Raw genomic sequence first — 461,373 nt, forward strand, 5'->3', positions numbered from 1 at the left:
GTGATCGATTCGAGCATCAGCTGCGCGACGTCGACGACCTCGACGCCCTCGTGTGCCCCGCCTTCCTGCCGTGCGGTGACACCGTCGGTGAGCATGACGCGGCAGAACGGGCAACCCGTGGCGATCTTCTTCGGGTTGGTCGCAAGCGCCTCGTCGACCCGGTCGATGTTGATGCGCTTGCCGATGTTCTCTTCCATCCACATACGAGCGCCACCGGCACCACAGCACATGGACCGCTCACCGTGACGCGGCATCTCCTTGAGGTTGGAGCCCGACGCGGCCATCAGCTCACGCGGGGCGTCGTACACCTTGTTGTGCCGGCCGAGGTAGCACGGATCGTGGTAGGTGATGTCCTGGCTGACCGAGGCCACCGGGATCAGCTTCTTCTGCCGCACGAGACGGTTGAGCAGCTGCGTGTGGTGGACCACCTCGTAGTCACCGCCGACCTGCGGATACTCGTTGCCGAGTGCGTTGAAGCAGTGGGCGCAGGTGACGACGATCTTGCGCTTGCTCTGCTCGACGCCGTCGAACACGTTGTTCAGCGTCTCGATGTTCTGCATCGCGAGCTGCTGGAACAGGAACTCGTTGCCCGCACGGCGAGCGGAGTCGCCGGTGCAGGTCTCATCGGCACCGAGCACTATGAACTTCACGCCTGCGGTGGCGAGCAGCTCGGCGACGGCCTTCGTGGTCTTCTTGGCACGGTCCTCGTAGGCTCCGGCGCAGCCGACCCAGAAGAGGTACTCGTAGTCCTGGAACGAGTCGGCGTCCTGGCCGAAGACCGGGATGTCGAAGTCCATCTCGTTGATCCAGTTGAGGCGGTCCTTGGAGTTCTGGCCCCACGGGTTGCCCTTGTTCTCCAGGTTCTTGAACAAGCCGGCGAGCTCGGACGGGAACTCGGACTCGATCAGCACCTGGTACCGGCGCATGTCGATGATGTGGTCGACGTGTTCGATGTCGACCGGGCACTGCTCGACGCACGCACCGCAGGTGGTGCAGCTCCACAGCACCTCGGGATCGATGATGCCGCCTTCGATGGCGTCGGCGACGAGCTTGCGATCGGCTTCGTCGCGAGCATTCTGCGGAATGGCGTCGAGGGCCTTCTGGTCCACGTTGCCCTCGGCATCGACGAGTCCGACCTCGTCGCCGGCCATGTCCTTCTTGCCGCCGGCCAGCAGGTACGGGGCCTTGGCGTGGCTGTGATCGCGCAGCGACATGATCAGCAGCTTGGGGGAGAGGGGCTTGCCGGTGTTCCAGGCGGGGCACTGCGACTGGCAGCGGCCGCACTCGGTGCACGTGGTGAAGTCGAGCCAGCCCTTCCAGCTGAAGTCCTCGATCTTGCCTGCGCCGAACGCGTCGACGTCGGGATCGGCCTCTTCCATCTCGAGGACCTTGCCGCCGGACATCATCGGCTTGGCGGCGCCGAGGGCGACGGTGCCGTCGTCCATACGCTTGAAGTAGATATTGGGGAAGGCCGTGAAGCGGTGCCACGCGACGCCCCAGTTGATGCGGGTACCGACGATGTAGAGCCAGACCATGCCGGACATCAATTTGATCAGAGCAAAGATCGACACCATGTTGGAGTTGGCCGGCAACAGCTCGGCGAGGCGCATCGTGAAGAAGTCGGTGTAGGGGTTCGCGTGTCCGTAGGTGGCGATCTTGCCCGCCTTGACGAACACCATGCCCAGGCCCTCGATGAGGACAACGGCCTCGACGAAGTAGGCGGCCTTGAACCCGGAGCCGGCGAAGCGTGACTGACGCTCGGGCTTACGCGGGTGGTTGAGCTGGCGAATGATGATCAGCGTGGTGATGCCGATGACGGTGCCGAGCCCGAGAATCTCGTCCATCAGGTGGTAGACGGCGGTGTCGCCGACGATGGGCCAGTGGAACTCGGGGTTGAACGTCTGTCCGTAGGCCTCGAACCAGAACACGGACCCGACCATGAAGCCGATCATCACCAGCCAGTGCGCCCAGCCGACGGTGCGGAACTTGACCATCTTGGTGTGCGCGGCGAACTCGATGATCATCTGCTTGAAGCGGGGGACGATCGGTCGCCAACGGTCGGGTGCCGGCTGACCCAGCCTCACGATGTTGAACATGCGCAGGGCGCCACGAATGAAGGCGTACCAACACACGAGGCTGAGCAGAGCACCGACTGTGCCCAACGTGATCGTCAGGGCGTTCATGTCGCGGCCTTTCGTTCAGTGGCAGCTGGAGCAGCTACCGCGGGTCCAGCCCGTCGAGAGGAATACAGCGATGTTACCTGCCAGTAGATCGCGAAATCTACCGACGGGTAACTTAGGTCAGAATCGCCTGGAGCGACGCTGGTGGTTGCGCGCACGAGACCGTCCGACGGGTGGGCTGAACTCGTCAGTAGGTTGTCGCCCGCATCACGTTAGGCGTACGGGCTTGTGACTCCTGCGAGAAGGCAGACCTAACCCGGCCGAATCGGCCCGATGCCCGAGGTTTACCGACGGCTGCGCCGTGGAAGACGAGTCCCGCGAAACCGAACAAAAGTGCGGTCTTTCTGTCCGATTTGGGCGTTGTGATTGTTCATAACTTTTCGGACACGGTAAAGGGTCGGTAGCACAACGACCGGTCTGATTGATGGTTTACACTGCCTGTGGACCAGAGGTGCGAGGACGTCATTCGGGGTGATGTCGCGTTCGACGGTTTGCCGCCAAAAGCACTGCAGCACATGCACAGAAACGGAACACAACACCACATGAAACTCAGCAAACTGGTCGTCACCTCGGCTCTCGTAGCAGTTGCTACGGGTCTGGCCAGCGGAACCGCCTACGCGCAGCCCGACACCAGCGCCACGACCCCCGACACGAACTACTCCGTCGAGCTCGAAGACCGCACCATCGTCACCACCATCGATGCGGGCGTCTTCAAGGTTGCCGACGACGGCAAGACCGTCGACGTCCTCGACGCCGCCGACAACACACTCGTCACCCTCCCGCTGTCGTTCAACCTCGGCGGACTGAACTTCCCGTACGAGCAGAACGTCGACGACAACGGCAAGACCCTGCGTCTGGTGCCGCAGCTCGACCTCTCAAAGGCCTCGGCCAACTCGCGCAGCATCGGCGCGACGACGGTCGCCTCGCCCGAGGAAAACCTCAAGGCGCAGCAGAACTTCTCGTCGCAGCTCGGAATTGCTACCGCGATTGGAACCCTGACCGGTTCCGCAATCGGTGCGGTGATCGGTTGCATTGTGACTCTCCCCGCAGGCTGCATCCCCGGCTTGGTGACCGGTGCGGGAGCAGGTGGAATCATCGGCACCATCGCTGTCGGCGGGCCCGGCTTGGTCGTTGCCGGAATCGATCTGCTCAACACGTTGAACGCTGCTCCCGGAACGTCGGTCTGGGCCAAGTAGTCACAGCGCATTCTTCGAAAGAACCCACGATCTCGTCGAGGTCGTGGGTTCTTTTGTGTTGTCAGGCAGCAGGATTGGTGGCGACGGCCGCGGTCGATGCGTCGGCTTCGAGGAATGCGATGGGCGTCGAGCAGGCGGCGCGCAGTGCCCGTCGGATGGTGTCGGCATCGACGACGTGCGAGTGGAACGACGCGGCGACGCGAATGGAGTCGCGTAGCCGTGCGGTCGTCAGGGTGATGTGTCCGTGGCTCGCGGGTGCCACCATGACTCGGTACGAGCCCTGTGTCTCGCCGACGAAGGCGATGTCGTTCAATCGGGCATGCCGGCCCATGTCGGACAAGGCCAGACGGATGGTGTCGGGTGCGGTGGGCGGCAGGGTGTCGGTCGCGCGGCCGGAGCGCAACCTGGCCAGTTTCGAGCGAAGTGCGACCAGCATCAGGTTTGCGATCGGGTGCCCGCAGTCGATGATTCGTCGCCATTGGCGGGACAGTAGAACGGTGTCGGTCGTGTCGGGGAGGTAGACGTCGATACCGGCCGACAGGTTCGCAAGGGTGGTCAGCTCGGGTGGTAGGTACCGGCGGACGTCGAACAGCACTTTGGCGACATCGTCGACGGCCAGTCCTTCGGCGCGCAGTGCGGCATCGAGGGCGGCGAAGAACAGGATGGAGATCGACTGTCCGGGTCGGTGGTCGCCTCGCCACCTCGCCAGTTCTCGGGTGCACTCGATCGTGGCGGCCGCGGCCACCACCTCGACGGGTGACCCTGCGGCGGTCGATGCCGCCTGTGTAGACGCCGTCTGCGTGGACCCGTGACCGGCCGACCCGCCACCCGCATGCTTGCGGCCGCACACGCTGATACCCGGGAGAACGCGCGAGCGCAGTAGCCGCGTAACTCGCCTGGGATCGGTTCCGAAACAGCGCATCGCTGCTACGGCGAGCGGGTGACGCGTCTGCGCTGATGTCGCCCAGCGAGGCACGATGCCGTTGCGAGCGTCGGCATCAGCGAGTGTGTGGGAGAGGTTGATGATCATCTGACCGTCGCCGAGCCCGTGATCCATGTAGAACACCACGTGGTCGCCGCGCACCGTGATGGACAGTGGCTCGGCGGGGTCGTGCGTGGCCAGTAGCTGCGACATCGCGGTGTCGTAGTCGTCCTCGGTGATCGCGGAGTCTTCCCGGACGGCGTTCAGCGGGGCGTCGGGATCGTATCGCCAGCGACGGGTGCCGGAATCTGGACGTAGGCCCACTCGCGCGGCCGGGCCGATGCTCATCGTCGTGCGTAGCGCCCGGCGGATGCCGTCGACGCCACCATGATCGACAGGACCGAAAGCCACCACGGTCCAGTTACCCGCAAGCGCGACATCGGTCTCGTGAACCGTGACGTGCGAGGGAAAGACCACGTTCATCGCGTAGGTCCCTTCCGATAGACGGCTTTACTTCTTGTTTATGAAAGCCTCAGAAGCAGTATGAACTCAAATGGGTATTCCAGCCAACTCTGAGTACGATGTAATGGAGTCAAACAAACTATTGGACAGGAAACCGGAGTCTTGGACGGAGTCAGCGAAGTGCAAGTACTCGCGGTCTCGCTGTCGACGTCGGTTGGCGGAACCGATCACAGTCTGCGAAACGTGGCGCTGGCATTGCGGCCCCTGGGCGTGACCGTCACTCTGGGTGCGCCCGGTGGCAGCGACACCGAACAGTGGTGGCGAGCCGCCGGCCTGCCGTTCTTGCCGCTGGACCTGCCGCAACGCATCGGAATCCATCGTCAGGGCGAGAATTCTCTGCATCCCATCGGCGGGCTCGCGGCACAGGTGCCGAAGAGCGCACGCACGGTGTCGATACTTCGGCGAGCTGCCCGCGACTTCGACGTCGTACATTCCAACCATCTGCTGCTGCATCCCGACGCGGTGCTCGCGTCCCGACTCGCACGCACCCCGGTCGTCGTCGAATTTCACGACATCGTCCCCGCCGGGCCGGGGCGCACGCTGCTCGCCGCGATCGCGACGACGGCAACCCACACGGTGGCCGTCAGCACAGCTGCAGCACTGCAACTCCCGACGCGTGCGCGTGGACGGGTGAGCGTGGTGCACCAGGGAATCGACACCACGGCCTTCGCGCCGGGTGCCGGTGACCCGGCTCTGCGGGCCGACATGACCGCCGACCCCGATGCTCCACTGATCGCAGCCGTCGGCCGGATCGATCGCGAGAAGAAGCTCGACGTACTGATCGACGCCGTGGCACGGGTGCGTCGGTCCGGAGTCGACGCGCATCTGGCGATCGTCGGCGCGCCCAGCGAGGACGACGGTGGCTACCTCGTCGAGTTGCAGCAGGCCGCGGAACGGTTGCTGCCCGGCGCGCATCGTTTTCTGGGCCGCACAGATGCGGTGGCGTCGACGTTGCGTGCCGTGGATGTGTTGGCCTGCCCGTCACAGGACGAGCCCTTCGGGCTCATCGCCCTCGAGGCACAGGCCTGTTCGGTGCCGGTCGTGGTGAGCGACACCGGGGGCCTGGTCGATTTCGTCTCGCACGAGCGAACCGGCCTCGTTGCCCGAACCGGCGACGTCGACTCGCTGGCCAGGCAATTGTGCAGGATGCTGACCGATCGCGGCCTGGCCGCCACCCTCGCCGAGGCCGCGCGAGGGCAAGCCGTCGGACAGTTCGATTCCCGACATCGCGCGAAGCGTTTCGCCGACATCTACAGTTCAGCAATCGGGAAGAAGCGCATCACATGACGTGACGCATCGGCTCTGCAGCGGAGCCGACGACGCAACCCAGCCGTGCGGATGTCGGGGCATCCGCACGCACACGCTCGTACCGAATCGGAGTTCTTGATGCTCGACCACATGGCCCCCGGCGTCCCGCGCCGCCGCACCCCGCAGCGGGTCGGCGTTGCCGTTCTTGCCGCGACTGCGACCGCGACCCTGGCCGGGGCCGGCTGGGTCCTCGCACCCAGGCGGTCGCCGGAACCGCTGCGCGCAGCAGAGCGGTTCGTCGACGGCGACCTCATCACCGTCGTCGTGGGAACCGTGGGCAGACCGTCGCTGTCGGGCACGGTCGAGGCCGTGCTCGCGCAGTCCTACCCGGCCCTGGAGATCGTGGTGGTGGACAACGCACCCACGTCGGGACGGGTGGACGACGCGTTGAGGTCGATCGACGATCCCCGCTGCATCGTCGTGCGTGAGCCGCGCCGCGGGGTCTCGCGAGCCAGAAACACCGGTGCCCGGCACGCGTCGGGCCGCGTGATCGCCTTCACCGACGACGACGCCGAACCGGATTCGCAGTGGCTCGCCGCCGTGGCGCAGGTGTACTCGGCAGATCGAGACGGTGTGGTGGCCGGGGTGACCGGACGGGTCGTCGGACTGGCGGTCGAGACCGATCAGCAGCGGTGGTTCGAGGAATCGGGGCTGTTCGAGAAGGGATCGACGCGCACGGTCTGGACCCTCGCGCCGACCGGATCGATCGACGAAGAACTGGGTGCACGCGGCACCGCAGCGCTGTTCCCCTACACGGCCGGGGAGATGGGCAGCGGCAACAACATGTCGTTCCGAAAGAGCGCCTTCGACTCGCTCGCAGGATTCGACGAGAGGATCGGCCCGGGCACGCCCACCAAAGGCGGTGAGGACCTCGAGTTGTTCCGACGTGCAGTGCTGCGCGGGGGAACGATCGTCTACGACCCGACGGCCGTCGTCGGCCATCATCATCGAGCCGATCACGAAGCGTTGCGCGAGCAGATGTTCGGGTACGGAAGCGGAATGGCCGCCATCGTCACCAAACTCTTCCTCGACGGCGGAGCTCCGGCCCGCGCACTGCTCGGCCGGCTCCCGACCGCATTCCGCATGCTTCTCGCACCCGAGGAGAACCGCTTCGCGGACGGGGCTCCGCCGATGCCTCGCGACCTCAAGCTCACCGAGCTCTACGGCTACCTGTGCGGGCCGTTCCTGTACGTCAAGGCCATCACGGTTCGCGGCACCGGGATCAATTCGTGACGATCACCGACACCACCGACGCACCCGAGGACGCAGTAGGTCGAGCCGATCCGACGCGACCCGACTCGAGCTACCGCGGGGCGCAAGCGCTGCTCTTCGCTGCGGCAGCGGTCGCCATCGCGTCGACGCTGCTGGCCATCCTCGCCGGATCCGATCACGCGGGTGCGGTACCCAACGGGCTCCGGGTAGCCGTGGTCGTCGCCGCCGTGACGCTGTTGCCCGGGGCACCCATCGCGGTGCTGCTACGCCTCCGACAGCCGGCACTGGTCGGTTCGGTGACGGTCTCGATCTCGTTCGCGACGATGCTGATCATCGCGCAGGCCGAGGTCGTCACCGGGAATCTGCGTCCGGTGACGGTGCAGCTCTACATCTGTGCGGTGTCCGCCGCGCTCATTCTGTGGGCGTCGCGAACGTTGGTGCCTGCGGTGCCCCGACCGCGCCCGGACCGGACTGCGGTGGTGACCCGGTACGCACTTCTCGGCGCGGTGGCCGTCGCCGTCGTGCTGTTCGCTCACGCCACGAAGGTGCTCAGGCCGCAGGCGTCCGGGGCGTTGGGCGTCATCACCCATATCGGCTTCAGCTACCTCGTCGCGCTGGCGATCGTGGCGGCCGTGATCGCCGTGGCGCTGTCGCGGGCCCGACTCGACCCGGTGGTACTCGGCGCGGCCGGTCTCGCTCTGATCATGTTCACCACGATGTACGTGTCGTTGGCCGACGGCGTCACGTCGATCCCGACGGCGTACACCCATCGCGGGCTGATCGACATCATCGCGTCTCTGCAAGGTCTGCCACCGCCGTCGGACGCGCGATTCAGTTGGGCCGGATTCTTCTCTGCCGGAGCTCATATGTCGGGTGCCGGCGCGCTGTCGGACCTGTCCCCGATGCTGCTGTGGGCTCCGCTCTTCTACGGCGGCGTGACCATGTTGCCGCTGTACTCGATCGCGTTGTCGCTGACCGGGCGCAGGCGCGTGGCGTGGATCGCGGTGATCCTCTACCTGTCGTTCAACTGGTACCAGCAGGACTACTTCGCGCCACAGCCGACGGCGACCATGCTGTACCTGACCATCTGCGCCTTGCTGCTGTGGCAGTTGCGCAGTGCGCCCCTGCCGTCGGCCCCGCGGTCGTGGCGTCGGTGGATCGTCACGGTGCCGCGGCGAACTCTGGGCACGGTCCCCGGTGTCGGTGCCGGCCGCACCCTCGCGATCGAGGCGCTGATGATCGTCCTGATCGCGGCGATCGTCATCACTCACCAGCTCACGCCCATCGTGTTGATCGCGGCGCTGTTCCTGTTCTCACTCACCGGAACCACGCGGTACCGACTGCTGTGGCTGTTCGCGGTCGCGCTGTTCGTGGCCTGGTTCAGTTACGGAGCCGTCGACTACTGGAAGGGCCACCTCGCGTACGTGCTCGGCGATGTGGGACAGGTGTCGGGCGCGGTACAGGGCGGCGTCAGCGACCGGATCGGTGCCGATCCGCTCTACCAGAAGATGCAATATCTGCGGTTGGCGGCGTCGGGCGCGCTGCTGATGTTCGCGTTCGCCGGTTGGCTGACCTACCGCCGACGCAAGACGTGGCTCATCGGCGGCTTGCTCTGCATGGTGCCTTTCGGTTTGGTGCTGGTGCAGAGCTACGGCGGTGAGGTGGTGATCCGGTGCTTCGTGCTGGCGTCGCCGTTCATCGCGCCCTACGCCGCGGACGCGTTGGTGCGCACCTTCGCGATCATTCGACGGTTCACGGGTCGATCGGCCCAGCCTCGGCACTGGTCGCGCACCGTCGCCGCGACCGCGGCAATCCTCGGAATTGCCTTGATACTGACGGCAACTCGCGGGTTGAACACCTCGTTCGAGCACACCGACGAGGATCAGATCCGATACGGAGACGCATTGATGCGGTCGGTTCCGCAGGGCTCGGAAATCATGGTCATCGGAACGGCGGCCGGGCTGGTGTCCGCACGCTACTTCGACGACGTCAGAGTGGCGACCATGGAATCGTTCGAGTGCCTCGACGATCTCAGCGGGTGCGTCCGAAAGGAGAACCCCGACTTCGTGTTCACCACTCGACAATCGTCGGCGCAGATCTACCTGCAGTACGGATATTCGCAATCGGTCGTCGACCAACAGCTGGGCATGTTGGTCGGATCCGACGAGTATCGCGTGGTTGTCGAAACCGCCGACCTGACCATTCTGCAGAATGCGTCCACCCCACCGGTGGTGCTCAAATGACAGATCTGTGGCTCGGCTTCCTCGCATTCGGTGCCCTGTTCGCGGCGCTGATCGTCTCGTCGGTACTGCGCGAACGCGAGGTGCCCTCCGACGGAGCGATCGGGCGCGGCGGCAGCGGACGCATCAACCGCGCAGTGGTGCTCTCCGCGACACTGATCGTGCTGTTGCTCCTGGCGGCAGTCGTCGTGATCGTGCGGTTCCAGCAGATCGCGATCTGGGAGTGAGGATCGGACGCGGCCTGTCGGTGGCCCTGCTGGTCGTGGCGACGACGGTGTCCTGTGCGCAGACGACCGGACCCCAACCCGAGTTGGTCAGCAGCGAACGGTGCGACCCCATGGCGGACGACGTCATGTCGGGTGAAGCCGTGCCCCGGGAGGACCTACCGGGGTGGCGGCAGACCTTCGTCGACGATTTCGACCGGTGCGATCTCGGTGACGACTGGGGTGCGTACTACGGCCAACCCGGAGGCGACCCGGCCAGCTGGTGGGAGTACGACCAGGCCTCGGTCACCGGTGGCGCACTGCGGCTGCGCGCCGAGCAGAAGGACGGCCGCTGGGTGACCGGCGGCGTCTCGAATTCGCCGGTGTCACAGACGTACGGCAAGTGGGATGTGCGACTGCGTGCGGACCGATCCGACGAGATCAGCTATCACATTCTGCTGTGGCCCGCCGACGAGGTGTGGCCGCCGGAGATCGACATCGCCGAGAGCGCCGACGGGACCAGGCAGACGATGTCGTCGTTCCTGCACTGGAGCGGCGCAGAAGGAGACCGTCACTTCTCACAGGCGAATCTGCAGTTGGACACCAACGACTGGCAGACCGTCGGAGTGGAATGGGACCCCGAGCAGATCAGGTATCTGGTCAACGGAAAGGTCTGGGCGCGAACACCACTGGGAGCATCCATCCCGGACAAGCCGATGTGGTTGGGCATCCAGGCCCAAGCGGGCGCCTGCACCAAGCTCGAATCCTGGGGTGTCGGAGAATGCGGCCGGGCGGGAACACCCGACGTCGCGAACGTGGATGTGGACTGGGTGTCGGTGTACGAATCGGACGGGACACCGTCCGCCGTGGAGGACACGCCGTCGGGATCGGTTCTGCTGGAACAACAGAACTGACGCGAAGCCGGCCTACGACGTACGGACCGTCAGGCCCGGGTTCTCGGCGAGAATGTCGTTGATCGGCGTCGCGAACAGTTCCGGGCGCTGACCCTGCAGCATGCTGACGACGGTCGCGATCTCGCACGAGGGTTGATCGCCCACGTTCGACGCGTTCGCGATGCCCACGGCGAGCGTGCCACTGACTATGGGGCCACCGCTGTCGCCGCGCAGCGCGCAGATCGACGTGGAGAAGCTGCGGTCCAGGACGTTGCCGCCCATGGTGACGTGCTGGCCCGTCGACAGGATTGTGCCGCAACTGAATCCGGTGGTGGCTCCGGATTTGCAAACCGGCGCGCCGACGACCGGATCCACCGTGCCGGTGATCAGCAGTGGGCCGGACCCGGGAACTCGCATCGCGTTGCTCTCGAATTCCCCGGTGTTGCCGTCGTCGATGTCGATGAGCGCATAGTCGTTGTGCGCCCGGCTGGTTCGATAGAACGAGCCGAACTTGGAGCCGACGAGGCTGCCGTACATGGGGTACGCGCCCGTCGTGACGGCGGAACCGGTGCTCGACTCGCCCGGATCGCAGTGTCCTGCAGTGATGTTGACGGCACCACGCGTCGGATCGACGGCATTGAAGCCCAACGAGCAACGCAGACCGGCCCCGGCCGGGGTACCGGCGAGAAAGCTGTCGCCGCCGAGGTACGAACTGGCGCGAATGGGCCCAGCGGTGAGCGAGGGATCGAACGGCACCCGGTCGAGGAGCGGACCGATTGCATCGAGGACGGGGGCCGGGATGTCGAATACAGCCGGGTCGATCACGAATCCGGCCGCCGTCGCCGCCTCGACCATATCCGCGTGGGACGGTCCGTCGGCGACCGCGACGACCGGCAGCCCGGCCGCGTCGAGATTGCCACGGACCGCCGGGCCGACGGCGGTTGTGAACTCGGCCAACCGGCGCGCTGCGTCGGCGCGGTCGAGAAACTGCTGAGGGCTGAGCCCGAGATCGCGTGCCACAGCGTCGGCCAGTGACGCCGGTTCGGGCGGTGCCGCAACGGCAGCGGGTATAGATACCACCGTCATGAAGAGCAACGAGACAGCAGTGACCGATAGTGCACACGCACGGCGACGCATAACGACCTTCCCCCCGGGCATCGAACGATGTGATGCCGTTCACTTCGCACACGAACTATAGGGGGTCGGAGGCCTCGGGCGTACCGGTTTACCCGGTTCGGACAGTAGCTCCGGTCGCGCTCGTCACCTGATCGATGGGAATGCCCAGGCTGGCGGTGCCGCCGAACTGCGCCAGCGCGAGGTTCGCCTCGGTGCAGTCGGGTGCTCCACCGCTGTTGGATCCGCTGGTGATGCCGAGTGCCAGCGTGCCGGTGACGATGGCCCCGCCGCTGTCACCGGCCAATGTGCATGCGGTGCTGGCGAAGCCGCGCACGGTGCGCGACGTGCCGTCCTCCATGAAGAGCTGCGTCTCGACGCGGTCGGCGGCCACCACTCCACACGTGAACGACGACGACTGCCCGGATTTGCAGACGGGTGCGCCGATGACGGGGGATGCCGTTCCGGTGACGGTGACGGTGCTGCCGTTGGCCCCGCGAACGGTGGGACGGTCCAGCCCGGCCTTCTGTCCGGCGGCGTCGAGGCCGATGACCGACCAGTCGAGGCCGTCCGGTGCTCCCAGGCTCGAGCGGTCGAACGAGCCGATCTGGGAGCTGCGCGCAATGTCGGCCGGATCGGGCAGGTACACCGGTGCTCCGCCGGCGCCCGTGGCCTTGTTCGGATTGCAGTGTCCCGCAGTCAGATTGACGGCACTGCCGTCGGCGTCGACGGCATTGAAGCCGAACGAGCAGATGCTGATCTCGGTCGGCGGTGCGTCGGCGATCGGCCCGGCGGTGGTGACGTACGTGTCGCCGCCCATCGGTGCCGGGTCGGCGGGCTTGTTGCCACCGGGGGAGAGCATCACCTTGATGTTGGCCAGCAGAGTCGGCAGGTTCAGGGCCTTGCCGATCGGACTGTTCGCCACATTCAGCACGATCTGGTTGTCGATGAAGTCGATGGCTGTGCCGTTGATCTGCTCCGAGATCTCACGCGGGAGGCCGGCGATCCACGTGTTCAGATCTGCCAGCGACTTCTCCAGCCCGTCCGCGGACACCGGCGACTGCGCAGTGGCATAGCCGTCCTTGGCGACGGCCTGCGCGGCTGCGGGAGAGGTGACGGCAACGACGGCATTACCGTCGGGTCCGATCCAGGCACCGGCGAAATCGGCGGGTCGGCTCGCCCGGAAGTCCGAGGCGTAGGCCGACAGCTCCTGCGCACGCGCCGCACGATCGAGGTACTCCTGCGGGGAGATCTTCAGATCTCGCTGCACGGCTTCGACGAGCTCTCGCGGAAGCTGATCGGCGGGCGACTGAACCACAGGTTCGGCTGCCGCTGTTCCGGAGAACGAAGCAAGAAGTACGAAAGCCGTCGAGCACAGCACTGCAGTACGCAGAGCCCCGGTGTTACGCATGAAATCCCTTCATCGGGTGCTTGGCATCAGCGCCCCACCCTAGGGCATGCGCTACCGGACCAATGTTTTCCCTGCTCAGGGCTCCGGGTTCGTTGCTGAGGTGGTCGTCGTGGTCGTCGTAGTGACCGGAGTCGTCGTTTCCGCCGGCGTCGTGGTTTCCGGAGTGGTGGTCACCGCGACGGGCGGTGTCGTGACCACCGGAGGCGGTGCCGGTGTCGGTTCCGGAGCAGGCGGCGGCGCAGGCAGGGGAGCCGGTTGGGGCGGGGTGTACTCCTCGGCCGTCGGCTCTTGCACCACCTCGGGAGCGGCCGCGGGCAGCGTCGTCGTGGTCGGTGCGGTAGACGGCACCCGCGCGGAGGTGGTGACCGGTGATCCCGCGTCGGTGACGGTGGGCGGTGTCGTGGCGGGTCCGCTGCTGAACACCCCACTCAGGGCTGCGATGACGAGAACGATGACCACGCCCGCACCGGCACCGGCGATGATCGTGGTGACGGTACGCGAGCGCTCGCTGCGTTCCTTCTTGTTCTCGGTCGCCGCACCGGCGAACGCGGTTGCGGCGTACTGCTGGGTCGCCGTGTCGGAACCGTCGGGATCTCCGGCCGGAACGATGGGCTCCGAGCGCAGCTGGGACGGGCCGAACACCGGTGCCACCGCCGGTATCGCCTCGGAGAACGCAAGGGGCGGCGGCGGAGCGACCACCGGGATCGCGTCGGTGTCGAGCGAGTCCGTGCCGTCGTTGCGAGTGACCACCGGCGCTGCGCCGGTCACCAACGAGTTGCCGTCGACGTCCTCGATCTCGGCGATGTTCAGTGCGCCGCGAGCCGCAGCGAGCGGCTCGACGAGCAGCGCGCCTGCGGTGCGCTCGCCGATGTCCGCGACCACCGAAGGTAGGGCGGCACTGCCGCCGGTGAGCACGACCGTGCCGGTCGACGGCACGTCGAGCAAGCCCAACGTCGGCGCGATCAGGTCTGCGAACTCGGCGCGGGTGACCGTCGTCGTATCCGAGACGCCGGGCAGCTCCACCGCGATCGTGGCCACGTCCGCGGTGCTCAACGTGTGTTTCGCCTGCTCGCAGGACGCGACGACACCGGTGAGAGAAGCCAGAACTGCGGCGTCGGACAGGTCGAGGTGTTCGCGATCGGTCACGACGTGATCGAACAGGGCATCGGTGAACACGTCACCGCTGACAGCGGTGGTGCGCTCGGTGCCGCCGCCCGGATACGTCGAGATGTCGGTGCCGGTGGCCCCGATGTCGATCACCGTGACAGCAGCCCCCGGGCTCGGTTGAGCGAACGCGCTCGCAGCCTTTGCCTCGGGAACCAGCGCGACGTCGGTGAGACCGGTGTGGTCGAGGGCATCGCGCAGCAGAGCGATGTTCTCGCGGGGCCATCGCGTCGGATACGTCATCGTCGTGACGGGCGTGGACGCCGATTCGGACGTCTCGGAGAACATGCCCACGAGGCAGTTCGCGGCGTTGGCCATCAGATCCTCGGCGCGATACGCGTCGGCATCGGGTTCGAGATCTTCTTGCTTGCCGACCAGATCGACGAAGCGAGTGAACGGCGCGGTGTCGACGGACTCTCCGAGATGGGCGCGGCCGTCGTCGTCGAACCTCAGTGTCGTCGGCAGTACGACGACGGTGGGTTCGAACGCGGTCGAGTCGCGATACACCGCAACGGACCTGGTGTTGCCGATTGTGATTCCGAGATGCCCGGCACCGCTCATGGAGTGCCGCCCGTCGTGGCTCCGGCCGGAGTTCGGTCCTGCGGAGCGAGACGTCCGGCCTGGGTGTTGTCGTCGGCGTTCTCGTCGGGGGTGGGCTTCGGCGGGTCCTCGGCGGGTCCGTCGTCGGGCAGCTCGGGTCCGACCGGTTCGTCGTCGGTCAGCGGCGTCGTGGTGGGGTCCTCGGTCTCGGTGACCTCCGGAAGGTCGACGGCGGGTCGCGTGTCGACGTCGGCCGCGTCGCGTTCGGAGCGTCGCTCTCGGGTCGGGTCCGTAGCCGTGGTCGTGGTCTCCGGCGTGATGATCGGTGCGGGCGGGACGGCGGGGACGAGTTCGGCTGCCGGTTCGACGACGGCAGTGGGGAAGTCGATCGGCCCACCCGGCCGGATTCCCGACGTCGTCGTCGGGGGCGCGACCTGAGCGTTCTCGATGGTGGGCACCGGGGTGTCGGCGGATGTGCCGAGCTGCAATGCGATCACACCGGCACCGACCGTCAGCGCCGCTGCGAACGCCGCGGCGGCGAACAGTGGGGCGGTGAACAGGGGACGACGGTCGGCGCGGGTCGGTGCGCCGACGACGGCGAGGCGTTCGGTGACGGCGTCGACCGGGTACAGGGCAGCCAGAAGCGCTGCACCACGAGCCGCGGCGACGGCGGTGTCCTTCTTCTCCATGGTTGCTCGCATCGACGAGTTCCAGGCGGCCAGCGCCTCCTCTTCCGATACGAGCGCAACGTGCGCCAACCCGTGCCCGTTCATGGCCGCACGCAGGGCGAACACCTGCTCGGCGGTCCAGCGGGCCGGGTAGGTGGCGGCCGCAGCGAGATCGCCGGGGCGCAGATCGATCGACGACGCCACCTCGGTGAGCAGGCACAGCAGCGCCATCGACGTCAGCTGTTCGGCGGGGAAGACGGTGCCCCGGCTACCGGTGACCCCGTCGCCGAGCGCGTCGAGGAAGTGCGTGTACGCCTCGGAGTCGTTGTCGGTGGCGTCACCGAGTGAGACGGTGCCGTCGGGGTGAGTGTTGAGCACGGTCGAGTGCAGGGACGCCAGATGCAGGGAGGGGCCGGGCGCGATGGGGTGCGACACGGCCGCAACGGCCTGGTCGTCGTCCAGATAGAGGCCGACGTCCGGTGCGCCGATACTCGCCCCGCCGGGCTGCTCGGTCATGCGGGCTGCTCGGTCATGGGGATATCTACCTGTCCTGGGCTCGGAGTCGATGTTCGGTCGTTATGTCGCTTCGGATCCTCACACAGTTACACCCGCAGTAGGGGGCATCAGCGTGCCGAGGTCAGGTGGTCGATGTTCCGTAGCCCATCGCCCGCAGCATCGAGATCAGTTCCGAGCGCGACCCGGCTCCGAGCCTGCGGCGAATGCGAGCCACATGATGTTCGACGGTTTTCGGGGAGATGTAGAGCCGGCTTCCCACCTCGCGGTACGTGACCCCGAGAACCAGTAGTTCGGCCACCTCGGCCTCGCGTTCGCTCAGAGATCCCGACGGCTGCGGCGTCGTCCCGTCGGTCTCCCGCTGATGCGAGCTGGGCTGACGCAACGACCGGGCGATGTGCAGTAACGAGGTGGCCGTAGCGGTGTCGGCGACGGTCAGTGCGGCTTCGCTCGCCAATCGGGCACCGTCCCACGGCAGGCCGAACGCGGTGAGGGTGCGCGCCGAGAGTTCCACCTCGGCGGCGTCGGGCCTGCCCTGTAGAACACCGAGCCACGCCCGCCCCGCCGCGGCGAGTGCGGAGCTGTACGGGTGCGTCGGAGCGGCGGACGCGAGGGCCTTCGCGTGCGGCACCAGGGCTTCGGGCGTCTGCGCCACGATGGCGGCCTGCACTTGATACCAATGCAGCGCCGAGGCCCAGACCGGCGGATCCCCCAACGCGGCGAGCAGCGTCGTGGCTTGCGACACGAGGTGCTCGACGCGATCGAACTGGCCCACTCGTGTTGCGGCCAGCACCAATTCGCCGATGGGCAAGAGCGAGAACAGGTCGATCGAGTACGCGGCGACGACGTTCTGCGCCTGGGTCCACGCCGTGACGAGAGATCCGGCGTCCCCGGACCTGCGGGCCAACCCCACTCGAATGCCGTGCAGGAACAGGTGATTGCGCACGTGCGAGTCGGGGATCTCGAGCGGGTCGACCAGATGGCAGGCCTGCGCGGCGTCTCCGCGCAGCATGGCCGCCCAGCCGCCGATGAGAACGAGCCGCGTGTGGGCCTCGGATCCCGGCCGCAGCTCGGGTAGGGCACGAGCGATGACGGAGTCGACGCGGGCGAGATCACCGCAGTGCACGGCATGCAGGGCGGCCACCGCGGCTGCCGAATCCGGAGCGCACCAACGATCGGACGGCGCGGCCGTCAACGTGACCGCGCGCATCAGCGAGTTCGTCGCCGCACTCGATGCCGCAGCGCTGCGTGAGTCGATCGAACCGAGGACCCCGTCGACGAGCAACGCACCCGACGCCGTACTCGACGTCGGTGCCAGCGATGCCACGACACTCAGTGCGCGGTCGGCAGCAGGGCGGTCGCCGGCGGCAGCGGCCGACAAGGCAGCCCACACCGCATCGGTCCCGAGTCGATCCGTCCCGAGCCAGGCGAACAATTGCGTACTGCGCGAGACCATTCCGCGCTGCGCGGCGATCGACGCCGAGACCCTGACCGCAGTGCGTAGATCGGCCTGCGTGTGATCGGTGGCCGCATCGAGGATCTCGTCGGCACGACGGCCTGCCTCGTCGAGGTGTCCGGTCGCGGCGGCCACCTCTGCCCGGCGGGCCGCGAGCGCCGACGGGTCGAATCCCGCCGCTGCTGCCGCATCGTACAGCTGGCCAGCGGACTCTATGGAAGTCGAATCACCCTGTCCAGCAAGGAAATCGGCGAGGTCTGCGCGTACGACCCCGTGCGTCGCCAACGCTCGCGCGGCCGAGGCGTCGAGCAGACCGGATTTCGCCGCAACCTCGGTGATGCGGTCGAGCAGCACCCGGCATCGACGCTCCCCGATCATCTCGGTCAGGGGACCTTCGGCGGACGGAATCAATGCGCCCGTGGCGTCGAGAAGACCGGAGCTGCAGGCGATATCGACGACCGTCTCCGCGTCGGTCGGCCGCGTCACGAGCTGCGCCGCCGTGACCGGGTCCGGGACGACGCCGAAGCGAGCCGCGAGCAGCACGGCGCGGGTGTCGTCGGTGGTGTCGACAAGTATCCGGCGATGCTGCTCGGCAACGGATTCGGTGACCGCACGCAGCGGAGTCGGGTCGGACCGTTCGCCCCCGAGCGCGGCCAGTGCCGCGTCGACGGCGACGAGCAGCCCTCCGGTGGACTTTGCGATCGCGCTCGCCAGCGAAGCCGAGATCGGCCGAGCGACGGCGGCTGCCCGCGTTGCGATCGACGTCTTGTCCAGCGGCATCAGCGTCAGGCGAGCGGCGCCTGCGGACGCGACGAGCTTCTCGATCCGGGAATCGTATCGGCGCGGGGCCGTGGCAAGAACCAGCGTGATGTCCGAACGGGTTGCCGCAGCGGCGATCTCGTCCACGCGGTGATCCGGCAACAGATGGGCGTCGTCGACCAGAACCGTCGCACCCGACGGCGCGTCGGTGACACTGCCCGCATGCACCGTCGTCGCGGCGGCCGCGACCGCACCGAGCACCGCGGATCGGCCGGAGCCGTTCACCCCGACGACAACGTGCACACCGGTGCTCGACGACGCGTCACGAACGAATCGATCGGCGCGCTCCACGCCGACGAGAGCGGATGGGCTGTTGGCCACGGTCGGTCTATCGACCGGTCAGGCCGCCGACGACCCCGCCGAGTCCGTCACCCAGGCCCTGACCCACACCTCCGACAACACCGCCGAGGCCCTGCCCGACGCCCTGCCCGACGTCGCCGAGGGTCGGGCCCTGGTACGTCGGTAGCGGTTGTGGCGTGAACTGCGGTGCTTGCGGGACCTGCACGGCCGGGGGCTGGTAGTTGGGCACCGTCGGTGCGGCGATCGACGGGATGGTCGGCACGGTGGCGGCCCCGTTCTGGCCGGGGACAGCGGCCGGCGCTCCGGCGACGGGTGCCCCGGCAACAGGAGCCCCGGTGGCCGGATCGATCTGGGTGACACTGCCGTCGGGGTTGACCACCGTGGTGGGTGCGCCCGTGGAACCGACTGCTGCAGAACCGGTCGGACCGGTCGTGGACCCGACTTCTGCCACAGCGGCCGTGCTGCCGGGAGTCTCGGTGCTCGAGATCTCGGCGTTGGATTCGGCCGGAGTGGTGTTGTCCGAGGTGAGGGCCGTTCCGACCGACAGTCCGCCGCCCGCGAGAAGGGCCAGCACGACAACGGATCCGGCGACCAGGCCTGCCTTTTTCCGTCCGGACATTCCCGATTCCGACGCCACTGCCGTCGGGGTCGGGGCGGGCCGCGGGGTGGGACGGGGCATCGGCGCGGCAACGGCGGTCGCGGCGGGAACCGCAGCCAATGCTGCTGCGTCGTCCGCGGCGGTGGCGTCGGCGATGTCGCTGCCGAGGATTGCGGCTCCGATCGCGACGGTCAGTTCGGGGCGCGGCCCGGCCACGACCGGTACTCGCAGTTCGGTCGAGACGAGCTCGGCGACGAGGGGGATGGCCGAGCTGCCGCCGGTCAACACCACCTGATCGATGTCGGTGACCTCGAGGCCTGCGGCCGCGACTGCGTCACGCACTACTCCGATGGAGGCCAGCAGCGACGCGCGAACGAGGTCTTCGATCTCCGAGCGGACCAGTCGTACTTCGGTGTGCAGCCCCGGTAGGTCCACGGTCAGCGACGTGGAGGTGTCGTAGGACAGCTGTTCCTTGGCCTCGCCGCAGCGGGCGCGCAATTCGACCAATGCACCGACGGTGTCGGGATCGAAGGGATCGAACTCGAACGACTGACTGCCCGAGACGGTGTCGAGTACGTACTGCATGATCTCGTGGTCGAACTGAGCGCCGCCGAACTCCTGCGAATGAACGCCGGTTCCGACGACGCCTGCGTCGGACCCGGTCCGCATCAGCGTGACGTCGAGAGCCGTCGCGCCGAGGTCGTAGACGACCGCGAGACCATCGGACTGGGTTCCACGGGTGACCTCGAGCCAGCGCATCGTGGCGACCGACTCGGGAACGAGCGTGACGTCGGTCAGGCCTGCGCGATCGAGCGCGTCGCCGAGCACCTCGACGGTGTAGGCGGTCCAGCGTGTGGGGTGGGTGACCACCACGGAGGGGGAGGAGTCGACACCGGCGGAGACGTCGGCGACGAGGGCACGAGTGGCGGTGGCGTACAGGTCTTCGGCGCGGTGACTGCGGCCGTCGTCGTCGATCAGTTCGACGGGGTCACCGACGCGATCGGCGAATCCACTGATGAGATGGCGCGTCGAGCGGTCCCACAGGTCGGCGAGACTGGGGGCCGCACCGGGACGAAGATCGAGGGCCGAACGCTTGACCACCGAGGTCACCGGGTCGGTATCCAGGGCGGCAACAGCCGTCACAGTTCCGATCCGTATGCCGAGCCCTGCGTTCATCTGCTGCCACCTTCTTGTCGCACTGCCCTGGTTCCCACCGCCGTTACCCGCACTGTCGGCTCGGTGCCCCGATTCGTTACGTCTCACAGCAGGTTAGAGCGTGCAACGAGGTAAATCCCCTAAAGCGCTCAGATCCCCTAATGCAAGTCCCCTGGCGACCCCCGGGGGAGTAGGGGGATCGTCCCCGTTGGGCGGGGGCTCTTCGGACCATAGCTTTGTGATCAACCACGAAGCATCACTCGTCAAGGAGACTCACATGGCTACCAACGCCGTACTCGATTTCATTCTCGGCCTGCTGCGCGACGACAACGCCGCTGCTGCCTACTGCGCCAACCCCGAGACGACGTTGGCCGCTGCCGGCCTCGGCGGCGTCACCCACGCGGACATCGTCGCGGTGGCCCCGTTGGTCGCCGAGTCGGGACTGTTCGCCGGTGCGGGCAGCCAGCTCTCCGCCATCCTGGGTGCAGGCGGATCCGCAGGCCTCGACGGCGCACTCGCCGGAGGCGCGAGCCTCGGCGGCGGACTGTCGGCCGGACTCGGCATTGCCGCAGGAGCGGTAGCCGGCGGCGGGCTCGCCGCAGGTGGTGCGCTGACCGGTGGAATCGACGTGGCGGGCGAGATCGAAGCGTCGCTCCAGGCAGCTCTCGCTGCAGCTCTGGCCGTCGGTGGCCAGATCGGCCTCGAACTCGGCACCGCATTCGGTGGCGCTCTCGACGCACTCATCGGTGCCGGTGCGGGCATCGGCGGCGGACTCGGTGGCGGAATCGATCTGGACCTCGACGGCCTTCTCGGCGGCACGGTCGGACTCGGCGCTGCGCTCACCGGACTCATCGGAGCAGGCGCAGGCATCGGCGGCGAGATCAGCGCCGACCTGGCAGCGCAGCTGCAGGCAGCCCTCGACGCCGCGATCGGTGCCACCGGCGCAGTCGACCTTGCCGCACTGGCCGACATCCAGGGCGGACTGTCCGGCGCGCTCGGTGCCCTCTTCGCAGTCGGCGGAACCGTCGGAGCCGAACTGGGCGCTGCCGTCGGTGGCGTCTTCGAGTCCGTGCTCGACGCCGGAGCCGGACTGGACATCGTCGGCGGCCTCGGCACCGCGCTGACCGCAGGCATCGGCGGCGCTCTCGCCGGGCTCGGAACGGTCGGTGCGGACCTCACCGCAGACATCGCAGCAGCCCTCAGCGGATCCGCCGAAGCCGGAGCCGCGCTCGTCGGCGACATCGCCGGTGGCATCGGTGGCAGCCTCGGCGGACTCTTCGCCGTCGACGGTGCCATCGCAGGATCCATCGGAACCGCACTCGGTGCAGTACTCGACGCCGGTGCCCTCGCTGACATCGACGTCGACGCACTCCTCGCCGCCGGCGGCAACATCGGCACGGTCGTCAGCGGCGCCCTGGGCGGCGTCCTCGATCTCGACGCCGGAGTCGTCGGAAACCTGGCCACGGCCATCGACACCGCCATCGAGGGAACCCTCGGTGCCGGTCTGGGCATCGGTGGCAGCATCACCGGCGAACTGGCGGGTGAGCTGACGGGTGAGCTGACCGGCGGAATCACCGGCGCACTGACCGGCGGAGTGACGGGCAGCCTCGAAGGAATTCTCGGAACCGCATTCGGTGTCGGAGGCGCTGCCGGCGCACAGCTCGGCACGGCCGTCGAAGCGATCGTCGACGCCGGAGCCACACTCGACCTCGGAGCAGCACTCGGCGCGAGTGCAGATCTCAGCGCTCAGCTGGCCGGTGCGGTCGACACGGCCGTGTCCGCAGGTGCCGATCTCACCGGCACCGTGGAAGGCACCCTCTCCGGACTCGGTGGCCTCGGCGGCGGCCTGACCGGCGGCCTCGCCGGACTCGGCAACGTCGGCGGAGACCTCACCGGCGGCCTGGCCGGACTCGGTGGCCTCGGCGGCGGCCTGACGGGCGGCCTCGCTGGAGTCGGCAGCGTCGGCGCAGGCATCACCGGCGGCCTCGCGGCCGTCGGTAGCGCAGGAGCAGATGTGACCGGCGGCCTGGCGGCGGTCGGCAACGTCGGCGGCGACGTGGCCGGTGGACTGAATGGGGTCGTCGACGCGGGCACGAGCCTGACCGGCGGACTGGCCGGACTCGGCAGCCTCGGCGGCGGAATCGCAGGCGGTGTTGCAGGCGGAGTCGAGGGCGGTGTCTCGACCGGGATCGACGCAGCCGCGCAGGCCGGTGCGGGTCTGGAAGGCACCCTGACCGGTGCCGTCGACGGCGGAATCGACGCGGCAGCGCAGGCCGGTGCAGGACTGGAAGGCACTCTCACCGGTGCCGTCGACGGCGGAATCGACGCGGCAGCGCAGGCCGGCGCAGGACTGGAAGGCACTCTGACCGGCGCTGTGAACGGCGGAATCGACGCCGGTACGCAGGTCGGTGCAGGACTCGAATCGGCAGGTGACCTCGCCGGTTCCGCCGCGGGTGACCTGGCCGGAAACGTCACCGGAGGACTCGAGGGCACCGTGGGCGGCGTCGTCGACGCGGGAACCTCGGTGGGCGGCGAGATCGCGTCGAACATCGGCGGCGGACTGGATGCCGGCGGCTCGATCGGCGGCGGACTGGCCTCCACGGTGACCGGGGGTTTGGATGCTGGTGCGGACGCTGCGGGTTCCGTGGCCGGCGGGTTTGACTCCGCCGCGCAGCTCGGTGGCCAGGTCACCGGTGCAGTGCAGTCCGGAGCCGAGGGATCTTTCGAGTCTGCGAGCTCCTTCGATTCCAGCGCGAACGCATCGGGCACGGGCTGGTCGAGCGTCGACTCCGACGTCTTCGGACAGAGCGAGAGCAGCACGGACCTGTTCGGCGAGACCGGCGGCAACCTGCACGGATCGGTCGATTCGGCAGCAGATTCACTGGGCCACTCGCTGACCGTCGACCACGACATCGACCCGCTGAACCCCTGATCGAGTTGCCTGTGATCAGGTGACGAAGTGACGACTCGGCCCCGAGTGTTCAACGACACTCGGGGCCGAGTCGTCGCTAGAGTTGCTGGAGTGGAGCCTGCGGAATGACCATTCGTGCGGGTGCGGCCTGCGGGACGAGTTGGGTTCGCGGGAGTCGACGAGATGGGTTGTGGAGACACAGGTATGGACGGGCAATCTACGGAACTGGCCGAGCTGCTCGATCGCACCGCGGAGGTAGCGACATCGGCGGGACGATCCGATCTGGTCGATCGAGTCGAGGCAGCGAAGTCGCGTGTGCTCGACCCTCGCCGTCGCATCATCGTGGTCGGACCCCTCAAACAGGGCAAGAGCCAGTTCGTGAATTCGCTGCTGAATCTGACGGTGTGCTCGGTGGGCGACGACGAGACCACCGCGATTCCGACGGTGGTGTCCAACGCGGACAGCTTCTCTGCGCAGCTCGTGCTCGCGAATCCCGGTGACGAACCGATTCGGGTCGACGTACCGCTCGAAGAGATCACCACGGTGACTCCGGCGAGTCCCCGGGCTCAGGGCCGGGAGGTGCTGCGGCTGGACATCGCGGTACCGAGCCCACTGCTCGCCGACGGCCTGGTGCTGGTCGACACGCCGGGAGTCGGTGGCCACGGAAACCCCCATGCGGCAGGGACATTGGGTCTGATTCCGTCGGCCGATGCCGTGCTCGTCGTGTCCGATGCCTCTCGTGAATTCACCGAGCCGGAATTGGCGTTCCTGCGGCAGGTGCAGGGTCTGTGCCCGGCTGTGGCGGTGCTGATCACCAAGATCGATCTGTATCCCCACTGGCGACAGATCGTCGAGGCCAACCGTGGACATCTGGACCGTGCAGGCATCACCGTGCAGATGCTGCCGGTGTCGTCGTTGTTGCGTTCGCACGCAGTGCGTTTGAACGACGAGGAACTCAATGCCGAATCCGGCTTCCAGCAGCTGTACGCGTTTCTGCGCGACGACGTGGTGGCACGAGCCGACGTGCTGGCTCGCGCATCGGTATCCCTCGACGTCCGCTCGGTGACCGAGCACCTGACACTGTCGTTCGGCAGTGAGCTTGCGGCGCTGAAGGATCCGGAGCGCGCGGCCGCCGCGGTCGCCGGGCTCCAGCGTGCCAAGTCCGCCGCCGAGGAACTGCACAAGAGGTCCTCGCAGTGGCAACAGACGCTCGGTGACGGAATCGCAGATCTCGCGTCGGACATCGATCACGACCTGCGCGACCGACTGCGACGCGTCACCCGGGAGGCCGAGGAAACCGTCGACGAGGGGGATCCGGGGAAGGACTGGCCGCAACTGGGCGAATGGCTCGAAGAGCAGATCGCTGCGTCGGTGGGCGACAATTTCGTGTGGGCGCACGAGCGGGCTCTGTGGTTGTCGGAGTTGGTGGCCGAGCACTTCGCGTCGTCCGGCGCGGCGGCCCTGCCCGATCTCGATCTCGGCGATCTCGACAATGTGCTCGAGCCCGTGACGTCACTGGCCGATCTGGAGTCGGGTCGGGTGGGTATCACGCAGAAAGTGCTCGTCGGAATGCGTGGATCCTACGGCGGCGTACTGATGTTCGGTCTGATCACCACGTTCGTCGGGCTGAGTCTGCTCAATCCGATCTCGATCGGAGCAGGCGTACTGCTCGGCACCAAGGCGTACAAGGAAGACAAGGAGAATCGCGTCAAGGCGCGTCGTTCCGAGGCCAAGATGGCGATTCGCCGCTTCACCGACGACGTCAGCTTCCAGGTGGGCAAGGAGTCGAAGGATCGGCTGCGTCAGATTCAGCGGGTGCTGCGAGATCACTTCACCTCGATCGCCGAGCAGACATTGCGTTCGCTCAACGAGTCGTTGCGCTCGGCGCAAGAAGCCGCTGCCGCCGACAACACCGATCGCACCGCCCGGATCGCGAGGCTGGAGAACGACATGCGACTTGTCTCGGAATTGAATGCTCGCGCAACGCGTCTGGTGAAGGACGTCGCAGTATGAGCGTGACGGCACTGGCCCGAGCGCGCGATCTGATCTCGGCAGCGCGGTCGACGTACGCCGGCGACGCCGAGGCGTCCTGGATGCTCGACGAATGTCTCTACCGTTTGGACGAGCCGCTCCGGGTCGCGCTCGCGGGATCGCTCAAGGCAGGCAAGTCCACTCTGCTCAATTCGCTTGTCGGGCAGGATATTGCGCCGACCGACGCCACCGAATGCACCAAGGTCGTCACGTGGTATCGCAACGGCGTCTCACCCAGTGTGACGGCCTGGTACGACGGCGATCGGGCGGCGAACGTTCCGGTGCAACGACGCGACGGGCGGCTGACGTTCGATCTCGGTGCGTTGACGGCGGCGCAGGTCGATCGCCTCGACGTCGAATGGCCGGCAAGTACTTTGGCGCAGACGACGATCATCGACACACCCGGCACCTCGTCGCTCTCTCGCGATGTCTCGGCGCGCACGTTGGCGATGCTGACCCCCGAGAATTCGTCGTCGGGGGCCGACGCGGTGGTCTACCTGCTGCGCACCCTCAATGCCACGGACGTCTCGTTTCTTGGGCAGATCGGGGCACACGTCGGAGGTGATTCCGGGCCACTGGGGGTAATCGGGGTGGTCTCCCGGGCGGACGAGGTCGGCTCGGGCCGCATGGACGCGATGATGTCGGCCAAGGAGGTCGCGGCCCGGTTCGCGTCCGAGCTCGAAGCCACCGGACTGTGCCAGGCCGTCGTCCCGGTGGCAGGGCTGTTGGCGTTGGGAGCAGAGACGTTGCGGCAGAGCGAGTTCGCCGCATTCCAGATGCTCGCGACGGTACCGACCGAGGATCTGCAGCTGGCGATGCTTTCGGCCGATCGGTTCGTGCGGGCGGAGAGCACTCTGCCCGTCGATGCCGCCCTGCGCGCCAGCATTGTCGACCGCTTCGGCTTGTTCGGGATTCGGATGGCCGTGACGCTGATTCGGCTCGGTGTGCGTGATTCGCCGACACTGGCGGCCGACCTGGTCGAGCGCAGTGGACTGTCCGAACTTCGCTCGGTCATCGACGTGCAATTCGGCCAGCGTGCGGATCAGCTGAAGCTGCACTCGGCTCTGGTTGCGCTACAACGAATTCTGGAGTTCCGGCCGGAGTCGCATGCGCTGCGTACCGAAGCCGGCAGGATGCTCGCCGACGTGCACGGGTTTGCCGAACTACGGTTGCTCGGCCGATTGCGTTCGGTCACACCGACATTGCCCGACGGAGGACTGCTCGATCTGCAGCGCATCATCGGCGGCTTCGGTATCGCCGCCACCGAGCGTCTCGATCTGCCGCCCGATGCGGGGCACACTCAGCAGCGCGACACGGCACTGGCTGCGGTGCGTAAGTGGCGATCCCTCTCGGAGCATCCGCTTCTGGACCGGTTCACGTCGAATTCGTGTGCCCTCGCCGCGCGCAGTGCCGAAGGGATTCTCGCCTCACTGACGTGAGGGGCGTCGAGGTAGCAGCGCGACGACCGTGGCGGCTGCGGCAGCGCCTGCCACGACGAACGGACCCCATTGCAGCACGCCGCCGAGCAGGGCCGAGGCGTCGGAGACGAAGGTCGAGAACGTGACGGCCGCCCCGATGGTCAGAATTCCTACCGCGCCCATCAATATTTTGGACGACGTGGCTGCGCCGCGGAGCAGGTTCAACGAGACGAACCCGAGTAGTACCAGCACGGCGGCGGCAGCACCGCTCGAGATGAGGGTGGCCGACGCCGTGTTCCGGACGTCTGCGGCGCTTGCCGTCGAATCCTGCTGAGCCACGGCGGTTTCGACGCCCGACAGAACGACGTTCCAGTTCAGCGCGATGACGGCGGCCAGCGCCAGGATCAGTGCAGCGGTCGCCGCCCACAGCCCGGTCGCGATCTTCGGCAGACGGGAGTCTGCGGTGGATTCCTGTCGTGGCCGAAGAGGTTCGACGGACAGCTCCGGCCGCGGTGGTTGCGGTCGGGCAGGCCGAGGCCTGTGCGCTGTCGGATCGTTCGGTTCTTCGGCCACGGTGCAGAAGTCTATCCGTCAGCGGTGCTGCGACGCCGTCTCACCGCAGCACCACCGCGACGCCCTCGTACGGGCCGAGGTTCATCGGGAAGCTGTGCAGTTCGTCGACCGTCGCGATTTCGTTGTCGTCGAACACATCGATGGCGCAGGTGCCGGGCACCAGGTGCTTGGACTGAATGGTTGCGCTGATCTCGTCGGACGAGAAGTTCAGCACCGTGGCCTGGATGGTGCCCTGGCCGAGCTCGTGCACCATCACCAACAGGCTCTTGTGCGAGACCGTCGGAATATCGATCTGCTGCGCCGTGGCAATTCCGTACTTGTTGCGCAGCTCGATGATTCGAGCCAGCTGCCGAGCGAACGACTGCGGGTCGGCCAACTGCTCCGGTAGCGACCCGTACAGGCTGCGTCCACGGGGAATGCCCGACTCCGAGCGCACGGCGTCGGGGAAATACCCCATCAGGTCGTGTGCGCCGCGGTTGAGCCAGCGAGTGTCGCCCTCCTTGATGAGATCCTCGACCTCGTCGGCGGCGATCGGAAGAATGCCCAGCAAGTCCCAGCCGGACAGCGCGAACACGCCGGGCTGCAGTGCGTTGTACATGGCGAGCAGCAGGTGCGCCCGCTTCACGGTCTCGATGTCCTGCTCGTCCATCCGGTCGAGATCGCGGATGCCGAGCGACGCGGTGATGACACTGGCTGTGGTGCAGGCGATTCCGTTGGTGGTGAACGTTCGGTTGTACGGTGCCCAGCGGCCGGTGAGGCGATCGGTGAGTTCACCGCGAATGCGATCGCCCAGATCGCAGCCCTTGACCGACTCGCCGCCGTAGGCGAACTCGTCTTCTGCGTGCAGTGTCGCGAAGTGGATGAGCTCGAACGTCATCTCGTCGTGGTTCTGCAGCGCGTGCACCAACGATGCCGTGTCGACGCCATGATCACGCGCCAAAGTCATGGTGAGTCTGAGGAATTCGGTGTTCCCCATGACGAGCGCGTGCTGGTAGGCCGGACGGTTGATGAAGTCGTACGACAGGTCGGCACCGTTGGTGCCCATGGCCTTGATGTCGTCGATCGTCAGGTTCAACTCCTGGAAGGTGAACCCGCCCATCTTGCGCACCACACTGGCGATCAGGTGATTCGCGGCTTCCGAGAGTGGGTGTCCCTCGGACCAACCCGGACCCTCTGCACGACGTTCGACGCCGAGGAAACCGTTGGCGTCCAAGCGCAACGCGCCGGCACCGAGATCGGCGATGGAATGGCAGGCGTCGCCGATGACGAGGCGCATGCCCGCGAACGATGGGTCGAGCCAGTTGATGGACGGCTGACCGGCCTTGAAGTAGTGCAGGTACACCCAACGCCGCTCGACGCCGTCGATGCCGACGACGGGAGGTGTTGCGCTCCAGTTGGTTTCCTTGACGCCGAGCTCGTAGAAGATCACTCGCTGCAGCTGGCCGATGATGTAGCCGGCGCGAGCGAGATTGGCCTCGGCCTCGGCGTCGATGTTTTGCGAGTCCGCACCGGCGCGCACGCGGGGGAGCAGGTGCCAGTCCTGCGGCTCGATCTCGACCATGTGGTAAATGCCGGGGTAATCGGCGACGGCCATCTCGGCCAGCCGGAAGTCCGCACCCTTACCGGTGTGGCCGGGAACGATGTCGTCGATGACGATGCCGTCGTACGCGGAGGCCACGACGCACAGGCGTCGGAACTCTTCTTCCGATCCGAAGGCGGGGTCGATCTGCATACCGATGCGGTCGAAGTGGCCGTCGACGGACGGGGTGGGACGCCACCCGTGGATGCCGCCCGCCACTTTCACCGGTCCGGTGTGCACGGCGGTGACGCCGATCTCGGAGAACGCCTGCCACAACTTCTCGTCACCGAGGGTGCTCAGGAAGCTAGTCTGCGGAGCGTTGATCACCGAGATGGGGTAGGCGGTGAACCAGACGGGTGCTCGCTCGACGGCAGCACGCGGGTCGGGATCGGCATACGGGTTCTGCCACATGCTGCCCTTGCCCGACAGCTGTTCGGCAATGAGCTTGGCATCTCGCAGCATCGACTGTTCGGTGAGCCAGTCCACGTACTCGGGATTGGACGCGACCGGCTCGCTGTCCGGAGTGGGACCACTACTTCGGTTCGCACGACGCACGGACGGACGAAGCGGTTTCGGCCGAGCCGGGTAGAACTTTTCGTCGTAGGTGATCTCGCTCGGTTCGTGCTGCACTTCGGGATCCATGTGCCTCCGTAGCCTCGCTTTTCCTCAACCCTACGTAGGGCGCGGCCGATCCGCAGGGTTGTGGTTCCCCTCTTCTTCGACCAGCGAAACCTAGCGTGTGGGCGCGCCGGGCCCGGCCCGTCGATCGGTGAGCGTCGGCCAAATCACACCAATGTCATTCCGCGCGACCGGTTTTGTTCGATATGCGAACGTCATCGAATCGAGACCGCCTGGTGTGGAATGTCTGAATCGGATAGGCCATAGTGAGGAAGTACCAACTGTCCCTTCAGTCACATCAGACTCACGGGTCACATCCCCTCAGCCACAGGAGTTGTCCATGCGACGTCTTGCCCGCACATCGATCCTGGCCTCGACGGCCGCCCTGGCCGCCGGCATCGGTGCGGTCGTCCTCGTACCCATGGCCTCGGCCGAGCCCGAGACCGAGCCTGCGATGCCCCTCGGCTCCGCAGTTCTCGAAAGCCCCGACCTGGTGGTCTCGATGGCCACTGTCTGCGACACCGCAGTCGAGAAGGCCCCCGAGGGCGGCGTCGTCGCACTGCAGGTCAAGGTCGAGAACAAGGGTGCCGACGACGCGTCGAACGTCAACGTCAACTACGGCGCACTGCCGGGTCTGCAGGGTCAGAACACCGAGAAGACCATCAAGGCAGGCGAGGCAATGACGTACACCGTGCCGTCTGCCGATCGCGAATGGGTCGCTCGCCCCGCCGGCGCAGCAGCCTTCGCCAGCGCACTCGATGCCGACTTCATGAACAACATCACCGGCGGACTGCTCAGCTACAGCTGCATCCCCGCACCCGCCACCGAGCCTGCCGAGTAATTTTCGTTCTGTACTTTCTCTCCCGCTGCGCCGCGACGATCCCCGCTGATCGTCGCGGCGTACTGCTGTCCCCATGTGCATGGAACTTCGTAGCAGGGACCGAGTTTTCACTCACCTGGGTCGTTCCGCAGGCTCCACTCCTACTCACATGCGGCGCAGCCGCTCCCTAGGGAACAAATTCGCCACACCCTCCGTTGTGCAGGTCAGCAGCCTTGAGTGGATGAGGCTCAAGTTGGAAGTTGACGCGATAGATCGCGTTGTGCAAACTTGAGCGGAGTTCGCTCACCCAGGGACTGGAACCCACGCAACAACAGGAGGAAACATTATGGCTCGTGCGGTCGGTATCGACCTCGGGACCACCAACTCGGTCGTGTCCGTCCTCGAGGGCGGCGAACCGGTTGTCGTCGCCAACTCCGAGGGATCACGCACCACCCCGTCGATCGTCGCTTTCGCCAAGAACGGTGAAGTGCTGGTCGGCCAGCCCGCGAAGAACCAGGCGGTCACCAACGTCGACCGCACGATTCGTTCCGTGAAGCGCCACGTCGGCACGGACTGGACCGTGGAGATCGACGGTAAGAAATACACCCCTCAGGAAATCTCCGCGCGCACGCTGCAGAAGCTCAAGCGCGACGCCGAGGCCTACCTGGGTGAGGAAATCACCGACGCGGTCATCACCGTTCCCGCGTACTTCGAGGACGCACAGCGTCAGGCCACGAAGGAAGCCGGCCAGATCGCCGGCCTCAACGTCCTGCGCATCGTCAACGAGCCCACCGCGGCAGCTCTCGCATACGGCCTGGACAAGGGCGACAGCGAGCAGACCATTCTCGTGTTCGACCTCGGTGGCGGCACGTTCGACGTCTCGCTGCTCGAAATCGGCGACGGCGTCGTCGAGGTCCGCGCGACGTCCGGCGACAACCACCTCGGTGGCGACGACTGGGACGAGCGCATCGTGACCTGGCTCGTCGACAAGTTCAAGGCTCAGAACGGCATCGATCTGACCAAGGACAAGATGGCCCTGCAGCGTCTGCGTGAGGCTGCCGAGAAGGCGAAGATCGAACTGTCCTCCGGGCAGAGCACCTCGATCAACCTTCCGTACATCACGGTCGACGCGGACAAGAACCCGCTCTTCCTCGACGAGCAGCTCAGCCGCTCGGAGTTCCAGAAGATCACCTCCGACCTGCTCGACCGCACCCGTGCGCCGTTCCAGGCAGTGGTCAAGGACTCCGGCATCGCCGTCAAGGACATCGACCACGTCGTGCTCGTCGGTGGTTCGACGCGTATGCCCGCGGTCTCCGAGCTGGTCAAGGAACTCTCCGGTGGACGCGAGCCCAACAAGGGCGTCAACCCGGACGAGGTCGTGGCCGTCGGTGCTGCACTGCAGGCCGGTGTGCTCAAGGGTGAGGTCAAGGACGTTCTGCTCCTCGACGTCACGCCGCTGTCCCTCGGTATCGAAACCAAGGGTGGTGTCATGACCAAGCTCATCGAGCGCAACACCACCATCCCGACGAAGCGATCCGAGACCTTCACCACCGCTGACGACAATCAGCCCTCGGTGCAGATCCAGGTCTTCCAGGGTGAGCGCGAGATCGCCTCGCACAACAAGCTCCTCGGCTCGTTCGAGTTGACGGATCTGCCCCCGGCTCCGCGCGGCGTCCCCCAGATCGAGGTCACCTTCGACATCGACGCCAACGGCATCGTGCACGTCACGGCCAAGGACAAGGGCACCGGCAAGGAGAACACGATCAAGATCCAGGACGGCTCCGGTCTGTCCAAGGAAGAGATCGACCGCATGGTCGCCGACGCCGAAGCTCACGCAGACGAGGACAAGGCTCGTCGCGAAGAGGCCGAGGTCCGCAACCAGGCCGAGTCCCTCGTCCACCAGACGGAGAAGTTCGTCAAGGACAACGAGGACAAGGTCGACGCCGAGCTCAAGGGCCGCGTCGAAACCGCCATCGCCGACGCCAAGACGGCACTCGCGGGCAGCGACATCTCGGCAGTGAAGACCGCCGTGGAGAAGCTGTCGAGCGAGTCGCAGGCTCTCGGCACCGCCATCTACGAGGCTCAGGCCAAGGAGCAGGGCGGCGCAGAGGGTGGCGCGCAGGCCGCTGACGACGGTGTAGTCGACGCAGAGGTTGTCGACGAGCCCGCCGACGACACGGACAAGAAGTGACGTCGGGTAACTCCGAGCAAGAACCGGTCACTTTCGTGGACAAGCGGAAGATCGATCCCGAGACCGGTGAAGTACGGGAAGGTGACGCAGTTCCGGAGCCCCTCGCGGGCACCGGTACTGCGCCCCAGCCCGGCTCGGTGGACGAAGGGACAGGCGAGATCGTGGTCGAGGCGGAGGACACAGAAGATCCGCGCGACACTCAGGTCGCCGAACTCACTGCCGATTTGCAGCGCGTGTCGGCCGAGTACGCCAACTACCGTCGCCGCACGGATCGGGAGAAGCAGACGGGAGCGGAGAACGCGAAAGCGTCCGTCGTGTCCCAGCTGCTCCCCGTCCTCGACGATCTGGAGCGAGCTCGCCAGCACGGCGATCTCGAAACCGGACCGCTCAAGGCCGTGGCGGACAAGTTGGCGGGGGTGTTCTCGAACATCGGCCTGAGCACCTTCGGGGCCGAGGGCGACGCCTTCGACCCGGCCATCCACGAGGCCGTCTCCCATGAGGGCGACGGCAGCAATCCGGTCGTCGGCACGCTGATGCGTCCGGGCTACAAGCTCGGCGAGCGCGTGCTGCGTACCGCGATGGTCGGCGTGGTCGACAGTGCTTCCGAGGGCACGGCAGCAGAAGAATCGGACGCACCCGCGTCCGACGAGCAGTAAAAAGAAATAGCGCGAGAGGAGGAAACGCCCGGTGAGCCAGCGGGAGTGGATCGAGAAGGACTTCTACAAGGAGCTGGGCGTTTCCTCCAGCGCTACTGCAGAAGAGATCAAGAAGGCGTACCGAAAGTTGGCGCGGGACAACCATCCCGACGCCAATCCCGGCAACGCCGCGGCCGAGAACAAGTTCAAGGCGGTCAGCGAGGCGCATGCCGTTCTCGCCGACCCGGCCAAACGCAAGGAATACGACGAGGCCAGGCGGCTGTTCGCGTCCGGTGGCTTCGGTAGTCGCGGCGGAGGCGGATTCTCGCCCGGCGCAGGCGGATTCGGCGGCGGCGGCGGCGGCCAGACCTTCGACGTGGGCGACATCTTCGGTCAAGGCGGTGGCGGCGACGGCGGCATCGGCGATCTGTTCGGAGGTCTGTTCAATCGCGGCGCAGCCCAGCGCCCGCAGAGCAACCGTCCCCGACGCGGCAGCGATGTGGAAACCGAGACGTCGCTGCAATTCCGTGAAGCAGCGCAGGGTGTGACGGTCCCGTTGCGGTTGACCAGTCCGTCCTCGTGCACCACGTGTCACGGCAGCGGTGCGAAGCCCGGAACGAGCCCGCGGGTCTGCCCCAAGTGCAACGGCCAAGGTGTCGTCAACCGAAACCAAGGCGCGTTCGGGTTCAGTGAGCCCTGTGACGACTGCCGCGGCACCGGATCCATCATCGACGACCCGTGTGTCGACTGCCGCGGCACCGGTGTGCAGAACCGCACCCGCACCATCACCGTGCGAGTACCCGCAGGCATCAGCGACGGCCAGAAAGTACGACTCGCAGGCCAAGGCGAGGCCGGGCTTCGCGGAGCACCGTCCGGCGACCTGTTCGTCACCGTTCGAGTCAAGCCCGACAAGGTCTTCGGCCGCATCGGCGACGACCTCACGGTGACCGTGCCGGTCAGCTACGGCGAACTGGTCCTCGGCACCACGCTGTCGGTGCCCACCCTCGAAGGACGTGTCGGCGTCAAGGTGCCACCGGGCACCGTCGACGGCCGAGTGCTACGGGTGCGTGGACGCGGCATCCCGAAGAAGTCCGGCGCAGGCGACCTGATGGTGACCGTCAAAGTTGCCGTCCCGCAGAAACTCGACGATGCTGCTACCGACGCTCTGAAGACCTATCTGGAAGCCGAAAAGGCCAGCGGATTCGACCCGCGGGCCGGGTGGGCAGGTGTGTGATGTCGGTCCCTCCCGAGGGTGGTTCCGCGAAAGCCGGTGGGGCACAAGGTGATCCGGACGCGCAGATCTTCGTGATCTCCGTCGCGGCTCAGCTGGCCGGCATGCATGCGCAGACGCTGCGCACCTACGACCGACTGGGCCTGGTCATCCCCCACCGCACCACCGGCGGAGGTCGACGCTACACACCGCGGGACGTCGCCCTGCTCCGTGAGGTGCAGCGACTCTCGCAGGACGAGGGCGTCAACCTCGCCGGCATCAAGCGCATCATCGAGCTCACCAACCAGGTCGAGGCCCTGCAGGCCCGGGTCTCGGAACTGGCGCAGGAGGTAGCGAACGTGCACGCGAGCTATCGCCGCGACCTGGTGCCGATCCAACGCAACGCCCTGGTGGTCTGGAAGCCGAAGCACCAGCGCTGAGTTCGTCGCCTTCCCCGCAAACGCGCGCGCATTTGTCAGGTGCGCGCAGATTCGCCAGTGATTCGGTCACTATTCCGCGCGCGGTCAGCAAACGCGCGCGCGTTTGCGCTGGCGAGCCGGGCGGCAGTGGCGAACCCCGCGCGCGTTTGCGAGACACCCGGCATCGACCCCTATCCTGGTCCGCATGCAGGCGTGGAATTCGACAGTCGTTCAGTACCATCGCCTTCGGAACGACCTCGCGGTGATCAGGCTCCAGGGCGACGCGATCCCGTTCAGGGCCGGGCAGTCGGTGTCCGTGACAGTGCCTCAGAACACTGCTCTGACGCGGCGATATTCGCCCGCCCTGCCGCCGTCGCTGGACGGCAAGCTCGAATTCCATGTGCGCGCGGTACCCGCGGGGTGGGTGAGCGGGTCGATCGTCAACGAGACGCGGCCCGGTCATGTCTGGCAGATCAGTGATCCGCAGGGCGGTTTGCACGTCGACGATTCGGGCCGCGACGTCGTCATGATCGCGGGCGGTACCGGCCTCGCTCCGTTGCGCGCGATTCTGCTCGATCTCACCCGCTGGGAGCGGCCGCCGAATGTGACGCTGTTCTTCGGCGGCAAGTCGCCGCGCGATCTCTATGCAAGCGACATGCTGTGGTTGATGGCGGCCGAGTTGCCGTGGCTGACCGTCGTTCCCGTCGTAGACCAGCTGCACGAGCCGTGGGCCTCGGACCGCTGGAACGATCGTATTCACGAGGAAATTGGTTCCAGCACATCATTTTTCGAGCCGGAGCACTGTTGGGAGGGTGCTATCGCCGACGTCGTCGCGGTGCAGGGGCCGTTCCCCGACAGTCAGATCCTGGTGTGTGGTTCACCCGGCATGGAGGCCGCGACCGTGCGCGCCCTCGTCGAGATCGGAACTCCGCTCGCAGACATTCGCCGCTGAAACCGAAGCCGAAGCTGAAGTCGAAGCAGAAGCACCGTCCCACCACATCAGGGCAGTCGCAGTATTCGACGCAGATGCGCCAGGTCCTCCGGCGGTAGTGCCGTGAATTCCGGCGGCGGGGCGTCGGCGATCGCGCGGGCTTTCGCGGCGAGGCGGCGTCCGGTGTCGGTGAGTCCGATGATTCGTCGTCGACGATCGTGGGGGTCCTCGGTGCGCACCACTAGGTCTCGCTGTTCGAGTTCGCGCACGTTCAGAGATACGTAGGGCACGTCGGAGGCGAGCAGATCGGCGAGTTCGGTAACCGACCGATCGCCGTCCAACAGCTTGATCAGCAGTTTCGCCCGCAGGAAGCTCATTCCAGTGGCCTCGGCGACGGCCCGTCGAGTGTCGTGTACCTCGAGCATCAGCGCTCGCATCTCGCGCCAGATCTGCGCTGCTTCGCTCGTCATACGAGCACCGGTTGGTCGATACGTTCGGCGGTCGATCGTGCCCACCGGCCGGTGGTGACCAGCGCGAGCACGGTCACGACCACGCCGGCACCGGCGATGACGAACCAGGCGGGCACGGCGGCTGCGGTGAATCCGTCGGAGACCTCACCGACGATGCTCGCGGTGACGATCGATCCCATGACGGCCACGCCGAGCGACTGACCCACCTGCCTGCTGGTCGACGCGATGGCCGAGGCCACGCCGGCTTGGCTCCGTGGCATCCCGGACACTGCGGTGTTGGTGATCGGGGCGTTGACCATGCCGAAGGAGATTCCGAAGATCACGTATGCCGTCGCCAACCAGGTGAAGGATGTCGTCGGCGTCGTTCTGGTGAGCATCAGCGCCGAGACCACGAAGCCGAGGCCGGCCACGAGCAGGGGGATGCGAGCCCCGAGGCTGCCGACGATGCGTCCCGATATCGGCGCGAAAATCAGCGTCATCAGTGCCATCGGCAGAGTGTAGAGACCAGCGTGCAGTGGTGAGTAGCCGCGAACGTCCTGCAGGTACAGCGTGTTGAGGAACAGGAACCCGCCGAGGGACGCGAACGCGCACACGGCGATCACCGTAGCGCCACTGAACGGTGCACTGCGGAAGAACTTCAGCTGGATCAGCGGTTCCTCGATTCGCGATTCGACCACCAGCAGCCCGACGAGAGAGCCGATCGCGACGGCACCCGTGAACACGATCAGCGGTGATCCCCAACCCTTCGCGGGACCTTCGATGATGGTGAAGACCAGGGACGCGAGGAACGCGAAGATGAGGAACTGACCTAGCGGATCGAACTTCCTCGCGTGCTCGGCCTTGGATTCCGGGACGAACTTCAGTGTCATCGCCAAAGCGAAGATCCCGACGGGGACGTTGATCCAGAAGATGGACTGCCAGCCGGCGCTGGTGACGAGCACGCCGCCGAGTGCCGGTCCCGCGGACATCGAGATTCCGACGACGGCACCCCACATGCCGATCGCGCCGGCGCGCTCTTTGGGGTCGGTGAAGGCGTTGGTGATGATCGACATCGCGACGGGATTCATCATCGAGCCGCCGATGGCCTGCAGCATCCGGAAGGCGATGAGCCAGCCGAGCGACGGTGCGACGCTGCACAGCAGCGAGCCGAGGACGAACGTTCCGGTGCCGATCAGGAAGAAGCGTTTGCGGCCGTACTTGTCGGCCATCGAGCCACCGAGCATCAGCAGAGATGCCACGACCAGCGTGTATGCATCGATGATCCATTGCAGACCCGATACCGATGCATTCAGATCTGCGCGCATCGACGGCAGCGCGACGTTGACGATCGTGTTGTCGGTGCTGACGAGAAACAGGCTGAGGCAGCAGATCCCGAGCACGAGATATCGGTGTCGTCGAGTCAGCTCGGCCACGTGCACCTCCACATATTTGCTTGTACATCTACAACTATTACATGAGTACTCCTAACTTGTTCGACGAGCAAGTGGCGTCGGGCTGGTCGGCGCCCGATAGGGTGTGTGTCACAGACTTGCTCGACCCCCGATACCTGCTCGGTGAATGGAGAACAACAGTGGCTTCCGAGATCGCACCAGGCGACCTGGTTCAGGCGTCCGGGCATGCAGGCCCGTGGAAGGTGCTCGAGATTCGTCAAGGGTTGGCGTTGCTCGAGCATCACGACGGGCATCGGCTGTCGGTCCGTACGACGACGGTCGAGGTGGTGCGCAAGGCGTCGCCGCGCGAGGGCTCGGCTCCGCTGGAAGAGGCCGAGTCCGAGAGCCCCTCGCTGTTCGACGAGAGCTGACCTAGCGCCGCCCACCGTCGGCTGCGTACTTCTGGCGTAGCGACTTGGTCATCTGCTTGTATTCCCTCAACTTCTCGCTGCGCGCCCGCGCGTCGTGGCGTGACGTTGTCCATGCGTTCTCCCGCAACAGCTTTCGGTAGTTACCCAGCCGGCGTTCGGAGAGTTCGCCTGTCTCGACGGCGGCAAGAACGGCGCAACCGGGCTCGTGTGCGTGCGCGCAGTCGCCGAAACGGCACAGTGCGGCCAGCTCGTCGATATCCGAAAAGGCGCTCGCCACTGCGTCTTCCGATCCTTGTACTCCCACCGATCTCAATCCGGGAGTATCGAGCAGGGTCAGTCCCAGTCGTGGTACCGGAATCAATTCCCGACGCACCGTCGTGTGTCTGCCCTTGGCGTCCGCCTCGCGAGTGGTGCCGGTGGCGAACGCGGTGCTCCCGATCAGAGCGTTGCCGAGAGTCGATTTACCCGATCCCGACGGCCCGATGAGCGCGACCGTGCCGTGCAGATGCGCTGTCAGCGAGTCGATTCCATCGGCCGACACCGCGCTGGTGCTGCAGACGGTGACACCCGGCGCGGCGGCCAGTACCGACTCTTCGGTGACGCCTCCGCTGTCGGTCTTGGTGATCGCGACGACTGGTACGCCGCCGCTGCCCCACGCCAGCGTGAGGTAGCGCTCGACGCGGCCGAGGTCGAGGGCCGTGTCCGACGCGACAGTGACCACGACGGTATCGACGTTGGCACCGAGAACCTGTGCGGCCGAGGTCGATCCGGCACTGGCGCGAACTATGGCCGTCCGGCGGGGCAGGATGTCGATCAGCCGGAACGATTCCGCGTCCAGTGCCACCCAGTCCCCGGTGCAGAGGCCGCCAGGAGTGGAGCCTGCGGAACGACCGCTGACACCGCCGGTGCCGCGCGCGATTCCGTGCTCGGTGATGGCGTCGAATTCACCGCGGTCGACGCGAACCACGCGGGCGAGAACTGCGCTGTGAGAATGCTGTTCGAACTCGTCACGCCAGTGCTGGTCGAGTCCGTATTCGAGTAGAGAAGACATGCGAGAAGTCCTTCGTGGAGGAGGTGTGAGGGCTCGGGTGTGTTCTCGTCCAGGTGGCCACGATGCCCACCTCCTCACTTCTCGCATGCACAAAACCGTCGACGGCAAACTAACAGCCGTCGACGGTGGGGGTAAAGCGATTTATCTGACGAGGTTGGTGCCCTCGGCCGGTTGCGCCAGTGCGGACAGGAACGAGCGGGCCCAGCGGTCGACGTCATGGGCGAGAACCTGCCGGCGCATGGCTCGCATGTGACGCTTGCCTGCCTCGGGTTCCTGTTCGAGCGCTCCGGTGATGGCGTCCTTCACACTGTCCAGATCATGGGGGTTGCACAGGTACGCCTGGCGCAATTCTGCAGCAGCACCGGTGAATTCGCTGAGAACCAGCGCGCCACCGAGGTCGCTGCGGCAGGCCACGTACTCCTTGGCGACGAGGTTCATGCCGTCGCGTAGGGGAGTGACCAGCATGACGTCGGCAGCGACGAAGTAGGCGAGCAGGTCCTCGCGGGGAATGGGACGGTGCAGGTAGTGGACCACCGGGTGGCCCACCTGGCCGTACTCGCCGTTGATGCGTCCCACCTGCTGTTCGATCTCGCCGCGCATGGCGACATAGCTCTCGACGCGTTCACGACTGGGCGTCGCCAATTGCACGATGACGTTCTCGGCCGGATCTACTCGGCCTTCTTCGAGCAACTCTCGAAATGCGTTGAGCCGAACGTCGATTCCCTTGGTGTAATCCAGTCGGTCGACGCCGAGCATGATCCGTTTCGGATTGCCGAGGTCTTTGCGCAACTGCTTGGCGCGGTCTCGGACGGCTTTCGTGCGCGACTTGGTGTCGAGGTCACCGGAGTCGATGGAGATCGGGAACGCTCCGACGCGTACGGTCCGGAACCCCACCTGGACGACGCCGAGCTTGGACCGCACACCGACGGTTCCGCGTGAGGTGGTTCCCCCGGCGAGGCGTCGGGCAAGGTAGAGGAAGTTCTGCGCGCCGCCGGACAGATGGAAACCGATCAGGTCGGCTCCGAGCAGTCCTTCGACGATCTCGGTGCGCCACGGCATCTGCATGAACAGCTCGATCGGCGGGAACGGGATGTGGAGAAAGAAGCCGATGGTGAGATCGGGCCGCAGCATCCGCAGCATCTTGGGCACCAGCTGGAGCTGATAGTCCTGAATCCACACCGTCGCGCCCTGCGCGGCTGCCTCGGACGTCTTCTCCGCGAAGCGGCGGTTGACTTCGACGTAGGCGTTCCACCAGTCGCGGTCGTACTCGGGCTTGACGATGACGTCGTGGTACAGCGGCCACAGCGTGGCGTTGGAGAAGCCCTCGTAGTACTGGGTGTATTCCTTCTCGCTGATCGGCACCGGACGCAGGTGCAGGTCGTCCTCGACGAACGGCTCCACGTCGACGTCGGATACGCCAACCCATCCCACCCAGGCACCCTTGTTGGCGCGCAGGATGGGCTCGAGCGCGGTGACCAGCCCGCCGGGGCTGCGCTTCCATCGCGTGCTTCCGTCGGGAAGTGTCTCCAGATCGACCGGCAACCTGTTGGCTACGACGACGAAATCCGAACCCTGCGAGGCGTCAGCCACAACTGTCCAATCCGCTTGTTGATCCCTGGGTAATCAGCCCTGCGAAAACCTGTCAGTCGGTCTTCGCTACGGGGTCTATACCCAGCATCGACAACAACATGCGGCACTCGTCTGCATCGGTCGCATAGGCGGCGACGACGCGCTGGGCCTGACTGGCGGTCTCGTACTCGAGTGGGACGATGTCTTCGTCGGCGATGTCGTTGTCGGTCGATGTCTTGGCAGGCATGGTGATCTCCGTACTCTCTGCTGGACTTACTCGGTGTTCGCTGGTGCCAACTCTATGTAAATGTGACACCCCATCGCCACTTCCCGATGCCATAGGCTGCAGCGAATGACCGATTCTGTCTCGCTTCACCATGCTCGAAACGTGGTGGAGGCACCTTTCCCGGCCACCGGTGGCGCGATTCTGCGCCGCACCGTACGACGTCGTCGCACCCGCTTGATCGTCTCGTCCCTGCTCTTCGGGGTGCATCAACTGTGCGAAACGATGGTTCCGGTCGCGATCGGTCTGATCGTGTCGCGGGCGATCGACACCGGCGACGTGACGGCGATGATCGTCTCGTTGGTCGGTCTCGCGGCTCTGTTCGTCACACTGTCCTACGCCTGGCGCATCGGTGCCCGCATCATCGTCGTCGCCATCGAGCGTGAGGCCCACGATGTGCGGGTGGAGGTCGCCGGCCGCGTTCTCGACCCACGCGGACTGCGCACCGATCTGTCGGCCGGGGAATTGCTGACGGTCTCGACGTCCGATGCCGAGAAGGAATCGTGGATTCTCGACCTGATCGCGCGAGTCTTCGCGTCCGCAGTGGCGGTGGTCGCGTCCGCGCTGGCATTGCTGATCATCGACATTCCTCTCGGCCTGGCCGTCGTGATCGGCACTCCGGTGATTTTGATCGCGCTCCAGCGTCTCGCCCCGTTGCTCACCCGCGCGGCCACCGCACAGCAGGCCGAGATCGCCGGGGTCTCGGGAATGGCCACCGATCTGGTCAGTGGAGTGCGTCCGCTGCGCGGAATCGGAGCCGAGGACGCCGCGACCCAGCGGTTCGTGACGTCGAGCCGAACGGCACTGGCGGCCACGCTGAGGTTGGCCCGCGCCAACAACGTCTATCAGGGCCTGGCGGCGGCGGTCAACGCGTTGCTCGCCGTCGGAATCGCCGGTACCGCAGGCTGGTTCGCGTTGCAGGGCCGCATCTCGGTCGGCGAGCTGATCACCGTCATCGGGCTCTCGCAATTCGTCATCGAACCGCTGACCGGGCTGTCCAAGATCCCCGGCGTGGTGGCGATGGTGCGTGGCTCGGCCGATCGGCTCGCACTCGTACTCGGTGCCGACCACGTTCTGCCGCAATCCGATTCCGCTATGCCCTCGGGTACCGAACTCGCCGTCGACGAGGTCGGGTTCCGTTCGCTCGACGGCCTCACCTTCTCGGCTGCACCCGGCGAGATGCTCGGAATCGTCGCCTACCGGCCGCAGGACGGGGAGGCACTCGCCCAGGTGCTCTCGGGTCAGATCTCCGAGTCCGACTACGCCGGAACGGTACGGATCGGCGGCATCGCAACAGGGGACATCGATCTCCGACGCGCCCGCGAGACCGTGCTCGTCGAGCCGCACATCACCGACCTGTTCGCCGGCACCGTTCGCAGCAACGTCACCGCAGGTCGCGCGCAGCCCGACGCCGAACTCGCCCGCGTGCTCGAGGCATCCGCGGCCACCGATGTCGTCGAACTGCACGAAGCCGGGCTCGACCACGCCGTCACCGACCGCGGTGCCAGCCTCTCCGGTGGCCAACGTCAACGGGTCGCGTTGGCGCGGGCCCTGTCGGTCGACGCCCCGGTGCTGGTGCTGCACGACCCCACCACCGCGGTCGACGCCGTCACCGAGCACACGATCGCGCGCGGTATCGCGGAGCTGCGACACACCGGAAGCGCGGCGCAGACCACGATCCTGATCACCACCAGCCCTGCGCTGCTGTCGGTGACGCATCGCGTACTCGTGGTCGACGACGGCCGCGTCGTCGCCGAAGGAACCCACCACGATCTCGCGTCCTCGGACGCGCAGTACAAGGAGACGGTGCTGCGATGACCGCCCCCGAACTTCTTCCCATCGCCACCGGTGCCCGGTCGGGCCGATGGCTGTTGGAACAGCTGCGCCTGCGCAAACTCCGTACCGCGGTGACGTTGCTGCTCGGCGCAGTGGCCGCGGCGATGTCGTTGGTGCCCGTCTACGTGCTCGGCGTCCTGGTCGACCGCGTCCGCGACGGGGCAGACTCGTCGACCATCGTCGGGGTCGTCGTCGTGATCGCGGTGGCAGCGGTCATCGGCGGTGTTGTCACCGGCTTCAGCGGCTACTTGATCAGTACCCTCGGTGAGGGCATCCTGGCGTCGCTGCGTGAGGCCGTCGTGCGACGCGCTCTCCGCCTGCCGGTGGCCACGCTGGAGCGAGTGGGCAAGGGTGACTTGCTCTCCCGCGTCGGCGACGACGTCGCAGTGATGGCCAAGTCGATCGGCGAAGTGATTCCACAGCTTGTCGGAGCATTCCTGCTCGTGTGCCTGAGCATGATCACGATGCTCGGAATCGACTGGCGTCTGGGGCTTGCCGGTCTGGTGGCATTGCCGATGTATGTCCTCGCACTGCGCTGGTATCTGCCCCGATCGGCTCCGCTGTACGCGGCCGAACGAGTCGCTATGGGCGAGCGGGCGCAGTCCTTCGTCAGCAGCATGCAGGGCGCAAAGACTGTGCGCGCCTACGGACTCGAAGCAGAGCACCTCGGTGAGGTGGATCGAGCGTCGGCGAAAGCCCGCGACATCGGCGTCGACGTCTTCCGCCTGTTCACCCGTTTCGGCTCACGCAGTAACCGCGCCGAATGTGTCGGTCTGTCGGTGATCCTGCTGGCCGGATTCCTGCTCGTACGAGGCGATTACGTGACCGTCGGTGAGACCACGGCTGCGGCGCTGCTGTTCCATCGCCTGTTCAATCCGATCGGCACCCTGCTCTTCACGTTCGACGACATCCAGTCTGCCGGAGCTTCTCTGGCCCGACTGGTCGGTGTGGTCGACATTGCCGACGAGCGGCCGGTGGGCGACGGTTCCGTGCCTGCCGACGCCACCCTCGATGTCGTCGACCTGCGCCACTCGTACGACGGGGGTCACGAAGTACTGCACGGGGTCGACCTGCGTGTGGACGCAGGTGAGACGGTCGCGCTCGTGGGATCCACCGGTGCCGGGAAGTCGACGATCGCGGCCATTGCGGCCGGGTCCATGGCGTCGACGTCGGGCACGGTTCGTGTCGGCGGCGCGTCGCTGGACTCGTTGGGCCACCAGGGTTTACGCCGGCATGTCGCGATCGTCAGCCAGGAAGTGCACGTCTTCGCCGGCCCACTGATCGACGACGTGTTGCTCGCGGCACCGGACGCCGGCCGCGACGACGTGGAAGCCGCACTGCGGACCGTCGGTGCCTGGGGATGGGTCGAGGCGCTCGAGAACGGCCTCGACACCGCCGTCGGCGAGGGCGGTCACCAGTTGACCGCGGCGCAATCGCAGCAATTGGCTCTGGCGCGGCTGGTTCTCGCCGATCCGGCTGTCGCGGTGTTGGACGAGGCCACCGCCGAGGCCGGCAGCTCCGGTGCCCGTGAGCTCGAACTGGCTGCGGAGGCGGCGACGAGAGGCCGCAGCACATTGGTCGTGGCGCATCGCCTCACCCAGGCCGCTGCAGCGGACCGCGTCGTGGTGCTCGAGCACGGGAAAATCGTGGAGCAAGGTCCGCACGACGAGTTGGTCGCTGCCGGTGGGCGTTACGCAGAGCTGTGGGAGGCGTGGCAGGGTCGCTGATTGCTATAGCAATTTGCCTATAGCTATTAGTTTTGGCTACGGTGTCCTCGGAAGATGGAGGAGGCCGACATGGCACGCGCAGGATTGACCGCGCAGCGCATCGTGGCAGCAGGAGCGGATCTGGCCGACGAGGTCGGCTTCGATCGCGTGACTGCCAGTGAGTTGGCGCGACGCTTCGACGTCAAAGTGGCGAGTCTGTATTCGCATCTGAAGAGCGCGCATCAGCTCAATGTCGGCATCGCTCTGCTGGCGTTGGAAGAATTGGCCGACCGGGTAGCAGAAGCGTTGGCAGGCAGGGCAGGCAAGGACGCGTTGGTGGCAGTGGCCGACGCGTACCTGGTCTATTCGCGCGAACATCCCGGCCGGTACGCGGCCACTCAATTTCCTCTCGACCACGAGACGGCGATCAACAGTGCCGGGGTGCGGCACTCGGCAATGATGAAGGCGATCCTTCGTGGGTATCACCTGAGCGAGGTGGATCAGGTACATGCTGTTCGATTGTTGGGCAGCGTCTTTCACGGTTTTGCCAGCCTCGAAGCGGCCGGCTCGTTCGCTCACAGTGCACCCGACTCGCAAGAGTCGTGGGCCCGAATCCTCGACGGAATCGACACACTCCTACGGCAATGGAGGCAGGAACCATGAAGCCGATCTCCGAACGCGACATCAGATCGTCGTTCGTCAACTCGTCCAAGGGTGACGCCACTCGGCTTTCCCTCCCCGATATGTTCGACGAAGTGCCGTGGGAGGATCTCGATTTCCTCGGCTGGGGCGACCCGAAGCTGGCGGGACGAAGCTACATCGTCGTACCGCAGGAAGATCGACTCCGGGGAATTGCGTTGCGATACAAGGCAGGTGGCCCACGGACTGCGCAGATGTGCAGCATCTGTCTCACCACCCACGCCAACGGCGGTGTGTCGCTGATGGCCGCTGCGAAGGCAGGGGAGTCCGGGCGACGCGGCAACACCGTCGGTACCTACATCTGCTCGGATCTCGCATGTTCTCTGTACGCACGCAAGAAGAAAACACCGGCCCTGGGACGACAGTTCAAGGAGGACTTCGACGTCGACACCCGCACGGTGACGGTCAAAGACAATATCGACGCATTCCTCGCTCGTGTCCTCGGCTGAATGTCGCTGCGCTCCCGTCGTGCGCGTTGTGCGCCCCCAGAGGTACGCACAACGCGCACGACCTAGCTCTTTTGCTGGACCGCTGTCGCCGCAAAGCTGTGAAAAGCCAAGCCGTTGCCGCGACAATTGCCAGACCCCAGCCCGCGATGCCGGCCCATGGCAGATCCAGTCGCGGGATGGCGAGAACGCCGAAGATCACCAGAGTGGCGAACAGTGGCGAGAGTCTCTGCCGGGCATGGATAAATCGAGTGGACTCGGTTCCCGTTTGTCGCATGCGCATCTACCCTCCTCGTCGATGTGTTCGGCGAACCTACAGTAAACCGGGCAGTCGGGCTTCGCTGGTGCGCCCCGGTCGATGCTCTCAGAGTGTGGCACCCAACGGTTGCAGCGCGCACCAGCCCCGCACCGAGAATACGGTGCGGGGCTGGAAGAGATTGTTGCTGAGCTCGATTCGAGAGAACCGGGCTGTCAGTCCTTGTTCTTCTCCGCGATGAACAGCTTCTCGATGCGCTCTGCCTCGTCCTTCTTGGCGTCGGCTTCCTCGGATCGCTCTGCGGCCTCGGCCAATTCGGCCTCGGACGGTGCTGCTGCCAGCTTCTCCTGCTTGTCGACCTGAGCCTGCTGAGTCTTCTTGCGGTCCTCGGCTGCCTTGGCGGCCGCGGCAGCTTGCTCGTCGGCCTTTTTCTTCTTTGCAGCCGCTTCGCGTTCGGCTTCCTGGGCGGCCTCGCGCTTGCGCTGCTCGGCCTCCTGTCGCGCGTCGCGGGCCGCTTCCTGGGCTGCGGCGTCGGCGGCCCGCCGGTCCTGCTCGGCGGTCTCACGAGCCGTCTTCAGGTCGGCGTCCGCGGCAGTCTTCTTCGCACGTGCCTCGGCGTCCAGGCGTGCTGCTTCGGCGCGGTTCTCGGTGCTGTCGACCAGAGTCTCACCGCGATCGGCCAGACTCCTGTCTCCCAACAGGTTTCCGACAGCACGATCGAGGGATCCGAGCGTGTGCTCGTAGGCGAGCCGCGCCGGTGATTCCGCATCCATCTTCACGACGACGTTGGTCTCGATGAGCTGCAACGGAATTCGTGCGATCTTGTACTGAAGTCTCAGGATGGTCAGTGGTAGGGCCAAAACACTCATGTAGTCGAACTCCTAGATCAGCAGTGGTGGGTCAAGCCTGGTTGCGAAGCTCTTCGGCTTTCTTGCGGTCGGCTTCGGCCTGCAGCAACGCTTCCTGGTGCTTTTGCGCAGCCACCATTTCGTCCGCATCTGCCGCGGCCTGCTCGGCTTTGCGCTCCTCGGTCGCTTCGATCTGTTCGGCCGTTGCGTCGACCTCGGCTGCCGCTCGTTCCTGCGCCACGGTCTCACGCTTGTTCTGCTCGGCCGCGGCCACCTGGGTCTCTCGAACGCGATCTGCGTTCGCCTCGGCAACTGCCGCGTTCTCCTCCGCGGCCTCGCGTCGACTGTCTGCCGCAGTCCGCACGTCGGCCAGCTCCTCGGCGGCCTCGGTGGCCTGTGCATCGGCGACGCGTTCGGTGGCCTGCGCCTCCTTGCGTTCGCGGGCCTGAGCGGCCTGCAGTTGGCCCTCGGCCGTCAACGAGTCGTTGCCGGTGACAGCGCCGACGACCTCTTTGGCTTTGCCCTTGATCCCGTCGAGCATTCCTTTGCGTGCTTCGCCCGCTACGTTCTCGTCAGTCATGTAACTGCAGGTACCCACTGGCTGTTCGAGTAACCCCACGTCGACCTCGGACGATACGATCGCCGACGAACGAATCAGCAGTGAGGAGACGTATGCCTATCGCGAAGATCAACGGCATCGACGTGAACTACCAGGTCAAGGGCAGTGGCGACCTGGTAGTTCTGATAATGGGCACCGGCAGTCCCGGCCGAGTGTGGGAACTGCATCAGGTTCCGGCCCTCCTGGCGGCCGGCTACCGGGTGTGCACCTTCGACAACCGCGGTATCGCGCCGTCGTCGGAAAGTGCGACCGGTATCACCATCGACGCCATGGTTGCCGACACCGAGGGCTTGATCGAACTGATCCGCGACGGGGCCGAGAAGGCCTTCGTCGTCGGTACGTCGATGGGCTCTCGCGTCGCACAGGAGTTGGCTCTGAAGCGTCCCGATCTGGTTCGCAAGGCTGCGTTCCTCGCCGGGCACGCGCGGGTCGACGAGTTCCAGAAGACGCTCGCCCAGGGTGAACGGGCGCTGTACGACAAGCGCGTCGAGCTGCCGGGCACATACTCGGCCGCGGTGACGGCGGTGATGAACCTGTCGCCCGCCACGTTGCGTGATGCGCGAACGGCTCGCGATTGGCTCGACCTGTTCGAGTTCTCGGCATCCTCACCATCCGCCGGGGTGCGCGCGCAGCTGGGCATGGACGACGATTTCGACCGCACCAACGCCTACCGGGCAGTGTCGGTGCCGTGTCTGTCGGTCGGGTTCGCCGACGATCGGATGATCCCCGCCTACCTGGGCAAGGAGCTCGCCGACGCGATTCCGGGGGCTCGATACGTGGAAATCGCGGACGCTGGGCACTACGGATATCTCGAGCGTCCCGAGGCCGTCAATGCGCACTTGCTCGACTTCTTCAAGGCCTGACGCCACCTGAGCACGACCTGCGTTGCTAGGGTCGTGTGGCACCTCACGGTGCAGACTTACCAATCAAACGTTCGCGACGAGTGAGGCGAGATGAGTACCAACCCGTTCGATGACGAAGACGGACGCTTCTTCGTGCTGGTCAACGACGAAGATCAGCATTCGCTGTGGCCGACGTTCTCCGAGGTCCCTCAGGGGTGGCGTGTCGTCTTCGGTGAAGACACCCGCGCTGCGTGCCTGGAGTACGTCGAGAAGAACTGGACCGACATGCGTCCGCGCAGCCTGCGTGAGGCCATGGAGGCCGACGCAGCTGCCCGCGCAGGTGCTGAGGGAACCCCCAGCACCGAGGCTTGAGTTCCGCCTTTTACGAAGGACTCGTACCGCGCCGCCGACGAACCGTCGGTCGGCGCGGTTCTTCTCTGCGGCGAAGCGTCGGGCGTAGTAGTTCCTCGGTGCGTGCCAGGATCCGGGGTCGACGCAGTGTTCGCGCACCCCACTCACCCAATGTGACGCCCGCAGCCAGGCCACAGCCGATGCCGAACGCCGCGAAGAGCGAGCTGATACCGAGCAACAACTGGTCGTTCAGGATCGCGTACAGCCCTCGGTAGAGCGAAAGACCAGGCAGCAACGGAGTGATGCCGGCGACGGCAACGATGAGCGGCGGAATGAGCGCTCGACGTGCGAGGAGACCACCGGCGAATCCGACGACCGTGGCCGCGATGGCAGACGCGATGATCGGACCCACAGCCAACGTCTGCGACATCAAGTAGACGAGCGCGCCCGCAAAGCCGCCCATGAACGCTGCCGTCAGTGCGCGCCGCTCGGCGTAGCAGGCGAGCGCGTAGAACAGTGACGCGGCCGCGCCGGCGAGGACCTTGGTGGGCACCTGTGTGATGTCCGGGGGAGGCAGGTTGCTGATCTGCGGCAGATCGCTCCCGATCAGGGCCGCCAGCCTCAGCGACGTGGCGACGCCGGCAATGATGCCGCCCGTCATCATCAACACTTCGAAGAATCTGGCCGACGCGGTGATCGGTGCTCCGGTGATTGCGTCCTGTACCGAGCCGACGAGCGAAAGCCCCGACAGCAGCACCGTCACCCCGGCACCGATGATCACCGACGGGGAGATGTCGATATTGAGCTGATCCTGAAAGTTGTACAGAGTGATCGCCGGGGTGGCAGCGACGAATCCGCCGACCACCTGCTGAAAGAAGAAGGGCAGTCCGGCGCGGTTGAGGATGCGGCCGATTCGGTCGATCACCATCGTCGTCAGGAAGCTGACGACCGCGACCAACGCGCCGCCGCCGAGCAACACACCGATCGCCGCCGCCATGCCGGCCCACGCGAAGGTCGCGATCCACCGGTTGTACGGGTGCGGGGCCGAGGTGATCTCGTCGAGGCGGTCACGCGCGATGCTCGCCGGGACCACCTTGACGCGCACCGAGCGAATAAGTCGGTCGACCGCGGCCAGCCGTGTGAAGTCCATCGAGCGGTAATGGACGATGCGCATCGTCGACGCCGGCGGCCGCGTCGGACCGCGATGTGCGCTCAGCGTGATCGAGTTGTACGTGACGTCGACATCGCATCGCGCGAGGCCGTACGTCGCGGCGATGAACTGCACCTGCGTCGCCGTATCCACCGCAGACGTGCCCGACGCCAACAACACCTCGCCGACGCGAACCGCCAGCTCGAGGACCTCGGCGACCGTCGCGTCGTCCGTCAGATCGATAGGGCGAAGAGGTGACGGCGCGGCGGTCGGTGTATCGATGGTGGCCCGACGCTCACCGGTGAGACGGCTCAGCGAAGCCGTCAGGTCTTGCAGGAAAGTCATGACCGTCTTTACGTTGCTGGGGTGATCCACCGACAAGGTACCTGTTGTCGCTGAGCGTCCGTTGAACGGTATGCTTGGCTCGCTTCACTGCCTCCTTAGCTCAGCGGTAGAGCACTCGCCTTGTAAGCGAGCGGTCAACGGTTCAATCCCGTTAGGAGGCTCTCTTGGCTCCGATTCCGTCCCTGGGATCGGAGTTTTTGCGTTTTCGTCTCGGATCGGCTCCTCGGTTTCGGATACCCGACGCCGATCGGAGTCGGATATCCGAAACGTGGGAGCTGATCGAGCGGACGGCCCGCATCTACGCCCTGCGTCGGAATCCACACCCTTCGTAGGAGGTGTCGATTCCGATTGGGGGCGTGGATTCAAGTCTTCGCTGCGCAACCGCGGCCCACACATCGCCACAGGTCGGAATACGAAGAGCCGAGTCGTCGTTGACTCCATCGACGGTGTTCGATCCCAATGCCCCGGGTACCAACCATCAGCCGCTACGAGCGGCCACCTGCCGAGAGGCGCACTGGCGAACACCGTCACCCCAATACTGATCAGAGCCGCGCACCCAGAGGTGCGCGGCTCTGTTCGTTCCACAAGCCCGGTATCACTGCTTGTCTTGCTTCTCCGCCGAACCCATCGAGCCCATTTCGGCGGCAAATTCTGTCGCCATGGCCTTGGAGAGTGCCTGCGCAGCCGACAGCGGACGCACCATCACGGTGAAATTGTCGATCAGGCCGTCGGAGTTCAGGTGGAGGATGTCGCAGCCGTGGACGGTCACGTCGTCGATGCGGGTCTCGAAGAACAGGACGTGATCACGGCCGCCGATGTCTTCGACGGTTTTCACGTAGCGAAGGTCCTCGAAGACGCGGGTGACGGCGCGCAGTATCGCCGCGGTCAGCTCCTTGCCGCGGTACGGCTTGAATGCGACGGGGGAGCTGAAGACGACGTCATCGGCCAGGGTGGCGGCAATGGCGTCGTGGTCGTTGGCCTCGACGGCCTGTCGGAACTGCTGCACGCGTCATCTCCTGGGTGGGGCCAGGGCCTGAGACACCCTCGGCTGGTGACCGAACACTACACAACTTTGCGACTATGAACCGGCGTTTGGCGGGATCATCCGCGTCCAGCGCGGGTGTCGAGTACTTCGAGGACGCGGGCACCCCAGCGAAGCGATTCCTCCTCGAACATCCGTCCCCGCATCAGGGTGAGGTACGGGCCGATGCGATCGGCGGTGGCCAGGAACTCGGTCTCGGTACGTCCGTCGAGCAGGCGGTGCGCCATCCGGTCGTACCGAGCCAGCTTGTCTCGTGAGAGCTGCATTCGTTCTCGGATCGCATCGGTCATCGGCTGCAGGTCGCCGGCTTCGAGAGCGTGGATCGCTACCAGGTGCTCGTCGCGAATGGCCGGAAGCTTCGGTTGCCGATGGCTCACCTGGCGCAGCGCTGCGCGTCCCTTGTCGGTGAGGCTGAAGAGGCGTTTGTTGGGTCGACCGTCCTGTTCGACCAATCGCGCCGAGATCACCTCGTCTCGATCCATTCGGTCGAGTTCGCGATAGAGCTGTTGGGGAGTGGCAGTCCAGAAGTTGGCGACGGTTGCGTCGAACGCCTTGGACAGGTCGTAACCCGACATCTCCCCGTCGACCAGTGCGGCGAGCACGGCATCACGTAGCGACATGATCAAGGACAGTACCCGTCGCGAGGTGGCGGGTAGGCCACGTATTAGACAATTTGTTGTATATTGACGTCGAGTGAAAGAACGGTGGACGTGGTGGATCGGACGAAACAATTGCGATACGTAGCCCTGGGCGACAGCCAGACGGAAGGGCTGAACGACGGCAACGACGAAACGGGCTTTCGTGGTTGGGCCGATCGGCTCGCCGAGCTCATGGCCGAGAGCGCAGACGGGGTCGTCTATGCCAACCTCGCGGTACGTGGTCGTAAAGCCGCGCAGGTCAAGGCCGAGCAGTTGCCGGCTGCGTTGGCGTTGAAGCCGACGGTCGCGTCCGTCGCTGCCGGTGTCAACGACATCTTGCGTCCGCAGTTCGATGCGCGGACCGTGGCAGGTGAAGTGGGCGCAATGTTCGCCGCGCTCCGAGCGGCCGACTGCACCGTGATCACCATGACGTTCCCCCGCCTCGCTCACCCGGTCCCCGGAAGGACCGTCATCGCCAGGCGTATGACCGAGCTCAACGCCGAGATTCGCAGAGTCGCAGCCGAATTTGATGTCGTGGTGATCGACCTCGAGAAGCGCGACGTGGCCTCTGATCCACGGCTGTGGAGTTGGGACCGACTGCATCTGAACGAGACGGGACATGCGCGGCTCGCTGCGGCCGCCGCCTACGCCCTCGGTCTACCGGGTGCCACCGACGCATGGAATCTTCCGTTGGCACCGCTTGCCAGACCGCGCCTGCACTCCCGAGTTCGCGCCGACCTCACCTGGGCCGGAATGTTCCTCGCGCCGTGGTTGACTCGTCGGATTCGTAAACGCTCCTCGGGGGACAGTCGTACGGCCAAGCGGCCGGAGCTGACCTCGGTACTCGGGTCGAGCCGGGCGAACCGACGCGAGCAGACCTGGTGAATCAGAATCCCGGGCCGAGATCTGCAGTGTTATCGACCAGGCTGCGCCGCATCCAGCTGTACACCCTCTCGTCGTTGAGGAGGGTGAAATGGTGAGCACTGTAGATCGCGAGACCGTCGTCCGGTCGAAGTCCGATGTTGCGGAGCTTGTTTCGACCTCCGGCGCTGTCGGTACGGACCAGACCGTCGCCCACGAAGACTCCGACCGGGTTGCGCTGACTTCCGGTGACGACCGCGGACGCGTGATGATGACGCACCCGTTCCGGAACCGAGATGTCCATGGCTGCACCGACATCGAAGCTGTCGGTGTACCGAGCATGACCGTCCTCGTCGGTGATCGCTCCGTGGATCAGATCACGGATACCGGCACTTCGACGCGCCAGTAGGTTCGCGAACGGCCGGGTCTCGGGTACGAGTGCCATTGCGGCCGCGGCGACGTGGACGCCGTGAGCAAGTGGAGCGCCCAGATGTGGTGTCCCCAGAGTGAATACGTCCGTCAGCAGATCAACCCATCGGCGACCGCTTTCGGCGGCGTGATGAGCGGCGCTGCGTGAGACCAGCCCGCCCATGGAATGTCCGACCAACGTGATCCGGTGTACCCGGACGGGCCATGCCGGTACAAGCTGCTCCAGCAAGTCTGACAGGTCGGCACCATTGGCTGCAATTCGGCGTCCGGTGTTGTAGCGCAGAAAGATCGAGGTCGTCCCGGCTTCGGCGTCCAGCCGCTCTCCGTATGTGGGCCGCCCACCGAGCCGCCATGCGTATTCCGTTTCGACCAGCCCATGAACGAAGACCACGAGGTGCGCTCCCGCGGTGGGAAACCCGGCGGCCAAGGCTCGGTACTCCGGCAGTACGGGGCGTCCGCCGACTCGAATCGACATCGGATGGGCCAGTACCCGGGCGGTTCTCTCCATGTCGTCGCCGATGAGACCGTTCAGAACGGCGATGGTCTGCGCGCCACGGCTGGTGTGCGACGGCGACGGCCGCGAGTCGTCCTCGGTCACGTCGTCGCCGTCGGTCAGGGAGCCGTAAGCCAGGGAGCCGTCGGTCAGGGAACCGACGATCTTGGCCGCGCCGGTGCAGGCGGCCGCGATGCTCGCGTACGTGCCGGCGGTGATCGCGTCGTGCATCAGTTGCGTCGGCAGGGCGGCGGGACCGACGCCGTGTTTGACGGCAGCGAACGTGCGTCGTGCAATCGCCGAGTGGACCGCGCGAACGCCACCCGCAGCCGACGCCAACTCGCGAAACGTGAGCTCGCCGAGCTCACCCCACTCCTGCGTGCGCCGAGATTTCTTCCCCGGTCCAGGTTTCGTCCCCACCGGATTCAGTGTACGCACGTCCACTCAAACTGCTGCCGATGCAGAATCGGCTGCGAATCAGCGGCGGCCCACCACCGGGTTCAGCTCGGAGTTCGCGAGGCCACCGGGCTCGATGCCGGGGAGGAATTCGCGCCAGGTGCCGCTGATCAGGGTCGGCGACTCGACGACGCGGGTGCCGTCGGCGAAGTAGGTGGTGGCCAGTGCGCGACGCGGCTGTGTCGTCCGGTTCGGGCCTGCGGTGTGGAAGCACAGCGCGGAGTGGAACGATACGTCTCCCACGGCGAACGGCTCGGACTCCACCGCCACCTTGCGCGTGTGGAAACGCTGGGTGACGGCCTCGTCGTAGGAGGTGCCGACCTTGTCGAATTTGAGGTCTGCGACTTCGCCGAGAACGTCCCGTCCGCGCGCGAACGACAGTGGACCCATCGGGCCCGGAATTGCCGACATCGGCATCCAGGCAGTGACGGCGTCGGTGGTCTGCAACGGGAAGTGCTCGGCGTCGTGGTGCCACGGTGTGCGTCCGCAGCCGGGCTCCTTGGACAGCGCATTGTCGTGGTACAGCCGAACGCCGGGCACGTCGAGCAGTGCCGCGGCCAACCCGCCGATCCGGGGCGACAGCGCTACGGCACGCATCAGGTCGTCGTGGAGCCACATCTGCTCGAGCGCGGTGAACCGGCCCGCAACGTCATTGCCGTGCTCGGCTCGCAGTAGTTCGTCGAGCCGCTCGGCGAGTCGACGTACGACGGCAGGCGAGAACACGGCGGGCAACCGCACGAAGGCGTGACGGGCGAATGCATCGACGGCCGCCGGGTCGAGATCGTACGGCTCGGTGAGTTCACGCTCGACTTGATCGTCGGTCGCCGCGTCGATGTCGGGCAAGCCGGGACCGTCGACCAGTTCTGCGGGTGCGGCGTCGTTCGCGGCCAACGTGACGTACCAGTCCCACCAGTCCTGATCGTTGCCGGCCCAGTCCTGGTCGATACCGCCCTCGCGATTGCGTTCGGGCAGAAGCTCATTGGTTGCCGGGTTGTTCAGAGCCACAGCAGGGCCGCCTCGTGCGAGAAGGTGTAGGAACCGGACGCGTCGCGACACGAAGCGAGGTAGTCGCCGAGCACGGGGGCCGCCTCCATCTCGTCGAGTGACACGGAGTCGTCGAAGGCACACCGCTGCAAAAAGCCCTCGGCGACAGCGCGATCGGACGTTCCGGTGGTGTACGAGACGCGCTGATCGCGCACGTCCGCGCCCGCGCGGATGAGCGCGTCGCGCACCTGCTCGGCCGTCGTGTACGGCGTCGCTTCGCGCACGCCGGCGCGGAAGGCATCGTAGAAGGCGATGTAGTGGGATGCCTCCGTTGCCTGCGCGACCAGACCGAGGCCACCGGGAGCCAGTGCGGCCACGAATCTTTCGGCTGCGGCATCCAACTCCGCGGGAGGAAGGGCGTAGAGCGCGTGAGTGGCCCACACGACGTCGTAGCCTGCGTGATCGGCGGGCAGATCCTGCAGCGTCATCACCAGATCGTGCCGGGCGACGAAAGGCGCGGCCAGAGCTCCGCGTGCCTCGGCCACCGAGAATTCGGATGGGTCGAGGAGGTCGTAGGCGACTTCGGGTACCGCGGACAGGTCGGTGTACCGGCGGAGCGCAGTGGGGAATTTACCGCTGCCGCAAGCCACGTCGAGTAGCGACCAGCCCTCGTGAGCCCGGCCGGCGAGCAGCGTCGGCCAATCGGCTGCCAACGCCAGCTGGTGATAGTCCTCGGTGGCCAGCGCGTAGAACGCCTCCATACCCGTGCGGCCCGCCTCGCTCCAGTGCTCGAGACTGCGTTCGGCTGTGTCTCCGCTGCTCACGAGATTCCTCCTAGGAAGCCAACTACGACGCACCGGACGGGGCGTCATGGTTGACTCGGTCCAATGTCCAACATAGCTCCGAATTCGCCGACCGACACTGCCGTCGTGCTCATCGACGGATTGCGGGCGATGCGGCGCGGGGCCGAGGCGCTGGCGGGCCTGCCGCCCGAGTCCTACGCCGAGCACCATGCCGCCTTCGAGATGCTCTCCGATCAGCGCGGTCTGATCGCCCAGCACTTCGCAGATCGGCTGGCCGGGATGGGGAACGGACCGCTCTCGGTGCTGTCGGTGGGCTGCGGGGACGGTTCGCTCGATGCCAGGCTTGCAGCGGGCCTGGTGCTGCGGGCACCCGGCCGTACGGTCCGGTACGTCGGCATCGACCCCTGGATCGGCAGTACCGAGCTCTTCGCCGCCACGATGGCGGCGCTCGAGGCCGCCGACCTCGACGCCCACGCGTACGTTGCATCGTTCGACGACGCACCCGTCGACGAGACTTTCGACGTCGTGATGTTCGTGCACTCGATGTACTACGTCGCAGACTTACGAGCAACGTTGCGTGCCGCGCTCGCCCTGCTGCGACCCGGCGGCGAACTGTGGGTGGCGATTGCGCCGACGGCCGCGCTCAACGCACTCGTCGAAGTCCTCGCCCCTCCACTGGAGGGCCATCGGCAGTGGTTCAGCGCCGACGTCGAGAAAGCATTCGTCGACGCCGAGATCGTCCTCGACGACACGGTGACTCTCGATGCGCTGGTCGATCTTTCCGCCGCGAGCGACGACGTGCTGGACTTCGCGGTGCAAGCCCGGTTGACGCCCGAGCTGCACGAGCCGGTGCGGGCCTACCTCGCGGCGGTATCGGTTCCGGATGCGGTTGGCGGGCTTCGAGTTCCGCATCCGGTAGACGTATTCAGAGCGACCCGTCGCTGACCTCAATCTCGACGAATCCCCGTCAGAACGTAGGTGGTTGTCTCGCAGCACTTTTCGAGCTATATGGGCAGGACGTCGATCACTGCTGGCGAACCACCGGCGGGGGAGACCAACGGCTGTCCGGTTTCGGGCCGTAGAGCCTGAGCATCAGCCGGAAGGCACCGGGTGGGCACGGCAGCCAGTTGGCCGTGTTTCCGTTTGTCGGGCAACTACTTTGCACCCTGACGGTGAGTGAGCCGTCCGCGTCGTAGTGCAGATTCGGTGTGCGGTCGGTGATGGCGTAGCGGTCGAGTTCGTTCGCGTACAGCAGTCCGCGTGCGTGGTAGACGGTCATCGACCAGAAGAACTCGGCAGGAGGAAATTTGCCGGCCCGGAAAGTGAAGGCATAGTCGTTCGCCCCGTCGAGTGGACGGCCTTCTTCGTCCTGTTCGCATACCGGGTAGGACGCCTCGGCGGCGGGATTGATGTAGATCTGGGAATAGGCGACGGCGGCTCGCAGGAGATGGTTCGCACCGAAGTCCGCACCTGCATCATTGATCGCCCAGCCGTTGACGGAGCGACCCATCGATTTGACCTGTGCAGCAATGTCTTCCGAGCCGGATCGCAGACCGTCTGCGATCTCACGTTCGGCGGCATCACGGTCGGCTGCCGCGTCGAGTGCGTCCAACAGACGGCGGTGCGTCTGCCCGACCCAGCGCGGTACGTCCGAATCGCCGAGGCTTCCGATCGCGTGATCGAGGGCACCGAGAAATTCGCGAGGCCGCTGCAGTTCGTCAGAACGTTCGACAGTGCAGAGGGCGAGCTCCGCATGCGCAGTCGGTGGTGCAGGCGGACCGGTCAGAACGATGTGCTGTTGTAATCCGTTGACCGCGAGTACGTCTCCGGGTCGGGATGGATCGACCAGAATCCGAATCGCGATCATCACGAATCTCGACCGACACGCAATCCATCCGTCCGCATTCTCCGTGTTCGCAGGCTTCGATGCCTGTCGGTACAACGTGACCGGAGGGATACGGGACCCATGAGTCCTCCGACCGATGACCGTGTTCGTGGACGAGTCCGCCTCACCGATCTGCACGCTGTAGTAGCGATCGGCGAAGTCCGGCAGCCGGAGCTCGAAGGTGCCGGAATCGAGGTCGACGAAGGCCAACGAGTACAGGGTGTCGACATTCGGGGCGACACCCGCGGTCAGCGCGGGATTCGACAATTCTCGTTGGTGTCCCAGGGTATTCAGAGGAGCGCCGGCCGACGCGGGAGGTCGCTGCGCGTGCGGATTCGCTGGATCGGTGAACCGCAGCCGGAGGCGTTGGGCAAAGATCACCGGGAATCCCCAGACCTGGAGCGCGCTCGCATCGTCGCGCAGGTCGGTTTGTTCCGGCTGGGTGCGGTTCGGCATAGGACCCCTTATGTGAACTGAATTCACCTTGACTGTAGCCTGGTGGGTGTATCGGAGGGCGTGATACGCAGAGGTTCGGACACGGCGATGCTGCGATTGCAGCGGAGTTCGAGAGGTCGATGTGACAAACGACAGGCCTGGAAGGTTTCCTCGCTCGGTGTATTCCGTTGGAGCCGAGCCCGATCCGCGCTTCAGTCTCGCGAACGAGAGAACCTACCTGGCGTGGATTCGAACGTCGCTGGCATTGATGGCAGCGGGGGTAGCTCTGCAAGTATTCGATATCGGTGGCGGGTCCGTGCCGAGTGTGGTGGCCTCGGCGATGCTGATCGTGTCGTCGATCGGAGTTCCGTTGCACGCATGGTGGGGCTGGGCGCGCACCGAGAAGAGTATGCGTAAGTCCGAGGCTCTTCCTTCTCCTCGTATTGCCCTGCCGTTGGCTTTCGTCCTCGCGGCGGTCGGGGTTCTGGTGCTGTGGTCAGTCCTGCGATGACCCGTCGACGTCGGGGCGAGCCCCCAACTTCACGGCCGGGTGGGGAACTGGGAGACGGAGGCCTCCAAGTAGAGAGAACCCAGTTGGCCTGGGTCCGTACGGAATCGGCCGTGGCCGTGTGTGCAGTGATCGGCATACGCCTGAGCTCGCACACGCGCCAACCTGCGTTGATAGCGCTGGCAGTCCTCGTCGGTTTCGGTGCCGCGGCTTTGCTGGCCTCGGGTTGGATCGCGCGAGTGAGGGCCGGACGTACCGCGGAGGACAGCAGGGTGGTGTTCCCCTTACGTGCTCACGTCATTGCAGTGTTGATTCCGAGCCTCGGGCTGCTCTCCCTGAGTTTTGTCGTCTGGTCTGCCTCATCGCCGTGATGGGAAAGAGTGCAGGCCGTGACGGTGTGATCCCGTCACGGCCTGCGCTCGGTTCTACTGGGCTGCAGGGCGCTAGCTCACGAACTGCTGTTCCCACTCCGCAGACTGTTGGTCGACGTACTGCTTGGTCAATTGTTCGGGGTCGGGAGCCTGGACGTCGTGTGCGTCGGCGGTCGCCCCGGCAATGCCGGGCAGTGCTGTTGCTACTCCGATGGCCTGCGCGGTCTGTCCCTCTGTGCTGACCAGGAAGTCGGCCAGAAGCTGAGCCGCATTCGGATGTGGCGCGACTGCAGTGACGTGCCCGTAGTAAGGGGTTCCCCATGAAGGTTCAGGAAGAGCCCAGTTAACCGGTGCGCCGCTCGCCACCTCTTGAACCAGTGGCTGCACCATCGGGGCCACGACAACTTCGCCGGAGGTCAGTGCCTGCGCGAGCACGAGGGCGCTGGGGTAAATTCTCGGCTCTTGTGCGGCGAGCCGTTCCTGAAAATCGTCGCCGAAATTCTGTCGGTAGAAGCTGTAGAGATCGACGTAGGATGCAATGCCCACAGGGCTGACAACGCCCACGCGCCCTTTGTATTCGGGGTCGAGAACATCACGAGGATCGGTCAGGCCGTTCGGGGCCGCATCGGTGTTCCAGCCCATTCCGAAGGTAGCCGCGACGTTCAGGAACAGGCGGTTGTTCTTGATGCTGGAGTCCCGGTCGTAATCGGGGTTGTCGAAACCAGGGCCGCGTAATTCCTGGGAGTAATTGCCCGACTCCGCAGCGGAGGCGATCCACGCGGTATCGGTCACGACATGGACGTCGGCAATCCCCTTCTTGGTCTTGTTCTCGACCTCGACGCGTGGGTTGAGATCCGCGTCGGTACCCCGCACGTATTCGAGAGTGATGTTGGGATACTTCGCATTCCACGCGGCTTTGACGCTGTCGAGGATGGTGGTGTTCTGGCTCGAATAGAGCGTCACCGAGCCTTCCTCTTCGGCCGCCGACACTACGTCTTCCCAGTTTCCTTCCACCGATGCAGTGTCTCCGCCCGACGATCCGCACGCGCTGAGCGCGACGGTCGATGTGGCGACGAGTATCGCGATGATCATGTGTTTCGTCCGGACCGAATGTCGCATGTATTGTCCTCCTGTTTGAACTGACCTCAGTTCAGCAGCTATGCTGCGTGATGTCAATCACTTTCCAGTGGCTGTCCACGGCTTCGACGCGCCGAGAGGCCGCAAACAAAGAACGCGACTGGTGTTCGGATCAGCGACAGCGTCTGCGAGAAGGGACTTTTCACCGATGCGAACGTACGACCCGAGTTCGGCCGATCAGATCGCTGCAACCGATGCGGCGGATGTACACCCGTCGGACGCACTGGACCGGCAGCGCTGGGCACAATCACTGGCAATGCACGCGGTGGTCTACGGTCTGCCATCGGTGTACCAATACGCTGGCATGTGTGACGCGTGCGCCCCGGCTGCAGACGGCGAACGGTGGGCGACCAATTCGCTGGTCCACGAACGGACGATTGCCGGCGCGGAGTTCCAGGCCTTCCGGGTCCCCAATGTCGACACGCTGTATTCCAATGCTTGGCTGGACCTTTCGGATGGGCCGATTGTCATCGTTCTTCCCGATTTCGGTAGTCGGTACTACACGCTGAATTTCCTGGACGCCTACAGCAACGCCAGCAATGTCAGTCGGCGTACGCACCCCGAACAGCCGCGCGCGTTGTTCCTGGCGTGTTCGGACTGGACCGGTTCGGTTCCCGAAGGTATCGAGGTGTTCAGAGTCGCCACACCGATCATGTGGCTGTTGATGCGGATACAGGCGTTCGGAGATTCGGACCTGCCGACCGTGCACAGTCTGCAGGATGCGGTCACGATCGACGTACCGACCGCGTCGGCACACGCGTGGCCGGTGGTCGATGCTCGTTCGGTCGAAGTCTCGTCGGCGGCGTTCTTCACTGCCCTCGATGTGTCGTTGGCAGTGAACGGAGTCCCGTTCACCGACGTAGCCCACGTGCACCAATTCCGACAGCTCGGTGTTGGTACTGGCACCTTCTCTGTGCACGACCTCGATGAGGCCACACGGAAAGGCATGGAACAGGGCTTCGAAACCGCGATGACGATGTTGTCCCGGTCTCGATCGCTGCTGGGGCGTCGCACCGAATCCGGCTGGACCCGGGTGCTCGGCAAAGGTGCCCACGGGCACAACTTCTTTGCACGTGCGGTCATGAACTACGTCGGTCTCGGCGCGAACGTTGTCGAGGAGAACTGCTCGTACAACACCTATGTCGACGACGACGGACAGCGACTGACGTGCGAAGCCGGCGACGAATACCACATCGAGTTCATCAATTCCCCGCCAGCGCAGGCCTTTTGGAGCATCACGTTGTACGACGCAGAAACCGGCTGGTTGTACGACGCGCCCGAGAAGAAGCACTCGGCGGGATCGGCGGTCAATGGCGACGACGCAGCCGCAGGACCGTCGACGATCACGGTGAGTGCATCGCCGCCCACAACCGACAGTCCCGACCACGCCTGGCTTCCGGCACCCCAGCATCCGTTCTTCTTGGTCCTGAGGATCTATCAACCGACCGAGGATGCCCTGAGCGAGCAATGGACGCCGCCGCGCGTCGTGCGGTCGAACGCCGGACGGCTCTGAAGCTGTGCGTCAGAAGTTCACAACCGGCAGAGTGTCTTTCCGCTCGTTCGTCCGTTGAGTAGGTCGACCAGTGCGGTGGATGACTGCTCGAGGCCGTCGTAGACGGACTCCTCGTAGATCATGGTTCCGTCGACCAGTCGGCTTCCGACGGTGGATCGCATCGTGTCGTAGAGATGGCCGAATGAGCCGGCTCGAAATCCTCGTACCGACAAGCTCTTGGCTGTGATCTGAAACAGGTTCGACGGCAACGTGTTCGATGTTTCGTAGGTGGAGATTGCCCCGCACATCGCGACGCGTCCCTCGGGTCGAAGTGCGTCGAGTGCAGCGGTGAAGTGAGAACCGCCGACGTTGTCGAAGTATGCGTCGATTCCGTCCGGGGCAGCGAGCGCGAGAAGGTTGTCCAGGTCGCCGTCGTGGTAGTCGAACGAGCGGGAGGCTCCCAGGGCATCGACCAGATGATCGGCCTTGCGCCGGCTGCCTGCGGAAGCGATCACCGTGCAGCCGTGGTGGGCGGCGAGCTGGGTAGCGATACTGCCGACTGCTCCTGCCGCGGCCGAGATCCAGACGGTATCGGACGATCGAATGTCCATCACCTCGAAGAGGCCGACATAGGCCGTGAGCCCGGAACTGCCCAGCGGACCCAGGAACCACTGTGGGGGCCAGTCCTGGGTATCGATTCTGGTGAGGGTGCCCGCGCCACCCAATCCGCCGGCGGTGGCAGAGACCACTGCGAAGTCGCGATAGCCGTACATGTGCGACACCAGATCTCCCGGCCGAAAGTTCTCGTCCCGTGATTCGACGACGACGCCGAGTGCCAACCCCACCAACGCATCTCCGATTCGGAGCGGTGGCAGATATCCCGACGGTGCCGAGTCGCCGAGGCGCAGTCGAATCGACGGATCGATCGACAGCCACGTATTTCGCACCAGCACTTCGCCATCGAGCAGTGGAGCGAGCGGGATGTCCGCCAGCTCCAGATGCTCGGTCGTGAGTTTTCCGCTGGGACGGGCGGCGAGGCAGAGTACTCGACTGATCATGGTCTTCGATGACGTCCCTTCGAATCGGGTGATGCGGAAAACGCGACAATCTTTCCACAACTGAATTAGGTTCAAGTGTAGGCCGCGTCCGAAAGGTGACACAGGTGAAATCGTCGAATCACATCAGTTTCTTTGCGCCGATGCGTATTCCGAAGTTGCGCCGGATGCTGGGCTTCGAGCTGAGCGCCAGTGTGGGCGTGTGGATCCTGGTTCTCGCTGCCCAGTGGACGCTCACCGAGTCGGGGGAGTCCGCGCTGGTGGTCTCCTCGGTCCAGTTCGCCGCCAGTGTGCCGTTCTTTCTTCTTGCTCTACCGATCGGGGCCATCGCGGAGTTCGCCGGTCATCGGTTGTTGCTCGCGGGCACCGCTATCGTCCTGCTGGTGGCGTCGATCGTCATGACGGCGTTGCAACTCCTCGGCCTGTCCTCCACGCCGGCGTTGATGACAGCGGTGTTTCTCGCCGGGTGCGGGCTCGCGTCGGTGGCAATCGTGTGGCAGGCCCTACTCCCTCATCTGGTCCCTGCCGACATGATGGCGGTCGTTCCTGCAATCGACGGTGCCATTTTCAACGGGGCGCGCGCAGTCGGACCGGTGATCGGGGGCGCGATACTCGCATGGTGGGGTTCGAGCGGTGCATTCGCGACCGTTGCCGCGCTGTTCGCAGTCTGTGTCGTCGTGGCGCTCACTCAGGTGCCGCCCGAGTCCGGTAAGAAGCCCAAGACCGAATCCGTGCACCGCGCTGTCGGGGTGAGTGTGCGGTTCATTCGCCACTCGCGGTGGACTCGGCGACTGTTGTTGCGCGTCATCACGTTCGGAATTCCGGCCAGTGCCCTGTGGGCGTTGCTGCCAGTGGTGGCATACGAACGACTACATGCATCGTCGGTTCAGTTCGGTGTTCTCTCGGGTGCCATCGGGATCGGTGCGGTGGCCGGGACCGTCGCACTGATGCCTCTCCGTGCACGGTTGAGCTGGAACACGTTCGTAGCGATCGGTTCGATTGCGTATGCGGCGGTACTTGCGGGCATCGTGCTCGTGCCGTCGGTGAGTGTGGTCTTCGTACTGCTGGTCATCGTGGGTGCGGCGTGGGTTGCGATCCAGAGCACCTGGATGATCGCTACCCACGCTGTGATGCCGAAGTGGATCAAGTCGCGTGTCATCGCATTCGTGATGCTGACCTTTCAAGGCAGTCAGGCAGTAGGGGCCCTCCTGTGGGGGTTTCTGGCCGACGCAGTCGGTCTCGTTGCAGCAGTGATCGTCTCGGCGGCGATCATGTCCGTCTCCGCAGTAGAGATTCTCCGACGGGGAATTCTGCCGAGCGAATCGATAGCACCGGATCTGTCGGGAGGAGCAGGTCCGCCGGTACTCTCGACCGAATTCGACGGTCGCCGGATAACCGTCGAAACGACGTATGTCGTCGATCCGGAAAAGCTGGCACAGTTCGTCGACGATGTCGGACGCCTGCGATCGTCCAGACTCCGACTCGGGGCCGTACGGTGGTCCTGTGCGCAGATGTCCAGCACCAGAGCGACATTCGTCGAGCTGTGCACCTTCGAGAACTGGTCGGAGTATGCCTCCCAGGAGACGGAGAGACTGACGGTGCCCGAGCACCGCATCAGGACCGCGATCGCCTCCCATCTGACGGCCGAACCGCAGGTGCGAGTGCTGGTGGATGTGGCACCGCGATAGTGGCGAACCGGGCCACCACATCCACCGACGTTCAGTTGAACTTGCTTTCCCATTCCTGTTGGAACTGCGAGACCTTCTCGGGCGTCAGTGAATCCGAATCGGGCAGCGAAATGTCTTGGGCCGACCCGACCGAGTTCTCGACATCGGGCAGTGCGCTGCCGTACCCCTTCGACAGGGCGCGTTGCCCCTCGGCCGACACCATGAAGTCGGCCAGCACTTGCGCGGCGTTGGGATGCGGAGCCGACGACAGCACGTGGGAGTAGTACGGCGCACCCCACGCCGGATCGGGAAGTGTCCAGTCGACCGGTGCACCTGCGACCTTCTCCCGCACCAGTGGGGGAACCATCGGCGACGCGGCGATCTCGCCCGAGCTCAATGCCTGCGCCACGGCCAACGTGCCCGGGTACACCCGCGGTTCCTGCGCGGCGAGCTTGTCCAGAAAGCCGCCACCGGTCCAGTTCTCATCGAAGAAGCGATACTCGTCGACGACGGCGGCGAACCCCGCGGGATTCACGACGCCCAGCCGGCCTTTCAACTTCGGATCCAACAGATCCTGCGGGGACGACAGCCCGGCAGGAACGGCATCGGTGTTCCACCCGAGTGCGAATATCGCTGCACTCGTGAGGAAGAACGTGTCGTTCAGCATGCTCGTCGACCGAGCGTACGCAGGGTCGTCGAAGGCCGGCCCGACCACCGGCGTCGAGTAGGTACCCGATTCGGACGCATTCGTGATCCATGCGGCATCGGTCGACATGTGTACGTCGGCAGTTCCACGGCCGGTGCGGGCTTCGGTCTCCACTCGCGGGTTGAGCTCGACGTCACTGCCCCGCGTGAACTCGAGATCGATGTCGGGATACTTCGACTCGAAGGCTGTCTCGAGTAGCGCGAGGTTCTCGGGATGCTGACTGGAGTACAGGTACACGGTTCCTTCCTCGTCGGCCGCAGCCACGACGTCGTCCCACGTGCCCTGCACCGGTGCGGATCCGGCTTCCTGCGAGGATTGCCCGCACGCCGCAGCGACGACGGTCACCGCTGCGATCCCGACGGACATCACCGATCGACGTACTGCATTCACAGCATTCTCTTTTCGTTCAGGACACGAGTGTATGGACGCGCTCTCCGCGTAGTGCTTTGTTCACCAACGACTGCGGCGGCTCGAAGTGAGCCCCGTACTTCGATGCCAACTCGCGTGCTCGGTCGACGAAGCCGGACAGCCCGCCGTCGTATTGGTCGATGTACTGGATCACGCCCCCGGTCCACGGCGGGAAGCCGATGCCCAGCAAGGACCCGATGTTCGCGTCGGCCACGCTCGTCAACACACCTTCGTCGAGGCACTTGACCGCCTCGATCGCCTCGGCGAACAGCATCCGTTCCTGCATGTCCACGAACGGAATTCGAGTCGAGCCCGAGTCGAACGACGTGCGCACGCCCGGCCAGATCCCGGTTCTCGCACCCGATTCGTCGTAGCTGTAGAAACCGCCGCCGCCGGCGCGACCGAGGCGGTCGAGTTCATCGACCATCCTGTCCATCACCGCATCGGAGCCGTGTCGGCGAGGCGGGCTGCCTTCGCTCACCAGCGCGCGTTCGTTCTCCTTGCGGATCTTCTGCGACAGGGACAAGGTCACCTGGTCCATCAATTGCAGCGGCGGGACGGGGTAGCCGGCCTGCGCTCCTGCCTGTTCGACGAAGACCGGGTTGACGCCCTCGCCGACCGCGGCCATCGCTTCGTCGAGGAACGCGCCGATCACTCGCGAGGTGAAGAAGCCTCGACTGTCGTTGACGACGATGGGCGTCTTACCGATCTGGAACACGAAGTCGACGACCTTCGCCACGGTCGCATCGGAAGTCTGCCGGCCACGGACGATTTCGACGAGGGGCATCTTGTCGGCGGGGGAGAAGAAGTGGATTCCGATGAAATTCTCGGGTCGGCTCACGCCGTCGGCCAGGATAGAAATGGGAAGCTGAGAGGTGTTGGAGCCGAGGACGGTTTCGGCGGGAACGATACCGTCGAGCTCCCCGAACACCGCAGTCTTGACCTCCACGGACTCGAATGCGGCTTCGATCACGAGATCGACTGCGGCGCACTCGGTCGCGTCCGCGGTCGGCCGGATCCGGTCGAGCAGTGCCGCCGACCTCTCGGCGGTCGTGGAGCCCCGCTCGACAGCTTTTGCTTCGAGCTTCTCGGCGTAGAGTTTTCCGCGGTCAGCAGCGTCCTGGTCGAGGTCTTTCAATACGACCTCGATACCGGCCTTGGCGCACACGTAGGCGATCGCGGCACCCATCATTCCGGCTCCGATGACTGCCACCGAACGGGCGGTGAACGTATCGTGGCCGGCCGGGCGGGACGTGCCGCGTCGGATGGTCTGCATGTCGAAGAAGAACGCACGAATCATGTTCTGCGCCACTCGATCGGTCATCAGAGAGACGAAGTAGCGGGTTTCGATGCGATCCGCAGTGTCGACGTCGACCGACGCGCACTCCGCCGCAGCGGCGAGGATCGCCCGCGGTGCCGGGGCGGGTGCGCCCTTGAGCTGCTTGCGTAGCAGCGCCGTGGCGGCCAGAAGATTCTGAGCGACGGCAGGATCGCTCGGTCCGCCACCGGGTATCTCGAAACCCTTGACGTCCCATGGCTGCACAGCCGACGGGTTCTCGGCGATCCACGCCTTCGCAGCCGGAATCAACTCGTCCACAGCGGCAACGGTGGCGTCGATCAGCCCGAGCTTTTTCGCATCGGCCACCGAGTGCTGCTGGCCCTTCGTCAACACCTTCGACAGGGCGGCGTCGAGTCCCATCAATCGGACCGTTCTGACGATCCCGCCGCCACCGGGCAACAATCCGAGCGTGGCCTCGGGGAGGCCGATTCGGGTGCCCGGCACATCCGCTGCGATGCGGTGGTGGGTGTGCAACGCAATCTCGAAGCCGCCGCCGAGGGCCGCGCCGTTGATCGCGGCCACCACTGGGCGGCCGAGGGTTTCGAGCCGTCGGAGAACACTCTTGATGCCGTCGATCCGCTCGGTCAAGGCGCGCGCAACGTCCCGCTCGTCGACAGCGCCCGGGTCTTTCGTCATGTCGTCGAGGTCGCCGCCCGCGAAGAACGACTTCTTGGCCGAGGTGATCACGACACCGGTGATGTCGTCCTTCTCGGCTTCGAGCCGCTCGACCGTGGCGGCCATCGACGCGATGTACGTATCGTTCATCGTGTTCGCGCTCTTGCCTGCGTCGTCCATCGTGAGTACGACGATGCCGTCGGCACCGCGTTCCCATCCGATCATGTTCTCGCTCATGTTTTCTCGTATTTCTCTGTGTCGACGATGGGCGGTTCAGAGGCGTTCGATGACGGTGGCGACGCCCATTCCGCCGCCGATGCACAGGGTGATCAGGCCGTAGCGGCCACCGGTTCGTTCCAGTTCGTCCAGCACGGTGCCCACCAGAATCGCGCCGGTGGCCCCGAGCGGGTGGCCCATCGCGATTGCTCCGCCGTTGACGTTGGTCTTCTCGTGCGGGATGTCGAGGTCCTTCATCCACTTGAGCACGACGGAGGCGAAGGCCTCGTTCAGCTCGAACACGTCGATGTCGTCCACGGTCAGGCCCGCTCGCTTCAACACCGCGACGGTGGCCGGGGTCGGACCGGTGAGCATGATCGTCGGTTCGCTGCCGACCTGAGCCGTGGCCACGATGCGGCCACGGGGAACCAGGCCTGCGCGTGCTCCGGCCGCGGCGCTACCGATGAGAACCAGGGCGGCACCGTCGACGATCCCCGACGAATTACCGCCGGTGTGAACATGATCGATGCGTTCGACGTCGACGTACTTCTGCAGCGCTACGTCGTCGAAACCCGCGGCTTTGCCCAGCGCGGCGAAGGCCGGCTTCAATGTGCCCAGGCTGTCCGTGGTGGTTCCCGGGCGCCGGTGCTCGTCGTGGTCGAGCAGGGTGACGCCGTTGAAGTCCTCGACCGGAACGACGGATTTCTTGAAATAGCCTGCACTCCAGGCTGCCTCGGCGCGTCGTTGGGACTCCGCCGCGTAGGTGTCGACGTCGTGACGGGAGAAGCCCTCGACCGTCGCGATCAGGTCGGCACCGATTCCCTGCGGAACGATGTAGAGGTCGTATGCGGTGGCCGGGTCGGTGAACAAGGCACCGCCGTCGCTGCCCATCGGTACCCGAGACATCGACTCGACGCCGCCGGCGATCACCAGATCGTCCCAGCCGGACGCGATCTTCTGGGCGGCCAGGTTGGTCGCTTCGAGCCCGGACGCGCAGAAACGATTGATCTGGGTGCCGGGGACCGATTCCGGGAGGCCCGCCACCAATGCGGCTGCGCGCGAGATGACCGCGCCCTGTTCTCCGACCGGTGAGACGACGCCGAGGATGACGTCGTCGATGTCGGCCGGATCCATATCGGGGAATCGAGCCCGGAGTTCGGTGATCAACCCCGCGACGAGGTCCACCGGCTTGGTGCCGTGCAGCGATCCGTTGCGCCCCTTGCCTCTCGGGGTACGGATGGCCTCGAAAATCAGTGCTTGCTCAGGCATCTCGCTCTTTTCTTCTCTGTTTCGCGAGCCGATCGGCTCCTAGTCGAACGCCAATTCCGGCGTGCGGGCGATGAGCAACCGTCGGACGTGCCCGTTGTCGTCGAGTTGGGCCGAGGCGTTGAACGACGCCTCGAAGGCTCCGTCGCGGGTGGTCCGTCCCAGCACCATCTCGGTGCCGTCGACGGATGCACCGCGATCGAGATGATGAATCAGGGTGCTCTTCTCGCGTTGCTGGAGGTAGGCGACGAGCCCGTCGCGGTCGCCCACGAACTCGGCTGCCTCGCCGTGTCCCTTGGAAAACTGCACGGACATACGGAAGTCCGCCGTGATCATGGTCAGGACCCGATCCGGGTCGTCGGAATCCATGTATTCGAACCAGCGGAGCAGAGTGGGGGTCGGGCGCGTGTCGGAGTTCATCGGCCTTCTCCTGCATCGGTGACGAGTAGGTCGAATTCGGTGTCGAACGAGACCTGGTAGCGGTCGATCAGGCCGTCCGAGCGGACGTGCATGGTTCCGACGAAGTAGCCCGTGGTCCGGTCGCCTTCGGTCACTGCACCGTGTGCGAACTGCAGGTCCTGGTCGACGGCAGATCGGAGAACTCGGTGCTTGCGGTCGACGGGGGGTCTACCGGACAGGTATTCGAGCATCGCGGCTCGTCCGGTCTTTCGACTCGTCCCGCTGGGCAAGACCATCGAATATTCGACATCCTCGGACAGCATCGCCACCGCGTCGTCCAGGTGCCCGGCATCCAAGGTGGCGTAGTACTCCACAATCTTCAATGACATGAAGTGAACTTAGTTCAGGTAAACCCTGTTTGTCGAGGGTTCGAGCGGTTATGGTTCGAGAAAGAACTGAATTCAACTCGAGTGGAGCGACATGTCATCATCTCACCGCGACGCACAAGCCCCCTGGCCTCGTTCGGAGCCGTCGGCGTTGACGCCCGGCAGCGAACAAGCCGAGATACGCGAGGCCATCCGTGGAGTCCTCGCGAAGTACTCCACGATCGAGCAGGTGCGCGCGTCTGCGGACTCTGCCCCTGGCTACTCGGTCGAACTGTGGAAACGCCTGGTCGACGACATGTCGGTGACCGCCATGGCTGTGCCGGAGGAGTTGGGTGGGCTCGGCTACGGCATGGTCGAGCTCGGCATCATCGTCGAAGAATGCGGTCGCGCTCTGGCGGTCGAACCCGTCTATCAGCATGCGGCCGTCGGCGTTCGCGTCATGATGGAGGCGGGCAACTCGGACCTGCTCGAGGACATCCTCGGCGGTAGCACGGTTGCGGCAGTGAGCGCACTGTCTGCCGAGTCCGACGACGTCGATGCCGACCGGACCGACGACGGGTGGGTTCTGAGCGGACGGGTGAGGTTCGTCGTCGGAGGTGGAGCAGCCGATCTTGTGGTCGTCAGTGCCCGCTGCCCGGACGGCATCGCCCTCTTCGGAGTGTCCGCTAGCAATTTCTCCGCACTGCATGATCGACGCGTCGTCGACTCCACCAGGCGACAAGCGGACATCTCGTTCGATCGTGCCCCCGCGACGCTGTTGGTGTCGGTGGACGGAGCCGGCGACGCGATCGCGCGGATACAGGACGTGGCAACGCTGGCTCTCGCGTGCGAGAACACCGGTATCGCCGACGCCCTGCTGCAGATGACTCTCGAGCACGTCAAGACGCGTCATCAGTTCGGCCGTCCCATCGGTTCGTTCCAGGCGATCAAACACCGGTTGGCCGACATGCTGGTCGAACTCGAGCGGGCCAGATCGGCCGCCCGGTACGCCGCAGCGGTGCACGACGAGGATCCCGACGAGGCCCGGCTGGCGATTGCCGTCGCGGGTGCGGTGTGCAGCGATGCCGCGGTACACGCGGCCCACGAGGCCGTGCAGTTGCACGGGGGAGTGGGTTTCACGTGGGAGCACTCGGCGCACAGCTACTTCCGTCGAGTGCTCGGAAACGAAGCGCTGCAGGGTGATTCGCGGGCTCATCGGGCGCGGATCGCCGATTTGCTTGCCGTGTAGACCGATTGATGCGGTCGCCGGGGATCGGCTATTGACGCCATCGCCTCGATGATCAATACTGAAGTGAATCCAGTTCAACTTGCACTCTCGAAAGGCTGTCACATGATCGACACCGACCACATTCTGTTGGAGAAGGACGGCGACGTCGCTCGCGTCTGGCTCAACCGCCCGCACAAGAAGAACGCTGTCACGGTAGAGCTGCTGCATCGTCTGGACGAGATCATCGTCGAGGTGGACAACGATCCGAACCTCAAGGTTCTCGTGCTTCGCGGAGTCAACAACACCTTCTGCTCGGGCTTCGACCTCGACGAATTGCTGTCGGACTTCATCGGCACCACCACCGCCATGGACGTCGCCGTCCTGTCGGCGAAGGTGTGCGATCGTCTGTACTCCATGAACACTCCCTCCGTTGCGGTGCTCGAGGGTTACGTCACCGCCGGTGGCTTCGAACTGATGATCTCGTGCGACTTCGCTATCGCGGCCGACGACGCAAGAATTGGCGACTTCCACATCCGCCGTGCATTGTTCGGTGGTGCCGGCCCCATCTACCGCCTGCCCCGCATGATCGGCATCCGGAAGACCAAGGAACTGATGCTCACCGGCAAGCTGCTCTCGGGCACCGAGGCCGTCGACTTCGACCTGATCAATGCGTCCGCGCCGGCCGAGGACCTCGACAAGACCGTCGACGAGTTCATCGGGAACCTCACTGACAAGAGCCCGTTCATGATGAAGCTGACCAAGATGTGCATCGACCGCGGTCTGGATGCAGACATCCAGTCGCTCATGGTCATGGAGCATCTCGCAGTCGGCAATGCGCTCCAGTCCGAGGACGGCAAGGAGGGCGTCACCGCATTCCTCGAGAAGCGTGAGCCCAAGTGGGTCGGGCGCTGATCCGCACCACGTCCGCGTTCTGACCGAACAGCCCGAAAGGCAGCATCAATGGAGCAGGCAACGGCCGTCGCACTCGAGGGCAGCAAGTGCACTGTGTGCAGTACCGTGGCTTTCCCCGCGAGTGCGATGTGCAGCAGGTGCGCCACACCCACTGCGGAGAACATCACGTTGAGTACGCGAGGCACCCTGTGGGCCTATACGATTCAGCGTTTCTCGCCCAAGTCTCCTCCCTACGTGCCACCGGTCGGCGGGTTCGTTCCCTTCGCCGTCGGCTACGTGGAACTGCCCGAGGGCATCAAGATCGAAGCGATCATCGACTGTGAGAGCTTCGACGAACTGGATGGGGCACCGGTGCGTCTGACGTCCACCGCGCCGGTGCCCCGATTCGCTGTCGACGCGCTCGGCACGCAACCGGAATCGACAGGAATCACGCAGTGACACAGAATGTTTCGATCATCGGTGCCGGTCTCTCCAAGTTCGGCCGCCAGCCAGGAGTGTCCGGCCGCCAGATGGCCGTCACCGCGATCGGCAACGCGTTGCGCGATGCCGGTCTGGCCTGGCCGGACGTTCAGGTCGCGTTCGGTGGCAGTGACGGCTCGGGCCTGGCCGATACTCTCGTTGCCGAACTGGGTTTCACCGGAATTCCGTTCACCAACGTCAAGAACGGTTGCGCAACAGGCGGAAGCGCGTTGTTCTCGGCCGTCAACGCTGTGCGCTCGGGCTCCGCGGACGTCGCGCTCGCAGTCGGATTCGACAAACATCCGCGTGGCGCGTTCGACCCACGACCGGCGGAGTGGGGACTACCCGACGGCTACGGCGAGGCCGGTCTGATGGTGACCACCCAGTTCTTCGGTGCCAAGATCTCTCGCTACATGCGTCAGCACGACATCTCGAGTCGGACGCTGGCCCTGGTCGCCGAAAAGGCCTACCGTAACGGAGTTCTCAACCCCAACGCCTGGCGTCGCGAGGCCATGGATGCCACGACGATCGCCGAAGCCGACATGGTCAACGATCCACTCACGCGGTACATGTTCTGTTCACCTGGTGAGGGAGCAGCCGCGATCGTCGTCGCCGGCGAGGACTACGTCGCGCGAGCTACCGGTCGGCCGATCAAGATTGCCGCTATCACCCACCGGACCCGCCGATTCGGGTCCTTCGAGGTCTTCAGCCCCTCCGTTCAGGGGGCCGGCGAACCGACCAGTGTCAGCGCCGACGCGGCACGTGCGGCCTTCGAGCAGGCCGGTATCGCTCCGGGTGACGTCGACGTCGCGCAGCTGCAGGACACCGAGAGCGGTGCCGAAATCATGCACATGGCCGAATGCGGTTTCTGTGAGCCCGGAGAGCAAGAAGCCATGATCGCGGCCGGAGAAACCGACATCGGCGGGCGCCTGCCGATCAACACCGACGGCGGTTGCATCGCGAACGGAGAACCCATCGGAGCCTCCGGTCTGCGCCAGGTGCACGAGATCGTGACTCAGCTACGTGGCGAAGCCGGCGAACGCCAAGTGCCGGGCGATCCGCGTGTCGGCTTCACCCACGTGTACGGCGCGCCGGGCATCAGTGCCTGCACCGTGCTGACGGTCTGACCCGAGACGAACCAGAGGTAATGCAGTGACACAACGAACGATTCCGGACATCGCCGAGTTCGGCGAGCAGGCGACGGCGTGGCTGACAACCGTGGCCGCGCCGCGCACCGACTCCGTGTGGGGCGACGGGCCGGATACGGTCGCTGTCTTCGAGAATTGGACCGCAGAGGAAGAGCAGGCGCACACCGACGAGATCGCCGCCTACGAGCAGGCGAAGTTCGATGCGGGATGGGGCGCGTTGAATTCCCCGGTCGAGTACGGTGGCCGCGACCTACCGTTGTCGTACGTACTCGCCTTCCGGCGCGTCGAGGACACGTTCGACGTCCCCAAGAGGACCGAGATGTTCTCTGTCACTCAACAGTTGGTTGCGCCCACCATTGCGCAGTGGGGAACCGAGGAGCAGCGGGCCAGGTTCGTCCGCGCGATGCTTCGGGCCGACGTCATCGCATGTCAGTTGTTCTCCGAGACCGAAGCCGGTTCCGACCTGGCCGCGGTCCGGACGCGAGCAACCCAGTCCGAGGACGGCTCGTGGACGATCGACGGGCACAAGGTGTGGACGTCGGGGGCGCGGGTCGCACACTACGGAGTCGCTCTGTGCCGCACCGACTCCACCGTCGCCAAGCACGCCGGTCTGACCATGTTCCTGATCCCGATGGACGCGCCGGGGGTCGACGTACGTCCCATTCGCCAGATGACGGGGGGCAGCTCCTTCAACGAGGTGTACCTCGACGGGGTGCACCTGAGCGACGACCTTCGGCTGGGCCCGGTCGGGAAGGGTTGGCAGGTTGCCCTGACAGTGCTCGCGGCCGAACGCCTCGACGGCGGAAACCTCGGTCTGGCGAACGCGGATCGCGCTGTGGCCCTTGCCCAGAACCTCGGCCGCGAGCTGACCGAGATCGAGCGCGACGCCGTAGCCGATCTGGTGACACGTAGTTTCGTGCAGCGAATCGGCAACATGAGAGTCGCCGGTGCCGTCATCGCCGGCAACGATCCAGGTCCGGAAGCATCACTGGGAAAGCTGTTGGCCACCGACACGATGGCCAGGACATCGGAAGTCGCGCGCTTACTGCTCGGGCGTGAACTGACGTCCGACTCGGGAGGGTGGGGCACGTTCGCATGGTCCGAGCATCTACTCGGGGCCCCGGGCTATCGAATTGCCGGTGGTACCGACGAGATTCAGCACAACATCATCGCCGAGCGCGTGCTCGGTCTGCCGAGAGAGCCACGACCATGACCGAAACCTCCCTGCGCGCACGCGTGTCCGCCGCGCTGGACGCCGAGCTCGGCGTCACCGTCAGCACATTCGAACCGCTCCTCGGTGGCCATTCCGGATTGACCTATCGGGTGGGAACCTCCGGCGGCGACTTCGTCGTCAAGGCGGTCCCCGAAGGGCAGCGCTCGGTCGGGCGGCACGACATGCTCCGGCAGGCTTCGATTCTGCGCGCGTTGGCCGATACCGAGGTGCCGGTACCGGCAATAGTGGCGGTCGACGAGCAGGAACCGGCGTGGTTCGCCATGGAACTCGTCGTCGGTGAGTCGCTCGAACCGGTGCTCGACGACCCCGAGGTGGAACCGAGTATTGCGGCCGCACGTATGCGGCGAGCCGCAGAGGTGCTGCCGGCGTTGCATGCCGTGCCGCTCGCGGACATACCCGATACGGGCGACATCCTCTCGCCGGCAGACGAATTGGACCGGTGGTCAAAGACGCTCGCGGCGGTTCCGGTGGAACTCGTGGAGGGTGCCGACGAGTTGGTTCGATTGCTCCGCCGAGACATTCCAGCGGCGATCACACCCACACTCGTCCACGGGGACTACCGGTTGGGAAACATCATCTCCGACGGTCTCGAGCCGGCGGCTCTGATCGACTGGGAGATCTGGAGCGCAGGTGATCCACGCGTCGAACTGGGGTGGTTCCTGGTATTCGCCGACGGCACCAACTTTCCCGGGGTGGGCCGCGACGTTCCCGGTCTGCCCAGTACCGACGAACTGATCTCCTGCTACACCGGGAGCGGTCCGGCGCTGCCGGACATGACATGGTTCGACGCCCTGGGACGGCTCAAGATGGCGGCGATCATGGGACACAACCTGCGTCGGCACCGCGAGGGGCGCCACATCGACCCGGATCAGGAAAAGCTGCCCGCGACCATCCGCAGGTTGATCGACACCGGCACCGCATTGCTCGCGCGCTGACGCACCATTACTCGACAGGAGCACACGGAAGTGGACTTTTCCTACTCACAGCGGACGGCCGAATTGTCGGCCACGCTCGAGACATTCATGAACGACCACGTCTATCCGGCCGAGAGTGTCTACGACGCTCAGATCGCCGCGAACGACAATCCGCACGAGCAACCGCAGATCATGCGGGATCTGCAGGCACGCGCTCGTGATCTGGGGCTGTGGAACCTGTTCATGACCCACGACGACCTCGGTGCGGGGCTGACCAATCTCGAATATGCGCCGCTCGCCGAGATCGTCGGCCGTTCCATCATCGGGAACGAGGCGATCAACTGCTCTGCACCCGATACCGGCAACATGGAGATTCTGGCCATGTACGGCACGGAGGAGCAGAAGGAGCAATGGCTGAAGCCGTTGTTGGACTGCACCATTCGCTCTGCGTTCGCCATGACCGAACCCGATGTCGCGAGCTCGGACGCCACCAACATCACCTCGACCATCACCCGTGACGGCGACGAGTACGTCGTCAACGGCCGAAAGTGGTACACCTCCGGCGTTCTCGATCCCGACTGCAAGCTCATGATCTTCATGGGGAAGTCGGATCCGGACAGTTCCACCTACCGCCGGCAGAGCATGATTCTGGTTCCGTCCGACGCCCCCGGCGTAGAGGTGGTACGCGACCTGCCCATGTTCGGCTTCCAGGATCGTCTGGGCCACGGCGAAGTTCAGTTCACCGACGTGCGCGTGCCCGCCGCCAATATGCTGGGAGAGGAGGGCGACGGATTCGCCATCGCCCAGGGGCGACTCGGGCCCGGGCGCATGCACTACGCCATGCGGGCGATCGGCATGGCCGAGCGCGCACTGGAAATGATGTGTCGGCGCTCGCTCGTGCGGCAGGCATTCGGCGGACCGTTGTCCGATCAAGGTGTGGTGCGTGAGTGGATTGCCCGCAGCCGCATGGAGATCGACCAGATCCGGTTGTTGGTGCTCAAGTCGGCCTGGTTGATGGATACCGCCGGAAATGCCTCGGCCCGTTCGGAAGTGGCGGCCATCAAGGTGGCTGCGATGGAGGTGGCCCACAAGGTCGTCGACCGAGCGGTGCAGACCTACGGCGCGGCCGGAGTCAGCAACGACACCATTCTCGCTCGGCTCTATGCCATCACCCGAGCTCTGCAGATTGCCGACGGCCCCAACGAGGTCCATCTGCGGACCATCGCCCGACTCGAGGTCAAGAGGTACGCATGAGTACACCGAAATTGGACGGCAAGGTCGCTCTGGTGACGGGAGCGAGCCGTGGGCTCGGTCTGGCGATCGCACGCGGACTGAAGGACGCGGGCGCGACGGTCATCGTGTCGAGCCGCAAGCTCGAGGCCTGCGAGAGCGCGGTTTCGAGCCTGGGTGACGCGGGCCCGGGCAGCGCACATCCGTACGCGTTGCACGTCGGACACTGGGACAGCATCGAGCCTGCCGTCGACGACATCATTTCTCGTTTCGGCAGCCTCGACATCGTCGTCAACAACGCCGGGATCGCGCCGCTGGCTGAGAATCTGGTGTCGGTCACCGAGGGACTGTGGGACAAGACGATCGAGGTCAATCTCAAGGGCCCGTTCCGGCTGATGGCTGTGGCCGGGAACCGGATGGCGGGCGCGGGAGGTGGGTCCATCATCAATATTTCGAGCATCGGTGCCGAGCGACCCAGCCCACCCGAGGCGATGTATGCAGCAGCCAAGAACGGGCTCAATGCGCTGACCCGCGCGTTCGCCCAGGAGTACGCGCCCACGGTGCGCGTCAACTGTGTGATGCCCGGCGGTTTCGCCACCGACATGTCGGAGAACTGGGACGAGGAGTTCATCGGCAAGATCGTCGACCGGCTCCCGGCCGGGCGGCTGGGGCGGCCCGACGAGCTCGCCGGCTTGATCACCCATCTCGCCTCGGACGACGCCGGGTACACGACGGGCGCGATCATCCCGGTCGACGGCGGCCGTACCGCCGTCTACTGACCGATCACTCCTATTGTCCGACAATCAGTTTGGAAGTGGACACATGACCCAGGACATGTTCTCGCTGACCGGTCGCGTCGCTGTGGTCACCGGTGCCTCGTCGGGGCTCGGCCTCGGTTTCGCCCGGGCTCTCGCCGCGGCAGGTGCCACGGTGTACGCCGCCGCGCGACGGCTCGACCGGCTCGAAGCGTTGTCGGCCGAGATCCCGGCCATCGTGCCCGTGCGGTGCGACGTCACCGACGACAGCGACCGGCGAGCTCTCGTCGACCGATGCTTCGACGAACACGGTCGGCTCGACGTCGTGATCAACAACGCGGGCAAGCCCGGTCCGCCCAACGCCGAGGACGAGACACTGGACGGTTTCCAGTCCATCCTCGACGTCAACCTGATCGCCGGGTTCCATCTGGCCACCTATGCGGTCGGCAAGATGCCGATCGAGGCAACAGCGTCGATCATCAACATCTCCTCGGTGATCGGACTGGTGTCCACCGCACCGATCGGCGGTGCCAGTTACGCGGCGTCGAAGGCAGGCACGCTCGGCCTCACTCGTGAACTGGCCGGTCAGTGGGGTCGACGAGGCATTCGCGTCAACGCCGTGGTGCCGGGGTGGTTCGATACCGAGATGACCGATGGCCTGTTCACCAACGACAAGTCCGCAGGGTGGGTGCGGCGGAACACCATGCTCGGACGCGGCGGCGTCGACGGCGAGATCGACGGTGCCGTGCTGTTTCTGGCCTCGGACGCCAGCTCCTACATGACCGGTCAGACCCTGGTGGTCGACGGTGGATGGACTGCTCGCTGATGTTGGCCGTGCAGGTCCTTCAGTGGGGGAGCGCACCGGAGTTCCAGGAGGTGCCGGACCCGGTGCCGACCGGGCACGAATTTCTGATCCAGGTGGACGCAGCCGGACTGTGCGGATCCGATCTGCACGTGATGAACTCGAGCGCAGAGACTTTCGACTACGACCTGCCGCTGACGCTGGGGCACGAAGTGGCCGGAACGGTCGTCTCGGCGGGACCGTCGGCAGACCCTTCCTGGATCGGTCGCGCCGTGGTCGTACACGGAATCTGGAGCTGCGGAACGTGCCCGAACTGTCTGCGGGGCCGAGAGAACTACTGTCGCAGCCTCGCTCGGCGTCCCGACGGCCGGCTGGCCCCCATCGGAAACGGTCTGGGGTACCCGGGCGGCATCGCAGAGCTGATGCTGGTGCCGTCCGAGCGCGTACTGGTTCCGATCGGTGATCTCGATCCTCTCGGAGCCGCGCCTCTGGCGGACGCGGCACTGACCGCGTATCACGCCATTCGCACCAACTCCGCCGTGATCGACGACCGAAGCAACGTGGTCGTGATCGGAGTCGGCGGTCTCGGCCACCTCGCCCTGCAGATCCTGCGCACCATGGGCGTGCCGCACATCGTCGCAATCGACTCCAAGGCCGACGCCGCTGCCCTGGCCGAGTCCTCGGGAGCGCACGAATTCTACGAGTCCGTTTCCGCTGCGACGCAACGGCTCACGGCACTGGACGGGGCAGATCTCGTCCTCGACTTCGTCGGCGCGCCGACCACGACCGCTCCGGCGGCCGCCCTGCTGCGGTCCGGGGGTTCTGTCGTGGTGGTAGGCAGCGCCGGCGGCCGACTGACAGTCGGGAAGGATGTCGGTCTGGCCACAGGATGGACGGTGGATGCACCGTTCTGGGGTACGCATGCCGATCTCGAAGCCGTTGTCGCACTAGCGCAGGACGGCCTGCTGCGCGCCGAAATCACCACCTTCCCCTTCACCGAGGCTATCTCTGCATACGACCGGTTGCGAGACGGATCCGTCACCGGCCGTGCAGTTCTCGACATGAGCGCATCACGTACCAGGAAAGAGTCACACCAGTGAAACGGCTTGCCCGCGAGATGGTCATCCGCGCCGAACAGACCCCCGATGCCATCGCCGTCGTCGACGAGGACGGCAGCCACTCGATCCGGACCGTGGTCGAGGCGGCGACATCCCTCGCCGACGTGTTCGGCGGTATCGACCCCAGCCCACCGACCGTGGTGATTCAGGCCGACAACACCTGGGGCACCGTGGCGGCTGCCCTCGGTGTCGGTCTCGCCGGCGGTGTGGTCGCGGTGGTCAGCCCGCACGCAACGGAGTCGGAGTTCGCGCTGGCCCTCGAGGACATCAGACCGGACGTCGTCGTGGGAACGCCCGAGGCCCTTCGTCATTGGGGTGTGCCCGACGAGCAATTTCCCGTGGACAAGCCCGCCTTCGGCTCGTACCGCGTACGAGCGACGAGTGGTGCGTTCGCCTCTGTCGCGCGATGGAACGGAGGCGATGCGATTGCGATGACCTCGGGTTCGACCGGCCGGCCCAAGTGCGTGGTGCAATCCGAGGACGCGATCAGGTATGCGTCTCGATCCACCATCGATGCCGTCGGTCTCCGCCCGGGCGAGGCGATCGGTGCCTTCGTTCCGCTGTCGTCGGTTGCCGCATTCTGCTTCGGAATGTATCTGCCTGCGCTACTGGGAGGTCCGATGGTCGCCATCGGGAAGTGGTCCCCGGAGGTGGCTCTGCGGGCAGCGAAGGAACACCGGATTGCCTGGACGATGCTGGTACCGACCATGGCGCTGCAGCTCTCGGTCGCACCGAACTCCGAAGGCGCACTGGACACGATGCGCGCCATGACGGTCGGCGGCGGACCGATGAACGAGCGCGCGCTCGCCAAGGCCGAACAGTGGTTGCACACCACGTTCCTCCGGGTGTTCGGAATGTCCGAGTGCTTGGGCCACACGACACCCGCTCACGACGACCCGGTGTCGATCCGCCTCGGACGCGACGGTCGGCCGTTTCCCGGCACCACCGTGCGAGCCGTCGACTCGGACGGCCGTCCGCTCCCCGCGGACGATATCGGTGCCGCCCAGGTCAAGGGCCCGTCGCTGTTCGTCGGGTATGCCCGGGCCGGCACTCCGGTCCCGCCCGAGCTGACGCCCGACGGTTTTCTTCCGACCGGTGATCTGGTGGAGGTCGCATCGGACGGCTCGATTCGCGTCATGGGTCGACAGAAACAGATCATCATTCGTGGTGGACGCAACATCGACATCAACGAGGTCGAGTCGGCGATCGCCTCGCTGCAGTCCGTCGTGCAGGTCTGTGTCGTACCGGTACCGGACGACCTGCTGGGGGAGCGCGCCGCAGCGCTCGTGGTCACCGGTGGTGAGGAGCTCGAACTCGAGGACGTCACCGCGCAGTTGGCCAAGGACGACTTCCCCAAGTCGAAGTGGCCGGAATTCGTCTTCACTGTCGACGACTTACCGCAGAATCGCGTCGGAAAACTGTCCCGTCCCGATGCGACGGCGCTGGCCAGGCAGCTCGCGGCCGCAACTGACTCGAATTCACATCGAAAAATGTAAACTCCGACCGAGGCTGCATACGTTCTATGAGTAGGGGCAATCATGACCGTAGGAACCGACGTTCGACGCGAGAGCCCGCGGTCCAAGCGAACGCGGATTCTGTCGGCGGCTATCGACCACTTCGGCAAAGTGGGTTACGAGCACACCAAGTGGGCGTCCATCGCCGACGAGGTCGGTATCGGTCAGACTGCGCTGTACCACTACTTCGAGTCCAAAGCGCATTGCCTGTTGACGATCATGCGTATCGAACTCGCGGACTCCGCCGCCCGGTTCGTCGCGGCCACCGAGGGGGTCACGCATGCCGAGGACGCACTGCGTGCGGCGATCGCCGCATCGTTGGCCGCATCGCCTCAGGACGCCTTGGCGCGTCGCATCCTGCACAATCACATGGACCTCCTGGCGACCGAACGTCAGTCCGCGAAGGAAGAGGCCGAACGAGTCGAGTGCCGCGCCCTGGTCCAACGTATCGAGCGGGATTGGACCGCGCTGGTCGGCCGGGGAATCGAGGCGGGGCAGTTCGCCGAGTCGAATCCGACGATGTCCGCCCGGCTGGTACTCGCCTTGGTGGTCAGCGTATGGCGGTGGTACCGCCCCGACGGTCGCCTGACGATCGACGAGATCACCGACGTGGTCACGGACGCGGCCATCCGCGTCGTACGCAAGTAGCACCCGCGAGCGGGGTCTCACCGGCTCTTCGTGGTCATTGAAACTGAACAGAATTCACTTAGGAGAAAATATGTACAACCTGGTACTCGTCGCCGCCCGCCCGGAAGAGTGGACCCACGAGCAGTTCATCACGTGGTGGCGCGGCGAGCATGCCGACGTCACGTATCCCCTGCCCGGTTTGCTCCGCTGGCAGCACACCGAATTGATCGAAGCATTCGGGAGCAAATCCCAAGGGTGGGACGGCTTGTCGGTGCTCAGCTTCGAGTCGCGCGACGCACTCGAAGCGGCCCTGGCCAGTGACGAGTGGAAGGCCGCCGTCGACCACGTCGGGACCATGGGTGGCCGACGGATGATGTGGTACGGCGACGAGAAGACGATGGTGCCCCTCGCGAGCGACGCGGGATGACGTCGTCGTGGGCCGACCCGGGCTGTTTCGCAGTGGCAGACGGCGTTCATCGCGTCCCTCTGCAGATGCCTCAGGACGGTCTGCGTGCGATCAATGTCTATGTGCTCGAGACCGATACGGGGCTGGTGTTGATCGACGGCGGTTGGCACCGGGCATCCACGCACGACGAGCTCGTCGACGCGTTGCGTCGCATCGGGCGTCGACCGTCGGAGATTCACGACGTGTACGTCACTCACGTCCATCGTGATCACTACACGTTCGCCGTCGAGCTGCGTCGTCGATACGGGACGCGGGTGCATCTCGGTGCCGCAGAGGCACCGGGCATCGAAGCGATCGGTCGATTGCGCAGCAACGTTCCGGTCAGCTCGATTCGTGAACTCGAGCGCGCGGGCGCGTTCGAGATCGCTCGCATCGCAGCGGAGAGCGGGAAGGCCGAACCCTTCGACGCCGCGGACTGGGAGCTACCGGACGCGTGGTTACAACCCGGTCCCCTCGACGTTCCCGGCCATGCGGTAGTCGCTGCACACACTCCCGGACACACGAAGGGCCACATGGTGTTTCACGACACCGACCGGAACCTGTGCTACACCGGAGACCACGTTCTGCCCACGATCACGCCGTCGATCGGGTTCGAGCTCGGCGAGTGGGACCTCCCGCTGGCCAAGTATCTGACGTCTCTGTCGGTGATGCTCGACGAACCCGACCGGACGATGTTGCCGTCGCACGGCCATCCGGGTGCGGGCGTGCACGAGCGTTGCCGGCAGCTGCTCGAACACCACGATCGCCGTCTCGCCGCTACCGAGAGCGTCGTCGAATCTGCTGCTCGCGCAACCGGGTTGGACGTGGCGGCCGGTCTGACGTGGACTCGGCACGATCGATCGTTCGCCACCCTGGACAGCTTCAATCAGATGGTGGCGACCTGCGAGACGCTGGCGCACCTCGATGTTCTGGTCCAGCGCGGCAGACTGTCGGTGCGGACCTCCAACGGGGTGGACTTCTTCACCACCTGCTGAAGCATCCGCCCCGACAGCCCGCCCGAGCGGTCAGTCGCAGGTCCAGCCGCCGTCGACGTACAGCTCGGTCCCGGTGACGAACGTGGAGTCGTCTCCGGCCAGAAAGGCAACGGCGGCAGCCACTTCGGCCCCGGTTCCCAGTCGACCCATCGGGGTGTGCGCGATCATGGCGCTGTGTCGTTCGGAGCCCTCGTAGCGTTCGAGCAGCTGCGTGGTGCCGATGAAGCCGGGGTGGATGGAGTTGACTCGGACACCTTTGGTGGCCCAGTGCAGGGCTGCGTTCTTGGTCATGGTGCGCACAGCGCCTTTGGCTGCGGCGTAGGCGAAGCTGTTGCCGAGGCCGCCGACACTGCCGAGGATGGAACAGATGTTGACGACGGATCCTCCGCCGGAGCGCTCGACATACGCGCCGGCATGCTTCATTCCGAGCCACGTCCCGGTCTGACTGACTTCGACAACTCGGTTGTATCGGTCGAGATCCTCGTCGACGACGGTTCCGAGGCTACCGATGGCACCGTTGTTCACCACGGCGTCGAGCCGGCCGTACTGCGCGTCCACCGCCTCGACAGCGCTGTGCCACTGATCTTCCCGAGTGATGTCCAGGGCGATCGGGAGATGGCGTTCGCTGTCGGCCCGGTCCGCCACGAGTGCGCCGCACGCGGCCCCGTCGACGTCGGTCACCACGAGCACTGCGCCTTCCGAGGCCAGCCGTTCGACGATCGCGGTACCGATCCCTCCGGTTGCTCCGGTGACGAGAACGACCTTGTCCCGGAGCCGGGACTGCACGCCCGTCACAGCTTGCTGAGCACGTTACGGCCGCCGACGAGCATCGCCGCGGCGACACCGATCGTGGTGACGGCAGTCATGAGCAAGGCCATCGCGGCCACGAGTGGGTAAGAACCGTTCTGCCACATGTCGAACAGCAACGTGCCCATCACCTGGGTCGTCGACGCTCGCACGAGAAGCGATGCAGCGAATTCGTGGGTCAACAGAATGAACATGAGCGCGACGGCACTGAGGATCGTCGGACGCATCAGCGGCAACATGATTCGGAGATTCGTCACGAATGGGGACGCACCACTGGTGGCCGACGCCTCGGTGTACGTGTTGCCGAGCGACAGCATGGCCGTCATCTGCATTCTCGTCGAGAAGGGCAGCATCAGCACGATGTACACGAGGATGATCACCGTTCTGGTTCCGTAGAGGATCAGCGGCGGTTCGGTGTACGTGAGCAGGAACCCGACGCCGAAGATCACGGCCGGGATGCCCAGTGGCAGTGCGGTCATGAGGTCTGCGAGCAGTGCGAGAATTCTGAACCGACGACCGCGGACGAGAAGGTTTGCCATCAGGTAGCCGAGCGGAATGCAGATCGCGACCGCACCCAGTGCAGTCAGCACACTGGTCAGGACCGACTCCACCACCGCCGTCGTATCCATCAGTGCCCGAAAGTTGTCCAGCGTCAACAGACTCAGCGACAGCGATCCCGACCAGTACGGCGTCAACGAGACGATGATCAGACCCACCAGCGGGATGACCAAGGCGAAGAGCGCGAACACGACGATGGTGACCGTGGCCCACGTCGCTTTACCGGTGGAGGGAGCGAATGCCTTGCCGCCGTGCGTGACGAAGCGAGTCTGGTTGCCCAGCAATGCCTTCTGCGCCAGCACCAGTACCAGTCCGAAGATCACCAGCGGAGAGCCCGCGGCCGCAGCCGCCGCGAAGTCCGACGGGGACTCCGACACCCGGCGGTACATCTCGGTGGTCAGCACCTTGACGCCGGTGTTCGCACCCAACAGCAGGGGGCCGGTGAACTGGCCGAGTCCGAGGAGCAGCGCGATGCCGCCGCCGTAGATGAGGGACGGCCGAAGCAGCGGGAGGACGATCTTGAAAAAGATTCCGACCGTGGACGATCCGCTGACCTGAGCGGCTTCGAGGTGCTCGGAGCTGATGTTCTGCATGCCGGAACTGACGAACAGGTAGACGAACGACGTCAGACCGAAGCCCGTGAGAACGATGATCCACGGGACGGTGTACACGTCGATCGGGCCACTGTCCGATCCGCTCCACCACGGCAACAGTCGAAGGAGCACATTGAGGTAACCGGGCCCGGGGGAGAGCAGGAATGCCCACCCCACCACGCTGGCCACCGCCGGCATCACGATCGGCAGGATGGGTATGACACGCAGCCAACCGAGCTTGGCGGGAAGCCTGCTCGCAGCGAAGGCGAGCAGCGTTCCCAGCACCATCGCGATGACCAACGAACCGAGCGCCAACGCCACCGTGGTTCGAAGGGTGACGCCGATGTCGAAGCGGCCGTACTGACTTCGGTATCCGGCAGCTCCGTCCTCGAACGCGAGCATCTGCAGACGCACCATGGGGAGCACGACCAGGTAGGCCAACACGGCGAGGACGGCGGCGTACCCGATTCGCGCGCGCCAATTCGGCGAGATCGGCAGTGAGCGCTTGGCGGGCGTCTCGGCGGTCTGGGGACGTTCGACGTCGACTGCGGTGGCCATCACGAGGTCTTTCCAGCGGAGCCGACGAGCTCGGAGCTCGCGGCCGACGACGCGTCGGGCAGCGCGTACACCCGCAGACAGGACGGCGCGAAGCTGACGAGTACGGGTTGTCCGGGACTGCTACGCCGCAGCGCCGCACTGTGTTCGGTAGCCGAGGCTCGCAGCGTCAACTGCTCGTCGCCGGTCTTGACCGCCACGTCGAAGTACCGACCGCCGTACTCGTACGTCACGAGTTCTGCGTGCAGGGCGATGTTTCCGGGCGGCACCTGGTCGGCAGTGTCGTGCAACAGCACGTCGTCCGGTCGGAACCGCGCGACGGCACGAGTGCCCTCGTCGGCACGCTCACGCACCGTGGCCGTCTGTAGGTCGATGACGTCCGAGCCACTGGTGACCCAGCCGTCGTGGCCGCGCCGCAGTTCGAGCCGATTACCCATCCCGATGAATGCGGCGACGTACTCCGAAGCCGGATTCTCGAAGACGTGCTCGGGCTCGTCGTACTGCTCGATCTTTCCGGCCTTCATGATCGCGAGACGGTCGCCGAGAGCGAACGCCTCGGACTGGTCGTGCGTGACGAACACCGCGGTGAAACCGAGCTGTTGGTGCAACTGGTGAATTTGCGATCGAACCTGATCTCGCAGGCGCGCATCGAGATTGCTCAGGGGCTCGTCGAACAACACCAGATCCGGTTGCGCCACGAGCCCGCGTGCGACCGCGACACGTTGCTGCTGGCCGCCACTGAGCTGCGAGGGGTACCGGTCGAGCAACGCACCGCAGTCGACCATGTTCGCGGCCGTCTCGACCGCGCCGTCGGCGATTGCCTTCTTCAGTTTGCGCACCGTCAGCGGGTACCGAATGTTCTCGGCGACCGTCATGTGTGGCCACAGTGCATACGACTGGAACACCATGCCGATGTTTCGCTTGTGCGCCGGGACATGGACTTTCGACGCCGCATCGAACACGGTCCGACCCGCGAACGAGATCGAACCACCCTGCGGCGTCTCCAGCCCGGCGAGGCACCGCAGGGTCGTGGTCTTGCCGCACCCGCTCGGTCCGAGCAGGACCAGGAATTCGCCCTGCTCGATCTCGAGGTCGAGACTGTCGACGACGACGTTGGCACCATAGGTCTTCGTCAGTCCGGAGACCGCGAATCGAGAGGTCATTGCATACTCGCTTTCGGAGCATCGGTGTGCGTGCACCGACGGCCGCTGTACGTCGACCGTCGGTGTTCGTCTCTGTCACAAATCATTTCGCATTCCGCGCACAAGGCGACGGTCTGCGTTCTCGTGCTGTGTGCGGAGAGTCAGCCCTGGAACAGGGTCTGCCATTCCTGGGAGTACTGGTCGACCTTCTCAGGAGTCAGTTCGTCGATGTCGGGAGATGCGATGTCCTGAGCTCGCGCGACCGCTCCCTCGATGTCGGGAAGGACGGCTGCATATCCGCCGTTCAGCGCCTGCTGTCCCTCGGCCGTCACCATGAAGTTCGCGAGCACCTGTGCTGCGTTGGGGTGCTGCGAGGCGCTGAGAACCTCCGAGTACCAGGGTGTTCCCCATGGCTTGTCGGGCAGAGCCCAATCGACCGGTGCGCCTGCGGCAACCTCGGTGACGAGCGGCTGCACCATGGGACTGACCGTCACTTCACCGGAGGTGAGGGCTTGCGCCACAGCGAGTGCGCTGGGGTAGACCCGCGGCGAGAGTTCGGCCATCTGGTTCCAGTAGTCCTCACCGAAGTTCTTGGCGTAGAACTTGTACAGATCCACGTACGACGCGAATCCGGTGGGGTTCACGATGCCGATCTTGCCTTGGAACTTCGGATCGATCAGGTCTTCGGGCGCACTGACGCCGTCCGGAACGGCCGCAGTGTTCCAGCCCAGACCGAATACCGCAGCACTGGTCAAGAAGAATCGATCGTTCATCACGCTCTTCGCCGGATCGAACGCTGCCGCATCGAGATCGGGGCCGACGAGTTCGGTCGAGAACTTGCCGGACTCGGCGGCGTTCTGGATCCACGACGCGTCGGTCGTCATGTGGACGTCGGCGATGCCGGTTCCCGTCCGATTCTCGGTCTCGACGCGGGGGTTGATCTCGGAGTCGGTGCCGCGCACGTACTCCATCGAGATTTCCGGATACTTCGCCTCGAAGGCCGCCGTCAGGGCATCGAGGTTGGCCGGCTTCTGGCTCGAGTAGAGCATCACGCTGCCCTCCTCCTTCGCGGCCGCGACCACTGCGTCCCAATCGCCCTCGACCGGAGCGGATGCGGAGGAAGACGATCCCCCGCATGCGGTGAGGCCCACCAACGCAGCAGTCGCTGCCACGGCAACCATCGTCGTCCTGAACTTGTTCATGCCTGCGTTCCTTTCGGGCACGTCGATAACTTCCCGCGGACTCGGCGAGTCGTCGTAAGACGTGGAGTCGTGTCGACATCCGATCGCAGACTCGACCCACGTGCTCGAGGTGGCTGCAATGTTCCATCAAACTGAACTGATGTCAGTTTGAAAGATAGCCGCCGGTGCGTGTGATGTCAATCACCAGGTGGGGGCAGGGGTGACGGGCCGCTCTACCTCGACATGCTCGTATGCCGAGCCGGTTCGGCTCCTCCCATCCGAATATGCGACACCGATCGGCGTCCGACATTCGGATGGGAGGAGCCGATTCGGGAAGGTGGACAGAGGTCAGGTCCAGCCCATGCGGGAGCGGTTGTCCCAGTAACTCCGCGGGGGCTCGGCGATGTCCAGGTCGGCAATGGTCAGGTCGCCGGGCGCGATCACGGCGCGGTCGATGGAGAGCGCAGCGATGTTCTGTTCGAGTTGCGCCACCGTGGCGGCACCGGAGAGCACCACATCGGCCCACGGTTGCGCGAGGGCGACGGCCAGTGCGAGCGCGTCGCGGCCGACTCCGGCCGAGTCGGCGCTCGCGGCGAGTTCGGAGTTCTCGGCGACGAGTCGACCGTTCGCCATCGCCTCTTTGACGACGACGAACCAGCCGGCCTCGTGTGCTTCCGCCAGGGCGGGGGCGACGGACGGTTCGAGGGGATTCCACGTCGACTGCACCGAGTCGAACACCCCGATCTCGAGCGCCGCACGCACGACATCGGCCTGGTGCGGCCCGCTGGTGCTGATGCCGATGCGGGTGCCACCGGCTGCCAGCGCGCGTAGATCGTCGAGCAGGGCTGCGTCGCGAAGGGCAGGGCTGTCCGGGGTGACGCTGTGAATCAGGTAGTGGTCGGGCTTTCCGCCGAGATCGCGCACGGTCTGCGGCCACTGTTCGGCCAGGCGTGCGACCGAGTGTTCCTTGACCTCGTGTACCTCCGCGCCCCGCTGGAAGTCGGCGACATAGGCGTAGCCCCACTTCGAGCCGATCACGAGTTCCTCGCGCCGGTTCGGTCGGGCAGACAACCAGCTGCCGAGGAACTGCTCGGCCAGACCGTAGGAGCGGGCGACGTCGAAGTGCCGAATGCCACTGTCCCAGGCGGCGTCCAGTACTGCGTGGCAATGTTGCTCGAGCGCAGCCGGGTCGAACCGCCCGTCCACCGCACACGAATGCCCGATGGTCAGATACTCCGGGCGTCCGAGTGCGGCAAGTCCGAGACCGAGTTGCGTCATACGCGAATTCTGTCATCACAGTCGAGTGCGCGTTGGAGACGTGACGGTGATGTTGCGACCGTCGGGCATCGCGCGTCACCGGTCGCAACGAGCAAGTCCGTCAGAGCGCCTCGATGACTCGATATCGATCTTCGGTGGACCGGCGACTAATTGCCGCCTCGGGTGCGATCCACTCGAAAGCGTGTGGGGCACCGGTCCGTACGTGCAGCTCGCACGGCACTCCGGCGCGAAGCAGGCGCAGCGCGTAGTCGATGCTTTCGTCTCGGAAGATGTCGAGGTCTCCGACGTCGATGAATGTCGGTGCAAGATCGGCGAAGTCGTCGAGGTGAGAGGGTGAGGACAGCGTCGAGACCGTCACTCCCTCGGGAAGCAGCGCGTTCCATCCGGTGAAGTTGTCGTCGTACGTCCACGTCGCAGTCGCTGTCAGATGGGGGTCGGGTACGAGAGTGCGGGAATCGAGCATGGGATAGATCAGGATCTGGTGTGCCAACGCCATGCCGTGGTCCCGTGCGAGGATTGCGGCACCCGCTGCCAGTCCACCTCCGGCGCTGTCTCCCATGATCGCAATGCGTTCGCGATCGACGCCCAGTGCATCCGCCTCGCGAACCAGCCAGGCGAGCGCGGCGTAGACATCTTTGACGGGGGCATCACCGGTCGCCTCCGGAGCGAGGCGGTAGTCGACCGAGAGAAATGCCACGCCGGTCAGCTCGGCATAGTGCGCGATGACTGGGTCGTACAGCTCGAGCGACCCGCTGATCATTCCACCTCCGTGCGCGTAGACGACGGCACTGGTGCTCACCCTGTTGTCCGGCAGGTACCAGCGCATCGCTACGGCACATCCGTCGTCGGCCTCGACAACATGATCCGACCTGCGTACAGCAGTGCTGCCCGGTAGCTTTCCGTGGTCGATGGCAAGAGTCGCATCGATGACAGCTCGCAGCGTCCAGACATCGCCTCGCTCGGTCGCGGTGGGAACGCCCGAGGTCGCTGCGGCCGCCTGCAGTGCCGCCGCAACCTCACTGTCGAGAGCAATAGCCATCGTGTGTACTCCTGTTGATTGTCGAGTCGGCCGGAGACCGGACTATTCGCCGCGCTGGGAATCCAGCGTCGCCGGTCGCTGGTAATCGGAGAGGTCGCCCTCGTTCCGTAGGGCCGTGGTGTTCCGATCGAGCGTTTTGCCTTGGAAGAACGCCGGACTGCGAAATCTCATGACGGTCATCAGCACAGCGCCGAAGAGCAGCACGCCGAATCCCAGGAAGAACACCAATCCGATTCCGCCGATGGACGCGCCACTGGCATTGTTCGGGTCCATGCTCTCGTCCAACGAGAAGACGAACACGGCAAGGAGTATGAGTCCGCCTACCAACGGGAACACGAAACGGAAAAATGCGTTGCGCACGCTGTCGAACAGTGCGCCGCGGAAATACCAGATGCAAGCGAACGCTGTGATGCCGTAGTACCAACAGATCATGATTCCCAGTGCCGCAATGGTATCGATCAGAATTCGCTCCGACAGGAATGTCACCACCGTGTAGAACACTGCGGTCACGACACCTGCAACCAGCGTGGCGTAGGACGGCACCAGGAAGCGGGGAGAGACTTCGGCGAATTTTTTCGGGAACGCGCCGTACACACCCATGGCAAGCATCGTGCGCGCCGCGGGAAGAAAGGTGGTTTGCAGGCTCGCCACCGAGGACACGAACACGGCCAGGAACAGCATCAGCCCGCCCCACTTGCCCAGGACCGGGTCGGCAAGTGCGCCGAACACGTTTTCCGAGTTGTCGGGGTTGCCGAGTCCGAGGCCGGTGTCGCCCACTCCCGCATACATCATCGCAGCGACCGATACCAGCAAGTATGTCAGCAGCACAGTCAACACACAGAGCAGTCCGGCGCGCCCGGGCGTTCGCTTCGGGTCCTTGGATTCCTCGCCCAGCGTCAGGCAGGTGTCCCAACCCCAGAACGCGAAAATCGACCCCGTCAGACCGATAACGAACGCCCCGGCGGCCACTCCGGTGAACGGATCGAACCAATCGAGATCGAAGCTCAGTCCAGCGGGGGAGTCACCCGAGCCGACGTGCACCAGAGCCATCACGGCGAAGATGGCAAGAAGAACCATCTGGAAACCTACGAGCGCAACCTGCAATTTCTCGCTTGTCGTGATACCTCGACTGGCCACCCACGTGGCAATCCCGAGGAACACCAAGGTGGTACCGACATTGACCAACTTGTTGCCAGGAAGATCTGCGACGGAGGGACTTTCGAACAAATTGGCAATGAACAAATAGAAGAATTGGACGCCGATCGCAGCAAGGTTCGACAGCACGATAATGGTGGCGATCACCATGCCCCAACCGCACATCCACCCGACGTACGGCCCGAACGCTTTGGTCGACCAGGTGAACGAAGCGCCGCAGTCCGGCGACGCCGAATTGAGTTCGCGGTAGGCATATGCGGTGAGGAACATCGGGATGAATCCGGCGATGAATATGGCGGGCAACTTCAGACCCACGGCCGCAACGATGAGGCCGATGCTTGCGGTCAGCGTACAACCCGGAGCGACCGACGAGATTCCCAGAATGGCACCGGAAATGGTGCCGACTGTCCCCGTGGCCAGACCCTTCGCGCTTACGGTACTCGTAGGCCCGGCCTGTTCGCCCGCATCGTTCGTCATATCGGAACCTTCGTTCGTTCGATTCATGATTCGAAGTCCTGCTTGGGTACGACCACCATGGGGACCGGTAGGACGCGAAGCATCTTGGTTGCAGTCGACCCCAGGAAGAGTCGATGGGGTTGGGCGAGGCGGCTCGAACCCACCATGACCAGGTCGCCGTCCTGCCAGTCCAACGTGCGTACGGCCGACTCGACCGTCGATCCGTCGGCGATCGACACCGTCACCGGAAATCCCTGCGGCAGAACAGCTGTCGCCTCGTCGAGTGTCGTTCTCGCGTGCGACACCGCAGCCTCGCGAACTGTGTCGAACGCGTCATGACCGTCGTGCAGGTCGTTCTGCGGATCCAACGCGACGAGCGAAACCAACCGCAGCGGTGTGCGGATCCTCTCCGCCGTCCGCACCGCTGTGCGAAGCAGCACATCGGCCCCGACTCGGGCTCCGAGCGCGCAGGTGACCTCTCTGATCTTCTGGACCGACGAGTGCCGCATACCCCGTGGTGCGAGGGCCAATGGGACGTGAGCCGAGTGCAACAGCTCGGTGGACACCGATCCAACGGAGTGTCGGCCGAGCAGGCCGTCTCCGGCGGCACCGACGACGATCGCCTGCGCGTTCAACCGAGTGACCTCATCGAGAAGTCCCTGAGCGAAGGATTCGTGGACGGACAGGTGCACCGCGACATCGATATCGGCGGGCACCGTCGCCCTCGCCTTACGCAACCACTCCATTCCCTGAGTCGTCAGGACGTCGTCGTAGCCGGAGATGGACGGAACACGAGTTGGAACGGTGCGCTCGGGTGGTAGAACCATGCAGATATCAAGAGCAGCACCGAGGCTTCGGGCAAGTTGTACCCCGAGAACGAGGCCGTCCTCGCCGCTCGGGGTGGCGAGATAACCGACCATCAAACGCATCTGGCAGTTCCTCAGTGTAGTCGGAAGGTGATCGGTTCATCGAGCGCGCGGTCTGGTGACCTGAGGACTTCGGACCGGCACATCACCAACCAGTGGTCAGGACTCTGTTCAACGAGTCGACGAAGTAGTCGACCGATTCCTTCGAGACGCACAGGGGCGGTTTGATCTTGAGCACGTTCTGGTGGTCGCCGGTGGGTTGCATGATCACTCCCAGTTCGAGGAGTCGATTGCAGATGGCCTCGGTTTCCTCGGTGGCGGGTTCGAGGGTGGAGTGGTCGCGGATGAATTCGAGTCCCAGGTACAACCCAGAGCCGTGCACTGTGCCCACGATGGGGTGCTCGGCCGCGAGGGCCTGCAGTCGAGACTTCAGGTGGCCACCGACGACGCGCGCGTTCTCCTGCAACCCCTCTTGCTGGATGACGTCGAGTACGGCGAGACCGATCACCGACGACACCGGGGATCCGCCCGTGGAGGAGAAGAAGTAGCCACCGGTGCGATAGCGGTCGGCGATCTTTCGGGTGGTGACAACGACGCCAACAGGTTGGCCGGTACCGATGGATTTCGCGACTGCGATGACGTCGGGAATCGCCTGCTGCTGCTCGAAGCCCCAGAACCATTCGCCGAGTCGGCCGTAACCGACCTGCACTTCGTCGGAGATCGCGACGCCACCGTGCTTGCGGACGGCGGCGTAGACCTGCTGGAGGTAGCCGTCGGGAAGTGCGACTCCTCCGGCGTTGCCGTAGTAGGACTCGCAGATGAACCCGGCGGGGAGAGTGCCTGCCGCAGCCAGGTCGTCGATGAACTGTACGGCCTCGGGTGCGTACCTCGAGGCGTCGTCACCGCGGTGCTTTCCTCGGTAGGAGTTCGCGGCATCGACGGTGTGTACCCAGTCCGGCCGGGTGGCAAGGGCATTGGGATTGTCGGCTATCGAGGTCGAGACGGCGTCGCTGGCGAAGGTCCACCCGTGGTAGGCCTCCTTCATGGCCACGATGTCGGTACGTCCGGTCGCGGCCATCGCGATCCGGATGGCGAGATCGGTTGCCTCCGAACCGGAGTTGACGAAGAACACGGTGTCGAGTTCGTCGGGGAGGGTCGCGGTGATGCGTTCTGCGAATTCCGTGATCGCACGATAGTTGAAGCGTGAGTTGGTGTTCAGCAGTTGCATCTGCCGATGGGCGGCCGCCACCACCTTCGGGTGGGCATGGCCGACGGAGGCGACGTTGTTGACCATGTCGAGATAGACCCGGCCGTCGACGTCGGCCAGATACTCACGCCATCCACGCTCGATGCGGGGCGGCTCCGCGTAGTAGTGCTCCTGGACCTCGGCGAGCAGCCGTTCGCGGCGCTCGAGGGTGTCGTCCTCGGGGGCGACGACGGTAGCGGGCAGCCCGAGTGCCGGCGCTGGGTCACCGGCGAGTACCGACCAACCGTGGGAGTACGAGGGCTCGACGCGCAGTGGTATCGGCCCCGAGTTCGATCGGGTGAGCTGAACGTCGATCGGTGTACGCGCCGGCAGCACCAGGGTATTCGGTGAGTTCGGTACGCCCACGAAGTGGACGGCGTCGTCACCGGACGTGACGGTGATGCCGTCGTCGGTGTGCGTGTTGTAGCAGTCTGCAGGTACGTCGAGCGTGGTGTCCTGGGCGAGCCAGATGGTCAGCGCAGTCGAGATCGTGGCCGGCTCTGTGGGAGTGCGGCTGGGTCCACCGGTGAGCCGAGCAGACCACGCAGGTACCACTGCGGCGGGAGCGCCTGCATCGAGTGCGGCAAGCGCGGCGGCCGTCAGGGTGTGTCGGTCGAGCCAGCGCCCTTCGTCGTTGACGGTCGACGTGGTGCCCGCGTCGATGGTCACGGCGTCGGACATACCGGCGACCAACGGTTCGCCCTGCCAGGTCGGTCGCGGCCGGGCGTCCAAACCCAGAACCCGACGGATGGTTTCGGTCATCACGGCGCAGGGCACCGATGCTGCTTGGGTGAGGATGCAGAATTCGCGATCCAGCGCGGAGTCGGCGTACGAGTTCCCGGCGTCGAGGCGTACCTGCTGACGGCCGCTGAGTACGAGGACCACTCCGCGCAGGGTGACCAATGGCCACAGTGCCTCGATCTCGTTCTCGCTCAGCGGACGTGCGGCATGGAAGGCGAGGATGGCGGGCAGTGCGTCGACCGGCGCGAAGCCGTCGTGGTGCAGCAGCGAGGACAAGGTCACCGCAATTTCGTTGACCGCCCACGATCGACTGACATCGCCGAAGTCGATGACGGCGTCGGGGAGCGACCCGGGTGCCGTCGGCGCGAGAACGTTGTCGTCGGTGATGTCGAAGTGACCGAGTTGAAGTGGCAGGTCGGCCGACACCGAATGCAACTGACGCAAGGCCGATGCGGTGACGTCGGTGATGAAATCGCTGACATCCTGGTCCGGCTCGTCGGGCAACAGCGTCGCGATGACGCGATCGGCATGGCGCAGATCCCATTGCAGCACCCGGCCCGACGCCGGGTGGTCGACATCGGAGAGTGCGACGCTCACCTTTCCTGCGAGTTCACCCATCCGCGCGGTCGTGGCGGGGGAGAGATAGTTCGAGCCCATCAGCGTTGTGCCCGAGATGAATTCGATGACACGGCCGTGGATGCGCCCGTGCGACGAGTTCCACCATGCGGACATAGGTCCGCGCGGGCCGACGACCACCTTGGGGGTACGCAGCGTCGGCTCTCGCTCGGCAACGATGCTTGCGGCGAGGTCCTGCAACTCGATCTCGGACTCGCTGAACACCGGGTTGCTCAGCTTGAGGACGCCGACCGGGGCACCGCTGTCGATGTCGCGAACCACGAAGTTCTGGTCCTGCTGGCTGCCGAGTTCGGTGAGGGTGCATGCCAATCCGAAGTTTTCGTCCATCAGCCTACGGACCTCGTCGGACTCGAGGGTCGGCGTCGGTAGCTCGGGCTGGGCGAAAAAGTCGAACACGGTGTCAGACATGGGTTTCCTCGGTCTCTTTCTCGAACACGGTCTTGCCGCCGACGATGGTGCGCACGACCGACACAGCCAACAGATTGCCTCCGTCGAGTACGTCACCGTCCAGTACGACGAGGTCGGCGTACATGCCGGGTTGCACTCGACCGACCCGCGAATCGGCATCGAAGGACGCGGCGGAGTCGAATGTCGCGTGGCGTAGGGCGGCGTCGAGCGGCACCGCGAACTGTGGCTCGTTCGGTGGCAGCGAGTGGTCGGTGGCCGAGCGTCTCGTGGTGGCGATATACAGGTTCGCCAGCGCTTCGTGGGGCGCGGTCGGGGCATCGGTGCCGAATGCCAGGCGGGCCCCCGCAGCGGTGAACAACGTCCACGGGTAGCCGCGTTCGACACGGTCGTCGCCCAACTGGGCGCGCCAGTTCGGTTGGATCGCAGGGTCGGAGTGCACCGGCTGTACCGATGCCGTGATGCCCAGCCGAGCCATTCGGTCGGGTGTCCGATCGCTGACGATTTCGAGGTGCTCGAGCCGCGGTCGTCGATCCCACGGCGGATTGACGTCGATCATCTCCTCGAGAACATCGAGGGCCATGTCGCTGGCCAGATCGCCGATGGCATGGATGGCCAGACGCAGTTGTGCAGCATCCGCGGCGACGACGACGGGTAGAAGGGCCTCGGCGCTCCACAACAGGTCTCCGTTGGTGCCGTTGGCGTACGGGTAGTTCAACGCTGCGGTACACGCGTCGATCACACCGTCGAGTACGAGCTTGATACCGACGAGCTCGAGCCACGGTGTCGGGTCGTTCCGCAGCTCGAGAACACGGTTCACCTGGTCCAGATTGCGCTGCGCGTCACCGGTATCGACGACGAGCCAATGCGCCGAGACACGGACTGGTAGCCGGCCTCCCGAGCGCTGCGCGACACCGCACAGCGCGCGCCAGCCGTCTTCGTCCATCCCCATGTCGACGACCGAGGTGACACCGGCGGCCGCGAACGCGTCGAGCGCACGCCCTATGTGTCGCTCTCGATCCTGGTTCGAGGTGACCGAAGACAGGTAGGCCCAACCCAATTCGTGCGCGGCGCGTTCGTACAGCATCCCGGCGGGTGAGCCGTCGGGAAGACGCGAGATCCGGCCACCGGCCGGATCCGTTGTCGTCGCGTCGATTCCCATCGCTTCGAGTGCGGCGGTGTTGACCCAGATCGAGTGCATGTCGTTGGAGTCGAGGAACACCGGAATGTCCGAGACGACCTCGTCGAGCATGGCTGCGGTGGGTTCACCGTCGATGGCATCGAAGAGCCATCCGCGGCCGCGCAGCATGGTCGCCTCGGAGCCGAGGGATTCTCGTGCGTCGACCAGCCGGCGTCGAATCTCCGCGAGATCGCCTGCGTCGGTGAGGGCTACGCTGCTGAGCCCGGCACCGAGCCACAACAGGTGTACGTGCGAGTCGACGAATCCGGGGAGGACGAATCGGCCTTCGAGGTCCTCCGTGACGTCGGCGGACGCCGCGTGCGAGATGCCGGGCAGGTGCACCTCGGCGATGTGGTCGCCGTCGATCACCACACGATCGGCCTCGGCCAAGGTGCCGTCGGCGACGGCCTCCAGGGTGCCGGAGGAACTGAGGATCCTGCCGTTCACCAGTGCGGTCCGGGTGGTCGGGGTTGTCATCGAGATGTCTCCTGCGGTAGCGAATCCGATTGCCGTGCTTGGTTTTCTGCCTGTTCGACGCGGGTGGACAAGCGTGCGACGAGAACGACCGGTACGACCAACAACCAACTGGTCACGCCTACGACCCAGCCGAATGTGCTGTAGCCGAACGACTCCACGAGCCAACCACCGAACGCTGGGGCGAAACTGGTACCCACGAGATACACGCCGAGCGAGGGACCCGAGAATCTGCCGTTGGCATCCAGCGCGGCCGCGGTGGCGATGAAGAACAGGAATGCCGCCAGGTACACCGAGTTCCACGCGACGAGCAGCACGCCGTACACCGTGGGATCGGTCGCGAGGGACGTGCCGAGCTTCAGGGCGCCACCGACGATCAGTAGGACCGCCATCGGAAGCGCGCGCCCCACCCGGTCGCCGAGCAGGATCAGCACGAGGGCGGCGAAGAATCCCCCTGCGCTCGACGCGCTGAGAACCACACCGAGTGCTGCGTCGCTCAGCTGCGCATTGTCTGCGCCCATGGTGCCTGCGATCGCCCAGAGCGAATCCTCGCTGATCGCCCACACCGCGTACATCACCAGCAGGGACACTCCGGCAACTGTGATGCGCCGCGTGCCGACCGAGGCCGGCGGCTCCACAGCCCGTCGCACCGGGTCGGGTGAGTCGAGTACGGGTGCGGCGGGCAACCAACCCGACGTCACCAGGAGAACGATCGCCAGAGCCGCTACGAATCCGTAGACACTGCCCAGGCCGACCCCGACCAGCGGGATCACCGCGAGGACGAGGGTCACGACGGCTCGGTTGACGAGTCCGTTGGCCGCCGACATCCGGTTGGGATTGCGCAGTGCCGCCAGAGCTGCACCGCTCGCGGCCAGTGCGCCGCCGGCTCCCGCACCTCCGATGATGACGCCGACGACGGTGACGGTGGCACCGAGCGGGAACGCAGCGACACCGAATCCGAGTGCGGTCACCACGAGACCGACTCGGGCTACCGCGATCCGCCGCGACCCCTCGGCCAGTCGGGTGACGGCGATACAGGCCAGCGCGGTGGCGAGCAGCGAGCCCGTCATGATGGTCCCCGCCTCGGCGACGCTGACGCCGAGGGAGTCCTGGAGTGCGATCACCATGAACGGCAACAAGTTTGCGGTCAGCAGGCCGAGTACGGACATACCGAATGTCGACGTCGCTCGTCGAGTGTTCAGTGGAAGCCGGGTGGCGTCGGGCGTCAGTGGAATGGTCATGATCAGAGAGGCGATCCGTCGGTGGTCGCCATGGCACCGGCGACACCACCGTCTGCGCAGCGGGCGACGGCGACGACGAGGGGACCGTACGGTGCCCGCCACTCACTGTGCAGGGTGTCGTACGAACCCGGCGGAATCGACACCGTCCCGGTGACGGCGCTGCCCGTCGTGTGGAGCGGCACCCGCACTCCGTCGACGAAAGCCTGTACGTCGTCGATGGAACCGCCGTCGATCCGGACGGCGAAGGTGAGTTCGTCGCCCGCGGAGCCCGGCCGAATCTGCACGTCGGTCACTGCGATGGAGGCATCCGAGTCACCGGCACCGACGATGCCGTCGAACACGTGCTCGTCGGTCAGTGCCGGGGTGCGTGCGGGAGCCACTCGTCGTGCCCCGAGGGTGTCGACGGAACGGGCGAGACGCAGCAGGGTCGAATCGGAGTAGGCAGCACCGGCCAGGGTCAAGCCGACCGGCATCGATGTGTCGCTCATCGACCCCATGGGAACGGTGACGGTGGGTATGCCGAGGTGACGGGGCACGAGATTGCCGTTGGCCACCCAGACTCCGTTGCGCCAGGCGATGTCGGCGGACGCGACGTCGACATCGGCGTCGGCGGGGCCGACATCGGCGACGGCAGGAAAGACGACTGCGTCGAAGCGGTTGTCCTGCAACCACTTCTCGAAGTCGACGCGGCGGACCTCTTCCAATCCGCGCATGCCGGCCTCCACGGACGGAATGCGATCGAACGGCGTCACCCCTGCTTTCGCCATGGGAACGTAGTCCGCCAGATCGTAGGCCGTGTCGAACGGCAGAATGCCGTAGCGATCGGGTAGCGCGCCCGTGGGATGCGGGAAGATGCGCGCCCCGTCGGTCTCGGCCAGGCCGCGCAGGCCTGGCTGACCGTTCGCGGCGAGGAAGCTGTCGAACGCCCACACGGAGAGTTCTTCCAGCTCGCGGTCGAGGAACTCGGCGGGAACGAGACCGCGGTCGACCATGGTCTGCGAGTTCGGGTGCAGGCCTTCGTAGTTCTCCACGACGGGGAAGTCGGTGTCGATCACTTCTGCGCCTGCAGCCGCCAGATCGTCACGCATGGTCTGCCACAGGGTCATCACCGAATCGCGGGTATGGATCGGATATGCGCTGTCGGGATCGCCGTTGACGTACAGGCGAGGTACGGCGAGCCGGAGCCCCTGCAACGGCAGTGGCGGCAGATCGGTGAAGGACGCGGGCCGAACATCCGAGGCCGGGGGGATCGACACCCACTCCTGCATGCGCCACAGGTCGCCCTCGGTGACCGCGTCGTCGGCCACGACCACGTCCAGTAGGTGCAGTAGGTCGTCGACCGTACGGGCATGCGGCACAACGACATCCATCGTGGGCACCAACGGCCAGTTGCCCCGCACCGAGATCACCCCGCGAGAGGGCGTGTAGGCGACGAGCGCGTTGTTCGACGCGGGTGCGCGGCCCGAGGACCAGGTTTCCTCGGCGAGTCCGAAGGCAGCGAAACTCGCAGCTGTCGCAGTACCCGATCCGTTCGACGATCCCGAGCCGAACGCCGAGGTGAGAAACTCTGCGGAGTAGGGGCTTTCGGCGCGTCCGTAGAGTCCGCGCTGCATTCCACCCGCTGCCATCGGCGGCATGTTGGTCAGGCCCAGGCAGATGGCGCCTGCCGCTCGCAGCTGGGCCACGGCGAAGGCGTCGTCGGTCGCGACGAGGGTCTCGAATGCGGGCGAGCCGGCCGTCACAGGGAGGCCGCGCACCTTGTAGCTGGACTTGGCGGTGTAGGGGATTCCGTCCATCGGGCCGAGGGTCTGCCCAGCGCTCCGGCGCCGGTCGGCTGCGCGGGCTTCCTCGAACGCGTCGGGGTTCAGTACCGGAACGGCGTTGAGGCTGATGCCGGTGCGGTCGTAGTGCCCGATTCGATTGAGGTAACGCGCTACCAGTTCGACGCTCGTCACAGTGCCCTCGGCGAGCGCGGCGGAAACGCCGGCGACATCGGCCTCGACCACGGTGAAGGAAGAAGAAGTCATGACAGAACTAAAACACACACTGTCGGTTTTGGGAACGGGTGAATCGAAAAAAATCCCGACATGCAAGGCTGTCCGTACTCGACGACCGCCCGAGAGGAGGCGACCATGGCACGACCACCTCGCGCCATTCTCAGCCGTGACCTGATCGCCCGCACCGCATTGGCCCTGGTCGATCGGCACGGAGCCGACGGTGCGAGCATGCGGGGCGTGGCGCTGAAATTGGGCGTGAACCCTACTTCCCTCTACAACCACGTCGCCGACCGCGCGGCGATGATCGAAGACGTCCGAGCTCTGGTCTCGGCCCGAATCGACTCGGCACCGCTACGCGAATTGCCCTGGGAGGAGGGCCTCGTCGAATGGGCGAGGTCCTATCGATTGGCGTTCGCAGAGCATCACCGCGCCGTTCCCCTCCTCATGACCACACGCGCATCGACCCCGGTGCTGTTGGCGGAGTACGAGGATTTCTCTGTTGCCGCAGAGGCGGTGGGCTGGGCGAGCAGGGACGTGTTGCCTCTGCTGACCGCGTTCGAATCGTTCATCCTCGGCAGTGTCCTCGACATGTCCGGCCCGAGTGTCGTATTCGATCCTGCCGGCCAGGAGGAGGCTTTCCCGCGGTTGGCCGCGGCCTACGAGACCGTCCAACACGAGGATGCCGACGATCCCATTGCCACCCGCGCCTTCGAGATGGGTCTGGCGATGCTCGTCGCATCGGCGCGCCCCCGGCGGTGAGATCGAGGCCCGTGTTCGACGTGCTCAGCGTTGTCGCGCTGCGCTGTCACGGGACAGTAGTAGCGCCGTGTGCTCGGCGTCGGCGGGCCGACCCAGCAGAAACCCTTGCACCAGATTGCATCCGGCTGCGGTGAGGGCGTCGAGTTGCGCCTGCGTCTCGACGCCTTCGCCCACGACGGTCACGCCGTAGGCTTTCGCCAGTGACACGATGGCGGTCAACACTTCTCGTCCTCGCTCGGTGTCGAGAGCGTCGATGTACGTTCGGTCGATCTTGAAGCTGCCGATCACCGGGAATCGTTCGAGGTAGGCCAGGCTGCTGTAGCCCTTCCCGACATCGTCGAGTGACAACGCAACTCCCATCTCGTGGAGTCTCGCCAAATTGGACGCAACCGTGCCGGTGTCGGCGAGCCATTCCGTCTCGGTGAGTTCGAGAACGACGCCGTCAGCGTGCGCACCGGTGGTGAGCAGGGCGGCAGCCACTCGATCGGGAAAGGCCGGGTCGCGCAGTTGCAGCGCGCTGATGTTGACGCGCATGCCGACGCAGCCCAGCCCGCGCCAGTCGACGAGTTGTCGACAGGCGGTGGTGAGGGCCCAATCGTCGAGAAGCGTTGCCACACCCGTGCGTTCGGCCACGGCAACGAATTCGGACGGTTCGATGGGACCGAGATTGGGGTGCTGCCAACGCGCCAGAGCTTCGACGGAAACGATGTGTCCGGTCTCGACGTCGATCACGGGTTGGTAGTCCAGTGTCAGGTCGCCGGAGGCCACGGCGCGGCGCAGGTCCACCGACATGGAGCGCACACGGTCGGCGTCGTAGAGGTCGCTCGAGTCGAAGACGGCGTGCCCGGCCCTGGTGTCCTTGGCGCGGTACATCGCCAGGTCGGCCGATCGAAGGAGCTCGCGTCGGGTCGAGCCCGCAGTGGACACCGCAACTCCGATGCTGGCGCTCACCGGAATCGGGTCGTCGCCCTCGTCTTCCGCGGTAGGGGCCGCGAGAGCGGAACGGATGCACTCGGCGACGCGTTCGGCATGTGCGACGTCGTCGATGTGATTGCAGATCATCAGGAATTCGTCGCCGCCGAGCCTGGCCACGGTATCGCCAGGTCTCGCGGTCGCGGCCAGGCGGCGTGAGAAGTGCACGAGTGCGCGGTCTCCGACGTCGTGGCCGAGGCTGTCGTTGATGATCTTGAAATCGTCGACGTCGAGCAACAGCAGGGCCACTCGGCCGCCGGTGTCCGCGACCTGTGCGAGCGCAGTGTCGATCGCGTCGTACGCCACCGCCCGATTCGGCAGTTCGGTCAAGGGATCGTGCGCGCTGCGCCAGCGCAGCTCGCGGTCGAGTTCCACTCGTTCGAGTGCAGCGGAGAGCACTCCGGCGACTGCGGAGACGAATGCGATGTCTCCGTCGCCGAAAACGTGTGGTTCTCGGCCGAACAGGATCAGTACGCCCCACAGCCCGGCACCGATGGTGATCGGAACGGCGGCACCGCTGCGAAAGCCCAGGGCAGCCATGGCCGAGGTGTCGAATCGTGTTTCGGATTCGACGTCGGAACACACGGTGATCGCCCTTCGCGCCAAGGCATAACCGGTCAACGACCCGTCGCCGGTGGCAAGCACGAAATCGTGTGGGAGCGTGCGGGTGATCGCGTCGACGGACAGAAGCGGGTCGGTCGAGTCCTCCGAACGTCGGGCCAGGGCCGCAGACTCGACGCCCACCAACTTGGCCGCCGTGCTCGTGGCCGCAGTCAGCACAGTATCGAAGTCCGCCGTGACGGCAAGTGCGCTCAATTCGGCCAGTGCCCGTTGCTCGACTGCGATTCTCTCCGCCGATACAGCCGCGGCCAGCAGGTCCAGATCGCGCTGGTGTCCACGGGTGCGGTCACGGACGATCGTGGCGATCAGGTCGGGTTCTCGCCCGGAACGTCGGACGACGAACGTGGACAGGGCAACGGGAATGCCCCCGCCGGAGACGAAGTGGCGTAATTCGGTACGACCCTGCCAGTGACCGGTCGTCTGCAACGCATGTTCGACGTCACCGGAGACTTCGAGCCCGCGGGCGGTGAAGAAATCTGCTGTGGACAGGCCTGACGACGGTAGTTCTTCCAGGCCGACCAGGCGGAGGCCGACCGGATTGACGTCGATCACGCTGCCGGAGAACGCGGACAGGGCCACCATGTCGGGGGATTCGTCGAACAGGGCGCGGAGAACGAGCGGATCGAAGCCGGGATCGTTCATCGATGTCCGTTTCGCACTCGTCGCAGCGACGAGTCGGTGGGAGACGCCACCGACCGCTCGCAGAAGTCAGCGGAGTTGCTGTTCCCTGCACACAGCATGGCGGTGCGCGCCCGAGATGACAAACACGCCGTTTGTCATCACGCATGTACTACGTCCGGGTCCGCACTGGCGATGTGCGGACCCGGACGCGAATCGGTCGGTCTTCTCGAGGTGACGAGAGCCGGCCTTTACTTCGCCAGAGCCTCGGCGATGGTGACGACGCGCGTGGCCATGTGGGTCAGCGCTGCGGTGGTCGCGTCGTCCAGTTCGTTCTTGTTCTCGGGGCCGGTGACGTGGCTGACGCCGTAGGGGTTGCCGTCGGCGAACTTCAGTCCGTCGGTGTATCCGGGCGGAACCAGGACGCCGCCGAAGTGCATCAGTGAGGTGTAGAGACCGATGAGCGTGGTCTCCTGGCCGCCGTGCGCGGTCTGGCTCGAGGTGAAGGCGGCGTATGCCTTGTTCGCAAGTTCACCCTTGGCCCAGTAGCCGCCGAGCGAGTCCATGAAGTTCTGGAACGGTGCTGCAGTGCTACCGAAACGCGTCGGAGATCCGAGGATGACGCCATCGGCCCAGACGATGTCGTCGCCGCTGGCAGCGGGAAGATCCTTGGTTGCCTCGTAGTTGGCGGACCAGGCGGGGTTCTCGGCGAAGGTGCTGGGGTCGCGCGTCTCCGCGATGTGCCGCACGCGTACTTCGGCTCCAGCCGCCGTCGCTGCGTCGGCGAGCTTGTTCGCCATCGTGGATCCGTGGCCGGTTGCGGAGTAGTAGATGATTGCGATCTTCGTCATCGATGAGACCTTTCGTCGGGTGGACATCCGAAGTAGTTGCGATGTCAACTGTATTCGATGGTACCCACTATGATTGTTGTGTCAACTACTCGCGGTTGTTGGTTGTCCGATCCGTGGGCAGCGTCGATAGTGGTGCCATGACCGTGCGCAATGCCGAGGTACCCGACGACGTCTTCGCGGACGTGAAGAAGCAAGTCTCCCAGTTCGTCCGATCGCGGGTGGTTCCGCGTGAACTCGAGATCATGAACGCCGATTCGATTCCCGACGATCTCCGGAGACAGTCCGCCGAGATGGGGTTGTTCGGATACGCGATTCCGCAAGAGTTCGGTGGTCTCGGCCTGAACTTGATTCAGGATGTCGAGATTGCCATGGAGCTCGGCTACACCACACTGTCGTTGCGGTCGATGTTCGGCACCAACAACGGAATCGCGGGCCAGGTGCTCGTCGGGTTCGGCACCGACGAGCAGAAGGCAACGTGGTTGCCCGGCATGGCGGCCGGCGACGTCGTCGCGTCGTTCGCGTTGACCGAGGACGGTGCCGGCTCGAACCCGGCAGGGCTGAGAACGACGGCAGTAGTGGACGGTACTGGCTGGATCATCAGCGGAAGCAAGCGCTACATCACCAATGCGCCCATCGCGGACCTGTTCGTCGTGTTCGCGCGAGTGGACCCGAAGCCGAACAGCGGCAACGGGATCGGGGTGTTTCTGGTCCCCGCCGACGCTGCGGGTGTCGAGGTCGGTGACAAGGACGCGAAGATGGGTCAGCAGGGAGCAGGAACCGCGGATGTGACGTTCACCGACGTCGAGGTCGACGCCGACGCTCTGGTGGGCGGCAACGGTGACATCGGATACCGGGCGGCGATGACGTCGTTGGCGCGTGGCCGCGTCCACATCGCAGCGCTCGCCGTCGGTCAAGCGCAGCGTGCCCTGGACGAATCCGTCTCCTACGCTGCGTCCTCCACGCAGGGTGGCGAGCCCATCGGCAATCATCAACTCGTCCAGGCGATGATCGCCGACCAGCAGACGGGAGTCATGGCAGGCCGGGCCATGGTGCGTGAGGCTGCCCGAGCCTGGGTGGAAAACACCGATCGACGGATCGCGCCGTCGGCGGTGAAGCTGTTCTGCACCGAGATGGTCGGCACAGTTGCCGACCTCGCGGTCCAGATCCACGGCGGCGCAGGATATATGCGCGGCGTTCCCGTCGAGCGAATCTATCGAGATGTCCGTCTTCTCCGCCTGTACGAGGGCACGAGCGAAATTCAGCGGCTGATCGTCGCCGGCGGTTTGATCCGTGCCGAGCAGAAGCGGAATCGCTGACCACCCTCGTCCCGCGTGGCGGTGGCAGGTCAGGTGAGCGCGCGCTGCGCGGCGACCCGGTCTGCGACCGTGCTACCGATAGCGGAGATCTCGGTAGCGAGTTCCGCGCGACTCCTGGTGTCCGACCCGTATACGAAGTTCGTGGATCCCACTGTGGCACCGCAGTATTCGATGATGCCGCGCTCGATCTGCGTTCGAATGGCCTGATGGACGCCATGGCGCTCGAAGCTGTCTGCATCGTCTCCCGCGACGACGACCAGATGGATTGTGAGTCGGTCCAGCTTCTTCACGAATACTCTGTCCCCGTATTCATAGGCCCAGCCCTCGACGAACACGCGGTCGATCCAGCCTTTCAGTAGTGCGGGCATCGACCACCAGTACATCGGGAAGACGAGAATCAGGTGTTCGGCGCGGTCGATCCGTGTCTGCTCCTCGGCTACATCGGACGGTGTGCTTCCGTTTCCGCGAAACAGGCTCAGATCTGCAGCCGAAAATCGTGGATCGAAGCTCTCTGCGGCGAGATCTGCGGTCTCCACGGTGGTGCCGGTGGATCGGATGGCCTCGACTACGGAGTGAGCGACCTGATGGGTCAGAGAGTGCGGGTCGGGATGGGAGACTACGACGAGCGTGTTCATGGCTGTTCCTTCGGCTGGGGAAGATCGGCTATGTACCAACAGTAGGTTACTATTAGTACATAAGCAAGGAGGTGGCGGAATGGCACGGACGAGGCTGTCGCGCTCCGATCGAAACGCCCAGTTGATCGAGGTGTCCTGGGCTCTCGTACGCGCCGAAGGAGCCGACGCGTTGACTCTCGGACGGCTCGCAGAGCATGCCGGTGTCGCGAAACCGGTGGTGTACAGCCACTTTGCCTCCCGCGCCGAACTTCTTGCCGCTCTGTTCACCGAATTCGATGCCAGGCAGGCGGCGATGCTGGAGGAATCTCTCGACTCGGCACCCATGACGGTCCGCGGTCGGGCGCAGGCCATTGCCGACTCCTACGTGGGGTGCACATTGGCCCAGGGGAGGGAATTGACGGGTGTGCTTGCGGCACTCGAAGGTTCGCCCGAACTCGAACAGGTCAAGCGCACCGCCGAGCGCGCCTACTTCGAGCGGTGTCGGGAGATTCTGCGTCCGTTCACCGATGCCGACGGCATGTCCACGCCATCTCTGACCGCCGTCTTCGGTGCCGCAGACGCGTTGTCCCACGGTGCCGTATCCGGGTCACTCACACCGGCCGAAGCGATCGGGGAGTTGACCGATCTGATCGTCGCCGCGGTCGCCAGGTCCTGAACTCGGCCCGCCGGATCTGTCAGACGGTGGCGGCCGCCGATTCGGGCGCACGACGGTGGAATGCCGTCTCGGCTTCGAATGCATGCGCTACCCGGAGCAGCAGGTGATCGGCGCGATCGGCGGTGACGATCTGCAATCCAACCGGAAGGCCGGATGAGCTGAAGCCGCCGGGCATCGACAGCGACGGTAGGCCTGTCGCCGAGATCAGCGAAGCGGCCCGCATCCAGTCGAGGTAATTGTTCATCGGCGTGCCGTCGACGACGGCGGGGTACTCCTCGTTCGCGGGGAACGGAAGTACCTGAACGGCAGGCGCGATCAACACGTCGTATCGCGAGAAGAACTGTCGCACTGCGGTATCGAGGTTCTTGCGAGCGGTGTTGGCGGAGATCATGTCTCGTGTCGTGAGCGCCATTCCCTTGTCGACGTTCCACTGCACGGCGCTCTTCATGCGATGCCGGTGTTCGTCCAACAGGTGCCCGTAGGCGGTGGCGAAGTCGAAGGCACGCGTCGTCTGGAACACTTCGTCCGCGTCGGACAGGTCCGGGCAATCGACGTCCACACTGGCACCGAGTTGCTCGAACACGTGCAGTTGGCGGCTCAGGACGTCGATCACCTCACGGTCGACGGGTACGCCGAGACCGAAATCCGTTGTCCACGCTACTTTCAGCCCACGCAGCGAGCCGGCCTCCTCCGAGCGGTACGAGTCGTCGAGCGGGAGACCACGAGGGCTGGACGAATCCGGACCGGCGAGTGCGCGCATCAGAAAGCGCACGTCCTCGATGTCGTGCGCGAGCACGCCCTGCCGAGCGATCCAGGCCCACGGGTTCTTGGCGGGCAGCATCGGAATTCGGCCCAACGACGGCCGGTATCCGACGAGGTTGCAGAACGATCCCGGAGTGCGCAGCGACCCGCCCATGTCCGACCCGTCGCCCGCCGGTTGTATCCCGGCGGCGATGGCGGCGGCGGCACCGCCACTGCTGCCGCCGGCACTGCGAGTCGGATCGTACGGATTGGTGGTGGTACCGAACAGCGGATTGAAAGTGTGTGAGCCTGCAGCGAATTCGGGAACGTTGGATTTGCCGGTGGTGTTGACACCTGCGCGCTTGAGGCGGGCGATGATGCCCGAGTCCTCGGTGGGGATGTTGTCGGCCAGAATGGGCGAGCCGAAAGTCGTGCGCAGACCGGCGGTCAGGTGATTGTCCTTGTGCGTCATCGGGACGCCGTGCAGAACGGGCAGTGCCTCGCCGGACACCGTTGCGCGGTCTGCTGCACTCGCACGTTCGGTCGCCCCATCGATGTCGAAGGTCACGATCGCGTTGACGACAGGGTTGACGTCGTCGATGCGAGCCAGATGCGACTCGAGCGCCTCGCGGGCCGAGATCTCGCGATCGCGGATGTGTGCCGCGAGCGCGCGCAGGGACAGTGACTGAATGTCGCCGGTCATGAAACTCCTCGCTTCGATCCGGATCGGCCGGAGTTGTTGTCGGAAGCCTGTTTCAAGACTGCACCACCGCGCGGAGCCCACCGGGCTATCGTCGTCCATTGAGCGTTTTCGCCGTTGGATTGGCGGTTTCGCTCAGACGGCCGAAAATTTCACACATGCAACATATCGGCAACGTGAACCGACTTGAGTGAGCAGGACATCCGAGCCCGGGGCTCGGTCGCAATCCGACGGTATGCGAAAGAGAGTCAATCATGTCCAGTCAGATCGACGGTCCACCGGCAACTGCGGATGCGCCCGAAGCACGAATGCCCTGGGGACTGAAGACACTGTTCCGTCTTGTGTCCAGCATCGAACGCGTCGGCAACAAACTGCCGCACCCCTTCCTGCTGTTCTGGCTTCTGGCCGCAGTGCTGGCAGTGGTCAGCGCGATCCTCGCCGCACTGGGCACCGGGGTGGTGCTACCCAGCACCGGTGAGGTGTCGATGGTTCGCAGCCTGCTCAGCAGTGACGGCGTAGCCATGATCTTCGGAACGGCACTGGACAACTTCGCGGGGTTCGCGCCGCTCCCCATCATCGTGACCGTCATCCTCGGTGTGTCCGTCGCCGAGCATTCCGGTGTGCTCACCACGCTGCTGCGCGCCACCATCGTGAAGCTGCCCGCCAAGTGGGTGACGTTCTCGGTTGCCTTCGCCGGGACCATGTCTCACGTCATGTTCGACGCGGCATTCATCGTCGTCCTTCCGCTGGCGGCAATGGCGTTCAAGGCAGCGGGCCGAAGTCCTGTACTGGGCATGATGGTGGCGTTCGTCGCCATCGCCGGTGGCTACAACGCGTCACCGTTGATCACACCCAGCGATGCCATCATGTCGTCGTTGACGACCTCCGCCGCTCAGATCGTCGATGCCGATTACAGCGTGACCCCGGTGGACAACTACTTCTTCAGTCTCGCGTCGTCACTGGTGATTTCGATCTTCATCACCCTGGTGGTGGAGTTGGTGATGGCCAAGCACATGAATCTCGATGCCGACGAGGGCGTCGAGGACGGCGCAGAAAAGCTGGCACTCGATCTCGAGCCGATCGAGAAGAAGGGAATGCGCCGCGCCGGAGCAGCTTTGGCGGTGTACGTGGCCGTCGTCGTCGCCGCCCTGCTTCCTACCTCGTCGCCGCTGCGTGGTGAGGACGGCGGGTTCGTGCAGTCGATCGTGCTGCAGAACATCGCGTTCTTCATCGCGATCGCCTTCGTCCTGGTCGGATGGGTGTACGGACGCACCACCGGCAGTCTTCGGCAGCTCCGTGAGATTCCGGAATCGATGGCCGTCGGCATCAAGACCCTTGCTCCGATCCTGGTGCTGTTCTTCGCGATTTCGCAGTTCCTCGCCTACTTCAAGTGGACCGGCATCGGCAACGTCGTTGCGGTCGAGGGCGCGGAACTGCTGAAAGCCGGGGGATTACACCCCCTCGTGGTGTTCGCCATGATGCTGGTGCTGATCTCGGTGATGAACCTGCTCGTCACCAGTGGTTCGGCCATGTGGTCGATGCTGGCCCCGGTTCTCGTGCCGATGCTCATGTACATCGACGTCAACCCCGAAACCACCCAGGCCGTCTACCGAATCGCCGATTCCTGCACCAACGCGATGACCCCGATGTCGGCCTACTTCGTGCTCACCCTCGGACTCATCCAGCGCTACAAGAAGAATGCAGGCATCGGTACCCTCGCCTCGTTCACCATCCCTGTCGCGCTGGGCATGCTGATCGTGTGGGCGGCGTTGTTCGCAGTCTGGTACATGCTCGGCATCCCGCTCGGCCCCGGCGCACCGATCCGTTGACCGCAGTGACTGCCGCGTCGTACCGGATCAATACAGGTACGACGCGGAGTCCGCGGCCAGCAGACGGTTGCCGCTGCGTTTGGTGGCCCGCAGAATCGACACGACCGAGATCGCGTCGGCCAGGGCGGCCCAGTCCGACGCCGTTGTCATGCGATGCAACGCCATTCGGTCCGGGCACGCGAGGTTGACGAGCAGACTGTCCGAGCCCGCGAGGGCCACCGCGTATCGAACCTCCGAATGTGCGAGCAAGAGCTCGACCAGTGCTTCGTGGTGTCGAGGCGGAACCTTGACCCAGGCAAGGGCTTCCGCCGAATACCCCAGCAGCGCCGGCTCGACGACCACCCGCAGTCGGGATTTGTTGGTCTGTTCCAGAGTGTCCATGTGGCGTCGGACAGTGTTCTCGGTAGCGCCGACGACGCGCGCGATGTCCGAGGTGGGCGTCCGGGCATCCTCGGCCAGGACGCGCAGAATGCTGCGGTGCAGGGTCGAGATCTCCGGTCCCACACGGCCGTCCGGTTGGTAGCCCTCGTGTACGGGAGGCGTCAGAGCCGCGATCTGGTGCGAATCGAGAATCGCCGGCCGCCACTCGCGGACCGAGCGATAGACCCGCGTGATGGGATCTACCCGAATGCGTCTGATCCCGGTGATGCCGGGTAAGTCGTCGAGCATCAGATCCGCCAGATGGGCATCGTCGACCAGGACTTCGGCGACGCATTCCTCGTGCCCCGACGTGGCGTACACGAACATCGTGTCGTCGCGGCGCGCCAACCCGACTGCCACGGCACGTGCCATACCGACGTGACATCGAGCTCGCAGAACGACCGCGCCTGTCGCGCCGATGACGCCGACCACGCGCACGTCTCCGGAATCGAGTAGTTCCTTGCCGCGTCGGGTGACGGTGCGTTCGGGTTCACCGAGCGCCTCGGCGATGCTGACCCAGGACGCCCGGGGATTGACCTGCAGCGCCGCCGTGATTCGGCAACTCAGCGAGTCCAACTCGTCGGAGCGCTGCCTCATGCGTACACCTTCGCTCGTCGTGCCGACTCGGGTCGGCCGGTGCAGAAACAGGTTCGGTGCCCGAGGATCACCTGTCGATCCTCGGGCACCGGTACCGCGAAGTCCAGCTCAGAAGATTCCGCTGTAGGCGTTGAGGGCGGGCTGGCCACCCAGGTGTGCGTAGAGAACGGTGGAGTCCTTGCCGATATCGCCCTGCTGAACCAGATCGATCAGTCCGGCCATGGACTTGCCCTCGTACACCGGGTCGATGATCACGCCTTCGAGACGGCCGGTGAGCTTGATCGCCTCGATCGTGGAGTCGACGGGAATTCCGTAGTAGTCGCCGGCCCAGCCTTCGAGGACGGTGATCTCGTCGTCGCGAAGCTCGCGTCCCAGTTCGATGAGTTCTGCAGTGTTACGGGCGATTCGGGCGACCTGATCGCGGGTCTGGGCGATCTTGGCGGACGCATCGATGCCGATCACTCGACGTGGCCGTTCCTGTCCGGCGAACCCGGCGATCATGCCGGCATGCGTCGACCCGGTCACGCTGCACACGACGATCGTGTCGAAGAAGACGCCGAGCTCCTCTTCCTGCTTCTGTACTTCGTACGCCCAGTTGGCGAAGCCCAGTCCGCCGAGCTTGTGGTCGGAGCCGCCTGCGGGAATGGCGTAGGGCTTGCCGCCCGCTCGCTCGACGTCCTCGATGGCCTTCTGCCAGCTGTCCTTGAATTCGATTCCGAAGCCCGACGGATCGAGGCGGACATCTGCACCCATGATGCGGGAGAGCAGGATATTGCCCACCTTGTCGTTGACCGAATCCGGCCAATCGACCCACTTCTCCTGCACCAAAACTGCTTTGAGTCCGAGCTTTGCGGCGACCGCAGCCACCTGCCGCGTGTGGTTGGACTGCACGCCACCGATCGAGACCAATGTGTCGGCACCCTGCGCGAGAGCGTCCGGGACGATGTACTCGAGCTTGCGAGTCTTGTTGCCGCCGTATGCCAATCCTGCGTTGACGTCTTCTCGCTTGGCCCAGATCTTGGCCCCGCCGAGGTGTGCGCTCAATCGTTCCATCGGGTGAATCGGGCTCGGGCCGAAGGTGAGGGGATAACGCTCGAAGTCCGCGATCGCCACGTGGTTCTCCTTTGATCGGTGTGTCATGCAGGATGCAATATATCGCATACTGTACGTGGGACGCCTCGCCAGCGAAAGCGGTGGGCTACGATATTTTGCATGCCGGTCCCCGTCGAGCTCGGAAAACACAAGCGCTCCCTGCTGCGCGACAACGCCTACGTCTCGATTCGCGACGCCATCGTCGACGGCACCTTCGCGCCCGGCGAGCGGCTGCGGGATGCCGAACTCGAACAGTGGCTCGGAGTGTCGCGTACACCTATTCGCGACGCCATGGCCAGGCTGGAACTGGCGGGCCTCGTACACACCCAGCCCGGGCGTTCGACCATCGTGTCGACCATCGAACGCAAGGCGGTGCTGGACGCGCAGGCGGTCGCGGCATCGATGCATGCACTCGCGGTCCGGACGGCTGTACCGCTGATGAACAAGCGCGACATCGCCGCGATGCGTCGCGCCAACAAGGATTTCGCCGCCGCATTCACCCGAGGCGATGTGGACCTCGCGCTGGCCGGCGACGACGCGTTCCACGCAGTCGCCGTCGAAGCGAGTCAGAATCTGGTCGTGGTCACGGTTCTCGAGCAGGTGACGCCGACCCTGCGCCGGCTCGAACGACTACGGTTCGCCTCGCTGGTGGGCCGCGATTCGATAGCCCAACACGAACGAATCATCACGCTGTGCAGTGAGGGTGACGCGGACGGCGCGGCCGCTGCCGTGCAGGAGAATTGGGAGTCGTTGTCTTTGCTCGTCGATCACGAGGACGGAATACCGGGAAACTGACACCGTCGAACGCCGGCGAAAAGCGGAGTGGCCGCGCCGCATCGGCGGCATAATCGGCCCATGGCCGACTTCAACGAGATCATCATCGACGAGTTCCGAAGCAACAATGGCCACGTGTCCACGGCCGGCTTCGGTGATTCGCTCGTTGTTCTACACACGATCGGTGCCAAGAGCGGCGCGGTGCGGCTCAACCCGCTCATGGCGATTCCGGAGGGAGAGAGCTGGTTGGTGGTCGGCTCGGCTGCCGGGTCACCGAAAGATCCAGCGTGGGTGCACAATCTGCGAGCCCATCCGGCCATCGACATCGAGACACCCGGGGACGGAGGCATTCGCACCGTTGCCGTCGACGCCGACGAGATTCCGGAATCCGAGTGGGACCGGCAGTGGCAGAAATTCCTCGACGCATCGGACGGATTCGCGAAATACACGGAGACGGCCGAGGGCAGGCGGTTTCCGATCTTCCGTCTGACCCCGACCGCCCGATGAATCAGTTCTGCGTGTCGTCTTCGGGCGGGTGTGGGACGTTCTCTTCGTCGACGTGAGCACCGACTGCAGCCTCGTCGGGAGATTCTTCGCGCGGACCGTCGTTGCTGCCCTCGGATGGGATCTCTGCACCTGCATCGGTCGGCATGGTCATGAGCACTCCTGATCGTCGGTCGGTTGGTTGCTGCGCTCTGCATGCCCCGCTTCCGGTGGACTCAACCGTCGAGCAGTCGATTCCTCTTGACTAGCATCGTCAGGTATGGGACCCGATCGATCGATGACAGCTCGCGACCTCACACAGGCGATTGCCGAAGCGACGAGGTCATTCTTCGCACCGTCCAGTCTCGACGAGACTCTGCGCGGCGTGACGGAGAGCGCCCGATCTCTGATACCCGCGGTCGATTGCGCCGACATTCTCGTGGTGGCGGGGCCGAAGAAGTACCAGTCGCACGCCGCGACCAGTGAGCTGCCGGTTCGCCTCGACGCCATGCAGGAACGCCTCGACGAGGGGCCGTGCATCGATGCCGCACGAAGCGAGCTGTTCGTGCGGTGCAACGACTTCCGCTCCGATTCCCGCTGGCCACGTTTCGGTCCGGAGGCGGTGGGAGCAGGGGTTCTCAGCAGCCTGTCCTTCCGCCTCTACACCAACGAGGACACCATCGGGGCGCTCAACCTGTTCGCACTGACCAGTGATGCGTTCAGCGACGAGGACGAGGAACTCGGTCGCGTGCTCGCAACCCACGCTGCGGTGGCGTTGTATGCAGCGAACAAGACCGAGCAGTTCAAGTCCGGCTTGGCTTCACGGGACATCATCGGCCAAGCCAAGGGCATGTTGATGGAGCGGTACGGTATCGACGCGGTACAGGCGTTCGACTTGATTTCACGGCTGTCGCAAACCCAGAACGTCCCGGTGGCCGCTTTGGCCGCAGAACTCGTCGACCTCGGTTCCGAATCGAACAAGGGACGCTCGTCCAAATAGGCTCGCCGGCTGTTCACACCGTGTGCCGACGAGAGGGTGCAGTCGGCGGCACCGGATGGTCGTGAGTCGACCCGGCTTGCTGGGTCGACCCGGCGTTCACTGTCGACCCGGTCTGTACGGTTGCCTCGTAGACGCGTGAGGTGTCCTCGGCGATGCGGTCCCACGAGAAGCGAGATTGCGCACGGTCGGAGCCGGACACTCCCAGCTCGAAACGCCTGGACTCGTTGCGTACCAGCAGCGCCAGCTCTCGTGCCAATCGACGACGGTCGCCCGGCCTGATCGAGCGGCCGGTGACCCCGTCGATCACCAACTCTCCGGCGTAGCCCACTCCGTATGCGACGACGGGAAGTCCGCACGCCATGGCTTCGAGGGTGGCGATCCCTGCCGATTCGGTCGGGGACAGGCAGACGAACACGTCGGCCGACCTCAACAGCGACGACATGTGGCGATGGCGGACCGGGCCGGTGAACACCGTGCGCCCGGCCATGCCGTGTGCTGCGGCGACCGTGCGTAGCTGCGCCACGCCGCTGGATTCGCGTGGCTCGCCGCCGACAACGACCAATTCGGTGTCGTCGAGTTTTCCGAGCAGTTCGATGATCGTCGATACCTCGGCATCCGACCCGACGGTCGCCACCCGACACGCGGCACCGCTGCGTGGTGCGGTCGGTCCGGATGGATCGAAGTCACTCAGATCCACCCCGGTCGGGACGATGGACACCTTGGCTCTGGCGACGCCCATCCGCGTCAACATGTCGGCCTCGTCGGGACATGACGCGATGATGCGGCTCGCCGATCGAGCGATCTTCTTCTCCATAGCCGCCCGGGGAACCACCGAATCGGTGCCGGCCGTCGGGGGCACGGATCGGTCGGTCGCGGCGAGACCGTGGAACGACATCACCGTGGGGACGCCCGTCGCGCCGGCGGCCAGTACGGTTGCCAGCCCCGACACCCAGGAATGTGCATGTGCTACATCGGGTTTCGTTCGGAGCAAGTGATCGCGGAGCGCGGAGGCGAACGCGCTCGTGTGAGGAATCGATTCCTCTTCGGTCATCGGGACAGCAGGCCCCGCAGACAGGTTGACCACCCGGTAACCGTCGGGGGTGAGCAGCTCGTCCTCGTGATCCGGGTTCTGCTTCCTGGTGTATACGTCGACTCGGGTGCCGGCGCGGGCCAGCGACGAGGCCAGCCGATCGAGCTGGGCAGCCGATTGTTCTGCCTCGATGCCGGCCGCATCAATTATCGGACTCACGTGTTCGGAGACAAGCGCAACGTGCATATCGATTCGATCCCTGATGGGTTCGCACGGCCCCTTTCGGGCGCATAGCCCGGCACCGGTGAAGGGTGTGGGATATGCCGACCCGATTTTGGAGTCAGCGTACTCGAGACGCGGCCAGAGCGGTCATCGCAACTGGGCGTCGAACAACACCCTATTACGTAAAGCCGCAATGCGAAACCTCACACGAGGGCGTCGCCCTTGCTGGAGCGTTCACAACGGGCCGAACCGACGTCCCTTGCGGCCGAAGCGGGGAGCGTGTTCGCTACGGCTACCGTGCACTGGATTGCGGTCGGTTCAACCGTCGACTGCCGACAATCGAAGCAGCGTAGCGGGTTTCGCCGGACGCAATTGTGTATACACTGTCTGCACGCGGTTGAGGAGAAGCCCCGTAGTCAGGAAGTAGCGACTGCGAGATGTGCCCGACCGCGCTCTTCGACACCCGATAGTCCGAGATTCGTTTTCTCGAGAACTGGTGTCAGAGGCAGCCGACAGTCTCCGGTCGCGAGCCGGTGGAGGTGGGCAATGGTGTTTCTACGGTCGGTGCACAGTGATCCGGAATCGATTCGATTGTCGTTCTGCGGGCCGGACAATCCCGAGGACGGCGCATTCGCGCTGTCCGTGGACGAACTCGTCGGCGGACCGGTCGTCATCCGCATCGTCGGGTCGATCGACAGATCGGCAATTCCGGTCATAGGCGAATGCGTGTCGGAGGCCATCGTGTGCGGGCGGTCGCTGGTCGTGGATCTGCTCGATGTCGAATTCGTCGACCCCGCAGTGGTTCCCGTCCTCTCGGCAGCTGCCTCGCGGCTCGCTGCGCACCGGTGTCGCGCGATCGTCGCCTGTACACCCGAGCTGCAGCGACAACTCGATCCGAGTGGCGCTCACCTCGGTACGGAGTGCGTCCGCAGCGTCGCGGACGCCGTTCGAACTGTGGTGAAACCGGCGCGATCCGAACAGGTTTCGAATTCCTGCACAGGCGAGACGCCTGCGCGGTCGGCGTGACCGGCAGTTCCGCACCGTGCACGATCGTCGCCGCGGTGTATCTCGCGGTGGTCGTCGGCGATCACCCGGGCGACAGCGCCCGATGAGTGCAGGGGCAGTTCCCACGGTCGGAGTGGAGGAGGAGTTCTTTCTCGCCGACATCGACATGCTGCGTCCGGTGGCGGTCGGCCCCGGTGTCGTTGCGCATGCCCGAGCTGCGGGAATCGATGCCGTCTCGGAGCTGACCGAGGTGCAGGTGGAGGCCAATTCGCCTCCGCTGCAGTGTCTTCGCGAGTTGCGGGAGAACGTGATCTCCACCCGCGCCACGCTGTCGGCGGTGGCCCTGGCGCAGGGTGCCCACTTACTGGCGGCAGGTGTCTCGCCGGTTGCGCCTGCTGATCGTGGCCGCCTGCCCATCTCGGACGGCTCCCGCTATCGGCGTCTGGCCGAGACTTACGGGGCACTGGCAGAGAGCGTTGCCACGTGTGGGGGTCACATTCATGTCGAGGTGCCGGACAAGGAGACGGCGATCGGGGTATGCAATGTCGTGCGACCCTGGCTCCCGACACTTCTGGCGTTGACGTGCAACAGCGCTATACGCGACGGCGTCGACACTCGGCACTCGAGTTGGCGTTCGACGGTGTGGGGCAGATGGCCGACGGCTGGTCCGCCCCCTCACCTGAGTTCGACGGCGGAGTACGACGACCTGGTCGGCTCGATGATCGAGACCGGGATGATTCTCGACGAAGCATCGCTCTACTGGGATGTACGGCCCAGCTCCCACCAGCCGACGGTCGAGGTGCGGGTCGGCGACGTACCTGCCGTCGCCGAGGAGGTGGTGTTGTCCGCTGCACTGGTCCGCGGTCTCGTCGTCACGGCCCTTCGGTCCATCGACCGCGGCGAGCCGGCACTCGTCGTGGCCGGCAATCACCTCGCAGCGGCATACCACCGTGCCCGTATGGATGGATTGACCGGCGTCGCAGTGGATCCGAGCACCGGGAGACCGGTGTCGGCATCGAGTCTGCTCCGATCGCTCGTCCGCTACGTGGAACCGGCGCTGACCAGCACAGGCGACCTCCGCTGCGTGCAGACTTCTCTCGAACGTTTGACGCACCTCGGGAACGGCGCGCAACGCCAACGCCGGATCTTCTCGCGCAATGCAGACGCTACCGCCGTCGCTGCTCACGCAGCCCGTTTCACTACTGCCGAGTGGAACTCGCCGGTGGCACAGGACGCGGGTTGATCGCGGTGGCCGGCCTCGTCTGCAGGCGGCCCTGCCCGCGCCGCGACACTCGACCGATTCCAGGAAACGATCGACGATGCGACCGAAGGTGGTTATCGTGAAAGCCATGGCAAGCACTTCCGCCAGCATGCTTCGTGACGCCGGACTGAGGGTGACGCGTCCCCGAGAGTTGGTTCTCGATATCGTTGATGCACAACCGCATTCCGATACCGACACCATCTTGCGACTGGCGCGCGCCACCCTGCCCACGGTGTCGAAGCAGGCCGTGTACGACGTGCTCGATGCGTTGACTGCATCGGGTTTGGTTCGTCGTATCCGCCTCGCGGGTCACTCGGCACGTTACGAAACCAGAGTGGCAGACAATCATCACCACATCGTCTGCCGTTCCTGTGGTTTCATCGTCGACGCCGACTGCGCCACCGGTGAGCCACCGTGTGCACGACCCGCCCGAGATCACGGTTTCGTCCTCGACGAGGCCGAGGTGACCTACTGGGGAACGTGCCCCAGTTGTGCATCCGAACGATCGATCGCAGCCCGCGATCGTCCATCCACAACGCCCATCGGAAAGGACAATTCGTGACCTCCGACGCACGCCCACCCCACTCCGCCACCGAGACCGCCAGCACCAGCGAGAGCGAGAATCCGGTCATCGAGTCGCCGAAGCCCAAGGCGCACGCACCGCTGACGAACAAGGACTGGTGGCCGGAGCAGATGGACCTGTCCATCCTGCATGCGCATACCTCCAAATCGAACCCGTTCGGCGAAAAGCTGGACTACAAAGCGGAATTCGAGAAGCTCGACGTGGACGAGCTCAAAGCCGACGTCATCTCGGTGATGACCACTTCGAAAGATTGGTGGCCGGCCGACTACGGCCACTACGGCGGACTCTTCATTCGTATGAGCTGGCACGCCGCCGGCACCTACCGCACGTTCGACGGACGAGGCGGTGGGGGTCAGGGCGCGCAACGCTTTGCGCCACTGAACAGTTGGCCGGACAACGCCAACCTGGACAAGGCGCGTCGGTTGCTGTGGCCGGTCAAGCAGAAGTACGGCAACAAGATTTCGTGGGCCGATCTGCTGGTGTTCGCCGGTAACGCGGCGCTCGAGTCCATGGGGTTCGAGACGTTCGGATTCGGCTTCGGTCGGGAGGACATCTGGGAACCGGAAGAGGTCTTCTGGGGTCCCGAGGATCAGTGGCTGGGCACCGACAAGCGATACTCCGGCGAACGGGAGCTCTCCAAGCCCCTCGGTGCCACCACCATGGGCTTGATCTACGTCAATCCCGAAGGCCCCGAGGGAGAGCCGGATCCGGTGGCCGCGGCCCACGACATCCGGGAAACCTTCGCGCGGATGGCGATGAACGACGAGGAGACGGCGGCACTCATCGTCGGTGGACACAGCTTCGGTAAGACACACGGAGCCGGACCGGCAGACAAGATCGGGCCGGAACCCGAGGGTGCCCCCATCGAACAGCAGGGCCTCGGCTGGAAGAACGGTTACGGCAAGGGCAAGGCCGAGGACCAGATCACCAGCGGGCTCGAGGTGGTCTGGACGGAGACTCCGACGCAGTGGGGTAACGGCTACCTGAAGAATCTCTACGGATACGAGTGGGAGCTCACGAAGAGCCCCGCCGGCGCGTGGCAGTTCACTGCCAAGGACGGTGCCGGTGCGGGCACGATTCCCGATCCGTTCGGCGGTCCGGGCCGTGCCCCCACGATGCTCGTCACCGACATCTCCATGCGGGCAGATCCGGCGTACGAGAAGATCACTCGGAGGTGGTTGGATCACCCCGAGGAGCTCTCGCTCGCGTTCGCCAAGGCGTGGTACAAGTTGCTGCACCGCGATATGGGACCGGTGTCCCGGTACCTCGGGCCGTGGGTTCCCGAACCTCAGCTGTGGCAGGACCCGGTTCCATCGCCGCACGGTGACCTGATCGACGAGGCGGACGCATCTGCGTTGAAGTCGGCGATCCTCGACTCGGGCTCGACGATCGCTCAGCTCATCGGTGTCGCGTGGTCGTCGGTCAGCAGCTTCCGAGTCACCGATTACCGCGGCGGTGCCAACGGCGCTCGGGTTCGGCTCGAGCCACAGAAGAGTTGGGAGGCAAACGAACCCGAGGTCCTCCGCGAGGTGCTCGCAATCTTGGACGGTATACGCGAAAAGTTCGAGGGCTCAGCGGCCGGTGACAAGAAGGTCTCGCTCGCCGACGTCATCGTGCTGGCCGGCAATGCGGCCGTCGAGAAGGCCGCACGCGACGCCGGTTACGAGGTGACCGTCCCGTTCCGGCCGGGTCGCACCGACGCGACGCAGGAGCAGACCGACGTCGAATCGTTCTCGGTACTCGAGCCACGAGCCGACGGGTTCCGCAACTACGTGGCTGCAGGGGAGAGCACTCCCGAGCAGGTGTTGTTCCTCGATCGCGCCTACATGCTGAATCTGACTGCGCCCGAGATGACGGTTCTTCTCGGCGGTCTTCGAGCCTTGGGGGCCAACCACGGTGGTTCGAGCCATGGAGTGTTCACCGATCGCCCCGGAGTTCTGAGCAACGATTTCTTCGTCAATCTGCTCGACTCCGACACCGAATGGGCGACGAGTGAGGACGGCACCTACGTCGGCACGGATCGTGGCTCCGGCAGCCAGAAGTGGACAGCGACATCGATCGACCTGGTGTTCGGGTCCCATTCACAACTGCGAGCGCTGTCGGAGGTGTACGCCCAGGCCGACAACGGTGGCAAGTTCGTCGACGACTTCGTGGCCGCGTGGGCGAAGCTGGCAGACAACGATCGATTCGACATCCGGTAGCGCGGAGCCGATCACCGGGTGAGCCAGATGCGCCTTCTGGCAATGGCTTTGATTCGCGTCACCATGACAGGGCTGAGGCCGAACTCGCCGAACACGCTGCCGGGGTCGCGGTCGAGGATCTCCAACACGGTGCGGTAGTAGTCCTGAGTCGACATCGCGAAGGCGGACCGGATTTCGTCGTCCGGTCCGCCTCCGTGGTTGACCCATCTCAGGGCGAAGTCGATCATGGCGCGGTCTGTGTCGGAGTAGAACGCTACCGGTCGCTCTGCCCCCGCAGAGATACGTCGATTCGGCATAACACACCTCCTGGAACTGACTGTCGATCCGAAATTAGCACTGCTCGCGAACACGTGCCAAGGGTCCGGTATCTGCGATAAGGACCCGAATATCGCTCGTAAGCACCGTGTTTGGACTGCCGTCGTGCGTGGAAGTCGATACACAGCTCGGCGTACGCGCCCGGGCCGTGCGGTCGAGCCAGGGGCCGGAGGTTCAACCCCTGCAGCCTCCGGCCCCGCGCCCACAGAACCAGTCGCTGAAACAATCCGGCGAACACCTTCGACGAATCAGGTACGGAGAGTGTGTGATGGACACCGATGCAGAACAGCGTCTACCGACCGAGGCCGACGCCTCCTCGGTATGTAGGAAGATTGCCGACCTGGCACAGACGTACGACATCGCGATCGGCACCGCCGAATCGCTGACCGCCGGAAATCTCGCGGCCATGCTCGGCAAGGCACCGTCCTCGGGGCAGTGGTACCGCGGCGGAATCGTCGCGTACCACGAGAGCGTGAAGCACACTCTGCTCGAGGTCCCCGACGGCCCGGTCGTCAGCGAACAGGCCGCGACGGCGATGGCTCGATCGACGGCGTCGCTGGTCGGCGCACATCTGACGATCGCCGTCACCGGCGAAGCCGGGCCGCAGAGCCAGGAAGACCAACCACCGGGGACGGTGTGGGCAGCGGTGTACGACCGTGGCGACGTGAGCACCGAATGCAAGCACTTCGACGGTGAACCGGAAGAAGTTCTGGCCCGGACCATGGCGTTTTCCCTCGATACCCTGCTGCGCCACGCGCGGAAACGGGCCCACGGGTAGCTGACGCCGGGGGAGTGCAGACAACTGTTCGTCAACGAGATCGGAGCGCAGTATGAGTACCGATTCCAGTATCCGAAGCCGTATTCAGCACGAGCTGGGTGTTCGGCCGTCGATCGATCCCGACGAGGAAATCCGCCGCCGGGTCGGTTTCCTCGCCGATTATCTGAGAGTCAGTGGCACAGCGGGTTTCGTGCTCGGCATCAGCGGGGGGCAGGACAGCACCCTGGCCGGAAAGCTCGCTCGGCTGGCCGTTCGCGAGGCTGCGGAACTCGGTAACCAGGCCACATTCGTCGCGGTGCGTCTGCCGTACGGCACTCAGGCGGACGAAGCCGACGCCGTCGTCGCACTCGACTTCATCGAGCCGGACCGGACGGTCACTGTCGATATCCGCGACGCCGTCGACGCCTCGGCGCGCTCGGCCGCCTCGGCGCTGGATACTCCGCGTATCGCCGACTTCGTACGGGGCAACATCAAGGCGCGCGAACGCATGATCGCGCAGTACACGATCGCCGGCCAGGAGAATCTTCTGGTGGTGGGTACCGATCACGCGGCCGAGGCGGTGACGGGCTTCTTCACCAAATACGGTGACGGAGGCGCGGACGTCACTCCGCTGAGCGGTCTCACCAAAAGCCAAGGTGCGCAGCTCTTGCGGCACCTGAACGCACCGGAATCGACGTGGCGCAAAGTGCCGACAGCCGACCTCGAGGGCGACCGTCCCGCGCTCCCGGACGAACAAGCACTCGGCGTCACCTACGCACAGATCGACGCATACCTGCAGGGTGGACCCGTCGACGACGATGCGGTGGACACCATCGAGCGCTGGTTCGACAAGACCCGGCACAAGCGCGCCATGCCGGTGGGGCCGGACGATCGGTGGTGGCGCACGGCCGTCGACTGCCGGCCCTGAGGCACCGTCGACGAGACGTTATCGACGGCGGTGGATCCGGGGCAGTAGGAACCAGAACGCGACGGCCGTCGACGCCACGACAGCGGCCGCGGGGGCTGCGGCGCGCACACCGAGCACTATCTCGAACGTCAGGGCGGCAGCACCCACCAGTGTCACTCCCAACATGGCGAGACCGCTGATGGCGAGTATGTTGCCGACGCGCACTATGACCCCTATTGCACGCTGCCGGAACAGGAGTCGGTGCATGCTGACGGGAGCCACCAACAGGATCGTCGCAAGCATCGACGCCGACACCGTCATCAGATAGACCACGTGGCCGGCCGTGGACAGCCCGTCGAAGCGGGCCTGGAACGGCAAGGTCAACAAGAACCCGGTCAGAAGTTGTACACCGGTCTGTACGACACGGAGTTCCTGTAGCAACGACGACCAATTGCGATCCAACTGCTGGGTGGGAGTTTCGTTGCGCGCTTTGTCGTTCCACGCACGGTGGTCCTCGTCCTCGTCACCCGTCGTCATCGACCAAGACTAGTGCGATCTCGACGGGTAGGCGGTGGAAATCGGACCGGTTCACGCAGTGTGTACATCCGCGGTCGACGTGCCGGTCTCACACTCTGGACACCCGGCACCGGACTCGGACGAGCCCGATGCCCCGGTTGCGGACTTCCTCAGCGACGAACCGACGGACTCGAGGGCCGAATCGATATCGGTGAAAATCGGAATCGCAGCATCGAGTCCAACCAGATGCATCGGTCGACCCGTGGTCGGCCCGGATGCGACCACCACCAACGAGGTTGAGCAGCATGCCTTTCGGCGAGCTGCAACGAGCACGCTCATGCCGACGGAGGCCAGGAAGGACACCCCCGACAGATCGACGATCACGGCTGCCGGCGCTGCCGTGACAGCTTGTTCGATGTGATGAGCGAGATCGGACGCGGTCGCGAGATCCACTTCTCCGTTGACCCGCAGAACAATTGCGTTGTCATAGTGTTCGCTGGTAATGCCGAGCCCGAGCAATTCGTTGTGTTTCATGGGGTCACCGTCCTTACCCTGTGCGGTGGCATGTTCGTCGAACAGCGCACTGCGGCGTAACCGAGACCGGCAAGGATTGCAGAACCGAGGCGAACCCGGTGCGAGCCGCGCTGTCGACTGCGGGCAGGGGCTACACCACGCTGTCCGAATCATACCCAGTGTTCGTTTCTTCGTGCAGGCCGGTTCGAGAGTTCGAATGTTCGGCAACCGACTCGATCATCGCCGACGCAATCTCGCTGACCTTGATGTTTCTGTTCTGCGACTGCTCGGACAGCAGGGCGAACGCGTCGTCGGCGGAGATTCCGCGCATCGCCATGATGATTCCTTTCGCCTGGTCGATGTCAGCTCTCGTTTTCATCGCTGTCCGCAGGCCGGTGATTTCTCGTTCGGCCGACCGGGCGCGCTCGGTGATCGCGATGACGGTCTCGATCGAGGTGGCGAGCAGGGCCACCGAGACCTCGTCGAGTGGGTCGAAGCCGTCGGCACTCGTGCCGTAGATGTTCAGCGACCCGTGGCGGTGCTCGTCGGGCGTCAGCGGGGCCGACAAATAGCTGTGGACGCCCAGATCGGCCACTGCGGCAGCGAAGCGAGGCCAGCGAGCTACTGCCTCGTGCGCCTGTGCGCGAACCATACGTCCGCTGCGGATTGCGTGCAGGCAGGGGCCTTGACCAGCGCGATACTGGTCGGAATCGATGTCGTGCACAGCGGGGTCGGTGGACGCCACGGTTCGCGGTCGGCCGGTGTCGTCGAGCATGGTGATGCCGACGAGATCCGCGTCGGGAACCACGGCTGCGACCTCGGAGCACACGGCTTGAAGAATGGCATCGACGTCGGCACCGGTCAGTATCTTCCCCTTGATTCGGCGCAACGCTTGGATGTATTGCCCGATCCGGGCGAACGCCGAACCCGAGGCGTCCGGTGCGTCGTGAAGACGGTCGTCTTCGATGGAAAAGTCACTCATCTGGTGGGCTCGTTTCGGTCGGGCCCCCGCATGGACAGCAGGCAGCCACTCGTCAACTCCCGGCCCCGACTCGACCGAACGGGGTCATAATATACAGAGCCTCGCGGGTGCATTCGCACCTGTCCCGAGCGCACGCCCACGGCCCCGCCGAACGCAGGGGTGGTCGCATCCAGGCCCGAGTCGGGGCATCCTACACAGTGATTGGGTGGAGACCACGCCCGCAGAATCGACTGCGGTACGAACCACGATCTTCCCCTGCCACAGTCTTCGATCTGTGGAGGTCAATGCCCATGATTCCCGAATCCTCGTCGTTTTCGATGTACGTCGACCGCGGAGACGACGGCCCCATCGTCGTCTCGGTGCAGGGCGCACTCGAGATCCCCGGCAATACCCGCCTGTTGGCAGACTGCCTGGCGGGGTCCGTGCTCGCCGACCGACCGGTGGTGGTCGACCTGGTCGGTGTCACCGAGATCGGTGATGCCGCAACCAAGTACATCGTCGACGCAGCCCATCGGCTGTTGTGCCGTGGGTATCGCCTCACCGTCGTCCTGGCCACCTCCGCTGCCGACCGTAATGTGCGATGGCTCAGCGAACGTGTGCACGTCGAGCGTGCCGGCTCGCTCGGTCGGGTCGTCGGCGCGGCGACGACGCCTTCGCGACCTCGAGTCGCTGCAGTGGACGCACTGCAGGGGACTTACCTGTAGGTCGATAGCACCGCGGCCCTCGTGCGGACGGTGCTGCGGAAAGCCCTGTGTACCGGGATGTTCCGCCGGTGTCCGTCGTCGAGGCGTGGAGAAGTCGCGGTCCCGACCTGTGTATCGAGTTCTAAACCCTTGCAGTGCAGAGTGTTTGCTGGGAATTTCGGCGGGTAGCCGGATCGAGTCACCTGCTCGAACTTCGACCCGAACTGGAGTCCCTATGTTCCGACACACCGACTACCTACAATTCGATGCCAAGCCCGAGAAGCCGGATCCTGTGTACGCACACAAGCTTCAGGAGCTCATCGGTGGTGCATTCGGCGAGATGACCGTGACCATGCAGTATCTGTTCCAAGGCTGGAACTGTCGCATGGAGGGCAAGTACAAGGACCTGATCATGGACATCGCGACCGAAGAAATGGGTCACGTGGAGATGCTGGCCACCATGGTCGCTCGTCTGCTCGAAGGTGCACCGGCCACCGAGTCGACCAAAGCCGCTGCTACCGATCCCGTCGTAGCGGCAGTGATGGGCGGCATGGACCCGCAGCAGGCGATCGTGTCCGGCGGCGGTGCGCTCCCGGCGGATTCCAACGGCTACCCGTGGAACGGTCGGTACATCGTCGCCAGTGGCAACCTGCTCGCAGATTTTCGTGCGAACGTTGCCGCCGAGGCGCAAGGGCGGCTGCAGACCGCGCGTCTGTACAACATGACCGACGACCCGGGCGTCAAGGCCATGCTGCAGTTCAATCTCGCTCGCGATACGCACCATCAGAACCTGTGGCTCGCTGCCATCGAAGAGTTGCAAGCCGACGGACTCGAGGACGTCGTAGCACCGAGTGCACTTCTCGACGAGGAGGCATCCGAGCACGCAACCGATCTGTGGCACCTCTCGGACGGTGAGTTCTCCTCGACCGGTGGCTGGGCGAATCGGCTTGCGCCCGACGGCAAACGGCAGATGGGGTTCCTCGCCGATCCGCAGCCTCTGGGCGGGAAGGCATCCGCGCCTGCACCCGATCCGAAGTTGTACGCGACGTACGACGGAGCCAAGGGAGATCCCGCGTCGGCCGCACTGGGTACCGAGAAGGGCGTCATGGGGAAGATCAAGGACGCCCTGGATCCCGACGAGAAGTAGGCCCGAACTCCCTGTGCCGCACAGCAGTTGCGACGCGAATATCGCGTCGCAACTGCTGCGGTCAGCTGACTACGTCCCGCAGAACGTTCGGAACCCCGCGCTGAAGTCGACGGGCGCGGGTCCGGCGTACTGCGACAGCTCGTCCCGACCGTCGAACGGATTCGTCACGACCGACAACAAGCGGTCGAAGGGCGCGAGGTCACCCTCGGTCGCTGCTGCCAGCGCCGCGTCGACCATGTGGTTGCGAGGAATGTACGCGGGGTTCACTCGGTCCATGGCGTCCGCGACGGACCGGAGGTCGTGGCCCCGCTCGAGCACCGCTGCGCGCCATCGTTCGAGCCACGGTGCAGCTGCCTCGTGCGGTACGAGTGACGCAAAATCTGCTTCGTTGCCCCGCAGATTCTCCGCCAACGCGCGGAAGGTCAGGGTCCAGTCGGCACGGTGATCCCGCAGAAGCACGTGCAGGTCGTCGAGGAGACTGCCGTCCGGTTCGATCGCATCGAGGCCGAGCTTGGCGGCCATCAGGTTCTCGTAGTGCTGTCGGTAACGATCACCGTAGGAGTCCAACACCGTCGTCAGCGCGCTGATGGCGCGGTCCGGAACCGAATCGACCAGCGGCAGTAGTGTTTCGCCGAATCGTGCCAGGTTCCAACCCAGGACGGCGGGTTGGTTGCCGTACGCGTAGCGGCCGCCGTGATCGATCGAGCTGAAGACCGTTGCAGGATCGTAGGCGTCGATGAACGCGCACGGCCCGTAGTCGATCGTCTCACCGGAAATCGTCGTGTTGTCGGTGTTCATGACGCCGTGCACGAAGCCGACGGACATCCACTGCGCCACCAACTGTGCTTGCCTGTCGACGACGGCCTCGAAGAATGCGAGGTATCGACTCTCCGCGCCCTCTGCAGGGGGGTCGGCGAGCTCGGGATAATGACGTGCGATGGCGTAGTCGGCGAGGTTCTGCGCGAGACCCTCGCGGCGGGCCGCGAACTCGAAGGTCCCTACCCGCAGGTGGCTCGAGGCAACCCGAGCCAGCACTGCGCCGGGCTGCGGACCTGCCTCTCGAACCACCTGCTCACCCGTCGTGACGACGGCCAACGAGCGGGTGGTCGGGATGTGCAGAGCGTGCATGGCCTCACTGATCAGGTACTCGCGCAGCATCGCACTCACCACCGCGCGCCCGTCTCCGCCGCGGGAGAACGGCGTGGCACCGGAGCCCTTGAGATGCAGATCGACTCGTCGGCCGTGTTCGTCGTGCAGCTCGCCCAGCAGTAGTGCTCGACCGTCGCCCAGCAACGGCACGAATCCGCCGAACTGATGACCGGCGTACGCCATCGCCGAGGGGGTCGAATCGGCCGGTGAGACAGCCCCGGACAACACGCCTGCGCCCTGCTCGGAGCGCAGCATCGACGGGTCGAGCCCCAGTGACCTGGCGAGGTTCTCGTTGAGGATCAGCACCCGCGGATCCGGTGCAGGTGCGCCCTGCCACGGCACCGTGAAGCCGGGAACGTCGTCCACCAACGTCGACTCCAGTCCCCATGACGATGGGACCGAGGAAGGCGGGTTGTCGGACGCAGCTACCGGTCCCGTCGCGAATTCACTCATACTCCAGGGGTACCACGAGATCGGGTAATCACACCGACCGTGCTCCGCGCATTACGAGCGCGCGGATATGTCGGGCGGGGACAGTGCGCGTTCGATACTCAGGGCGGCGGCCCGCAGCAACGGGGCGAGCATGTACGGGGCTGCGGTATCGGCGTCGACGACGACCGAGACGGCCGCGCGGATCGTGCGAGTGCGGTCGAAGATCGGTGCGGCGACCGATACGGCGTCCGAGGTGATCTGTCTGTCGCTGACGGCGACACCGGTTCTCCGAATATCGGCCAGCGTGCGCCGCAGGATGTCCGGATCGCAGATGGTGTGCTCGGTGAATCTGGTCAACGGTGCCGAGCACACCTCCTCCTGAACGTGGGCGGGCGCGTGGGCCAGCAGCGCCAGACCGACTCCGGTGGGCGGCAACGCGAAACGGCCGCCGACGCGCGTGCGCAGGGCCACCGAGTCGCGGCTGCGAATTCTCTCGACGAACACGACCTCGTGACCATCGCGTACTCCTAGCTGCACGTTCTCCTGGGTGACGTGGGCGAGATCTTCCATGACCGGTAACGCGCTTTCCCTGAGGACCAGGCCCCGCGGTGCGAGTGACGCGATCTCCCACAGTCGCAGACCGATGTGGAATCTGCCCGACCGGTCATCGCGCTCGATCGCTCCCCACCCGACGAGATCGAGCGCGAGCCGGTGCGTGGTGGAGAGCGGGAACCCCGATCGTCGAGCGAGCTCGCTCAACGTCAACGTCGGATGCTCTGGCGTGAACGCCTCCAGCAGTGTCAGCGCGCGTACGGCCACCGGACCGGTGCGAGCGGGGCCCTCGGCCGTCATGGAGTGCTTTCTTCGATTCGTCGGGCTTCGATTCGTGTGGAATGTCGTACAACGAGCTCTACAGTTCGAGAACGAGCCGGGAGCCCGTCGACCGGGACACACAGATCATCATGGTGTCGTTGGCACCGCGTTCCTCCTCGGTCAACAGTGTGTCCCGATGGTCGACGGTGCCGGCGAGAACGGCTGTTTCGCAGGTTCCGCACGTTCCCTCTCTACACGACGAGAGCACCTGCACTCCCGAGTTCGTCACGGCGTCGAGCACCGATTCGTCCGGATGCACGGTGACGGTTCGTCCGCTCACGGAGAGTTCGACTTCGAACGACGCATCGGGTGTCGGCCGATCGAGTGTGTCGGAACGGAACCGCTCGAGGTGCACGCTTCCTTCGGGCCAGTGCCCCGCCCGTTCGGTCACGGCGTCCAGCAGGGGCCCCGGTCCGCAGCAGTAGACGGCCGTGCCGACGCGCGCAGTCCCGAGCAGATCGTCGAGATCGAGCAGTCCTTTTTCGTCCTGCGGGACCACGGTCGTGTTGCCGGGGTAGCGGGAAACGAGCTCGTCGACGAACGCCATACTGTCGCGGGACCGGCCGCCGTACGCCAGCGACCACCCGGCCCCACGCCGCTCGGCCTCGGCCACCATCGTGATGATGGGTGTGATTCCGATACCGCCGGCGATGAACAGATAGTTCTCGGATTCGGTCAACTCGAAGTGATTGCGCGGTCCACGGACACGGACGGTGTCGCCGACGGCAAGGGTGTCGTGGACATGGAGCGAACCACCGCGGGATGCCGGTTCTTTCAGGACACCGATGCGCCAGGTGCCGCGGTCGGCCGGGCTTCCGCACAGCGAGTACTGGCGCGTGATGTCGGAAGTCAACTCCAGATCGATATGAGCTCCCGGCGTCCAGCTCGGTAGGTCTGTGCCGTCCGGCTTGCGCAACTGCAGCAGGGCAACGCCATCCGCGCCGCTGCACTTGTCCGAGACGATCAGATCCAGGTTGCACTCGGGGAGGTTTCGCGTCACTCGGCTCTCCCCACGTGACTCACGAGTTCGCCTCGCACCGAGGGCAACTCGGTATGGACGGGGTCGACCGTCGAGAAGTGCCCGATGGGGTGCGCGAGCAACCACTCCCACAGCAGTGCCGGATCCTCCTCGAGCCGGGACGAGCCACAATGGCAGACGCCGCGCAGCCGGTCGGTACCCGGAACCCACACCACGCGCAGCACGTTGGGACCCTGCAGCATTCGATTCGGTTCCGGTGTCACGACACCACCTCGGCACCTGCTCGCGAGCCCTCGAGGAGCTTGCTCAGAAGCCGACGCGCACCGAGGCCGCCAGCATCGATGTTGATCGACAGTTCCTGGTAGCCGGCCTTTTCGGTGTCCAATGCTTGCTGAAGAATGTTCAGCGCCACCACGTCCTGCATGACCACTGTGCGATTGTTCTCGGCCAGAAACTGGGACACTTCGTTGTCGTCGATCGCGAAATCGCGAGCAACAGCCCAGAAGTCGTGTGTCGAGGTCTCGGTTTCCGGAGTGATCGCGTACACGATCTCGCTGTGGAACGCGTGGGTGTCGGAGCCGTCGTCCGCGGGCAGCGGTGATCCGAGCGGAGCGATGCGGCTGTGCAGTAGGTACAGGCACGGGGGCGTGTATTCGATGTCCTGCCAACGCGAGATGCGCGTGTCGATGCCGGTGGACGTCGAGTAGAACGGTGGGCATTCGGCGTCGTCCATGTGCCGCGAAACGTAGATGACGTTGCGATCATCGTCGATCTCGGTGGTGATCGGTGTGTCGGCGACTTCGGGAGTGCCGATGTAACCGCCGTGCAGGTAGGTCTCGTGCGAAAGGTCCATGAGGTTGTCGACGAGCAACCGATAGTTGCACGAGATCGGCTCCATTCCGCTCACCACGGTGTAGTCCGGGGAGTCCATCCACGGGGCGCGGGGAATACGAGTGATGTCGCCGTCGATCGGATCGTCCGGGTCGGCAATCCACACCCAGACGAACGAATCCTGCTCGTGCACCTGATAGGTGGTGAGCCTGGCCGTCCTCGGCACCCGCTTCTGTCCGGGAACGGAGACGCAGCCGCCGTCACTGCCGTACGTGAATCCGTGGTACCCGCAGACCACGGTGTCGCCATCGAGGTGGCTGGGGGCCGCGGAGAGTGGGTACCGCCGGTGCACACAACGATCGCTCATTGCGGTCACAGCCCCGGACTCGGTGCGCCACAACAGAATGGGCTCGCTGCAAATGGTGCGCGAGAACAGCTCTCGGCCCACTTCTCTGCTGTACGCGGCGACATACCACTGGTTACGGACGATTGTCGTCATCGATTCTCCTGAACACGTAGAAGTCGTTCGGTCGCTTGACGTCTCGTCAGCGCTCGTCACATCGAGTGTGTGGCACGCGACCCCGCCGGTGCGAGCGGACTTCCGGATGCCGGAAGCCCGGTCGGAATCCCGGTCAGAAGAGGAGGACCGGTTTGATCGACGCACCGCTGATCATGTCCGCCACCGCGGAGTTGATGTCGTCGAATCGGTAGTGAGTGATCAAGCGCTGCAGGGGTAATCGACCCGACACGACAAGATCCACCAGCACCGGAATCAGGGTCTGCGTTTCGCTGTCGCCGAGGGTCAGCCCCACGATGCGTCGGCCCGGCAGCATGGCGTTGACGTCGACCGGGACCTCGGTGCCGAAGGGCGGAGCGCCGACGACGACGGCGGTTCCACGAGGGGCCAGGGCATCGATCGCGGTACGCAGCACCCCTACGTTCCCGGTGGTTTCGATGGCTCCGTCGACGCCGGAGCCCTCGGTCAGTTCTGCCAACGCAGCCGCGGTGTCCTCGCGGGTGGCGTCGACGACGTGGGTCGCTCCCAACTCGGTGGCCAGTTCCAGACGTTCGGCAACCCGATCGACCGCGATGATCTTGGCCGCGGGAGTGAGAGCGGCAGCCATGATGGCCGAAAGCCCCACTGCGCCTGCGCCGGTCACCACGACGGTATCTCCCGGGCGTGGACGCAGCACATTCCACACTGCACCGACTCCGGTCTGCACCCCGCAGCCCAGCGGTGCCAGGATCTCCAGCGGTGCGGAGGAATCGACCCGAACCAGGCTCCGCTCGTCCACGATCGCGTGATTCGCGAACGACGACTGGCCGAAGAAATGGCCACCGAGCGCAGTGCCGTTGCGCGTGATCGGGCTGGAGCCGTCGGCGCGAGCCCCACCGATGAGGTTGAGCGGCAACCACGTTGCGCAATAGGCGGGATGGCCGGATCGGCAGTTTCCGCAGGTACCGCACGAGGTGAACGACAGCAGAACGTGGTCACCTTCCTGCACGCCGGTGACTCCGGGACCGATGGCTTCGACGACCCCCGCACCCTCGTGGCCGAGGACGCCGGGAAGCGGAAACGGCAGCCCGCCCGCGGCGACGCCCAGATCGGTGTGGCACAAGCCGGCTGCGACGATGCGCACGCGCACTTCTCCGCTGCGGGGTTCGCCCAGTTCGACCGGGGACAATGTGAACGCGGCTCCGCCCGATTCGACTACTGCCGCTGTGGTTGTGGTCATGGCACTGCCCTTCGATTCGGTCGAGCCTTCGATTCAGTCGAGCGAGATGACGACGGATTTGACCTTGGTGTACGAGTCGAGGCCCTCGGGGCCGTACTCACGGCCGAAGCCGGAGTTCTTGACTCCGCCGAAGGGAACGGCCGGGTCGAGCATCGCCCAGTCGTTGACCCACACGATGCCGGCGTGCAGTCGTGCTGCAACACGATGTGCGCGAGCCACATTCGTCGTCTGCAGGCCGGCAGCGAGGCCGTACTCGGTGCTGTTGGCCAGGCGGACCGCGTCGTCCTCGGTGTCGAACGGTTGTACCGTCAAAACGGGCCCGAAAATCTCTTCTCGAACGACCCGCGACGTGGCGGGCAGGTCGGCGATGACGGTGGGGGAGTAGAACGAGCCACCGGCGAGGGGCGTCCCGGACAGGTCTGGACGGTGCCCGCCGGTGACGATACGGCCGCCGTCGCGGCGGGCGATGTCCACGTACTCCTCGACCTTGTGCACGTGCCGCTCTCCGGCCATCGGCCCGACCACCGTGGCCGGATCGAACGGGTCGCCGACGGGAACACCGGGAACCGCCTGGGCCAGAATGTCCAACACCGTCTCGTATCGGGAGCGCTGGACGAGCAGGCGCGGGCCGCCCATGCAGAACTGCCCGGAGTTGAAGACGAACCCTTTGATGATCGCTCCGATCGCCTTGTCGATGTCGGCGTCCTCGAACACGATGTGCGCGGCGTTGCCACCCAGTTCCATCGTCACCGGTACCAGATTGCGGCCTGCGACCCCGGCAGCGTGCCTGCCCACAGCCGTGGACCCGGTGAATGCGATCTTGTCGACTCCCGGATGCTGCAGAAGTGCCTCTCCCGCAACGGAACCTGTTCCGGTGACAACGTTGATCACGCCTGGCGGTACGCCCGCCTCGGTCAATATTTCAGCCATCAGCAATGCGCTGAGCGGGGTGTCCTCGCTGGGTTTGTGGACCATGGTGTTACCCGCGGCGAGTGCAGGCGCGATCTTCGAACTCGACAAAATCAGCGGAAAGTTGAACGGGGTGATCGCGGCGACCACACCCAGCGGTTCTCTGCGCGTGTACGCGTGCGCAGACAGCGGAGTGTCGCGATGCGATCCACCGAGCGTCTGAGCCAGTGCGGAGCAGTACTCGTACTGCTCCGCGGAGGTCAGTACGTCCACCGGGCGGCACAACGACACCGGCTTACCCACATCGGCGCTCTCGACGGCAACGATCTCGTCGGCGCGTTCGCGGATGAGCTGACCGGCTCGGTGCAGAATGCGTGCCCGTTCGCGTCCGGGCAGTGACGACCAGCGGCCGTCGTCGAAGGCGGTGCGAGCTGCGGACACTGCTGCGTCGACGTCTACAGCGGACGCCTCGGACACGGAGGTGAGCACCGCTCCCGTCGACGGATCGAGCACGTCGGATCGGCCACCTGCGGCAGCGTCACGCCAGTGACCGTCGACGAAGAGCCGTCCGGGAGTGACGTCGGGTCGGGTGAGAGTGACGCTGTCGTCGGTGATCGTCATGAACGCCTCGCTTCGATGGCCGGCTGCGACCTGATTAACAGGGTTCCTTATATACAACCGCGCGCATGCGCGGAAAGCAATAGGCGATCCAGGTGCCGGTCGGCGGCATTCGGTAATTAGGCTGCAGGCACACGCGAGTTCGGAAAGCGAGGTGGTGAACGTGGCATCGAGGCCGTCGTCGGCAGGCGAGCAGCCGACGCTGCTCTACGCCATCAAGCAGGTCGAGCTGGCGGTGCGGGCCCAGATGGATGCGCTGTTGCGGCCGATGAACATCACTGCCGTGCAGTACACCGCGCTGACGGTGCTACGTCGACGCGACGGGCTGTCGTCCGCGGAGTTGGCACGCAATTCCTTCGTGACGGCTCAGACGATGGGCGAGATGATCGCCGCACTCGAGAAGCGTGGATTGGTCACTCGCCGAACGGATCCGGCCAACAAACGGCGGATGCTCACGAGCTTGACCGAGGAAGCACGACGCTTGCTCGCAGAGTACGACGCGCAGATCGGTGACCTGGAGGACCGCATGGTCGCCGATCTGTCGCCGCGTCAACGAGACGAATTCCGCGGCTTCCTCCGTAGTTGTCGCCTGGCTCTCGGACACACCGGGGCGCACTGAGCCCCGAGGAGCGGAGGGTGCGTCAGCGATTGCCCAGGCGGTGTTGCAGGCCCGTCAGCAGTGCCGACAGTCCCAGCTCGAAGGCGACGTCGGTGGGGTTCGGCTGTTCCTCGGGATCGCCCACCGCAGCAGTGAGGGCCGGGTGCATCTGCGGGTCGGGTGTGTAGAGGTTACCGCCGCTGCCCATGTCGAGGGCCGAGCCGAGAATGAAGTTGTCGAACGCGATGATGATCGGAAGTACCTCGGGCCAAGCGAAGCCCGCATCGTGCAGACCGTCGGCGATTCGCTCGTACTCGGACAGCGATTCGCGGTCGCGGATGCGTGAGGTCGCGAACAAGCGAATGGACCCGGGGTGACGGGCGAACGCCGCTCGATACGACCACGCCAACCTCTTCAATGCCTCGTCCCACGGGCCCGTTCCGAAGCCCGTGTTGTCGATCTTGCGACCGATTCGAGCCCGCATTCGATCGATCACTTCGTCTTTTCCGGACACGTGGTGGTACAGCGAGGATGGATGCACGGCGAGTTTGGAGGCGAGCTGTGCAACTGTGAAATCGCCTGTGGCGTCGGTGATCTGAAGTGCGGCATCGACGATGCGATCGACATCGAGTAGTGCTGTCTTCGGCCTTGCCACGTGTACTCCATTTCGCCGGGGTCTTTCCAAACTGTCTTCTGTGGTCTACGTTACGTCAAAACCAAACATCGTTGGATTAATCACACGGAGCCGGCCATGACCATCCCCCAACATTCCGGGCAGCCGAATGCCCTCGATAGTTCCAGCCTCAACTCACGCGACATCGTCTTCTTCGTCGTCGCGGCAGCGGCACCGCTCACCGTCATGGTGGCCGTTGCTCCGATCGCGTTGCTGATCGGTGGGATCGGCGCTCCCGCCGGATACCTGTGCGCCGGTCTGATCAGCACGGTGTTCGCCATCGGCTTCACCAAGATGGCGCGGCACGTGCACAACAACGGCGCGTTCTACTCCTACATCCGGATGGGTCTGGGCAAAGTTGCCGGTCTCGGTAGCGCTCTGGTGGCCGTGGCGGGGTACACCCTCCTGCAGATCAGCACCTACGGGTTGTTCGGAGCGGTGACCAAGGCGACGATGAACGACTTCGTCGGAGTCGACCTACCCTGGTGGCTGTGGGCGTTGGTCGCTGCGGCGATCGTGTCCGTGCTGGGATATCGATCGATTCGGGTGGGGGCCAAGGTCCTCGGCGTGCTGCTCGTTCTCGAAGTGCTGGTGCTGCTCGTATTGGCGATCGCAGTGATCGCCAAGGGCGGTGCGAGTGGTCTGAACCTGCAGCCGTTCTATCCCGAGAACGTCTTCACCGGATCGATGGGGGCGGTACTGGCCGTGTCGTTCGCCGCGTTCGTGGGCTTCGAGGCAACCGCCCTGTTCCGCAACGAGGCGGTACGACCGGACCGGACGGTCCCCCGCGCAACCTATGCCGCTGTCATCTTCCTCGCGGTCTTCTACTGCTTCATCGTCTGGGTTGCAGTCATGGCGTTCGGTGCCGAGAACGCGGTCGCCGCGGCTGCATCGGATCCTGCCGGTTTCTTCTTCACTGCCATGCAGACCTACGTCGGTAGTGCGGCAACGGATGTGATGCGCGTGCTGATCGTCTCGAGCGGGCTGGCGGCTCTGCTGGCCTTCCACAACGCGATCACCCGGTACGGCTATGCGCTCGGTCGTGAAGGAATCTTCCCGGTGCGGCTCAGCCACGTGCACAGCAAGCACTTGTCTCCGCACATCGCCAGCATCGCGCAGACGGCGACGGCCGTAGTGGCCATCGCGTGTTTCGCCGCGGCCGACGTCGATCCGGTCCTGCAGTTGGCTGCGTGGACGGCGAGTACGGGAACCGTGGGAATCCTTGCGCTGCAATGGCTTACCTCTCTCTCGGTTGCCGTGTTCTTCCTGCGCGGTAGAGAAGTGGCACGGGATCGGGGCGCGGCACTCGCTGGAATCGCCGCGTTCGTCCTGATCGGAATCGCTCTGTACCTCGTCGTCGACAAGATCGAAATCGCCACCCTGACGACCGACCCGGTGGTGAACACCGTCGCCTCCATCGGATCCGTCGTGGTGTTCGCGTTGGGTTCGGCAGTGGCCCTGTGGATCCGGGCACGCCGCCCCCAGGTGTACGCACGGCTGGGGACGACCGACATCGATTCCGAGATACTGCCCGATACTCAGGCCGGACCGTCGACCGCGCTACCTGCCGATGATGCACGAGGAGTGCGACATGACTGATGCCACACTGATTCTGATGAACGCCACGGTGCTCACCCAGGTCGATGGTGCCGATCCGCAGCAGGCCGTCGCCGTTCGCGACGACCGAGTGATCGCACTCGGGAGCACCGACAACGTCCTGGGGTGCAGTGGTCCCGGAACGAAGATCATTGACTTGGCCGGGAGCACGTTGACGCCCGGATGGGTCGACGCCCACACACACGTGGTGCAAGGCGCGTTGATGTCACTCGGCGTGGATTTCAGTCGGTGCGAGAATCTGGACGACGTGCGTCGGGTACTGCACGATGCGCACCCGACGGACGGTTGGATTCGCGGCTGGGGCTTGAATCACAACGTATTCGGCGGCCGAGCTCCGAGCTTCGATGCCATCTCCGACTCGGTCACGACCCCTGTTCTCATTCGGTTCTACGACGCGCATTCGTCGCTGGCCAATCGGGCGGCACTCGATATTGCCGGCGTGACCGGCCGAGAGACCTTCGACCACGGCGGTGCCCGAGTGGCGGTGGACAGTGGCGGGAAGACCACCGGTCACCTGATCGAGGAGCCGGCCATCCATCTGGTGGAGGCGGTCATGCCTGCCCAGAACGTCGTCGCGGCGAAGTCTTTGTTACGCACCGTGACCGAGGAGATGGCGTCGGTCGGGCTGACCGGGGTGCACGTCATGGACGACCTCCCCGGGACCGTCGAGATGATCCGGGCGCTCGACGAGGACGACGCCGGACTGCGGTTCTGGGTGTACGGCTGGGTCCAGCCGGATCATCCTGCCGATCGGGTCGCAGAACTGGCTGCGCTGGTGCACGGTACCGCCGGGGCGCGGTGGCGATACGCGGGCGCAAAACTGTTCATGGACGGAACCGTCGAAGGTGGGACGGCGTGGTTGTGTCACCCGGACCTGTACGGCGACGGTACCCGGCCGTCGTGGACCGACCCGGAACGGTATGCGGCCGTGGTGCGCGAGCTCGACCGCCGTGCAGTGTCGACCACTACTCATGCGATCGGTGATGCCGCTGTGCACCACTGCGTACGGACGCTGGCAGCCCTCGGGAAGGGGGTTCGGCATCGCCTCGAACACCTCGAGACCGTCTGTCCCGAGGATCTGACAACGATCGCGGACGCCGGTATTGCCGCATCGATGCAGCCGACCCATTGCACCAGGTACACCCGAGCGGACGAGGCCGACGACTGGTCTCGGCGCATGGGCCGCGATCGTATCGACCGTGGTTGGCCGGTGGCCGAGCTTCTCGATCTCGGTGTGACCGTTGCGCTCGGATCCGATTGGCCGGTAGCACATTTCGATCCCCGAGTCGTGATGGCCGATGCCCGGCTACGCCGCCCCGCAGGCCTGCCGGCCGACCCTCCTCGTCAACCCCGGCAGGCGATTTCGGCTCGACAAGCCCTCGACGGGTACACCACCCACGCCGCGGCGGCGGCCGGTCTGACCGACGGAACCGGAACCATCGTCGTCGGTGGTCCCGCAGATTTCACCGCAGTCGGCGGCGACCTGATGGGCCCGGCGGATCGAATTCCCGAACTACCGATCATCGCGACGGTCGTCGGTGGCAGGGTTGTCTACGAACGGTGATCGGTCTACGTGTGCACGATCTACTGTGCAAGATCTACTGTGCGCGGACGATGGACTGCAGCGACTGCCGCAGCTCTCGGACACCGCGGTCGCCGAGGGCTGAGAGCGTGGCGGATTGGGTCGCCGCGAGCGCGCGCTGTGCGTCCACGCACAGCGCGCGGCCGGCGTCGGTCGCGTGGATGCGCTTGTTTCGTCGATCGCCGGGGTCGACCCGTCGGGTGATCAGTTCACGGACCTCCAGATCGTCCACCAACGCCACGATCTGACTGGGGTCCAAGCCCAGTTCCTCCGCGAGCTGCCGCTGGCCGAGTCCGTCCGCATGCTCGCAGGCCAGGGCCAGTACGGAGTACGAACGTACGCGCAGCTCGAAGGGTGCCAGTGCCGTTTTGGCGGCGGCCGTCAGCGACGTTCCTGCGCGCGTCAGCAGGAATCCGATGTCGTCGGACAGGGGTGCGATGTCGGTCATGAGGCTCCTCGTATCGGCGGTAATTCTAGCAAACGTAAATCATTGACTTTATCAATTATTGATGGTTTTCTCAGTCTGGTAACCACGAAGAGGAGAGAGCTATGAATCTCGACAACAAGGTCGCTGTCGTCACCGGTAGCGGCCAGGGGCTCGGACTTGCGTATGCCCAGGACCTCGCGCGCCACGGTGCAGCAGTCGTGATCAACGACGTGAACCAGGCGACAGCCGACGCGGCTGTCTCCTCGATCGTCGACGCGGGTGGACGGGCAGTGGCTGTCGTGGCTCCGGTGGGCAGCACCGAGACCGCACAGAAGTTGGTGGCAGGCGCGGTCGAGGCGTTCGGCCGCCTCGACGTCATGGTCACCAACGCGGGGATCCTGCGCGACAAGGTGTTGTGGAAGATGACCGACGACGACTTCGATGCCGTCGTGAACGTTCATCTCCGCGGCACGTTCACCTGCGCACGCGAAGCAGCCGTTCACTTCCGCGCTCAGGGTGAGGGCGGCCGGATCGTGTGCATCGGCTCTCCCGCCGGTCAGCGCGGAAATTTCGGACAGACCAACTACTCCGGTTCCAAGGCCGGAATCGTCGGCATGGTGCGTACCTGGGCCATGGAACTCCAGCGTGCAGGTGTCACCGTGAACGCGGTGTGCCCGGTGGCGGCCACGGCGATGACCGAGACCATCCCGTTCCTGCAGCCGTACATCGAGGCCATGCATAACGGGGATCCGTTGCCGCCCTTCGCCCGTCGTGAACTCGGGTTCGGGACCCCCGCGGACGCCGCAGGAATCGTCTCTTTCCTGTCAAGCGACGCGAGTGCAGACGTGACCGGTCAGGCATTCGCCGTCGGCGGTGACCGCCTGGCACTGTGGACGCACCCGGACATGATCGCCACGAGTTATCACGACGGTGGCTGGTCGGCCGAGGACATCGCCGCTGTGTGGCCGTCGACGTTCGCGGACAGCCTCGAATCGGTCGGAGAGAACCTCCCCGTCGAGCCGGCGCGATGAGCTCGAAATACAAGTGCGCCATCGACTTCGACTCGATACTCGCACTCGATGTGCACACCCATGTGGAGATAGACGGGTGCGGACACCGCGCACTGGACGACGAATTGATGACCGCGTCGGAGAAGTACTTCAAGTCGGGCGAGGACCGTACTCCAGGGATCGACACCATCGCCGAGTACTACCGGGCCCGCAACATGGCCGCAGTGGTGTTCACCGTCGATGCCGGTGCAGCGTCGGGACATTCACCGAACTCGGTGGAGGAGATCGCCGAGGGGGCGGCACGCCACAACGACGTGTTGATCCCCTTCGGCTCGGTCGACCCGTGGCAGGGTAAGGCCGCCGTGCGGCGGGTGCACCGGCTCGTCGAGGAGTTCGGGGTGCGCGGCTTCAAGTTCCATCCGAGCATGCAGGGCTTCGAGCCGAACGACCGCCGCTTCTATCCAATCTACGAGGCCATCACCGAAGCCGGAGTACCCGCGCTCTTTCACACCGGCCAAACCGGTATCGGTGCCGGACTTCCCGGCGGGCACGGCATCAAGTTGCGCTATTCCGATCCGATGCTGCTCGACGACGTCGCCGCGGACTTCCCCCAACTGACGATGATCATGGCGCACCCCGCGGTGCCGTGGGCGGACGCGCAGATCTCGATCGCCACGCACAAATCGAACGTGTACATCGACCTGTCGGGTTGGGCACCGAAATACTTTCCGCCCCAACTGGTGCGGGCGGCGAATTCCATGCTGAAGCGAAAGGTGTTGTTCGGCTCGGACTTTCCGGTTCTGACGCCGGATCGTTGGATGAAGGACTTCGCCGAGCTCGACATCAAGGACGAGATCCGTCCACTCGTGTTCAAGACCAATGCACTGGCCGCACTCGGCCTGTCCGCCAAGGAGACATCATGACCACCCGCGTCGCCACTCTCGCCGAGTTGAAGAACCTCGAAGGCACCGAACTGGGAACCAGCTCGTGGATCGAGGTGCCGCAACAGCGCATCGACACCTTCGCCGACGCCACCGACGACCATCAGTGGATTCACGTCGATCCCGAACGGGCCAAGGCCGAAAGCCCCTTCGGCGGTCCGATAGCGCACGGCTATCTGACTCTGTCGCTCATCATTCCGATGTGGGACGAGCTACTGGTCGTCGACAGCGTCACCACGAAGATCAACTACGGATTGAACAAGGTTCGCTTCACCAACCCGGTCCCCGCCGGCGGCCGAGTGCGCCTGGCCGCCACGCTGAAGGGGTACGAGGAGCTGCCCAAGGGCGGAGCTCAGCTGACCGTCGCCGCGACGATCGAACTCGAAGGCAGCGAGCGCCCCGCGGTCGTCGTCGAGGCCGTCTACCGCATGTTCGACTGAGATCACGGACCCGAGAGGAACAGATTTCAGATGCGTAATAAAGGCGTCGGTTCGTGGATCCGTCGACGTACCAGGCAGTGCCCGCGAGCAACGGCAATCGAGTTCCGCGGCCAGGTCTCGACCTACGAGCAATTGGACGAGCGCACCACCCGGCTCGCGCACGGTCTACGTGAGCTGGGGGTGGGTCCCGGGGACCGGGTCGGGCTGTTGTCCACCAATCATCCCGCCTACCTCGAAGTACTGTTCGCCTGTGGCGTGCTCGGAGCGATCTTCGTGCCACTCAACGCACGGTTGACCGCACCGGAAGTTGCTTTCGCAGTGCAGGACTCGGGGCTGTCGTTGTTGGTGCATTCCGAGGCCTTGCACGACGTCGCGACCTCGGCGGTCGGTGACGGCCCCACGCGTCGCCTCACGCTCGGCGAGGAGTACGAATCGCTGATCGCGGCGGCCCCCTCGACGCGCATCGACGAATCGGTGGAGGGTGCGGATCTATGCTTCGTCATGTACACCTCCGGTACGACCGGTAAACCCAAAGGCGTCGTGATGACTCACGACAACGTGCTGTTCGCCGTTCTCAACGCAGTCCTCGATCTGGACCTGTGCAGCGACGAGGTAGCCCTGGTCTGCGCTCCGCTGTTTCACACCGCCGCGCTCGACATGGTTGCGTTACCCGTCCTGTTCAAGGGCGGCTCGGTCGTCATCGAGGAAGGGTTCGATGCCGGACGCGTGCTCCATCTCGTCGAATCACGCTCGGTCACGTATACATTCGGAGTGCCGACGATCCTGGACTCGCTCGTGTCGCATCCCGCGTGGGACGACACGGATCTGACGTCGCTACGCCGGGTGGTGGTGGCCGCGGCGCCGGTGCCGCCGCGCACGCTCCGTACGTATTCCGAACGCGGGATCAAGATGTGTCAGGGCTACGGGCTCACCGAAAGTGGTCCTGGCGCAACGATGCTGGCTGCCGTCGATGCCGAACGAAAAATGGGTACCGCGGGGGTTCCCCATACCTTCTCCGACGTCAGGATCGTCAACGCGATGTCACAGCCGGTGAAACCGGGGGAGCGCGGTGAAATTCAGATCCAGGGCCTCAACGTGATGAAGGAATACTGGGGTCGTCCCGACGCGACCGCCGACGTGTTCGACGACGGCTGGCTCCGTACCGGCGACATCGGAATTGCCGACGCGGAGGGATTCGTCACGATCGTCGATCGGCTCAAGGACATGATCATCTCGGGCGGAGAGAACATCTATCCGGCCGAGGTCGAAGCGGCACTTCTCGAACTGCCCGGCATCGACAGTTGCGCAGTGTTCGGTGTACCGGACGAAAAATGGGGCGAATCTGCCGTTGCCGCAATCACTGTCGTCGAGGGAGCAGACGTCGACCTCGATGCCATCGCGGACGCGCTCGGCGGTCGGCTCGCGCGGTACAAGATCCCCAAGCGTTACATCCTCGTCGACGAGATCCCGCGCAATCCGACGGGCAAGATCCGCAAGAACGAGTTGCGGGAGCAGTATTCGATACCTGCTCCCGCGTCCACTCAGTCCGTCTGAGCCTGTGGCTGGTTCTGTGTGATGCAGTGAATTCCGCCCCCGCGGGCGAAGAGTGGCCGAGCGTCGACGGTGACGACGGTGCGGCCCGGGTATGCCGCCGACAGAATGGCAGCAGCCTCTTCGTCCGCGGGATCGCCGTAGCTGCAGGCGATCACACCGTCGTTGACGACGTAGTGGTTGATGTAGCTGTAATCGACGAAGCCCTCCTCGTCGCGGAGAATCTCCGGTGCCGGAACTTTCACGATGGTCCACTTCTCACCGCGTGCGTCCGTGCTGTTCTCGAAGATCTCGAACACGGCCTTGCTGATGTCGTGATCGGGGTGTTCGGGATTGCGTTGGTCGTGCACCAGAACGACGCCGGGCGAGGGGATGGCAGCGACGATGTCGACGTGGCCTCGGGTTCCGAACTCGTCCGCGTCACGGGTGAGTCCACGAGGAAGCCAGATCACCGTGGTGGCGCCGATCGTGCGGGCGAGTTCGGCCTCGACATCGGCCTTCGACAGCGTGGGATTGCGACCGGGATCGAGTTGTACCGTCTCGGTGACGAGAACCGTTCCCAGCCCGTCCACCTGAATACCGCCGCCCTCGTTGACGATCGGTGAATCGATCATCTCGGCACCGGACTTCTCGACGACGAGCGCGCCGATCTTCGAGTCCTTGTCCCAGCGCGCCCAATCCTGCGCGCCCCAGCCGTTGAACACCCAGTCGACGCCGCCGACACGGCCGTCCTCGGACAGCACGAACGTGGGCCCGATGTCGCGCATCCAGGCGTCGTTCAACGGTGCCTCGAGGATGTCGATGGGGAAAGCGCTCTCGGAGGTCAGATACGTGCGTGCGACGGCGCTTTCGGCGGGATCGACGACGACGGTGACCGGCTCGAATCGAGCGACCGCCTGCGCGACCTCGGCCCACGTGGTGCGAGCCTCGTGGTGCTCCTCGGGCGTGTCACCGAGCGAATACCCCTCGCACGGGTAGGCCATCCAGGTCCGTTCGTGCCGAACACCTTCGGCCGGCATCGTCCACGTCATCACTGCCTCCCGAGGTTCGAGGCCGCAGCAGCGGGCGAGTTATGTTTTGTGACAGTGCGCATGTGTGTCCTCGGTGCTAGGTGTGGGTCTGCGGTGTGCGATCGAAGATCGGGTGTCAGGAAACGATTCTCGAGACGATGTCCGCGGCGGTGCGGTGACCCATGCGGATTGCGCCGTCGACGTGTTGGTAGCCCTCCGCGGCGATGTCGGAGCAGGAGAAGTGAATCGGGCCGACGGGAGTGCGGCTGTCCTTGCCGTAGCGGTGCAGACCCCCCAGATCGAAGCTGGCCGCGTACGCACCACGGGTCCATTCTTCCGAACCCCAGTCCGACTCGTAGTAGACGACCGGCTCGGTTGCCTTGGGCCCCAGGTAATGTGCGATCGATTCGAGGATCTTCGCGCGGCGCTCCTGCTCGTCGAGCTCGAACATCGCGTCTGCCTTGGCGTCGGACACGAAGCCGACCAGTGTTCCGCGGCTGTCCTGATGGTTGGTGTTGTCGTACACCTCCTGCACGATCTCTGAGGCACCGAAGCCGGTTCCCGACAGCCCGTCCTCGCGCCAGAACGGGGTGTCGTAGACGGCATGGACCTTGATCACCAGTCCGAGGGACTGATGCTGGTGCATCTGGTGCTGGCGACGCGGGAGCGGCGGGTCGTAGGAGATGCGCGAATACAGGTTCGGTGGAACGGCGAGAACGACCCGCTTGGCGTGTACCTCGATGTCACCGTCGGCGAATACTGTTGCGCCGTCGGAGTTCCACCGCACCGTTCGCACCGGCGCGTCGAGGATGACGTCGTCGCCGAGGGCGGCCGCCATACGGATCGACACCTGCTGCATGCCACCGACGACGCGCTTGTCGAGGATGAAGTTCTCGTCCACCAAGTGCGAGAACGATCCCGCCGATGCGGCCATCAAGACTGCTTGCAGTGCCGAGAACGCGTGCGCAGGTTTGGTGAGCATGCCACCGGCGATGAACATGCCGATGTTTCCTCGTGCCTCGGCATCGTCGGACTCACGAATCAGCCACTGCTCGAACGAGATCGTGTCCAGTTCACGCGCCAGCGGGTGCGCCCACGGTTCCTCGGGGCCGACCTGGGCGGCCAAGTCGTCGAGCAGTGTTACGAGTCGGTCCATCTCTTTCTCGGTGGTCTCGTCGACGGGGAACGAGTCACCCGAGTAGCGGGTCCGCTCGCCCGCGGCGGAGATGTAGACGGACTCGCCCTCGCGGTATCGGTCGAACGTCTCGAGGCCGAGCTCACCGATCAGCGCGATGAGAGATTCCTGATCGGGTGAGACCCACTGACCGCCGATTTCGAGGCTCGCACCGTCGATGGTATTCGTCCAGGTACGTCCTCCGACGCGGTCGCGCGCTTCCAGTACGGCGACGGACAATCCTGCTTTGCGGAGCTCGGTTGCTGCGGCCAGGCCGGAAGGGCCGGCCCCGACGATAGCGACGTCACGGTCGAGGGTGGGCACTGTCGAGCTCCTTTGTTCGCGGTCGATCGGCCCGGGGCCGATAGCACCTCGATTCTGTCCGGAATCCACCCGATCCGCACACGACGAAGTGGCCAATCGAGCGCATTCTCGCGCACCGTTTCGGATAACAGGCTGGTGCGCTCGGCGCTGGAAGTCAGTGCGCGAGCGGTGTGATCGCCTCGAGCACGTCGGCAAGGTGATCGTGCATCGCCTTCCGGGCGCGAACCGGATCACGTTCTGCAATAGCGTGATAGATGCTGCGGTGGGCATCGACGGAGCGTTGCATCCGCTGCTCGGTCTGAAAACTCGCCTGCCTCGACGGTGCCATCCACTCGTTGGTCTCGGTCACGAGCCTGGTGAGCATGGAGTTGTGGGCAAGGCCGGCGATCGCGAGATGGAACTGCACGTCGCAGAGTTGCATCACCTGCAGAGACGGCGGCCGATTTACGAGCTCTCGCTCGGACGTTTCGAGTGGAGTGCGTAAGGCATGTAACTCGGACGTGCGGTGGCGGACGGCGGCACGCTCGGCAATGGGTGGTTCGACGACCGTGCGTAGATCCATCACCTCGCGAACGGTGCGTTGGTCACTGCTCATGCTTCCGAAGATGCTTCCTTCGGCCAGAGCGCGCATCTCCAGTGGTGCGACGATGCGGCCGGCGCGGGGCCTGCGCGTCAGATAACCCCGCAATTCGAGATCCTGAAGTGCATGGCGGATCGAGATTCGCGACGCTCCGAGCATCGTCACCAGGGCGCGTTCGCTGGGCAGCTTCGATCCCGCTTCGACGCGACCGCTGTCGATCAGCTGCGCGATCCTGGCGCTGAGCAGCTCGGGGACCGACGCCGCTTCGACGTCTATTTCGGACCACGCTGTCATGGAAAGCCCCGTCCCCGCAGGTTACGAACTGGTCCTACCAAAATACCAGATTCGCTCTGTTTCCCCAGTAAAGATCCGTTGACGTGTAAATATCCCACTCTTCACCTTGACGGTCTGGTCCTACCAGTTTTAGATCAAGACATCGTGACAACGGTCACTCATTCTCCTGAACCACTGATTCCCATGGACCCCAGAGGTGGACCAGCATGACAACGGACGGAACACTCCACAAGCCGAACGCGAGCGGAGATCACGGCTCGATCGGCTCGACGTTCCGTGATCAGCCGCGTGGGCTCGTGACGCTGGCCGGCACGGAGTTGTGGGAGCGATTCAGCTTCTACGGCCTTCAGGTGATCCTCGCGTATTACCTGTACTACTCGCTCGTCGACGGCGGGCTCGGACTCGACGTCGGAGTGGCAGTCGGTATCGCCGGATCCTACGGCGGCGCAGTCTATATCGCGCAGATGGTCGGAGCGTGGGTCGCGGACCGGCTCGTCGCGCCGCGAACAGTTGTTCTCTACTCCGCCATCTCCATCATCCTCGGCCACGTGGTGCTCGCTCTGGTCACGACGACTGTGGGTATGGGCGCAGGACTGTTGTTGATCGTCATCGGCACCGGCGGACTCAAGGTCAACGTCACCGCGATGGTCGGGATGCTCTATGCGAACGATGATCCCAAACGCGACTCGGGATACTCGCTGTACTACATGGGTATATCGCTCGGCGCATTCCTCGGCCCGCTGCTCACCGGTGCCCTGCAGAGCTCGGCCGGTTTCCACATCGCCTTCGGCGCGGCGGCAGTGGGCATGCTGATCGGCCTGGCCCAGTACGTGGTCGGGTACAAGCATCTGCCCGAGGCCACCCGAACGGTACCCAATCCGCTTCCGCGCTCGCGTCGGGCCGCGGCCGCAGCTCTCGCCGGATCGGTCACCCTGGTCATCGTTGCCGCGGCCGTCAGCGGCCTCCTGAATCTCGACAATCTGGGAACCGTGCTGACCGCGATCATCGTGATCGCCAGCATCGCCTACTTCGCAATGCTGTTGTCCTCGAAGAAAGTCGACGCCACCGAGCATCGACGAGTGCTCGCCTACATTCCGGTGTTCCTCAGTAGCTTGCTGTTCTGGACGTTGCTGTTCCAGTTGTTCACCACCCTGGCGGTGTACATGGACACCCGCGTCGATCTGACGGTCGGCTCGTTGACGATCCCTGCGGCAACCGTGATCACGTTGGAAGGTCTCTTCGCCACTGTCATCGCTCCGATCTATGCCGTCGTCTGGACGCGGATGGGCAGCCGGCAGCCCAGTCCCGGAACGAAAATCGTCGTGGGAATCGGCCTGCTGGCGGTGGCGATGGCGATGTTCGCGGCAATGGCGGGCACATCAGGGGCGACGAATTCCGTTGTGCTGGTTCTCGTTGCGATGTTGCTGTTCGGTGCCGGCGAGATAGCCGTCGTACCGTCCGTCCTGTCGGCCACGGCGCAGCTCGCACCCGCATCGCACAAGGCCGGCATGACCTCGCTGTACTTCCTCACGATGGCAGGAGGATCGACGCTGGCCGGCTTGCTCGCTCAGAAATACTCTGCAACAACCGAACTGACGTTCTTCGGTGCGACGGCGGCGGCGTCGATCGTCGCCGCGGCGGTGCTGTACGGTGCCTATCGCACGCTCATCGCACGAGCGCTCTGACGTGACACTTCCATGACGTGACACTGCTCCAACGCAACACTTTCGGACGAACCCAGAACATGCCCCGACCGATCCTGCTCTCGGATCGGCCGCACTCGAGGAGATATTCATGCCCGAACAGTCGCAACCGGCACCCGGCGTGGCAATCGCCGCGCCGCACACCGCGGCCGTCGACGCTGCCCGCACGATCGTCGAAGCCGGTGGTAACGCCGTCGATGCAGCGGTCGCTGCAGCTGCGGCCCTCACCGTGGTCTACCCGCACATGTGCAGTGTGGGCGGTGACGTCATCGCGTTGCTGCGCAGGAGCGACGGCAGCACCGCCTGTATCAACGCATCGGGAGCATACGGTTCGGCCGCATCCGTGGATCAGCTGTTCGAGACGATCGAGACGATGCCGATCAACGGTCCGCTGACGGTGTCCGTTCCGGGTGCAGTGTCCGGGTGGGCGGCTCTGCTCGACGCCGGTGGCTCGCTGCCGTTACGCAACGTACTGGCACCAGCAATTTCGCTTGCCACAGAGGGGTTTCCGGCCAGCCCCGGACTCGTCGAGATGATCGAGCTCGACCGTGACGCACTGATCACCGATCCAGGCTTGCGCGCGAAGTTCTTCGTCGATGGTCAGCCGATCCCCGTCGGGCACCTCGTCGTGCAGCCCGAGTTGGCCCGAACCCTGACGGACCTGGCGACCGATGGCCTCGATTCGTTCTATCGCGGGCACACCGCCGACCGATTCGCCGCCGGACTGAAGAAACTCGACGTGCCGGTATCGAGAGAGGATCTCGAACGTCATCGTCCGATCGTCGAAGAACCTCTGGTGCGCGAATTCGACGGATTCTCGGTGGCCACGGCACCACCGAATTCGCAGGGCTACACACTGATTCGATCTCTCGGTGCCGCCTTGTCCGGGAGCGCGTCTGCGGGCGATGTCGACGCCGGGGTATTGGCCGAGATCTTCTACGACTCCGACGAGCATCGTGATACCTACCTTGCCGACCCACGCTGTGCCACTGTGGATATCCACGATCAGCTGACCCCGGCCGGCTTCGCGGCAATTCACGAGGCGGCGGCAGCCCGGGTGGCAGGAGACGAACGCCAGACCTCGACGGCGTCTCCGCGTCCGGGCGGTGACACCGTCGGAATCGCCGTCGTAGCGAAGGACGGCACCGCAGTGTCGTTGATACAGTCCGTCTTTCATTCCTTCGGAGCGCAGATCCTCGAGCCCGACACCGGGCTCGTGCTGCACAACCGTGCTGCGTTCTTCACGCTCGATGCCGCGTCGCCCAATCGCGTCGAGTCCGGAAAGCGGCCCGCGCACACGCTCGTTCCGGTAATCGTGGACTGGGCGGACGGAGCGGTGTCCGCCCACTCGACCATGGGAGGCAAAGCGCAGTCGCAGATTCACACCCAGTTGATCCTGCGGGCGCTGCGTGGATTCGATCCGCAGCAGACCGTCTCCGCGCCCCGATTCATCGTCGGCGGATTGGAAGCCGGCACACCCAACGGTTCGGTACTGGTCGAGCCGACATTGGAGGACTCCGCCGTCGAACAGATCTCGCAGACGGTGTTCACCGTCAAGCATGGCACCGAATTGGACAGTAACGCAGGTCATTCCATGGTGGCCAGGGTTTCAGCCGACGGAACGCTCGGTGCCGGCGCGGACCCGCGCAGTGACGGCGGCGTGTGGGTGACCGCATGAGTCTCGACGAAACGACGGTGGCCGGAGACGGGCCGGCACCGACGACCATGAGGCACCGTGTCGGCGAGGCCGTGAACGGTCATCTCCGATTGTGGTCGATGATGGTGCTGACGATGGTGACCGGCATGCTGGACGCCGTCGGCTACCTCGGGCTCGACCGCATCTTCACCGGAAACATGACCGGCAACATCGTCATCCTCGGTATGGGGGTGGCAGGTGAGGACGGACTGCCGATCGTCGGCCCGCTGGTAGCGCTGTTCGCCTTCGTGCTCGGTGCCGCGCTGGCCGGGGTGACGCTTCGCTCGGCTGCGCCGGGATGGAACATCCGGGTCACCGCGATCTTCGCAGTGGGAACACTGGCACTTCTCGCAGCAGGCGTCACGCTGCTGGTGGTCGACGTGCAAGGCAACTCGCCGCTCGGTATCGCGATCGCCAGTGTCATCGCAGTCGACATGGGGGCTCAGGCGCTCGCTGCGCGCTTCCTCGCGGTCAAGGACATGACGACCGTCGTCGTCACGTCGACCATCACCTCGCTCGCCGGCGAGTCGTTCGTCGGCCAGGGCCCCGGTCGGCTGTTCAACCGGCGGCTCTGGGCGATCCTCGTGCTGTTCGTCGGTGCCGTCATCGGTGCGCTGCTACTCCGGGTGGATATCGCGATACCGGTGTTGCTCGGTGCCGCGCTGACCGCCGCCGTCGCGGCCCTGGGTCATTGGGCCTGGGACCGAGCTTCGGGCTGAGCCGCACCGGCGTCGTCGGTGCGGGACCGTTCTGCACTGTGCTGACGCCGGAGCATCTCTCGGTGGCCGTACGTAGCGTTGAGGATGTCGCTGCGATCGGACACCGACGACCCCACTGCTCCGGCGACCGTGCCCAACGACGCCGCCAACCAGGCCAGTGACAGGTAGTCCGCCGTGTTTGCTTCTCGCCCGATCTGAGCGGTGAGAAACTCGGGCGAGATCACCACGGCAGCAGAGAGCAACACGACCGCGAACAGAACGGCATACATACACAGCACGCCGGCCACAACGGTGCCGAGAGTGGCAGAGTTGTATATCCAGCGATCGGTGGTCGAGGAGCGGAACCGTCGGTGCTCCCAGAGGCCGTGCGGAAAGATCAGCCACACCGTGATGGCCACGATGGCGGCGACGCCGATCAGTGTGAGCCGGGCAGGTGTCATCGAGGCCGCCATCTGCCAGATGCTCGCGTAGAACACACCGAACGCCGACGCGGCGCTCGCGGCCGCGAGCACGCTCGACAGTGCGGGGACGAGACGCCACGGCCGATTGCAGCGAATCATGCCCATGATCATGCGTGTTCGGCCGAACATGCCGGGAGTGAGCAGGATTCGCTCTCCGCCACCGTCGGGGTCGGGGCCCGGAGCCCACTTGGACATCGACCGTCGCAGGTGTGGCCGCGAGGCAGTATCGCTGCGGAGGAGATCGTGCACGATGGCGATGGCCACCGCCACAGCGCGACGCCGTACTCCTATGGTGCCGAACGAGGGTACGTACAAAGCACCGGTCGAACCGTCACGCAATTCGGCGACGACCGGGCTGGCCCCGACGCGTCGCGGAACCTCGGAGATGCAGAGCGCCAGGTCGAATGTGTTGGTGGCCTGAATGGCCTCCAGCCACTGACCCAACGGCGCAGAACCTGCCTCGGTGGGAGGCAGCGTGACTGCGGGCCGGGCCGTGTCCAGTCGGGCATCGGTTCCGTCGATCGTGATGGTGGGCGGAAGTTCCTGTTCGATGGCGGCCGCTATCGTCGACGCGAATCCCTCGTCGGCCACCAACCCGATCGTGATCGTTCGTTGTCCTTCGCTTTCGGCCCCCGAGCCGTTGTCTGTCTTGTCGAAAACCATCTTGTCGCGGTACCCCGGACCAGGCGCCCTCACACACCGAGCCGGACGTCAGCACACGGGTTCGGGTTCACCCTTCGAGATCTGGAAGCGGCTGTGCAGTGCGTCCAGTTGGCGGTGCAATTCGTAGAGCGCCTGCTTCTGAGCGCGGGCCTCGTCGGTGTGCCACTTCGCGCTGCGGGGGTCGCCCACCCGGAAGGCCTTGTGGGCGTAGTTCTCGGAGACCTCGATTCGGCTCGATGTCGACGCAATTTCGGCCGCGAGCATGTTGGCGAACACACGGGCCTGAGCCACATCCGAACTGTCCGGCACGGCAATCCTCTCTGAACGTGGCGTGATACTCGCGATCACCATAACGGACTCGAAAAAGACCGCTGGATCGGTTTTCGCGCACAAACCATGCGACATAGGCGAGACGCCAGTGCCTCTGCCGAAACGGGTAGTAGTCTGCTGTTCGTGCCCGCGACCCCGGACGGATCCGCAGCCCTGCGCGGGTCTGCCGTCGGCGCTCTGACGGCAACGATCACCGCCACCGCGCACGCATTCGGCGGAGGTATGTTCCCCTCCGACGCCGCGATCGTCCTGTTGGCACTGGTGTGCGCGGGACTCGGTTACGCCGCAGGCTCAGTGCCGATCGTCATCGCGCCTCGCCTGCAGCTGATGGCGACGCTGGCCGCTGCGCAGACGATCGGACACGTGCTGCTGACGATCGTCGACGGCGATCACCACGGTTCGGTGCTGACGCAGCAGATGCTTGCGGCCCACGCGATCGCGATCGTCGTCGGCGCGGTGATCGTGCACGGGGCCGAGCGTGGGATCTCGCACGCAGCCACCGTTGTTCGTCGAATACTCCCGATACTGGCAATTCTCGTCGTCGACGACTCGCAGAGTGCCGCCCCGCTTCCGCTGTATCGCACACCCGGCGTCCACCGGCTCCTCGATCTCTCGGGCTCCGGGAACCGCGGACCGCCTGCCGCGTCGTACTGACCGCAGCCTCCCACCACGACCGCTCCTGCACCGCGGGGGCGAGCAGAGCTGCGGCAATTTCTTCACGCGCACAGCACGATTCGCTCGACATCGAGTCGACCCGTGCCCACGGCGCGCGCCCACCCCTGCCTTCACGAAACGAGCTCTCATGTCCACACCGGAAAAGGAACGCGTCGCCGATCCTTCCCCGCCCACCCGTTCGGCCGGCCCTCGCAGCTGGCGTCCGCTGATTCTTCGTCTGCACTTCTACGCGGGCATACTCATCGCACCGTTCATCCTGATCGCCACCGTCAGCGGCGGCCTCTACGCCGTCGCCCCGACCATCGAACAACTCGTCTACCGCGACTATCTGCACGTCGACTCCACCGGACCGGCTGTCCCGGTCGCCCAACAGATCCGAGCCGCTCAGGCCGAGAGGCCGGATCTGACCGTGTCGGCCGTGCGACCCGCCGCCGAAGTCGGCGACACCACCCGAGTGCTGTTCACCGACCCGACCCTCGGCGAATCGCGACGACTGGCCGTCTTCGTCGATCCCGCCACGGCGTCACCGGTGGGTGAACTTGCCGTCTACGGCTCCTCGAGCGCCTTGCCGGTCAGAACGTGGATCTCGGAATTGCACCGACACCTGCACCTCGGTGAACCGGGCCGGATCTACAGCGAACTGGCCGCATCCTGGTTGTGGGTGATCGCGCTCGGCGGCCTGTACCTGTGGATCGATCGCTACCGACGCAACCGAGACCGGGCGACACTGCTCACCTTCGATCGTGAATCGAAGGGCCGCAACCGATCCTTGAACTGGCATGGCGTAGCCGGTGTCTGGATCGCTGTAGGTCTGATCTTCCTCTCCGCCACCGGACTCACGTGGTCCACCTACGCGGGCGCGAACGTCACCGACCTCCGCGCGGCATTGAGCTGGACGACCCCTGCCGTCGCCACGACCATCGGTTCCTCCGACGCGGCGACCATGGGGGATCACTCGGGGGATCACTCCGGCCACGGTGGGCATTCGATGGACATGTCGGCCGATGCGTCGGCGACAGACAGCAATATCGGCCGCATCGATTCGGTGCTCGACACTGCCGCAGCGAACGGCATCGACGGAGCGGTGGAGGCGTCGATCCCGGCGTCGGACGACGTGGCGTTCGTCGTCGCCGAAACCCGTCAGCCCTGGGTGATGTCGAACAACTCGATCTCGATCGACGGCAGCACCGGCGCGGTGATCGACACCCAATACTTCGCCGATTGGCCGGTGGCAGCCAAGCTGGCGGCCTGGGGAATTCAGTTGCACATGGGGACCCTGTTCGGCGTGGCCAATCAGATTGCCCTGGTTGGGCTTTCGCTCGCCTTGGCGTCGGTCATCGTGCGCGGCTACATGATGTGGTGGAAGCGTCGCCCCACGAAGAGCGCTGGACTCACCGCAGGCCGGCCGCCTCTGCGTGGGGGACTGCGCCGCATCTCGCCGATCTCTGCGGTGCTCCTCGCCACGGCTGCCGTGGCCGTCGGCTGGTTCCTGCCCTTGTTGGGGCTCAGCCTGGTCGCCTTCCTGGCGGTCGACTTCATGGTCGGATACGTCAGGCGGCCCGCGCACTGACGCGAGGAGGACGACGCGCTCTCGCCGGTCGGTCCGATTGTTTCTGCCGCCCTCGGGATACTCGGAGACCATGCCCGAAGGTGACACCGTCCATGCGCTCGCCGCGCGATTGCGGCGAGCGCTGGACGGCGTCACGCTACGGGCAGGGCGACTGAACGTGCCCGCACACGCCGTCGAGAATCTCGCCGGGCGAACCGTCGTCGCGCACCGGACGCACGGCAAGCATCTGTTCACCGATTTCGACGACGACACCACGCTGCACACTCACCTCCGCATGACGGGATCGTGGACGGTGGTGCGAGCCGGCCGCTCGATACCGCGGCGGGTGCAGCCCGACGTCCGCGTGCGGCTGGCCGCGGTGGACGGGCCGACCGCGTACGGAATCCTGTTGCCGGTCGTCGACTACGGGTACACGGCCTCGATGAATGCGCTGGTCGCGCATCTGGGACCGGACCCATTGCATGCCGAGTTCGACATCGATCGTGCGGCATCGAACATCCTCGCGCAGGGTTCTCGGCCGATCGTCTCGACCCTCCTGGATCAGCGGGTCATCGCGGGGCCCGGAAATCTATGGGCGAACGAGCTGTGTTTTCTGCGTGGACTGTGGCCCTGGGCTCCGTCGGCAGGCGTCGACGCGGAGAAATTGGTGACTCTGCTCGAGCGGGCGATGCGGCATTCGGCGAGCACCCCCGGGGCCATGCAGGTCACCACCGGCGACACTCGTCGCGGCCGGACCCACTGGGTTGCCGGTCGGGCCGGTAAACCGTGTCTGCGGTGCGCGACCGTCATTCGTGTCGAGGCCGACGTGCCGAACGACCCCGATCGACGTCGAACATGGTGGTGTCCGCACTGCCAGCCGGAGCCAGGGCTGTGACCGCGGAAGGGTCAGAACGTCGAGTTCGTGGGGTGGTCGGCGTCGACCAGGTTGCGGGCAACGGTGTGCAAGGGAAGGTTCTGTTGCTGCGACAGTTTCGCCAGTAGGTCGAACGCCTGTACCGCGTCGAGGTCGTAGCGTTCCATGATCATGCCTTTTGCCTGGCCGATGATGTCCCGGCTGGCCAAGCCGGTCCGGAATTGCTCGGTGTCGCGGGCACTGAGCATTGCGATGGCAGCATGCGCAGACAAGGCCTCCCCGATCGCTACCGCATCGGCGTCGAACGCTCCGGTGGCGTCGCTGTACAACACCAGGGCCCCGAGGTCATCGGCGTTGCTGTAGAGCTGAAAGGCCGAGAGCGACTTGAAACCGGCCTCGATGGCCATCGCAGCGAACTGCGGCCATCGCGGTTCGGTTGCCAGATCGTAGGACACGACGACGTCGAGGTGTCGGACCTCGGTGGGAATCGGACCTTCGTCGAGTTCGTACTGCAACCGACACAGCTTCTCGGCGATCAGGTCCGTCGATGCGACGACTGTGCGCTCACCCTTGTTCACCGTGGTGATGCATCCGGTGGTTGCGCCCGGAATGAGCCGAATCGCCATTCGGAGAATCTCACTCAACGTCTGCGGCATCGACCGATGAGTGTCGCGCAGCGATCGAGCGAACTGCGCGAGCGACAGTGCTTCGGACGTTCGAGACGTGTCTTGCTCGGCCGGTGAATCAGTCATTCACACGATCCTCTCGCGCGGTGGACCGTCGACGTCGTCGCGTCGGCGAGATCCTCGATCGTGCGCCTGCTTCTGGACGCCCTGTCCCGACCTCGAGGCCGGATCAATGGATTTTATACGGTTCGCGATGCGGTGGTCCGGTGAGTATCGCGGCGCATCATCGCGGGATGCACGAAGGGCCGCCGATCATTCGATCGACGACCCTTCCGGGGCTGCTGGTTACTTGAAGGTGTCCTTGATGTTCTCGCCGACCTTCTTGACGCCGGCCGAACCCTGATCCTTCTTGCCCTCGGCCTCGAGGTCCTTGTTGTCGGTTGCGTCGCCGACAACTTCCTTCGCCTTGCCGATGGCGTCCTCTGCTGCGTTCTTGGCCTTGTCGATGAAGCTCATGGCGAGTTCCTTTCTCGGTTCGGGTTGTTCTCGAAGGGTTGGTCGGAGCTCGACCGACGAAGCGTACGTCCAGACTGTGAGATCTGGGTCACACCGAAAGCCGGAGCGTCGACGTTTCCGCAGGCTCGCCGCTGGCTACATTCGACCGATGATGGTCGCGAAGGTGGACAACTTCCAGCGCAGGCACCCCTCGGCAGGTTTCCCGCTGGCGGTGCTCTACAAATTCATGGACGACCGGGGCGGCTACCTCGCGGCATTGATCGCCTACTACTCGTTCCTGTCGCTGTTTCCCCTTCTGCTGCTGTTCACCACGCTGCTGGGAATCGTGCTGGCCGGAGACCCGGAGCTGCAGACCCGCATCATCGACTCGGCGATGAGTCAGATCCCGGTCATCGGTGACCAGCTCGGTCAACCGGATCGCCTCAGTGGCGGAACCACGGCCATCGTGATCGGCGTCGTCGGGTCGCTGTACGGCGGACTCGGAGTGTCGCTGGCCGTGCAGTACGCGATGAACACCGCGTGGTCGGTGCCGCGCAACGAGCAACCGGACCCCATCAAGGGTCGGCTGCGCGGATTGTTGCTGCTCAGCACTGTCGGCACGGCGATCATCGGACTGACGGTGCTGAACGGCGTCGCGTCCTCGGGCGTGTTCGGGTTCGCCGGTGGTGCGCTCGCACTCGTCGGAGCGGTGGTGGTCAACGCCGCCGTCTTCACCGCGGCCTTCCGAATCGGCACCGCGCGGGACCTGAGCGTGCGCGACGTACTCCCCGGTGCGGCGATCGCGGCCGTCGTCTGGCAGGCGCTGCAGTCGTTCGGCGGCATCTACATCCGCTACGTCGTGGGCAACGCGAGCGCAAGCAACGGCATCTTCGCCATCGTCCTCGGTCTGCTCGGTTTCCTGTACGTCGCGTCGGTGCTGATCGTGCTGTGCATCGAGATCAACGCCGTGCGCGTAGACCACCTGCATCCCCGGGCTCTGCTGACGCCGTTCACCGACAACGTCGAACTCACCGAGGGCGACAAGAACTCCTACACCGGCCAGGCAGAAGCGCAGCGTAACAAAGGATTCCAAGATATCACCGTCACGTACGACGAGCCGAATTCCGTGGTGGACGAGGACTCGTCGAGCACGCGAGGGGACTGATCAGCTCCGCAAACGCGCGCGCGTTTGCGAGGACCGGGGCGGCGGGGCCGGAGCGGGGACTGAGGGGCTCCGCAAACGCGCGCGCGTTTGCGAGGACTAGGGGCGGCGGGGCCGGGGCGGGGACTGATCGGCTCCGCAAATGCGCGCGCATTCGTTGGATGCGCGCGGAATAGCTGGGCGATCGGGCACTATTTCGCGCGCGGATGGCAAACGCGCGCGCGTTTGCGGGAACTGGGGCGGCGCAGGACCGGGGCGGCGGGGCCGGAGCGGGGACTGTCGGCTCCGCAAACGCGCGCGCATTCGTTGGGTGCGCGCGGAATAGCGGGGCGATCGGGCACTATTCCGCGCGCGGATGGCAAACGCGCGCGCGTTTGCGGGAACTGGGGCTGAGCGGCGTGATGACGAGCTGACGCCGGCCGGTCGGAAAAGTTTTCGGAACTATTTCGCGAAAGCGCATGCGCAAGCGCTTGTATTGGTCGTACGCTCCTGCAATCGAGCGACGCGACCTGCGTAGCGAGGACAAGGGAGTCCAGATGTTCAATCACCGTCGGAAGACCACGCTGACGATCGGAACCGCGTTGATGGCCGGTTCCCTCGTGCTCGGACTGACCGCATGCAGCGGTTCGGATTCGGACAGCGTCAAGGTCGGACTCATCACCAAGACGGATTCCAATCCGTACTTCGTGAAGCTTCGTGAGGCAGCTCAGGCCAAGGCGGACTCCAGTGGAGCCGAATTGGTCGCTCTCGCAGGTGCATTCGACGGTGACAACGAGGGTCAGGTCGCGGCGATCGAGAACTTGGTCGGCCAGGGTGTCAAAGGCATTCTGATCACCCCGAACTCCTCCACCGGAGTCCTCGACGCGATCAAGAAGGCACGCGACGCAGGCGTCGTCGTCATCGCCCTCGATACGGCCACCGACCCCGAGGACGCGGTGGACGCGACGTTCGCCACCGACAACAAGGCGGCAGGCGTCAGCCAGGGCGAATGGGTCAAGGGCACGTTGGGAACCACTGCACCCCAGGTCATCATGCTCGACGGCACCGCGGGCGGCACCGTCGACACGTTCCGTCACGACGGCTTCCTCGAAGGAATGGGCCTGACCGACAGCTCTCCCGAGATCGTCGGCCAGGAGAACACCAACGGCGACCAGACCAAGGCGCAGACGGCCATGGAGAACCTGCTGCAGCGCGCTCCGGGTGTCAATGCGCTCTACACGATCAACGAGCCCGCCGCGGCGGGTGCCTACCAGGCGATTCAGTCCGCAGGCCGCGCCGATCAGATCACCATCGGCTCGATCGACGGTAGCTGCACCGGTATCGCGAACGTCAAGTCCGGCATCATCGGTGCGACGGTGCTGCAGTTCCCGGCGAAGATGGCCGAGCAGGGCGTCGACGCTGTGGTCAAGTTCGCCCAGGACGGCACCAAGCCCAGTGGCTTCAACGACACCGGTTCACAGCTGGTCACCGACAAGCCTGTTGCCGGAATCGAATCCCAGGACACCGCATGGGGCGAAGCGAATTGCTGGGGCTGATCGCAGAAATCCGTCGAGGACCAGGAACTGATTCGTGAGCACCGATACCGCCGCGCCTCCCAAGGCTCCGAGCCGGTTCAACGTGGGAACCATCCTGCGTGAACCGCTGCTCGGGCCCATGGCCGCGCTCGTCATCGCCATCATCGTGTTCAGCTCGATTTCGAGCTCGTTTCTCAACCCGCAGAACGTTTCTCTGATTCTGCAGCAGTCGGTGGTGGTCGGCATTCTGGCCGTCGGCCAGACGCTCATCATCCTCACCTCCGGTATCGATCTGTCGATCGGCGCGGTGGCCGTGATGGGCACCATCGTCATGGCGCAGACCGCTGGTGCCAACGGCCCGGTGGTGGCGCTCGGCTCGACACTGGCCGTGTGCGTGGCGTTCGGCGCGATCAACGGCGGTTTGGTGACGATGCTGCGACTGCCGCCGTTCATCGTCACACTCGGCACGTTCACCGCGATCCAGGCAGCCACCAGGTTGCTGGCCGGCTCCGAGACCTACCAGGTGCCGAGCGGGCCGCTGACACTGCTGGGGACGTCGTTCAAAATCGGCAGTTTTTCCACCACCTACGGCGTGGTGGTGATGCTGCTCGTGTACGCCGTGATGTGGTACGCACTGTCCCAAACATCCTGGGGCAGGCACATATACGCGGTGGGTGGTAGCCCGCAGGCCTCGGACCGCTCCGGCATCAAGTCCGGTCGCGTGCTGTTCTCGGTCTACATCGTCACCGGTGTCATCGCCGCGATCGCGGCATGGGCAGCGCTCGGACGAATCCCCAATGCCGACCCGAACGCCTATCAGAACGCCAACCTCGAAACGATCACCGCGGTCGTCATCGGTGGAACCAGCCTGTTCGGTGGCCGCGGCACCGTCATCGGGACTCTCATCGGAACTCTGATCGTCGGGGTGCTGCGCAACGGGCTCACCCAGGCCGGCGTCGACAGCCTGTACCAGAACGTCGCGACCGGCATTCTCGTCATCGTCGCGGTGGCCGTCGATCAATTCGCACGCAGGAGGTCACAGTGACTGCCCCCCTCGCTCTGGAAGCACGTGGTCTGGTCAAGACCTACGGCAGCGTGACGGCCATCAACGGCGCGGATTTCGAGCTGCGGGCCGGTGAGGTACTGGCAGTGATCGGTGACAACGGTGCCGGAAAGTCAAGTCTCATCAAGGCTTTGGCCGGAGCTGTCATTCCGGATTCGGGAGAGATCCTGATGAACGGCTCGCCCGTGTCGTTCAAGAACACCCGCGATGCCCGGGCGGCCGGGATCGAGACGGTCTATCAGGACCTGGCCGTCATTCCTGCGCTCGACATCGCCTCGAATGTCTACCTCGGACGCGAGATCAAGCGCAAAGGCATCAGCGGCAGCATCTTTCGGCGATTGGACATGCCGAGAATGCGCGACGAGTCGTCGAAGCATCTGCAGGACCTCAAGATCGGCATCAAGTCGGTCAACCAGGCCGTCGAGACGTTGTCCGGTGGGCAGCGTCAGGGCGTCGCAGTGGCGCGAGCAGCGGCATTCGGCCGCGGGGTGATCATCATGGACGAGCCGACCGCAGCTCTGGGCGTGCGGGAATCGGGCATGGTGATCGACCTGATCCGAACGATTCGCGACCGTGGGATACCCGTGGTGCTCATCAGCCACGACATGCCGCACGTGTTCGAGGTCGCCGACCGCATCCACATCCACCGCCTAGGCAAACGCGCAGGCGTCGTGGATCCGAAGAAGCGCACCATGTCCGAGGTCGTCGCGCTCATGACCGGCGCGGAGGAGCCGACCGATGAGGAACGCGCCGGCCTCTGATGCGTCTCGCCCGGTCGGCGTTTTCGTCGGGCTGGCGACACTCGATGTGATTCATCGAGTGTCGTCGCCGCCGGCGTCGAACCAGAAGATCACGTCGAACGCGCAGTTCGTTGCGGCCGGCGGTCCTGCCGCCAACGCCGCCGTCACGTTCGCCGCACTGGGTGGTACGGCCGTTCTCGTCACTGCGCTCGGGGACGATCCGGTGGCTGCCTTGATCAAGGCAGAACTTGCGGAATGCGATGTGCGCGTGATCGACTCGATCGCGGGCACCGTGAGAGCTGTACCAGTGTCGGCCGTGACAGTGATCGAGTCGACGGGAGACCGGTCGGTCGTCTCGGCCGACGCCGTGCACTCCGACGCCGCGCCGCCGAACGATCTCGATGCCGTGCTCGCCGGTGCCGACGTCGTACTCGTCGACGGCCACCACCCCCTGATCGCCCGCGCCGCCGTGGAACATGCGGCGGCGCGGGATACCACGTCGGTCGTCGACGCCGGACGCTGGAAACCCGTGATGAGCGAGCTGATTCCGTTCGTCACGGACATGGTGTGCTCAGCGGACTTTCGCACGCCCGGAGCGTCGGACACAGCTGCCACCGCGGCGACGTTGGTGCGCTCGGGCGTACGCACGGTTGTCACCACCCACGGCGGAGAGCCCGTCGAATTCTGGTCCGAGGGCAACTCCGGCTCCGTGGCCGTCGAGGCGGTCACCGTGGTCGATACACTGGGAGCCGGCGACGTCTTCCACGGTGCGTACGCGTACTACTCGACGCAGTTCGGCTCCGTGCAGGAACGTATCCGACGGTCGGCTCGCGTTGCCGCGCTGCGCTGTTCGGTCATAGGCCCCAGGGCGTGGCTACGCGAACTTCCCACCCACGTACTCGAAAGCGACAACAGTGAGCAATGACCGACAGGTGCAGGAAGCATCCCTCGACGAACTCGTGGAGCTGGCCGGGCGGCTCGCCGTGCCGGGAGAGCGGCACATACTCGGCCTGACCGGTGCACCGGGTGCCGGAAAGTCCACCGTGGCACAGCAGTTGGTGGATGCACTGGGACCCGAGCTTTCGGTGCTGGTTCCGATGGACGGATTCCACCTGGCCAACGAGGTGTTGATCGAACTGGGCCGGCTCGATCGCAAGGGCGCACACGATACTTTCGACGACGGCGGCTATGCGCGTCTCGTCGCCGCGATTCACGATCAACGCCCCGGCGATCCGCTGGTGTACGCACCGAAGTTCAGGCGAGAGATCGAGGAATCGATCGGGTCCGCCGTACCGGTCCCGTCGGACGTTCCGCTGGTGATCACCGAGGGCAACTACCTGCTGATGCAATCCGACGCATGGCCTGCTGCACGGGAGATGATCGACGAGGTGTGGTTCCTGGCTCCGCACACGGCCGTTCGGCACGAGCGTCTCGTGGCGCGGCACGAGGCGTACGGGAAATCACCCGAGGAAGCGCAGTTCTGGGCATTGGGTTCGGACGAACGCAACGCCGAGCTCATCGGGTCGACCGCCCAGCGCGCCGATCGAATCCTGCGATTGACATGAGACCGCCGGCGTCCGATACCCACGGAGACGACTGACATGCCCACCATGGACGACGTCGCTCGGATCGCCGGAGTGTCGGTGTCGACGGTCTCGCACGTGCTCAACGGAACTCGTAAGGTCAACCCGGCGACCCGGCAACGCGTCGACGCTGCCATCGTCGAGATCGGATACCGGCGTAACGTCGTGGCGCGTTCTCTCGCGGCCGGTCGAACCCACACGGTGGGACTGTCGATCGCGGCGCTGACCAATCCGTACTTCGGCAGCCTCGTCTATGCCGTCGAGCAGCGGTTGTCGGAGGCCGGTTACGTGTTGATTCTCGGTGACTCGCACGACGAGCCGACGTCGGAGCGGCGCGTCACCGATTCTCTGCTGGACCGTCAGGTCGACGGCATGATCCTTGCGCCTGCGGCCGGCTCGGAGGAGTCGACGATTCCCGAGATCATGCGCAGCGGAACACCTCTGGTGCTGATCGACCGTATGCTGGATATCCCGTGCGATCAGGTGGGCCCGGAGAACGAGCAATCCGCGTACGAGCTGACGGCCCATCTGCTCGACTCCGGACACGACCGAATTGCGATCGTCCGCGGCATCGAGGGAATCTCGTCCACCACAGAGCGTTTCGCAGGTTATGCCAGGGCGCTCGCCGACCGGGGAATCGATGTCGACCCTCGGTTGATTCTCGAGGGAAGGTCCAATGTCGAGGTGGCCGAGACGGAGGTACGTCGACTGCTGACGGGTTCGGACCGGCCTTCGGCTCTGGTGTCGATGAACAACTCGATGACCATCGGTTCCCTCAAAGCAGTTCGCGGCCTTGGTTTGTCGATTCCCGACGACCTGGCGTTCGTGTGCTACGACGATTTCGAGTGGTCCGATCTGTTCGAGCCGCGCCTGACGGCCGCCGCGCAGGACGTGCAGACCATCGGCAGAACCGCTGCCGACCTGTTGATCGGTCGAATCGAAGGCCGTGACGACGCGCCGCGATCCATTTCGGTACCGACTACGTTCACCCACCGCAATTCGTGCGGCTGCGCTGCAGCAACACGCTGAAGACCAGCCGCACCCGAAAGAGAGAACAGCCCATGCCGATTGCCAGTCCGGAACAGTACGTCGCCATGTTGGACCGCGCGAAGGAGGGCGGGTTCGCGTACCCGTCGATCAACGTCACCAGCTCACAGACCCTCAACGCGGCGCTGCAGGGATTCGCCGAAGCCGAGAGCGACGGCATCATCCAGGTGTCGGTCGGTACCGCGCTGTACCTGTCCGGCAATGCCGTGCAGAACCGCTTCGCCGGCTCCAAGGCGCTCGCGCAGTACGCCCACGAAGTGGCGCAACACTATTCGATCTCGGTGGCCCTGCACACCGATCACTGCCCCGCAGAGAACCTCGACGATTGGGTGCGCCCACTGCTGTCCGACGCGATCGAACGACGCTCGCGCGGCCTGGCACCGCTGTACCAATCACACATGTGGGACGGCTCCGCCGTGCCGCTCGACGAGAACTTGCGTATCGCACGCGAACTGCTCGATCTGTCGGTGCAGGCCGACACCATTCTCGAGATCGAGGTGGGAGTGATCGGCGGGGAAGAAGACGGGGTGTCTCACGAGATCAACGAGCAGCTGTACTCCACCGTCGACGACGCCCGCGCCACGATCGCCGCGCTCGGTGCAGGCGAGCGTGGTCGCTACATGACGGCGCTGACCTTCGGCAACGTCCACGGTGTCTACAACCCGGACTCGGTACATCTACGTCCCGAGATTCTCGACGAGATCCAGTCGGTCATCGGTGCCGAAACCGGAAAGGACAAGCCGTTCGATCTGGTCTTCCACGGTGGATCGGGCTCGAGTGCCGCCGATATCGCGTCGGCAGTGGCGAGCGGGGTGATCAAGATGAACATCGACACCGACACCCAGTACGCGTTCACCAGGTCCATCGCGGGCCACATGATCGGCAAGTACGACCAGGTTCTCAAGATCGACGGCGAGTACGGCAACAAGAAGGCCTACGACCCCCGATCGTGGGGCAAGCCGGCCGAGTCGGCCATGGCAGCCCGCGTGGTCGAGGCAACCCAGATGCTCGGCTCGGTCGGACGCACGATGCGGTGAAGTTTCTCGGTCGAGTGTGTAGATATCGGCCGACCGGCTCCGTCCCAGGGGCGAATGCAGAAAGAATGACTGCATCCGACGCTAGGAGACATCATGGCCAAGTACCTCATGCTCAAGCATTACCGCGGGGCCCCCGAGCCTGCCGGCTGGATTCCGATGGACCGGTGGACCCCGGCCGAAGTGCACGACCATATTCAGTTCATGCAAGACTTCGCCGCCGAGCTCGAGAAGACGGGCGAGTTCGTCGACGCGCAGGCCCTGGCCCCCGAGGGAACGTGGGTGCGGTCGGACGGGGTCGGAAAGCCCCCGGTCACCGACGGTCCGTTCGCGGAGACCAAGGACTTGATCGCAGGCTGGATGGTCATCGACGTCGAGTCCTACGACCGCGCACTCGAACTCGCCGGGCAGCTCTCGGCAGCACCCGGTGCCGGTGGTAAGCCGATCGGCGAATGGCTCGAGCTGCGTCCGTTCATGGAGGCCCCCGCCACGATCGAAGAGTGACGGCACTCGTGGATCCTCACGCGCTGCGGATGCTGACTCCGTCCGTGATCGGCGTCCTCGTCCACCGCGGAGCAGATTTCGCGGCGGCCGAGGACGCCGTCCAGGAGGCGCTGGTGCAGGCGGCATCGGTGTGGGGAGCGTCGGCAGAGGCGGGTGACGCGCCGTCCGACCCGAAGGGGTGGCTCGTCACCGTGGCGTGGCGCAAATTTCTCGACGCCCAGCGATCGGAGAAGGCTCGACGGGATCGAGAGAACCGGGTTGCGGCCGAGCCGGAACCGGGCAGTGTCCACGGCGTCGACGACACACTGCAGTTGTTCTTCCTCTGCGCGCACCCGGTGCTGACACCCGCAGCAGCGGTAGCGCTGACGTTGCGTGCCGTCGGGGGTCTGACGACGCGGCAGATCGCGCAGGCGTATCTGCTGCCGGAGAAAACCATGGCCCAGCGCATCAGCCGAGCCAAACGGGCGGTGCGCGACGTTCGTTTCGACTCTCCGGGCGACCTCGCGACGGTTCGGCGGGTGCTGTACCTGGTATTCAACGAGGGGTATACCGGCGACGTCGATCTCGCGGCCGAGGCGATCAGGTTGACGAGGCAGCTCGCGACCCTGTCCGACGACGCGGAGACCGCTGGACTGTTGGCGTTGATGGTGTTGCACCACGCCCGGCGCGCTGCGAGAACAGGCTCCGACGGCGGGCTGATTCCCTTGGCCGAGCAGGATCGGTCGAGCTGGGACACCGTCTCGATAGCCGAGGGAGTTCGGATTCTGCAGGCGGCGCTCGCTCGGGATCGGCTGGGCGAGTTCCAGATACAAGCCGCCATTGCCGCCCTGCATGCCGATGCGCAACGGGTGGAGGACACGGACTGGGTACAGATCGTCGAGTGGTACGACGAGTTGCTCGCGATCACCGACAGTCCGGTAGTACGGCTCAACAGAGCTGTCGCGGTGGGGGAAGCGGACGGCCCGGCCGCCGGACTCGCGGCGCTCGCCGCCGTCGATTCCGCAGTACCGCGGTACCACGCGGTGGCTGCGCATCTGCACGAGAAGGCCGGCGATCTCCGGTTGGCGGCCGAGCTGTTCGTGCGGGCGGCCGAGTCGGCGTCCTCGGTGGCCGAGCGACATCACCTGACGCTGCGCGCCACTCGAATTCGTACCGCAGGTTCGTAGCGGTAGCCCAAAACAGCGAACGGACCGGGCGGTTTTGTAATCGGATCGTTAGCGGTCGAAAGCGGAATTCGTGCAACCCTCGTATGGTGCTGATGTTGCCTGTGGGACAGATGAGAAAGAAGCTGACGCGATCCACCGTGGTGGTGACGGCGGCCGTACTGGCGTCGATAGTGTTGGCCGGAAACCCGGCGCAGGCGCTGCCGGGTAGTACCGGATCGGCCGACGCGGCTGCCGGGGCCGTCGGAATCCACCAGGTGTCGGCAACGCGCGCGGTGCTGAACGTGTTCTCTCCGTCCATGAATCGGGTCATCTCCAACGAGGTGCTGCACTCACCCGGAGGTGGGCCCGCGCCCACGCTCGTCCTTCTGAACGGTGCCCTCGGCAACGAGGACGGGGTCGGCTGGCTCAACAACTCGGGAGTGGAGAAGTTCTTTCTCGACAAGAATGTCACCGTCGTCGCACCGATCGGCGGTCGGTTCAGCTTCTACACCGATTGGCAGACAACCGATCCGGTGCTGGGGACCAACCTCTGGCAGACCTATCTGAGCCGTGAACTACCCGCGGCCGTGGACGCCGCCTACGGCTCGACGGGCAAGCGCGGCGTCGCGGGGCTGTCGATGAGCGGTGGCCCGGCGCTGGATCTGGCGATCCAGGCTCCCGACGTGTTCGACGCCGCCGCGTCGTTCAGTGGATGCCCGGCACCGTCCAATCCGCTTGCCACCGCCGGCATCTCGGCCATGATCGCCGGCGGGCTCAACAATCCGTTCAACATGTGGGGGTTGCCGGGAAGTCAGGGATGGCGAGACCACGACCCGTCGCTCAACGTCGAACGACTTCGTGGAACGGCGGTGTACGTGAGCTCGTCACGCGGTGCGCCCGGCGCCGTGGATCGCATTCCCGACGGTGCCGTTCCACCGTTCGGCGGCATGGCGGTCGAAGCGATGGTCAACTACTGCACGTCCATCTTCGTCGACGCCCTGCGTCGGGCCGACGTTCCGGCGACGGTATCCATGCGCGACGAAGGTGCGCATACCTGGCCGCTGTTCGAGGACCAGTTGCGAGAGGCCTGGTTCACCACACTGGCTCCGGCTCTGGGAACCAGCTGATTGCGCCGACGCGCTCGTGGGTAAGTGTCGATGGACAGACCACCGACGAAGGGATCACCGGAACATGTCGAAGGACGATTTGCACAAGGGCGACAAGGTCGAATGGCAGACCCACGGAACTACCACCGAGGGAACGGTGCAGGAGAAGATCACCTCCGAGACCGAAGCCGCCGGCCGCAAGGTCAAGGCCTCGAAAGACGACCCGCAGTACCGCGTCGAAAGTGACAAGTCCGGAAAGGACGCAGTGCACAAGCCCGAATCGCTCGACAAGAAGGACTGATCTCGCTCCGTAAGCTTCTCGAAAGTTGCTCCTGCTGACGATCTGTACCCTCGGCTGGGACGGATCGTCACTTTGGAGGCAACGATGGGGACGACCCCGATGCGGATTGTTCGTGCACGTTCGCGTCTCGGTCGGTGGGGTAGCGGTTGCCGCACGGGGAGGACTCTTGTCGCTACGGGGACGCTGGCGATCGTGTCCGTACTCGTCGTGGGCTGCGGCGTGTTCTCCGGGGACTCGACCACGGACGCGGACACACCGTCTGCAGTGACCTTCACCGGGCAGATCGAGTCTCCCGACAAGCTCTGCCTCGATGGAAGTGACACCGACACCGTCCGTCTCGCGACGTGCAACGGAACGCCGGCACAGCAAGTAGTCGCCGAGGCCGACGGCACGGTTCGGTCGCAATCGCAGTGCCTGGTGCCGAAGAACGGCGAGGCCGCAGCCGGTGTACCTGTTGTCCTCGGGAGTTGCGACGACAGTGCGGTCGCCGGTTGGACGGCGGGCGAATCCGGTGCGATCGCTCTGACGGGCACCGGCCTCTGTCTCGCGGACGACGCACGGCAGACCTCTCGGCGTGTGGCCGTGCTGGCCGAATGCGACGGCTCGTCGGTGCAGACGTGGACACCGGTAGCGGCCGCAGAACCGACCGCCGACAACCCCGGCGGAATTGCTGCACCCACCGGGGATCTGCCCGGCTGGAAGCAGATATTCGTCGACGAGTTCACCGCCCCGTCCGCCACCGGCAGTTGGTCCAATCAGTGCGACCCCTCGAAGGTCGTCTACACCGGAGCCGAGGGCCAGCGGTGGCGCACGTATCCGTCGTGCTATCCCGACACCTACGACAAACGGCCGTATCGGCCCGATGCAGTGCTGTCCACTGCCGACGGCGCTCTGCAGTACCACCTCGGTCAGGTCGACGGCGTTCCGGCCGGAGCGAGTATCTCCCCACTGATCGGTGCCGACCAGTATCAGACGTACGGAAGATATTCGGCGCGTCTGAAAGTCGATTCACCGGATCTGTCCGAGTACTACGCGGCATGGCTGCTCTGGCCGCAATCCGAGAATTGGCCGTACGACGGCGAGTTCGATTTCCCGGAAGGTGCGCTGTCGGGCAACGTCGGTGGGTTCCATCATTTCTCGGGCGAAGGCTCGTGTGCCGACGGGTGCAAAACGCCCGCCCTCGACATCGGCGCGCAGTTCACCGACTGGCACACCTACACCATGGAATGGTCACCGGGAAGGATCCGGTACCTCCTCGACGACACGGTCGTGTTGGACTCGACCGACTTCGTACCGTCCACACCGATGCGATGGGAGCTGCAGACCGAAACCAAGGGGGACGGAAACAGTGAGGGCAATCTGATCCTGGACTGGGTCTCGGTCTACTCCTGGAACGGCTGATACGCGGCCCGCGCCGAGCGCTCGGCACCCCAACTGCGTTCGATGTAACCGACGATCGTGTCGATGTCCGCGTTCGAAATCTTCTCCGGCTCACCTTTTTCCAACGGATCCGTGTGGAAGATGTACAGGCGAGACGCGAATTGCTCGAACGGTAACGAGCCTTCGCCCGCGCGTTCGCCGTTCCCTGCCGTTCCGACGACGACTCCGTCACCCCAATCCTGCCCACTGTCGTTGTTGGGATTGAAGAAGTAGACCCGCATGACGCCGTCGGGATCGGGGGCAACACGCAGAATGGCGATGGCGTGCCACCCCACATACCGTGCAGCGCTGTCGGTTACGGCCACCCCGGCGGGTTGCGGGTGGATCAGCGGCTGATGGCCGTTGTACTCGGGGTGATAAGCGGCATGGAACTGCCGCAGGAAACCATCGAGATCGACCAGATTTCCGGTCGCGACGTCCACGTCGATATGGAACTCGCGGGCCGACCACCACCCGTGGAACTCGGGATTGACCCAGCGATGCGGATCGCCCGGTCTGTCGGCGCAGCGTCGGACCATCTCGGCGTAGATCCGGTCCAGGTGCGGAACCAGAATCAGCGATGCCGGGTCCAGATCGACCGGATCCGAGGTCGCGACACCACTTTCGCTGTCGACGGACGAGATCGACTGGCCCTCGAAGTGCATGACGATCTCTTCGTCTCGTGCCGCCCACACCACCATCTGCAGCAGGTAGTCGGGATCGTTGTACGCCCACATCGACAGCGCGCGCGCCGACTGGCACGTGGGATTGTCGCCCTGGCCGACACCGAGCGGTTGACCGAGCATGGAGAGCAGCCCACCGAGCAATCGCGACTCCGGTGCCGGAACCGGACCGAAAGTGGTGATCAAGCGTTCTCGCACTGCGGGCGCGAGGGTGAGCGATAGCTGACGCCACAGGGACGGCACGATCGGCGGCTGATGCAGGATTCCGCGGTCGAGGAGCAGTGCCAATCCGTAGAGACTTTGCGCCGTCTCGGGATACACGGTTTCTTCGATCAGACGGTGGACCAATTCCGGGTAGCGAGTGAGGCACGTACGCCCGGTGTCGGACAGCCCCAAGGCCTCGGGCAGGACATACGAGTAGTGGTCGACGAGATATTGCGTGAGTGTGGCGTGGTACGGCGAAACGAGACCGGTGTCGTGCATCGCCCGGGCGAAACCGCGGGCCTCGAACTGCAGTGCCTCGACGTCCATGGCCTCGAGCCGGTTCCGGTAGACCTCCACGCCCGGGTCCTCGCGGCACGCGTCCGTGGTGCCGAACAACGCCGTGGTCAACCGATCGAGTCCCTGACCGGACGTGCCGAGATCGACGGTCGGGTCGTCGCGATAGATCGCAATGCGCGTGACCATGGACTTGATGGTGTCGACCTGGATCGGACGCTGACGCAGAATCCGCCAGATCTCTTCGAGCAATTCGTCCAGCACACTGTCGTAGCCGATTTCCCCGGCAACGTAGCCGAAGAGATCGCGGATCAGATGTGCTGTCCGACCCGAACGGACTCGTTCCGATTCCGAGGGCGGGGTGAACAACACCTCGAGGTTCAGGGCGAGTACCTGGGAGAGGAAGCGTCGCGCATCGTCAGCTGTCACTGCGGGATGCTCGTACTCACCGGCGACGATCGCGACCATCCGCAACTCGCTGGCTGCTTCGAGAACCACGGTGTCGTCGTTGCCACTGCGCAGGCTCGGACCCACGAACGCGGGAACGAGAATGTCCGGCTGCGCCCAGTCCGTACCGGCGAACAGCCCGGCGTTCTCCAGCACCGCGGCGCGTTCGCGTACCGCGCCACAACCGCCGGGCTGCAACAACACTCGGTGCACAGAATCCAGAACCCGTCGTACCTTGGTGCTCTTGCTGAACTCCGGTGCGGCGGCCAGCGCGTCGACGGCGTGATCGAGTTGCGCCAGCCGCGACACCAGAGCCTTGTCGATCGGTGCAGCGTCGTTCATCGTCTGCGTCGTGGGTTCGTGGTCGTTGCCGAGTTGCTGCTTCACACGTAGAAGTCCAGTTCTTCCTGTTGCTTGAGCAGGTCGCGCATCCGGTACGGATCATCGCCGAAGAAGTACAGCAAGCCCCAGTGGGTACCGAAAGCCGTTCTCTTGGTGACGGTTTCCTCGACCGGTGCCGACAGGTCGTTGGTCTCGTAGTAGTCGTCGTCGGCGGTCACGTCGGGGATGACGAGATCGCTGACGACGCGTCGCCGTGGGTACACACCGAAGCATCCCGCGTGACCGGTGGCATCGACCACCTCGCGCGGGAAGAAGGCGTCGATCTCTTCTTCGGTGGTCTTCGGGTCGAAGGCGAGAGCCAGGCCCTGGTAAGCGTTGAAGCCGTACGCCCGCTCGAGGAGCTCGAACACCTTGAAACCTGGTGGGCGGTAGGCAACCTCGCCGAAGTACATCTCTCCGTCGCTGGTGACGAAGTACTCCGGATGGATGAACCCGAACTCGATGTCGAACGCCTTGATGAGCTTCTCGATCTGAACCGTGATCTGCTCGCGGTACTTCTCGAGCTCCGGCGTCGCGGGGACGAACACCGAATACCCGAGCGTGACGTACTCGGAGATGTTGAGGAACTTGATCTTTCCGTTGTGGATCCACGCCTCGACAGCGAACTCCCAGCCGTCGAGATGCGACTCCATCAGTACCGGGAACTCCTCGTCCGGGATGGAGTCGACTTCGTCGGGGGTCCGAATGACGCGGTGGCCCAGGCATCCTGCCTTGTCGAAGGCCTTGAGGTGGATGGGGTCGTTCGGGTCGCCGTCGAGTTTGAGCAGCGTCTGGTTCACCCGACGCAGAAAGCGGATGACGTCCTCACGATCGTGTGCTTCCTCGAAGATGCCGACACGAATGCCACCGAGCTGTGCGCGGCGCTTCATCAGTGCCTTGTCTCGGAGCAGCATCGCCTGGCCGAACAACCTCGGATTGCCCAGCAGCACGGAATTGATGGCACCGGCCCACTCGACTGTCTCCTCGTACAGCGGTATCGCTACATCGACGCCTTTGTCTCGGAGAGTCTCCGCGATCTCGAGCGACCTGTCGTTGAGTCGCTCGAAGTTCCACGGTAGGTACGGAATGTCATGCTCGGTGCAGTACGCCTCGGCCCACTCTGGCGCGACGACGACGTAGCGTCGATCGAACGCGTCCAGGGCTTCCACTGCGGCCAAACTCCAGCCCAGCAGCGCTACGAAGCCTTTGTTCGGGTCTTTCTCCAGCCTCTGTGGCCGATCCATGAAGTTCCTTTCCCTTGTGATGCGCGGTCGAGGTCCTTCGCTCCACCGTACAGAGGGTGTTCGGTGCCGCTTTCCGGACCCGGTGCTCGGGAAGCCGCGATGCTGTGCGCACCGTCCCTCGAATTGTCGCGCCGGATCCTGCACGGGGCTGGCGATGCGCTCGTTTGCCAGCGAAATGATCGGTATGACGTCGTAAAAAGTCCAGATGCACGATTTGCTCGACAATTCGATTCGTGTGAAGAGATTTTCGATTCGGAGCAACTAGTTTAATATTCAATCTCTAATTCGTACCGGTCGTATTTCTTTGAATTATGCCTCTGACCAGGCGTTTAAGGGTGAATGCGAATTCACTGCGCAATGTCTGAATCATCCCTATGATTCGAGATGCCGGCAATCAATTGTATTTATCCGCCGTGTATCCAATGCGATGTTCGGTCTCTCGAAGGATGAAACCATGACTGTTTCAGGCCGTGCTGTTCTGAAGCGTTCCTTGGTGACGCTCGGAACCACCGTATTACTTTCGGCTTTCGTAGTTCACGCGCCACAGGCCGCGGCCGCCACCTCGGGACAGATCAAGACGCCCGCAGGGTTCTGCCTGGACAACAAGGGCGGTCTCACCGGACAGAACAATCCCGTCCAGATCTGGGATTGCAACGGTACCGGCGCGCAGACGTGGACCGGTACCGAGGACGCCACGATTCGAGTGCAGGGCCGATGCTTGTCGCCGGCATCGGGCTACGCGGCGGCCGGAGTCGCGTTGACGACGTGGGCGTGCAACGGCAAGCCCGCGCAGCAATGGTCGATCCGTGGGGACGGCTCGATCTCGTTGCTGCAGAAGACCGGCCTGTGCATTCAGAATTCGCGTGAGGTCAACGGAAACCGACCGGTGTTGGCGAAATGCAACGGGTCTGCTGCTCAGAAGTGGATCACCGCGACCACGCCGTTTCCGACGACACCGCCCACGACGACGCCGCCCACGACGCCACCGACCATTCCGTCCACCACGCCCAGCGGGGTAGCCGCTCCGGTGGGCGACCTACCCGGTTGGAAGCAGATCTTCGTCGACGACTTCGCGAAGCCTTCCGCCGTCGGCAGTTGGGCCAACGACTGCGATCCCACCAAGATCGTCTACGTCGGTGCTCAGAATCAGCAGTGGCGTACGTACCCCAAGTGCTACAAGGACACCTATCAGAAGCGCCCGTACCGAGCGGACGCCGTGCTGTCCACGCACGACGGCCTGCTCGATTACGGATTGCACAATGTCGACGGTGTCCCGGCCGGTGCCAGCGTCTCGCCGGTGATCAACGCGGCAGGGCAGAACCAGACATACGGAAGATACACAGCGCGATTCAAGGTCGATTCGGCAACTCTGGCCGAGTACTACGTTGCGTGGCTGCTGTGGCCGCAGTCCGAAAGATGGCCTGCGGACGGTGAAATGGACTTCCCCGAAGGAAGTCTCGCGGGGCAGGTCGGCGGCTTCCATCACTACTCGGGTGCCGGTTCGTGCGTCGGCGGCTGCCAGGACGTCGCTCGGAACATCGGCGCGAACTTCACCGATTGGCACACGTACACCATCGAGTGGTCCCCGGGCCGCGTTCGCTACATCCTCGACAACACCGTGGTTCTGGACAGCACCAAGTGGGTTCCCTCGGGTCCGATGCGCTGGGAACTGCAGACCGAGACCAACGGCACCGGAAACAGCAACGGGCATCTGTTGCTGGACTGGGTTTCGGTGTACAGCTGGACGGGATAGCCGAGGAGGTACCGGGACGACCCGTACGTTCGATGTTCCTGATCTAGGGTCGACGGGTGAGTGCGCAGCAGACCGAATGGCAGGTTCCCGCAGTGTGGTGGCGCCGCGGCGAGGCGTTTCACGGGCGCTCACCACAACCGAGAACCAGCGCTCGTGCGGCCACGCGAGCTCTCGTTGCCAAAGCTGCCGCCATCGACGATCTGCTCAGCCGAACGGCTGAACGGTTCAGCGAAACTGTCGACCACCCCGAGTCGGTGTCCCAGTACGCCGCGGCGGCGCACGCATTCGTCGACGGGCTCGGGTCGGGTGCCGATGTGACCCCGTCAGGCGCAGCTGTGACCCTGACGGTGGTCACCGACCAGCCCGAGCACACTATGCGAGTCCCATTCGTGGAGTTCGTCATCGGTCGATTCGGTGCGACCTTCGCCGCCGAGATGCTCGCCGAGGCGGTACGTGTGGAGTTGGTTACCCGGGAGCTCGTGCCGGATCGATCTCGCGCCCGGCACTCGCTGGGCGAGCGAGATCCCGACGACCTTCGCAACGTCGCGTTCGGCGCCGCAGCAAGCAGGGTCCGGACTGCATTGGCAGCCCTGCCCGACGGGGACTACACGGCCGCGGTGGACAGGCTCGCGTCGTTTCGCGGGGTGCATATCGGGTGCAATATCTTGACTTCGTTCCTCTTTCCGACCCAACAACACTGGGTTGCAGCAGACATCGAGCGGGCGACCACCGTCCACCGCTTCTACCGGGGCTATTGCTACTACCTGCTGGCCAGCGTCGACTCGGTCGAGTCCATCGACAAGGTTCTCGCCCTCGAGGAAACGCGAGATCACGCACTCTGGTCCACCGGGATGAGCATGAACTTCGTCTATGCGCTGTGCGCTAATATCGGGCCGGGCGTCGAGCCTTTCGTTGCCGAGCTCTTCGAGGGCAATCTGTCTGCGCAGCACAAGAAATGGTGTGCCGGGATACTGAGCGAGATCGACACCGACTCGGGGTTCGAGCACCTACTTGCCCGGTTGGGCAGCAAGTACGCAGAGCCCGCCATGATCGATGCAATAGGTCGATCTCCCGAGCGGGCCGCACGGTTACTGCCCGGCGCATCGGGTCCGGAGGCCGAGCGGCTGCGCCGGGATCTCGAGCGAGTCCACCCGGAGTTGACGAAATCCGAGCACGTGGCTGTCCCGACTCTCGATCCAGCGGATGTGCCCGCGCTGCTCCGTGATCCGCCGTGGCTCGACCGGGCCGACCTTGCCGATCGGGATGACAATCGGGTAATTCGGCTCGATCATCCCCGATCGCCGCCGCGTATCGTCTGGCGCGTCGACGAGCAACGCCAGTGGGTCGAAGCCGTCGATGGTTACGTGCCCTATCTGGGGCGCCGAGACTGGCCGGAGGTGGTCGCCGCCTTCGGTAGAGGTGCCGGTTACTGGTCGATGCACGAACTCGCGTATGCCCCGGAGCGTCTGTTACGCCCGGTTCTGGCGTACGCCCCCACACCGCGTTACGGGTATCGAGACGTGAGCGCCCTTCGGCGCCTGCTGGCCCGATTCGAGGAGGATGCACTCGACTTCGTGCTTCGGGCCGTCCTCGCCGCGCCGGCCGGGCAAGCGCAGGTTCTGCTCCCCATCGTCGGTGAGATCGTGACAGCGACAATGCTCGAATGGTTACACAAGAAGTCTTTCAGGCCGGTGGCATTCGAGTGGTTCGATCGCCATATCAACACTGCAGCAATTGATCTCGTTCCCCTCGCTCTCGGCCACCTCGGGCCGAAACGGACGCTCGCCGAACAAGCATTGCGCACTCTGGCGCGGCGGGGGCATCGTGACGCCGTGGTCACCGCAGCTCGGTCGTACGGAGAGTCTGCCGGCGCAGCGGTAGAGGGCATCGTCGACGCAGATCCTCTGTCCGCGCTGCCGCGACACATTCCGCAGATCCCCGACTGGCTCGACCCGGTGTTGCTTCCGCCGTTGACTTCACGGGGAGAAGGCGCTCGGCTTCCGGGCGACGCGGTACGCCATATCTGCACGATGCTCGCCCTGTCTCGTATGGATGAGGTGTACGCCGGAGTCGATATCGTTCGAGAACTCGTCGATCGGCGTGGGCTGGTCGATCTCGTCTGGGACGTGTTCGAGAGATGGTCGCGGGCCGGCTTCCCGGAGGCGCAGAGCTGGGCTCTCGACGCGCTCGGGACGGTGGGCGACGACGATACGGCGCGGCGGCTGACTCCGTTGATCAAGACCTGGCCGCTGCAGTCCGGGCACCGACGTGCCGCGATGGGGCTCGATGCCCTCGCCTCGATCGGCACCGACGCAGCGCTCGGCCACCTGTGGTCGATCTCCCAGGGGCTGCGGTTTCCTGCGCTTCGGGCCAAGGCCGACAACTTGATTCATCGAATTGCCGACGAGCTCGGTCTGACTCCGCTCGAACTTGCCGATCGACTGGTGCCGAACCTGGGGCTGGACGAGGACGGAACGACGACCTTCGATTACGGGGATCGAACGTTCGTGCTCAGGTTCGATCACGCATTACGAATCGTGGTCGAAGACAGTGACGGTAGACCCCGCGACCGCGTGCCTCGGCCCGGTCGTGGCGATTCCGACAGCGCGCGTGAGGAATACCGTCGGTACACCGAACTCCGGAAAGATCTCGACGGCGTGCGCGCTGAACTCATTTCTCGTTTCGAAAAGGCAATGGTGAACCAGCGGCGTTGGACGATGGCACAGGTTCGGGCGCATCTCGTCGGTCATCCGTTGACCTGGCAACTCTGCGGGCGTCTGGTGTGGTCGACAACGAACGGTCGCTGTTTCCGATCCTCCGAGTTGCGCGTCCCTGTCGGTGCCGACGGTCGCGATGTCGAGGTTCGGGACGAGGATCCGGTTGTCGTGGCGCACCCGGCAACGATGGACACTGTGCTCGGCAGCTGGGAGTTCATGCCGGAGCAGCCCTTCGCGCAGGTTCGACGCGAGGTGTTCCGTGCGGATGTCGCATCTGCGATGTCCGCACTCGAAGGACGAAAGACCACTACCGAACAACTGCTCGCGCTGAGCCGAAGGGGGTGGAGACGAGAGGACCCACAGGACAAGGGCGCACAGATCGCACTGAACAAGCCGTTGGACGATCGCACGACGGCAGTGATCATGGCGTTTCCCGGCTTCAACGTGTCGAGCCCGGCCCTGTGGGCGGAGCAGAAGATCGTCCATGTCTTTCACACCGGCGCGGAATTGTCGGTGATCATGGCATCGGAACTCTTGCGAGATCTGTCGACCATCCACACCGAGACCATCCGCGGTGACGAGCCGGACCTTCAGGGGGAGCCGTGACAACTTCCCTTCGTTGTACAGACGCGCGGTCTCGAGGGACGATCGTGCAAACGGGTGCGGTGTGCGCCTGTGACGAACGAGGAGTGCGAATGACGGTCGACAAAACCGGTGTCGAGGTCGAGATCGACCAGCAGGCAGACAGGTTCACGATTTCGGTCGAGGGCACACAGGTCGGCTTCACCGAGTTCGCCGACGACGAGCAGGGCAGGCGCGTCTTCTTCCACACCGAAGTGGATGCGGCCTACGGCGGACGTGGTCTGGCCACGATCGTCGTTCGGCACGCGCTCGACGCGACGCGTTCCGAGAACAAGCACGCCGTTCCGATCTGTCCGTTGGTGGCCGCGTTCGTCGGCGAACATCACGAGTACGACGACATGGTCGAGCCCGTCACGGACGATATTCGGCAGTGGTTGGCCGACCAGCAGGGATGATTCGTCGACCGATCGCCCGCCACGTGCGACGATCTGCAGCATGACCGATCCCGGACACCGCCCCGGCGGCACACATCTCTACCGTCGGTTGGTCACCCGGTCCGACGGCCCCTTGACGCCCGTTCGGGCGGCCAGGAGGCTCTCGGCGTACATCTACGGCAACATCCTGGTCCTCGCCGCGGTTGCCGCCTCCACGCCGAGTTCCATCGGGCACGGGACGGCGGCTGTTCTCGTAGCGGCCACTGCGGCAACGACCTTTCTCGCGCATGTGTTCGCAGATTTCGTCGCCGGGAGCCAGATACCGGAGGCGCACGGTGATGCGACGGACGAACAGCGCACGTTCGAGGCCATCGAGGAATTCCGGGATGCAGTCCCCATTCTGAGCTCCGGGACGTTTCCGGCGGCCATGCTGGCGCTCGGGTGGCTGTCGGTGCTTCCGGCGCAATGGGCCGAACTACTGGCCGGTGCGGTGATCGTCGTACGAATCGCCACCATACCGATTGTCACGGAACGAATTCGCGGGAACCGTCCGACGTTTCGGGCCCTGGTGATCGGGCTCGCCACTGCCGCCGTCGCGGCTCTCATCGTGCTGGCGAAAGTATTCTTGGGCCACTAGCTGCCCCTCGTGGACGGATCAACCGCCGAACTCTGCGTGCAGCTCCGGCAGAAACCCTGCGAGGTGGTTCATCTCCTGTCCGCAGTGCAGCAGCAGATCTCGGGCGAGGTCGAGTCCGAGAACGAGGTCGCCCGGATCCACGGACGCACCCCGGCGAACTGCGCACACGGCCTGCTTCGGATCGGGAACGTGCAATCCCCGTAGGTTCAGATAGAACCGGCTGCGCATCTCGGCACCGCCCTGCACCGGCCGAACCTGATGGGCGAGCCAGCCCAGATCCACCGGTGCGATGGAACTTCCCACTCGGCCGAAGACGACCGTCTGGTCTGGGGGAACGTCGAAACCGTGTGCAACAGGGTCACGGAAGCCGATACCCAGCTGCTGAAGCTTCGGGCCGACGTACTCGTCGACGAACGATGTGTTGCCGATGTACTTCGCCCTGTCCGGAATCGCGTGGGCCGTCCGGTCCTCGGCGAGTGCGGCGTGGAGGTGGGCATCGGGGTGCCACAGTTTGTAGCGGGCCGCCTCGGCGGAATGCCAACCGAACCACCAATCCCACATCGCTGCCGTGACCCGGGGCATCGCGGTGCGCACCGCCACGAACGTCATGCCGTCGGCGCGTCGTCCGTAGCCGGTTTCGATCGCCGAATATCCCGTCGGCGCGAGATCGGTTGTGATGGAATCGAAGTGCGGGACCCACTCGGGCGCTATCGGCGGCCCGCCGACTGCGTCGGTCACGACGGCCGGTGCCGGTGTCGTCCGTGCGGCGAAGAAATGGGCATAGGGCCGTCCTCGGTCGATGTCGCGGTAGCCCTGATACCGCTCGCCGCAGTGTTCGCTCGAACCGGTGCCGGGAGCTGCGACCGCTCGTGCTGCGGGGCCGAACACAGCCGTGGCCGCAGCCGCGGCGGCACCCACCATCATTTGTCGTCGCGACGGGCCGCGGCTCATCGGGCGGGGTTCCTCAACATCGGTTGAGACTACGACGTGACTTCGGCGACTGTCAATGGTGGGGCACTAGACTCCGTGGTATGAGTCCTGCCCGTCCCAAGGACGACGAGTCGAGAGTGCGTCGGCGCGACGAAATCGCCGCGGCAGCAATCGAAGTGTTGGCAACGCAAGGTTTTCGCGGCTTGACGCACCGGGCGGTCGACGCTGCAGCAGGATTGAGCCCCGGGTCGGTCAACTACCACGCGCCCACTCGCGGACGACTGTTGCACCTGGCGCTCGAGTTGTTGTTCGCCCGCGACTACGACACTGCCGGCGCGACCTTCGGTGGTCTGGTCGACGTCAAACCACTCACCGTGGACATCGTCGTGAACCGCATCATCGACTTCATCGAGGCGATGACCACCGGAGAAGCAACGAAAAGAGTGATCGCGCGCAGCATCCTGCTCGGTGAAGCGCAACACGATCGGGAAATCCGCGATCTGTTCGACTCTCAGCGGGCCGCGTTCGTCGCGTACACCCAGTGGATAGTCGCGTCGTTGGAATCCGAAGACCCCCAGGGGGATGCGGAGATGCTCGTCGTCATGATCGAGGGTCTCGTGGGGAGGCAGGTGCTGATCGGATCGCGGCTGCCACGTCCCGTCGTCGACCGAATGCTGCGCACGATCGTCGGCGCATCCCCGATGGTCACCGATTAGCCGATCAGCCACCGATCAGCCGAGCAACGAGTTCCGTTCGGTGTGTGTGAACGTGAAGATCGTTGCACCGAAGCTGATGAGCGCAGTGAGCAGTAGCACCTGCGGCCCGGTGATCACGACGCCGATGAACGCACCGACAGCACCTCCCGCCGCGAAGGAGCCCAGAAGCGTTGCGTAGCAGAGCCAGTCGTAGTGTGTTCCGCCGCCGAAGAGGTGACGCTCGATTCCCTGGCCGAGCTTGACTACCGTTCCGGTGACGTAACTGAGCGGGATGTACGTCTCCTCCTTCTTCGTGAACGCGGTGTTCAACGCGCCCAGCGCGAAGGCGACGAGGAGGATCGGGTAGAAGTTCACGTTTGCCGACGACCACCCGGAGACGGCGATGTCGATCAGACCCGCCGCTCCCAGCGCAACGGTGGTCAACACCGTCGCTCCATGGGGGTGGTTGGACCAGTAGCGGCGCCGACAGATCGACGAGACGATCACGCCGCCGAGAAACGCGGCCATGAGGGCCAATGCGGCCCAGGGTGACGCCCCCGGTGCCACCTCCTTGCCCTCCGGATGGCCGAAGTGTCCGACGACGGCTCGTTCGGTGTTGCCGGTCATGAAGGTCACGAAGTAGCCGGCGGAATGCAGGAACGCGACCGCACCCACCATGCCTGCCAGCCCGGACAGGATCCAGGACAGACGAGCTTCGGCGCCGACGGCTGTTTCGCGGCTGATCGCCAAGGGGGAAGTCATGACTCGATTCTCCGGGCGTTCGCCGCGGCGGCAAATCTTTGAGTCATCGGTCACATAGAGGCAGTCGGGTGGGTGCTCGCCACCATCCCGCGGTGCATCACCCGGTTGCCGACCACCCCGCTGTGATCCGCGCGGTGCATCACACACCTGTTGTCCCACATCACCATGTCGTCGGGGGACCAGTTGTGCCGCAGCAGGTTGTCCTCCCTCGTCGAATGCTCCACGAGGTAGCGAACGGTGTCTCGTGCTTCGTCTTCGGTCAGTCCGCTGATCGCGACACAGCGAGCGGGCGCGGACAGCGACAGCGCGGTGCGTCCCGATATCGGGTGAACGGCGAAGAGGGGATGGTCGGCGGAAGAATCGGCATCCGACGCCACGCCGGTCACTCTGTGCGTCACCGTGCGCCCGGCCAAATGCTCCTTCATTTCCGCTGGAAGCGTCTCGTATGCGGCGTATTGGTCGCTGAACAACGTACTGCCTCCGGCCGCGGGAACTTCGACCGCGCGTAACGCGGTGTAGGCGGGTGGATTCGGAATGTAGGTGGTGTCGACGTGGAACGTGGACTTCGGCGGCGTGGAGCGGCCGACGTTGCTGATGACGTTCAGATCCGGACAGTCGGGAACAGGCGTCTCGCCTTCGGTGAACATCAACTCTCCGAACCGGCGCAGGAACGCCAGGAAGCGCTGATCGTCGACGGGCTGGTTCGGCAGGATCAACACCCCGTGTTCGGCGAGGAGCTCTCGAAGTTGCTCTATTGAAACCGATTCCAAGTTCAGATCGGCCATCTCGATTCCCAACGTCATGACGACGACTCCTTCACCGGCAGTTCTTCGAGCGCGAATGCGAACAATTCTTCGACGGTGATGCCCGCGGCCGCGGCCATCACCGCCAACACGCTGGACGGCGAATAGGAGCAGTAGAGGCTGGCTTCGAGAAACCACGGCTCGCCGTCCGGGTCGATGCGGAAGTCGAACAGGCCGTAGTGCCGACATCCCAGTGCGATGTGACTCGATCGTGCTGCTGCCCAGACTTTTTCGGTGATCGGATCCGAGACGTCGACCGTCCAGGCTCTGGTCTGCTCTTTCGCGACCAGGTAGAGATCGCCGTCGGATGTGCGATTCAGCTTGTCCGCACTACTGCGGACGGAGTCCACAGCGTACTCCTCGAGGGGCAAGCACGCGAGTTCGCCATCTCGGACGATGATCCCGCACCGAACTTCACGACCCAGTGGAACGTACGTCTCCACCAGTGCCGCAGGCGAATACGTCAGAGCCTCTCGAATCGCGGGTGCCAGCCCGTCGGACTCGTGGACCAGCGAGACACCCATCGAGTTGTCGGAATCCACGGGCTTGACCACGACCGGCAGGGCGAGGTCCATCACGTCGTCGGCGGATCGGACGACCACGCCGTCGGGAACACGCACGCCGGCCGCCGCGACGACTGCGCGGGCGCGGGCCTTGTTCGCCGTCAACGCCATCAGGTCCGGACCGTTGCCGGGGTAGGGCACGCCCAGTAGATCGAACAGGCTGCGGTACGTCGTCATACCCGGCATGCAGAACATCTGCGGAACCATGACGTCGAAGTCTCGCACCGCGATGTACTCCACCGCCTGTGCCAACGGCATCTGCTGCGCCGCAGCGATACTCGAATCCTCGAGATCGGTGGGGAAACTCCAGAGGCCGCCGGGAGAGACGAACGCGATCTCGAAACCGTACGCGGGGTCGTTACCGAGGGCACCCAGGAAGCCGCCGGCGTAGACCCGAGAGAGATCACTGTGAAAGCGGTCCACCGAGGACCCGACGAGCACCACGACCGACAACGTCATCAGTCGCCTCCGTTTTCCACGAGTTTGCCGATGTTGAAATCGATTCGGGACCAGCCACGCCGCTCGCGGAGGTTCCGGATCAGCAACGACGGAATCTGAAGATGATGTACCAACAGATACGGCAGGGGATCCCAACCGGTGAGGATGGCGTCCTTGCCTCGAAAGATGGTGCGGAGCCGAGATACTCGATCACCCTCGGTGATCAGACGCCACAGCTCGTGGTAGATCCAGTACGTCGGCCGGGCCGTCGCACGCGGCACGATCTCGGCATGCCCGTCGTCGAGGTACGCGGCAGCCAGGTCGGGGTGGTCGTAGAACATCGTGATGGCCGAGTGGGTGCGCGGGTTGCATTCGATGGCGTAGATCCGTCCGTCGGCGGCGGACTCGATGAAGTCGAACGAAAGCTGCCCGGTGGTGTCGAGCGAGGAGACGAATGTCTCTACCCAGCGCAGGATTTCGGGCTTGTCCACCATCTCGTAGTTCACCTGGAAGGCGGACGACACGCAGCAGCCGTACACCTGCAGGCGACCCTCGCGCACCGTGCCGTGCGTGCAGTACTCCTGTCCGGCGATGAATTCCTGCAGGATCCACGGGTCGTTTTCGGTAATGTGCAGGCTCCGGGCGAACGCGGAGTTGCGTTCCGGCGTGTGCGCGGTCAGCCGTGTCAGATCCATTCGGCCGACCGGGTTGTACGAGATCCGCTTGAGGATGTACTCACGACCCGGCTCGAACTCGAACTCGTCGATCTGGGCGGGGTCGGTGATGCGCCTGAAGTCGGGAACACGGAGTCCCAATGACGCCGCGTGCTCGGAGAATCGGGACTTGTCGTCGACCATCCGTACGGTATCCGCGTCGCCGTGGATCACCTCGCAGTGCGCATCGAGGAGTGCACGCGCGTCGGCGTCGTGAATACTCGCGGCCGGGCTTGCCACGGGCACGAAGACGTCGACGCCCTCGCGGCGCACGATGTCCAGCAGAGCCTGCGCATATCCCGAATCACCCGGGTCGGGAATGCAATGGAAACGGTCGACAGCGCGGGAGAAACGATGTCCGGTCCAGCGGTACTTCGCCGATTCCACGAGGATCACCCGATGGCCGGCGAGATGGAAGGACCGTGCGAGTTGCAAGGCTTTGGTCATCTTGCCGCCACTGATCAGAATCGTTCTGGGCGAATCGGTTCGATGGGCGACGGGCCGGGTACCTCGCAGCGCCGCCACCCCCACCGCCGCGAGGTCGACGGGGAGGGTGACCGTGAGGCCGATCAGCGCCGCAACGGTGCGGATCATGTGCGCCGGATCAGTGTGACACCGTCGCGCAACGGAATCAGAACCTGTTCCACGCGAGGGTCGTTCGCGACATAGTCGTTGAACTCGGCGATGGCCCGGCCGTTCTCGTTCGGCTGCGGAGCGTAGGGCTGACCCTGCAACAGGGTGTTGTCGACGGCGATCACGGCACCGTCGGAGAGCAGATCGCTCTCGAGCAGGTACTCCACGTACCCGCGGTATCCGCTCTTGTCGGCGTCGACGAACACCAGATCGAACTTCCCGTCGAGCCCGTGAAGAGTGTCGAGCGCAGGCCCTACCTGCACCGAGATGGCAGATCCTGCAGTCGATTCCGCGAAGCAGGACTGCGCGAACTCGGCCACGTACGGATCCACCTCGCAGGCGACGACCTCGCCGCCCGCGGGCAGCGCCTCGGCCATCGCCAACGCCGAGTAACCGGTGAACATACCGATCTCGAGCACCCGAGTCGCCCGCGTCATGTGCACGAGAAACGCCAGGAAGCGTCCCTCCACATGGCCGGAGAGCATTTCCATCTCCAGGGGCCCGGAACCGGAGACCACGTTGCGTGATCCCCAATCCGCAGAGCGGGTCCGCGACGCCAACGTGGCCAGTGCCGCAGATTCGGAGGTGGTGCAGGTGTCGAGATACGGGTCGAGTCCCGCGGCGAGATCGCGGGCCCGATGAACACGGGTGGTCAACTCGTCGGTCACCCCGGCGTCGGCGTCGAGTAGCGAGGCTATCTCGCTGAGCTCGCGCGCCAGGATCGTCGTCGGGGTGACCGGACGCGGCGTCATGGCTGCATCGGTCACGGCGTGGGTGCGGTGAACATGTCGAGACCCTCGCCCGCCCGTGGGAAGTCCAGACAGATCTTCTTGTGCAACGACAGGACGTCGGCCAGTTCGCGAGGTTCCAGGTCGTTGAGGAAGCGGCAGGTGCCGATCGGGTCGGGCACCGCGGCACGCAGAATCCCGTCCCGAGTCTTGAGTATGGATGCTGTTGCCTCGGTCAGCAACTCGGGTGTCAGGTACGGGCTGTCCAATGCCAGTCCGATGCTGCTCATGACTCCGAGCACGCGGTCTCTATCAGCCGTCGACAGGTGGCCGCGTTGTTCGGCGACCGTCGTCGACAGGGCCATGTCGATGTTGATCGCGTGGCCGTGAAAGAACGGCGCGGGCGGCGTGAGCTCGAGCGTGGGACTCCACGTGTGCCCGAATGCAATGACTCGGTCGAGGTCGATCTCGTGCAGGTTGGGTGCCTCGAGCTCGAGCATCGTCGCGATTGCCGAGTACGTCAAACGGTCTGCGACCGAACGCAACTCAGGAGTTCCGTCGAGGTGGCCGAACCGGGTGCGTAGCAGTTCCGGGCCGTACTGCTCGAGCAACTCGAAGATCTCGAGGTTGCCGACCACGGAGATCTTGATGAGCTCCGCCATCCCGTTGCGGACCTGATCCTCGGGCAATGTGCCGAGGAAGGAGAAGTCCAACAGCACCTTCTGTGAGGCGTGGTAGGCCCCCAAACGATTCTTGTGCTTGCCGTAGTTGACGGCTACCTTGATCGAGACGCTCGCATCGATCAGGCCGATCAACGTGGTGGGAATGCGGATGTAGGGAGTGTTTCGGCGGTAACTCGCGCACGCGAAACCGGCTACGTCCGTGGTCAATCCACCACCCACCACGAGGACCGGCTCGGTTCGCACGAGACCGAACGCGTCGAACTCGCCGACGATGCGCTCGAACGTCTCCAGTGATTTCGCGGTCTCCGCAATGTGGACCGGCACCACTGTCAGGGCGATACCGTGGTGATCGAAGTATGCACCGATCCGGTCGCCGTAGATGGCGTGCACCGATTCGTCGACAACCATCAGGGCGCGCCCGTACGGACGGTAGCTGTCGGCCAATTCGGTGTTCTCGATCGCGAACACTCCGTCGACGTAGATCAAGTCGTATTCGATCCGCTCGTATCCCTCGACACGAAACGATCTGTCGCCGGCGACGACCTGGGCCTGAAGATTACTCACTTGTTGCTCCTGAGATGGATGAAGGATCGGGCAAAATGCTCACTCCGCAGGCTCCGCTCAGGCTGAAATCAGGGCGCGGACGCGCTCGGGATCGAGTGCATCGACGGTGTCGGTGGCCGAGCCGAAATCGGTACCGGCAGTGTTCTCGTTCGGGAACGCGACACAGGTGACGCCCGCTGCCGCTGCCGCCTGCACTCCACCGGCGTTGTCCTCGATCGCCACACTGTCGGACGCGTTCTCGCCCAACGTCTTCAAGGCGAATTCGTACGACGCGGGGTCGGGCTTGCCAGCGTCGACCGACGAGGCGTCGACGATGATGTCGAACGAATCGGCAGTGAGCTCGGGAGACAGGGCAGCGAGCAGTGCGTCGATGTTCTCTCGCGAGGTCGTGGTCACGAAGCCGACCTTCAACCCGTTCGCTTTCGCGGAGTCGATCGTGTCGGCCACGCCCGGTCGCGTCTTGACGTCGGATTCGCCGATCAATCGCTGGAAGATCTCGGACTTGGTGGCGTGCACTGCGGCCGCGTCCACCTCGGTTCCGGTGCTCGACGCGTATTCGCTGATGCGGTCGGCGCCACCGTTCGATCCGAGCATGGACCGATAGTCGTCCTGCGACCAGTTCCAGTTCAGATCGTGGGCGGCGAAGGCCTCGTTGAACGAGCGTCGCTGTAGCTCGGAGGTGTCGACGAGAGTGCTGATGGAGCCGAACAGAATTGCGGGCATGGGTGCCTTTCGGAGCGAGAGACGTTGTACCAGCAAATGTCTCGCGCCAGCGCGATGGGTGGGTTGGTTCGGGGGGTATGCCCCATCGGCACCGAAAGGGAAACCTTCGAATTTTCTACCGTGTGCTCGCCTGTTGGCCGCGCAGTATCGGAGCCGCCAGAACCGTCGGTGCGGATCGCCCGCGAAGGGTCACGGACCGACCCGATTCCCACAGTTGCCGCTCGTCCGAGATTGCGTGTTCGAGCACCTTCGACGATGTGAGCACGTCGGTGTCGGGGTCGTCTTTTGCGAGATCGGTGAGCCGCGCAGCCTGATTCACCGTGTCGCCGATGACGGTGTACTCGAAACGGGACTCGGCCCCGATGTTGCCGGCGATCACCGGCCCGTACGTGACGCCGATGCCGATCTCGAATCCGCCGTCGGCTCGAAGCGCGGCGGCGAGGGTGCGTGCAGTGCGCAGCGCCGCGGTGGCCGGGTCGGGATGATCGACCGGAGCGCCGAAGATCAGCAGGGCGGCATCGCCCTCGAACTTGTTGACGAAGCCGCCGTTGCGCTCGCCGTGTTCGACGACCACTGCGAAGAATCGATTGAGCAGGTCCACGACCGTCGCGGCGGATTCGCGCTCGGCCAGTGCGGTCGAGCCGACCAGGTCGATGAACAGGACGGCGACGGTCCGGTTTTCGCCGCCGAGACGGGGCGCGCTGGCCAACGCGCGCTGGGCGACGTCGTGGCCCACGTGCCGGCCGAACAGCGAACGGAGTCGCTCCCGCTCGTCGAGACCGACGACCATCTTGTTGAACCCGTTCTGCAGCCTGCCGATCTCGGACGCGTCGTAGACGTCGACGCGGGTATCGGTGGCACCGGCCTCCACTCGCTGCATGGCAGAGCTCACCTGCTGCAGCGGATCGGACACCGAGCGACCGACGAGGAACATGCCGCCGAAGCCGACGACGAGGGCGATGGCAGAGAGCGAGACCATAGCGGGGGACAGGTCGACGTCCGGGGGTATGACGGTATCGATCAGTCGGCCGAGTCCGATCAGCCCCAGCCCCAGGATGGGAATGGCCGTGCTCAGTACCCAGATCAGGACGACGCGCAGTTTCACGCCGAGTGCCGCGGCGTCGGTGACCTCGCTGACCTCCATCACAGCCGCGGTGATCGGCCGCAGGGTGCGTTCGGCTACCAGGTAGCCCAGCGAGCACGTCGCCAGTCCGCCGAAACTGACGGCGATGGCCACGATGATCGACAGTGCAGCCCCGGCCGAGGCGTTGACGCCGACGAACACCGCCACACCGAGGGCCCACAACAGAACGTGCACGCCGAGTTGCCGGAGGGGTAGCCGGATCACGGCGATCGTGGTCTCGTCCGACGGCGTGCCGCCGGTGTGCAGCCACTCGACGAGCGGTCTCGCGACGCGAAGTCCGAGCGCGATGCCGATGCAAATAGCCACCGGCAGGTAGACGAAGAACGCCAGGTAATTGCGGTCAGGAGCGCAGCCTGCGGAGTGACCTCCAGAGCAGAACAAGATCTCTTCGGATCCGACCGGCAGCGGCAGGATGAACCGCGCCAACACGAAGACGATGACCGCCCCGATGGCGTTGGCCGACACCATTCCCGCCGCGTAGAGGCGCATCGGGGTGCGGGCGAGGGCGGACCTCAGTGCTGCGATCACTGGCGCTTCTTCGTTCTCTGCACGCTCGAACTCTAGGTGCCCCGACGAAAAGAATTCGGGCGATTCTGCCCGAGTGACTATCTGTGTCGACAAGTACCTGGTAATCTCCGTAACAGCTAACCACTCCTGTTCGACGATGAAAGGAACGACGGCGATGACCAGCACACTCTCCAGGAACGATGTCCTCGAGCCCGAGGATGTTTCCGCACGTTTGCTCGATTCCGCCGCCCAGCTGTCGTACGACCCGGCCGAAGAGGTCGACTGGGAGGCCGATCTCGATCCGTCCCTCTACGGTCTCAATCCGGAGTGGAGCACGCTCTACGGCACGAAGTTGTGGGACGAGATGAGCGAAGAACAGCGCATCACGCTCACTCGCCACGAGGTCTGCTCGATCATGAGCACCGGCATCTGGTTCGAGATGATCCTGCAGCAGATGGTGTTGCGCGATCAGTACTGCAAGGACTCGTCCAACTCGGATTTCCAGTTCGCGCTCACCGAGATCGCCGACGAGTGCCGTCACTCGATCATGTTCGCTCGGGCATGCCAGAAGATGGGCATCAAGGCGTACCTGCCGCGCCGGTCGAGCATCGAACTCGGCCGCGGATTCAAGGCCCTGGCCTCCGCCGAGGTCGCCTACGGCGGCATCCTCGTCGCCGAAGAAGTTCTCGACGTCATGCAGCGCGACTGGATGCGCGGCGAGAACGTCCTGCCCCTCGTGCGCACCACCAGCAAGATCCATGTCGTCGAGGAATCGCGGCACATGACGTTCGCGCGCGCGCAGATGCGTGAAGACATCGAAGGCAAGAGTCCGGCTCGCCGCAAGGCCAGCGCGCTCGTCGTCGCGATCGCCGCTCGACTGATCGTGTCCAACATGGTCAACAAGGAGGTCTACGCAGCAGCGGGCCTCGATGTCGACCGTGCGGTGAAGGAAGCGAAGAACAACGCCCACCACCACACGATGATGCGCACCTCGAGCGAGCATCTGATGGCATTTCTTCTCGACTGCGGTTTGATCACCAAGCCGGCGGAGATGATCTACCGTCGTCTGCACATGCTCTGACCACTCTTTTCGAGGCCGTGAAGGACATCCGATAACCCATGCCGTTCGCGATCACGCAGAACTGTTGCAACGACGCATCCTGCCTGTCGGTGTGCCCGGTCAACTGCATTCATCCGACCCCCGACGAGCCGGATTTCGGTAAGACCGAGCTGCTGTACATCGATCCACGATCGTGCATCGACTGCGGTGCGTGTGCGGATGCGTGCCCGGTCGACGCGATCACCCGGGTGTCCCGGTTGACTCCGGACCAGCAGATCTACGCCGAGATCAACGCGGATTACTACCGCGACAAGCCGGCGGTTGCGGAGTGGGGTGAGCCGCGCTTTCCGGTGGCGACGGTCAACGAGCTGCCTCCGGTCAGTATCGCCATAGTGGGCACCGGTCCGGCGGCCTGCTACACCGCGCAAGCCCTGCTGCGCGTGCCGGGAACCACGATCACGTTCTACGACCGGCTGCCGACCGCAGGCGGTCTGGCGCGCTACGGCGTGGCACCGGACCACCTCGGCACTCGACGCATCAGCGAGCACTTTCGCGGAATCTTCGCGCACCCACGCGTGACGATGAAGCTCGGCATCGAGGTGGGCAAGGACGTCGATCACGTCGAGCTGGCTCGAAAGTTCGACTCCGTCGTCTATGCCGTCGGTGCCGACAAGGATCGAGCGCTCGAGATTCCCGGTGTCGATCTCGACAATTCGGTCAGCGCGCGCACCCTGGTCGGCTGGTACACCGGGCATCCCGACGTCCCCGCCGACGCCATCGATCTCACGGGCGTCGACCGCGTCACCATCATCGGCAACGGTAACGTCGCCCTCGACGCCGCGCGCATTCTCACGGCCGATCCCGATTCTCTGAACGGAACCGAGATCGCCCCACACGCGTTGGCAGAGCTCCGTCGCAATCGCGTGCGAGAGGTGGTCGTCCTGGCTCGACGAGGACCGGAGTTCGCGGCATTCACACGATCGGAGTGCAAGGCGCTCGTCGATCGCGCCGGAGTCGACGTCGTCGTGGCGGGACCGGACGGAATTTTCGACGCGATCGACCGGCTGCCGTTGTCCGCTCCCGCATCGGCGCTGGCCGGTGCGGCCCGAGTCGATCTCGGATCCGGCGCGCACGGGCGTCGCATCGTGTTCGCCTTCGGGCGGGCACCTTCTGCTGTGCATGGGCAGGGCTCGGTGGAGTCCATCGAGGTGGGAGTGGGTGAACACGCGGTCACTCTCTCGACGGAGCTGGTGCTGCTCGCGATCGGTTATCGCGGAACACCGTCGCCGGGCGTCCCGTTCGACGACATCACCGGCACCATCCGTAACGAGGGCGGCCGCGTCACCGCGGCCGACGGCACTCCGGTGCCCGGGTGTTACGTGGTGGGGTGGGCCAAGCGCGGGGCGACCGGTGGCATCGGCGACAACAAGATCGATGCCGAGGAAACAGCCGAGGCGTTGTTGGCGGATGTACCCACTCGAGGTACCCGGCCGCTGGGCTGGTATGGCAAGGTCAGTGCCGCCTTGGGAGACCGAGTGTCGCGAGCACGCTGACCGGTCGGTATTTCCCGGTTCTGTTCATGTTGTGTAGCAGTCTCATTCGAGTCTGAGCAATTCCGGCGCGCGGCAGGCCGCCCGGGGTTACCGTTGAGTATGGCTGAACGGGGGGCCAAGCCCCAGGTTTCTTTTGTGAGACGGACGATGCTGCGCGCAGTCCGGTCGTTGTTCAATCCGCTCCGGCCCGACGACTACCTGTCGATGATCAATCCGCTGTGGACCACTCGTGAGCTCCGCGGCAAAGTCGAACGTGTGGTTCCCGAGGGATCCGAGGCCGTGTCGGTGTACATCCGTCCCGGTTTCGAGTGGCAGGGCCACACGCCGGGCCAGTACGTACGGCTCGGGGTGCTCATCGACGGCCGCTATCACTGGCGGGCGTACTCCCTCACGTCCGATCCTGACCCCGAGGACGGGTTGGTCAGCGTCAGTCCCAAGCTCGTGCCGTCGGGGACCGTGTCGCCGTATCTGGTGGGCACCATCAGAACCGGCGACATCGTCCGGCTCAGCGAGGTCGAGGGTGAGTTCACGATTCCGAGTCCGGTTCCGGACAAGATGGTGTTCATCAGCGCCGGCAGTGGCATCACGCCGATCATCAGCATGTTGCGATCCCTGGATCATCACGACCAGGTCCGTGACGTGGTCGTGGTGCACTCGGTGCACAACCGTGAACAGTTGATGTTCGCGGACACGCTCGAGGAACTGGAAGCCAAGCACGACGGGCTGACGGTGAAGCTACGCATCACCAGTGACGAAGGTCGAATGAAGGCGTCGGAACTGGACGAACTGGTCCCGGATTGGCGTGAGCGAGAAGCATTCTGCTCCGGTCCGGGCGAGCATCTCGACGATCTGCGCTCGTACTGGAAAGACCAGGGCGAGTCGGAACGCTTCCATTACGAGAGTTTCCAGCCCGTCATCGGCGGTGGAGACGATGCTGGTGAGGGCGGAACCGTGCGCTTCGTCAACAGCGAGAAGGACGTCGAGTGCGACGGCGGCACAACGATTCTCGCCGCGGGCGAGGAAGCCGGCCTGGATCTGACGTACGGCTGCCGAATCGGCATCTGCCATACGTGCGTAGGTACCCTGAGGAAGGGGCGTTTACGTGACCTACGTAACGGGGATATCTCCGAACCTACGGGGCAAGCGGTTCGGATCTGTGTCAACACTGCTGAGGGCGACATCGAAATCGAACTCTGATCTTCCATTCGAACAGGGGAATGTATGTCTATCGACGAAACCACCAGGCGCGTCACCGACACCGATGAGCCGGTGAACCCGCTGGCGCACCTGAGTGACGAGACGATCGCCGAACTCGCCAAGGAGTTCGACGCCATTCACGACGAGGTGTACTCCAGCCTCGGTGACAAGGACCGCAAGTACATCACCTCGGTGATCGCAGCCCAGCGTCAGCTGTTGGTTGCCGGCCGCGTGCTGTTGCTCGGCTCCACCAGCAAGCCGGCGTGGCTGGCCGGCACCGCATGCCTCGGCATCGCGAAGATCCTCGAGAACATGGAGATCGGCCACAACGTCATGCACGGCCAGTGGGACTGGATGAACGATCCGGAAATCCACTCCTCCGTGTGGGACTGGGACACCGCGTCCACCGCCAACTCGTGGAAGCACTCCCACAACTACGTGCACCACACGTACACGAACATTCGCGGCAAGGACAAGGATCTCGGCTACGAGATCATGCGTATCGATCCACGTCAGAAGTGGAGCCCTGTCTACCTGGCCCAGCCGTTCTACAACGTGCTGCTGATGGCGTTCTTCGAGTGGGGCGTCGCCCTGCACGATCTCGACATCGAGGCTATCCGTCGCGGAGAGAAGCCCGTCAAGGAGCTCGTCGAGGACCTCAAGGGCATCGGCGTCAAGGCACGGAAGCAGTTCGTCAAGGACTACGTGGGCTGGCCGCTGATCAGTGCCGGGGCATTCGCGGTGGCGCAGCTCGCCTCGGGTGGTCGTCTACCCGAGAGCAAGAGGTCTCGCCTCGCGTCCAAGCTGCGGGGATCCGCGCGTTTCGGCAAGAACCGCCGGACGGCCGCCCTGTTGGACAGTCGGGTCAGTGGTGTCGAGAGCACGTTCCTCTCGACGGTGGCCGCCAACTTCACCGCCAACATCATTCGCAATGTCTGGTCGAACGCGATCATCTTCTGCGGTCACTTCCCGGACCAGGCATACACGTTCAGCCAGGAAGAGGTCGAGAACGAGACCCGCGGCGGATGGTACGTTCGCCAGCTCGTCGGCGCCGCCAACATCGACGGCGGACCGCTGTTCCACCTGATGAGCGGCAACCTGAGCTACCAGGTGGAACACCACCTGTACCCGGACATGCCCAGCACTCGGTACTCGGACGTCGCGCCGAAGATCAAGGACATCTGCGAGCGCTACGAATTGCCCTACAACACCGGGCCGTTCTTTCAGCAGTGGGGGATGGTCCAGCGGACCATCGCGCGATTGGCCTTCCCGGGTGGCAAGGTTCGGCCGAAGCCGGGCCCCTACCGTCCCGAGGAGAGCTGGCGTCGCAAGTTCGCCGAGGGTGCCACCAAGGACAGTGAGGCCGCCAAGACTCGCGGTCGCGTACCGGCCGAGCACCCCGCGGCGGGACCGGAGCACAACTCCAGTGGCGTCGACGTTCAGCCGCCGCCCCGTGGCGACGACTGAGTCTCGTTCCAGGACAGCTGGCAAGAACCGCGGCCACCCGATTTCCGGGTGGCCGCGGTTCTTTGTGTGTGTGTCGGTTGTGGGCCCTTACGCCATGTCGACATCCTTGGTCTCGATCAGTCTCTTGGTGCAGACCAGACTCAGCACCGACAGCAGAGCCAGCATCACGCCGATCGAGATACTGCCGAACGCGGCCGCGAGCGGTGCGGCAAGCATCGGCGGAATCGCGCCACCGAGAACGCCGGCGAGGTTGTAGCCCAAACCTGCTCCGGTGTAACGGAATCGGGTCTGGAAGAGCTCCGGAAGCAGAGCTCCGGTCGGGCCGTACGCAACACCGAAGATCGCGAGCGTCACGCACATGCCGATCACGAACGCGACCGGTGAGCCCGAGTCCAGCAAGGGGAACAGTGCTATCGACCACGGCACCGCGACGATGCACGCCGCCATGATGACCCGACGTCGGCCGACGCGATCGGAATAGGTTGCCGAGGTAGCGATGGCGATACCGAAGATCACCGCAGCGCCTATCCCGGTAACCAACACGAACGGGCGGTCGAACCCGAGGGTTTTGGTGCCGTAGCTCGTCAGGTATGCGGTCCCCATGTAGAAGAAGGCGAAGAGGGACGCCAAAGCGCCTGCCGCAGTGATGATTTCGCGCTTCTGGATGCGCCATGCGTCGAAGATCGGCAGTTTGGTCGGTGCCGAGTTCGCCGGAGCGTGCTCTTCGGCGAGCTTGTTGGCTCGAAAGACCGGGGTCTCTTCGATGGCCAACCGCATGTAGAGGCCGATGAGGACCAGAACAGCGCTGAGCAGGAACGGAATTCGCCACCCGTAGTTGAGGAAGGTCTCGTTGGTGTCGCCGAACAGCAGGCCGGTGGCGAGGAAGGTCGCACTGGAGAAGATGAACGCGGCCGAGGGTCCCAGCTGCGGGAACATCGCATAGAACCCACGCTTGCCGGCCGGTGCGTACTCGGCAGTGAGCAGCGTGGCACCCGCCCACTCTCCGCCGACGGCAAATCCCTGCCCGAATCTGAGCAGTACCAGAATGATCGGGGCTGCGACTCCGATGGTGGCTGCGCCGGGCAGTAGACCGATCGCGAAGGTGGACACGCCCATCAACAGCAGGGTCGAGATCAGGGTCTTCTTACGACCGATGCGGTCGCCGAAGTGGCCGAACAGCACCGCACCGACGGGCCTGGCGATGAACGCGACGGCGAACGTCGCGAACGACGCCACGGTGCCTGCGGTCGATCCGAGCGCCGGGAAGAAAATCGTGGGGAAGACGAGTGCGGCGGCAGTGCCGTAGATGAAGAAGTCGTAGAACTCGATCGTGGTGCCGATGCCACTGGCAACCGCTACTCGGCGGACGCTCGTCTTCGTCTGCACCGCCGGTGGGGTCGGAGTGGCGACGCCCGGATCCTCGGGCGAGACAGCGGTCATGGTTCCTCCGTTTTTGTCGGGTATCGGGTATATGTGCGATACCGAATGCGACGAACGGTAGTGATCCGGGTCACCCGTGGGGTACCCCCGAATGGGGGGAACGATGACCGCCCCCACCCGAGCTAGTCCCAGTGGGCGGTCTCGACGGCAGCGCGGTAGGTGTTCTCGAGAAAGGCGAGCAGAAGTGCGTCGGGGTCCTCGGCGGTGCGGACGGACTCGTACGGAAGTACGTACTCGCCGAGATCACGATCGAAGTACGCGGGGGCGGTGACGGCCGGATGACTGTCGTAGCCGTCCGGGTTCGGGTAGGCGTACGCGTAGAACGCGCCCTCCGCGGCCCCGCCCGGCCAGAACCCGGCGCTCGACACCTCGTCGCTGTATGCCTCGTGCATCACCCAGTCGGGACAGTTCGGAACACCACCGGGATGTTGTGGTGCAGGCCTTCCGGAGAATCGTGTGACAGCGAGATCGAAAGCGCCCCAGAAGAAGTGGACCGGGCTGGATTTGCCGCGGAAGCCGGCTCGAAACTCCGAGAACACCCGATCAGCGCTGACGAGCGCTCGCCAGAACTTCTGGACGGCATCGGCGTCGTACGACGCGTGCTCGACGTCCTCGGCGAACGGTGTCGCGTGTGGCAGTTCGACCGGCACTGCCACGATCGGAGCCTCCACGCCGAGCCCGGAGAGCAGATCGGTGTACTCGGCGTAGAAGTCGGCAACGGTTCGAGGCTCGAGCCTCATGGTTCGGCGCTCGCCATCGGTGGTGGCGAGGATCAACTGGTGTGCGAGAAAGTCGAAGCGAATCTCGAGGCCTCGATCGCCGAGTGGCATCAGCGACGTCGTCAGGCCCGACGCGTCGACGTACAGCGCAACTCCCCACCAGTGGTTGAGCGGGGGAGACAACGCCATTCGGGTCTTGCCGACTATCTGGGTCCACAGTTGCACCGTGTCGCGAGTGTCCGCCCAGCTGTCGACTCGAAGTTCGGGCCACGCGTCGTACGAATTCGTCATATGTCGATGATGCACGGACGAGGGGAACCAGACCATACCTGTGCCGAGACGCCGGGGCAGCACCTCAGGCGCGCCTCAGGATTCGTCGGTACGGTCGTCGGCAGTTGCGGTACGTCCGCAGCTCGTGAACGGGGAGGTGTCCGAGTTGTCCACCGACTCCAACCGGGGTGTTTTCGACGATGCTCGGGTCGCCGCCACGTACGTGGAATTCATGGGACCCACCGACGGATTTCTCGATCGCGGTGAGGCCGCAGCCTTGGTCGCCGCCGCAGACCTGGCCCGCGGGGTTCCGGTGTTGGACGTGGGTGTGGGGAGCGGCCGCACCACGCCGCTGCTGCGACTGCTTTCCGACCGCTACGTGGCAATCGACTACGCCCCCAACATGATCGACGCTTTCCGGAAGAATTTTCCCGATCTGCCTGCGCACGTCGCCGACGCTCGTGACCTGGCGGCGTTCGAGGACGGTGAGTTCGGCTTGGTCGTCTTCAGCAACAACGGACTCGATACCGTGGCCCACGAGCAACGCCGCCGCGTACTGGCCGAATTCGCGCGGGTGACCGACGAGACAGGCGTCGTGGTCTTCTCGACGCTCAATCGAGGTGGCCGGTCGTATCTGGAGAGCCCGTTTCAGTTACGGCGACCGACGACTCGGCCACAGTTCTCGCTGCGAGCACTTCTCGTCGCCGTCGGACGTCGTCTGCTCGATCCGTCTGCGCAGGTGCGCGGTGTGCGGAACTGGCTCGTCAATCGGTCGAAAGCCGAGGATCACCGATCGTGGGCTCTGGCCCCGTTGCAAGCCCACGAATTCGCACTCGTCATGCACTTCTCGACCCTCGACGACGTCCGCACTCTGGTGGCCGGCGCAGGCCTCGAACTGATCGCCGTCTACGGCGACGACGGCGAACGCATCGCGCCGGACCGACACGAGTCCGCGGCCGACAACTTCACCGTCCTCGCGAAAAAGCCTGCGCTGGAACGAAAGTGACTTCGAGGTACTGAGCTCGGAAGCGTCGAGGTCACAGTCTTTCCAGCGCGGCGGTCATCTTCTCCACGGTCTCCGGAGCGACCTTTGCCTCGAAGCCCGCCTTCAGGAACGGGCCCGCAACCTTTGCCGCACCGTTGAATTCGACGTGCGCGTGGTAGTCGATCCGGGTCGACGCGGGGCCCTCGGCTGTCAGCGTGATGTCGTCGACGCTGGTTGCCGTCTTGTTCTTCCCCTCGAGCACGACGTGATCGGGCTCGTCGGTGACCAACGTATACGTCAGTTCGGTGGTGACTCCGAACAACTTCGAGACGTTGTGCCACTGCGTTCCGACGGCCACCGGGCCGTCGGAGACCTGGGTGCAGCTCTCGGTTCCCGGATCCCACGCCGACGCATTGGAGAAGTCGCGCAGGAATGCCGCGGCCTTGTCGAGCGCGACAGCGGCGGTGAAGGTTCGGGTGACGTCGACCATGAGGTTCTCTCTTTCGATGGATCAGTTCTCGACGGTGACGCCGAGGTGTTCTGCGAGACGGCGCATCGTGCCGACGATCTGTTCTTCGGTCACCCTCGGAAAGCCGGCCATCTTTCGAAACTCCGGATCGGTGACGCGGGACCAGTCGTAGACCTGCGTCAGCGCTGTCCTGTCGTGGGCGACCTCCTCGAGTTCCCAGGACCACCGCGTGCCACGGGGTTCCATGCCCTGGCGATTGGGAATCCAACCGATGCGTCGGTCCTGCTCGAACACGAACACGGTGTTCTCCATGACGTACTCGCCCAGTTCCGGTTGATACATATCCATCGCGAAGGTGTCGCCCACCGCGTTCAGCGGCGTCGGATCGATCGCGCCGCGGAGCATTTCCGAGCCGTCGACCGCGGCCTGGACCTCGGGATTGGCGAGCGCGGTGAAGACGGAGGCGGGAGGAGCGTCGATCACGCGGCGGACGGTCAGTTCGTCGGTCATGGGGCCACGCTTTCCGGTTGATTACGCTGGCTACGCAGTTACCCCCGTCTGCGGGGAAGGAAACTCCTGCCTTCCGACGGTTTTGCATTGCAGTGGACACAGCGACGAAACACCACCGCCACGAGGCATTCGTACAGTCGCCGAGTCGGACTCCGCACACACCAGGTGCGGAGCGCACCTTGCCAAGGGGTAGCCATGAGTGGAAATACCGTCCGCCTGCAGGCGATCAAAGACGTCGAGGCGTACGTGCCGCCTGCGGTCAGCTTCGTCGGAGACGAGAAGCCGGGCGAGATATTCGGTGAGAACGTCTTCAGCAAGGTCGTCATGCAGAAGCGACTGCCCAAGTCGGTCTTCAAGTCGGTGATGGCCACGATCGACAAGGGCAAGAAGCTCGACCCCATGGTGGCCGACGCGGTGGCGTCGGCGATGAAGGACTGGGCTCTGGAGAAGGGCGCAACGCACTACGCGCACGTCTTCTACCCGCTCACGGGGTTGACGGCCGAGAAGCACGACAGCTTCTTCGATCCCGTCGGTGACGGCAGTGCGCTCGCCGAATTCGCAGGCAAGACGCTGATTCAGGGCGAGCCCGACGCGTCGAGCTTCCCCAACGGCGGCCTGCGCAACACGTTCGAGGCACGCGGATACACAGGCTGGGACGTCACCAGCCCGGCGTACGTCCTCGAGAACCCGAACGGTAACACCCTGTGTATCCCGACGGTGTTCGTCTCGATGACCGGTGAGGCCCTCGACCACAAGACGCCGCTGTTGCGTTCGCAGCAGGCGATGGGCGGACATGCCGAGCGCATCCTGAAGCTGTTCGGACACGAGAACATCGAGAACATCGTCTCGTTCTGTGGCCCGGAGCAGGAATACTTCCTCGTCGACCGGCACTTCTTCCTGGCCCGTCCCGACCTGCTCAATGCAGGTCGCACCCTGTTCGGCTCGAAGCCGCCGAAGGGCCAGGAATTCGACGACCACTACTTCGGTGCCATCCCCGAGCGCGTGCTCGGCTTCATGATGGACACCGAGCGTGAGCTGTTCAAGCTCGGCATTCCTGCCAAGACCAGGCACAACGAGGTAGCACCCGGACAGTTCGAGATCGCGCCGATGTTCGAGCGCGGCAACATCGCGGCCGATCACCAGCAACTGTTGATGACGACGTTCAAGACCATTGCCAAGAAGCACGGCATGGAGTGCCTGTTCCACGAGAAGCCCTTCGAGGGTGTCAACGGCTCCGGCAAGCACGTCAACTTCTCGCTCGGCAACTCCGACCTGGGATCGCTGTTGGTGCCCGGCGACAATCCGCACGACAACGCGCAGTTCCTCGTGTTCTGTGCCGCCGTCATCCGCGCGGTGCACAAGTACGGCGGTCTGCTGCGCGCCTCGGTGGCGTCGGCGACCAACGATCACCGCCTCGGTGCCAACGAGGCACCGCCGGCAATCATCTCGATCTTCCTCGGCGACCAGCTCGCCGACGTGTTCGACCAGATCGCCAAGGGTGCAGCCACATCCTCGAAAGGCAAGGGCACCATGATGATCGGTGCCGACACCCTGCCCGTACTGCCGACCGATCCCGGCGACCGCAACCGAACCAGCCCGTTCGCCTTCACCGGCAACAGGTTCGAGTTCCGCGCCCCCGGTTCGATGCAGACCGTCAACGGCCCGATGGTCACGATCAACACGATCATGGCCGAGGCGCTCGACTACATGGCGACCAACCTCGAAGCGGCCGTCGCCGACGGCACCGATTTCGACACCGCCGTGCAGAATCTGCTGACCGAGATCATCACCGAACACGGCGCGGTGGTGTTCAACGGCGACGGCTACTCCGACAACTGGCAGATCGAGGCCGAGGCACGCGGCCTACCGAACCTGCGTACGACGCTCGACGCGTTGCCGGAGTTGATTTCCGAGTCGGCGATGGAACTGTTCGAGAAGTACAAGGTGTTCAACCACCGAGAGATGCACTCGCGCTACGAAATCGGGCTCGAGCAGTACGCGTTGACGGTGTTCGTCGAAGCGCGGTTGACGCTGGAAATGGGTCAGACATCGATCCTTCCCGCTGCACTGCGCTACCAGACGGAATTGGCGCAGAACGTCAGTGCGCTCAAGGGCGCGGGCGTCGACGACGTGGACATGACTGCGCTGCACGCAGTCTCGGCTCCACTGTCGGAGCTGCGGGCAGCGTTGGCGACATTGAAGACCGCCCTCGAAGCGAATCCGGGCGGCGACGCTCTGGCCGAGGCCACCCACGCCAAGGACGAACTGTTGCCTGCGATGGCGGCTGTCCGTTCTGCGGCCGACACCCTCGAGGCAATGGTGGCCGACGATCTCTGGCCGCTGCCGACGTACCAGGAGATGCTGTACATCCTGTGAGTGAGCAATGTCTCGGATCGGAATAGCTTCATGGATCTCGGTCGTTCGAGTGATCAGTGGCAAGTACTGTGCACGCACTCGTAAGGAGATAGAGAACCATGAAGTTGTTTTCCCCGTTGACGCTCGGTGACCTGAAGCTCGACAACCGGTTGGTGATGGCTCCGCTGACGCGGGTGCGCTCAGGACGTGACGGAGTGCCGGGTCCGCTGGTGGTCGAGCACTACAAGCAGCGGGCGTCCCTCGGTCTCATCGTCAGTGAAGGCACCTACCCGAGCCATGCGGGCCAGGGCTTCCCCGGTCAGCCCGGTCTGGTGACCGACGAGCAGATCGAGGGGTGGCGCAATGTGGCCGACGCAGTGCATGCCGACGGCGGGCTGATCTTCGCTCAGGTGATGCATGCCGGGCGCGTGACCCACGAGGCGACGACGGGTGGCCGTGAGGTCGTCGGCCCCAGTGCCATCGCCATCGACGGCGAGACTCACACGTACGAGGGAAAGAAGGCGTACCCCACCCCGCGTGCACTGCGGGAGGACGAACTGCCCTCGGTGATTGCCGATTTCGTACAGGCCTCGAAGAATGCGGTCGCTGCCGGTATGGACGGCGTCGAGGTTCACGGTGCCAACGGTTACCTGTTGCACGAGTTCCTTTCGCCCGCCTCGAACCAGCGTGACGACAAGTACGGCGGTTCGCCGGAGAACCGGGCGCGGTTCGTGGCCGAGGTGGTCGAGGCCGTGGCCGCGGCACTCGGAGCCGGCAAGGTCGGCATCCGCATTTCGCCCGAGCACAACATTCAGGATGCGCTCGAGACGGACTCCGACGACGTGCGTGCCACCTACCGCGCGCTGGTCGAGCGGCTCGCGCCGTTGGGTCTGGCGTACCTCAGTGTGCTGCACAAGGATCCGTCGGGCGAGCTGGTACAGGATCTGCGGCAGGCGTTCGGTGGTGCCGTGCTCGTCAACAGCGGCTTCGGTGAGATCACCACTCGCGACGAAGCGCTGTCGCTGCTCGACGACAACGTCGGCGACGCCGTCGTGGTCGGACGTCCGGCAATCGCGAACCCCGATCTCGCGTACCGCTGGCGTGAGGATCTTCCGCTGAACGAGCCGGACCAGAGCACGTTCTACACCGACGGTGCCAAGGGCTACACGGATTACCCGGCTCTGCAGCACTGAGTGCTTCGCAGTGGTGTGGTTATGCGCCTGCGGGCGCGCAGGAGTGAAGCCTGCGGAACGACCCGAGAACAGAGCCACACCACTGCGCGGAGGGCACTCAGAAGTCGGCGGTCTTGCGGGCGCGGATCTTGCTGACGATCGAGAACACCACGGCGATGATCATCAGTGCGTAGAGCACGATGGTGATGCCGCTACTGACCAGAATCGACGGGTCGCCCTCGCTGACGGCCAGCGCGCGTCGAAGTGATTCCTCGGCGAGTGGGCCGAGGATCACGGCGATCAACACCGGTGCGAGCGGAATGTCGTAGCGCCGCATCATGAATCCGACGATGCCGAGCCCGAGCATGAAGATCAGATCCACGATCGACGCACTGGACGCATAAACGCCGAGGGCGGCGAACACCGAGATACCCGCGTACAGGTAGTTCTTCGGGATCTTCAGCAGCTGCGCCCACAGTGGTGCGAACGGCAGGTTGAGGATCAGCAGCACGATCATCGCCAGGAAGAGGCTGGCCAGCAGGGCCCAGACGATGTCTCCACTGCGCTCGAACAGGAGCGGTCCGGGTTGCATACCGTACTGCTGGAACGCTGCGAGCATGATCGCCGCCGTGGCGGACGTCGGTAGACCCAACGCCAGTAGCGCTCCCATGGCCGTACCGGCCGTGGAGTTTCCGGCCGCCTCGGGTCCTGCCACACCACGAATGGCACCTTTGCCGAACATCGGCTTCTCGCGTTTACGATCGAGCCGACGCTCGGTGCCGTACGCCAGGAAGCTCGGCACCTCAGCGCCGCCTGCTGGTATGACGCCGAACGGCACACCGAATGCCGTCCCGCGTAGCCAGGCCGGGAGTGCTTCGCGGAACTCCGCCTTGCTCAGCCACGGTCGTCCCTGCGACTTGATCAACGACCGATCCTCGGGCCGCCCGATCTTCGACGCGATGTGGATGACCTCACCGAGGGCGAGCATCGCGACGGTGATGACGACGATGTGGATGCCGTCGAACAGGGCAGGTACCTCGAAGGTGAATCGTGAAGCCCCCGACGGACCGTCGATACCGATCACGGCCAAAGTGAGACCGATCAGCAGTGCGGTCAGACCTTTGAGGGCGGAGTCCGAGACCACCGCCGAAGTGGCGATGAACGCGAACACCGCGAGTGCGAGATATTCGGCGGGTCCGAAGTTGGTCGCCAGCGCCGCAAGCGTCGGTGCGAAGAACACGACCAAGGTCGTGGCGATCATGCCACCGATGAACGACGCGATGGCCGAGGTCGCCAAAGCCTGTGGGGCGCGGCCGTTCTTGGCCATTCGATGTCCCTCGAACGTACCGGCGATGGCGGTGCTGTTGCCGGGGGTGTTCATCAGGATGCCCGAGATGGAATCGCCGAACAGGCCGCCGAAATACACTCCGGCGAACATGATCAGCGCCGCGGTGGGGTCGAGAGTGAACGTGACCGGCAGCAGAAGCGCCACCGCCATAGCAGAACCGAGTCCGGGTAGCACGCCGACGGCGGTGCCGAGCAGTGCGCCTACGAACACCCACACCAGGTTCATCGGAGTCAGCGCGGTGCCGAACCCGTCGAGAAGATTACTCAATGAATCCATCGGAAATTCAGCTCCGTCAGAAGATCTGGGCGAGAACGCCGCCGGGCAAGGTCAGGCCGAGGCCCGCGGAGAATACGATCTGGACGGCGCTCGAGACCAGCAGTGCGACTGCCGCGTCGAACACGTAACGGCGACCACCCAATCCGACCGAGACACCCCAGAAGAGGATGGCACCGGCGAGAACCCAGCCGAGCGGGTCGAGGAGAGCGATGAACACTGCCACCGATCCGACGGTGATCGACAGGGTTCGCCAGTTGCTGACGGTACCGGTGTGCGGCACGCCGTCGTCGTCGACGCCGCGATCGATGACGTCTGGCTTGACCATGAGTTGGATCGTGACCAACACGGCGACCACGAAGCAGCCGCCGGCGACGATGGCCGGAAAGACCTGCGGGCCAGGGGAGGTGGCGGTGGGAGGAACATCCATCGTGATGGTTCCGTAGACCAGGAATGCGCCCAGTGCGACGAGCAGTGCCGGAACGATCAGGCCGCTACGGCCCGTCCAGAAGGAGCGGGAGGTTGCGGTGTCGGGAGTCGTCGTTGTCATACCAGCCCCAGCTCTTCCAGAATTCCGGTGATACGTGCCTGCTCGACCTCGAGGAATTCCCCGAATTCGTCTCCTGTGACGACCGATTCCTTCCAGCGGTTTCGTTCGACGGCCGTCGCCCATTGCTCGGTCTGGACCATCTCGGTGACGATGTCGACGAGCGTCTGCCGGTCCTCGTCCGAAATCCCGGGCGGTGCAACGATTCCGCGCCAGTTCACGAGGTCGACGTTGTAGCCCTGTTCGATGAACGTCTCCACGTCGAATCCTTCGAGCGGCTCGGGCGCGGCCACGGCGAGGGCACGCACGTTGCCGGCTTCGATCTGGTCCCGGAAGTCGTTGAATCCACTGACCGCGACGCCGACGGTGTTGGACAGCAGCGACGTGAGTACCTCACCGCCGCCGGAGTAGGCGATGTAATTGATTGCGGCTGGATCGATGTCGGCTTCCTGGGCCAATTGGCCCGCCACGATGTGGTCGATGCCGCCGAGCGACCCGCCGCCGATCGGCAGGCCACCGGGGTTCGCTCGCCAGGCCTCGATCATGTCCTCGAGATTCTGGATCGGCGAGTCCTTCGGGACGACGAACACCTCGAAGTCCTCGGCGAGCTTGGCGATCGGCACGGTGTCGGCCAAGGTGGTGTCGGAGTTGTTGATCGCGATGCCGCCGAGCATGACGGTGCCGGTGATCATCACCGTGGTGGGCTGACCGCTGAGGTTCTCGAGTTGGCTCAGGCCGATGGTGCCGCCGGCCCCTGGAACGTTGACCACCTGCGCGTTGTTGACGATGCCGTCGCTGCGCAGCGCCTGCTGCGACTCGCGCGCGACCAAGTCCCAGCCGCCGCCGGCGGCAGCAGGTGCTATCAGTGTCAATTTGGCTCGGGCGTCGGAGCCGCTGGCACTGCGAGCGGCGTCGATCCCGGCGACGGTGACTGCTCCCACCACCACCAGGGCTCCGGCCGTTCGTAGCAGGGTGGGCGATATCGCCATCAGAGACCTTTCGTGTGGTGTGTCACAGCGTCAGGTTAGATACAGTTTGTCTGATTAGTCCAGTTCACAACATCGAGGTCGATCTTCGGTGGATTCGAGCAACGGGAGAGACCGTGTCATTAGCGAGCGCAGTGGCAGTAGCGATGAGCAACACCCCCGAGGGCCAGGAAGCGTTGCGACGCGGTGCCGCGGAGGCAGAGCTGCGTCGGACCGAGCTGATCGTATTGTCCGTGGTGGACCGCGATTCCGTATCGGCGGAAGACCGTAGCGCGGCGCAGGCCGAGGTGGAGCGGACTCTCCCCGGAACTGCGACGACCGTGCGCGTCGAACCGGACGGCGGAGACCCGGCCGGCGCACTGGTCGATCTCGTCGCAGACGTCGGTGCGGGGATGCTCGTCATCGGGTCCAAGCGCAGATCGGCGGTCGGCAAATTCCTGATGGGCAGCACGGTGCAGCGCGTTCTGTTGGACAGCCCGGTCCCCGTCCTCGTCGTGAAAGCGCCGTGACCCGGTAGTATCGGACAAATCTCCCACCACTCGACCTCGAGGAATCATGGACAGCGATAAACCCGGGCCGGACACGGCTCCCCGCACTACAGCTACTACGTGCGAGGCGGTGTCCGGCGAATGAGCGTTCTGCTCACTCTTCTGCTCGGCCTGCTCGTCGTTTTTCTCATCACCGTCGCAACCGGTTACTTCGTTGCGCAGGAATTCGCTTACATGACCGTCGACCGGTCCCGGCTCAAGGCGCGTGCCGAGGCCGGCGACGCCGTCGCAGCTCGCACGCTGACCGTCACCAAGCGGACCTCGTTCATGCTCTCGGGTGCACAGCTGGGTATCACGGTCACCGGCCTGCTGGTCGGCTACGTCGCCGAACCGCTGATCGGGCAGTCGTTCGGAGCGATACTGGGCGGCGTCGGTGTTCCGACAGCAGTCGGTGTCGGCCTCGGTGCCGTTCTGGCGATCACGTTCGCGACGTTCGTACAGATGCTCTTCGGTGAACTGTTTCCGAAGAACTTCGCCATCGCCCGCCCCGAGCCGGTGGCCCGCTGGCTGTCGTTGTCGACGACCGTCTACCTCAAGCTCTTCGGTTGGCTCATCACCATTTTCGACCAGTCGTCGAACCTGTTGCTCAAAGCACTCAAGATCGAGCCGGTGCACGATGTGGAACATTCGGCCAGCCCACGCGACCTCGAGCACATCGTGTCGGACTCGCGGGAGACCGGGGATCTGCCCGACGAGCTGTCGACGCTGCTCGATCGCATTCTCGACTTCCCCACGCGCAACGTCGAACACGCCATGATCCCGCGTTCACGTGCGGCGACGGTCCGCGACACCGACACCCTCGGTGAGGTGAAAACACTGATGGGCCAAGAACATTCTCGATACCCCGTGCTCGACGAGGACGACGGAATCGTGGGTGTGGTGCATCTGCACGACGTGTTGGCCTCCACCGCTCCGGATTCGACCCCCATCGCAGACCTCACCCGCGATGCGCTGATCCTTCCCGAGATGCAGAGCCTGCCCGACGCGATGCGCGAGCTGCGGGCGACACGGAACCAATTGGCCTGTGTCATCGACGAATACGGCGGTCTCACCGGAGTGATCACCATCGAGGACCTGGCCGAAGAGCTCGTCGGCGAGATCACCGACGAGCACGACGACGGCGTACTCGACCCGAGCCCGGTCAGCGCCGACGACGGCAGCTGGACGATGGCAGGGGAGGTGCACGTCGACGAGGTCGAGCGCGCCATCGGCGTCGACCTCCCCGACGGTGACTACGAGACCATCGCGGGATTCGCCATCGCCCATCATGGTTCGCTACCCGACATCGGGACCCTTATCGAAGTCGATCTGCCGCCGGACAACGCGGACCTCGCCAACGACGACGAGACGCCGATTCGATTCGTCACGATCGAGGTGCAGGAGATCGACAGTCACGTGCCGTCACTACTGACCCTCACCATCGACGAGCGGACAACCGAGCACGACGAGAATTCGGCCGAGTCCGATACTGCAGGAGCGCACCGATGAGCAACCTCTGGGTCTTTCTGGCCGTCACCATCGGTCTGATCGCTGCGAGCGCCTTCTTCGTTGCCGTGGAGTTCGCACTTCTTGCGGCCAAACGGCATCGCCTCGAGGACGCAGCCCCCAACTCGCGGGCGGCGCGGGCTGCTCTGCGCAGCTCCTCGGAACTGACGGTGCTACTCGCCGGATCGCAGCTCGGGATCACCGTCTGCACCCTCGCGCTCGGCGCGACCACCAAGCCGGCGGTGCACTACTGGCTCACGCCGCTGTTCGAGAGCATCGGCCTGCCCTACTGGTTCGCGGACGTCCTCGGCTTCGTCCTGGCCCTGATCATCGTCACGTTCCTGCACTTGGTCGTCGGCGAGATGGCTCCGAAGTCCTGGGCCATCGCACATCCCGAGAAGTCGGCGACGATGCTCGCAATCCCCATGCGCGCGTTCATGTTTCTCACGCGTCCGGTGCTGACGGCCCTGAACAACATGGCGAACTGGTGCCTACGCAAGGTGGGCGTCGAGCCGGCCGACACCGTCGGCACCGGGCAGAACGCAGACGACCTGCGTCAGCTCGTCGAGCACTCGGTCAACGTGGGAGCCCTGGACGCGAGTTACCAGGCGCAGATATCCGGGGCATTGGAATTGCAGGATCTGACCGTCGGTGACCTGGTGGCCGGAAGTGGCGCGCCGACGTCGGTACCGTCGTCGGCGTCGATCGACGACGTGCGGGAGGCGTCCCGGATCAGCGGCCATCTGCGCATCCTCGTCAGTGACGACGACGTAGTGAAAGGTGTTGTGCACGTGAGGGATACGTTGACCGAGCCGGAGTATCTCGCCGAGATCACCCGCCCGGCCTACACGCTGGATCGGACGACACCGGTCTACGTCGCCCTGCAGTCGATGCGCGAGACCCGACATCATCTGGCGCTGGTCGTCGAACCGTCGGCCGAGGCGGGTGACAGTGCGCGCACGATCGGCGTTGTCACCCTGTCGGATGTGTTGACGCGGCTGCTGCCCGAGCCTGTCTGATCTTCGGTCACCTCATACGAATCATCCCCGCCCGGCCTATGCGGCCGAGCGGGGATTTTTCGTGAGCACCGGGTCCGAATGTCAGATCGGGGCGATGACCAGAAGGTGTGCCCAATACGACGCGACATCGTGGCCGAGTTGGGGGAGTAGAACGTCGTAGAGCAGGTAGGACATCATTGCCGTCGAACTCCTTGTTCAGCGGGCCGTCACCGGCTCGCGTACCGAGACTGTAGTCAGTGAGACTGTAGATCAACCTGGGCCCGGCGGCACTGATATGGCCTGCGCAAGTCGTGTTTCACCCCGACGACGACGGGCATCAGCCGATGCAGCCCTGCAGGGTGGTGAAGCTTCCGGCGAAGCCGGCACCGTTGCAGACGGCACCCTCGGGGGTGAGGGTTATCGTCGAGCCCGGCGCAGCCACGGCGATCGACAGTCCGAGGCCGGCCGCAGTGTTCTGCGCGATGGCACCGGGACCGAAGGCGATCGCAGCAGGCGCGCCGCCGAAGCCGGCGTTGCTGACGGCAGTTCCGCCGTTGAGACCGAGGGCCAGTGCCGCCGCGTTGTTCATCGCCTCCGCCGAGCCCCATCCCTCGAGGCCGACTCCTGCTGCGGCACTTGCGCCGTCTGCGGAGCTGTCGCACTGTGAACCTCCGACGAGCGCGGCGACGTCGGCCCCTCCGGGTGCCGTGGTGCAGGCGACCGGTGCGGCCGAGGCCGTGCCGGGCACCAGGGCCGCGAAGGTACAGGCGAATCCGAATGCTGCCGCTCCGCCGAGAATTCTCTTGGTATGGAACATGGTCGATGCCTCCAAGATTTGGCGCAGGCACCGGGCGTGCCGCGCTCCTGCGGTTGCCGGATCGACATGCTCGTGCGCCCCGACGACCTTCCTCGAGTGTTACCCCGTAGCGACGCGCTCAGAGATCCGCATGGTCACGAGTGCATCTCGGTATGATCACAGCGCGGTAAACAGCGTTCCCCCACCCTCGGTGCTTACGATGGCTCCATGATCGGACGTATCGACGAGGTCGTATTCGACTGCACGGAACCGGCTGTGCTGGCCCGATTCTGGGCGGGTGTGCTCGGTGGTCAGCCCGTCGTGCGCGACGACTCGTGGCATTTCGTCGATGTTCCCGGGTTCACCCGGATGGCGTTCCAGCGAGTGCCCGAGGGTAAGTCCGGCAAGAATCGACTACATCTCGACGTGGACGTTCCCAGCATCGACGTTGCCGTCGAGCAGGCAGTAGGTCTGGGTGCGACGGCGGTGGGGGACCGGCACACCAGTGCGGCCGGGTCGTTCCAGGTGCTACTCGACCCCGAGGGCAACGAATGGTGTGTAGTGACGCCCCCAGCTGACTAGCGGGCGTCGTGCTCGGCGCGTGCTTCGAGCACGGCAGGCATCGAGCCCTCGATCAGTTCGATGAGGTCGGTCAACCGTGATCCGACCTCACGTCCGAGCGGGGTGAGGCTGTATTCGACCTTGGGCGGGATGGTCTCGAGCACGGTACGCACGATGAGGCCGTCGCGTTCGAGGGTCTGCAGCGTCTGTGCCAACATTCGCTCGCTGACGCCGTCGACGCGTCGGCGCAGGGCATTGAATCGGTAGTCGCTTTCGGTGAGGGCCGCCAGGACGAGCACTCCCCACCTGCTCGTCGCGTTCTGCAGCGTCTGCCGTGACCCGCATTCCCGTGCGAAGACGGATGCTTCGAGAGATTCGACGGCCTCGGACATTTCTCCATGTTAGCGCAGGCCGTACCGGCAGCGCTAAATTTCGATGTTGCACTGCACGAAAAGTAAGTGCATGATGAAACGGAACTTGATACTTCAACCTTGGGAGCGTTTTCCATGACCACAGCCATCACCGGAGCGACAGGCAATCTCGGCGGGCTCGTCGTCGCCGCACTCATCGATCGCGGCGTCGCGCCTGCCGACATCGTCGCCGTCGTACGCAACGCCGACAAGGCGGCCGCACTCGCCGAGCGCGGTGTGGTGGTACGGGTGGCCGACTACAGCGACACCGACGCGCTGACGTCTGCGTTCGCGGGTGTCGATAAGGTGCTGTTGATCTCGGGATCGGAGGTCGGCCAGCGAATTGCTCAGCACAACAACGTCATCGACGCCGCCGAGGCGGCCGGGGTGAGCCTCGTTGCATACACGAGCGTGCTCGCTGCCGACACCTCCGGCATCAGCCTTGCGCCGGAGCACAAGGCCACCGAAGAGCGATTGACGGCCTCGCCGATTCCGGCTGTGTTTCTGCGTAACGGCTGGTACTGGGAGAACTACCTGGGCTCGCTCGGCCAGGCCATCGACAGTGGAGTGTGGCTGGGTGCAGGCGGGAACGGCAGGATCGCCGCTGCCTCTCGCGCCGACTACGCCGCCGCTGCCGCGGCTGTGCTGACTCTCGAGAACCAGGGCGGGAAGATCTACGAGCTCGGCGGGGACGAGCGCCTGACCTATGCCGAACTCGCGGACGTTCTCGCCGGAATCTCCGGGAAACCGGTCGTCTACAAGGATGTCACCGAGTCGGAGTACGCCTCGATTCTGCAGGGCGCAGGACTGCCCGATTTCGTGGCGACCATGCTGGCGAGCGCGGATGCCGGTATCTCCCGCGGGGAGCTCGACACCGATTCCGGTGACCTGCAGGCATTGATCGGCCGCGCGTCCACCCCGGTCGCCGAGGTGTTCCGCTCCGCGATCTAAGGGGATACACGGGGCCCCGTATGCCACTTGTAGCGTGGGCCCCGTGAAACTCACCTCGACTCGCACCCTGTTCCTGGCCGCCACCACCTCACTCGTCCTGTTGACGGGTGCATGCAGTTCCGACTCGGATTCTGGGACGTCGCAGACGACGTCCTCGGCGACGTCCTCCACCGATGCGACGGCTTCGAGTAGCTGCCCCACGGGCACACCCGACCCGTCGGCCACCCCGGAGTGGACACTGGCAGGCGACACCGGCAGCATCGCCGTCACCGGATCGACGGATACAGCGGCCCCGGCCGTCGACGTCGAAGCCCCGTTCAGCGTCGCCGAGACGCAGGTGAAAACGCTGAAGGCCGGGGACGGCCCGATCGTCGCCGACGACGCGAACGTGTCCGTCTGCTACCTGGGCGTCAACGGACGCGACGGATCGACGTTCGACAGCAGTTTCGAGCGCGGCGCACCGGTCGAGTTCCCACTGACCGGCGTGGTGGCGGGCTTCCAGAAAGCCATCGCCGGACAGACCGTCGGCTCGACCGTCGCCGTAGCGGTGACGTCGGCCGACGGTTACGCGACCGGCAATCCGGCAGCCGGAATCGAGCAGGGCGACAGCCTGATCTTCGCTATCTCGATCCTGTCCGCGAGCTGAGTGCCTCCGGCAGTGGCGTGGTTATAAGCCCTCTGCGGCACATAGCCACGCCACTGCGGCTCCGCCGCACTACACGGTCGAGAGCTGCTGAATCGTCGTCGCGCCGCCCGGGGTGGGCGTCGTGGTGATGAAGTTGGAGTCGTAACCCAGCGATTCGACGACGCTGCGGATCTCGCGGAACTGCTCGACGCTGACGTCGGGCGTGCGCTTGAGCACGAATCCGGACGTGCGGTTGGGGCTTCCGACGAAAGCCCATGAGTAGTCGTCTGCGATGTAGGCCACGATGTAGTTGGTCGGCCCCTCCTGGCTCTCCTGCGTGGGGACGCCCGGGAAGCTCACGTGCAGTTGGGCTTTGGTGACGGTGTCGTTGACCCGAGCATTGCCGACGATGCGGTTCTCGCCGCCGGTCCAGGTGGTGCAGGTGTTCTCGACGCGAATGTTGAATTCGTCGATCATCTGGTAGTTCGCCTGCGTGTCACGGGCGCAGATCAGGTTGAACGGCTGCGGCACCGCGGCAACCTGGTTCCAGGTGCCCAGGTACCGTTCGACATCGAGTGACGGGATCGGAGCCAGTGGATCGAGACCGACCGACCCCAAAGGGCCGACCGGTTGCGCTTGCGCCGGGGCCGCGCCGAGCAGGGCGCCTGCTGCGACTGCTCCTGCAATTGCGGTGCGGCTCAACATCGTACGTACCTTCATGAATTTCGCTCCTTGGTTGCGGTCGTCTCGTTGTCGATCGTGCTCGGCCACCAAATCCCCGGGCCGATGAGGGTGAACAGGGCGGGAATCACGACGGTGCGTACCACGAAGGTGTCGAGCAGAATGCCCAGGCCGACGATGATTCCCAACTGGGTGAGGGTGATCAGCGGGAGGACGCCGAGGACGCAGAACACTGCTGCCAGAACGATTCCCGCGCTGGTGATGACGCCGCCGGTGGCCGAGACCGCCCGCACGATCGCAGATCTGGTGCCGTGCCGAACCGTCTCCTCCCGGGTCCGGGTGACCAGAAAGATGGTGTAGTCGACACCGAGGGCGACGAGAAACAGGAACGCGAACAGGGGAGTGTTGTCGTCGAGCGCGGGAAAGCCGAAGACGTGCAGGCTCACCCAGCTACCGATACCGATGGCGGCCACGGCACTCAGGACCGTGGTGGCGACGAGAATCAGCGGTGCGACGACGGCGCGAAGCAGTATCAACAGCACGAGTAGAACGACCGCCAGGATCGCCGGGATCACCACGAGCCGATCGCGGGCGGCAGCGTCGGTGGTGTCGAGTGCTTTGGCGTCGCTGCCGCCGACTCGTGCGTCGTCGACACCCGCAAGGGTGGACCGAAGGTTCTCGACGACGGTGAACGATTCGTCGGAGGCGGGGGCAGCGTCGGTGACCACCGACAGCCGGGTCAGTCCGGTACCGGAATCAGCGACCCGATCCACCGAGACGACGCCGTCGACGTCCCGGACGGTGGCGACGACGCCGTCGATATCCGAGGTGGGTGCGAGAACCGTGATCGGGTCTGCGGATCCGGCCGGAAAGTGTTGCGAGAGAGTGTCGAATCCTTCGACGGATTCGGCGGTCACCCGGAATTGCTCGGTCTGCGACAGCCCGATCTGTGTGCCGACCAAGGCCGCGCAGCAGGCGAGCAATACGGCGATGGTGATGGAGGCGGTCGCCACCGGACGACGAGCGACACCGGCGGCCACCGAATGCCAGACGCCCTCGGTGGTGGTATCGCGATCGGACGGCTTGGGGACGAAGGGCCAGAACAACTTCGGGCCGCACAGTGCCAACAACGGAGGCAGTACGAACAGCACGAACACCGATGCGACGACGAGGCCGGCCGCGGCCAGCGCTCCCAAGCTGCGAGTGCTGGGGAGGATGGCCAGCAACAGAGTCAGCAGTGCGAGGACAACGGTGGCATTGCTGGCGAGGATGGCCGGTCCCGCGTTCCGGACGGCGTGGCGCAACGCGAGCCGGTGATCGGACTCGCGGCGGAGTTCCTCGCGGTAACGAGAGATCAGCAGCAGGGCGTAATTGGTGCCTGCGCCGAACACGAGCACGCTGGTGATCCCCGAGGTCGAGCCGTCGAACGACAGCCCGGTCGCCTCGGCGAGGGCCGTGCCGACGGTGGAGGCGAACCGATCGGCGAAACCGATGACGGCAAGCGGAACCAACCACAGAATGGGCGATCGATAAGTGGCGATGAGGAGCACTGCCACCACGAGTGCGGTGACGGCGAGCAACGTGAAATTGGCCCCGGAGAACGAGTTGGCGATGTCCGCTCCGAATGCCGGCCCGCCGGTGACCTGGGCGTTGAGATCGGACGGTAGGCCGACCGTCGCCGCGGATCGGAGGCTTGTGATCAGGTCGTTCAGGGTGAAGCCGGACAGTTCCGAGTTCACCTGAACGAACGCGATTGCGGCCTTCCCGTCCGGTGCGACGATCGGAGGGGGTCCAGGTTCGTCGGTCACCGACCGGTCGACGGTGAGCAGCCTGGCCTGCGCAGCAGCGGCTGCCTCGATATCGGCCGGGGTCAGGTCACCGCCATCGACGCGGCTCAGAACGAGGATCACCGGTGCGGTGTCGGAGTCCGGGAACTGGGAGAGCAGCTCGTCCACCTGGTACGACTCGGCGGATGTCGGCAAGGAGTTCGGCGACTGACCGGCAGAATCGTTGCTACCGACGAGCCCGATCACGGCAATCGAGAGAATCAGAATGGCGAGGGCGAGCGCCCACGATCGACGATGCGTCACGGCCGCGGCGATGCGGTCCCAGGCTGCGGTGGTCTCGGTACGGGTGCTGTCCACGAAGAAACAATCTCATTTACTTAGATATTAAGCAACTGAATCTCTTGTGGGCAGTAGTCTGACCATGACCGCAGCGAAGGAGTTACCACCGCCATGACCGACCGAAACCACCTCGAATCCGCGATATCGGCGGACCTTCGGGCGCTGTCATCGGTGTCGGAACAGATCGGTCAGGTATTCGGTGCGTTGCACAGCTTGCGGCCCAACGACTTTCGCGCTCTGCTGCATGTGATGGTCGCCGACGTCGAGGGTGCGCCCCTCACCGCGGGTGAGCTCGGCACGATGCTCGGACTGTCGTCCGCGGCGATGACGTATCTGGTGGAGCGGATGATCGCGTCCGGTCATATTCGACGCGAATCCGACGCGTCGGACCGACGTAAAGTCATACTTCGCTACGACGAGCACGGTATGGAGGTTGCTCGCGGGTTCTTCGGACCACTGGGAGCGCGCACCAGCGCTGCGCTCGAGGACCTACCGGATTCGGATCTCGACGCTGCCCACCGAGTGTTCGAAGCGCTCATCGGAGCCATGCGCGAGCATCACGCCGACCTGGGAAACAGCACCCGCACGTAGCCCGCGTTCGCATCGGGATGTTCGAACCGCTGGTGGGGGCCCGCATTGTGCCAATGCTGGACTCCGAGCGTGCCGGTGCCGTAGGGTTGGCCGTGGTTGAGCTAACAGCCGGTCACGGGGAAACGCAGCGAAGTGTGCGCCCGGGTCAGGCGAAGAATTCTGCTCCCGTTGCGTAGATCGGTTTCCCCTTCAGTTCGACCGATCGATGGGATCTGCCATGAGTGTTGAATCACGAGGCAACAAAGTTCGAACCACTTCGGTGAGCGTCGCGGAGAAGTCCGTGTCCGTTGCAGCAACCGGAGCCATCTTCACCGCGCACGACGGCACCGACGGTTCACTCGTCGTCGCCGTCCACGGCGACATCGACATGCTCAGCGCGCCGATGTTCTCCGATTTCGTCTGCAGTCGCGTGTCCAGCAAACGGCATCTGACTCTCGACCTGTCCAATGTCGAGTTCTTCGGCATCGCCGGACTCTCCGTCTTCGATGCAGTTCGTGAATACACGGCTGGCATCGGTGCTTCGTGGTCGATCGTGGCAAGCCGATCGGTGACCCGCCTGCTGCAGGTTGCCGACCTCGAGTCGACGATTCCGACCTCCCGACCGACGACCGACCAATAGAACTGGCGGCGACATCGCCGCGACAAGAGGTGGGCAGCTCCTGCACAGGGGCTGCCCACTGTCGTTTGCCGTCCCCCCGCACAACGATCGGGCGGTCCCGCGAATCACTGGGACCGCCCGATTGTCGTGTGAAAGCACAAGGTCTAGTCCTTGGTGCCTTCCGAGTCGCTGAAGAATGCCCAGTCGCCGTCGTGCTCGACTTCGAGGCGCCAGCCCAGCTCCTCGTTGTCGGCGCGGCTGTCCTTGAACCAGGCGTGCGCGTCCTCGGAACTGGTGATGTCCTTGGTGGCGACGACGGTTCCGTGCGGGTCGATAACTCTGTAATTTGCCATGCGGTGAGGGTGCCCCGATGTTGCGCAACCTAACCCAGCCGCATTACCGGCACAGCCGCTACGAGAAGTGGAAGCCAGTGCCGCGCACTCCCGGACAGAGCTGGGTAGAAGGCGGGGCTGTGTTGGAGGGCCGGGCTGGGTAGAAGGCCGGCTGTGTGGGAGGCGAGGCTCTGTGATGGCAGAGCTGTGCCGTGGTGGTGGTGTGGGTCGTCATGCGGGTTGTCGTGGTTCCTCGTCGCCGGTGTCGCCGGTGTCGCGGGTGTCGTTGTGGTGGTCGGGTGGGTAGAGGACTTCTTCTGGGTGGTGTGCGTGGTTGATCAGCCCACGGCGTGTGGGGTCCATTCCGGTGGGTGGGTGCCACAGGGTTCGGCCCGGATAGCGGTGTCCTGCTGTGGTTTTGGTGGTGGCCCACTTTCCGGGGCCGGTGCCGACGAGTGCGTGGTGCATGTCGCAGGCGAAGGTGAGGGAGTCGATGTCGGTGGGTCCGCCCTCGACCCAGTCGTCGAGGTGGTGGGCTTGGCACCAGGTTGCGGGGCGGGTGCAGGAGGGGAAGCTGCAGCCGCGGTCGCGGGCGATGAGGACGATGCGTTGGTCGGCGGAGGCGATGCGTTTGGATCGTCCGAGGTAGAGGGCTCTGCCGTTGTCGTCGAAGATGGTGAGGTAGTGGTGGGCGTGCGAGGCCATGCGGATGGCGTCGCGGATCGAGACGCGTGATCCGGTGGCGGTCATGGCGTAGCCGCAGCCTGATTCGAGGTCTGTGAGGCTCATGGTGACGATGGCGGTGACGGGCAGCCCGCGATGGGTGCCGAGCGTGCCGGAGGCGAGGGTGTGCCGGAGCGCCATCTTCAGGGCGTCGTGACGGCGTTCGTTCTGGGTGCGTAGATCTCGCGCGGCGGCAGCGTCCCGAGCAGCGGTGTCCGATGCGTCGGCGTCGGCTTGGCCGCCGGGTTCAGCAGCGCTGTCGGAGCCGGCATCGTCGTTGGTGTTGGGCGTGCTGTGTGGCGTTGTGCCGCAACCACAGTCGCTGCTGTCGGTGTACTCACCCTCACCGCGGTCTTCGCCACTGCGGTCTTCGCCACTGCGGTCGTCGTCACCGTAGAAGTTGGCACCGTTGTCGTCGGTCCCATCCCACAGGTATTCGTCATGCGATCGAGCATCGCTGGATCCTGCCTCGTCGGGCATCGGCCCGGGCTTTGGGGTAGCTGCACTGCCACTCCCGCCGCCGTCCCCGTCCCCGCCGCCGTCCCCGCCGTCGTCCCTGTCCCCGCCGCCGTCCCCGCCGCCGTCCTCGTCGCCGGTGGTCTCATCCTCGTGGACGATCGATGTCGGGTCGGCAGGATTGTTCACACCGGGTTTCGCGGCTTTCGAGAACAGGGCTTCGAGGTAGGCGCGTAGCTCGGAGTCGACGCAGAACTTTCCTTCTGACATTCCGTCGGAACCCTGTTCACCGAGGTAGAAGAATGCATCCCGTTTCCGTGGCTTCGGCTTCGCGTTCTTGTCCTCGTCTTCGTTCTCGTCGAAGTCGCCGTCGGGGTCGAGGATCGAGTCCAGGTGCGCCACCAGTGGCGCGAAGTCGTCGGGCCGCCTCGTCGAGGCGAGACCCACCAACTGCTGTTCGGCGCGATCGCGGGTCTGCGGATCCACACTCGCCGGTAGGTGCCGGAAGAATTCGCGGATCATCTGCACGTGCTGGGCATCGAGCAACCCTGCCCGCACCGCTGCAGCGGTGTGCGGCAACAAAGGCGGTAGCGGTTCGCCGGACAGTGCGGTGCGGTCACCCAATTCGGCGGCCAGACGTACTCGCGCACCGGCTGTTCGTGGGGTGATTCGCAGCATCCATGCCACCGCGCACGGCACCGACCCCGGATAGACGTCGAGGCCGTGTTGTGCGATCAGTTCGTTGAGCCAGGTGTGCGAGTACGCCGTCACAGACCGCGACACAGTTTCCATGCGTTGGATCACCGCACGCCGGTCGGCATTCGACCACGCCACCGACCGCCAACTCGGCGACCGCCGACTCCACCGCCTCGACCAACCCCGCCAAGACAGGGTCGGACACGACGGGGGCAGGCGGCACCGTGTCGATGCCGTCCACCCCTGATCCGCCGTCCCCCGAAAGCATGAACAGAATCTACCGCGACCCACCGACACACTTTCGAACACACGTTCGTCGATCCGAGTGAAGTCAGTTGCGAGAGAGCAGCGACCGCGCGAAGAACATAAGGTTGGCCGGCCGCTCTGCGAGTCTGCGCATGAAGTAGCCGTACCACTGCTCTCCGTAGGGCACGTAGACACGCACGTGCTGGCCGGCGTCGACCAGTCGTCGTTGTTCCTGGTCGCGGATTCCGAACAACATCTGGAACTCGAAGTCGGCTGCGGACCGTCCGGCGTTCGCGGCGAGCCGCTCCGCCGCCTCGATCATCTCGGGATCGTGGGAGGCGACCATGGGGTAGCCGCTGCCGTTCATCAGCACTTCCAGGCACCGTAGGTAGGAGTCCGAAACGTCCCGTGCACTCTGGAACGCCACCGACGCGGGCTCGTTGTACGCGCCCTTGCACAGTCGGATGCGAGATCTCGGTCCGGACAGTTCTCGGCAGTCGGCCTCGGTTCGTTTCAGGTACGCCTGCAGCACCGTGCCGAGATCGGGAAAGTCCTGCCGCAGTTCGCGCACGATGGACAGGGTCGAGTCGGTGGTGGTGTGGTCCTCGGCGTCGACGGTCACCCACACTCCCGCCGCTGTTGCCGCGGTACAGATTTCGCGCGCGTTCTCGAGCGCCAGCGTCCGGTCGATTCCCTGACCGAGGGCCGAGAGTTTGAGCGATACCTCGAGCGCGGTCTCGGCGGTACTACGCGTCGAAAAGCGTTGTATCAGTGACAGGTACGACTGAACGGTGGCTGTCGCCTGCGCGCGGTCGGTGGTGTCCTCGCCCAGATAGTCCACCGAGACGAATCGTCCCGACGCCAGCAGGGCATCGACGGCGGTGACCACGGCGGGCTCCGATTCACCGGCGACGAAGCGGTCGACGAGCGATCGGGTGGCACGCAGCCGCGTCACGGTGGCCTGCAATTTCGGTGAGCGTGCGGCCGCCAGCAGAGCCGGCCGCAGTGGGTTGCTCAGCACTGTGGTCATCGTGTGCCCTCGCCTTCCTGATGGGGGTAGCCGTGTGCGGTCGGCGGGACGAACGTTTCCTTGACCGTGCGTGCCGATGCCCAGCGCAACAGGTTCTGCGGTGAGCCGGCCTTGTCGTTGGTACCCGACGCACGCGCTCCGCCGAACGGTTGCTGACCGACGACCGCGCCGGTGGGCTTGTCGTTGACGTAGAAGTTTCCGGCGGCGAATCGCAGTGCCGAATGGGCCTGCTCGACGGCCGTGCGATCGGTGGCGATGACGGCACCGGTCAGTGCGTACTTCGATCCGGTGTCGACGGTGCGCAGTACGTCGGCATAGGCGTCGGGCCGGTTGTCGTCGTAGACGTGCACGGCCAGAATGGGGCCGAAGTACTCGGTGGTGAAGGCTTCGTCGGTGGGATCGTCGCCGAGAAGGACCGTGGGAGAAACGAAGTACCCTTCCGTGTCGTCGCACGTTCCACCGGCGGCGATGGTCAGGCCGGTCACGGATTTCGCGCGGTCGAGCGCTGCTGCGTTGCGGTCGAACGCCTTTCGGTCGATGACGGCACCGCCGTAGTTCGACAGGTCGGTGACGTCGCCGTACTTCAGGGCCGACACCTGCTCGATGAACGTCTCACCCATGCGAGCCCACAGCGACTTCGGCACGAATGCCCGCGAAGCGGCCGAGCACTTCTGCCCCTGGAAGTCGAAGGCACCGCGAATCATGGCCGTGGTCAACACGTCCGGATCGGCCGAGCTATGCGCGACGACGAAATCCTTGCCGCCGGTCTCGCCGACGAGCCGCGGGTAGGAGTGGTAGTTCGAGATGTTGTTGCCGACCTCGCGCCACAGCGTCTGGAAGGTCGCAGTGGATCCGGTGAAGTGGATGCCCGCCAGGCGTGGATCGGCCAGGGCTACTTCGGAGACCATCGGACCGTCGCCGAGGACGAGGTTGATCACTCCCGGCGGCAGACCTGCCGCCTCGAGGAGCTGCAGCGTCAGGTACGCGGCAACTGCCTGGGTGGGAGACGGCTTCCACAGCACCGTGTTGCCCATCAGTGCAGGCGCTGTGGGCAGGTTGCCGGCGATGGCGGTGAAGTTGAACGGTGTGATCGCGTAGACGAAACCCTCGAGCGGGCGGTACTCGACGCGATTCCACACGCCCGGGGCCGACACCGGCTGATCGGCGAGGATCTGTCGTGCGAACGCGACATTGAACCGCCAGAAGTCGATCAGCTCGCACGGTGCGTCGATCTCGGCCTGGTAGGCCGACTTGGACTGCCCGAGCATCGTTGCGGCAGCGATCCTTTCGCGCCACGGACCCGACAGCAGATCGGCCGCGCGCAGGAACACTGCAGCTCGCTCGTCGAACGGAAGATCGCGCCAGGCCGGTGCAGCTGCGGTCGCCGCCGAGATCGCGTCCTGCACGTCCCGGTGCGTTGCCTCGGCGAAGCTACCGATGACCGACGCGTGCTTGTGGGGTTCGACCACATCGGTATCGGTGCCGGCGGCGTCGCGGTGGACACCGCCGATCACCTGATGGATGCGGACGGGGTTCGCACGCAATTCGTCCAAGCGGATGCGCAGCCTGGCGCGCTCGGCGCTTCCGGGGGCATAGGTGTTGACCGGCTCGTTGACCGGGGTGGGAACTGATGTGACCGCGTCCATGGTGACTCCTCGCACTCGGGTGTGTGCTGCTCATTGAAGTCGCCTCGACGTCCCGTTCAATCAGCTCATCGGCCAAAGAATTCGTGGTGTACTTGTCCGCATGGCCAATACTGTGACGCTGCGGTCTCTGCTGACGTCGCTGCACAGCGCCGTGGTCGAGCTCGTGGTCGCGCCGGCGGGAACCGAGATCGCCGTCGAGTCCGTGGCCCTGCTCGACGGCGACGACCTTCGTCGACCACCGGGAACGGCTGCCGATCTGACCCTGCTGGTCGGCGTCACCGAGACCGATGCGCTGCGGTGGTTCGACGATCTGGCGTTGCGTCCGGTGGTCGACAGGCCCCTTGCGGTGCTGACCAAGGTGGCGGACTCGACCGCGTTGGCCCACGCCGCCCGAGAGACCGGAATCGCCTTGGTCGCGGTACACCACCAGACCCGCTGGGAACTGCTGCTGTCGACGATGCGCGGGGTCCTGGACCAGTCACGCGCACCGGCCTCGGAGGACGGGCTGTTCGGAGCGGACACCGATCTGTACGAATTGGCGCAGACGGTTGCGTCCTTGACCAAGGGCATGGTGAGCATCGAGGACGAGCGCTCGCACGTATTGGCGTACTCGGCATCGGACGACTCGGCCGACGAGTTGCGGACCCTGTCGATCCTGGGGCGAGAAGGACCGGCCGACTACCTTCGCCGTCTGCACGAGCGCGGGGTGTTCGACCGACTCCGCCGTACCGACGACGTTATCGACGTGCCGGCCGATGCCGAACTCGGTATCCGTCGACGCCTTGCCGTCGGAATACGTCGAATCAGCGGCGCAGCAACAACACTGGGAACGATCTGGGTACAGGAAGGAGCTCGTCCGCTGTCGGTGGACGCCGATGCGGTGTTGCGCGGAGCGTCGGCGGTCGCAGCCCGGCTGATCACCCGTATCGCGAACGCCCCGACCAACGAGGCGCTGCAGATTCAGCGACTGCTCGGCGCGCGGGGTGGCGGCGTGGACATTCCGTCGCTGGCCGCGGCGCTGTCGATTCCGACCACGGGGACGGCCGCGGTCGTCGGATTCGCCGCCTGTGGTGAATTCGACATCACCGGTCTGGCTCCGTCGATCCGGTTGCACGCCAGCGCATTCAGGCGAGACTCGCTGGTGACCGTCATCGGCGAGAGAATCTACGTACTGTTCTCCGGAGCTGCGTCGGGGACGGCGATTCCGGTGTGGACCGCAGATGCCGTGTCGCGCATCGAGACTCGAACCGGACTGTGCTTGCGCGCTGCGGTGGCCGCGCCGATCGCCGATCTCGACGGGGTGGCCGCAGCCCGGTTCGAGGTCGACCGAGTATTGGACGCGACCACCGGCGACGTTCGGGTCACCACGCTCGCAGAGTCGAGAACGTCTGTGCTGCTGGGCGAGATCGTCGACATCATCTCCAACCACGAGCAGTTACGGGACCCGCGCATCGCAGCGCTGGATCGGTACGACGCCACCCACGACGGCGCGATGCGGGAGAGTCTCGAGACGTATCTGGCGTGCTTCGGTGACGTCCGTGCCGCAGCGGAGAGGCTGCACATCCACCCGAACACGGTGCGTTACCGCATCCGACGCGTCGAGCAGATTCTGGAGTTGGATCTGTCGGATCCGGACGCGCGGTTGTTGGTGGAGATTCAGCTGCGGATGTGAGCGTCGCGGGCCTCGGCAGTGCTGGACCGGATCACCAGGCTCGGCTCGATACGCGAACGTCGGGTACTGCGGTTGCCGGAATCGATCTGGGCCAACAGTATTTCGACGCTGCGGATGCCGACCTCGCTGAATTCCTGACGGATCGTCGTCAGGGGAGGGGAGAAGAACTCCGCGTCGGGAACGTCGTCGAACCCGACCACACTGACGTCCGTCGGAACTTTCCGGCCGTGCACTTCGAGGGCGCGCAGCACACCGAGGGCCATCGCATCGTTTCCGGCGAACACCGCTGTGACGTCCGGGTTCTCGGCCAATCGACATCCGGCCTCGAAGCCGGACTTCGCGGTCCAGTCGCCGGCGAGAACGAGTGGCGGTTCGACACCGGCCTGCTCGTGGGCCGAGCGCCACCCGATGACGCGGTCGGCCGCCTCGTACCAACCCGAGGGGCCTGCGACGTGCCAGACGGCGCGGTGACCGAGTGAGAGCAGATGTGTGGTGGCGGACTGCGCGCCGGCGACCTGATCGACCGAGACGACCGCCAGATCGCCTTCCGGCGATCCTTCGACGGCCACCAGTGGCAGTTCGGCAGCCAACTCGGCGATGTCGCCGCCGTCGGTGCTCAACGGCGCGATGACGACGACGCCGTCGACGCCCTGTTTCTGCAACCTGCGCACGCAGGTGCTGATCGCCACCTCGTCGAACGAAGTGGGGACGCCGACGACGACGGAGTATCCGGCCTGCCGCGCGGCCTGTTCGACGCTGTAGAGCGTCGACACCGGCCCGTACAGAGCGTTGCCGGTGCCGACGATCCCGATGGTGCTGCTGCGGCCGGTGACCAGAGCGCGAGCTGCGGTGTTCGGCCGGTAGCCGAGCTCCGCGATCGCCTGCTCGACCTTCGTTCTGGTCGCCTCGGTGACGTTGGGATGGCCGTTGATGACCCGAGAGACGGTCTGGTGGGACACACCCGCGAGCCGAGCGACGTCGGTCATGGCCGGTCCGCGGGTCGGCGTCATCGCACGCATCCTCCTTCGGTGGTCGAACACCATCTCAGCATGCCCGGACCGGATCGGCGCGTCACCGCCCGGATCACGTCGTTTTCGTCATCGATGCAGAGGTCGGCGGTGCGGGCTTTCCGGGCTCGCCGGGGGAGAACATCTCGGCGGGTACCGGTACGCCCAGGTAACTGGTGGGAGACGCGGCTTTGTCTCCCTTGCCGCCCTTACCGCTCGCCGCACGACGCTTGGTCCAGATGTCGAACGCCACGGCGGCGAGCAGCACCAGACCCTTGACCAATTGCACTCTCTCGCTGGGTGATCCGATCAGCGACATGCCGCTGTTGATCACGGCGATGATGAGTCCGCCGGTCAGCGCGCCGACGATGCGGCCGACGCCGCCCTGTACGGCTGCGCCACCGATGAACGCCGCCGCGATGGCGTCGAGCTCGAAGCCGTTGCCCGCAGTAGGACCGGCCTGGTTGAGGCGTCCGGCGAAGATGATTCCGGCCAGAGCCGAGAGGACACCCATGTTGACGAAGATCCAGAACGTGACCGGCTTGACCTTGATACCGGACAGGGACGCGGCGTGAATGTTGCCGCCGATGGCGTACACGTGCCGACCGAATACGGTCTTGCCGGCCAACGTCGAGTAACCCATGACCAACACGGCGAGCAGGATCAGCACGTACGGCAGGTTCTTGAAGCGAGCCAACTGGACGGCGATCGCAAGCACGAGAGCGGCGGCGAACGCCATCTTGATCAGGAACAGCGGCATCGCGTCCACGGTCTGGCCGTACTTCTGCCGGCCCGTTCGAGAACGCCACTGGCTGAACACGATTCCGGCGACCGCGAGAATCGCGACGAGCAACGTGAAGATATCCGCCCCACCCAACGGCCCGAGTCCCACATTGCCCATGAAGCCGGGTAGGAAGCCGTTGGACAGTGTGCGTACCGGTCCGGGGAACGGCCCGATGCCCTGGTTGCCGAGGACGATGAGAGTCACTGCGCGGAAGACGAGCATTCCTGCGAGGGTGACGATGAACGCGGGAATGCCGAAGTACGCGACCCAATAACCCTGCCAGGCACCGATCAGGCCGCCGACGATCAACGTGATCAGCACCGCCAGTGGCCACGGTACGTTCTGTTGGACCATGAGGACACCGGCGATGGCTCCGGTGGCCGCCACCACCGATCCGACGGACAGGTCGATATGGCCGGCGATGATGATGACGACCATGCCGATGGCCAGAATGAGAATGTACGAGTTCTGCACCACCATGTTGCTGATGTTCTGCGGCACCAACAGCTGACCTCCGGTCAGCACGGTGAAGAGCACGATGATCAGCGCGAACGCGATGAAGATTCCGCTCTGTCGGAGGTTTCGCGTGAGCAGCCCCCGAACGGTCGACAGCTGGTTCATCGAAGTACTCCTGTTCCACGGGTCATGAGATGCATGAGAGATTCCTGGGTTGCGTCCTCGCGGTCGACCTCACCGGTGATCCGGCCGGCGGACAGCGCGTAGATCCGGTCGCACAGACCGAGAAGTTCCGGAAGTTCGGACGAGATCACCAGCACTGCCTTTCCGGCGTCGGCGAGTTGGTTGATGATCGAATAGATTTCGAATTTCGCGCCGACGTCGATTCCTCGCGTCGGTTCGTCGAGGATGAGCACGTCGGGATCGCTGAAGATCCATTTGCTCAGCACGACTTTCTGCTGATTGCCGCCGGAGAGTTTGCCGACCACGGCGGAGACGTTCGGTGCCTTGATGTTCATGCTCTTGCGGAAGCCCTCGGCGACCTTGTATTCCTGGTTGGCGTCGACGAAGCCTCCCGTCACCAACTTGTCCAGCGCCGCGGTGGAAATGTTGCGCTTGATGTCGTCGATCAGGTTCAGCCCGTACCGTTTCCGGTCCTCGGTGGCGTACGCGATGCCGTGATGGATGGCATCGTTGACGGATTTGACGTGAATTTCCTTGCCGTACTTGTAGAGCCGTCCCGAGATGTCGATCCCGTAGCTTCGGCCGAAGACGCTCATGGCCAACTCGGTACGGCCGGCACCCATCAACCCGGCGAGGCCGACGATCTCACCGCGCCGCAGCGTGAGGTTCGCCTTGTCGACGACGGTTCGGCCCTGCTGGGTCGGACTGTGCACGGTCCAGTCCTCGATGCGCAGAACTTCCTCTCCCACAGTCGATTCGTGGGGCGGAAACCGGTGCTCGAGATCGCGGCCGACCATCAGTGAGATGATGCGATCCTCGGTGACGTCCGGGTCTCGCATGTCCAGCGTCTTGATGGTCTTGCCGTCCCGAATGATCGTGGTCCGGTCGGCAATGGCCGCGATCTCGTTGAGCTTGTGCGAGATGATCACGCACGTGATGCCCTCGTCCCGTAGACCGCGCAACAGATCCAGCAGATGTGCGGAGTCGGAATCGTTGAGTGCCGCAGTGGGTTCGTCGAGAATCAGCAGGGTCACGTCCTTGGACAGTGCCTTGGCGATCTCGACGAGTTGCTGCTTGCCGACGCCGAGATCGCTCACGACGTTGACGGGATTCTCCCGCAGCCCTACCCGGTTCAGTAGGGCTGCGGCCTCGGAATTCGTTCGGTTCCAGTCGATGAACCCGCGCTTGGACCGCTCGTTGCCGAGAAAGATGTTCTCGGCAATGGAGAGATGCGGACTCAGTGCGAGTTCCTGATGGATGATGACGATGCCCTCGGCCTCGCTACTCCGGATGTCGGAGAACGAGCGCTCTCGACCGTCGAACACGATGTCGCCGTCGAATGTGTCGTGAGCGTACACACCCGACAACACCTTCATGAGCGTCGACTTGCCTGCTCCGTTCTCGCCGCAGATCGCGTGGATCTCGCCGCGATTCACCGAGAGAGTGACATCCTGTAGCGCCTTGACGCCGGGAAATGTTTTGGTGATGCCGCGCATCTCCAGAATCGGGCTCGTCATCGCCGAACTCACTTCAACTGATCCTCGGTGTAGTAGCCACCCTCGACGAGCAGCTTCTCGTAGTTGTCCTTGTAGACGATCTCGGGCTGCAGCAGGTACGCCGGAACGACCTTCTCGCCGTTGTCGTAATCGGTGGTGTTGTTGGTCTCGGGAGTTTGACCGTTGAGCATGGCCTGAGCCATCTGGATCGTGACCTCGGCCAGCTGGCGCGTGTCCTTGTAGATCGTGGAGTACTGCTCACCGGCGATGATCGACTTGACCGACGGCACCTCGGCGTCCTGTCCGGTGACGACCGGGTAGGGCTGACCGGCGGTTCCGTAGCCGTTGCTCTTGAGCGCGGACAGAATTCCGATCGACAGACCGTCGTACGGGGAGAGCACGCCCTGAACCTTCTGGCCCGAGGAGTACGTCTTGGTCAGCAGGTCTTCCATGCGCTTCTGTGCCGTCGCCGGATCCCAGCGCAGGGTGGCAGCGGTTCCGAAGTCGGACTCGCCACTACCGATCTTCAGAGTTCCCTTGTCCAGGTACGGCTTCAGGGTCTCCATGGCACCGTCGAAGAAGAAGGTGGCGTTGTTGTCGTCGGGCGAACCGGCGAAAACCTCGATGTTGAGCGGGCCGGCGGGCGCGTCGGCCTTGTCGGTGCCGTCCTCGTTCTTCAGCCCGAGGCCGACCAACAGTGAGGTGGCCTGGTCGACGCCGACCTTGTAGTTGTCGAACGTCGCGTAGTAGTCGACGTCCGGGGAGTTGCGGATGAGCCGGTCGTAGGCGATGACACCGATGCCGTTGTCCTTGGCTTCCTGCAGCTGGGTGGTGATGGCGGTGCCGTCCACCGAGGCCACGATCAGCAGCTTCGCGCCCTGGGTGATCTGGTTCTCGATCTGGTTGACCTGGGTGGGAATGTCGTTCTCCGCGTACTGCAGGTCGACCTTGTATCCCTGGCCCTCCAACGCGCTCTTGAGGTTGTCGCCGTCGGCGATCCAACGGGCGGAGGACTTCGTCGGCATGGTGACGCCGATCAACGCACCTGCGGTGCTGCCGCCCTCGGCCGGAGCCTCGTCTGCGGTCTTGGTACTCGATCCGCACGCACCGAGCGTGAGGGTGAGGGCCACCGCGGCCGTAGCCACGGATAGCTTTCGAAACTTCATCGTTTCTCCCTGTGTTGTGAGGTAGACCGTGAAGCGGAGGCCGTCGGGTGGTCCCGTGTGGTTCGCATCACATCAAAACGAAAGTGTGAGCGATAACATCGGCATTGTCAAAGTTTTCTTTTTGCACCCCACGTGAGCAGTGTGAGCGCTAACATTTGTCGCCTACGACTCTCGGCGAAGCGCCGAAGTTGCGGCCCGTCAGTGCAGCTCGTGCACCGACTGCTTACCGCTCTTGAGCCAGCGGCTCGGCAGCCGGCCGACCAGCTCGCCGAGTGGATGCACCGCCGCCGAGAGGATCTCCACGGAATCCTGCAGGATGTCGATCGAGATACTCATACGCTCGATGTTCGGAGCCACGGACGTCAGCGTCTCGGAAAGTTTGACCAACTGGTCCAGCGGCCCGCCCTTGGCCGTCAGACGCTCGACGGCACCGTCCTCGGCCAGCATCGTCTCGAGGATGCCGTTCTCCGCGATGGCCCGTTCGATCAGACCGTCCTGACGCGTCAACACCTCGAGCGGACCGTCCTTCGCCGTCAGGCGCTCGAGGGGGCCGTTGGTGGCGGTGATCCTGTCCAGTAGACCGCCCTCGGCGAGCAACCGTTCGAGCGGTCCGTCCTCGGCGAGCAGTCGGTCCAAGGGTCCGCCGGGAGCGAGAATGCGTTCGACCGGCCCACCCGGAGACAGCAGGCGCTCGAGCGTGCCGTCCTCGGACGTGAGTCGATCGACGACGCCGCCCTGGGCGAGCAGGCGGTCGAGTGGCCCGCCCTCCTTCAGGGCGTTGCCCAGCGCGCGATCGTCGGAGGTGAGCTGGCCGAGCTGGGTGAGCAGCTGCATCGTGCCGCCGCGCGGATTGGCGAGCGACGCCACTCCGGCCGTGCCGGACGCGCCGGTGGCCAACGCCATCCTGGTGGTCGCCAATGCGACCTCTGCGACGCCGATCGCCTGCTCGGCGATGGCCAAGCCGGCCCGTGCGGGCAGTGTGATCGCTGACACCCAGTTCATCGTTTTACTGTAACTGCTTGTAGCCGGGAAAATCAGTGAAGAACCTTCAGGCCCACAACGCAGCCGACGATGCCGACCAGAAGTACGACTTTGAGGAACGACGCTGCTTCGGCACCGGTGATCATCGCGTACGCCACGGTCAAGGTGGCACCGATTCCCACCCACACCGCATACGCGGTTCCGGTGGGCAACGACCGCATCGCGACCGCGAGACCGATCATGCTGAGCACCACCGCGACACCGAAAACTACCGATGGTCCGAGCTTGGAGAAGCCCTCGGACTTTCCGAGCGCAGTCGCCCAGATCGCTTCGAGAACGCCGGAAACGACGAGAATCAGCCATGCCATGAGAAATCACCTCTCGGCACCGTCTTGTCGCTGTTCGGGTACGGCGCGCCTCGTCCGATTGTCGGAAGTGACCTGTACGACGGTACCAATTTTTCTTCGGCGGGGACGCGAATTTTCCGGTGTCAGTACGCGTACGTGTTCGTCGGCGGGTCGATGCGCCGGGCCGTCGAGACCGTCATCGTGGGGGTGAAGGCGGTGGCTTCGGTCGCGGTCGATGCGTCGACGGTGCCGGTGAGCTGCAGCCAGGATCCGTCCGGAACATCCTCGAGGACAGTCGAATTGGAGTCCAGATGAATTCGGATGGATCGTGCGTCGGCCGCGCAGCAGATGATCAGGACACGGGCGAGGTCGAGGCCGTCGGTTGTGCCGTCGACGCGCGGCGACCCACCGTTCGCGGTCGCCACGGCGAATCCGGTGACACTGATCTCCCGGCCGTCGAGGCTGTCCTCCGAATCTCGGACGGCCCGCTGCACGACGTCGAGCAACGGGACGTCCGGTGCCTCCCCGTCGGGTAACGGCGGGAAGGGTGTCTTCTCGTGGGTCGAGACGGCGTCCACGGATCGGTCGCCGACCGCCGAGACACCGAGCGCGGGTGGGGCGACGAGGAGGATCACCGCAATCGGCACGAGCAACAGCCAGTATGGGCGCGCGTCGTGATCGTGACCGTCCGTCGGCCCACCGCGCCGGATGTCGGCGACGATCGAGGCTGCCGCGAGGACGACGATCAGCACGCCCGCGATCAGCAGATACGGATGCAGTGACGGTTTGACGTACCGGACGAAGCTGCCGTCGAGCGAGATCTTCACGATCGCTCCGCCGAAGAGGAACAGCAGGACGTTCTGCACCTCGCGTTTCATCGCGCGCCGATCAGGAATCCGCCGACGACCGAGGCGCACACGATCGCCACGACGAAGGTCAGTGGTGCGAAGCGGACGACGAAACCGCGCCCGAAGCTGCCTGCCTGCATCGCCATCAACTTCAGATCGACGGCCGGGCCGACCACCAGGAAGACCAGGCGCGGGAGCAGCGGCAGCATCGACATACTGGCCGCGACGAACGCGTCGGCCTCCGAACACAGCGCCAACAGAACCGCCAGTACGGCCATCACCACGATGGCCAGCAGCAGCTGACCGGCCAGGTGCTCGTACACCCGATCGGGAATCACCAGGTGCAGGGCCGCGGCCGCCGCGGCACCGAACACCAGAAACGCCCCGGCCTGCAGCAGGTCTGCACGAGCCGACTCGCGGAACGTCTCCCACTTCGAGCCGTCGTGATCGTGACCCCGATCCGCCAGCCGCGCGGTGATCCACTCGGCCTTACCGAATCGCGTCCACAGCCAGCCCATCACTACGGCGGTGGCGAGCGAGGCGAGGAACCGGGCGAGAACCATTGCCGGCTCACCAGGAAAGGCCACCGCAGTCGACACGAGAACGACGGGGTTGATCGCCGGTGCCGACAGCAGAAATGCCAGAGCCGCCGACGTCGGCATTCCCTGGTCCATCAACCGCCGGGAGACGGGAACAGCACCGCACTCGCACCCGGGCAATGCCATCCCGGCGAGTCCGCTCACACCGACGGCCGCGGGCTCGTTCTTCGGGACCACACGTCGAAGCACGGCCGGGGAGACGAACGCGGCGATGCCGCCGCTGACGAGCACACCCAGCACCAGGAACGGCGTCGCCTGCACGAAGATCCCGGTGAAGACGGTGGCTCCGGTTCGCAGGGCAGGGGAGGCGGCGACCCACTCGGCGAGGTACGGACCTGTCGCGATGCCCAACACGAGCAGAGTTGCGAATACGTGCATGGAAGTGACCGTCGGCCTGCGCCTCGGGCGGCGATCGGTGTTCGCAGGGAGCATCGCGCTCCATCATGCCCTCTCTTGGGGCCCCTCTCTGTCGGGGCTCACAGCAACCTCACAGCGAGAGTCCAGCGGACGAGCAGCAACGCGCGCGATGATGGACACCGTGAGCGAAACCCCCGAAGCGCGTGTACTGATCGTCGACGACGAACCGACCATCGTCGAGCTGTTGGCGGTCAGTCTCAAGTTCCAGGGATTCGAGGTCGCGACGGCGTCCTCCGGCCCCGAGGCCCTGGACAAGTCGCGTACCTTTCGGCCCGAGGCACTGATCCTCGACGTCATGATGCCGGGCATGGACGGCTTCGGTCTGCTGCGCAGGCTGCGTGCAGACGGAGTGGATGCTCCGGCGCTGTTCCTGACAGCGCGAGATTCCGTGGAAGACAAGGTGACCGGTCTGACGCTCGGCGCGGACGACTACGTCACCAAGCCGTTCAGCCTCGAGGAAGTGGTGGCTCGGCTCCGGGTGATTCTGCGCCGGTCCGGTCGGACCGAGGAGACCGAATCGTCCCGAGTCGCGTTCGCGGACATCGAACTCGACGACGACACCCACGAGGTGTGGAAGGCAGGCGAGCCGGTCTCGCTCTCGCCGACCGAGTTCACGCTGCTGCGGTACTTCATGGTCAATGCCGGAACGGTGCTGAGCAAGCCGCGCATTCTGGATCACGTGTGGCACTACGACTTCGGCGGTGAGGTGGGAGTGGTGGAGTCGTACGTGTCGTATCTGCGTCGTAAGGTCGACACGGGCGATACCCGATTGATCCACACGTTGCGGGGCGTCGGCTACGTCATGCGGCAGCCGCGGTGACCGGCCTCCGCTCACGGCTGGGGGACATCCCGCTGCGCTTCACTCTGGTTGCGGCCCTGCTGCTGTTGGTCGGGCTCGGACTGCTGGCATCGGGTGTCGCGGTGACGTCCTCGTTGGAGACGTCGTTGATGCGTCGCCTCGATCAGCAGTTGGTCGAGGCATCTCGGGGGTGGGCGCAACCGGACTCCCGCCCACTTCCACCTATAGGCGAGCCCAATCCTGGTCGCCCGCCGTCGAATTTCTACGTCCGGTCCGTGGCGAACGACGGCACCGTACGGGGACCCATCAACGATGTGGCAGAAAGTGTTCCGGATCTATCCGGTGTCACCGCCGATCGCCCGACGACGGTCGGCTCCGAGAGCGACCCAGGGAAACAGTGGCGCGTGTTGACGGTGACCAACAGTGACGGATCCACCACTGTGGGAATTCCGCTGGGTCCCAATCAGCAGACCGTCAGCCGACTGATGGTGCTCCAGTTGTACATCGGAGCAGCGGTATTGGTGGTGTTGGGTGTGGTGGCGTACTTCGTGGTGCGGCGCAGTCTGCGGCCGTTGCGTGAGGTGGAGACGACGGCAGCTGCGATTGCCGCAGGCGATCTGCACCGGCGGGTGCCCCACCGCAGCGAGAGAACGGAAGTCGGTCGACTGTCGGCGGCATTGAACGGAATGCTCTCGCAGATACAGCGGGCGTTCGCAGCGACCGCCGCCTCGGAAGAAGCGGCGCGGGCGTCCGAGGATCGGATGCGCCGGTTCGTCGCCGACGCCAGCCACGAACTGCGGACTCCGCTGACGACCATCCGGGGATTCGCCGAGCTGTACCGGCAGGGGGCGATGAGCGACATCGCATTGTTGATGACGCGGATCGAGGGCGAATCGGCGCGCATGGGACTGCTCGTCGAGGATCTGCTCATGCTCGCGCGACTCGATGCCCAGCGTCCCCTCGAGGTACGTCAGGTCGACGTGCTCACCATCGCCGCCGATGCCGTGCACGATGCGAAAGCCGTCTCGCCCGCACGCGACATCTCGTTGAAGGTATCGGCAGGACCGGGTATTCCGGAGGTCGCCGGCGACGATGCCCGGCTGCGTCAGGTGTTGGCCAACCTCGTGGGGAACGCAGTGCGGCACACGCCCGAGTCCGCGTCGATCACGGTGTGCGTGGGCACCACCGAGGAGTCGGTGGTGCTCGAGGTGCAGGACACCGGCCCCGGGCTGGGCGAGGAGGAGGCAGCTCACGTCTTCGAGCGGTTCTATCGCACCGACTCGTCCCGGACCCGTGAGAGCGGGGGCAGTGGGCTCGGCCTGTCCATAGTCGCAGCCCTGGTCGCCGCCCATAACGGGACCGTGGACGTGCGAAGTACTCCCGGCGCGGGTGCCACGTTCCGGGTCGAACTACCCAGGGCTGCAGACTGATCCGCTCACCCGGCCATGGACCGATCCTTCTTGCGTTCGGCGATCTTGGTGTACGCGGCAGCAGCGAGGGGCGCGGCCACGAGCATCGACACCAGCCGGATCACCTGAACGCAGGCGACGAACGTGACGTCCGATCCCGTCGTCGCGGACACGGCGAGCACTGCGGCCAGTCCGCCGGGCGTCGTCGCGAGATAACCGGTCAACATACTGACTCCGGTGACGGCGGACAGCGCCCAGCCCAGGAGTGCGCAGATCAGACCGATCGTGAGTACGAGCAGCGCGGCCCACGGGAAGATGCGTCCGATGGCCCGCAGGCTGGCGACGGTGAAGGCAAGTCCCGCTTGCCATCCGATGACGATGAACGCCAGCGGCAGCAGTACTTCCGGGACGGAGATGTCGACGGGCCAGCCGAGTAGCTCGCAGGCTCCGGCGACGATCAGCGGTCCGAGCGTGGCGGGGGCGGGGAGTCGGATCGTCTTCGCGAGCAGGATTCCGACGACGACGGCACCGATCAGAAAGGCCGTGCCGATGTACCACGGTGTCGTCGACGCCTCATCGGTACCGGACGTGCCACCGGTGTCGGTGTGAAAAGCGAAGGTGACGATCAACGGCATCGTGACGACCACCAACGCCACGCGGAGATACTGGACCACGGCGACGATGCGCTCGTCGCCGCCGAGCTCGCGGGCGACCGACACCAGACCTGTTGCGCCACCGGCAATCAGAGACAATGCTCCGGTCACCGGATCGACGTCGCGGTGCAGTGCCAGCAGAGCGCCGCAGCCGGCACTGACGATCAGGGTTGCCAACCCGACGGTGACCGCGGGAAGCCAGTTCTCTCCCAGCGCAGCGAGGGTGTCGGTGTCGAGCATGAGTCCGATCGTCACCGCCAGCGTGCCCTGCGCTGCCATGGACGCGGGACGGGGGACCGCGGCCGGACCCAACCCGGTCAATGCGAACACCACGGCGACGACGAGTGCGGCGAACAGCGACGGCGCGGTGAGGCCCAGACTCGCGAAAAGGGCCCAGCCCCCGACGGATACGGCCGCGAGGCCGATCCATCGGAGGCTGTGCCGCACTACGGTCGTCACCTTGTCGGCAACATTCACGCTCCGGACTTGACCAGTAGAACCGGAACCGGAATTTCGAGCAGCAGGCGCTGAATCGTCTGTCCCATCAGGAACTTGCCGACTGCCGAGCGGTGCCGGGAGCCGACGACGAGGATCTCGGACTTCTGCTCCTCCACCAGAGTCAGCAGAGTGTTCACGGCGTCGGGATCGGGGCGACCCACCGCCACGGTCCAGGCCACGGCCTCGGCGTTGTCGATGTCGGCCAAGGCGGTCTCTACTGAGGTGGAGACCGCAGCGGTTTCTCCTGCCTCGGCGGACGGCTCGGCCGATCCCGACAGTGCGTGCAGGACGACCAGATCGGTCTCTCTGATCCGAGCTTCTCGAACGGCGGCCGCGAGCGCTGCGCGGCCCTCGGGTGAATTGTTGTGCAGTACGCCAACAGTCATGACGGTGTCTCTTTCAGGAAGGTGGGGGTGAGGGATCAGCCGAACGGAATCTGACCGAGGACGATGCCGACCGCCAGCATTGCGAGGGAGACGACCACCGCTCGCCACAACACCTTCTTGTGGTGATCGGCCAGCGAGACTCCGGCCAGGGTCACCAGGAGCAGGATGGCCGGAACCAGCGGGCTCTGCAGGTGGACGGGCTGACCGGTGATCGAGGCACGGGCCATCTCGACCGGGTCGATGCCGTACTTGCTCGCGGTCTCGGTGAGCACCGGCAGGATGCCGAAGTAGAAGGCGTCGTTGGTCATGAAGAACGTCAGCGGGATGCTCAGGATGCCGGTGATGACGGCCAGGTACGGGCCCATTCCCGACGGGATGACGTTGAGCAGCCACTCGGCCATGGCTTCGACCATGCCGGTGCCCTGGAAGACGCCCGTCAGGATTGCTGCGGCGAGCACCATGGCGACGACGGAGACGATGGAGGACGAGTGCCGAGCTATCGCGTCGCCCTGCTCCTTGACCTTCGGGAAGTTGACCGTCAGCGCGATCGAGGCAGCGATCATGAACAGCACCGGAATGGGAAGAATGTCCATGACCAGGATGACGAGTAGAACGACCGTCAGAGCAGCGTTGAACCAGAGCAACTTCGGGCGCAGCGTGTCGCGATTGGGGTCGAGACCGTCGAAGAACTGACCCGATTCGCCGGAGCCGTCCGATCCGCCGGTTCCTGCTCCGCCGGTTCCCTTGCCGCCCTTGCGGATGCTTCCGCCACCGCCGGAGGCAACCAGCTCGGGTTCGTAGATCAGCTTGCCGATGCGTCGACGCTCCATGATGCCGAGGTGAACGGCGAAGAGCAGCACGATGATCAGGCCGACGATCATCGACGGAACCATCGGAACGAACACGTCGGACGGGGAGATTCCCAGAGCGGATGCAGCGCGAACCGTCGGGCCGCCCCACGGAATGATGTTCATCGTGCCGTTGGCGAGTCCGGCGACGACCGTCAGAATGACCGGGCTGACACCGAGTTTCAGGTAGAGCGGCAGCAGTGCGGACGTGACGATGATGAAGGTGGTCGAGCCGTCGCCGTCGAGCGAGACGACCATGGCCAGAATGGCCGTTCCGACAACAAGTTTCATCGGGTCGTTGCGTACGACACGAAGGATGCCGCGCACCAGTGGGTCGAACAGGCCTACGTCGATCATGATTCCGAAGAAGATGATGGCGAAGAACAGCAGGGCCGCGGTGGGGGCGAGGGACTTGATGCCGTCGGTGATCATGTCACCGATGCCGAGTCCCGCGCCGGCCAGCAGACCGAAGATGACGGGGACGAGGGTGAGTGCGACGACGGGCGTGGCTCTCTTGGTCAAGATCAAGAACATGAAGGCGGCTACCATGAGGAAGCCGAGTATCACCAACATCGTGCACTCCTTCTCGAAATGTGTGAGGTGGGTCCGGTTGGACTACGTGTTGTGACTGAAGTTACGTAACCGGCATCACATGTTCGCCGTTGTGCGCACTACCCGCGCAAGCAACGTAAAGCGCCTTTTGCGCATTGTGCTCGAGCAGCTCTCGCTCTAGCCTTGGCTGGTGCGATTGAGGACTCAAGTGCTGCTGCTGCAGGCCGCGTTGGTTGCGGTGGCGCTCGCAGTGGCGTTCGGAGTATTCGCGATCAGCAGTGGCGAACAGGCCAACGAGGAGTACGGCGAGCGGGCACTCGCGGTTGCGCGGACCGTGGCCACCGACCCCGAGGTGCGTTCGCTCGTGGGGCAGTTCTCGGCCGCGGACACCGCCGGAACCGATGCTGCGCCGGCGGGAGTGCTGGCAGGCGGTGCGCTGCAACGGACGGGCGAAAGCACCCGGGAGCGCACCGATGCACTGTTCGTCGTCATCACCGACGACCGGGGACTGCGCCTGGCACATCCGGATCCGACCGTCCTGGGGCAACGGGTGAGTACCGATCCGTCCGGCGCATTGGCGGGCAACGAGGTCGTCGAATCCCAACGCGGCACGCTGGGCGACTCCGTCCGTGCCAAAGTGCCCATCCTGGCTCCGGGCTCGGCAGACGTCGTGATCGGCGAAGTGAGCGTCGGAATCTCCACGACGGCAGTGCGAACCGAGCTGGTGAAGGATCTGATCAACGGCGCACTGGTCACCGGCGCAGTGCTGCTGTTGGGTGTGCTGGGCTCGATCCTGCTGGCGCGCAGGTGGAAGCGGCTGACCCTGGGCCTCGAACCCGAGGAACTCGCCGAGCTCGTGCGCGAGCAGGAGGCGGTGCTGCACGGCATCGGCGAAGGCGTGGTGGCCATCGATCCGGACGGCATCGTCACCGTCGTCAACGACGAGGCGCGCACCTTGCTCTCGATCGAGGGGAAGCCGGGAATGCGCGTGGAGGACATCGGTCTGACACCCAGATTGCTCGAGGTCATCGAGATCCCTACGGGCGAGCCGGTACTCGCGGCCGTCGACGAGGTCGTCGTCATCGCGGCGGCGCGAAAGGTGCTGCGTGACAATCGAGATCTGGGGACGGTACTCACCGTGCGAGATCGAACGGACGTGGAGGCACTGACGCGTCAACTCGACGCGGTGCAGTCGATGTCCGCGGTGCTGCGCGCCCAGCGACACGAGTTCGCCAACCGGATGCATCTGGTCAGTGGGCTGCTGCACGAGGGCCACCCCGATCGGGCGTCGGAGTACATCGACGAGATTCTCGGTGTCGGACCGAGATCGGAGGCGGTCGAGGGCATCGATGCGGTCTCCGACGCCTACCTACGTTCCTTTCTCACGGCCAAGGCGGCACACGCGCGCGAGAGTGGCGTGCGACTGGTGTTGGGGGAGAACACCTGGGTCGGTGGCGAACTGGTCGGACCGGTGGACGTCACCACCGTGCTGGGCAACCTGATCGACAACGCCATCGACGCAGCACGGCTCGGTGCACGTCGACCTGCCGAAGTGGAAGTCGAGCTGGTGCAGGAGGATTCGACCCTGCATATCGTCGTCGTCGATTCGGGTGACGGCGTTGCGTTGGCGCCCGAGCAGGTGTTCGTCGAGGGAGTCTCGACCAAGTCGACGGCGGATACGCCGGGTGGCCGAGGTGTGGGATTGGCACTGAGCCGACAGATCGCGCGAACCCGAGGCGGCGAAGTGACGTTGGCCGATGCCGGCGGGCAGATCACGGCCGACAACGACCGCGGGGGCGCAGTGTTCATCGCCTCGATTCCCGATGCCCTACTGATCGAAGAGGTGACGCAATGAGAGTTCTCGTCGTCGACGACGACTTCCGGGTCGCGGATCTGCATGCGGCACTGGTGAATTCACTCGACCAGTACGAGGTGGCCGCAGTGGCGACGAGTATCGCCCAGGCGCGAGAAATGCTGGCCACCCAGTCCTTCGACCTGGCTCTCGTGGACGTGTATCTGCCGGACGGGTCCGGTATCGATCTGGTGCGAGAGCTGCCGTGTGACGCGGTGGTGCTCTCCGCAGCTGCGGATCAGCACACGGTGCGCTCGGCGATGACCGCGGGCGCATGGACATACCTGATCAAGCCGTTTCCGCGCTCGGCGCTGGTCGATCGCCTCACCGGGTATCTCGCATACCGCGGCGCGCTCGACCGCACGGACGAACTGACTCAGGCGGACATCGACGGTGGGCTCGACGCCCTCCGCCCGCGCGCTGCGGCTCCGTTACCGGCCTCGCAGTCGGTCACCCGAGACCTGGTGCTCGACGCGGTGCGCGGAACGGCGGAGCCGATGTCGGCCGGAGAAGTTGCTGCGGCCATCGGCATTTCGCGAGCGACGGCCCAGCGGTATCTGGCCACCCTGGTGTCCAAGGGTCGGCTGCGGATGCAGCTGCGGTACGGATCGACCGGGCGTCCCGAGCAGGAGTACTCGCTACCGCCGGGTGCGTGACATCGCCACGACCGCAGCTCCGACGAGCGAAATGGCCGCGGTGAGCAGAGCCGCGGTGTTCCAGTTCGTGACCAGAGCGGCCGCGGCATGATCGCCGGCCGGCACGGCGACCACAGCGACGACGGTGACGCCGACAGCGGATCCGACGTAGCGCGCGGTGTTGTTGGCCCCGCTGCCCATTCCGCCGCGTCCGACCGGGACGCTGGCCACGGCCTCGCGTCCCAGCGCGGCGTTGAGGACGCCACTGGCGACGCCCGCCACGAGCAGTCCCGGCAGCAGCCGAGGCCAACCGGCGTCCGCGGCGAGGCCCGTCAGCATCACCATGCCGAGTGCCACACCGATCAGTCCGGCGGCGAGCTGGGTCCGGCCGCTGATGGCGGCCGGGATGCGCCGAGCCAGCAGGGCGGTGACGACCGAGGTCGCAGACCACGCGAACAGCAGAATCGCTGCCCCGAGGGCATCGATGCCGAGCGCGGTGCCCACGAACCCGGCCATGTACGACATCAGTGCGATGATCCCGCCGCCCGTGGCCAGGGCGGCGACCGTGGCGGCGAGAAACGGTGGATGCCGAAACAACATGAGATCGAGCATCGGGCTCGCACTGCGCAATTCGAGCGCGACGAAGGCCAGCAGCAGTAGCGCGGCGAGAACGAACAACACGATGGGAGTCACGGCGGTCCACCCCTGCCGACCCTCGACCAGCGCGGCCAGTAGTGCGCCGATGCCCGTGGCCAACAGCACCGCGCCGACCGGATCGAGGCCGCGCGGGGCGTCGGACATGGATTCTTCGACGCGCAGCTGCGCGACGACGGCGAGCACGAGAGTGGCGATCGCGAGGACCACGTACGCCTCACGCCAGCTGGCCCACCGGTCGAGAAGCGCGGCGAGCAGCGGGCCGAGCGCGATACCGGCCCCCACGCTGGCACCCCAGACTCCGCTGGCCTTGGCGCGCACCGGCCCGGCCGGGTGCGTGTGCGCGATGATGCCGAGGCTCGATGCGACGACCGCGGCACCGCCGAGGCCTTGCAGGATGCGGGCCAGCACGAAGATGAGGGTGTTGGGAGAGACGGCACAAACGATTGCGCCGACGGCCAGAACGACTGCTCCGAGTACGAAGGTGCGGCGACGGCCGAAGTCGTCTGCGACGGTGCCGGTGGTGAGCAACGCGGCGGCGAGGCCGATGCTCATCGAGCTCAGAATCCAGGTCCGTCCCGCCGCGTCCGACATCAGGTCCAGCGCGGTGCTGTTGATCGTGGCGAGCGGAGCGGTGAACGCCATCAGCGTCAACAAGGTGCCCGATGCGGCGACGGCCAGTGCGCGGGTGCCGTTCGTGGTGCCGGCGGGCGTGGGTGCAGTGTCGGTCATCGTCGTCTCTCTGGTCTGGTGATCGAACTGTAAACGGCCAACTTGGTTCGGTCAACAGACTGTACGATCGGCGCATGGCACTCGGAACCGACTACGCCCGCCAGGACTGCCCCTTGGCCCGCGCGCTCGAACTCGTCGGCGAGCGCTGGACCATGCTCATCGTGCGCGACAGCTTCTTCGGGGTCCGACGCTTCGGCGACTTCCAGGTCCACCTCGACATTTCCAAGGCAGTCCTGGCTCAACGGCTCGGCACCCTGGTCGATGCCGGATTGCTCGACCGGCAAGCCCGAGCCCACGGCGGCGGCCACGACGACTACGTCCCGACGCACGCCCTCGAAGGACTGTGGCCGGCCGTCTACGCTCTGAGCTACTGGGGCGAGAAACAGAACCCGAAGCCCACGGGCACACGTCGCCGGTTTCTGCATGCGACCTGCGGGACAGATCTGGGACCGCTCGGACTGTGCCCCGAGTGTGGCGTCGCGCCCGGCCCACGCGACATCGATACCGACATCGGACCGGGTTACGACCCGGACAACCGATCCGACGCGGTATCGACGCAGCTTCGAACGCGCCGACGGCTACTGGCACCTCTGCGCTGAGCGAGGCGCATCAGTTAGGGACGTGAGCCTCGTGCCCGAGGTGGCGTAGCGCTGCTCGAAGCTTGTCGGCAGCCTCGTCCTGTGACTCCGCGGACGGGTTCGGATCCGCACCGGAGATATCGAAATTGCCCATGTCGTACGCCGGAAACACGTGCAGATGCAGGTGCGGCACCTCGAGACCGGCGATCAACAGCCCGGCCCTGGGCGCGTCGAACGCCGTCCTGACAGCCTGACCGATGATCTGCGCGACGGCAGTGATCTTGGCGAACACGGCACCGTCGACGTCCTGCCACTGATCGATCTCCGCACGCGGAACCACCAACGTGTGTCCCTGAGTGACGGGGGCAATCGTCAGAAACGCCACGACGTCGTCGTCTTGCCAGACGAACCGTCCGGGAATCTCACCTGCGATGATCTTGCTGAAAATAGAAGCCATGGGGACAGAATGCCTTATGAGCTGTGCCTCTTGGTCACTCCGCAGGCTGCGCTCCTGTCCTCCCAGGTGATTGCCAGGTTCGTCGCAGCGTGGGTCCAGCTGCACACACGAGTGTTGCCTCATGACAACGAACTACCTCGCCCGAGCAGCAGGCCACCGGCCCGGCTCGAACGCAACGGCCACGCTCGAGGTGGTCATCCCGGTGTACAACGAAGAGGCGGATCTCGAGCAGTGCATTCGTCGACTGCACGAGCATCTCCAGGAAAGGATCCCGTTTCGGTCGCGGATCACCATCGCCGACAACGCAAGTACGGACTGCACCCTCGCGGTGGCGCATCGGCTAGCCGACGAGATCGACGGAGTTCGGGTTCATCACCTCGATGAGAAGGGACGCGGGCGGGCGCTCAAAGCGGTGTGGCTCGCGTCCGACGCCGACGTCGTTGCCTACATGGATGTCGATCTGTCCACCGACCTCAACGCCCTCATGCCGCTCGTCGCCCCACTGCTGTCGGGTCACTCGGACCTCGCCATCGGCTCTCGGCTGAACCGGTCGTCCCGGGTCGTTCGCGGAGTGAAACGTGAATTGATCTCGCGCAGTTACAATCTCATCCTGCGCACCTCGCTGCGCGCCCGCTTCTCCGACGCTCAGTGCGGGTTCAAGGCGATGCGCACCGATGTTGCTCGCCAGTTGCTTCCACTCGTCGAAGACACCGGATGGTTCTTCGACACCGAACTGCTGGTCATCGCCGAGAAGGTCGGCCTACGGATTCACGAGGTGCCGGTCGATTGGGTCGACGACCCCGACAGCAGCGTCCACCTCCTCGATACCGCCGTCAAGGATCTGCAGGGATGCTGGCGCGTCGGTCGGGCTCTTGCGACCGGAATGCTCCCCGTCGCCGAACTGCGTCGAAGCCTGGGACGGGAGCCGCTCGTGGCCGGTGTACCGCACGGAATGATCGGCCAGCTGGTGCGATTCGGCATCATCGGTGTCGCGAGCACCGTGGCCTACGCACTGCTGTATCTGGTGCTGCATCCCATGATCGGGGCACAGGCCGCGAACTTCGCCGGACTGCTCATCACCGCGGTACTGAACACAGCGGCCAACCGTGCCTTCACTTTCGGCGTCCGAGGGCCCGCGAGCGCGGGTAAGCACCAGCTGCAGGGTCTGGCGATCTTCGGTGTCGCGCTGCTGATGACCAGCGGCTCGCTCGCGGTACTGCACGCCTGGTCCCCGGACGTGTCGCGGCACGTCGAACTCGCCGTTCTCGTCGTCGCCAATCTCGTTGCCACCGTGTGCCGATTCGTCGCACTGCGGTGGGTCTTCCGTAGTCCGGAGTCCGATCTTTCGGTGTCCGATCTTTCGGTGTCCGATCCTTCGGGGGAGAACCGATGACCACGACGATCGAACGGCCGTCCGCGGCCGCGCCGACCGAGCCGGCGACCTCCCGGCGGTGGGAACTCCTGGGGTTGACCGCTCTGCTGATCGGCACGGGCGTGGCATACATCTGGGGACTCGGTGCCTCGGGTTGGGCCAACTCCTTCTATTCCGCAGCGATACAAGCAGGTTCGGTGTCGTGGAAGGCGTTCTTCTTCGGGTCCTCCGACGCGGCCAACTCCATCACCGTCGACAAGCCGCCGATGTCACTGTGGCTGATGTCGTTGTCGGTGCGGGTGTTCGGGCTGAACACCTGGGCGATGCTGGTGCCTCAGGCGCTCCTCGGAGTCGCCTCCGTTGCGCTGCTGCGAGCCGTCGTCGTGCGCCGATTCGGTGCGGCCGCCGGGCTGCTCGCGGGACTGGTGCTGGCGCTGACTCCCGTTGCCGCACTGATGTTTCGGTTCAACAATCCCGACGCGTTGCTGGTGCTGCTGATGATCGCCGCCGTCTGGGCCATGCTGCGAGGCGTCGAATCGGGAAAGACCAAGTTACTGTTGATCACCGGTATGTTCGTCGGATTCGGCTTTCTCACCAAGCAGCTTCAGGTGATGCTCGTCGTACCGCCGCTGGCGTTGACGTACCTGATCGCCGGGCCGCCCAAACTCGGCACCCGAGTGCTGCAACTGTTCGCCGCACTCGGAGCCATGATCGTCTCGGCCGGTTGGTGGTTGCTGATCGTCGAATTCTGGCCGGCATCCTCGCGGCCGTGGGTCGGTGGCTCGCAGAACAATTCGATTCTGGAACTGACTCTCGGCTACAACGGGTTGGGCCGACTCAGTGGCAACGAGACCGGCAGCGTCACCCCGGGCGGTGTCGGTGGCGGCGGCGGGTCGATGTGGGGCGAGACCGGCATCCTCCGCATGTTCGACGCCTCCCAGGGCGGCCAGATCGCCTGGCTCGTACCTGCCGCATTGGTGTTGCTGGTGACGGGACTGGTGTTGCGAGGCAAAGCCCCTCGCACCGATGCGCAACGCGCGTCGCTGATCGTGTGGGGCGCATGGCTGCTCGTCACCGGTCTGACGTTCAGTTTCATGGCCGGCATCTTCCACTCGTATTACACGGTCGCACTCTCGCCTGCCGTCGCTGCGCTCGTGGGTATCGGCAGTGTGATGGTCTGGCGCGAACGACAGCGGTTGTGGGTCCGGATCGCGATGGCGCTCGCGGCGGCGTCGACCGTCGCACTGGCGTGGGTGCTGCTCGGCCGTAGCGCGAGCTTCGTGCCGTGGCTGAAGTGGGCGATCCTGGTCGTCGGTGTGGTGGCGGTGGTGGCTCTGCTGATTCCGGCGCTCACTCGCGGCAGGCTCGCCGCGGTCGCGATTCTCGCGGTGATGTTTGCCGGACTGGCCGGGCCGACGGCGTACGCGGTGGACACGATCGGCACCCCGCACACCGGATCGATCGTGTCCGCCGGGCCGAACACCGGTATGCGCGGATTCGGCGGCATGGGTGAGGGCCGGCGCGGGCAGGGTGGAATGCAGCTGCCTCCCGGTGCACAGATGCCGGCCGGAATGCAGCCACCGGCGGGACTCCCGAGTCAGGCCGGCCAGCTGCCGGGCGGTGCCGAGATGGGCGGCATGGGTGGCGGTATGGGTGGACTGCTCGAGGGCAGCACCCCGACCGCCGAGGTCACCGCAATGCTCGAACAGGACGCCGGTTCGTACACCTGGGTGGCGGCGGCCATCGGTGCCAACACCGCGGCGGGTTATCAACTGGCCACCGAGGATCCCGTCATGCCCGTGGGCGGCTTCAACGGAACCGACCCGTCGCCGACCCTCGCCGAGTTCCAGCAGTACGTGGCCGACGGCCGAATCCACTACTTCATCGGAGGCGGCGGTATGGGCGGCAGGGAGTCGGGTTCCTCGGCCGAAATCTCGGCATGGGTGACCGAGAACTTCACCGCGACCACCGTCGACAACGTCACGCTGTACGACCTGACGCAGTAATCTCGCCATCCCCGACGGGCCCCGCATCACGACAGGTGCGGGGCCCGACGGTGTCGAGCAGATAGTCTGATGCACTGTGCGCGTACTCGTCATAGGTTCCGGTGCTCGTGAGCACGCCCTTCTACTTGCGTTGAAGGCCGACCCGTCGGTCGACAAACTGTTCGTCGCTCCCGGCAATGCAGGCACAGCCACGCTCGCCGAACAGCACGCCGTCGACGTGGCATCCGGTGAGGCGGTGACAGCACTGGCCACGAAGCTCGAGGTGGATCTCGTCGTCATCGGGCCCGAGGTGCCCCTGGTTCTCGGAGTGGCCGATTCTCTGCGCGAGGCCGGCATCGCCACGTTCGGCCCGTCGGCCGACGCCGCACGCATCGAAGGATCCAAGGCGTTCGCCAAAGACGTCATGGCAAAGGCCGGCGTGCGAACCGCACACAGCGAAATAGTCGACTCGCCCGCACTGCTCGATGCCGCCCTCGACCGATTCGGCCCCAACTGGGTCGTCAAGGACGACGGACTCGCAGCAGGCAAAGGCGTCGTCGTCACCACCGACCGCCTCGTCGCTCGCGACCACGCCGCCGAACTCCTCGAAAACGGTCACCCGGTACTGCTCGAGTCGTTCCTCGACGGCCCCGAGGTGTCCCTGTTCTGCCTCGTCGACGGCGAGACCGTGGTGCCGCTGCTGCCCGCGCAGGACCACAAACGCGTCGGCGACGGAGATACCGGCCCCAACACCGGGGGCATGGGCGCGTACACCCCACTCCCATGGTTGCCCGAGGGCGCGGTCGACGAGATCGTCCGTGATGTGGTGAAACCCGTTGCGGCCGAGATGGTGAAGCGTGGTGTGCCGTTCTCGGGTCTGCTGTACGCCGGCCTCGCGATGGGTGCCGACGGCCCGGCCGTCGTCGAATTCAACTGTCGCTTCGGTGATCCCGAGACACAAGCCGTACTCGCACTGCTCGACTCACCTCTGGGTGAGGCGCTGAACGCCACGGCCACCGGCACGCTGGCGTCACTGGCACCTCTGCGCTGGAAGGACGGCGCGGCGGTCACCGTCGTCATCGCCGCCGAGAACTACCCCGGTCGCCCCCGCACCGGTGACGAGATCCTCGGCTCCGAAGGCGAAGGCGTCCTGCATGCCGGCACCGCTGTGAAGGACGGCGCGGTCGTCTCCGCGGGCGGACGCGTGCTGAGCGTCGTCGGCACCGGGTTCGACCTCACCGCGGCACGTGATGACGCCTACTCCCGGATCGCGGGAATCCGTTTACCGGGCAGTCACTTCCGCACCGACATCGGCCTCGCTGCCGTGGAAGGGCGCATCTCGCTGTAGGTCGATGCACGCAAAGCAGGTGTGCTGAGTGTCCACTATTTGCCGTCGTGCACGGGATCCCAATCGTCGGGGCTGAAAGTGGACGCTGAGCCCAGTTGCTGGGGCTAGGTATGCTGAGTGTCCACTATTTGGCATAGCACACGGGATCCCGAGCGTCGGGGCTGAAAGTGGACGCTGAGCCCAGTTGTCCACAGGCATTCGCGTTGTCCACATTTCTCGGATCGGGCTCCCGCGAACAGTTCTCGAGCACAAAGCTGTTCGACCATGGGGGTATTCACGAGGCAGCAACTACTCGACAGTGGCGTCAGCGCAGGGGCAATCGACTATCGGGCCAGGGTCGGCACGCTGACCCGGCTGTTGCCGGGCGTCTACTGCACAGGAGAGCCGTCGTTCCGCGACCGATGCGTCGCCGCGACGTTATGGCAACCGGATGCAGTGCTCAGCCACCTGACTGCGGCGTGGTGGTGGAACCTGATCGATGACGAACCCGAACAGGTGCACATCACCGTGCCCCGCAGCACGCGAGCGCGGTGCCCTTCGTGGCTGCGCGCGTATCGTCGAACCATTCGGGAGACGAGTTTCGTCGACACCCTCCCTGTCGTGACGATCGAGCAGTGCATCGTCGACGTGTCGGCGTCACTCGGTGGGGCAGCCCTGGAACCGTTCGTCGACGCAGCGCTCAGCGGGTCCGTCAGCAAACGCGGATTGGCGCCGCAATGCGCGAAGTCGGCCGGAATGGCAGGAGTCACCGAAGCGAAGAAGCAGCTGCGACAGTGCTGCCCACGCACGCTCTCCGAACCGGAACGACTGGTGGCCCGCGCACTCACCGCGGCAGGCTACTTTCTCGAGATCAACGCGGCGGTGGGGCAGTACTTCGCCGATCTGTTGGACCGTCGAGCCCGGGTGATCATCGAGATCGACGGCCGTGAATTCCACAGCGCGCCGGGGGTGTTCACCAACGACCGAGTGCGCCAGAACGCACTGCAACTCGACGGGTGGCTCGTGCTGCGATACTCGGCCGCGCTGGTGATGACCGACCTCGACGCCGTGGTGCGCCAGATCATCGAGACCGTTCGACGTCGCCGGAAGGCACTGAGCTGAGTGTCCACTATGTGTGGCCGGAGGCGGGATCCCGTGCCTGCCGCGAAATTGTGGACAGTGAGCTCGCCTGTTCGGCTCCACTGTGCTGAGTGTCCACTATTTGTCGCTGGAGGCGCGATCCCGTGCTTGCCGCGGAATTGTGGGCAGTGAGCTCGCCTGTTCGGCCCGCGCAATCCTATGCCTGCCGCGAAATTGTGGACACTCTAGTCAGTAGTGTCGATGGAATGCACAGTGAATCCCAGCGATCGAAGGTCGAGCCGTTCCACGTGATGGATGTGTTCGCCGCGGCGGCCGAGCGGGCGCGTACTCACGGTGATGTGCTGTCGCTTGCCGCAGGTCAGCCGTCGACCAGGGCACCCGAGCCGGTGTTGCGCGCCACCCGAGACGCGCTGGATTCGCATCTGCTCGGGTACACCGAAACGCTGGGCATTCTGCCGCTACGGCAAGCGATCGCGGAGTACCACAGCACGCGGTACGGCATCACCGTCGAGGCCGGCGACGTGGTGATCACCACTGGGTCGTCGGGCGCATTCACGTTGTTGTTCCTCGCGGCGTTCGACGCGGGGGATACCGTCGTCATGGCCAGGCCCGGGTACCCGGCGTATCGAAACACGTTGGCGGCGTTGGGCTGTCGCGTCGTCGAACTGGATTGTGTGGAGGAGACACGATTCCAGCCCACCGTCGCGATGCTCGACGAACTACCGGAGCCGCCTGCCGGGCTCATCGTCGCCAGTCCGGCCAACCCCACCGGCACGATCATCGACGCCGACGAGCTGGCCGCAATCGCGCGCTGGTGCGACGAGCACGGAACACTGTTGATCTCCGACGAGATCTACCACGGCATCTCCTACGGCGAGGCGCACACGGCCAGTACCTGGGAGACATCGAAGGAATCCGTGGCAATCGGATCTGTGTCGAAGTACTTCTCGATGACGGGATGGCGGTTGGGCTGGATGTTGCTTCCGACCCGACTGCGCAGGGCCGTCGAACGATTGGCATCGAACATGACGGTCTGCCCGCCGGCGATCTCGCAGGTGGCGGCTGTTGCGGCGTTCGCCGAAGAGTCGCGCCGCGAGCTGGATTCGCATGTCGAGCGGTACGCCGTCAACCGCAGGATCCTGCTCGACGGTTTGCCTGCGTTGGGTATCACCGATCTGGCTCCGGCCGACGGTGCCTTCTACGTCTACGCCGACATCGCGCATCTCACCGACGACTCTCGTAGTTGGTGCGCCCGCGTGCTGGCCGAGACCGGTGTCGCGTTGGCACCCGGCGTCGACTTCGACACCGTCCGCGGGAACCACACGGTGCGATTCTCGTTCGCGGGCACCACGTCCGACGTCGAAGAAGCGTTGGAGCGACTACGTCGCATGTGAATGGAAACTCCTAGCAGGCTACGAGGCAGGAGTGGAGCCTGCGGAACGACAGGAAAGCGCTGCGCTCACATGCGGCGCAGCCGCTCCAGCACCTCGTCGATGTCGGCGGCGGACACGTCGCGATGCGTCACGAAGCGCACCTTGCCGGCGACGGTGACGGCGGCGATGCCCAGATCGGCCAGCTCGGTCACCGTCCGAACAGGATCGGCGACGGCGGCGAGCACGATGTTCGTCTGGGGTTCCGCGACCTCCCAGCCGCGTTCGCGAAGGCCGCGTGCCAGCGTCGAGGCATTTGCGTGATCCTCGGCGAGATCGCCGATTCGATCAAGGGCGACGAGCCCTGCCGCAGCGAGAACGCCGCCCTGACGTACGCCGCCGCCCAACATCTTTCGCACACGCCGGGCCTCGTGGATTCGCGCGGCATCGGAGACGAGCATCGAGCCGACGGGTGCGCCGAGCCCCTTGCTCAGGCATACCTGCACCGTGTCTGCGCCGGTGGTCAACGACGCGATCGGAACATCGAGTGCCACAGCGGCATTCCACAGCCGAGCCCCGTCGAGGTGAATTCTCAATCCCGAGTCACGTCCGGCCGCAACGAGTTCCGCCCACTCGTCCGGTCTCAACACGGCACCGCCGGCGAAATTGTGTGTGTTCTCGAGCGAGAGCAATGTGGTCCGCAGGGCGAAGTACGGCCCGACGCCGCCGGCTACCGCACGCACCGTCGACGCAAGGGGGCGTCCGGGGCCACCGTCGTGGGGAAGTGCCTCGGGCATTCCGCCCGCCAACCAGGCTGCGGTGCCGAGCTCGGAGCCCAGGACGTGCGCGTGCTCCGGGGCCAGGAATCGATCGCCGCGCTGCAGATGGAGCATCAGCGCGATGATGTTGCCCATCGAACCGGACGGCACCCACAGCGCCGCCTCGAAGCCGAGCAGATCCGCCACTCTTTCCTCGAGCGCCGCCATCGTCGGATCGTGGTCGAGGACGTCGTCACCCACTTCGGCGTCGGCCATTGCTTGTCGCATGATCGAATCTGGTCGGGTGATGGTGTCGGAGCGGAGGTCGATAGGTCGATGAGCCACGAACACTGACAATTCCATAGCGCGAAAGCAGTCCGACGAACGGCTGCGAGCTGGCACGATGACTGGAATGTCCGCAGGTCCGACCGAGTCGCAGCACAAGGTGTCGGGTGCGACTCCGAAGGGAGTGCGCCGCCGCCACGCTCTGGCGTCGGCGGCTGCAGACCTGCTGGTCGAGGGTGGATTCGACGCGGTTCGGCACCGGTCGGTGGCCGCTCGCGCCGGACTGCCGTTGGCGTCGACCACCTACTATTTCGAGTCGCTCGGCGACTTGGTGGCCGCGGCGGTCGACGTCGTCGGGACCCGCGAGATCGACGTCATGCGCGGACGTATCGACGACGAGGGCAAGTGCTCGCAGAAGATGGAGTCGACGGTCGATCTCATCGTCGACCTGCTGATCGGGCCGCAGGGCGGTCACGAGCAACTGGTCGCCAGATACGAGCGGTTCATCGCGTCGGCTCGGCATCCGGAACTTCGTGAGGTGCAGCTGAGGCTGCGTGCCCAGATCGACGACCTGCTGACCGATGTGCTGCGGCGATCGGGGCGAACCGTGCAGGAAGAGCAGCTACGACGACTCGTGGCAGTGGTCGACGGTGCAGTGGTGGGCGCGCTCAGCGAGGTGGATCCCGATCCGCGCGAAATGGCGCGGAGCATGCTGTTGGCGGTCATCGACATCGTGGCACCGGCGGAACAGGTGTCGGCCGATTGACTCAGGCCCCCTCAGGTCGGAGTCAATCAGGCCGGCGTGTTCAACCCGAAGTCGTTCTCGCCCGAGTCTGCGTCTCGGATCGGCGGCACCTCGCACACACCGTCCTCGCAGACGGGGCCGCGGTCGTCGCCGACCATCTCCAAGTCGCCGACCATCTCCAACGGGCCGCTCATGCGCCGGCCGCGGCCTTCTGCAGGACTTCGGCGAACACCGACGGTTCCTGTGCGCCCGACACACCGAGGCGACCGTCGATCACGAAGAACGGCACACCACTGATTCCGTAGGCGATGGCCTGCTCCTTGTCCGCGCGCACGGCGGGCAGGTATTCCTCGGACTTCAGCGCCTCGACCACCTCGTCACGATCGAGGCCGATCTCCGCGGCCAGGTCGGCGAGGTCGTCGACGCGTCCGACGTGGCGGCCCTCCTCGAAGTAGGCCGCCAGCAGCCGTTCCTTCATCTCGACCTGCTTGCCCTTCGACTTGGCGAAGTGCAGGAGTTCGTGCGCCTTGACGGTGTTGGTGTGCTGCAAGGCGTCGAAGTCGTACGCGAGCCCCTCGCCTGCGGCCAGCTCGGTCATCTGCCCCAACATCTGCGTGACCTGGGCGGCCGGCATGCCTTTGTGGGAGACAAGGAAGTCGACTTCGGTGCCGTCGAAGTCGACCGGTGTGTCGGGTGCCAGCTCGAACGAGTGGAACTCCACCTCGAGCGCCCCGCCATCGGCGATGAACTCCGCAGCGCCTGCCTCGAAACGGCGCTTACCGACGAAGCACCACGGGCACGCGATATCGGACCAGATGTCGACCTTCACTGTTCGGCTCACGGCGGCTGCAACATCGGAATGCGGTGCGGTTATTCCACGCTGCGGCGAGGCTCGGTCCGACGGCCGAATTCGAGTCCGACCTCATCCGAGACCGACAACTGCGCCACGTAAGCTGGATGCTCGTGAGCATCCCGAATGTCCTGGCCACCCGTTACGCAAGCCCCGAACTGGTGGAGCTGTGGTCTCCGGAATACAAGATCACGCTCGAACGGCAATTGTGGATTGCCGTGCTGCGCGCACAGTCCTCGCTCGGAGTCGACGTGCCCAACGCGGCCATCGCCGATTACGAGGCTGTCGCCGACCAGGTCGACCTGGCCTCCATCGCCGAGCGGGAGCGCGTCACCAGGCACGACGTGAAGGCTCGCATCGAGGAGTTCAATGCCCTCGCCGGTCACGAGCACATCCACAAGGGACTCACGAGCCGCGACCTGACCGAGAACGTCGAGCAGCTGCAGATTCTGCGGTCGCTCGAGCACGTCCACACCCATGGTGTCGCCGTGGCGAAGCGGTTGGCCGAACGCGCCGCCGAATACTCCTCCCTCGTCATGGCCGGCCGAAGCCACAACGTCGCCGCCCAGGCCACCACGCTGGGCAAGCGCTTCGCGTCGGCCGCCGACGAGCTGCTGCTGGCGCTGTCCCGGCTGCAGGAACTGATCGCGCGCTACCCACTGCGCGGCATCAAGGGCCCGATGGGCACCTCGCAGGACATGCTCGATCTGTTCGGCGGTGACTCCGCGAAGCTCGTCGCGCTCGAGCGCATCGTCGCCGATCATCTCGGCTTTCGGCACACGCTCACCAGCGTCGGCCAGGTGTATCCCCGCTCGCTCGATCACGAGGTCGTGTCCGCGCTGGTCCAGGTGGGTGCCGGGCCGTCGTCCTTCGCACACACCGTCCGTCTGATGGCGGGCCACGAGCTGGTCACCGAGGGCTTCCAGCCCGGCCAGGTCGGGTCGTCGGCGATGCCGCACAAGATGAACACGCGCTCGTGCGAACGCGTCAACGGCCTGCAGGTGGTGCTTCGCGGCTACGGATCTATGGCCGCCGAGCTCGCCGGAGCTCAGTGGAACGAGGGCGACGTCTTCTGTTCCGTCGTGCGTCGCGTCGCGCTGCCCGACGCGTTCTTCGCCATCGACGGTCTCATCGAGACCTTCCTGACCGTGCTCGACGAGTTCGGGGCGTACCCCGCCGTCATCGCCAAGGAACTGGATCGCTACCTGCCGTTCCTCGCGACGACCAAGGTGCTCATGGCCGCCGTACGTGCAGGCGTCGGCCGAGAGACCGCGCACGAGGCGATCAAGGAACACGCCGTCGCCGTCGCGCTGGCCATGCGTGAGCAGGGACTCGAGCCCGACCTGCTGGATCGCCTGGCTGCCGACGACCGCCTACCGCTCGACCGCGCTGCACTCGATGCGGCGCTGGCCGACAAGACGGCCTTCGTCGGTGCAGCGGACGCACAGGTCAGTGCGGTCGTCTCGGCCGTGGAGCGGCTGATCGCGAAGTTCCCAGCCGGTGCGGCCTACAGCCCGTCGCCGATTCTCTGAGTTCTCTGTTGTGAGTGGAAACTCGTAGTGGGCTACGAGTTTCCACTCACATCAGGACGTCGGGCAGGTCTGCGACGGAATCGATCACGTGATCGGGTTCCATCGCGAATTCGTCGGTGATGCGTCGATCCAGCACGTCCTGACGGAACTTTCCGGTGCGCACCAGAACACCGGTCATGCCGACGACCTGAGCGGCGAGGACGTCGTTGTCGAGGTCGTCGCCGACCATGACGACGTCGTCCGGGTCGACGCCCATCCGCTCGGACGCCGTGCGGAAGCCCAGGGGAGCGGGCTTGCCGATGGCTTTCGCGGCGTGTCCGGACGCTTGCTCCATCCCGGCGAGGTACATGCCGGTGTCGATGCGCAACCCGCCACCGGTACTCCACATCAACGATCGATGCATCGCGACGACGGGAATGCCGCGACACAGCCAGTCGTAGACGCGACTGAGCCGCTCGTGCGTGAACTCCGGGCCGGCACCGCCGACGACCACGACATCCGGATCCACGGACGACTCGTCGACGAATTCGATGCCCGGCATATCGGCCGCGATCTCGCCGTTGTTGATCATGACCACCCGAGCATCCGGGTAGTTCTCGCGTAGATGATCCGCGGTGAGCGACGCGGCGGTGACGATCTCGTCGGAATGGACGTCGAGTCCGACGTCGCGCAATGCCGCCGCTATCTGCTCGCGCGTCTTCGAGGTCGTGTTGGTCAGGAACGCGCGTGCAATGTCGTTGTTGTCCAGGTACTTCAGCGTCGCGGCTGCTCCGGGTACCGCCTGCCACGACGTGACGAGTACGCCGTCGATGTCGAAGAGAACCCCGCCGATGCTCATCGGCAAACAGTAGTCGGGTCGAGTGAGTCGCGCAGTTTCAGCAGTCGCGGTGTAGTTCGTGCAGTCTGCGCTCACGCCTAGGCTCGATGCCGTGAACCCCTACACGATTTTCTCCGAGATCATTGCCGGGACCGCCGAGGCGTCGCGCGTCCACGAGGACGACACCGCGATCGCGTTCATGGACATCAGGCCTCTCACCACCGGGCATGTGCTCGTGGTGCCCAAGCAGCAGTATCGGACGCTGGCCGAGTTGCCGCCCGAGATCGGTGCGCATCTGTTCGTCGTCGGGCAGAAGGTGGCTGCCGCTGTGCGAGCGAGTAATCCGCGGGTCGCCGGGGTGAACCTGTTCCTCGCCGACGGCACGGTGGCAGGTCAGGAGATCTTCCACGTGCATCTGCACGTCATCCCGCGCATGATCGGCGACGGATTCGGCCTGCGGGCTCGGCCGTCGTCGCCGCATCGATCCGAACTCGACCGACTGGCGGCCGAGATCGCGGCCGCGCTTACTCGGCAGTGACCTTCTGCGCCTTGGACAGTGCGTCGGCGTAGACGTCGATGGTGTTGGTGTAGCGGCTGTAGCTCTTGTTGGCGCCGTAGTCCCACAGCACCATCTGTTGCTTCTCGACGGCGGAGATGGTGTCGAAGCCGGGGTAACGGCTCGGGATGTCGGCAAGCTTCACGTCGGATGCGTTGGCAACGTCGTGGTAGACGAACGCGACATCGGCATCGACACTCGACACGTTCTCCCAGGACACCTTCTTCCAGTAACCGTCGTCGGTGCCGTCGGGGGTGTACATCTTCAGGCCCCAGCTTTCGTAGTCGCTGAAGTCGGGATCCGCCGACGGATCGAGTACGTAGGCGACGTCGAGTGGCCAGACGCCGACTCCGGTGAGGTCCTGACGTTCGGACGCAACCTTCTTGAAGTTGGTGACAGCAGCGTCGTAGTCGGACTTGATGTCTGCCAGTTGTGGGGTGTCGAGGTCGACGCCGAGCGACGACGCCAACCCGGCGTAGTTCTCGATGGTCTTCGCGGTCGACGTCGTGTCCAAGGTGACCCCCAGGGTGGGAGCGATCCGATCGATCGTGTCGGCCTTGGACGAATCGGCCGTCGTGGTCAACTTGCCGAACTGGCCGAATCTCGGGTTGAACTCACCGATGACGAGATCCGGGTCCAGGCTGGCGGCTTTCTCGAAATCGAAGGTGCCCCAGGTCTCGCCGACCGATTCGATGCCCGTCAGATCGGAGCAACTCAGAATCGGGCTGGTGCCCATCGGCGTTGTCGACCAGATGGCGATCGGCTTGATTCCGTACGACATCAGCGCAGCGGCGGATTCCTCGTCGGCGATGATTCTGGTCGGTTGTGCATCGAGGGACACGGTCCGTCCGCGGCCGTCGGTGTACGTGAACGGTCCGGACGCTCGGTCGACCGAATCGACGCGGTCGTTCGCACTGCACGCGGCGGGGTTCGCGTTCAGGTCGACGGTCTGGGTGCCGGCGTCGTCGCTGCCGGTGGTGCCACTGCTGCACGCGGCAGCGGCGAGAAGCACGAGAACCGCGATGCCTCCGGTGAGGGCGCCGGGGTGCGGAGCCGAATCTGCCCGAAGTCGGTGTCACGTGTCTGCTTTCGTCGAGGCCGAGATGGCCGATGTCGAGTGGAGCGCCGTTCTTCCTGGTGTCGAGGTAGGGGCCGAGGGCACCCTCCTCGCGGTGGCCCACAGATGCTAGCCTCCTCAGGGTCGACTAAGCGAGGGTAGCCTTTCCTTATGGACGGGCTCTGGATATCGCCTGGTCGCGCGCATACGCAACACAGTCGATCGAAGGGGACTCACCGGATGGATCAGCGGGGAATCGGACGGGACGAACTGCGGGCGGTGGTTGCAGAACTGATCGGTGCGGAACCCGGGGCTGTGTCGATGGACGCGGATCTGTTCGAGCTCGGTCTCGAATCGATCGTTCTGATGCGGTTGGTCGGGAGATTCCGCAAGCAGGGGTCGACGGTGACGTTTGCCGAGCTCGCTGCGCAGCCGAACATTTCTGCCTGGTCCGAACTGATCGGTGGTTCGGCCGAATCGAGTTCCCGAAACCCCGAGCGGCAATCGACTCTGGTCGAACCGGACACGTCGGAGTTCGATCTCGCACTGTTGCAGCACGCCTACTGGATCGGGCGCAGTGCCGAGCAGCGGTTCGGCGGGGTCGCACCGCATCTCTACACCGAATTCGACGGCGAGGCAGTGGATCCCGATCGACTACGTGCGGCGCTCGATGCCGTCGCGCAACGGCACGAGATGTTGCGGGCCCGGATTTCGGACAACGGACAGCAGCGCATCGAACCGACCTCGGGGTGGCGCGGGTTGACGGTCCACGACCTACGATCCGAGTCCGACCCGACCGACCGCCTCGAAGAAACGCGGCTCCGTCTGACCCACCAGATGCTCGATATCGAAGCGGGCGAGATGTTCTCGGCCGATCTGTCGCTCCTGCCGAACGGTCGCACGCGTCTGCACCTGGACATCGACATGATCGCCGGCGACGCAGTGAGTTTCCGTATTCTGGTTGCAGACCTGGCGCGGGCCTACGACGGCGATCCCCTCCGGGCAATCGAGTACAGCTATTCGCGGTACCTCGCCGATCGCCCGATCGATCGACGCAGCGCCCGTGCTCAGGCCGAACGCTACTGGTCCGAGCGCGTCGACTCACTGCCCGGTGCGCCGACTCTTCCGTTGCTGGAACATGATTCGGGCGCTCCGGTAGCGTTGCGTCGGGCATTTCATCTCGACTCCGCGGCATACGGCGATCTCCAGACGCACGCCAGAGCCCACGGAGTCACCCCGGCGGTGGCAGTGGCCACGGCGTTCGCCGAGGTGATCGGTGCCTGGTCTCGTGAACAACGGTTTCTGCTCAACGTGCCCATGTTCGATCGCGCTCCGACGCATCCCGACGTCGAGAATCTCATCGGTGACTTCTCGTCGTCGGTCATGCTGGAAGTCGATCTGAGCGAGCCGCTCTCGTTCGTCGAACGTTCCCGTCGGATCCGGTCCCGACTGCACGAAGACGCCTCGCACGCCGACTATTCCGGAGTCGAGGTGCTACGCGACCTCGGCCGCCGTCGAGGAGAGCCGGTGCTGGCTCCCGTCGTCTTCACGAGCGCGCTCGGTTTGGGCGAGTTGTTCGACGCTCGCGCGCGGCAGGTCTTCGGTGATCCGGTGTGGATCATGTCGCAGGGGCCGCAGGTGGTTCTCGACGCGCAGATCACCGAACTCGACGGTGGCGTGTTGGTCAACTGGGACATACGCGAGAACGAGTTCCTCCCAGGAGTTCCCGACGCGATGTTCGACGCGTTCGAGACGCTGGTTCGCGCACTCGTGGTCGACGGTGACTCCGTGTGGGCGGAGCCTGTGGGTCAGCTGGTTCCACCGCGTCAGCTGATGTCGCGAACTCCGGCAGCCGATGTACCCCGAACGGACGCATCGCAGTCGGCCGGGAACGAGACTCTGCACCGCGCCTTCTTCGATCGCGCGTCGCAGCATCCCGACGCGCTGGCGCTCGAGTGGGGCGAGAACGGGTCGATGACGTACGGAGACCTACGAGATCGTGCTCTGAAAGTAGCTGCTGCGCTGACCGATCGCGGCGTGGGGGTGGGCGACACGGTGGGGGTGACGCTGCCGAAGGGGCCCGATCAAGTGGTCGCAGTTCTCGGTGTGCTCGCCGCGGGCGGGGTGTACGTACCGATCGGCGTCGACCAACCGTCGAGCCGTGCTGCGCTGATCGCCCGAAAAGCGGGGTTCACGGTGACGATCGGCGGGTCGGGCGACGACGGTCTCGCGGTGTCCCACGCGATCCTGAGTGAGCCTCGGCCCGCCCCGCACCTCGGCCCCGACACCGCGCCCGCGTACATGATCTTCACCTCCGGCTCCACGGGTGAACCGAAAGGTGTTGTGGTCTCGCATCGAGCCGCGATGAACACGATCATGGATCTGGTCGAACGTTTCGACCTGAACGAGGGCTACCGTCCATTGTGCCTGTCCGAGTTGGACTTCGACCTGTGCACGTTCGACCTGTTCTCGGTGTTCGCGGCCGGCGGTACGGCCGTGCTCATCGAGGAACACGAGCGCAAGGATCCGCAGCGCTGGGCCGCGCTGATTCGTGCGCATCGCGTCACGGTGATCAGCTGCGTGCCCCCGCTGCTGGACATGATCCTGTCCACCGGTGACGATGTGGGCGGTTCGCTCGAGGTCGTCATGCTCGGCGGCGACAAGGTGAGTATCGACCTTTACCGGCGGCTGACGGCGGCGGTTCCCGGATGTCGGTTCGCCGGACTCGGTGGCGCTACGGAAACCGCGATCCACAACAGCATCTGTGAGGTCGTGGACGTCGATCCAAACTGGCGCACAGTCCCGTTCGGGGTGCCGCTCGCGTCGACGGCTCTTCGGGTGGTCGATGCGCGTGGGAACCAGGTGCCGGACTGGGTGCCCGGTGAGTTGTGGGTCGCGGGCGTCGGTCTCGCCGACGGCTATCTGGGCGATCCCGAGCGTACGAACGAGCGCTTCGTCGAGGCCGACCGCTACCGCTGGTACCGCACCGGAGACCTGGTTCGGTACTGCCCCGGCTCGATGGCCGAGACCGGCTCCATGGTCGAATTCGTGGGCCGTGTGGACAACCAGATCAAGATCAACGGATTTCGGATCGAACTCGGAGAGATCGAAGCGGCACTCACCGCGGATCACGAGGTGGCCAGTGCCGCAGCCGTTGTCGACCGCACCGCAGCTCCGATCCTGCTGGCCGCCGTGGTGCCGACCGATCGAGACGCGGATCCCCGTGAGACGGTAGCGGCCGTGAGGGCCAGGGCCGCCGAGCGTCTCCCAGCGCACATGGTGCCGGAGCAGATCGTGACGGTCTCCGCGCTGCCGCTGACCGTCAACGGCAAGATCGACTCCGCTGCCGTCGTCCGGCTGTGTCGCGCAGCGGGAGAAAGCGAACGGGTCGATGCCCGGATTGCGCCCAGAACTCACCTCGAAAGCGCCCTCGCCCTGATCTGGCAGAAGGTACTCGGGGTCGACGGCATCGGTGTGACGGACACGCTCTTCGCGCTCGGCGGCGATTCCGTCCTGGCGACGACCATCGTCGCCCGCATTCGCGAGTCCTTCGACATCACGTCGGTCACCGTGCGCATGATGTTCGCGGCACCCACCGTGGCCGGGCTCGCGGACCGGATGATCGGCGCAGAAGGTGACGCAGAATTCCTCGAGGCCACCGCCGAGATCTTCCTGTCGGTCGAAGCGATGTCGGAGGACGAACTGTCGGCCGCGCTCGAACACCATTCCTGACCCGCTTCGCATTCCCGGAGGACGAGAATCCATGGTGCAGAACATGACCGAACTTGCCGAGCCGGACGCCGACGTCGACGCTTTCGTGCCGTTCGGCGACGAGCGTGCCCGCAGGTACCTCGACGCCGGGTTGTGGCGAGGTGAAACCCTTCCGGAGGTGTTCGCAACGTGGGCGACGCAGTTCGGCCCTTCGAGGGCGGTCGTCGACGATCGCACGGAGCTGACGTACGACGAGTTGCTTCGACGAGTGCGGAGCGGCGCAGCCGGATTCGCCGATCGCGGCATCGAACCGGGCGACCGGGTGGTCGTGCAATTGCCGAACTCCGTGAACTTTGCGGTCGTGCTGTTCGCATTGCTCGAATGCGGAGCGATCCCGGTGCTGACGCTGCCTGCACATCGCCGACGTGAGATCACCCATCTCGCCGCCACCGCATCGGCGGTGGCGTACGTGATCTCCGATCGGGACGGCGACTTCGACTTTCGCGGACTCGCCGATGAGGTCCTCGCGTCGGTGACGAGTGTTCGGCACGTCTTCGTCGACAGTTCCGGACCCGAATCGAACGGCGGCGGGTCCCATACCTCTCTGTCCGCGGTGGCCGGGGTGCCCCGACAGTTTCCGCGCGCCCGGCCGACCGATCCTGCCTTACTGCTGGTCTCCGGTGGCACGACGGGATTGCCCAAGCTGATTGCCCGTACGCACAACGATTACGAATACAACGCCAGGGCCAGTGCGGAGGTCTGCGCTCTCGGTCCCGAGGACGTGTATCTCGTCGTTCTCCCTGCCGCACACAACTTTCCGCTCGCATGCCCCGGGCTGCTCGGTGCCCTCGGGGTAGGGGCAACGGTGGTGTTCTCCGGCAGTGCCAGCCCAGACCACGCGTTCGCGCTGATCGAGAGGTATCGCGTGACGATCACGGCGTTGGTTCCGACGTTGACTCATCTGTGGTGCGAGGCAACGGAATGGGAGGATGCAAACCTGTCCAGCTTGCGGTTGTTGCAGGTCGGGGGAGCGAAGCTGGCACCGGAGGTCGCCAAGCTGGTCGAGCCCGCGCTCGGATGCCGGCTGCAGCAGGTGTTCGGCATGGCCGAAGGACTACTGAACTACACCCGAGCCGAGGACAGCCCGGAACTGGTGATCGGAACGCAAGGCAGGCCGTTGTCCCATCTGGACGAGGTGCGCGTCGTCGATGCGGACGGAAACGATGTATCGCCCGGGGAAGTCGGTGAATTGCTGACGCGGGGCCCCTACACCATCAATGGCTATTATTCTGCGGCAGAACATAATACGACTGCCATCACCCCGGATGGGTTCTATCGCAGTGGGGATCAGGTGCGCGAGCTCGAGTCGGGCCATCTCGTCGTCACCGGTCGCATCAAGGACGTGATCACCCGAAACGGCGAGAACGTCGCGGCCGACGAGCTCGAAGACCTGCTGCTCACCCATCCTGCAGTAGCGCGGGTCGCGGTGATCGGGGTGCCCGATGCCGCTGTGGGCGAAAGTGTCTGCGCAGTCGTGGTGCCGAACGGAAGTGGTCCGACCGTCGCCGACGTGCGGGCCTTCCTGACGGCGGCCGGCTGCGCCGGATTCAAACTGCCCGATCGCGTGGTGACACGAACATCGCTGCCCGTCACCGCCATCGGCAAAGTGGACAAGTCCTTGCTCGTCACACAGTGCACGCAACAGCAGCCGACTCGATGAAGGAACCCATGGATCTCGACGACGTCAGACGTAGGTTGGTGCAGGAGCGGTTGCGGCGTGCCCGAGGCGACGAGGCCGCACCCGAGGCGAGCCGCGGCCCACTCGCAGACGTCGAGTCCACCGAATTCGATTCGTTGAGGGAGCAATTCGGATCGATCGACGACGTCTGGCCACTGTCACCACTGCAGCTCGGGCTAGTCTTCCAGGTAGGTGTCGACGCCGATGCCACCGAGCTGTACACCGTCCGCACCGTCGTCGAGGTCGACCGCGTCCTCGACGACGACAGGATCAGGCGAGCTCTGCAATCGGTCGTCGATACCACCGCGGCGATGCGGACGGCCTTCGTGACGCCGGACGACACCGCGCCGGCCCAGGTCGTACTCTCTGCGGTGCAGGCACCGTTGACGGTGGTGGATCTCCGTGCGTGCCCGGCGAGCGAGGTGGACGATCGATGGAGCCGGATTCTCGCGGACGACCGGGCGCTCTCGTTCGACATCGCTGCGCCGCCACTGTTTCGGGTCACCCTGGTGCACCTTCCCGGAGGGGTCGACCGACTGTTGACCACCTACTGGTTCGGGTGCTTCGACGGCGGATCCTCGGCACTGCTCGTGGCTCGAGTCCTGGAGCAGCACGACGAGAACGGCACGCCCGTTACTACGGACCACGGCTACCGTGAGTATCTGCGTTGGCTGGCTTCTCGCGACCGTGCCGAGTCCGAGCAGGCGTGGCAGCGGTACTTCGGCGATATCGACAGCCCGACCTCGGTGGCTGCGGAGGCCACCCGCGGGGACGGTTCACCCCGCAGGATCGAACGCAGAGTGACGGCAGCGGTGTCCGGCGCGCTGGATCTGCACGCACGTCGATCCGGTTCGACTCTGTTCACGGTTCTCGCAGCGGCCTGGGCGAGTGTGTTGATGCGTGTGGTGGGGCGGTCCGATGTGGTGTTCGGTACCGCCGTCGCCGGTCGGCCCATGGATGTGGCCGGTTCCGACACCGCGATCGGCGCGTTCATCAGCACGGTGCCGATCCGGGTGACGGCAGGTGGATTCGATTCGGCCACCGATGTGGCTGCGCGCGTGCAGGATCAGCGTCTCGACCTGATGCCGCACGACACCCTCGGTCTCGGTGGAATTCAGCAGGCCATCGGTGCGGGGGCTCTGTTCGACACCCTGCTCGTCCTGCGTAACGCTGCCGGGCCTGCGGGACGACAAGAATCGACGTCGGCAGGGAACGAGCGCCGCGTGCGACACATCTCGACCGTCGATGGGTCCGAGTTCCCGGTGTCCATCGCAGTGGATCCCGGCGATGAACTGAACCTGTCGGTGACGTATCTACCCGATTCTGTGGACGACGAGCGTGCCCGATCGCTGCTCGACTCGTTCGCATCGGCACTCGATACCGTTGCAGCGCAGCCCGATCTGCCGATATCGCGCTGGCCGTCTGCCCCGGGCGACATGCCGAGTGTCGTCGAGAACGAGTTCGACGGCCGATCGGAACGACTGCAGGACAACACGATCGCCGAATTGCTCGCCGCACGCGCCGCGGCCGTTCCCGACGACATCGCGTTGGTGTTCGGAGACCGGCGGCTGACCTTCGGCGACCTCGACCGGCGGGTGAACGCCTGCGCACTGGCGCTGCTTCGCCGGGGTGCCGCTCCCGAACGCATCGTGGCCCTCGCTCTGCCGAGATCGGTGGAGATGGTGGTGGCCCTGTTCGCGGTGCTGCGTACCGGTGCCGCGTACCTGCCCCTCGAACTCGACTATCCGACAGAGCGTCTCGACGTCATGTTGGCCGACGCGCAACCGGCCGTTCTGGTGTCGACGGTGGACACGGAGAGTCGGGGATTGGCCACCACCGCCACACGGATGGTCGTCGACTCCCCTGAGTTCGCAACAGAGTTGGCGTACGACATCGACGCGTCGGAAGTCGAGGCGGCCACAGCGTCGGTCGGTTTTGCGTCCGGCACCGTCGGCCGACTCGAGCACCCCGCCTACGTCATCTACACCTCCGGCTCGACCGGAACACCGAAGGGCGTCGTCACTCCGTATCGCGGTCTGACGAACATGCAGATCAATCACCGGAACGAGATCTTCGCTCCCACCGTCGCCGTGGCAGGAGACCGCACCCTGCGGATCGCACACACGGTGTCGTTCTCCTTCGACATGTCGTGGGAGGAGTTGCTGTGGCTCGTCGAAGGTCACGAGGTACACATCTGCGACGAGGAATTACGCCGCGACGGTGAGGCATTGGCTCACTACTGCGAGCAGAACAGAATCGACGTGGTCAACGTGACGCCCACGTATGCCGGACATCTGCTCGATCTCGGACTGTTGGACGAACGCGACGGACATCGAATTCCCCTGGTCTTGCTGGGTGGTGAGGCGGTACCGGATGCACTGTGGAGTCGGCTCGACGGCATCGGCTACAACCTGTACGGGCCTACCGAGTACACGATCAACGCGCTCGGTACCGGAACAAGGGACAGCGTCGGGCCGTCCATCGGTTCGCCGATCCTGGGCACACGTGCGTCCGTCCTGGACCAGTGGCTACGGCCGGTCCCGATCGGTTCGGTGGGGGAGTTGTACCTCTCCGGTGTCGGTCTTGCGCGGGGCTATGTGAACCGATTCGGCGACACGGCAACGAGATTCGTGGCCGACCCCTTGACTCCGGGCGCACGGATGTACCGCACCGGTGATCTGGTTCGCATTCGAGCCGACGGTCTGTTCGACTACCTCGGTCGCGCGGACGACCAGGTGAAGATTCGCGGCTATCGAGTGGAGACCGCAGAGGTCGAACGCGCCGTGGCCGCATGCGAGGGTGTGGTGGGCGCGGTGGTGCGTACGGTGCAGATCGGGAGTGGTACTCGCGCCCTGGCCGCATACATCGTTCCTCGCGACGGCGGTACGACCGACACGTCCGTGCTGTTCGGTTCCATTCGAGACCGGCTGGCAGCGACGTTGCCCGAGTACATGGTGCCGACGTTGTTCGCTGCCCTGGAACGCATTCCGATGACGATCAACGGCAAGCTCGATGTGCGGGCTCTTCCGACCGTCGACGCCGTGGGCGGAGGCACGTTCGTACCGGCCCGAACGCCGGTGGAAACGATGTTGTGCGAGATCGTCGCGGCGGTTCTGGGTGTCGGACGCGTGGGGATCGACGACGACTTCTTCGCGCTCGGCGGCGACAGCATCACCTGCCTGGCCGTGGCATCGCGGGCGCGAAAGGCCTCGATTCCGCTGGCACCGCGTGAGGTGATGCGCAAGCGGACGGTGCGAATGTTCGGGGCGGAGCTCACACCGGACGCCGACGCACGCCCCGCTGTCCACGCCGCCGCCACGGTGGAACTGTCCCAGGACGAGCTCGACGAATTCGAAAGCAGTATGTGAGCAGACATGACGACCGATACCGCGGCCACGTCGCAGTCCAAGATCGCCGCCGTACTCCCACTCACCGCACTGCAGGTCGGGATGTACCTGCAATCGACGCTCGCCGAGCGAGCGCAGGATCCGTACCTGTCACAGACGGTGCTCGACCTGTCCGCCGCGGTGGATCGCGGCCGGCTCGATCGTGCCCTCGAACTGCTGTTGGATCGCTACCCGAACATCAGAGCGCTGCTGCGGCAACGCCGTAACGGTGATCTGGTCTGGGTGGTACCGCGCGCGTCGACGCCGGTCGTCACGGCCGTCGACGACGAGTGGGATGATCATCTCCGACGAGACCGCTCGGCCGGGTTCGCGTTCTTCGAGCAGCCGCTGATTCGCTTCTCCTACTCCACTTCTGCGCGCGCCCCGCGAGTTCTGATCACCTACCATCACGCGCTGATGGACGGGTGGTCCGAGGCCATCTTCGTCAGGGAGCTGATCGCTCTCTACGAATCGGGCGAGGGGGCGCAGTTGCCGCCTGCACCCGACTTCGGCGATTATCTCGCGTGGACAGCGTTGCAGGACAACGTCACTGCGCGTCAGCGGTGGGCCGACTACCTCGACGGGTTCGAGTCCGCGACTCTCGTTGCCGGGGACCGAGCGAATGGGTCCAGCGCGGGCACGCGCTCGCGCCTGGACGTCGATATCGACGATGCGTTGGCCCAGCGGGTGTCCGAATACGCGCGTCGTACCGGCGTGACCACGAACGTCGTCGTGCAGACAGCCTGGGCGGCGATGCTGTCGGCGAGAACCGGTTCCGACGATGTGGCCTTCGGGATGGCGACGTCGCTGCGGCCGTTCGATCTCGATGGTGCCGAGGCGATGGTGGGTTTGCTGCTCAACACCGTGCCTGTCCGCCTGCGGTGGAACTCGGCTGCAACGGCGACCGAGATGCTCGCACGCGTGCAGGCAGACCACCTCGACCTGGACGAGTATCGGTTCCTCGGGCTGTCCGACATCGCCGGAACAGTCGGCGGCGGAGAGCTGTTCGACACCATAGTCGTGTACCAGAACTATCCCGCACCGATACCCGAGACGAGCGGGACCGTCGACGAGATCACGGTGCTGGGTGCGCACATGAGCTTCCCGATGGCGTTGATCGTGGGCCCCGATCCTGCTCTGTGGGCGTTCGTACTGCACGACGAGGCCGCTGTCGGCCGGCGGCAGGCCGCCATGTACGCCGAGACGTTCGTCGAGATGCTCGATCGGATGACGACAGTGTCGGACATCGACGTCACTCGACTGGTGGCTGCCCCGCATGGACAGGGGCGCAGCGTCGGACCGGACCGAACCGTGGTGCCGATCGAGACCGCTCTGGCAGCGCGCTTCGAGCAGTCCCGCGATGACGTGGCACTGCTGATCGGCGGCGAGCACATCACGTTCGGGCAGTTGACCACGCGGGTCGGACAGGTGTCCGCACTGCTGCGTGTGCACCACATCGGTGTCGAAAGCCGCGTCGCTGTTGCGGTGAGCAGAGGTCTCGACATGGTGGCGGCGCTGTTGGCGACCATCGACGTCGGCGCAGCGTTCGTACCCGTCGACATTCGCTACCCGCGTGAGCGGATCGAACTGATCCTGTCCGATTCCGGGCACGACCTGCTGTTGATCGACGATGCGACCCCCGCGGCACTGACGGATATGGAGACTGCGGTCCGTGTCGATACCGTTGTACGACAACAGGACTGGACGCCGCCGTTCGGTCGCAGCGTCCCGGGTGAGTGCGCGGCCTATCTCGTGTACACGTCGGGTTCGACCGGAACGCCCAAGGGTGTGGTCGGCACCAGGAACGCGTTGGCCAACCGGCTGCAGTGGGCGGTGACGCGGTGGGGCAGACCGGGCAGCCGAGTTGCCAAGAGTTCGCTGGCGTTCATCGACGGCGCGACGGAGTTGCTCACCGGCATTCTCGCGGGCCAACGTGTGGTACTCGCGCAGGATCACCAGTACGGCGATTCGGGTGCCGTGGCCTCGCTCATCGGACGGTCCGGTGCCGAACAGGTCACCGCCATCGGTTCTCTGGCTGCCGCGTTGGCCGCTACGGCACCGTCGGACTGCGCTTCGGTGACCGGTTGGATACTCAGCGGAGAACCGTTGACCGACCACATGATCGACGTGATCCGAGCGGTGACGCCGGACGCCACGATCGACAATTCCTACGGATCCTCCGAAGTCGCAGGCGACGTCGCCGCCCATCGGGTCGACGGCGACCCTGCGGTCATCGGAACCTCGGTGGACAACACCACACTGCGGCTGCTCGACTCTCGGCTACGCCCGGTTCGGAACGCCGTTCCTGGCGACCTGTACGTGTCGGGCGTGCAGCTCGCCCGCGGATACTCCGGGAAACCGGCCGAGACCGCGACTCGCTTCGTCGCAAATCCCGGCGGCGATGGCGCGCGAATGTACCGCACCGGGGACCGTGCCCGTCTCGTCGACGGCGTCCTGGTATTTCTGGGTCGAGACGATCGTCAGGTCAAGATCAGAGGCCATCGCGTCGAACTGGGTGAGGTCGAAAGTTGGACAGCCAGTGACCCTTCGGTCGACGAGTGCGCCGTGGTCGCTGTGTCCGACGGTGACGGCGTCGGTGTGCTGGTGGCCTACGTGACTCCCGACTCGGTCGACACCGCGTCGGTGCAGGAGGCGCTTCGTCGCCGGGTTCCCGACTATCTGGTGCCCGCATTCTGGGTGGCCGTCGACAGTATTCCCAGAACCCCCAACGGCAAAGCCGATCGAAAAGTTCTGCAGGAGCGCGGAATACCCGACGGTGGTCCCAGCCGATCGCGACCTGCTGCATCCGAGGACGAGCGAGCGCTCGCGGCGCTGTTCGCAGACACCACCCGTGCGGAGAGCGCCCAGTCCATCGGCGTCGACGACGACTTCTTCTCGCTCGGCGGCGACAGCATCACCGCCATCACCCTCGTCCATCACGCGCGCACCGCCGGACTTCCGATCACCACCGCAGACGTCTTCGAGTGTCGAACGGTCGCAGGGCTGGTGGAGCGGGGCCGAAGCGCCCGGGCCGTTGCGATCGTCGACCGGCCCGACAGTTCGGTAGCGCTGCTGACCGATGCCGATGTAGCCGAATTGCGCTCTCATGGAATCGATCCAGAGGCAGCTCGCCCGGCCACTCCGCTGCAGCGGGGCTTGGCATTCCAGTCCGTAGCCTCGGGCGACGGAGTGGAGGAAATCTACGTCATCGCCACCGAATTCGAGGTGCACGGGCTGCTGGATCCGCGACGTCTCGAGGGCGCACTCGATGCGCTCCTCGACCGTCATCCAGCGCTGCGCTCGCGCTTTCTGACGTTGAGCACTGGGGCGACCGTCGCGATCCGCGATACGGGTCGAGTCGTACTCCGTCGTCATGTCGTCGACGATCCGACATCGCCTACCGCCCGTGACCTGATCGACCAGGACAGGCGTGCGTTCGACATAGAGCAGGACTCACTCGTCCGAATTCTGCTGCTGGACTGCGGGAACGATCGTCACCGGGTGGTGCTGACCGTCCACCATCTTCTCGTGGACGGGTGGTCCATGGGCACTGTGGGTACCGAGCTGTTCAAGCTCTACCGAGGCCTGGCACTGCCGGAACCTGCGCGGTTCGACGACTACCTGCGGTGGCTCGCGGGCCGCGACGACTCGTCCGTCGACGCGTGGCGTCGCGCGCTCGGCGCGGACGTGGCATCGACGATGGTGGCAGCGTCGGCATCGGCATCGGCATCGGCATCGGCATCGGCATCGTCGTCGGTACGTTCCGAGGCGCACGAGATCGACCTCGAGTGGAGTGCGCAGGACACCGCCCGGCTCATCGAGTCGGCGCGTCGTCGATCGTCGACGCTGAGCGAACTGGTCGATGCAGCATGGGCCGTGGTGCTCTCGGCATTCACGGATTCCCCGTCGGTCGTGTTCGGCTCGACGGTGTCGGGGCGTCCCACCGACCTCGATCGTGTCGCAGACATGGTCGGACTGTTCATCAACACCGTTCCCGTCCGTGTCGACGTCGGACCCGATGCACGTCTGTCGACCGTGCTCGCTGGTCTGCGGGACTTCTCGATCGCCGTGGCTCCGCATCATCACGTGGGCCTGGCAGACATTCAGAAGGCCGTCGGGCGGGGAACGCTGTTCGACACACTCGTGGTGTTCGAGAACTTCGCTGCTGCAGACACTTCGGGTGTCGATGCCGATAACTTCTCGGTGTCGGTCGCCGGATTCCACACAGTGACGCACTACCCGCTCGTGTTGACGGTCCATCCGGGCGAACGGATGCGGCTGGTGGTCGAATACCGCAGCGACTCGGTGCCCGTGGCTCGCGCCCGCGCAGTGGCGTCCGCACTGACCTCGGTGTTGGGTGCGTTCGCCGACGAAGGCGACCCACCGATCGCCGCACTGTCACTCGTCGACGAGACGACGACTCGGATTCTCCGCACCGAGTACGCCGGCTCGCAGCGTCGGTATCCCGACGGGACGATGGTGGACCTGTTCGCCGACCGCGTCGCGTTGCAACCGGACACCGTTGCTGTTGCAGACGCCGCCACGGCTCTGACGTTCGCCGAGCTCGATCGCGTCTCCAATCGAATTGCGCGATGGCTCCTCGCTTTCGGTGTCGGCGCGGAAGATATCGTGGCCGTCGAGGCCCCACGAACCGTGACGACGATGGCGACGATCCTCGGGGTCATGAAGTCCGGGGCCGCCTACCTCCCGATCGACCCGAACTGGCCCACCGAACGCGCGCGGCAGATTCTCGACGATGCGCAGCCGGTGATCACGGTGGCGGCATCGGCGGTCGAGGCCCTGACGCCGTCGTCGACGGACGGGATTGCCGTCACCGATTCCGAGCGTCGGTCCGCATTGCATCCCGACCACCCGGTGTACTTCATCTACACCTCCGGTACGACCGGTGTGCCCAAGGGAGTCTCGGTACCGCACCGAGGGCTTGCGAATCTCTATCACTCCCATCGCGAGAGCGTGCATCTGCCGACGGCGGCGCGCGCGGGCACGGACACTCTGAACGTGGCGCATGCCTGGTCCATGGCCTTCGACGCATCCTGGCAACCGCAGTTGTGGATGTTCGGCGGGCACACAGTACATCTCATCGATCCCGAGGTCGTTCTCGATCCGAGAGAACTCACCGAGCGACTGCGAACGCTGTCGGTGGATTTCATCGAGGTCGTACCCTCGTTGCTCGAACAGATGATGCGGTCGGGATCGATCGACACACTCACGTCGGTCGGGGTCGGCGGCGAGGCAGTATCGGTCGACCTATGGAACAGGTTGCGCGCGAACGAGTTTGTTGTCGCGTACAACTTCTACGGACCAACCGAGGCCACCGTCGATGCGGTGTTCACATCGACGGATCTTTCGCTCGAGCCTGTGATCGGTAGGCCGGTGACCAACCTGAAGGCATACGTGTTGGACGCCTGTCTTCGGCTTGCGCCTCCCGGGGCGCTCGGCGAGCTCTATTTGGCCGGGCCGGGCGTGGTGCGCGGGTATCGCAACGCGCCGGGGCGCACCGCGCACCGCTTCGTTGCCGATCCCTTCGCCGCGGACGGTACTCGGCTCTATCGGACCGGGGATCTCGTGTCGTGGACCGAATCCGGCACATTGAGGTATGCCGGTCGCACGGACGACCAGGTCAAGATCCGCGGGCATCGCGTCGAAGTGGGGGAAGTCGAAAGTCGATTGCGAGAGATCGATGCCGTCGCAGACGCGCGGGTGCTGGTGCATACGTCGGGTATCGCTACCGGGCAGGCGACCCTCGCTGGGTACGTCGTTGCTGCGCCGGGACGGACGATCGACGTGAGCGCCGTGCGCGCGGGTCTGGGCGAACTCCTTCCGTCGTACATGGTTCCATCGTCGGTGATCGTGCTCGATGCGTTCCCTGTGCTGCCGAACGGAAAGCTCGATGCGGCCGCGTTACCCGACCCCGTCCCGACCCTCGGTTCCGGGCGCGCGCCGCGCACCGACGTCGAGCGGGAGATATGCCGCGCAGTAGCCGCTGTGCTGCATGTGCCGGAGGTCTACGCGGACGAGGACTTCTTCGATCTCGGGGGCGACAGCATCATGGCCATGGAGTTGTCGGCGCGGCTGCGGACGGTGGGCATGGCGGTCTCGCCCCGTCACATCGTCGCTCGGCGCACGCCGGAAGGGCTTGCCCAGCAGTCGGAGTCGGCGCGGCCGATGACCGCCGGTGCAGAGGAACTGTCGCCGTACGGAGAAGTCCCGTTGACACCGATCCTCCGCTGGATGGACAGTCTCGATGGGTCCGTCGACGAGATCTCGCAGGCGGTGTTGCTGGAGGCTCCCGCCGATCTGACCGAGAACTCGCTGATCGAGCTTCTCGATCTCGTGGTGGCCAGGCACCCCATCCTGCATTCGAGTTTCGAGCGTCGTCCCGGCTCCGAGTCCGTGTTCACCGTGTTGCCGGACGGTACTGCCGACGTGGCCGAGTGGATCCGTACCGAGTATGTGGACGGGCTCACCGAATCGCTGCTCGCAGAACGTGTTGCCGTTCAGTCACGCGCGGCACGTGGTCGGCTCGATCCCCGCATCGGCCGGATGGTCGATGTGGTGTGGCTGCGCCACCACGGTGACACCCACTCCTCGGGTGAGCTCCTGATCACGCTGCATCACCTCGTGGTCGACGGGGTCAGCTGGCGAATACTGCTGCCGGACATCACGACTGCGTGGCAGCAGCGGTTGTCGGCGGATCGCGGCCCGATCGGGCCCTCCATGCGGCAGTGGGCGCACGAGGTCCACCGCCTCGCCGGCTCTGCCGAGGTGCTCGCCGATCTGGAGTACTGGACACGCGTCGGCGACGGGGCTGGACGGGTTCCGTTGGTGCGTCCGGTCGATCCGTCGATCGATACCGGTGCAGGCGTACGCACCACCACGTTCGCGCTCTCCCCTCAGGAAAGCGCGCGGATTCTCGCCGCAGCCCGCCCGCGGCTCGGGGTGTCCGTCGAACATCTGTTGTTGGGAACGTTCGCGGCCGCGACAGTCGAATGGATGGACAGCGGTGCGGCGGGTCCGCAGTCGTTCGTCGTCGACGTGGAGGGGCACGGGCGGTCGGGAATCGCGTCCGATCGGGTGGACGGCTCTTCCGTGGTCGGATGGCTCACGGCTGTGTTCCCGCTCCGCCTGACCGCTGACGCGACCGACCATCGCGCCCTGATGTCGCACCGGTCCGATCCTGTTGCCGCAGAATCGGTTCTGCGTACGATCGCGACGGACGCGGCTCGGTCGAGGGATTCTGTGCCGGGAGACGGGTCGACGTACGGCATGCTGCGGTGGTGCAGCGGCGAGGCGGGTGCGGTGCTGCGGCACATGCCCACGGCCGACATCGAATTCAATTATCTGGGCCGTTTCGACACCGCGACAGGCGGTCCGTTCGGGGCCAGCCGACTGCGTAGCAGTCTCGACACCACGCCCGGCACCGAGACGCCCTGCGGCTATGCGTTGGTCGTCGACAGCTACGTGCACGAACAGGACGGGGCGTCGGTACTCGGTGTGACGTACACGTGGCCGGCAGGAGTGCTCGACGGTGTGGAGGAACTGGCCAGGCTCTGGCGGGAGGCCCTGTCGGCCGCGTGTCGAATCGTGGAGGACAGGGAGTCCGAGGACGGGCTAATGAGGCAAGGGTAACCTCATTAGTGCTACCTTGTCAGTCGCCTCGCCCGGTCGGGTGTGGACGCAGTCAGTGCGTGGTCGAGTCGAGAGGTTCCGAAGAACGATGAAGGTTCGTACGAAGTGGATGAGGAGCGCCGCGTCGATCGCGCTCGCCGGAGGGCTGACCATCGCCCTCGCCGCCGGATGCAGCAGCGACACCGAGGAGACGCCTGCCGCCGACGCCACGACGTCTGCGCAGGAGTCCGCATTTCCGGTCACGATCGACTCGGCACTCGGATCCGCGACGATCCCCGAGGCACCGAAGCGGATCGCGACCTGGGGTTGGTCGAACCAGGACGCGATTCTCGCCCTCGGAGTCGTACCCGTTGCGATGCCTACATTCGACGGTGCCCAGTACGGTGCGGACGAACGTGGCGTTCTGCCGTGGGACGCGAAGGCTCTCGCCGACCTGGGCGGCGACGCGCCGACGCTGCTCTCCGGTGACGGCACCGGAGCGGTTCCGGTCGAGCAGTTCGCTGCCGCCGCACCGGATCTGATCTTCGCGCCGTACTCGGGGTTGAGCCAGGAGGAGTTCGACAAGCTCTCCGACATCGCGCCCGTCGTCGCGTACCCGGACAAGCAGTGGACCACGTCGTGGGAGGACCAGCTGACCATCGCGGGCAAGGCGCTGGGCAAGGATAAGGAGGCCGCCGACCTGGTTTCCGGAGTCGAGGGCTCGATTGCCGATGCGGCGACCAAGTACTCTGCGCTGCAAGGCAAGACGGTCACCGTCGCGCTGCCCAACGCACCCGGCACTTTCGCCGTCAGCAAGGACAACGACGTACGAGTCGAGTTCCTCGAGCAGCTCGGTCTCGTCAACGAGCCCACCATCCAACAGGCCGACCCGGCCAAGGACCCCGACGCCGTGTACTTCGAGCTCAGCCTCGAACAGGCGTCGTTGCTGAAGTCCGACGTGCTGTTCGTCGTGGCGTACGACAAGGAATCTCTCGCCGGGTTCCTGGCCGAACCCGCCGTGGCCTCGCAGCCCGTACTTTCGCAGGGGCGTACCGCCTCCACCGAGGCCCTCAGTGCCGACAAGAACTTCGCGTTCGGTGGCCTGACGGTGCTGACGATCCCGTACATCCTCGACGACGTGGCCTCGGCGCTGAACACTGCCGCCGAGAACGTTCAGGGCTGACAACACTCGGGCGGCCCACTCGACGCGAGCACAGGCGTATTCACTTTCGAAGACAGGAGCGTGTTCCACCGTGGCAAGGTCCCATCGACTTCAGGTCGTCTTTCCCGAAGTCCTGCGCACGGCAACGGTGATCGAAACACGTCAGCTGGGTTCGGGTATGCGCCGAATCGTGTTGGGTGGGCCGCAGCTGCGCGAGTTCTCGCGCGGCGACTACCGGTTCCCGGCGTTGCGCAGCGAAGGATTCGACGACTTCGTTCGGTTGTTCTTCCCGGCGGAGACCGACGGCACGGTGGTGCTTCCGACCCAGCACGAGCGCACCGTCGAATGGCCGCGTGATCCGCGTCCGGTGACCCGCAACTACACCGTGCGCAGCGTCGATCCCGAGACCGCGCAGGTGACTCTCGACTTCGTCACCCACGACACCGGCATCGCGTCGACGTGGGGTCGGCGTTGCCGCGTCGGCGATTCCATCACCCTGCTCGGACCGGTGCGGTCGGGCCATGCTCCGGCCGATGTCGACTGGGTGTTGCTCGTCGGCGACGAGACCGCGTTACCTGCCATCGCTCGGTATCTCGAAGAGGCATTGCCGGGCCGGCGAATTCGGGTGTTCGTCGAGGTCGCCGACGTCGAGCGAGAGTTGCCGTTGCCGACGGCCGCCGACGCCGAGATCACGTGGGTCCACCGTGACGGCGTCACCGCCGGCACCGGCGACTTGCTCGACAGTGCGGTGCGGGCGGCACCCTGGTGGGACGGAACGGTGTTCGCCTGGGTGGCAGGGGAAGCGACCGCTCTCAAGGGAATCCGTCGGTATCTGCGCGAGGACCGCGGCCTGCCGCCGGAGATGGTCGACGTCACCGGGTACTGGCGTCGCGCCGAGGTTCTGACCCGCGCCGACGATCCCGAGGTGCCCGACCTCAGCGGCGGTGAGTCCGAGCCGTTCGACAGGCTCGCCGAACGTGCGGAAATACTGTCGCCCTTCGCTTTCAGGGCGGCCAACACGTTACGTATCCCGTTGCACGTGTCCCGAGGGGCGTGCTCCGTCGAATCGCTGGCGGAAGCCACCGAGACGGACGCGCGCGCCCTCGCGAAATTCGTGCGCTATCTGCGTGCCGTCGACGTCCTCGCCGAGAACTCCACCGGTGATCTGATTCTCGGCGATATCGGTGAGGCGATGCTCGGCGACGACTGGATCTCGCACTGGCTGGACCTGGACGGGATCGAGGCACGGGTGGAACTGTCGATCACAGGTCTGGTGGACAGCCTGCGGACCGGTACCGCCAGCGCGAGCCTGCTGACCGGCAACACGTTGACCGAAGACCTCGAGGCGTCCCCGCGGCTCGCCGAACTGCATCACAACCACATCGCCGACGAGGCCGCGTTCCTGGGTCCTGCTCTGGTGCAGGACTATTCGTTCGACGGGGTCTCGACCCTGTTGGTGGCGGGGGCAGGATCCGGAGTGGTGCTCGGTTCCGTTCTCTCCCGGTACGACGGAGTATCGGCGGGTGTGCTCGGGTTGCCCAGCGAACTCGACCTGATTCGACGCGACCTCGGGAAATGGCCCGAACTCGAAGGGCGAGTGGTGAATCACCCGCAGAGCGTGATGTCCGAGCCGCATGTGGAGCACGGGAACGGATTCGACGCGTATCTGATGCTCGAGGTCACCGGACACTATCGAGACGACGATCTCGCACTGCTGTTGCGCAACGCGGCAACAGGATTGGTCGACAACGGAAAATTGGTGGTCGTCGAGCGACTGTCCAACGACGGGTCGTTCAACGAGGATCAGTCGGAATTCGATCTGCTGATGCTCTGCATGCACGGCAGCGGTGTACGAACGAAAGCCGAATTTGCCTGCGTAGCAGCCGATGCCGGCCTCGAGGTCGCGGCGTCGACGCTGGTCGGCTGGGGTATCTCGGTGCTCGATCTACGCCGTGTTCGCTGACACCGAGGAAGCCGTTGTGCTGCCGAGTCGGTTAGGTTAGCGTTCCCTATCGAAGGCGCGCGCCGATGCCGACCGCAGACGTTGCGCGCAATGCGCGGTCACGGACCGATTCACCGTCAGGAGTGCACACACAATGACCGTTGTCGAAGAAACGACGATGGACACGGCCGAGGGGACCGAACTGCAGCGGGGACTGCGTACGGTCGTCGCGTTGGCGGAGTCCGGATTGTTCGACGAGTACGTCGTGTACGAGGACCGGGGACGCTGGGTGTTCGCGGGCGGCGTGGTCGCTCGCATCGTGCTTCGGCCCCACCTCGTGACCACCACCTGGGGGGCCGGAGAACCGGCCGAGCGGAGCTGGTCCGGTAACCCGGCAGCGGCCCTGAGCGAGGCCTGCACGGGCCTGACCCGAGAACAGTGGAACGCTTACGGATTCGTCGGTTTCGGGTTCGCAGAGCACCTGCACGACGTCGATCGGTCCACTGCCGCCGGGCGCGACGCCGACGACATCCTCGCGCACCTGGTGGTGCCCCGCGTCGAGGTCCGCTTCGGCCGCGAACACGATGCCGTCGAGGTGACCGGCAGCGACGAGGACCGCGCCTCGGTACTGGCCGCGCTCGACGCGATCGGCGGCGACGAGCTGCCGACCGTGCACGCTCTCGACGTCGGCGGAGATCTCGACGACTACCGCGGCCGCGTCGAACAGGCCGTAACGGAAATCCGACGGGGCGACTACGCCAAGGTCATTCTGTCCCGGAGCGTGCGTATCCCATTCGATCTCGACATGCCGGGCACCTACCGCGCCGGGCGTACGGCGAACACTCCGGCCCGCTCTTTTCTGCTGCATCTCGGCGATCTGCGTGCCGCAGGCTTCAGCCCGGAATTGGTCGCCTCCGTCGACGCACACGGGATCGTCACCACCGAGCCGCTCGCGGGAACGAGAGCGTTCGGACTCGGTTCCGATGCCGACTCGGCAGCGAAGTCCGATCTCGAACAGGATCCGAAAGAGATCACCGAACACGCTGTGTCCGTGCGTACCTCGTTCGAGGAACTCGAATCGATCGCCAGCCCGGGGTCGACGGCCGTCTCGGACTTCATGAGCGTGCGCGAACGGGGAAGTGTCCAACATCTCGCGTCCACCGTGCGCGCACGCCTGCGCGAGGACCTGTCCTGCTGGGATGCCTTCGGTGCCCTGTTTCCGGCCGTCACGGCGTCGGGGATCCCGAAGAAGGAGGCCATCGACGCCATCGGTCGGCTCGACGACTCACCGCGCGGCCTGTACTCCGGTGCCGTCGTGAAGGCATCATCGACGGGAGAATTCGAAGCAGCACTCGTGCTGCGCGCTGTCTACGAGCAGCAGGGTTCCGCATGGCTGCGTGCCGGAGCCGGCATCGTCGGCCAGTCCAAGCCCGAACGTGAATTCGACGAGACCTGCGAGAAGCTCGCCAGCGTTGCCCCATATCTCGTCCGTAAGAAGGAGAACGACGCCTGATGCACCGCACCATGCTGGGTGGAAAGATCCACCGTGCCACTGTCACTCACGCCGATCTGCACTACGTCGGGTCCATCACGATCGATTCGACTCTGATGCAGGCGGCCGATCTGATCGAGGGCGAACAGGTCCACGTCGTCGACATCACCAACGGCGCTCGCTTGGTCACCTACGTGATCGAAGGCCATCCGGGATCCGGCGTGATCGGAATCAACGGTGCCGCGGCCCATCTGGTGTCTCCGGGTGATCTGGTGATCATCATGTCGTTCCGTCAGGTCGAGAACGCCGAGCTGCCCACACACAGTCCCTCCGTGGTGCACGTCGACTCGGACAACAGCATCGTTGCCCTCGGAGTGGACCCTGCCGAACCGGTCCCCGGTGCGCTCGATCAGATGTCGGGGGCGAGCATCCGATGAGCCCGAGCGACGACTACAGCAGCGACCTCGACGGCGAATACGACATCGTCGGGGTCGGCTTCGGGCCCTCCAACCTCGGCTTGGCCATCGCGATCGAGGAACACAATCGACAGTGTGCTCCGGCCGAGCGCCTGACGTCGTGCTTCGTCGAGTCGAAGGACGAGTTCGCTTGGCACCCCGGAATGTTGCTGCCGGGAACCACGATGCAGATCTCCTTCCTCAAAGACCTTGCCACCCAGCGCAATGCGAGCAGCGAGTACACGTTTCTGTCGTATCTCGCCGAACGGGGCCGGCTCAACCACTTCATCAATCTGCAGACGTTCTTCCCCAGCCGGCTCGAGTTCCACGACTACCTGTCCTGGGCCGCAGGCAAAGTCGACGCCGCGGTGCACTACGGCACGCGGGCGTCCGCGGTCGTCGACACCGGTGACGGTTACGGCGTCCGCACCGAGGGGCGGCGCACCGGGACCGTCCGCGGCCGCAACATCGTGCTCGCAGGCGGCCTGACCGCGGCCCTGCCGGACGGAGTCAGCGCGTCGGCGCGGCAATTCCACAATCACGACCTGCTCGGCCACCTCGACCGGCTGCCGTCGCGCACTCACCGCACGTTCGTCGTCGTCGGTGCCGGGCAGAGCGCAGCCGAAGTGGTCGACTACCTGCATTCGACCTATCCGGACGCGTCCGTGCATGCGGTACTGCGCAAGTACGGGTACAGTCCGGCCGACGACAGCCCCTACGCCAACCGCATCTTCGATCCGACCGCCGTCGACGACTTCTACTCGTCCTCGCATTCCCTGCGCGATCAGCTGCTGCACTATCACCGCGGTACCAACTACTCCGCCGTCGACCTGCCCCTGATCGAGGAGCTGTACGCGCGCGAGTACGCCGAGCGGGTCAGCGGACAGCGCCGGCTGTTCGTGCACGGAGCCTCCCGACTGGCCGATGTCACGGAGGAGGCGTCGGGCGTGCGGGCATCGGTGGAACACGGGCCGACAGGACTGGCCGAGGACGTGCTGTGCGACGCTGTCGTCTATGCCACCGGCTTCACGTCACTCGATCTGCCCGACATCCTCGGGCCGTTGTTCGACGCCGTCGAATTCGATGCGCACGGTCCGCGCGTGACGCGGGACTACCGGCTCGTCACGCGTGGATCGACAGTGGGTTCGATCTACCTGCAGGGCGGCACCGAGCACACCCACGGTTTGACGTCCTCTCTGCTGTCCAACATCGCTGTGCGCAGCGGTGAGATCGTCAAGTCCGCGGTGGGTGCGAGGGTGCGTTCGGTGGTGTGAAACGGCGGGGTATCACTGCGGGCGACGAGCCGGAACAGAGCGATGTTCCGGCTCTCGTCGGTGGTCTGGCCCGAACCGATGCCGGCAGGACCGCCGGTCTGATTCTCGTCGTCGTCGTCCTCGCGATTCTGTGCCTGGTGAGTATCGCTGTGGGAGCCGAGAACATCGCTGTCGGTGACGTGTGGCACGCACTGTGGTCTTCGAACGGTTCCACCGACGCGGTGATCGTCCGCGAGCTCCGAGTTCCACGGACCGTGCTCGGTGTGCTCGTCGGTACCGCGCTCGGCGTCGCGGGCGCGCTGATCCAGGCGATGACGCGCAACCCGTTGGCCGACCCGGGCATTCTGGGCGTCAATGCCGGAGCGGCACTCTTCGTCGCCTTCGCAGTCGGGGTGTTGGGCGTGACCGACGTTCGGTTCTATGTGTGGTTCGCGTTCGTCGGTGCCGTTCTCGCCACCGTCGCGGTGTACGCGCTGGGTTCGGTGGGACGAGCGGGTGCCACTCCGATTCGCTTGACGCTCTCCGGTATTGCCCTCGGTGCGGTGCTCGGCGGCGTCACCTCCGGGATGCTGCTGCTGGACCCGGACGCCTTCGCCAGGATGCGGTTCTGGGGCGCAGGCTCGTTGGCGGGTCGAGGCCTCGACATCGCGGCGGCGACCGGCCCGTTCGTCGTACTCGGACTGTGTCTTGCGGCGCTCGTCGCGCGTCCGCTCAATGCGATCGCACTGGGCGACGAGCTGGCCCGGTCGTTGGGAGCCAATGCGCTTCGGACGCGGACCGTCGGGGTCGTTGCGGTGACCCTGTTGGCCGGAGCAGCGACTGCGGCGGCGGGACCGGTCGGGTTCGTGGGGCTGATGGTGCCGCACATGGTGCGCTGGTTCGTCGGGCCGGACCAGCGTTGGATTCTGATCCACACCGTGTTCGCGGCACCGGCACTGCTGTTGTTCGCCGACGTCGTCGGCCGAATCGTCATCGAGCCGGGGGAGTTGCAGGTCGGTATCGTCACCGCCTTCGTCGGGGCTCCCGTTCTGATCCTGTTGGTCCGCCGAAAGAAGGCGAGCGGGCTGTGATCCGGGCACCGCGCGCCGGGAACATCGACTTCGGCAGAAGGGTGTGGATCGTTCGCACAGTGCTGGGCGCACGAATCGACGTTCGTACGGTCCTCGTCTGCGCGGCCCTGCTGTTGCTGACAGCGGTTGTCGCCGTCCTCGCGATCGGCACCGGCGATTACCACGTTCCACCGGGCCAGGTGCTCGCAGCGGTGTTCGGCGACGCCCCGCGCATCACCGAGATCGTCGTGATGCAGTCGCGGTTCCCCCGGGTTGCGCTGGCATTCCTGTTCGGAGCTGCCCTGGGGGTGTCGGGTGCGATCTTTCAGTCGTTGACGCGAAATCCGTTGGGCAGCCCGGACATCATCGGCTTCTCGACCGGCGCGTACACCGGCGCTCTCGTCGTCATCCTGACGCTCGGCGGCGGTTACTACCGGACCGGAGCGGGCGCGCTCGTCGGCGGACTGGTGGCCGCCGCCGTGGTGTACGTGCTCGCCTACAAGCGCGGCGTGCAGGGCTTTCGATTGATCATCGTCGGTATCGCGGTCAGTGCCGTCCTGGCGTCCGTCAATACCTGGCTCGTGGTGAAAGCCGATGTCTCCGAGGCAATCGCAGCCGCCGTCTGGGGCGCGGGCACACTCAACGGGTTGGGGTGGCCGCAGGTGGTTCCCGTTCTCGTGGCCCTGGCTGTCGTCACCCCCGTGGCGGCGGCGCTGTCGACACGGCTACCGGTACTCGAGATGGGTGACGACGCGGCGAGAGCGCTCGGAATCCGCGTCGAGCCGACGCGTCTGATGCTGGTGATTCTCGGGGTCGCCCTCACGGCACTGGTCACGGCCGCAGCGGGGCCCATTTCGTTCGTTGCGCTCGCCGCGCCGCAGTTGGCTCGGCGGCTCACCGGTACCTCGTCGGTGGCGATGGTGCCGGCAGCATGCATGGGTGCTCTGCTCCTGATCGTCAGTGACGTTGCAGCGCAACGAGTGTTCGCGCCCACTCAACTTCCGGTCGGCGTGGTGACGGTCTGTGTGGGCGGCGCGTACTTCGTCTGGTTGTTGGCACGAGAAGGGCGGAAGCAATGACGACGAGGCCACGCCTGTACGCGGACGGCATCACCGTCGGATACGACAAACGAATCATCAGCGAGAAGTTGACCGTCGACATTCCCGACGGCAAGTTCACCGTGATCGTCGGGCCGAACGCCTGCGGTAAATCGACACTGTTGCGCGCGTTGTCGCGGCTGCTGAAGCCGACCGGCGGCACGGTATTGCTCGACGGCAAGTCCATCTCGTCGTACCCGGCGAAGGAGGTCGCCCGCCGACTCGGGCTCCTGCCGCAAACCTCCATCGCGCCGGACGGCATCTCGGTGGCCGATCTGGTTGCGCGAGGCCGCTATCCGCATCAGAAGTTGATTCGGCAATGGTCCGTCGCGGACGAGGCCGCGGTGGTGGAGGCCATGACTGCGACCGGAGTGACGTCGCTGTCGGCCCGTCCGGTCGACGAGCTGTCCGGTGGACAGCGGCAAAGAGTCTGGGTGGCAATGGTTCTCGCGCAACAGACCCCGCTGTTGCTCTTGGACGAGCCGACGACGTTTCTCGACATCGCGCACCAGATCGAACTTCTCGACCTGCTGGCGACGTTGAATCGGGACAACGGCAACACCCTCGTCGCGGTGTTGCACGATCTCAACCATGCATGTCGATACGCCGACCACATCATCGCGATGAAGGACGGCGCGGTGGTCACCGAGGGCCCACCGGCGGAGATCGTCACTGCCGACTTGGTCGAGGCGGTGTTCGGACTGCCGTGCCGCATCATCGACGATCCGGAATCGCACACCCCGTTGGTGATACCCAAGGTGGCCGCTGGCAGGCTAGGCAAGGCTTAGTTTAGAATTGACCAGAATTGCCGCCGAGTTAGCCTGAGGGTTCTCGCACAGTCGGACGAGAGATGTATCGAGGACGAAGATGACCGATCAGCAGCGTGGTTTCCACTACGCCGACGTCGTTGCGGTGGAGCAACTCACCGTGCACATGGTGCGCGTCACCTTCGGCGGCGAGCACGTCGCCGGTTACCGCACGATCGGAGCACCCGACGAGTGCGTCGGGGTCTACTTTCCGCGCGAAGGCGAGTCGGCACCGCCGCCGATGACCGAGGTCGACGGCCTGTGGTGGTTCCACGGCCTCGAGAACGCGCCGGAGGGCCGGAACTACACGATCCGCCGCGTCGATCCCGACCGCGGCCAGTTGACCATCGACTTCTTCGCACACGAGGGCGGCGTCGCGGCCACCTGGGCCCAGCAGGCCGCCCCCGGCCAGACGGTGCTCTTCACCCGTCCGCGGTCGTGGTACTCACCGCCCGCCGACGTCGATTGGCTGCTGCTGGTGGCCGATATGACCGGAGTTCCTGCGCTGGGTCGACTGATCGAACAGTTGCCCGCAAACACCCGCGCACACGCGATTGTCGAGGTACTCGAGCGCGGTGACATCCAGACGTTCGAGACAGCCGCCGATGTGACGTTCGATTGGCGTATCGGATCCGGAAACGGAGACAGCGCCAGCGTGCTCGACGACGCGGTGCTCGCCTACCCGCTACCCGAGGGACGCGGCTACGTGTGGTTCGCCGCCGAGGCGTCGTCCTCGCGCCGGGTACGCAAGTACTTCCGCAAGGACCTGGGCTACGACAACAAGTATTTCGACATCATCGGCTACTGGCGCGCTGACTCGGAGAAGTGGCTCGAAAAGTACAAGCAGTACCAGGAGGAGGCGCTCGCGGTGTACAACGGCGTCATCGAATCCGGCCGCACCGAGCAGGAAGCCAGCGAGGCGTTCGACGCGCTGCTCGAGCGGGTCGGGCTCTAACGCCGAAACTCGTAGTCGGGCAATTCCAGCGTCGCCGCGTCGGGACCGAAGAATCTGCTCGTGACCGCCTGGACCGGCTTCGATCCGGCCAGACGCAGCACCGTGCGAAAAGCAGCGACTCCCACAGTCGTTTTCGGATGCGCGACGCGAGGCACGCCGGGCGGCAGCTTCTGAGCCTGATTCACGAACGGCCGCATGCGCGCCTCGAAGGCCTCGAACCCGGCGCGATGATCGCGCGCTCGGGCGAGTTCCCCGGCGAGCACGTAGGCCCCGGTGACCGACAATGTGGTGCCCATCCCGCTCAATGGTGTTGCGCACCAAGCAGCGTCGCCCAGCATGCCGATTCTGCCGTTCGACCAGCGTGGGGCCTGCACCTGGGCCAGATAGTCGACGTAGAGCTCCGAATCCGGTCCGAGCGAATTCAGCATTCTGGGCACTTCCCAGCCGACGTCGGCGAACGTCGCTCGCAAGGCGGCCACGACTTCTTCGGTGGACGCGGTTTCGTACCCGCCGTCGTCGGACACCCAGGACAGGCTGAAACGCGTCGTGCCGAGGTTGTCCGGGCGCAGATTGGCGACCCTGGATCCGGGGGCGTTGTACCACCGCCACCAGCCGTCGTCACTCGGTCCCTTCGGCAAGACCCCGTAGGCGGTGTACAGGCCGACGGGCGTGGTCTCCGCCTCGGCAGGAAACGCCAGTTCTCTGCTACTGGAACGGATTCCGTCGGCGAACACGACGAGGTCGAACCTCTCCGCTGCGTTCGACGCGAACGTGACATCGACGCCGTCGGCATCCTGAGCCACGTCGACGACGCGATCGCCGTACCGGTACTCGGTTCGCGGACCGGCTGATTCGACGAGAATCCGCGCGAACTCGCCGCGCAGAATCTCCATCTCCGCCGTCGGTCCGTCGTGTGATCCGTCTCCGGCCGGAAAGGCCGCGATGGTGGCGTCGGAATCGTCGACGAATCTGGTGCCCTTCTCGGTGGTGCCGTTGGCCAGCAGGGTCTGCTCCAGGCCCATGCGCCGCAGCACCTCGCGTCCACTACCGCGGACGTCGATGTTCTGGCCGCCCAGACGCAGCTGCGGACTGCGCTCGACGACGACGACGTCGTATCCCGCTCTGTCGAGCCAGTAGGCGACGGTGGGGCCGGCGATGCTGGCACCGGTGACGAGCACGCGTTCGGTCATCGGGCGGGAATGCCCGGGCTGCCGGTCGTTCAATCCGGGGGGGAAAGTAGCTGAGCCTCACCTTGGTGGTGTACTTTCTCGAATTGTCCGTTTGACCCGTTTTCGTCAGGAGAACCGTGTTCACCGTTCGCCGTCTGGCGCTGCTCTCGTGCAGTGCAACCCTTGCCCTCGGTTTGGTCGCCTGCAGCTCTTCGGACTCCGGTGACACCACCTCCACCTCCGAGTCCGCCACCGCAGAGTCCGCCCTGGTGGTGTACTCCGGCCGCGGCGAAGAACTCGTCGACCCCCTGATCGAACGCATCGGCGGCGGCGTCGAGGTCGACTACTCGGGCAACACCAACGCCCAGGCCGCGAAGATCCTCGAAGAGGGCGACGCGACGCCGGCCGACGTCTTCTACGGCCAGGATGCAGGTGCACTGGGGGCCCTCGACGAAGCAGGGGCGCTCGCACCGCTGCCCGAGGACATCCTCGCGCTCGTCCCCGAGCAGTACCGCGGCACCGACGGCACCTGGGTCGCCACGTCCGCACGGGCCCGCGTGCTGGCCTACAACTCCGATTCGGTGCAGGCAGCAGACCTGCCCACCGGTATCGACGGACTGCTCGACCCACGCTGGCGCGGACAGATCGGCTACGCACCCACCAACGCGTCGTTCCAGGCGTTCGTCACCGCATTGCGCGTGCAGCGCGGCGAGGAGGGTGCGCGCACCTGGCTCGAAGGATTCGTCGCCAACGAGCCGGTCGCGTTCGAGGGCAACGGTCCGCTGCTGACCGCCGTCAACGACGGGCAGGTCTCCACGGGACTGCTCAACCACTACTACTGGTACCCGTTCAAGGACGAGAACGGTGCCGACGCTCCCGTCGAGCTGCACTACTTCGAGCCCGGCGACCCCGGCGCATTGATCAACGTCGCCGGTGCCGGTGTGCTGGCGGCGTCGGACAACCAGGAAGCGGCATTCGATTTCGTGCGCGAGTTGCTCTCGATCGAATCGCAGACGTACTTCGCCAACGAGACCGCCGAATACCCCGTCATCGACGGCGTCACGTCCGACTACGACCTGCCGCCGCTGTCGGACCTGGGTTCGACCGACCTCGACCTGGGCCGACTCTCGTCCCTCGAGGAGACCCAGACCCTGCTCACCGACGTCGGAATCATCTAGTCGGTGTTCGAGTCTGCACTCCAGCCGCTTCTGCGGCGCCACTTCGGCGGTCGTCCCGTTCTCGGGACGACCGCGTTGTGCGTGGGAGCGCTGACGCTGACACCCTTGGTGTACCTGTTCGTTCGAGCGTTCGACGGCGGAACCGAGAAGGTACTGCGGCTGCTCCTGCGGCAACGCACCCTCGACCTCGTTGTCCGGACGGCCACGCTCGCGCTCACCGTGGTGGTCGCCTCCGTCGTGGTGGGCACGCTGCTCGCCTGGTTGACCGTCCGAACCGATCTACCGGGTCGACGCATCTTCTCGATGATCCTCGCGGCACCGCTGGCCATCCCGTCGTACGTGTCCGGTTATCTGTGGATCGCTGAATTTCCCTCCCTTGCAGGATTTTCCGGTGCTGCGCTGGTGCTCACGTTGTCGTGCTTCCCGCTGGTGATGTTGCCGGTGTCCGCGGCGTTCGCCACCGCGGACCCGTCGTTGGCCGAAGTGTCCCGCACCCTCGGCCGCGGGGCGGTACGCACCGCACTGACCGTCGAGTGCCGTCGCGTCGTTCCGGCTGCGGCAGCAGGCGCGCTGCTGGTGGCGCTGTACACCATCAGTGACTTCGGGGCGGTGGCACTGATGCGGTACGACGCCTTCACTCTTGGCATCTACAGCGCCTACCGCGGCGGGCTCGATCGCACCGCGGCCGCTGTTCTCGGGTTGGTCCTCGTGGTGGGCGCGTTGGTGTTGACCCTCCTCGAACGGCGTGCTCGACGCGGGGCCACGGCGCGCGTGGGATCGGGTACCGACCGGATGGCCGAGCCTGTGGTTCTTGGCCGGTGGCGCGTGCCTGCTCTGGCCGTTATCGTTGCAGCCCTCGGTGTTTCGGTGCTGGTACCGATTCTGGCCCTGGCGCGATGGCTCACTCGATCGCTGCGCTTCACCGTCGACTGGTCGGACGTGCTGGCTGTCAGCGCCAAGACGGTCCAGTACTCGGCGACTGCTGCTCTGGTGGTGGCCGTGCTTGCGTTGCCGGTGGCGTTGTTCGCGGCCCGGTCCACGTCCCGCAGTGCGCGCACCGCCGAGTTGTCCACGTACATTGCGCACGGTCTCCCGGGTATCACCGTGGGACTGGCGACGGTGTTTCTCGGAATCAGATTTCTGCCGTCGTTCTATCAGACCGCGGTGCTGCTGGTGGTGGCGTACGTGGTGCTGTTCCTGCCGTTGGCCGTCGGCAGCACCCGATCGGTCGTCGACGCCACTCCGGTTGTGCTCGAGGATGTTTCACGGACCCTCGGGGCCGGGCGAGTGCGCACCGACCTGCGGGTGACGATTCCTGTCGCCGCGCCCGGCATCGCGGCCGGAGCCGCCCTGGTGTTCCTGACCGTCGCCAAGGAACTACCGGCGACGTTGATGCTGCGCCCCCGCGGTGTGGACACGCTCGCGACCACGCTGTGGTCCACCACCGAGGCATTCCGCTACGGCGAGGCAGCCCCTTACGCCCTCGCGTTGATCCTGATCTCTGTGGTCCCGACGATCGTCCTGACCCGGGCGCTGCGGCGTACGACGCGAAAGCGAGTGACACTGTCATGAGCATGGTGATGTCCGATCTCGTTGCCTCGTACGGCAGTACGACGGTGCTGCACGGAATCGATCTCGACCTCGGCGACGGTGAGATGCTCGCCGTTCTCGGACCCTCCGGCTGCGGCAAGACGACTCTGCTGCGATCGATCGCAGGCCTGCACCGTATCGATGCGGGCCGCATCACCGCGGACGGGCGCGACCTCTCCGTCGCCGGGCGTGTTCAGGTGCCACCGGAGAAGCGGGGGGTGGGCCTGATGCCGCAGGAAGGTGGACTGTTTCCACATCTGACGGTGCGCCGGAACATCGAATTCGGTTTGCGCACAGGGTTCGTGCGGCCGTACCTGTCCGGCCGAGCCGAGCGTGCCCGACGCGTCGACGAGATGCTCGAGCTCGTCGGACTGCCCGACGCCGGTGCGGTTCGACCCAGCGAACTCTCGGGCGGGCAGCAACAGCGGATCGCGTTGGCGCGCGCATTGGCCCCGGCTCCCTCGGTGGTGTTGATGGACGAGCCGTTCGCTGCTCTCGATGCAGGTCTGCGGACCTCGATTCGGCAGGACGTGCGAGAGTTGTTGCTCACCAGCAAGACCGCGTCGATTCTCGTCACCCACGATCGGGCCGAGGCTCTGGGCACCGCGGATCGGGTTGCGGTCCTGCTGGGCGGGCGCTGTGCGCAGGTCGATACGCCGCGTGCACTGTACGAGCGGCCCACCACGCCGGCTGTGGCGAGCTTCGTCGGCGACGCCTATTACGTCGATGCTGCCGCGCGCGACGGTTGGGTCGACACCGTTCTCGGTCGTCTCGAATCCACCACCAGGGCAACGGGTATGGGGCAGGTCTTGCTCCGGCCCGAGCAGTTGGTGGTGTCGGAGCGCGAGGACGGCGAATTTCTCGTCGAACACGAAGTTTTCACCGGCCCCGAATGCTCGGTCACTGTGCGACACCGCGATACCGGGCTCCGGCTGCGTGTCGTCGCTCGGGCCTGCGACCGATTCGCTCCCGGTACAGCCGTGAACGTCTCGGTGACCTCGCCGGTGCACTGGTTTCCGCGTTCGGTGCGTTGATCCCGTGACGCAGGGTTCCGGTCGCGGTACGCGGCGGAACCCTGCGCAGTGGGCGAGTTATCGGGCCGTGCGCTTGGGCATGAACACCGCAGCGACAGTCATCAGGACGGCGGCGACCAGCACTCCGATGAAGACCAGATGGATGGCGTCGGACAGTTGTTCGGGTTCTGGATCTCCGGACACACGGGCGTTGACGATGGCACCGAACACCGCGACGCCGACGGCGCTACCGAGTGAACGGGCGAACATGTTGGTGGAGGTGACGACGCCGCGTTCGGCCCACTCGACGCTCGACTGTGCGGCGATCAATGTGGGGCTCGCGATCAACCCCATGCCGAGGCCGATGACGAAGCACATCGCCGCGACGTGCCAGATCTGCGAATCGGCGTCGAGCAGAGTCGTCAGTGCCGTGCCCACGATCCCGATCGAACCGCCGACCACTGCCGTCGTGCGGAAGCCGAAGCGCAGATACACCCGCCCGGACTGGGATGCCGCGATCGGCCAGCCGAGGGTCAGCGTGGACAGCGAGAAGCCGGCGATGATGGCTCCTGTGCCGAACACGCCCTGTACGAAGGTCGGGACGTAGGACGTCAGTCCCAGGATCAATGCGCCGACGAGCAACGAGATGAAGCTGCTGACCACCAGCACCCGCCGGGTGAACACCCACAGCGGCAGGATCGGCTCCTCGGCGCGGGACTCGACCCATGCGAACACCGCCAGCAGTAGGAAGCCCACGACGAAGATCGCGATGCTGATCGGCGAACCCCAGGCCCAGGACTGGCCGCCTTCGAGCAGGCCGAGGAGCACCATCGTCGCGCCGACGGTGAGCAGAGCGGCACCGAGGTAATCGATCTTCGGCTTGGCGCGTTCGACTGCGCCTTCCTCGAACTTGCGCAGCAACATGAACGCCGCCACCGCGCACAGCGGAATGTTGATGAAAAAGATCCACCGCCACGACAGGTACTCGGAGAAGACGCCACCGAGGGCGGGGCCGAGCACCGAGGAAATCGCCCACACGCTGGCCAGGTAGCCCTGCACCTTGGCGCGCTCGGGCAGCGTGTAGATGTCGCCTGCGATCGTGATGGACATCGGCTGGACGGCACCCGCACCGAGTCCCTGAATCGCGCGGAAAGCAATCAGAGCAGGCATGCTCCACGCCAGGCCGCACAGAATCGAGCCCAGGCAGAACACCGCGATGCCGAACACCATGATCTTCTTGCGCCCGAACAGATCGGACAATTTGCCGTAGAGCGGCACCGAGACAGCCTGTGCCAGCAGGTAGATCGAGAACAACCACGGGAACTGCGCGAACCCGCCGAGGTCGCCGACGATGGTGAGCACCGCAGTGGCGATGATCGTCGCGTCCAGCGCAACCAGCGACGAGCTGAGCATCAGCGCGATCAGGATGGGACCGCGTTCGGAGCGGAATCCGATGTCCGGGGTCGATTCGGTCGTTGCCATTGCTACTCATTGTGATCCCTGCCCGCCGACGTGGCGGCACCGGCCCAGATAGTGTTGAGCCTCGTGCGACCATCACTGAGTAGCTACGAGCATCTGGCCGGCGGCAAGGTCCGCGATCTGTACACGATCGACGACGCGCATCTGCTGCTCGTCGCGAGCGATCGAATCTCGGCCTACGACCACATCCTCGACACCCCGATCCCGGACAAGGGACGGGTGTTGACGGCGATGAGCGTGTTCTTCTTCGAGGAGCTCGGCGGCGTCAACCACCTGGCCGGTGATCCGCTCGACGAACGCATCCCCGCCGAACTGCTCGGCCGCGCCCTGGTGGTGAAGAAGCTGAACATGGTGCCGATCGAGTGCGTTGCTCGCGGCTATCTCACCGGATCCGGGTTGGCGGACTACAACGCGACCGGCGCCGTGTGCGGCGTCGAACTGCCGCCCGGCCTGATCGAATCGAGCAAACTCGACGAGGTCATCTTCACTCCTGCCGCCAAGGCCGAACTGGGCGAGCACGACGAGAACATCACCTTCGACCAGGCCGTCGAACTGGTCGGTGCCGAGCTGGCCTTCAAGCTCCGCGAAGACACCATCGAGATCTATTCGCGTGCAGCCAACTTCGCTCTGGAACGCGGAATCATCCTCGCGGACACCAAGTTCGAGTTCGGGACCGATGCCGACGGCAACCTCGTTCTCGCCGACGAGGTGCTCACCCCCGATTCCTCGCGCTACTGGCCTGCCGATTCGTACGAAGAAGGTCGCGTTCAGCCCAGTTTCGACAAGCAGTTCGTTCGCGACTGGCTGACCGGCGAATCCGGCTGGGACCGAGCGTCCGACACCCCACCGCCACCGTTGCCCGACGACGTCGTCGCCGCAACGCGCAGCCGCTACATCGAGGCCTACGAGCGCATCTCGGGCCTGAACTTCGACGATTGGGTCACGCCATGACGATCACCCCTCCCATTGCCAAGAAGGTGCCGCAGGAGCGCACCCATCACGGCGACACGTTCATCGACAACTACGAGTGGTTGCGCGCCAAGGAAGACCCCGAGGTGATCGCCTACCTCGAAGCCGAGAACTCGTACACCGAGCAGCATACGGCCGGACTGGAAGCACTCCGCGGCAAGATCTTCGACGAGATCAAATCGCGCACCCAGGAGACCGACCTGTCCGTGCCGACGCGCATGGGCCAGTGGTGGTACTACTCACGCACCGTCGAGGGAAAGTCGTACGGCCTCCAATGCCGTTGCCCCGTCGACTCTCCCGACGACTGGACACCGCCGACACTGTCGTCCGACGTGGATGTGCCGGGGGAGCAGATCCTGCTCGACGCCAACGTCGAGGCGGAGGGTCACGACTTCTTCTCGCTCGGGGCCTTCTCCATCAGCCTCGACGGCACGTTGCTGGCGTACTCCACCGACACCGAGGGCGACGAGCGGTACACGCTGCGTTTCAAGAACCTCGAGACCGGTGAACTGCTCGCCGACACCATCGAGAACGTCGCGCCGGGTGCCACCTGGACCGCCGACGCCACGCATGTCTTCTACCTGACGGTCGACGAGTCCTGGCGTCCCGACACCGTCTGGCGGCACACGCTCGGTAAGGCCGAGGACGTCAAGGTCTTCCACGAGCCCGACGAGAGCTACTGGGTCGGATTCGGTTCCACCCGTAGCGAGAAGTACCTGATGATCTGGGTCGGGTCGAAGATCACCTCCGAGTGCCTCGTCCTGGAATCCACCGATCCCGAGGGCGAATTCCGCGTCGTGCTGCCGCGCACGGACGGCATCGAGTACAGCATCGAGCATGCCGTCGTGGCCGGTGAGGATCGCTTCCTGATCACCCACAACGGCTCGGTCAACGGCTGGGGCACCGAGGGGGAGAAGGCCGAGAACTTCCTGCTCGCCGAGGCCCCGGTCAGCGATCCACTCGATCAGCGCATTCTGGTTCCGCATCAGGGCGACGTCCGAGTCGAGGACATCGACGCCTTCGCGAGCCACCTGATCTTCACCTACCGCCGAGAAGCGTTGACCCGCATGGCGATCTGGCCGCTGACCGACGAGGGATACGGCGAGTACCGCGAGCTGGAGTTCGACGAGGAGCTCTACTCTGTCGGTGCGGGCTCGAACCCGGAATGGGATCAGCCGTTGCTGCGGATGGTCTACACCTCGTTCATTACGCCCGGTCAGGTCTACGACCTGGATATCGCGAGCGGTGAACTGCTGCTTCGTAAATCGCAGCCGGTGTTGGGTCAGTTCGATGCCGGTGACTATGTGCAGCACCGAGAGTGGGCGACCGCGCCGGACGGAACACAGATTCCGCTGTCGGTCATCGCTCGCAAGGACGTCCCCGAGGGGCCTGCTCCTACGCTGCTGTACGGCTACGGATCGTACGAGGCATCGATGGACCCGTCGTTCTCGGTAGCACGTCTGTCCCTGCTCGACCGTGGCATCGTCTTCGTCGTCGCACACGTGCGCGGCGGCGGTGAGATGGGTAGGCACTGGTACGACCAGGGCAAGACGCTGCAGAAGAAGAACACGTTCACCGACTTCATCGCTGCGGCACAGCATCTGATCGACACCGGCCGTACCTCACCGAAGCATCTGGTCGCCGACGGCGGTAGCGCAGGTGGTCTGCTGATGGGAGCGGTGGCCAACCTCGCACCCGAGCTGTTCAACGGCATCCTGGCCAACGTGCCGTTCGTCGACCCACTCACCTCCATCCTCGACCCGTCGCTGCCGTTGACGGTGATCGAATGGGACGAGTGGGGAAACCCGTTGGCGGACAAGGAGGTGTACGACTACATGAAGTCGTACAGCCCCTACGAGAACGTCGAGGCCAAGGACTACCCGTCGATCCTCGCGATCACGTCCATCAACGACACCCGCGTCCTGTACGTCGAACCGGCCAAATGGGTTGCGGCCCTGCGTGCCACGAAGACCGGGGACTCGGACCTGCTGCTCAAGACCGAAATGAGCGCCGGACACGGCGGAGTCAGCGGACGCTACGAGAAATGGAAAGAAGCGGCTTTCGAGTACGCCTGGATCGTGAGTGCGGCTGGCGCCGCAGTGGAGTGATCAAGCGCCCCAGGGGGCGCTTAACCACACCACTGGCGCGTCAGCGCCACACATAGCGGACCTGCGGTCGCCCGGCCTTACCGTATTCGGTGTGCCGGGTGACCAGACCGTCGTCGGCCAGTCGTTCGAGGTAGCGCCAGGCCGTCACCCGGGATACGCCGACAACCTTGGCCGCCTCGGAGGCGTTGAGGCCGTCGACGGATTCCTTGACGCTGGCGGTGATGCCGTCCATCGTCTGTGGGGCAATGCCTTTGGGGGTGGAGACGCGTTCGTCGGCCGTGCGCAGGTGTGCCATCGCACGGTCGATGTCTCGTTGACTCGACGCGTTCTCGCCGGCGGGTAATGCATCGTGGAATTCGCGATAGCGCTCGAGCTTGTCGCGGAACGCAGCGAACGTGAACGGTTTGAGCAGATACAGCACGATGCCGTGCGCCACTGCCGAACGAACTACCGACAGATCACGTTCGGAGGTGATGGCAATGACGTCGGGGCTCGGACGTAGACCGCCGAGCGCCGCAGCGACGTCGATGCCGCTGGCGTCGGGCAGGCCGATGTCCAGCAACACCAGATCGACGGGTTCGGTGCTGGCGAATCGCATGGCCGCAGCGCCGGTGTGTGCGACTCCGGCCACGTCGAAACCGGGCGTCCGCTCGACGTACGTCTTGTGGGCCTCCGCGATGAGCGGTTCGTCGTCGACGATCAGTACGCGGATCACGACGTCGCTCCCGGAATGGTCGCCACCAACACCGACCCGTACGTCACTTCCGAGGTCAACGTGCCACCGTGCCGCGTGATCACCTGCGTCACGAGCGCGAGGCCGAGTCCGCGAGAGCCGGATTTGGTCGAATATCCCCGCCGGAGAGCAGCTTTCAAGGTTTCCGGTGGAATGCCGGGGCCACTGTCGGCCACCCGGACGACGAGTTCACCGTCGGCGTCGCGGACCGTCACTTCGACCCACGGCTGGTCGGATTCTTTCGAGGCATCGATCGCATTGTCTATCAGATTGCCGACCAGCGTCACCAATTCGCGAGCAGTCAGAACCCCTTCGTGTTCCATCGCCGTGTCGTCGGTGATCGTCAGCTCGACGCCCTGTTCGGCGGCCTGGCTGACCTTGCCGAGCAACAGCGCCGCGAGCGCAGGCTCGCCGACCGCGTTCATCAACCGGTCGATGAGAGTCTGCGAGAGTTCGAGATCGGCCGTCGCGAATTCGACGGCTTCTTCGGGCCGACCGAGCTCGACCATCGTGATGACCGTGTGCAACCGATTCGCCGCCTCGTGCGCCTGCGAGCGCAGTGACTCCGCGAAACTGCGCACCGAATCCAATTCGCCCATCAACGAACGCAACTCGGTCTGATCGCGAATCGTCAGGACGTTACCCAGGCGTTTGCCCTCCCACATGACCGGATCCTGGTTGACGACGAGTACACGATCTTTCGTCAGATGCAGCTCACCGCGAACGATCCCGGTGTCCATCTGTTGCATCGACTCCGGCAACGACGTCAGCGATACCGGCCCGTCCGGTAGGTCGAGAAGGCGTCGGGCCTCGTCGTTGACCAACTCCGCCTCGTCGCTGCGTCCGAACACCAACAGACCCTCGCCGATGGAATGCAGAACGGCGTCGTGATGTTCGTACATCGTCCGCAATTCGGCCGGAGCCATCCCCAAAGTCTGACGCCGTAGCCGGCGGCTGAGCAGCGTCGAACCGGTCGCAGCGACGACGAAGGCCGCGAGCACGACGGCGAGGATCAACGGCAGGCCTTGCAGGAACTGATCGCTGATCTTCTGGCGGGTGACTCCAGCGGACACGAGACCGACGATCTCGCCGTCGGTATCGGTGACGGGTGTGACCGCTCTGATCGACGGGCCGAGAGAGCCCACGTACGTCTCGGTGAACGTCTCGCCGAGCAGTGCACGATCGATGTTGCCGCTGAACGGTTTACCGATCAGGTCGACGGTGGTGTGCGTGAAGCGGGTGCGATCGGGAGCCATGACGACGATGAAATCGACCCCGGTGACCTGCCTGATCTTCTCCGTTTCCGGCTGCAGACGAGACGTCGGGTCGTCGGATTCGATGGCCAGCGGCGTCGACGGTTCGTTGGCGATACTCACCGCGATCGCCGTCACCTCACGTCGGGTGGCGTCGTCGCTGTTGGACCTCTCGTTGAGGATCGTCAGTATTCCGCCGGCGAGAACGACGACGGCCATGACGACCAGTTGCAGGACCAAAACCTGCCCCGCCACACTCAGCGGCCGCTTCGAGGACAACACATTCCTTTCAGACAAGAAACATCGATGTGAACAGAATGAACGTATAGGTGACTCCAGTCACTGGGTGCAGCAACATCATCTCTCAGCAGGGGTGACCCACCTCACTCCACTCCGGCGATCACGAAGCCACCAGCCACATTCACGCACCACCGGAACACTAAGGAACGTCCATGACTATCAGCACCGACGCTGAGCGGAACGACAATCCGTCGTCCGAGCCGAAGAAGAAGCGCGACAAGACGCACTGGCTCTACATCGCGGTGATCATCGCCGTCATCGCCGGCATCATCGTCGGGTTGGTGGCCAAGGATTTCGCGTCCGACCTGTCGATCCTCGGCACGCTCTTCGTCAGCCTGATCAAGATGATGATCAGCCCGGTCATCTTCTGCACCATCGTCCTCGGCATCGGATCGGTACGCGCCGCAGCCAGCGTCGGCCGAGTCGGCGGCCTGGCGCTCGCTTACTTCATCGGCATGTCGACCATCGCCCTCGGTATCGGCATGGTTGTCGGCAACCTCATCAAGCCCGGTGACGGCCTGAACATCACGCCGAACGACGCCGGACTCAAGCTCGCCGACACCGCCCACGAGGCCGGCGGGACGATGGACTTCATCGCCGGGATCATTCCGACGTCGCTGCTTTCGTCGCTGACGGCCGGTTCTGTTCTGCAGACGCTGTTCGTCGCAATCCTCGTCGGTTTCGCACTGCAGGCCATGGGCAAGCAGGGTGAAGGCATCCTCAAGGGCATCGGCGCAGTACAAAAGCTCGTCTTCCGCATCCTGACGATGATCCTGTGGCTCGCCCCGATCGGTGCCTTCGGTGCCATCGCCGGTGTCGTCGGCAAGACCGGCTTCGACGCGGTGATTCAGCTCGGCACTCTGATGCTGGCCTTCTACATCACCTGCTTCATCTTCGTTTTCTTCTTCCTCGGCCTGATTCTCAAGTTCGTCTCCGGCTTCTCGATCTTCAAGCTGGTCAAGTATCTGGCCCGGGAGTACCTGCTCATCGTTGCCACGTCGTCCTCCGAATCGGCCCTGCCGCGTCTGATCGCCAAGATGGAGCACGTCGGAGTCGAGCGCACCACCGTCGGCATCGTCGTCCCCACCGGTTACTCGTTCAACCTCGACGGCACCGCGATCTACCTGACCATGGCCTCGATCTTCATCGCCGACGCCATGAACATGCCGCTCTCCATCGGGGAGCAGTTCTCGCTGCTGCTGTTCATGATCATCGCCTCCAAGGGCGCAGCCGGAGTGTCCGGAGCAGGCCTGGCGACTCTCGCCGGCGGCCTGTCGAGCCACCGCCCGGAACTGCTCGACGGTGTTCAGCTCATCGTGGGAATCGACCGGTTCATGTCCGAGGCTCGCGCCGTCACCAACTTCTCCGGTAACGCCGTTGCCACTCTGTTGGTCGGTACGTGGACCAAGACGATCGACGCCGCCCGAGTCACCGAGGTGCTCGACGGCAAGCACCCGTTCGACGAGGAGACCATGGTCGACGACCACCTCCCCGAGGACGACCGGCCTGCCGACAAGCAGGTCATCATCGAAAAGAACGCCGCCAAGGCATAAGAACCTGCCGGGCGACGCGCATCCCCCCGTCGCCCGGTTCGGAAGAACGCAAGTACGGCCCTGCCACCAGCGGGGTCGTACTTGCTTTTGTGCGTCGGTTCCATTCTGTCGGTACTCACAGGTAAGTTCGGATGATGACTGAAGTTCAGAACATCGGCATCAACACGCTGGGTGGTGCGCCCACCTCGCTCGACGAGTACGCCGGACGGGCCGTCCTCGTGGTCAATGTCGCATCCAAGTGCGGACTGACCCCGCAGTACGAAAAGCTGGAGAAGCTCGCCAACGAGTACTCCGCCAGTGGCCTGTCGGTCGTCGGGGTGCCGTGCAACCAGTTCGGTGGCCAAGAGCCCGGCACCGCCGAAGAAATCGAAACTTTCTGCTCCACCACGTACGGCGTCACGTTCGCGATGACCGAGAAGGTCGACGTCAACGGTGACAACCGGCACCCGCTCTACGCCGAACTGACCAAGACCGAGGACGCCGACGGCACCGCCGGAGATGTTCAGTGGAACTTCGAGAAGTTCCTGATCTCCCCGGATGGCGTCGTCACCAACCGTTTCCGCCCGCGCACCGAGCCGGACGCACCCGAGGTGCTCGCCGCGATCGACAAGATCCTGCCGAAGGAAACGATCGCCGTTTAGCTTCTGTCTGCATCGACGTCGAGCCTCGTTCACGCTGGTGTGCGAGGCTCGAGTCATGTCTGGACGCCTGATCGTGTCGGTGAGCGGAATCAAGAACGACACCTACGAGCATGCCGCCGAGTTCGCGCGAGAACTCGACGGACGGGGTGTCCCGCTGTCGCTGCTCGTCGCACCGCGGCTGAAAGACAAATACCGTCTCGCAGCCGACGTGCCCACCCAGGAATGGCTGCGGACGCGACGCGACAGTGGCGACGCCATCGTTCTGCACGGCTACGACCAGGCCGCGACTAAGCGTCGACGTTCCGAGTTCGCCGCACTGCCGCGCCACGAAGCTCGACTGCGACTGATGGCCGCCGACCGCGTCATGGAACAGACCGGCCTGCGTACCCGAGTGTTCGCCGCTCCGCGCTGGATCGCCTCACCCGGAGCCATCGAGGCGCTCCCGGATGCAGGGTTCCGAATGATTGCCTCACTCAACGGTATTCACGACCTCGACCGCGACGGCACCATCCGCGCCCGGGTCTGGGGAATCGGCGAAGGCTTCAAGGCCGAACCCTGGTGGTTCAAAGCACTCGTACTCGGCGCCGGCCGCACCGCCCGACGCGGGGGAGTGGTGCGCCTGGCCATCAGCGCCAAACAACTCGGACGCCCCGCGCCGCGCCAGGCAATCCTCGATGCCATCGACCTCTCCCTGCACCACAACGCCGCAGCGGGAGTCTACGAATGGATCCCGCGCACCAAAACTCGCGTGGCCTGACTCCTCGCTGCCTCACCCCACCCCGCCCCGCCCCAACCCCCGCCCCGCCCCCGGCTTGCTCTGTACCTCCAATTGGGATCAATGTGGCTTTCAGTCACTCAGATTGCAAGAAAGGCGCATTGATCCGAAGGGGGTGGGGTGGTCCATTGACGCGAACGGGGTGGGAGCGGTCGTAGACTCGACAGCGATGAATGCCTCGAGTGTGACCCTGGACGACATCGTTGCCGCGCATCGACTGCTGCGTGATCGCAATCCGCTGGTGCAGTGTCTGACCAATACGGTGTCGGTGCAATTCGTCGCAAATGCCCTGCTCGCGGCAGGTGCGGCTCCGGCGATGGTCGACAATCCGGAGGAAGCGGCCGGCTTTGCCGAGATCGCCGACGCGGTGCTGGTCAATCTCGGAACTCCGACGGCGGCGCAGGTGGAAAGTTCTCGTCTGGCGTCCGCTGCCGCGCGAGCAGCGGGGAAGCCGTGGGTACTCGACCCGGTGGGAGCGGGCGGGCTGCCGTGGCGAACCCAGGTCGCGGTGGAACTACTTGCCAATCGGCCCAACGTGATTCGCGCAAATGCTTCCGAGGTGATGGGACTCGCGGGCGCCGAGGGTGGATCGAGAGGCGTGGATTCGTCTGCGCACGTTGCGGATTCCGTCGACGCGGCGCGTTCTCTCCTCGACCGCGCCGAGGTCGTAGCGGCCTCAGGGGAGGTCGACCACATCTTCGCGCAAGGTTCGACGGTGAAGATCGGCGGCGGAAGCGCACTGCTGCAACGAGTTACAGCCACCGGATGCGCATTGGGTGCGCTGACGGCGGCGTACTGTTCCGTTTCTCCGTCTGCGTTGATCGGTGCCGCCGCCGCGCACGCGCACGTGGCGGTCGCGTCGGAGATCGCTGCTCGGTCGACGACGCGTCCGGGTACCTTCGCTGCTGCATTCTTGGACGGACTCGACGCGGTGGACGAGTCGGCACTGCGGGAATTGGTTCGACTCGACTGACGAGTGCAACTGGCGCTCCACTCTGTGGCGGCTTCCGCTGAAATACCGCCGACCGGGCGGGGAGTGGAGCAACAATCGCCTGCGCCGTGAATGTAACGACCCCTTGATCGAAATGTGATGTAACGGAACATGTTTACGAGGGGACATACCTGGCGTCGGGCAAATCGAACCAGGTGGTCTTCATGAAACGACTTCTGCTCCTCGCAGTCGGTGCAACAGCTCTCGTCGCGTGCGGCGGATCGGAGCAAGGAACGCCGTCGGCAGCACCGTCCGCGGCCGTTCCGACGACCACCCAGGCGACCACCCAGGCGACCCCTCAGGCAAACCCGGTGACACCCGACCCGGCCACCGTGACCGAGGGAACGCAGCCGCAGCGGACGCCACCGGAGGAGGCCAGCGACCTGGTCCCCATGGGTCCGTCGGAAGCCGAGCCACTGTGCCTGGATCTGACGTGGGGGCCGGTACCGCAGGCCGTGGACTCGCTGCCGCTCGTGTTCGCAGATTCACCGTGGGTCGCCACCGACATGGGCGATCCCTGTGCGTCGTTCACCTGGGTCGAAGCGCTCCCGTCCGGGGCAACGGTGAGCTCGCCGACACATCTGCTCTTCTTTCACGACGCCGAGTACCTCGGCACCGCGACGCTGGAGCCGTACGGGTTCACGTCGGTAGCGGCCCAGTCGGCCGACACGATCACAGTGAACTACCGCTGGCCACTCGCCGGTGACGCCAATGCGAACCCGACCGGCGGACCTGCGACCATCGACTACCAGTGGGACGGAACGCAAGTGACCATGATCGGCACCCTCCCGCCCGAGGTCACCGGCTAGATCGAGACGGACGATTCCTCGGGAAGTTCGCGGATTTCGGCGTCGGACATGTCCTTGAATCGGCCGTAGTAGATGCCCCTTGCCTGTTCCGCGACCACGGCCTGATGGATGGGGAATGCCATTCTCGGAGCCACCGCACGCAGGAACTCGACCGTCTCGGACAGCTTCGACCACGGTGCGGCCGCGGGCAGTGCCAGTACCTCGACCTGTTGCTCGGGAACGAACAACGAGTCACCGGGATGGAACAGTTGCCCCGGGTTCTCGGGAGTGCCGAGAAGGTAACCGGTGTTGTCGATCTCCGGCAGTTCCGGATGGATGACGGCGTGCGTGCCGCCGACTCCGGTGACGGTGATGCCGCCCACGGAGAAGTCCTTGCCCGCCGGGGCCGCGATCCATTTCCCTCCGAGCTGGCCTGCCGTCATGGGATCGGCATGCAGCTCGGCGCGGGGATTGGCGTCGAGAAGTGCGGGAAGTCGCTGCAGATCAACATGATCCGGGTGCTGGTGAGTGACCAGGATGGCGTCGAGCCCGGTGATGCCCTCGAATCCGTGAGAGAACGTGCCGGGATCGAACAACACCGTGGTGCCGTTGAGTTCGACCAGAACGCAGGAATGTCCGAAGTGTGTCAGCCGCATGCACTCCACAGTAAGCGCGGTTTCGCTCCGCTGGCCAGGGCTGCGTAGACTCCCACCTGCCGGTAACTGTCTTGCTGTACGTATTTCAAGGAGCGCTTTCGTGGCCCGAGTCGTAGTCGATGTCATGCCCAAGGCCGAGATTCTCGATCCGCAGGGTCAGGCCATCGCAGGTGCGCTGGGCCGGCTGGGAATCTCCGGTGTGTCCGACGTGCGTCAGGGCAAGCGCTTCGAGCTCGAGATCGACGATTCCGTCGACGACGCAGCACTCGAGAAGCTTGCGGAATCGCTGCTCGCCAACACGGTGATCGAGGACTGGAAAGTGACTCGCATCTCATGAGCGCCCGCGTAGGAGTCATCACGTTCCCCGGAACTCTCGACGACGTCGACGCATCCCGCGCCGTGACTCTCGCCGGCGGCGAAGCCGTCAGCCTGTGGCACGCCGACGCCGATCTGAAGAACGTCGATGCCATCGTCGTCCCCGGCGGATTCTCGTACGGCGACTATCTGCGGGCCGGTGCGATCGCCCGCTTCGCTCCCGTGATGGAGTCCGTCGTCAAGGCGGCTGAGGGCGGGATGCCGATCCTGGGTATCTGCAACGGTTTTCAGGTGTTGTGCGAGGTCGGACTGCTTCCCGGAGCGTTGACGCGCAACGAGGGCCTGCATTTCGTGTGCCGCGACCAGTGGTTGAAGGTCGAGAATGCCGGCACGGCATGGTCGTCGCGATACGAGCAGGATGCCGAGATCCTGATTCCGGTCAAGAACGCCGAGGGCCGATTCCAGGCATCGCAGAGCGTGCTCGACGAGCTCGAAGGTGAAGGCCGCGTCGTGTTCCGCTACAGCGGGAGCAACCCCAACGGGTCGCAGCGCGGTATCGCCGGAATCTCGTCGGCAAACGGTCGGATCGTCGGCCTGATGCCCCACCCCGAGCACGCCACCGAGCCGTTGACCGGCCCGAGCGACGACGGGCTCGGCATCTTCTACTCGGCACTGGACGCGATCGTCAACGCCTGATCTTCGTGTCGGTGGGTGGGTCTAATCTTCCGCCATGACACTGACCCTGGGCATGATCACGTTCGATTCCACCGACCCGGGCCCGCTCGCTCGCTGGTGGGCCTCACAGGTCGACGGATCGATCGTCGAGGAGAACGACGGCTGGTTCTACGTCGTCGCCCTCGCTTCGGCCCCGTATCGACTGGCCTTCCAGAAGGTCGACGACCCGTCGCCGGGTAAAAATCGCGTCCACCTCGACGTGACGACCGAGAACCTCGACGACGAGGTCTCTCGGCTGGTCGAGTCGGGTGCGAGCGAGGTCGAGCAGCACACCATGGGTGACTTTCGCTGGGTGACGCTGAGCGATCCCGACGGCAACGTGTTCTGCGTATCCGGGGCGCACTGAGCTGCAGATGCCCGCCCAATCGTGGGTCACCCTCGTCGTTGGCGTTCTGGCCGTCGTCGGGGTCGCTCTCATCGCCAGCACCGAACGCAAGGTGCTGCTTGCCGTTGCGGGCCGGTCTGCACGTCGCGCACTGGCGCAACCGCGCGAAACCGCGCGAAACCGAGGACACTCACGGCGAGAGCGAGCAAGAGGACCCGCGATGACCACCACCGACGAACGCAACATCAAAGCACCACGGCCAACGGTCGCCGCTGCCGCTGCCCGCGCGTACATCACCATGGCCGAACGCGATCATCAACCCGTACCCGACTGGATTCGCGACGCTGCAGCGGGACGACCGACCACTCCGCCGCCTGAATAGCGGGTCTGTCGGCACGTGTTCGCAGTCAGGCCGCGCGTGCGCGTAGTTCGGTCAACGCTGAGGTGAAGATACCCGTAGGCCCGTGCGTCACGTCGCAATACTCGCCGTCTCGCCAGAAGAACACCGAGCGCGACAGTGGGCTCGGTGTATCGCGAGAGAACACGTCGGCCAGCTCGGCGAGTGCGGTGGCTGCGGCGACTGCGTCGTCGGCGTCGCGGGGCCGATGAAAGGCGAATTCGTACGCGTTGGGGACGGCGAAGAGTACGCCGTACAGGCATTCGCCCAGATGCGACGAAATCAACGTGGTCATATCGGCGATCTTCGACGCGAGATAGATCGAATCGCCGTCGAGCACCTCGATGCAGACCCCCTCGCGTTCGACCAACTGCGCTCCCTCGAACTCGATCGCCGCAGTGTTCTTGCGACCCGCAGCCCACGCAGCGTCGATGTCGCGCCCCTCGAAGTGACTGTCGGACAACGTCAGAGCTCGATTCGGAGACGACAGATTCAACACCCGCCTCGGCGCATCGGGTGCCGCGAGCAGGGGAACCGAATAACTGTACGAACCCATCGATTCCAACACGCACGGCGCGACGACGCGTTCACGGAGTTTCGAATGGAACTCGTCGTCGGACAGGCCTGCGATGAACGCCGGAGCGGACTCGCGCATCGCCTCGATCATGACCTGGACATGGCCGCCGATGATGCTGTCCCATGCCGACCGGGGCGCACCCGAGCAGCGGGCGAACACGTTGTCGAGCGGGAAGCGTGCACCCGACTCCGCGCCGAGCGTGGTCGCATCCTCACGGTGCACCACCATTCCGCGGGTACGAAATGCTTCGATCGTTTTCATTCGAACGATGGCGAGTGTGGTTGCGTGAGCGACGTGTTGGTTCGGTGTCGGCTCGATCTTCATGTTTCTCCCCCGGTCGGTGTGTGCTCTCGGGGTGTTCGACGCGGCGGCTGACACAATGGTTCCCATGTCGTCCTCTGCCTCTGCTGCCGGTCTCTGCAACTTCGTCGACGTCTCGCCGTCCCCGTTCCATGTGTGTCGGACGGTGTCGGTGCAGCTCGAGGACGCCGGATTCGTGCGTCTGGACGAGACCGATGCCTGGCCGACCGAACCAGGCCGCTACTACTTGATCCGCGGCGGTTCTCTCGTCGCGTGGAGCACCGAGCACATCAATGCGGGTCGTTCCGCAGGCTCCACTCCTGATGGCCCCTTCCGCATCGTCGGCGGGCACACCGACAGCCCCAATCTCCGCGTGAAGCAGCATCCCGATCTCGAATCGGCGGGTTGGCAGATGGTCGGCCTGGAGCCGTACGGCGGTGCCTGGCTGAACTCCTGGCTCGATCGCGACCTGGGTATCTCCGGCCGGCTCAGCGTGCGCGACGGCAACACCGCTCGCGAGGTGCTCGTCAAGGTGGACGAGCCGATCCTCCGCGTTCCGCAGCTGGCGATCCACCTGTCCGAGGACCGCAAAGGCGTCACGCTCGATCCGCAGCGGCACGTCAATGCCATTTGGGGCGTGGGTAACTCGCCACGATCGTTCATCTCCTACGTCGCCGACCGCGAAGGCGTCGATCCCGGTTCGGTGCTGGGCTGGGAACTGATGACACACGACCTGGCGCCCAGCGCGGTGGTGGGCGTCGAATCCGAGTTGGTCAGTGCGCCGCGTCTGGACAACCAGGGCACGTGTTACGCCGGAACGCAGGCTTTGCTTGCGGCAGTGGAGAATCCGACCGACGTCACTCCAGTGCTGGTACTGTTCGACCACGAGGAAGTCGGCAGTATGTCCGACCGCGGCGCGTTCTCGGACCTGCTCAACACCGTGCTCGAACGCATCGTGCTCGGGCGCGGCGGCGGCCGTGAGGAATTCCTGCGCACGATGGCCGGATCCATCTGTGCCTCGGGCGATATGGCGCATGCGACACACCCGAACTACCCGGATCGTCACGAGCCAGCACATCGCATCGAACTCGGCGGCGGACCGGTGCTCAAGGTCAACCAGAACCTCCGCTATGCAACGGATTCCGCGGGTGCCGGTGCCTTCGCGCTGGCCTGCGATCAGGCCGACGTACCGTTGCAGCGCTACGTCCATCGCGCGGATCTACCGTGCGGATCGACCATCGGACCGATCACCGCGTCGCGCACCGGGTTGTCGACGGTCGACGTCGGCGCAGCGCAACTCGCCATGCACTCGTCCCGAGAGTTGATGGGAGCCGGCGACGTGAAGGCATACGCCGACGCGTTGGCGGCTTTCCTCGCCCCTGCCTGAGCCCGGTCGGCGGCGCAAACGCGCGCGCAGTTGTCAGGTGCGCGCGGATTCGTGCCCGATTCCGGGGCTGTTTCGCTCGCGTTCGGCAAACGCGCGCGCGTTTGCGAAATCCGGGGGTGAACCAGCAACCCGGAAGTGAACCCGAGACCAGCGACCCGAGGACCTAGACCGGATCGAGTTGCAGGCAGGCGTCGGCAGCGAGCCAGAACAATTGTTCGCGCACCGTTGTTGCCTTGGTCCAGCCGCGGTGATCCCAGTCGGCGGCCAGGGAGTCTCCCGCGTACAGCAGTTGCGCGAATCGGACTCCACGGAATCGGGCGACTGCGCAGAAGGCCGACGCCTCCATGTCGACCGTGCGGCAGCCTTCCTCGACGCGGCGCGAGACTCGTCCGCGGGTCTCGCGGTAGAGCGCGTCGGTGGTCCAGGAGCGGCCGGTGACGAAGTCGATGCCGGCGTCGGTCAGTACCGACTGGAGTACGGCTACACCTACGGGATCGGCGTCGACCACCCGTCCGGGCGGCAGGTAGTGGAACGAGGTGCCCTCGTCGCGCAGGGCGCTGTCGACGACCATGACGTGTCCCATGCCCAGGTCGTCGGACAGCGCCCCGGCACCGCCGACGGCGACGAACTGCGTGCAGCCCATGGCGATGGCTTCTTCGAGGAACAGGGCGGCCAGTGGCGCGCCGACGCCGGGATGGAAGACGGCAAGTTTCTGTCCGTCTCGTTCGATCTCGTAGACGGGGTGTTCGCCGTGCTCGGAGCGCATGATCGACACCACTCGGGCGTCGCCTTTCGCGCAGATGCTCTCGATCACCTCGGCGAAGAAACAGACGACGGCTTTCGGCGGTACGTCGACTCCCTTGGCCACCATCGACGGGTCGATGACGCCCGTTTCGTCCAGATCGTCCTCGGTCAGTGCAATGTCCATCAGGTGATGTTCGCACGAGGCCGATACGTCCGATGCCGTACATGTCGGCGGCACCTTATAGACTCTCCCTGGCATTTCGCTCCATCGAAGGGACCTATTCCTCGTGTCCGCTAGCTCTGTACCCACAGACACTGTCTCGAACGCCGTCGCCACCCCCGACGTTGCGCAGCCGTACAAGGAACTCGGACTCAAGGACGACGAATACGTCCGCATCAAGGAAATCCTCGGTCGTCGGCCCACGGACGCCGAATTGGCGATGTACTCCGTCATGTGGAGCGAGCACTGCTCGTACAAGTCCTCGAAGGTGCATCTGAAGTACTTCGGCGAGACCACCACCGACGAGATGCGCAAGCCGATGCTCGCCGGTATCGGCGAGAACGCGGGCGTCGTCGACGTCGGCGACGGCTGGGCCGTCACGTTCAAGGTCGAGAGCCACAATCACCCGTCGTACGTCGAGCCCTACCAGGGTGCGGCGACGGGCGTCGGCGGCATCGTCCGCGACATCATGGCCATGGGCGCGCGCCCGATCGCCGTCATGGACCAGCTGCGATTCGGTGCTGCCGATGCACCCGATACGCGCCGTGTCCTGAGCGGCATCGTCGCAGGCGTCGGTGGGTACGGAAACTCCCTCGGCCTACCGAACATCGGCGGCGAGACGGTGTTCGACGCCTCCTACGCCGGTAACCCTCTGCTCAACGCCCTGTGTGCCGGCGTCATGCGGGTCGAGGACATGCATCTCGCTTTCGCGTCGGGCCTGGGCAACAAGATCATTCTGTTCGGTGCACGAACGGGTCTCGACGGCATCGGCGGTGTGTCCGTGCTCGCGTCGGAGACGTTCGACGGCGACGAGACCGGTGGGGGCCGCAAGAAGCTTCCTGCGGTTCAGGTGGGCGATCCGTTCACCGAGAAGGTGCTCATCGAAGCCTGCCTCGAGTTGTACTCGAACAAGCTCGTCGTCGGCATCCAGGACCTCGGTGGTGCCGGGTTGTCCTGCGCCACATCGGAACTCGCGTCCGCCGGCAGTGGTGGCATGCACATCGAGCTCGACAAGGTGCCGATGCGCGCCACCGGCATGACTCCGGCCGAGGTGCTCTCGAGCGAATCCCAGGAGCGCATGTGCGCCGTGGTGACCCCCGAGAACGTCGACGCATTCATGGCCGTCTGCAAGAAGTGGGACGTCCTGGCCACGGTCATCGGTGAGGTCACCGACGGCGAGCACCTCCAGATCACCTGGCACGGCGATACCGTCGTCGATGTACCGCCGAAAACCGTTGCGCACGAAGGCCCGGTGTACAACCGTCCGGTGCAGCGTCCGGATACCCAGGACGCGTTGATCGCGAACAGCACGGCGTCGCTGAAGCGTCCGGAAACCGCGGACGAGCTGAAGGCCACTCTGCTGAAGATGATCGGCTCGCCGCAGCTGTGCAGCCGTCGATTCATCACCGAGCAGTACGACCGCTACGTCCGCGGCAACACCGTGCTGGCAGAGAACGCCGATGCAGGCGTGATCCGCATCGACGAGAAGACCGGTCGCGGAATCGCTTTGGCCACCGACGCGTCGGGCCGCTACACCGCACTCGACCCGTACCAGGGCGCGCAGCTGGCTCTGGCCGAGGCGTTCCGCAACGTCGCGGTCACCGGCGCCACTCCCAAGGCCGTCACCAATTGCCTGAACTTCGGTTCGCCGGAGGACCCGGGTGTCATGTGGCAGTTCCAGCAGGCCGTACGCGGTTTGGCGGACGGGTGTGTCACCCTCGGCATCCCGGTCACCGGCGGCAACGTCAGCTTCTACAACCAGACCGGCGCGGAGCCGATCCTGCCGACCCCCGTGGTCGGAGTGCTGGGCGTCATCGACGACGTCCATCGCCGCATCCCGACGGGGCTCGGCCTCGAGCCCGGCGAGACGCTCATCCTGCTGGGGGAGACCCACGACGAGTTCGACGGGTCCATCTGGGCGCAGGTCGAGCACGATCACCTCGGCGGCGTTCCGCCGAAGGTCGATCTCGCTCGGGAGCAGTTGTTGGCAGACATCCTGCTCGCATCCTCCCGCGACGGCCTGGTCTCGGCTGCACACGACCTGTCCGAGGGCGGTCTCGCTCAGGCCGTCGTCGAGGCAGCCTTGGCCGGCGAAACCGGTTGCCGCATCATCGTTCCCGAAGGCGCAGACCCGTTCGTGACCTTGTTCTCCGAATCCTCCGGCCGGGTGCTGGTCGCCGTGCCGCGCACCGAGGAGACCCGGTTCACCGGCATGTGCACCGCACGCGGACTTCCGTGGGCGCGAGTGGGCGTCGTCGACGAGGGCTCGGATTCGATCGAGGTCCAGGGGCAGTTCTCCGTGCCGATGACGGAACTGCGGGAGACGTTCGAGAGCACTCTTCCCAGACTCTTCGGCTGACCGAGGTGGGGGGACAGGTATCGGAGCGTCGAAGGGGGACCGAGCCCACACTCGAGCAGGATCAGCATCATCGGTATCACTTTCCGACGGTGGAGTTCTCGGCTCCGTCGCCGGAGAAGCATCCGTTCGTCATGTGGTCGTGGGGCCTGCTGCGTCTGGACTTCACCGGAATCGCGTTCAGCGCGTTGTTCTTCTGCTGGTCACTGACGCCGTCGCTGCTGCCTCGTGGATGGCTGTTCCAAGGCATCATCGGCGGCATCAACTCGGCTATCGGGTACGCCTTCGGGGTGGCCGTGGGATGGGCGGTGACGCGATGGTGGCTGTCCTCGCGCTCGTGGTGGCCGTTGCCGCGCAAGGTCGAACTCGCAGTCAAGGTGGTCGTACTCGTCGTCGCCGTCGCTGCGTCGATGATCATGCTGGCGGTCTCGGCGCAGTGGCAGCGTGAACTCGCCGCGCTCATGGACGCGGAGGGGACCACCACGACGGGGTACCTCCGCACCGGAGCGTTGAGCATTGCCATTGCCGCACTGCTCATCTCGATCTCGCGGGTGCTACGCGACGTCGTCCGATTGCTCGCCCGTCAGATCAATCGCATCGTCAAGATGCCACGCGAAGTGGCCAACGCACTCGGCGTGATCGTCCTGGTGGTTCTGGTCGTCGCCCTGGTTCAGGGTGTGCTGCTGCGTGCGGTCTCCGAGGTGACCAACTCGGTGTTCAGTCTGCAGAACAACGAAACGCGAGAGGGCACAGAACAACCCGTCGCCGACGAGAGGTCGGGTAGCCCGAACTCGTTGGCACCGTGGGACACACTCGGATTCGAGGGCCGCAACTTCGTCTCCAGCGGCCTGCGAGCCGACGAGATGGAACGGGCCACCGGACGTCCGAGCCTCGAACCCATTCGGGCCTACGCCGGACTGGAAACCGCGGAGACTCAGGACGAACGACTCGACATCGTCGTCGCCGAACTCGAACGCACCGGCGCGTTCCAGCGCAAAGCGCTCATCGTCGTGCCGACCACCGGCACCGGCTGGGTCAACCCCACCGCCGTCGAGGCCGAGGAGCTGATGTTCGACGGCGATGTCGCCACCGTCGCCTCTCAGTACTCGTATCTGCCGAGTTGGATCTCGTTCATCGCCGAGGGCGACAAAGCCGCCCAGGCAGGCAAGGCGCTGATCGACAAAGTGCACGACCGCTGGCTGCAGGAGCCCGAGGCCACCCGCCCCAAGTTCTACGTCTACGGCGAAAGTCTGGGGACGAAGTCCGGTGAAGGCGCGTTCGACGGGTTGGCGGACATCCGCGCCACCACCGACGGCGTCCTGTGGGTGGGTCCGCCGAACGACAACCGCATCTGGAGTCAGTTCGTCAGCAGGCGTGATCCGGGCAGCCCCGAGGTTCGGCCGGTGTACTCCGAGGGCCTGACGGTTCGCTTCGCCGACAATTCGTCGGGCATCCCGCCGGAGGATCAGCCCTGGTACGCCCCGCGCATCCTGTACGTCCAGCATGCGTCGGATCCGGTGGTCTGGTGGTCACCGGACCTGCTGTTCGAGCGTCCGGACTGGCTGTCCGAGCCGCCGGGGCCGGACCGACTGCCGAGCATGCGTTGGTTCCCGGTGGTGACGTTCTGGCAGGTGGCAGCGGACCTGACCAATGCCGCGGGCGTCCCCGACGGCCACGGTCACAACTACGGAACCCTCGTGCTCGACGGCTGGGTGGCCGTCGCCGCCCCCGAAGGCTGGACCGACCGCGACACCGAACGAGTGCGCGGCGTCATGGAGCAATTCGCCGGACGTGACGGTCCCGAGAAGTGAGAACCGCTCTGGCAACCGGAGTGGAGCCTGCGGAACGACCCATTCTGACCGGACTCGTGACAACGGCGTGGAGCACGTACGTGCTGCCTGCGGCCGGGCTCGGAGCCCGCGGGCGGGCAGTGGCCAACGCGTCGTTCGCCGTCGCTGTGGCTGCGGTGTCGGGATCGAATGCCGAACGGCTGGGCCTGCGTAACGCCGCATCCGGGCTGAAATGGGGTGCGGCTGCGGCAGCGATACCCGTCCTGGGGTCTGCGGTGGTGGCCGCCGTACCCGCACTGCGTCGACGCGTCCGTCCGTCCGAGGACGATCTCGCGGAGTGGGTGCTGTTTCGGATTCCGGTGGGGACGGTGCTGACCGAGGAGTTGCTCTTCCGCGGTGTGCTCGATGCGGCATCGCCTGCCCTGTCGCCGGTCTTCTTCGGACTGTGGCACATTCGTCCCGCCCGCGCCGCCGGGGATTCGGTGGCCGGGACCGTTGCCGCGACGACCGTCGCCGGGGTGGTGTTCTCGTGGCTGCGGGCGCGCAGCGGCAGTGTGCTCGCCCCTGCTGCGCTGCACTACGCACTCAACGCGAGCGGTGCCGTGTTGGCGCATCTCGCGGCTACCGAACGTGAGAGGAGCTGACCGGAGATGCCACCGCACAAGGAGGTCGGTCCCGCCGAGGTGCGCGAGGCCGTTCTGGCCGTCGCGGGCTGGATCAGAGGCGAGGCCGAGAAGCCGCCGCGGGCACAGATCGCCGCCGCCGTGCGCACCACCGCCAGAACTCTCGGTCAGAACGCGCCGGGGTCGTCGGTGGAGGTGCGGGTGCCGCCGTTCGTCGCGGTGCAGTGCATCGTCGGGCCCCGGCACACCAGAGGAACCCCGCCGAACGTCGTCGAAACCGATGCTCTGACATGGCTTCAGGTGGCCACCGGGACCCGGGATTTTGCCGAGGCGCTCGGCGACGGCTCGATCGACGCGTCCGGCAGCCGGGCCGTCGAGGTGGGTCGTTGGTTGCCGTTGCTGACCATCACCTGACCGCCGGATTTCAGCGGCCGTTCGACCGCCGGGAATCTCCTGGACACACGATGCGTTGTGTCAGCCCGTGTGCCCGTAGACTGGGCACGGCCCCCCGCCCCGGACCCCCTAGGGAGCAATGCCCGTGACCAACGCCGATTTGTCGGTCGACAGTCCGAATCTTCTGGTAGGCAAACCCATCGACGAGCCGGAGAACGAGCCGCGCGAAGAGTGTGGAGTGTTCGGAGTGTGGGCACCGGGCGAGGACGTGGCCAAGCTCTCGTACTACGGCCTCTACGCACTGCAGCACCGTGGGCAGGAAGCCGCAGGCATCGCGGTGTCCGACGGCTCCCAGGTGCTCGTGTTCAAGGATCTCGGCCTGGTCAGTCAGGTGTTCGACGAGCAGACGCTCGGCGCGATGCCCGGGCACGTCGCCATCGGCCATTGCCGGTACTCCACCAGTGGGTCGGTGACGTGGGAGAACGCGCAGCCGATCTTCCGTACCACCACTGCCGGTACCGGTATCGCACTCGGGCACAACGGCAATCTGGTGAACTTCGCCGAACTCGCCACCAAGGCTCGCGATGCGGGCCTGATCAGCGATCGATTGCAGGGCAACGGGACGTCGGATTCCGATGTCGTGACGGCACTGCTGGCGCACAAGGCGGCCGACTGCACCATCGAGCAGGCGGCCATGGAATTGCTGCCGCTGCTCAAAGGCGCGTTCTGCCTGACCTTCATGGACGAGCACACCCTCTACGCCGCGCGTGATCCGCACGGCGTTCGGCCGTTGTGCCTCGGTCGCCTCGATCGCGGCTGGGTCGTCGCCAGCGAGACCGCAGCACTCGACATCGTCGGTGCGGCGTTCGTCCGCGACATCGAGCCCGGCGAACTGTTGGCGATCGACGCCGACGGCGTTCGGTCCTCGCGTTTCGCTGCCCCCGAGCCCAAGGGCTGCGTGTTCGAGTACGTCTATCTCGCACGGCCCGACAGCGTCATCGGCGGTCGCTCGGTGCACTCGACTCGGGTGGAAATCGGACGTCGTCTCGCCAAGGAGCATCCGGCCGAGGGTGATCTGGTCATCCCGGTGCCCGAGAGCGGAACTCCGGCAGCCGTGGGCTTCGCCCAGGGCTCGGGAATCCCGTACGGCCAGGGGCTCATGAAGAACGCGTACGTGGGCCGCACGTTCATTCAACCGTCGCAGACCATTCGGCAGCTCGGTATCCGGCTCAAGCTCAACCCTCTCAAAGAGGTCATTCGCGGCAAAAGGCTCGTGGTGGTGGATGATTCGATCGTTCGCGGCAACACGCAGCGGGCGCTGATCAGGATGCTGCGCGAGGCCGGTGCCCTCGAGATCCACGTCCGTATCGCGTCCCCGCCGGTGCGGTGGCCCTGCTTCTACGGCATCGACTTCGCTTCTCCCGCAGAGCTGATCGCCAACGGCGTCGATTCCGAGGACGGAATCCTCGAAGGCGTCCGGCAGGCCATCGGTGCCGACTCGCTGGGCTACATCTCCATCGACGGCATGATCGCGGCGTCGGAGCAGCCCGAATCGCGCTTGTGTGCAGCATGTTTCACCGGGAAGTACCCCATCGATCTGCCCGCGGACAATGCACTCGGCAAGCACGTGCTCGAGGGTCTGCTGGCGTCGGCCGCTGGGCAACCGGTGGACAACGACGCGAATGTGAGCGCTCTCAGCCGTCCTTGACCTGGTCTTTTCCGTTAGGGAACAGCAGGGTTTTCTCAATGCCACATATTGGAAACAGTCCATCGGTACTGTCCCGAGTTACATAGGACACACCGATTGGATAGAGGCTCAGATGACCCTGTCGCCCGACGACGGACGCATGCAGCGCTACAGCGCCGCATCACGAACGGCTGTGCGTAAGCACGGCAAGAAGACCGCCGCAGTGGCCGCACTGTCGGTACTCGCACTGACCGCCGCAGCGTGCGGCTCGGGACGCACCGACGCCGGTGGATCCGGCGACGGCGGCGGCGGTGAGACCATCACGGTCGGCACCACGGACCAGGTCACCTCGCTCGACCCGGCCGGCTCGTACGACAACGGATCGTTCATGGTGATGAACCAGACGTATCCCTTCCTGATGAACTTCGCTCCCGGTAGCTCCGAGCTCGAGCCCGATGCGGCCGAGAGCTGCGATTTCGCGGAGCCGACCGTCTACAAGTGCACGCTCAAGGACGACCTGAAGTTCGCCAACGGCAATCCGCTGACGAGCGAGAGCGTCAAGTTCTCGTTCGACCGCATCGTCGCGATCAACGATCCGAACGGGCCGGCGTCGCTGCTGACCAATCTCGACAGCATCGCGACACCGGACGAGAAGACCGTCGAGTTCACCCTCAAAGCGGCCAACGATCAGACGTTCCCGCAGATCCTCGCGACACCCGCGGGCCCGATCGTCGACCAGACGGTGTTCCCGGCCGACAAGGTGCTCGACGACGACGCAGTGGTTGCGGGCAAGCCGTTCGCCGGCCCGTACTCCATCTCCAGCTATGGCAAGAACTCACTCGTCAGCTTCGTGGCCAACGGTGACTACAACGGCATTCTCGGCACCCCGAAGACGTCGTCGGTCAACGTGAAGTACTACACCAGCTCCGACAACCTCAAGCTCGATGTGCAGAACAAGGCCATCGATGTGGCATGGCGTTCCCTCACCCCGACCGACGTCGAATCGCTGGGAGCCGTCGACGGCCTGACGGTGCACGAGGGCCCCGGCGGCGAGTCCCGCTACATGGTCTTCAACATGAACACGATGCCCGGCAACACCCCCGAGCAGAAGTTGGCTGTACGCAAAGCGATTGCGGCCTCGGTCGATCGCCAGGCGCTCTCCGACGGCGTCTACAAGGGCACCTACACCCCGCTGTACTCCGTGGTGCCGACCGGTCTGGAAGGTTCCAACAAGGCCTTCTCCGACGTCTACGGTGAGACACCCAACAAGGACGAGGCTGCCGGATTCCTCTCCGCCGCAGGCGTCGCCACTCCGATCCAACTCAACCTGCAGTACAACCCGGATCACTACGGCTCGAGTTCGAGCGAGGAGTACGCCGCGATCAAGAGTCAGCTCGACGCGACGGGCTTGTTCAACGTGAACCTGCAGTCCACCGAGTGGAGCACCTACACCAAGGAACGTGTCGCCGACGCGTACCCGGTGTACCAGCTCGGCTGGTTCCCCGACTACCCCGATGCAGACAACTACCTGACGCCGTTCTTCGGACCGGACAACTTCCTCCAGTCGCATTTCGAGAACCCGGAGATCACGTCACTGCTGGACCTCGAGCGCACGACGGCCGACGAGAACGCACGGATGCAGATCATCGGACAGATTCAGACCGAGCTCGCGACCAACTACCTGCCCACCCTTCCGCTGTTGGAGGGCAAGCAGATCGCCGTCGCCACCGATGAGATCAGCGGTGTGGACGAGACCCTCGACGCCTCGTTCAAGTTCCGCTTCGTCACTCTCGCCAAGAGCTGACCGGTGCCCGCTACCGCACAGACGCCGGTAGGGGAGAAGAAAGCGCAGCAGGCGAGCGCGCCGTCACGATACGGCGCGCTCGCCCGCTATCTCGGGATCAGGTTTCTGCTGATCATCCCGACTGCCTGGATTCTCGTCACCGTCGTCTTCTTTCTCATGCGTGTGATCGGTGACCCGATCACCGCCGCCCTCGGCGGTCGACTACCCGCCGAACAGATCGCCCAGCGCAAGGCCGAGGCCGGATACGACCGGCCGATTCTGACGCAGTACTGGGAGTACCTGACCGGATTGTTGCGCGGCGACTTCGGCCGCTCCGCCACCGACAATCGCGCGATCAGTGACGTCCTGCTCGTCAACGGTGCTGCCACACTGGAATTGGCGTTCTGGGCGCTGCTCGTCGCGTTCGCGGTCGGCATCCCGCTCGGGTTCTACGCCGCCACCCATCGCGACCGGTTCGGTGACGCGTCGCTGCGAATCTTCGCGATCCTGGCGTACGCGGCCCCGGTGTTCTTCGTCGGCATGCTGCTCAAGCTGCTGTTCGCCGTCAAGCTCGGCTGGCTGCCGGTCGCCGGGCGGGCCAGTACCAATGTCGAACTGGCACTGCAGAACGTCTCCCCGAAGACGAACATTCTGATCATCGACTCGTTCCTGTACGGCGACACCGGTTACACCGTCGACGTGCTCGAACACGCGGTTCTGCCCGCTCTTGCGCTCGGCCTGCTGACGGCCGGTGTGTTCCTGCGATTGGTGCGAGTCAACCTGATTCAGACGTTGCAGGCGCCGTTCGTCGACGCCGCCCGCGCGCGCGGGTTGAGCGAGGGCACGGTGACGAGGCGACATGCGTTCCGTAACGCCATGATTCCCATCGTCACCGTCATCGGACTGCAGATCGCCGTCCTCCTCGGCGGTGCCGTACTCACCGAGACGACCTTCGAGTGGCAAGGACTGGGCTACGAACTCGCCCGTTATCTGCAGGCCCGCGATTTCGTTGCCGTGCAGGGCATCGTGACGTTCCTGGCCGTGGTGGTCGCCGTCGTCAGCTTCGTCACCGACGCGATCGTCGCCCTGATCGACCCGAGAGTGAGGTTCTGATGAGCACCGAAGTCGTGCTGTCCGACGTTCCTCCCACCCGTCCGCACCGCAGAGGGTTCCCCGGCGTCGCGTTCGTGAAGTCCACCTCGGGATTGCAGCGGGTCACGCTCATCGTCGGGTTGGCGCTGATGGTGGGGTTCGTGATCGCGGCGCTGTTCGCGCCGATTCTCGCGCCGTACGGTTTCTCGCAGACCAGCGACGCCGGTTCGGATTTCGCCCGCCAAGCCGCGCCGTCCGCGGATCACTGGTTCGGTACCTCGGTTCGCGGTGAGGACGTGTTCTCGCGGGTGATCTACGGTGCCAGAACCGCATTGATGGTCATCGCCTCGTCGCTGGTGCTGTCCCTGATCATCGGCGTTCCCCTCGGTCTGGCCTCGGGTTACATCGGCCGCTGGTTCGACCGGGTGCTCGTGCTGTTCATGGATGCGATGTACGCATTCCCGTCTCTGCTTCTCGCCGTGGTCATCTCGATCGTCGTGGCAGGCGGTCAGTCGTCGAGTTTCGGCGGTATCGCCTCCGCGGCCATCGCCATCACGGCGATCTTCGTGCCCCAGTACTTCCGGGTGGTCCGCAACGCGACGGTCGCCGCCAAGACCGAACCGTACGTCGACGCCGCGCGGGTGACCGGAGCCGGCACGCCGCGAATTCTGTTCCGGCACATACTCGCCAACGTGGTGCAGACACTGCCGGTCATCATCACGCTCAACGGAGCCGAGGCCATCCTCACCCTCGCCGGGCTCGGCTTCCTCGGGTTCGGGATCGAGCCGACCTCCGCCTCGGAGTGGGGATACGACATCAACAAGGCCCTACCGGACATCTCCAACGGCATCTGGTGGACGTCGGTGTTCCCAGGCCTGGGCATCGTGCTGGTGGTCCTCGGTCTGACCATGGTCGGTGAAAGTGCAAGCGAGACACTCAATCCGCTGCTGCGCACTCGCAAGAAGTTCAAGAAGGCGGTGAAGGTATGACATCGAGTGTCGTGACTGAACGCGAGTCCGCATTGTCGGTGCAGTCGTTGTCCGTTTCGTTCGTCACCGATGCCGGCGAAGTCGATGCCGTCACCGAGGTCTCGTTCGAGGTCTATCCCGGTGAAGTTCTCGCCGTCGTGGGGGAGTCGGGGTCGGGTAAATCCGTCAGTGTCCGCTCCGCCATCGGGCTGCTGCCCGATACCGCGCGAGTCGACGGGCACGTGGTTCTCGGCGGGCAGGACGTCACCACGCTGAACGACAAGGCGTGGGCGAGGCTGCGGGGCAACAAGATCTCGATGGTGTTCCAGGAGCCGGGCAGCGCTCTCGATCCGCTGTTCACCATCGGGTATCAGATCGTCGAGGCGCTGCGCGCGCACACCCGCGCAGACGGTAAACGGATGGGCAGTAAGGATGCCAAGGCGCGGGCGATCGAGTTGTTGACGATGGTGGGGTTGCCGAACCCCGAGCAGCGCTTCTCGTACTACCCACACGAGCTCTCCGGTGGCCAGAAGCAACGCGTCATGATCGCGATCGCCATCTCGTGTGAGGCGAAAGTCATCATCGCCGACGAGCCGACCACCGCCCTCGACGTCACTGTGCAGGCCGAGATCCTCGAGCTGCTGCGCGATCTGAAAGACCGGCTCGGGTGCGCCATCGTGCTGATCACCCACAGCATGGGCGTCGTGTCCGATCTGGCGGACCGCGTCGTCGTCATGCAGAACGGCCGAGTCGTCGAGGAAGCGCCGGTGGCACAGCTGTTCGACGCCCCCGAAGACGAGTACACCAAAAAGCTGCTGGCCGCGGTGCCGACCCTTGCTGCAGTGGAGTCGGACAAGACCGTCGACACGTCGGGCGAACCGGTACTCGAGGTCTCGCAGCTGGTGGTGCAGTTCTCCGGTGGGGTCGGCTCCTCGGCATTCCGAGCGGTCGACGACGTCTCGCTGACCATCCACCGCGGCGAAACCCTCGGTCTGGTGGGCGAATCGGGCTCGGGTAAGTCGACGATCGGCAGGTGCGTTGCAGCGCTCCAGAAGCCGACCAGCGGCAGCGTGACGGTGATGGGACAGAACATCGCCGGCGTGAGCGAGCGCAAGCTCAAGCCCTTGCGCAAGCGATTCGGCTTCGTCTTCCAGGACCCGTCGGCGTCGCTGAACCCGCGGCTCACCGTCGGACAGTGCATCGCCGAGCCGATGATCGTGCACAAGTACGGCTCCAAGGATGCGATCGCGGCCAGGACCACCGAGCTGCTCGACGCCGTGCAGCTACCGTCCGGCACCGACAAGCGTTACCCGCACGAGCTGTCCGGTGGGCAACGGCAACGCGTCAGCCTGGCGCGGGCACTGGTGCTGGGACCGGATCTGGTGGTCGCGGACGAGCCGACCAGTGCACTCGACGTCTCGGTCCAGGCGGCCGTGCTCGACCTGTTCGAGGCGCTGCAGCAGGAGTTCGGTTTCGCCTGCCTGTTCATCAGCCACGATCTGGCGGTGGTCGATCGCGTCGCACATCGAGTGGTGGTGCTGCGGGGCGGCCAGGTCGTCGAGCAGGGCACGCCGTGGAAGATTCTGCGCTCGCCGGAGGAGGAGTACACGAAGAAGCTGTTGGCCGCCATCCCGGGCAAGCGGCTGCACACGTGAATTCTTCCCGCCAGCGGGCACTCCGGTACCGTTAGGGCGCTATCTGCGCCGCTACGCACGGTTCGCGTGCTTGGGGGCGCTGACATGAACGAGTACACAGGCTGGAGCCGAATGACCGAGGAATCCCAACCCACGAGCGCAACTCACTCGGGCGGTGCCTCCTACGCGGCGGCCGGGGTCGATATCGCCGCAGGAGACCGAGCAGTTCAACTGTTCGCGCCACTCGCCAAGAAGGCCAGCAGGCCCGAGGTCATGGGCGGTCTCGGTGGTTTCGCCGGTCTGTTCGCGCTCAAGGGCGACTACCGCGAGCCGGTCCTGGCTGCCTCGACCGACGGAGTCGGCACGAAGGTCGCCGTCGCCCAGGCCCTCGGCAAGCACGACACCCTGGGTCTCGACCTCGTGGCCATGGTCGTCGACGATCTGGTCGTGTGCGGAGCCGAGCCGCTGTTCCTGCAGGACTACATCGCCGTCGGCCGTGTCGTTCCCGAGCAGGTCGCGGAACTGGTCAAGGGCATCGCCGAGGGCTGCATCATCGCCGGTTGTGCCTTGCTCGGCGGCGAGACGGCCGAACACCCGGGGCTGATGGCCGACGGTGACTACGACCTTTCTGCCACCGGCATCGGCGTCGTGGAGGCGGACTCGATCCTCGGACCCGAGCGCGTGCGTCCCGGCGACGTCGTCATCGGCATGGGATCGTCCGGTCTGCATTCCAACGGCTACTCGCTCGCTCGCAAGGTGCTGCTCGAGATCAACCACATGGATCTCGGCGGACACGTCGAGGAGTTCGGCCGCACACTCGGCGAGGAACTGCTCGAGCCGACGAAGATCTACGCCAAGGACTGCCTCGCACTCGCGGCCGAGACCGACGTGCGCACGTTCTGCCACGTGACGGGCGGCGGACTCGCCAACAACCTCTCGCGCGTCATGCCCGAGGGTCTCGTGGCCGAACTCGATCGGACCACGTGGAGCCCGGCCCCGATCTTTTCCCTCATCGCGCAGCGCGGACGCGTCGAGCGGGCCGAGATGGAGCAGACGTTCAACATGGGTGTCGGCATGGTCGCGATCGTCGCCCCCGAGGACGTCGATCGTGCTCTGGCAGTACTGACTGCACGGCACATCGACTGCTGGACGCTCGGCACGGTCAAGAAGGCTGCGGGCAAGGACGTCGCCGACGAGCGCGCGCTGCTGCTGGGTAACCACCCGAGGTTCTGACCGGCCGGTCACACGACGAACAAGTGAGGGGGAGCCGCGGTGCGGCTCCCCCTCAGTCGTTCAATGCACAGTTTCTAGCGTCGCCAGTCCTCGTACTCGTCTTCCTCGACTCGGGAATGCACATCCGAGTCAGAGTGGATGCCGCCACGATGGGAGTTGGACGAACCACCGGAGAGCTCTCTTTGCAGACTCTCCAAGTCCGTTGTCGGCGAGCTGTACTTGAGCTCACGAGCGACCTTTGTCTGCTTTGCCTTAGCCCTGCCTCGGCCCATGGCGGTGCCCCCTCGCGGACTTGCGGGGCGGCCTGGGGAAATTTGGCGGCCCCGTTAGAGTTGGTATTTCTTCCTGGCACACACTCTAGCGCGCGAATCGCCGCGATGCGCATACGGCACCACGTGTCGATGCCGGGCCCGGCGGCGCGACACGCCCGGGGCAGGGGTCCGCGCTGCCTGTACCTGCGCATATCCGTGCTCAGGCGAACTATCTTCGCGCTACGACACGAAAACAGTAGTGCTGCGCGTCATGGCCTCCGCGACGATTTCAGCGCCGCCGCCGCGTCGCGGTACACCTTCGGTGCCAATCCGGGCTCGTCCAGAAGAGTCTGCATCGCCGCGGCGTCCCGCCCCTCGAAGAGCATCCGCACCGTCACCGCGTGCCGTGGAACCGATTCGACCGTCACCGAATCACCGGCGGCGAAGACCCCGGGCTCGAGCACTCGGAAGTAAGCGCCCACATCTCCCCGGGCAGTGAATCGGCGAACCCACCCCGGCTCGCCCATCCACCGCGCGAACGTGCCGCAGGGCTTGCGTGCGATGGTTGCCTCCAGTGTCACCGTGCCGATGCGCCACCGCGTCCCGATCACCGCGTCGGTCACCGGGACGCCGCTGGTCCGCAGATTCTCGCCGAACCGTCCTGGCTCGACGGGCGCACCCAGCTGATCGGCCCAGTACCGGGCCTCTGCCTCGTCGTAGGCGTACACGGCTTGATCGAGACCACCGTGGAACTTGGTGTCGGAACAGTGGTCCCCGCCGATGCCGAGCTCGTGCACATCCACCGGGCCGTGCACGGGGCGCTTGTCGATGCCGCTGTCGACGACGCCGCGCCGCCCGAACGGGACGTCGGCATGCACCACGCAGACCGCCGAGACGGTCCCGGTCACCGGCCGCGAAGGCGATCGACGGCCGCGCGGCCGGCCTGCACGTCGTCGTACGAGGGGATGGAATCGGGGTCGATCGACGCCGCACACGGACCCGCCTCCAGGGCGGTGTCCACCGGAATCGTTCTCTTGACCAGCGCGAGGGCAACGGGCCCGAGCTCGAAGTGGTCGACAACGGTCCCCAGACGCCCCACCGCGCGGCCACCGGCGGTGACGGGGTCGCCGGTCACGGGCCGTCCGTCGGCGGAACCGTCGAGATGCAGGAGTACCAGGTGACGCGGCGGTCGACCGAGGTTGTGCACCCGCGAGACGGTCTCCTGCCCGCGATAGCAGCCCTTCTCCAGATGAACCGCGCCGAACTCGGCTGCACTGCCGATCCATCGGACCTCGTGCGGAATGGTCTTCTCGTCGGTGTCCACGCCCACCCGCGGTCGCACCGATTCCACCCGCAACGCCTCGTACGCCCACGTTCCGGCCGGGGCAGCACCGGCGTCACGGAGGCGAAGGAACCAGTCGCTCAGGCCTGCTCGGGGGACGACGACGTCGTACGAGTTCGGACCCGGCCAGGGCATCCGCCGGACGAAGCCGCCGCCGTCCACTGCCGACGCGCCGTAGATCTCGCTCGGAACGGGGAGGCCTGCCTTGTCGAGGATCGACGCCGCGTCGGATCCGAGGACGGAGAGAACGACGAGTTCGTCGGCCTCTCTGGGTTCGGCCTTGGCCCAGAAGACCATCTTCTTCAGGAACGACAGCAGATCCGGTCCCTGTGCACGTTCGGTGTCGATGTAGGTGACCCCGCCCAGATCGGTCTGAACGAAGTGATGCTCGATGCGGCCGTTGACGTCCAGGCTCAGGTTTTCGGCCGAGCTGCCGTCGGGCAGATCCGACACGAGTTGGCTCGAGATCGTGTTCAGCCAGCTCGAGCGCTCGTCGCCGCTGATGGCAAGCACGAATCGGTGGGATCGATCGATGACGGCGGCTGCGCTGACGGCACTGCGTTGTTCGCCGAACGGATTGCCGTAGTGCCAGGCGACGCCGGCATCGACGCTGTCGTCGGGAGAGGGCACTGCGCCGGGGAGAGTGAGAAGAGGACTCGGGGTGATCGTCACAGGATCGGACACCACTCCATAGTAGGAGCACCCGGCCACAGCCTTTAGGGTGGCGGCATGTCGGAGTCGGTAGTGGTGACGTTGGACGGCCGAGTGCACGACGCGGATCGGCCGTTGCTGTTCGCCGACGATCTGGCTGCCGTGCGTGGTGACGGCGCGTTCGAGACGCTGCTGGTGCGTGACGGCTCGGCCTGCGGCGTCGAGCTGCACCTGGCGCGTCTGGCCGTGTCGGCGGCGGCCCTGGATCTTCCCGTCCCCGATCCGGATGCCTGGCGCGCAGTGATCGAGCAGTCGGTCGGCCTGTGGACGGAGAACTCCACGGACGAGGGCGTTCTGCGGTTGGTGCTGAGCCGTGGTCGTGAGGGCGGCGGCGATCCGACGGCGTTCGTGACGCTGGGGCCACTGCCGGGTCGAGTGCGCAACGCCCGGGAGAACGGGGTGTCGGTGATGACGCTCGATCGGGGCTACTCGGTGGACTTCTCCGCCGGTGCGCCGTGGCAGCTGGCAGGCGCGAAGACGTTGTCGTACGCGACCAACATGGCCGCGCTGCGCCACGCCGCCCGCCAGGGCGTGGACGACGTGATCTACCTCAGCAGTGAGGGCAGAGTGCTGGAGGGACCCCGGTCGACGGTGGTGGTGGCGCGCGGTAAGACTCTCGTCACACCGTCGGTCGAGCAGGGCATCCTGGCGGGCACCACTGTTGCCGCCCTGTTCTCGGTGGCCGAGGCGGCCGGCTGGACGTGCGAGCACGGACATCTGTATCCAGCGGATCTCATTGCAGCGGACGGTGTTTGGCTGGTTTCGAGCGTCACGCTCGCGGCGCGGGTGACATCGATGAACGGCGTCGTTCTGGGTCGGCCCAGCCGCGCGGACGAGGTGCCCGAGATGGTCGATCTCGCGGTGGAGACCGTCCGGATTCTCTGAGGGCCCAATGGCCCTGTCGAAAGACTCTTCCCTACTACTACTCGTAGTAGTACATTCGAATCAGTCGCGGGCCAATGCCCTGACCTGCGGTGTTGCCCGTCACAGCTCGGGTGGAAGAGTTCGGAGTATCGATGGACGCGTTGGATGTCTCGCGGTGGCAGTTCGGTATCACCACCGTTTATCACTTCATTCTCGTACCCCTCACCATCGGCCTCGCGCCGATGGTGGCGGCCATGCAGACCATGTGGGTGATCACCGGCAAGGATTCCTGGTATCGACTGACCAAGTTCTTCGGCAAGCTGTTCCTCATCAACTTCGCACTCGGCGTCGCAACGGGAATCGTGCAGGAGTTCCAGTTCGGAATGAACTGGAGCGAATACTCACGATTCGTCGGTGACGTGTTCGGTGCACCCCTCGCACTCGAAGGGCTGGTCGCGTTCTTCCTCGAGTCCACGTTCCTCGGTCTGTGGATCTTCGGATGGAGCAGACTACCCAAACTCGTTCACCTGGCTACCATTTGGCTCGTCGCCATCGGCGTCAACGCCTCGGCCTTCTTCATCATCGCAGCCAACTCCTGGATGCAGCATCCCGTCGGCGCGATCTACAACGAAGAAACCGGCCGCGCCGAGCTGACCGATATCTGGGCCCTGCTCACCAACAACACTGCGCTGGCGGCCTTCCCGCACGCGGTAGCAGGTGCATTCCTCACCGCCGCAACCTTCGTCGCTGGCATCTCCGGATGGTGGATGGTCCGCGAGGCGCGCAAGAAGAAGGCCGAGATCGAGATAGCTGCGGTCCCGGCCACCGACTCGCGCCAGATGTTCCGATCGGCAGCGCGCATGTCGTTCATCGTCATGATCGTTGCGGGTGGGGCGCTCGCCATCACCGGAGACATTCAGGGCAAGCTCATGTTCGAGCAGCAGCCGATGAAGATGGCCTCCGCAGAATCGTTGTGCGACACCGAAACCGGAGCCAGCTTCTCGCTCCTGACCGTGGGTACCCACAACAACTGCGAATCCGTGGTGCACCTCATCGCGATCCCCGGTCTCACGTCGTTCCTGGCGGAGAACGACTTCGGTGCCACCGTGCAGGGCGTCAACCAACTACAGGATCAGTACGAGCAGCAGTTCGGACCGGGCAACTACAAGCCCAACCTGTTCGTCACCTACTGGGCGTTCCGGATGATGATCGGTCTGGCCGCAGGCTCCGCCCTGCTCGCTGTCGCGGGACTGTGGGTCACCCGAGGTGGCCGGATTCCCGACCAGAAATGGTTCTCGTGGCTGTCGCTGCTGGCCATTCCGACGCCGTTCCTGGCCAACAGTGCCGGCTGGATCTTCACCGAAATGGGGCGTCAGCCATGGGTTGTCGCGCCCAACCTCTCGGGAGTCGATCAGATCCGGCTCACCGTCGACCAGGGCGTCTCCGACCATCCCGTCGGCCTCGTCGTCGCCTCGCTGGTGACGTTCACACTGCTGTACGCCGCTCTCGGAGGTGTCTGGTTCTACCTGCTTCGGCGCTACGTCATCGAAGGACCTCTCGACCACGACGCGCATCCGCACGTCGACCCACCGGAATCGGAAGACGATGAGCCCAAGCAGCTCTCGTTCGCGTACTAGGGGATAGCAATGTCACTGCCCGAATTCTGGTTCTTCATCATCGCTTTCTTCTTCGTCGGCTACTTCGTGCTCGAAGGCTTCGACTTCGGCGTCGGCATGCTCATGCCCATTCTGGGTAGGCACCCCGACCCCGTGACGGGGGAGAAGCGTCGTCGCGCAGTTCTCAACACCATCGGCCCGGTCTGGGACGGCAACGAAGTCTGGCTCATCACTGCAGGCGGTGCCCTGTTCGCGGCGTTTCCCGAGTGGTACGCCACGTTGTTCTCGGGCTTCTACCTGCCGTTGCTGTTGATCCTGGTGGCGCTCATCCTGCGCATCTGCGCCATCGAATGGCGCGGCAAGATCGACGACCCGGTGTGGCGTCGTCGCTGCGACATCGGCATCGGCATCGGCTCGTGGGTTCCGGCGGTGCTGTGGGGCGTCGCGTTCGCCAACATCGTCCGCGGAGTCGCGATCGACGAGAACAAGAAGGTCACCGCAGGGTTCTTCGACCTCCTCAACCCGTACGCACTACTCGGCGGAGTAACGATGGCCGTGGTGTTCGCACTGCACGGTGCCGTGTTCATCGCGCTCAAGACCTCCGGCGACGTCCACGAGAACTCGGTGAAAATGGCAGCGTGGCTGTCGGTTCCGGCAGTGCTCGTCGGTGGAGCCTTCGCGCTGTGGACCCAACTCGCGTACGGGAAAACCTGGACGTGGGTACTCGTCGCGGTGGCAGCAGTGGCCCTGCTGCTCGTCGTCGCGCTGACGGCGAAGGTACGTGAAGGCTGGGCCTTCGTCTTCACCTGCATTGCCATCGTCGCCGTCGTCGTGCTGCTGTTCGCGTCCCTGTTCCCCAACGTGATGCCGTCCAGCACCGACGCCGCCTTCGATCTCACCATCGCCAACGCGTCGTCCAGCCCGTACACGTTGACGGTGATGACGTGGGCTGCAGCCTTCGCGGCACCCGTCGTCCTCGGCTACCAGGCGTGGACGTACTGGGTTTTCCGGCAACGTATTTCGAGCGCCCAGATCCCCGACTCGATCGGGCTGTCGGTGAAGTCGTGACCGCACCCACCACTTCGCGGACACGGCCGAAGGGCCCGGTCGATCCGCGACTGTGGAAGTACTCGCGCTCCGCCCGCGGCTACGTGCTCGTCACGGTCGCGCTGTCGACCGTGGTCACCCTGTGCATCATCGTGAGTGCACTGGCAATCGGACGCGTGCTGGCCGGCGTCATCACCGACCCGTCGGCCAGATCGTTGTCCGCATGGACGACGGAACTGGTCGTCCTGGCCGGTGCAACAGTGGTTCGGGTGCTCGCGACCGGAGCCCAGTCTCGTTACGCACACCGGTCGGCGTCGCGGGTCGTCGCCGAGCTGGAGATCGAAGTACTCACGACGGCAACGCGTTTCGAGCCTCGCGAGCTCGACGCCGAGCGCGAGGAACTGGCCGTCGTCGTGACCCGCGCCATCGGCGGACTACGGGCGTACCTCACCGGCTATCTGCCGGCGCTGGTGCTGGCCGTCATCGTCACCCCGTTGGTCCTGATCGTCATCCTCACACAGGATCTGACGTCGGCCGCCATCATCGCCGTGACCCTGCCGCTCATCCCCGTCTTCATGATCTTGATCGGCTTGCTGACCAAGGGCCGGGCGGCCGCCACGCTCACCACGATGACCAGGTTGTCTGCGCAACTGCTCGATCTGTTGGCAGGCTTGCCGACTCTGCGCGCGCTCGGGCGCGAGCACGGACCGGCCGCTCGCGTTCGTGCACTGGGCGACGCCCACCGTCGAACGACCATGCGCGCACTGAAGATTGCGTTCCTGTCGTCGATGGTGCTCGAGTTGCTCGCGACGCTGTGTGTAGCGCTGGTTGCCGTCGGCATCGGGCTGCGTCTGGTGTTCGGCGAGATGACACTCGAAGCCGGCATCATCGCGCTCGTCCTCGCGCCCGAGGTGTACTTTCCACTGCGCGCGGTCGGCACCCAGTTTCATGCGGCCGAGGACGGCGTCGAGGCAGCCGATCGTGCATTCCGGGTGTTGGACCGGCGAACAGCGCGGCCGACCGGTGGCCGCACCGTCGACGCGACAGCGGTCGACATCGAGCTGGACGGGCTCGGCGTTGCGAGTCGGGACGGAGCGGCACCAGCGGAGCTGAGTGCGCTGTGCCGGGCAGGCACCGTCACGGTCCTGACCGGACCGAACGGCGCAGGTAAAACGACTGCGCTGCACGCGATCCTGGGCCTGACTCCGCCGTCGACCGGCGCGGTGAGCGTCGGGGGAGTGCCGATCGCCGAACTCGATCTCGAACAGTGGTGGGCGCAGGTGGCCTGGCTCCCGCAGCGGCCGGTGTTGGTGCCGGGCACGCTCTACGACAACGTGACCCTGCACGGAATCCCCGACTCGGCTGCACTGGAACTCGCCTGCCGCTCAGCCGGATTCGACGAGGTGCTTCGAGAACACCCCGAGGGCTGGGACACCCGCGTCGGGCAGGGTGGGGTGGGGCTTTCGCTCGGCGAGCTACAGCGTCTCGCACTGACACGTACCTTCGTGTCCGATGCTCCGGTGATGCTGTTGGACGAGCCGACGGCACACCTGGATCCGGTGAGTGAAGCGACTGTGCTGCAGGCGGTTCGAGATTCCGCCGACCGCGGCGTCACTGTGGTGATGGTCGGTCATCGGCGTTCGGTGCTGCATGCCGCCGACCGCATCGTCGAGGTGCGCAGCGACTCGACCACGAAGCGGGAGTTCGAGCATGTCTGATCTGCGACGAGCGCTGGCGCTGTTCGAGCTTTCTCCGCGCAGAGTCGTACTGGCCGTGTTGGCGGGAGTAGCGACGCTGGGCAGTGCACTCGCCCTGGCGGCGCTGTCGGCGTGGTTGATCACCCGGGCGTGGCAGATGCCACCGGTGCTGGACCTCTCGGTTGCCGTCGTAGCCGTTCGGGCACTGGGTATCTCGCGCGGGGTGTTTCGGTATCTCGAACGCTTGACCACCCATGATGTGGCGCTGCGCGGAACGACGGCGGCCCGCACGAGAATCTACGAGAGATTGGCGAACGGGAACGGCGCGGTCGCACTGCGACGGGGTGACGTTCTGGCGCGCACCGGTGCGGACGTGGACGTTCTCGGTGACGTCGTCATCCGGGCCGTCGTTCCCATCTGTGTGAGCGTGCTGATGATGCTCGCGGCCGTGGGCCTGCTCGCGGGAATCGCACCTGCCGCCGCATCGATTCTGGCGGTGGCATTGCTGATCGCCGGCGTGGGTGCACCGATACTCGCGGCCCGGTCGGCGAGGATCGCCGAGGAAGCCGGTGCCGAAGCCGACGTGCGCTTCGCCGAGACAGCGGTCCGTGCACTCGACCATGCAGCGGAACTGCGAGTCGCCCGTCGTCTGGACGCGACACTCGCCGAAGCCGAGGGCGCAGCACACGACTCGGTGGTTGCGCGAGATCGCGCGGCGCGTCCGTCGGCACTCGCCGATGCCGCACAGCCACTGGCGATCGGAGCGTCGGTGATCGGGTCGTCGCTGATCGGCATCGGGCTGTACGGCCCGGACGGAGGCACGGCGGGCGGCATGACGCCGATGGCGCTCGCGATCATCGTGTTGGTTCCACTAGCCGCGTTCGAGGCGACCGCAGCTCTGCCCGCAGCGGCAATCGCACTGATGCGCGGCCGAATCGCGGCCACCCGAATCATGACCATGCTCGATGCGGCGCCGCCCCATGTGAGTGGCAGCCTGAACGGGTCGTTCCGCGGGCTCCACTCCTGCCCGACCCCTGCTACGAACTTCCGCGCACATGCGCGGAGCGCAATCATCGGGCCCAGTGGATCGGGAAAGACGACGATGCTTCGGGCACTCGCCGTCGAATTCGGCTCGGATGCAGCGCTGTTCGCCGAAGACGCGCACCTGTTCGACACCTCGATTCTGGAGAACCTGCGAGTGGTGCGGGGCGACGTGGACGAAGACCAGGCAACGCAGGCATTGCGACGAGTGGGTCTCGGACCGTGGCTCGACGCGTTGCCCCAGGGCGTTCACACGACACTGATCGGTGGGGCGCAGGCGGTCTCGGGTGGCGAGCGTCGTCGACTCCTTCTCGCACGCGCACTGCTGAGCACCGCGCCCGTCGTGCTGTTGGACGAGCCGACCGAACATCTCGACAGAATCTCCGGCGAACGGATTCTGCGCAAGCTGCTCACCACCGACGACGGGCTGTTCGGTGCCGAGCGAACGGTGGTCGTCGTCACTCACCAATTGCCCGAGAACACCGACGCCGACCAGGTGATCGACCTCGGAGACAGGACTGCGAAAAAACCCTTTGCCGACTCCCGATCGCGGGCGTACGTTGGGAGTACACGAGAGAGGAGGTGGTCTGAAGTTGATGAACTCTAGGACGCGTGAGGTGGCTGTCAGCTAGCCGCAATCGCTGACGGATTCACTGCGAAGACCGCGCGAGCGGCAGGCGAATCCCAGGCAGCTACCCGGCCCCCGAGCCCCCGACCTGTCCGGTCGGGACCTGACAACAGGTATGGCTCGGGGGCCGTTCGCATGCGAACGGCCCCCGAGATCCGAAAAAGATTCTGCGTCAGCCGATGTAGCGGGTGAGGCGGGCCGACAGACGCGGTGCGAGCGGGCCGTCGGCGACGACACGTTCCTCGACGTACGCCAGATCCCCGCCCTCGACGATTCCGTACAGGCGGCGAGCTCCGCCCACCAGTGCACCCGAGGTGCTGCGGATGACGACGTCGGTGGCAAGTTCCCAGGACGACTGGGTCAGGGCGTGACCGTAATACAGTTCGACGACGCCGGTGCTGTGCGTCAGCAGCAGCTCGACGACTTCTTCGTCCTTGGACCCCTTGACCCCGTCGCCGCCGCTGATGCGCCAGAACCCGGTCTCCCGAAGGTCGGGGTGCGCGTAATTGCCGTCGGAATCGAGTCTCCAGGAGCGCGATTCCCAGCTGAGGTAGCTGCCGCCGTCATGGGAAACGACGATCTGCTGACCGAAGGGATAGTCGGTGTCCGTTTCGGGATCGTGCCCCTCGCCCTGACCGCGCCACACGCCGACGAGTGGCAGCAGCGCCAGCATCGACGGGTGCAGATCGGGGCCGAGCCGCAGGTTTGCGGTGTCGTCCGGGTGAGGGATGTCGGGCAGCACCGGGATGTTGCGCGCCGACGCCTCGGCGAACTTCTGCTCGGCAGCCGAAATGGCTTGGTCACCGCTGGTGATAGGGGTGCCCAGTCCGTCGTCGATGCTGTCGGGGTTGCCCGCGCCCGGTTCCGTCACGACTCGTCGTTGACCAGTCGGTAGACGACATAGAGCGAGAACGCGATGATGGCTACTGCCGCAAGCGCCAGCAATACCTCGAAGAAGATGACCACGGAACCGAGTTTAACCCGCGGCGAGACCGGTCGATGACAACGGTCCGTTTCCGCGCTGTGGCATTGGTGACACACCATCATTTTTGCGGCCCACAGTGCCCTGGATCACTCGTAGTGATGGCGAAACCGACGCGAGCAGGTACCTTCTTCCCGGGGGCGTCGGGCTCTCGACTTCGAGAGCGCCGACGAATTCACTATGTGTGTCGTCAAGGCTGTTGTCTTGTAAGGCTGGGGAGGTCTCTGCAGAAATGCTGCGTCGTAAGCGTGTTCTGACATCGTCGTTCGGTTCCGTATTGGTTCGATCGGCGGTTGTCACAGTGGCGTTGGCCCTTGCAGCTCCCGCTGCTGCGCTGGCCGCGCCCGACTCGGGATCGTCCGATTCGGGTTCGGCAGAGTCGGGTTCGGCCGACTTCGGTTCGTCTCAGGGCCCGAATATCGATCCGAACAACTACGCGCAGGACTGCCCGGACGTACTGCTGTTGGCGGTGTCCGGAGCCACCGACTCGGACTCCGATCGCAATCCGCTCAACGAAGAAGCGCAGACGATCGCGTCGAACTGGGTCGGCAACGTCACCGTTCCGGTCGGTGAGGCGAACGCGGACAGCCCCGGCACCGTCGGCTGGCTCTACGTCCCGTATTCCTCCACCTACGGCTTCGACGTACTCGACAACGTGCCGACCTACCAGGAGTCGATCGCCGACGGCATCGCGTCGACCAATCGGTTGATGGACGAGTACAAGACCAAGTGCGGTGAGAAGACCAAGTTCGCGCTCCTGGGGTACAGCGTCGGCGGCGAAATTCTCGATCGCGTGACGATGGAACTCGGCCACCGCGACCCCAACGCTCTCGTCACGTCCGACGACGTCGTCGGTGTCGTCATGGTGGGGTCGCCCTACCGCCCGGCCGGCGTGCCGAACTTCGGTGACGAGGTGGGCCAGTCGCTCGGCGGCTTCATGGACCCGGCGCCGCGGGACTACGGGTCGATGACGGACAAGGTCACCTGGTCGTGTCGGCCCTACGATCTCGCCTGCGACTCGCCGGACAAGATCGAACTGCTGCAGCTGGCGCTCGGTGTACTCGGTCAGATGCGGTTGACGCTGCTCAACCCGGTGCAGACCGTCTCCGACTTCGGTCGGACGGTCGCCTCCATTGCCACCCGCGCGATCATCGATATCGCCACGAACAAGTCGTGGCTCGAGTCGGACGAGACGCTCCTGCAGGTTCTCGTCAAAGTCTCCGACCGGCAGTATCAGGTGGACGATGCGAAGGCTGCAGCAGCGCTGTCGCCCGATCAACTACTTGCCGATCTCAACTGGGCTCTCGGTCCGGGTGCCGAGACGGTGAAGGCGAAGTTGCGCGCCGAGGGCGAGGGCCTGGTGGAGAACAACAAGGGCATCGTCGACGTCGTGCTCGGCCCCTACTTGGCGATCGGCTTTCTGCAGCACCTGTCCTACTGGTACAACGACCCCAACGACGGGGTCGAGTGGGAAAGCGAAAAGATGGTCGCGTGGGTGACCGATCTCGCCCGAACCGAACGCGAGAAGAAGAACGCGCCTCCCGCGGTCGACCCGGCCACCCCCGAGACCCAGGCACCCCAGACCCAGGCACCCCAGACCCAGGTGCCCGAGACGCCCGGGCCCGCCCCGGAATCCCGGGTGCTGCCGGAGCCGGGGACGCAGACTCGCGTCAGCGACCTCGGAGCCTTCCTCGAATCCCAGGGCATCCCGGTACCTCCCGGCATGTTCCCGCCGCAGTACTCCACGGTCCCCGAGCCGGCGCGAGCGGTCGGCTAGAGCAACGAAAAGAACCCCGCACCTGGTTGCCAGGTGCGGGGTTCTTCTATGTGATCGGTTCGGTGACTCAGACCCCGACGGTGACGTCGGCCGAGTGCACGCCCGCGCCCTCGGGCGTGATGACGGTGTCGCCGTTGCCCGATGCGGACAACGCCCGCAGCGTCCATTGTCCGGGGGCAGCAAAGAAGCGGAAATCGCCGGTTCCCGACGCGACGACCTCGGCGGTGAATTCGCCGGTGCCGTCGAGGAGACGGACGAATGCGCCCGCTACCGGCTCACCGTCGCCGGCGAGGACACGGCCGGTGATGACCGTTTCCTTCTCGACGTCGACGCCTGCGGGGATGGTCTGACCCTGCACGGGTGCTCCACACATATCAGTGAACCTCCAATTCGATGGGTGCTCCGACGAGGGAGCCGTATTCGACCCAGCTGCCGTCGTAGTTCTTGACGTCTTCCTTGCCGAGGAGCTCCTTGAGCACGAACCAGGTGTGGCTCGAGCGCTCACCGATGCGGCAGTAGGCGATGGTGGCCTTGCTGTCGTCGTAGCCCTTGGTCTTGTACAGCTCTTCGAGTGCCTCGTCGGACTTGAACGTGCCGTCCTCGTTGGCGGTGGTGCTCCACGGGATGTTGATCGCGGACGGGACGTGGCCACGCTGCTGAGCCTGCTCCTGCGGGAGGTGTGCCGGCGCGAGGATCTTGCCGGAGAACTCGTCGGGGGAGCGCACGTCGATCAGGTTCTTGTTGCCGATGGCGTCGATGACCTCGTCGCGGAACGCGCGGATCGACAGATCCGGTGCCTCGGCGCGGTACTGGGTGTTCTCCCGGCTGACGACGTCCTTCGACAGCGGGCGGCCGTCGAGCTCCCACTTCTTGCGGCCGCCGTCGATCAGCTTGACGTCCTTGTGGCCGTACAGCTTGAAGTACCAGTAGGCGTAGGCGGCGAACCAGTTGTTGTTTCCGCCGTAGAGCACGACGGTGTCGTCGTTGCTGATGCCCTTGGCCGAGAGCAAGCCGGAGAACTGCTCCTGATCGAGGAAGTCGCGGCGAACCGGGTCCTGCAGGTCCTTGCGCCAGTCGAGCTTGACCGCACCTTCGATGTGTCCGCCGTCGTAGGCGCTGGCGTCTTCGTCGACCTCGACGAAGACGATCTTCGGTGCGTTCAGGTTCTGCTCGGCCCAGTCGGCAGAGACCAGGACGTCGGAGCGAGCCATGGTGTTCCTTTCGGTCTTTCTTGTCGGATCAGGGGGTAGTTGTCACGCTGCGGTGCGCGAGTTGCCGCGCAATCGAGCTGCGAGGGGGTAGATCATGCAGCCCAGGCACACTGCGAACGCTGCGTTGAGAAACGCCGCGAAGAGCGCGAAGCCTGTCGCTACGGTGCCGACGACGGGAGCGCCGAGAGCGAATCCGAGGACTCCGACGGCGGCGAACACGAAGCCCACCAGTTGGGCGAACTTCAACGGGGCCACCGGCTCACGTTCTGTGGTCGGTGAGCGCCGCGGCGCGACGAATGTCGCGTAGATCGTGCCGTACGGACTGTGCTTGGGTCCGCGGACGGCTCCGATTCCGAACACGATCGCCTGGAGCCCCAGCAGGATTGCCGCTGCGGGAACCGAGACCGTGCTCGCGAGGAGGACGACGACCAGAACTACGGTGGTGATCCACGCGGCGAAGCGCGGACCACGGACGTCGACCTGGTCGATCGTGGTGGTGTGGGTGTCGGATGTCGACATCGAGAGGTACTCCTGTGCGAGGCCGGGGCACGGCTTGTCGCCGGTGCTCGGATGTGGATTTCGATCATCGGGCCGGCGTCACGCATGGGCGTGGCGGCAGACGGAAATCAGCAGCAGCGACAGCAACAACCGCCCAGTCGGCACAGATCAACCGTGCGTCGACTGGTGAGCATGAGCTCGCGGCGGGAGAACACGAAGTGCATCCTACCCGTTACCAGGGGCGCGTCGTACCGCCCACCTGAGTAGCTCTTGCCCTACAGCGCGTCGAGAGCCTCGCGCAGAGCTGCGGCCGATGGCACTCCGGCAATTCTCGAACGCCGACGCAGTTCTCCGTCGAGGACGAAGGTCGTCGGCAGCGAGAGCACTCCGAGTTCACGGGCGAGAACAGGATGAGCATCGATGTCGAGTTCGACTTCGCGTGCGTCGGTGCGGTCGGCGAGAACCTGATGCACCACACGACGCACGGCAGCGCATGGACCACACCAGTCCGCGGAGAAGTGCAAAATCGTCGGAGTTCCCGAAGTCACGCCCGCATCGACGAGCAGCGGGAGAAGGTCGTCGGAATCGGTGGACGCGATGGTGCGTACGGCACCGGAACGACGACGCAGAATCAGTCCGACAGCAACGGCGAGAACCGCCACGACAACCAGAACTGTGATCCCTGTCACGGCTTTTCGATCTCGTTGAGGTCGATGTTCACGTTCTCTCCCGACCCTTCGACGACGATCTGCGAACCCTCCGCGTATACGTCCGTCGGCAGCAGTCCGAACGGCAGGCTCTGGCGTTCGATGGTCTTGGTGAACAGACCGAGAACGGTGGGCTTGGCGAAATCGGGAATCGTGAAGTCGGCCTGCCCCTCCGGTCCGAAGTAGAAGTCCGATGCCACGATGGCGACACTGTCACCTTCGAGCAGAAGGTCGGCCTGCACGCTGACGGTGGTCTGCAGCGGTCCCACCGGAACCGTTCCCGTCAGTACGACGCCACCGGCGGTGGTCTTGCCCGACCCGCCGGAGCCGCCCGTGCCGTCGGACTTGTCGGCCGGAGGTGCGGAAACCTGCAGGTCGACGATGCCGAGGAACCGTCCGAGATCGGTTGCCTCGATGCGGACGCGGCCGTCGAGCTCGTCCACCGGGATGTCCCGGACGTTGTTGTCGATCAGGTCGGACAGGGCGATGTGGACGCCGCGCAGGTTGGCTTCGATGGTCGTCGAGCCGACGTATTCGGTCGGGACGTCCTGGGCTCGGATCTCGATGTTCTGATAGCGGCCGTCGGCGGCCTGGGTGAGGAACGGAAAACCGTGCACGATCACCTGGGGGTCCGAGGTGAGTTCGCCGCCGTCGCGGATGGCGCGCGAGACGCGATATTCGGAGTAGGCCGCGGCCCCGAAATCGACGACGAGCGCGAGGGCCAACAGGCTAACGAGTCCGATGAGAAGTGTGCGCACCGGTCCATTGTGACCGAAGCATCGCGTACTGCCCGCTTCGACCGGTTGTACGGACAAGCTAGTCTGTGTCCTTGACGATCACTCGATTCCAGCGTCGGCTGGACCGGCCAGCGGTAAGAACGGAGACGCAGTGGAGCTCCTGTTACTGACCTCCGATCCCAATCCGGAGGGCGTACTCCCGTCTCTTGCGTTGCTGGCTCACCACATCCGGCCGGTACCGACCGAGGTGTCTTCTCTCCTCGAAGCAGGTTCTGCCGACATCGCGCTGGTGGATGCACGTACCGATCTGGCTGCTGCTCGCGGTCTGTGTCGGCTGCTCGGTAGTACCGGCTCGGCCATCCCCGTGGTCGCGGTCCTGACCGAAGGCGGCCTGGTCGCAGTCAATTCCGACTGGGGGCTCGACGACATCCTGCTGCCCGGCACGGGTCCCGCGGAACTGGACGCTCGGCTACGTCTGTTGGTCGGGCGGAGCGGCGGGGTTGCGAGTCCCGAGACGTCGGGCAAGATCACGCTCGGTGAGTTGGTCATCGACGAGGGCACGTACACCGCCCGGTTGCGCGGTCGCCCACTCGATCTGACCTACAAGGAATTCGAGCTGCTGAAGTACCTGGCTCAACATGCGGGCCGCGTCTTCACCCGCGCCCAGTTGCTGCAGGAAGTGTGGGGCTACGACTTCTTCGGTGGCACTCGCACCGTCGACGTCCATGTTCGACGCCTCCGCGCCAAGCTCGGCACCGAGTACGAGTCGCTGATCGGAACGGTGCGGAACGTGGGCTACAAGGCCGTGCGTCCGTCGCGTAACTCCAAGGGCGGTACGGCTCCGGACGCCATGGCCGGCGATTCCGACGATGCGGATTTCGAGTTCGAGCAAGAGAGTACGCTCTCGTAGATGAATTCGGATACTGCGTTCGACGTCCACCCCCTCGACGGCGACGCACCGTCCTCGCTCGTCAGCGACGAGATTCACCGGATCCTTTCGCGTGCAACCGAAGTCGACGGGACTGCGCCGCTCTCGGAACAGGCCGTCAAGGCCGTCGACGCGGGTGAGGGCGTCGTTCGATTCGTTGCCACCGACGGAGATCGAGTCGTCGGGTACGTCGGCGCCGCCGACGGTATGGCCGAGGCAGTGGTCGATCCGGAGTATCGCGGTCGCGGCATAGGTCGGCGATTGGTCAGCAGCGCACTCGATCTCGGCTCCGACACGCGGATCTGGGCGCACGGAAATCTGCCCGCAGCACAGTCCGTGGCGCGTGCGCTCGGGCTGACGGTGGCCCGGGAACTGCTGCAGATGCGACGGGCCGCGGCAGAGCCCGAACTGCCCGATGTGGTTGTACCGCAAGGTATTTCGCTGCGAACCTATCGTGGGCACCAGGACGATGCCGAATTGTTGAGGGTGAACAACGCGGCGTTCTCCTGGCATCCCGAGCAGGGCGGCTGGACCGACCGCGACATCGCGTCGAGGCGAGACGAGCCGTGGTTCGATCCGGCGGGTCTTTTCCTGGCCTTCGAGGAAGGCAGCGACCACCTGCTCGGATTCCACTGGACGAAAGTTCACGCCGCTGAGGATCGGGTCGTTCCGCAGGCTCCACTCCCTGGGGGCAACGACCCGGCCATCGGTGAGGTGTACGTGGTCGGTATCGATCCGCAGGCGCAGGGTCGCGGTCTCGGACGGGTACTGACACTGGCCGGGCTGCATTATCTGCGCGGTCGCGAACTGGACCAGATCATGCTGTACGTCGAGGCGGACAACACCGCGGCGGTGCACACGTACACCAAGCTCGGGTTCGCGAATTACCACGTCGACGCCGCGTACGCGCGGACCGCGTAATCGGACATTTCCAGCACGGTGTTCATCTTCCGTTCACCCACGCGGGGGTAAACGTCTACCACCTGCCTTTACCTTTCTCTCTGGGCGGCAACCTACGCTGCCTGGTGCGAGGGTTCTTCTGAGCCGGCACCTTCACAGTCGCAGCGCGAACCTCGAGTTCGCGCCGCGATCACGGCCCAAGATTCCTCGGAGGAAACAGGTGAACCTCAAGCGCAACGGTGCTCTCATGAGTGCAGTGGCAGTCAGTGCCATGTTGCTGGCCGCATGCGGTAGCGACGCGAACGTCGCCACCACGGACGGTGCATCGCAGTCCTCGGCTTCGTGCGAAGGCAAGTCCCCGTTGACCGGTGAAGGCTCGTCCGCACAGCAGAACGCCATGTCCAACTTCACCTCGATCTACTCCGGCGTCTGCGCAGGCAAGGCCGTCGAGTACACCACCAGTGGTTCGGGTAACGGCCGCACGCAGTTCGTCGCGGGCCTCGTCGACTTCGCCGGCTCCGACTCGTCCATCAAGGACGACCAGGCCGCACAGGCCGCCGTGCGCTGCGCCAACAACCCGGCGTGGAACCTGCCGTTGGTCTTCGGCCCGGTCGCAGTGGCCTACAACGTCGACGGTGTCGACAACCTGGTGCTGAACCCCGACGTCATCGCGCAGATCTTCACCGGCAAGATCACCACCTGGAACGACCCGGCCATCGCTGCACTCAACGAGGGCGCAACGCTCCCGTCGACCGCGATCACCCCGGTCTACCGCTCCGACTCGTCGGGCACCAGCGACAACTTCCAGCGCTTCCTCGCGGCATCCGCTCCCGAGGCATGGACGCTGAACCACAGCTCCGATTGGGCCGGCGGCGTCGGCGAAGGTGCCAACGGATCCTCGGGCGTCGCCCAGGCCGTCGCCGCCACCCCCGGTGCCATCACCTACGTCGAGAAGGGCTTCGCCGACCAGGAGTCGCTGGGCAAGGCCGCCGTCGACTTCGGTAACGGACCGGTCGAGCTGAGCAGCGAGACCGCAGGCAAGGCAATCGACGCCGCGAAGTTCAAGGGCGAGGGCAACGACCTCGTCATCGACATCGACGGCCTCTACGCCAGCGACGCAGCGGACACCTACCCGCTGGTCCTCGCGACCTACGAGATCGTCTGCTCGAAGGGCTACGACGCCGACACCACGGCAGCAGTCAAGTCCTTCCTGCTCAGTGCAGCCAACGAGGGCCAGCAGGGCCTCGAAGAAGCCGGTTACGTGCCGCTGCCCGACGCATTCAAGGAACGCCTGGTCACCGCCATCGAAGCGATCGCCTGATCCTCGATAAACCCGGTTTCGCCTTCGGCTCGCGGTGACGCGGGCCGAAGGCGGACCACCCTGCATCGACACGAGACAGTGAGCGGTATGAGCGACACCCACTCGATCACCGGCATCCCCTCAGCGGCTACCGTGCCTACCACAGGTGCCGCCCACGAACCGGAAGAACCACAATTGTCAGACTCGAAAACATCGGGGACGGTCACCCGTCCCGGTGACAGGATCTTCTCCGGCCTGGCCAAGGGCTCGGGCATCTTCATCATCGCCCTGATCGCTGCGGTCGGCATCTTCCTGCTCTGGCGAGCGATTCCCTCACTGTCCAACAACACGGTCAACTTCCTGACCTACAACGGCGCGTGGGACACCTCGAACACCTCGGCAATGGTGTTCGGTGTACTCGACCTGTTTCTGGTCACCGTCACCGTGTCGTTGTTCGCTCTGATCCTGGCGATGCCCGTCGCGCTCGGTATCGCGATCTACCTGACGAACTACGCACCCAAGCGTGTTGCCGGACCGCTCGGCTACGTCATCGACCTCCTCGCCGCCGTCCCGTCGATCGTCTTCGGCCTCTGGGGCCTGTACGTCCTGGCCCCGGCGATCAGCCCGTTCGCCGAATGGCTGAACTCGTCGCTGAGCTGGTTCCCGCTGTTCAGCACTGGCTCGGTATCGATCGCAGGCGGCGGCACCATCTTCACCGGCGGCATCGTGCTCGCCGTGATGATCCTGCCGATCATTGCCGCCGTGACCCGAGAGGTGTTCGTTCAGACGCCCAAGGGCCAGGTCGAGGCGGCCCTCGCGCTCGGAGCCACTCGCTGGGAAGTTGTTCGCACCACGGTCATTCCGTTCGGCAAGTCCGGCTTCGTCAGCGGTTCGATGCTCGGTCTCGGGCGCGCACTCGGTGAGACCATCGCGCTCTACATCATCATTCGCAGCACCCAGGCGACCTTCGGCGGAACGTTGTTCGACGGCGGTTCCACATTCGCGACCAAGATCGCGCTGGCAGCAGGCGAGTTCAACAACCCGCTGCAGGCCGGTGCCTACATCGCCGCCGGTCTGGTGCTGTTCGTCCTGACCTTCGTCGTCAACGCCGGTGCCCGCGCCGCCATCGCCGGAAAGAAGGACTGACCCATGACCGCAACCATGGACAAGCCCGTCAAGGAGCCCACGTTCCAGGGCGTCAGCGCCCGGCGCAAGGCGTCGAACCTCGCGGCGACGATTCTCGTCAGCCTGTCGGTGCTCGTCGCCCTCGTACCCCTGATCTGGGTGCTCTACACGGTGATCTCACGTGGACTGTCCGCTGTGGTCGCACCGGCCTGGTGGCAGAACTCGCAGGCCGGAATCACCCAGTTCATCGCCGGCGGTGGTGCGTACCACGCGATCGTGGGAACCCTCCTGCAAGGACTGTTCTGTGCCGTCATCTCCATCCCGATCGGCATCTTCGTGGCCATCTACCTCGTCGAGTACGGCGCAGGGACCAAACTGGCCAAGGTCACGACGTTCATGGTCGACATCCTCACCGGTGTTCCGTCCATCGTCGCGGCTCTGTTCATCTACGCGCTGTGGATCGCCACCTTCGGGTTCCAGCGCTCCGGTGTCGCCGTTGCCTTCGCCCTCGTGCTGCTGATGATTCCGGTCATCGTGCGGTCGGCCGAGGAGATGCTGCGCATCGTTCCGCAGGACCTGCGCGAGGCGTCCTACGCACTGGGCGTGCCGAAGTGGAAGACCATCGCCAAGATCGTCATCCCCACCGCGCTTTCCGGCATCGTCACCGGCATCATGCTGGCGCTGGCCCGAGTCATGGGTGAGACGGCTCCGGTGCTGATCCTGGTCGGCTCGGCCACCGCCATCAACTTCAACATTTTCGAGGGGCCGCAGACGTCACTGCCGCTCATGATGGTCGACCTGCAGAAAGCAGGAACCGGCGTGCTCACCGCGGAGCGCATGTGGGGAGCAGCCCTGACGCTGATCCTGATCGTCGCAATACTCAACATCGGCGCGAAGTTGGTCTCGAAGTTCTTCTCGCCCAAGAACTTCTGACCCACCCGACTCCAGAGAATCCTAAGGAATCAGAACATGGCAAAGCGTCTCGATCTCAAGGACGTCAACATCTACTACGGCAAGTTCCATGCCGTCTCCGACGTCACTCTGGCAGTCCCGCCGCGCAGCGTCACCGCGTTCATCGGACCGTCCGGCTGCGGTAAGTCGACCGTCCTGCGTTCGCTCAACCGTATGCACGAGGTCACGCCCGGCGCTCGCGTCGAAGGTTCGGTGCTGCTCGACGGCGAGGACATCTACGGCAGTGGCGTCGACCCCGTCGGTGTACGACGCACCATCGGCATGGTCTTCCAGCGACCCAACCCGTTCCCGACCATGTCCATCAAGGACAACGTCGTCGCCGGTTTGAAGCTGCAGGGTGGCCGCGGCAAGAAGGAACTCGACGAGATCGCCGAGCGCTCGCTCAAGGGTGCCAACCTGTGGACCGAGGTCAAGGATCGCCTCGACAAGCCCGGTGGCGGACTCTCCGGTGGTCAGCAGCAGCGTCTGTGCATCGCCCGCGCCATTGCCGTCTCTCCCGACGTGTTGCTGATGGACGAGCCGTGCTCGGCCCTGGACCCCATCTCGACACTGGCGATCGAGGACCTGATTCAGGAACTCAAGCAGGACTTCACGATCGTGATCGTCACGCACAACATGCAGCAGGCCGCGCGCGTGAGCGATCAGACCGGCTTCTTCAACCTCGAGGCAACGGGCAAGCCCGGCAAGCTGATCGAGATCGACGACACCGAGAAGATCTTCTCCAATCCGACGCAGAAGGCCACAGAGGACTACATCTCCGGCCGCTTCGGATAACCGCACACCGCGCAGAGAACCCCCGCCGAGCGAAAGCTCGACGGGGGTTCTTTTTGTGCGCCTGCCCTGGGGCCGAGATCGAGTAGCGTTGTCGCGCAGCGCTACTCGACCTCGGGCGAAGTGGGTGCTACGAGCTGGGAATGTTCTGCTGGTGGAGGTCGGCGGGAAGCTGGCCGGTGACGAGGAAGATGACTCGGCGGCCCACCTCGACGGCGTGATCGGCGAAGCGTTCGTAGAAGCGGCCCAGCAGGGTCACGTCCACTGCGGCGGCGACGCCGTGGCTCCACTCACGGTCCATCAGCACCGTGAAGAGGTGACGGTGCAGGTCGTCCATCGCCTCGTCCTCTTCCTGCAGCTTCGCAGCGCGCTCGGGATCGCGGGTCTCGAGCACCTCGCGGGCCGACGCACCGATCTGCACGGCGAGGCGTCCCATCTCGGCGAAGTAGCCGTTGACGACCTCGGGGAGGGCGTGGTTCGGGTGCCTGCGACGGGTGATCTTGGCGACGTGGAGTGCGAGTGCGCCCATCCGGTCGATGTCGGCGACGATCTGGATGCCGGCCACCACCGAACGGAGATCGCCTGCGACCGGAGCCTGCAGCGCAAGAAGTGTGAATGCCTTCTCCTCGCAGATCGCGCTGAGCTCGGTGATCTTGTCGTGCTCGGAAATGACCTGCTCGGCGAGAACCAGGTCTGCTTGGAGGAGAGACTGCGTGGCCTTTTCCATGGCCGCACCAGCCAGGCTCGCCATTTCTCCGAGGAGATCGGCGAGCTCGTTCATCTGTTCGTTGTAGGCGACGCGCATGTGCGCAGTTTAGTAGGTCACACCGACCAGTTCTCTGTCCCGAGGGTTAACGGGGAATGAATGGAGTCAGGCGCACGTGTCGTCGGCCGCGTTGGTGAACGACAGATCCTCGGGCAACTGTGCACTTTCGGTCGTTCCCTCCACCTGGGTGGGGTCGATCTGCGCACCGACGTCGGCCGGGTACTGGGTGTAGCCCGGGTAGTTGGAACCGAGGACCACCTCCACGACGTTGTTCAGGCTCGGAGCCAGCTCGATCGCAGCGCCGGGTATCGCCGACGCCACCGTCGCCGCAGCGGCTTCCTGATCCTGGGAGTACCGAACGACGGTCTGAGCGGCGGAGCCGGAGAAGTTGCCGACCGTGAGGATCTGGAACCCGTACGTCGCCAGCTGATCGGATGCGGTCTGCGCCATTCCCGCGATGTCCGATGCGTTGGACACCTGTAGCGACACGGTGCCAGGATCGACGGCCAGCAGCGGGGCGTCGGGGGCGGCGGGCGGCGGGGTCGGCTCCGGTGTCACCGGTTCCGCCCGTTCTTCGCCGGGCAGGGGCAGGTCGTCGATGATCGCCTGGAAGATGGCACCGATCGCGTCCTCGTTGGGGATCTCGTTGCCGTAGTCGTTCGTCCCGGTGGTGGGAATGGTGAGGAAGGTCACCGCGCCGGCGTCGACGTTCTGCAACGAACGGCCGAGCGTCACCAGGTCCTGGGTCTTGACGTTCTCGACGAAGGTGTCGGAGGTGAACGCGTTGACGAATCCGTTCAGCTTGCCCGGGTCGAGAAGAACCTTGTTCGACAACGCCGATCGCAACAGTGACGACAGGAAGCGCTGCTGGCGCTTGATGCGGCCGTAGTCGCCGTTGCCCTCCGATTCGATGTTGCGTGCCCGGACGTAGTTCAGTGCGGTGCGGCCGTCGATGCGTTGGGTACCGGCGTTGGGGAGTACGTCTCCGAGTTCGTAGTCGACGAGAGGCTGCGCAGTACACACCTCGACACCGCCGACCTCGTCGACCATGGACTCGAACCCGGCGAAGTCCATGCCGACGAAGTGTCCGATCCGCAGTCCTGAGATCTTCTGAATGGTCTTGACCAGGCATTTCGGGCCGCCGAGGGCGTAGGTGGCGTTCAGCTTGTCGCCGTACGCCTCCGGGAACATCTCACCGGTGTAGGTATTGGTGACGTTGTCGAACTGCTCGCACTCGGGTCGGGTCACGTCCAGGTCGCGTGGGAACGACACGGCGACGACGCGGCTGCGGTCGGCCGGAATGTTGACGAGCATGACGGTGTCCGAGCGCGACCCCTCGGCATCGGCGACGGTTCCTGCGCCCACCTGCCCGCTGGCACCGGCGCGCGTATCGGTGCCGACTATCAGATAGGTCTCGTCTCCGTACTGGCCTGCGGCGTCGACGACGTCGGTCGAATCGGGGTCGAGCGCGGCGACTTGGAGGAATCCCTGATCGGTGTTGCGTAGATAGCCCCACACCACTCCCGTGAGAGCCACGGCGAGGATGGCGACGATCGAGACCAGGCTTCGGCCGATCATCCGTATTCGTCGTCGTCGCCGTACCCGGCTCATCGCCAGACGCGTCAGCGCCGGCCGGTCGGCGGCGGGTGCGCCGACGGGTTCGGGGGCAGCGTGCGGTGGCGGGGTGGGCATCGGACGGTTCGCCCGAGCCGGCGGGGGAGTGGAGTCGGTGATCGGTGAGATGACCTCGGTGGGCTCTTCGACGTCCGGCCGTTCGGGGGGATCACGTCGGGTCGCTCCCGACCGAGACATCTTGTCGACCAGCTCGGCGACCGACACCGTGTCCGCATTGCGTGGGGAGCGTTTACCGAGTCGGCCGCTGTCACCCGGCTTCGGCGGAGAATCGGATTCTGTCGAGTCGGGTTCCGAAGCAGCGGGGTCGGGTGTGGCGGGGTCGTCGGACCGAGGGGGACGTTGTCCGGAACGTCCGCCTGCGCCGGTTCGTCCGATTGAGGACAGTGGGCGCTCCCATGGGGCGCGACCCTCGGGCACAGACGGGCCCGACTCTCGATCGTCTCCCACGAATTCGAACCTGGCCTTCCATCACACGCATGTGCCGTCTACTCGGCAATCCAAGCCATAGTACTGACTCGAGCGGCGCGGTCCACTTCGTGCGAGACGGGCCCTGGTGAACGGGTCGATCAGCCGCCGGAATGCATCAGATCTGCACCGGCGGGGACACACAGGTCCTCCGGATCGTCGAGCCATCCGTCGGGCAGCGACACGGCACCGGGTGAGCCCTGCCGGCCGCGGGGACCCTCGGCGTCCTTGGGAAACGGAACGGTCGGATCCAGTTGCGCCAGAAGGTCGTCCAGTTCGGCGAGGGTCGACACCAATGCCATCGACACCCGAAGATCCGAGCCGGCGGGAAAGCCGCGCAGGTACCAGGACACGTGCTTACGCAACTCTCGCAGGCCTTTGCCCTCACCGTGGTGCTGCGCGAGCAACTCGGCATGGCGCGCGATGATCGTGGCCACCTCACCCAGGGTCGGCGGCGTCGGCTCTGGCCGCCCGTTCAGGCGGGCACTGAGCTCGGCGAACAGCCACGGACGACCGAGACAGCCACGCCCGACGACGACGCCGTCGCATCCGGTTTCCGCCATCATGCGGACGGCGTCGGACGCCGAGAAGATATCGCCGTTGCCCAGGACGGGAATCCCGGTGACGTGCTCCTTGAGTCGAGCGATCTCGTTCCAGTCGGCGGTGCCGGAGTAACGCTGGGAGGCGGTGCGGGCGTGCAACGCCACGGCCGCTGCACCCTCGTCGGCGGCGATCCGGCCGGCATCGAGATGGGTGTGATGGTTCTCGTCGATTCCGACACGGAACTTGACCGTGACGGGGATGTCGGTGCCCTCGGTGGCCTTGACCGCCGCAGCGACGATGCGGCCGAACAGGTTTCGCTTGTACGGCAATGCGGCTCCGCCGCCCTTGCGGGTGACTTTCGGGACCGGGCAGCCGAAGTTCATGTCGATGTGATCGGCCAAATTGTCGTCGACGATCATTTTCGCCGCGGCGTACGTGGTGTCGGGATCGACCGTGTAGAGCTGCAAGGACCGGGGAGTTTCGGTGGGCCCGAACGTCGTCATGTGCATCGTGGCGGGTTGCCGTTCGACGAGAGCACGTGCGGTGACCATCTCGCAGACGTACAGACCGGACGTGCTGCCCGCGCGCTCGAGTTCCTGTTCGCGGCACAACGTGCGGAACGCCACATTGGTGACGCCTGCCATCGGTGCGAGGACGACGGGGCTGCGCAACTCCAGGGAGCCGATCTGCAATGTCATGGAAAACAAGCCTTTGGAACGAAGGGAGAACTTTCGGGAGAAAAGGCGGTGCCCGGCACCGAAGTCGGTACCGGGCACACCAGTCGATCGAAACTCAGGACGCGCGTGCTTCGGCCTTGGCGCGTTCGCGGGCCAGCGAGCGATCTCGCATCTCCTCGAACTTGGTGGCCTGACGTTCGAGGTCTTCGAGGAACGCGGCGAGTTCCTCGCGCTTGTTCTCACCGCGGGCGGTGAAGTCGTTGCGCTCGAACACTTGCCACTTGCGCAGCACGGGCCAGACGACGTCTTCGAGGTGCTGACGCAGGTCGTAGATGCCGTGCTTGGCCATCANTGAAGTCGTTGCGCTCGAACACTTGCCACTTGCGCAGCACGGGCCAGACGACGTCTTCGAGGTGCTGACGCAGGTCGTAGATGCCGTGCTTGGCCATCAACACACCGTTGCGGCGGAAGTTCGGCATGCCGGCACCGGGCATAACGAAGTTCGTCACGATGTCGGAGACCGCGTCGAGGGTCTGGTCGGGTGCGATGTCCATCGCTGCGCCGGTGATGTTGCGGTAGAAGATCATGTGCAGGTTCTCGTCGGCGGCGATGCGCTGGAGCATGCGGTCGGCGATCGGGTCGTCACAGACCTTGCCGGTGTCCGGTGATGTTGCGGTAGAAGATCATGTGCAGGTTCTCGTCGGCGGCGATGCGCTGGAGCATGCGGTCGGCGATCGGGTCGTCACAGACCTTGCCGGTGTTGCGGTGCGAGACGCGGGTCGCGAGTTCCTGGAATGTCACGTACGCCACCGAGTGGAGCAATCCGGTCTGCGAACCTGCGGGCGAGGCGAAGCCGTTGGTCATGTGGATCATGCGGGCTTCTTCGAGGGCGACGGGATCGACGCCGCGGGTGACGACGAGGTAGTCGCGCATGACGATGCCGTGGCGGTTCTCCTCGGCGGTCCAGCGGCCGACCCAGGTTCCCCAGGCACCGTCCTGGGAGAAGTTCTCGGCGATCTCACGGTGGTAGGACGGCAGATTGTCCTCGGTGAGCAGGTTGGTGATCATCGCGGCCTGCNGTTCCCCAGGCACCGTCCTGGGAGAAGTTCTCGGCGATCTCACGGTGGTAGGACGGCAGATTGTCCTCGGTGAGCAGGTTGGTGATCATCGCGGCCTGCGCGACGTCGGAGAGCTTGGACTGCTCCGGGTCGTAGTCCTTGCCGCCGAGCGCGGCGAAGTTACGGCCTTTGTCCCACGGCACGTAGTCGTGGGGATGCCATTCGCGCGCCATCGAAATGTGACGGTTCACATTGTCCTCGGCAGTGGGCACCAGCTCTTGCAGAAGCTCGAGCTGTGTCAGATCCCTCGCCATTAGATCGCCTCCATAGATTGCGTACGACCGGTCCAGCTTACGGCACCGTAGGTTCGGTGTGAACCGTGTCGCGGCTGTTCACTTGCTGTTCGAGCAGTCGTGACGACCGACATCGGCCGATGTGGGGATCTTCGCGACTGCTGCAGTTCTCCCTGCACGTCGCTGCGGACGGGCCGATCGTTACCCCGAGTGTACGGACCGGGTGCCGCCGAATGCAGTTCGGCGGAAGGGTGTGTGGTGCCCCCAGTAGGACTCGAACCTACGACCTGCGGATTAAAAGTCCGTAGCTCTACCAACTGAGCTATAGGGGCGCGGATCGAAAGTGTAATGGGCAGTGCAGCCGTGTCGGTCATGCACCCCCGGCACCGCGTTTCGGGGGTCAGCGCCCGAAACTGCTGCAGCCTTGCGGCGCGGGGATACCGGCCAGGCGGTCGTCGATCCAGGAGTACGCACCGGGAATGCCACTGATCGCGACGACGAGGTGTTCACCGAAGTACTCCTCGAGGCGTACGTCGGCACCGTGTGCGCACCACTCGTCGTACAGCGTTTCCGCACCTTCCCGGGGAATCCAGAATTCCTGACGGCCCTGGTAGATCATCGTGGGCACGGTGGGGGCGAGATCACCGCCCATGCGGGTCGCGGCGATGATGCGTTCGGCGATCTCGGTCCGGTCGACGTTCGGCACGTCCGAGAGGGCCTGGGCCGGTATCGGTGCCACCAGTCCGCCGGGAGCGAGCAGTGTGATGCAGAGATCTTTGGCCACGGTCGCCAGACGCAGTCCGTTGGCGTTCATCAGGGAGAACATCTCGGGATACTCGCGGGCAACTCCGAGCGCTGCGGACAGGAACAGCGTCGACGCGACGTTGCCGTTCATCGACGTCAGCAGAATCCGGTAGTCGGTCGGTGGACCGCCGAAGGCCGCGCCCACCAGATTGACCTCCGGCGCGTACGACGGGGCGAGTTGAGCGGCCCATCCGGTGGCGATCGCCCCGCCCGAATAGCCTGTGACGGCAATCGGGGAGGACGCGGGCAACCCGAGTTCGGGGAGGCGCACCATCGCGCGCAACGCGTCGAGCACCGCATGGCCGGCCATGCGCCCGGCGGCGTACGCCTGCCGCGGACCCTCGTGATCGGTGACGACCACTGCATAGTTCTTGGCGAGGAACGCCTGCACCGCTGGAATCTCGCGGGCAATACCTCGGGGCAGGGTCCACGACGGTGCACAGGTGTTACCCAGTGAGTTGATGGCCATGTTGTACGCGACGACGGGACGCGTGCCGGGACCGGCCCAGGGCGCGTCGGGCACGATGACGGTCGTTGCCGCTGCGACGGGTCGGTCTTTGGAATCGCTTGTGCGGTAGAGGATCTGGGTCGATGTGACCGGGGTGAACAGCGGCCCCACGCTCACGCGTCGGGTGCCGAGAACCGATCCGGGCGGGAGCTCCTCGAATCCTGCCGGCGGGTCGAAGAACGGCTCGCCGAGTGGGGTCGGCAGGTAGAGGGCGGGATCGGCGACGGGATCGAGGAAGTTCGTCAGTGGGTCGGCGGCGACGGTGTGCGCCGTCGACAACGTCAAGGCCGACGACACGAGTAGTACTGTCATCGAACGACATACGCGGATCGATAGATTCATGGCGTGCACCCGTCCCCGATCGGCCGAAGCAACATGTGTGATGCGCATCACGCTATGCCCGAGGTGGTGTACGCCTTCGGCTATTCCGAGAATGTGTCGAAACCGTTACCGTTTCGCCGCTGATATCGATTATGAGACAGTGCTTTTGGTGACCTCACGGAGCGATTTGCCGTATTCGATTGATCAGCAACAGTTTTCATGCGCTAAGGAGCGGTGCAAACGAAGGTGCCTCGAGAGATGCTCGTGCAGAATGTAATTCGATATTCAACTGCTTTCCGGCTCTGGGAGACCGGCGGCCATTCGGCGGAGTTCGTACGCATGCTCGGTATCGGCGTTGTGGCTCGAACGGCGGTGCCGACCTGGCCCGAGCGGACGTACGTGAGCGGCTCGAGTGCGCACCCCCTGCAGCGCACTCGAGCCGGGTGAACAATACCATTCGGCTTGTTTCAGTTACCCAACCGAATTTTCTGTCGGCTGCACGCGTCGTAGCGGACCGCAGGTGAGTCGAGTCGCGTGTCGTTCGGGTGAAGTACTCTCTACTTGTACTACCTGTGGATATGCAGGGCGCTTGGGCTCGGAGGCACGGAGTAAATGGCACAACAGGAGCGCGCACGGCGGACCCGGGCGGCAATCGTCGAGGCAGCGGCGGCGGAATTCGCCAAGCGCGGATATGCGGCTGCGTCCGTCAACACCATCTTGGAAGGATCGAACGCCACCAAGGGGGCGATGTACTTCCATTTCCAGTCCAAGGAAGACCTGGCCCGAGCGGTGCTCGCGGCCGGACTCGACCGTTATGTCGCAATCTCCGAGAAATGGGCGGATTCGACCGCGCATCCCTTTTACGTCATCAAGGGAATCGTCGACGACATCGCGCAGAACTTTCAGAACGATGTGATCGTGCGTGCAGAATTCCGGCTGATCGTCGAGCCCGAGTTCTACGCGGAGGTGCACTCCGGTGGTGGCCGGGTGTGGGGCGCTCAGGGGTACGCGCAGGCCGAGAGAGCGCTGGCGATGGGAGACCTCAAGCCGCAGTTCGACGCGGCCAAGTTCGTGCGGGTACTCGCCGCGTCGATGGCGGGTCAGCGTTACATGTCGGATCTGGTGGCCGACAACGCAGATCTACGCGAGCGGTTCGAGGAGTCCGTCGAGATCGTGCTCCTTGCCATGGCGTCGGATAGTTGGTTGGCCGAGTTCGAACTCCACGGGTGGGAGCAGTTCGGCGAAAACGAGGCAAAAACTGCCTCTGACCTGCCGGTTTGAGATTTACAGCGAAAGTGTCCTAAGCTATCCCAGCTCCCAACGGAACGCCGTTGAGGGTAGCGTCGAAGCAATTCGGCGGGCCCCCTTCGTCTAGCGGCCTAGGACGCCGCCCTTTCAAGGCGGTAGCGCGGGTTCGAATCCCGTAGGGGGTACGCAGGAAAACATCGGATTGACAATCCGATGTGCAGTACAGCATTCTTCATCTCGCTCCGGCGAGAAGCAGATTTGCAGTTCGGAGAGTTGGTGCGCTAGAAATAGCGCGGCAACAACAGCAAGGCCCTGTGGCGCAGTTGGTTAGCGCGCCGCCCTGTCACGGCGGAGGTCGCGGGTTCGAGTCCCGTCAGGGTCGCAGAATCGGTGTGAAAGCACCGGCATTGCGATGGCATTGTTTCACCGGTGCCGCCCGGCCAGGTAGCTCAGTTGGTACGAGCGTCCGCCTGAAAAGCGGAAGGTCGCCGGTTCGATCCCGGCCCTGGCCACCACGGTTGTGATCGACAAGCACTGCAAAGCCCCTTTCGACTTCGGTCGGGAGGGGCTTTGTCGTCTGCGGAGTACCCACTGTCCCGTGACGGCGCTCGATTGCAACGTTAGGCTCGACAGGTGGATGTGATCGCTCGCGCGCAAGCCGATCTCGCACGTGGAGACACCAACGCCGCACGAGACGGGCTCCTCGACGCCTTGCCGCGCAACCCGTCGTCGCCGGCGGTTCTGGAACTGCTCGCGTACACGTATCTCCTTCTCGGTGATCGTGCGGCGGCCGGTGCCGTGTGGTTTCTGACCGACAAGGCCGACGACGATCCGACGGCGTCGGCTGCGTTCGCGGCACTGCAGAAGCAGTACCGGTCGCCGCTGATGCTCGCCCGAGCGCTCCCCATCCACGCGCCCTCGGATTGGTATCCGGTGCGGGCTCAGATGCGCCTGGAGCGACTGGGAGCCGCAATCGCAGCCAATGGGCAGAGCTGGATCCCACCGCGCGATGTCGTGTATTTCGACGAGGACGGAGTCGACTCCGACGACTTCTATGCCGCGCGTACCGCCAACGAGGACGATGCCGACGACGGGTTGAAGACGTCTGGTTACCGCACCGTGAGGCAACGTGCGATCGCAGCGACCATCGTCCTTGCCATCGTTGCCACCTCTGCGTCGGTGGTGTTGGCACTCGTCTTCGGGTGATGGCGATTCTCGGAGGGGCGGTTCTCGAACGGGTCGCTCGAATCCGAGCGTAGAGTTCGTCGGAGGATATCGAGGCCGACGACCGAGGGCGACTTCATTTCATGGGCACAGCGAACGGCGCACCGTCACCGCGCGACGACAATTACGACGTCAATCTTGCCCAGGCGAGAGTGTTCGCGCGAGGACTGGCCGAACACATTCGGACGTGTTCGGCGGCCATCGAAATTGCGCAATCCAAAGCATTTCGGGCTCGCGCCGATCGTGCCGAATCTCGCGCGAGGCAATTCGAGTCCGAGGCATCCACTCTCCGCACCGAGCTCTACGAGATGTATCGGCACATCGACGCGATGACGGCTCGATTCCCGGAACTGCGGACCGACCCGGCAGTCCGCGGATAGCGACCGCCCGAATCAGACTGCGGCGGAACCGGTGACCAAGCCGAACGTGGTCTCGGCTCCACGCCGGCCCAGCGCCGAACCCCACACCGAGTACACCGCGTCCGTTGTCGTGGACTGCTCCACGTCGCGCCCCTCGGCGACAGTGATCAGCGTGCGGGAGAGCTCGAACAGACTTACCCGGTGATTCTTCGCCGTGGTGAACAACTCGTCGATGGCGTCGGCCACCGAGCCGCCGTGGATCCCGATGAGCACTCCGGTCGCGATGTCGACGTCGGTACGAGAGGCGGGTGAATCGGGCAGTCTGTCGGTCATCTTTTTCCTCGAGATGGTGTTGTCGGTGCGGATGACCGAGTGGATTCTGCGTCGAGCGGGCTTCACTGTCTCACACCGACATGACTTTTCATACAGTCGGTTTCGCGCGGACGTGCATGCGCTCGCCCTGAGGTCCGAACAAGCTCAGCAGCTCGACCGGTCGGTTGCCGACAGCGCCGAACCAGTGCGGTACCCGGGTGTCGAATTCGGCGGCCTCACCGGCCTTCATCGTCAGATCGTGTTCGCCGAGAATAAGTCTCAGGGTGCCGTCGAGAACGTAGAACCACTCGTACCCCTCGTGCACCCGCGGGCGTGGCTCCTTGTCGTCGGGACGAATCAGCAGTTTGAAGGCCTGCAGGCCACCCGGGCGGAGCGTCAGCGGAAGGATGGTGACGTTCTCGCGCACCGTGGATGTGGTGCGTACTCGGGGATCGGCGACGGGGGGAGTCGTCACCAGATCGTCGAGTGCCATCTGATGCGCTCGCGCGATCGGCCACAGCAGTTCGAGACTGGGTTTGCGGTCACCGGATTCGAGCCGCGAGAGCGTGCTGATCGAGATGCCGGTGGTCTCGGACAGTGCGGCGAGGGTGGTGTTCTTCTCCATCCGAATGCGCTTGAGGCGGGGGCCGAGGCCGGCGATGAGCTCGTCGAGGGTGGTTTCTGCGTCCGTCATCGATCCATTGCAGTTTCGGCAAACGAATTTGTCAAGTCGTCCCCATGCGGCGCGCGGGAATGCAGAGGCGAAAACAGCCCGGAGGCGACGGCGGGAAGCTCATGCTCGGTTCATGATCGCTCGTCCGGGGCACCCGCAACGTACCGGCGTGGTCCGCGATGCCTACGGCAGTTCCGCGTCCGAGGCCTTCATGGTGGTGGCCATTGCCACGATTCTGGTCACCAGGGCGTATTTGGAGCTCACGCACTACCCGCAGGTCGGTGGCAAGTCGCTGCACATCGCGCACGCCCTGTACGGCGGGGCGGCGATGATGCTGGCTCTGTTGATCGGGTGGATGTTCATCGGGTTCGGCGTTCGGGTCCTCACCGTGGTGCTCGGCGGAATCGGGTTCGGGTTGTTTCTCGACGAGGTCGGCAAGTTCGTCACCAAGGACAACGATTACTTCTACGGCCCGTCGTCGGAGATCATGTACGTCCTGGTGGTGCTGCTGTTGGTGTTCAGCAGGATCGTGCGGGAGTTCCGCAGACCCTCGCGGGACGAGTCGCTGGCGAATGCGGCCGCGATCGCCGCGGATGGCGTCGCGCACGGTCTTCCCGAGCATCGGCGCGACTGGGCGCTGCGGATGGTTGCGCGAGCGGAGTCGGACGGAGCCGACCCGGACACCGTAGCCGGAATCAGATTGTTGCTCGGCACCTGCCGCCGGTCGACATCGCGTACCTACTCGATGCGCCAGTTCGTTCCACGGCTGATTCCCGCGTTCTTCACCAGTCCCCGTTGGGTTCCCGTCGTCGGCTGGGGACTGGTCCTGATCTCCGGGGCGGGAGTCGTGTTCGGGATCGTCGAGCTCGTCCTGGGTGACCTGCTCATCGATCGCCGAGACCTGACGATCGACGTCGACAGGATGGGCATCGCCAGCGGCATCCTGTTCGTCAGTGCCTGCATCACTTTCGCCACGGCGCTGCCGGCGATGCTGCGGTTGCGAACGGACGGTCCCCTGTGGCCGTTGCGCACTCTCCGCGTGTCCGCTCTGGTGTTCACGTTGCTCAACGCGCTGGTGGATTTCGCCCAGGAGGGGTTCGCTGCGCTGGGGAATGTAGCGGTCGGTCTGTTCGCGCTCGCGGTCATCTCGCACCGCATCACTGTCCGAGCCGACGAAATAGCCAGTACTACGGAATCGGTTGCGCTGCAGGAGGATCGAGACTCCGATTGCTCTCGAACCGTCGAACCACGCCGCTGAGCGGATCGACGAACTCGATGGAGCGAGCCAGTAGGCGGAGCGGATCGGAGTAGTCGTCGGCGGCGACCTCGCGGAACGACGGATAGAAGTTGTCGCCCACGATCGGGATTCCCAACGAGCACAGATGAACCCGAAGTTGATGCGTCTTCCCGGTGCGCGGGTGCAGCCGATATCGACCGTACGACCCGAGAGTGTCGACCAGTTCGATGCGTGTCTCGGCATTGGGCTCGCCCGGTACCTCCCGTGCCTGAAGAACGCCGCGTTCCTTGACGATTCGACTGTGCACTGTCAGTGGGAAGTCGACATTCTGGGACAGTGGGGCAATTGCCTCGTACTGCTTGGTGACCGTGCGCTGAGCGAACATCTCCTGATACGGCCGGCGCGCCTGCCGCTGCACGGTGAACACCAGAACACCCGCGGTGAGTCGATCCAGTCGGTGAGCAGGGCTCAACTCGGGGAGATCGAATTGTCGTCGCAGCAGAACCAACGCCGAGCGTGCGATGTACGCGCCTCGCGGCGTCGTGGCGAGGAAGTGCGGCTTGTCCACCACGAGCAGGTTCTCGTCGCGGTGCAGCACATCGAGGGAGAACGGCACGGCCGATTCCACCGGTGGGTCACGGTAGAGGTAGATGTCCGCACGCGGGCCGGCGATCGTCGACGGGTCGATCGGTACGCCCGCTGCATCGACGACCTCCCCGCCGGACACCTTCTCGGTCAGCCTGGCCGCATCCTGCGGGAAGCGGGCACACAGATATTCGAGCACCGTTGCGCCGGTCGCGACGTCGGGCATCCGCACCCTGGTGGGGTCGAGGCCGTCGCGCAACGGAAGTGGGGCGGCAGGCATGCAACGACTGTAATCGGTGCACGCATGGAAACACCCCGGTCGGAATTCCCGACCGGGGTGTGGACTGCGGTGACGCGCCGTGCCGGCCCGACCTAGATGGTGACGACCATCTTGCCGGTGTTCTCGCCCTTCATCAGTCCGATGAAGGCGGCCGGGGCATTGTCGAGGCCTTCGACGATCGTTTCGTCGAATTCGATTGCGCCGCTGGCGAGCCAATCCGTCATCTTCGCGCGGAATTCCTCGGTGAGGTGCGCGTACGAGCCGACGATGAATCCCTTCAACGTCAGCTCCTTGCCGATGGCGAGGGCGAGGTTGCGCGGGGCCGGGGTCGGTTCGGTCGAGTTGTACTGAGCGATGGCTCCGCACATGGCAATTCGGCCGTGCTTGTTCATCGACCCGATAGCAGCTTCGAGATGGTCACCGCCGACGTTGTCGAAGTACACGTCGATGCCGTCGGGAGCTGCCTGTCGGAGCTGTTCGGCGACAGGGCCGTCGTGGTAGTCGAATGCAGCGTCGAATCCGAGCTCGAGCAAGCGAGCGACCTTGGCGGGGGATCCGGCGCTACCGATGACGCGAGATGCGCCGAGCGCCTTGGCGATCTGTCCGACAAGCGAGCCGACGGCTCCGGCGGCACCGGAGACGAACACGACGTCGCCCTTCTGGAACGACGCCACGGCCGTCAGACCCGCATACGCTGTGGTGCCGGTCATTCCGAGCGCGCTCAGGTATGCCGATGCCTTGGCTGCGCCGAGGTCGACCTTGCTGGCTCCCTGTGCCGGGACGATGGCGAGATCGCGCCATCCCTTGCCGTGCACAACAGCGTCGCCGACTGCGAAACCGTCGGCCTTGGATTCGACGACCTCGCCCACGGCACCACCGTCGAGCGGCGCATCGATCTGGAACGGCGGGACGTACGACTTCACGTCGTTCATCCGGCCACGCATGTACGGATCGACCGACATCACGATGTTGCGAACGAGGATCTGCCCGTCCTGCAGTTCGGGAAGGTCGACGACCTCCGCGCGAAAGTTGTCTTCGGTCGGCCAGCCTTCTGGGCGGGACGCGAGGTGAATTTCGTGTGCCTTCATGGTGTTTCCTCTTACTCGTCTTCGGTGACGGTGACGGTGACGTCGATGTTGCCGCGGGTGGCGTTGGAGTACGGGCAGACCTGATGTGCCTTGTCGGCCAGTGCCTGTGCGTTCTCGCGGCTCAGGTTCGGCAGAGTCACCTCGAGGGTGACTGCGAGCTGGAAGCCGCCTTGGTCGTTGGGGCCGATGTCGACACGAGCGCCGACGGCCGAATCGGTGACGTCGGCCTTGTCCTGACGCGCCACCATCTGCAGTGCGGAGTGGAAGCACGCGGCGTAGCCGGCTGCGAACAGCTGCTCGGGGTTGGTGCCGTTTCCGCTGCCGCCCATGGCCTCCGGGATGGCGAGATCGAGGTCGAGACGTCCGTCGGAGGTGCGGGCGTGGCCGTTACGTCCTTCGCCGGTGGCGAGAGCTTCAGCGGTGTAGATGGTCTTCATGATTCTCCTTCTGTCGTGCGCGAATCGGTGTGATGCAGAGCGCTCGTCAATGCGTCGAGCGATTCCTTGAGCCTGACGAGATCGTCGACTCCCATGCCGGTCTTCTCGGCCAGCTTGCGGGGGAGGTCGAGTGCCTTCGCGCGCATGGCGCTACCGGTCTCGGTGAGGTGGATCTCGACGCGGCGTTCGTCGGTGCTCAGTCGTCGACGCTCGATGAAACCGAGACCTTCGAGTCGCTTGAGCATCGGCGAGAGCGTGCCGGTGTCGAGGTCGAGTTCGGCACAGATGTCCTTGACGCCGCGCCCGTCCTTCTCCCACAGCACCAGCAGAACCAGGTACTGCGGGTACGTGACGCCCAACTTGTCGAGCATCGGGCGATACACCGCGGTGGTAGCCCGCGAAGCGGAGTACAGCGCGAAGCACACCTGACGATCGAGTGCGAGTTCGTTGGTCACGAGAAGAACGGTAGCGCACGGTTAAGTTGTGCGCAACCTATCCGCCCGATGTGAGTGGAACTTCGTAGCCTGCTACGAAGTGTCACTCACATGGGGGTCAGCTCTGCAGAGCGTTTCTCAGGCCGTCGAGCACGATGGTCGCCGCCGTGGGGCCGGCGTTGAGGTACCACGGGTCGTCGTCGACGCGCACGATGTGGTTCTGTGTTGCCGCGCTCATCCCGGTCCACAATGGATTGGTGGTGTACGACGCAGCGCTCGAATCGGCTCCCGCGTCCTGGCTGGAGACGAATACCCAATCGGCGTTCGCCAACTGGATCTCTTCCTCGCTGAAGTCCTGCGAGGTCTTGTCGAATTGCTGGCTGGGCGGGCGCGCCAGCCCAGCGTCCGAGGCGATGAATCCAGCGAACGACGCGACGCCGAACACGCGTGCCCGGTCTGCGGTGAAGCGGACGAACGACACCGTCGGAGCGCCCCCGGATCCGCCGCCGTTGGAGACCGAATCACCCAGTGCGCGAGCGTCGGACGCGAATGTGTCCAGGAACCCTTGCGCCTGCTCGGTGCGTCCCAGTGCATCCGCGAGAAGAAGGAAGTCCTGCTTCCAGTTCACGCCGGTGCCCTCGGTCAATACGGTCGGCGCGATGGCCGACAGCGTCGCGTAGATGTCTTCCGAGCCGGTCTTGTTGGCCAGGATGAGGTCGGGTTCGGCGGCGGCGACGGCCTCGATGTCGACGCTCTGGCGGTTGCCCAGATCTGCCATCTGCGTCAGTTGGTCCGCGTACTGGGGGAACGAGAAGCTGATGTAGTCGGGCACCAGATCGGCACCGTCGCCGTAGGCCGCACCGGTAGGGATCACGCCCAGCGTCAATGCGGCGTCGAGCTGGCCGGTGGCGATCACCACGATCTTCTTCGGTTCGGCGGGGACGTCGGTGGATCCGCCGAAATGCCCGACGGTGCGCGGGAACTCGCCGTCGGCGGCACCCGAACCCATTCCGTCGGGAATGCCGGTGGGGCCCGGTGAGTCCGATGCGGCGTCGGTGTTGGAGGTGGGAGGGGTGGCGGTGCTCGGTGTCTGCCCGCCGCTGTCGCCGCACGCGACGGTGGTCAGAGCTGCGACTGCGACGAGGGCAGTGGCGACGAGCAGACGTTTCACTTCGATCTCTTTCACCGAGCGGGCATGGATAGGTAACCCTAGCCTGGCGACCACGTGAGCGGAACTTCGTAGCAGGGGTCGAAGTTCCGCTCACATGGGGTCAGCGCAGCGCTGCCGCGGCCAGCACCATGTTTCTCAACGACTGCTCGACCTCGGCCGGGCCCCGTGTCTTCAGTCCGCAGTCCGGATTGACCCAGAGCCGTTCGAGGGGAACTGCCTCGGCCGCCGCGCGGAGCGACTCGGTGATCTCGGCGACCGTCGGAACTCGCGGCGAATGGATGTCGTAGACACCGGGCCCCACGTCGAGTGCGAAGCCGACCGCAGTGAGGTCGTCGAGCACCTCCATGCGCGAGCGTGCGGCCTCGATGGACGTCACGTCGGCGTCCAGGGCGACGATGGCGTCGATGACCTGACCGAACTCGGAATAGCACAGGTGCGTGTGGATCTGTGTCGCGTCGTCGACGCCGGACGTCGCGATACGAAACGATCGGACGGCCCAATCCAGATACGCTGCAGTGTCCTTCGAGCGCAGCGGTAACAGTTCGCGAAGCGCGGGCTCGTCCACCTGGACGATGCGGATCCCCGCCGACTCCAGGTCGATCGTCTCGTCTCGAATCGCCGAGGCGATCTGAGCTGCCGACTCGGCGGCCGGGATGTCGTCTCGGACGAACGACCACGCGAGAATGGTCACCGGACCGGTCAGCATGCCCTTGACCGGTTTGTCGGTCAGTGACTGCGCGTACGTCGCCCACTCCACCGTCATCGGTGCCGGGCGCGAGACGTCGCCGTACAGGATCGGTGGTCGCACGCACCGTGACCCGTACGACTGCACCCAGCCGTTGGCGGTCACGACGAATCCGTCGAGTTGCTCGGCGAAGTACTGCACCATGTCGTTTCGTTCGGGCTCGCCGTGGACGAGCACGTCCAACCCCAGACGCTCCTGCAGTGCAACGACATCGGCGATCTCCGCGCGCATCTGCCGCACGTACTCCGCCTCGTCGACGGTGCCGCTGCGCAGTGCCGCCCGCGCGCGGCGGATCGTGCTCGTCTGTGGGAAGGAGCCGATGGTCGTCGTCGGCAGAACAGGGAGCGAGAGATGCTCGGACTGCACGACGCGGCGGACGTCTCCTGGGCTGCGGTCACGGCCGGCAGCGCTGGTCACGCGCGTACGGATTGCCGGATCGTGCAGCCGTGCATCGTGTCTCCGCGACTCCAGAGCCGCGCGGGCCGACTCGAATCGGTCCGACACGAATCGATCGGTTTCCCCGGCTGTTCCGCCCTGGAGTGCGCGCGCGAGCACCGAGACCTCGGTGATCTTCTCGTTCCCGAACGCCAGCCACGACCGCAGTGTCGGTTCGAGCTGAGGTTCGGCGTCCAACGAATAGGGAACGTGGAGCAGCGAGCACGACGACGACACCGCCACTGCGCGCGCATGTCTGCCGACCTCGTACAGTGTCTCGAGCGCGGCGTCGAGATCGGTGCGCCAGACGTTGCGTCCGTCGACGACGCCGGCCACGACGAGCATCGTCGAGGTAGCGCGAGTAGCTGCAAGTTGCTCGGCCACACCAGGAACGGTCAGATCGACGGCCAGGCCCTCGATCCCGGTGGACGCCACTGCGGGCAGCGCGCCGCCCAGGTCGCCGAAGTAGGACGCCAGCAGAATGGCCGGGCGGGTCTGCGAGGCTGCGAGTTGCTCGAAGCATCGGGTCGCCGCTGCGACGGTCTCGTCGTCGAGATCGCGCACCAGCGCCGGTTCGTCGATCTGGACCCACTCGGCTCCGGCTGCGGCGAGGAGTTCGAGCAGACGGTCGTAGAGCGGTATCAGTTCGTCCACCCGTCCCAGCAGCGAATCGGAGGAGCCGACGGACTTGGACAGCAACAGGAAGGTGACCGGTCCGATGATCACCGGACGTGCCGGGATCCCCAGTGCACGAGCCTCGTTCACCTCGCCGAGCACCTTGTCCGGGTGCAGGGAGAACGTGGTCTCCGGCGAGATCTCGGGCACGAGGTAGTGGTAATTGGTGTCGAACCATTTGGTCATTTCGAGCGGGACGATGGTCTCGGTGCCGCGGGCGGCGGCGAAGTACCGATCGAGTTCACCTTCGACCGCCTCGACTCGCGGTGGCAACGCTCCGAGGAGGGCCGCAGTGTCGAGCATCTGGTCGTAGTACGAAAAGGTGTTCACCGGAACGGAATCGAGCCCGGCTGCGAGTGTGCGCCAGTCGTTCTCGCGAAGATTCTTCGCGACCGATTCGAGGGCCTCGGCATCGAGCTTCCCGGCCCAATAGGATTCGACGGCTTTCTTCAGTTCTCGGTTGGGTCCGATGCGAGCCGAACCGAGCACGGTGGCGGTGAAATCGTTGTTCACAGTTGATCTCCAGGGTGACTACACGTGGGTGGTGCACCGTCTTCACGGGCGCGCAGATCCCGGTGAGCCCTGACCACAGCCATACCAGGGTTACGCGCCCATTCCACGAGGCGGTGAACCGCTGCACACGGCGTGCACAGCACAGAGGGCAGGTATTCGGACTTGCAGGCGCGCGGACGAAGAGCCCACTCCTACTGGCCGTCGCTTCCCGAAGAGGCTTCTTCAGTGCGTGATGACGGCGGTCGTTCCTGCATACCGCTGCGGGACAGTCCCGGATTCTCACCGGGTTCCCTCTCGCGATGCGCCGTGACTGCACGCACCGCTCGACGCCGAGGTGAACTTCGGGGCTCCTCATGACCACCTGGCGAACCGACTGCAGGGACGAGCATAGATGCATCACGGGAGAGTCTGTTACGGTGCTCTTCATGCAGCGCACGTATTTCTGGTTTAGCAGGCCGGCCCCGGGTGGGTCAGCCAGCGACGCCATGCGCTGACCCTCCACCCCACGAGCCGGATACAGACCGGCTCGAAGTGCGCGTGGAGCATGCGGAGCCGGCCTGGGAACAGGAAACCCTCTCATGACGCTCTCCCTCGACACCCCGTCACTCGACGATCAGCGCACGATCAGCATCAGTCCGCTGGTCGCGCCGTCGGTCGTACGCCGCGAGCACGCGGTGGACGACGCGATCTCGGCGAGTGTTCGTACCGGACGCTCCGGTGTCGTCGACATTCTCGACGGCCGTGACGACCGACTGATCGTCGTGGTCGGCCCGTGTTCGGTGCACGACACCGACGCTGCCCTCGACTACGCCCGACGCCTCGCCGCCACGGCAGCCGAGCTGGGCGATCGACTGCACATCGTCATGCGGGTCTACTTCGAGAAGCCGCGGACGACGCTCGGCTGGAAGGGTCTGATCAACGATCCGCACCTCGACGGCAGCTTCGATATCAACGAAGGTCTTCGAGTGGGACGCCAGCTGCTGCTGGACATCTCGGCGCTCGGCCTGCCCGTCGGCTGCGAATTCCTCGACCCGATCACCCCGCAGTACATTGCGGACCTGGTCAGCTACGGTGCCATCGGAGCACGGACCGCCGCCAGCCAGGTGCACCGGCAGCTGTGCAGCGCCTTGTCGATGCCGGTAGGCATCAAGAACTCGACCGAAGGTGACATCCAGGTCGCCGTGGACGGAACCCGCGCCGCCGCGGCGAGCCACGTCTTCCCCGGAACCGATCTCGACGGCAAGGCGGCCTTGATCAGGACCGTCGGAAACCCCGATTGCCACGTCATCCTGCGCGGCGGCGTCGACGGACCGAACTACGACGCCGAGTCCGTGGCCGATACCGTTGCCCGCCTGCGTAAGTCGGGGTTGCCGGAGCGAGTTGTCATCGATGCCAGCCACGGCAACAGCCGTAAGGACCACAACAAGCAGGTGGACGTCGTCACCGACGTGGCCACCAGGGTCGCGGCCGGCGAGCACGGAATTGTCGGGCTGATGCTCGAGAGCTTCCTCGTCGCGGGGCGTCAGGACCTCGAGCTCGGCCACCGCGACGAGCTCGTGTACGGCCAGTCCATCACCGATGCATGCCTCGACTGGGACACGACGGCAACGCAATTGGCCACTCTCGCGGCGGCCGTCGAGACACGTCGGGCCTCGAACACCGCGCGCTGACGCGTCGTGCGTTACCGAACCCCGCGCGGTCGAAATTGCACGCTGATGCGTGGGCCGACCGCGCGGGTCGATTTGGGAATTGCATGCTCCCAGGTCCGTTGACAGGACCCGCCCATCACCACCAGGTCGCCGTGACCGAGGGTGAATTTCAGAGAGGTCCCGCCGCCGCGGGGACGGAGCATGAGTTGTCTTGTCGCACCGAGCGATACGATCGCCACCATCGTGTCCTCGGTGGCGCTGCGGCCGATGTTGTCGCCGTGCCAGGCGACGCTGTCGGACCCGTCGCGGTAGTAACACAGTCCCGCGGTGGCGAACGACTCCCCGAGCTCGGTTCGGTAGTGGTCGTCCAGTGCATCGCGGGCCTCGTACAGTGCCGCATGCGGCCAGTGCTCCCGCTCGGCGTAGTACCGAACCAGGCGCGGCACATCGACCACGCGGTCGTACATCTGCCTGCGTTCGGCGCGCCAGTCGACGTCGGTGACCAGCGAATCGAAGAGGTCGCTGTCGGACAACCAGCCCGGCCGCACATCGACCCAGGCACCGAGCGTCAGCTCGCGGCGGGTGACGGACTGCAGCGACCCGACGCCACCGTCGTCGTCACCGAACAGCGAACCTTGCATCGCGAGCGACATGACTCGACTGTATCGAACAGGTGTTCCCATTGCCAGCTCCCGGCGGTATCGTTCTCGCATGGGTTACCGATTTCAGGTCGTCGTGGACAGTGTCGACCCGCATGCGCTCGCGGCATGGTGGGCACAGACTCTCGGCTGGCAGGTCGAACCCAGCAACGAGGAGTTCATTCGCGAGATGGTTGCGGCAGGCCACGCCCGAGAGGAGGACACGACCGTGTTCGACGGCGTTCTGGTGTGGCGAGCAGGCCAGGGCATCACCGATCCGGAATCTCCGGGCACCCCGCGGGTGCTGTTTCAGGCGGTACCCGAATCGAAGTCCGTGAAGAACCGACTCCATCTCGACGTTCGCGTCGGTGACGGACGCGAGGCGGTGGTGACCGCACTCGAAGGTCGAGGCGCGTCGGTACTGCATCGCGGGCAGCAAGGGCCCAGCACCTGGATCACCATGACCGATCCCGAGGGCAACGAGTTCTGCGTCAGCTGATCGCGCCGAGCTCTATCGATACGCGCCGGGAGTTTGCCCGGTCCAGCGCTTGAAGGCCCGGCGGAATGCGCTCGGTTCGGAGAAGCCCAGGCGGGCCGAGATGTCGTCCACGCTGTCGCCGCGGCTCAACCCCGAGATGGCCGCGTCGCGCAGAACCTCCTCGCGGAGCTGATTGATGGAGGTGCCTTCCTGGCGAAGGACGCGGCGCAGATGCGGCGGGCTGATGTTGAGCATGGCCGCAATCTCTTCGGTAGCCGGCGTACCGCCTCTGAATCCGGTCTCCAGGGCCCTTCGGACCTGACTCGACGCAGTGCTGTCGTAGTCCCTCGACGAGAACAGCAGGTTGGGTGACTCCGCGAGGTACTCGGCCAGTGTGGCCTCGGTCTGCACTATCGGGGCGCGCATGAGCGCGGTGTCGAATTCCAGTGCGGCGCGGTCGGATCCGAACTGCACATGAGTTCCGAATATGGTGTCGTACATCTTCCCGGCCTCGGGCCCGGGCAGTGCATAGGGCAACTGAACCGACAGGAGTTTGACCCGGTTACCGATCAGCCACGCCGCGAACCGATGCAGCAGAATCAACAGGAAGTCGGTCAGCAATCGCTCGGCGAGCTCGTTCGCTTCGGGGCTGAGGTCGGTCGTGGCTTCGACGTGCACCGTCAGAACCGTCGACTGCTCGGTTCGATCCAGCGTCATCGGTTTCACCGGAATGAGCACGCGCATGGTCTCGGACATTCGAATCAGCGCTGCCCACAGATTCTCCGTGTGTATCAACGTCTGACACACCACCCGAAAACTGCCGCGCCGCACGGGAACTGCGGCGAGTCCGAAGAGTTCGTCGCCGGTCATCGCCCAGACGGCCTGGGTGAACGCGGTGACCTGTCGGGTGGTGAGCCGCTCCGCCGGGTCGTCGAGAATGGTGGTTCCGATCCCGGCCATCGACAACGGGTACGTCAGGTCCACTCCGCCGTTGGCCGCGAGGTCGACGGCTTGCCTGACGAAGTACGCCGGAATCGTCGGTTGCGCAGTCACAATCGCCGTAACCTCTCGGCGGCATCGGCGAGCACGTGGTCCTGCTTGCAGAAAGCGAAGCGCACCAACGACTTCCACGGCGCAGGCTCGTCGACGAAGGCAGTCACCGGTACCGCGGCGACGCCCACGAGATCGGGCAGGGTGCGACAGAACTCGTACGCATCACCGCGGCCGATCGGTGCGATATCGGCGCACACGAAATACGTTCCGGCACTGTGCTTGACGTCCGCACCCGCCTCGGTCAATGCCGCGGACAGCGTGTCTCGCTTGCGCTGCAGACCGTCGCGCATGGCGGCGATCCACGCCTGCTCGTGACCGAGTGCGTACGCGACGGCGGGCTGGAACGGGGTACCGCCGACGAAGCTCATGAACTGCTTGGCGGCGCGCACCGCATCGATCAGCTCTTTCGGTCCGAGCGCCCACCCGGTTTTCCAGCCGGTGGCGTTGAACGTCTTCGCGGCACTGGACACGGTGACGGTTCGCTCGAACATCCCCGGCAGCGTCGCGATCGGGGTGTGCACACCGTCGTCGAAGATCAGATGCTCGTACACCTCGTCGGTGAGCACGAGCAGGTCGTGGGCGATGGCGATCTCGGAGATACGGATCATCGTCTCGCGATCGAACACGGTGCCGGTGGGATTGTGCGGCGAGTTGACGATCAGCATGCGCGTTCGTGGGCTCACGGCCCGTTCGAGGGCGTCGGTGTCGACGGTCCATCCGTTGCCGTCGGTGACCAGGGGTACGGCCGTGCGAGTGGCTCCGGCCAACGCCACAGCGGCCGCATAGGAGTCGTAGAACGGCTCGATCAACAGCACGTCGTCGCCCGCCTCGATCAAGCCGAGCAGCGTCGCCGAGATGGCCTCGGTGGCACCCACGGTGACGAGAACCTGCGAATCGGGGTCGTACCGAAGTCCGAACCGGGCGAGCCGGTCGTCGGAGATGGCGGCGCGCAGGACCGGCATCCCCGGGCCGGGGGAGTACTGGTTGAGGCCGTTCGCGATGGCGTCTCGCGCGGCCTCGAGCATGGCCGACGGTCCGTCCGTGTCCGGGAATCCCTGCCCCAGATTGACGGCGTTCTTCGCCACCGCGAGTGCGGTCATCTCGGCGAAAATGGTCGATGCGAACGGGCGCAACCGGGTCACTGTGCGCGACGGCAACATCTCGGACATTCCTGCAGCGTAGTTCACACAGCCGGCGCGAGCGTCGGACCTGCGTCTGTACTGTGCCTGTCATGCGATTCGGAATGTTCGTGCCTCAGGGTTGGCGGCTGGATCTGGTCGGGATCGATCCGGCCCAGCAGTGGAGTGTGCTGCGCGAGCATGCGGTTGCCGCCGAAGCCGGACCGTGGGAATCACTGTGGGTCTACGACCACTTCCACACCGTTCCCGTCGCGACGGACGAGGCGACGCACGAGGCCTGGTCGCTGATGTCCGCATTGGCCGCGTCGACCTCGCGTATCCGACTGGGTCAGATGTGCACGGCGATGTCCTACCGCAACCCCGCCTACCTGGCGAAAGTTGCTGCGACAGTGGACATCATCTCCGGCGGCCGGGTCGAGATGGGTATCGGCGGCGGTTGGCACGAGCACGAGTTCCGCGCCTACGGCTACGGATTTCCCTCTGCCGGTGAACGATTGGGCCGCCTCGACGAGGGCGTGCAGATCTTCAAACAAGCGTGGACCACCGGCGAGGTGTATCTCGACGGCAAGCACTACGAGATCGACGGTGCCGTGGTGCGCCCACTGCCCCTGCAGGAGGGCGGCATCCCACTGTGGATCGCCGGTGGCGGCGAAAAAGTGACACTGAAGATCGCAGCGAAATACGCGAACTACACCAACTTCGATGGAACCCCTACCGGTTTCGCCGCCAAATCGGCTCTGCTGCGCGATCATTGCGCAACCGTCGGCACGGACTTCGACGCCATCGTCCGCTCGGCCAACTACAACGTGGCCATCGGCTCCACGGAGGCCGAGGTGCAGGAGCGGCTACGCGCTCTCGAAGCTCGACTGACCGAACACGTCGGAGCCGAGAAGGCACACGAGGCATTGGGCGCATACCGCGGAATGCCCGCCGTCGGAACACCCGAGCAGATCGTCGAGAACCTCACCGAACTGCAGCAGCAGGGCATGACGTACGGAATCTTCTACTTCCCCGAAGCTGCCTACGACCGCTCCGGCATCGAACTCTTCGAGCGCGAGGTCATCCCGGCTCTTCAGTAGGCCGCGTCAGGTCCTCGGGCAGATCGGCGGGGTCCACGAGCAGCTGCTGGTTCTTGGCCTTGCGTACCTTCTCCGACAGTCCGATGTTGGCGTGCAGCAGTGCCCATTCGCCTTCGGTGATCTCGGCGGCGGCGCGTGCCAGGACGGCCGCGTCGGTGGTGCCCCAGGCGATCGGCATCGCCGACACCAGCTGCCAGGTGCGTCCACCGGTGTTACGGCCGCGATCGGCGAGCACCGACACCGCAGGCACCTCGGCACCGCGTTCGACGGCGTGGCCGGGCAGCGCACGGACGACGCGCGTGATCAGGACGTAGTGCGGCTCGTCGACTCCTGGTTTCGCGACATCGACCAGCGACAGCAACGTCGCGCCGCTCGGCATCGTCTCGGCCACCACCGCCGGAACCAGATCGCCCCGGGTGTAGAGCGATTCGATGGACCCCATCTTCTTCGGTGCCCACACCATGACCCACAGGGACGTCGCCGCCCCGATGCAGAACACGCCGCCGAGGATGTACGACCACGGCGTCGCGATCCAGAAGAACCAGATCCCCAGTGCCAGCAGGACCGCTGCCGTGAGCGCCGCGGACATCCGCAGCCGGCGAAGTTCGGTGAACGTCTCGTTGACCGACTTCGCGTGGGCTACGTCTACGGGGAACTCGAATCGGCGCACACTGCTATTCCTAGCACGCCGCCGATCCCGACACGAAGCGTCAGATTGCCGGGCCGAGCAGGTCGTCGGCGTCGGTGATGCGGTACGCGTACCCCTGTTCGGCGAGGAACCGCTGCCGGTGCGCGGCGTATTCGGCGTCCAGGGTGTCGCGCGAGACCACCGAGTAGAAGTGCGCCTGACCACCGTCGTGTTTCGGCCGAAGCAATCGGCCCAGTCGCTGGGCTTCTTCCTGCCGGGAGCCGAACGTTCCCGAAACCTGGACTGCCACCGACGCTTCGGGAAGGTCGATCGAGAAGTTCGCCACCTTGCTCACCACCAGAGTCTGTATCTCACCCTTGCGGAAGGCGTCGAACAGCACCTCGCGTTCCTTGTTCTTGGTCGAGCCCTGGATCACCGGCGCGTTCAGGGCTTCACCGAGTTCGTTCAGCTGATCGAGGTACGCGCCGATCACCAACGTCGGAGCGTCTTGGTGTTTCGCCAGAATGGACTTCACGACGGCGATCTTGGTGTGCGCCGTCGAGCAGAGCTTGTAGCGCTCCTCGGGTTCGGCGACCGCGTACGACATGCGCTCGGCGTCGGTGAGGGTGACGCGCACCTCGATGCACTCGGCCGGTGCGATCCACCCCTGCGCCTCGATGTCCTTCCAGGGCGCGTCGTAGCGCTTGGGCCCGATCAGCGAGAAGACGTCGCCCTCGCGTCCGTCCTCGCGGACGAGCGTGGCCGTCAAGCCGAGTCGACGCCGTGACTGCAGGTCGGCTGTCATGCGGAACACCGGTGCGGGGAGCAGGTGCACCTCGTCGTAGATCACCAATCCCCAGTCGCGGGAGTCGAACAGCTCCAGGTGCTTGTACTCACCCTTGGTTCGACGGGTGATGACCTGGTACGTGGCGATTGTCACAGGGCGGATCTCTTTGCGCTCGCCCGAATACTCGCCGATTTCCTCCTCGGTGAGCGACGTGCGAGCGATGAGCTCGCGCTTCCACTGCCTGCCGGCGACGGTGTTGGTGACCAGGATCAGCGTGGTGGCCTTGGCCCTGGCCATCGCCGCCGCACCGACCATGGTCTTACCCGCACCACACGGCAGCACGACGACGCCGGAGCCGCCGGCCCAGAACGAATCCGCGGCCATCTCCTGGTAGTCGCGCAGCGTCCACTTGCCGCCCTCGGTATCGAGCTCGATCGGGTGCGCTTCGCCGTCGACGTAGCCGGCGAGGTCCTCGGCGGGCCAGCCGATCTTGAGCAACATCTGCTTGACGTGGCCGCGTTCGCTCGGATGCACGATGACCGTGTCCTCGTCCACCATCGCGCCGAGCATGGGCGCAATCTTCTTGTGCCGCATCACTTCGGTGAGCACGGCGCGGTCCAGGCTGATCAGCACCAGACCGTGGACCGGGCTCTTGACCAACTGCAACCGGCCGTATCGGGCCATCGTGTCGACGATGTCGACCAGCAACGGCTGGGGTACCGCGTAGCGCGAGAAGTTGACCAGTGCGTCGACCACCTGCTCGGCATCGTGTCCGGCAGCGCGCGCGTTCCACAGCGCCAGCGGGGTGATGCGGTAGGTGTGCACGTGCTCGGGCGCACGTTCGAGCTCGGCGAACGGTGCGATCGCCGCCCGCGCTGCGCCCGCGAGTTCGTGATCGACCTCGAGCAACAGCGTTTTGTCGGACTGGACGATCAGCGGGCCGTCGGTCACGGTTCCTCCTAGAGACTTCTGCTGCGCCCGAAAGAGCGCAACTTCTCCATTGTCCACAGGTAGGGGCCCGCGTGCACGTGAGCAGTGACTCAGTCCACCAAGGCGACGGAGGTGATGCGGTGCAGAGTGAACCGCCGCACGCCCCCGGTGGCGGGGTCGAATGCGTCGAGTTGACCGCCGCCGATGCTGATCGGATCGACGATGCGGTGGGTCGCGACGCCCTGCGCGTCGACGTACCCGATGCTGACGCTGCGCTTGACCTTCGCTGCTGTCTGCAGCAGCGTCATCGTCGCGGTGCTGCTCGCGCGAGATCCGTCGGCGCGCACCACCGCACCGCCGTTGCCCGCAGCGCGGTCGGCGGCTCGCATGCCACGTACCAACGACCCGAGCTGCTCGTCGGTGGGAACGGCCGGGGTACGGAAGGTCTGACGCGGCCGCCGCGCCGATACCCGGGAGCCGCGGGCTCGAAGATCGACGATGGTGCCGGACGAGTCTTCACCCGCGGGCGCGAATCCGGCTCCGGCGAGTACCGACAGCACCTCGGCCAGCGGTGCCTGGGAGATGGCGACGGTCGGGGCGAGGGCGCGCAGGGCGAGCGACTCGGCGGCCGGAGAGGCCATCACCTCGGCGAGCAACGCCGGATCCTCGCACCGGACGAACGACGCGGCCACACCGGCGCGTAGTCGGCCGTGACGCCTGGCCACGTCGTCGATCAGATACGTCAGGGCCTGCGGAACCGGAGTGCGGGAATGGGTCGCGAACAACGAATGCAACTCCGAGGCCGTCAGGCCCACGTCGAGGGCCCGGCGCAGGCTCGTGTCGCTGATGCGATACATCGTCGCGGCACCCGCCGACTCGACGTCGGCGACGAGCGCGATCCGATCCTGCAGATCCGGTTCGAGTGGTCCCGGTGCCACCAGCGTCAGATCGGCCTGCACCAACACGTAGTCGATCGGCTCGGGGAGTGCCGCGCGCATGTCGGCCTCGGCATTACCGTCGTGCAGCAGCGAGCGTCCGGGCGTCGACATCGCGCCGCGCGCGACCACTCCCAACGCGGTCGCCTCGGCGATCACGTGCCCGACGGGTGTCACGCCGAACCGTCCGGACCACCGGGGTCGACGCCACGTCAGTGTGCGGGTGAGGTCGGTGGGCGTCGCGGCGTGTCCACTGCCGAGCTCGGCCAGCAGCTCCAGGATCATGCGACGGTCGCGGGGCGCGGCAGGCGAGCGGACTTCGTCCGACAACGCAGCGATGGGCTTGTCGTTGGGGTCACGCATGCCGATCACCCACGGGGCTCGCGGCGTCTCGAGCCAGGCGGAGGCGAGGGTGTGCCACCGGGCGGCCGGGGCGGCGGCGAGCCACGCGTCGACGGCGGGCGTCGGTGCCCAGTAGTCGTCGCCGGTGTCGGCAGAGGGGACAGGGTCCGGGGTTCCGCTGGAGATCAGATGGGCGGCGGCGAGCAGTTCGACGAGGATGCTCACGCGGTCGTCGTCGAGTCCGGTGGCCTTGGTGATCTTGCGCAGCTCGCGCACTCCGAGCCCGCCGGCCTTGAGGGCGGGAGCCGGTGACGCGGACAGCGCCTCGATGATGGCCACACAGTGCCGCCCGAGCTCGAGTGCCTCGCCCGCCGCGGCAGCGTCGACGTCGGCGAGCGCATGGGCAGTGGTCGTCAGCTTCGGCTCGGCGAGTGAGCGGGGATCCGTCATGGGCTCGCCGCGCAATATCTGTCCGACCTGGACGGGGAGTTCGACGGTTTGCTCGTCCAACCAGATCAGCAGGCCTGCGGCGAGCAGTTTCTGCACGGGCCGATCGGGTGGGGTGCCCGGCGCGGCGTCTCGGGTACGGCCGGTGGGCGACGATCTGGTCAGGGTGTCGAGAAGATTGCGTTCGCCGTCTTCGAGTGCGGCCAGCGCTGTGGTGATGTGGGTTTCGGTGAGGGTGTCCACCGGGTCGAGTGCGCGGCCGATGCGCCACGGCACGGCGTCCGCAGCGGTTGCGCTGATCCGGAACCCGGCGGCGTCGCCCCAGACGAGAAAGCGTTCGCGCAGTTGGGACAGCGCTTTGTCCACGGCTTTGGCCGGGGCGCGCTTGGCGATGACGGACAGCAGCGTGGCCCTGGTGACCGGACGCTCGTAGGCCTCTTCGATGGCCAGGATCTCGAGCACGGTCAGGGCCAGGGTGTCGAGGGTGTCCGCAGTGTGCAGGATCGACCGGCGTTGCTCTGCCCGGCCGGCCAGCACTGCCAGCGAGGCGGGCGGCGGCGCAGTCAGATCCGGACGCAACGACATGGCCTTGATCAGCTCCGCGTCTGTGCGAGCTGCGATCCACTGAGGCAGATCGGGAGGCATGTCGGTGTGTCGGGGCGCAGTCGTGTCGGTCATCGTCTATCAGATTAGAGACCTGGGCTGGTGCTCGCCGCAGGGCAGGTGTCAAAATGGGCCCATGGTGAACAAGTCGAAGAAGCCCTATGTCGATCCAGGCTGGCCGGAAACCGCTCGCGGTGACCACGCGGTGACCGAACTCTCGTCCGCTCGATCGGGTGGCTTGTCACCCTTCGGTGAGGACACCGAGTTCCCGCTGCCCGTCGAAGACCTGCCCTACGCCCATCCGGTGACCGTCGTCAATCGCTGACAACGGCGCCCGAACACGAGAAAGCCCCCGACATCTTCGCGATGTCGGGGGCTTTTCTCGTAGAGCGGCGGTTCTTGCTACTGGGGCAGGAACGCCTTGTTCGCCTGGTAGAAGCTGACGACCTGCGGATCGAGCTGGATGCCCTGAGCGGCGTTCTGGACGAACGACGCGATCTGGGGATCGTTGGTGATGTTCTGGACGGCGGTGACGATGCCGTTGACGACCTCGGCCGAAGCATCGATCGACGGGATCGACGTCAGGTCGGGGAGGGCGGGAACTTCTGGTGCCTTGGGGGTGGCCGGAACGCTGCGCTCGGTGGGTGCGCTGCTCAGGCCGAGGCTCGAGGAGCAGGAGGGCCATGCGCCCCAGCCCTGCGAGTCGAGGACCTTCTCGGCGACTGCGATCTGCTCTTCACGGCTGGCCTGGTTGGCCGTTGCCGCGTACTGCTGTCCACCGTGTGCGTTCCAGGTGCTGGGGGAGAACTGCAATCCGCCCTGGAAGCCGTTGCCGGTGTTGATGCCCCAGTTGCCGCCTGCTTCACACTGTGCAAGGCGATCCCAGTCGGAATCCGGTGCCGCGTTGGCGGTACCGGTGAAGGCGATGCCCGCGGTGCCCATGATGGCACCGGTGACGGCGACCTTTGCGACGGTCTTGCCAGTGGTGCTCGGCTTGCGATGACGTCCGCTCATACGAGTTGAAATCCTCTCCACACGCGCCTGCGAGGTCAGCTGTCGGGTTCGGGCTGAGAGGTAGCCCGGCCTTCTTGCTCTTCCATATCGGATGAGCAATTGGGCTTCACCCCAAGGGAACTCGGTGCGGCTTCGTGAGTCGCTACAAGTTCCCGGTTGTCCGTGGAGGACGTGGGTCCCCCGTCCTCGTCCCCTGGGTGATCGTCGAGGGTTGTTCCGGTTCCCGCGGGACGAGGTTTGGCGCTGCGGGCCGGAATTCGGCCGAACTTTCCGGCCGCTGCTGACCGTACTGAAATTCCCGGGTTACGTCACTATTTGGTAACTGTCGATTTTTTCGTGTGTCAGCGACCGTCCCGACGGTCTGATTCCGGTCGCTGGAATAGGCCCAGCTAGTGGCTGTTCTCGGTGATCGACCCCGTGCTGTTGCCGGTCTGTTACCGAAGCGTGATGTGACGGAAGTCACATCACGCGAGGGGGCCTCGAAAGGTCACCGAACCGCAACGATGTCTTTTCCCAGCGGCATCAGCGAGACCGGAATCAACTTGAGGTTCGCGATCGCGAGCGGAATACCGATGATCGTGATGGCCATCGCGATCGCCGTGACGACGTGTGTCAGCGCCAGCCACCACCCGGCGAGGACGAGCCACAGCACGTTGCCCACGAGGGCACCCGAACCCGCGCCGGGCTTGTCGACGATCGTCGACCCGAACGGCCACAGGGCGTAGACGCCGATGCGGAACGACGCGATCCCGAACGGAATGGTCACGATCAGGATGCACAGCAGGAGTCCCGCGACGAAGTAGCCGAGTGCGAGCCACAGTCCACCGAACACGAGCCAGATGACGTTCAGGAGCAGTCGCATGATCTATCGCGCCCGTCGGCCGGAGAGCAGCGCGTACACCAGAGCGAGCACGAATCCGGCGGGTGCCGAGAACATCGCCGTCAGGTACAGGCCCAGTGGCGGCTTGGCGTCGGAGAAGACCGGGAAGAACAAGATCGCGACGATGGCAACGAGGCCGATCGCGAACAGCACCAGCGCGATGCGCAGCAGTGCAGTACTTCGCTTGCGAGTTGATGAGTCCACACCACCACGGTAGTGCGCGGCGTTGCGTCGTGCGAAAAACCGGAATGCCCTATTCGGGGCCTGCGCGCTAGACTGGCGTATTCGCGTCCTGCGTTTTCGTGGGGCGCGAAACTTGTGCACACCGCAGGGTCCCGACATCGGGCGTGCGGATACGAAACCAACGACAGCAACAGATGAACGGGTGAGCTCAGTGCCGACCGGCAAGGTGAAGTGGTACGACGTCGACAAGGGATTCGGATTCCTCTCGCAGGAGGAAGGCGAGGACGTGTACGTGCGTTCGTCAGCGCTGCCCGAAGGCGTCGACGGCCTCAAAGCCGGCCAGCGCGTCGAATTCGGCATGGCCGCGGGTCGTCGTGGCCCGCAGGCACTGAGCCTGAAGGTTCTCGAGCCTGCCCCGTCGATTCGCCAGAACAGCGGCAGCACCCGCCGCGAGCCCGTCGAGCGCAAGCACACACCCGACGAACTGCACGGCATGGTCGAGGACATGATCACGCTGCTCGAAGCGACGGTGCAGCCGGAACTCCGCAAGGGCAAGTACCCGGACCGCAAGATCGCTCAGCGCATCTCCGAGGTGGTCCGCGCCGTCGCTCGCGAGCTCGACAGCTGATCGTTACGGACGCGCGCCGATGGACCAGATCGCGTGGCTGACGAAGCTCTCGGTATTGGTGTCGGTGTCGATGATTCCCGTGGGTAGCCGAACCTCGATGCCGAGCAACGTTCGGCCGCCGTCGTCCGTCGTCGGGACGGTGACGCTCAGCCGGGTTCCGGGCTGGTTGAACTGGCTGCTCTCGACGACCGCCCCGCTGTCGTCGCCGTAGACCAGTGCCAGTTCCCACGGCGCGGAGTAGACGGCCTCGGGCATCGACAACTGCACCGTCGGGGCAGATCCCACCTGTATCTCGGCGGTCTCGCCGACGTTGGTGCACAGCGGGTCGCTCACGGCGCAGTACAGGTACGGCTCGACTTGTACGGCTCGACCGTTGGAGTACGCGGTGACGACCGGTTCCTTGTCGGGAGCGTTGCCGATCAGGACGGCGAGTACCCCGACGAACGCGACGGCGATGACGAACAGGCCGGCGGCGATCAGCGACGCGATCTTCTTGGTGCGGGGAGCCAGGTTCACTTGGTCACGTTTTCGCCGTAGGAGCTGTCGGATACTTCTTGTTCGACATGGTCGGGCCGGTTGCCACCGAACCCGGGTAGCAATGATCGACCGCGGTACGTCAGGAAGGTCTGCACGAGGCCGATCGTAAGCAACACCGACACGACCGTGAAACCGAGCCAGTACTCGGTGGGAAGCAACACCCCGAGCGTTCCGCCGAGAACCCAGCACAGCTGCATGACGGTTTCCGAGCGGCCGAATCCGGATGCAATGGACTCCGGAGGCAGGTCGGACTGCAGAGACGCGTCGAGCGAGACCTTGGCCAGTGCGCTCGCGCTCGACGCGACCAGGGCGGCCACGGCGGCAGTGAGCAAACTGTCCGTGACGGCTGCGACGACGGCGACGACCGTTACCGCGACCGTGCACCGCAGGACGACCACCGATGGTCGGCCGAGCTTGATCCTGGCACCGAGTGCGTTGCCGGCGAAGTTGCCGAGACCGGCGGCGGCTCCGACCAGTCCGAGCATCGCGGCCTGCTGCAGCGGCTCGTGTTCGGTGCGGGATTTTGCGACGAACGCGATGTACAGCGTGAGGAAGCCGGTGAGAATTCTGATCGTGCCGTTGCCCCAGAGTCCGACGATCACCGCACGGCCCAGTGGCTGCCTGCGGTTCTTGGCGGCGGTGGCAGGCGGCGGGGTGCGCCTCAGATTCTCGGTCGGGGCACCGCTGCCGGGGTAATCGCTGCCGTGATGCTGGTCGGCGTGGTAGCCGAGGGTGGCCGGAACTTCGCCCTCGGTCACTTCCACCCAGGACGGGATGCGCATGCTCAGGTATGCGCCGAGCACGGTGATCGCGGCGACGAACCACAGTGCGCCGGGCGAATCGGCGACGAAGGCGATACCGCCGGCGACAGCGCCTGCGGCGATGGTGCCCCCGAGCAGTCCGAAGACGGTGAGCCTCGAGTTGACGCGGACGAGGTCGATCTCCGGTGGCAGTACCCGCGGCGTCACCGCACTCTTGAGTACCGCAAACGATTTGCTCAGGACGAGCATGCCCAGCGCCGCTGGATAGAGCACCCAACTGTCGAAGTTGAACACCAACACCACCGCCAGCACGGTACGCAGGCCGAACGAGGTGGCCAGCGCGATGCGTCGGCCGTGCTGCAACCGGTCGAGCAACGGACCGATCAGCGGCGCGATCAGCGCGAACGGAGCGATGGTGATCACCAGGTACAGCGCAACCTTCGTCTTGTCCTCACCGGTCGCCGCGGAGAAGAACAGCGTGTTGGCCAGTGCGATCGCCAGGGCAGCGTCCGATGCGAAGTTCGCCATCGTCGCGTAGGTCAGCGCGGTCAGCCCGGACTTGTCCGCCCCATCGGCTTTCGCAGCCCGCTGGAACGACGCGATTCCTTTGCCGGTCAGCTCACGCCCACGCATCGCCGCGACGCGGGTGACGGTGAGCTTCTTGGGCATCGGTGGTGGCTTACGCCCGCCGGTTCGGCCGCGCGCCGCAGTGATCTGCTGTGTGCGCGCCGGGTGCAGCGGCGGCAACGGTTGGCGGCGGCTCGGAACGTGGCCGCCGGCGCTGGATTGGACAGCATGGGGGTCGGCCGGTGGATAGTTGACGAAACCGGGATGCTCCGAGCTCTGTTCGTCAGCAGTGGAGTGACCGGTTTCGTTGCCAGGAGCGGAGCCTGCGGAGTGACCTATTTCGGTGCCAGCGCCCGAGTTTTCCGCACCTGGCGTGGGGTGGGGGAGTCGCGGATCGGTCACGTGATCAATTCTGTCCTACGGCCGCGGGATCGGTGAATCGCACCTCGAAGATCTTGGGCCAGAATTTGCCGGTCACGAGGAATCTGTCGGTCCCGGGGATCTGGGCGATGCCGTTGAAGACGTCGGCTCCGTTTCGCTCGGTGGCCGACATCGAATCCCACATCGGCTTGCCGTCGACGACGGCGGTGACGCGGCCGGTGGTGGGGTCGATGCGCATGATGTCGAAGGTCTGCCAGACGTTGGCGTAGATCGAGCCGTCCTCGGCACATTCGAGTTCGTTGAGCCGTTCCACCGGATTGCCGTCGAGTGTGACGTCGACGGTGTTCACGGCGTCGAAGGATGTGGGGTCACGGAAGGTCAGGGTGGACGTGCCGTCGCTCATGACCAGTCGGTCGTCCGGGGTTCCTTCACCCTGCGTGCACAGCCCCCATCCTTCGCCGTCGTAGTCCACTCGGCGCTGTTCGGCCAGGGTGTCTCGGTCGCGGGCAATGGCGACTCCGTCTTGCCAGGTGATCTGCCACAGGGTGTCGCCGTCGACGGTGATGCCCTCGCCGAACAGGTCGGACGGCAGATCGACCCGCTCCAGCTCGGTCATGTTCTCGAGCGACGTGCGGCGGACGAAGGAGGAGCCCTCCAGGCCGGTGCCCTCGTAGAGCACATCACCGTCGATCTCGAACCCCTGAGTGAAGGCGTCGTCGGCGCGATCGTAGGAACGCAGAACCTCGGCACCCAGCGTGGGTACCGAGTCCGACGTGATGGGGGCCGAGTCGCCTGGACCCGACGTCGACGAGCAGGCGGTGACGGTCAACAGGGACGTCACGAGTGCAGCGAAGGTGCGAGCGCGGACGGTCATTGCATCCATGATGGCAGCCCGAACTGGGCGTCACCGAGTTGATGCGGCAAACTGAATGTGTGAGTGTCGTATCTTCTCCAGAGCTCGGATCCATCCGCCCCGTCCTGGCCGATGCCGTGGACCTCGCGCGGCAGGCTCTGCTCGAGCTGGGAGAGGGCGGTGTCGGCGAGTACCTCGGCGTGACCGTGGAGGACGACAGTGCTGCCACCCACCGCTTCGCCAGCGATCTGGACGGCTATCGCGGATGGCAGTGGGCCGTTGTCGTCGCTGCTCCCGACGACGCCGATCACGCCACCGTCAGCGAACTCGTACTGCTACCCGGTCCCGATGCTCTCGTGGCACCGTCCTGGGTGCCCTGGGACGAGCGCATCCGACCCGGTGATCTCGGGCCGGGCGATCTGCTCTCTCCACGTCGTGACGACCCGCGACTGGTGCCGGGATACGTCGCGTCCGGTGACCCCGCCATCGACGAGGTGGCCGGCGAGATCGGGCTCGGCCGCACTCAGGTCACCAGCCTCGAGGGACGGCTCGATGCCGCCGAACGATGGCACGACGGCGACTTCGGCCCGGACAGCGAGATGGCCAAGGCCGCGCCGTCCACGTGCGGACTCTGCGGTTTCTACCTACCCCTCGCGGGATCGCTCTCCGCAGCGTTCGGAGTGTGTGGCAACGAGTTCGCCGCCGACGGTCATGTGGTGCACGTCGAATACGGTTGCGGCGCGCACTCCGATACCGAGCTGCCCACCGGAGCGGGCTCGCCGCAGTTCGAGCCGTACGACGACGCAGCACTCGACGTCACCCCGTCGCCGACCGGTGCCGCACAGTCGAACGTCACAACGACGAACGATGCTGTTGCAGAAAATGATTCGGAGGCGACCGTCTCGTCTGCCGAGACGGTAGCGGTGGGGGAGTCCGAGGTACCCCAGCCCGACGCGTCAGCACCCGAATCTGCAGCACCCGAGTCGGCAGACTCCGCACCGGCAGAGCCAGAGGTGGTCGAGACCGGGCACGATGCCGCTGACGCAGCGCCTTCCCCTGACGCAGTCCCTTCCCCTGACGCAGTCCCTTCCCTTGATGCAGCCCCTTCCACTGGCGACGCCTCGTCGACTGATGACGCGTCTCCCGCCGTCGATGCCGATACGCCCCATGTCGGTTCCGATGTCGATCTCGTCGCCGATTCCAGTGTCGACGATGGTGTGCAGCAAGAGGATTCGGCATCGCCGAGCTGATCGATCCTTTCGGTACCGGGTCGCTTCGCGAGTCGATTCTCGCGTCCTGGGGTTCCTCGCCCACGCGGCTGCGGGAAGATTCGGCATCCGAGGCAGATCTGGTGCGCGGGGGATACCGCGATCGTTTGTTGACCGAGTTGGCGCAGAACGCGGCTGATGCTGCCCAGCGAGCCGGCGTCCCGGGTCGGCTCTCGGTGTGGACCGACGAGGCGGGTGCACTGCATGTCGCCAACACCGGTGCCGCGCTGGATGTGTCGGGTGTGCATGCTCTCACCGCGCTGCGGGCGTCGGCGAAGGCTGCGGCCGATCCGGGTGTCGGGCAGTTCGGGGTCGGGTTCACCGCGGTGCGATCGGTGTCCGACGAGATCGAGGTCCGCTCGCACGGTGGCGGGGTGACGTTCAGCGCCGAGCGCACTCTGAGCGCGTTGCGCGAGCGGGACATGACTGTGCCGGAGTCGGGTGTGCCGGTGCTCCGGTTGGCGTGGCCTACTTCCACGCCGCCCGCTGCCGGGTTCGATACCGAGATCGTGTTGACGCCGCGACCCGATGTGAAGTCGGAATCCCTTGCCGGGGGGTTCCTCGACGAGGCCGTCGACTTGTTGCTCGAGCTCCAAGCGTTGGATTCCATCGAGATCGACGGTGTCGTCGTCGACTGTGTGAGAACGGAACTCGACGATGCACGCGTCGAGATCGCTATCGGTTCGCGAACGAGGCTGCAGTACACCACCTCGGCTGCGCGGTGGATCGTTCCGATGGTCGACGGTCTACCCGTTCCCGCAGCGCCGGATGTGTTGCGGGCCCCGACGCGGTCGGACGAGCTGTTGTCGTTGCCCGCGTTGGTCGTTGCCGATGTACCCATGCAGCCGGATCGTCGACGGGTGTTGCCCGGCGTCTCTGTCGCCGAGGTGGCCCACGGTTATCCCGATTTCGTGGCGTCGTTGCCTGCGTCAGCGCGAGTGTCGTTCGTACCCGAGGTCGGCTTCGCGCGCAGTGCTATCGACGGTGAGCTACGTGAGCTGATCTTTCGCCGATTGTCCACCGCACCATGGCTTCCCGCTGCGGATGGACCCGATCTCGTACCAGAACGTGCGCATGTTCTGGCCGATGCCACCGAGGAACTCGCCGCGGTGTTGCTCGATGTGGTCCCGAATCTGGTGGACGCCGCTCTGTCGGGCGCGCGGCACGCGTCGGCGTTGTCGGCGGTGGGTGTGCACCGCATCGGGTTGGCGCGGTTGGCCGAGATGCTCGGCGGGCAGGCCCGTGAGCCGGCCTGGTGGCGGCGACTCTACGACGCCTTGACACCGCTCGTCGTGGACGGGGTCGCAGCGGAAGAGCTTGCTGCGCTGCCGGTTCCGCTTGCCGACGGTCGTACGGTCACCGGTCCACGGACTACCGTCGTCGGGTCGGACGCGTCGGCCGAGGTCACGTGGGTACGCCTGGTGCATCCGGATGCGGTGAGTCCGTTGTTGATTCGGCTGGGTGCGCGGGAGTCCACTGCGGCCGAGCTGTTGTCGGATCCCGCCCTCGAAGCGGCCCTCGACGATCTCGATTGGGACGGCGACGAGGTGGATGGCCTGGTGTCGGCAGTGCTGGCGCTGGCGGGGGAGGAGGGAGAGCTTCCGGGGTGGCTCGGGAGTCTTCCACTCGAAGACGACGAGGGCGAATTGCGCAGTGCGGACGAACTGTTGCTGCCCGGTGCACCGTTGGCGAGGCTGTTGGTTCGGGATTCGCCGTTCGGTGTTCTGTCGGCGGCCTCGGTGGCCAGGTTCGGGAAGCGGACCCTGCGCGCGGTGGGCGTCGGCTGGGGGTTCTCGGTGGTGCGCGACGAGTGTCCGACGGGGCCGGATCACGACCTGGACGACGAGCCCGCCTGGTGGTCGAGTCTGGCCACGGAGCCGGAAACCCTTGTTGCGGTTCGTGATCTCGACCTGGTCCGGTCGGATGCCTGGGCCGAAGCTCTGACGATTCTGCTCGACGAACCGAGTACCCGTGCAGCCTTGACCGACCGGGACGGCTACACGGCATGGTGGCTGCGACGTCATGCGCTGATCGACAACCGCTCGCCCATCACGTTCCGGGCGCCGTCGGACGAGACGTTCGCCGGTCTGCTCGATCCGTTGGATCATCCGCGCGCCGACGAACTGCACGCGGTGCTCGCCGCGTCGACGTGTGAGAGCGTCGAGAGCGCGCGGGTGTTGTTGCGTGCACTCGAGGACCCGCAGCGACATCCGACGGCGGCGGTGATCGCGCGCACGCACACGCTGATCGCCAGTGCCGTCCTGGATCGACGCATCGACGTGGCGGATCTCGATCCACCGGATCGCGTGCGCACTCTCGGCGGCACCGTGGCCGATGCGTCGGACGGGTTGGTCGTCGATGCGCCGTGGCTGGCACCGGTCGTGCCACCGGAGGTGGCGGTGCTCTCGGACATGACCACGGCAGCCGCGCTGGCCGACGTCCTCGACATCAGGCGGGCGTCGGAGGCCATCACCGGCGAGGTTCGCGGAGTCGGACGCGTCAGTTCGTGGGATCGAGAGCCCGGGGCCGTGCTGGCCTGTGCGGTGCTCGGGCTACCGCTGCCGACAGGTTCGGTGGTGGTGCACCGCGAACTGGTGGTGCGGTTGTCGGGAGCTGTCAGCGGTGACCGCGCTGTGCCGTGGTGGGTGACACCGGACGGAACAGTGCATTGTGTGGAGAGTTGGGAGCGACCTCGTGGGGCCTGACCATGCCGTGTTGGAGTGGATGGTCGAGCATCGAGTCGGCTGGGTCACGACGATGTTCTGGATCATCACCACGGTGGGGAACACCTTCATGATGTTCGTGTTGTCCTCGGGGGCGTGGGGCGCGTTGCTGACGTCCAAGAGGACTGTCGACGCGTGGATGGTCGCGGGTTCGATGCTCACCGGGTGGGGGCTGATGAATGCGCTGAAGTTCGCGTTCGCGCGGGAGCGTCCACCGATTCCTGAACGCCTGGTGGAGATTTCGAGCCATTCGTTTCCGTCCGGCCACGCGACGATGTCGATGTTGCTTGCCACGGTGGCGATCGCGGTGATGCTGCGATCGTCCACTCCGTGGCTGCATCGGCCGGTGCTACTGGCGTTGCCCGTGGTCGCGGCCCTGCTGATCGGATTCTCTCGGATCTATCTGGGTGCGCACTGGACGACGGACGTGCTGGCCGGCTGGGTGTTCGGTGCCCTGTGGGGGCTGGGTTGGATCTACGCCGAAAAAGCGATCAGCGCGAGAAATCCGAGCGCTGCGCGATGACGAGGAGCTCGTCACGCATGGCCGGGCTGGAGACAGCGTTGGCGCGTGCGTAAAGGGCGCGGAGCGAGCGGACGTGGTTGCGGCGGTTGCGGTACTGAGCGACGAACTTCATGGCCTGTGCTTTCGTGGATCAAAGGTTATCGAAACTGACATAACCTATGCTCCACGTTAACTCTGTGTTACTCAACCGGCTGAGGGGTTAGTTTGCCCACGTCAGAAGGGTTTTCGTGATCGGGCTAACGTGATCCTGATCTCAATCGAGGCCGCGTTGGGCGGTTCTGCTGCCGCGTCGTGACGCGGCTCTCTGCGCCAGGAACAGAGCGAACCCGACAGCGCCGACCGCGATGCCGGACCAACACGTCGCCACCGCGTCGTCGCTGCGGTCGCCGGTGGCGGTGAACACGACCAGCGCAACGATCCAACCGAGGATGCCGATCGTCAACACCGGCACCGGATCGGTGAGGCGGGGCGGGATCTGCGGGACGTCGGCCACGAATTCACGCTACGCCACCATATTTCGCCAACCCTCGCGGTGTGCTTTATCTTTCACTCATGCCTATGTCGTCGCGATTACTCGACAACTACTTCAAGATCACCGAGCGCGGCTCGACTGTGGGTTCCGAGGTTCGCGGCGGTGTCGTCACTTTCGTGGCGATGGCCTACATCGTCGTGCTCAACCCGCTGATCCTCGGTAGCTTCTCCGCCGACGACGCAGCTGCCAAGACCGACGTGCTCGGCAACATCCTGCCCGTCGCCCAGGTTGCCGCCGTGACGGCACTGGTCGCCGGGTTCATGAGCATCGCGTTCGGCATCATCGCGAACTACCCCTTCGGTATCGCGGCCGGCCTCGGCATCAACACTCTCCTGGCCGTCACCATCGCTCCTCAGGTCAGTTGGCCCGAGGCCATGGGCCTGGTCGTCATCGACGGCATCATCATCGTTCTGTTGGCCGTCACCGGCTTCCGGACGGCGGTGTTCAACGCGATTCCGCCCGAACTGAAGGCCGCGATCGCCGCAGGCATCGGTGCCTTCATCGCGTTCATCGGCCTGGTCGATTCCGGCTTCGTACGCCGCATCCCCGACGCCGCAGGCACGACGGTTCCCGTCGGCCTCGGCATCGACGGGTCCATCGCGTCGTGGCCGACGGTGATCTTCGTGTTCGGGTTGTTGCTGATGGGTGTGCTCGTGGTGCGCAAGGTCCGCGGCGGTCTGCTGATCGGCATCGTGGTCACGACGGTGTTGGCGGCCATCATCGAGGCGGTCACCGACGTGGGGCCGTCGAACGGCGTCGACCCTAAGGGCTGGAACCTGTCCGTGCCGCAGCTGCCCAGCGTTCTCGTACAGTCACCGGACCTGTCGCTGGTGGGCAACGTCGACCTGTTCGGTGCGTTCACCCGCATCGGTGTGCTGGCCGCGAGTCTGTTGGTGTTCACGCTCGTCCTCGCGAACTTCTTCGACGCGATGGGAACGATGACGGGTCTGGGTAAAGAAGCGAATCTCGACAAGGACGGCACGCTGCCCAACATCGGCAAGGCGTTGGTCGTCGAAGGTGCCGGAGCCATTGCGGGCGGCGGCGCGTCCGCATCGTCGAACACGGTGTTCGTCGAGTCGGCCTCGGGAATCGCGGAAGGCGCACGCACCGGACTGGCCAACGTCGTCACCGGCCTGCTGTTCCTGCTGGCGATGTTCTTCACCCCGCTCACGGCTGTCGTGCCCATCGAGGCGGCTGCTCCGGCGCTGGTGGTGGTGGGTGCCCTGATGATCGGTCAGGTTCTCCACATCGACTTCAAGCGCTTCGATTACGCGCTGCCGGCCTTCCTCACCATCCTGGTGATGCCGTTCACTTACTCCATCGCGAACGGTATCGGCGTCGGTTTCATCACCTGGGTCGTGCTCGCCGTCGGTTCGGGCCGAGCGAAGACGGTACATCCCTTGTTATGGGTCGTCGCGTTGCTGTTCGTAGCGTTTTTCGCAGTCGGTCCCATCACGGATGCGGTTACCTGATGCTGGGTCGGTACCAGGGCGTATTCTCTGCGCTGTGACGTCGGGAAACAGTGTGAAAGACAATCGGGAATTGGCAAGCGACCTGTCGCTTGCGGTGGTGAGGTTGACTCGCCACCTTCGAGGTAGGCGAGTGGACTCGCAAGTGTCGCTCACTCAGCTGTCGGCTCTGGCCACGCTGAGTAGGGAGGGCGACATGACGCCTGGCGCGTTGGCGGCTCGGGAGCGGGTTCAACCCCCGTCGATGACGCGGGTGATCGCGTCGTTGGCCGAGCTGGGTCTGGTGGAGCGCACGCCGCATCCCACCGATGGCCGTCAGGTGATCGTGTCGTTGTCGGCGGCCGGCAAGGAACTGATCGCGGACGAGGCGAGTGCTCGCGAGGCGTGGATGACCGCACAGCTGGCAGGCCTCGGACCCGAGCAGCTCGCGACGCTGCGAGATGCAGTGAGCATCATCAGCGCATTGGTCAGCGACTCCGAGTAGTTACCTAGGTTTATTATTTGACCTGTGGCTCCAGTTTCACGTACGTCCGGCGCGACGATGTTCGCTGCTCTGAAGACTCGCAACTACCGATTGTGGGCGTCGGGGCAGATCGTCTCGCTGGTCGGAACGTGGATGCAGCGGGTGGCCCAGGACTGGCTCGTGCTGACGCTCTCCGGCGGCAACGGCTTTGCCGTCGGCATCGTCATGGCCCTGCAATTCGGGCCGACGCTGTTTCTGTCGGTGTGGGGCGGAGTACTCGCAGACCGGTACGACAAGCGCAAACTCCTCATGATCACCCAGGTGTTCGCCGCAGTCTGCGGTCTGGTGCTGGGTGTGCTCGATGTCGGCAACATGGTCGAGCTCTGGCACGTCTATGTCATCGCCTTCATCCTCGGCTGCTCGTCTGCCATCGACGCGCCGGTGCGGCAATCGTTCACGATCGAGATGGTGGGCAAGGAAACTCTGTCCAACGCGATCGCGTTGAACTCGATGACGTTCAACATGGCGCGGATCGTCGGGCCTGCGGTGTCGGGAGTGCTCATCACCCTCGTCGGTACCGGCTGGGTGTTCCTGATCAACGCGGTGTCGTTCGCCGCGGTGTTCGGTGCCCTCTTGGCGATGAACGTCGGTCAACTCTTCCGTGTCGAACCGGCACCGCGCGCCAAAGGGCAGGTACGGGAGGGCTTTCGCTACGTCTGGGGGCGGGGAGACCTACGAGTGTTGCTGGCGACGGTGTTCATGGTCTCGACGTTCGGTCTCAATTTTCCGCTGAGTCTGTCGGTGCTGGCGCGCAACACGTTCGGCAGCGGAGCCGACGCATACGGGTTGCTGTCGACCACCCTCGCGGTCGGCACGCTCGCGGGAGCGACCCTGGCGGCCCGGCGCGCCACCGCCCCTCGATTGCGGCTCTTCATCGGTGCGGTCATCGCGTTCGGTCTGTTCGAGCTACTCGTGGGATTGATGCCCAATTACGTTCTCGTGGCAGTGCTGTTGGTGCCCACCGGCGCATTGACGCTGACGTTCACGACGTCGGCGATGAACATTCTGCAAATGTCGGTGCCGTCCGACATGCGCGGCCGCGTGATGGGCATCTACATGCTGTGCTTCCTGGGCGGAACTCCGCTGGGCAGCCCGGTGCTCGGCTGGCTCGCCGACGCCCTCGACCCACGCGCACCGCTCCTGTTCGGCGGTGTCATCTCATTGGCGACGGGACTCTTCGCTGCCGTGTATCTGCTGCGGCACAACAACTTGCGGATCACCGTGGTGCCGCCCGCCGACGGTCACCGGCTGCCCACCCTCGACACGGTGGCCGCAGCCGCCAAGGTCTGACGCTCCTCAGATCCACCCGTGGCGTCGGGCGAGTGCGCAGGCCTCGTGCCGGTTCGCCGCCCCGAGTTTCGCGGCCGCCGCAGAGAGATAGTTGCGGGTGGTCCCGGGTGACAGATGCGCGCGCTGCGCGATCTCCGCGATCGATGCGCCGTCGGCGGCGAACTCGAGCACATCGGCTTCCCTCGGTGTGAGCGGTGAGTCCCCGGCTCCGATGGCTTCCGCGGCGAGCGTCGGGTCGACGTACCGCCCGCCGCCGTGCACGGTGCGCACCACCTCGGCCAGGGTGGCGGCCGAGGTGGTCTTGGGGAGGAACCCGCGCACGCCGGCTTCGAGCGCCTTCTTCAGGTAGCCCGGCCGACCGTGGCTGGTGACGATGATCGACGCGCAGGTGGGCAGTGTCTCGGCAATTTTCTGCGCCGTCTCGATGCCGTCGATCCCGCCCATCTGCAGGTCCAGCACTGCCACATCGGGTGCCAGGGCCGCGGCAACCGTCAGGGCCTTCTCGCCCGAATCGGCCTGTCCGACGATCTCGATGTCGTCCTCCAGATCGAGCATGGTCGCCAGCGCCGATCGAATGAGGTTCTCGTCGTCGGCCAGTAGAACTCGAATCATGGTGTGGTCCTCGGGTTCTGGGGCGATGTGGGCAACACTGCGATGAGGGTGAATTCCTCGGGTGTCTGCTCCGTGCGCAGTTCCCCTCCGACCGCGACCAAGCGTTCCCGTAGGCCGCTCAGGCCCGTGCCGTCGTTGCGGCCGTTCGGCGCGCCGGGGTGGTCGTTGGTCAGTCGAATACTGCTGTCGGTCAGTTCGATTCGGCAATAGGTGGCCGCGGAGTGACGCAGTATGTTCGTCACGCCTTCACGAACCACCCAGGCGGCCGCCTCGGCCGCGCGCTCGGACAGTGCCGAGGTCTCGCCGGTGAGCTCGGTGGATATCCCGGCCGCCGACAGGAGCGAGCGGGCACCGTCGAGTTCGCCTGCGACATCCACCGATCGATAGCCGCGCACCAGCTTTCGGGCGTCGGTCATCGATTCCTGCGCCAACGCGCGCACCTCGTCCATCTGCGTCGCGGCGCGGTCGTCACCCCGACGGGCCAGCGTTGCGGCAAGTTCGCTCTTGACCGCGATGGCCGAGAGTGCGCGCCCGACGACGTCGTGCAGATCGCGCGAGAACCTCAGGCGCTCCTCGGCGACGGAGAGAGCTGCGGCTGCGTCGCGGGTGGCGTCGAGTTCGGTCACGATGCGCAGCAGCCACGCCGACAGTTGCACGGTGAAGGCCATGAAAGCGATGAAGACGCCGAGTATTACCGTTTCCAGCGCCGGGGTTCCCACGGCCGCGGCAATCGCGGCCGCGGCCACGGCTGCCGCGAGAGACCAGCGCAATCGAATCAGGGTCGCGACCGCGGTGGTGACGAGTACCGCGGCCCAGAGCGCGTTGCTCGTCGTCCCTCCGGCAACCAGCACCACAGCGGCGACGGCCATGATCGCCAACGGGATTCGAGGGTTGGCCGTCGACTCGCCGCCGAGTGCCGGGGTGCGCTGAACGACCACGAAAGCGGCGGCGGCACACACCGCTGCCGCCGCCGTCGATCGATAGTCGTCGTACTGAAGCGTCGTCAGCATCGCGCCGACGGCGACACCGACGGTGATCAGCAGGAACGATTGGCGGGTGTAGACGCGTACCTTCTCCACTGCACTGCTGTCGTTCCAGCCGTGCAGTGGATTGAGGTACTCGTACAGCTTCATGATCTCCAGCCTTGCAGACGGACGACGACAGGTGCGATCAGGACCGCGGTTCCCAGCGGAAGTGGGTGCGGGCGATCAGCAGGCTGCCGAGAATCCAGGCCAGCATCACCGCCACCGGCATGGCGGCCTCGCCGAAGGTGGCGGCGAACCCGACCGAAGCGTCGCCGGGGGTGGTGGTACCGAACCAGCCCAGATTCAACAGGTCCGACACCGCGGCCATGGGAGTCAGGTCGATGACGTTGCTCAGCGAATCCGGAAGAACACCGCGGAGCAGTGACGACCCTGCCATCGCGACCAGAATGACCGGCAGACTGGTGATCTGCGCTGCTTCCGCATTACGGGTGAAGGCAGACGTGATCAACGCCAGTGCGGCGAACAGTGCCGCGCCGCCGAGGAGGGCAACAGCAACCAGTAGGACGTTGGTGGGAACCGGGCCGCCGAAGGCCAGCACGACGGCCCCGACGATCAGGCCCAGCGTGACGGTGAGGATCAGCGAGGGTATCGCCGGGCCGAGCAGTATCTGAATGTCCGAACTCTCTCCGGTGCGAAGTCGCTTGAGTACCAACTCGTCTCGCCGCGTGGCGTAGATCGAGAGCATGTTGTAGTAGACCATGAACACCAGGAGGAACAGTGCGAAGATCTCGAGCGCGGCTCCGACTCCGGTATCGGTCAATCCGTTGTCGGACCGGCTGCCGACGATCAGCAGCACGATCGGGAAGATCAACGGCATGACGACCGCATTGAACAGCAGTACTCGGTTGCGTCCGAGCAGTGTGAATTCTGCTCGCGACAGGGCGGTCATCGTACTCATGCGCTCATCACCTCGGTCTTGTCGGTAGCTGGGTCGTTCACATCGGAGTTGTCGAATTCGTCTGCGATGGAGAGGAACACGGTTTCGAGCGATGCCGCGCGGGCGTCCAGGCCGTGCAGGGTGACGCCGTTGGTGCGAGCCCACATCAGTAGATCGGTCAGCGTCTCCTGAACCGAGGACGTCTGGATCGAGACCGTCTCTCCCGAGACGTCCATGGATGTGCCCGGCAGCGACGGCAGTGCCGTGCCCGGGGCCTTCAGTTCGATCTTCGCCGGATGGTCGGCGACCACCTCGTCCACCGTGCCGCTCCGAACGACTTGGCCGCGGTGCATGATCGCCAGTCGATCGCACAGCGATTCGGCCTCGTCGAGGTAGTGCGTCGTCAACATGATCGTGACGCCGGAGTTTTTCAGTTCCTGGATCAATCGCCATGTGTTGCGCCGACTTTCGGGGTCGAGACCGGTGGTCGGCTCGTCCAGGAACAAGATGCGCGGACGGCTGATGATCGCGCACGCCAGGTCCAGCCTGCGCTGCTCGCCGCCGGACAGGAATTTGACCCGCGTATCGGCGCGGTCGGCCAGGTCCACACGACCGAGCACCTCCTCCACCGGCAGTGGATGGCTGCAGGTGCCGGCCCACATCCGAAGACTCTCGGCGGTGGACAGATCCTGAGGCAGTCCGCCCTTCTGCAGCATGATTCCCAGAGCCGGCCGGACCTTGCGGCGATCGGCCACCGGATCCATTCCCATGATCCGCACCGTGCCCTTGCTGGGTCTCGAAAGGCCCTGAATCACTTCGAGAGTGGATGTCTTGCCCGCACCGTTGGTCCCCAGTAGACCGAACAGCTCACCCTCCGCGACATGGAGATCGAGAGCCTGGACGGCCTCGTACGCGTTCTTGCCCGAACCGTAGCGACGAGTCATTCCGTCGACGTCGATGATGGTCATGATTGCGTCCCCCAATGGCGCAGTCCGATGACGAACCGGACACCCATGAAGGCGACGATGACGCCCAGTGCGACGAACGCCGGAAGCGACGGCCCGACAATCGCGAACAACACGGCGATGATCGCGAGACTGATGACGATGACGACGATCTCACGCGCCATCGTCGGAGCCGGCCCGAGCTCCATCAGATCGGTGAACAGATTTCCTTCGTCTGGTTGCTTCATGACTACGATCCTGCTGCGCAACGAGCACCGAAAACAGTGCAGCGCATCATGACCTGAAGTGACAGCGTCACCGTCCAGCCATGACAAACGTCATGCGCGCGTGTCTCCACCCGATCTCCACCCGTGGGTCGATGTGCCCCCACCTCGATCTCCATAGCGTTGCTGACATGAACATTGCAACGATTGCTCTCGTAGTCCTTCTGGTCGGATACCTGCTGGTGCGGCGCATGACCGGCCAGCTCATGGAAGCTCGGCGCATGCTGGTGCTTCCGGCGATCCTCGCCGTCGCCGGACTGGCGTCACTGAATTCGACGGCGCTCTCGGCCACTGCGATCGGGTTCTTGCTCCTCGGCTGTGTCGTCGGAGCCGTGTTCGGGGTGGTCCGCGGCTACACCGTCCGGATCGCCGAGCGGGACGGAGCGGCATGGATGCGTTACTCGTTGGCGTCGGTCGGCCTGTGGGTGGCCGCGATCGCGGTGCGCCTCCTCCTCGTGCCGGTGGAGAATGTCGTGGATCCGGCAGCAGCGTCGGTCGCCGGGCAGGCCACCATGTTGGCCGTGGGGGTCGGATTCCTCGCCGAGTCGGTCGTGGTGCTCTACCGAGCCATGCATTCCGAGGCCACCATCGTGTGGCGAGCCGACAAGTCCGGCAACCACACGCTGTCGCCTACGCTGGCCGACATGCACAGTCGGGTTCGCGAAGGACGGGCGAAGATTCGGTGACGTCGGCACCCACGCCGGACGTACGGTTACCCGCACTCGACAGCTTCCGGCTGTCGAGTCGGCCGTATGTCACGGCCGTCGTCGTCGTGGCGGCGTTCGCGACGTCGGATCTGCACGATCCGCTCGTGCTCACGCTGCTCGTCGTCAACAGTCTCGTACTGGCGGCCTCGACGGTGTCGCGACGGTCGACCGGTCTCCGGCTGTCCCTCGCCGGGGCAGGCGTCGCACTCGTCGCCTCCGCCGCGATTCTTCCCCTGGGCGGAACCGGGGTCGCAGCAGCGTTTCCGTTCCTGTTCGCCGGACATGCCGGGTGGCGGTTCAAGCCGTCGATTGCGTTTCCGTATGCGGTGTCGCTCAGCGTGGCGTGCGCGTGCGCGCTGTGGATCGCCGATCACCACGGTGTCGACGGGTGGCCATGGGCCGCCGGTCTTTTCGCCGGGTGGCCGGTACTGATCGGGTATTCACGACGCAGTCGTCTGGACGCACTGCGCAATGCCCGGCGCGCCACCGACGCCGAATTGCGCGAGCATGCCCTGGCCGAGCGGGCCCGTATCGCACGCGACATCCACGACGTTCTCGCCCACTCGCTGTCCGGGGTCAACATGCAGCTCGAAGTCGCCGACGCGTTGCTCGACGCCGGTCGCGCCGACGAGGCCAGAGCCGCGGTGAGCAAGGCGCAGAGCCTCGTTCGCGAGGGCCTCACCGAAACCCGCAGGGCCGTGCAGACTTTGCGTCAGGACGTGCTGCCCCTGGTGCCGACGATGGCCGCTCTGGTGGACGCGGACGGGAACTTCCGGGTCGAGGGCGAGGTTGTCGATCTCGATACGCCGCAGTCGCAGTTCCTGGTTCGGTGCGCACAGGAGGCGCTGACCAATGCCCGTACTCATGCTCCCGGAGCGGCAGTCGACGTAGTGCTTCGCTTCGCGGCAGAACAGGTGGAGCTCTCTGTGACCAACGGCCCGGCTCCGTCGCCGCCGAAACCGGTCGACAGTACCGGAATGGGTTTGGTCGGCATGCGCGAGCGCGCCGCACTGGTCGGCGGGTCGATCGCGGCGGGTCCGGACGGGCGAGGTTGGACGGTCCGTGCCACAGTTGCTGTGCCGCAACCACACTGAAGACAACACGAAGGTGAGGGTATGAGCATTCGGATAGTGATCGCCGACGATCAGGCGTCGGTGCGCGAGGCGCTGGCGACGATGCTCGATCTGATCGACGACATCACCGTCGTCTCGACCGCGACGGACGGCGACAGCGCGGTCGCCGCAGTGCAGGCCGCGATGAGTACCGAATCCCTCGATGTCGTGCTGATGGACCTGCGGATGCCGGGCACCGACGGGATAGAGGCGACCCGAATACTGAAGGGGCTCTTCCCCGATCTACCCGTGGTGGTGTTGACGACCTTCTCCGACGAACGCTCGATACTCGATGCACTCGGTGCGGGCGCACGCGGATATCTCACCAAGGACGCCGGAAGGGTCGAGATAGCGGCGGCATTGCGGGCGGCGGCAGCCGGGCAGTCCGTACTGAACCCGGAGGTACAGGCTCGGCTGCTCGGAGCCGTCGAGCACTCCCGTCCGCCCGAGATCCCAGCTGGTTTGACCCCGCGTGAGGTCGAGGTCCTACGCGCGATCGCGGCCGGCCTGTCGAACCGCGAGATCGCTCAGCAGATGTTCGTCAGCGAGGCAACGGTCAAGACACATATCAACCATCTGTTCGCCAAAGCCCGACTGCGAGATCGAGCGCAGGCCGTGCACTTCGCCTTCACGCACGGGCTGGCAGGGTAGTCGCTCAGAAACCCCAACCCATGACGGCGGGACGCGCTGTTCCGAACGTCAGGTCGAGTGCGTGCAGTGATTCCTCGTTGCGGGCGGTGAGGCGATTGGCCGCGGCGAACAACCGGGCTCGGTGGGTACCGAAGTAGATGCTGGCGAGCACATCGATGTCGAGTTCGATGTCCGGTTCGGATTCCACCCGGGTGCAGGTGGCTTTGCCGTCGGTGACCGTCAGCGAGTAGGTACCGCCTGCGTCGAGGAAGGGATCCCGGACGGCGATGATCAGTGATGTGTCGAGGGCATAGGTGCGCGCCTCGAGGGCAGCCTCGACATGCATGATCCGGGCCCACAGAGCGTCGTGGTGAGCGGTGACCTTCGGCAGCCGGTTGTTGGTCAGCAGGAACGGCAGTGCCTCGTCGCGTGCCTGCCGTACCTCGATGGTGTCTACCAGGTCCACACCGACGAGGATCTGCCACAGCGCGGCGTAGGCGTCGTCGGTCACCGCGATGAATTCCTCCACCACGACCCGGCTCGGGTTGCGTCCGCGTCGGTAAGCGACGTAGCCGTCGGGATGGGCGATGAAGAACAGTGCGGTCAGTCCGCCGCGTCGGTTCTCGCGATCGGCGAAGAAGCGCTCCCAGCGGATCGGCGGCTTGGGCTGCGCGCCTGCGGTCTGCTGCTGCCACCGGTGGTAGATGTCCGGGAGCAGTTCGGTGGCCTCGGCCGATTCGATCAGCCGCACACCCGTCGCCGGGGGAGCGTCCTGACGGAACTGCGCGAACCGACGGTCGATCGAGACGCTGATCTCCTCGGTCACCGGCCCATACCCGAAGCGTCCGTAGATCGTCGCCTCGCTGGCCGTCAGCAGTGACAACGGTGCGCCGGCGTCGTTCAGAGCGCGATGCTGCTGGGTGAACATCGATCGCAGGATGCCGCGTCGGCGATGCGTCGGTGCGACCGACACCCAGGACACTCCCGATGCCTCGACCTGAGCTCCGCCGGGAACGGTCACCGACATCGGGAAGTGCATGGCCACACCGACCGGGGTCTCGCCGTCCCACGCCAGGTAGACGTGCTCGGACTTCGTCAGGATCTGCGTCTCGGCCAGGTCCTCGGCGTTCTGGTGCTCGCCGAACGCATGGGCGTCGAGCAGCGCGACGGCATCCCAGTCGTCGTCGGTGGCGGTACGGATGGTGATCGATTCGTCGGTAGTCATCGCTCACAACTTTTCCATACCGGGGTGGTGGTTCGCCGAGGGACTGCCAGAAATGCCGGGTGAGAAGATGGGCAGGTGGTGCATGTAATCGACATCGACGATCCCCTCGACCCGCGGCTCGACGACTTCCGCGACCTCAACTCCTCGGACAGGCGCCCCGATCTGCCCGAGGGCAAGGGGTTGGTGATCGCGGAGGGCGTGCTCGTCGCGCAGCGCCTGCTGAGCTCGCGTTTTCCGATGATCAGCCTGCTGGGTGTGGATCGACGGCTCGACGCGTTGCGCGAGGACCTCGCCGATTCGGACGTTCCGTTCTATCGGACGTCGGCCGAGGTGATGGCCGAGGTCGTCGGCTTCCACCTCAATCGTGGTGTGTTGGCGGCGGCGAACAGGCCGCCGGCCCTCGATCTGGACGACGTGCTGGCGGGCGCGAGCACGGTGGCGATTCTGGAAGGCGTCAACGATCACGAGAATCTCGGGTCGATGTTCCGCAATGCGGCCGGTCTCGGGGTGGACGCGGTGTTGTTCGGTGCCGCCTGCGCCGATCCTCTGTACCGACGGTCTATCCGGGTGTCGATGGGGCATGTGCTCCGAGTGCCGTTCGCGAAGGTGCCCGAGTGGCCTCGTGGCCTCGATCGGGTGCGGCGGCACGGTTTTCAGCTGATCTCGCTGACGCCGAACCCGGAGGCGGTGTCTCTGGCGACGGCGATGACGGGGGAGAAGGTCGCGTTGCTGCTCGGTGCCGAGGGGCCGGGTCTGACCGAACACGCCATGCGCGCCACCGACATTCGCGCTCGTATTCCGATGGCGCCCGGTACCGATTCACTCAATGTCGCGACGGCCGCGGCGATGGGCTTCTACGAACGGGTGCGTCTGACGTGAAGGATCCGGACGTTCGCTGGACCGGTGTCCCGGTTGCCGTGATCTCGGCGATCCTCGTCGCGGTGGCACTGACGGCGTTCGGCCTGGAACTGGCCAGAGTTCATCCGCTGCTCGCGATCGGCCTCAACCTCGTCGTCGTGGCGGGTGCAGCCCCGACGGTCATGCGGTGGTTCGGTGTTCCGGTATGGCGTTGGGCCGTGTACGGAGCGAGCGCCGGTGCGCTTCTGAGTTTCGTGGCGCTGGCGGCTCTGGCGTTCTGAGCCGGCCCGGGCAGGGGTGCGCACTACCGGCGACGATCGGCGGAATCCCGTCGATTGTCGGTCGTTGTGTGCAACGGTGCCCACCCGACCCATTATTTACGGGAGAACCAGCGCTTCTTCGGTCGCGGTGCGGGCTCGGCCGAGTCCGCTGCGGGCGCATTCTGGACCGGAACGTTCTGGGGCTGCGGCTCTTTGCCCGGCACGTACATGGTGAAACCGCAGACAGGCAGCGCATTCGGGTCGAGCTCGCCGGGCTTCGGGCCACCGGTGTAGCGGAAGCCGAGCCATTCGGCGTTGGCGGCTTCGGCGAATTCCTGGGGGTGGAACGGCAGTGACTGCGGATCCGGCATCACTCCGGGCGGATAGATCAGCGGGTGGTCACCGGCCCAGAACGGACGCTCCCACACCAGAGGTAGCCCCACGTCCTCGTAGATGTAGACGGGGGTGGCGCTGAACGAGCGTCGGAATTCACCGCGCTCCCAGTAGGCGAACGCACCCCAGGCATGCTCGGGGTCCGAGGCGACGAGGTAGGTGTGCTCGGAGGCCAGTGGGCGGGTGACGGATTCGGGAAGGGTCGACGGTGTGGGCACCGACAAGTTGGATCCGCAGACGACGGTGACGCCGGGGTAGCACCCGATGAACACGTGATCGTCGTCCACACCCGCCGAGGTCGAGATGGGACCCTGCTCGAGAGGGACGGCCGTGAGATGGGGGTAGAGCCGTCCGACGAGCGCACTGGCGGCGTTCCAGTCGGAGGTGGTGGCTTCTCGCAGTACCGATATGGGATCCGGTGCGTCCACGTACCAGATCGTTGATGCTTTGGCCCCCACTACCGGCACCTCTCTCTCCGTGACTTCCATCGAAGCCTACGGTGTGGGTGTCGACACTCCGACATCGCGCGGCACATCGGTCACACGAAGAACTCAGTTGTGACCGCTGCTGCGCACACCGAGCAGGACGTCTTCCCACGATGGCATGGCCGGCTTGCCGCGCTTGTCCTTGCCGCTGGTGTGACCGGCGGCAGGCTTGGGTGCGGGCTTGGGCTCCCTTGCCACCGGTTCGCGTGGCTGCTCGGGCTCGGGAGTCGGCGCATCGTCCACCTCGACGTCGATGGTCTCGGCGTCGATCTCGCTGTCGGCGGTGGTGCCGTAGTACTCGTCGAAACTCTGCTGCGAGGTCTCGTCGTCGGAATCCTCGGCGGAGGTGAGTGCACGTACCGGGGCCAGGCCGCGGAGTTGACGTCCGAAGTCCGGGTCGATCAGTTCGCGTGCGGTGTCGTCGAGTGGTGCGATGGTGCCGCCGTGACCGTCGGGCAAGAACTGCCAGTGCGCTTTGTTGGTGGTGCGACCTGCCTGCCACTTCAGCTGGGCGACCCACTTGTTGTCCTCGTCGCGCCAGGCGTCCCACGCCGCGTCGTCGAGGTTGTGTCCGCGAGCGCGGAAGGCGAGGGTGACGATGTCGAGCAGGGTCTGCACAGCCGGGCCGTCGTGCCGCAGCGGATGTCCGGCCTGGGCCATCGACGCTGCCTGCGAACGCTCGAGCAGTACGGGGTGCGCGAACACCTCGACTCGGCTGATGGCCATTCCGGAATCTGCGGCGACCTGTTCGATGGTCGCGCCGCTGCGGATACGGGCCTGGATTTCCTTCGGCCGGAGCAAGCTGTCCATTTCGATCTCAATCTGTCCTAGTCGAGCGATGTCTCCGCGTGAGGCTGCGCGGAGTTTGTCGTCGGCTGGAAGCCGGAATCTGTCGCCGGTTTTGGGATCTGCGCACACGACGAACTTTCCGTCGGCCTCGAGACCCACCACACGTAAGTCTCGCACCTTGACCTCCTCATCGCGCCGGCTCGCGATACCGTCGAATTCGAGCCTAGTTCACCTACCGTATTCGGCGGGTGTCCGACACGCCTCGCGGCGGTGGCGTCGGTTTCTTTCTCAGAGAGTAGACAGCTGCGCGCTCGGTTGCACCCGATCGGCCGAAGTCGAATCGATTCGGTTGCGCGACAAGGGCATTGCGTCTCGGCGAAGAAAGAACACGCCGAGTCCGAGTCCGATGGTCAGCGCCAGGGCGTGGCCGGCAGCGGTGAACGAGGGATCCGTGATGGCTCCGGCGGCGACAACGGCGATCCACAATGCGCCCCACACTGCGCGCCACGGCATCGTCAGGTATCGAATCAAGGACCCCGCCACCGCAGCTGCGGCATAACTGACCCCGACGTCGACGGCTACGGCCAACGAGTCGGCAAACCAGTCGACGTGGATGCCGACGAACAGCCCGACAGCTACCAGTGCCGTCGCGCCGATGTGCCCGGCGCAGAACGTGAGCAGAAACCGGCGCCACCCCGAGACCCACTCGGCGACGGCGAACAGGATGGCGACCGAGGCGAGCCACCACCAATCGGGCCGGCCTTCGGTGAGGAAGGCGCTGGTGACGAGCGTGGCGAGATGACCGTCGGTGAGATTGTGCAGGTTGGTGCTCGCGGCGTGCAGCACATGCCAACGATCGTGCGGCCCGATCTGCCCAAGAGTGACGGTTCCTGCGGCTGTGAGCAGGCAGTACACGAGCGTCACCCGCAGTCGTAGAACGACGGACAGGAGCCTGGACATGCGAACGCTCCCTCCGAGGTCGTTACGCTTGCGTAATTGATAGCAAGTGTAGGCCTCGAAGGGAGCGTTCGAGCTGTGAGTTGGCTGCCGACTAGCTCAGCGTGGAGACGACCCAGTCGATGCTCTTCGTCAGTGCGGTGATGTCGTCCGGCTCGATGGCCGGGAACATACCGACACGCAGCTGGTTGCGGCCGAGCTTGCGGTACGGCTCGGTGTCGACGACGCCGTTGGCGCGCAGGATCTTGGCGACCTGGGCCGCGTCGACCTTCTCGTCGAAGTCGATCGTGCCGACGACCTGGCTGCGGTGATCCGGGTTGGTCACGAACGGCGTTGCGAAGTCACTGTTCTCGGCCCAGTCGTACAGGCGTGAGGACGAGTCCGCGGTCCGCTTCGTGGCCCAGTCCAGGCCACCCTGCGAATTGAGCCATTCGATCTGGTCTGCGAAGAGCAGAAGCGTCGCCACGGCGGGGGTGTTGTACGTCTGGTCCTTGCTGCTGTTGTCGACGGCGATCGGCAACGACAGGAAGTCCGGAACCCACCGGCCACTGGAGGCGATCTCGTCGACGCGGGCGAGCGCGGCCGGGCTCATCAGCGCGACCCACAGGCCACCGTCGGCGGCGAAGCACTTCTGCGGAGCGAAGTAGTAGACGTCGGAATCGGCGACGTTCACCGGAAGACCGCCGGCACCGGAGGTGGCGTCGATCGCGATGAGGGCGTTCTCCGAGCCGGCCGGACGGCTGACCGGGATGGCCACGCCCGTCGAGGTCTCGTTGTGGGCCCAACCGATGAGGTCCACGGACGGATCCGACGTGGGCTCGGGCGCGCTGCCGGGCTCTGCCTTGACGACGATCGGATCGCCGATGAACGGGTTGTTCTTGGCCACCGAGGCGAACTTCGAGCTGAACTCACCGTTGGTCAGGTGCAGCGACTTCTCCCGGATGAGACCGAACGCAGCGGCATCCCAGAACGCGGTGGTACCACCGTTGCCGAGCACGACCTCGTAGCCCTCGGGGAGCGAGAACAGGTCTTTCAGACCACTGCGTACGCGACCGACGACGTCCTTGACGGGCTTCTGCCGGTGGCTGGTGCCGAACACGGACGCACCGACGTCGACCAGGGACTGCAGCTGCTCGGGGCGAACCTTGGACGGGCCGCAACCGAAGCGTCCGTCGGCGGGAAGAAGATCGGCGGGAATGATCGGCAAATCGGCCATGGAGTAGCGCGTCCTAGCGTCGATGGAATATGGCCTCCACAGGCTAGTCGGGTGTCATGACACCGTCGACTACCGGATCAGCTCCCAGCCGTCGACGGAGTCGGGGGTGCGGGGTTCGGGGCCGGTGTAGAGGGCTGCCGGGCGCACCAACTTGCCCAGGCGTTTCTGCTCGAGAATGTGAGCGCACCAGCCGGCGGTGCGTCCGCAGGTGAACATCGCGGGCATCATGTGCGCGGGTACCTCGGCGAAGTCGAGGATCACGGCGGCCCAGAACTCGACGTTGGTCTCGATGGCACGATCGGGGCGGCGTTCGCGCAGTTCCGTCAACGCGGCTTGTTCGAGCGCGGCGGCAACCTCGTAGCGCGGAGCGTTCAGGCGCTTGGCGGTGGCGCGCAGGACGCGGGCTCGGGGGTCCTCGGCGCGGTAGACGCGGTGCCCGAAGCCCATGAGCTTTTCCTTGCGGTCGAGGATTCCGGTGATCAGCGCGCGGGCGTCGCCGGTCTTCTCGACTTCTTCGATCATGGGCAGTACGCGGGCCGGGGCGCCGCCGTGCAGTGGGCCGGACATCGCGCCGATGGCTCCGGAGAGGCATGCTGCGACGTCTGCTCCGGTGGAGGCGATGACGCGGGCGGTGAACGTCGATGCATTCATGCCGTGTTCGGCGGCGGAGACCCAGTAGGCGTCGATGGCGGCGACGTGGGCGGGGTCGGGCTCGCCCTTCCAGCGGACCATGAAGCGCTCGGTCACGGTGGCCGCCTGATCGATGCGGCTCTGGGGCACAGCCGGCTGGTAGATCCCGCGAGCGGACTGCGCGACGTAGGACAGCGCCATCACCGAGGCGCGGGCCAGGTTGTCGCGGGCGGTGCTGTCGTCGATGTCGAGTACCGGCTGATATCCCCAGATGGGAGCGAGCATCGCCAGGCCTGCTTGCACGTCGACGCGAACGTCACCGGTGTGGATGGGCAGGGGGAACGGCTCGGCCGGTGGCAGGCCGCGGCCGAATTCCCCGTCGACCAACAGCGCCCACACATCGCCGAAGGTGACGCCCTGTGCAACCAGTTCCTCGATGTCGACTCCGCGGTAACGCAGTGCGCCGCCGTCCTTGTCGGGCTCGGCGATGTCGGAGGTGAAGGCGACCACACCTTCGAGACCGGGAACGAAATCTTCGGGAACGTGTTGAACAGCCATGGTCTGTGGACTCCCTCGTCGCGACTGCGCCCGGCTCTGCGCCGCATCCGGGCGTGCTTGCGGAAACCATAGCGAGCTTTTACGCGGGAGTAGCGTCTGGGTTCGTGTCTGCAGACGAACAGCGCCTGGCCACCATGCGAGTGGACTACGGCGAGCCCAAGGATCTCGACGTCGACGCCCTGAGCGACGGCTGGTTGCCACTGGCCCGGCAGTGGCTCTCGGACGCCGTTGCTGCGAATCTGCCCGAGCCCAACGCGATCGTGCTCGGGACGGTCGACGCTGCCGGTAGGCCCGCGACCCGCACCGTCCTGTGCAAGGACCTCGACGCCGAGGGCGTGGTGTTCTACACCAACTACGACTCGGACAAGGGCCGCGCATTGGCGTCGACGCCGTACGCGTCCATCACCTTTCCGTGGATCGGCGTCGCCCGTCAGCTCACCGTCCGCGGACCGGTCACCAGAGTCGATCGAGACACCACCGAGGCGTACTGGCGGACGCGACCGCGCGGCTCGCAGCTGGGCGCATGGGCGTCGGAGCAATCGCGAACCGTCGTGTCTCGCGACGCTCTCGCCGCGCAACTGGCCGAGGTCACCGCGACGTTCGACGGACGCGAGGTGCCGGTACCGCCGAACTGGGGCGGCATCCGCGTCGAACCGGAGATCGTCGAATTCTGGCAGGGTCGAACCAGCCGGATGCACAACAGAATTCGAGTGATGCCGGCGAGCGGTGTGATCGAGCGACTGCAACCGTGAGCGGGCTGCGCGGCATCCTGGCCGACACGACCCCGCTGAAGACTCCCGCATATCGCCGCCTGTGGCTGGCGAACATCGTCACCGTCATCGGCGCGCAGCTCTCGATCGTCGCTGTGCCGCAACAGGTTTATCAGATCACCCTGAGCTCGGCCTACGTCGGCTTGACGGGCGTGTTCGCTCTGGTGCCCCTCATCGTGTTCGGGCTGTGGGGCGGGGCCCTGGCCGACGTGATGGACCGCCGAACCTTGTTGATGATCACCACGTTCGGCCTGATCGGAACGTCGGCACTGTTCTGGTTGCAGGCGTTCCTGCAACTGAACAACGTGTGGATCGTGTTGGTGCTGTTGGCAGTTCAGCAGGCCTTCTTCGCCGTCAATCAGCCGACCCGCAGTGCGATACTGCCGCGAATCCTGCCCGCGGGGCAGCTGCCCGCCGCGAACTCTCTGAACATGACGGTGATGAACTTCGGTGCCATCGCCGGTCCGCTCAGTGCAGGCATCCTCATCTACTACATCGGACTGGAGACGCTCTACCTGATCGACACCATCGCACTGTTCGCCACGCTGTGGGCGGTGATCAGGCTGCCGGGCATTCCGCCGGCCAAGTCCGGTCAACGCGCCGGATTACGTTCGGTGTTCGAGGGTTTCGCGTACCTCGCGACCCAGAAGGTGCTGCTGGCGTCGTTCGTCGTCGACATCATCGCCATGGTGTTCGGGATGCCTCGGGCGCTGTTCCCGCAGATCGCCCACGACAGTTTCGGGGACCCGGCCTCGGGTGGGCCGGTGCTGGGCATGCTGTTCGCGGCGATGTCCGCGGGAGCGGTGCTCGGTGGAGTGTTCTCCGGTTGGCTACCGCGCGTGCGGCGTCAAGGACTTGCGGTGTTGATCTGCATCGTCGTCTGGGGCGTGGCGATGATCGGATTCGGGCTCGCCGTCGGTGCAGCGACCGACGGAGCGACGACCGTTGCCCTGTGGTTCGCACTGGCGTTTCTGGCGCTCGGTGGTGGTGCCGACATGATCTCGGCGGCGTTCCGCAGCACGATGCTGCAGACGGTGGCGACCGACGAGATGCGCGGCCGACTGCAAGGCGTCTTCATCGTCGTCGTCGCGGGAGGGCCCCGGATCGGCGATGTTCTGCACGGCGCGGCAGCGGCCTCGGTGGGGACGGCCGCGGCCGCCGCAGGAGGTGGTGTGCTGGTGGTCATCGGTGTCTCGATCGCAGCCCTCGCGCTACCGGCATTCATTCGCTACCGAGTGGGCGCAATCGTCGGTAGCAAGACGGTGGACGACACCGTCGTGGACAATGGCTCGCATGGCTCCCACAGCTGAGGCGCAGACGTATTCGTTGACGAGCGGCAAGTATCGCGCCGACGTCGCTGCTGTCGGAGCGGGCCTGCGGGTCCTCGAATACGACGGCTCACCGCTCACCGAAACGTGGGAGGCGGGCACCAAGCCGCCGCTGTCGGCGGGACTGGTGTTGGCCCCGTGGCCCAATCGAACGGCCGACGGAACGTTCGCGTTCGAAGGCGTCGAACATCGGTTGGAGATCACCGAACCGGCCCGCAACAACGCGAGCCACGGTTTCGTCCGACGGGTGGAGTGGACTCTCGACGAGCACACCGAGTCTCGCGTCGAGCAGAGCGTGGACATCGGCACGCACGAGGGTTGGCCGTTCTCGTTGCGATTGACGGTGGCACACGAGCTGTCCGACTACGGTCTGACGGTGACCGCGTCGGCGACGAACACGGGCGAATCGGCTGCGCCGTACGGAATGGGATTCCATACCTACGTGCGTGTCGGGGACGTACCCCTCGACGAATGCACGCTCGAACTGTCCGCGGGTACGCGGCTGCCGCTCGATCCGGTACGCAATCTGCCCGTAGGGCTTTCGGTGCCGACGGCCGATACCGAGTGCGACTTTCGGCAGCCTCGGAACCTCGAGGGCGTGCAGCTCGACACTCCGTTCAGTGCCTCGGTGCCGGACGTAGACGGACGCGCGAAGCACACACTGCGTGGCCCCGACGGCACCGCGACGGTGCTGTGGACCGACAGCAACTTCGGGTGGGTGCAGGTGTTCACCGCCGATCCCGCCAACGATCAGGCGTACCCGGATCGGGGACGTGCGTTGGCGATCGAACCGATGACCTGCCCGCCCGACGCGTTGAATTCCGAGATCGATCTGATCGTGCTCGACCCGGGGCAGACCTGGTCCGGCAGCTGGGGAATGGAGTACGAGAAGTGACGATTCTGGTGTGCGGCGAAGCATTGGTGGATCTGGTGCCGGTGCACGAGGGGCCGCTGCTCTCACCGAAACTCGGCGGCGGGCCGTTCAACGTCGCCATCTCGATCGGTCGGTTGGGGTCGCCGGTTGCCTATCTCTCCCGCATCTCCCGCGACTCGTTCGGCGAGCAGATCCTGGCGAGTCTGCGCGATGCCGGGGTCGACATCTCATGGGTGCAGCGCGGTGACGAGCCGACGACGTTGGCGATGACGACCCTCGCCGAGGACGGCAGCGCCGAGTACTCGTTCTACGCCGATGGCACGGCCGACCGACTTGTTGCCGATCCCGGTGATCTGCCCGACGAGATCAGCGTTCTGTCCTTCGGCACGTTGTCGTTGCTGTACGAGCCCGGCGCGTCGGTGTACGCCGAACTGCTGCATCGAGCTCGGGCCGCGGGCAAGCTGACGATGCTCGACCCCAACATTCGCCCGGCCGCCATCGACAGCACCAGCGGCGACATCACCGCCGACGGATTCCGCGATCGCTTTCGCTCGTGGTTGCCGAGCATCGACATTCTCAAGGTGTCCGAGGACGACTCGCACTGGCTGGGACTGGGCACCCAGGGCACCACCGTCGACGACTGGCTCGCCGCCGGGGTGACCGCGGTGGTGATGACCCGCGGCGGAGACGGAATCTCGGTGTTCACCGCGTCCGGGGAGACGACGGCCACGGGAGTGACAGCAGCCGAGGAGGTGTCGGTACCGGGCGTTGCCGTCGACGTCGTCGACACGATCGGCGCTGGTGACACCGTGCACGGCGCACTGTTGAGCTACCTGGAAAAAGAGACCATTATCACATCGAAAGCGGTACAGGAGATGACCGGGGAGGATTGGCGGCAAGCTCTTTCGTTCGCTGCCACGGCAGCCGCGATCACGGTTTCACGACCCGGTGCCGACCCTCCCTGGGCGTCCGAGGCACCGAGAGACTAGTTTCACTAGCGACGTTAGAACTGTCCGTTTTAAGTACGTGTCCGTTACACGAGTTCGAGAGGGACCATTCGTGCCCGCTGAGAATGATGCCAAAGCCACCCTCACCTACCCCGGTGGCGAATATTCCATGTCGATTGCCGAGGCCAGTGAAGGCAACAACGGTATCGAGCTGGGAAAGCTGCTGGCGACCACCGGCTACACGACGCTGGACGGCGGGTTCGTCAACACCGCGTCCACCAAGTCGGCCATCACGTACATCGACGGTGACGCGGGGATCCTGCGCTACCGCGGTTACCCGATCGAACAGCTTGCGGGCAAGTCGTCGTTCATCGAGGTCAGCTACCTGTTGATCTACGGGGAGCTGCCGTCCGAGGACGAGCTCGAGACGTTCACCGACCGCATCCGTCGCCACACGTTGCTGCACGAGGACCTCAAGCGTTTCTTCGACGGCTTCCCGCGCAACGCGCACCCGATGCCGGTGCTGTCGAGCGCGGTCAACGCACTGTCGGCGTACTACCAGGATTCGCTCGAGCCCAACGATCCCGAGCAGGTCGAGCTCTCCACCATCCGTCTGCTGGCCAAGCTGCCGACCATCGCGGCTTACGCCTACAAGAAGTCGGTCGGTCAGCCGTTCCTGTACCCGGACAACTCGAAGAGCCTGGTCGAGAACTTCCTGCGCATGACGTTCGGCTTCCCCGCCGAGCCGTACGAGGTCGATCCCGAGATCGTCAAGGCACTCGACATGCTGCTCATCCTGCACGCCGACCACGAGCAGAACTGCTCCACGTCGACGGTCCGCCTCGTCGGATCCTCGCAGGCCAACCTCTTCACCTCGATCTCCGGCGGCATCAACGCACTGTGGGGCCCGCTGCACGGCGGCGCCAACCAGGCCGTGCTCGAGATGCTCGACAAGATCAAGGCCGAAGGCGGCGACGCCACCGACTTCCTGCGTCGAGTGAAGAACAAAGAAGACGGCGTCAAGCTCATGGGCTTCGGACACCGGGTGTACAAGAACTTCGATCCGCGCGCGACGCTGGTCAAGGAAACCGCACACACGATCCTGGGCAAGCTGGGCAACGGCGACGAACTGCTCGAGATCGCACTCAAGCTCGAAGAGACCGCGCTGACCGACGACTACTTCGTCGAGCGCAAGCTGTACCCCAACGTGGACTTCTACACCGGCCTGATCTACCGCGCGATGGGCTTCCCGCCGCGCATGTTCACGGTGTTGTTCGCGATGGGTCGTCTCCCGGGCTGGATCGCGCACTGGCGCGAGCAGAACGAGGACACCACCGGCAAGATCGGCCGTCCGCGCCAGATCTACACCGGCTACACCGAGCGCGACTACCAGGACGTCAGCTCCCGCTAGCTCTTGCTGCAGGACAACGCCGCCGGCTCCCCTCGGGAGTCGGCGGCGTTGTCGTTTACGGCCTGCGTATCCCGCCGAGTTCGCAGTTACGCAGGTGATATGGCCACTCTTGGCTGCACAACTGCGATCTCGCTGCGTGACGGGGCTTGGTGTCCCGGCGAACTCGAAGTTATGGACGAGATTCGGCCGGAATCCATCCCTAACTTCGAGTTCGCGGCTGCAGTTCTGTTCGAGCGTGCGCGATGAACCACTGCTCCCATTGCTCGGAGGTCCATCCGCGCTCGCGGGTCAATCTCAGCCACACCGAGCGAGCCGTGAGCAACCACATGGCGTCGACGACGATGTCCGGCGGAGGACCGCCGAGAATCAGCCCTGCTGCCCAACGGTTCTCGTCCCATCGCGTTTTCTCGCGGACCGAGAGTCGCTGCGCAGCAACTGGATCCACTACTGCGGCCTCGTCCAGCACGTGTTGTATGGCCGCGGATCGCTCATGTGCCCCGCGGAGCCAGGCCGCGCCGGCGGCGAGTCGTTCCTCGAACGTTCCGGTGCCCATCTTCTCGTAGTCCGGCAACTGGCGGACGGGCGAGTCCAGGCCGTTCGAGAGCGCACTGTCGATGCATCCGTCCAGTAACGCGAGCTTGCCGTCGAATTGTTGGTAGACGGTCTGCCGGGTCAGACCGGCAGCCGACGCGACGTCGGCCATGGTGGTGGCGACCCATCCTCGACTCAGGAACATCGCATGTGCGGCGTCGGTCACTGCGGCGCGGTTGAGTCGAGCGCGCTCGGTACGCAGGTCCGACGAGTAAGTCCTGGCCATGAGACGCAGTCTAGACATAATTGAGATTACGCTGTGTAATGTTAACTATGAACGAGTACCACTTTCCTACTCGACTCGGTCGGTTACACGTCCGAGTGACGGGCACGGGACCGCCGGTTGTGCTGTGGCACAGCATGTTCGTCGACTCCTCGAGCTGGGATCGCGTCCTGCCGGAGCTGGCTGCAGCTCGGACTGTGCACCTGGTCGACGCCCCATCCTGTGGTTCGAGCGACCCGTTGAGCGAAGCCGCCGATATCTCGGCGTGTGCCGATGCCGCTGTCGAACTAGTGGAAGAGATGCAGCGCCGATGGGGATTCGGCAGCGTCGATTGGGTCGGAAATGCTTGGGGTGGTCATGTCGGTATGGAGGTAGCCGCGCGACGACCGGATTTGATCTCGACCCTCGTTGCGATCAGTGCGCCGACGCATCCCATCGACGAGCCGTTGCGTCGCAAGGTCCGCATGCTGCTGCCGCTGTATCATCTTGTCGGGCTTCGTGGCCCGGTGCGATCGGCCATCGAGGAAACCATTTTCACCGATCACTCCCGAGCTCACGACCCCGAGGCGGTGCAGTTGCTGCGCGACGCAATCGGGCGGGCGGGCCGTCGGGCGACCATCCTGGCCATCGAAACGGCGATTCTGAATCGAACGGACTTGAATTGGGCTGCACGGGCCTTGACGTGTCCGACCCTGTTCGTCACCACCGACGATCGTGGTGAATGGACGCCGGAGGAGGCCCGCGCCGTGGTCGCCACGATGGTCGATGCGCGCGAGGTCACCGTCAGCGGCGCGCGGGTGATACCGGCGTTGGAGCAGCCGGATCGACTGGCCGAGGTGGTCGACGAGTTCTGGTCCAGGCGCGCAGATCCTCGCTGAACTCGAAGTTATGGACGGATTTGGGCCAGAATTCGTCCATAACTTCGAGTTCGCGGCGCACTCAGGCGTCGAAGTGCTTGCGATTCTTCAGCACTGGCAGGTTCTTGCGCACGGCGTCGACCAGCTCGGTATGGATGTCGATCGTCAGCATGCCGGGTGTCGCGTCGAGTTGGCCGAGGATCTCGCCGGTGGGGGAGCAGACGATGCTGTGGCCGACGCCCAGTGGGGCATTGCCTTCGGCGGCAGCAGGTTCGGCTTGATCGCAGGCCGCGATGAAAGTGGTCGAGTCCAGGGCGCGTGCGCGGGCGAGCAGGGTCCACTGCTCCACTTTGCCGTCACCCGATCCCCAGGACGCCGGTACCACGACGAGTTCGGCACCGAGGTCGCCGAGTTTCTGGAACAGGGCAGGGAAGCGAATGTCGTAGCAGGTCGCGAAGCCGACGCGGACTCCCGCGATGTCGAGCACGAGCGGGTCGGAACCCGGTGCGACGGTATCGGATTCGGCGAATCCGAACGCGTCGAACAGATGAATCTTGTCGTAGCTCGCCTCGACGCCCGGGCCGGTGACGAGCAGTGTGTTGGTCACTCTGTCGTCGGGCGCGGGAGTGAACATTCCGGCGACGACGGTGATGCCGGCGTCGGACGCGATCCGACGAACGGTCTGTGCCCATTCGCCGTCCAGTGGCTGCGCGAACTTTCGGATGGGTCCGCCGAAGCAGCGCATCATCGCCTCCGGGAACACGACGAGGTCCGAGCCTGCGTGCGCCGCGGCGCGGGTGTGGGTCTCGATGAGTTCGAGGTTCTCGGTGGGGTTTTCGCCACTGGTGATCTGGGCCAGGCTGATGCGGATAGTCGAGCTCACGGTGTGACTCCTGGTTTCGTCGGGGGAAGACAGGTATACATATCGTATGCAACCACTGTCGGGGAGGGACAAGGCGTACCAGTTCGTCCGTGATCAGGTGTTGTCGTCACCGGCCGCCACCGGCACTTTTCTGAACGAACAGGAACTTGCGACTCGAATCGGCGTATCGCGCACGCCGGTGCGTGAGGCGTTGCTGATGCTGCAGTCCGAGGGTCTGGTCGAGATGGTGCCCAAGCGCGGTGCCCATGTGCCGGCGATGTCCGGACGACAGATCGGCGAATTGATGGATCTGCGCGGCGTTCTGGAACGGCACGCGGCGTCGCGGGCGTTGCGTGCCGGTGACGCTCCGATCGCGGCGATGCAGCATGCGTTGCATCAGCAGGAGCTGCTGATGAACTCCGACAGCACCGACGCTCCCAAGGAATTCATCGACTGGGACGGGACGTTCCATCAGAGTTTGATCGATTCGGCGGGCAGTGATCTGCTCTCGCGCACGTATGCCGGTTTGCGGGCGCGTCAGCTCCGAGTGGGCTTGAGTGCGTTGTTCACCGCCGCCAACCGGCAACACCGAGTGTGCGCCGAGCACCAGGCCATCATCGACGCACTGAGTGCCGGCGACGAGGGCCTGGTGCACGAGAAGATCGACGCTCACCTCGAGGTCACGCTTCAGACTCTGTTGCGCGCGTAGCGTTTTCGTGCTGCTGGCCCAGCAGCACGTAGTGCTCGTCCTCGGTGGGGTCCGGGTTGCGTCCGAGGGCGAGGCCGACGAGTGTCACGGCACCGACGACGACGATGTACCCGGCGATCGGCACCCAGCTGTCCGTCTTGTCCAACAGGTAGACGAAGATCAGCGGGGCCATCGCACCACCGAAGACACCGGCGATCGTGTACGCCAACGAGCTGCCGGTGGAGCGCAACCGAACGCTGAACTGCTCGGTGACGAATGCTGCCTGTGGCCCGTACATGAACGAGTGGAACGCCAGGCCCACCACCACACCCAGGATCAGCAGTGGTAGCGATCCTCCGCCGATGACGAGGAAGAAGATCGCACTCCACGCGACACCGCCCACGGCTGCGACGCCGTAGACGAGGCGTCGGTTGATGCGATCGGACACCGCTCCGGCGAGCGGGATCAGGCCGAGTTGGCATGCCGACCCGATCAGAATGGCGGTCAGTACCTCACTGCGCTCGAAGCCCAACTTCTGTGTGCCGTAAGTGATGGAGAAGACGGTGAACAGCGCGTAGATGACGTCCGGCGCGACACGAGACATGATGCCAGCCACCAGGGGTCGCAGTTCGGTCTTGAACACTTCGCTGATCGGTGCCTCGGAACGTTCGCCGCTTTCCTGCAGCGCCTTGAACACCGGGGTGTCCTCGAGCTTCAACCGGATCCATAGACCGAATCCGACGAGTACCGCGGAGAAAAGGAACGCCACGCGCCATCCCCAGGACTCGAACTGCTGGTCGGTCAATGTCAGCGTCAGAACAGCGAGTGCACCGTTGGCGAGCAGGTTGCCTGCGGGTGGTCCGATCTGTGCTGCCGAGGACCAGAATCCGCGTTTGCGTGGATCGCCGTATTCGCTCGACAGGAGAACGGCTCCGCCCCATTCGCCGCCGACGGCAACGCCCTGACAGAAGCGCATCGTGACGAGAATGATCGGTGCCGCGATGCCGATGGAGTCGTATCCGGGGATCAGACCGATGGCGAAGGTCGTGACACCGATCAACATCAGGGTGATGACGAGGAGCTGTTTTCGTCCGATGACGTCGCCGAGCCGTCCGAAGACGAACCCTCCGACCGGACGGGCGACGTACCCGACGGCGTATGTCGAGAAAGCCAACAGAGTCCCGGTCAGTGGGTCACTGTCCGGGAAGAAGACCAGCGGAAACACCAGAGCTGCGGCGGCCGAGTAGACCGCGAAGTCGTACCACTCCAATGCCGTTCCGGTGAGGCTGGCCGCAAAGGCCTTGGCCAGGCCTTTTCTATCTACCGAAACAGGTTCGGTCATGACGACTCCTTCGTGTGCCTGGGATCACTCTATCCGTTGTACGTGCTCCATACTTGCTGTATACAAGACGTATGCGCAAGCCTTTGGGCGCATCGGAAACAGAAAATTTACGAGGAGAGGGTCCTTACTGATGCTCACATTCACGCTGCCCAACGGCACCTCCGAATCGGTCGAGGTGAACGCGTTGCTCAACGCCGGGTACGCCGGACGCAACCAGGAGGAGGTGGCGTCGCACATCGCGGAGCTGGCCGAACTGGGCGTTCCGGCTCCGACGGTGACCCCGGCGCTGTATCCCATTTCGCCGTACCTGGCGCAGCAGACGGACGCCGTTGCCGTCCAGCACGGCCGTACGTCGGGCGAGGCCGAGTGGGCGCTGGTGATCCTGGGCGACACGATCGACGACGTGCTGCTGACGGTCGCCTGCGATCACACCGACCGTGACCTGGAGGTGCACAGTGTCGCGTGGAGCAAGAACGCGGCTCCCGATGTGCTCGGCACCGGCGCGTGGCGTCTGTCGGAGGTCGCCGATCGGCTGGACGAGATCACCTTGACCGCGTGGGCGGACGGCGTCGCAATTCAGACCGGAACACTCGGTGATCTTCTCGCTCCGCACTACTGGCTCGACGTGCTCGCCGACCGTGGACTGTTCGCCCGTGGAACCGTGTTGATCTCCGGCACCATCTCGATGCACCCCGGTGTGAACCAGTTCGCCGACACCTGGAAGGTCGAGATGTCCGACCCCGCAACCGGCAATACGCTGACCTGCGAATACAAGACGATGTTGATGCCAGCTCCGATCGGCTGACCGTGACGACGTAAAATCGGTGCCGACCATGCCCAGAACACCGCAGTCGGCGTCGGCGGGCCGGCACAACCGCAGGAGACTTCAGTGACGAAGCCAGTGATCGAATTTCAAGCCGGACCGGCACCGTTGGATCTGGTGACGGTCGACCTCGTCGAAGGTGACGGCGCAGAGGCAGTGCCGGGCGGAAACGTAGAGGTGCACTACGTCGGCGTCGAGTTCGACACCGGCGAGGAGTTCGACTCGTCCTGGAACCGCGGCGAGTCCATCCAGTTCCCGCTCCGTGGTCTCATTCAGGGCTGGCAGGACGGCATCCCCGGGATGAAGGTCGGCGGACGCCGCCAGCTCACCATCCCGCCGGAGCTCGCGTACGGCCCCGCCGGCGCAGGTCACCGTCTGTCCGGCAAGACGCTCGTCTTCGTCATCGATCTGCTCGACGTCAAGTAGCAGATCTCTCGTCAGCGGTCCTGTAGCTCGAGCACCAATCGGGCACCCCCGAGGGGGCTGTCTGCCAGATATGCGCGGCCACCGTGCAATTCGGCCTGCTGGGCCACCAGCGCGAGACCGAGGCCGGAGCCGCCCTTCGCGGCTCCGGCTCCACGCTCGAAGCGTCCGAACACCGATTCGCGTTCGTCCACCGGAACGCCGGATCCGTTGTCGTCGATCAGGATTCGGACCAGCGCGTCCGCGCGCTCGACGCGAATGACGACGGTGCTCGCCCCGCCGTGCCGGACGGCGTTGCCGATCGCGTTGTCCACAGCGAGTCGAACTCCGGTGGGTAGTGCGCGAATCGTGATCTCGCACTCCGGTTCCGACTCCACCCGAACGTCCAGACCCGGGTGCTGACGCTGCGCATCCTGCGCGGCGACGTCGCAGATGTCGATGATGTCGGTCTCGACCCGGTCGCCCTCGCTGGACAATTCACCCGATGCCAATCGTTCGAGCGCGGTCAGCGTCGTCTCGACTCGGCCTTGGGTGCGCTCGAGGTCGGTCAGAATTTCCTGTTGCTGCGCGCGCTCGAGGTCGAGGGTGCGCAACACTTCGATGTCGGTACGCATCGCAGTCAACGGGGTGCGCAGCTCGTGGGCCGACACGGCCGCGAAATCGCGCGCCGTGTCCAGGGCGGCATTGGTGCGTTCCTGTGCCTCGTTCAGTCGGGTGAGCATGCCCCCGATCGCGACCGCGAGCTCGTCGGCCTCGGTGACTCCGGTTCGGGTCTGCGGCGCCGACGGAGGCTGAGCGCTGACCTGCCGCGTCAGCGTCACCAGCGGTCTGACGGCACGTCCTCCGAACAGCCAACCCAGGCCCGTCGACACGGCGACCGCCGCCAGCCCCAGCAGGATCACCTGTCTCTGTTGCTCGTCGGTCACCTGCTGCGCCTCGATGGCCGGGACACCGATGGAGATGGACACGGACGAGACCACGGTCGAGGTCGCGGTGTAGACCCGAAACCGCTGACCGTCCACATCCACTGTCTGAGAACCGGTGTCGAGGGCCGGCAACCGCGTCGGCGTCGAGGCGACGACGATGTCTCCGCTGCGAATGGTGACAGCGAACGCGCCGGACAGCTGATCGATGAAGGCTTCCAGCGTCGACGAGTTCGGGACCAGCACCTGCGATGCCGTCGTCAGACGCTCGTCGAGCTGGTTGACGTTGTTACGGGAAATGGCCACCGACGTCACCACGGCCAGGGCCGCCACGACGAGGGTGGCACCGAGGGCAGTCGCCGCCGCGACCCTGGCGCGAAGTGAGAAACTCATACCGACTCCCGCACGACGAAGCCCACACCGCGGACGGTGTGCAGGATGCGCGGCGAGCCGTCGCTCTCGAGTTTGCGGCGTAGATAGCCGACGAACACGTCGACGACGTTGGTGTCGGCGACGAAGTCGTATCCCCAGACCAATTCGAGGAGTCGCTCGCGCGTCAGTACGACACCTTTGTTACGAGCGAGAATGGCCAGCAACTCGAACTCGCGCTTGGTGAGATCGATGTCGACGCCGCCGCGGTGTACTCGGTACCCCGCGATATCGACAACCAGAGTGCCTACTGCGACAGCCGAATTGGGGAGCCCGGGATCGGCTGCCGGAAGGACAGGACTGGTGCCGCGCCGTCGGAGCATGGCCCTGATGCGGGCCACCAGCTCGGCGAGCACGAACGGTTTGGTGAGGTAATCGTCGGCACCGGATTCGAGACCCGCGATGCGATCGTCCACAGAGCTGCGGGCGCTGAGAACACAGATCGGAATGTCGTTCCCCATGGCGCGCAACGCAGTCACGACGCTTGCGCCGTCGAGCACCGGCATGTTGATGTCCAGCACGATCGCGTCGGGCGAGGTGCGCGACACCACGCCGAGCGCCTCGGCCCCGTCCGACGCCGTGATGACCGTGAAGCCGGACAGGCGTAGGCCGCGCTGCAATGACGACAACACATCGGTGTCATCGTCGACGACGAGGACGGTGGCGGGGGTGCTCGGCGATTCGGTCACCTCCCAATGCTAGGCAACCCAGCTGTCGACGGTGGTACGCCGCTCCTCGGGCGTCTTGGCAAAGAATTCTTCCAGGGCCGTGCGGCGATCGACGTCGGCGTCGAGGGTCCAGGCGAGGGCGGGTGCCTTGGCATAGAGCTGCTCGTAGTACTTCTCGAACGTGCAGGTGCTCTCGACGAGGGAGAGGGCACCGGGGAAGGGGCGGATGTTCGTCATGATGTTCTCTCCTCTGCTCGCGGCTGATCGGCGTATTTCCCAAGGTAGAGGCCGATGTTGCGGCGGCGGTGAGCATGGATTGGCGATTCTCTGAGAATCCCCGAAACAGTGATGGGGGTTGCTCGTAGCCGGGTTGGGTAAGACTGACGGCATGTCGCTCGTTTGGTTTCGCCGTGATCTCCGACTGGGGGATCTGCCCACCCTCACCGCCGCTGCCGAGACCGGGGATCCGGTACTGGGGCTCTTCGTACTGGACGACCGATTGCTCAAGCCCTCCGGCGGTCCGCGCAAGGACTTCCTGTTCCGGTCGCTCGAGGCACTGAACGAGCAGCTCGACGGAAGACTGATGGTGGTGCACGGCGACCCCGAGTCGGTGGTGCCGAAGGTGGCGAAGGCGATCGACGCCGACGAGGTGCACATCAGCGCCGATTACGGTCCATACGGCCGGGAGCGGGACCAGCGCGTCGGTGAGAAGGTGACGCTGGTCGAGACCGGGTCGCCGTATGCCGTTGCGCCCGGACGGATCACCAAGAACGACGGTGAGCCGTACAAGGTGTTCACGCCGTACTCACGGCAGTGGATGGAACACGGTTGGCGTGGACCGGCCGATACGTCTGCGAAAACCGTGACGTGGATCGACCCCGACGACGTGAAAGGCGTGAAGCGGGCGAAGATTCCGAGCGAGACGGAAACCTCCGACGCCGACGCAGGGGAGAAGGCCGGACGGGCGCAGTGGGAGGATTTTCTCGACGACGTCTCGAAGTACGACGACGAACGCAACCGCCCCGACCTGGATTCGACGAGCCGGATGTCGGTGCATCTGAAATACGGCACCATTCATCCGCGCACCATGCTGGCGGACCTGGGCAAGCTCCGCAACGAGGGTGCCGCTGCGTATCGGAGGCAGATCTGCTGGCGAGACTTCTACGCCGACATCCTGTTTCAGCGCCCCGACAGCGCGCGGGAGAATTACGTCAAGAAGTTCGACAAGATCGAACTGGACTCGGGCAAGCACGCCGACGAGCTGTTCGACGCCTGGTGCAAGGGTGAGACCGGCTTTCCGATCGTCGATGCCGGTATGCGGCAATTGAACTCGGAGAAGTGGATGCACAACCGGGTCCGTATGATCGTCGCGTCGTTCCTCGTCAAAGACCTGCACCTGCCGTGGTGGCGAGGTGCCCGCTATTTCATGCAGCATCTCGTCGACGGCGATCTGGCCAACAATCAGCACGGCTGGCAGTGGACCGCCGGCACCGGTACCGACGCCTCGCCGTACTTTCGGGTGTTCAACCCGATCACCCAAGGTGAGAAATTCGATCCGACGGGCGATTACGTCCGGCGCTGGGTACCGGAGCTACGCGGCGAGGAGGGAAAAGCCGTGCACACGTTGAAGTTCGGCCGACCCAAGGAGTACGTGGATCCGATCGTCGACCACAAGCACGAGCGTGAGGTTGCTATCGCGCGGTTCAAGGCGCTGTAACGGCTGCTATTTCCTGCGGGACAATCCGACACCCACGAGGCAGATGACACCGCCGACGACGGCGAGAATGTGCGGTATCTCGCCGAGCAACAACCAGGCCAGAGTGATGGTGATCGGCGGTACCGCATATGTGGTGATGCCGAGCTTGCCCGCGTTCATGCGCGTCAGCGCGTAAGCCCAGGTACTGAACGCCAGCGCGGTGGGAACCAGGCCGAGGTAGAGCAATCCGCCGGTGGCTCCGGCCGAGGCGGTCGACAGGTCGTCGAGCAGAGCAGGCGCGAACGGGAGTGTGCAGACCGCGCCGATGGTGCAGGCCATCCAGGTGACCTGCAGGCCGGGGACCGTGCGCAGTACCGGCTTCTGGCTGAGTACTCCGATCGCATAGGTCACTGCGGATACGAGACACAGTGCGATGCCGAGGAAGTCGGCGTCCGTCCTGGTGGTCGAGGTGGTGGTCACGGCGGTGACGACGCCGACCATGACGGCACCGGCGAACGCGATACCGGCACCGATCACCAACCACTTCGGAAAGCCCTCGCCCAGAAGCAGACCGGCGAACAGCGCCACCAGGATGGGGCCGATCTGAATGATCATCGACGTCGTTCCGGCGTCGACACGTTGCTCGGCGGCGTTGAGGGCGACGTTGTAGACGCCGAACCAGAACACGCCGACGCTGGCGATCTGTAACCACTGAGTGCGGTTCGGCTTGACCCACTGTCTCCTGACCAGCACGATCGCGCCGAGGGCGCACGATCCGATGAGGAGCCTGCCCAGAGCCAGTGGGCCGGCACCGAACGATTCACCGACGCCGCGGATGGCGACGAAGGCCGAGGCCCACGAGATCACCGTGACGGTGACCGCACCGAGGGCGAGCCAGTCGACGGCGGGGCGAGTGTCGAGATCTGTCATGCCGAGGACGCTATCGTGCGGGAGTGCCCCATGGCGCGCGGGTTTCGGCCATGGTTGCTTCGGTTTCCGCCTATCTGCCGAGTAGCTTCTCCAGTGCATCGAGGACTGCGGGATCCTCAATGGTCGACGGGACCCCGTACTGCTCACCGGCGACGATCTGTCGCATCGTCTTTCGGAGTATCTTGCCCGAGCGGGTTTTCGGCAGAGCTCCGACGATCGTCACATCGCGGAACGTCGCCAGTGCACCGATTTGATCGCGGACCATGGCCACCAGTTCGGTACGCAATTGCTCCTCGGAGATGTCCTCGCCGGCCTTGAGAACCACGTACCCGCTGGGACGCTGGCCCTTGAGGTCGTCGTGGATACCGATGACGGCGCATTCGGCGACGGCGGGATGGCCCGCGAGCACCGCCTCCATCGACCCTGTGGACAGGCGGTGGCCGGCGACATTGATGACGTCGTCGCTGCGACCGAGTACGTAGACGTAACCGTCGGCGTCGATGTAACCGGAGTCGCCGGTGAGGTAGTAACCGGGGAACGTATCGAGATACGAACGTTGGAAACGTGATTCGTCGTTCCACAGTCCGACCAGCGCACCGGGCGGCAGTGGTAGCTGCACGACGATGTTGCCTTCCGAGCCTGCGTCCACGGGATTACCGGACGCGTCGAGGATACCGACCTGGAATCCCGGTACCGGTACGGTCGGCGATCCGGGTTTGATCGGAAGTGGTTCCAGCCCGCGAAGATTGGCGCAGATGGCCCACCCGGTCTCGGTCTGCCACCAATGATCGACGACGGGTCGATCGAGGGTGCGTGAAATCCACTCGTAGGTATCGGGATCGAGGCGTTCACCGGCGACGAACAGTGTCTCCAGCGAGGACGTGTCGTATTTCTCGAGCTCGGCAGCGTGGGGATCGACCTTGCGAATGGCGCGCAGCGCGGTCGGTGCGGTGAACAGAGCCCGCACACCGTGGTCCTGGATCACCCGCCAGAACGCGCCTGCATCGGGAGTCCCGACGGGCTTGCCCTCGTAGAGAACCGTTGTGGCACCGGCGAACAGCGGGCCGTAGACGATGTACGAGTGTCCCACCACCCACCCGACGTCGGAGGCCGTCCACATCACCTGACCGGCATTCACGTCGTAGATGTTGCGCATCGACCACGTCAACGCGACGGCATGACCGCCGTTGTCGCGCACCACGCCCTTGGGCTTGCCCGTCGTACCCGACGTGTAGAGGATGTACAGCGGATCCGTCGCCGCCATCGAAACCGGTTGTGCGGCTGACGCGTCGGCGATGAGGGTGTCCCAACCCAGCCACTCGTGTTCGCCGGGAATGCCCTCTCGTGATTTCACGATCACGGCCGGTGTGTTCGCGGTCGTGAGCGTCAGGGCGCGCTGCACCAACGGCAGATACTCGATGACGCGCCCCGGTTCGAACCCACCGCTCGCGGTGATCAGCAGCACCGGCTCGGCGTCGTCGATGCGCGCGGCGAGTTCTTTGGCGGCGAATCCGCCGAACACCACCGAGTGCACCGCACCGAGTCGCGCACACGCGAGCATCGCGATGACGGCCTCGGGAATCATCGGCAGATAGATGACCACGCGGTCGCCCGGCCCGACGCCCTGCGCGCGCAGCACCCCGGCGAAGCGCGCGGTCTCGTCGAGAAGTTCGGCGTAGGTGTAGCTCCGGGTGAGCCCGAGCATCGCCGAGTCGTAGATCAGCGCGGTGCGATCGCCGTGGCCGGCGTCGACGTGCCGATCGAGTGCGTTGACGCATGTATTGAGACGGGCTTCGGGAAACCATTGCGAACCGTCGAACGCCGTGGTGGGAGGGGTGTCCCAGTCGACTCCCGACGCGGCCGCCAGCCAGAAGTCCTCGCGGTTGTCGATGCTGCTGTCGAACGCCTGCCGATACTCGCCACTCATGTCTGCGAGCGTAGTTCGAGGTGGGGTGGTCCGGGCCGGGTTGCGCACTACCGGCGACGACCGGCGGAATCCCGTCGACCGGCGGTCGGAATGTGCATCGGTGCCCACACGCCGTCAAGATTCACCGCTGGGGCGTCAAGATTGCGTCAACACCCCTGTTCGACGCCACCGCCCGGCGCAAGACTTCTTCTCATGACTCTTGTGGACATACTTCCGTCTCTCGGTGCCGCCTACGTCTCGCGGTGCGATCCAGCGCTCTGGCCGGCGGACACTCACTGTGTGTGCGGTCGCATCACCGTTGACGGCGTTGCGTTGGAGGATGTGGCCGATGCCGAGGGCACTCCGGTGCAGTGGGGCTCGATTCTGGTGACTCGGGTGCGTTCGGTGATCGCAGGCGAAGTGGGCGTCGACGCCGAGTTCGGGGATCTGCTGCAGGCCGTCGTGGTCAATCGGCATTCGGTGGGCCCGGTGGTCAAGGTCGACGTGCACGGTCCGGGGCGCTGCTGCGTCAGTCCGGTCGAGTTGCCCGCGGACCTTCGGGCGGGCGATGTGTTGGCGCTCGTGACCTCGCACGTGCACGGCGGAGCCTGCGGTCGTTCCGCAGGCTCCACTCCGGTCTCGTAGCAGGGGTTGAGTTTCCACTCACAAGGCGACCCCGAGAGTGCGGTAGCGGCCGAGTCGCGCACTCGTCCGAGCTGCCGCTTCGAGGGTCGACAGCTCGCGTAGTTCGCGGACAATGGCATCGGCGATGCGACCGGAGAACGCGGCCGGTTCGTCGGCCGCGTCGGGGAGTTCGGGAACGATGGCGTCGACGATGCCGTCTCGCAGCAGGTCGACCGACCTGATGCCCTGAGCCTCGGCCATGTCCGGTGCATGGGCGGTGTCGCGGTGCACGATTGCGCTGGCTCCCTCGGGTGGAAGCGGTGCGAGCCAGGCATTCTGGGCACACAGGACGCGGTCCGCGGGCAGCAATGCGAGTGCTCCGCCGCCGGTGCCCTGGCCCAGTAGTACCGACACCGTCGGGGTGTTCACGGTGACCAGGTCGGAGATCGACCGCGCGATCTCGGGAGCGAGACCACCCTCCTCGGCTTCTTTGGACAGTGCTGCGCCGAATGTGTCGATGACGAGCACCAGAGGTAGCCGGAGTTCCTCGGCCAGGCGCATGCCGCGGCGAGCTTCTCGTAGTGCTGCCGGACCCATCGTTGCCGTGGCGGTGCTGCTGCTTCGGTCGTTGCCGAACAGCACGCAGGAGACACCGCGAATGCGGCACAGGGACAACAGGATCGAGGTGTCGGCCTCGCCCTGGCCGGTGCCGCTGAGCGGAACATGTTCGGCCGCAGCATGTTCGATGATCTGCCGAATCCCTGGACGATCGGCGCGGCGCGACGACTGCACCGAGTGCCAGGCCGATTGCTGGGGAATGCTCGTACGTTCGACTTCGGGAACGTCCGTCCACACGGATGCGTCGACGATCACTCGCAGCGTGCGGATCAGCAAGTGACGCAATTGCTCGACCGGCACCACACCGTCGATGACACCGTGCTGGTACAAATTCTCGGCGGTCTGGACGCCATCGGGAAATGGCTTGTCGTACAGGGCCTGATACACCCGCGGGCCGAGGAACCCGATGAGGGCCTCGGGTTCGGCGACGGTGACGTGGGCCAGTGAACCCCAGGATGCGAAAACGCCTCCCGTCGTCGGATTGCGGAGATACACCACATACGGCAGGTGCGCCGCTTTGTGTGCGGTGACGGCCGAGGCGATCTTGACCATCTGCACGAAGGCCAACGTTCCCTCCTGCATGCGCGTGCCACCGGAGGTGGGGGAGGCAATGAGTGGCAGGCCCTCTGCAGTGGCGCGCTCGATTGCGGAGGTGATGCGCTCGGCCGCCGCGACTCCGATCGATCCGGCGAGAAACGCGAACTCGCAGGCGATGATCGCGACGCGTCGGCCGTCGATGGTGCCCTCGCCGGTCAACACCGATTCGTCGACGCCACTCTTCTCGCGGGCCTTGGCCAGGTCCCGCTGATAGGAGTCGTTGGGGTTAACGTTCACCGGGTCGGAGTCCCAGGACACGAACGATCCGCCGTCGAGAACGGAATCGAGAATCTCGGCGGCGGATGTCCGTGGGCTCATGGCGCGAACTCTATCGAGCGAATGCTTCCTTCCACGAGACGGTCTTGCCGATCCGAAGAATGGAGCGCTGATAGATCTTCGCTGCGCCCATCGCCAGGATCGCGGTGGTGATCACCATCAGGACTGCCGAACCGACGATCTGCACCGGCGAGGTCACGCCCGCGGCGATGCGCAGCGGCATCATGATCGCCGAGAACGGCGGGATCCAGCTCAATGTGTTGGCGAGAGTGCTCTCCGGATCGCTGACGGAATAGAAGGCCGCGAAGAACATGGCCATGATCAGGATCAGCAGTGGCATGGTTGTCGAGTTCACGTCCTCCTGCCGCGAGACCATGGATCCGCCCGCTGCATAGAGCACTGCGAAGAACGCGAAGCCGAGAATGAACCACGCGAGTGTGGCCGCGAAGACACTGACCGCGGCACCGGTGACGGTGAGTACGCCTGTGCCCAATCCTGCTCCCACACCGGCAATCCCGTACAGAGCGAGCTGCAGGATGCCGACCGCACCGATGCCGAGAATCTTGCCCCAGAGCAACTGCAGGGGGCGAACGGTGGAGAGCAGCAGTTCGACCACGCGCGAGGACTTTTCTTCGACGACGCCCATCGCGACGTACATGCCGAAGCCGATGATCTGTGCGTACAACAGGAACACGGCCGACAGGGCCAGGGCGGTCCGCTGACCGGCCTCGGGGTCGGGCGGATCGATCGCGTCGACGGTGACCGTGGCGGCACTCGTCGCTGCCCCGAGCTCGTTCTGGTCGACACCCTGTTGCGCCAGTGCAGCATTCGTGGCCTGCGTCGCGACACTGCCCTCGACGACGGCGCGCAACGTGCCGGTCAGATCGGACTCGGTGACGGCGGTGTATGCGCCTGCGTTGCCGTCCGGAACCAACGCCACGTCGAGATCCCCGGATTCGACGCCACTGCGCGCGGCCGCCGCGTCGGCAACGTCACGGACTTCGACGGGACTTCCGACGGCGTCGCCGGTCGCCTCCAATACAGCCGCGATCGACTGATCTCCGGCGACGCCGATCACGTCGCGTTCCTCGTCGCCGCTGCCGGAGAAGATCGAGAACGCGATGATGCCGCCGACGATGACGGCCAGGATGATCACGTTGCTGATGACGAAGCTCTTCTTCATCACCTGAACGGTGAACTCGCGCTTGGCGATCAGTGAGACCGCGCTGAAGGAATTCAGTTGTGAGCTCATGCCACTACCGCCTCTCGGAACAGGTCGCTCAGGGAAGGTTTCTGGATCGAGAATTCGTGGACCGGTCCGGTCGCGAGAGCGGCCCGCAGGACTTCTTGATCATCGGCTCCCGGTGCCAGCCCGAGAACGGTGACGCCGTCGCTGTGCCCGAGTGTGCTCACTCCGGCGATGCCCGACGCCCATCCGGGCGCAGCGTTCGGTGCGTGGACGTGCAGGTGCGAATCTCCTGATCCGCGTAGTTCGTCGACGGTACCGACGGCTTTCATCGAGCCGGCTGCGATGATGCCGACGCGGTCGCACAGGCGTTGCACCAGATCGAGTTGGTGGCTCGAGAACACCACCGGCACTCCGGCAGCGGCCTTTTCGCGCAGTACCTCGCTCATGACATCGACGGCGATCGGGTCGAGGCCGGAGAACGGTTCGTCCAGCACGAGCACTGCGGGGTCGTGCACCAGCGCTGCTGCCAACTGCACGCGCTGCTGATTTCCCAGGCTCAATGCGTCGACGGTGTCGTTGACGCGCTCGTCGATGCCGAGGCGTTCGGTCCAGCGGATCACCGCGGCTTTGGCATCCTTCGACGAGAGGCCGTGTAGCTCGGCCATGTACGCCAACTGCGGGCCGACCTTCATCTTCGGGTACAGCCCGCGTTCCTCCGGCATGTAACCGATGGTGCGGCGAACATCGAGGTCGACGGGCTTGCCGCCCAACAGAACCTGGCCGGAATCTGCCGACAGCACGCCCAGCGCGATGCGCATCGTGGTGGTCTTGCCCGCGCCGTTGCTGCCGACGAAGCCGAAGAGTTCGCCCGGCCGGACGTCGAAACTCAGGTTGTCGAGGGCGATCTTGTCGCCGTATCTCTTGGAGACGGAGTCGATCGTGAGGGTGCTCATGGTGCCCTTTCGGTCGTTACTGCTGGTCGAACTCTTCGGTGTCTTCTAGTTCGGGGTCAGGGGTTATCCACGCGAGAATCATTGCGGGGGAGCACCCGCCGGCCAGCAGGGCAGCGAGCGTCCACAAACCTGCGGCGTAAGCCAGGTTTTCGTTGTCGTACGCTCCCGACAGCACGATCAGTACAAGAATTGCCACCATCACCAGAGCCTGAGTGACGGTGAGGCCGATCGAGCGTGCTTCGTTGCGCTGCTGCACTTCCCATTCGTCTAGTGCGCCCACCGGTGCATCGCTGTGCCGACGGGACACTGTTTGCAGCATCGTCCACGTGACGAGAAACATCACCGTGGCCGGGATCCATGCGATCGGTGCCCACCGGGAGAACAGTGACCACACGGCAATCACCAACATGGTGAGCAAGGACGCCATCAGGAAGACGGCGAGTATGCGTCGACGTTTCTGCGTGCGCCACTTCGGAAGCCAGTGACGGGTTTTAGCGTCGTTCTCCAAGAAGCGCCGCGTGCGACGCTCCTGATAGCGGGTGAGGATGTCGGAGCCGGGCGTGGTCATCGATCCTTTTCCTTTCGGAAGAGTTCGGCCGAGAGTGGTCCGAGTTCGGTGCGTGAGAACACCGCTTCGATCGGCAGATCGAAGACGTCGCAGATGCGCATCGCGAGGTCCAAGCTCGGGTAGTGGTCGCCTCGTTCCAGGGCTCCCACCGTCTGGGGATTCACTTCGACGAGTTCGGCCAGTTGCGCGCGGCTCATCTTTCGTTCTGCCCGCAGAACACCCACCCTGTTGTAGATCGGGAGCGCGGTACCGCGCTTGACGGGGCTCATGACAATGAAGTGTTGTATAAACCCAACGATGTGTCAACCGTTAATAACAAACTGCTGATTTGTCTACGGGGTGTGCTGCTCCCGAGTGGAGGCGACGATGGCGCGCATCGTCGTCAGGAACTCATCGATAGTCGCGCGCTGCTCGGGTGTGAAACGCGCGAGCTCGTCGACGGCTCGGCCGATGATGGGGCCGAAGAACGTCGTCCCGAGTTCCGACGCATGCGCGGTCACGCGCAGCAATACTCGCCGGCGATCGGATGGGTCTGCTTCGCGTGATACCAAGTCTCGCTTGCTCATTCGATCGATCAGGGCCGTGACCGACGCGGATTCCAGGCCCAGCTGGGTTCCTAGCCAACCGGGGGTAGCGCGCGTTCCGGCTCGGTCCGCGTCGAGGAGACAGATCAGCGCCCGGATATCCGTCGGGTGGAGTGCATGTCTCTGCGCGAATTCTGCGCCCAGAAGATCGAGGTCGACCGTCAGTGCGCGTAGCTGATGGACGGTGGAGGCGGGCTCGGTCATGTGCTGATCCCTCGGGAGATGCTGGACGAGATGTCTCTCCATTGTCTACTATCTCGATCATCGAGAGAATGGAGGGTTGCAGTGACGCTGGACGAATTCTTCTCCGCCTACGACCGGGTGCTGCAGAAGTGGCCGGCGGATACCCAAGCCATCGACGTGAACACGGTGCACGGTGCCACACGAATCAACGCTTGCGGGCCGTCGACGGTCCGGCATTGGTGTTGCTGCCGGGCGCGGGTGCGACGTCGACCGTCTGGTTCGCCAATGTCAACGCGCTCGCAAGGCACTATCGGGTGTACGCAGTGGACCTGATGGGCGACGTCGGACGGAGCGTGCCCGGTGAACGCGCCATCGACTCTGTCGAGGAGCTACTGGATTGGATGTCGGCCGTCCTCGACGAGTTGAACCTGCCGACCGTGGCACTGTGCGGCCATTCCTACGGCGCGATGATCGCTCTGGCGTACGCCCTGCGCAACAAAAGCCGCGTCGATGCGCTGACGCTACTCGATCCCAATTCCTGCTTCGGCTCCATGAGTCCGCGGTACCTGGTGCATGCCCTGCCGATCCTGCTGTCGCCCAACGAGAAGCGGCAGCGTGCTTTCGTCCGATGGGAAACCGATGACGCGCAGTTGGATCCGGATTGGCTCGACGTGCTCGCGCTCGGAGCCGCGCACGCCCCGACGTCGAAAACCATCGTTCCGAAACGGCCGAAACCTGCTGCGTTCGCGAACTTCGGTGTAGCGACAACCGTGGTACTGGCAGGGAATGGCAAGGTGCACAATGCCGCTCGGATCGAATCGGCGGTCCGAACCGTCCTGCCTGCAGCGCGGACCGTGATACTCGACGGAGCCACGCATCACACGTTGCCGATGCGTCCCGCCGCCGAGGTGAACGAAATCCTGCTGAGCTGACGTGAATCGGGTGCAGCTGACCGCGCTCACCGCGGTCAGCTGCACCCGATTCAGCGCGACCTACTTCTCGCTCAGCTGCCCATCGTTCATCGTCCAGTGACGCGTGCTGCGAACCGTGTCGAGCATGCGGCGATCGTGCGTCACCAGCAGCAGGGTGCCCTCGAAGTTTTCCATCGCGCGTTCGAGTTGTTCGATGGCGGGCAGGTCGAGGTGGTTGGTGGGCTCGTCCAACACCAGCAGGTTCACGCCGCGGGCCTGTAGCAATGCGAGTGCGGCACGGGTTCGTTCACCCGGCGACAGGGACGACGCCGGCCGCAGTGCGTCGTCGCCGCGCAGCCCGAACTTGGCGAGCAGGGTGCGCACCTCGGCGTCGGGCCACTCGGGAACTGCTGCACTCAAGGCGTCGGACACTGTTCCTTCGCCGACGAAATAGGCTCGTGCCTGGTCGATTTCGCCGATCGCCACACCCGAACCCAGTGAGGCCGTTCCCTCGTCCGGCGTCAACCGACCCAGCAGTACCGAGAGCAACGTCGTCTTGCCGGAGCCGTTGGGTCCGGTGATGAGGATGCGATCGCCCCAGTCGATCTGCGTCGTCACCGGACCGAAGGTGAACTCCGATCGGCGTACGACGGCTCCGCCCAACACCGCGACAACGGTCCCGCTGCGAGGAGCCGCCGCGATCTCCATCCGCAGTTCCCATTCCTTACGGGGTTCCTCGACCACCTCGAGTCGCTCGATGCGGCGCTGTGTCTGACGGGCTTTCGCGGCCTGCTTTTCGGTCGACTCGGCGCGGGTCTTGCGGGCGATCTTGTCGTTGTCGGTCGCCTTTCGTCGCGCATTGCGGACGCCCGATTCCATCCAGTTCCGCTGCATCTGCGCGCGAGACTCCAACGCGGATCTGGTGTCTGCGAACTCGTCGTACTTCTCCCGTGCATGCTGGCGCGCAATTTCACGTTCCGCGAGATAGGACTGGTAGCTGCCGTCGTACACATCGATGCGACGCTGCGCCCGATCGAGCTCGACGACACCGGTCACCGTCCGCGCCAGAAACTCGCGATCGTGACTGACGACGACGATGGCCGCCCGCGTCGCGACGACGAATTGTTCGAGTTGCTCGAGGCCCGCGAGGTCCAGGTCGTTGGTGGGCTCGTCGAGCAGAAGAATGTCGTAACGCGCAAGGAGAATCGCGGCGAGCCCGGCTCGGGCGGCCTGCCCGCCCGATAGATCCGTCATGAATGCGCTGCCGTCGACATCCAGGCCCAGATCCGCGAGTACCTTCGCCGTCCGCTCCGCCAGGTCGGCACCGCCGAGGGCGAGCCACCTCTCCAGCGCCGGGGTGTAGAGGTCCTCGTCGGCAGGAGCGGAGCCTGCGGAGTGACCGGAGTCGCTGCCACCCAACGCCTCGGCGGCTGCGTTCATGGAAGCTTCGGCCGAAGTGACCCCGGTCCGCCGGCCGAGGAAATCCAACACCGTCTCCCCGGCGATGCGCTCGGGCTCCTGCGCCAGATACCCGACGGTCGCGTCGGGCGGGCTGGTGTAGATCTCACCCTCGTGATCGGCCGTTCCCACGCCCGCCAGCAGCGTCAACAGCGTCGATTTACCGGCACCGTTCGCACCGACCAACCCGATCACATCGCCCTCGGCCACCGTCAGATCGAGGCCGGAGAACAGGGTTCGATCGCCGTGAAAGGCGGCCAGATCGTCGATGCGGAGCGTGGCAGTCACCGGACCAGTATCCCCGGGACCGGGAACAGATTCACAGCGCCGTCCGTTGGCATTCGTATGACGTATTCAGCCGAGACCAGTACTGTCCCGACCATCGTGCTCAACGACGGCACGTCGATTCCCCAGCTCGGGTTCGGTGTGTGGCAGGTTCCCGACGACGGTGCCCAGGCCGCAGTGTCCGAGGCGTTGAAGGTCGGATACCGCAGCATCGATACCGCCAGGGTGTACGAGAACGAGGCCGGCACCGGCAAGGCGATCGCGGAATCCGGCATCGCCCGTGATGAGCTGTTCGTCACCACCAAGCTCTGGAACGACGATCAGGGCTACGACTCGACCCTGAAGGCGTTCGACGCCAGCATGGAACGACTCGGACTCGAGTACCTCGACCTGTACCTCATTCACTGGCAGCAGCTCGATCGCGACAAGTACGTCGACACCTTCAAGGCATTCCAGAAGTTGAAGGCGGACGGCCGCATCGGTTCGATCGGCGTCTCGAACTTCACCATCCCCACGCTCGAGAAGCTGATGGACGCAGTCGGTGAGGTCCCGTCGGTCAATCAGATCGAGCTGCATCCGCGCTTCATCCAGGAAGAACTGCGCGCTTTCCATACCTCGAAGGGCATCGCCACCGAGGCGTGGAGCCCGCTCGGCTCCGGCACCGTTCTGGACGATCCGGCCTTTGCGCCCATCGCCGAGGCACACGGCGTCACCCCGGCGCAGGTGATTCTGCGCTGGCACATCCAGCTCGGCAACGTCGTGATCCCCAAGTCGGTCACCCCGGAGCGGATCGCGAGCAACTTCGACGTGTTCGGCTTCGAGCTGAGCAACGACGAGATTCAGCAGATCAACGCTCTGGACACCGCCGACGGCCGCACCGGCCCGGACCCGGACAAGTTCAGCAGCTGACCCGCCATGTGAGTGGAACTTCGTAGTGGACTACGAAGTCCGGAGTGGAGCCTGCGGAACGACCGCGGGCACAGCGCGCACATGGGGGCCTAGTCTGTACCCATGTCGGAACCGCTCGCAGGCAAGACCGTTGCCCTCACCGCCGAGCGGCGTGCAGACGAATTGGCCACCATGCTCGAACGCCGCGGCGCGAACATCGTTCACGCCGCGGCGATTCACGTTCTACCCCTGATCGACGACTCGGAGCTGAAGTCGGCTACCGAAGGCATTGTCGATCGTCCCCCGAAGATCGTGGTGATCAGCACCGGTATCGGCTTCCGTGGCTGGCTCGACGCGGCGGCCGAATGGGGTGTGCGTGACGACCTCCTGGCAGCGCTCGGGCACACGCGAATCATTGCGCGTGGCCCCAAAGCGCGTGGTGCGATCCGGGGTGCCGGGCTGCGTGATGAATGGTCGCCCGCCACCGAAGCATCGCAGGAAGTCGCCGATCATCTTGCTGCCCAGGGCATTTCCGGTACCGACATTGCCGTGCAACTGCACGGTGTCATCACCGAATGGGAACCGACGATTCACCTGAGCGATGCTCTGAGCGAACTCGGCGCGCATGTCAGACCGATCCCGGTGTACCGCTGGATCCGCCCCGTCGATCAGGCCCCGCTCCTCGACTTGTTGGTACAGATCATCGAGCATCGAGTGGACGCAGTGACGTTCACGAGCGCTCCCGCCGTCGCCTCCCTGCTGTCGACGGCCAAGGACAACGGCACGCTCGACGCCTTCCTCGCCGCACTTCGAGGCCCCGTCGCCGCGATCTGCGTGGGGCCGGTGACGTCGGCACCGTTGGATGCGTTGGGCGTTCCGACGTCGATGCCGGGCCGTGCGCGTCTCGGTTCCCTGGCCAAGTTCGTCGTCGAGCAGCTGGGTTAACCCAGAGTCTCGAGCAACTCCGTCACCGCTGCTCGCCCGGCCCGGTTCGCCCCGATCGTGCTCGCGGACGGGCCGTACCCCAGCAGGTGGACGCGATGGTTCGCGGCGACCCGGGTGGTCAGCCTGCCGTCCATGACGATTCCGCCGCCGTGCCCGCGCAGTCGCAGCGGGGCAAGGTGATCGAGGGCGCTGCGGAATCCGGTGGCCCACAGGATCACGTCGGCGTGCTGGGTCGAACCGTCCTCCCAGACAACGGAATCGGCGGTGATCGAGGAGAACATCGGCTTGCGTTCGAGAGCGCCACGTTCGCGGGCGGCAGCCAGCGACGGGGTGAGCAACAGGCCGGTCACCGAGACGACCGAGCCCGGCGGCAGGCCCGCACGCACCCGCTCCTCGACCATGGCGACGGCTTTGCGTCCGGCGTCGTGGTCGAACTGGCTGTCCCGGAACACCGGTGGTCGACGCGTCACCCATGTTGTTGTGGTGACCTGCGAGATCTCGTCGAGTAGCTGCACGGCCGAGATTCCGCCGCCGACCACGACGACGTGTTTGCCGACGAACTCGTCCGCGGTTCGGTAGTCCTTGGTGTGCAGTTGTCTACCGGTGAAGGTCTCGGCTCCGTCGTAGTGCGGAACGAATGGCTTCTCCCACGTTCCGGTCGCATTGATGAGGCCCTCGGCCATGACGACCGTGTCCCCGGCCTCGACCCGAAAGAGTGGTTCGCGGTCGCACACGACCGTCACCGTGACGGGGCGTCGGACATTCAGTTCGAACCGTTTCTCGTACGCGCGGTAGTAGCGGGGAACCGCGTCGGCTGCCGCGATGGATTCGGGTGGCTCGTCTCCCAGCGTGTCGGCGAACGGCATCCCGGGCAGATCGTGCACTCCGTTGACGGTGCTGAGCGTCAGCGACGGCCACCGGAACTGCCAGGCACCGCCAGGTCCGGGGGAGCGGTCGAGCATGACGAAGCCCGCACCTGCGGCAAGTCCGGCCCGCCTGAGGTGGTAGCCGGCCGAGAGCCCGGCCTGGCCGGCACCGATGACAGCAACCCGAGTGTCGATCACGAGTATCAGTAGATCAGGCCCCGCCCTGTGACCGCCGCTACCAGCCGGTAACCTGCTCGGCGTGATCGGACACACTCGTGACGGCGATGTCGTCATCCTGGAATTGCAGCGACCGGACAAGCGCAATGCGCTGAGCACGGATCTCTGTGTCGCGCTACGACGCGAAGTCGAGCAGGCGGATGCCGACGGCGCGCGGGTCGTGGTGATCACCGGGCAGGGCAGTAGCTTCTGCGCCGGTGCCGACCTGACCGGAGATGCGTTTCCCGACGCGTTCGGCGAGACGCTGGAAGGCATGCTCACCGCCATCGAGCGAGTGTCCGTTCCCGTCGTGGCGGCGATCAACGGGCCTGCCGTCGGAGCGGGGACGCAACTTGCCATTGCCTGCGACCTGCGGGTGGTCGCACCCGAGGCATTCTTCGAGATTCCCTCCACGCGTCTCGGAATCGCAGTGAGCAACTGGACGATCAAGCGGCTGGCGGCATTGGCCGGCGGCGGCGTGGCGCGCACGATCCTGCTCGGCGGCGAACGGGTGCACGCCGATCAGGCGTATACATGCGGTCTGGCCAACAAGCTCGGCGATCGCGATGTTGCCGTGCAGTGGGCGCACTCGATCACTGCCCTTGCCCCCTTGGCGCTGCGACACCTCAAACTGGTGTTCAACGACGACGGCGCGCACGACGATCCGACGCCCGCACAGCGCGCGGCATTCGAGGCCGCGTGGAGCAGTGCGGACATGAAGGAAGCGCGCCGCGCGAGAGCCGAGAAGCGCGCACCGAAATTCGTGGGCAAGTGATCAACGGAGCGCCCGATGCGGGCGACACGGCCTGGTTGCTGGCGAGCACCGCGCTGGTTTTGCTGATGACGCCGGGCTTGGCCTTCTTCTACGGCGGCATGGTGCGCTCGAAGAGCGTGCTGAACATGATGATGATGAGCCTGTCGGCCATCGCCGTCGTATGGCTGCTGTGGTTGGTGTTCGGGTTCTCGATGGTGTTCGGCGACAACGTGATCGGCGGCTGGATCGGAAACCCGTTGCAGTACGCCGGTTTCGAGGGTTTGCTCGGCGGCGTGTACACCTCGGCGGCGGGCACGGTGTCGATTCCGTTGGTGGGGACCGTTCCGGCGTTGGTGTTCGCAGCGTTCCAGGCAGGATTTGCCATGGTGACGGTCGCGCTGATCTCCGGTGCCGTCGCAGACCGGATGCGTTTCGTGCCGTGGGTGCTGTTCGCGGCCCTGTGGTCCACGCTGGTGTATTTCCCTGTGGCGCACTGGGTTTTCTCGCTCGACGGGCTCACCAGTGAGTTCGGCGGGTGGATCACCAACAGGCTCGGCGCGATCGACTTCGCCGGTGGCACGGCCGTGGAGATCAACGCGGGTGTGGCCGGGCTGGTGCTGGCCCTCGTGGTCGGCAAGCGGAGCGGGTGGCCGCGAGATCCCATGCGTCCGCACAATCTTCCGGCCGTCATGCTCGGAGCCGGACTGCTCTGGTTCGGCTGGTTCGGTTTCAACGCGGGCTCGTCGTTGGCGGCCGACGGCGTCGCCGCAGTGGCGCTGGTGAACACGATGGGCGCGGGCGCGCTGTCGATGGCGGCGTGGCTCGTCGTCGAGAAATGGAGGGATGGGCACGCGACGTCGTTCGGCGCGGCGTCCGGAGTGGTGGCCGGACTCGTCGCGATCACGCCGTCGTGTACTGCCGTCACACCGATCGGTGCAGCCGCGATCGGCATCGTCTCGGGTGCGTTGTGCGCGTTGGCGATCGGCCTCAAATATCGCTTCGGCTACGACGATTCACTCGACGTCGTCGGTGTGCATCTCGTCGGCGGTGTCGTCGGAACGCTGATGATCGGACTCGTCGCCAGTGCGCAGATGCCGGCGGGCAAGGACGGTTTGTTGTACGGCGGCGGTCTGCATCAACTCTGGGTGCAAGCCATCGCCGTCGTGGCGGTGTTCGCGTACACGGCAGTCGTCACCACCGCTATCGCGTTCGCAATCAAGGCCGTCATGGGCGTGCGCGCCGACGCGCAGCACGAGGCCGACGGCCTGGACGAGCACGAGCACGCCGAGTCCGCCTACGACTTCGGAGTGGGCCACGGAGGCAGCAACAAGCCTGGTCTTTTCGGTAAGTAGGGGCAAACCCTGCGCGTCCTTTACGAACCGATCGGTCGCTGAAAGTCGTTCTGTCCCTTTCGCGTTGATGCGATCGATCGTTGTTCGGTTCGACCCCTCTCGTTCATCTTCGGTTCGCTCTTCACGCTCGTTGTGCCCATAGCTTTTCGCTGCTCGGTATCGAGAGATGGACACGACGAAAGACTGAGGAACATGAAGCTGACTCGATTCGCGGCAACGTCCGCATTGGTCATTGCAGCGATGACGACCGCCATGGGCACCGCCTATGCGGATCCGGCCCCGGCTCCCGCCGCTGCCGTCGGGTGGAACGTCACCCAGGCCGGCAACCAGGTCCTCGTCGACACGACGGCCGGCACCCTGAGCAACGAAGACAACCACCTGGTCGTCCGTGACGCCAACGGCGCACTCGTCGACTCCGTACCGCTCGCCATCGCCGCCGACGGATTCTCGCACCCCGTCGCTGCCGACATCGACGGCAACCACGCCACTCTGACCGCGGATGTCTCGCCTGCCGCGGCAACCCCGGTCTCCACCTCCCTCCCCGGCCTGCAGCAGGTCGACCTGCCCGCCGCAGTCGCAGGCGTCAAAGACAACCTCAGCCTCACCGCCTCCGTCGGTGGATTCCTCGGTGCTGCAACCGGAATCGTCGGCGGGTGCATCCTCGGAATCATCACCGGAGTCGTCGTGACCGCACCGGTTGCAACTCTTCTCGGAGCAGGCCCCATCGGCGGCTGCGTCATCGGCGCAATCGCCCTCGGTGCCATCGGATCGCTCGCCGGCACCTCCGCCGGTGGCCTCGGCGCAGTCATCGGTAACGCCGGACAGTTCATCCAGCTGCTCAACGCTCCCCCCGCAGTCAAGAAGTAGTTCCCGACGGTAGAACTGTGGCCCGCATCGGATATCCGGTGCGGGCCACAGTCGTCGAAAGGTCTAGCGAGCCAGGGCGAGATCCCCCACGTGAGCTCGCCGAGCTGCCGTCACGAGTTCGACGATGGCGTCCGCCACCTCGTGTGCTCGTTCGAGAATCACCATGTGTCCGGCCTGCGCGATCCGTACCAAACGTGCGTCGGGCAGGTGGGCGGCGAGGGTTTCCGAGTGTCGCATCGGCGTCATCAGGTCGTCCGAACCGCACAGCACCAGGGTGGGAATCGAGGCCAGCGCGGCCAGACCGGCCACTTCGTCGAGTCCACGGAACGCGCCGAGGAAGCCGGCCATCGTCACGATGGACGTGTCGCCGAGCATGGCCGTCGCCAGAGTGACCACCCGCGGGCTGACTTTGTGGGAGCCGCATCCCGCCGTCCTGACGATGGGCGCGCACACCCCGCGACTGAGCCTCTTGGCACCCGACATCAGTCGAGGGGCCCGTCGAACAGCTGCCTGAAACGCCGACACGGCCGGATGCGCGAGGCAACTACCGAGCCCGTCATCGGTGATCCCGCCCGCGGATGTCGCGATCAACCCGACCCCGACCAGGCGCGATCCGACGGCATCCGGGTACTGACGCGCGTAGGAGAGCGCCGTCATGCCGCCCATCGAGTGGCCGATCAGAACGAACGGACCGACCGGGACGACGGCGCGAATCACGTCGGCCAGGTCCTCGCCGAGCTGATCGATGGTGCAGCTGTCGGGCGATGCGGCACCGGATTCGCCGTGGCCGCGGTGGTCGTACAGAACGATTCGCGTGTTCTCGCCCCAGACATCCTCGACGTGGGTGCGCAGCTCGGTCCAGGACTGCATCCGCAGGCAGTGCCCATGGGCGAACACCACGGTCAGAGCCGCATCGGACCGTCCGAACTCGCGCACTGCGAGCGTGGTGCCGTCCCCTGCGGCGACGGTGCTCCGGCGACCGACCAGGTGGTTCTGCTCACTGGTACTCATGTGCGCTCCGCGGTGTCAGGGTCACGTGACGCGACGTGGATGTTGTCCGGTACGTCGCTCGGACGACACGCCGTGTTACCTGAGTCACATTCTTCTCGATTGTGGTAGCCGATCCGACCAAGCCGAACGGTCGGCTGCCTCGAAGTACTGGTGAGCGTTCAGGTGAGGGCGCGCGTTGCCAAGAAGGAGATCGGCCGTGAGCACTTCCATGGACACGCTCGAAGACGTCGTACCGCGGGCCGTCGCGGGTGACCGCGCCGCACTCGAACGCGTACTGGTGTTGATCCAGCCTCCGATTCGCCGCTACTGCGCCTCTCGGATCGGCAATCTCGATGTCGCGGCCGACGACGTGGTGCAGGACGTCTGCCTCGCTCTGGTCACCGCGATTCCCAAGTACCGCGACATGGGCAAACCGTTCATGGCATTCGTCTACGGAATCGCTGCTCACAAACTGGCCGATGCCGGCCGACGATCGGCTCTGCGGCAGACGTTCTCGACGGCCGAGCTGCCCGAGGAGGTGTCGGGTGAAGACGGTCCCGAGCAGGTCGCGCTCGGCGACGAACTCCGCTCCCATGCGCAGGCCCTGATGAACACCTTGCCCCCGAAGTACAGCAAGATCATCCTGATGCGAGTGGTGTGGGGCCTGACCGCACCGCAGACCGGCGAAGCTCTGGGAATGACGGCCGGTGCAGTGCGCATCGCCCAGCACCGGGCGATGAACATGCTGCGCGCCGAACTGTCGAACTTCTCGCTACTGGCGGCCCGCACAGCTGCCTGACACCGCCCGGTGGAGGGGTGTCCGAGACGTATGTCCGAATCGCCGGATTGAGTAACACCAGCTACATCGGCTCAAGACACGTCGGCAACGTGGCGGTTCTAGGTTACTGAGCCATGACCGCCGTACAGCCAGCGCCGACAGACACCGCGCTGAAAGAGACGCTCGAGGACTACACGCTGCGCTTCGCGCCGCGTAGCTACCGTAAGTGGGGGACCGGTGTTGTCGCGACGTCCGCGCTCGGCGGCATCGCGTATCTCGCGGATTTCGCCATCGGTGCCAATATCGGAATCTCGTACGGAACCGGCAATGCACTGTGGGGCATTCTGGTGTTCGCTGTCGTCATCTTCCTGACCGGCCTTCCGCTTGCCTACTATGCGGCCCGTTACAACATCGACCTCGACTTGATCACGCGTGGAAGCGGTTTCGGCTACTACGGATCGGTCGTCACCAACGTCATCTTCGCGACGTTCACGTTCATCTTCTTCGCGCTCGAAGGTTCGATCATGGCGCAGGGACTCGAACTGGGGCTGAGCATCCCGTTGCCCATCGGGTACGCGGTCTCGACCATCATGGTCATCCCGCTGGTCATCTACGGCATGAAAGCCCTTGCCAAACTTCAGGTCTGGACCACCCCGCTGTGGCTCGTCCTGATGGTACTGCCGTTCGTGTACCTGGTGATCAGCAATCCCGACTCGGTCGGGGAGTTCTTCGCCTACGGCGGTCAGGACGGGGCCGACGGCAAGGGCGTCAACATCGGATCGGTGATGCTCGCGGCCGGAGTCTGTCTCTCGCTCATCGCGCAGATCGCCGAACAGATCGACTACCTGCGCTTCATGCCGCCCAAGACTCCCGAGAACTCCCGACGCTGGTGGGCCGCAGTGCTTCTCGCCGGCCCCGGCTGGGTCATCTTCGGTGCCCTCAAGCAGGTCGTCGGCCTCTTCCTCGCCGTGTACCTGATCGCCAACGTCGTCGACGGATCCAGCATCGCCAACGAGCCGGTGCACCAATTCCTGGAGATCTACGAGAACTTCATGCCGGGTTGGCTCGCCATGACCCTCGCGGTGATCCTGGTCGTCATCAGCCAGATCAAGATCAACGTGACCAACGCCTATTCCGGATCGCTGGCGTGGACCAACTCGTACACTCGCCTCACCAAGACGTATCCGGGCCGCATGGTGTTCGTGCTGTTCAACCTGGCCATCGCGCTGATCCTGATGGAAGCCAACATGTTCGACTTCCTCAACAGCATCCTCGGCTTCTACGCCAACTGCGGTATCGCGTGGATCGCGGTGGTGGCCTCGGACATCGTGTTCAACAAGTACATCCTGAAGCTCTCGCCCAAGGTGCCCGAGTTCCGACGCGGCATGCTCTACAACATCAATCCGGTGGGCTTCGGATCGATGGCGGTGTCGGCGATACTGTCGATTCTGGTGTTCTTCGGCGCATTCGGATCTGCGATCAAACCGTATTCGCCCATCGTGGCTCTCGTTCTCGCACTGGTGCTTCCGCCCATCCTGGCGGTGGCGACCAAGGGCAAGTACTACCTGCGACGCACCGATGACGGCATCGATCTGCCGATGTTCGACGAGCACGGCAACCCGTCCGACGAGCTCGTGATGTGCCACGTCAGCGGCATGGAATTCGAGCGACCCGACATGATCGCGTCCAACGTGCCGGGGCCCAACGGAGAAAAGCAGTACATCAGTTCGCTGTCACTGAGCACCGACAAGACGGGGGAGCACATTCTCCCGCCTCAGTGACCCAGCATGTGAGTGGAACTTCGTAGCAGGCTACGAAGTTCCACTCACATGGGGCGAAGCCGCTCAGATGGTGCGCGTCAACCGATCGGCGAGCAACTTGGAGAATTTCGCCGGATCCTTCAGCTCGGTTCCCTCGGCGAGAAGTGCCGTCGCATAGAGCAATTCGGCGGTCTCGGCGAGGTGCGGATCGTCGCTGCGATCCTCGCGGGCCTTCTTCAGTCCCGTCACCAGGTCGTGGTTCGGGTTGAGTTCGAGGATGCGCTTGGAGGTCGGCACGAACTGGCCCGAGGCCTTGTACATCTTCTCGAGCTGCGGGGAGAAGCTGAACTCGTCGCCGACGACGCAGGCCGGTGACGTCGTCAGGCGCGTCGACAGACGCACCTCCTTGACGTCCTCGCCGAGGGTGTCGGTCAGCCAGGTGAGCAGGTCGGCGAATTCCTTGTCCTGCTCCTCCCGCTTGGCCTCGGACTCCTTCTTCTCCTCTTCGGTGTCGAGGTCCACCTCGCCCTTGGCGATGGACTGGAACGACTTTCCGTCGAAGTCGGTGACGTTGCCGACCCACACCTCGTCGACCGAATCGGTGAGCAGCAGCACCTCGAGCCCGCGAGCCCTGAACGCCTCCATGTGCGGCGAGCTCTCGATCTGCTGACGCGATTCGCCCGTCATGTAGTAGATCTGCTGCTGGCCGTCCTTCATCCGGTCCACGTACTCGGCGAGGGTCGTCAGACCCTCTTCGGAGTGGGTGGACGCGAACGACGAGATGCCCAACAGGGTTTCGCGGTTGTCGGAGTCGGAGATCAAGCCCTCCTTGAGGACCGTGCCGAACTGCGACCACAGCGTCTTGTACTTGTCGGGCTGCTCGCTCTGCAGCTCCTTGACCGTGGAGAGCACCTTCTTGGTCAGGCGACGACGGATCGCGCGGATCTGCCGGTCCTGCTGCAGGATCTCGCGAGAAACGTTGAGCGAGAGGTCCGCTGCGTCGACGACACCCTTGACGAAGCGCAGGTACTCGGGCAGCAGTTCCTGCGAGTCGTCCATGATGAACACGCGCTTGACGTACAGGTGTACGCCGGCCTTGCTCTCGCGCATGAACAGGTCGAACGGTGCCTGCGACGGAATGAACAGCAGCGCTTGGTATTCGAAGGTGCCCTCGGCCTTGAACGGGATGACCTCGAGCGGCTCGTCCCAGGCATGGCTGACGTGCTTGTAGAACTCCTTGTATTCCTCCTCGGACACTTCGTCCTTGGAGCGAGTCCACAGCGCCTTCTGCGAGTTGATCGTCTCGGTCTCGATGGTGACCGTGTCCTCGCCGCCCTCCTCTTCGCTCTTGACGCGCTTCTCGACGTCGATGCGAATGGGCCAGGCGATGAAGTCGGAGTACTTCTTGACCAATTCCTTGATCTTGCGCTCGGACGCGTAGTCGTGGAGGTGGTCTTCCTCGTCGGCGGGCTTGAGAGCGAGCGTGACCGAGGAACCCTGCGGGGCGTCGTCGACGTCGGTGATCTCGTAGGTGCCCTCGCCGGTGGATTCCCACTTGGTGGCAGTGCTCTCGCCTGCCTTGCGGGTGAGCAGCGTGACCTTCTCGGCCACCATGAACGTCGAGTAGAAGCCGATGCCGAACTGGCCGATCAGCTCCTCGGAAGCCGCTGCGTCCTTGGCTTCCTTGAGCTTCTTGCGGACCTCGGCGGTGCCGGACTTGGCGAGTGTGCCGATGAGGTCGATGACCTCCGAGCGCGACATGCCGATGCCGTTGTCCCGGATGGTGAGGGTACGAGCGGAGGAGTCGATGTCGATCTCGATGTGCAGATCCGAGACGTCGACGTCCAGATCCTTGTTGCGGTACGACTCCAGGCGCAGCTTGTCCAGCGCGTCCGAGGAGTTCGAGATCAGTTCACGGAGAAAGCTGTCCTTGTTGGAGTAGATGGAGTGCACCATCAGATCCAGGAGCTGACGCGTCTCCGCCTGGAATTCGAGCTGTTCGGTACTCAATGTCTCCCCTTCTAGCAGCAAAACCGACGCGAATATTCTACGGCAAGGCTACGGGTGAGCTGCGAAGACGTCGGCGCCGCCTACTGTGGTGCCCGTGACGAAGACGAAGTTGGCAGCAGGAGCAACCGCAGCGTTGGGCGGGGCATGGTTGGCGCGTGCGCTGTGGGGTCTTCCGTCGGCCATCGGTGCCAGGAGAGTGCACATCACTCCCTACGCGGCCGGGTCGCCGCGATACCGCGATCGCCGGTTCCACAACTCCGACCCCAGTTCGAGTTACGTCCCGGGTCGCGGCGAGAAGGGGCAGAAGAACATGCTCGTCTCGCTGTTCACCGAGCGAGGTAAGGGCAGGCCGCAGCGGCCGATCCCACTGGCACCGCCGATCGCGCCGGTGGACGCGGGCGAGCTGGCGGTCACCTGGTACGGACATTCGAGTGTGCTCGTCGAGGTCGACGGATATCGCATTCTCGCCGATCCGGTCTGGAGCAAGCGCGTGTCCCCGTCCTCGGTGGTGGGGCCGGCACGGCTGCATCCGACCCCGGTCGCCCTGACCGATCTGCCGCGGGTCGACGCCATCGTGATCTCCCACGATCACTACGACCATCTCGACAAGGCGACCGTGCAGAAGCTGGCGAGCACACAGTCGGCCCCGTTCGTGGTGCCGCTGGGAATCGGCGCGCACCTGCGCAAGTGGCGGGTGCCCGAGGAACGCATCATCGAGCTGGACTGGGACGAGCAGACGAACATCGGCGGCCTCACCGTCACCTGCACCGAAGCTCGACACTTCTCGGGCCGCGGTCTGACCCGGGACTCGACGCAGTGGGCGTCCTGGGCCTTCGCCGGTCCGATTCGTCGGGTCTTCTTCGGCGGCGACACCGGCTACACACCGAAGTTCGCCGAGATCGGCAGCAAGTACGGACCCTTCGACCTGACGCTTCTTCCGGTCGGGGCCTACGACGTGCGCTGGCCGGACATTCACATGAATCCCGAGGAGGCTGTCACGGCGCACGTCGATCTGACGCCGTCCGGAATCTTCGTGCCGATCCACTGGGCGACGTTCAACCTGGCGTTCCATCCGTGGTCCGAACCGATCGTGCGGCTGCACGCCGCCGCTCAGGACGTGGGAGTGCAGGTTGCGGTACCGATGCCGGGTCAACGCATCGACGGTACGAGGGCCGTGCACGACGATCGCTGGTGGACCCGTCTGGGCTGAGGCCGCACTAGGCTGCACTCATGTCTATCGACGCCGATGCACAGCGGGACACCGGGCTGACCGAGGCGGAGGTCGCCGCACTGCGGGCCGAGGGGAAATCGAACGACGTTCCCGCTCGCGCTTCACGTTCGGTTCGCGACATCGTCCGGGGCAATGTGTTCACCCGAATCAACGCAATTCTCGGGGTGCTGCTGATCATCGTGCTCTCGACCGGTTCGGTGATCGACGGCATGTTCGGGCTGTTGATCGTCGCGAACAGTGGCATCGGAATCATTCAGGAGATCCGCGCGAAGCGCACGCTGGATCGGCTGGCCATCGTCGGTCAGAACAAGCCGCAGGTAAGACGTGACGGTGTCTCGCAACAGATTCCGCCCGACGAGGTCGTCCTCGGTGACATCGTCGAACTCGGACCGGGTGATCAGATCGTCGTCGACGGCGAGGTCATCGAGACGGCAAGCCTGGAGATCGACGAGTCGCTGCTCACCGGTGAGGCCGATACGGTGCACAAACTCGAAGCAGCGCAGGTACTTTCGGGCAGCTTCGTCGTCTCGGGCAGTGGGGCCTACCGGGCAACGAAGGTCGGACGCGACGCCTATGCTGCCAAGCTCGCCGAAGAGGCCAGCAAGTTCACCCTGGTCAAGTCCGAGCTGCGCAGCGGTATCGACAAGATCCTGAAATTCATCACCTACCTGATGGTTCCGGCCGGGGCGCTGATCATCTACAACCAATTGTTCTCCAGCGGGCAGGCTTTGAAGCCGGCCCTGAACGGCATGGTCGCGGCCCTGGTCCCGATGGTCCCCGAGGGTCTCGTACTGATGACGTCCATCGCGTTCGCGGTGGGTGTCATCAGGCTCGGGCAACGGCAGTGCCTGGTGCAGGAATTGCCTGCGATCGAGGGGCTCGCGCGCGTCGACGTGGTGTGCGCCGACAAGACCGGCACCCTCACCGAGAACGGCATGCGGCTCTCGGAATTGGTGTTGATCGACGAGCACGACTCCGACTCGGTGACAAAAGTATTGGCGTCTCTGGCGCACGACGACCCGCGTCCCAATGCCAGTGTGCAGGCCGTAGCCGAGGCGTACCCCGACGCGCCGGGGTGGACGCAGAGCGCGGTAGCTCCGTTCTCCTCGGCCAAGAAGTGGAGCGGTCTGTCGTACGGCGAGCACGGTAACTGGCTGCTCGGTGCCCCGGACGTGTTGCTCGACCCGACCTCGGAGACCGCGCGACAGGCCGAAGATGCCGGCTCCAAGGGGCTCCGGGTATTGCTGCTCGCCAGCAGCGACCTCGCCGTCGACGACACCGCGGCGCCGGGAGTCGTCACCCCGCGGGCTCTGGTGATTCTCGAGCAGAAGGTGCGCGAGGACGCCCGAGACACGTTGGAGTACTTCGCAAGTCAGCACGTTCAGGTCAAGGTCATTTCCGGGGACAACGCCGTGTCCGTCGGCGCGGTCGCCGGCTCGCTCGGACTTCCCGGTGGCGACGCCCCGATCGACGCACGTGACCTGCCCGAGGATTCCGAGCAACTGGCCGACTCCGTGCAGAACTCGACGACGTTCGGCCGCGTTCGGCCGGACCAGAAGCGTGCGATGGTGGGCGCGTTGCAGTCTCGAGGTCATACCGTTGCAATGACCGGTGACGGCGTCAACGACGTGCTCGCACTGAAGGACGCCGATATCGGTGTCTCGATGGGCTCGGGTAGTGCGGCCACGCGTGCCGTCGCGCAGATCGTGTTGTTGGACAACAAGTTCGCCACGCTGCCCTACGTGGTGGGGGAGGGGCGACGCGTCATCGGCAACATCGAGCGCGTGTCCAACCTGTTCCTGACCAAGACCGTGTACTCGGTGTTGCTGGCGTTTCTCATCGGGCTCTCGGGAGTGCTGTCGCAGGTCTTCCATTTCGAGCCGATCCCGTATCCCTTCCTGCCGAGGCACGTGACCATCGCCGCGTGGTTCACCATCGGCATTCCGGCGTTCGTGCTCTCGCTGGCCCCGAACAACGAACGGGCACGCAGCGGGTTCGTCTCGCGGGTGATGCGGTTGGCCGTTCCGTCCGGGTTGATCGTCGGCTCGTGCACGTTCGTGTCGTATCTGCTGGCCTACGCGGGTCCGAACGCCACCGAGACACAGGTGACCCAGGCGAGCACCACCGCACTGATCACGTTGATCATGATCGCGTTGTGGGTCCTGGCCGTCGTCGCGCGGCCGTACACCTGGTGGAAGGTGGTGCTGCTCGCGGGATCCGTCGGCGGATACCTTTTGTTGTTCGCAATCCCGTTCTGCCGCACCTTCTTCAAGCTCGATCCCTCGAACGTCGGTGCCACCACGAGCGCGTTGATCATCGGCGCTGTCGGTATCGCACTCGTCGAGATTGCCCACCGATTCGGATCGGTACTGCGTAATCGAACGACTCTGCGTAACGGACAGAACGAAACGTAGACTGGGGGCGTTCCGTTTCACCCGACTGGCAGGAGAGTTTCATGGGCTTCGCAGACAATTTGAAGGGCATGGTCGACAAGGGCAAGAACCTTGCGGCAGAGAACGCGGACAAGATCGACGACGTCGTGGAGAAGGCCGGGGACTTCATCGACAACAAGACCGGCGGTAAGTACGCGGACAAGATCGACAAGGCGCAGGAAGCCGCCAAGAAGGCAATTCCGGACAAGTAGGTCGATTCGGACCGTCCACCCGGTGTTCGGGTCGTCGGTGGTGCCGTAGGGCGCTGCGGGCGGCAGAATCGGGCGGGTGGACGGACCGGTACTTCTTCTCGTAGTCATCTTCGCGATCGCGGTCGCGGGATTCGCCAAGCGTCTGGACCTGCAGGTCCCGCTCGTTCTGGTGACCGTCGGATCCATCGCATCGTTCGTGCCCGGCGTGCCGCACATCAGTCTCTCGCCCCAGCTCATCCTCGGTGTCGTGCTGCCGCCGTTGCTGTACTCCGCGGCGCTGAACTACTCCTTCGTCAGCTTTCGCCGCAACATCGGCCAGATCCTGCGCCTCGGTCTGGTGATGGTGATCGTGACGACCGTGGCCGTCGGGTACTTCGCCAACCTGCTCGTTCCCGAGCTGACTCTGGGTGCGGCCCTCGTGCTCGGTGCCGTCGTGGCCCCACCCGACGCGGTCTCTGCGATCGCCGTCGGCCGCAAGCTCGGCCTGCCCGCGAGAATGATGGCCATCCTCACCGGGGAGAGCCTGGTGAACGACGCGGCTGCGTTGACCCTGTTCACCTTGACCGTTGCGTCGGTGACGGGCAGTCGCATCGAACTCGGCTCACCGGTCCTGTTCTTTCTGTACGAGATCGTCGGCGGCGTGCTGGTCGGATTCGTCCTCTCGCGCATCGTTCGTTTCGTGCGAAACCGGATCGCCGATTCGGCGCTCGAGACTGTGCTCGGACTCGTCCTACCGTTCGCGGCCTATCTGGCAGCGGAAGAGATTCACGCGTCCGGCGTGTTGGCCGTCGTCACCGCGGGGTTCGTGCTGGGCCGCGTCACGGCCGACGTGTCGGTCTCGACCCGGGTGCAGGAGCGTCAGGTGTGGCCCACGTTGGACCTGCTGCTGGAAGCATTCGTGTTCGCGTACATGGGTTTACAGCTGAAGTTCGTCATTTCCGAGGTGCAGCGCGAGGGTCTTCCGGTGCATCACATTTTCGGGTACGCGCTGCTGGTGCTGCTCGTGGTCATCGTCGTTCGTCCGGCCTGGATCTTCTTCAACTCGGGGAGAAACCTGCTCTTTCGCACGGTGTTTCGCCGCGAGGGGGTGGCCGACGGCCTGACGTGGCAGCAGAACCTGGTGCTGTCGTGGGCCGGGATGCGCGGGGTGGTGACTCTCGCCGCAGCCGCGGGTGTTCCGTTCACCACCGTGCTCGGCGACGAATTTCCTGGGCGGGCGGTGATTCAAGCCGTCGCGTTCGTCGTCGCAGTCGGAACGTTGCTGCTGCAGGGCCTGACGCTCCCGCTGCTGATTCGACGATTGGACGTCGCCGATCCACTCGAGCAGCAACGCAACGACAACCAACGATTGCTCTCGCAGGCCATCGCCCGCACGGCTGCCGAGACGTACCTCGAGCGTGCCGCGAAGGACGGTATCGCCGGCGTCGACAGTGATCGGGTAGCCGAGGTGATCGCGCGCGTGCGACGGTCGGTGCGGGCCCGGATGGACGCGGACGAGACCGAGGACCGCGAGAAGCGAATCGCGGCGGCCGGCGCGCTGTTCGACACCCTGCGGCACAATGTCCTGGTCGCGCAGCGGGCCGCACTGATCGCCGCCCGCGACTCGGGGGAGTTGGACGACGAAGCCCTACGCGCAGTGTTGAATGGTCTGGACGTGGAAGAGATCGCGGCCGAGGCACGCATCGAACGACGCACGACGTAGACGACGAACACAGTGGGAGCGCTGAGACAGTGAGGTCGACCGGACTGGTGGCCGCCGCGGCACTCGTGTTCGCCCTCGCCGCGTGCGGCTCGCCTGCCGTGCCTCCTGCCGTTCCGGCCTCCACGTCGAATCCGGCACCCGAGGGCTCCGACCGCGGGTCGATCGTGTCTTCGATGCCGCTCGGTCAGGTCGACATCGGTGTCGCCTTCCTGGGTGGATCCGCCACGAAGATCGTCTACCGCACCACCGACGGCGTCAGCGGAGGCGGAGCCGAGACATCGGCAACGGTGTTCGTACCCAAGGGTTCTGCGCCTGCCGGTGGCTGGCCGATCGTCTCGGTCGGGCACGGCACCACCGGTGTCACCGACGAGTGTGCGCCCTCGCTGTATCCGAACCTGTTGGGCACCATCGGCCTGGTGACGCCGTTCCTCGAGCGCGGCACCGTCGTGGTGGTGACGGATTACCAGGGTCTGGGGACTCCGGGAGATCCGGCGTATCTGAACATCGATGCTGCGGCCTACGACGTCATCGATGCGGTGCGCGCCGCGCGTACAGTGGTGCCCGACGTCGGAACCCGATGGGGTGCCATCGGCACTTCTCAAGGGGGACAAGCGGTCTGGGCCGCTGCGGAGCGTAATGCGGAGTACGGCGACGGTTTGGAACTGGTCGGAGTCGCCGCGCTGTCGCCTGCAGCCGATCTGACGCGGTACTTCGCAGCCGACACCGAACAGACCCTGTCCCGTCAGTTGCTGGTGCCGTTTCTCTACGAGGGTCTGCACGTCACGGATCCGAGCGTCGAGCGCTCCGACTACATCCGCGGCACCTTCGCCGACAACGTGACCGCGCTGACGGCGTGCAGCGATCTGCTCGGTTTCTCCAAGGCCGACGCGGGTGCCGTCATCGATCCGGCCGATGCTGTCCCGGCCGATGACCGGGCCGCAAATCGTATGACGGACTGGCTCCGATCGGTGGCGCTGCCGACGTCCCGCACCGATGTTCCGCTGTTCGTTCTGGTCGGCGAGCGCGACGACCTGATCGATCCGCAGTGGACCCGCGACGCCGTGGCGAAAGCCTGCGGACTCGGCGACGACGTGGAACTGCGTTCGGAACCCGAGCAGGGGCACGCGGATCTGGCCGCCAACGCCATCGGCGTCGACTGGCTCGTCGAGCGCTTCTTGAACGTTCCGACCACCGGGACCTGCGCACGATGACCGCGGCACTGGCGTGGATGGCGGTGATCGTGGCGGCGATCGTCACCGCCATCGCGCTGATCAGCCTGCGTGGCCGACGCGATCTGACCACCCCGGAGGAGCGCGCGGTTCATGCCACCCTGCATACCGCGTCGTTGGCGGCGAAGCCGCTGCGGAACGGTCTCGATGCCCGCTCGGCTGCCGCCGCTGCTCCCCATCTCAGGGTCCTGACCGGGGCGGATGCATTGGGTATCTGCGATCCGAGTGCGTCGCTGCTGGCCTGGGACGGGCCGTGGCCGGAGTTGACGCCGGCGTTCGTGGAGGCGGCCAGACGCGCCGTCGACGGGCAGCGGCGAGTGCTGGTGCGGCTTCCGCTCGGCTCGATTCACGAGGTCAAAGCACTGGTGGTGCAGCCGTTGATCGACGAGGATTCGCCGGTGGTGGGGGTGCTCGGTGCCGCGGTGGTGGCCGAACCAGGCCCGGGCATGCTCGGGGCCATCGCCGAGGTCGCGCGCTACGCGTTCGGTCAGATCGAACTCGCCGAACTCGACGCATCGCGGGCGCGGTTGGACCGAGCCGAGGTGCGTGCACTCCGGGCCCAGATCAGCCCGCATTTCATCTACAACGCGCTGGGCACCATCGCGTCGTTCGTCCGTACCGACCCGGATCGGGCACGGGAACTGGTGCTCGAATTCGCCGATTTCACCCGGTACTCCTTCCGCAACGCTGGGGAATTCACCGTGCTCGCCGACGAGCTACGCAACATCGATCGGTACCTGACGCTCGAACGGGCCCGGTTCGGCGATTCGCTGCAGGTCACCCTGCAGGTGGCTCCCGAGGTGCTCGGGGTGGCCCTGCCGTTTCTGGCACTGCAGCCGCTGGTGGAGAACGCCGTCCGGCACGGGTTGTCGGGCAAGGCCGACGGCGGTCGCGTCACGATCATCGCGGCCGACGAGGGCACCGACGCCGTGATCAGCATCGAGGACGACGGAGTGGGAATGGACCCCGAGGTACTGCGATCGGGCAGCCTGCACACCGAGGATGCGGCCCACGTCGGACTGGCGAACGTGGACGATCGGCTGCGGGCGGCCTTCGGAAACGACTACGGTCTCGTCGTGGACACCGCACCGGGAGCAGGCACGAAAGTGAGCATGCGGGTGCCCAAGTTCAGGCCGGGTGTGCGGGCATGACGCATCCAGCGAACTCCGGTTCGGCGCGCGGGCTGGTCGTGCTGGCGGTCGACGACGAGCGGCCTGCCCTGGACGAGCTGGCTTTCCTGCTGCGCGAGCAGGAGGCCGTGGCCGAGGTGTACACCGCGCAGGACGCGACCACCGCCCTGCGCCAACTCAAGCAGACCTCCGGTCAATCCGTGGTCGATGCAGTGTTCCTCGACATCAACATGCCCGGCCTCGACGGCCTCGAGCTCGCCGGAATCCTGTCGGCGTTCGCTCGGCCACCTGCGGTCGTGTTCGTCACCGCGCACGACGATCGAGCACTGGCTGCCTTCGATCTGGGCGCGGTGGACTACCTCCTCAAACCGTTGCGCGACGACCGCTTGGCCGAGGCCGTCCGACGGGTTCTGCTCGCCCGTCGTCGGCCCGCCGAGTCGGCCGAATCGGCTGCCGACGAGGTCATCCCGGTCGAGCTCGGTGGAACCACCACGCTGGTACATCGGTCGTCGGTGGCGTGGGTGGAGGCCGACGGTGACTACGCGCGGCTGCATACCGCCACCGGTTCGCACCTGGTGCGCATTCCCATCTCGGCTCTCGAAAGTCGTTGGGCCGATGCCGGTTTCCTGCGAGTGCATCGTTCGTATCTGGTGTCGCTTCCCTTGGTCACCGGAATCAGAAGCGTCGGTTCGGGCTTGGTGGTGTGTCTGCGCGCCACCGGCGCGCTGCCGGCCTGCGAGCTACCGGTGAGCCGGCGGCACACCAGAGAACTCAAGGACCGGCTCGTGCGCGGTCCGCTGCAGTCGTGGTCGTCGCGGTGACGAGAGGTGCGCGGTGAGTCAGCCGCACCGGGAGCGGGTGGTGCTCTCGCAGCGCCGCGGCGCGCGCCTGGTGCGCACCCGCGTCGAGGTGCAGGAGCAAACCGAGGTGGGCGACGCGCTGGTGCGAAGCCTGGTGCGTGCGCAACTCCTGCTGTCGCTGCGCCTGGCAGTGATGACGTTGTCGATCCTGTTCGCGATTCCCCTGCTGGGCATGCTGCTCACCCGTTTCACCGATGTCGCGCCGTTCGGTATCGGGTTGCCGTGGTTGCTGCTGGGGGTGGCCATCTATCCGTTGCTGTTCGGCGTCGGCCGCGCGTACGTGCGCCGCGCCGAGCGTAACGAGGCCGAGTTCGTCGGCCTGGTCGAGGACTAGGCGCCGGTGAACGGATCGATACCCGTCGCGACATTGATTGCGTTGATCGTGGCCGCGCTGGCCACCGTCGGCATCGGTGTCTACGGAGTTCGGTTGGCGCGCACTACCTCCGACTTCCTGGTGGCCTCGCGGACCGTCGGACCGCGGTGGAACGCCGCGGCTATCTCGGGTGAATACCTTTCTGCCGCATCGTTTCTCGGTGTCGCGGGGCTCATCGCCAAGTACGGTGCCGATGCGCTGTGGTATCCCGTCGGCTTCACCGCAGGCTATCTCGGTCTGCTGCTGTTCGTCGCCGCTCCACTGCGCAGGAGCGGCGCGTACACGGTGCCCGACTTCGTCGAATTCCGGCTCGGCGCACCATGGTTGCGCACCGTGGCCATGCTCGTGGTGGTGGTGATCTGCGCGCTGTATCTGGTGCCGCAGTTCCAGGGCGCAGGCCTGACGCTGAACATCCTTCTCGGAGTGCCGGGCTGGGTGGGAGCACTCGCGGTCGGTCTGATCGTCATCGCGAACGTCGTCGGCGGCGGAATGCGCTCGATCACCTTCGTGCAGGCGTTCCAGTACTGGCTCAAGCTCACCGCGATCGCCATCCCCGCACTGGTGCTGACCGTCCACTTCGTCGCCGACGACCGCAGCGTCGGTAGCGCGGCCCCGCCGACCGTCGCCGAGCAGACCCGGGTCGACATCACCACCGACGTGCTCGTGCAGGTCGACTCGCCGATCGTGGTGTCCGTGACAGGAACCCTGGACGAGCAGAGCGTCGATGGACGTGTGACTCTCGATGCAGGCGAACACCGGCTCGGGTCCGGGACATTGCTCACCCTCGACGCTGGCTCGCCGGTTCCGGTGGTCGCCGGCGCACCGACCACCGACCGCGCCTGGGCGATGCCCGGCGGGGGACTGGGCGGTCAGCACCCGCTCTACCAGGTGTATTCGCTGATCCTGGCCACGTTCCTCGGCACCCTCGGGCTGCCGCACGTGCTGGTCCGGTTCTACACCAACCCCGACGGCCGAGCCGCGCGATTGACATCGCTGACCGTGCTGGCGCTGCTCGGCACCTTCTATCTGTTCCCGACGGTCCTCGGAGTGTTCGCCCGGCTCTACGTGCCGCAACTGCTGATCACCGGTGCCTCCGACGCCGCAGTGTTGCTGCTGCCCGGCTCCGTGCTGTCGGGGGTACCCGGCCAGTTGCTGGCCGCACTGGTCGCGGCCGGAGCCATCGCCGCCTTCCTGTCCACGTCGTCCGGCCTGCTGGTCAGCATCGCGGGCGTCCTGAGCACCGACGTGCTCTCGGGCAAGGTCCGAGACTTCCGTGTCGCGGCCGTCCTTGCCGGCGCAGTGCCACTTGCACTGTCGATCGGCGTTGTGTCACTGGATCTCTCGCGTACCGTCGGGCTCGTGTTCGCCGTCGCCGCGTCCACTCTGTGTCCGCTGCTCGTGCTCGGCATCTGGTGGCGCGGACTCACCGCAGCAGGAGCCGCGGCCGGGCTGTTCCTCGGCGGCGGACTCTCCCTCGTCGCCGCGTCGATCTCCGTCGTCACCCCCATCTCCGACGGCGTCCTCGGGGGCTGGGCGGCAGCGATACTCGGCTACCCGGCCGCGGTCAGCGTTCCCGTGGCCTTCGCCGCGATGATCGTCGTTAGCCTCGCTACCCGGCGAACGGTGCCGTCGGACATCTCCCGAATCTTCGCCCGACTGCACCTGCCCGAAGGCCTCGACATGGGCAAAGACCGAGAGCGCGAGCTGTAGAGAGAGGAGGCCGTTCGTCGGGTCTGCGCTACCGCTCGTCGCACACTCTCGCAGCCTGCCGTGTGATCGACGCCACCCCCTGATGTTGTGACCTGACTCTCACTACTGTTCCCAGTCAGCTACAGATCACATCAACTTCAGGAGTCCAAGGTGACCGCACCGGAAACCAATTCGCCACCGGACGCGCAAGCGTTCGTCGACATGCAGGCCAGTCCCGAGTTCCAGGAACTCCGACACCGCCTGCGTAGCTTCGTGTTCCCGATGGCCGGGTTCTTCCTGGTCTGGTACGTCATCTACGTGCTGCTGAGCACCTACGCCGTCGACTTCATGTCGACCAAGGTGTGGGGCAACATCAACGTCGGTCTGCTGCTCGGCCTCGGCCAGTTCGTCACCACGTTCGCCATCACCGGCATCTACGTGCGGTTCGCCAACCGTGAACTCGATCCTCGCGCCGCAGCCCTGCGCGCCGAGATGGAAGCCTCCCAGGGAGCGAAGCCGTGAATGTAGAAGCCGTGAATGTACTTGCCCAGGCCGCCGACACCACCGTCGGCGAACCGCTCGTCAACATCGCCATCTTCGGCGCGTTCGTCCTCATCACGATGGCCGTCGTCATTCGTGCCTCCAAGAAGAACGCGACGTCTGCGGAGTTCTTCACCGCGGGCGGCGGATTCTCCGGACCGCAGAACGGCGTCGCCATTGCCGGTGACTACCTCTCCGCGGCAAGCTTTCTCGGTATCGCCGGTGCCATCGCCGTCTACGGCTACGACGGCTTCCTGTACTCCATCGGGTTCCTCGTCGCCTGGCTCGTCGCGCTCCTGCTTGTCGCCGAATTGCTCAGGAACACCGGCAAATTCACGATGGCGGATGTGCTGAGCTTCCGGCTCAAGCAAGGCCCGGTTCGTACCGCGGCCGCACTGTCGACGCTGACGGTGTCGCTGTTCTACCTGTTGGCTCAGATGGCAGGTGCCGGCGGACTCGTCGCACTGCTGCTCGACATCTCCGACCGCACCGGGCAGTCCATCGTCATTGCCATCGTCGGTGTGCTGATGATCGCGTACGTGCTCATCGGCGGCATGAAGGGCACCACGTGGGTGCAGATCATCAAGGCCGTTCTGCTCATCGCGGGTGCCGCGTTCATGACCGTGCTCGTGCTCGCCAAGTTCGGCCTGAACTTCTCCGAGCTCCTCGGCAGCGCACAGGCAATGGTGTCGAGCTCGGCCGACCCGATCGTCGGCGCTCGCGACGTCATCGAACCCGGTGCCCAGTACGGCGGCAGCGCCACCTCGAAGATCAACTTCCTGTCGCTCGGCATCGCACTCGTCCTCGGCACGGCAGGTCTGCCGCACGTGCTGATGCGCTTCTACACGGTGCCCACCGCCAAGGAAGCTCGTCGCAGTGTCGTGTGGGCCATCGCGCTCATCGGTGCGTTCTACCTGTTCACCCTCGTGCTCGGCTACGGCGCCGCAGCGATCGTCGGACCCGACCGCATCCTGGCCTCCGCAGGCGGCCAGAACTCCGCGGCTCCGCTGCTGGCCTTCGAGCTCGGCGGCGTCATTCTGCTCGGCGTCATCTCTGCGGTCGCCTTCGCGACCATCCTCGCCGTCGTCGCCGGATTGACGATCACCGCGTCGGCGTCGTTCGCTCACGACATCTATGCGAGCGTCATCAAGAAGGGCCAGGTCGACGACAAGAAGCAGGTCAAGGTCTCGCGCATCACGGCCGTCGTCATCGGCATCCTGGCCATCGGCCTCGGCATCCTCGCAAACGGGCAGAACATCGCCTTCCTGGTGGCGCTGGCGTTCGCCGTCGCAGCGGCCGCGAACCTGCCGACCATCCTGTACTCGCTGTTCTGGCGTCGCTTCACCACCACGGGCGCACTGTTCAGCATGTACGGCGGCCTGATCTCGACGATCGTGCTGATCATCTTCTCCCCGGCCGTGTCGGGATCGAAGACGTCGATGATCCCCGGCTCGGACTTCGCGTGGTTCCCGCTGTCCAACCCCGGCATCGTGTCGATCCCGTTGGCATTCATTCTCGGTATCGTCGGAACGCTGATCTCGAAGGACACCGAGAACACCGACAAGCAGGCCGAGATGGAGGTTCGCTCTCTCACCGGCATCGGTGCGGAGAAGGCCAGCGCCCACTGATCCACCTGTAGAACTGTTCGCGAAGTGCCCGTGTGAGCAAGGCCTCACACGGGCATTTTTCGTCCAGCGGTTACCATCCCTGCTGTGGCCAAGCTGAAGGTTTCCCTCGACGTCCCGCTGACCCCCGAGCAGACGTGGGCGCATGCGTCCGATCTGTCCGGCTACGAGCAGTGGCTCTCCATCCACGAAGCGTGGCGCGGTGAGCTGCCCGAGCAGCTGGCCGTCGGCACCACCCTGGACTCCATCGCCAGCGTGAAGGGCATGCGCAACCGCGTCTCGTGGAAGATCGAGTCCTACGACCCGCCCCGGAAGCTCGAGCTCAAGGGCAACGGCAAGGGCGGAGTGAAGATCGGTCTGGACCTGTCGGTGAAGTCCAAGGGCGACGGGTCCGAGATCACGATCGACGTCAATCTGGGCGGTGCCCCGTTGTTCGGACCCATCGGGTCCGGTGTCGCTCGCGCACTCAAGGGCGACATCGAGAACTCGCTGAAGACGTTCGTCAAGATCTACGCCTGACGGTGTAGGAGTGGAGATGCATGCCCGGTAGGCACAGTGCGCCGTCGTCCGCGACGGGCAGCAGAGGGTTCGCCAAGTACGTCGTCGTTGCCGTCGTCCTGCTTCTGATCGTCGCAGGCGGAGTGTTCGTGGCGCAGAAGGTCTTCGGCAGCGACTGCGGTGACACGTCGAACTACACGTTGGCTGCCGACCCCGCCATCGCACCGGTACTGCAGAAGATCGTCGACGACTCCGCGCCCGAGGATCTCGGTTGTGCCGAGGTGACGGTGACGGCGATGGAGTCGGGTCAGGTGTCGGCCGCAGTGGCCAAAGGCGACGACGTTCCCTCGCTCTGGATTCCCGATTCGTCGCTGTGGGTCGGCAAGACAGTGCGATCGACCGCTTCGCTGATCGACCTGGCGAGCCAGTCGGTGGCGAGCACCCCGGCCGTCCTCGCAACCCGCAAGGACGAGGTTCCGTTCTTCGACACGTGGCTCACCGCACTGAAGCTCGAAGGTTTGCGCATCGGTAATCCGTTGGCCAACACCATCTCCGACGCGGCGATCCTCGGGGCGGTGGCCGAGGCGGGTGAGGACGAGAAGGCCCTCGATGCGGTGTCGACGGCGCTCGTGCCGATCGCTCAGGCTCAGGCCGCCACCCGCGGCGAAGCCGATCCCACCACCCGGTTGGACGATCTGGTGGCCGACGGCGGCGTGGCCGTGGTGTCCGAGCAGACCATGTTGCAGTACCGAAACGACACCGGTGCCGAACTCGGTGCGACGGTGCCGCCGACGGGCAGCATCTTTCTGAACTTCCCGCTGGCCGTCACCGAGCCTGCAGGCGAGCGGCACGACAGCGCGAAGTCGGTCGGCAGCGCGCTGGCCGCGGTCATCGAATCCGATCGAGGTCGGGAGATGTTGTCCGAGGCCGGTTTTCGGTCGGAAGACAACGCGCCCCTCGATTCCGATCGTGGTATCGGTGCCGTCGAGAGTCTGGCGATCGGCGACCAGCAGGCTGCCGAATCGGTGCTGCGTCAATATCAGGTGCTGGCGCTCCCGTCGCGAACGCTCGTGATGGAAGACGTGTCCGGCTCGATGAACTACAGCGCCGGGGCGAACACCCGGATCGCGATGACGGTGCAGGCCAGCGAGACCGGGAATCGACTGTTTCCCGACAACGCGTCGATGGGATTGTGGGCCTTCTCCATCGGACTCGGCGGCAGCGATCAGGATTACCGTGAGCTGGCACCGATCCGGCGTATGGACGAGAAGGTCGGCGACACGACCCAGCGTGAAATGCTGCTGCAGCAGACCCGCACCCTTCCGTCCCTGGTCGGTGGTGGAACCGGACTGTACGACACCACGTTGGCCGCGTTCCGCACCGTGCAGCAGGGCTACGACCCCGACGCGGTGAACAGCGTCATCATCCTCACCGACGGTGCCAACGAGGATCCGAACAGCGTCTCGCTCGACGAGCTGTTGGCCACACTGCGCACCGAACAAGACCCGTCTCGTCCGGTCGTCATCGTCACCATCGGTATCACCGACGACGCCGATGCGGGTGTGCTGCAACAAATTTCTGCTGCCACCGGGGGTACCAGCTTCGTGGCGCGAAACCCCGCCGAAATACCGAACGTCTTCGTCAATGCACTGAGAAGCCGTTCCGGTCGCTGACGGGAGCGGCTATGCTGTGCGCCGCGTGCTCTCCGTCACGTGGGGTAGTGCGGAGAAGTCCCGCAACACAGTCGTGTCGGGGGTATAGGTAGGGGAGTCAGCGATGTCAGGACGTCACAGCGGCAGTAGTCGCAGGTTCAGTCCTGCCGTGACCTGGGGCGCGGCCGCGCTGGCAGTAGTCGTGGTCGCGGCCGGTGGCTGGTTCGGCGTCCAGGCCGTACGCGCAGCGGGTTCGGACTCGTGCGAATCGCTGGACACGGTCTCGCTCGCGGTGGACACCTCGATCGCCGAACCGGTGCAGCAGATCCTGGCCCAGGCGGGCGAGGTGGACCGCGGCTGCGTCGACTTCGAGGTGCGGGCCGAGCGCCCCACCGACACGGCGACCGAGATCGCAGGTACCGACGAGAACCGCCCCGACCTGTGGATCCCGGACTCGACGTTGTGGCTGCTCAAGACTTTGCGTTCGACCGGAGCCCTGCCCGAACTCGCCAAGACGTCGGTGGCGAACACACTGCCCGTGCTGGTGTCGGCCTCCGACGGTGCCCCGGTGACCGACACCTGGCTCAGCGTGCTGCAGATGCCGGGCCAACGCATCGGCGATCCGCTCACCAGTAGTGCGTCCAACGCTGCGATCCTCGGTGCGCTGGCCGAGTCCGAGGTCGCGATCTCCGACGCCAAAGCAGTGTCCGCCGCTCTGGTGCCCATGGCACAGGACTTCGGCCGGATAGCCGACACGCCCCACGACACCCCGGACCTCGTCGCCCAGGTGGCGACCGAGGGCGGAACCAGCGTCGCCACCGAACAGGCCGTGCTGGCCTACGAGGCAGCGAACCCCGGATCGTCGCTCACCGAGTCGGTGCCGCCGACGGGCAGCTACTTCCTCAACTACCCCCTCGCCGTCACGGCTCCGGCCGGGCCGGAGTACGACCGCGTCAAGGCCGCCGGGGCCGCGTTGGCGTCGGTGCTGGCCTCGCAGTCGGCGACGGACACACTCGTTGCAGCCGGCTTCCGAACGTCGAGTGGAACCCCCTTGGCCGACGGCAGAGGCGTCGGCTCGGTCGCCGCGTTGGAAATCAAGAATCCGCTGTCGATCGAGACGACGCTGCGCGACTGGGCGGTGCTCGCGTTGCCGCTCCGGACCCTCGTCGTCGAGGACGTATCGGGTTCGATGGCGGCGAAATCCGGCGACTCCACCCGCATCGCGTTGACCGTCGATGCCTCGCTCGGTGCCAACGATCTGTTCAGCGACCAGACGCAGATGGGGCTGTGGGCCTTCTCCATCGGGCTCGGTGGTGGAAAGCAGGACTATCGAGAACTGGTGCCGCTCGGCCCGGTGAGCAACACGTTCGACGGTAAGCCGCAGCGTCAGGCCATTCTCGATGCAGTCCGTGGGCTACCGGCTCTGGTCGGAGGCGGGACCGGACTTTACGACACGACGCTGGCGGCGTTCCGACGTGTCAAGGAGGGCTACGACCCCGATTACGTCAACAGCGTCATCATCCTCACCGACGGCGCGAACGAGGACAACGGCAGCATCTCCCTGGACCAGCTTCTCGCCGCCCTGCAGAAGGAGCAGGATCCGGTGCGTCCCATCGTGATCATCACAGTCGGCGTCACCAGTGATGCCGATCCGGTTGCGCTGCAGCAGATCTCCGCGGCCACCGGTGGTACGAGCTATGTCGCCGAGGATCCCCGCGATATCCCGGACGTGTTCGTCAAGGCGTTGAACTCGCGCACCGAGCGTCTCGCGGGGGAGTAGCTCACCGCAGCAGGAAGCTGATCGCGATCGCGGCCGCGCAGGCCAGCGTCACCACCACCAGAGTCGCCGCGTCCGAGGCCTTGAAACGTGCCTCGGTGGCGGTGATCATGCCGGTGCCCCCGCGTGCGGTGATGGCCTCACCCATCTCGTCCGCGCGCCTGATAGCCACCGACATCACCGTGGTCACGATGTCGACCAGTGAATTGTCCGACGCACTGTTGACCACCGGCTTCGGTCGCAGCCGCCGGGCGGCGTTGAGGGTGCGCATCTCCTCGATGAGCAGCGGAAGCGACCGCAGGCTGAGCGCCACGGCGATCGCCCACTCGTCCACCGGCAGCTTCAGCTTCTTGAGCGGTGCACCGAGTTTCGACACCGCCGGAGCGATGTCGCTCATCGACGTCGTCCACCCGATCATCATCGATGCGCCCAGCAGAACGAACACGAACAGCGTGGCACGGAAGTACAGCAGAACCGCTGCGCCACCGATGGGCAGATTGATCAGTGCTCCGACGCCGAACAGCGCCCAGATCCACCACGGCGGGCGCGGTAGTGCTGTGATCGGAATGTGGGCGATGACAGCCGCGACGATCAGCAGCGCGAACACGATGCCGAGGGCAGGCCACGTCGGAGCCGCGACGAGGGTGATGCTGAGCAGCAACACCACGATGAGCTTGGTGCCCGCCCACAGTCGATGAATGGGTGAGAACCGCGGAACCTGGCGCAGTACGACGGTCGTCACGAATGCACGCTCCCATGAATCGAATCGGAGACGATATGGCCGTCGGCCATCGTGATGGTTCGACTGCAGACGGCGTCCATACCGTCCACGTCGTGCGAGATGACCACAATCGAGACGCCGCGCTCACGCAGGCCGGCGAGGACGCCGATGATGTCGTCGCGGCCGGGCGGGTCGAGTCCGGCCAGCGGCTCGTCGAGCACCAAGATGCGGGGTCGACGAGCGATCAGACCGGCCAGCACCACGCGTCGCATTTGCCCGCCGCTGAGCGAGTCGACGTTGCGTGCGGCCAGTGACCGGTCGAGGCCGACGGCATCCATCGCGGCCGACACTGTGGCAGAACCGGTTTCGGGCCCCGCGGCCGCGGCGATGTCCTCGGAGACGGTCCGCCGCTGCAACTGCAGGCGCGAATGCTGAAAGGCCAACCCGACGTCGCCGACTCGCGACGTCATCGCCTTGCCGTCCAGTTGCGCGACGCCGGTGGTGGGCCCGGTAAGCCCGGCCATGATCCACGCCAGAGTCGACTTGCCCGAACCGTTTCCGCCGAGAACGAGAACTCCCTCGCCTCGCTTGACGGTGATGTCGACGCCGTTCAACGCCGATTGTGCCCACGGGGTGCGTCTGTTGTAGACGTGCCGCACGTCGCGTAGTTCGAGCAGGCGCGGGCTCGAATTGTCGTGCAGCACAGCAGCGTTGCCGGTCCTGGTCTGCATCCATGCAGTGTCGTGCTCCACCTGCATGCCCTCGTGCAGGTGTACGACGCGATGAGCGGCAACAGTTTCCGAGACATGATGGGTCACGAGTACGACCGACATCCCGTGCCGACGGGGCAGTGCCGCGAGTAGCGAGACCAGATGCTCGCGGCCCGAGGCGTCGATCATGGCGGTTGCCTCGTCGGCGATCAGCAGAGCGGGGCGACGAGCCAGGGCAGCGGCGACGGCAAGTCGCTGCATCTCGCCGCCGGAAAGCGAGGCCGTGTCGCGAGCACCCATGCCGCTCAACCCCACCTCGTCGAGCAAGGCGTCGACGTCGGGGCGAGAGTCGCCGGGTGGCAGTCCCCATACGACGTCGTCGGCGACGCGGGTACCGAGGATCTGACTTTCGGGTCGCTGCAACACCACTGCGGTGCCGCCGTACCGGCCGAGTCCGGTGGAGCCGGGACGAGTCACCGAGCCCTCGGAGGGCTCACGGCCTGCGAGAATTCGCGTCAGCGTAGATTTGCCGGATCCGTTGTGGCCGACGATCGCGACGAATTCACCCTGTTCGATGTGCAGGTCGATGCCGCTCAACGCTGCCGATCTACTGCCGGGATATCGGTAGCCGACGGCGGTCAGGGTGACGGGCAGTGGCGCGATCTCGTCGTCGATGCCCGAGACGAACGGCTCCGGTGTGGGGATGGCCGAGAGGCGATCGAGGATGGCGGTGAGGATCAGCCACGCGAACAGAGTTCCGGTGACGATGCCGAATGCGATGGACCCGCCGACCCACCACCACCAGTTGTCGAGTACCGCTGTGCTGCTGCTGCGAATGACATCGGGGATGACCTGCGGGGCGGATACGCGCTCGAACAGTCGGGAGATGCCTTCGATGGTGTTGCGGAGCGTCTCGAGAAACAGCTGCCGTAGCGGGACGAGGATCAGCAGCAACAGCACCGCGAGGGCTCCGAGTGCCGGTCCGACGATTGCCGACGTGACGAGCACGCCGAACAGGCCTTGTTTCCGGCGCTTCGCCCGGCCGACCAGACCGCCCAGCAATGCCGCACTGGCCACGGTGAGCGCCGTCTGAGTGCCGGCCGCGACGAATCCTACGAGTATGCCCGCCACCGCTGAGGTGACCAATGCTCGCGTGCGATAGCGCAGGGCCACCACCGACATGGGAATAGCGGCGACTACCTGCAGAATCGCTGCCATCGGCACCAGCACGCCGATCACCGTCAGCGCGACGGTGAAGCTGCTCATCACCGCAGCGGTCGCCAATTCTTGCGGACCGAGGGGCCCGGACTCGGGACGGTGGGCAGCGCTGACGGTCACCGCTCCAGTGTGCCAGCTCGACTGAGGCACACTGTCTGCGTGACTTCCGAGATCGCGACCCGCAGGCGACTTCATCCGGCATGGATCGTCGCCGCGGTGGCCTTCCTCGCTCTCGTCGGTGCGGCGGGGTTCCGGGCCGCACCGAGTGTGTTGATGGTGCCGCTGCAGGAAGAGTTCGGTTGGCCGCGGTCGATGCTGTCGCTGGCGGTGGGCGTCAACCTGGTGCTGTTCGGTCTGACGGCACCGTTCGCCGCGGCGTTGATGGAGCGTTTCGGGATCCGAGCTGTGACGTCGACGGCGTTGGTCGTCGTGGCCGCGGGCAGCGCTCTGAGTGTGTTCGTGACCCAGGCATGGCAGTTGGTGTTGACGTGGGGCGTCATGATCGGGTTGGGCACGGGGTCGATGGCTCTGGTGTTCGCGGCGGTGGTGACGAATAGATGGTTCGTACAGCGTCGAGGGCTCGTCTCGGGCGTGTTGACCGCGGGCAGCGCGACGGGGCAGTTGATCTTTCTGCCGTTGATCGCTCAGCTGGTCGACCGATCCGGTTGGCGCGCAGCATCGTTCCTCATCGCCGGGGGCTCGCTGATCGTGGTGCCGTTCGTGTTGCGGTGGCTGCGCAACATGCCGACCGATGTCGGCGTGACTCCGTACGGCGCACCCGCCGACTACGTCCCGCCGGCGGCGGTGTCGACCGTGAACCCGGCGCGCGCAGCGGTACAGGCTCTACGCGACGCGAGCCGAGTACGAACCTTCTGGGCGTTGGTGCTCGGATTCGCGATCTGTGGCGCAACGACCAACGGGCTCATCGGAACTCACTTCATACCGTCGGCGCACGACCACGGAATGCACGAAACCACCGCAGCGGGTCTGCTGGCGGTGGTGGGAATCTTCGACATCGTCGGGACGATCGCATCGGGTTGGCTGACCGATCGAGTGAATCCGCGGTATCTGTTGGCGGCCTATTACGGCTTTCGCGGAATCTCGCTGCTGTTTCTGCCGTGGTTGCTGTCGGCAACCATTCAACCGTCGATCGTCATCTTCGTGGTCATCTACGGATTGGATTGGGTGGCAACGGTTCCGCCCACGATTGCTCTGTGCCGAGAGGTGTTCGGCGACAAGGGTTCTCTGGTGTTCGGATGGGTGTTCGCCTCACACCAGATCGGAGCGGGCATCGCGTCCGTCGTCGCGGGCGTCGTGCGGGACGCCACCGGCGCATACACGATGGCGTGGTTCGGCGCGGCCGGCTTGTGCGCGGTTGCTGCCGTGGTGAGCATCAGAACAGGAAAGCCCTCGTAGCGAGGGCTTTCCTGTTTCCGAACTTCGGGTCAGCGGCTGCGCTGGCTCGTGGCCGGGCCTGCTGCGCGACGGCTGTGGCCGCCGCCACCGCTGCGCGGCTGACCACCACTGCGCGGCTGACCACCCGAGCGGGCCGGGCCGCCGCGTCGCGCGTTGTTGTTGCGCGGGGCTCCCGTGCGGGCGGGGGCTTGCTCGACTCGCGGTGCAGGCTCGACGTAACGGGCCTGCTCGCCGACGAGGTTCGCCACTGCAGGCGAGTCGGCGGTGACGCGGATCGGGGTGACCTTGATGTCGGCCTTGCGCAGCAGAACTGCGGTGTCCTTGCGCTGCTCGGGTAAGACGACGGTCACGACGTCGCCTGCGCTGCCGGCGCGCGCGGTGCGGCCGGAGCGGTGCAGGTACGCCTTGTGCTCGGCTGGGGGATCGACGTGGACGACCAGCTGAACGTCGTCGACGTGAACGCCGCGGGCTGCGACGTCGGTGGCGACGAGCACGCGGGCCTGGCCGGAGGAGAAGGCCGCGAGGTTGCGGTCACGTGCGGCCTGCGAGAGGTTGCCGTGCAGGTCGACGGACGGGATTCCGGCGTCGGTGAGCTGCTTGGCGAGCTTGCGGGCCTGGTGCTTGGTGCGCATGAACAGGATGCGACGTCCGGTGCCGGAGGCGAGCTGGTGGACCAGCTTCTTCTTGGCTTCGACGCCGTCTACCTCGAAGACGCTGTGTGTCATGGCCTCGACGTGTGAGGTCGCCTCGTCGACGGAGTGCGTGATCTGGTTGTGCAGGAAGCGCTTGACCAGTTTGTCGACACCGTTGTCCAGGGTCGCCGAGAACAGCATCCGCTGACCCTTGTCGGGGGTAGCGGCGAGGATCCGGGTGACGACGGGCAGGAACCCGAGGTCGGCCATGTGATCTGCCTCGTCGAGGACGGTGATCTGTACGCCGTCGAGCGTCAGGTGGCGCTGCTTCATGAGGTCTTCGAGGCGTCCGGGGCAGGCGACGACGATGTCGACACCCGACTTGAGTGCGGACACCTGGCGAACCTGCGAGACACCGCCGAAGATCGTCGTGACCTTCAACGAGTATGCGGCGGCGAGGGGTTCGATCGCGACGGCGATCTGGGTGGCGAGCTCACGCGTCGGCGCAAGGATCAGTCCGCGCGGGCGGCCGGGCTTGCGGTTGCCGGGGAGTTGGCCGGCGAGGCGCGCGACCATGGGGATGGAAAATGCGAGTGTCTTTCCGCTGCCGGTCTTTCCGCGTCCGAGTACGTCGCGTCCCTGCAGTGTGTCGGGGAGCGTGTCGGCCTGGATGGGGAAGGCCTCGGTCTTGCCCTGGCTCGCGAGTACGTCTGCGATGGCCTGGGGTACTCCGAGTGCAGCAAAAGTCTGTGGGGTCGTCATTGTGATGAAAAGTGCCTTTCGGGCAGGGTGTTGCACCTGCGGGCCTTCGGGCCGAGATGCAAGGTGGCGAGACTGCCGGTGGGCAGTTTCGATCGCCGTAAGAGAAGCCTGTGCGGGGTGCACATGGTGATTCGGGAGCATTCCACGACGTCTGACGTGCAGTTACGCGCGTCGATACCGAGTGTAACCGAGTGCGGACCCGATCTCTTCCCGCGGTCGACGGTCACGCGGCGTCGGAGCCGAACAGTCCGTCGATGTAGACGTTCTCCGCCGGCGAGCTGTAGAGCTCGACCACCGGCATCGGCGGCGCGCTCGAATCGTACGTGTGCCCGGTGGGTGAGATGAGCCTGTAGCGATGTCGCGCGTTCCGTTTGTCTCGTAGTGCTTCGGCCGTCCAGCCTTCGCCTTCTTTCGCGTAATTGCATGCGGCACAAAGACCTGCGCCGTTTTCGGCGCTTGTCGCTCCGCCCGCGGTGTGTGCGGTGATGTGGTCGTGGTGCCGGATGGGCGCGTCGCACCACGGGGTGCGGCACGTGCGATCGCGGAGATCGATGAGGCGTCCCAATGCGGTGGGAAATGCGCGGGATGTGGATTCGACGGCTGTCAGTGCGCCGGTTTTCGGGTGGGCATAGAGGCGACGTAATGCGACGCGCGTCTCATTGCCCTGTGCGCCGTCGAGTGCGTCGCGCACGAGTTGGCGTGCGACGTCCGACGGGATGTCGCCGTAGCCGTGCAGATATGCGGACGTGTCGCCACCGGCGAGCAGGGTCGAATCCGAGATGACGATGTCGACGGTGACCGGTGGACCTTGAGCGGCCGATGCGCCGGTGACTCTCTCGAACACCAGGTCGGCCATGATCTGGTCGCGGCTGCGTGTGTCGCCACCTGCGTTGATGACGGTGTCGGCGTCGCGCCGCAGGGTCGCCCACATGCAGACGGTCTTCTCCATCGAGGTGAGCGCGGTGAAGAATCCCATCAATTCGGGTGCGGGGCGCGTACTGACTCGGCGTGCGGCGTATGCCTTTGCGCGTCGCTTGACCTGGGAGGCGGCGTCCAGTTCGTTGGCGAGTGCGCGGGCGCGACCCTCGATGGTGCGATCTCCTGCACCGGCGAGGGTGGCGGGGTCTGCGCACAGGCGTTCATCGATGGTTCGGCGATCGTCGACGGTGAGACACGCGGTTTCGCGAGCGAGGATCATGACGCGCCACTCGTTCAGTTCGCCGGCTTTCAGGCGCGCCAGGGTGTGTGGCATTTCGTGGACAAGTGCACGAGCGAGACCGAGATGAGTGCCGCCGCGGTTGGGTGACTCTCGTCGAGCCAGGCCGATCTGCGACGCAATACCGGTGCGCCACTGAGCTTTCGGTTTGCCACGTTCACGACGTTCGGTGCTGATCACGGTTGCGACGGCATCGGTCACGACGGCTTGGGTTGCCACGCTGACGCATTTGACGGTTTCGAGAGCAGAGATGAGATCGATGCCTGCTGCTGCGTCGACGACTATGTCGGACGCCTGAAGACGCGCAACAAACCTCAACACCTCGGCGGATGTGAGCGGTGATTCTTGTATAGCTGTGACCACGAGTTCCTCCCCAGTACTCGAATGCATGTTCGAATTTACGCCGGTTCGGAAGGTAGTGCAATAGGGCGGGGTGTGAAATCTGAGAGTGCGCGACGAAAAGCGATGCTGGTGCCCTCGGCAGGATTCGAACCCGATTAGGATGCCTCGTAGCTTTGTAGTCCTACCAGGCAAAACGGCAGTGTGTGTCCCGATGGGAATCGAACCCAGCTGTAGCCACTCGGGACTCTCCAGCTACAGGAGCTTTTCGGGGATCGGTTGCCCGAGCTGCATGTGGCGCACAACAGTTCGGGTGATGTCCCGCGATTCGACAGCCTGGGTGTAAGCGAACGAGTCGATGCCCCAATGGTCGGCGCAGGTTTGGGCCCACTCGCGGGCATTCTAGAGCTCTTCCTCCTTCTCGGCGATTTTGGCATCGGGTTACAGATAAAGTCGGGTGTCTTGACGAGAAATGGACATGCGGGGGCTCGTTCGTGAGCGGAAGTATGTCAGCAGACGCCGGAAGCGATTGCGGGGCAACGGAGTTCGGCTCAGTGTCAAACCAACATAGCAAGGCAACCCCCGACGGAGGTCAGGTTCGCGTGAAGGAACGCGCAGGTACCTGCGCACGGCCCGAAAGTTAGGGGCCTGGAGGGCACCCCTCCCATCCGGTGCGATGCCCGCACGCAGCGCACTGTGGCTCGAAAGATGTACGGGCTTGGAGGGGAACGTCTAACTCGCTAACAGGATGAGCGGCTTCGTCTCAGAGGCGGACTACGGTGTGCGCTGCCATTCGATATTTGAAACTACGGGCGAACCCGCTTTCTGAAGGCGGGGATGCCTCCCAAACCAAAGATGAACATGGCGGCTCCAAGGGCGGCGAGGGACCAGAGCCAACCACCGCTTCGGAAGCCGACGACAACTAAAGTGACGCCCGCGACCCAAAACGTGATGGCGATGCCGATCTGCATCCAGTCGCGACTGGCTTCAGACTCCTTGATGACTAGCTCTTTTACACGCTGAGCGATGTGTTCTTGCAGCTTGGTGTGCTCGTCGGTACCCGCGGTCAATTTTTCGAGGATATCTATGTCGGATCGAATCGAAGCGCGCGCGTAGTCGCGATGTCCCATGACGTCCGAGTAGACCTTCAGCAGAAACGCTCCGACTGCCACCAAGATCGGGGCCCAAATCTGTATGTCGAAGTGCATGGTTCGTCTTTCGGTCGTCGAGTGCTGCTGCCTAGGTATTTCATCTTGCCGTCCGAGGCCTGCCTCGAAGAGAGCTAGAAGCTGCCCTCAAGTCGGGCCAGTAGATCGACGGCATTGTAGAAATCGCAAACTCGGCCCTTGGGCTGCAGCTCGCCTCCCGTTCTCGCTCGCCGGTGATTCTGCTGCTCAGATGGTGCCCTCGGCAGGATTCGAACCTGCGACCTACCCTTTAGGAGAGGGTTGCTCTATCCCCTGAGCTACGAAGGCTGGTGATCGAACGAGTGCTCCAAAGTCCCTGGCCAGCAAAGTCTTTCGATCAATCGAACAATCGGGTCGCGGGTGGGTCGCTGTTGTACTGCACAGCCGGCCCACATCGCGGTCGTCAGTCTAGCGGTCCGCACCGCAGATCGTGAAGCAGGTTCGCGCTGCTGGTCAACACACCGGTCAGTGATGCGATCAGATTCAGGGCGGTGCGGTGCTGGTGGGCGGTGTAATCGGCGACCGATTCGATGCCGACGAAGCACTGAATGTCGCGGGCAAAAGCGTCGAACGTCGTCGCGAGAATTCCCGCCGAGGCGAAGACACCCACGATGACCAGTTGGTCACGGCCTCGTCGGCGTAGTTCGACCTCGAGATCGGACGCGTAGAACGCGCTGTAGCTGCGCTTCGCGATCGGAACGAAGTCCGATTCGGTGACCGCCACGTCCTCGGCAGACGGGCCCAACCCCCACATCGGCCCCAGCAGTCCACGCTGTTCGATCGCCTCAGCCGCCCGCGGACCGCTCGCCAGAATCGGCACTCCGGCAGACCTGGCGCACGCGAGCACCGCCGACGCTTCTGCGGCCACCCGCGCACGAACCGAGGACTGCAGCACGTTCAGGTAGTACGGCTGCATGTCATGAACCAGAAGTGCCGCGCGCTCGGGCCGCAACTCCCACTCGGGACCACCCACACAGTCGCGCAGAGTCTCGACCGCGTACTTCTCTACTTCGACGCTGAATGTGGCCACGTCGGTCATCCTCGTACAAACGCGCGCGCATGTGCCAGACGCGCGCAGAGTCGTCAGCCGCTGGCTGTCTATTTCGCTCGCACCTGACAAACGCGCGCGCGTTTGCGGATCCCTAGGCCCCAGCACCGCAGAACGAGCCCGATCCCCACCACCTAATCCGCGGCAATCGCATCCACGATGTTCAGGCGTGATGCGTGTACCGCAGGCGGAGCCGATCCCAACAGCGAGAGGCCCAACGCGACGAGTCCGTACAACAGCACCGTCCAACTGGCGTTGTACTGCACTGGAATTCCGATGCTGGCACCGAGGATCAGTGTGCTCAGGTATTGCAGGCCGGCACCGATGATCAGGCCGAGCACGCCGCCGAGGATGCCCACAGACAGTGCCTCTGCGAGCACCATGCGTGCCAGGGTTCCTCTACCGCCGCCCATGGCGCGCAGTACGCCGAGTTCACGTCGACGTTCGAGTACCGACAGCGTCAATGTGTTCAGCAATGCGACGGCAGCGACCAGTGCGACGATCCACTGCAGTGCGATGGCGAGCGCACCGGATTGGCGGATGGCCGCGCTGGTGCCCTCGAGTGCCGCGGCACCCGTGTACACGAATGCCTCGGGCGGCAGTGTCGATCGCAGCGAATCCTGCACGGCGGCAACGTCTCCGTCGACGGTGATCTCGAGGTACGTCGCACCCGGGCGGTCGTAGAAGCGCTGCATCGATTCCAGTGAGATCGCCATCGTGCCGCCTGCGGCGTTGATGTAGTCCACGAGATCGAGCACGCGTACGTTCTGCACCCCGGTCGGCGTCGGTAGATCGATGGAGTCTCCCGCCGTCACTCCCAGCGTCGTACCGAGCGCCTTCGAGAGCACCACCCCGTCGCCCGCGAGCAATCCCGCACGTACGTCTGCGGGGAGCGAGGCCAGCGTCACCGCGTTGCTTCCGTCGGCGACGCCTTGGATGGAGACCAGCTCGTCGTCGATTGTCGCGTAGGCCCACTGCCCTTCGACGACGCGGGAGACGCCGGCCGTCGCCCGCACGGCCTCGTCTACGGCGGCGGGAACGATCGGGCCCGACGGTATGGCGTCGGGTGAGCTCATCGATACGTACAGGTCCGTGTCGGCGAGCGACGACAGTGATTCGGCGGCGGAGTCGGTCATGTTCGTCAACGAACCGGACACTCCCACACTGACTCCCACGGCGATGACGATGGTCATCACCGTCGCCCAGATGCGCCGCGGGGCGCGTTCGATCGTCGCGGTGGCGAGCCGTCCGGCACCACCCCATCGGCGGGGCACAGCGCCGGTGGCCCAGACGATCGGCCCGGTTCCGCCGACGCACAGTGCGACGACGCCGAACATGAACAGGGCACCGGCACCGAGGGTCAATTGCCCGTCGACGTTGACGGCGAACACGAACGATCCGGCAATGGCGAGCAGACCGAACACTGTGGCGGCCAACGTGAACGACAGCTTCGGACCGCCGGTTGTTTCTCCGCCACCGACTGCCAATGCCTCGATCGGCGAGATTCGATACACCTGAACAGCAGCCAGAGCGGACGCGCCGACGCAGGCCAGCACGCAGGCCACGATCGCGACGGGAATGGCGAAGCTCGGCAACACGTATTCGATTCGCGCATCGAATGCTTGCGACAGGAACGGCGGCAGGCTCTCGATGGCGATGCGGCCCATGACGATTCCGAGAGGTACCCCGATGGCACCGCCGACGAGACCCACCAGTACCGACTCGAACAACAGGTCGCGGACGATGTCGGCGCGCCGACCGCCGACTGCTCGGAGCAGGGAGATGGTGGGGCGACGTTTGGCGATGGCCATGTTCATGACGTTGAACACCAGGAACGCCGCGACGACGAACGCGATGAGGGAGACCATCAGCGTCGCATTGCGCGTCAGACTCATGGCCTGATCGGCTCTGTCGGCCCGGAATTCCGGATTCATCACCGAGACTCGGCCGGCCAATGCCGCGTCGAGGTTCGATCGCAGGTCGTCTCCGCCACCGTGAACGAAGATCGAATCGACCTGGCCCGGCCGGTCGGTCAAGGCCTGCGCGGTGGGCAGCAACGTGACGGCGAACATGCCCCCACCGATGCGCTGCGTGCCAGGGCCATCGATCACGCCCACTACCGCAGTGGGTCGGTCGGCGATCGTGACCGTGTCACCCTGCGTCAATCCCGTTGCTGCTCCGACCAATACGCCCGACGGGTCGGACAGCAGACCCGCTGCGCTGCCCACGGCACCTTGCAGATCGGACTGCAGTGCCGTGATCGATGAATCGACACCCAGTACCGTCAGCTCGCCGACATCGGATCGTACGATGCTGCGGAGCAGGGGTACCGCCGCATCGACGCCCGCAACACCGCGTACGACGTCGAGTTCGTTCTGGGCGAATCCGGAATCGGTCACGCCGACAACTTCGTACTGTGCGTTGCCTGCGATCGACACCGCCAGACGTTCGACGGATCCGGTCAGCGATCCGTACGTGCCGAGGACGGCGATGAGCAAACCCGCGGCGACGGCCACGACTCCCGCCGAGACCAGCGAACGCACCCAGTGCATTCGGAGGTCTCGGAGGCTGATGACGCGAAATCTGCTGAGCGCGGTACCGATCACCGAGGTGTACCAGCGGTGTCGGTGTCGACGCGGCCGTCGATCATGCTGACGACGCGATCGGTCGACCGAGCCGCCTCGAGATCGTGGGTTGCCATCACCACTGCCCGACGTCCCTCGCTGCCGTGGGCTACGTCGGCAAGAATCTCGAGGACGTTGTGGGAGGTCTTGGAATCGAGGTTGCCCGTCGGCTCGTCGGCGATCAGCAGCGCCGGGTCCATCATCAGGGCTCGGGCGATGGCGATGCGTTGAATCTGACCGCCCGACAGTTGCGCCGGGCGGTGTTCGGATCGCTGCGCCAGCCCCACCATGTCCAACAGCCGCATCGCATCGGCTTTCGCCTTCTTGATGGGGGTGCCGTCCAGCAGCTTCGGAACGGCGACGTTCTCCCACGCCGACATGGTCGGCAGCAGGTTGAAGAACTGGAAGACGAAGCCCACCTGATGGCGTCGGAAATCGGACTGTGCGTTGTCGTCGAGGGTGGTGACCTCGACGTCGTTGAATCGGATGGACCCGGCCGTCGGAGTGTCCAGCGCGCCGAGCATGTGCAGCAGTGTCGACTTACCTGCTCCGGACGGCGCGACCAGTGACACGAACTGACCACCGTCGATCGTGAGATCGATGCCGTCCAACGCACGGACCGGTTGTTCGCCGGTGGGGTACTCCTTGACCACGCCGGACAACTGGAGCTTCAACTTCGTCATGCATGATCCCCTGCTTCTCGAATACTTCCGACGCTACCTGCCGTCGGGTCGAGAAACCGGTCGGAGTTCTCAGATCACGCTGCGCCGCGCGAGGATTCGAGCCGCCTGGCCACCAGTGCCGCCTGGAGGTGGCGGATACCGGACGGACGAGTCGGGTCGAACCCGGTCAGTTGTGCGATTCGCTTGAGGCGATAGTCGACGGTGTTGGTGTGCAGATGGAGTTGCCGGGCGGAGCGCTGACGGTTGAGGTCGTGCGAAATGTGGATCTCGAGGGTCTCGAGCAATTCGGGTGACGAATC

At 65.1% G+C, this 461,373-nt stretch carries 415 protein-coding genes, 6 tRNA genes, 5 pseudogenes and 3 riboswitches (2 of these 429 only partly in view); of the genes and pseudogenes, 226 read left to right on the top strand and 200 right to left on the bottom strand.

The window, feature by feature from the left end:
- Nucleotides 1–2,183, bottom strand: partial view of a (Fe-S)-binding protein gene (locus ASH04_RS11575; protein WP_057473576.1) — the 5' portion only. It extends 1,207 nt beyond the left edge of the window; the window shows 2,183 of its 3,390 coding nt (coding positions 1–2,183); it begins with the start codon at nt 2,181–2,183; its stop codon lies beyond the left edge, outside the window.
- A 539-nt stretch (nt 2,184–2,722) separates the two neighbouring features.
- Between ASH04_RS11575 and ASH04_RS11580 the strand changes: the two genes are divergently transcribed.
- Entirely contained in the window at nt 2,723–3,376 is a 654-nt protein-coding gene (locus ASH04_RS11580) for a hypothetical protein (RefSeq protein WP_057473924.1), read from the top strand.
- Between the two features lie 61 nt (nt 3,377–3,437).
- Here ASH04_RS11580 and ASH04_RS11585 read toward each other — a convergent pair whose 3' ends face one another.
- Nucleotides 3,438–4,781, bottom strand: a complete 1,344-nt coding sequence (locus ASH04_RS11585; RefSeq protein ID WP_057473577.1) for a hypothetical protein — start codon at nt 4,779–4,781, stop codon at nt 3,438–3,440.
- Nucleotides 4,782–4,940: 159 nt separating this feature from the next.
- Between ASH04_RS11585 and ASH04_RS11590 the strand changes: the two genes are divergently transcribed.
- From ASH04_RS11590 to ASH04_RS11610, 5 genes are all read left to right on the top strand, one after another.
- Nucleotides 4,941–6,107, top strand: coding sequence for a glycosyltransferase family 4 protein (locus tag ASH04_RS11590; RefSeq protein WP_156394530.1), 1,167 nt, complete (start codon nt 4,941–4,943; stop codon nt 6,105–6,107).
- A gap of 99 nt (nt 6,108–6,206) precedes the next feature.
- On the top strand, nt 6,207–7,361 hold the full coding sequence (locus ASH04_RS11595; RefSeq protein WP_162247528.1) for a glycosyltransferase family 2 protein: 1,155 nt from the start codon (nt 6,207–6,209) through the stop codon (nt 7,359–7,361).
- Nucleotides 7,358–9,583: a hypothetical protein gene (locus tag ASH04_RS11600; protein WP_057473580.1), complete on the top strand. Its 2,226-nt coding sequence runs from the start codon at nt 7,358–7,360 to the stop codon at nt 9,581–9,583. The genes ASH04_RS11595 and ASH04_RS11600 overlap by 4 nt, the downstream gene beginning before the upstream one ends.
- On the top strand, nt 9,580–9,807 hold the full coding sequence (locus tag ASH04_RS26780) for a hypothetical protein (protein WP_027495644.1): 228 nt from the start codon (nt 9,580–9,582) through the stop codon (nt 9,805–9,807). The genes ASH04_RS11600 and ASH04_RS26780 overlap by 4 nt, the downstream gene beginning before the upstream one ends.
- Nucleotides 9,804–10,697 (top strand): glycoside hydrolase family 16 protein, encoded by an 894-nt coding sequence (locus ASH04_RS11610; RefSeq protein WP_057473581.1) that lies wholly within the window; start codon nt 9,804–9,806, stop codon nt 10,695–10,697. Before ASH04_RS26780 ends, ASH04_RS11610 begins: the two co-directional genes overlap by 4 nt.
- A gap of 12 nt (nt 10,698–10,709) precedes the next feature.
- Here ASH04_RS11610 and ASH04_RS11615 read toward each other — a convergent pair whose 3' ends face one another.
- The 6 genes from ASH04_RS11615 to ASH04_RS11640 all read right to left on the bottom strand — a co-directional run bounded on the left by ASH04_RS11615 (nt 10,710) and on the right by ASH04_RS11640 (nt 20,434).
- Nucleotides 10,710–11,762, bottom strand: coding sequence for a S1 family peptidase (locus ASH04_RS11615; RefSeq protein WP_162247529.1), 1,053 nt, complete (start codon nt 11,760–11,762; stop codon nt 10,710–10,712).
- Nucleotides 11,763–11,901: 139 nt separating this feature from the next.
- Nucleotides 11,902–13,200 carry a S1 family peptidase gene (locus ASH04_RS11620; protein ID WP_032371871.1) on the bottom strand — a complete coding sequence of 433 codons (1,299 nt, stop codon included), beginning with the start codon at nt 13,198–13,200 and terminating at the stop codon, nt 11,902–11,904.
- A gap of 75 nt (nt 13,201–13,275) precedes the next feature.
- A complete protein-coding gene (locus ASH04_RS11625) occupies nt 13,276–14,925 on the bottom strand; it encodes a hypothetical protein (protein ID WP_057473583.1) in 1,650 nt (549 codons plus the stop codon).
- The gene (locus ASH04_RS11630; protein ID WP_057473584.1) at nt 14,922–16,088 is read right to left on the bottom strand and encodes a hypothetical protein; all 1,167 of its coding nucleotides are present in this window, start codon (nt 16,086–16,088) and stop codon (nt 14,922–14,924) included. The genes ASH04_RS11625 and ASH04_RS11630 overlap by 4 nt, the downstream gene beginning before the upstream one ends.
- A 121-nt stretch (nt 16,089–16,209) precedes the next feature.
- Nucleotides 16,210–18,681 carry a helix-turn-helix transcriptional regulator gene (locus ASH04_RS11635; RefSeq protein ID WP_057473585.1) on the bottom strand — a complete coding sequence of 824 codons (2,472 nt, stop codon included), beginning with the start codon at nt 18,679–18,681 and terminating at the stop codon, nt 16,210–16,212.
- A gap of 7 nt (nt 18,682–18,688) precedes the next feature.
- Nucleotides 18,689–20,434 carry an Hsp70 family protein gene (locus ASH04_RS11640; protein WP_032392276.1) on the bottom strand — a complete coding sequence of 582 codons (1,746 nt, stop codon included), beginning with the start codon at nt 20,432–20,434 and terminating at the stop codon, nt 18,689–18,691.
- A gap of 256 nt (nt 20,435–20,690) precedes the next feature.
- Here ASH04_RS11640 and ASH04_RS11645 point away from each other — a divergent pair, with 256 nt between their 5' ends.
- The 3 genes from ASH04_RS11645 (at nt 20,691) to ASH04_RS11655 (ending at nt 26,794) form a co-directional block, all read left to right on the top strand.
- Nucleotides 20,691–23,345 carry an IniB N-terminal domain-containing protein gene (locus ASH04_RS11645; protein WP_082519278.1) on the top strand — a complete coding sequence of 885 codons (2,655 nt, stop codon included), beginning with the start codon at nt 20,691–20,693 and terminating at the stop codon, nt 23,343–23,345.
- 183 nt (nt 23,346–23,528) lie between these two features.
- Complete coding sequence (locus ASH04_RS11650) at nt 23,529–25,337, top strand: dynamin family protein (RefSeq protein ID WP_027495650.1); 1,809 nt, start codon at nt 23,529–23,531, stop codon at nt 25,335–25,337.
- Complete coding sequence (locus ASH04_RS11655) at nt 25,334–26,794, top strand: dynamin family protein (RefSeq protein WP_027495651.1); 1,461 nt, start codon at nt 25,334–25,336, stop codon at nt 26,792–26,794. The genes ASH04_RS11650 and ASH04_RS11655 overlap by 4 nt, the downstream gene beginning before the upstream one ends.
- On the opposite strand, the gene ASH04_RS11660 is transcribed toward ASH04_RS11655, so the two are convergent.
- Both ASH04_RS11660 and treS read right to left on the bottom strand, forming a co-directional pair.
- Nucleotides 26,783–27,346 carry a hypothetical protein gene (locus ASH04_RS11660; protein WP_032375008.1) on the bottom strand — a complete coding sequence of 188 codons (564 nt, stop codon included), beginning with the start codon at nt 27,344–27,346 and terminating at the stop codon, nt 26,783–26,785. The genes ASH04_RS11655 and ASH04_RS11660 overlap by 12 nt on opposite strands.
- A gap of 40 nt (nt 27,347–27,386) precedes the next feature.
- Nucleotides 27,387–29,567: a maltose alpha-D-glucosyltransferase gene (gene treS / locus ASH04_RS11665; RefSeq protein WP_027495653.1), complete on the bottom strand. Its 2,181-nt coding sequence runs from the start codon at nt 29,565–29,567 to the stop codon at nt 27,387–27,389.
- 316 nt (nt 29,568–29,883) lie between these two features.
- On the opposite strand from treS, the gene ASH04_RS11670 reads away from it, so the two are divergent.
- The 6 genes from ASH04_RS11670 to ASH04_RS11695 all read left to right on the top strand — a co-directional run bounded on the left by ASH04_RS11670 (nt 29,884) and on the right by ASH04_RS11695 (nt 35,770).
- Nucleotides 29,884–30,384, top strand: a complete 501-nt coding sequence (locus tag ASH04_RS11670) for a hypothetical protein (protein WP_032366878.1) — start codon at nt 29,884–29,886, stop codon at nt 30,382–30,384.
- Nucleotides 30,385–30,709: 325 nt separating this feature from the next.
- The gene (dnaK, locus tag ASH04_RS11675) at nt 30,710–32,554 is read left to right on the top strand and encodes a molecular chaperone DnaK (protein WP_027495655.1); all 1,845 of its coding nucleotides are present in this window, start codon (nt 30,710–30,712) and stop codon (nt 32,552–32,554) included.
- Nucleotides 32,551–33,210 carry a nucleotide exchange factor GrpE gene (grpE, locus tag ASH04_RS11680; protein ID WP_032371877.1) on the top strand — a complete coding sequence of 220 codons (660 nt, stop codon included), beginning with the start codon at nt 32,551–32,553 and terminating at the stop codon, nt 33,208–33,210. The genes dnaK and grpE overlap by 4 nt, the downstream gene beginning before the upstream one ends.
- Before the next feature lie 31 nt (nt 33,211–33,241).
- Nucleotides 33,242–34,423: a molecular chaperone DnaJ gene (dnaJ, locus tag ASH04_RS11685; RefSeq protein ID WP_057473587.1), complete on the top strand. Its 1,182-nt coding sequence runs from the start codon at nt 33,242–33,244 to the stop codon at nt 34,421–34,423.
- On the top strand, nt 34,423–34,839 hold the full coding sequence (locus tag ASH04_RS11690; RefSeq protein ID WP_045841157.1) for a heat shock protein transcriptional repressor HspR: 417 nt from the start codon (nt 34,423–34,425) through the stop codon (nt 34,837–34,839). Before dnaJ ends, ASH04_RS11690 begins: the two co-directional genes overlap by 1 nt.
- Nucleotides 34,840–35,023: 184 nt before the next feature.
- A complete protein-coding gene (locus ASH04_RS11695) occupies nt 35,024–35,770 on the top strand; it encodes an FAD-binding oxidoreductase (RefSeq protein ID WP_057473588.1) in 747 nt (248 codons plus the stop codon).
- A gap of 47 nt (nt 35,771–35,817) precedes the next feature.
- Here the strand turns inward: ASH04_RS11695 and ASH04_RS11700 are convergent, their stop codons facing one another.
- Both ASH04_RS11700 and ASH04_RS11705 read right to left on the bottom strand, forming a co-directional pair.
- Nucleotides 35,818–36,219 (bottom strand): MarR family winged helix-turn-helix transcriptional regulator, encoded by a 402-nt coding sequence (locus ASH04_RS11700; RefSeq protein ID WP_057473589.1) that lies wholly within the window; start codon nt 36,217–36,219, stop codon nt 35,818–35,820.
- The gene (locus tag ASH04_RS11705) at nt 36,216–37,631 is read right to left on the bottom strand and encodes an MFS transporter (RefSeq protein ID WP_057473925.1); all 1,416 of its coding nucleotides are present in this window, start codon (nt 37,629–37,631) and stop codon (nt 36,216–36,218) included. The genes ASH04_RS11700 and ASH04_RS11705 overlap by 4 nt, the downstream gene beginning before the upstream one ends.
- A 158-nt stretch (nt 37,632–37,789) precedes the next feature.
- Between ASH04_RS11705 and ASH04_RS11710 the strand changes: the two genes are divergently transcribed.
- The gene (locus tag ASH04_RS11710; RefSeq protein WP_027495662.1) at nt 37,790–38,020 is read left to right on the top strand and encodes a hypothetical protein; all 231 of its coding nucleotides are present in this window, start codon (nt 37,790–37,792) and stop codon (nt 38,018–38,020) included.
- A 1-nt stretch (nt 38,021) separates the two neighbouring features.
- Here ASH04_RS11710 and rsgA read toward each other — a convergent pair whose 3' ends face one another.
- The 3 genes from rsgA to ASH04_RS26920 all read right to left on the bottom strand — a co-directional run bounded on the left by rsgA (nt 38,022) and on the right by ASH04_RS26920 (nt 40,887).
- Nucleotides 38,022–39,071 carry a ribosome small subunit-dependent GTPase A gene (gene rsgA / locus ASH04_RS11715; protein WP_057473590.1) on the bottom strand — a complete coding sequence of 350 codons (1,050 nt, stop codon included), beginning with the start codon at nt 39,069–39,071 and terminating at the stop codon, nt 38,022–38,024.
- 141 nt (nt 39,072–39,212) lie between these two features.
- Nucleotides 39,213–40,661 carry an alpha,alpha-trehalose-phosphate synthase (UDP-forming) gene (locus ASH04_RS11720; RefSeq protein ID WP_027495664.1) on the bottom strand — a complete coding sequence of 483 codons (1,449 nt, stop codon included), beginning with the start codon at nt 40,659–40,661 and terminating at the stop codon, nt 39,213–39,215.
- Nucleotides 40,662–40,713: 52 nt separating this feature from the next.
- A complete protein-coding gene (locus ASH04_RS26920) occupies nt 40,714–40,887 on the bottom strand; it encodes a hypothetical protein (RefSeq protein ID WP_008710019.1) in 174 nt (57 codons plus the stop codon).
- Nucleotides 40,888–40,992: 105 nt separating this feature from the next.
- Here ASH04_RS26920 and ASH04_RS11725 point away from each other — a divergent pair, with 105 nt between their 5' ends.
- The 4 genes from ASH04_RS11725 (at nt 40,993) to ASH04_RS11740 (ending at nt 45,613) form a co-directional block, all read left to right on the top strand.
- Complete coding sequence (locus ASH04_RS11725; protein WP_200937313.1) at nt 40,993–42,741, top strand: ABC transporter ATP-binding protein; 1,749 nt, start codon at nt 40,993–40,995, stop codon at nt 42,739–42,741.
- Entirely contained in the window at nt 42,738–44,486 is a 1,749-nt protein-coding gene (locus tag ASH04_RS11730; RefSeq protein WP_032371882.1) for an ABC transporter ATP-binding protein, read from the top strand. Before ASH04_RS11725 ends, ASH04_RS11730 begins: the two co-directional genes overlap by 4 nt.
- A gap of 69 nt (nt 44,487–44,555) precedes the next feature.
- Entirely contained in the window at nt 44,556–45,128 is a 573-nt protein-coding gene (locus tag ASH04_RS11735; protein WP_032367331.1) for a TetR/AcrR family transcriptional regulator, read from the top strand.
- On the top strand, nt 45,125–45,613 hold the full coding sequence (locus ASH04_RS11740; RefSeq protein WP_057473927.1) for an FBP domain-containing protein: 489 nt from the start codon (nt 45,125–45,127) through the stop codon (nt 45,611–45,613). The genes ASH04_RS11735 and ASH04_RS11740 overlap by 4 nt, the downstream gene beginning before the upstream one ends.
- A gap of 468 nt (nt 45,614–46,081) precedes the next feature.
- Here the strand turns inward: ASH04_RS11740 and ASH04_RS11745 are convergent, their stop codons facing one another.
- On the bottom strand, nt 46,082–46,735 hold the full coding sequence (locus ASH04_RS11745) for a hypothetical protein (RefSeq protein ID WP_032389807.1): 654 nt from the start codon (nt 46,733–46,735) through the stop codon (nt 46,082–46,084).
- Nucleotides 46,736–46,766: 31 nt separating this feature from the next.
- Complete coding sequence (locus ASH04_RS11750) at nt 46,767–47,294, bottom strand: hypothetical protein (RefSeq protein WP_032367327.1); 528 nt, start codon at nt 47,292–47,294, stop codon at nt 46,767–46,769.
- Between the two features lie 92 nt (nt 47,295–47,386).
- On the opposite strand from ASH04_RS11750, the gene ASH04_RS11755 reads away from it, so the two are divergent.
- Complete coding sequence (locus ASH04_RS11755) at nt 47,387–48,196, top strand: alpha/beta fold hydrolase (RefSeq protein ID WP_032375016.1); 810 nt, start codon at nt 47,387–47,389, stop codon at nt 48,194–48,196.
- 90 nt (nt 48,197–48,286) lie between these two features.
- Nucleotides 48,287–48,547, top strand: a complete 261-nt coding sequence (locus tag ASH04_RS11760; RefSeq protein ID WP_027495672.1) for an MbtH family protein — start codon at nt 48,287–48,289, stop codon at nt 48,545–48,547.
- Between the two features lie 10 nt (nt 48,548–48,557).
- Here ASH04_RS11760 and ASH04_RS11765 read toward each other — a convergent pair whose 3' ends face one another.
- On the bottom strand, nt 48,558–50,021 hold the full coding sequence (locus ASH04_RS11765) for a threonine/serine ThrE exporter family protein (protein ID WP_027495673.1): 1,464 nt from the start codon (nt 50,019–50,021) through the stop codon (nt 48,558–48,560).
- Nucleotides 50,022–50,110: 89 nt separating this feature from the next.
- On the opposite strand from ASH04_RS11765, the gene ASH04_RS11770 reads away from it, so the two are divergent.
- Nucleotides 50,111–50,182, top strand: a tRNA-Thr gene (locus ASH04_RS11770).
- Nucleotides 50,183–50,616: 434 nt separating this feature from the next.
- Here ASH04_RS11770 and ASH04_RS11775 read toward each other — a convergent pair.
- Both ASH04_RS11775 and ASH04_RS11780 read right to left on the bottom strand, forming a co-directional pair.
- Nucleotides 50,617–51,027, bottom strand: coding sequence for a nuclear transport factor 2 family protein (locus ASH04_RS11775; RefSeq protein WP_057473591.1), 411 nt, complete (start codon nt 51,025–51,027; stop codon nt 50,617–50,619).
- 95 nt (nt 51,028–51,122) lie between these two features.
- Nucleotides 51,123–51,683: a PadR family transcriptional regulator gene (locus tag ASH04_RS11780; protein WP_057473592.1), complete on the bottom strand. Its 561-nt coding sequence runs from the start codon at nt 51,681–51,683 to the stop codon at nt 51,123–51,125.
- Nucleotides 51,684–51,776: 93 nt separating this feature from the next.
- Here ASH04_RS11780 and ASH04_RS11785 point away from each other — a divergent pair, with 93 nt between their 5' ends.
- Nucleotides 51,777–52,586 carry an SGNH/GDSL hydrolase family protein gene (locus ASH04_RS11785; RefSeq protein ID WP_057473928.1) on the top strand — a complete coding sequence of 270 codons (810 nt, stop codon included), beginning with the start codon at nt 51,777–51,779 and terminating at the stop codon, nt 52,584–52,586.
- A 1-nt stretch (nt 52,587) separates the two neighbouring features.
- Here the strand turns inward: ASH04_RS11785 and ASH04_RS11790 are convergent, their stop codons facing one another.
- Genes ASH04_RS11790 through ASH04_RS26150 form a run of 3 tightly spaced genes read right to left on the bottom strand, consistent with a single transcriptional unit; the run spans nt 52,588 to nt 55,748 of the window.
- On the bottom strand, nt 52,588–53,904 hold the full coding sequence (locus ASH04_RS11790) for an esterase/lipase family protein (RefSeq protein WP_156394532.1): 1,317 nt from the start codon (nt 53,902–53,904) through the stop codon (nt 52,588–52,590).
- A 57-nt stretch (nt 53,905–53,961) separates the two neighbouring features.
- Complete coding sequence (locus tag ASH04_RS11795; protein WP_057473593.1) at nt 53,962–54,945, bottom strand: phytanoyl-CoA dioxygenase family protein; 984 nt, start codon at nt 54,943–54,945, stop codon at nt 53,962–53,964.
- Nucleotides 54,936–55,748, bottom strand: coding sequence for a class I SAM-dependent methyltransferase (locus ASH04_RS26150; protein ID WP_057473594.1), 813 nt, complete (start codon nt 55,746–55,748; stop codon nt 54,936–54,938). Before ASH04_RS26150 ends, ASH04_RS11795 begins: the two co-directional genes overlap by 10 nt.
- 63 nt (nt 55,749–55,811) lie before the next feature.
- Between ASH04_RS26150 and ASH04_RS11805 the strand changes: the two genes are divergently transcribed.
- On the top strand, nt 55,812–56,672 hold the full coding sequence (locus tag ASH04_RS11805) for a methyltransferase domain-containing protein (RefSeq protein WP_057473595.1): 861 nt from the start codon (nt 55,812–55,814) through the stop codon (nt 56,670–56,672).
- Between the two features lie 79 nt (nt 56,673–56,751).
- Here the strand turns inward: ASH04_RS11805 and ASH04_RS11810 are convergent, their stop codons facing one another.
- Complete coding sequence (locus tag ASH04_RS11810) at nt 56,752–58,068, bottom strand: DUF1214 domain-containing protein (protein WP_057473596.1); 1,317 nt, start codon at nt 58,066–58,068, stop codon at nt 56,752–56,754.
- A gap of 157 nt (nt 58,069–58,225) precedes the next feature.
- On the opposite strand from ASH04_RS11810, the gene ASH04_RS11815 reads away from it, so the two are divergent.
- The gene (locus ASH04_RS11815) at nt 58,226–58,558 is read left to right on the top strand and encodes a YidH family protein (protein ID WP_230591148.1); all 333 of its coding nucleotides are present in this window, start codon (nt 58,226–58,228) and stop codon (nt 58,556–58,558) included.
- On the top strand, nt 58,555–58,926 hold the full coding sequence (locus tag ASH04_RS11820) for a DUF202 domain-containing protein (RefSeq protein ID WP_156394533.1): 372 nt from the start codon (nt 58,555–58,557) through the stop codon (nt 58,924–58,926). Before ASH04_RS11815 ends, ASH04_RS11820 begins: the two co-directional genes overlap by 4 nt.
- 72 nt (nt 58,927–58,998) lie before the next feature.
- On the opposite strand, the gene ASH04_RS11825 is transcribed toward ASH04_RS11820, so the two are convergent.
- Nucleotides 58,999–60,045: an ABC transporter substrate-binding protein gene (locus ASH04_RS11825; RefSeq protein ID WP_057473598.1), complete on the bottom strand. Its 1,047-nt coding sequence runs from the start codon at nt 60,043–60,045 to the stop codon at nt 58,999–59,001.
- A gap of 166 nt (nt 60,046–60,211) precedes the next feature.
- On the opposite strand from ASH04_RS11825, the gene ASH04_RS11830 reads away from it, so the two are divergent.
- Nucleotides 60,212–61,576, top strand: coding sequence for a DUF1254 domain-containing protein (locus ASH04_RS11830; RefSeq protein ID WP_057473599.1), 1,365 nt, complete (start codon nt 60,212–60,214; stop codon nt 61,574–61,576).
- A gap of 17 nt (nt 61,577–61,593) precedes the next feature.
- Here ASH04_RS11830 and ASH04_RS11835 read toward each other — a convergent pair whose 3' ends face one another.
- Nucleotides 61,594–62,613, bottom strand: a complete 1,020-nt coding sequence (locus tag ASH04_RS11835) for an NADP-dependent oxidoreductase (protein WP_057473600.1) — start codon at nt 62,611–62,613, stop codon at nt 61,594–61,596.
- Nucleotides 62,614–62,717: 104 nt separating this feature from the next.
- On the opposite strand from ASH04_RS11835, the gene ASH04_RS11840 reads away from it, so the two are divergent.
- Nucleotides 62,718–64,298 carry an MFS transporter gene (locus ASH04_RS11840; RefSeq protein ID WP_057473601.1) on the top strand — a complete coding sequence of 527 codons (1,581 nt, stop codon included), beginning with the start codon at nt 62,718–62,720 and terminating at the stop codon, nt 64,296–64,298.
- Between the two features lie 31 nt (nt 64,299–64,329).
- Here the strand turns inward: ASH04_RS11840 and ASH04_RS11845 are convergent, their stop codons facing one another.
- The 5 genes from ASH04_RS11845 to ASH04_RS11865 are packed head-to-tail and all read right to left on the bottom strand — an operon-like array spanning nt 64,330 to nt 69,615.
- Nucleotides 64,330–65,349 carry an ABC transporter substrate-binding protein gene (locus ASH04_RS11845; RefSeq protein WP_057473930.1) on the bottom strand — a complete coding sequence of 340 codons (1,020 nt, stop codon included), beginning with the start codon at nt 65,347–65,349 and terminating at the stop codon, nt 64,330–64,332.
- A gap of 40 nt (nt 65,350–65,389) precedes the next feature.
- On the bottom strand, nt 65,390–67,582 hold the full coding sequence (locus ASH04_RS11850) for a 3-hydroxyacyl-CoA dehydrogenase NAD-binding domain-containing protein (protein WP_057473602.1): 2,193 nt from the start codon (nt 67,580–67,582) through the stop codon (nt 65,390–65,392).
- Between the two features lie 36 nt (nt 67,583–67,618).
- Nucleotides 67,619–68,830, bottom strand: coding sequence for an acetyl-CoA C-acetyltransferase (locus tag ASH04_RS11855; RefSeq protein ID WP_032366863.1), 1,212 nt, complete (start codon nt 68,828–68,830; stop codon nt 67,619–67,621).
- A gap of 39 nt (nt 68,831–68,869) precedes the next feature.
- Entirely contained in the window at nt 68,870–69,247 is a 378-nt protein-coding gene (locus ASH04_RS11860) for a hypothetical protein (RefSeq protein ID WP_057473603.1), read from the bottom strand.
- Nucleotides 69,244–69,615, bottom strand: coding sequence for a nuclear transport factor 2 family protein (locus ASH04_RS11865; RefSeq protein WP_048317456.1), 372 nt, complete (start codon nt 69,613–69,615; stop codon nt 69,244–69,246). Before ASH04_RS11865 ends, ASH04_RS11860 begins: the two co-directional genes overlap by 4 nt.
- 91 nt (nt 69,616–69,706) lie before the next feature.
- Here ASH04_RS11865 and ASH04_RS11870 point away from each other — a divergent pair, with 91 nt between their 5' ends.
- From ASH04_RS11870 to ASH04_RS11935, 14 genes are all read left to right on the top strand, one after another.
- On the top strand, nt 69,707–70,840 hold the full coding sequence (locus tag ASH04_RS11870) for an acyl-CoA dehydrogenase family protein (protein ID WP_032366860.1): 1,134 nt from the start codon (nt 69,707–69,709) through the stop codon (nt 70,838–70,840).
- A 102-nt stretch (nt 70,841–70,942) separates the two neighbouring features.
- On the top strand, nt 70,943–71,731 hold the full coding sequence (locus ASH04_RS11875; protein WP_032366859.1) for an enoyl-CoA hydratase/isomerase family protein: 789 nt from the start codon (nt 70,943–70,945) through the stop codon (nt 71,729–71,731).
- A gap of 48 nt (nt 71,732–71,779) precedes the next feature.
- Nucleotides 71,780–72,169, top strand: a complete 390-nt coding sequence (locus tag ASH04_RS11880) for a Zn-ribbon domain-containing OB-fold protein (protein ID WP_032366858.1) — start codon at nt 71,780–71,782, stop codon at nt 72,167–72,169.
- On the top strand, nt 72,166–73,317 hold the full coding sequence (locus tag ASH04_RS11885; RefSeq protein WP_057473604.1) for a thiolase family protein: 1,152 nt from the start codon (nt 72,166–72,168) through the stop codon (nt 73,315–73,317). Before ASH04_RS11880 ends, ASH04_RS11885 begins: the two co-directional genes overlap by 4 nt.
- 25 nt (nt 73,318–73,342) lie before the next feature.
- On the top strand, nt 73,343–74,551 hold the full coding sequence (locus tag ASH04_RS11890; RefSeq protein WP_235579997.1) for an acyl-CoA dehydrogenase family protein: 1,209 nt from the start codon (nt 73,343–73,345) through the stop codon (nt 74,549–74,551).
- Nucleotides 74,548–75,507, top strand: a complete 960-nt coding sequence (locus ASH04_RS11895) for a phosphotransferase family protein (protein ID WP_057473605.1) — start codon at nt 74,548–74,550, stop codon at nt 75,505–75,507. Before ASH04_RS11890 ends, ASH04_RS11895 begins: the two co-directional genes overlap by 4 nt.
- A 30-nt stretch (nt 75,508–75,537) precedes the next feature.
- Nucleotides 75,538–76,740: an acyl-CoA dehydrogenase family protein gene (locus ASH04_RS11900; RefSeq protein ID WP_057473606.1), complete on the top strand. Its 1,203-nt coding sequence runs from the start codon at nt 75,538–75,540 to the stop codon at nt 76,738–76,740.
- Nucleotides 76,737–77,495, top strand: a complete 759-nt coding sequence (locus ASH04_RS11905; RefSeq protein WP_032366854.1) for an SDR family NAD(P)-dependent oxidoreductase — start codon at nt 76,737–76,739, stop codon at nt 77,493–77,495. The genes ASH04_RS11900 and ASH04_RS11905 overlap by 4 nt, the downstream gene beginning before the upstream one ends.
- A 43-nt stretch (nt 77,496–77,538) precedes the next feature.
- The gene (locus tag ASH04_RS11910) at nt 77,539–78,297 is read left to right on the top strand and encodes an SDR family NAD(P)-dependent oxidoreductase (RefSeq protein ID WP_032366853.1); all 759 of its coding nucleotides are present in this window, start codon (nt 77,539–77,541) and stop codon (nt 78,295–78,297) included.
- Nucleotides 78,297–79,373: an alcohol dehydrogenase catalytic domain-containing protein gene (locus ASH04_RS11915; protein WP_032367322.1), complete on the top strand. Its 1,077-nt coding sequence runs from the start codon at nt 78,297–78,299 to the stop codon at nt 79,371–79,373. Before ASH04_RS11910 ends, ASH04_RS11915 begins: the two co-directional genes overlap by 1 nt.
- Nucleotides 79,370–80,887, top strand: coding sequence for a class I adenylate-forming enzyme family protein (locus ASH04_RS11920; RefSeq protein ID WP_156394534.1), 1,518 nt, complete (start codon nt 79,370–79,372; stop codon nt 80,885–80,887). Before ASH04_RS11915 ends, ASH04_RS11920 begins: the two co-directional genes overlap by 4 nt.
- A 42-nt stretch (nt 80,888–80,929) precedes the next feature.
- On the top strand, nt 80,930–81,553 hold the full coding sequence (locus tag ASH04_RS11925) for a TetR/AcrR family transcriptional regulator (protein ID WP_032366851.1): 624 nt from the start codon (nt 80,930–80,932) through the stop codon (nt 81,551–81,553).
- 70 nt (nt 81,554–81,623) lie between these two features.
- Nucleotides 81,624–81,959: an EthD family reductase gene (locus ASH04_RS11930; RefSeq protein ID WP_057473608.1), complete on the top strand. Its 336-nt coding sequence runs from the start codon at nt 81,624–81,626 to the stop codon at nt 81,957–81,959.
- A complete protein-coding gene (locus ASH04_RS11935) occupies nt 81,956–82,972 on the top strand; it encodes an MBL fold metallo-hydrolase (protein WP_057473609.1) in 1,017 nt (338 codons plus the stop codon). The genes ASH04_RS11930 and ASH04_RS11935 overlap by 4 nt, the downstream gene beginning before the upstream one ends.
- Before the next feature lie 30 nt (nt 82,973–83,002).
- Here the strand turns inward: ASH04_RS11935 and ASH04_RS11940 are convergent, their stop codons facing one another.
- The 12 genes from ASH04_RS11940 to ASH04_RS11995 form a co-directional block, all read right to left on the bottom strand.
- A complete protein-coding gene (locus tag ASH04_RS11940) occupies nt 83,003–83,767 on the bottom strand; it encodes an SDR family NAD(P)-dependent oxidoreductase (protein WP_057473610.1) in 765 nt (254 codons plus the stop codon).
- Nucleotides 83,764–85,488: an ABC transporter permease gene (locus tag ASH04_RS11945; RefSeq protein ID WP_057473611.1), complete on the bottom strand. Its 1,725-nt coding sequence runs from the start codon at nt 85,486–85,488 to the stop codon at nt 83,764–83,766. Before ASH04_RS11945 ends, ASH04_RS11940 begins: the two co-directional genes overlap by 4 nt.
- Nucleotides 85,488–86,648: an ABC transporter ATP-binding protein gene (locus ASH04_RS11950; protein ID WP_032366847.1), complete on the bottom strand. Its 1,161-nt coding sequence runs from the start codon at nt 86,646–86,648 to the stop codon at nt 85,488–85,490. Before ASH04_RS11950 ends, ASH04_RS11945 begins: the two co-directional genes overlap by 1 nt.
- Before the next feature lie 140 nt (nt 86,649–86,788).
- On the bottom strand, nt 86,789–87,829 hold the full coding sequence (locus ASH04_RS11955) for an ABC transporter substrate-binding protein (protein WP_032386453.1): 1,041 nt from the start codon (nt 87,827–87,829) through the stop codon (nt 86,789–86,791).
- A gap of 327 nt (nt 87,830–88,156) precedes the next feature.
- Nucleotides 88,157–89,086, bottom strand: coding sequence for an aldo/keto reductase (locus ASH04_RS11960; protein WP_057473612.1), 930 nt, complete (start codon nt 89,084–89,086; stop codon nt 88,157–88,159).
- A gap of 100 nt (nt 89,087–89,186) precedes the next feature.
- Complete coding sequence (locus ASH04_RS11965; RefSeq protein ID WP_057473613.1) at nt 89,187–90,125, bottom strand: alpha/beta hydrolase; 939 nt, start codon at nt 90,123–90,125, stop codon at nt 89,187–89,189.
- A gap of 42 nt (nt 90,126–90,167) precedes the next feature.
- Nucleotides 90,168–91,757, bottom strand: coding sequence for an APC family permease (locus tag ASH04_RS11970; protein WP_057473932.1), 1,590 nt, complete (start codon nt 91,755–91,757; stop codon nt 90,168–90,170).
- A 23-nt stretch (nt 91,758–91,780) separates the two neighbouring features.
- Nucleotides 91,781–92,665 (bottom strand): universal stress protein, encoded by an 885-nt coding sequence (locus ASH04_RS11975; protein ID WP_057473614.1) that lies wholly within the window; start codon nt 92,663–92,665, stop codon nt 91,781–91,783.
- 82 nt (nt 92,666–92,747) lie between these two features.
- Nucleotides 92,748–95,633, bottom strand: coding sequence for an aminotransferase (locus tag ASH04_RS11980; protein ID WP_057473615.1), 2,886 nt, complete (start codon nt 95,631–95,633; stop codon nt 92,748–92,750).
- Nucleotides 95,626–97,287: an amidohydrolase gene (locus ASH04_RS11985; RefSeq protein ID WP_082519238.1), complete on the bottom strand. Its 1,662-nt coding sequence runs from the start codon at nt 97,285–97,287 to the stop codon at nt 95,626–95,628. The genes ASH04_RS11980 and ASH04_RS11985 overlap by 8 nt, the downstream gene beginning before the upstream one ends.
- Complete coding sequence (locus ASH04_RS11990) at nt 97,284–98,525, bottom strand: MFS transporter (protein ID WP_032366841.1); 1,242 nt, start codon at nt 98,523–98,525, stop codon at nt 97,284–97,286. Before ASH04_RS11990 ends, ASH04_RS11985 begins: the two co-directional genes overlap by 4 nt.
- Before the next feature lie 2 nt (nt 98,526–98,527).
- Nucleotides 98,528–100,552, bottom strand: coding sequence for an amidase (locus ASH04_RS11995; RefSeq protein WP_032366840.1), 2,025 nt, complete (start codon nt 100,550–100,552; stop codon nt 98,528–98,530).
- A gap of 105 nt (nt 100,553–100,657) precedes the next feature.
- On the opposite strand from ASH04_RS11995, the gene ASH04_RS12000 reads away from it, so the two are divergent.
- Complete coding sequence (locus tag ASH04_RS12000; RefSeq protein WP_032367318.1) at nt 100,658–101,281, top strand: TetR/AcrR family transcriptional regulator; 624 nt, start codon at nt 100,658–100,660, stop codon at nt 101,279–101,281.
- A 24-nt stretch (nt 101,282–101,305) separates the two neighbouring features.
- On the opposite strand, the gene ASH04_RS12005 is transcribed toward ASH04_RS12000, so the two are convergent.
- A complete protein-coding gene (locus ASH04_RS12005) occupies nt 101,306–103,516 on the bottom strand; it encodes a sensor domain-containing protein (RefSeq protein WP_057473616.1) in 2,211 nt (736 codons plus the stop codon).
- Nucleotides 103,517–103,743: 227 nt separating this feature from the next.
- Nucleotides 103,744–104,343 carry an NAD(P)H:quinone oxidoreductase gene (gene wrbA, locus ASH04_RS12010; protein ID WP_027495694.1) on the bottom strand — a complete coding sequence of 200 codons (600 nt, stop codon included), beginning with the start codon at nt 104,341–104,343 and terminating at the stop codon, nt 103,744–103,746.
- Nucleotides 104,344–104,480: 137 nt separating this feature from the next.
- Between wrbA and ASH04_RS12015 the strand changes: the two genes are divergently transcribed.
- Nucleotides 104,481–105,659: an acyl-CoA dehydrogenase family protein gene (locus ASH04_RS12015; RefSeq protein ID WP_057473617.1), complete on the top strand. Its 1,179-nt coding sequence runs from the start codon at nt 104,481–104,483 to the stop codon at nt 105,657–105,659.
- A gap of 29 nt (nt 105,660–105,688) precedes the next feature.
- Here ASH04_RS12015 and ASH04_RS12020 read toward each other — a convergent pair whose 3' ends face one another.
- Nucleotides 105,689–106,294, bottom strand: coding sequence for an NAD(P)H-dependent oxidoreductase (locus ASH04_RS12020; RefSeq protein WP_027495696.1), 606 nt, complete (start codon nt 106,292–106,294; stop codon nt 105,689–105,691).
- 79 nt (nt 106,295–106,373) lie between these two features.
- Here ASH04_RS12020 and ASH04_RS12025 point away from each other — a divergent pair, with 79 nt between their 5' ends.
- A complete protein-coding gene (locus ASH04_RS12025; RefSeq protein WP_032389107.1) occupies nt 106,374–106,949 on the top strand; it encodes a TetR/AcrR family transcriptional regulator in 576 nt (191 codons plus the stop codon).
- Nucleotides 106,950–106,968: 19 nt separating this feature from the next.
- On the opposite strand, the gene ASH04_RS12030 is transcribed toward ASH04_RS12025, so the two are convergent.
- Entirely contained in the window at nt 106,969–108,393 is a 1,425-nt protein-coding gene (locus ASH04_RS12030) for an amidase (protein WP_057473618.1), read from the bottom strand.
- Between the two features lie 251 nt (nt 108,394–108,644).
- On the opposite strand from ASH04_RS12030, the gene ASH04_RS12035 reads away from it, so the two are divergent.
- Nucleotides 108,645–110,219, top strand: coding sequence for an AbgT family transporter (locus ASH04_RS12035; protein WP_082519239.1), 1,575 nt, complete (start codon nt 108,645–108,647; stop codon nt 110,217–110,219).
- 27 nt (nt 110,220–110,246) lie between these two features.
- On the opposite strand, the gene ASH04_RS12040 is transcribed toward ASH04_RS12035, so the two are convergent.
- Together ASH04_RS12040 and ASH04_RS12045 are read right to left on the bottom strand one after the other, a co-directional pair.
- Nucleotides 110,247–111,236: an Lrp/AsnC family transcriptional regulator gene (locus ASH04_RS12040; protein ID WP_057473619.1), complete on the bottom strand. Its 990-nt coding sequence runs from the start codon at nt 111,234–111,236 to the stop codon at nt 110,247–110,249.
- 108 nt (nt 111,237–111,344) lie between these two features.
- Nucleotides 111,345–112,349 carry a 1-aminocyclopropane-1-carboxylate deaminase gene (locus ASH04_RS12045; protein WP_032381509.1) on the bottom strand — a complete coding sequence of 335 codons (1,005 nt, stop codon included), beginning with the start codon at nt 112,347–112,349 and terminating at the stop codon, nt 111,345–111,347.
- 99 nt (nt 112,350–112,448) lie between these two features.
- On the opposite strand from ASH04_RS12045, the gene ASH04_RS12050 reads away from it, so the two are divergent.
- Nucleotides 112,449–113,123: a GntR family transcriptional regulator gene (locus ASH04_RS12050; RefSeq protein WP_027495702.1), complete on the top strand. Its 675-nt coding sequence runs from the start codon at nt 112,449–112,451 to the stop codon at nt 113,121–113,123.
- Nucleotides 113,124–113,183: 60 nt separating this feature from the next.
- A complete protein-coding gene (locus ASH04_RS12055; RefSeq protein WP_032369160.1) occupies nt 113,184–113,609 on the top strand; it encodes a nitroreductase/quinone reductase family protein in 426 nt (141 codons plus the stop codon).
- 1 nt (nt 113,610) lies between these two features.
- Here the strand turns inward: ASH04_RS12055 and ASH04_RS26925 are convergent, their stop codons facing one another.
- Nucleotides 113,611–113,760 carry a hypothetical protein gene (locus tag ASH04_RS26925; RefSeq protein WP_167328339.1) on the bottom strand — a complete coding sequence of 50 codons (150 nt, stop codon included), beginning with the start codon at nt 113,758–113,760 and terminating at the stop codon, nt 113,611–113,613.
- A 105-nt stretch (nt 113,761–113,865) separates the two neighbouring features.
- On the opposite strand from ASH04_RS26925, the gene ASH04_RS12060 reads away from it, so the two are divergent.
- A complete protein-coding gene (locus tag ASH04_RS12060; RefSeq protein WP_032381510.1) occupies nt 113,866–114,585 on the top strand; it encodes a GAF and ANTAR domain-containing protein in 720 nt (239 codons plus the stop codon).
- A 13-nt stretch (nt 114,586–114,598) separates the two neighbouring features.
- Here ASH04_RS12060 and ASH04_RS12065 read toward each other — a convergent pair whose 3' ends face one another.
- Entirely contained in the window at nt 114,599–115,834 is a 1,236-nt protein-coding gene (locus tag ASH04_RS12065) for a glycosyltransferase (protein WP_162247531.1), read from the bottom strand.
- 549 nt (nt 115,835–116,383) lie between these two features.
- On the opposite strand from ASH04_RS12065, the gene ASH04_RS12070 reads away from it, so the two are divergent.
- The 4 genes from ASH04_RS12070 (at nt 116,384) to katG (ending at nt 120,887) form a co-directional block, all read left to right on the top strand.
- A complete protein-coding gene (locus ASH04_RS12070; RefSeq protein WP_057473621.1) occupies nt 116,384–116,863 on the top strand; it encodes an STAS domain-containing protein in 480 nt (159 codons plus the stop codon).
- 82 nt (nt 116,864–116,945) lie between these two features.
- Nucleotides 116,946–118,085, top strand: coding sequence for a carboxylate-amine ligase (locus tag ASH04_RS12075; RefSeq protein ID WP_057473622.1), 1,140 nt, complete (start codon nt 116,946–116,948; stop codon nt 118,083–118,085).
- A gap of 106 nt (nt 118,086–118,191) precedes the next feature.
- Nucleotides 118,192–118,665, top strand: a complete 474-nt coding sequence (locus tag ASH04_RS12080) for a Fur family transcriptional regulator (RefSeq protein WP_082519280.1) — start codon at nt 118,192–118,194, stop codon at nt 118,663–118,665.
- On the top strand, nt 118,662–120,887 hold the full coding sequence (katG, locus tag ASH04_RS12085) for a catalase/peroxidase HPI (RefSeq protein ID WP_057473624.1): 2,226 nt from the start codon (nt 118,662–118,664) through the stop codon (nt 120,885–120,887). The genes ASH04_RS12080 and katG overlap by 4 nt, the downstream gene beginning before the upstream one ends.
- An 11-nt stretch (nt 120,888–120,898) precedes the next feature.
- Here katG and ASH04_RS12090 read toward each other — a convergent pair whose 3' ends face one another.
- Nucleotides 120,899–121,183, bottom strand: coding sequence for a DUF3263 domain-containing protein (locus ASH04_RS12090; protein WP_052061266.1), 285 nt, complete (start codon nt 121,181–121,183; stop codon nt 120,899–120,901).
- 287 nt (nt 121,184–121,470) lie between these two features.
- Here ASH04_RS12090 and ASH04_RS12095 point away from each other — a divergent pair, with 287 nt between their 5' ends.
- Both ASH04_RS12095 and nadE read left to right on the top strand, forming a co-directional pair.
- A complete protein-coding gene (locus ASH04_RS12095; RefSeq protein ID WP_032407235.1) occupies nt 121,471–121,980 on the top strand; it encodes a CinA family protein in 510 nt (169 codons plus the stop codon).
- Between the two features lie 52 nt (nt 121,981–122,032).
- On the top strand, nt 122,033–122,887 hold the full coding sequence (gene nadE, locus ASH04_RS12100) for an ammonia-dependent NAD(+) synthetase (RefSeq protein ID WP_057473625.1): 855 nt from the start codon (nt 122,033–122,035) through the stop codon (nt 122,885–122,887).
- Nucleotides 122,888–122,905: 18 nt separating this feature from the next.
- Here nadE and ASH04_RS12105 read toward each other — a convergent pair whose 3' ends face one another.
- From ASH04_RS12105 to ASH04_RS12115, 3 genes are all read right to left on the bottom strand, one after another.
- A complete protein-coding gene (locus ASH04_RS12105) occupies nt 122,906–123,403 on the bottom strand; it encodes a DUF6328 family protein (RefSeq protein WP_032369156.1) in 498 nt (165 codons plus the stop codon).
- A gap of 51 nt (nt 123,404–123,454) precedes the next feature.
- A complete protein-coding gene (locus ASH04_RS26155; RefSeq protein ID WP_069973081.1) occupies nt 123,455–123,916 on the bottom strand; it encodes an STAS domain-containing protein in 462 nt (153 codons plus the stop codon).
- Between the two features lie 130 nt (nt 123,917–124,046).
- The gene (locus ASH04_RS12115) at nt 124,047–124,877 is read right to left on the bottom strand and encodes a GAF and ANTAR domain-containing protein (RefSeq protein ID WP_057473626.1); all 831 of its coding nucleotides are present in this window, start codon (nt 124,875–124,877) and stop codon (nt 124,047–124,049) included.
- Between the two features lie 290 nt (nt 124,878–125,167).
- Between ASH04_RS12115 and ASH04_RS12120 the strand changes: the two genes are divergently transcribed.
- Nucleotides 125,168–125,581 (top strand): hypothetical protein, encoded by a 414-nt coding sequence (locus ASH04_RS12120; protein WP_057473627.1) that lies wholly within the window; start codon nt 125,168–125,170, stop codon nt 125,579–125,581.
- A gap of 214 nt (nt 125,582–125,795) precedes the next feature.
- The gene (locus ASH04_RS12125; protein WP_057473628.1) at nt 125,796–126,707 is read left to right on the top strand and encodes a manganese catalase family protein; all 912 of its coding nucleotides are present in this window, start codon (nt 125,796–125,798) and stop codon (nt 126,705–126,707) included.
- Between the two features lie 69 nt (nt 126,708–126,776).
- On the opposite strand, the gene ASH04_RS12130 is transcribed toward ASH04_RS12125, so the two are convergent.
- The 7 genes from ASH04_RS12130 to ASH04_RS12160 form a co-directional block, all read right to left on the bottom strand.
- A complete protein-coding gene (locus ASH04_RS12130) occupies nt 126,777–128,309 on the bottom strand; it encodes a protein adenylyltransferase SelO (protein WP_082519241.1) in 1,533 nt (510 codons plus the stop codon).
- 51 nt (nt 128,310–128,360) lie between these two features.
- The gene (locus tag ASH04_RS12135) at nt 128,361–129,140 is read right to left on the bottom strand and encodes an IclR family transcriptional regulator (RefSeq protein WP_032386433.1); all 780 of its coding nucleotides are present in this window, start codon (nt 129,138–129,140) and stop codon (nt 128,361–128,363) included.
- 58 nt (nt 129,141–129,198) lie between these two features.
- Nucleotides 129,199–130,161: a PDR/VanB family oxidoreductase gene (locus tag ASH04_RS12140; protein ID WP_032391877.1), complete on the bottom strand. Its 963-nt coding sequence runs from the start codon at nt 130,159–130,161 to the stop codon at nt 129,199–129,201.
- On the bottom strand, nt 130,158–130,403 hold the full coding sequence (locus ASH04_RS12145; RefSeq protein WP_032391878.1) for a hypothetical protein: 246 nt from the start codon (nt 130,401–130,403) through the stop codon (nt 130,158–130,160). Before ASH04_RS12145 ends, ASH04_RS12140 begins: the two co-directional genes overlap by 4 nt.
- A complete protein-coding gene (locus tag ASH04_RS12150) occupies nt 130,400–131,470 on the bottom strand; it encodes an aromatic ring-hydroxylating dioxygenase subunit alpha (protein ID WP_032369149.1) in 1,071 nt (356 codons plus the stop codon). Before ASH04_RS12150 ends, ASH04_RS12145 begins: the two co-directional genes overlap by 4 nt.
- A 133-nt stretch (nt 131,471–131,603) precedes the next feature.
- The gene (locus ASH04_RS12155; protein WP_032407231.1) at nt 131,604–132,707 is read right to left on the bottom strand and encodes an NAD(P)-dependent alcohol dehydrogenase; all 1,104 of its coding nucleotides are present in this window, start codon (nt 132,705–132,707) and stop codon (nt 131,604–131,606) included.
- Nucleotides 132,708–132,740: 33 nt separating this feature from the next.
- The gene (locus tag ASH04_RS12160) at nt 132,741–134,237 is read right to left on the bottom strand and encodes an aldehyde dehydrogenase family protein (protein ID WP_032391879.1); all 1,497 of its coding nucleotides are present in this window, start codon (nt 134,235–134,237) and stop codon (nt 132,741–132,743) included.
- A 160-nt stretch (nt 134,238–134,397) separates the two neighbouring features.
- On the opposite strand from ASH04_RS12160, the gene ASH04_RS12165 reads away from it, so the two are divergent.
- Complete coding sequence (locus tag ASH04_RS12165; protein ID WP_032369239.1) at nt 134,398–134,853, top strand: MarR family winged helix-turn-helix transcriptional regulator; 456 nt, start codon at nt 134,398–134,400, stop codon at nt 134,851–134,853.
- Nucleotides 134,854–134,875: 22 nt separating this feature from the next.
- Here ASH04_RS12165 and ASH04_RS12170 read toward each other — a convergent pair whose 3' ends face one another.
- The gene (locus ASH04_RS12170; RefSeq protein ID WP_032366821.1) at nt 134,876–135,487 is read right to left on the bottom strand and encodes a TetR/AcrR family transcriptional regulator; all 612 of its coding nucleotides are present in this window, start codon (nt 135,485–135,487) and stop codon (nt 134,876–134,878) included.
- A 96-nt stretch (nt 135,488–135,583) separates the two neighbouring features.
- Between ASH04_RS12170 and ASH04_RS12175 the strand changes: the two genes are divergently transcribed.
- Together ASH04_RS12175 and ASH04_RS12180 are read left to right on the top strand one after the other, a co-directional pair.
- Nucleotides 135,584–137,104, top strand: coding sequence for an APC family permease (locus ASH04_RS12175; protein ID WP_082519242.1), 1,521 nt, complete (start codon nt 135,584–135,586; stop codon nt 137,102–137,104).
- Nucleotides 137,097–138,686, top strand: a complete 1,590-nt coding sequence (locus ASH04_RS12180) for an amidohydrolase (RefSeq protein ID WP_082519281.1) — start codon at nt 137,097–137,099, stop codon at nt 138,684–138,686. Before ASH04_RS12175 ends, ASH04_RS12180 begins: the two co-directional genes overlap by 8 nt.
- A 34-nt stretch (nt 138,687–138,720) precedes the next feature.
- Here the strand turns inward: ASH04_RS12180 and ASH04_RS12185 are convergent, their stop codons facing one another.
- On the bottom strand, nt 138,721–139,152 hold the full coding sequence (locus ASH04_RS12185; protein ID WP_032366820.1) for a MarR family winged helix-turn-helix transcriptional regulator: 432 nt from the start codon (nt 139,150–139,152) through the stop codon (nt 138,721–138,723).
- A gap of 101 nt (nt 139,153–139,253) precedes the next feature.
- Between ASH04_RS12185 and couN the strand changes: the two genes are divergently transcribed.
- Genes couN through ASH04_RS12205 form a run of 4 tightly spaced genes read left to right on the top strand, consistent with a single transcriptional unit; the run spans nt 139,254 to nt 143,076 of the window.
- Nucleotides 139,254–140,162 (top strand): 4-hydroxyphenyl-beta-hydroxyacyl-CoA dehydrogenase, encoded by a 909-nt coding sequence (couN, locus tag ASH04_RS12190; protein ID WP_032366819.1) that lies wholly within the window; start codon nt 139,254–139,256, stop codon nt 140,160–140,162.
- A complete protein-coding gene (gene couO / locus ASH04_RS12195) occupies nt 140,159–141,064 on the top strand; it encodes a 4-hydroxyphenyl-beta-ketoacyl-CoA hydrolase (RefSeq protein WP_048317400.1) in 906 nt (301 codons plus the stop codon). The genes couN and couO overlap by 4 nt, the downstream gene beginning before the upstream one ends.
- Entirely contained in the window at nt 141,061–141,522 is a 462-nt protein-coding gene (gene couM / locus ASH04_RS12200) for a p-hydroxycinnamoyl-CoA hydratase (RefSeq protein ID WP_032366817.1), read from the top strand. The genes couO and couM overlap by 4 nt, the downstream gene beginning before the upstream one ends.
- A gap of 30 nt (nt 141,523–141,552) precedes the next feature.
- Nucleotides 141,553–143,076 carry an acyl-CoA synthetase gene (locus tag ASH04_RS12205; RefSeq protein ID WP_057473630.1) on the top strand — a complete coding sequence of 508 codons (1,524 nt, stop codon included), beginning with the start codon at nt 141,553–141,555 and terminating at the stop codon, nt 143,074–143,076.
- Here the strand turns inward: ASH04_RS12205 and ASH04_RS12210 are convergent.
- The 3 genes from ASH04_RS12210 to ASH04_RS12220 all read right to left on the bottom strand — a co-directional run bounded on the left by ASH04_RS12210 (nt 143,064) and on the right by ASH04_RS12220 (nt 146,455).
- Entirely contained in the window at nt 143,064–144,104 is a 1,041-nt protein-coding gene (locus tag ASH04_RS12210; protein WP_027495713.1) for an agmatine deiminase family protein, read from the bottom strand. The genes ASH04_RS12205 and ASH04_RS12210 overlap by 13 nt on opposite strands.
- A gap of 115 nt (nt 144,105–144,219) precedes the next feature.
- Complete coding sequence (locus ASH04_RS12215) at nt 144,220–145,581, bottom strand: flavin monoamine oxidase family protein (protein ID WP_032369236.1); 1,362 nt, start codon at nt 145,579–145,581, stop codon at nt 144,220–144,222.
- 154 nt (nt 145,582–145,735) lie between these two features.
- Complete coding sequence (locus ASH04_RS12220) at nt 145,736–146,455, bottom strand: FadR/GntR family transcriptional regulator (RefSeq protein WP_032369142.1); 720 nt, start codon at nt 146,453–146,455, stop codon at nt 145,736–145,738.
- 206 nt (nt 146,456–146,661) lie between these two features.
- Between ASH04_RS12220 and ASH04_RS12225 the strand changes: the two genes are divergently transcribed.
- From ASH04_RS12225 to ASH04_RS12235, 3 genes are all read left to right on the top strand, one after another.
- The gene (locus tag ASH04_RS12225; RefSeq protein WP_052066510.1) at nt 146,662–148,140 is read left to right on the top strand and encodes a peptide MFS transporter; all 1,479 of its coding nucleotides are present in this window, start codon (nt 146,662–146,664) and stop codon (nt 148,138–148,140) included.
- 109 nt (nt 148,141–148,249) lie between these two features.
- Complete coding sequence (locus ASH04_RS12230) at nt 148,250–149,836, top strand: gamma-glutamyltransferase family protein (RefSeq protein ID WP_027495717.1); 1,587 nt, start codon at nt 148,250–148,252, stop codon at nt 149,834–149,836.
- A complete protein-coding gene (locus ASH04_RS12235) occupies nt 149,833–150,573 on the top strand; it encodes a YoaK family protein (protein ID WP_230073706.1) in 741 nt (246 codons plus the stop codon). The genes ASH04_RS12230 and ASH04_RS12235 overlap by 4 nt, the downstream gene beginning before the upstream one ends.
- Here ASH04_RS12235 and ASH04_RS12240 read toward each other — a convergent pair.
- Both ASH04_RS12240 and ASH04_RS12245 read right to left on the bottom strand, forming a co-directional pair.
- Nucleotides 150,543–151,697: a hypothetical protein gene (locus tag ASH04_RS12240; RefSeq protein WP_080735663.1), complete on the bottom strand. Its 1,155-nt coding sequence runs from the start codon at nt 151,695–151,697 to the stop codon at nt 150,543–150,545. The genes ASH04_RS12235 and ASH04_RS12240 overlap by 31 nt on opposite strands.
- Nucleotides 151,698–151,745: 48 nt before the next feature.
- The gene (locus tag ASH04_RS12245) at nt 151,746–152,006 is read right to left on the bottom strand and encodes a hypothetical protein (protein WP_139278424.1); all 261 of its coding nucleotides are present in this window, start codon (nt 152,004–152,006) and stop codon (nt 151,746–151,748) included.
- 144 nt (nt 152,007–152,150) lie between these two features.
- Here ASH04_RS12245 and ASH04_RS12250 point away from each other — a divergent pair, with 144 nt between their 5' ends.
- The 3 genes from ASH04_RS12250 (at nt 152,151) to ASH04_RS12260 (ending at nt 155,146) form a co-directional block, all read left to right on the top strand.
- Nucleotides 152,151–152,681: a hypothetical protein gene (locus ASH04_RS12250; protein WP_072692075.1), complete on the top strand. Its 531-nt coding sequence runs from the start codon at nt 152,151–152,153 to the stop codon at nt 152,679–152,681.
- 148 nt (nt 152,682–152,829) lie between these two features.
- On the top strand, nt 152,830–154,272 hold the full coding sequence (locus ASH04_RS12255) for a PepSY-associated TM helix domain-containing protein (RefSeq protein ID WP_057473631.1): 1,443 nt from the start codon (nt 152,830–152,832) through the stop codon (nt 154,270–154,272).
- 70 nt (nt 154,273–154,342) lie between these two features.
- Nucleotides 154,343–155,146 carry a DNA-formamidopyrimidine glycosylase family protein gene (locus ASH04_RS12260; protein WP_057473632.1) on the top strand — a complete coding sequence of 268 codons (804 nt, stop codon included), beginning with the start codon at nt 154,343–154,345 and terminating at the stop codon, nt 155,144–155,146.
- A gap of 11 nt (nt 155,147–155,157) precedes the next feature.
- On the opposite strand, the gene ASH04_RS12265 is transcribed toward ASH04_RS12260, so the two are convergent.
- The gene (locus tag ASH04_RS12265) at nt 155,158–155,877 is read right to left on the bottom strand and encodes a GAF and ANTAR domain-containing protein (protein WP_057473633.1); all 720 of its coding nucleotides are present in this window, start codon (nt 155,875–155,877) and stop codon (nt 155,158–155,160) included.
- A 219-nt stretch (nt 155,878–156,096) separates the two neighbouring features.
- Nucleotides 156,097–156,267: a CsbD family protein gene (locus tag ASH04_RS12270; protein WP_008718579.1), complete on the bottom strand. Its 171-nt coding sequence runs from the start codon at nt 156,265–156,267 to the stop codon at nt 156,097–156,099.
- 151 nt (nt 156,268–156,418) lie between these two features.
- Here ASH04_RS12270 and ASH04_RS12275 point away from each other — a divergent pair, with 151 nt between their 5' ends.
- The 13 genes from ASH04_RS12275 (at nt 156,419) to ASH04_RS12335 (ending at nt 168,846) form a co-directional block, all read left to right on the top strand.
- Nucleotides 156,419–157,411 (top strand): YihY/virulence factor BrkB family protein, encoded by a 993-nt coding sequence (locus ASH04_RS12275; RefSeq protein ID WP_027495725.1) that lies wholly within the window; start codon nt 156,419–156,421, stop codon nt 157,409–157,411.
- 533 nt (nt 157,412–157,944) lie between these two features.
- On the top strand, nt 157,945–158,943 hold the full coding sequence (locus ASH04_RS12280; protein ID WP_027495727.1) for a substrate-binding domain-containing protein: 999 nt from the start codon (nt 157,945–157,947) through the stop codon (nt 158,941–158,943).
- A gap of 34 nt (nt 158,944–158,977) precedes the next feature.
- Nucleotides 158,978–159,967 (top strand): ABC transporter permease, encoded by a 990-nt coding sequence (locus ASH04_RS12285; protein ID WP_027495728.1) that lies wholly within the window; start codon nt 158,978–158,980, stop codon nt 159,965–159,967.
- Between the two features lie 50 nt (nt 159,968–160,017).
- Nucleotides 160,018–160,746 (top strand): ATP-binding cassette domain-containing protein, encoded by a 729-nt coding sequence (locus ASH04_RS12290; protein WP_441344384.1) that lies wholly within the window; start codon nt 160,018–160,020, stop codon nt 160,744–160,746.
- The gene (locus ASH04_RS12295) at nt 160,724–161,650 is read left to right on the top strand and encodes a PfkB family carbohydrate kinase (protein WP_027495730.1); all 927 of its coding nucleotides are present in this window, start codon (nt 160,724–160,726) and stop codon (nt 161,648–161,650) included. Before ASH04_RS12290 ends, ASH04_RS12295 begins: the two co-directional genes overlap by 23 nt.
- Complete coding sequence (locus tag ASH04_RS12300) at nt 161,640–162,290, top strand: nucleoside/nucleotide kinase family protein (protein ID WP_032366808.1); 651 nt, start codon at nt 161,640–161,642, stop codon at nt 162,288–162,290. The genes ASH04_RS12295 and ASH04_RS12300 overlap by 11 nt, the downstream gene beginning before the upstream one ends.
- Before the next feature lie 36 nt (nt 162,291–162,326).
- Nucleotides 162,327–163,337, top strand: coding sequence for a LacI family DNA-binding transcriptional regulator (locus tag ASH04_RS12305; RefSeq protein ID WP_032374853.1), 1,011 nt, complete (start codon nt 162,327–162,329; stop codon nt 163,335–163,337).
- Between the two features lie 32 nt (nt 163,338–163,369).
- Nucleotides 163,370–164,392 (top strand): class II fructose-bisphosphate aldolase, encoded by a 1,023-nt coding sequence (fbaA, locus tag ASH04_RS12310; protein ID WP_057473937.1) that lies wholly within the window; start codon nt 163,370–163,372, stop codon nt 164,390–164,392.
- Nucleotides 164,393–164,485: 93 nt separating this feature from the next.
- Nucleotides 164,486–164,893, top strand: coding sequence for a YciI family protein (locus tag ASH04_RS12315; protein ID WP_057473634.1), 408 nt, complete (start codon nt 164,486–164,488; stop codon nt 164,891–164,893).
- Nucleotides 164,894–164,901: 8 nt separating this feature from the next.
- A complete protein-coding gene (locus tag ASH04_RS12320) occupies nt 164,902–166,059 on the top strand; it encodes an RNA polymerase sigma factor (protein ID WP_082519282.1) in 1,158 nt (385 codons plus the stop codon).
- A 110-nt stretch (nt 166,060–166,169) separates the two neighbouring features.
- Nucleotides 166,170–167,165, top strand: coding sequence for an alpha/beta hydrolase (locus tag ASH04_RS12325; RefSeq protein ID WP_057473938.1), 996 nt, complete (start codon nt 166,170–166,172; stop codon nt 167,163–167,165).
- Between the two features lie 64 nt (nt 167,166–167,229).
- Entirely contained in the window at nt 167,230–167,445 is a 216-nt protein-coding gene (locus tag ASH04_RS12330) for a DUF2945 domain-containing protein (RefSeq protein WP_027495736.1), read from the top strand.
- A 192-nt stretch (nt 167,446–167,637) separates the two neighbouring features.
- Entirely contained in the window at nt 167,638–168,846 is a 1,209-nt protein-coding gene (locus ASH04_RS12335; RefSeq protein ID WP_230592886.1) for a ricin-type beta-trefoil lectin domain protein, read from the top strand.
- On the opposite strand, the gene ASH04_RS12340 is transcribed toward ASH04_RS12335, so the two are convergent.
- Together ASH04_RS12340 and ASH04_RS12345 are read right to left on the bottom strand one after the other, a co-directional pair.
- Nucleotides 168,828–170,834: a hypothetical protein gene (locus ASH04_RS12340; RefSeq protein ID WP_057473939.1), complete on the bottom strand. Its 2,007-nt coding sequence runs from the start codon at nt 170,832–170,834 to the stop codon at nt 168,828–168,830. The two genes, ASH04_RS12335 and ASH04_RS12340, sit on opposite strands and share 19 nt — an antisense overlap.
- Before the next feature lie 41 nt (nt 170,835–170,875).
- Nucleotides 170,876–172,117 carry an ATP-grasp domain-containing protein gene (locus ASH04_RS12345; RefSeq protein WP_027495739.1) on the bottom strand — a complete coding sequence of 414 codons (1,242 nt, stop codon included), beginning with the start codon at nt 172,115–172,117 and terminating at the stop codon, nt 170,876–170,878.
- Between the two features lie 454 nt (nt 172,118–172,571).
- On the opposite strand from ASH04_RS12345, the gene ASH04_RS12350 reads away from it, so the two are divergent.
- The 4 genes from ASH04_RS12350 to ASH04_RS12365 all read left to right on the top strand — a co-directional run bounded on the left by ASH04_RS12350 (nt 172,572) and on the right by ASH04_RS12365 (nt 178,240).
- Nucleotides 172,572–173,870 carry a glycoside hydrolase family 16 protein gene (locus ASH04_RS12350; protein WP_057473940.1) on the top strand — a complete coding sequence of 433 codons (1,299 nt, stop codon included), beginning with the start codon at nt 172,572–172,574 and terminating at the stop codon, nt 173,868–173,870.
- Nucleotides 173,871–173,926: 56 nt separating this feature from the next.
- The gene (locus ASH04_RS12355; RefSeq protein WP_057473636.1) at nt 173,927–177,193 is read left to right on the top strand and encodes a DUF4132 domain-containing protein; all 3,267 of its coding nucleotides are present in this window, start codon (nt 173,927–173,929) and stop codon (nt 177,191–177,193) included.
- An 89-nt stretch (nt 177,194–177,282) separates the two neighbouring features.
- Complete coding sequence (locus tag ASH04_RS12360) at nt 177,283–177,624, top strand: GNAT family N-acetyltransferase (RefSeq protein ID WP_057473637.1); 342 nt, start codon at nt 177,283–177,285, stop codon at nt 177,622–177,624.
- Between the two features lie 40 nt (nt 177,625–177,664).
- Nucleotides 177,665–178,240 carry a hypothetical protein gene (locus tag ASH04_RS12365; protein ID WP_052053454.1) on the top strand — a complete coding sequence of 192 codons (576 nt, stop codon included), beginning with the start codon at nt 177,665–177,667 and terminating at the stop codon, nt 178,238–178,240.
- Between the two features lie 18 nt (nt 178,241–178,258).
- Here ASH04_RS12365 and ASH04_RS12370 read toward each other — a convergent pair whose 3' ends face one another.
- Nucleotides 178,259–179,191, bottom strand: a complete 933-nt coding sequence (locus ASH04_RS12370) for a DAPG hydrolase family protein (protein ID WP_230591999.1) — start codon at nt 179,189–179,191, stop codon at nt 178,259–178,261.
- Nucleotides 179,192–179,271: 80 nt separating this feature from the next.
- Between ASH04_RS12370 and ASH04_RS12375 the strand changes: the two genes are divergently transcribed.
- Nucleotides 179,272–179,886, top strand: a complete 615-nt coding sequence (locus ASH04_RS12375; RefSeq protein WP_051365040.1) for a TetR/AcrR family transcriptional regulator — start codon at nt 179,272–179,274, stop codon at nt 179,884–179,886.
- Nucleotides 179,887–179,901: 15 nt separating this feature from the next.
- Here ASH04_RS12375 and ASH04_RS12380 read toward each other — a convergent pair whose 3' ends face one another.
- The 8 genes from ASH04_RS12380 to ASH04_RS12415 all read right to left on the bottom strand — a co-directional run bounded on the left by ASH04_RS12380 (nt 179,902) and on the right by ASH04_RS12415 (nt 188,147).
- A complete protein-coding gene (locus tag ASH04_RS12380; protein ID WP_045842079.1) occupies nt 179,902–180,627 on the bottom strand; it encodes a YoaK family protein in 726 nt (241 codons plus the stop codon).
- 50 nt (nt 180,628–180,677) lie between these two features.
- Entirely contained in the window at nt 180,678–181,430 is a 753-nt protein-coding gene (locus tag ASH04_RS12385; protein ID WP_057473638.1) for a TauD/TfdA dioxygenase family protein, read from the bottom strand.
- On the bottom strand, nt 181,427–182,452 hold the full coding sequence (locus ASH04_RS12390; RefSeq protein WP_057473639.1) for a D-alanine--D-alanine ligase family protein: 1,026 nt from the start codon (nt 182,450–182,452) through the stop codon (nt 181,427–181,429). Before ASH04_RS12390 ends, ASH04_RS12385 begins: the two co-directional genes overlap by 4 nt.
- On the bottom strand, nt 182,452–183,738 hold the full coding sequence (locus ASH04_RS12395; RefSeq protein ID WP_032391891.1) for an ATP-grasp enzyme: 1,287 nt from the start codon (nt 183,736–183,738) through the stop codon (nt 182,452–182,454). Before ASH04_RS12395 ends, ASH04_RS12390 begins: the two co-directional genes overlap by 1 nt.
- Complete coding sequence (locus ASH04_RS12400) at nt 183,735–184,529, bottom strand: O-methyltransferase (protein WP_032391955.1); 795 nt, start codon at nt 184,527–184,529, stop codon at nt 183,735–183,737. Before ASH04_RS12400 ends, ASH04_RS12395 begins: the two co-directional genes overlap by 4 nt.
- Nucleotides 184,530–184,540: 11 nt before the next feature.
- Nucleotides 184,541–185,752, bottom strand: a complete 1,212-nt coding sequence (locus tag ASH04_RS12405) for a sedoheptulose 7-phosphate cyclase (RefSeq protein WP_032374848.1) — start codon at nt 185,750–185,752, stop codon at nt 184,541–184,543.
- A gap of 57 nt (nt 185,753–185,809) precedes the next feature.
- Complete coding sequence (locus ASH04_RS12410; RefSeq protein ID WP_032366799.1) at nt 185,810–186,475, bottom strand: HAD-IA family hydrolase; 666 nt, start codon at nt 186,473–186,475, stop codon at nt 185,810–185,812.
- Nucleotides 186,476–186,590: 115 nt separating this feature from the next.
- Nucleotides 186,591–188,147: an adenylate/guanylate cyclase domain-containing protein gene (locus ASH04_RS12415; RefSeq protein WP_143536228.1), complete on the bottom strand. Its 1,557-nt coding sequence runs from the start codon at nt 188,145–188,147 to the stop codon at nt 186,591–186,593.
- A 154-nt stretch (nt 188,148–188,301) separates the two neighbouring features.
- Here ASH04_RS12415 and ASH04_RS12420 point away from each other — a divergent pair, with 154 nt between their 5' ends.
- The 4 genes from ASH04_RS12420 (at nt 188,302) to ASH04_RS12435 (ending at nt 193,403) form a co-directional block, all read left to right on the top strand.
- On the top strand, nt 188,302–189,207 hold the full coding sequence (locus ASH04_RS12420; protein WP_027495752.1) for an AurF N-oxygenase family protein: 906 nt from the start codon (nt 188,302–188,304) through the stop codon (nt 189,205–189,207).
- 38 nt (nt 189,208–189,245) lie between these two features.
- Entirely contained in the window at nt 189,246–190,739 is a 1,494-nt protein-coding gene (locus tag ASH04_RS12425) for an FAD-dependent oxidoreductase (protein WP_051365042.1), read from the top strand.
- Between the two features lie 99 nt (nt 190,740–190,838).
- A complete protein-coding gene (locus tag ASH04_RS12430) occupies nt 190,839–191,936 on the top strand; it encodes a ferredoxin reductase (protein WP_052054647.1) in 1,098 nt (365 codons plus the stop codon).
- Nucleotides 191,937–191,960: 24 nt separating this feature from the next.
- The gene (locus ASH04_RS12435; protein ID WP_057473641.1) at nt 191,961–193,403 is read left to right on the top strand and encodes a fatty acid desaturase family protein; all 1,443 of its coding nucleotides are present in this window, start codon (nt 191,961–191,963) and stop codon (nt 193,401–193,403) included.
- A gap of 87 nt (nt 193,404–193,490) precedes the next feature.
- Here the strand turns inward: ASH04_RS12435 and ASH04_RS12440 are convergent, their stop codons facing one another.
- Nucleotides 193,491–194,843, bottom strand: a complete 1,353-nt coding sequence (locus tag ASH04_RS12440; RefSeq protein ID WP_057473941.1) for an MFS transporter — start codon at nt 194,841–194,843, stop codon at nt 193,491–193,493.
- A 122-nt stretch (nt 194,844–194,965) separates the two neighbouring features.
- Nucleotides 194,966–195,853 carry a DUF5996 family protein gene (locus ASH04_RS12445; protein WP_032369126.1) on the bottom strand — a complete coding sequence of 296 codons (888 nt, stop codon included), beginning with the start codon at nt 195,851–195,853 and terminating at the stop codon, nt 194,966–194,968.
- A gap of 145 nt (nt 195,854–195,998) precedes the next feature.
- Here ASH04_RS12445 and ASH04_RS12450 point away from each other — a divergent pair, with 145 nt between their 5' ends.
- Complete coding sequence (locus tag ASH04_RS12450) at nt 195,999–196,838, top strand: class I SAM-dependent methyltransferase (RefSeq protein ID WP_057473942.1); 840 nt, start codon at nt 195,999–196,001, stop codon at nt 196,836–196,838.
- A 31-nt stretch (nt 196,839–196,869) separates the two neighbouring features.
- Here ASH04_RS12450 and ASH04_RS12455 read toward each other — a convergent pair whose 3' ends face one another.
- Together ASH04_RS12455 and ASH04_RS12460 are read right to left on the bottom strand one after the other, a co-directional pair.
- On the bottom strand, nt 196,870–197,307 hold the full coding sequence (locus ASH04_RS12455; protein ID WP_057473642.1) for an SRPBCC family protein: 438 nt from the start codon (nt 197,305–197,307) through the stop codon (nt 196,870–196,872).
- Between the two features lie 21 nt (nt 197,308–197,328).
- Complete coding sequence (locus ASH04_RS12460) at nt 197,329–197,796, bottom strand: SRPBCC domain-containing protein (RefSeq protein ID WP_057473643.1); 468 nt, start codon at nt 197,794–197,796, stop codon at nt 197,329–197,331.
- A gap of 195 nt (nt 197,797–197,991) precedes the next feature.
- Between ASH04_RS12460 and ASH04_RS12465 the strand changes: the two genes are divergently transcribed.
- Nucleotides 197,992–200,172 (top strand): glutamine synthetase III family protein, encoded by a 2,181-nt coding sequence (locus ASH04_RS12465; protein WP_027495760.1) that lies wholly within the window; start codon nt 197,992–197,994, stop codon nt 200,170–200,172.
- Nucleotides 200,173–200,270: 98 nt separating this feature from the next.
- Complete coding sequence (locus ASH04_RS12470) at nt 200,271–201,344, top strand: alkene reductase (RefSeq protein ID WP_027495761.1); 1,074 nt, start codon at nt 200,271–200,273, stop codon at nt 201,342–201,344.
- 97 nt (nt 201,345–201,441) lie between these two features.
- Here ASH04_RS12470 and ASH04_RS12475 read toward each other — a convergent pair whose 3' ends face one another.
- The 3 genes from ASH04_RS12475 to ASH04_RS12485 are packed head-to-tail and all read right to left on the bottom strand — an operon-like array spanning nt 201,442 to nt 204,480.
- Complete coding sequence (locus ASH04_RS12475) at nt 201,442–202,947, bottom strand: tripartite tricarboxylate transporter permease (RefSeq protein WP_032366793.1); 1,506 nt, start codon at nt 202,945–202,947, stop codon at nt 201,442–201,444.
- Nucleotides 202,948–202,963: 16 nt separating this feature from the next.
- Nucleotides 202,964–203,494, bottom strand: a complete 531-nt coding sequence (locus ASH04_RS12480) for a tripartite tricarboxylate transporter TctB family protein (protein WP_032366792.1) — start codon at nt 203,492–203,494, stop codon at nt 202,964–202,966.
- Nucleotides 203,491–204,480 (bottom strand): Bug family tripartite tricarboxylate transporter substrate binding protein, encoded by a 990-nt coding sequence (locus ASH04_RS12485; protein WP_057473644.1) that lies wholly within the window; start codon nt 204,478–204,480, stop codon nt 203,491–203,493. Before ASH04_RS12485 ends, ASH04_RS12480 begins: the two co-directional genes overlap by 4 nt.
- A gap of 113 nt (nt 204,481–204,593) precedes the next feature.
- On the opposite strand from ASH04_RS12485, the gene ASH04_RS12490 reads away from it, so the two are divergent.
- The 3 genes from ASH04_RS12490 (at nt 204,594) to ASH04_RS12500 (ending at nt 207,529) form a co-directional block, all read left to right on the top strand.
- Nucleotides 204,594–204,986: a universal stress protein gene (locus tag ASH04_RS12490; protein WP_027495765.1), complete on the top strand. Its 393-nt coding sequence runs from the start codon at nt 204,594–204,596 to the stop codon at nt 204,984–204,986.
- 120 nt (nt 204,987–205,106) lie between these two features.
- Nucleotides 205,107–206,513, top strand: a complete 1,407-nt coding sequence (locus ASH04_RS12495) for a hemolysin family protein (protein ID WP_032399266.1) — start codon at nt 205,107–205,109, stop codon at nt 206,511–206,513.
- Entirely contained in the window at nt 206,510–207,529 is a 1,020-nt protein-coding gene (locus ASH04_RS12500) for a hemolysin family protein (protein ID WP_032374841.1), read from the top strand. The genes ASH04_RS12495 and ASH04_RS12500 overlap by 4 nt, the downstream gene beginning before the upstream one ends.
- Before the next feature lie 316 nt (nt 207,530–207,845).
- On the opposite strand, the gene ASH04_RS12505 is transcribed toward ASH04_RS12500, so the two are convergent.
- Complete coding sequence (locus ASH04_RS12505; protein ID WP_032366787.1) at nt 207,846–208,325, bottom strand: DUF6764 family protein; 480 nt, start codon at nt 208,323–208,325, stop codon at nt 207,846–207,848.
- Between the two features lie 207 nt (nt 208,326–208,532).
- Between ASH04_RS12505 and ASH04_RS12510 the strand changes: the two genes are divergently transcribed.
- The gene (locus tag ASH04_RS12510; protein WP_032366786.1) at nt 208,533–208,886 is read left to right on the top strand and encodes a VOC family protein; all 354 of its coding nucleotides are present in this window, start codon (nt 208,533–208,535) and stop codon (nt 208,884–208,886) included.
- Here the strand turns inward: ASH04_RS12510 and ASH04_RS12515 are convergent.
- A complete protein-coding gene (locus ASH04_RS12515; RefSeq protein WP_027495770.1) occupies nt 208,883–209,257 on the bottom strand; it encodes a winged helix-turn-helix transcriptional regulator in 375 nt (124 codons plus the stop codon). The two genes, ASH04_RS12510 and ASH04_RS12515, sit on opposite strands and share 4 nt — an antisense overlap.
- Before the next feature lie 114 nt (nt 209,258–209,371).
- Between ASH04_RS12515 and ASH04_RS12520 the strand changes: the two genes are divergently transcribed.
- Together ASH04_RS12520 and ASH04_RS12525 are read left to right on the top strand one after the other, a co-directional pair.
- Nucleotides 209,372–210,226 (top strand): SDR family oxidoreductase, encoded by an 855-nt coding sequence (locus ASH04_RS12520; protein WP_057473645.1) that lies wholly within the window; start codon nt 209,372–209,374, stop codon nt 210,224–210,226.
- A gap of 34 nt (nt 210,227–210,260) precedes the next feature.
- Complete coding sequence (locus tag ASH04_RS12525; protein ID WP_080730137.1) at nt 210,261–210,872, top strand: FKBP-type peptidyl-prolyl cis-trans isomerase; 612 nt, start codon at nt 210,261–210,263, stop codon at nt 210,870–210,872.
- Between the two features lie 69 nt (nt 210,873–210,941).
- On the opposite strand, the gene ASH04_RS12530 is transcribed toward ASH04_RS12525, so the two are convergent.
- Both ASH04_RS12530 and ASH04_RS12535 read right to left on the bottom strand, forming a co-directional pair.
- A complete protein-coding gene (locus ASH04_RS12530; RefSeq protein ID WP_080729391.1) occupies nt 210,942–211,571 on the bottom strand; it encodes a lipocalin family protein in 630 nt (209 codons plus the stop codon).
- Nucleotides 211,568–213,622, bottom strand: a complete 2,055-nt coding sequence (locus ASH04_RS12535) for an MMPL family transporter (protein ID WP_230073745.1) — start codon at nt 213,620–213,622, stop codon at nt 211,568–211,570. Before ASH04_RS12535 ends, ASH04_RS12530 begins: the two co-directional genes overlap by 4 nt.
- A gap of 147 nt (nt 213,623–213,769) precedes the next feature.
- On the opposite strand from ASH04_RS12535, the gene ASH04_RS12540 reads away from it, so the two are divergent.
- Together ASH04_RS12540 and ASH04_RS12545 are read left to right on the top strand one after the other, a co-directional pair.
- Nucleotides 213,770–214,249: a MarR family winged helix-turn-helix transcriptional regulator gene (locus tag ASH04_RS12540; protein ID WP_032371734.1), complete on the top strand. Its 480-nt coding sequence runs from the start codon at nt 213,770–213,772 to the stop codon at nt 214,247–214,249.
- 217 nt (nt 214,250–214,466) lie between these two features.
- A complete protein-coding gene (locus ASH04_RS12545; RefSeq protein WP_051365044.1) occupies nt 214,467–214,868 on the top strand; it encodes an STAS domain-containing protein in 402 nt (133 codons plus the stop codon).
- Nucleotides 214,869–215,011: 143 nt separating this feature from the next.
- Here the strand turns inward: ASH04_RS12545 and ASH04_RS12550 are convergent, their stop codons facing one another.
- The 4 genes from ASH04_RS12550 to pruA all read right to left on the bottom strand — a co-directional run bounded on the left by ASH04_RS12550 (nt 215,012) and on the right by pruA (nt 219,976).
- Nucleotides 215,012–215,200 carry a hypothetical protein gene (locus ASH04_RS12550; RefSeq protein WP_027495777.1) on the bottom strand — a complete coding sequence of 63 codons (189 nt, stop codon included), beginning with the start codon at nt 215,198–215,200 and terminating at the stop codon, nt 215,012–215,014.
- Between the two features lie 210 nt (nt 215,201–215,410).
- Nucleotides 215,411–217,150 carry an HNH endonuclease signature motif containing protein gene (locus tag ASH04_RS12555; protein ID WP_235579998.1) on the bottom strand — a complete coding sequence of 580 codons (1,740 nt, stop codon included), beginning with the start codon at nt 217,148–217,150 and terminating at the stop codon, nt 215,411–215,413.
- Between the two features lie 235 nt (nt 217,151–217,385).
- Nucleotides 217,386–218,330, bottom strand: coding sequence for a proline dehydrogenase family protein (locus ASH04_RS12560; protein ID WP_032367516.1), 945 nt, complete (start codon nt 218,328–218,330; stop codon nt 217,386–217,388).
- Entirely contained in the window at nt 218,327–219,976 is a 1,650-nt protein-coding gene (gene pruA, locus ASH04_RS12565; protein WP_032371593.1) for an L-glutamate gamma-semialdehyde dehydrogenase, read from the bottom strand. Before pruA ends, ASH04_RS12560 begins: the two co-directional genes overlap by 4 nt.
- A gap of 100 nt (nt 219,977–220,076) precedes the next feature.
- Between pruA and ASH04_RS12570 the strand changes: the two genes are divergently transcribed.
- Nucleotides 220,077–221,648: a PucR family transcriptional regulator gene (locus ASH04_RS12570; RefSeq protein ID WP_037219077.1), complete on the top strand. Its 1,572-nt coding sequence runs from the start codon at nt 220,077–220,079 to the stop codon at nt 221,646–221,648.
- On the opposite strand, the gene ASH04_RS12575 is transcribed toward ASH04_RS12570, so the two are convergent.
- The 8 genes from ASH04_RS12575 to ASH04_RS12610 form a co-directional block, all read right to left on the bottom strand.
- Nucleotides 221,633–222,658, bottom strand: coding sequence for a LacI family DNA-binding transcriptional regulator (locus ASH04_RS12575; RefSeq protein ID WP_032391210.1), 1,026 nt, complete (start codon nt 222,656–222,658; stop codon nt 221,633–221,635). The genes ASH04_RS12570 and ASH04_RS12575 overlap by 16 nt on opposite strands.
- Nucleotides 222,659–222,731: 73 nt before the next feature.
- A complete protein-coding gene (gene mmsB, locus ASH04_RS12580; protein ID WP_027495782.1) occupies nt 222,732–224,060 on the bottom strand; it encodes a multiple monosaccharide ABC transporter permease in 1,329 nt (442 codons plus the stop codon).
- Nucleotides 224,057–225,595, bottom strand: coding sequence for a multiple monosaccharide ABC transporter ATP-binding protein (gene mmsA, locus ASH04_RS12585; protein WP_057473943.1), 1,539 nt, complete (start codon nt 225,593–225,595; stop codon nt 224,057–224,059). Before mmsA ends, mmsB begins: the two co-directional genes overlap by 4 nt.
- Before the next feature lie 8 nt (nt 225,596–225,603).
- Complete coding sequence (gene chvE / locus ASH04_RS12590) at nt 225,604–226,740, bottom strand: multiple monosaccharide ABC transporter substrate-binding protein (protein WP_032374214.1); 1,137 nt, start codon at nt 226,738–226,740, stop codon at nt 225,604–225,606.
- A 198-nt stretch (nt 226,741–226,938) separates the two neighbouring features.
- Nucleotides 226,939–227,742, bottom strand: a complete 804-nt coding sequence (locus ASH04_RS12595; protein WP_027495785.1) for a hypothetical protein — start codon at nt 227,740–227,742, stop codon at nt 226,939–226,941.
- Between the two features lie 32 nt (nt 227,743–227,774).
- Entirely contained in the window at nt 227,775–228,089 is a 315-nt protein-coding gene (locus ASH04_RS12600) for a DMT family transporter (protein WP_027495786.1), read from the bottom strand.
- A gap of 13 nt (nt 228,090–228,102) precedes the next feature.
- Nucleotides 228,103–228,166: riboswitch (guanidine-III (ykkC-III) riboswitch) on the bottom strand.
- Between the two features lie 45 nt (nt 228,167–228,211).
- Nucleotides 228,212–228,946: a TIGR03943 family putative permease subunit gene (locus ASH04_RS12605; protein ID WP_057473647.1), complete on the bottom strand. Its 735-nt coding sequence runs from the start codon at nt 228,944–228,946 to the stop codon at nt 228,212–228,214.
- On the bottom strand, nt 228,943–229,947 hold the full coding sequence (locus tag ASH04_RS12610) for a permease (RefSeq protein ID WP_032391191.1): 1,005 nt from the start codon (nt 229,945–229,947) through the stop codon (nt 228,943–228,945). The genes ASH04_RS12605 and ASH04_RS12610 overlap by 4 nt, the downstream gene beginning before the upstream one ends.
- Before the next feature lie 97 nt (nt 229,948–230,044).
- Between ASH04_RS12610 and ASH04_RS12615 the strand changes: the two genes are divergently transcribed.
- Nucleotides 230,045–230,752: a response regulator transcription factor gene (locus ASH04_RS12615; RefSeq protein ID WP_027495789.1), complete on the top strand. Its 708-nt coding sequence runs from the start codon at nt 230,045–230,047 to the stop codon at nt 230,750–230,752.
- On the top strand, nt 230,749–232,161 hold the full coding sequence (locus ASH04_RS12620; RefSeq protein ID WP_057473648.1) for a HAMP domain-containing sensor histidine kinase: 1,413 nt from the start codon (nt 230,749–230,751) through the stop codon (nt 232,159–232,161). Before ASH04_RS12615 ends, ASH04_RS12620 begins: the two co-directional genes overlap by 4 nt.
- 5 nt (nt 232,162–232,166) lie before the next feature.
- On the opposite strand, the gene ASH04_RS12625 is transcribed toward ASH04_RS12620, so the two are convergent.
- From ASH04_RS12625 to ASH04_RS12635, 3 genes are read right to left on the bottom strand one after another with little or no spacing between them, the layout of a single operon-like run.
- The gene (locus ASH04_RS12625; protein WP_053068879.1) at nt 232,167–233,270 is read right to left on the bottom strand and encodes an AbrB family transcriptional regulator; all 1,104 of its coding nucleotides are present in this window, start codon (nt 233,268–233,270) and stop codon (nt 232,167–232,169) included.
- The gene (locus ASH04_RS12630; protein ID WP_027495792.1) at nt 233,267–233,677 is read right to left on the bottom strand and encodes a universal stress protein; all 411 of its coding nucleotides are present in this window, start codon (nt 233,675–233,677) and stop codon (nt 233,267–233,269) included. The genes ASH04_RS12625 and ASH04_RS12630 overlap by 4 nt, the downstream gene beginning before the upstream one ends.
- A 35-nt stretch (nt 233,678–233,712) precedes the next feature.
- Entirely contained in the window at nt 233,713–235,098 is a 1,386-nt protein-coding gene (locus tag ASH04_RS12635; RefSeq protein ID WP_057473649.1) for a CitMHS family transporter, read from the bottom strand.
- Nucleotides 235,099–235,267: 169 nt separating this feature from the next.
- Between ASH04_RS12635 and ASH04_RS12640 the strand changes: the two genes are divergently transcribed.
- Together ASH04_RS12640 and ASH04_RS12645 are read left to right on the top strand one after the other, a co-directional pair.
- Nucleotides 235,268–236,932, top strand: coding sequence for a sensor histidine kinase (locus ASH04_RS12640; RefSeq protein ID WP_057473650.1), 1,665 nt, complete (start codon nt 235,268–235,270; stop codon nt 236,930–236,932).
- Complete coding sequence (locus tag ASH04_RS12645) at nt 236,929–237,585, top strand: response regulator (RefSeq protein ID WP_057473651.1); 657 nt, start codon at nt 236,929–236,931, stop codon at nt 237,583–237,585. The genes ASH04_RS12640 and ASH04_RS12645 overlap by 4 nt, the downstream gene beginning before the upstream one ends.
- Here the strand turns inward: ASH04_RS12645 and ASH04_RS12650 are convergent.
- A complete protein-coding gene (locus ASH04_RS12650) occupies nt 237,568–238,950 on the bottom strand; it encodes an MFS transporter (protein WP_057473652.1) in 1,383 nt (460 codons plus the stop codon). The genes ASH04_RS12645 and ASH04_RS12650 overlap by 18 nt on opposite strands.
- Before the next feature lie 74 nt (nt 238,951–239,024).
- Here ASH04_RS12650 and ASH04_RS12655 point away from each other — a divergent pair, with 74 nt between their 5' ends.
- Nucleotides 239,025–239,549, top strand: coding sequence for a winged helix-turn-helix transcriptional regulator (locus tag ASH04_RS12655; protein WP_032386391.1), 525 nt, complete (start codon nt 239,025–239,027; stop codon nt 239,547–239,549).
- Between the two features lie 10 nt (nt 239,550–239,559).
- Here ASH04_RS12655 and ASH04_RS12660 read toward each other — a convergent pair whose 3' ends face one another.
- Complete coding sequence (locus ASH04_RS12660) at nt 239,560–239,985, bottom strand: HIT family protein (protein ID WP_027495798.1); 426 nt, start codon at nt 239,983–239,985, stop codon at nt 239,560–239,562.
- 121 nt (nt 239,986–240,106) lie between these two features.
- Here ASH04_RS12660 and ASH04_RS12665 point away from each other — a divergent pair, with 121 nt between their 5' ends.
- From ASH04_RS12665 to ASH04_RS12685, 5 genes are all read left to right on the top strand, one after another.
- Nucleotides 240,107–241,378 carry a bifunctional glycosyltransferase family 2/GtrA family protein gene (locus ASH04_RS12665; protein ID WP_057473653.1) on the top strand — a complete coding sequence of 424 codons (1,272 nt, stop codon included), beginning with the start codon at nt 240,107–240,109 and terminating at the stop codon, nt 241,376–241,378.
- On the top strand, nt 241,375–243,363 hold the full coding sequence (locus tag ASH04_RS12670; RefSeq protein WP_057473654.1) for an ArnT family glycosyltransferase: 1,989 nt from the start codon (nt 241,375–241,377) through the stop codon (nt 243,361–243,363). The genes ASH04_RS12665 and ASH04_RS12670 overlap by 4 nt, the downstream gene beginning before the upstream one ends.
- Before the next feature lie 76 nt (nt 243,364–243,439).
- The gene (gene purD / locus ASH04_RS12675; RefSeq protein ID WP_057473655.1) at nt 243,440–244,690 is read left to right on the top strand and encodes a phosphoribosylamine--glycine ligase; all 1,251 of its coding nucleotides are present in this window, start codon (nt 243,440–243,442) and stop codon (nt 244,688–244,690) included.
- A 264-nt stretch (nt 244,691–244,954) separates the two neighbouring features.
- Complete coding sequence (locus tag ASH04_RS12680) at nt 244,955–245,791, top strand: DUF559 domain-containing protein (RefSeq protein WP_032386388.1); 837 nt, start codon at nt 244,955–244,957, stop codon at nt 245,789–245,791.
- A gap of 224 nt (nt 245,792–246,015) precedes the next feature.
- The gene (locus tag ASH04_RS12685; RefSeq protein WP_057473656.1) at nt 246,016–247,164 is read left to right on the top strand and encodes a pyridoxal phosphate-dependent aminotransferase; all 1,149 of its coding nucleotides are present in this window, start codon (nt 246,016–246,018) and stop codon (nt 247,162–247,164) included.
- Nucleotides 247,165–247,229: 65 nt separating this feature from the next.
- Here the strand turns inward: ASH04_RS12685 and ASH04_RS12690 are convergent, their stop codons facing one another.
- Nucleotides 247,230–248,243: a GntG family PLP-dependent aldolase gene (locus ASH04_RS12690; protein WP_235579999.1), complete on the bottom strand. Its 1,014-nt coding sequence runs from the start codon at nt 248,241–248,243 to the stop codon at nt 247,230–247,232.
- Between the two features lie 58 nt (nt 248,244–248,301).
- Between ASH04_RS12690 and ASH04_RS12695 the strand changes: the two genes are divergently transcribed.
- On the top strand, nt 248,302–248,949 hold the full coding sequence (locus ASH04_RS12695) for a TetR/AcrR family transcriptional regulator (RefSeq protein WP_032367536.1): 648 nt from the start codon (nt 248,302–248,304) through the stop codon (nt 248,947–248,949).
- A gap of 26 nt (nt 248,950–248,975) precedes the next feature.
- Here ASH04_RS12695 and ASH04_RS26530 read toward each other — a convergent pair whose 3' ends face one another.
- Both ASH04_RS26530 and ASH04_RS12700 read right to left on the bottom strand, forming a co-directional pair.
- Nucleotides 248,976–249,122, bottom strand: coding sequence for a hypothetical protein (locus ASH04_RS26530; RefSeq protein ID WP_155289570.1), 147 nt, complete (start codon nt 249,120–249,122; stop codon nt 248,976–248,978).
- Nucleotides 249,119–249,769 (bottom strand): DsbA family oxidoreductase, encoded by a 651-nt coding sequence (locus ASH04_RS12700; protein WP_057473658.1) that lies wholly within the window; start codon nt 249,767–249,769, stop codon nt 249,119–249,121. Before ASH04_RS12700 ends, ASH04_RS26530 begins: the two co-directional genes overlap by 4 nt.
- Before the next feature lie 116 nt (nt 249,770–249,885).
- Here ASH04_RS12700 and purB point away from each other — a divergent pair, with 116 nt between their 5' ends.
- On the top strand, nt 249,886–251,310 hold the full coding sequence (gene purB, locus ASH04_RS12705) for an adenylosuccinate lyase (RefSeq protein WP_032367933.1): 1,425 nt from the start codon (nt 249,886–249,888) through the stop codon (nt 251,308–251,310).
- Between the two features lie 46 nt (nt 251,311–251,356).
- Here purB and ASH04_RS12710 read toward each other — a convergent pair whose 3' ends face one another.
- Nucleotides 251,357–252,148 carry an HAD-IIA family hydrolase gene (locus ASH04_RS12710; protein WP_057473659.1) on the bottom strand — a complete coding sequence of 264 codons (792 nt, stop codon included), beginning with the start codon at nt 252,146–252,148 and terminating at the stop codon, nt 251,357–251,359.
- 91 nt (nt 252,149–252,239) lie between these two features.
- Between ASH04_RS12710 and ASH04_RS12715 the strand changes: the two genes are divergently transcribed.
- Nucleotides 252,240–252,665 carry an HIT family protein gene (locus ASH04_RS12715; protein WP_027495809.1) on the top strand — a complete coding sequence of 142 codons (426 nt, stop codon included), beginning with the start codon at nt 252,240–252,242 and terminating at the stop codon, nt 252,663–252,665.
- Here ASH04_RS12715 and ASH04_RS12720 read toward each other — a convergent pair.
- Nucleotides 252,652–253,695, bottom strand: coding sequence for an ABC transporter substrate-binding protein (locus tag ASH04_RS12720; protein WP_057473660.1), 1,044 nt, complete (start codon nt 253,693–253,695; stop codon nt 252,652–252,654). The two genes, ASH04_RS12715 and ASH04_RS12720, sit on opposite strands and share 14 nt — an antisense overlap.
- Before the next feature lie 285 nt (nt 253,696–253,980).
- Between ASH04_RS12720 and ASH04_RS12725 the strand changes: the two genes are divergently transcribed.
- The 14 genes and pseudogenes from ASH04_RS12725 to ASH04_RS12785 all read left to right on the top strand — a co-directional run bounded on the left by ASH04_RS12725 (nt 253,981) and on the right by ASH04_RS12785 (nt 280,436).
- Nucleotides 253,981–257,472, top strand: coding sequence for a non-ribosomal peptide synthetase (locus ASH04_RS12725; RefSeq protein ID WP_057473661.1), 3,492 nt, complete (start codon nt 253,981–253,983; stop codon nt 257,470–257,472).
- Nucleotides 257,473–257,515: 43 nt separating this feature from the next.
- A complete protein-coding gene (locus tag ASH04_RS12730) occupies nt 257,516–259,171 on the top strand; it encodes a (2,3-dihydroxybenzoyl)adenylate synthase (RefSeq protein WP_057473944.1) in 1,656 nt (551 codons plus the stop codon).
- Nucleotides 259,172–259,179: 8 nt separating this feature from the next.
- Nucleotides 259,180–260,592 (top strand): annotated as a pseudogene (locus ASH04_RS27545) (condensation domain-containing protein); the annotation flags it as partial.
- Nucleotides 260,593–260,670: 78 nt separating this feature from the next.
- Nucleotides 260,671–262,458 (top strand): annotated as a pseudogene (locus ASH04_RS27550) (amino acid adenylation domain-containing protein); the annotation flags it as partial.
- A 105-nt stretch (nt 262,459–262,563) separates the two neighbouring features.
- The gene (locus ASH04_RS12740; protein ID WP_057473663.1) at nt 262,564–270,225 is read left to right on the top strand and encodes a non-ribosomal peptide synthetase; all 7,662 of its coding nucleotides are present in this window, start codon (nt 262,564–262,566) and stop codon (nt 270,223–270,225) included.
- Nucleotides 270,226–270,313: 88 nt separating this feature from the next.
- Nucleotides 270,314–271,387, top strand: coding sequence for an ABC transporter substrate-binding protein (locus ASH04_RS12745; protein ID WP_057473664.1), 1,074 nt, complete (start codon nt 270,314–270,316; stop codon nt 271,385–271,387).
- 70 nt (nt 271,388–271,457) lie between these two features.
- Nucleotides 271,458–273,329 (top strand): siderophore-interacting protein, encoded by a 1,872-nt coding sequence (locus ASH04_RS12750; RefSeq protein WP_057473665.1) that lies wholly within the window; start codon nt 271,458–271,460, stop codon nt 273,327–273,329.
- Nucleotides 273,330–273,462: 133 nt separating this feature from the next.
- Entirely contained in the window at nt 273,463–274,821 is a 1,359-nt protein-coding gene (locus ASH04_RS12755) for a salicylate synthase (RefSeq protein WP_082519243.1), read from the top strand.
- The gene (gene panD / locus ASH04_RS12760; RefSeq protein ID WP_027495817.1) at nt 274,821–275,237 is read left to right on the top strand and encodes an aspartate 1-decarboxylase; all 417 of its coding nucleotides are present in this window, start codon (nt 274,821–274,823) and stop codon (nt 275,235–275,237) included. Before ASH04_RS12755 ends, panD begins: the two co-directional genes overlap by 1 nt.
- Nucleotides 275,234–276,529, top strand: a complete 1,296-nt coding sequence (locus tag ASH04_RS12765) for a lysine N(6)-hydroxylase/L-ornithine N(5)-oxygenase family protein (protein WP_057473666.1) — start codon at nt 275,234–275,236, stop codon at nt 276,527–276,529. The genes panD and ASH04_RS12765 overlap by 4 nt, the downstream gene beginning before the upstream one ends.
- An 11-nt stretch (nt 276,530–276,540) precedes the next feature.
- Nucleotides 276,541–277,599, top strand: coding sequence for a FecCD family ABC transporter permease (locus ASH04_RS12770; RefSeq protein ID WP_032367936.1), 1,059 nt, complete (start codon nt 276,541–276,543; stop codon nt 277,597–277,599).
- Complete coding sequence (locus tag ASH04_RS12775; RefSeq protein ID WP_371829095.1) at nt 277,596–278,657, top strand: FecCD family ABC transporter permease; 1,062 nt, start codon at nt 277,596–277,598, stop codon at nt 278,655–278,657. The genes ASH04_RS12770 and ASH04_RS12775 overlap by 4 nt, the downstream gene beginning before the upstream one ends.
- Nucleotides 278,654–279,463, top strand: a complete 810-nt coding sequence (locus tag ASH04_RS12780; protein ID WP_057473667.1) for an ABC transporter ATP-binding protein — start codon at nt 278,654–278,656, stop codon at nt 279,461–279,463. Before ASH04_RS12775 ends, ASH04_RS12780 begins: the two co-directional genes overlap by 4 nt.
- 79 nt (nt 279,464–279,542) lie before the next feature.
- Nucleotides 279,543–280,436: a siderophore-interacting protein gene (locus tag ASH04_RS12785; protein ID WP_032371348.1), complete on the top strand. Its 894-nt coding sequence runs from the start codon at nt 279,543–279,545 to the stop codon at nt 280,434–280,436.
- Here ASH04_RS12785 and ASH04_RS12790 read toward each other — a convergent pair.
- Nucleotides 280,433–281,626, bottom strand: a complete 1,194-nt coding sequence (locus ASH04_RS12790; protein ID WP_057473668.1) for an FAD-dependent monooxygenase — start codon at nt 281,624–281,626, stop codon at nt 280,433–280,435. The two genes, ASH04_RS12785 and ASH04_RS12790, sit on opposite strands and share 4 nt — an antisense overlap.
- A 116-nt stretch (nt 281,627–281,742) precedes the next feature.
- On the opposite strand from ASH04_RS12790, the gene ASH04_RS12795 reads away from it, so the two are divergent.
- From ASH04_RS12795 to ASH04_RS12805, 3 genes are read left to right on the top strand one after another with little or no spacing between them, the layout of a single operon-like run.
- A complete protein-coding gene (locus ASH04_RS12795; protein ID WP_057473669.1) occupies nt 281,743–282,783 on the top strand; it encodes an iron ABC transporter substrate-binding protein in 1,041 nt (346 codons plus the stop codon).
- A gap of 3 nt (nt 282,784–282,786) precedes the next feature.
- Nucleotides 282,787–284,355, top strand: a complete 1,569-nt coding sequence (locus tag ASH04_RS12800) for an ABC transporter permease (protein WP_230073670.1) — start codon at nt 282,787–282,789, stop codon at nt 284,353–284,355.
- Between the two features lie 2 nt (nt 284,356–284,357).
- The gene (locus ASH04_RS12805) at nt 284,358–285,407 is read left to right on the top strand and encodes an ABC transporter ATP-binding protein (RefSeq protein WP_228139151.1); all 1,050 of its coding nucleotides are present in this window, start codon (nt 284,358–284,360) and stop codon (nt 285,405–285,407) included.
- Between the two features lie 57 nt (nt 285,408–285,464).
- Here ASH04_RS12805 and ASH04_RS12810 read toward each other — a convergent pair whose 3' ends face one another.
- Entirely contained in the window at nt 285,465–286,868 is a 1,404-nt protein-coding gene (locus ASH04_RS12810) for an MDR family MFS transporter (RefSeq protein ID WP_032371345.1), read from the bottom strand.
- A gap of 63 nt (nt 286,869–286,931) precedes the next feature.
- Between ASH04_RS12810 and ASH04_RS12815 the strand changes: the two genes are divergently transcribed.
- Both ASH04_RS12815 and ASH04_RS12820 read left to right on the top strand, forming a co-directional pair.
- The gene (locus ASH04_RS12815; RefSeq protein WP_032374034.1) at nt 286,932–287,816 is read left to right on the top strand and encodes a phosphoribosylaminoimidazolesuccinocarboxamide synthase; all 885 of its coding nucleotides are present in this window, start codon (nt 286,932–286,934) and stop codon (nt 287,814–287,816) included.
- Nucleotides 287,813–289,942: a S9 family peptidase gene (locus ASH04_RS12820; protein ID WP_057473670.1), complete on the top strand. Its 2,130-nt coding sequence runs from the start codon at nt 287,813–287,815 to the stop codon at nt 289,940–289,942. Before ASH04_RS12815 ends, ASH04_RS12820 begins: the two co-directional genes overlap by 4 nt.
- A 40-nt stretch (nt 289,943–289,982) precedes the next feature.
- Here ASH04_RS12820 and ASH04_RS12825 read toward each other — a convergent pair whose 3' ends face one another.
- A complete protein-coding gene (locus ASH04_RS12825) occupies nt 289,983–290,657 on the bottom strand; it encodes a response regulator (protein ID WP_032374017.1) in 675 nt (224 codons plus the stop codon).
- The gene (locus ASH04_RS12830) at nt 290,654–292,147 is read right to left on the bottom strand and encodes a sensor histidine kinase (protein ID WP_235580019.1); all 1,494 of its coding nucleotides are present in this window, start codon (nt 292,145–292,147) and stop codon (nt 290,654–290,656) included. Before ASH04_RS12830 ends, ASH04_RS12825 begins: the two co-directional genes overlap by 4 nt.
- A 233-nt stretch (nt 292,148–292,380) precedes the next feature.
- On the opposite strand from ASH04_RS12830, the gene ASH04_RS12835 reads away from it, so the two are divergent.
- The 5 genes from ASH04_RS12835 (at nt 292,381) to ASH04_RS12855 (ending at nt 296,997) form a co-directional block, all read left to right on the top strand.
- Nucleotides 292,381–293,781, top strand: coding sequence for a cation:dicarboxylate symporter family transporter (locus tag ASH04_RS12835; protein ID WP_057473671.1), 1,401 nt, complete (start codon nt 292,381–292,383; stop codon nt 293,779–293,781).
- 131 nt (nt 293,782–293,912) lie between these two features.
- Entirely contained in the window at nt 293,913–294,422 is a 510-nt protein-coding gene (locus tag ASH04_RS12840) for a glutathione peroxidase (protein WP_027495833.1), read from the top strand.
- A 55-nt stretch (nt 294,423–294,477) separates the two neighbouring features.
- Nucleotides 294,478–295,179, top strand: coding sequence for a DUF2334 domain-containing protein (locus ASH04_RS12845; protein ID WP_032391216.1), 702 nt, complete (start codon nt 294,478–294,480; stop codon nt 295,177–295,179).
- A gap of 187 nt (nt 295,180–295,366) precedes the next feature.
- A complete protein-coding gene (thiM, locus tag ASH04_RS12850; protein ID WP_057473948.1) occupies nt 295,367–296,170 on the top strand; it encodes a hydroxyethylthiazole kinase in 804 nt (267 codons plus the stop codon).
- A gap of 182 nt (nt 296,171–296,352) precedes the next feature.
- Nucleotides 296,353–296,997 (top strand): LppP/LprE family lipoprotein, encoded by a 645-nt coding sequence (locus tag ASH04_RS12855; protein WP_082519285.1) that lies wholly within the window; start codon nt 296,353–296,355, stop codon nt 296,995–296,997.
- Here ASH04_RS12855 and ASH04_RS12860 read toward each other — a convergent pair.
- Entirely contained in the window at nt 296,994–297,632 is a 639-nt protein-coding gene (locus tag ASH04_RS12860) for an MBL fold metallo-hydrolase (RefSeq protein WP_057473673.1), read from the bottom strand. The two genes, ASH04_RS12855 and ASH04_RS12860, sit on opposite strands and share 4 nt — an antisense overlap.
- A 100-nt stretch (nt 297,633–297,732) precedes the next feature.
- Here ASH04_RS12860 and purS point away from each other — a divergent pair, with 100 nt between their 5' ends.
- Genes purS through ASH04_RS12880 form a run of 4 tightly spaced genes read left to right on the top strand, consistent with a single transcriptional unit; the run spans nt 297,733 to nt 299,389 of the window.
- On the top strand, nt 297,733–297,969 hold the full coding sequence (purS, locus tag ASH04_RS12865) for a phosphoribosylformylglycinamidine synthase subunit PurS (RefSeq protein ID WP_032373767.1): 237 nt from the start codon (nt 297,733–297,735) through the stop codon (nt 297,967–297,969).
- The gene (gene purQ, locus ASH04_RS12870; RefSeq protein WP_027495839.1) at nt 297,966–298,643 is read left to right on the top strand and encodes a phosphoribosylformylglycinamidine synthase subunit PurQ; all 678 of its coding nucleotides are present in this window, start codon (nt 297,966–297,968) and stop codon (nt 298,641–298,643) included. Before purS ends, purQ begins: the two co-directional genes overlap by 4 nt.
- Before the next feature lie 34 nt (nt 298,644–298,677).
- Nucleotides 298,678–299,028, top strand: a complete 351-nt coding sequence (locus ASH04_RS12875) for a VOC family protein (protein ID WP_032381631.1) — start codon at nt 298,678–298,680, stop codon at nt 299,026–299,028.
- Between the two features lie 7 nt (nt 299,029–299,035).
- A complete protein-coding gene (locus ASH04_RS12880) occupies nt 299,036–299,389 on the top strand; it encodes a hypothetical protein (protein WP_057473674.1) in 354 nt (117 codons plus the stop codon).
- Between the two features lie 25 nt (nt 299,390–299,414).
- Here the strand turns inward: ASH04_RS12880 and ASH04_RS12885 are convergent, their stop codons facing one another.
- On the bottom strand, nt 299,415–300,305 hold the full coding sequence (locus ASH04_RS12885) for a hypothetical protein (protein WP_200937316.1): 891 nt from the start codon (nt 300,303–300,305) through the stop codon (nt 299,415–299,417).
- 55 nt (nt 300,306–300,360) lie between these two features.
- On the opposite strand from ASH04_RS12885, the gene ASH04_RS12890 reads away from it, so the two are divergent.
- Nucleotides 300,361–301,668 (top strand): M18 family aminopeptidase, encoded by a 1,308-nt coding sequence (locus tag ASH04_RS12890; RefSeq protein ID WP_057473949.1) that lies wholly within the window; start codon nt 300,361–300,363, stop codon nt 301,666–301,668.
- A 163-nt stretch (nt 301,669–301,831) separates the two neighbouring features.
- On the opposite strand, the gene ASH04_RS12895 is transcribed toward ASH04_RS12890, so the two are convergent.
- Complete coding sequence (locus ASH04_RS12895) at nt 301,832–302,596, bottom strand: nucleoside phosphorylase (RefSeq protein WP_235580000.1); 765 nt, start codon at nt 302,594–302,596, stop codon at nt 301,832–301,834.
- A gap of 103 nt (nt 302,597–302,699) precedes the next feature.
- On the opposite strand from ASH04_RS12895, the gene purL reads away from it, so the two are divergent.
- From purL to purM, 10 genes are all read left to right on the top strand, one after another.
- A complete protein-coding gene (gene purL / locus ASH04_RS12900; RefSeq protein ID WP_032367486.1) occupies nt 302,700–304,991 on the top strand; it encodes a phosphoribosylformylglycinamidine synthase subunit PurL in 2,292 nt (763 codons plus the stop codon).
- Nucleotides 304,992–305,122: 131 nt separating this feature from the next.
- The gene (locus ASH04_RS12905; RefSeq protein WP_230073742.1) at nt 305,123–306,799 is read left to right on the top strand and encodes an alpha/beta hydrolase; all 1,677 of its coding nucleotides are present in this window, start codon (nt 305,123–305,125) and stop codon (nt 306,797–306,799) included.
- Between the two features lie 41 nt (nt 306,800–306,840).
- Nucleotides 306,841–307,422: a CPBP family intramembrane glutamic endopeptidase gene (locus tag ASH04_RS12910; RefSeq protein ID WP_032367509.1), complete on the top strand. Its 582-nt coding sequence runs from the start codon at nt 306,841–306,843 to the stop codon at nt 307,420–307,422.
- Between the two features lie 6 nt (nt 307,423–307,428).
- The gene (locus ASH04_RS12915) at nt 307,429–307,815 is read left to right on the top strand and encodes a sterol carrier family protein (RefSeq protein WP_032367488.1); all 387 of its coding nucleotides are present in this window, start codon (nt 307,429–307,431) and stop codon (nt 307,813–307,815) included.
- A gap of 124 nt (nt 307,816–307,939) precedes the next feature.
- Nucleotides 307,940–309,502 carry an amidophosphoribosyltransferase gene (gene purF / locus ASH04_RS12920; protein ID WP_032367510.1) on the top strand — a complete coding sequence of 521 codons (1,563 nt, stop codon included), beginning with the start codon at nt 307,940–307,942 and terminating at the stop codon, nt 309,500–309,502.
- 139 nt (nt 309,503–309,641) lie between these two features.
- Nucleotides 309,642–311,285, top strand: coding sequence for an ABC transporter substrate-binding protein (locus tag ASH04_RS12925; protein WP_045842145.1), 1,644 nt, complete (start codon nt 309,642–309,644; stop codon nt 311,283–311,285).
- A 96-nt stretch (nt 311,286–311,381) separates the two neighbouring features.
- Nucleotides 311,382–312,377 carry an ABC transporter permease gene (locus ASH04_RS12930; protein WP_032367512.1) on the top strand — a complete coding sequence of 332 codons (996 nt, stop codon included), beginning with the start codon at nt 311,382–311,384 and terminating at the stop codon, nt 312,375–312,377.
- On the top strand, nt 312,377–313,345 hold the full coding sequence (locus ASH04_RS12935) for an ABC transporter permease (protein ID WP_057473675.1): 969 nt from the start codon (nt 312,377–312,379) through the stop codon (nt 313,343–313,345). The genes ASH04_RS12930 and ASH04_RS12935 overlap by 1 nt, the downstream gene beginning before the upstream one ends.
- Nucleotides 313,342–314,979, top strand: coding sequence for an ABC transporter ATP-binding protein (locus ASH04_RS27505; protein ID WP_057473676.1), 1,638 nt, complete (start codon nt 313,342–313,344; stop codon nt 314,977–314,979). The genes ASH04_RS12935 and ASH04_RS27505 overlap by 4 nt, the downstream gene beginning before the upstream one ends.
- 111 nt (nt 314,980–315,090) lie before the next feature.
- Nucleotides 315,091–316,191 carry a phosphoribosylformylglycinamidine cyclo-ligase gene (gene purM, locus ASH04_RS12945; protein ID WP_027495851.1) on the top strand — a complete coding sequence of 367 codons (1,101 nt, stop codon included), beginning with the start codon at nt 315,091–315,093 and terminating at the stop codon, nt 316,189–316,191.
- A gap of 74 nt (nt 316,192–316,265) precedes the next feature.
- Here the strand turns inward: purM and ASH04_RS26160 are convergent, their stop codons facing one another.
- From ASH04_RS26160 to ygfZ, 3 genes are all read right to left on the bottom strand, one after another.
- Entirely contained in the window at nt 316,266–316,463 is a 198-nt protein-coding gene (locus tag ASH04_RS26160; RefSeq protein WP_072692062.1) for a DUF3073 domain-containing protein, read from the bottom strand.
- Between the two features lie 248 nt (nt 316,464–316,711).
- The gene (locus ASH04_RS12950; protein ID WP_057473677.1) at nt 316,712–317,350 is read right to left on the bottom strand and encodes an MOSC domain-containing protein; all 639 of its coding nucleotides are present in this window, start codon (nt 317,348–317,350) and stop codon (nt 316,712–316,714) included.
- Nucleotides 317,347–318,468, bottom strand: coding sequence for a CAF17-like 4Fe-4S cluster assembly/insertion protein YgfZ (gene ygfZ, locus ASH04_RS12955; protein WP_032400972.1), 1,122 nt, complete (start codon nt 318,466–318,468; stop codon nt 317,347–317,349). Before ygfZ ends, ASH04_RS12950 begins: the two co-directional genes overlap by 4 nt.
- Before the next feature lie 45 nt (nt 318,469–318,513).
- On the opposite strand from ygfZ, the gene ASH04_RS12960 reads away from it, so the two are divergent.
- From ASH04_RS12960 to ASH04_RS12980, 5 genes are all read left to right on the top strand, one after another.
- Nucleotides 318,514–319,380 (top strand): aminodeoxychorismate lyase, encoded by an 867-nt coding sequence (locus tag ASH04_RS12960; protein ID WP_057473678.1) that lies wholly within the window; start codon nt 318,514–318,516, stop codon nt 319,378–319,380.
- A gap of 131 nt (nt 319,381–319,511) precedes the next feature.
- A complete protein-coding gene (locus ASH04_RS12965) occupies nt 319,512–320,996 on the top strand; it encodes a cytochrome ubiquinol oxidase subunit I (protein WP_032386729.1) in 1,485 nt (494 codons plus the stop codon).
- 9 nt (nt 320,997–321,005) lie between these two features.
- Entirely contained in the window at nt 321,006–322,043 is a 1,038-nt protein-coding gene (gene cydB / locus ASH04_RS12970) for a cytochrome d ubiquinol oxidase subunit II (RefSeq protein ID WP_057473679.1), read from the top strand.
- Complete coding sequence (gene cydD, locus ASH04_RS12975; RefSeq protein WP_057473680.1) at nt 322,040–323,740, top strand: thiol reductant ABC exporter subunit CydD; 1,701 nt, start codon at nt 322,040–322,042, stop codon at nt 323,738–323,740. Before cydB ends, cydD begins: the two co-directional genes overlap by 4 nt.
- A complete protein-coding gene (locus ASH04_RS12980; protein WP_057473681.1) occupies nt 323,733–325,367 on the top strand; it encodes an ATP-binding cassette domain-containing protein in 1,635 nt (544 codons plus the stop codon). Before cydD ends, ASH04_RS12980 begins: the two co-directional genes overlap by 8 nt.
- Before the next feature lie 193 nt (nt 325,368–325,560).
- On the opposite strand, the gene ASH04_RS12985 is transcribed toward ASH04_RS12980, so the two are convergent.
- Nucleotides 325,561–326,226: an FABP family protein gene (locus ASH04_RS12985; RefSeq protein WP_027495859.1), complete on the bottom strand. Its 666-nt coding sequence runs from the start codon at nt 326,224–326,226 to the stop codon at nt 325,561–325,563.
- 376 nt (nt 326,227–326,602) lie between these two features.
- Between ASH04_RS12985 and ASH04_RS12990 the strand changes: the two genes are divergently transcribed.
- Complete coding sequence (locus ASH04_RS12990; RefSeq protein WP_057473682.1) at nt 326,603–328,147, top strand: cutinase family protein; 1,545 nt, start codon at nt 326,603–326,605, stop codon at nt 328,145–328,147.
- 67 nt (nt 328,148–328,214) lie between these two features.
- Here the strand turns inward: ASH04_RS12990 and ASH04_RS12995 are convergent, their stop codons facing one another.
- From ASH04_RS12995 to ASH04_RS13015, 5 genes are all read right to left on the bottom strand, one after another.
- A complete protein-coding gene (locus ASH04_RS12995) occupies nt 328,215–328,520 on the bottom strand; it encodes a DUF1416 domain-containing protein (protein ID WP_008719402.1) in 306 nt (101 codons plus the stop codon).
- A gap of 1 nt (nt 328,521) precedes the next feature.
- Nucleotides 328,522–329,358, bottom strand: a complete 837-nt coding sequence (locus tag ASH04_RS13000) for a sulfurtransferase (RefSeq protein ID WP_027495862.1) — start codon at nt 329,356–329,358, stop codon at nt 328,522–328,524.
- A 42-nt stretch (nt 329,359–329,400) separates the two neighbouring features.
- Nucleotides 329,401–329,877 carry a DUF4395 domain-containing protein gene (locus ASH04_RS13005; RefSeq protein WP_057473683.1) on the bottom strand — a complete coding sequence of 159 codons (477 nt, stop codon included), beginning with the start codon at nt 329,875–329,877 and terminating at the stop codon, nt 329,401–329,403.
- Nucleotides 329,878–330,131: 254 nt separating this feature from the next.
- On the bottom strand, nt 330,132–330,545 hold the full coding sequence (locus ASH04_RS13010) for a thioredoxin family protein (RefSeq protein ID WP_032388884.1): 414 nt from the start codon (nt 330,543–330,545) through the stop codon (nt 330,132–330,134).
- On the bottom strand, nt 330,542–331,321 hold the full coding sequence (locus ASH04_RS13015; protein WP_027495865.1) for an LmeA family phospholipid-binding protein: 780 nt from the start codon (nt 331,319–331,321) through the stop codon (nt 330,542–330,544). Before ASH04_RS13015 ends, ASH04_RS13010 begins: the two co-directional genes overlap by 4 nt.
- A 130-nt stretch (nt 331,322–331,451) precedes the next feature.
- Between ASH04_RS13015 and ASH04_RS13020 the strand changes: the two genes are divergently transcribed.
- From ASH04_RS13020 to pstB, 6 genes are all read left to right on the top strand, one after another.
- The gene (locus ASH04_RS13020) at nt 331,452–332,210 is read left to right on the top strand and encodes a winged helix-turn-helix transcriptional regulator (protein WP_027495866.1); all 759 of its coding nucleotides are present in this window, start codon (nt 331,452–331,454) and stop codon (nt 332,208–332,210) included.
- Nucleotides 332,211–333,149, top strand: a complete 939-nt coding sequence (mshD, locus tag ASH04_RS13025; protein WP_057473684.1) for a mycothiol synthase — start codon at nt 332,211–332,213, stop codon at nt 333,147–333,149. It abuts the gene before it with no gap.
- Between the two features lie 199 nt (nt 333,150–333,348).
- Nucleotides 333,349–334,449, top strand: coding sequence for a phosphate ABC transporter substrate-binding protein PstS (gene pstS, locus ASH04_RS13030; RefSeq protein ID WP_032367500.1), 1,101 nt, complete (start codon nt 333,349–333,351; stop codon nt 334,447–334,449).
- 87 nt (nt 334,450–334,536) lie between these two features.
- Nucleotides 334,537–335,574, top strand: a complete 1,038-nt coding sequence (pstC, locus tag ASH04_RS13035; protein ID WP_027495869.1) for a phosphate ABC transporter permease subunit PstC — start codon at nt 334,537–334,539, stop codon at nt 335,572–335,574.
- A 3-nt stretch (nt 335,575–335,577) separates the two neighbouring features.
- Nucleotides 335,578–336,486, top strand: a complete 909-nt coding sequence (gene pstA, locus ASH04_RS13040; RefSeq protein ID WP_027495870.1) for a phosphate ABC transporter permease PstA — start codon at nt 335,578–335,580, stop codon at nt 336,484–336,486.
- A gap of 36 nt (nt 336,487–336,522) precedes the next feature.
- On the top strand, nt 336,523–337,299 hold the full coding sequence (pstB, locus tag ASH04_RS13045) for a phosphate ABC transporter ATP-binding protein PstB (RefSeq protein WP_027495871.1): 777 nt from the start codon (nt 336,523–336,525) through the stop codon (nt 337,297–337,299).
- A gap of 127 nt (nt 337,300–337,426) precedes the next feature.
- Here the strand turns inward: pstB and phoU are convergent, their stop codons facing one another.
- The 8 genes and pseudogenes from phoU to ASH04_RS13075 form a co-directional block, all read right to left on the bottom strand.
- Complete coding sequence (phoU, locus tag ASH04_RS13050) at nt 337,427–338,101, bottom strand: phosphate signaling complex protein PhoU (RefSeq protein ID WP_027495872.1); 675 nt, start codon at nt 338,099–338,101, stop codon at nt 337,427–337,429.
- A 66-nt stretch (nt 338,102–338,167) separates the two neighbouring features.
- Nucleotides 338,168–340,144 carry an LCP family protein gene (locus tag ASH04_RS13055; RefSeq protein ID WP_032390728.1) on the bottom strand — a complete coding sequence of 659 codons (1,977 nt, stop codon included), beginning with the start codon at nt 340,142–340,144 and terminating at the stop codon, nt 338,168–338,170.
- A 119-nt stretch (nt 340,145–340,263) separates the two neighbouring features.
- A complete protein-coding gene (gene dusB / locus ASH04_RS13060; RefSeq protein WP_027495874.1) occupies nt 340,264–341,403 on the bottom strand; it encodes a tRNA dihydrouridine synthase DusB in 1,140 nt (379 codons plus the stop codon).
- A gap of 94 nt (nt 341,404–341,497) precedes the next feature.
- Nucleotides 341,498–341,707 (bottom strand): hypothetical protein, encoded by a 210-nt coding sequence (locus tag ASH04_RS26535; RefSeq protein WP_235580020.1) that lies wholly within the window; start codon nt 341,705–341,707, stop codon nt 341,498–341,500.
- Between the two features lie 27 nt (nt 341,708–341,734).
- Nucleotides 341,735–342,460, bottom strand: a pseudogene (locus ASH04_RS27205) (acyl-ACP desaturase); the annotation flags it as partial.
- A gap of 1 nt (nt 342,461) precedes the next feature.
- A pseudogene (locus ASH04_RS26540) lies at nt 342,462–342,754 on the bottom strand (acyl-ACP desaturase); the annotation flags it as partial.
- A 235-nt stretch (nt 342,755–342,989) separates the two neighbouring features.
- Nucleotides 342,990–343,065: transfer RNA gene (locus ASH04_RS13070), tRNA-Lys, on the bottom strand.
- A gap of 68 nt (nt 343,066–343,133) precedes the next feature.
- Entirely contained in the window at nt 343,134–344,357 is a 1,224-nt protein-coding gene (locus ASH04_RS13075) for a lipase family protein (protein ID WP_235580001.1), read from the bottom strand.
- Between the two features lie 621 nt (nt 344,358–344,978).
- Here ASH04_RS13075 and ASH04_RS13085 point away from each other — a divergent pair.
- The 6 genes from ASH04_RS13085 to ASH04_RS13110 all read left to right on the top strand — a co-directional run bounded on the left by ASH04_RS13085 (nt 344,979) and on the right by ASH04_RS13110 (nt 347,218).
- On the top strand, nt 344,979–345,647 hold the full coding sequence (locus ASH04_RS13085) for a TetR/AcrR family transcriptional regulator (RefSeq protein WP_027495877.1): 669 nt from the start codon (nt 344,979–344,981) through the stop codon (nt 345,645–345,647).
- Nucleotides 345,648–345,726: 79 nt separating this feature from the next.
- Nucleotides 345,727–345,799, top strand: a tRNA-Glu gene (locus tag ASH04_RS13090).
- 123 nt (nt 345,800–345,922) lie between these two features.
- Nucleotides 345,923–345,996, top strand: a tRNA-Asp gene (locus ASH04_RS13095).
- A 56-nt stretch (nt 345,997–346,052) separates the two neighbouring features.
- A tRNA-Phe gene (locus ASH04_RS13100) sits at nt 346,053–346,129 on the top strand.
- A 118-nt stretch (nt 346,130–346,247) separates the two neighbouring features.
- Nucleotides 346,248–346,820 carry a DUF6584 family protein gene (locus ASH04_RS13105; RefSeq protein ID WP_032388877.1) on the top strand — a complete coding sequence of 191 codons (573 nt, stop codon included), beginning with the start codon at nt 346,248–346,250 and terminating at the stop codon, nt 346,818–346,820.
- A 101-nt stretch (nt 346,821–346,921) separates the two neighbouring features.
- Nucleotides 346,922–347,218: a hypothetical protein gene (locus ASH04_RS13110; protein WP_032365867.1), complete on the top strand. Its 297-nt coding sequence runs from the start codon at nt 346,922–346,924 to the stop codon at nt 347,216–347,218.
- Between the two features lie 12 nt (nt 347,219–347,230).
- Here ASH04_RS13110 and ASH04_RS13115 read toward each other — a convergent pair whose 3' ends face one another.
- Nucleotides 347,231–347,530 (bottom strand): ANTAR domain-containing protein, encoded by a 300-nt coding sequence (locus ASH04_RS13115; protein WP_045842143.1) that lies wholly within the window; start codon nt 347,528–347,530, stop codon nt 347,231–347,233.
- Nucleotides 347,531–347,618: 88 nt separating this feature from the next.
- Nucleotides 347,619–348,203 (bottom strand): helix-turn-helix domain-containing protein, encoded by a 585-nt coding sequence (locus ASH04_RS13120; RefSeq protein WP_057473685.1) that lies wholly within the window; start codon nt 348,201–348,203, stop codon nt 347,619–347,621.
- A 112-nt stretch (nt 348,204–348,315) separates the two neighbouring features.
- Between ASH04_RS13120 and ASH04_RS13125 the strand changes: the two genes are divergently transcribed.
- The gene (locus ASH04_RS13125; protein WP_052068936.1) at nt 348,316–349,440 is read left to right on the top strand and encodes a hypothetical protein; all 1,125 of its coding nucleotides are present in this window, start codon (nt 348,316–348,318) and stop codon (nt 349,438–349,440) included.
- Here ASH04_RS13125 and ASH04_RS13130 read toward each other — a convergent pair.
- From ASH04_RS13130 to metE, 6 genes are all read right to left on the bottom strand, one after another.
- On the bottom strand, nt 349,370–350,284 hold the full coding sequence (locus ASH04_RS13130) for a pseudouridine synthase (RefSeq protein WP_032371323.1): 915 nt from the start codon (nt 350,282–350,284) through the stop codon (nt 349,370–349,372). The genes ASH04_RS13125 and ASH04_RS13130 overlap by 71 nt on opposite strands.
- A 92-nt stretch (nt 350,285–350,376) precedes the next feature.
- Entirely contained in the window at nt 350,377–351,372 is a 996-nt protein-coding gene (locus ASH04_RS13135) for an NADP-dependent oxidoreductase (RefSeq protein WP_032365871.1), read from the bottom strand.
- A gap of 11 nt (nt 351,373–351,383) precedes the next feature.
- Nucleotides 351,384–351,809: an organic hydroperoxide resistance protein gene (locus tag ASH04_RS13140; protein ID WP_032365872.1), complete on the bottom strand. Its 426-nt coding sequence runs from the start codon at nt 351,807–351,809 to the stop codon at nt 351,384–351,386.
- Nucleotides 351,806–352,264, bottom strand: coding sequence for a MarR family winged helix-turn-helix transcriptional regulator (locus ASH04_RS13145; protein ID WP_027495883.1), 459 nt, complete (start codon nt 352,262–352,264; stop codon nt 351,806–351,808). The genes ASH04_RS13140 and ASH04_RS13145 overlap by 4 nt, the downstream gene beginning before the upstream one ends.
- A 97-nt stretch (nt 352,265–352,361) precedes the next feature.
- On the bottom strand, nt 352,362–353,414 hold the full coding sequence (locus tag ASH04_RS13150; protein ID WP_032390854.1) for an ABC transporter substrate-binding protein: 1,053 nt from the start codon (nt 353,412–353,414) through the stop codon (nt 352,362–352,364).
- Between the two features lie 100 nt (nt 353,415–353,514).
- Complete coding sequence (metE, locus tag ASH04_RS13155) at nt 353,515–355,782, bottom strand: 5-methyltetrahydropteroyltriglutamate--homocysteine S-methyltransferase (RefSeq protein ID WP_057473686.1); 2,268 nt, start codon at nt 355,780–355,782, stop codon at nt 353,515–353,517.
- 130 nt (nt 355,783–355,912) lie between these two features.
- Nucleotides 355,913–356,122, bottom strand: a riboswitch (cobalamin riboswitch).
- Between the two features lie 238 nt (nt 356,123–356,360).
- On the opposite strand from metE, the gene ASH04_RS13160 reads away from it, so the two are divergent.
- The gene (locus ASH04_RS13160) at nt 356,361–357,452 is read left to right on the top strand and encodes a 3-deoxy-7-phosphoheptulonate synthase (protein ID WP_057473687.1); all 1,092 of its coding nucleotides are present in this window, start codon (nt 356,361–356,363) and stop codon (nt 357,450–357,452) included.
- Between the two features lie 11 nt (nt 357,453–357,463).
- Here ASH04_RS13160 and ASH04_RS13165 read toward each other — a convergent pair whose 3' ends face one another.
- Nucleotides 357,464–358,084, bottom strand: a complete 621-nt coding sequence (locus ASH04_RS13165) for an alpha-ketoglutarate-dependent dioxygenase AlkB (RefSeq protein WP_057473688.1) — start codon at nt 358,082–358,084, stop codon at nt 357,464–357,466.
- A gap of 58 nt (nt 358,085–358,142) precedes the next feature.
- Here ASH04_RS13165 and ASH04_RS13170 point away from each other — a divergent pair, with 58 nt between their 5' ends.
- Nucleotides 358,143–358,568, top strand: coding sequence for a VOC family protein (locus ASH04_RS13170; RefSeq protein WP_057473689.1), 426 nt, complete (start codon nt 358,143–358,145; stop codon nt 358,566–358,568).
- A gap of 12 nt (nt 358,569–358,580) precedes the next feature.
- Here ASH04_RS13170 and ASH04_RS13175 read toward each other — a convergent pair whose 3' ends face one another.
- Nucleotides 358,581–359,600 (bottom strand): AraC family transcriptional regulator, encoded by a 1,020-nt coding sequence (locus ASH04_RS13175; protein WP_027495889.1) that lies wholly within the window; start codon nt 359,598–359,600, stop codon nt 358,581–358,583.
- Nucleotides 359,597–360,769, bottom strand: coding sequence for a pyridoxal phosphate-dependent aminotransferase (locus ASH04_RS13180; RefSeq protein WP_057473952.1), 1,173 nt, complete (start codon nt 360,767–360,769; stop codon nt 359,597–359,599). The genes ASH04_RS13175 and ASH04_RS13180 overlap by 4 nt, the downstream gene beginning before the upstream one ends.
- A 62-nt stretch (nt 360,770–360,831) precedes the next feature.
- Here ASH04_RS13180 and ASH04_RS13185 point away from each other — a divergent pair, with 62 nt between their 5' ends.
- A complete protein-coding gene (locus ASH04_RS13185; RefSeq protein WP_032385745.1) occupies nt 360,832–361,818 on the top strand; it encodes an LLM class F420-dependent oxidoreductase in 987 nt (328 codons plus the stop codon).
- Here the strand turns inward: ASH04_RS13185 and ASH04_RS13190 are convergent.
- From ASH04_RS13190 to ASH04_RS13200, 3 genes are all read right to left on the bottom strand, one after another.
- Nucleotides 361,799–362,488: a DUF3239 domain-containing protein gene (locus ASH04_RS13190; protein ID WP_057473690.1), complete on the bottom strand. Its 690-nt coding sequence runs from the start codon at nt 362,486–362,488 to the stop codon at nt 361,799–361,801. The two genes, ASH04_RS13185 and ASH04_RS13190, sit on opposite strands and share 20 nt — an antisense overlap.
- A 40-nt stretch (nt 362,489–362,528) precedes the next feature.
- A complete protein-coding gene (locus tag ASH04_RS13195; protein ID WP_027495892.1) occupies nt 362,529–364,184 on the bottom strand; it encodes a DNA repair helicase XPB in 1,656 nt (551 codons plus the stop codon).
- Nucleotides 364,185–364,273: 89 nt separating this feature from the next.
- Complete coding sequence (locus tag ASH04_RS13200; protein WP_057473691.1) at nt 364,274–366,565, bottom strand: helicase-associated domain-containing protein; 2,292 nt, start codon at nt 366,563–366,565, stop codon at nt 364,274–364,276.
- Nucleotides 366,566–366,626: 61 nt separating this feature from the next.
- On the opposite strand from ASH04_RS13200, the gene ASH04_RS13205 reads away from it, so the two are divergent.
- Nucleotides 366,627–366,815 (top strand): hypothetical protein, encoded by a 189-nt coding sequence (locus ASH04_RS13205; RefSeq protein ID WP_008719333.1) that lies wholly within the window; start codon nt 366,627–366,629, stop codon nt 366,813–366,815.
- Nucleotides 366,816–366,892: 77 nt separating this feature from the next.
- On the opposite strand, the gene ASH04_RS13210 is transcribed toward ASH04_RS13205, so the two are convergent.
- From ASH04_RS13210 to ASH04_RS13220, 3 genes are all read right to left on the bottom strand, one after another.
- A complete protein-coding gene (locus ASH04_RS13210) occupies nt 366,893–367,504 on the bottom strand; it encodes a transglycosylase family protein (RefSeq protein ID WP_027495894.1) in 612 nt (203 codons plus the stop codon).
- 8 nt (nt 367,505–367,512) lie between these two features.
- Nucleotides 367,513–367,721: riboswitch (cyclic di-AMP (ydaO/yuaA leader) on the bottom strand.
- Nucleotides 367,722–367,991: 270 nt separating this feature from the next.
- Complete coding sequence (locus ASH04_RS13215; RefSeq protein WP_057473692.1) at nt 367,992–368,366, bottom strand: YccF domain-containing protein; 375 nt, start codon at nt 368,364–368,366, stop codon at nt 367,992–367,994.
- 3 nt (nt 368,367–368,369) lie between these two features.
- Nucleotides 368,370–368,588, bottom strand: coding sequence for a hypothetical protein (locus ASH04_RS13220; RefSeq protein WP_027495896.1), 219 nt, complete (start codon nt 368,586–368,588; stop codon nt 368,370–368,372).
- 190 nt (nt 368,589–368,778) lie between these two features.
- On the opposite strand from ASH04_RS13220, the gene ASH04_RS13225 reads away from it, so the two are divergent.
- On the top strand, nt 368,779–369,195 hold the full coding sequence (locus ASH04_RS13225) for a cold-shock protein (RefSeq protein ID WP_167327283.1): 417 nt from the start codon (nt 368,779–368,781) through the stop codon (nt 369,193–369,195).
- Nucleotides 369,196–369,198: 3 nt separating this feature from the next.
- On the opposite strand, the gene ASH04_RS13230 is transcribed toward ASH04_RS13225, so the two are convergent.
- The 3 genes from ASH04_RS13230 to ASH04_RS13240 all read right to left on the bottom strand — a co-directional run bounded on the left by ASH04_RS13230 (nt 369,199) and on the right by ASH04_RS13240 (nt 372,315).
- A complete protein-coding gene (locus ASH04_RS13230) occupies nt 369,199–369,711 on the bottom strand; it encodes a DUF2771 domain-containing protein (protein WP_032390758.1) in 513 nt (170 codons plus the stop codon).
- Complete coding sequence (locus ASH04_RS13235; protein ID WP_442971195.1) at nt 369,708–371,399, bottom strand: MFS transporter; 1,692 nt, start codon at nt 371,397–371,399, stop codon at nt 369,708–369,710. Before ASH04_RS13235 ends, ASH04_RS13230 begins: the two co-directional genes overlap by 4 nt.
- A 67-nt stretch (nt 371,400–371,466) precedes the next feature.
- Entirely contained in the window at nt 371,467–372,315 is an 849-nt protein-coding gene (locus ASH04_RS13240; protein WP_048319621.1) for a glutaminyl-peptide cyclotransferase, read from the bottom strand.
- A gap of 41 nt (nt 372,316–372,356) precedes the next feature.
- Here ASH04_RS13240 and ASH04_RS13245 point away from each other — a divergent pair.
- The 3 genes and pseudogenes from ASH04_RS13245 to ASH04_RS13255 all read left to right on the top strand — a co-directional run.
- Nucleotides 372,357–373,292, top strand: a pseudogene (locus ASH04_RS13245) (DUF3027 domain-containing protein); the annotation flags it as partial.
- Nucleotides 373,293–373,540: 248 nt separating this feature from the next.
- On the top strand, nt 373,541–376,267 hold the full coding sequence (locus tag ASH04_RS13250; RefSeq protein WP_057473693.1) for a sacsin N-terminal ATP-binding-like domain-containing protein: 2,727 nt from the start codon (nt 373,541–373,543) through the stop codon (nt 376,265–376,267).
- Nucleotides 376,257–376,808: a phosphatase PAP2 family protein gene (locus tag ASH04_RS13255; RefSeq protein ID WP_235580002.1), complete on the top strand. Its 552-nt coding sequence runs from the start codon at nt 376,257–376,259 to the stop codon at nt 376,806–376,808. The genes ASH04_RS13250 and ASH04_RS13255 overlap by 11 nt, the downstream gene beginning before the upstream one ends.
- Here ASH04_RS13255 and ASH04_RS26940 read toward each other — a convergent pair.
- Together ASH04_RS26940 and ASH04_RS13260 are read right to left on the bottom strand one after the other, a co-directional pair.
- Nucleotides 376,777–376,920 carry a hypothetical protein gene (locus tag ASH04_RS26940; protein WP_167327272.1) on the bottom strand — a complete coding sequence of 48 codons (144 nt, stop codon included), beginning with the start codon at nt 376,918–376,920 and terminating at the stop codon, nt 376,777–376,779. The genes ASH04_RS13255 and ASH04_RS26940 overlap by 32 nt on opposite strands.
- 141 nt (nt 376,921–377,061) lie before the next feature.
- Nucleotides 377,062–377,301: a DUF2530 domain-containing protein gene (locus ASH04_RS13260; protein ID WP_027495903.1), complete on the bottom strand. Its 240-nt coding sequence runs from the start codon at nt 377,299–377,301 to the stop codon at nt 377,062–377,064.
- A gap of 59 nt (nt 377,302–377,360) precedes the next feature.
- On the opposite strand from ASH04_RS13260, the gene ASH04_RS13265 reads away from it, so the two are divergent.
- Genes ASH04_RS13265 through ASH04_RS13275 form a run of 3 tightly spaced genes read left to right on the top strand, consistent with a single transcriptional unit; the run spans nt 377,361 to nt 380,622 of the window.
- On the top strand, nt 377,361–378,812 hold the full coding sequence (locus ASH04_RS13265) for an NCS2 family permease (protein WP_027495904.1): 1,452 nt from the start codon (nt 377,361–377,363) through the stop codon (nt 378,810–378,812).
- 52 nt (nt 378,813–378,864) lie between these two features.
- Nucleotides 378,865–379,293 carry a MarR family winged helix-turn-helix transcriptional regulator gene (locus ASH04_RS13270; RefSeq protein WP_027495905.1) on the top strand — a complete coding sequence of 143 codons (429 nt, stop codon included), beginning with the start codon at nt 378,865–378,867 and terminating at the stop codon, nt 379,291–379,293.
- Nucleotides 379,294–379,350: 57 nt separating this feature from the next.
- Nucleotides 379,351–380,622 carry an MFS transporter gene (locus ASH04_RS13275; RefSeq protein WP_032365881.1) on the top strand — a complete coding sequence of 424 codons (1,272 nt, stop codon included), beginning with the start codon at nt 379,351–379,353 and terminating at the stop codon, nt 380,620–380,622.
- Nucleotides 380,623–380,628: 6 nt separating this feature from the next.
- Here ASH04_RS13275 and ASH04_RS13280 read toward each other — a convergent pair whose 3' ends face one another.
- The 5 genes from ASH04_RS13280 to ASH04_RS13300 are packed head-to-tail and all read right to left on the bottom strand — an operon-like array spanning nt 380,629 to nt 384,349.
- Nucleotides 380,629–381,234 carry a response regulator transcription factor gene (locus ASH04_RS13280; RefSeq protein ID WP_027495906.1) on the bottom strand — a complete coding sequence of 202 codons (606 nt, stop codon included), beginning with the start codon at nt 381,232–381,234 and terminating at the stop codon, nt 380,629–380,631.
- A complete protein-coding gene (locus ASH04_RS13285) occupies nt 381,231–382,367 on the bottom strand; it encodes a sensor histidine kinase (RefSeq protein WP_052066326.1) in 1,137 nt (378 codons plus the stop codon). The genes ASH04_RS13280 and ASH04_RS13285 overlap by 4 nt, the downstream gene beginning before the upstream one ends.
- Nucleotides 382,368–382,404: 37 nt before the next feature.
- On the bottom strand, nt 382,405–383,178 hold the full coding sequence (locus ASH04_RS13290) for an ABC transporter permease (RefSeq protein ID WP_032385741.1): 774 nt from the start codon (nt 383,176–383,178) through the stop codon (nt 382,405–382,407).
- The gene (locus tag ASH04_RS13295) at nt 383,175–384,125 is read right to left on the bottom strand and encodes an ABC transporter ATP-binding protein (RefSeq protein WP_057473694.1); all 951 of its coding nucleotides are present in this window, start codon (nt 384,123–384,125) and stop codon (nt 383,175–383,177) included. Before ASH04_RS13295 ends, ASH04_RS13290 begins: the two co-directional genes overlap by 4 nt.
- Nucleotides 384,122–384,349, bottom strand: a complete 228-nt coding sequence (locus ASH04_RS13300; protein WP_200937318.1) for a hypothetical protein — start codon at nt 384,347–384,349, stop codon at nt 384,122–384,124. The genes ASH04_RS13295 and ASH04_RS13300 overlap by 4 nt, the downstream gene beginning before the upstream one ends.
- A 167-nt stretch (nt 384,350–384,516) precedes the next feature.
- On the opposite strand from ASH04_RS13300, the gene ASH04_RS13305 reads away from it, so the two are divergent.
- From ASH04_RS13305 to ASH04_RS13315, 3 genes are read left to right on the top strand one after another with little or no spacing between them, the layout of a single operon-like run.
- The gene (locus tag ASH04_RS13305) at nt 384,517–385,071 is read left to right on the top strand and encodes a CcdC protein domain-containing protein (protein ID WP_027495911.1); all 555 of its coding nucleotides are present in this window, start codon (nt 384,517–384,519) and stop codon (nt 385,069–385,071) included.
- Nucleotides 385,068–386,186 (top strand): sensor histidine kinase, encoded by a 1,119-nt coding sequence (locus tag ASH04_RS13310; RefSeq protein WP_082519245.1) that lies wholly within the window; start codon nt 385,068–385,070, stop codon nt 386,184–386,186. The genes ASH04_RS13305 and ASH04_RS13310 overlap by 4 nt, the downstream gene beginning before the upstream one ends.
- A 21-nt stretch (nt 386,187–386,207) precedes the next feature.
- On the top strand, nt 386,208–386,855 hold the full coding sequence (locus ASH04_RS13315) for a response regulator transcription factor (RefSeq protein WP_027495913.1): 648 nt from the start codon (nt 386,208–386,210) through the stop codon (nt 386,853–386,855).
- 4 nt (nt 386,856–386,859) lie between these two features.
- On the opposite strand, the gene ASH04_RS13320 is transcribed toward ASH04_RS13315, so the two are convergent.
- Nucleotides 386,860–388,059 (bottom strand): GNAT family N-acetyltransferase, encoded by a 1,200-nt coding sequence (locus ASH04_RS13320; protein WP_057473695.1) that lies wholly within the window; start codon nt 388,057–388,059, stop codon nt 386,860–386,862.
- Between the two features lie 75 nt (nt 388,060–388,134).
- Between ASH04_RS13320 and ASH04_RS13325 the strand changes: the two genes are divergently transcribed.
- On the top strand, nt 388,135–388,938 hold the full coding sequence (locus ASH04_RS13325; RefSeq protein WP_057473696.1) for a TrmH family RNA methyltransferase: 804 nt from the start codon (nt 388,135–388,137) through the stop codon (nt 388,936–388,938).
- Nucleotides 388,935–389,198, top strand: a complete 264-nt coding sequence (locus ASH04_RS13330) for a DUF2537 domain-containing protein (protein WP_032381663.1) — start codon at nt 388,935–388,937, stop codon at nt 389,196–389,198. Before ASH04_RS13325 ends, ASH04_RS13330 begins: the two co-directional genes overlap by 4 nt.
- A 92-nt stretch (nt 389,199–389,290) precedes the next feature.
- Here the strand turns inward: ASH04_RS13330 and ASH04_RS13335 are convergent, their stop codons facing one another.
- The 5 genes from ASH04_RS13335 to ASH04_RS13355 all read right to left on the bottom strand — a co-directional run bounded on the left by ASH04_RS13335 (nt 389,291) and on the right by ASH04_RS13355 (nt 394,205).
- Nucleotides 389,291–390,058, bottom strand: coding sequence for a DUF6928 family protein (locus tag ASH04_RS13335; protein ID WP_156394537.1), 768 nt, complete (start codon nt 390,056–390,058; stop codon nt 389,291–389,293).
- Between the two features lie 63 nt (nt 390,059–390,121).
- On the bottom strand, nt 390,122–391,021 hold the full coding sequence (gene sepH / locus ASH04_RS13340; protein ID WP_057473698.1) for a septation protein SepH: 900 nt from the start codon (nt 391,019–391,021) through the stop codon (nt 390,122–390,124).
- 111 nt (nt 391,022–391,132) lie between these two features.
- Entirely contained in the window at nt 391,133–391,804 is a 672-nt protein-coding gene (locus tag ASH04_RS13345) for a rhomboid-like protein (protein ID WP_032371302.1), read from the bottom strand.
- Nucleotides 391,805–391,895: 91 nt separating this feature from the next.
- Nucleotides 391,896–393,017, bottom strand: a complete 1,122-nt coding sequence (gene serC / locus ASH04_RS13350; RefSeq protein WP_032365891.1) for a phosphoserine transaminase — start codon at nt 393,015–393,017, stop codon at nt 391,896–391,898.
- A gap of 69 nt (nt 393,018–393,086) precedes the next feature.
- On the bottom strand, nt 393,087–394,205 hold the full coding sequence (locus ASH04_RS13355) for a citrate synthase 2 (RefSeq protein WP_032371300.1): 1,119 nt from the start codon (nt 394,203–394,205) through the stop codon (nt 393,087–393,089).
- Nucleotides 394,206–394,339: 134 nt separating this feature from the next.
- Here ASH04_RS13355 and pdxH point away from each other — a divergent pair, with 134 nt between their 5' ends.
- The 5 genes from pdxH to ASH04_RS13380 all read left to right on the top strand — a co-directional run bounded on the left by pdxH (nt 394,340) and on the right by ASH04_RS13380 (nt 399,535).
- Nucleotides 394,340–394,957 carry a pyridoxamine 5'-phosphate oxidase gene (pdxH, locus tag ASH04_RS13360; RefSeq protein WP_032365893.1) on the top strand — a complete coding sequence of 206 codons (618 nt, stop codon included), beginning with the start codon at nt 394,340–394,342 and terminating at the stop codon, nt 394,955–394,957.
- 5 nt (nt 394,958–394,962) lie between these two features.
- Nucleotides 394,963–396,285: an MFS transporter gene (locus ASH04_RS13365; protein WP_052053171.1), complete on the top strand. Its 1,323-nt coding sequence runs from the start codon at nt 394,963–394,965 to the stop codon at nt 396,283–396,285.
- Nucleotides 396,269–397,198 carry an aldose 1-epimerase family protein gene (locus ASH04_RS13370; RefSeq protein ID WP_057473956.1) on the top strand — a complete coding sequence of 310 codons (930 nt, stop codon included), beginning with the start codon at nt 396,269–396,271 and terminating at the stop codon, nt 397,196–397,198. The genes ASH04_RS13365 and ASH04_RS13370 overlap by 17 nt, the downstream gene beginning before the upstream one ends.
- Nucleotides 397,195–398,166 (top strand): carbohydrate kinase family protein, encoded by a 972-nt coding sequence (locus tag ASH04_RS13375; RefSeq protein ID WP_027495924.1) that lies wholly within the window; start codon nt 397,195–397,197, stop codon nt 398,164–398,166. Before ASH04_RS13370 ends, ASH04_RS13375 begins: the two co-directional genes overlap by 4 nt.
- A 70-nt stretch (nt 398,167–398,236) precedes the next feature.
- Complete coding sequence (locus tag ASH04_RS13380; protein ID WP_027495925.1) at nt 398,237–399,535, top strand: citrate synthase; 1,299 nt, start codon at nt 398,237–398,239, stop codon at nt 399,533–399,535.
- Nucleotides 399,536–399,734: 199 nt separating this feature from the next.
- Here ASH04_RS13380 and ASH04_RS13385 read toward each other — a convergent pair whose 3' ends face one another.
- Nucleotides 399,735–400,352: a TetR/AcrR family transcriptional regulator gene (locus tag ASH04_RS13385; protein ID WP_027495926.1), complete on the bottom strand. Its 618-nt coding sequence runs from the start codon at nt 400,350–400,352 to the stop codon at nt 399,735–399,737.
- Nucleotides 400,353–400,399: 47 nt separating this feature from the next.
- Here ASH04_RS13385 and ASH04_RS13390 point away from each other — a divergent pair, with 47 nt between their 5' ends.
- Nucleotides 400,400–401,227 carry an alpha/beta fold hydrolase gene (locus ASH04_RS13390; RefSeq protein ID WP_027495927.1) on the top strand — a complete coding sequence of 276 codons (828 nt, stop codon included), beginning with the start codon at nt 400,400–400,402 and terminating at the stop codon, nt 401,225–401,227.
- A 61-nt stretch (nt 401,228–401,288) separates the two neighbouring features.
- Here the strand turns inward: ASH04_RS13390 and ASH04_RS13395 are convergent, their stop codons facing one another.
- A complete protein-coding gene (locus ASH04_RS13395; protein WP_027495928.1) occupies nt 401,289–402,089 on the bottom strand; it encodes a carbon-nitrogen hydrolase family protein in 801 nt (266 codons plus the stop codon).
- Nucleotides 402,090–402,135: 46 nt separating this feature from the next.
- Between ASH04_RS13395 and ASH04_RS13400 the strand changes: the two genes are divergently transcribed.
- A complete protein-coding gene (locus ASH04_RS13400) occupies nt 402,136–402,777 on the top strand; it encodes a GntR family transcriptional regulator (RefSeq protein WP_027495929.1) in 642 nt (213 codons plus the stop codon).
- On the opposite strand, the gene ASH04_RS13405 is transcribed toward ASH04_RS13400, so the two are convergent.
- The gene (locus ASH04_RS13405; RefSeq protein WP_027495930.1) at nt 402,749–404,098 is read right to left on the bottom strand and encodes an MFS transporter; all 1,350 of its coding nucleotides are present in this window, start codon (nt 404,096–404,098) and stop codon (nt 402,749–402,751) included. The genes ASH04_RS13400 and ASH04_RS13405 overlap by 29 nt on opposite strands.
- Nucleotides 404,099–404,228: 130 nt before the next feature.
- Here ASH04_RS13405 and ASH04_RS13410 point away from each other — a divergent pair, with 130 nt between their 5' ends.
- A complete protein-coding gene (locus ASH04_RS13410) occupies nt 404,229–404,903 on the top strand; it encodes a DUF2848 domain-containing protein (RefSeq protein ID WP_027495931.1) in 675 nt (224 codons plus the stop codon).
- Between the two features lie 84 nt (nt 404,904–404,987).
- A complete protein-coding gene (locus tag ASH04_RS13415; protein WP_027495932.1) occupies nt 404,988–405,347 on the top strand; it encodes an FKBP-type peptidyl-prolyl cis-trans isomerase in 360 nt (119 codons plus the stop codon).
- A gap of 11 nt (nt 405,348–405,358) precedes the next feature.
- On the opposite strand, the gene ASH04_RS13420 is transcribed toward ASH04_RS13415, so the two are convergent.
- Genes ASH04_RS13420 through ASH04_RS13430 form a run of 3 tightly spaced genes read right to left on the bottom strand, consistent with a single transcriptional unit; the run spans nt 405,359 to nt 407,601 of the window.
- Nucleotides 405,359–406,660, bottom strand: coding sequence for a sensor histidine kinase (locus ASH04_RS13420; RefSeq protein ID WP_027495933.1), 1,302 nt, complete (start codon nt 406,658–406,660; stop codon nt 405,359–405,361).
- Nucleotides 406,657–407,385: a response regulator transcription factor gene (locus ASH04_RS13425; protein ID WP_057473699.1), complete on the bottom strand. Its 729-nt coding sequence runs from the start codon at nt 407,383–407,385 to the stop codon at nt 406,657–406,659. Before ASH04_RS13425 ends, ASH04_RS13420 begins: the two co-directional genes overlap by 4 nt.
- Nucleotides 407,386–407,394: 9 nt before the next feature.
- Entirely contained in the window at nt 407,395–407,601 is a 207-nt protein-coding gene (locus tag ASH04_RS13430) for a hypothetical protein (RefSeq protein ID WP_032365896.1), read from the bottom strand.
- 151 nt (nt 407,602–407,752) lie between these two features.
- Between ASH04_RS13430 and ASH04_RS13435 the strand changes: the two genes are divergently transcribed.
- Complete coding sequence (locus ASH04_RS13435) at nt 407,753–409,081, top strand: cryptochrome/photolyase family protein (protein ID WP_027495936.1); 1,329 nt, start codon at nt 407,753–407,755, stop codon at nt 409,079–409,081.
- Between the two features lie 6 nt (nt 409,082–409,087).
- On the opposite strand, the gene ASH04_RS13440 is transcribed toward ASH04_RS13435, so the two are convergent.
- Both ASH04_RS13440 and ASH04_RS13445 read right to left on the bottom strand, forming a co-directional pair.
- Complete coding sequence (locus ASH04_RS13440) at nt 409,088–409,990, bottom strand: DMT family transporter (RefSeq protein WP_027495937.1); 903 nt, start codon at nt 409,988–409,990, stop codon at nt 409,088–409,090.
- Between the two features lie 70 nt (nt 409,991–410,060).
- Nucleotides 410,061–411,917: a propionyl-CoA synthetase gene (locus ASH04_RS13445; RefSeq protein ID WP_057473700.1), complete on the bottom strand. Its 1,857-nt coding sequence runs from the start codon at nt 411,915–411,917 to the stop codon at nt 410,061–410,063.
- Between the two features lie 192 nt (nt 411,918–412,109).
- Here ASH04_RS13445 and ASH04_RS27555 point away from each other — a divergent pair, with 192 nt between their 5' ends.
- A complete protein-coding gene (locus ASH04_RS27555; protein WP_027495939.1) occupies nt 412,110–412,541 on the top strand; it encodes a hypothetical protein in 432 nt (143 codons plus the stop codon).
- Between the two features lie 18 nt (nt 412,542–412,559).
- On the opposite strand, the gene ASH04_RS13455 is transcribed toward ASH04_RS27555, so the two are convergent.
- The 6 genes from ASH04_RS13455 to ASH04_RS13480 form a co-directional block, all read right to left on the bottom strand.
- Nucleotides 412,560–414,053, bottom strand: a complete 1,494-nt coding sequence (locus ASH04_RS13455) for a carboxyl transferase domain-containing protein (protein WP_057473701.1) — start codon at nt 414,051–414,053, stop codon at nt 412,560–412,562.
- A 10-nt stretch (nt 414,054–414,063) separates the two neighbouring features.
- Complete coding sequence (locus tag ASH04_RS13460) at nt 414,064–415,263, bottom strand: ABC transporter permease (protein ID WP_032365902.1); 1,200 nt, start codon at nt 415,261–415,263, stop codon at nt 414,064–414,066.
- Complete coding sequence (locus tag ASH04_RS13465; RefSeq protein WP_032381681.1) at nt 415,260–416,153, bottom strand: ABC transporter ATP-binding protein; 894 nt, start codon at nt 416,151–416,153, stop codon at nt 415,260–415,262. The genes ASH04_RS13460 and ASH04_RS13465 overlap by 4 nt, the downstream gene beginning before the upstream one ends.
- A gap of 16 nt (nt 416,154–416,169) precedes the next feature.
- Nucleotides 416,170–416,721: a hypothetical protein gene (locus tag ASH04_RS13470; RefSeq protein ID WP_057473702.1), complete on the bottom strand. Its 552-nt coding sequence runs from the start codon at nt 416,719–416,721 to the stop codon at nt 416,170–416,172.
- Nucleotides 416,718–416,990: a helix-turn-helix transcriptional regulator gene (locus ASH04_RS13475; RefSeq protein WP_032365905.1), complete on the bottom strand. Its 273-nt coding sequence runs from the start codon at nt 416,988–416,990 to the stop codon at nt 416,718–416,720. Before ASH04_RS13475 ends, ASH04_RS13470 begins: the two co-directional genes overlap by 4 nt.
- 63 nt (nt 416,991–417,053) lie before the next feature.
- The gene (locus tag ASH04_RS13480) at nt 417,054–417,509 is read right to left on the bottom strand and encodes a MarR family winged helix-turn-helix transcriptional regulator (RefSeq protein ID WP_057473957.1); all 456 of its coding nucleotides are present in this window, start codon (nt 417,507–417,509) and stop codon (nt 417,054–417,056) included.
- A gap of 191 nt (nt 417,510–417,700) precedes the next feature.
- Between ASH04_RS13480 and ASH04_RS13485 the strand changes: the two genes are divergently transcribed.
- Nucleotides 417,701–418,420, top strand: coding sequence for an alpha/beta fold hydrolase (locus ASH04_RS13485; protein ID WP_327212965.1), 720 nt, complete (start codon nt 417,701–417,703; stop codon nt 418,418–418,420).
- 60 nt (nt 418,421–418,480) lie between these two features.
- On the opposite strand, the gene ASH04_RS13490 is transcribed toward ASH04_RS13485, so the two are convergent.
- Nucleotides 418,481–420,145, bottom strand: a complete 1,665-nt coding sequence (locus ASH04_RS13490) for an ABC-F family ATP-binding cassette domain-containing protein (protein ID WP_057473703.1) — start codon at nt 420,143–420,145, stop codon at nt 418,481–418,483.
- A 57-nt stretch (nt 420,146–420,202) separates the two neighbouring features.
- Here ASH04_RS13490 and ASH04_RS13495 point away from each other — a divergent pair, with 57 nt between their 5' ends.
- Together ASH04_RS13495 and ASH04_RS13500 are read left to right on the top strand one after the other, a co-directional pair.
- Nucleotides 420,203–421,051, top strand: coding sequence for an aldo/keto reductase (locus ASH04_RS13495; RefSeq protein ID WP_057473958.1), 849 nt, complete (start codon nt 420,203–420,205; stop codon nt 421,049–421,051).
- A gap of 102 nt (nt 421,052–421,153) precedes the next feature.
- On the top strand, nt 421,154–421,975 hold the full coding sequence (locus tag ASH04_RS13500) for a uroporphyrinogen-III synthase (RefSeq protein ID WP_057473704.1): 822 nt from the start codon (nt 421,154–421,156) through the stop codon (nt 421,973–421,975).
- On the opposite strand, the gene ASH04_RS13505 is transcribed toward ASH04_RS13500, so the two are convergent.
- Nucleotides 421,972–423,045: an NAD(P)-binding domain-containing protein gene (locus ASH04_RS13505; protein ID WP_032371564.1), complete on the bottom strand. Its 1,074-nt coding sequence runs from the start codon at nt 423,043–423,045 to the stop codon at nt 421,972–421,974. The genes ASH04_RS13500 and ASH04_RS13505 overlap by 4 nt on opposite strands.
- 55 nt (nt 423,046–423,100) lie before the next feature.
- On the opposite strand from ASH04_RS13505, the gene ASH04_RS13510 reads away from it, so the two are divergent.
- From ASH04_RS13510 to ASH04_RS13520, 3 genes are all read left to right on the top strand, one after another.
- Entirely contained in the window at nt 423,101–423,832 is a 732-nt protein-coding gene (locus ASH04_RS13510; RefSeq protein ID WP_032371283.1) for an enoyl-CoA hydratase, read from the top strand.
- Nucleotides 423,829–425,163 (top strand): ammonium transporter, encoded by a 1,335-nt coding sequence (locus ASH04_RS13515; protein WP_032375364.1) that lies wholly within the window; start codon nt 423,829–423,831, stop codon nt 425,161–425,163. Before ASH04_RS13510 ends, ASH04_RS13515 begins: the two co-directional genes overlap by 4 nt.
- Nucleotides 425,164–425,355: 192 nt before the next feature.
- On the top strand, nt 425,356–426,030 hold the full coding sequence (locus ASH04_RS13520; protein WP_027495954.1) for a hypothetical protein: 675 nt from the start codon (nt 425,356–425,358) through the stop codon (nt 426,028–426,030).
- A 63-nt stretch (nt 426,031–426,093) separates the two neighbouring features.
- On the opposite strand, the gene ASH04_RS13525 is transcribed toward ASH04_RS13520, so the two are convergent.
- The gene (locus ASH04_RS13525; protein ID WP_057473705.1) at nt 426,094–427,041 is read right to left on the bottom strand and encodes an alpha/beta fold hydrolase; all 948 of its coding nucleotides are present in this window, start codon (nt 427,039–427,041) and stop codon (nt 426,094–426,096) included.
- A 196-nt stretch (nt 427,042–427,237) separates the two neighbouring features.
- On the opposite strand from ASH04_RS13525, the gene shbA reads away from it, so the two are divergent.
- The gene (shbA, locus tag ASH04_RS13530) at nt 427,238–427,819 is read left to right on the top strand and encodes an RNA polymerase sigma factor ShbA (protein ID WP_156394538.1); all 582 of its coding nucleotides are present in this window, start codon (nt 427,238–427,240) and stop codon (nt 427,817–427,819) included.
- 113 nt (nt 427,820–427,932) lie between these two features.
- Nucleotides 427,933–429,579 carry a purine-cytosine permease family protein gene (locus tag ASH04_RS13535; RefSeq protein ID WP_057473707.1) on the top strand — a complete coding sequence of 549 codons (1,647 nt, stop codon included), beginning with the start codon at nt 427,933–427,935 and terminating at the stop codon, nt 429,577–429,579.
- Between the two features lie 63 nt (nt 429,580–429,642).
- Here the strand turns inward: ASH04_RS13535 and htpG are convergent, their stop codons facing one another.
- Nucleotides 429,643–431,568 carry a molecular chaperone HtpG gene (gene htpG / locus ASH04_RS13540; RefSeq protein WP_057473708.1) on the bottom strand — a complete coding sequence of 642 codons (1,926 nt, stop codon included), beginning with the start codon at nt 431,566–431,568 and terminating at the stop codon, nt 429,643–429,645.
- A 94-nt stretch (nt 431,569–431,662) separates the two neighbouring features.
- Between htpG and ASH04_RS13545 the strand changes: the two genes are divergently transcribed.
- The 14 genes from ASH04_RS13545 to ASH04_RS13610 all read left to right on the top strand — a co-directional run bounded on the left by ASH04_RS13545 (nt 431,663) and on the right by ASH04_RS13610 (nt 448,521).
- Nucleotides 431,663–432,778: an MBL fold metallo-hydrolase gene (locus ASH04_RS13545; protein ID WP_032388671.1), complete on the top strand. Its 1,116-nt coding sequence runs from the start codon at nt 431,663–431,665 to the stop codon at nt 432,776–432,778.
- A 20-nt stretch (nt 432,779–432,798) separates the two neighbouring features.
- A complete protein-coding gene (locus ASH04_RS13550; RefSeq protein WP_057473709.1) occupies nt 432,799–435,213 on the top strand; it encodes an HAD-IC family P-type ATPase in 2,415 nt (804 codons plus the stop codon).
- A gap of 41 nt (nt 435,214–435,254) precedes the next feature.
- Nucleotides 435,255–435,443, top strand: a complete 189-nt coding sequence (locus tag ASH04_RS13555) for an antitoxin (protein ID WP_032371276.1) — start codon at nt 435,255–435,257, stop codon at nt 435,441–435,443.
- A 76-nt stretch (nt 435,444–435,519) separates the two neighbouring features.
- Entirely contained in the window at nt 435,520–437,145 is a 1,626-nt protein-coding gene (locus ASH04_RS13560) for a Na+/H+ antiporter (RefSeq protein WP_057473710.1), read from the top strand.
- 29 nt (nt 437,146–437,174) lie between these two features.
- The gene (locus ASH04_RS13565; protein WP_057473711.1) at nt 437,175–438,356 is read left to right on the top strand and encodes an alpha/beta hydrolase family protein; all 1,182 of its coding nucleotides are present in this window, start codon (nt 437,175–437,177) and stop codon (nt 438,354–438,356) included.
- Complete coding sequence (locus ASH04_RS13570) at nt 438,353–439,525, top strand: sensor histidine kinase (RefSeq protein WP_032365963.1); 1,173 nt, start codon at nt 438,353–438,355, stop codon at nt 439,523–439,525. The genes ASH04_RS13565 and ASH04_RS13570 overlap by 4 nt, the downstream gene beginning before the upstream one ends.
- Nucleotides 439,522–440,325 carry a LytR/AlgR family response regulator transcription factor gene (locus tag ASH04_RS13575; protein ID WP_032381697.1) on the top strand — a complete coding sequence of 268 codons (804 nt, stop codon included), beginning with the start codon at nt 439,522–439,524 and terminating at the stop codon, nt 440,323–440,325. Before ASH04_RS13570 ends, ASH04_RS13575 begins: the two co-directional genes overlap by 4 nt.
- Before the next feature lie 13 nt (nt 440,326–440,338).
- Entirely contained in the window at nt 440,339–440,698 is a 360-nt protein-coding gene (locus ASH04_RS13580) for a hypothetical protein (protein ID WP_027495968.1), read from the top strand.
- A gap of 6 nt (nt 440,699–440,704) precedes the next feature.
- Complete coding sequence (locus ASH04_RS13585) at nt 440,705–442,447, top strand: sodium/solute symporter (RefSeq protein WP_057473712.1); 1,743 nt, start codon at nt 440,705–440,707, stop codon at nt 442,445–442,447.
- A gap of 201 nt (nt 442,448–442,648) precedes the next feature.
- On the top strand, nt 442,649–442,948 hold the full coding sequence (locus tag ASH04_RS13590) for a DUF485 domain-containing protein (protein ID WP_063216896.1): 300 nt from the start codon (nt 442,649–442,651) through the stop codon (nt 442,946–442,948).
- A gap of 11 nt (nt 442,949–442,959) precedes the next feature.
- On the top strand, nt 442,960–444,594 hold the full coding sequence (locus tag ASH04_RS13595) for a solute symporter family protein (protein WP_057473959.1): 1,635 nt from the start codon (nt 442,960–442,962) through the stop codon (nt 444,592–444,594).
- A gap of 84 nt (nt 444,595–444,678) precedes the next feature.
- The gene (locus tag ASH04_RS13600; RefSeq protein WP_027495972.1) at nt 444,679–445,110 is read left to right on the top strand and encodes a type II toxin-antitoxin system Rv0910 family toxin; all 432 of its coding nucleotides are present in this window, start codon (nt 444,679–444,681) and stop codon (nt 445,108–445,110) included.
- A gap of 20 nt (nt 445,111–445,130) precedes the next feature.
- The gene (locus ASH04_RS13605; protein WP_057473713.1) at nt 445,131–446,762 is read left to right on the top strand and encodes a substrate-binding domain-containing protein; all 1,632 of its coding nucleotides are present in this window, start codon (nt 445,131–445,133) and stop codon (nt 446,760–446,762) included.
- A gap of 103 nt (nt 446,763–446,865) precedes the next feature.
- Nucleotides 446,866–448,521 (top strand): VWA domain-containing protein, encoded by a 1,656-nt coding sequence (locus tag ASH04_RS13610; RefSeq protein ID WP_027495974.1) that lies wholly within the window; start codon nt 446,866–446,868, stop codon nt 448,519–448,521.
- A gap of 1 nt (nt 448,522) precedes the next feature.
- Here the strand turns inward: ASH04_RS13610 and ASH04_RS13615 are convergent, their stop codons facing one another.
- Both ASH04_RS13615 and ASH04_RS13620 read right to left on the bottom strand, forming a co-directional pair.
- The gene (locus ASH04_RS13615) at nt 448,523–449,260 is read right to left on the bottom strand and encodes an energy-coupling factor transporter transmembrane component T family protein (protein WP_057473714.1); all 738 of its coding nucleotides are present in this window, start codon (nt 449,258–449,260) and stop codon (nt 448,523–448,525) included.
- A complete protein-coding gene (locus ASH04_RS13620) occupies nt 449,257–451,287 on the bottom strand; it encodes an ABC transporter ATP-binding protein (RefSeq protein ID WP_027495976.1) in 2,031 nt (676 codons plus the stop codon). Before ASH04_RS13620 ends, ASH04_RS13615 begins: the two co-directional genes overlap by 4 nt.
- Nucleotides 451,288–451,326: 39 nt before the next feature.
- Between ASH04_RS13620 and ASH04_RS13625 the strand changes: the two genes are divergently transcribed.
- Entirely contained in the window at nt 451,327–452,583 is a 1,257-nt protein-coding gene (locus tag ASH04_RS13625) for an MFS transporter (protein WP_235580003.1), read from the top strand.
- Nucleotides 452,584–452,612: 29 nt separating this feature from the next.
- Here the strand turns inward: ASH04_RS13625 and ASH04_RS13630 are convergent, their stop codons facing one another.
- The 8 genes from ASH04_RS13630 to ASH04_RS13665 all read right to left on the bottom strand — a co-directional run.
- Nucleotides 452,613–453,977, bottom strand: coding sequence for a DEAD/DEAH box helicase (locus tag ASH04_RS13630; protein WP_057473715.1), 1,365 nt, complete (start codon nt 453,975–453,977; stop codon nt 452,613–452,615).
- A gap of 223 nt (nt 453,978–454,200) precedes the next feature.
- The gene (locus ASH04_RS13635; RefSeq protein ID WP_156394539.1) at nt 454,201–455,556 is read right to left on the bottom strand and encodes an HNH endonuclease; all 1,356 of its coding nucleotides are present in this window, start codon (nt 455,554–455,556) and stop codon (nt 454,201–454,203) included.
- Nucleotides 455,557–456,338: 782 nt separating this feature from the next.
- Nucleotides 456,339–456,740, bottom strand: a complete 402-nt coding sequence (locus tag ASH04_RS13640; RefSeq protein ID WP_057473717.1) for a hypothetical protein — start codon at nt 456,738–456,740, stop codon at nt 456,339–456,341.
- Nucleotides 456,741–456,931: 191 nt separating this feature from the next.
- Nucleotides 456,932–457,007: transfer RNA gene (locus ASH04_RS13645), tRNA-Arg, on the bottom strand.
- A 115-nt stretch (nt 457,008–457,122) separates the two neighbouring features.
- Complete coding sequence (locus ASH04_RS13650) at nt 457,123–457,749, bottom strand: isochorismatase family protein (protein WP_162247533.1); 627 nt, start codon at nt 457,747–457,749, stop codon at nt 457,123–457,125.
- A gap of 152 nt (nt 457,750–457,901) precedes the next feature.
- Nucleotides 457,902–460,373: an FtsX-like permease family protein gene (locus tag ASH04_RS13655; RefSeq protein ID WP_057473719.1), complete on the bottom strand. Its 2,472-nt coding sequence runs from the start codon at nt 460,371–460,373 to the stop codon at nt 457,902–457,904.
- Nucleotides 460,370–461,074, bottom strand: coding sequence for an ABC transporter ATP-binding protein (locus ASH04_RS13660; RefSeq protein WP_176456678.1), 705 nt, complete (start codon nt 461,072–461,074; stop codon nt 460,370–460,372). Before ASH04_RS13660 ends, ASH04_RS13655 begins: the two co-directional genes overlap by 4 nt.
- Before the next feature lie 74 nt (nt 461,075–461,148).
- Nucleotides 461,149–461,373, bottom strand: the end of a protein-coding gene (locus ASH04_RS13665) for a PucR family transcriptional regulator (RefSeq protein WP_027495984.1). The gene runs 1,008 nt beyond the window's last position; the window shows 225 of its 1,233 coding nt (coding positions 1,009–1,233); its start codon lies beyond the right edge, outside the window — the gene reads right to left on this strand; its stop codon occupies nt 461,149–461,151.

Source organism: Rhodococcus sp. Leaf233 (assembly GCF_001426165.1).
Classification (GTDB): domain Bacteria; phylum Actinomycetota; class Actinomycetes; order Mycobacteriales; family Mycobacteriaceae; genus Rhodococcoides; species Rhodococcoides fascians.

Bases quoted from the DNA above. Each gene is read 5' to 3' on its own strand.
- ASH04_RS11580 (WP_057473924.1), top strand. From the start codon at position 2,723: ATGAAACTCAGCAAACTGGTCGTCACCTCGGCTCTCGTAGCAGTTGCT.
- ASH04_RS11585 (WP_057473577.1), bottom strand. From the start codon at position 4,781: ATGAACGTGGTCTTTCCCTCGCACGTCACGGTTCACGAGACCGATGTC.
- ASH04_RS11595 (WP_162247528.1), top strand. From the start codon at position 6,207: ATGCTCGACCACATGGCCCCCGGCGTCCCGCGCCGCCGCACCCCGCAG.
- ASH04_RS26780 (WP_027495644.1), top strand. From the start codon at position 9,580: ATGACAGATCTGTGGCTCGGCTTCCTCGCATTCGGTGCCCTGTTCGCG.
- ASH04_RS11615 (WP_162247529.1), bottom strand. From the start codon at position 11,762: ATGACGGTGGTATCTATACCCGCTGCCGTTGCGGCACCGCCCGAACCG.
- ASH04_RS11620 (WP_032371871.1), bottom strand. From the start codon at position 13,200: ATGCGTAACACCGGGGCTCTGCGTACTGCAGTGCTGTGCTCGACGGCT.
- ASH04_RS11625 (WP_057473583.1), bottom strand. From the start codon at position 14,925: ATGAGCGGTGCCGGGCATCTCGGAATCACAATCGGCAACACCAGGTCC.
- ASH04_RS11630 (WP_057473584.1), bottom strand. From the start codon at position 16,088: ATGACCGAGCAGCCCGGCGGGGCGAGTATCGGCGCACCGGACGTCGGC.
- ASH04_RS11640 (WP_032392276.1), bottom strand. From the start codon at position 20,434: ATGAACGCAGGGCTCGGCATACGGATCGGAACTGTGACGGCTGTTGCC.
- ASH04_RS11645 (WP_082519278.1), top strand. From the start codon at position 20,691: ATGGCTACCAACGCCGTACTCGATTTCATTCTCGGCCTGCTGCGCGAC.
- ASH04_RS11650 (WP_027495650.1), top strand. From the start codon at position 23,529: ATGGACGGGCAATCTACGGAACTGGCCGAGCTGCTCGATCGCACCGCG.
- ASH04_RS11655 (WP_027495651.1), top strand. From the start codon at position 25,334: ATGAGCGTGACGGCACTGGCCCGAGCGCGCGATCTGATCTCGGCAGCG.
- treS (WP_027495653.1), bottom strand. From the start codon at position 29,567: ATGGATCCCGAAGTGCAGCACGAACCGAGCGAGATCACCTACGACGAA.
- ASH04_RS11670 (WP_032366878.1), top strand. From the start codon at position 29,884: ATGCGACGTCTTGCCCGCACATCGATCCTGGCCTCGACGGCCGCCCTG.
- dnaK (WP_027495655.1), top strand. From the start codon at position 30,710: ATGGCTCGTGCGGTCGGTATCGACCTCGGGACCACCAACTCGGTCGTG.
- ASH04_RS11690 (WP_045841157.1), top strand. From the start codon at position 34,423: ATGTCGGTCCCTCCCGAGGGTGGTTCCGCGAAAGCCGGTGGGGCACAA.
- ASH04_RS11695 (WP_057473588.1), top strand. From the start codon at position 35,024: ATGCAGGCGTGGAATTCGACAGTCGTTCAGTACCATCGCCTTCGGAAC.
- ASH04_RS11700 (WP_057473589.1), bottom strand. From the start codon at position 36,219: ATGACGAGCGAAGCAGCGCAGATCTGGCGCGAGATGCGAGCGCTGATG.
- rsgA (WP_057473590.1), bottom strand. From the start codon at position 39,071: ATGTCTTCTCTACTCGAATACGGACTCGACCAGCACTGGCGTGACGAG.
- ASH04_RS26920 (WP_008710019.1), bottom strand. From the start codon at position 40,887: ATGCCTGCCAAGACATCGACCGACAACGACATCGCCGACGAAGACATC.
- ASH04_RS11725 (WP_200937313.1), top strand. From the start codon at position 40,993: ATGACCGATTCTGTCTCGCTTCACCATGCTCGAAACGTGGTGGAGGCA.
- ASH04_RS11730 (WP_032371882.1), top strand. From the start codon at position 42,738: ATGACCGCCCCCGAACTTCTTCCCATCGCCACCGGTGCCCGGTCGGGC.
- ASH04_RS11735 (WP_032367331.1), top strand. From the start codon at position 44,556: ATGGCACGCGCAGGATTGACCGCGCAGCGCATCGTGGCAGCAGGAGCG.
- ASH04_RS11740 (WP_057473927.1), top strand. From the start codon at position 45,125: ATGAAGCCGATCTCCGAACGCGACATCAGATCGTCGTTCGTCAACTCG.
- ASH04_RS11745 (WP_032389807.1), bottom strand. From the start codon at position 46,735: ATGAGTGTTTTGGCCCTACCACTGACCATCCTGAGACTTCAGTACAAG.
- ASH04_RS11750 (WP_032367327.1), bottom strand. From the start codon at position 47,294: ATGACTGACGAGAACGTAGCGGGCGAAGCACGCAAAGGAATGCTCGAC.
- ASH04_RS11755 (WP_032375016.1), top strand. From the start codon at position 47,387: ATGCCTATCGCGAAGATCAACGGCATCGACGTGAACTACCAGGTCAAG.
- ASH04_RS11760 (WP_027495672.1), top strand. From the start codon at position 48,287: ATGAGTACCAACCCGTTCGATGACGAAGACGGACGCTTCTTCGTGCTG.
- ASH04_RS11765 (WP_027495673.1), bottom strand. From the start codon at position 50,021: ATGACTTTCCTGCAAGACCTGACGGCTTCGCTGAGCCGTCTCACCGGT.
- ASH04_RS11780 (WP_057473592.1), bottom strand. From the start codon at position 51,683: ATGTCGCTACGTGATGCCGTGCTCGCCGCACTGGTCGACGGGGAGATG.
- ASH04_RS11805 (WP_057473595.1), top strand. From the start codon at position 55,812: ATGTCCAACATAGCTCCGAATTCGCCGACCGACACTGCCGTCGTGCTC.
- ASH04_RS11810 (WP_057473596.1), bottom strand. From the start codon at position 58,068: ATGCCGAACCGCACCCAGCCGGAACAAACCGACCTGCGCGACGATGCG.
- ASH04_RS11820 (WP_156394533.1), top strand. From the start codon at position 58,555: ATGACCCGTCGACGTCGGGGCGAGCCCCCAACTTCACGGCCGGGTGGG.
- ASH04_RS11825 (WP_057473598.1), bottom strand. From the start codon at position 60,045: ATGCGACATTCGGTCCGGACGAAACACATGATCATCGCGATACTCGTC.
- ASH04_RS11830 (WP_057473599.1), top strand. From the start codon at position 60,212: ATGCGAACGTACGACCCGAGTTCGGCCGATCAGATCGCTGCAACCGAT.
- ASH04_RS11835 (WP_057473600.1), bottom strand. From the start codon at position 62,613: ATGATCAGTCGAGTACTCTGCCTCGCCGCCCGTCCCAGCGGAAAACTC.
- ASH04_RS11845 (WP_057473930.1), bottom strand. From the start codon at position 65,349: ATGTCCGTCGGGATCGCAGCGGTGACCGTCGTCGCTGCGGCGTGCGGG.
- ASH04_RS11850 (WP_057473602.1), bottom strand. From the start codon at position 67,582: ATGAGCGAGAACATGATCGGATGGGAACGCGGTGCCGACGGCATCGTC.
- ASH04_RS11855 (WP_032366863.1), bottom strand. From the start codon at position 68,830: ATGCCTGAGCAAGCACTGATTTTCGAGGCCATCCGTACCCCGAGAGGC.
- ASH04_RS11860 (WP_057473603.1), bottom strand. From the start codon at position 69,247: ATGAACTCCGACACGCGCCCGACCCCCACTCTGCTCCGCTGGTTCGAA.
- ASH04_RS11865 (WP_048317456.1), bottom strand. From the start codon at position 69,615: ATGTCATTGAAGATTGTGGAGTACTACGCCACCTTGGATGCCGGGCAC.
- ASH04_RS11870 (WP_032366860.1), top strand. From the start codon at position 69,707: ATGTCATCATCTCACCGCGACGCACAAGCCCCCTGGCCTCGTTCGGAG.
- ASH04_RS11875 (WP_032366859.1), top strand. From the start codon at position 70,943: ATGATCGACACCGACCACATTCTGTTGGAGAAGGACGGCGACGTCGCT.
- ASH04_RS11880 (WP_032366858.1), top strand. From the start codon at position 71,780: ATGGAGCAGGCAACGGCCGTCGCACTCGAGGGCAGCAAGTGCACTGTG.
- ASH04_RS11895 (WP_057473605.1), top strand. From the start codon at position 74,548: ATGACCGAAACCTCCCTGCGCGCACGCGTGTCCGCCGCGCTGGACGCC.
- ASH04_RS11905 (WP_032366854.1), top strand. From the start codon at position 76,737: ATGAGTACACCGAAATTGGACGGCAAGGTCGCTCTGGTGACGGGAGCG.
- ASH04_RS11910 (WP_032366853.1), top strand. From the start codon at position 77,539: ATGACCCAGGACATGTTCTCGCTGACCGGTCGCGTCGCTGTGGTCACC.
- ASH04_RS11915 (WP_032367322.1), top strand. From the start codon at position 78,297: ATGTTGGCCGTGCAGGTCCTTCAGTGGGGGAGCGCACCGGAGTTCCAG.
- ASH04_RS11925 (WP_032366851.1), top strand. From the start codon at position 80,930: ATGACCGTAGGAACCGACGTTCGACGCGAGAGCCCGCGGTCCAAGCGA.
- ASH04_RS11930 (WP_057473608.1), top strand. From the start codon at position 81,624: ATGTACAACCTGGTACTCGTCGCCGCCCGCCCGGAAGAGTGGACCCAC.
- ASH04_RS11935 (WP_057473609.1), top strand. From the start codon at position 81,956: ATGACGTCGTCGTGGGCCGACCCGGGCTGTTTCGCAGTGGCAGACGGC.
- ASH04_RS11945 (WP_057473611.1), bottom strand. From the start codon at position 85,488: ATGGCCACCGCAGTCGACGTCGAACGTCCCCAGACCGCCGAGACGCCC.
- ASH04_RS11950 (WP_032366847.1), bottom strand. From the start codon at position 86,648: ATGACCTCTCGATTCGCGGTCTCCGGACTGACGAAGACCTATGGTGCC.
- ASH04_RS11955 (WP_032386453.1), bottom strand. From the start codon at position 87,829: ATGAACAAGTTCAGGACGACGATGGTTGCCGTGGCAGCGACTGCTGCG.
- ASH04_RS11960 (WP_057473612.1), bottom strand. From the start codon at position 89,086: ATGACGCAACTCGGTCTCGGACTTGCCGCACTCGGACGCCCGGAGTAT.
- ASH04_RS11965 (WP_057473613.1), bottom strand. From the start codon at position 90,125: ATGGCTATTGCTCTCGACAGTGAGGTTGCGGCGGCACTGCAGGCGGCC.
- ASH04_RS11970 (WP_057473932.1), bottom strand. From the start codon at position 91,757: ATGACGAACGATGCGGGCGAACAGGCCGGGCCTACGAGTACCGTAAGC.
- ASH04_RS11975 (WP_057473614.1), bottom strand. From the start codon at position 92,665: ATGCGTTTGATGGTCGGTTATCTCGCCACCCCGAGCGGCGAGGACGGC.
- ASH04_RS11980 (WP_057473615.1), bottom strand. From the start codon at position 95,633: ATGTCTGACACCGTGTTCGACTTTTTCGCCCAGCCCGAGCTACCGACG.
- ASH04_RS11985 (WP_082519238.1), bottom strand. From the start codon at position 97,287: ATGACAACCCCGACCACCCGGACCGCACTGGTGAACGGCAGGATCCTC.
- ASH04_RS11990 (WP_032366841.1), bottom strand. From the start codon at position 98,525: ATGACCATTCCACTGACGCCCGACGCCACCCGGCTTCCACTGAACACT.
- ASH04_RS11995 (WP_032366840.1), bottom strand. From the start codon at position 100,552: ATGACTTCTTCTTCCTTCACCGTGGTCGAGGCCGATGTCGCCGGCGTT.
- ASH04_RS12000 (WP_032367318.1), top strand. From the start codon at position 100,658: ATGGCACGACCACCTCGCGCCATTCTCAGCCGTGACCTGATCGCCCGC.
- ASH04_RS12005 (WP_057473616.1), bottom strand. From the start codon at position 103,516: ATGAACGATCCCGGCTTCGATCCGCTCGTTCTCCGCGCCCTGTTCGAC.
- wrbA (WP_027495694.1), bottom strand. From the start codon at position 104,343: ATGACGAAGATCGCAATCATCTACTACTCCGCAACCGGCCACGGATCC.
- ASH04_RS12015 (WP_057473617.1), top strand. From the start codon at position 104,481: ATGACCGTGCGCAATGCCGAGGTACCCGACGACGTCTTCGCGGACGTG.
- ASH04_RS12020 (WP_027495696.1), bottom strand. From the start codon at position 106,294: ATGAACACGCTCGTCGTAGTCTCCCATCCCGACCCGCACTCTCTGACC.
- ASH04_RS12025 (WP_032389107.1), top strand. From the start codon at position 106,374: ATGGCACGGACGAGGCTGTCGCGCTCCGATCGAAACGCCCAGTTGATC.
- ASH04_RS12030 (WP_057473618.1), bottom strand. From the start codon at position 108,393: ATGACCGGCGACATTCAGTCACTGTCCCTGCGCGCGCTCGCGGCACAC.
- ASH04_RS12035 (WP_082519239.1), top strand. From the start codon at position 108,645: ATGTCCAGTCAGATCGACGGTCCACCGGCAACTGCGGATGCGCCCGAA.
- ASH04_RS12040 (WP_057473619.1), bottom strand. From the start codon at position 111,236: ATGAGGCAGCGCTCCGACGAGTTGGACTCGCTGAGTTGCCGAATCACG.
- ASH04_RS12050 (WP_027495702.1), top strand. From the start codon at position 112,449: ATGCCGGTCCCCGTCGAGCTCGGAAAACACAAGCGCTCCCTGCTGCGC.
- ASH04_RS12055 (WP_032369160.1), top strand. From the start codon at position 113,184: ATGGCCGACTTCAACGAGATCATCATCGACGAGTTCCGAAGCAACAAT.
- ASH04_RS26925 (WP_167328339.1), bottom strand. From the start codon at position 113,760: ATGACCATGCCGACCGATGCAGGTGCAGAGATCCCATCCGAGGGCAGC.
- ASH04_RS12060 (WP_032381510.1), top strand. From the start codon at position 113,866: ATGGGACCCGATCGATCGATGACAGCTCGCGACCTCACACAGGCGATT.
- ASH04_RS12070 (WP_057473621.1), top strand. From the start codon at position 116,384: ATGGTGTTTCTACGGTCGGTGCACAGTGATCCGGAATCGATTCGATTG.
- ASH04_RS12075 (WP_057473622.1), top strand. From the start codon at position 116,946: ATGAGTGCAGGGGCAGTTCCCACGGTCGGAGTGGAGGAGGAGTTCTTT.
- ASH04_RS12080 (WP_082519280.1), top strand. From the start codon at position 118,192: ATGGCAAGCACTTCCGCCAGCATGCTTCGTGACGCCGGACTGAGGGTG.
- ASH04_RS12090 (WP_052061266.1), bottom strand. From the start codon at position 121,183: ATGCCGAATCGACGTATCTCTGCGGGGGCAGAGCGACCGGTAGCGTTC.
- ASH04_RS12095 (WP_032407235.1), top strand. From the start codon at position 121,471: ATGGACACCGATGCAGAACAGCGTCTACCGACCGAGGCCGACGCCTCC.
- nadE (WP_057473625.1), top strand. From the start codon at position 122,033: ATGAGTACCGATTCCAGTATCCGAAGCCGTATTCAGCACGAGCTGGGT.
- ASH04_RS12105 (WP_032369156.1), bottom strand. From the start codon at position 123,403: ATGACGACGGGTGACGAGGACGAGGACCACCGTGCGTGGAACGACAAA.
- ASH04_RS26155 (WP_069973081.1), bottom strand. From the start codon at position 123,916: ATGAAACACAACGAATTGCTCGGGCTCGGCATTACCAGCGAACACTAT.
- ASH04_RS12115 (WP_057473626.1), bottom strand. From the start codon at position 124,877: ATGAGTGACTTTTCCATCGAAGACGACCGTCTTCACGACGCACCGGAC.
- ASH04_RS12120 (WP_057473627.1), top strand. From the start codon at position 125,168: ATGATTCCCGAATCCTCGTCGTTTTCGATGTACGTCGACCGCGGAGAC.
- ASH04_RS12125 (WP_057473628.1), top strand. From the start codon at position 125,796: ATGTTCCGACACACCGACTACCTACAATTCGATGCCAAGCCCGAGAAG.
- ASH04_RS12130 (WP_082519241.1), bottom strand. From the start codon at position 128,309: ATGAGTGAATTCGCGACGGGACCGGTAGCTGCGTCCGACAACCCGCCT.
- ASH04_RS12135 (WP_032386433.1), bottom strand. From the start codon at position 129,140: ATGACGGCCGAGGGCCCCGCTCGCACCGGTCCGGTGGCCGTACGCGCG.
- ASH04_RS12150 (WP_032369149.1), bottom strand. From the start codon at position 131,470: ATGACGACAATCGTCCGTAACCAGTGGTATGTCGCCGCGTACAGCAGA.
- ASH04_RS12155 (WP_032407231.1), bottom strand. From the start codon at position 132,707: ATGACCACAACCACAGCGGCAGTAGTCGAATCGGGCGGAGCCGCGTTC.
- ASH04_RS12160 (WP_032391879.1), bottom strand. From the start codon at position 134,237: ATGACGATCACCGACGACAGCGTCACTCTCACCCGACCCGACGTCACT.
- ASH04_RS12175 (WP_082519242.1), top strand. From the start codon at position 135,584: ATGACCATCCCCCAACATTCCGGGCAGCCGAATGCCCTCGATAGTTCC.
- ASH04_RS12180 (WP_082519281.1), top strand. From the start codon at position 137,097: ATGACTGATGCCACACTGATTCTGATGAACGCCACGGTGCTCACCCAG.
- ASH04_RS12185 (WP_032366820.1), bottom strand. From the start codon at position 139,152: ATGACCGACATCGCACCCCTGTCCGACGACATCGGATTCCTGCTGACG.
- couN (WP_032366819.1), top strand. From the start codon at position 139,254: ATGAATCTCGACAACAAGGTCGCTGTCGTCACCGGTAGCGGCCAGGGG.
- couO (WP_048317400.1), top strand. From the start codon at position 140,159: ATGAGCTCGAAATACAAGTGCGCCATCGACTTCGACTCGATACTCGCA.
- couM (WP_032366817.1), top strand. From the start codon at position 141,061: ATGACCACCCGCGTCGCCACTCTCGCCGAGTTGAAGAACCTCGAAGGC.
- ASH04_RS12205 (WP_057473630.1), top strand. From the start codon at position 141,553: ATGCGTAATAAAGGCGTCGGTTCGTGGATCCGTCGACGTACCAGGCAG.
- ASH04_RS12210 (WP_027495713.1), bottom strand. From the start codon at position 144,104: ATGACGTGGACGATGCCGGCCGAAGGTGTTCGGCACGAACGGACCTGG.
- ASH04_RS12220 (WP_032369142.1), bottom strand. From the start codon at position 146,455: ATGACAGCGTGGTCCGAAATAGACGTCGAAGCGGCGTCGGTCCCCGAG.
- ASH04_RS12225 (WP_052066510.1), top strand. From the start codon at position 146,662: ATGACAACGGACGGAACACTCCACAAGCCGAACGCGAGCGGAGATCAC.
- ASH04_RS12230 (WP_027495717.1), top strand. From the start codon at position 148,250: ATGCCCGAACAGTCGCAACCGGCACCCGGCGTGGCAATCGCCGCGCCG.
- ASH04_RS12235 (WP_230073706.1), top strand. From the start codon at position 149,833: ATGAGTCTCGACGAAACGACGGTGGCCGGAGACGGGCCGGCACCGACG.
- ASH04_RS12240 (WP_080735663.1), bottom strand. From the start codon at position 151,697: ATGGTTTTCGACAAGACAGACAACGGCTCGGGGGCCGAAAGCGAAGGA.
- ASH04_RS12255 (WP_057473631.1), top strand. From the start codon at position 152,830: ATGTCCACACCGGAAAAGGAACGCGTCGCCGATCCTTCCCCGCCCACC.
- ASH04_RS12260 (WP_057473632.1), top strand. From the start codon at position 154,343: ATGCCCGAAGGTGACACCGTCCATGCGCTCGCCGCGCGATTGCGGCGA.
- ASH04_RS12265 (WP_057473633.1), bottom strand. From the start codon at position 155,877: ATGACTGATTCACCGGCCGAGCAAGACACGTCTCGAACGTCCGAAGCA.
- ASH04_RS12270 (WP_008718579.1), bottom strand. From the start codon at position 156,267: ATGAGCTTCATCGACAAGGCCAAGAACGCAGCAGAGGACGCCATCGGC.
- ASH04_RS12275 (WP_027495725.1), top strand. From the start codon at position 156,419: ATGGTCGCGAAGGTGGACAACTTCCAGCGCAGGCACCCCTCGGCAGGT.
- ASH04_RS12280 (WP_027495727.1), top strand. From the start codon at position 157,945: ATGTTCAATCACCGTCGGAAGACCACGCTGACGATCGGAACCGCGTTG.
- ASH04_RS12295 (WP_027495730.1), top strand. From the start codon at position 160,724: ATGAGGAACGCGCCGGCCTCTGATGCGTCTCGCCCGGTCGGCGTTTTC.
- ASH04_RS12305 (WP_032374853.1), top strand. From the start codon at position 162,327: ATGCCCACCATGGACGACGTCGCTCGGATCGCCGGAGTGTCGGTGTCG.
- fbaA (WP_057473937.1), top strand. From the start codon at position 163,370: ATGCCGATTGCCAGTCCGGAACAGTACGTCGCCATGTTGGACCGCGCG.
- ASH04_RS12315 (WP_057473634.1), top strand. From the start codon at position 164,486: ATGGCCAAGTACCTCATGCTCAAGCATTACCGCGGGGCCCCCGAGCCT.
- ASH04_RS12325 (WP_057473938.1), top strand. From the start codon at position 166,170: ATGAGAAAGAAGCTGACGCGATCCACCGTGGTGGTGACGGCGGCCGTA.
- ASH04_RS12330 (WP_027495736.1), top strand. From the start codon at position 167,230: ATGTCGAAGGACGATTTGCACAAGGGCGACAAGGTCGAATGGCAGACC.
- ASH04_RS12340 (WP_057473939.1), bottom strand. From the start codon at position 170,834: ATGAACGACGCTGCACCGATCGACAAGGCTCTGGTGTCGCGGCTGGCG.
- ASH04_RS12345 (WP_027495739.1), bottom strand. From the start codon at position 172,117: ATGGATCGGCCACAGAGGCTGGAGAAAGACCCGAACAAAGGCTTCGTA.
- ASH04_RS12350 (WP_057473940.1), top strand. From the start codon at position 172,572: ATGACTGTTTCAGGCCGTGCTGTTCTGAAGCGTTCCTTGGTGACGCTC.
- ASH04_RS12360 (WP_057473637.1), top strand. From the start codon at position 177,283: ATGACGGTCGACAAAACCGGTGTCGAGGTCGAGATCGACCAGCAGGCA.
- ASH04_RS12365 (WP_052053454.1), top strand. From the start codon at position 177,665: ATGACCGATCCCGGACACCGCCCCGGCGGCACACATCTCTACCGTCGG.
- ASH04_RS12370 (WP_230591999.1), bottom strand. From the start codon at position 179,191: ATGAGCCGCGGCCCGTCGCGACGACAAATGATGGTGGGTGCCGCCGCG.
- ASH04_RS12375 (WP_051365040.1), top strand. From the start codon at position 179,272: ATGAGTCCTGCCCGTCCCAAGGACGACGAGTCGAGAGTGCGTCGGCGC.
- ASH04_RS12380 (WP_045842079.1), bottom strand. From the start codon at position 180,627: ATGACTTCCCCCTTGGCGATCAGCCGCGAAACAGCCGTCGGCGCCGAA.
- ASH04_RS12385 (WP_057473638.1), bottom strand. From the start codon at position 181,430: ATGACGTTGGGAATCGAGATGGCCGATCTGAACTTGGAATCGGTTTCA.
- ASH04_RS12390 (WP_057473639.1), bottom strand. From the start codon at position 182,452: ATGACGTTGTCGGTCGTGGTGCTCGTCGGGTCCTCGGTGGACCGCTTT.
- ASH04_RS12395 (WP_032391891.1), bottom strand. From the start codon at position 183,738: ATGATCCGCACCGTTGCGGCGCTGATCGGCCTCACGGTCACCCTCCCC.
- ASH04_RS12400 (WP_032391955.1), bottom strand. From the start codon at position 184,529: ATGACGCCGCGTCCGGTCACCCCGACGACGATCCTGGCGCGCGAGCTC.
- ASH04_RS12410 (WP_032366799.1), bottom strand. From the start codon at position 186,475: ATGCCCGCAATTCTGTTCGGCTCCATCAGCACTCTCGTCGACACCTCC.
- ASH04_RS12420 (WP_027495752.1), top strand. From the start codon at position 188,302: ATGACCAGCACACTCTCCAGGAACGATGTCCTCGAGCCCGAGGATGTT.
- ASH04_RS12425 (WP_051365042.1), top strand. From the start codon at position 189,246: ATGCCGTTCGCGATCACGCAGAACTGTTGCAACGACGCATCCTGCCTG.
- ASH04_RS12430 (WP_052054647.1), top strand. From the start codon at position 190,839: ATGGCTGAACGGGGGGCCAAGCCCCAGGTTTCTTTTGTGAGACGGACG.
- ASH04_RS12435 (WP_057473641.1), top strand. From the start codon at position 191,961: ATGTCTATCGACGAAACCACCAGGCGCGTCACCGACACCGATGAGCCG.
- ASH04_RS12440 (WP_057473941.1), bottom strand. From the start codon at position 194,843: ATGACCGCTGTCTCGCCCGAGGATCCGGGCGTCGCCACTCCGACCCCA.
- ASH04_RS12445 (WP_032369126.1), bottom strand. From the start codon at position 195,853: ATGACGAATTCGTACGACGCGTGGCCCGAACTTCGAGTCGACAGCTGG.
- ASH04_RS12455 (WP_057473642.1), bottom strand. From the start codon at position 197,307: ATGGTCGACGTCACCCGAACCTTCACCGCCGCTGTCGCGCTCGACAAG.
- ASH04_RS12460 (WP_057473643.1), bottom strand. From the start codon at position 197,796: ATGACCGACGAACTGACCGTCCGCCGCGTGATCGACGCTCCTCCCGCC.
- ASH04_RS12465 (WP_027495760.1), top strand. From the start codon at position 197,992: ATGAGTGGAAATACCGTCCGCCTGCAGGCGATCAAAGACGTCGAGGCG.
- ASH04_RS12470 (WP_027495761.1), top strand. From the start codon at position 200,271: ATGAAGTTGTTTTCCCCGTTGACGCTCGGTGACCTGAAGCTCGACAAC.
- ASH04_RS12475 (WP_032366793.1), bottom strand. From the start codon at position 202,947: ATGGATTCATTGAGTAATCTTCTCGACGGGTTCGGCACCGCGCTGACT.
- ASH04_RS12480 (WP_032366792.1), bottom strand. From the start codon at position 203,494: ATGACAACGACGACTCCCGACACCGCAACCTCCCGCTCCTTCTGGACG.
- ASH04_RS12485 (WP_057473644.1), bottom strand. From the start codon at position 204,480: ATGGCGATATCGCCCACCCTGCTACGAACGGCCGGAGCCCTGGTGGTG.
- ASH04_RS12495 (WP_032399266.1), top strand. From the start codon at position 205,107: ATGAGCGTTCTGCTCACTCTTCTGCTCGGCCTGCTCGTCGTTTTTCTC.
- ASH04_RS12500 (WP_032374841.1), top strand. From the start codon at position 206,510: ATGAGCAACCTCTGGGTCTTTCTGGCCGTCACCATCGGTCTGATCGCT.
- ASH04_RS12505 (WP_032366787.1), bottom strand. From the start codon at position 208,325: ATGTTCCATACCAAGAGAATTCTCGGCGGAGCGGCAGCATTCGGATTC.
- ASH04_RS12510 (WP_032366786.1), top strand. From the start codon at position 208,533: ATGATCGGACGTATCGACGAGGTCGTATTCGACTGCACGGAACCGGCT.
- ASH04_RS12515 (WP_027495770.1), bottom strand. From the start codon at position 209,257: ATGTCCGAGGCCGTCGAATCTCTCGAAGCATCCGTCTTCGCACGGGAA.
- ASH04_RS12520 (WP_057473645.1), top strand. From the start codon at position 209,372: ATGACCACAGCCATCACCGGAGCGACAGGCAATCTCGGCGGGCTCGTC.
- ASH04_RS12530 (WP_080729391.1), bottom strand. From the start codon at position 211,571: ATGAAGGTACGTACGATGTTGAGCCGCACCGCAATTGCAGGAGCAGTC.
- ASH04_RS12540 (WP_032371734.1), top strand. From the start codon at position 213,770: ATGACCGACCGAAACCACCTCGAATCCGCGATATCGGCGGACCTTCGG.
- ASH04_RS12545 (WP_051365044.1), top strand. From the start codon at position 214,467: ATGAGTGTTGAATCACGAGGCAACAAAGTTCGAACCACTTCGGTGAGC.
- ASH04_RS12550 (WP_027495777.1), bottom strand. From the start codon at position 215,200: ATGGCAAATTACAGAGTTATCGACCCGCACGGAACCGTCGTCGCCACC.
- ASH04_RS12555 (WP_235579998.1), bottom strand. From the start codon at position 217,150: ATGGAAACTGTGTCGCGGTCTGTGACGGCGTACTCGCACACCTGGCTC.
- ASH04_RS12560 (WP_032367516.1), bottom strand. From the start codon at position 218,330: ATGACCACAGTGCTGAGCAACCCACTGCGGCCGGCTCTGCTGGCGGCC.
- pruA (WP_032371593.1), bottom strand. From the start codon at position 219,976: ATGGACGCGGTCACATCAGTTCCCACCCCGGTCAACGAGCCGGTCAAC.
- ASH04_RS12570 (WP_037219077.1), top strand. From the start codon at position 220,077: ATGGCCAATACTGTGACGCTGCGGTCTCTGCTGACGTCGCTGCACAGC.
- ASH04_RS12575 (WP_032391210.1), bottom strand. From the start codon at position 222,658: ATGACGCCGACCCGCGGACCGGCCATGACCGACGTCGCTCGGCTCGCG.
- mmsB (WP_027495782.1), bottom strand. From the start codon at position 224,060: ATGAACCAGCTGTCGACCGTTCGGGGGCTGCTCACGCGAAACCTCCGA.
- mmsA (WP_057473943.1), bottom strand. From the start codon at position 225,595: ATGACGAGCCCGATTCTGGAGATGCGCGGCATCACCAAAACATTTCCC.
- chvE (WP_032374214.1), bottom strand. From the start codon at position 226,740: ATGAAGTTTCGAAAGCTATCCGTGGCTACGGCCGCGGTGGCCCTCACC.
- ASH04_RS12595 (WP_027495785.1), bottom strand. From the start codon at position 227,742: ATGAACTGGGTGTCAGCGATCACACTGCCCGCACGGGCCGGCTTGGCC.
- ASH04_RS12600 (WP_027495786.1), bottom strand. From the start codon at position 228,089: ATGGCATGGCTGATTCTCGTCGTTTCCGGCGTTCTCGAAGCGATCTGG.
- ASH04_RS12605 (WP_057473647.1), bottom strand. From the start codon at position 228,946: ATGAAACGCGAGGTGCAGAACGTCCTGCTGTTCCTCTTCGGCGGAGCG.
- ASH04_RS12610 (WP_032391191.1), bottom strand. From the start codon at position 229,947: ATGCTCCCTGCGAACACCGATCGCCGCCCGAGGCGCAGGCCGACGGTC.
- ASH04_RS12615 (WP_027495789.1), top strand. From the start codon at position 230,045: ATGGACACCGTGAGCGAAACCCCCGAAGCGCGTGTACTGATCGTCGAC.
- ASH04_RS12630 (WP_027495792.1), bottom strand. From the start codon at position 233,677: ATGACTGTTGGCGTACTGCACAACAATTCACCCGAGGGCCGCGCAGCG.
- ASH04_RS12635 (WP_057473649.1), bottom strand. From the start codon at position 235,098: ATGTTGGTGATACTCGGCTTCCTCATGGTAGCCGCCTTCATGTTCTTG.
- ASH04_RS12645 (WP_057473651.1), top strand. From the start codon at position 236,929: ATGAGAGTTCTCGTCGTCGACGACGACTTCCGGGTCGCGGATCTGCAT.
- ASH04_RS12650 (WP_057473652.1), bottom strand. From the start codon at position 238,950: ATGACCGACACTGCACCCACGCCCGCCGGCACCACGAACGGCACCCGC.
- ASH04_RS12655 (WP_032386391.1), top strand. From the start codon at position 239,025: ATGGCACTCGGAACCGACTACGCCCGCCAGGACTGCCCCTTGGCCCGC.
- ASH04_RS12660 (WP_027495798.1), bottom strand. From the start codon at position 239,985: ATGGCTTCTATTTTCAGCAAGATCATCGCAGGTGAGATTCCCGGACGG.
- ASH04_RS12665 (WP_057473653.1), top strand. From the start codon at position 240,107: ATGACAACGAACTACCTCGCCCGAGCAGCAGGCCACCGGCCCGGCTCG.
- ASH04_RS12670 (WP_057473654.1), top strand. From the start codon at position 241,375: ATGACCACGACGATCGAACGGCCGTCCGCGGCCGCGCCGACCGAGCCG.
- ASH04_RS12680 (WP_032386388.1), top strand. From the start codon at position 244,955: ATGGGGGTATTCACGAGGCAGCAACTACTCGACAGTGGCGTCAGCGCA.
- ASH04_RS12685 (WP_057473656.1), top strand. From the start codon at position 246,016: ATGCACAGTGAATCCCAGCGATCGAAGGTCGAGCCGTTCCACGTGATG.
- ASH04_RS12695 (WP_032367536.1), top strand. From the start codon at position 248,302: ATGACTGGAATGTCCGCAGGTCCGACCGAGTCGCAGCACAAGGTGTCG.
- ASH04_RS26530 (WP_155289570.1), bottom strand. From the start codon at position 249,122: ATGAGCGGCCCGTTGGAGATGGTCGGCGACTTGGAGATGGTCGGCGAC.
- purB (WP_032367933.1), top strand. From the start codon at position 249,886: ATGCTCGTGAGCATCCCGAATGTCCTGGCCACCCGTTACGCAAGCCCC.
- ASH04_RS12710 (WP_057473659.1), bottom strand. From the start codon at position 252,148: ATGAGCATCGGCGGGGTTCTCTTCGACATCGACGGCGTACTCGTCACG.
- ASH04_RS12725 (WP_057473661.1), top strand. From the start codon at position 253,981: ATGGATCAGCGGGGAATCGGACGGGACGAACTGCGGGCGGTGGTTGCA.
- ASH04_RS12730 (WP_057473944.1), top strand. From the start codon at position 257,516: ATGACCGAACTTGCCGAGCCGGACGCCGACGTCGACGCTTTCGTGCCG.
- ASH04_RS12740 (WP_057473663.1), top strand. From the start codon at position 262,564: ATGACGACCGATACCGCGGCCACGTCGCAGTCCAAGATCGCCGCCGTA.
- ASH04_RS12745 (WP_057473664.1), top strand. From the start codon at position 270,314: ATGAAGGTTCGTACGAAGTGGATGAGGAGCGCCGCGTCGATCGCGCTC.
- ASH04_RS12755 (WP_082519243.1), top strand. From the start codon at position 273,463: ATGACCGTTGTCGAAGAAACGACGATGGACACGGCCGAGGGGACCGAA.
- panD (WP_027495817.1), top strand. From the start codon at position 274,821: ATGCACCGCACCATGCTGGGTGGAAAGATCCACCGTGCCACTGTCACT.
- ASH04_RS12765 (WP_057473666.1), top strand. From the start codon at position 275,234: ATGAGCCCGAGCGACGACTACAGCAGCGACCTCGACGGCGAATACGAC.
- ASH04_RS12780 (WP_057473667.1), top strand. From the start codon at position 278,654: ATGACGACGAGGCCACGCCTGTACGCGGACGGCATCACCGTCGGATAC.
- ASH04_RS12785 (WP_032371348.1), top strand. From the start codon at position 279,543: ATGACCGATCAGCAGCGTGGTTTCCACTACGCCGACGTCGTTGCGGTG.
- ASH04_RS12790 (WP_057473668.1), bottom strand. From the start codon at position 281,626: ATGACCGAACGCGTGCTCGTCACCGGTGCCAGCATCGCCGGCCCCACC.
- ASH04_RS12805 (WP_228139151.1), top strand. From the start codon at position 284,358: ATGGTGATGTCCGATCTCGTTGCCTCGTACGGCAGTACGACGGTGCTG.
- ASH04_RS12810 (WP_032371345.1), bottom strand. From the start codon at position 286,868: ATGGCAACGACCGAATCGACCCCGGACATCGGATTCCGCTCCGAACGC.
- ASH04_RS12820 (WP_057473670.1), top strand. From the start codon at position 287,813: ATGACGATCACCCCTCCCATTGCCAAGAAGGTGCCGCAGGAGCGCACC.
- ASH04_RS12830 (WP_235580019.1), bottom strand. From the start codon at position 292,147: ATGGCCGTCGTCGTTCTCGCCGGCGGAATACTGACGATCCTCAACGAG.
- ASH04_RS12835 (WP_057473671.1), top strand. From the start codon at position 292,381: ATGACTATCAGCACCGACGCTGAGCGGAACGACAATCCGTCGTCCGAG.
- ASH04_RS12840 (WP_027495833.1), top strand. From the start codon at position 293,913: ATGATGACTGAAGTTCAGAACATCGGCATCAACACGCTGGGTGGTGCG.
- ASH04_RS12845 (WP_032391216.1), top strand. From the start codon at position 294,478: ATGTCTGGACGCCTGATCGTGTCGGTGAGCGGAATCAAGAACGACACC.
- thiM (WP_057473948.1), top strand. From the start codon at position 295,367: ATGAATGCCTCGAGTGTGACCCTGGACGACATCGTTGCCGCGCATCGA.
- ASH04_RS12855 (WP_082519285.1), top strand. From the start codon at position 296,353: ATGAAACGACTTCTGCTCCTCGCAGTCGGTGCAACAGCTCTCGTCGCG.
- ASH04_RS12860 (WP_057473673.1), bottom strand. From the start codon at position 297,632: ATGCGGCTGACACACTTCGGACATTCCTGCGTTCTGGTCGAACTCAAC.
- purQ (WP_027495839.1), top strand. From the start codon at position 297,966: ATGAGCGCCCGCGTAGGAGTCATCACGTTCCCCGGAACTCTCGACGAC.
- ASH04_RS12875 (WP_032381631.1), top strand. From the start codon at position 298,678: ATGACACTGACCCTGGGCATGATCACGTTCGATTCCACCGACCCGGGC.
- ASH04_RS12880 (WP_057473674.1), top strand. From the start codon at position 299,036: ATGCCCGCCCAATCGTGGGTCACCCTCGTCGTTGGCGTTCTGGCCGTC.
- ASH04_RS12885 (WP_200937316.1), bottom strand. From the start codon at position 300,305: ATGAAGATCGAGCCGACACCGAACCAACACGTCGCTCACGCAACCACA.
- ASH04_RS12890 (WP_057473949.1), top strand. From the start codon at position 300,361: ATGGTTCCCATGTCGTCCTCTGCCTCTGCTGCCGGTCTCTGCAACTTC.
- ASH04_RS12895 (WP_235580000.1), bottom strand. From the start codon at position 302,596: ATGGACATTGCACTGACCGAGGACGATCTGGACGAAACGGGCGTCATC.
- ASH04_RS12905 (WP_230073742.1), top strand. From the start codon at position 305,123: ATGTGGTCGTGGGGCCTGCTGCGTCTGGACTTCACCGGAATCGCGTTC.
- ASH04_RS12915 (WP_032367488.1), top strand. From the start codon at position 307,429: ATGCCACCGCACAAGGAGGTCGGTCCCGCCGAGGTGCGCGAGGCCGTT.
- ASH04_RS12925 (WP_045842145.1), top strand. From the start codon at position 309,642: ATGCAGCGCTACAGCGCCGCATCACGAACGGCTGTGCGTAAGCACGGC.
- ASH04_RS12935 (WP_057473675.1), top strand. From the start codon at position 312,377: ATGAGCACCGAAGTCGTGCTGTCCGACGTTCCTCCCACCCGTCCGCAC.
- ASH04_RS27505 (WP_057473676.1), top strand. From the start codon at position 313,342: ATGACATCGAGTGTCGTGACTGAACGCGAGTCCGCATTGTCGGTGCAG.
- purM (WP_027495851.1), top strand. From the start codon at position 315,091: ATGACCGAGGAATCCCAACCCACGAGCGCAACTCACTCGGGCGGTGCC.
- ASH04_RS26160 (WP_072692062.1), bottom strand. From the start codon at position 316,463: ATGGGCCGAGGCAGGGCTAAGGCAAAGCAGACAAAGGTCGCTCGTGAG.
- ASH04_RS12960 (WP_057473678.1), top strand. From the start codon at position 318,514: ATGTCGGAGTCGGTAGTGGTGACGTTGGACGGCCGAGTGCACGACGCG.
- ASH04_RS12965 (WP_032386729.1), top strand. From the start codon at position 319,512: ATGGACGCGTTGGATGTCTCGCGGTGGCAGTTCGGTATCACCACCGTT.
- cydB (WP_057473679.1), top strand. From the start codon at position 321,006: ATGTCACTGCCCGAATTCTGGTTCTTCATCATCGCTTTCTTCTTCGTC.
- ASH04_RS12980 (WP_057473681.1), top strand. From the start codon at position 323,733: ATGTCTGATCTGCGACGAGCGCTGGCGCTGTTCGAGCTTTCTCCGCGC.
- ASH04_RS12990 (WP_057473682.1), top strand. From the start codon at position 326,603: ATGCTGCGTCGTAAGCGTGTTCTGACATCGTCGTTCGGTTCCGTATTG.
- ASH04_RS12995 (WP_008719402.1), bottom strand. From the start codon at position 328,520: ATGTGTGGAGCACCCGTGCAGGGTCAGACCATCCCCGCAGGCGTCGAC.
- ASH04_RS13000 (WP_027495862.1), bottom strand. From the start codon at position 329,358: ATGGCTCGCTCCGACGTCCTGGTCTCTGCCGACTGGGCCGAGCAGAAC.
- ASH04_RS13005 (WP_057473683.1), bottom strand. From the start codon at position 329,877: ATGTCGACATCCGACACCCACACCACCACGATCGACCAGGTCGACGTC.
- mshD (WP_057473684.1), top strand. From the start codon at position 332,211: ATGAATTCGGATACTGCGTTCGACGTCCACCCCCTCGACGGCGACGCA.
- pstC (WP_027495869.1), top strand. From the start codon at position 334,537: ATGAGCGACACCCACTCGATCACCGGCATCCCCTCAGCGGCTACCGTG.
- pstA (WP_027495870.1), top strand. From the start codon at position 335,578: ATGACCGCAACCATGGACAAGCCCGTCAAGGAGCCCACGTTCCAGGGC.
- pstB (WP_027495871.1), top strand. From the start codon at position 336,523: ATGGCAAAGCGTCTCGATCTCAAGGACGTCAACATCTACTACGGCAAG.
- phoU (WP_027495872.1), bottom strand. From the start codon at position 338,101: ATGCGCGTCGCCTACAACGAACAGATGAACGAGCTCGCCGATCTCCTC.
- dusB (WP_027495874.1), bottom strand. From the start codon at position 341,403: ATGACATTGCAGATCGGCTCCCTGGAGTTGCGCAGCCCCGTCGTCCTC.
- ASH04_RS13075 (WP_235580001.1), bottom strand. From the start codon at position 344,357: ATGACAGTACTACTCGTGTCGTCGGCCTTGACGTTGTCGACGGCGCAC.
- ASH04_RS13085 (WP_027495877.1), top strand. From the start codon at position 344,979: ATGGCACAACAGGAGCGCGCACGGCGGACCCGGGCGGCAATCGTCGAG.
- ASH04_RS13110 (WP_032365867.1), top strand. From the start codon at position 346,922: ATGGGCACAGCGAACGGCGCACCGTCACCGCGCGACGACAATTACGAC.
- ASH04_RS13115 (WP_045842143.1), bottom strand. From the start codon at position 347,530: ATGACCGACAGACTGCCCGATTCACCCGCCTCTCGTACCGACGTCGAC.
- ASH04_RS13120 (WP_057473685.1), bottom strand. From the start codon at position 348,203: ATGACGGACGCAGAAACCACCCTCGACGAGCTCATCGCCGGCCTCGGC.
- ASH04_RS13125 (WP_052068936.1), top strand. From the start codon at position 348,316: ATGATCGCTCGTCCGGGGCACCCGCAACGTACCGGCGTGGTCCGCGAT.
- ASH04_RS13130 (WP_032371323.1), bottom strand. From the start codon at position 350,284: ATGCCTGCCGCCCCACTTCCGTTGCGCGACGGCCTCGACCCCACCAGG.
- ASH04_RS13135 (WP_032365871.1), bottom strand. From the start codon at position 351,372: ATGAAGGCACACGAAATTCACCTCGCGTCCCGCCCAGAAGGCTGGCCG.
- ASH04_RS13140 (WP_032365872.1), bottom strand. From the start codon at position 351,809: ATGAAGACCATCTACACCGCTGAAGCTCTCGCCACCGGCGAAGGACGT.
- ASH04_RS13160 (WP_057473687.1), top strand. From the start codon at position 356,361: ATGACGCTCTCCCTCGACACCCCGTCACTCGACGATCAGCGCACGATC.
- ASH04_RS13165 (WP_057473688.1), bottom strand. From the start codon at position 358,084: ATGTCGCTCGCGATGCAAGGTTCGCTGTTCGGTGACGACGACGGTGGC.
- ASH04_RS13170 (WP_057473689.1), top strand. From the start codon at position 358,143: ATGGGTTACCGATTTCAGGTCGTCGTGGACAGTGTCGACCCGCATGCG.
- ASH04_RS13180 (WP_057473952.1), bottom strand. From the start codon at position 360,769: ATGTCCGAGATGTTGCCGTCGCGCACAGTGACCCGGTTGCGCCCGTTC.
- ASH04_RS13185 (WP_032385745.1), top strand. From the start codon at position 360,832: ATGCGATTCGGAATGTTCGTGCCTCAGGGTTGGCGGCTGGATCTGGTC.
- ASH04_RS13200 (WP_057473691.1), bottom strand. From the start codon at position 366,565: ATGACCGACACGACTGCGCCCCGACACACCGACATGCCTCCCGATCTG.
- ASH04_RS13205 (WP_008719333.1), top strand. From the start codon at position 366,627: ATGGTGAACAAGTCGAAGAAGCCCTATGTCGATCCAGGCTGGCCGGAA.
- ASH04_RS13210 (WP_027495894.1), bottom strand. From the start codon at position 367,504: ATGAGCGGACGTCATCGCAAGCCGAGCACCACTGGCAAGACCGTCGCA.
- ASH04_RS13215 (WP_057473692.1), bottom strand. From the start codon at position 368,366: ATGCGACTGCTCCTGAACGTCATCTGGCTCGTGTTCGGTGGACTGTGG.
- ASH04_RS13240 (WP_048319621.1), bottom strand. From the start codon at position 372,315: ATGACCGTCCGCGCTCGCACCTTCGCTGCACTCGTGACGTCCCTGTTG.
- ASH04_RS26940 (WP_167327272.1), bottom strand. From the start codon at position 376,920: ATGAAGTTCGTCGCTCAGTACCGCAACCGCCGCAACCACGTCCGCTCG.
- ASH04_RS13265 (WP_027495904.1), top strand. From the start codon at position 377,361: ATGCCTATGTCGTCGCGATTACTCGACAACTACTTCAAGATCACCGAG.
- ASH04_RS13275 (WP_032365881.1), top strand. From the start codon at position 379,351: ATGTTCGCTGCTCTGAAGACTCGCAACTACCGATTGTGGGCGTCGGGG.
- ASH04_RS13280 (WP_027495906.1), bottom strand. From the start codon at position 381,234: ATGATTCGAGTTCTACTGGCCGACGACGAGAACCTCATTCGATCGGCG.
- ASH04_RS13285 (WP_052066326.1), bottom strand. From the start codon at position 382,367: ATGAAGCTGTACGAGTACCTCAATCCACTGCACGGCTGGAACGACAGC.
- ASH04_RS13290 (WP_032385741.1), bottom strand. From the start codon at position 383,178: ATGAGTACGATGACCGCCCTGTCGCGAGCAGAATTCACACTGCTCGGA.
- ASH04_RS13295 (WP_057473694.1), bottom strand. From the start codon at position 384,125: ATGACCATCATCGACGTCGACGGAATGACTCGTCGCTACGGTTCGGGC.
- ASH04_RS13300 (WP_200937318.1), bottom strand. From the start codon at position 384,349: ATGAAGCAACCAGACGAAGGAAATCTGTTCACCGATCTGATGGAGCTC.
- ASH04_RS13305 (WP_027495911.1), top strand. From the start codon at position 384,517: ATGAACATTGCAACGATTGCTCTCGTAGTCCTTCTGGTCGGATACCTG.
- ASH04_RS13315 (WP_027495913.1), top strand. From the start codon at position 386,208: ATGAGCATTCGGATAGTGATCGCCGACGATCAGGCGTCGGTGCGCGAG.
- ASH04_RS13320 (WP_057473695.1), bottom strand. From the start codon at position 388,059: ATGACTACCGACGAATCGATCACCATCCGTACCGCCACCGACGACGAC.
- ASH04_RS13335 (WP_156394537.1), bottom strand. From the start codon at position 390,058: ATGGAAGTCACGGAGAGAGAGGTGCCGGTAGTGGGGGCCAAAGCATCA.
- ASH04_RS13345 (WP_032371302.1), bottom strand. From the start codon at position 391,804: ATGTCCAGGCTCCTGTCCGTCGTTCTACGACTGCGGGTGACGCTCGTG.
- serC (WP_032365891.1), bottom strand. From the start codon at position 393,017: ATGGCCGATTTGCCGATCATTCCCGCCGATCTTCTTCCCGCCGACGGA.
- ASH04_RS13355 (WP_032371300.1), bottom strand. From the start codon at position 394,205: ATGGCTGTTCAACACGTTCCCGAAGATTTCGTTCCCGGTCTCGAAGGT.
- pdxH (WP_032365893.1), top strand. From the start codon at position 394,340: ATGCGAGTGGACTACGGCGAGCCCAAGGATCTCGACGTCGACGCCCTG.
- ASH04_RS13370 (WP_057473956.1), top strand. From the start codon at position 396,269: ATGGCTCCCACAGCTGAGGCGCAGACGTATTCGTTGACGAGCGGCAAG.
- ASH04_RS13385 (WP_027495926.1), bottom strand. From the start codon at position 400,352: ATGGCCAGGACTTACTCGTCGGACCTGCGTACCGAGCGCGCTCGACTC.
- ASH04_RS13390 (WP_027495927.1), top strand. From the start codon at position 400,400: ATGAACGAGTACCACTTTCCTACTCGACTCGGTCGGTTACACGTCCGA.
- ASH04_RS13400 (WP_027495929.1), top strand. From the start codon at position 402,136: ATGCAACCACTGTCGGGGAGGGACAAGGCGTACCAGTTCGTCCGTGAT.
- ASH04_RS13405 (WP_027495930.1), bottom strand. From the start codon at position 404,098: ATGACCGAACCTGTTTCGGTAGATAGAAAAGGCCTGGCCAAGGCCTTT.
- ASH04_RS13410 (WP_027495931.1), top strand. From the start codon at position 404,229: ATGCTCACATTCACGCTGCCCAACGGCACCTCCGAATCGGTCGAGGTG.
- ASH04_RS13420 (WP_027495933.1), bottom strand. From the start codon at position 406,660: ATGAGTTTCTCACTTCGCGCCAGGGTCGCGGCGGCGACTGCCCTCGGT.
- ASH04_RS13430 (WP_032365896.1), bottom strand. From the start codon at position 407,601: ATGACGAACATCCGCCCCTTCCCCGGTGCCCTCTCCCTCGTCGAGAGC.
- ASH04_RS13435 (WP_027495936.1), top strand. From the start codon at position 407,753: ATGTCGCTCGTTTGGTTTCGCCGTGATCTCCGACTGGGGGATCTGCCC.
- ASH04_RS13440 (WP_027495937.1), bottom strand. From the start codon at position 409,990: ATGACAGATCTCGACACTCGCCCCGCCGTCGACTGGCTCGCCCTCGGT.
- ASH04_RS13445 (WP_057473700.1), bottom strand. From the start codon at position 411,917: ATGAGTGGCGAGTATCGGCAGGCGTTCGACAGCAGCATCGACAACCGC.
- ASH04_RS27555 (WP_027495939.1), top strand. From the start codon at position 412,110: ATGACTCTTGTGGACATACTTCCGTCTCTCGGTGCCGCCTACGTCTCG.
- ASH04_RS13455 (WP_057473701.1), bottom strand. From the start codon at position 414,053: ATGAGCCCACGGACATCCGCCGCCGAGATTCTCGATTCCGTTCTCGAC.
- ASH04_RS13460 (WP_032365902.1), bottom strand. From the start codon at position 415,263: ATGAGCTCACAACTGAATTCCTTCAGCGCGGTCTCACTGATCGCCAAG.
- ASH04_RS13465 (WP_032381681.1), bottom strand. From the start codon at position 416,153: ATGAGCACCCTCACGATCGACTCCGTCTCCAAGAGATACGGCGACAAG.
- ASH04_RS13470 (WP_057473702.1), bottom strand. From the start codon at position 416,721: ATGACCACGCCCGGCTCCGACATCCTCACCCGCTATCAGGAGCGTCGC.
- ASH04_RS13475 (WP_032365905.1), bottom strand. From the start codon at position 416,990: ATGAGCCCCGTCAAGCGCGGTACCGCGCTCCCGATCTACAACAGGGTG.
- ASH04_RS13480 (WP_057473957.1), bottom strand. From the start codon at position 417,509: ATGACCGAGCCCGCCTCCACCGTCCATCAGCTACGCGCACTGACGGTC.
- ASH04_RS13495 (WP_057473958.1), top strand. From the start codon at position 420,203: ATGACGTATTCAGCCGAGACCAGTACTGTCCCGACCATCGTGCTCAAC.
- ASH04_RS13500 (WP_057473704.1), top strand. From the start codon at position 421,154: ATGTCGGAACCGCTCGCAGGCAAGACCGTTGCCCTCACCGCCGAGCGG.
- ASH04_RS13520 (WP_027495954.1), top strand. From the start codon at position 425,356: ATGAAGCTGACTCGATTCGCGGCAACGTCCGCATTGGTCATTGCAGCG.
- ASH04_RS13525 (WP_057473705.1), bottom strand. From the start codon at position 427,041: ATGAGTACCAGTGAGCAGAACCACCTGGTCGGTCGCCGGAGCACCGTC.
- ASH04_RS13535 (WP_057473707.1), top strand. From the start codon at position 427,933: ATGACCGCCGTACAGCCAGCGCCGACAGACACCGCGCTGAAAGAGACG.
- ASH04_RS13550 (WP_057473709.1), top strand. From the start codon at position 432,799: ATGTCTATCGACGCCGATGCACAGCGGGACACCGGGCTGACCGAGGCG.
- ASH04_RS13555 (WP_032371276.1), top strand. From the start codon at position 435,255: ATGGGCTTCGCAGACAATTTGAAGGGCATGGTCGACAAGGGCAAGAAC.
- ASH04_RS13570 (WP_032365963.1), top strand. From the start codon at position 438,353: ATGACCGCGGCACTGGCGTGGATGGCGGTGATCGTGGCGGCGATCGTC.
- ASH04_RS13575 (WP_032381697.1), top strand. From the start codon at position 439,522: ATGACGCATCCAGCGAACTCCGGTTCGGCGCGCGGGCTGGTCGTGCTG.
- ASH04_RS13590 (WP_063216896.1), top strand. From the start codon at position 442,649: ATGCAGGCCAGTCCCGAGTTCCAGGAACTCCGACACCGCCTGCGTAGC.
- ASH04_RS13605 (WP_057473713.1), top strand. From the start codon at position 445,131: ATGCCCGGTAGGCACAGTGCGCCGTCGTCCGCGACGGGCAGCAGAGGG.
- ASH04_RS13610 (WP_027495974.1), top strand. From the start codon at position 446,866: ATGTCAGGACGTCACAGCGGCAGTAGTCGCAGGTTCAGTCCTGCCGTG.
- ASH04_RS13630 (WP_057473715.1), bottom strand. From the start codon at position 453,977: ATGACGACCCCACAGACTTTTGCTGCACTCGGAGTACCCCAGGCCATC.
- ASH04_RS13640 (WP_057473717.1), bottom strand. From the start codon at position 456,740: ATGCACTTCGACATACAGATTTGGGCCCCGATCTTGGTGGCAGTCGGA.
- ASH04_RS13660 (WP_176456678.1), bottom strand. From the start codon at position 461,074: ATGACGAAGTTGAAGCTCCAGTTGTCCGGCGTGGTCAAGGAGTACCCC.